The organism is Ferroplasma acidiphilum (assembly GCF_002078355.1).
GTDB lineage: Archaea > Thermoplasmatota > Thermoplasmata > Thermoplasmatales > Thermoplasmataceae > Ferroplasma > Ferroplasma acidiphilum.
Window position 1 is genome coordinate 921708 of sequence record NZ_CP015363.1, and the last position, 461373, is coordinate 1383080.

Genomic DNA, 461373 nt, shown 5'->3' on the forward strand with positions numbered 1-461373 from the left:
AAGGTTCGATTTTAATATTTATCATCCAAGTTTGGATGGCTTCTCCGTGTATGCTTTCAATCCTATTAAGGTTCGATTTTAATCCAAGAAAATAGCATACATAAACCCATACGATGTAATACTTTCAATCCTATTAAGGTTCGATTTTAATGATACGCCACCTGATATGTATTTTCCGACATTTCCAAACTTTCAATCCTATTAAGGTTCGATTTTAATATTTCTTAATTTCGTCATTAGGTAATACCAATTGACTCTTTCAATCCTATTAAGGTTCGATTTTAATTATTTAAAAATGTCCTGAAACTTGAAGATGCCATAGAACTTTCAATCCTATTAAGGTTCGATTTTAATCATATATAACCTGTCCTATGCATATTTGCATATCTAACTTTCAATCCTATTAAGGTTCGATTTTAATCCACGGTAAGGTTGTAATTTGAAATAGATGTGGCAAGCTTTCAATCCTATTAAGGTTCGATTTTAATCAGTGCTGTCATTATTCTCCGGCATTCTTGGATCCATCTTTCAATCCTATTAAGGTTCGATTTTAATCAGGAAGTCCAGAAGGATATTTTAACAGCTTATGAACCTTTCAATCCTATTAAGGTTCGATTTTAATCTGTATATTCCCATGCGTACCCGCAATGAGTACACCGCTTTCAATCCTATTAAGGTTCGATTTTAATTACAAGACCTTATAAGTATGTCCTGGAAAGGTACAACTTTCAATCCTATTAAGGTTCGATTTTAATCCATTGCCTGTCCTAAATCTGTAAAGGCTGTTATAAACTTTCAATCCTATTAAGGTTCGATTTTAATAGTAGTGAACCCCGAAAGCCCTAATTCCGTTATAATTCTTTCAATCCTATTAAGGTTCGATTTTAATCCCTATACGGAAGTTTCCCACCTTTCCCAACTACAACACTTTCAATCCTATTAAGGTTCGATTTTAATTTTAATAACAGTAAGGTCTCCGGGTGCTTCAAATTTCTTTCAATCCTATTAAGGTTCGATTTTAATTGTATAGTGGACAAAATGCAACTCATACAGTTACAATCTTTCAATCCTATTAAGGTTCGATTTTAATTATTCTTTCAGTGAAGTTTTTGAGCATTTAATTGAAGCTTTCAATCCTATTAAGGTTCGATTTTAATTAACGTGGAACCACCAAATTTAGTAGAAATAACTACTTTCAATCCTATTAAGGTTCGATTTTAATTGGATAAATACCAACTACGATGAGCCAGACCTGGACCTTTCAATCCTATTAAGGTTCGATTTTAATTCAGGTGCGAGTACTGCAGTGTTGTCGGATGTTGACTTTCAATCCTATTAAGGTTCGATTTTAATCCATATAATGGCATATCGGGCAATTCGTGTAAAACTCTTTCAATCCTATTAAGGTTCGATTTTAATTATAATTTATCATGGTCTTTTTTGATAAATTTCTTCTTTCAATCCTATTAAGGTTCGATTTTAATCGCAATAAGCCGACCGGAAAGCCGCATTTCACGAAGCTTTCAATCCTATTAAGGTTCGATTTTAATAAGTAATAATATTAATATTGTCTTAAAGTCTTAAAAACTTTCAATCCTATTAAGGTTCGATTTTAATGAGTAATTACTCTACTCTGTGGGTACATTTGCAATCTGCTTTCAATCCTATTAAGGTTCGATTTTAATTAATAATTCTTTTTAAAAAGGACTATAACGGAAAAATGCTTTCAATCCTATTAAGGTTCGATTTTAATGATATAATGAAACCGACAACAGCCGAAAGCGTAGAGGCTTTCAATCCTATTAAGGTTCGATTTTAATTCATCACAGACCCTTGTAATCTCTGAGATAAACTCCTTTCAATCCTATTAAGGTTCGATTTTAATTGATGATTGCAGGGGCGACAACCCCCTGGGTAATAACCTTTCAATCCTATTAAGGTTCGATTTTAATTTTGAAGTCCTCGGATACAGTCGGTGTTCCATACCAGTACTTTCAATCCTATTAAGGTTCGATTTTAATACAGCAGAAATATCAGGCGGTACAGGCCCATATAACTTTCAATCCTATTAAGGTTCGATTTTAATCAGATGTCTTCAATGCAACAATTTCAGGAGGAACCTTTCAATCCTATTAAGGTTCGATTTTAATCAGATAACCAGTGGTTCAGCATCGGCAATTGATTGTTCTTTCAATCCTATTAAGGTTCGATTTTAATTAGAAGTACAGAAGCGGCATGTAAATCAGCAATGACTTTCAATCCTATTAAGGTTCGATTTTAATCAAATGGCCAGAACATCCAGGGAATGGATATAAAACTTTCAATCCTATTAAGGTTCGATTTTAATGATAATTTCACCTCAAAGGTGGTTGGCCCTGAAGTAGAACTTTCAATCCTATTAAGGTTCGATTTTAATGCAATATAAAAATCTGCTATGATATCAGTTTTCTCCCTACTTTCAATCCTATTAAGGTTCGATTTTAATCCGTTCCTAATATCCTTAATTTTACAATGTTTATAAGTATTTCTTTTTATCAAAAATGTAGAAATCGGATATTTGACATAAGGTATATAAAGGATTGACACAAATTAGATTATATTAGAAAATTCGTAGGATACTCCGAGCTTAATTCTCCTTACAAGTTTTTCGTCTCTCAAAATAAAAAACTGAATAGAGTCCTCAGACTCTATAATTTTATCTTTTAATTTATCCCTTAATATTCTAAGATTTGCCCATCCTATTTCGCCCAGAAATACAGAATTTTGAACACGTATTAAATAGAGAGCGCATATTTTTCTAATTGAATTTACCCGTTTTTCATTGATATCATATGTTAAAACAATCCACATTTAATCCCTCATAATGTATGGCTTATAAGTTTTATTTTCCATAATGTGCTTTTCAATTTTGTATAGTTCAATGCGGATTAAAAACCTATAAGAAACTTTCCTTCTTAAACTCGCCGAATACACCGTTTCCCTTAATTTATTTTCAAATTCTTCCAGGACCTTCTTTTTTCCATATTCATTTAAAAATATCCCATTATCATCGATAAAATCTGTTTTTTTCATTATTTTGAGGTTAATTAATTTTAAAATAACCCGGTCACAGAGTACTGGTCTGAATATTTCCGCAACATCCAGTGAAAGGCTACTTCTACGTTCTCCTGGCTCATGAAGGAAGCTTATCTCCGGAGATAAATGGGTACTAAATATTTGCGCCCCTACGATACCATAGAGAACAGAGTATAGATAACTCATCATAGAATTAATATAGTTCCTTGGCGGTTGCCTTGTTCTTGAATCTATTTTAAAATCATCCGGAAGTTTTGTATCGAGTAGTTCCAGATACTTTATGTGTATATTTCCCTCAACTCCCATCAATTCCTGAATAGTGCGAGAATTTTCTATTTCCTGTAATGGTAATTTTATCTGGCCTATTTTGAGTCTTTGAAGTAACCTTTTCATATTTTTTCCTGCTCCTAAAACGAATTTTTTTGCTAATTCTATTCTTAGTTCCGGATTGTTATAAAACTCAGCCTGGTGTGACAGGACAAAACCGCTTTGAAGAAAATTTTCAGGATATATACTTGATATATACCAACCATGCTGGGAATATAAGAATACCGGGATTTTTTTGTCCGATAATAATTTAAGTACGGGGGTAGTAAAGCTAATATTGCCAAATATTAAGATTTCATCTATAGTCTCTATTGGAATGTCTATATTTTGATTTTTGTTGGAGAATCTTACAGAATCGCCCAATTTAAACAATGATCCGGAATTTATTAAATAATATGTATCACCCATTTATATTACCCCCAGCAGAAAGAACTATAGCTACACCCGTGATTGCAATAATAATTCCTAATCGGGTCTGGAATTATTTCATTGCGTAGTTTTTCTAATTCTGTGTACACTGTATTTAGTTCGTTTATTGCATCCTCATCTAATTTTATTATCTTAATGTCTTTTGAACCAAGTGTGTGGATTTCGCCGTTTTCTACGGTATATCCTTTTGTTCTTAAAATGTTCATATAATGCAAAACCTGAAAAATGTCTCCTGGCAAAACTTTCTTTCCTCTTTTAAACTCGTGAACTATATAATTGTCATTAGGAGTAATTTCCAGATTATCTAGAACATTTCTACCGAGTTTTATATTTGTGAATCCGTACCTACGTTTTTTCTTGCTTAAGTAGTCGCCGTGTGCTACAAACTGATTTTTATCAATAATATAAAAATTTTTTAATGACATCCACGCCCTTCGCCTGCAGATAAAATAATAATTTATGTCCGTGCCTTTTATATTAAGTATGTCAACATTCAATCTTCCACCTCCATTGATAATCTCTCATAATCTGCTGTAGCCATAATAATATCTTTCAATGATTCTATAAACGATTGATATTCCGCTATATCAGAAGTGGTATCTCCGATGCACTGGCGCATTTTATCTATAATATATCCTCTAGCTTTATATGGTGAAACATCCCGGAATGGAACAGACTGGGAATAAAACGGAAGACCTGATACAGATACATTAAAATCATAATCAGGTCTATCATTAAATCCCTTCACCAGTATAACACCATTATTTTCATTTATGATAATTTTATTTTTTCTGGCCCATATATAGTCATATTGAAATTTTACTTTTTCCTCAATATCAAATCCCTCGACTTTTCTAGTATCAGGAATAAAACTTGTAATGGATGTGTAGTACTGTTCCCACCATGAAATAATTTTCTTTATTTCAGGGACTTCCCTTATGGCATTATAATACAATTTCGTATCACTTTGCATTTTTTTAATAAACTCAAGAGTGTTTCTCGTTCTATAATATTGGGAAAAGAATCCAGCACCATCCCTATCTTTATTTATATTGTCGTTTATAACTATTTGAAGCTTATAGGAAAAATATTGAGAAATAAGAGAAGCATATACCCCTATGTACCTTGCTGAATACTTTAAATTTTTTGGTGGAAGCTTCTTAGCTGCGAAATCAAATAAATCATCAATAGTATTTATTTTACCTATATCGTTAACGTTACCTATAGGATTTTTAAAAATAATATACAGATTGCTGCTATCAGTGGAATTTCTTCCTATCCTGCCCACTCTTTGAATAAAATTTTTGATGTCAATGCCAGGTTCTATCACATAATTATTAAAATACCGTGGCGGATTAACTCCCTGTTCTATTATGTTTGAACCTATAATTATCCTCAATTTCCTGTTTTTGAATATTTCTTTGTATAAAAGATACCCCGAATCGTGATAAGCACTTATCATACCTATTTCGTCTTTATTTATTGAAGAAGCGGCCAAAACATTGTATATACTCTGGATGTTTCTAATTGAATCAGCTATTATGAACCAGTAGCCATTTTTTAGTAACCCGATCCTGTCCTTAATAAAATCTGTGATATTATAAATTGCTGGAATAGTTACATTCAATTGGCCCTGTAAAATACTATTGTCAGGAGATTTCTTATATTCACGCTCCGCGCTTATTTCCAGCACATTTTTTTCATCAAACAGCAATCCTACCAAATTTTTAAAATAGTTCGGAATAGTGGCACTTGAGAACATAATTTTTATATTATTATTAATAAGCTTTAAAATTGCTAGAATTATATTGATCTGATCCCTTGAATAAACGTGAACCTCATCTACAATAATTAACCGCAAGCCATCCTTTAGTAAATCTGTCAATGAATCGTTGAGTTTGTAATATTTGTACTTATTTAATATTAGGTAATAAAAAAATTCTGGATTAGAAATGCATATTTTGCTTCCCGATAGGAGTTCTTCAATCACCTTGTCTTTGGTTATATCCTGAAAACCTTCTTTTTTATGTTTATCTAGTAGCTGGTTTACTGATTTTGCATTTAATAATGAAACTCCTATCGGCACATTATTAAAATCCTGATATACGTCTTCAGATAGAAGATTATTAGGCAGCAGGATCATAATAAACCCATCCACCACCATATTTTTAAAACCGAATGTTTTACCAGAACCGGTGGGAGCAGATAATAACGCTACCCTCTTTTTATTTGAATAATCAGCGAATTCTTTCATTCTTTCCTGAAATGGATGTAAAGTACCACTGGATGATAAATATGATTCATTGATAGAGAAAATTATGTCAATGGTAGACATCTAAAATTTCCTCCATTGAATAATAACCCATAAGAAAATACTGTAAAATTAAATGCGATACATATTCATTTTTATTTATTTTTAACGTCTTGCCAAGAATATTTTGTATTGTATATGCATTTATAACACCCTTAAAGTTTTTATCGCATTTATCTACTTTCAATATACCAGTTTTGTTGTTTCCAACTCTAATAAGTTCAGGCAATTTGGAGGAATCGAAATGTTTCTCATCATATACCAGGAAAGAATAAAATATATTTCCGGGTTTTAATGGCTGGACGAAAAAGAAATTTTTGTACATCAATTGACCTGTCTTAAAGTTTGGGTGTACATTGGAACCATTGTAATCCGCCCCCTGCATGGTATTCCTTATCATATTTTTCATATATATGGTATTATCTCCCGTCCCAAATGCCAGTTTCGCAGGTACTCCTACAGTTAACCAGAATTGGAAATCCAGCAACTCTTCATATGTGGGTTTGCTCTTCCCTGGTTCAGGAAGTTTAAAGAGTCCCATTTGCCTTAAAAATGCATATTTTAATGCAATATCACCAATAAAGTTGGAACTACGCATACCACCGGCTGCGGCGGAATAGAAATATTGAATTGGCGATAATGCAGTCATTTTAAGTGGCAATATTTTCATTTAATCACTTCCAGAATTCCTGCCAGTCATTTTCCATTTTGACATTAAGTGTCTCACAAAGAGCAATAAGAGATTCACTGCTGGATTTTATATCCCACGTATCCTTCAAAAAGGAAGTGAGTTCATCTCCTGCTAATATATTATCTTCACCGTAGGATTCTTTCATAGATTGCAATACATCATTTTCTGGATTATATTCAGAAGTCTCCCAATCCTTCGATAAAATTGAATAGGAAGAAATTGGCTTTTCTCCCTTCGAAAATCCAATTGAGATAATATGATTTGCCACGTTATCACCAAGAATTGCGGTTCGAGCACCGTATCGTGTAGTTCCAAGTATTGCGATTAGTTGTAATTGCAATAGTTCCAATGAACAATTTTCCAGGGAAATAAATCTGATAAATTTCACCCCTGGTTTTATATACGGTATACTATATATTGCGTTAGATTCAGTTTTTCCATTTGAATTATGTAGTATGGTTCCATCTTCTGATAATGTATTGTGGGTAAGTCTGGTAGAGATTTCTCCACTTGGTTCAAAGCTGTAAGCCCAATCGTAGAAACTTCTGGATGCTATTGAACCCATATTGTCCCCTGAACCTATTGATGAATCGCCAAATAACAAACTGGTAGGATTTTTTAATGGAGCCTTTGACTTATTCATATTTCTTGAGTACTCTGGCGGGATTATTCCATTAACCTTCCTTAATTCAGAAAGCAAATAGCTCCTTTCCGCAGCTCTCCATTTCTGGGCAGGTACTAGACATCTTTCATCACCGTATATATTTTCACTGGTAAGCTCCGTTGCCTCATTGTTTCTGGATATCAAAAATCCGGTAGTTTCAGAAACTATACCTATTTTAATATATATTCCATGGTTCTTTTTAAGATCCAAATTTTCTGTTTTAACAAGCAATCCTTTTTTTATTATTTCGTTCATTTTTCCATCCATTTTTCCATTCATTTTAATCACTCTTATTTCGTTTCATATCTGAGGCAAGTTCATACTCGATCTCAAAAGCATCTACAAGATAGCTTCTGGTAATACCAGCAGGGATTTTCCCCTTAAATTCCTCATTTATAAGAGAAAATAGCAGATCCGTAAACTGTAATATATTTTCACTGTGAGGTTTTAGATCAAGATCTGGTCTATCCCGTTTCAATAATCTTTCCAGGTTTTTAGACATATAACCGGAAACAAAATCTTTCAAGTCTGAGAGCTCATTAATTTTTGTTTCCGCTTTCATTTTCTCCATAACTTCCAGGCTATCTCTTACCATCCATCCTCTTTCGCTGCCACTGCTTTTACGAGGTAATCTACGCAATTCGGCTGCTGTTTCACCTAATTTTTCTATTTTTTCCATTTTATCACCTTTGTTTCCATAAACCAATTTTCTCATCAAGTCTATCTTATCTTTTCCAGATAATATATTATGATACCCATTAAAAAATTGGCCATGAACATAATAAGAAAGCGAGAAATTGTCCCTCAAATAATCCTTTATTATCACAGAGGCATTGTCATAATCAAATTTATTATTCTTTCTAGCTGCATTCAAAAAGAAATATATCTCCTTTTTAATCAGAGAAATATTATTACATCTAATTTTATTCCATCTCATACCATTCAATAGTGAACTTTCCAGTTCTACAAGTATAGTCTCATTCCAGGAGTTATAAAATATGTTGTTAGAAAAAGATAATAATGCATGCAACTTGGACCTCAATGCTATCTCAATAACATTTACGAGATATCTTAAAATATCACTATCTTTTTTAGGGTCGTTGAGATATATATAGTAGGTAGAATCAAAAAGAAAATTATCCAGTTTGGCATTCGCATCATCAAGCGTAAGTACAATGTTATTTACCTTTAAGTCTGATTCCACATTCGAAGATAACTTCAAGAACTTATCCATATTCATAAATGGTATAGCACCTGGAAATGACAGAAATAATATAGCCGATGAATATTTTGCCCCAACTTTAGGTGCCAGTACATGCCTGAGGGAAAATTCATATATTGTGTATGGATCGATTTTTCCATTTGATATCCCGGACGTTGGTAGTCTGTTATTAAACGAGTTTGTTCCTAATCCAAATAAATTTTCAATATGCGCGGCAGTCTTTGCCGGATAGCCGCTAATCATGGACATGGATATTTTATCTGGCACTGCAGGTAGGTTAATATTGTTTACATTGAGGATTATATTAATTATTTCCGATACTATTTCTTCGTTATTTTCACTTTTTGAACCTGCATTTATATCTGTTAAAATATCACTTTCAATATTGTCCCAGTTTATTTTATTATTTTCTTTACCGGCTAGTAGCAGTGGGATCAAAAATGCAGATTTAGATTTATTATTTTTCGGGAGAAAATTTTCCAGTATAGAAATATTGTCATCCAGAATATCATCCAGTTTGTTCCTTATCATGTATGCCTGTTCAGATTTAAGTGTTGTTTTGAGCTGGACATACCTGATATAAAATGCATGCAGGCGCTCCTGTATTTTACCGGATTCTTCCATATCTATCGAATTACTGTCATAGTATGTTTCAGCTTCAACGTATTCCCTCACACTTCTGGGAGTGCGCTTCTTGTTCTCCGGCATATCTTTGTGAAAATTTATTGAAAAAGACTCAAGATTAGCTATGTGGTCAGAGTATATTTCAGCGTTATGCCGCATTTCATCCCGTAATGGAATATTTTCGAGATGCAGTACCTGTTTAAATTTTGTGCCGTCGGCTACGAATTTTAAAAGTATTTCTTTATTAATTGAACCTATGTTGGAGCTGGATATATCTATTTTCCTATCTGTTAATGTTATTCCGTTTTCCAGGTGAGCCTTGATGCCAATTTCCCTTGTTAGTTCATTAGCTAGAATTTTAACATCCAACGAAATTGCAGTATCTCTCACATAGTATATCGAATTCAAAGTGCTCCATAAATAAAACCCGTTATTTTTTTCTATATTTTGTATTATTATTTTCTTCAAAAACGATGAAGTGGTTATAAATGTTGTATTTGTAATGTTGATTTTCTGAATTCTAGATTTTGGAATACATGGCGCATTGTTAAAATATATATCTTTTATATTATCGTTATTATCGGAAAATATGCTTGATAGAGTATCCGCCAATCTAGAAAAACTGCTCTCAAATTGAAGATTATGTTCCAGACTCACGTCAATAGAATTAGAAATATACTGTGTTCCTTTCTCAGTTGCGAACGCTATGAAATAAACATCATCTTTTGATAATTCCAATTCTGCCATTATAGAAGAGAACTTTTCCAATTGTGTATCAAGTTCTGATTTGTCTCGCATATATTTGTTTTCCTCATAATTAGATAACTTATTAAAATCATGGAAGAGATATCCAAAAATTGATCGTTTTAGCTTCTTGGTAATATTTTCTATCTCCTCTTCGGGATTTTTATTTAAGTATTTGTAGTCAAATACTTTGAGAGCCATTGCTGTACCGGAAAATATATGAATTAAATAGAACATATCGCTTTTATTGGCATAGGAGTCCTTTTCGTTCCCACCTTTTGCACATTTCATAAAATCAGGATCCATCCACAAAGGCGAAAATATTGAATTTGTAGCCCACTCCATAGCTTCAGTAAATAAACGATTCTGAAAATTGATTATATTCTCTACATTAATATTATTAGATTTCATTTTACAACCTCCCAGCAACCGAGCCCAAGTGATGTTTTTGAACCTAAACCTTTGTAATACAATAATTTTAGGATGTCTGGTTGAGCTGTAATTGTGCCCGATAAATTAAACCCGGTAGAAATACTTTCCTTTTTTCCATTACTGGATATTCTAATACTTTTCTTTCGGGGGGTTAAATCTGAGAAATTTACACTTGAGCTATTTATACCAAAAAATTTACTTAACTGATTTTCAATTACCAATTTTAGATTTGGAGCTACGTTTTGTTCATCGTTTACATAAATTTTTTTTCTAATATAATCTCTCACTAGAATCGGAGACAATGATTTAAATTTTAATTCGTCTGCATCCCCATTATAGGGCTTAATATCCTCTATACGAGATACTTCAAATACTGTGTCTTTTATTCTTATTTTATTGTCCTGCAGAATTCCTAGACGCAGGTAATCTATTAGTTTTTCATTTAATGTTCTGAATATTATATACCCTTTGTCGATATTAAGACCGTTATCAGCAAATAATTCTGATCTGGGAATAAATGGAGAAATTATATTACTAAATGTATATATTCCAATCTGTGAACTCCTATGCAGTGGAATGATATCTTCCTGAAAATTAAGGAGTTTTTTATATATAGAGATACCAATAAAATAATTATACTCGAATGGAATAATTTTACCATCTACCCGTTTAATATACAATTTTGTACTCTTCATAATAAAGTTAATATCCATTAATATATTAATCTTTGTATGCAACAAGACGAAAGAATTTCTTCGCTTAATCGTGAGATAAATTTAATAACATTTATTGGGTACCGGGAATATCTCGTACTCAATTTTATTAGAGACAACATTAAAGTAAACCCTTCAATCATATATATATTTTCATCCAAACTTCCAGTTTTACCCAGTGAACAGTCAAATGCACAGAATGAAATTATTCTGAAAAAATTAAAAGAATATGTGAAAATGAATGGTAAAGACGTACAAATTAAAGAAAATAGAACGGACAATTTATGGGATATTAAATATTATTATAGAACTCTCAAGCGTTTGCCTGCCGAATCTAATTACATAATCAATATCAGTTCCGGCCCTGGAGTGTATTCTGCCGCTGCAATGTTATGGGCTCTTGAATCTGATAACCAGATCTCTTATAGCGTAGAATCATGGCATAACAAAACCTTGCAATCAGCTATCTTTAGGAATTTAAATATGCAATCATTTTCATTTTTCAATTTTAAAACAGATAACATGGATAGATTAATTATCACAGCATTAGAACTTGGTCATAACACAACAATTGACATTAAAGAGTATTTATCGAAACAAAAAGGATATAAAACAACATTGAGAAATATCCAAGTTCATATACGTGAACTCTGTAATTCAGGTGTTCTTATAACAGATGGAAATAAACCGTCTACTATTTCTTTTTCAAATGAGTTTTCCAAATTGGGATATTCGTCTTCCGATTTCCGAAAATAATGTATTAAATATTAATTATAAAACCATACTTTTTAACTAATATATGCGAAATAATGAAAAACATTAAGATATTAAGTTTGTCAATAATGCATAGGATTCAGTTAACCCAACTCACATAATTTATAGCTTTTCTACATAATAATATGACTGCGGTGGCCTGTTTTTTAATTTTTTATCCTTTAATTTTTTTGCCATGCTAATTTCTATAGCATATCCGGTACTACAATTTTCAAAATATTTGAAAAAGCTTTCTTCAGATATACCTGCATATTCTTTATATTCAGACCATAGCGTTTCTGGAGAATCTTCTATAATTTTACCTATTTTAAAAGACACTGTAATTCTCTGAACAGGGCTGGTAGAATAAATGTATGCGTGTTTAACATTTTTCTTGAATATCTTCCTTCTGAATTCATATTTTTTCTCTCCGATCAGTATTTTGTTAACATATTCCGGTTTAATTGAAAGTAAAACTTTCATCTATATCACCTATTTTTTTAATTTTTTCATATTTGACATCATCAATTTGAAGTATTGATTGTGGGGGCCCATTTAAAATGTTTTCCTTAAATAATCTTTCATATTTTACAGGATGTTTCAACTTAAAAATATGGTTAAACTTTATAATTAACCTTTTACCACTATCATCTTTTAATTCCTGTTCAGTGTAAACACTACGCTTGCCTATAATAGTGGAAATTTTTTGTGTGTCATTTTCACTGCGAATGATTTTTGCGATACCAAGATCAAAGATGGACGATTTTTTATGTGAAATATAAAATAAAAGAATATCTCCCGCATTTATTGATGAAATATTGGAATGACTAATGTATGCTTTTTCTATAGAATTTATAGAACTTAATGGATAACCCTGCAATATTTCCATCGGTGATTGGAATAATCTTTTGTAAAACGTCCATTTAATTGGTATTATAAATTTATTAACCTTCGGTCCATCATAAAATGATGGAAAATACTTCATATTAAACTTCACAAAATCAGTAATCTGGTTATTGTTTGCTCTCTCCGGCCTCAATGATTTGATAAATATGTGTTCACCCCCATCATTTAAACCGGCACCTGTAAATCCATATTCTTTAATTAAGTACACTAAAGAATCGTTTTCATCTACAAAATGCGTAAGGTACATACAGTTAACATTCTCTTTTATGCATTCTTCGACAGCAATTCTAATCAAAGCTTCTCCGAATTTATAACCATTCATAGTAACTATAAATGTTGAAATCTTTAATCGTCTCCTTTTCGGAATATTATTCTTTTGCAGTTTTATTTCCTCGTTCTCTAATTTATATATCATTAAAGCGGCAATATTATGATTGGCATCATAAAATACAGAACATGGTCTCTTTTCCATTTGCCTCCTCATGAACCATTCAGTAAATTCAGGATAATTAGCTTTTAATGTATCAAATATTCTATCATTTATATCTAAATCAGCCACACTTGGTGACTTTAAACTAAAATTGTTATCACTATCCAGTTGTGGCAATAAATAATTATAAGCTTCCAGCAAAGTCAAAATATTATCTTTTAGTTCTGTATTTGTAAAATTGAATACCATATCTTGATTATTGCTTATTATATAGTTTACGCTGTGTTCTTTGAAAAGTGTTATTAATTGGCTATATTCTCCACCATTTTCTGACCTTATAATATTATAATTTTCATCCAGTGAATTGCCATTTATGTCCAGTAATTCAAAGTCCAATTTTTTGAGCGAATTGAATAATTTTGTATATTCTCTATCTGTTAAACTTTCACAGTCAATAATTACCTTCATCCTGGTGCCTCACAAAAATTAAAAACAATTGGGCATAGTGTGAAAATCACAGAGTGTCTGTTTGACATAATAAATATATTAATCAACAATATTTAATTCTATTGCTGTATTAATCCTAGATTTAGGGAATTCTATCCTATATTTGTATTTATTGGGATTATAAACTTTTAATTATTATCCGTCCTAATATAGCAACATGCGATTTTTATAGAAACATAATGTTCCAGGAAGAATGAAAAAAATGTCCGCTTTCTTTATTTATTAATAACAGATATATTAGTTGGAGGTGAAAAAATGGGTGATAAGAAATCTAATGACCAGAGGTCAAATGTCTATAACCCAACAAGTTCAGACAATAAGGCCGCAGGCGACAATAAGTCAAATCAGATGAACCCTAACAACTCTGCTTACCGCAAATCAAGAGGGAAATAGGCATACAGAGCATTGGTAAAATTTATAATATTTTTTCATTTTTATATTGGTATAATATATTGAATTTAATTATCAATACCGCCTAAATAATAAGGGAGCATAAAGGAAAAATGTTGTTAATCAACAAAAAATGAATCATTTAACCAGATAGGGTTAAAATATAAATAGTATATAAATAAAATGAGTTAAAATTAGAATTAAGAATGCATAAAATAGAAATACATAAGAATAGTTAATATAAATTTGTATATACATGGTGATATGATGGAAAAACTTACAGAATATGATGAAATTACAACAGAATGTTATGTAAAAAATAGGAAAAATGGTATATTTAAATTGAGGGCGTTTTGTATGGAAAATTCGCGTCCCGTCGTAATATCCGTTCCTGAACACTATAATTTTGTAATGGAGGTTAATAATGAATAACGAATCGAAAAGAGAGGAGCCCAGGGATATTATTACTTTCGGGATTAATAGGACAGCTATTCTGTATAACAAGGAACTGCTCAGTGATCCCATAAAATACGATTTCCAGTATCAATCGGACCATTTACTTTTCCAGAGAAGAAGAAAATACTAAAATTTGTATAGAATATCCACATTATTAAGACTGAAGATCAATATAAAAATTTAGTAAAAAAAGAACTTAATATTGGAAATAATTTGAAGGTGGGTTAGCATAACTATTATATTACACATAATTACTGAAAGTATAGTCGGATTACTTGGTATTGTAACAGGTATTGTAACGGCAGTGATGTCAGTTCATCTACAGAATAAGAGCAAGCATAAATTTGATCATCATTTAAAACATAAGCAAAATTTTGAAGTGTTAATAGATGCAATAAGAGAAGCATCTTTAAATGTTTATCCTTATATAAAAATAGGAAGTAAAGAAGAACCATTTGAATCATTTACAAGTCGAAATTACAGTGTGAATTGGAAATTTTGGGAAACTTACTCTATTTTCAGTTACACATCTGTAATAAATAAAGATGGAAAAGAATATGAAATTATTAGAGTAGACAAACTACTATATAATGATATTAAGAATCACTGGCCAGAATTTTATGAGAACTTAAATAAGTGGAATGAAAAAATCAAAGTTGTAGGAGTGGAATCAACCGAAATAACTAACGCAATCATTGAAAATATATACAAACAACTTGACGAATCGAATATAAAGGCCATAAACTCACCTACAGAATATATAGACAAAAATCAAAAATCTTTACAACGTCATGCATTAGCTGTTTACAATTTTGTAATGAACACCAACATAAATGAATGGCCCAACCTTTACTCAAATATTGGGAGTTCGGAAATAACAGAACCGGTAAAAAAAATTGCGGAGAATGTAAAGCGGGAAAAGAGTGCTGAGTTAAAAAAATTTTATGGTAATGTTAAACCGTTTTTAGATACAGCTGAGGGCCTTATAAACGACTTAAAAAAATTAATCTATGACGAAAGCATTAAAAATAATTGTGAGTATATCAAATAGTTGTATAAAATTCTTGGACAGTGTACATTATTTTCTGTAAATGTAATTTAAATACATTATTATTATCACCTCCTAAGCTAGTTCTGTAGACTATTATCTCTTATTTTTCCTTATTATATATTTTATTCTTTCTCATTTAACTTAATTTCAGGCTGATATTCTGTTATTATATTTTTTGAGGGTATATATTTATAATGTTTACTGGACAATCTAAATTTTATCTTATACTTTTCAAACTTTCTCCGATAGAATAAAACTACATAGACCCAGAGAAAGGTAATCATCCAAATTCCAAAATAGGCGATAAAAAAATATTCCAAAAAATTGTTCCCTTGAGCCAGAAGATAAGAAATAGGTGCGGATAGTACAGCTCCTGTCACTAATGCCATAACTGTTCTTTTCCTTGTGGCGTCATTCATAAAATATATAGCGTTGGATTTTATTTAAATATTCTTATACTTACAGACTTCCAACATGTCTTACCAGTTAATTTTCTAGGAAATCGTTGTAGTTTTAAATATCAATAAAGTTAAATTTTTCCCTTACGTACCATGGGCAATATTTTATCACTATTGATAAACCAGTCTAAAAATACAAATATTTATATATAAATAGATTAAATTCTCATGGCAAAAGACGATTCAACCATTAATAATGAGCTGTTAGCAAGGCGTGATCGAATACCGTGAAATGCATGAAGCAGTATAATAAAGGAGACAATTCTAAATCATGATTCGCAGCTGATAGGGAAATACCATGAAGGAACATAGTAAAGGCGCGTACTGACAGGATTTATAATGCTGTGTTCTGCACCAGCGCATGGTGCAATTTTTTAATATGGGTCGATTCTAGAAGAGTTTCCTCCACCCCGTAATAAGAGAATATTTATAAACTATAGTATACTATAACTAACATATAGGGGATATGCAATGGAAGATGAAATAACTACTATACAATTAAAGAAGTCTGTGGTGAATGCTCTTAAAGAAATCAAGAAGTACCCGCGCGAGACATACAATGAAATCATTCTAGACCTAATAAACGATGCCAGAGAGACTCACGAACTTAATACATTTGTCCAGAAAGCCCAGGAATCAAAGATGAAAGAGCTATGGGAAGAAGGAGATTACAGCGGTTGGGAACATGCCTGAATCGGGAGATGTAATACTCACAAGGGTAAAATTTGCAGATGGTTCTGGCTCTAAAATCAGGCCGGCTCTTGTTCTATTCGAAGAATTTGGCAATGTAGTTATTGCGGGTATTACTACAAACTTACGAATGAAAGGAATCTATCTCTCTACCAGTGAAGGTGTTCCTCAAGATAGTGTAATAAAATTGAACTATATTTTTACCATAACAAATGATGCCATCCTTAAAACTGTGTTTCATCTTAGCAAAGAGAAAAGGCAGCTAGTTTTGAAGGGGCTAAGGGAGAAATTGGATACGTTGGATTTGTAGGCTAGACTAATTTGTAATATCTTCGTTGACTTATAAAATTTACCAACTATAATTAAGTGCATTACCTATTGTACAAATACCATCAGGAGATATAGTGTTCAGGCGCAAGAGCTAAAATTGTAACATATTTCAAAAATAATTCTATGGAACTGGGAAGGATATATTTGAACGTTATCAGATTTCGCCAGGCATAGCGAAAAGGGCAATGTCAATTCCTTTAAGGATATATTTCTAACTATTGATAGTTCTACATTAAAAACAAATGATTTAATGTATCAATTCCTTTAAGGATATATTTCTAACGATACCCTAATGGGTGTATTGGACGGTTCGCAGATGTATCAATTCCTTTAAGGATATATTTCTAACTTTTGTAAATCATACAAATATACCGGATATAACAACGTATCAATTCCTTTAAGGATATATTTCTAACAAAATATAAGAAGAAACTTCAACCCTACTAATAAAGTATCAATTCCTTTAAGGATATATTTCTAACTCTTTGGTAATTTCCAGTTCAGTGTTGCCGGTTATTTGTATCAATTCCTTTAAGGATATATTTCTAACTGGTGTTTGAAGAATATATTTCTAACTGGTGTTTGAAGAATATATATGGATAGGGAACATTGGTATCAATTCCTTTAAGGATATATTTCTAACTAACGCAGGAGTTTACGGGCTTACTGTGGATGTATTGTATCAATTCCTTTAAGGATATATTTCTAACCAGGTTCAATATCGCAAGCAAGCAATCCCGATATAGCGTATCAATTCCTTTAAGGATATATTTCTAACACATAAAGAGTTAATAAAAGAATATTGTATAAAAGAGTATCAATTCCTTTAAGGATATATTTCTAACTATGTCGGCACTTCTGTTCTTAGTATCAATATTAATGTATCAATTCCTTTAAGGATATATTTCTAACCTATATTTTCGCATGTATTCCCGTTTTTTCATTTTAGTATCAATTCCTTTAAGGATATATTTCTAACTGAAGCAAGAAAATGAAAATCTGTTTGGGAAATCAAGTATCAATTCCTTTAAGGATATATTTCTAACAACATGATTTAACATGCCTTAAAACTCAAAATAAGGTATCAATTCCTTTAAGGATATATTTCTAACAATATGGCTTTCTCCCTTGGTCCTTGCCTGGAAGCGTATCAATTCCTTTAAGGATATATTTCTAACAATTATACAGAACGGGACAACAAACGGGGGTACTTCGTATCAATTCCTTTAAGGATATATTTCTAACCGTTTAGCGGATTGGCGGAAAATCGCTAAGTGGTGGGTATCAATTCCTTTAAGGATATATTTCTAACCTTTTCACTTTCTTAATTGGGGGATTTTCCGGGTATGTATCAATTCCTTTAAGGATATATTTCTAACCCATTGCGAGGCTTAGAATAGGGTTATTAGGCATTGTGTATCAATTCCTTTAAGGATATATTTCTAACAACCGGGAGGTGCGATCGATTTGCCAATATCCATAAGTATCAATTCCTTTAAGGATATATTTCTAACTCCCTGTTCCACCACCGGGAAGGGTAGGATTAATTGTGTATCAATTCCTTTAAGGATATATTTCTAACTTGATAGAATTCCCCGTGAGAAACTCATAAGCTCCTAGTATCAATTCCTTTAAGGATATATTTCTAACAAAGCTGAAGGAGGGATTGCCTCTTCGGTGTACGGGTATCAATTCCTTTAAGGATATATTTCTAACTATAAGCGCTAAATCATCATCGCATAAATGGTATTTTGTATCAATTCCTTTAAGGATATATTTCTAACCATACCTTTAACTTGCATTGCGTCTAAAACACTTTTGTATCAATTCCTTTAAGGATATATTTCTAACCTACCAGTGCCACCGGTAAGAGATGATTTGAATGTAAGTATCAATTCCTTTAAGGATATATTTCTAACAAAATGATGAGAAGTAATATATCAAATGGAAATGTAAGTATCAATTCCTTTAAGGATATATTTCTAACAATACGATCGCAAATTACCAGGGCGATATAATCCCGTATCAATTCCTTTAAGGATATATTTCTAACCTGGTTGAAAGATAATGGTGCATCCTTTTTCTACATAGGTATCAATTCCTTTAAGGATATATTTCTAACTGAGTTATTGCCTGGGATGCATCCTCCCGAATCATTCGTATCAATTCCTTTAAGGATATATTTCTAACTCGATTGGCACATAAACAACCCTTTCTTTCTGGCCTTGTATCAATTCCTTTAAGGATATATTTCTAACAAGAGAATTTAGAAGTTATATTTAAGTATATTTTTATTTAAAATATAGATTTTAAATAGCGTTAAATACAATAAAAAATTCATTTAAATACTAACAATATATAATCTCACATGATGTTATTTTAATCCCTTTTCTAAATATGTATCTATATTGGCATCAATATAGATTAAACATTCTAAATTAGTCTCATCCAAATTATCACTATAATGTTATAATAAGTTTATTTATAGATGTTTCGTTATTAAATTAAGTTGACCGTAAGTTCCCACCTCTTAACGCATGAGACACCCAAATAGTATTTACTTCATTTTTTCTATCGTATAATTCACCTTCATTCAATTCCCTTCCAAATATAAATTGCATCGTTACCGATACTGTATCGGTACCGATAATTTAAATTTTTTACAAATAATGTTTGGTTTTTCTAATTGGTGAACAGCATCTTTTTATTATAATTTTAGAGGACGCATACAGGAAATATCTATCAGACGGTACAGTCTAGAAAAGAAGAAAACCAAATTTAATGTTTGAGTATATTATTTAAGTGATCTGGCCAGTTTGTTTTCAGGATCTAACTCCAGTAACCTATTAACATATAAATCAACATCCTCTTTATTATTAATTTTCTGACAACTTTTAATTACTATTTCTAAACAGTTGATAAGATCTGCGGTGCCACAGTTTCCACGTTCACATCGTTCCGGGATTTCATCCAAATCGTATGTCAACAATTCACCCATAACTTCTGATGCTTCTTTGTATTTCCCTAAATTGTAATAAAGGTTACAAATTCTTATCACAGGATCAAGCCTCTGCTGATCTATCTCTTTTGCGGAAGTATATATATTAATTGCATCCTCTATTTTCCCTAATTTTTCCAGGCATACAGCTTTATCAAAAAGAACGTATGCTACCACTTCTGCTTTTGCAGCATAAATAGGGGTGGAACGTTTCTGTTCCGGCCTATAGCGAAGCAATTTAAGAGCGGTATCATATTCTTCAATTGCTTCATTGTATTTTTTGCGATCGTTGCTAGCTGCCCTCTCGACTATAGTATTACCTTTGCTATTATGGTATAGGGGATTTTTAGGATAAAGAGATATTAACGTATCATATTCTATTATAGCATAATCGTACTCATACATGGCACGAAGGAAAAGAGCTTTATCTTCATGATATTTAGGGTTTTTAGGGTCAAAAGATATTGCTTTGTCAAATTCTTTAATGGCTTCATTGTGTTGCCCATTAGAAAATAAAATTTGAGCTTTTACAGAATAAGCACCTGAATTTCTAGGGCCAAGAGATATTGCTTTGTCAATTGTTTTAATGGCTTCACTGGCTTTTCCTGTTTTGTCTAGAGCTACACCTTTACCAACATAATAATCAGGATTTTTAGGATTGATCGATATTGCCTTGTCATATTCTTCAATTGCTTCATTATATTGTTCATTACCAGCTAAGGAAATCGCTTTCGTGTAATGATAATCAGGGTTATCCGGATCAAGAGATATTGCTTTATTAATTTCTATAAGTGCATTATTGTATGCATTAACATCATTCAGTTGAACAGCTTTATGATAAGAGATTTCAGCTTCTACATACTTCATTTCCTTAACTCCAGAATAAGTAAAATATATATGGTTATAAATATTTCTATTGTTCCGAACTTTACTCATATGGAATCATTTACTAATCCAAAAACCTTAATTTTAGCTGTTTTTTTATATTATGACTTTGAATTGCATTTAGTATTGCTGTTTTCCCTTAATAATTATATTTTATATTGCTTATATTTTCAATAATGTTGTTCATATTTGAAAATAGGATATAAAAAATTAATAATGGAAATTGTATCGGCTTGTAATACAGTTATTTTCAAATAAAAAGAACGGAATACCTGGTAACAAGAAGAAATTCCAGGAATATTTAGATAATACAGATAGGGGGAAGTATATATCATCTACAGACAAATGGGAAACTTGAGAGACTTAACTATGCCATTAAAAGGATAAGGCAATATTTCTCCACATTTTGGATATCACACATCCGTAGCTGTTCCGGCATTTATCTATACAATGCATTTTCAATTCCGTTTAAATCCATAGCTATAATGTTTTTTTCCAGTATATCAGAATTGAAATCAAAACCTGACTTAGAAAATACAGCATAAGTAACTTTACTATTATTATATTTATTTAAAAGCCACTTTGATTTCCTTATCAATTCCTCTATAATTTTATAACTTACTTTTTTATTTGTCCATTTACATTCAGCAAATAATATTTCATTTCTTGTATCGGAATATGCAACAATATCTATCTCTTCAACATTTTTGCCAGTGTTATTTCCAACTTTGCCCCACCATCGAGAAACAGTGGTGAAGGTTCTCCCGAGAATGCCGTCCATGATTAATTCCCTCATTAAATATTCAAACTGTTCTCCTCCGAATTGGGAAAAATCATTTTCTATTTTTCTTGCAACTTCAGAATAATTTGAATTTTCTATTCCTGTCCTGTTAGGCAAAATATACCTGAACCAGAATTTGAGATAATTATCATTAATATAATATAATCTCTTCCTGAACTTTTCAGTTTCACCAAAAGGTATCTCATAGGATATTAATTCCAGGGACAGCAAAATATCTATATATTTCGAAACCATACTTTTATCCATATTTGTATATGAGTTGATTTCACCCACAGTTCTATAACCGCCGGCAATAGATCTCAGGATTAGCATATAATTCCTGGTCTCCCTTAATTCTGTTCTCAAAAGAAATTCGGCTTCATTATACAGTGTTGAATTTTTATTTATTATATTATGTAATATATTTTCATCAAAAGTTAATTTATTATCCATTTTTAATAGATATTCCGGTATACCGCCAAGAATAAAATAGATTTTACATAGATCTGTAAAATTGTAATTTATAAATTCTTTTACGTATCTGAATTTTAAAGGCTTTAATTTTATCTGGCCACTTCTTCTACCATACAGGGGTGATTTATATGACAGTACATTATTCTCCATCATTGTTATTGAAGATCCTGAGAGGATTAACATAATATTCATGTCCTTTAATAGCAGATCATATATTTTCTGGAATACTGAAGGAATTGATTTATTCCCTTCGATTAAATATGGAAATTCATCGATCCCAATTATTAATTTCTTATTTGATACATAGTCTTTGAAGGAAATGTTATTTATCAGCATATAAAAGAATGAATAGAAATCCTTGTATACGCCGTTATTGATACTTTCATCATTCAAGAAATTTGATATGACTTTCTGAAAATCTTTTATATTTTGAATATCGCCTTCATCGGTAGAAAGGAAATATATGCCGTTCTTGCCTATGAACTGATTTATTAATTCTGTTTTGCCTACTCTTCTCCTGCCGTATATAATAAAAAGTGCACTGCCATCTCTAGAGTAATCATAACCCAGCATTTCCAGTTCCTCTTTACGATCAATAAATTTCTGTTGAGACATAAGTATAATACTTTATACTCAACTTAAATATAATTTTTCCTATCATGTAAAATTGTGTATACTTTCTTAATAATATTCAACGGATATTTGATTGAGCCGTCAAAATTTATCCATCTAGATTTCCCTATTAAATAGTGAGACAAAATTGATGGTATTTGCACAAAATTATGTACATAATCAAGGTTTAGTTTTATTTTTAAAACTTTTATTTATAAATCGTCTACTTTCATTACATTTATTCCTAATTTTTTAGCTTTTGAATTTATTTCTTTATCATCTGTTAATAAGGGTAAATTCAAATTTTTGCTATAAAATACATAGGATGAATCATAAAACGTTAAACCTGTAGAGAATGAAATATGCATTATTCCAGAAATATGTTCTGGTTGTATTCTTATAACATTTATACCTGAAATTAATTTCTCTATATTGTTTATTAGTTCTGTAATTTCTGTTTTATTTAGATTTTTTATATGATTATCATTACCTTTAACAAAAACACTGCCAAGTTCATAAAAGGTTAGGTCTAGAATAAATGATTTGTGCATAATCTCAAGTACTATATTCTTCGAATCGATAAAGAATAAGTTAAATAACGAACTTGTGTCAACAACGAAAGTATAATCAATATTTCCTTTCATCCCTATCCCTCCTTAAATCTTCAAGCAATTGTTTTTTATCAACATTTTTTAATATTTCCTGTATCTTTGACAGGCTTTCTAGCCTTTCTATATTTTCCCTTTTTTCAATCTCTTTTTTTAATAATTCTCTCAGAACCTTTGATATGTTGATATTTAACTTCTTTGCCTCTGATAATGTATCTTCATCTATTCTTATACTTACCATCTTTGACATATGATGTAGTATCACTAAAATTGTATATATAATTTTGTATATAAAATCTTTTGATGAGTGTACCTACATATGTATATTTTTACGCTTTTATTTATTTTACCATCGATTTTGGAGTCATGGGAAATCACACCTATATTTCACTATCTCGGGTTTACATTTTTAATTTTAAATTTATGATACAATGCCTATAAAATTGTGATGAATTATGCAACACACTGCTGTATATGGATTATCTTTTATCCCGTTGTTTATTATTATATCATTGCCATTTTCAAAAAGCCGTAGAGTCTTTATCTGTCATTTCAGTATTCCTGGATGGTTTAATGTGCTTTGCTAGTACCGATGCAATATTACTGCTGGTTATGCCCTTAAGAAGATGATATATACGAACATCGAAATAGATTCAGATTATATCGGACAATACTGAAATTACAGCAATTCATATACACTATCTGATTTTTATTGTTTAATTAATTATCTTCCCTGGTATTTTAATAATGAAGCATTGAATTATCCAGATTCATATAACATTATATTTTAATATACTTAAATTTGGCCCATATATGGTTCAATTTTTAATGAAAATGAACCACATACATTAAATCTTTATAATATTCATTTGTATGGAATAGTTATTTGACTAAAGTTTGCATTAATTAGACTATAACTATTATATTTGAATTATTTCACAATTCCAGCACACCCATATCTAAATAATAAAAATGTTTATATTCGTATCTTCATTGAAGTAATATATGAAATATACTGTAGTTCTTGAAAAAGATGAAAACGGTATATATGTTGCCACAGTTCCGGCATTACCTGGATGTATATCTGAAGGGAAAACAATAGAAGAAGCTTTGATAAATATTAAAGATGCCATTCAGGGTTATATAGAAGGTCTTATAGCTGATAAAGAGTGGATACCAAAAGATATTGAATTAATTGAAAAAGTTGAGGTTAATGCCTGAACTGCCTTCAATTTCTGGGTAGGATGTTGTTAAATCTTAAATAAAATAAGGTTTGGGTATAAACGGAACACGGTAGTTATCTCATTTTAAAAGGCAATCCGATGGAAAAAAACTTACTATTCCAGATCATAAAAAACTGGCTACAGGTACATTAAGAGCAATAATCAGGGAAGCTGGACTAACAATTGAAGAATTCTTTAAGTTAAATAAATAGAATTATTCCGATGATAATCATATATTATTAGATAAATAATTTTATGACCTTCTGATATTGTTAAAAAAATTTTTTCGACCAATAGAACCAAATCATGGTACGTTTTCATACAAATTATCTTTATATAATATTACATAAATATATTTATAATATTCCAATAATTATAACAATAATTTTGATATTTTGTTTTTTATACTCACTTGTCGTATTTCTGAAATGTAGCCTTTTAATATCTTTTTATTTGCTTTTTTCTTGATATCATTAAATAGTATACTATATTAATTTTACTTTTTACATATAAATATTCATAACTTCTATAGCTTACGCTATTGATATTCAAAAATACGTATTTTCTTTAATTATTTTTTAATTTATATTATTCAGAGGATCTTCAAAATCCTTATTATTCTTCAATACGGAGTATATGATATTCAGTAATTTGTTGGAACACGCAATTAATAGCTTATTTCCTTTCATGCCATCATTCTTCTTCCTTGTGTAATATCTTTTAATTACTGGATTAAATCTAATAGCAGATACAGTTGATAAATACAGTGCATACCTTATTAACGGGTTTCCCCTTTTTGATATTTTTGATGTAATATTATAATCCCCAGATTGTTTAACCACTGGATCCATACCTGAATAGGCCCTTAGCTTTATAATAGAATCAAACCTGTTTATGTCTCCTATAGATGACAATATTATAGAACCTGTTATAGTCCCTATTCCTGGAATTGTCTTTATTTTGGAATCCATACTATTATACTCATCTTCTATGATATTTTTTGTTTTCATTAACTGCTTGTTCAATAATTCCAGTGTTTCAATGTTTATATCTATGTCGTATTTGACTGCATTATTAGTATTGCTGTTTATTAAGATATTTCTTATTTCACTGTGTTTACTGTCACTGATATATTTTATTTTATAATTATTTTCAATGATTTGATCTATGTTGCTTATTATTTCCATGAAATATTTGGAATTAACATTGGCCACCGCGGTTAATCCGGGGTATAATAGATCCATATCTACTATTAACTGGTTCTTTGCCATTGTTATTTTCCTGTTTATTCTTATGTATGTGTATACGTATTCCTTAAGATTTGTGTAAGTATTCTCAGTATTTTTATCCATGGTAATTATATTGTTTTTACGTATGATAATATATTTTGCTATTGCTTCTGCATCTATTTTATCTGTCTTATTCTTCCTTATCCTTGAACTCTTCAATAATTTTGTCTCCAGAGAGTTTAATATTATTGCACTGCGACTGTTTTCTATTAAATAATTGTATAAATTCACATGGTATATACTTGTTGATTCCATTCCTATTTTTATATTTCTATAATTCTTTATTATCTTTAGAAATTCACTGAAGCCATAGTTATTGTTTATCAGTATTCCCCTTTTTATTAAATTCATTTCACTGTTTATAATGCAATAATCAAACTTCTTTTTAGCTATATCTATTCCAACATATATCATATAACCTCCAGACCAGTTCACACTCTCCCTTTCCATATTCCAACAGCCTTGCTTATTATCGGTGCATTTGCACAATATACATTATTTTTATACTTGAATATGAAAAGGGATATACATACTATATACGGTGGATTGACCCACAAAGAACTCACAGTATTCCCTGATCATTGCCATAATGGAGTTATGGATAAAATCATTATACAAGGTACTCAGGTAACTTTTCATTATAATATACTAAATCTATTAGAGTTTTTTCTAGACAGGATACAGGTATATAAAAATCATAATATTTTAGATATTGATAACCAAAAAACATTTCCCTTGATATCCTCCTTACAATATAATTTCTTCCTTCATATTGCATCATTCCTGTTCGTATATGTAATGGAGTTATTATCACCGGATTAGTTTCCTGTTCCCATAAATTTAGCAATGATAATGCGCTTTCAAGGCCATAGTAAAAAGGTTCATAAGACAAACCTGTGAGCATTATATCATCATTAAAGCTATAATAGCCATATCTTATTTTATGAATTTTCTTTTCTTTTGTTGGTTGTGTATGTAATTATGTGTAAATATAAACTCTCCTGTTACTAATGAATTTAATCATTAAATAACAGGAAAGTATACCTCTTTTGAACACAAGGAGGTAATAAAATATGGAAAATACAGATATAAACATATCGGCTCTTGAGAATGTAGATATAGATAGAATATTAAAGGAAGCAATAAAGGAAAGAATAGAGAAATTAATGGAAATAGAATTAAATGCATATTTAGAAGATAATCCAGGAATAAAGAATGGGAAATATAAAAGAGATTTAAAGACAAAGTATGGTGAAATAAAACAGTTAAATATCCCCAGAGACAGGGATAGCAATTTCCATACAAAGGTAATAGAGCCCTATAGCAGGTCGATAGGTATAGAGGATCTTATAGTATCAATGTATTCCAATGGCATATCTACAAGGAGAATAGCAGGTATAATGGAGGATATTTTAGGAAATAAATATTCTAAATCTACTATATCAAGAATAACAGATTTAACTATAGAAGAGGTTTATAAGTTTATTAACAGGCCATTAGATAAACGTTATATAGCAATATTCCTGGATGGATTATTCTTCTATTTAAGAAGAGGGAATGTAGACAAGGAGCCAGTTATATTTGCTTTAGGAATTAAAGAAACAGGAGAATACGAAGTATTAGGATTCTATTTAACAGTTAAAGAATCACATAATACATATAAAGATGTATTAGAAGACCTATATAATAGAGGATTAAAGGAGCCATTACTAATAGTAGCAGATGGAATAAAGAATATGGATGAGGAAGTAATGGAAATATATCCCAGATCAGAGTTCCAGCTATGTACAATACACTATGCAAGGGGATTAAAATCCAATGTAAGGGAGAAAGATATTGATGAAATAACTATAGACGCAAATAAGATGTTTAAATGTGATAATAAAGAAGAAGCTATAATAAAGTTCAATGATTTTAAATATAAATGGGAGAGTAAGTATCCCAAGGTAATATACAATACTGAAAAGAATCTGGGAAAATTATTAAGATTCTATAATTATCCTTCCAGTATATGGAGATCATTGAAATCTACCAATGCTATAGAAAGGCTAAACGGAGAGGTAAGGAGAAGGGTAAAAACAATATCATCATTCCCTGATGAGGATTCAGCAATGAAGGTATTTTACTATAAGTCAATAGAATACAATTCAAAGCATGCATTCAGGAAAATGAACGGATACTATAAATGCAATGATGAAATAAAAGAAATGTTTCAGAAGAGGTATCCTTTATAAATACACAAAATTATGGACACAATCTTTTGTTAAGTTGTATAGAAATATTTTGTAATAATCATCATTGGCTTTTCTATAAGATAAAAACCTTTTAACATCATTTGCAGAAAAAATATACTTATCTTTAAAATTCTCAAAAAATTCATTTATATATTTCATAAATACACCTATGTTGAATTTATAAATTGATTTATATAATCAACCATTTTACTGTATGATGGGGGCAAGCCTGAATAGACTATAGTTTTTACAACATTTTCATCTACAGGTTTTTCCAGGGTATTAATAAATTTTAACAACTTACTTTTAACTGTTTCAGGACGATCAACATATTTGAGTAATACATATATGTCATACAAATCCCGCATAAATTTTCTATCTCTGTACGCTAAAATTTTTTCGTTTATGAGGCTTTCTGCTGATAAAGTTAAAACATTTAGAGTGTTCCCATCTATTAACTCATACTCCATTTCTACTGGATTTTCTGGATAATATTTATGGTTTATCTCTATTTTAACACTTATATCATTATCAGAAATATTTGAACATAAAATATTTCCAGTGTTTTTTAATTCCTTTAATTTTAGTTCATTCGATTTTATCTCTTTTTGAAATTCGGTTAAACGTTCGGGGAAATTAATAGAATAAAGATCTATATTCACCGAAAATCTATTACCTGAATAGCATCTCCAGATAGCCATACCCCCATGAATTATTAAAGAATTGTCCACATTATATAACAAATGCATTAGTTCATCCTGTAACCTCGCAGTCTCTATTTGATCTCTCTTTTTTAATTGCTTGATGATCGGAAGTTTCACAGTACAATATACAAGAGTTATATAAATGTATAACTCTTGTTGTGTAACCAATCTTTATTATTTTAGTATAAACATTGAGGAAAATAATTTATTCTTCATCGTGTACGATAACCCAAAAATGCCTTCTAGAATAATTACATATTAACAGAATATATAATAACAGATAAGGAGTAGAAACAATATATAACAGAAGAGACAAGAAAACGAATAACTAAAAAAGAGCCTGCAATATTACTACAGAGTACATTGCCTGGTCAAAATGATTTTGAATCTGGTATATGGTGGCATAAATACAGGATTTGGAATACAATACCTTAAACAATATTTGACATATATGAAAAAATATCTAAAAGTACATCAATTTCCTGTATCTAAGAATTAAAGGGATAGAGGCTCTATGCCGAACATAGTAAAAAGATAACCTATTTATATACGTATATATTTATATACGTATGAAAAGAAAATTAACATTATCAATAGATGAGGAGGTAATAAACAAAGCTAAATCTGCTTTGGCCTTGAAAAACATAACATTGAGTGCGTTTGTTGAGAATGATTTGAAATTACTATTGTCCGAAGATGAACTTGATAAATCATTTAATAGCATAGGAATTAAATATAACTATACCTCACCTGATGCGATAGTTGAGAAGAGAAAAAAAATGAAAATTGTTGATACTCAAAACATTCTAGACGAAATAAGGGATGAAATGGATGAACGTTTATCTTGATACAAGTGCATATGTTAAAAGGTACATAAACGAAGCAAATTCAGATTCTATTGATGCTTTATTTAACGATGCATACAATAATAAAATAAAGATCATTACCTCTATCTTAACGATAGGTGAAATTTCAATAGTTTTCGATAAATTATGGAGAAAGCAAATTATAGAGGAACCTATTGAAATGTTTAATAGATTTTATGATGAAGTAAGAAATTTAATAAAATTAAATGCTATTGATTTAATAAATATTAACAGTCATATCATGATTAGATCAAGCAAAATTTGTATGGACTTGCACAAACCTTTAGCAGACGTTATACATATAGTCTCGTCTATGAATATTTCCTCAATATTTATTACTGCAGATAAAGAACAAAATTCTATAGCGTCTTCTTTAGGTGTAAAAACCAGATTTATTTGAACCTGTTAATACCTGTTTTGATATTTCTACACTTTACGGTCTCTATTTTTCATATTTTTTGCACTTTCTTTAGCTATTTATGTATAATAATTAAATTTCAAACCTGTATACTTATGTTATGAACGACCAGTTTAATATGTTCATGCGATCCTCTGACTAGAAATTTACAACCTATTCACATGCAAGGACGAAAAGGGATCAGGCCTCATTCCACATTGTTTCCCTATACGGGCACAGCAGGCAGGGTTAGGTATTATACATATTCGCAACGAACATTGCCCTATCACCGAATAAGCTGCTCAAACTGTACAGGAAAAGATGGGGAATAGAGACAGACTCCAGGATGATAAGAAAAATCCTTGCAAAACCACATCCAGAATACTCAATGTAAGGCTATTGTATTTCTATCTTGCAATACTACTATACAATGTATGGATCATCATGAATATTATATCAAGAATCATAATAATAGAAGATAACCTCAGGATATTCATGGTCTCAATACTTATCAAAATAAAAAATCATTAAGCAGATACCTATTACCTTCCCATTAAAAAGAAAAAACCTATCAGCAATGATGAATCATGGGAGATTCGCTAGCTAGTACATAAAGTACATAAGTATAACGTGTTTATGCTTCTCCTATACACCTTAATTAATTCAGAGTGATTCTTAACATAGGTTATTTCTCATACGGCGTTCATTATGGGCATAATCAAGGGTTGGGAATAATATATATTGTGGTTATGCATTGTATTTCCGTTTAAAAAATGATTAGCGGGTAATATAATGAAGGATAGTAAAACTCTGAATGTTAGGCTAGAAGAGACAGGCAGTATTATAGTATTGCATGGGAGTTGCCATGTTGAGGAAAAGGGTATCTCATTCTTTTTATGGTCAGAAAGCACCGGAACGAAAATAAAAGATTCTGCTATTCATCCATTTTCAGGCACTTCAAAGGTTGCTGCCAATGCAGTTAAGAAAATATGGGGCAATAAAATTAATTTGAAGAATGAAACTTTATCTGCCATTTTTCCAACTTCACTTGATCAGCCACTGGTATCAGGTGAACTATCAGGCATAGTTTCAAATGAAAACGAAAACGATACATTTTCGTATATGGAATGGCATATTAACGGAATCTCAGTAAATATAACAGATGTTTTCCTGATGCTGCTAAAGTTAAGTAATAACATTATAAATGGAATTATAATAGGAGATGATTTAAAGTTCTGGAAACTCGCCGCCAGTAGTGCATTTAACCTATTAACTCAGCAAAAGTTTATACCTTCTGCAACAGAAGAAGGGACTACTATAAAATCCAGATGGCTTCCCATTCTGGAAACATATGAAGACCAGAGTTTAATATATGAATTATCAAAAAACATGCCCGGAGTATGCCTTGCGTTTAATCACATGGAGATTGACAGGGAAACAATGCTAAGGATGTTTATATCAGAGATTGTGGACAGTATTTCCAGAAGATTTGCTTACCAACCCGGGAAGCCAGTAAAAGGTTCGGTAGGTGATGCCGCCAAATGGGTAAACTCATTATCGCTGGATAATCCATTTGTTACATATGGCCGTAGCCTGGCAATGCAAAAACTTGTTTCATGGTCAGAGAAGATCAAGAGCACACTAAATTTTCCATTCAGGACATGCATGGATCTTATACCTCCGGAAAATAATGGGCAATGGTTTCTTAAATTCTTTTTGCAATCCAAAAAGGATCCGAGCCTGATGGTGCCATATGGCAAAATATGGGATAGAAAAGACTCTGAAACTATTTCCCTGATTAATAAATATACTGCATTTCCAGAAGAGTTTTTATTGCGTTCAATAGGAATTGCACAGTCAATATTTTCTCCTATCGGAAAAAATATCACCTCAAAACCGGATGGTGTATATCTCTCGGATGAGGAGGTTTTTGATTTATTAAAGACGTACAGTAGTTCTATGGAGGAAGCTGGATTCGGTATACTGTTTCCAGAATGGTGGGGAAAGAAAGAGAACAAACTGGGCATTAAGATCAAAGTTAAAGCTGGGGATATTAATAATTCTGTAAAATTGGGAATTAATGCACTGCTGGATTACAGCCTGGATATTGTCCTTAACGGTGAACCGGTTTCAAAAAGTGATTTAGAAAAACTAGCCAATATGAAAAGCCACTTAGTGCAGATTGGAAATAAATGGGTAGAGATAGATAATGATCAGTTAAATAAAATATTGAAACTTTTAGACAAAGGCAATAAAAAAATGTCCCTGCCGGAACTTCTAACAATGGAAAATAGCAATTCAATTCCGGTGGTTGAAATTTCAGGGGAAGGATGGGTTGGAGATATAATAAGTGGCAACGCAAAAACATTGCCTATAGACGAGCCGGAAAATTTCATTGGAAATTTAAGGGAATACCAGAAACACGGTGTTGCATGGCTAAAATTTATGACAGGCGCAGGTTTTGGATGCTGCCTTGCTGACGACATGGGTTTAGGGAAAACTATTGAAATCATTGCATTTTTGCTGGACAGACTCGAAAATAACGGATCAACATCATTGATACTATGCCCCACATCTGTTATTAGCAACTGGGAGCACGAAATCCATAAATTCGCACCTTCATTGAATGTATACATACACCATGGAAATTTAAGAAAAAAGGATGATAATTTTATAGACAATATTACAGATTATAAAATTGTATTGACATCATATTCGCTGCTCCAGAGGGACATTAAATTTTTGTCACAGGTAAACTGGGATGGAATTATAGCAGACGAAGCCCAGTACATTAAAAATTATTCCACAAAGCAGAGCAGGGCTATAAGGTCATTACAGGGCAATTTTAAAATTGCGTTAACTGGAACGCCAATAGAAAACAGGCTTCAGGATTTAAGGTCAATATTTGAATTTATAAATCCCGGATATCTTAGCGGAGAAAAAAAATTCAGGGAAACTTTTTCTATTCCTATTGAGAGGTATGGTGATGAAAATGCAATGAATGCCTTGAATACCCTGGTAAATCCTATGATATTAAGAAGGGTAAAAACAGATAAAAGTATAATACAGGACCTGCCGGATAAGGAAGAGGTCAAGGTGTATATACCATTGACAGGGGAACAGGCATCGTTATATGAAGCAGCTGTGAACACAATGCTTGAATCCGTAAATACGAAAAAAGGTATAGAGAGAAAAGGTGTAATACTTTCCACAATAACGAAATTAAAGCGGCTTTTAGACCATCCTTCACTGGTTTCAGGTGATCTGGACAGAAGACTCAACAGATCAGAAAAGCTGGTAAGGCTGAGGGAAATGCTTGAAGAAGCCATTGACAGCAATCAGAAAACACTGGTATTTACACAGTATACTGATGCTGGAAAGATAATAAAGGAAGAAATGCTTAAAAAACTGGGTGAAGAAGCGCTTTATCTCAATGGGAGCACCCCTATGTCTTTAAGGCAGAATATGGTAGAACGTTTTCAGGATCCTGATGGCCCTAAAATTTTTATAATTTCAGTGAAGGCTGGCGGTGCGGGAATTAACCTTACAGCAGCAACAAACGTAATACACTTTGACCGCTGGTGGAATCCATCTGTGGAAGACCAGGCAACAGATCGGGCATACAGGATAGGTCAATTAAAAAATGTCCACGTTTACAAGTTTATTTCCACAGGCACGATAGAAGAAAAAATTGATGATATAATAGAGGGGAAAAGCATGTTGAGGGAGAAAATTATCGGTGCATCTGATGAATCCTGGATTACAGGATTATCCAGCACAGATCTTAAAAATGTGTTTTCACTACGCAGGGAAGTTATTGCTTCGGGGGATGAGGAATAATGGCAAGAAGAAAATATTATGATGATTATTATAGGACTGCGATAAAAACAACCGGTGGCATGAAGGTAAAATCAAAAAAAGGAGATATAGGAACTAAATGGTGGTCAAAAAGGTTTATAGCCATTTTAAATTCTTATGGCTGGGAAACCCGGCTTCAGAGAGGAAAAAGATATGCAAGGGTAGGTCAGGTTTTAAGGGTTAATATAGATTCGAATGTAGTTAGTGCTGATGTCCAGGGTTCAAGGAAAAAGCCATATAGAATAAGTATTGAATTTCCGCGACTTGGTGATAGTGCATGGGAAAAAATAGTAAAGCAGATAATATCCACAAAGGGGTTGGTTGCTGGAATGCTTGCCGGTGAAGTACCATCAGAGCTGGAAAATGCATTTAAACAGGGTGGTGCATCATTGTTCCCTCAAAGTGGAGATGAAATTAACATGAACTGCACTTGCCCGGATTATGCTATTCCCTGTAAACACATAGCTGCTGTATTTTATATTCTGGCAGACCGGCTTGATGATGATCCATTTTTATTATTCGAATTAAATGGAAAAAGAAAAGAAGAGCTCATTTCCGCTATTTCAAAGAATAATGACGGGAATATACCGGAAAATAAGGAAAATAATAATGATAAATCAGTTGCTGTGGAAGAGTTAAATAATTTCTGGAAACCACCTGATTTACATATACCGGTAGAAAATGTTAGAAAGAATACATTATCGCCGTTGAAGAAATACCCATTGCCTATGGAGTTCAATGACCCTGAAATCCAGTATATGCTTGAATTATATTATAATAGGATTAATGAAAACCTCAAAAAAATTAAAGAGGATTTGGTATAATTTTATTATAACTATTATATAACTTTTTATCTGTTCAGTTATACTGAACAATAGTATTCATTGAAAATGGATACCAAGCAATATATATAGAGAAAGCTGGACATTTCAATAGAGGTACTTCCTACCTTTAATTTATTCACATAATTGTGTATCATCTTAACAGAAATAAATATTAAAAGAATCTAAAATTTCCATTAAATTAATAAAAAAATTATTTTTAAAGCCTTAAAATATAAAATCTATATGTTTAATCCTGTTTTATTGCGGCTTTGACCTTTCCGAATAATTCAGGGGTTATTTCGTTAATGTTGTGTGCATTCTTTGCATGTGCCTGTATTACAGGTATTAATTCATCCACTGAATCTGCCTTTACGTCAAATCCGCAATCCATTCCTATATCCTTACATTTAAATTCGTAAGCCATTTCTATCAATTCAATTATAGACAAATAGGATATAACTTAAGCATATCATATGTGTACCTATATGTTATTAAATATGTATTCTTTTACTATCTTGTCAATACCTCTTTTCAGGTCTGATTGGACAGCCTTCTTGCTTATTCCAAGTTCGCTGGCCAATCCGTCCAGGTTAATCCCTCTCTGAAATTCAAAATAACCATTTTTAAATGCAATATACAATACTTCTTTTTGCCTTAAAGTCAGCTCCTCCGGCAGTTTAGTTACACTTTCCACATAATTGTAATTAATTCCATCTATTGATTGGTCAAGAGTTTCCAGGGCCTTCTTATTTTTAAGTAAAATTTTATACTGTACTTTTAAATTTTCTAATATCTTAACCGAAGTTATTATTGAGCCTGATAAGGCAACTGCCCTGCATATTTCGCAGCTATGTGTTTCTAACCATGTCTTATCTCTCTGATTTTCATAAATAGTGATTTTGTCATCTTTTATGCTTTCGCGGATTTTCTTATAATTTTCAATTCCCATAAGGTGATTTGTACTGCCTGCAGAAGGATTTATCTGGAATATTCTGACCTTTAAATTTAATGGTGCCAATTTTTTTAATACGTCGCAGGATGGTTTTTCCGCCGTCAGTGTTATTTCTATAAGATGCCCCTTCATAGTGATTATATATAATGTTCATTTATAAATAATATCATTTATTATGAAAACATATTAAAACATTTTAATATTCCAGGAAAGTGCTATTCTCCGGGTTGATGGCCACTATACGTATCTATAGGTTGATAATTTTAGTATCGTAAGTTATTTGATAATCCAGACAGATAATTTGTTAATGCTTATCTGTTTGGATATAGCAAAATAAACAATTTTAACAGTAACGGTTTTATTAGCTACCATTGCTTTATGCATAATTACATGTTTGATAAGACTACGAAATTGTATGGAGCAGTCTTTAAATTTCTGTGCAGTTGTAATGAACAATAGTTTTCATTAGCAATGAATAGACTTAAATATATACCATGCAATATATAAGGAATGATTCTAAAGGAAACATTAAAGAGAGTAGTCAATTCCCAGAGGGATGATCTGAAAGCCTTTGAATATGGAACTACTAGAGAGAAACTAGAAGATATCAATCTAGATATGCCATACGCAATAATATTATCCGGCATACGCAGATGCGGTAAAAGTACATTATTGCACCAGTATATCAGCAATATTGATAATTATTATTACTTAAATTTTGAAGATGTCCGGCTTAATGATTTTGATAGCAACGATTTTGAAAAACTTGATAATGTCTTTAAAGAATTGTTTAAAGAATGTAATTATTATATGTTTGACGAGATTCAAAACATTGATAAATGGGAAGTTTTTGTTAGGCAAAAATTGGACATAGCTAAAAGGTTTCTCATTACAGGCTCAAATGCATCACTATTAAGTAGAGAGCTGGGAACAAAACTTACAGGCAGGCATATCAATATGGAACTTTTTCCATTCTCATTTAAAGAGTTTTTATCTCTAGAAAATTTCGAGGCAAACATTGAATCATTCATGAAATATTTACAGGAAGGTGGATTTCCGGAATATTTGAAGTATAAAAAGGAAGAAATACTAAGAGAATTATTCATTGATATAATAGAGCGGGATATAGTTGCCAGGCATCAATTGCGCGATTCAAAACTATTAAAAAATATTGCTTTATATTTATTGACAAACACAGGGAATGAATTTTCTTATAATAAACTCAAAAAAACTTTTAAACTGGGTTCTGTAAACACAGTAATTTCGTTTATTCATTATCTAGAAGATTCTTATTTACTATTTACAATTCCAAAATTTGATTATTCGTTTAAAAAACAGATAATGAATCAGAAGAAGGTATATTGTATAGATAATAAGCTTATACTGGCAAACTCAGCATCATTTTCCATGGATTATGGCAGATTACTGGAAAATTCTGTATTTTTATTTATACGCAGAACTTATAAAGAGATATTCTATTATAAAGGTAATAATGAATGTGATTTCATAGTTAAAGAGAAAAATAATATAAAAATGGCAGTACAGGTAACATCTGAATTAAATGTGGATAATAAGAAACGGGAAATTGATGGAATAATAGAAGCTGTTAAGAAGTTCAATCTTTCCACCGGTTTAATAATCACACTGGATCAGGAAGATGCCTTTGAAATAGAAAACAAAAAAATACTGGTAAAACCGGTATGGAAATGGATGCTGGAAATGATATAAGTATGATTAACAAATTATACCGGGTAAGTGTTTGTCAATACATTTGAATATTCCCGTAGAGTACAGAGAATAGATAATATTGTGTATTCTACAGACCACCAGTCGCTGGACCTTATAATTAGTTTACAGAATAAAGTTTTAATAGTGATGTCTCTTTTTTCAATGTTGATTCAGATGGAAACTACGATTAGATTTGCCGAGACGAAAGATCTTGAATCATTGCTGAAAATAGACAGACTTGCCCACCAGGAATTTCCAGATTGGTGGGACTGTCTTGAGGCAAGTGAAATGAAAAAGCTGATAGGTAAGTCAAAGTTCAATGTGCTGGTAGCTGTTGTAGATGGAGGAATCGTTAGGTTCCTGAGAGGGTCGCTTTTGGAAAATAACAGGCTTTACGTAGATGACATATTTGTCCTTAAGGAGCTGGAGGTCAGGGCCTGGGAAAACAAATGATGAACCTTTTCCTCGAGGAATGGAAGGGAAAGGCAGTCTCGGTAGGATTGCACACCCAAGATTTCAATCTGACATACTCCCACAGCTAAAGCATGTGATGTTCTAAGGTCGTCTCCGTTCCTAACGTTGCCTCTTTAGGGATATCAGTGTTCCCTTTGTACGCATCACTGTCTACGTACAATTGATCTATGCCTTCCTCAAATACTGGACGCAATGCTATGTTGAACGAAGCATTGGCATCAGCATGATCAACGTGCCCACAATTGGGGCACTTAAATGATTTTCCTGAACGGTTGCCTATCTGTCCACATCTGCTACATTCTTTAGATGTATTATATGGATCGACATAGACAACAGGTATTCCAAGTAGTCTGGCCTTGTATTCTATCATAGTTTTAAGCTGATAGAATGACCAGCTATTCAGGGAATACCTGAAACTCTTGCTCGATTTTGCATTTCTTATTCCGTTTAGATATTCGAGCTTTATTCCCATTCCATTATTCTTAGCCTCCTGCACTATCTTTTTAGCTACTTTGTGATTAATATCTTTAACTATTCTGCTTTCCCTGTTCTTTATTCTCTTAGCTTTCCTGTTTTTTCCTTTCTTCTGGAGATTCTTCCTCATATTCTTATATTTCTTGTGTACATGCCCTGCCTCCTTTCCCAGTTTTATTATTTTCCCTGTTTCAGGATTGCCTGCAACAGCAATATGCCCTGTTGTGTTCCTGTCAACTCCCAGGTATCCATTGGGTTCAATTAAATTGTTATCAGGTATATTTATGGACACATATGCAAATTTATTATCCAGTTCAATCTGGCTTATTTTATCAAAGTCATTCCTGAAATAATAGTTCAATTCTAATTTTAATGGAGTTATGGTTATTGTTCTATCCTCATGGCTACATTTTATTCCCTGATGTGGCACTGTTAATTTTATTCTATGTACATCCTTTGCTTTCCAGTTTCTGGAGTATTTCCTGAGTATCTGATTTGAAATGGCTGATTTTAATCCGAATTGCTTGACATCCTTAGATGTGATGGATTTTGTTTTAATGGCAAACTCTGCTATTAACCTGGCTTTGTTTAATTCTTCCGAAAAATCTTTTCCATGTTTAATTTTATAGGTCAATATCATACTTTCTTCTGATCCTCTAGATATTTCCTGACTATTTGCTCGGATATATGGCCTACAGATTCTATATAATAGCTTCTTGTCCATAGTGTTGGCAGCTTACGTTTCAATACAGGAAATTCCTGCCTTAGTATCCTGGAAGTGTATCCTTTGAATTGCTGAATAATATAATGTGGGCTCAATACTGGATCTGCTTTTAAAAATATGTGTATATGGTCTGGCATAACTTCCATTTCTTTAATTTCTATCTTTAATTCCTGTGCTTTATAATTTAATAATTCCTTCAGTCTTACATCTATGCCATTTACCAATACATTCCTTCTGTATTTAGGGCACCAGATAATATGGTATCCCAGATTATATACCGATTTATTGCTTCTTGTCCATCGTTCCGATACCATTATAATAATATATGATTGACAGATATATATAATTTACGCATTCATCCCACAGTTAAAACTGGCGGGCTTTCTGCTAAGGGATCGTAAAGAAGTTCGAAAAGATGGGTTTCAAGAAGAATATGAACTTTATGTACAGAAAACTATAGCTTCACCGATGTATTTTAAAACGTTAATAGTTGTTTTACAGGACTTTCTACACCCAATCAGAAGCCATAAATATCGGGTTATTTATAATTAATAACAATCTGAACGCATATAAATACGAAAAAATTTCAGTTAATATTTTTTATTAATGTACATGCCAGGTAAGACGCATCAGAATAAAATATTCAATTGAATTGTTATTTTCATATGCTTAGATAATCCCGGCCAGATATTTTGATGAATCGGGGATGTAGAGACTTACCGCATATAGAAAAATTCTATCGGATATTACCATGGAATAAACTAAAAACAAATATGTGGTAATTAATCTATAATATCAAGGTTTTCTATGCGCTTTTTAGCATTCATTTTCTGTTTTGCCTTAAAGCGGTCATACTGCCTCTGTGTCATCATTGTTGCAGGTTCCCGGTCATTCTCTCTATTAATAAGTGAAATCAGGGCCATCCTGTTGCCGTTATGTGAGAGTATTTGCTTATCTACAGCAATATTTCCTTTCATGGCTACATGTGAAAATATTAAGGGAATCAAAAGAATAACTATAAAAAGCCCTAATTCTGCCCCGATAAAATATGGAGTGAATACCGGAGCAACGTTCATGTCCACTACATATAAAGCAATATAAGCGTCGAATAAAAATGTAACAAGAGAGAATGCAAAGTTTACTGTTTTCCGGCCTGTTTTTAATAATTTTTTGTAGTATATTTCCAGCATTAACATGTCCAGTTCTTCATCATTTAAGGATTCCAAAGCGTGTTTATAGATGATGATTTTCCATGGTTCAGCATCAGTACTTCCGCCAAACATAAGGCCAACACCTGCTTTTGTATACACTTCGGGTGAATTTGTTCCAACCATGGACTGCAACCTTGAAGTTAAATCAGTATTGAATTCTAATCCGTCCTGTTTCTTGCCCCTGCTAAAGAGGATAAAAAGAGGAATGGACATTAGTACAAGGTCTGCAGGGATTAGCAGTAATAATGCCTCTATTGTATGGAAGGTAATAATGACAAAAATGGATTCAAGCATTATATAGGCCATTATAAAGAAAAGACCCAGTGACCTGGCCAGCCTTTTGCCACTCATTCTTAATTTTCTTGCCGAGGTAAAGCTGATTAACGTGAATATGGCTGCAATAGCTGGAGGCAAAATAAACACCGATACTGTGTCACGGTATATTCCCGGCAAGGATAGGATCAGAAAAGTAAAAACTCCTACAAATAAGCCAGTAGCAATCAGGAACATGACATACTTAAAATTGCTGACTATTTTTGCCATTTACATATAAACCTTTATTTGCATATAAATTTTTTGACCGGTGGATTTTAATTGTTATGCCAGCTAAATGTATATTGTATTTGCATTCATTACATCTCCAATTAACCGTTCTATTATTTTTATATTTGCCATTAAATTCTCAATATACAATATATCTGTATTTTTATATCCCACACTATTTTTTCAACTCATTGATATTATAAGATTTACATATACAGATGGTAAATATTACTACATCCAGTAAAAAAATTTAAATAAATATTCACAATAATAGCTTAGAATTAAGTAATTTCTGTATTTTGAACCCTGATATGGATTCTTTAAGTGTAAAAGGTGGTTATATGGATAATTTTAATAAACTGGATACCGGAAAGATAGGGTTTCAACAGAAGAAGTTATTTACACTGTCCTCTATGGGCATATTCCTGGATGGCTATGATCTGTCAATAATAACAATGGCCATACTGGTTATACCTGCACAATTGGATTTCACAAAAATGGAATATATACTTGTTGATATTTCATCCTTTGTTGGAATGCTTATCGGAGCGCCTGTACTCGGATTATTATCCGACAGAATTGGAAGAAAGAAGATCTTCGGGCTGGACCTGATATTCTTCGTTGTTTTTGCCATAACAGCTGGCTTATCAAATAATTTTATTGAACTGTTTTTATCAAGGTTTTTAATGGGAATAGGCATTGGCGGCGATTATCCAATAAGTTCAACAATGATGGCAGAGTTTTCCCCTAAGAAATCAAGGGGCAAATTATTAATTTCAATGGTAGGCATGTACTGGTTAGGTGCTTTTGTTTCGTCTTTTGTTAATTATATATTTGTGGTTAATGCATATTTCTGGAGATATACGTTTATAATAGGCGGCCTGATAGCTATACCTGTAATATTATTAAGGTTTAAAATACCTGAATCCCCGAGGTGGCTCTTATCAAAGGAGAAAGATTATAAGAAATATAATAAGAAATCCCCGAAATTTTATACAATGCTCATATTTGTTTTGCTTGCATGGTTTGTCTTTGATGTTGCGGCATATGGATTAGGATTTTATTATCCAGTTATTTTCAGTGCACTGGGATTCAAGGATCAGTTCAGGCAAATAGCTGAGATTAGCATGTTAATATCGGTAGGTGGCATTTCAGGGTACTTAATTGCTTTGCCCTTAGCAGACAAACTTGGCAGAAGGTTTTTAATTATAGGGGGATTTTTTATTATGTCGGTGCTTTTAATTCTAGGGTCAGTAATAAAAATAACAGGATTATATGCAGTTCCATTTTATTTCCTATTTGTTCTCTTTGAGCAATGGGTAGGTGCTGTAACATTATTCTATCCTACTGAAATATTCGACACATCAATAAGGTCAAGCGTCCAGGGGCTTGCAACATCTGTTTCAAGGGTAGGTGCAATAATGGGTATAGTTTTATTTCCTTTATTCCCAATTTTTAAATCCTTATCAATATTTGCCGCATTTTCAGTTTTAGGTTTATTTGTAGTTATATTTTTAGCACCTGAAACGAAAAATAAATCACTTGAACAGAATGTAGAGGCTTATACAGCATCTAAATAAATTTAATTTATTTTTGCAAACAGGGTAACCCCATTGTATATGAATACAGCAAAAGTGCTATTTTTTATACGTTGCTAATCAAATACCGGAATTTACAAATCGTAGGGAATAGGAAAAACCGGTAAGTTATATTGCCACTTAACATTCCAATCCAGCATTCCTAAATGCCCAATCAAAATTTTTAAGCCATAATAGATAATAGTGCTTTTATGAATAATTCAGGCAATACTGTATATATCATAGATTCAAAAAGGACGCCCATAGGCAAAAGGAATGGGAGTTTAAAAGATGTGCATCCCGTGGACCTTCTGGGCAATCTAACCAGAGATACTCTTGCAATTAATAAAATTGACCCTCATTGGATTGATGATGTTATAACAGGCTGTGTTGACCAGGTAGGAAACCAGGGTGCAGATATTGCAAGGAATTCATGGCTGTCTGCAGGCCTTCCAGAATCAACTCCCGGTGTTACCATAGACAGGCAATGTGGATCAAGCTTGCAGGCAATTGAGTTTGCAAAAAATGGCATAATATCCGGCGATTATAATATTGCAATTGCCAGCGGTGTAGAATCTATGACCAGGATACCCATACTTAGCACTATTAAAGACGCAAACCCGGTGACTGAAAGTTTGAACCTCAGGTATAAAATGAATAATGAATGGTTCAGCCAGGCATACGGTGCAGAACTTATAGCAGAGAAATATGGAATATTAAGGGAGGATATGGATTTTCTTGGTTATACAAGCCATATGAGGGCATCGCAATCAAGGAATGTATTTCAACACGAGATTCTTCCTGTAAAAAATAACGGGAATACCATACTTGAAAAAGATGAAGGAATAAGGGATAGTCCGGATTTAAAGAAGATGAACCAATTGCCTCCTGCCTTCCCAAACTTGAAATTAGTCACAGCTGGTAATTCAAGCCAGATATCTGACGGGGCAAGCATTGCAATTCTTGCATCTGAAGATGCTGTAGAAGAGTATAATTTAAAGCCGGTCGCAAAAATCGTATCCACTGCTGCAGTTGGCGTAAATCCAGTTACGATGCTAACCGGCCCGATACCGGTAACAAAGAAGGTTCTGGACCGTGCAGGGATGAAAATTGAAGACATTGACGTTTTTGAAGTTAATGAGGCATTTGCATCTGTGGTGCTTGCATGGGAGAAGGAATTAAATGTGCCACATGAAAAGGTAAATGTTAAAGGAGGTGCTGTAGCACTGGGCCATCCATTAGGTGCAACCGGTACAAGAATAGTTTCAACAATGGTGAATATTTTAAATACAAGAAAATTACACTATGGATTAATAGCAATATGTGAAGGCGGGGGCATGGCTAATGGCGCTATAATAGAGAGGGTAGAATAGAGAAATTGTTTCCTATAAACTTCTCTTTTTAAATAGTTGAGAGGTGCTTAAATGGAGCTATGTATAGTTAATTGCAATAATAACTTTGTAAAGCATTAATATTATATGATTCAAAAGTATGTTCCCATTCACTGTCGGCGATAGTACTGTTAGATAAGATTATATAATGGTATGGATTAAATATTTATGGAAATAGACAGAAAAGAAAAAACAAATTCCATACCTGACGAATTCTTTAACATAACCGAAGATAACATTAAAAAACTTAGAAATAGGCATAACAAAATAAGAAGGTGGGTAATAGCTGATTTTTTAAAACGGAATGCCTGTAGATATCCGGAAAAGGCCGCCCTGATTTTTAACCATCCGGGAAAGGGAGAAATTAAATTAACGTATCCTGAACTTGAAGCGAACTCCAACAGGGCAGCAAACGCATTTCTAAACTTAGGAATTCAAAAATACGACAGAATTGCGATCCTGGCTCATAATACCCTTCATCATGTCTTAACAATATTCGGGGCTGCCAAAGCGGGTGGAATCTATTTAGCTCTTAATTATCTCATGTCTGGAAAGGACCTGGCTTATTGCATAAACCATTCCGAGGCAAAAGTGCTCATTGTAGAAGATTCATTATATGATAAAATAAAAGGCGTTTTAGGCGATCTGAAAACTGTTAAAACATTTATATGGTCAAACCAGGGTTTAAACGATCCACCGCCGGACAATAAGTGGCTGAATTTTGATGAATTGCATGAAACTTTTTCTTCTGAAGAGCCAGATATTATCTTAAATATTGAGGATCCGGTAACATTCACCTACACAAGTGGAACCGAGGCATTGCCTAAGGCCGTTGTTCTGTCCAACGAATCACTCATTTCAGAGTATGTTGGTGCCATTATTGACGGCAAATACAACTCCGATGACATAAACCTTAATCCAATGCCTATTTTTCATGTTGCCCAACGGGATGTTTTTGTAATGCCCATATTTTATATTGGCGGAACAAACATAATGTTAACAAACCCGAATCCAGAGAACATTTTATGGTATGTAGATAGGTATAAGCCCACAATACTTTTCCTTGCCCCCACAGTTTGGATTAGCCTGCTGAGATATCCTGATTTTGACAAATATGATTTCAGTTCCCTTACAAAGTGCTACTATGGAGCTTCAATATTTCCAGAAGAACCACTTAAAGAATTGATGAAAAAGCTTCCTCAGGCCAGGTTTTACAATTACTATGGCCAGACGGAGCTGGCTCCGTACCATACAGTGGCAAATCATGAAGATATTTTAAGATTGCCCAAAACTGCAGGAAGAAGTGGCCTGAACATGCAAACAAGAATTGAAGATGCCAATCATAATGAGATAATTGAGCCAGGCATTCCAGGAGAGGTCACGGGAAGGGGAGCCCATGTTATGCTAATGTATTTTAAAGACCCGGAAAAGACGGAAGAGACGTTTAAGCATGGATGGTTCCACACCGGAGATATTGGATTCATGGGCAACGATAGATATCTTGAGATAGCTGATAGGAAGAAAGATATGATTAAAACCGGGGGAGAAAATGTCTCTAGCAGGGAAGTTGAAGAGGCAATATTTAAACATCCGGACATCTCGGAAGTTACCGTTATAGGTTTGCCACACAGGAGATGGGTAGAAGCCGTCACAGCTATAGTGGTACCCAAACCTGAAAGAACTATAAACCCGGATGAAGTAATAGAATTATGTAGAAAAGAGCTCTCACCTTTCAAGGTTCCTAAGGCTGTGATAGTTATCAAGCCGGATGAACTCCCAAAATCGCCATCTGGAAAAATATTGAAGAGGGATTTGCGGAATACATTTGCCAATTACTATGAAACAAAATAATAATAGAGGTAACAATCCAGTGTTTTACAAATTCATACTTTAAGGATTTTCATATTTTTAGTGTTTCAAAAAATCCATCTTAATTTCATAGACATTAAAAGGATAGAAGATAACTATCATGGAAGATTATTTAGGTCATAAATTGCATATACAATTTTGTATATAAAATATTTTGATAATTCCATTTTATCATACCTTTATATTTACACAAAATTATGAACATAAACATTCTTTCATCACTCGATAAACAGAATTTTAAATATTTTCACGATCCAGTCGCAAGGAAGCCCATGGCTTTAGCCGTGAGAAGAATTGCGAGAGATTTATATAATATTATCCTATTATATTTATAATAAAAACCTCCTGACTCGCATGGATTGTGTCTAAGGTTGCCTGAGGGTTCCGGTGGCAACACCGAAGGATGTATAACATACGCCTCTGCCTGACTGGCGAGGGTAATGCCATCATTTGAAAGGACTGGTAAGGGTTGTTCCCTGAAGTCAACCTGCCTATTGTGCTCCGTTCCCGCAAGGGGTTGCCATGCCAACAAATCTGGAAGTGCAAGCCCACTGCTTTAGTGGGTAGTTGACTATTATATAGCCCCTGAATGGATATATATTCCTATCTGGAGACTACATATTATTTGTCACAGTTGACATAATATTAATATAAAAGTATGTCTTATATGACACATAGATGAAAACACAGGAAGAGTTAATAAGTATTTTATCGAATTATAACTTCTGGAATAAAGATATTGATACCGGAGTTCCTAGGGATAATTATGTTAATAATATTTTAAGATTTTTAATAGATATAAATATAGTAACAGAAACAGGAATCAGGCGATCAGGAAAATCTTATATAGCCAGGCAGGTAGTTAATCGCTGGATAAGATCACATAATAAATTTGATACCTTAATTATCAATTTAGACGATGAAAGATTTATTGATGCTGATTACAATTTGTTGTTAGATATATATGATGCATATTCAAATTTGGTTAAAAAAAGTGATAATATACTGATTGTACTGGACGAGGCACAGGAAATCGAGAGATGGGAGCGATTCGTTAGGGGATTAAGCGAGAAGGGTGTAAAATTCCTTATTACCGGTTCATCATCAAAATTGTTAAGTTCTGAATTTTCTACCCTATTATCCGGTAGAAGTATTAATATCAACATCATGCCCCTTTCGTTTACCGAGTTTTTATCGTTTAATAATATTAAAATTTCAGAGCAAAATGCGATTCTGTTCAATATGGAGAAAATTGCAAAATTGCTTGAAGAGTATATAAAATATGGCGGGATGCCAGCGGCAGTTCTGCATAAAGACATAAAAGAGGATTTAATAATAAGTTATTTTGACACTATAATTATCCGTGATATAATTGAGAGGTATAATGTATCCAATGAACACAATTTAAGATATTTGATTATGTATTATTTAACAAATATCTCATCTACAATCACATATAACCGGATATCCAGTTCTACGAAAAATAATAACAGAGCCATACCTGTAAAATCTGTGCAACGATATTCTAATTATATTGAATCTACGAATATAATTTCATTTTTAGATATGTTTTCATACTCATTGAAGGAAAAAGAAAATAGCCCGAGAAAAATATTTTCTGTTGATAATAGTTTTCCTTATATAATAGGGTTTAATTTCAGCGAAAATAAGGGGCATTTTATTGAAAATATAGTATTTCAGGAGCTTTTAAGAAATAAATACCTGTTAAATTTTGATTTATATTATTATAAAAATGGTTATGAAACCGATTTTGTGATTAAATTAAAAGCATTTATAATTCCATTTCAGGTAACGTATAAACTCAATGAAGGTAATATTCAAAGAGAGATAAAAGGCATAACAAACTTTTGCAAGAATTTCAATTTAAATAGTGGTGTTATTATAAATTATAATGTGGAAAAGGTTGAAACCGTTGACGGCATTCAAATTCAATATGTTAAATTATTGAACTTTCTACTAAATTCAAATACTTACTTGCTGGACTTATTTCATAATAAGTGAGATATAAATGAGTTGATGGAGTTTATTTTATACATTTTGAGCTGCACAGATTAAATCTGCCCTTTAAGTGGGCATTTATTTGGAAATGTAAAAATGCGTTATTATTCATTTCCTAGCCTTTCATTACTTGTCTACACTATTAATTGTCCTCTTAATACCAAGCATGACGGCATAATTGCTTATTATTCCAATTGCCAGTAACATATGCAAATATGGAATATATGTTGAGTAGAAGCTATTTGTTTTAAGTATGATAAATCCTGACCCGATTATACCGGTTATAACTATCAACAAAATATTAACTATTGCAAGATGGGCAAGCCTTGTTATATTTTTAGTGTACATATAAGATAAAATTGACATGATAAAGAGAAGTATACCCAGTGATACATGTAAAATTAAAATTTCAGAATGTACGGGGTTTGCAATCTGTGAGAGATAAAATCCAACCATAATTTGTACGAGAGTAATACCGGAAGTAGCCCATAAAACGCGTTCGATTTTGTCCAAACTTCATTACCAGTGTCCATATCTGATCAGGATAATTAAATGTATACTTTATCCAGAATTCTAGCAACTATGTTTTATGCTTGTATACATTTTGCAGCAGGCCAGAATAATGTTTGGCAATGTAATTTTTTTTTATTGAAATACATAAAAGGAAAGCCCTCAATATAAAGCAAATGTAATAGGGAGCATTCAAATGCTAAGATCCACACTTGCTAAAGGAGTTGCAATAATAACAGTATCGAAATTTTGTAAATGGTACATTATATTGAATTGAACCAGGAATATGCGATTCGCCTCAATATGATGGAAATATGCACCGGTTCCAATTTATTCTAAAAAATTATATTTGTTGTATTATTTTTAAAAGAATTTATATAATCTATTCGAACTATATTTTATATCCATTTTATCCTATGCATTCCTTGAATATTTCAGTTAATTCTTTTTTATCAAGCATTTTCGGAGATAATGATATTAACCTTTGCTGCTTCAAAGTACCGTTAACCAGATCCTCTACGTTTTTATCTGAAAATCCTATATCACTTAAATTAGTAGGTATTTTCAACGCTTTTAACAATTTTATATAGTATTCAAACAATGCATCACCTGTATCACCTGATTCAATTCCAAGGATACTGGATATATCTTTAAATCTATCACTATATTTCGATAAATATCTGAATACATATGCAGCAGGAATAGCTGTACCAATTCCATGCGGTACAATAGGATAACCAAAATCATAATCATCCGGATGCCATTCTTTGATCATACCCGCAATAGGGTATCCCATTGCATGAGGTATGTGTACACCAACATGTCCAAATCCCATGCCAGCTATGCTTGACCCTAACATCATATAATATCTGGCTTCAGAGTCATATGGATCGGAATAAGCTCTTTTCATGTAAGTATGTACCCACTTTATTGCTTCCTTTGCAAATAAATCTCCTATGGGTGTATTTCCAGTATATACCGGTCTATCTCCTGGATTTACTTTTTGCCTTCCTGTATAGGGTATTGCAGTATATGATTCAATCGCATGATTCAATACATCCAATCCGGAAGAAGCGGTTACACTCTGTGGGAGTGAATAGGTATTAACCGGGTCTATTATTGCAATGGTAGGTCGTAGGTATGGATTGCTTATGCCTGTTTTTACCTTTATTTTAGTAACATCAAATATTGCCACATTTGTGGTTTCACTTCCTGTCCCTGCTGTTGTCGGTATTGCTATGTGCGGTTTCAATGGACCAGGTGGAGAAATTCCTTTCCCTATAGGTTTGTTAATATAATCTTCTAAATTGCCTTTATATGTATATAATAAATCCATTATCTTTGCGGTATCAATCGTAGACCCACCACCTAAGGATATGAACCCATCAATTTTTTCGTCCTTTATTTTTTTATATGTATCTAACCATGCAGTGTCCTCGGGCTCTACCCTTATTTCATCTATTATTTTATAATTAATATTATTTTCATTGAGAGAATTTATTAAAGTTTCCATTTGTCTTGATTCACTCAATTTTTTTCCTGCAAAGACCATTGCATTTTTAATGTTAAGTGATTTTGCCTCATAACCCGTTTCCTTTGTAGAATTTACCCCGAATTTTATTCTAGGTACATTGATTACAAAAATGGAATCATTATATTCAGTTATAGATGTATGTATCGGATCCATTTATATCACTCCAGATAATTTGGTGCCCTGGGGTATTTGTTCCAGAGATCCGGATCATGGCCTATTACCATATTGGTGCCTGTTTTGCCTTTCAATTTTAATTTACCCATATAATCCTGCCATTCATTTGCATTTGATAATAACCATCCCTTTGATTCAGTATTATATTCCTCCGGTAAATGAAGATAATCACCGGTGAAAATATATTTTTTGTTTTTTGTTTTTACATTTAATACCTGATGGCCCCTTGTATGTCCTCCGGTAAATTCAGCTTCTACGCCGTCCATAATTTCAAATTTTTCATCGTTGATAGGGAACCAGTTCGCGTTCCTGAGTGGATCCAAATCAGATATATCATAAGCTCCGCCTTTCCCCTGCCATAATAATGATAATGCTGATTCAAGTTCCGTTTTCTGTACTATTATAGGTGTTTTTAAATCTTTAAATATTCCAGCCTGGCCTATATGATCAAGATGTAGGTGAGAAATAACAACAAATGAAATATCCGCAGGTTTGACATTAATTTTTTTGAGCTGGTTTTCAAGCTTATTTTCATCGGATATCCTCGTTATCGGAAAAGCTTCCATAAGTCCTTTTTCGTGTGTTTTCATTGCTTCAGGAGATATTCCAGTATCAAATAAAATATAACCATCCTTATGCTGTATCAACGCTCCGGAAACAGGTATTTCTATCCACTTCTTTTCAGGGTTTCTGTTAGAATATGTCATGGCCCCTCCTGCTGCACCGGGTAGAAACCAGCCACAGTCTCCGCCAAGCCATCCATAATCCAGAAGATAAATTTTTTCTGCATACATATTTGATTACACCATTAGTTAATACTTAAAGATATCTGGTGAAACATAATATATTTATTAGGTTGATGAGAAAAATAATACCAATTCATAATTAAATACTATAATTCTTATCCTAATAATAGGATTAATAGATGGTGGAACAGATCTGCTGTAATATTAAAATTCTGACAAAACCTGAGATGTATAGTCTTTCCAGGTAGAAACACAGGTAATTCAGCAAGATACCTGGATAAGAGTGGGCTACTCGATGTATTGAATAGGTTATATCTTAAATTCATTAGTATAAAAAATATAGAATGATTTCTCTTCAAAAATCATCATTAAAGATTGCTTTGCCAGTAATAGTAAATATCAACAGTTGATAAATTACCAGACGAATATATACAAACATCTAGATAGAGGATTATTATACAGCGTCATTTTGAAATTACAACAATTGAACTGCTCTATTGGAATGTAAAACTTTTAATACACTTTTACATTATTCAAAGTATGATACCTGAAAGAATGTTTGTTGATAGAATAAATGAATTAAATAATTTAGAAGATTTGAACAATGAAAATAGAGCCCAATTGATCCTGATATATGGTAGGAGGAGAATTGGAAAAACTACGTTAATGTATGAATTTTTAAAAAATAAGGACAACTCTCTATTTTTTATAGCTGATGCAAGTGAAAACATTCTGGATACATTTTCTGATATAGCATCTGAAAAGTTCAATAATGTTAGATTTCAAAACTGGGATAATTTTTTTGATTTCCTCTATTCTATATCGAAAAATAATAGATTTATTGTAGTAATAGACGAATTTCAGTACCTAACATCTGTTTTGAAATCATGGCCAACAATATTGCAAAGGCATTGGGAAAAATTAAAAACAACAAAAATATTCCTGATTCTTTCAGGTTCCCTGATATCTTCAATATACAGAATTGCAATAGGATACGGAACTGCACTATATGGCAGAAAAACTGCTGAAATGAATATAAAGCCATTAAATTTCATTGAGTCCCGTAATTTTTTTAAAACAGATATAAATAATCTTGCTAGAATATATATGGTTCTGGGTGGTGTTCCAAGGTATCTTGAGGAATTCGATTCTGGAAATATTTATAATAACATAAAGAAGAAAATTCTTAATAAAAACTCATATTTGTATAATGAACCAATAAATTTATTACATGAGGAATTTAAAGATTTAACATCTTATTTTGCAGTTCTGGATACAATAGGTTCAGGTGCAACCACTTTTAATGAAATATCGTCAAAATCCAGGATAACACAGAATAAACTATCCAAGGTTCTGGACGTATTAATAAGGGCAGAGTTAATAGCAAGAGAGGATTCAATAATCAAAAGTAATGTCAGGAATAAACATATTTACTATATTAAGGATAATCTTTTTAACTTCTGGTTTAAATTTGTTTATCCGTTTCGAAGTTTGCTGGAAATGAATAATGAAGAAGTAGTTATTTCTAAAATTAAAAATGAAATAAGTACGTTATTCGGACATAGGTTTGAGTTTCTAGCTCGAGATTTATTATTGCATAATCAAGATAAATTGCCATTTGCCATATCTTATATAGGGAGATCCTGGGGGAAACTTAAAAATAAGGTAGGCAGCAATTCTAATTATGAATTTGATGTGGTAATACAGGACTCTCAAAAATACCATACCGGAATATTTGAAGTAAAATATAAAGAATTGAGCTATGGAGATGCGTATAAAATAATACAGAATATGCAAGAAATATATAACAATATAAGTGTGAATAGCCATCCTGTATTCGGCATCATTGCAAAGAATATAGAAAACAAAGAACTTCTCAGGAAAAATGGTTATTATGTATTTGATCTGGATGATTTATAATGCCAAATTTATTTATGAGTTTTAATTTTAAGATTGCTCAATACTGTTAAATGCCAACAATGAAAACATAATAAGAATAATGTATCCAAAGGCCTAGGCACATTGAGGGCATACCGTATTTTTTAGAAGTCCCACCAATTCAGATGCAGTATCTGTGATGTTATCATCCCCTACAATTATAGTAGAAATATTAATATAAAAAATTTATATAATTATATGAATGTATGATCCGGAGAGAATTAAAGGCAATGTTAAAGAAAAACGGGAAAAAAATAAAAAGATAGCCGTTAAACTCTTTATATCTGCTATTTTAATTTATATTGTAATGTTTTCAGTTGAGGCTATTATTTCTAAAAATCTAATAATCAATTATGCATTAATTCTTATATTAATAGGTTTTTCAATAGTAATTATAACCTCTGTTAAATTAATAAATAAAATTAATATAAAACTTAATAAAAAAATAGAAAATCGTAGCAACATAAAATTAATCGAGGCTTTTGTATTATTATCAATAATTATTAGTTTTTCAGTTTATTATTTATTAAGTAAAAACAATATAACACTTTATATTTTAGTGGCTCTTTTACTCATTTGTTCAATAATAATATCTAGAATGATGAATATATTTTATAAACTTCTTAATTCAGGGATAATATCAATAAATACTAACTTTAATAAAAATATAAAATATTCTACATTAGTGGATGTTGGTGGTATATTACTAATACTTGCTATTGCGGATATTATAATATTATTAATATCTGAAATGAGTAGATTCCTGAATTTATTTTCCATATCAATAATAACAATATTTTCTGCAATAATTGTTTTATTAGCATTTTATATTTATAAATCTTATAATTATAAATTATTCAAAATCAATTAAATTATATTTAAATTGAAATCCATTTATAAATAATACTCCTTTAGGGATACATACTATTAGTTTTCTGAATGTTGAAATTAAATATATTTAAAACATTTATGCTTTTACTGAGTGCTTTATTCTGTCGACAAATACATATGTATTAATTAAAGCGTACACCCATAATATCATTAAAACTATCCAGATGAAAATAAATATATCGCCTAAGAATGGAATTTTTAAAGCGCTTTCAAGTTTTATTGTGGAGGTTGCAAACAAACCTAAAGGAAATCCATATGCCCATACTGACAAATATCCGAATGTTGTTTTCCTGAATACCAATATGAAAACTACAATGAAATTCCAGACTTCAAATCCATATAACAATATCGAAATAAATTCTACAGTTCCGAAATTTAAGGTGATATCTCCTATTACTTTGCCAAATGACATTATTGATAACAGATTAATTATTATTAAACTTGAAACACCTACAGGAAGCATTGCTGTTGGCAAGGTGGAATCTGCTTTATTCGAAACGTGGCCCGATAATGCAATAGAACCTATAAATATATACAGGAAAAAGAATATGCCCAGGCCCATTAATACAAGGAAATAAATGGTTTCTGCTATATCTCCATGGTAATAGCCCATTAAGGGTGTTGCCAGGAAAATACTTGTACCGATAGATAGTGGGGGTATTATTATAGCATAATTTATCTCATTTTTGTCTATTTCCTTTGTATATAATCTATAACCAAGTAATATTCCTAGAACCAGTGCAAGGAAATAGCTGAAAAAGTAATTATATAAAGATACTTCTGCTAAAAGTTTTGACATTCCTATTAAATCTATTAATATATGGTCCATTATGAACAATATAATGGGAATTAAGGCTATGAAACTTAATCTCGTTAAGTTATTCCAGTGTAAATATTTTTTATCATGTATTGTAAGCCCCCTTATAGCCCAGAGAATAAATATTACAATAAACATTATAATTCCAAGCCCAAAGAACACCTCTCCTGTATATTTTAAGTCAATATTCACTAAATACTTTGATACTAAAAAGAAAACCTGGGAAACTGCAAGTGTTGCTATTACCATACCGAACCATTCTGAACCGAAAATGTAAAGAATTTTGTTTTTCATCTTACTCTATTGACTATATAGTCAGTAATTATATAAGTATTTTGACTAACTGGTCAAATATTATTTATATAAATAAAGAATAACTGGGTATGAAAGAATTAAAGAAAGATTTAATTCTGAAATCGGCAATTAAAAATTTTTCAATCAACGGCTATGAAGCATCTATGGATGAAATAGCAAGTGATGCAAAAGTTAGCAAGGGTTTACTTTTTTTCTATTATAGAAGCAAGGAAAATTTAATAATTGACGCTGCTATAAAATCAGTTCCATTAGATGTGCTTAATTACATAAAAGCAAAAGAATACAGTGATATCCATTCTATATTATATGACCTGGGTACAAGATTTTTAGATTCATATGGAAATCAGGACCTCAGAAATCTTTTTCTGTATACAATAAGCAATAAAAATAAGTATCCTGAAATAAAGGAAAAACTTAAGGAGCTATGTTTTACAAACTTCGATGAAATTTTCAGTAAAATCAAAAATATATCTAATCTTGATTTTTCATTAGCTAAGAAAAGGTCTTTTTTCGGTTCACTTCTATGCTATCTTATATGGTGGAATGACAATGAGCAGAATATAGAAAATTATGTAGAAGACCTTGTAAACGGATTTCTGAATAAATAAATATTTTAGTTGTATATTTATTACACAACTATCCTCTATATTATACGTATAGTATAATGGATATAAACCTATGACCACGCTTTTATTTTCGGCCCACTTTTAATATTAGTTCTATCAAAGAATCGACCTGCTTAAAGAATACTTTTTCCATTTCCAATTCTTGCATTATACCTTCTAAACCACTATAGGACGGTGTATAATAAGGATATATATCCGTAGCATACCAGTAATCAAAAGTTTTGTCAATCATAGAAGGCCTATTCTTATTTTTTGCCACGCCTATAATTGTTTTAATTAAAGATAGCTGTCTATCTATGATAATATCTATATCATCGTTAGAATTTGCAGAATGAAACATAATCCATCTTTTTATATTTTTTAAAATATGTGAATCACTAATATTATTTGAATGAATTTTGGCGATTTCTACACTAAACCTGATATCACTTGAAAATGTTAAATAAACAATGTTATTATCGACTAAATACTCTGAGAGAGATGCCAATGCAGTTCTTTTATTACCATCAATAAATGGATGGCACCGGATAATTCTCATAAACAAGACTGCTGCTTTGTCATATATAGTAGGATAAATATCGCTATTGTTAAAATTATCATTCATTCGGTAAACAATACTTTTTATTGCGTTAATATTAAGATAATTAGAATCTATAGAATAATGCTTAGCAATCTTCTCATGTATCTCTATAATATTTTTGTATGTAAATTTCATTTAAAAAATTATAATTTTGAAAGTCTATCCATAACTGACTTATACATCGGGTTTTCATTCAGCATTAAATCCATGTATTTATCCACCATTTCCTTTGTTATTTTAGTTTCCATATTTTTCACTATAAACTCTTATAACTTTTATATTTAAATATATTTCTATTGCCATTAAACGACAAATCGGTTATAATGAAACATATTATTTATAAATACATAAAATTTGGGGAGCAATCAAATTAATTTATTCCAGAAATAAATATATAAACAGATCAATTCAGTTACCAATGATGCGCGTGTGCCAGTGTTTTCTACGTACTGGATGTTACCTTACAATTAAGGAAAGAGGAGCTATGCATATATCATCGTAAAATAGATTTAAATATAGAAGATCGTTATGTTATTATGCGTTTATACCAAAATTCCGCACAGGAACTTATAAATGATTTAAATTACAATAAACTTTCTGATAAACTTAAACAATCTTTTGTTGCTTATTACGGTCATAATCCCTCACAGGGAGAATACAATGCATGGAATAATTCGTTTCAATTTATTAAAAATGAATTACAGGAAAATAAATTGTATAATATCTACGTGGTTATAGAATATGAGTTGCCATATAGCGCAAGAAGGATAGATGTTATTTTAATGGGACATGGAACAGAAAATTTTAAAAATATAATTATCGTGGAACTGAAGCAATGGTCTTCGGCAAAGTTATCGGAAATTGAGGGAAATGTCATTACTTATGTCGGGCACCAGGAACGTGAGGTACCGCACCCATCCGAACAGGTGGCTGGATACTATTATTATATGAAAGATTTTATGGAAATTTTTAACAGGGATGATTATGGGTTATACGGATGTTCATATTGTCATAATTATTCTCAAACAGATAAGACCCTGCTGGATGTATCATTTAACAATGTATTGTCAAAATTTCCATTATTCACAAGGGATGATTTCAAAAAATTTGGAGATTATCTTAAAGATAAACTATCAAATGGAAATGGATTAGATGTTTATAATGATTTCATAACAGGCGATATAAAACCATCAAAGAAGCTGATAGATTACACATCAGATATATTGAGAAATCAGAAGGTATTTTCATTGATAGATGACCAGATACTTGCAAACAACACAATAATAGACAGGGCAAAAAAAGCAGCAACGTTCAAACATAAATCTGTTATTATTGTTGAGGGTGGGCCCGGGACAGGTAAATCGGTGATTGCATTAAATGCCATGGCAGAGCTTCTTTCGAAAGGCTTTAAAGTTTACCATGCAACAGGGTCAAAAGCCTTTACTTCATCATTGCAGAAAATAGTAGGATCAGGAGATATGAGAAGTGTAAAAAACTTTTTTTTGTATTTTAATTCAGTTTCACACGCTATAACGAATGAAATAGACGTCTTAATAGCAGATGAAGCCCATAGAATAAGAAAATCCAGTAACAACAGGTATACTAGACCTGAGAGGAGGAGTACTTTGCCGCAGATAGAAGAACTGATTAATTCAGCAAAGGTATCTGTATTTTTTATAGATGAACACCAGCTGGTACGACCGGAAGAGATAGGGAGTATTAAGCTTATAACAGAAGCAGCAAAAAAGTTCGGGGCAAAAGTGTATAATTTCCAGCTAAAAACGCAGTTCAGGTGCAGTGGGTCTGATGGCTATTTAAACTGGATTGATTCCTTATTAAATATAAATGATACTGGTAACGAATTCCTGTCTAAAAACGAAAAAATGGAATTTAAAATTGTTGATGACCCACAAATTTTAAGGGATGAAATGAACCTGCGTAATTCTAAAAATACAAATTCGGCAAGAATGGTCGCGGGCTTCTGCTGGCCATGGAGCAACCCTAACGAAAATGGAACTCTGGTAGATGATATAGTTATAGGGGACTTTAAGGCTACCTGGGAATTGAAAGATTTTGCTAAAATCAAATTCACAAAAAAACCTGAAACACCGGCGTGGAATCTCTGGCCAATTGATCCGTCATGCTCTAACCAGGTGGGGAGCATATATACCATACAGGGTTTTGAATTTGATTATATATTTCTCATATGGGGAAATGACCTGGTTTATGATTATTCTATAAATGATTGGGTAGGAAAGCCTGAAAATTCAAAAGACCCTGTAATAAGAAAAGGAAAAGAAAAGTTTACAGAACATGTCAAAAATATATACAGAATCTTATTAACCAGGGCAAGATATGGCGTTTATGTATATTTTGTAGATGCCGATACACGGAAATTTGTGGAATCAAGAATAGAAATGTACATGGTAAAAAACAGTAAAATTTGAACTCTTGGACAAATATTATACTCAATATCAAGCTAATTTTGATATGGTAATACAGGAAAATTTCAAACCATACAGTAAATCAAAAATTTAATGAGAATAGTTATAGATTCCCCATTTTGCTTTATAGAGCAATTCTCAGGTTAATATATACTGATAGTGTATAATTATCGGTCATATAATTTTTTCAGTTCAACATCAAATGTTATGAGCTGTTTCTTAATCCTTTTACTAATGTTTAATATTATCATATCATTAAAATCATCATAGCTTTTTATATTACTTTTTATTGAAAAAAATACATCATCCTTTTGTGTTGGTATAATATTGACCTTTTCATCATTTATCAACTCCTTTGTTATAGCAACAGGTAAAGAATGCTTAATGAGGAAATAATTGAATTCAATAACAGATATCATAGGTACATATGCCTTATCGATTTTTTTCCACAATTCTAGAGCTTTTTTATGGTTAATATCATTCTCTATTATTATTGCAATAATAACATTTGTATCAAAGACTGCTTCTTCCAATTTCATCACCTGCTTCCCTTATTACCTTTTCTACGTATTCAGCATCTATATTTTTATCTAATTTAATGGATATCTTTGTAATGTCACCTTTCGGTTTTTCCATTATAATTCTATCTTTATCTATATAAACAAGGATTCTATCACCGATTTTTATTCCCAATTTATCTCTAATATCAGCAGGTATTGTAGTCTGGTAATTTCTTGTGATTTTTACTTCTTCCATAATTACTATATTAGTTTACTAGATAATTAAATTTTTGTTTTAAATAATTTGTATAAATTACTCTTTTGGGTTTATCTCAATCTGGATAAATTCCATATCTTATCTATTTCCTGATTAAAATATTCAGAACTATGTTTTTATTATATTATTTACACAGATATTTATTTTATTTGCTCGTTTTAATGTATCCTCACTTTAATAAATTTACTTCCCGGGATTATAAAACTGTTAAAAAGTATTAATATAATAATAAATTAAAAGATAATACCGAATAATTTATTCCCTCACAATTTAGTCGTTTCCTTTGCTCCACTTGCCCTGACTTTAAGAAATGGTGCCAGTATCATGGCTACCACTTCTATAGCCAGTACCACTGAAACTCCGACTGCTATTGTAGCAAGGCTTCCAAATTCCGGCCCCAGGAATACAGGTATGAAAGCCACACCTAAATTCGTAAACACGCTATACATAGATGTTGCAAATCCTGCCTGCGCCGGATCAGTAACATAGCGAGTGGTTAAAGTCATAGCCATGGACCAGTAAGCGTTTCCGAAGATTCCGAAGAAGAAATATCCGGCTCCAATCAATATTACAATCGTGGAATAGGACAGGCTCAATGTCATCACAGCGGTAAATATGAACATCAATACACCGGTAGTAATCAGTCCGGTACGGATTCTATTGTACTTCTCGAATACTGGAGGCAGTATTAATGCACCCAGGGCAGAACCCAGGAAAGCAAGGCCACCAAGAAGGCCTCCGTAGGCAAGTGCCTGGGCTGTAGCCATATGGTGCAGCAACAGGACTGTAGAACCCAGTGACCCGAACATTACAGACATGGCTGATATTGCAAGGCCTATATACCAGTTTTTAACCATTCCTATCCTGAAAGCTCCTCTCAATGACCTCCCCTTATAAGATGTTGGATAGCCACGTATTCCAGGTACAAGCCATATAACGGCTATTATAGCGAGGATAACTGGAATCCACATAGCGCCCTTGAGTCCCAGTGCAGTAAAAATATCTGGCCCGAAGAAAGACCCGAATGCCATACCGAGGAAAAGCATGCCTACACTGATACCTATTACCGTGTGTGACCTGTCATGGAAAAGTGAATCTGCAACACTTCCTACAGGAGCCATAGCCAGCGGGTAAGCTGCTGCTGCTATTATCCCGGTTACCAGGAAAGATAAATAATCCGGTGACAATGCTCTCCCGATTAAGCCTATTATGGACAATCCTGCAGCAGTGTAAAGGGAACTTTTAACTGTGAATTTAGCTGATAACCATCCGGCAAGCAACCCCAGTACAACCATAGTATAACCATAGGTTGAAACTAAAAGGAGTATAGAACTTAAACCTACGTTGAATGAACTGCTAAGTTCCGGTACCAGTGGTGCAAGTATAAACCACCCAAATCCTATTGTAAATAATAGGAACCAGTATGATAAAAGTTTAAACCATTTTTCATCCATGTAAGGGAATAATTACTCTATATAAATGTTTAAGTATATCATCCGTTCCTCTGGAAGTACGGAGATATATTAATCTTCAGGCATATTTTACACTGGTATCAGGGGTTTTGTATATCAAGGTTAAAATTATATGAAATAGACATTATATTCAGATTCCAATTTAACCTGCGGACAAATAAAGATCAATACATTCATTCCTGTCCAGGAGCTTCTGGACTATTTTTCGCCTGAGTAGAACTTATTTCCTTGAGTGTCTTAATTGCGAAGTCTATGTGGCTTTTCGGATCCATCTGGGAGTTATGTATGCCCCTGATAATGCCTTCCTTATCAATAATATATGTTATCCTAGCCGGGATTATGAAACCCTTAGCATCATATGCTTCCCTTATGCTTTTATTCTTATCGCTTAACAGGGTAAACTGCAATTTATGATGGTCTTTAAAAGATTTTTGCTTCTCTTCGCTATCTGAACTCACACCAAGCACAATTGCCCCCAATGGCTTAATTGCATCCCAGTTGTCCCTGAAACATTTTGCCTCAGCAGTACATCCTGGAGTCTCGGCTTTTGGATAAAAATATAATACAACAGATGATTTCCCCTTGAAATCTGCGAGAGAAACTATTTTCCCCAACTCGTCATTCGCTTTGAAATCCGGTGCCTTATCTCCATTTTTGAGTGCCATGTCATACCATGTGTATATACGATTTAAGGTTATGCTTCATTAAAAATTGTACGGAAGTTGATGTTATTAAATGTCCGTTTAACAGCAATACTGGTAATAATAAAAGCCCTTTGCCAACTCCAGCTTCAGTAGATAGTTCATCTCTGTTCACACACTCTTCATTGGCCAATAATTAAGTCTCCAAACCGGTATACACTGTAATTATAATAAAAAATTGAAAACCCTATCCGGGTAGTTTATTGAAATATCCGTGGAAAACATATTACTTTATAAACTTTATAAATAATTAAATTTATTATATTATAAAGTATAAAATATTATGTGCTTATTGATTTCAAATATGGCAAATTCCCTCGAGGAGGTGATAGAATGCAAAAGAATTTTTTCTACCTCATTTTATCAACTTTGATTGCAAACATTGCCTCCAGCATACTATATATTGGAATAACCTGGTATGTTCTAATATCTGTGAACGGTGAAATATTATACGGCTCCATTGTTTTAATCGCTACCATCACAGGTTTTGCAATATCAAATTTTATTGGGAAAATCATAGACAGATACAATAAAAAGAAAATTTTCATTCAATTGCATCTCATTGTTTCACTGTTATTTCTCCTCATATTTTTATTATTGATTAGAAATATTGCGTTGAGCATTACAACACTTTTCATTATATATATGATAATATCAGTATATTCGATGTTTTACTGGAATGTAATATTATCAATAACACAGCAAATATTTAGTATAAAGGAATATAAGTCCATAAACAGCAAAATGGAAATTATCGGGCAAATATCCTCTGTATTTTCCATAATAGCAGGATTTATAATTTATTCAGTAAATTTTTTATTTATAATGATTGCATGTTCCATTGCCTTTGCAATAAGTGCTATGACGTTCAAAAAAATTAAGATTATTGAGGCTGAAAAAAATAATATAAGCAAGTCAACTTTCAGTGGATTCACTTATCTTAAGAATAATAAATATCTATTCTTTCTCTTATTTGCTTTATATACTCCATTTATAGCAATTATTATAGGGAATTTTACACAACCGGCTTTTATCGTTAACGCATTAAATGGAACCCCGGTTATAATAGGTGCAATGGAAAGTATCTACGCGATATCAGCCGTTATTACATCATTGCTCATACCAAAAATGAATGAAAAAAATGAGTTTATATTGATAGTTATTTCTATGATTGTATTTTCAGTGGGAACAATAGCAATGGGTTTAATTAAAATTGTTATAATATTTCTGGGCCTTGAAGCAATACAGGGATATGGAAACCCGGCAATCCGCATAATAAGAAAGACAATAATGATGAAAACTATACCTAAAAAATTTATAGGCCGTGTGTATGGTTCTCTGGAAACAATTTCATATATTGCCAGGATATCCTTTCTTGCAATTTACATATTAATAATAAAATACACAGGGTCTGGAATTTTAATCGCAATACAGGGCATTTTTGTACTGACTTTTGTTTTTGTTGTAATATATTCCCTCAGGAAAATGCAGATTAAAGCACAACCGGATAAAAATCCAAAAAGGTTCTATTTGTCTGGATATTATCAAAAACATAGATGAACTCCGGTGTATTATGTTTTCATAGCCAGTTCAGGACATTTCGTTATATGTACTCTGATTAGGGTTCTGGTTATTTTCAGAAGGCTTTGCTTCACCGGGAAGTTTTGCAAATGCTACTATAAGGCGCACTATTCCGCGCAATATCGGGACGATGCCTATAAATATAATAATTCGAACTATGTCAAGAAGCATTGCATTGTTAGGTATATCACTATAGAAAATGAAAATAGCAATTGATGTAATAGTACTAATTGTACCGGTAAGCAGGAACAATGATGCAGTATGAAATTCATCACTTCCAATTAATTTTCCCACTCTATTATATGCAATATATTGGAAAATTATAGAAACGATGCCTGGCACCAGAAACAGAAAGAGAACGAGTAAAAGTAAAGTGAGAAATGAAGTATTTATTACAGATATGCTATTTGCACCTGTTGCAGAGCTTACACCCGGCACATATACCAGGACTAATAAGCCCGTAGATGCAACTGCTAGTATAGCTCCTGAAATCAGGCTGTATAGCATATACTTAAACGGCGTCTGATTGCTATAATAGTTAGATATAGATTTACCTGCAAGGAAAAGTAAAATTAACCCTGCAATTGAGATTATAAACCCCAATTCTTTGAATATAAGAAATACAGGAACACCAGCAAATTCTAGAATTACCCCCATAATTCCATATGTACGTGCCTGTTTGAGTTCCTGACTCTTTTGAGCGTTATTCATATATTATAGATACTTGTAAATATTAAAAACTTTTGTTTTAAAATCATCTCTAATCCTTTTAATAGTTTTATAACGAATTTAAGTTACAGAATATCATATTATTAGGATGGAATTCAAAAGGCAAATATTAACAGGATAATATTTAGATTCACAAATGGATCGATAAAATATGGAGATGCAAAACATGGTGTTATAAAATAAATGAAATGATGTTTTTCCGTTTCTATAGCCGGTTTAGAATATTTCTTTGTTAGTATCCTGATTAAAAGTTTGATCATTTAAAGCAGGCTTTGCTTCGCCCGGAAGTTTCGCAAATGCTATTATGAGAAATATTATTCCAATGAACATCAGGATAACGCCTATAACTATAATAGCTAGAATTATACCAATAAGTAGTAGCAATGCCGCGGTATGAAACTCATGTATTCCAGTTAATTTCCCTACACTGTCGTATGCCATATATTGAAAAATTATAGAAACGAAGCTTGGCACCAGTACCAGAACTACTATAAGCAAGAATATAGAAATTAGTGACATATAAAAAGTAGATGTGCTACCGGTACTTGATGCAGAGTTAAATATGGGTATGAGTAACAGAAATAATGATATTCCTGCTACAACTGCTAATATGATGCCGGAAATTAGGCTGTATAGCATATACTTAAACGGCGTCTGATTGCTATAATTGTTAGATATAGATTTAACTGCAAGGAAAAGTAAAATTAATCCGATAATTGAGATGATGAGGCCCAATCCATGAAATATAATATCTGCTGGACCACCAATAAATTCTAGGATTATCCCCATAATTCCATATGTACGCGCCGATTCCAGTTCCTGAATCTTTTGTGTATTCGTATTTATGGTATGATAATGGTTATTATAAATTATTGTTCTAAAATTACCCATATTTTAAATAATATTAAAATTATAATGATTTATGATAGAGGACTTATATAAAAAATGGGAACATAATAAATTATCTGATAGTGATTTTCAGGATGATTTATCCGGATTTGGAGATTTTATAACAAAACTATATGATGATTTAAAAATTGATTTAATCGCTGATTTAACTCCATACAAAGCGTATTTTAACATTTTAAAAGTGAATGGCTTTGTAAATTCTATACTGGATAAAAGACCTGACCTGATTTCCACCATATCTTCCTGGTTTGAGAGGGAAAAGGGCGATATAGAACGGATAGCAAAGAAAATTGGGGTGTTATACTTTAGCATATCAATGAGCATCCCGGGAGGGATAGGTATATCAATGACTTTTCAGCCAAATATGTGAAATCTGTATACAATTAGTTTTTATCAGTTTATATGAACGATTTCATTCAGTATGCCGATTCCATATACCTTGTTAGAAAAGGATCAAGAATTTCTATTCGCAGATATATTAAAATATTTCCATATATTGAGCTATAAATAAATGGATAATAAAAAACTTATCGCATTCCGGTCACTTATAATTGCTGCGGGCGCAACTGTGGCAGCATCCTTTGTCGGTGTATATGGCGTTATGATCGGAGCAACAGCAGCAGAAATGGGATGGCTGCAATCTTCATCAAATTCATTAAGCAATTTAGGGCAGATTCTCTGGGGAAGGATAAGTGACAGGGTTGGCAAAAGAAAGCCATTTCTTGTGAGTGGAAGTGTTATTCTTGCGGTTCTATGGTTTTTGCTTCCTTACTCCAGAACTCCGGTTAATTTAATAGTCCTGTATTCCCTGATATCAATATTTTCTGCAATGATAACGGTTAACTGGTATTCATTTATCGCGGATAATATTATATCAGAACGTGGGAGGTTTTTAACACTCATAAACGATATAGCTTCTGCCGGTACAATTGTGTCCTTAATAGCAATGGTTTTCATCCTGGCTAAATATCCTGATGATGTTGTAATACCCTTCAGTACCGCTGCAGCCTCATATGTTATCTCTGCAGTTACTGTGTTTAAATTCAAGGAATCCAGAAGCAAGAGTGTTATGACACGAAATTTATACAAAACCTTGAAAAATTTAAAAAATAACAATGCGTTTTATAAATACTTCAGGGCTACAAATATTCAATCATTTTTCTGGTCAATGGCATGGCCCATGTTTCCAATAACAATAGTTTCAATAATGCATTTTTCACTGGAAATTGTTGCAGTGTTGACTATATCATCAACATTAACCATGTTACTAACACAGTATATTATCGGGAAATTTATAGATAAGGTTAATCGCGTGCCAATTATATTTTTAAACAGGATAATGCTGAGCGGAATCCCATTAATGTATGCATTTTTTAATATTCTGCCATTATTTATATTGCTGGAAATTTATAGTGGCTTTATCGGTTCAATTCAAAATACGGTTACAACATCATATACTCTGGATATTGTGCCACAGAATAACAAGGCTGAATATATATCAATATTAAACGGGTTCAATGGAATGGTTTATTTCTTCGGAGCACTTACTGGCGGTTATGTTTTAACTTTATTTTTGTCTGTAGAACCTTTAAAGATTGCACTGCTGCTGTCCTATTTAATAGTCTTTGCAGGAAGATTTCTGTCATCTTTCCTATTCAGGGGATTGATTGAAGAAAATTCAGGAGGCAGGAATAATAGCGTATTATCAATATTATTTAAGCCAAAGGGGGCTGGTTCTCCATCAGGTGCAGTAATACACCCGAGGTAATTAGAAATAAATGTTTATTGCGGGTTAATCAATTGACAACAGTAAATACCAGATGTGACCAATAAAGATAATGGCCAGCACTCATTCTGATATTCTCCCGTGAATTCATATTGCCTTTCTTATCTTTTTATCTGCAAAGGAATCACCAGGTACAACTTCCATGATTTGTTTTCGTCTCCATGCAATGGTTCTCTCGATTCCATTTATTAAGGTTATAAATTATCCATATTAATATTTGAATTGCTTAAATCCTGGTAATCGGCATGGAAATACGTTGGCTCCAGTGTTGCGTCCTGTATAGTTATGTTTCCGCTTATTACGCCAGTAATCGATGTAATTGGAGTTAATATTCCATCAACAGCAGTATCTAACACAGAGAAACCCAGGGAATTCGACCACAGATTAAGTCCTGTAAGATTTCCGGATGTTGCGGTTATATTGACTTTCCCATTTGATGCAGTTATATGTATAAGCGACAGGGATGTGAGGTTGGCACTTACTGCTGTTATGTGGTATGTACCATTTAATAAACAAGGTGTAATAACACCATCGTGCAATGTTATACTTGTAATATTCATATATGCTGGCTGGGATCCAGAATTTGAGGCTGAATACTGATTGCCTGGTATACTGGTACTGTATGGTACAAAAATAATGGATGATAATAGAATAACTGCCACAATTGGCACAACTATTAGATATTTTTTATTTACCATTATCTCCACCGCGCAAAGCTTTCTTGTCTACTTTGCCAACAAGGGTCAATGGAAGTTCATCCCTGAACTCTATTATTTTCGGTACTTTATAAACCGCTAACCTTTCTTTGCAGAAATTTATTATCTCAACATCCGTGAGTGAACTGTCCTTCTTTACAATAAATGCCTTTACTGTTTCACCGCGATGTGCATCTTTTACCCCTATAACAGCACACTCAGAAACTTTCGGGTTTTCATATATAACTTCCTCGATCTCACGCGGGTATATGTTATAGCCGCCTGCTATAATTAAATCCTTTTCACGGTCGACGATATATACGTAACCATCTTCATCCATCTTTGCAATATCACCGGTATGCAGCCACCCATCTACCAGCGTTTTTGCATTTTCATCAGGCCTGTTCCAGTATCCTTTCATAACCTGCGGGCCTTTAATGAGAAGTTCTCCAGGTTCATTAAGAGGCATTTCAGTTACTCCATCCTCTGTTGAAACAATTTTTTCATATGTATTGGACACAGGCAAGCCGACAGAGCCAAATCTCCTGTATTTTTCCCTCTCATCCTCAACCAGGGGTGTAACATTTGCAACAGGAGAGCATTCACTTAACCCATAGCCCTCTACGAGAATTGCGCCGGTCATTGATTCAAAATTCTTCTGCAGTTCCACAGGCAATGGAGATGCTCCTGAAATACATATTTTTACATTGTCAATATGGTATTTTTTAACATCCTTATATGTAATTATTCCATGGTAAAGTGTTGGTATTCCTGGAAATGCTACGGGCTTTTTCTTATCTATTATTTTTAATGCCGTCTTAATATCCCTTGGATCCGGTATAAGGATAATTTTAGAGCCCTGCAGCAATGGTGTCAACATTGCCGTCATCATGCCGTATACATGGAAAAATGGTATTGATGATAGATAGGAAATATTTTTCTTATACTCTTCAGGCATGTATTCGATTATCTGATATGCATTTGAAATTAAGTTTTTATGTGTAAGTATTGCAGCCTTTGGCATTCCAGTGGTGCCCCCAGTATACTGCAGCAGGGCAGGATCATTTTCAGGGTCAATATCGGCTTCCTTTGATACGAATCGGGATTTTTTAGGTACCTTGCATAAATATATATTGTCGGCTACAGGTATCTTCTTATGTTCTTTTTTAATCAATGTATAGAGCTGTGATACAACAGGTGGCAGGTAATATTGAACCTTCACAACAAGAATTCTTTTCAATTTGGCCGGATATAATGGCAATGCCTTATCTATAAAATCATCCATTACTATAAGTGTATTTGCCCCTGAATCCTTTATTTCAAATTCCAGTTCCCGTATTGTATACAATGGGTTTACCTGTACAATAACAGCACCAAGTTTAACAATCGCAAAGAAATATGTTATGTACTGCGGTATGTTAGGCAGCATAACTGCAATTCTGTCACCTTTGGTGATGCCTAACTCCCCCAACCTTACAGAAATAGAATCAATTTTTTCTTTCAGGCTACTGTAGGTTATTTTTTTGCCCATGAAATCTATTGCAATATTATCTTTATTTTTTTCAACTGAGTCGGAGAATGCTCTGTATATGCTAATATCCGGTATTTCAATGGTTCTCCTTACCCACGGAGGGTAGCTTTTCTGTAAAGCTTCATCAAGGCTGTTAACCTTTACTTCAATCATTTTATCACCATTCTAATATCTGCCATGACCGTGTGGGCCGCCAGGAATGAAAAGCCAAGGTTTAGATTGTTCATACTGAAAGACCCTGCCTTCTGGTATGATGCATTTATAGTCACATTTGTCTGGGTTATCTGGTTAGCTGTTATTGTGAAATGGGGATTTTCAGATATAGTTAGATTCACGTATGATGTGTTTGTGGCATATATATGGTATGCATATAAAGTAACATTGGTACCTACCGCACAGGGTGAAGTGATTGTTGTAGATGTTGTGGAATTTATGTATTTTGTAAGTACCATACTGGAAATAACGACTTTGCTCATAGTAACTTTATATTCAGTAACACCACTGACGTTGATAGTTTGTATCTCCGGGTTAGTTAAGGTCATTTTAGATGCTTTAATAGAGAAATCGGTTAAGCTTATAGACTTTGCGGTTACTGTTCCTGATGTTACCGCTGCATATGAAACACCGGAAACTATGCTAATTGCAGCTAAAGCAATTGCAATAGTAATTAATTTATTCCTCCTTGCGTGGATATTTTTTGTATTGTCAATAAATCTTGATATTTATATCACCTTTTACAGTAAATTATTATTAGTGACTTATATAAACATGACTGCAGGGAAGTTATAACTCTTAATTAGTGTTTAGAAAGCTCTATTTCTCTATAATAACATTAATTAACCATATGCATTTATATTTACTTATGGAAGAAGGAAGTGGGCATATAGAAGTAAAGAAAATAAAGGGGAAGCTGTATGCGTATTACACGGTAAATAAATGGGACAAAAGAACAAAAAAGGAAATTAAAAAAAGCAAGTATATGGGAAGAGTAAAAGATGATAGGATAATACAGAAAGATTTTGTATTGCCAGAAAAATCTCTGCAATATGGTGATATTGCATTATTAATGGGTCTAAATAAGGATTTAGTCATTAAAATACTAAGAGGTTTCACAAAATATAAAAGGGAAATTATTGTCCTTGCTTTTATAATTTCATTATATGGCTCACCATTAGCATTTTCTAAATATTACTATAAAAGAACATTTTTATCATATATATGGCCAAGAATCAGGCTCAATGAGGAAAATATCCCGGGCATTTTAAAAGAGCTTTCCAGTGAACGGAATTTGTATGAAAGCATGAATACAATAGAGGAAAACATGTTATTGATGCATATAGAAATATCCATAAATGTACAAACCCTGAATAAAAATAACGCAAGCCCGGTAATAATAGATATATTGATTGATGCTTTGACCTTAAAAGTAATAAATGTTAAGCATATGGCCGGAGTTAATGATTCTGTTGGCCAATTTATAGATCTTTGTGACCGCATTGCAAATAATAACGGCGTAATAATTCCTGAGGGCAAGTATTATAATAAAAAAAATCTAAAAATTTTGATGGATGGCAAAAGAAATTTTATAATGGAAATAGATGAAATTCAGTTGCCAAAAATTAAGGAAATGTTAAAGATAGATAAGTTATTGCTAAAACGGGAATATAATGAATTGTTAAAACATGATTTATATTATACGAAATACAGTTCCGGGAATATATTTTATTACTTTTTTTACGATAAGATTCTGAATGGAAGGGAAATTATTGAGGCAAACGCAAATGTAAAAATTGTACTGTCAAATCTGGATATAAATCAGAATCTGATCTATCAGGCCATAAACATAAGAAATTTTCTCTATAAAAAATTACTATATTCCAGATACAGGATATACAATGACAGTTTTTACTTAAAAAATAATATGTCCGTGGATGGCTATCTCATACTCAATTCAATAGCCCTGGAAATGTATTTACTATTGTACAGATATTCTGACTTTATTTATCCATACAGGAGCAAATATATAGATACTCTGCTACTTGAACTGTCCGGAGTGGATTTGTTTTTAATTAAGAATAAGTTATACTTGCCTAAAATTACCAAAAATATTGATAAGAAATTAAATTCCATTAATAAAGACATAAACATAAAAGATTTTGAATCCTTGATGCTTTACAGAAAAATGTAATTCAGTGTAACAATGCAGAATATGCTTTAAAGGCTAACTACATTTCAGCTGGAAATGTCAAGAAGTTCACACCTAATTTTTTTATTTAAGCTATATATTAAGGAAATATTCCAGAAACATCGAAATATGAGCAGAACTAGCATGAATTTTTCTATATTATCAATATAATTTATCGGGGTAAATGCGTGTAAGAGCTGCAAGAGTACAGGTAAAATTTAATAGATATACAGATATTAATATCAGATGAATGTTGATGATTTGTTTATTTATGATTTAAAATATGGAAAACTCAATGGCCAGTTAATTAATAATGAATTTTATGCCATAGGCGATGTGTATATGAACGAAGATTTGCCGGCCATACTTGAAAGGCTTGAGGATTATGGGTATGTAACTGAACAGGGCTCAGTATTCGATTTAAAATGCAAGTACTGTGGCGGGGACAACTTTATGGTAGTCCCGTTTTCTGAATCTGGTAATATTGCCATGGATATAGATAAATCTCCACCTGACCCGGATAATTTAAAAGAAGTTTACATATGCAGGGACTGCAGAAAAATTAATATTCCGGATGGTAAATGGAATAAATATAAAAAGTACTTAATAAAGGATATGGTAAACAACGTGGCGGATGCACTGCATGAATTTATAAAAATACTTGATGAAAATAAATTAACATACGAAATACCTTCCATGATAACATGTAAATCCAGAAGTCATATTTTCAGTGTAAAAATAACGGTAGATTATGATTACTTTATTGATATATATTCACATGCTGATTTCAGGGAAGTACTGGAAAATACAGAGTTATTCAAATCTGAATTTCCTTCCAGAAAAATGGCTATTTTTAATATATCTGATAAATTTACAGATACGGGTACAGGCAGCGAAATTGAATATTACAGTGCGACCAGCAAGGACGACCTTGTCCTGAAATTGAGACAGTATGTAAATAAAATTTTAACTTCTAAAGAGTACAGGTTTGGCATAGATGAATTTGACAATATTTTGTTATACGGGCTGGAAGAAAATAATGTATACGGCATAGAGACATTTTCATCCGGGAACACTTTGTATTTCCTTTCTAAATTCCTGATGCAGGGGGCATTGCACGGCCAGAACGGACTCTATATAACCACAAGATATTCTCCGGATTACATATTAAAAATTGCGGATAGTTTTGGCATGAATATAAGGCAGCTGGTAAACGACAAAAAAATATTCATATTCGACGGTAACTCCTCTCTGGAGAAATTCCAGCACAGTGAATCAGACATATGGAAGATTAGAGACCATATATCCAAGGTTATTGCGGAAATTGGCAAATATATTACAAAATATAATATAAAAAGGCTGGTTATAGACTCAATAGAGCCACTTGAAATTAACCCGGGTGAGGATAGTATAAGATATCTTTTCAACGAACTGAAAAATCTTGACTGTGTGACCATGGCAACAAAATATATCAATAATATAAATTCAAATTCAATAGAGGATATGTATTTTACAGGAATAGTTGAAATTGGAACGGTAATTGATTTAAATTCCATTAAAAATATTATTGTGATAAAAAAATTCATGATAAGGGATAATTCCAGGAGGCTGGTTGAATACAATATAACAGACAAAAACACACTCGAAATAAAGTGACATGCATGGGGAAGAAACCGTATTTTATTGTATTTCTCTCCATAATTTTCATCGTGCTATATTTATATTTTCTGGTAATTTCACTTATATCACTGGATAAAACTATAGCCACAAAATTTCTCACTGTATTGCTCATATTGATAAATGGCTTTTTTATCATGCATACTCTGGAATATTTATATTATTATTTAATAGCATCATCAAAATATGAGCAATCAGTGGCATATTATTTCAGCAGATATTTTCCATTCACCACAACTGTGTTTATCGCCTGTTACAACGAACCGGTGGACGTTCTTGAAAATACTATATTCAGCATAAAGCAGATGTGCAAACGTGGAAATGATTCACCATTTATTCTTGACGACTCAACAGATAAAAAGACCATAGAGGATATTAAAGAACTGGCACTAAAATACAGGATTGGCTACATACACAGGGATAACAGAAGAGGATACAAGGCCGGTGCATTGAATGACGCGCTAAAAATAACAGATTCAAAATATTTTGCAGTATTTGATGCAGATCAGGAACCACTGCAGGAATTTCTGACTGAATTAATTCCAATAATGGAAGACAACGATGACCTGTCCATAATCCAGGTACCACAGAAATATGTAAACAATAATACTCCTGTAGCTAAAGGTGCCAACGATATTCAGGAAGTATTTTATAATTTTATAACTGAGGGAAAAAGCCTTGAAAATAGCATGTTCTCATGTGGTTCCAATGTTATATACCGGACGGAGACAATAAAAAGTATCGGGGGATTTAATGAAAAAAATGTTACAGAAGACCTGGCAACATCAATTAAATTGCATGAAAGCGGGTACCACAGCATATATTATAACAGGCCCCTTGCTTCAGGTGAAGCACCACAAACACTTAATTCATATTTTATACAGCAATCGAGATGGTCACAGGGTTCCATAGGCATTTTTTTTCAGGTAATAAAATTGTTATTTAGAAGAAAGAAGCTGACTTTAAGGCAAAAAACAGGATATTTTGTTTCTACATCCTGGTACTTCGTGGGTGTTGTAAACATGCTTATGCTGGTATTCCCGTTGCTATTCATATTTTTTAATATTGTATCCATAATTACTCCTGAAAACTATATATTTATATTCGCATTTTATATAATATTTAACTTCTTTGCATTTTCTTCGTCCGTTTACAGCGTGGAGAAATCAATAATTCCCGTAATGCGGAATATGTCCCTTACATTTATATCCAGCCCGATATTTATTAAATCAGCAGTTTTTGCATTGATTGGAAGAAAGACTTCATTTAAAGTTACACCAAAAGAAGATTCTTCCAGAATTCCGTTAAAAGGTGTATGGGCACAGCTTTTAATATTTTTTATAACCGGTATAGGGTTCATTTACTCGGTATATAGATACCTGATTTCAGGTACTCTGGAGTATTTATTAAATGGAATTTTTATGCTGTATTTCTTTTCTTTAAGCTCTACCCTGTTTTATTATAACAGATAACTTATACCTCTTTTCCCAGAAAGTATCTGGAATATGCGCTATATTTTCCGGTGCATAATAATTTTATGTTATAAACTTATTAATTATATAAAATATTTTGTCATAATTTATATACTTTAACATTATTGCTCTTTATGAGTTTTAAGGCTCTTGTTTTATTTGGTTCATCTACAGATTTACTTGAATCTTCTTTTTCTTCCACTTTGCGCCTTGTTGAATCCTTCGATATAGATTCTGTCAAAATTTTATATTCATCATTTGCAGAAGATCAATGCATTAAATTAAAAGAACTGCTTCAGAAAGTCCTGAAAGGCGAAAGCATAACGATAGCTAGCGAACAAATTAATGAAAGCGGATATGAAACACAATTCGACAGATTAATAGATAGCAACACTATCCTAAGTCCTACCTCAGGTTCAAAGTTTTATGCTTTCGTATCCACAAAAATAGCAGTGGAGAAAAACACAACTATAATCCATACCATGTTTCCTTTCGGTCCGTGGAAGGGAATGTTTTACCCATTTGTTCCCAGATTCTTCCAGCCAGTAAAAACAATAAATGGAGACATACAACCTCAAGAAAAAGTAAGGAACATATTCGACAATGAGGAAGTAGTTAAAAAGAGCATTAGTGAGTTTACCCATCAGAAACTCGGTGCGTATAAAATAAGTTTCAGGGTGGGCAATATGGCATTAAAATTAAACTTAAACGATCCGCTGAATTATTATGATGGGACACCGGATGTTTTAACCTCTCTGGAAATAAGCAAAAATGGTGTTATGTCCTTAAACAAAACCGATCCTGACAGTATAATTAAATTTCAGTTTGAAAATAAAGCTAAAAATTTTAAATTATCTTATAAAAAAGAGGGTGAATTCAGGCAAATTGAATGGAGTGCCTTTCAGGACATGAAAAATTTAATTAAAATAGCGATAGATGCCGATCTGGAAAATCTCAATAAGGATAACTCAGGAAGAAATGCTATATCACCTGCAGATATTATCGGGCTTCTGGGATTCGAAGATATAAAAGTTGAAGGAGAAAATCTAATGGAACGGCCCATAGAAAATCTCGGAGATCAGGTTAAAGGCATTGTTGTGGATACAAATCTTGTTTACTCTGGCATATTAATGTACAGGGGCGTGAAAATGATGATTCCATATTGTACCTATGTTGAAATAGCCAACAGAAGATCAGAATTGCTAAAATATGACGCGGATAACAGAATTAAATATGTATATGGCACGTTTCTCTGGGAAAGCTTAACCGAATTGATGGATCGCAATCAAATGCTTCGTACCGAGGCTTTTTTCTGTGATGGGGTTATTCCAATGATTGACCCGCTTCTGATTAAAGACTGTGCAATAGTGACCAGGGACGAGGGTGCGTACAGGCATTGGCTGGACATTTTCCCGAGAAATGTTATGGTAATGAAAGCTACACAGAATGTGTCTGAAAATCGGGCAAAAATTGTATTTGCTTTAATGTTGCTTTCTTCAATGATAAGGGAATTAAAATTCTCCAATTATAATTGAGTTATAGATTATTTCTTAATTATAAGAAAATTAATTTAAATTATTACAATGCTTATTAAAATAATCTTCTAAAAATTCCGAAATTCTAGAATTTTCAAAGTCCATGTATTGATTAATTATCATGCACACATCCTCCTTTGAATCGATGCCTTCAAGTATTTTTGTAGCTTCTTCAGTTCTGTTAACTGCAGATAATATGCATGCCTTCTCTATGGCGTATAAAGCATGTATAATATTTTCTTCCTTATCGGGAAGAGTATTCAGCAATTGAATTATTTTCTCATGATAATTCTTTGTGATTGAATCTTCTATTGCCGGATTCAATATATCGCAGATTTCTTCAATATCATCGTCCATTTCAACAGCCCTGCCGAGGTATTCAACAGCTTTATCGTATAAGCCCAGGTTGCCATAAACAGTATAATATGCCCTTTCTATTTCAGGGCCTTTATCCAGTTTTGAAATCCTGTTGAGAATATCTACCGGTTCATCTTTCACACCATTATGGGAGAGCTCAATTGCATAATTAATTCCATATTGTACAGAATCCGGTTGTTTATCGTATAGTGTTTTAATTGGCAGCAATGCATCCGCATGTTCCCCTTTTTCAGAGAGGGCATAGAATTTGTAAAAGATGAATGTTTCTTCCTCAGGGTATTTTCTGGCATTTTCCTCTATAATGGATAAGGCAAGATCATATTGTGCGGTTGTTACAAGCATCTTTATATATTCTTCGTTTGCCTCAATATTGTTGTTTCTTTTAATATATTCCTTAAATATACGGTTACCCATATCGTATTTCTGTTCAATATAGTATACCTTTGCAAGATTAGATGCCATGTCAAGATTATCCAGAGCACTATTATAGAAATCTTTTGCAATTTTCTCTGCATTATCCATATCCCCATTATCGAGCAGGAAATCAGTAATTCTCACCAGGTAATCCGTATCCGCAGTATTTTTAAAGGCATCTAACAGAGCCTTGGTAAATTCAAATGCGCCTCCTGTTGCCAGTTTAAGCTCAACCATCAGGTCATTTGTGATTTTATCGTTTTTCCTGAAACGCAGGGACAATTTTAATTCTCTTTCTGCCATTTTATAGTTTCCAGCATCAAGGTATAGTTCCGCCAGGTCTCTGTGCCCATCCGGATCAGATGGGTTTTTCTCCAGGGATAACTTGTATGCGGATATTGCATCTTCTGTTCTCCCTAAATTATTAAGTGCCCTGGCACGGTTATAATAGGAAAATTCATAATCCTTATCCACTTTTATTGCCTTGTCTGCAAGGTCAAGAGCTTTTTCATCATCTCCCATCTGTAAATAACATAAACTTTCCATGGAGTAATGTGATGCGTCACCGGGGTCCAGTGTTTCTATAAACTCCAGTTCCTTTATAGTTTCCTCAAAATCGCCGCTGTGAAATAATATATCCGATTTGAAATCATGCAGATCAACGTTCCTGGGCAATATTGAAATTGCCCGGTTTATGGTTTCTAATGAACCGGCAAAATCACCTGCCTCGAATAATTTCTGGGCTTTCTCTGTCAGTTCATAAACATTTTTATTATCAGTACGAAACATAGAACTTAATTTATGAATGCATTATTATGTTTTCTAATAACATGTGCCCAATCTTTTGCCGGTGCAAGGTAAAAAATTATATCTAAAAGAAATTGAAATTTTCCAGTGCCACAGGATTAAATAAAAATATAATCCATCATCTCTTTTGATATTCCAGTTTCTTTTGCATAATTTTCAACATCATTTGATAAGATTATTTCATGTGCATTTTTCATAGCAATACCCTGCTGTTCCTGATTAATATTTTTCCACCTGGAAAATAAGAGTATTTCTTCATTGGAATTGTGCTCTGTGAGAGTTTTATAAAATAAAGGCAACCGTACATTGAATAAAGGATTCTCACTTAATTTCCATTTATATAAATTATTGAACAGTGTTTCTATCAATTTATGATCTGCAATAAGGGTGTTTATTAATTTTGATGTTGAACTATCATTCTCTTTTAATAAAGGAAATACAACAGCTTCTTCAATGTTAACATGGATATTTAATAAAAATTTATTGAAATCCATTAATTCAGCGCTACCTTTCTGGAGTATATTATTATAAGCTATTATTCTGATTCCAGAATGTTCGAGCATGAGCAATTCTACTGTATCCATTAATATACATTCTACTGGCACTATAAAAGTTATGGTATTATACCAAACCATGATTCGATCGGTTTGATTATGTCAATTACCCTTGTATTTCTGTATATTTTAATATAATTTTGATTTATAAGAGCTTTCATAATTTCCGATCCCAGGGCTCCGCCAAGATGGTATTCTTTTTCTGTTAAATCCATGCACCCATAAGCAAATATTCTTCCATGCTTTTTCTGCACAGGTATATTCACTCCCAGCCTGGTTAGTATAATTTCTCCGGAATCTGTCAATTCATATTCAGGCTTATCATTCTTAATGGATATCCATTTACTGGATAACAATAATTTTAATAACATAACCCCGGATTGCCCGGCTATATGATCATAACACCTTCTGCCGTTCTGAAATTGTTTATGTGGATCGAATTCCGGCAAATTATCCGCAGTTACAGATGTTGCAATGTTGTCAAGCCATGATGTTAATGATTCTATGGATTCTGGTATAATTTTATAATATTTTTCTCTGCCTACCTGCCATCCATGGACTATTCCGTAATTCTGGAGTATCGATAACTGTGCAGATATTTTCGGCTGTGATACATTGAAGGTGCTGGATAATTGGTTAACGTTCAATTTGCCCTTTGAAAGCAATAAAATAATACGCAACCTGACCGGATTTGATAAACAATAGAATAGCCGATCAGGCAATGATTTTGCACCAGGGTTATGATTTGAATCGTATTTGCCCTTTTTACTAACATTCTCCAAATTTTTCAATCCTCTATATTGTCCAGTATAATTATATGTATAATAACTTGCCTATACATAAGAATTTCAGTATATATCGTCCCATATAATATATTCAATATTATACAATATTCATGGGAAACAGCTATAAGCAGGAAATAAATGAAAAAGCAAATAGAAAATATGGATTGATTGTTGCACTCCTTATTTTCGCTATTATGGTAGTATCTAACATACCAACACCGCTGTATGCATTGTACGCAATTAAGTTCAATTTCGGGTCTCTAGCAATAGCAGGCATATTCGCAACCTATGTGGTATTTCTTATTCCATCTTTATTATTCTGGGGCCAGTATTCCGATGTAAAAGGCGGGAAAATCCCCATTATTCTCGGGATTATTTTTGAGATTGCAGGCATTATATCTTTTTTCCTGGCAGGCAATATATCAGAACTATTCCTGGCCCGGGCTTTTCAGGGCTTAGCAAGTGGTGCAATATCAGGGCCTGCCAGTGCCTTATTATTTCATTATCGTGGCAAGGCAGGCGCAATTTTAACATCTGTCTCAACATCATCTGGAACCGCAGTAGGGCCACTATTAGGCGGGGTTATGGCTGAATATCTTCCATTTCATTTGAAGTTGGTATATATCCTATCATTAATAATCATCATAATTCCAGTCGCCCGTATTGCTCCTATGATAAATAAATTAATAATAAATAAGCGATCCAATCATAATGTTTTTGAATTTCATTTTCCAAAACTGGATATGGCAGAGAAGGGTCTATTTACATTAAGTGCAGCCACAGCATTTATTGCATGGTCTATAACTGCATTCTATATGTCTATGTCACCACTTTACATTATACGATTACTGAGTATTTCCAATATAGCCATAACAGGGCTAATAGTGTTTTTGATGCTGGGGATAGCCTCAATAATGCAGATTTTATCAATGAAAAGTACTATATTTTCTTCCTTGCTCACAGGTATGATATCCCTTACTATTGCAATTGCTCTTATTGTAATATCGTTCCCATTTAAATCCATGGAAATTTTTATTGTGGCAACCATTATGACAGGAATCGGGCAGGGATTTGCTTTTACAGGAGCTACCAGGGAAATTAGAACAATTTCACCTCCATTAAAAATGGGTGGGGTTTTATCAAATTATTATATCATAATATATTTTGGGGTTGGAATCCCCACAGTTATTTTAGGACTCATAGACATGATTTCTGGATTATTCAGTGGAATTCTATATTATGGCTCCTCCCTGATAATTTGTTCGCTTATAATTATAATATTCCTGCATAAGTATAGAATAAAAATTGCAATAGATTGACATTATGATAAATTTTATAGGCTGCGTCCATATTTTTCTCTTTATATATACATATTAGATCTCTTCAGAACACTCTCTCTATCTTTAGTGTATTATAGGCACTTTTCATTTATTGTCTTCTTTACCTTTGTTGCCTGTAGAAATTAATCAGGTCATTTAATTCAATTAAACCCCCGGACTCATTTATTATGGCTTAAGGTTTCTAGTGTGGAATCCTTGTTATACAAGATATATACTATTAAAATAAAATTTATATCTAGTTGATATTATTTTCTGGCGAAAAGCACCCTGTTGTCCAGATACTGCCATATTACTCCGGTGGAGCTAAATCCAGTATGTTTGAGTAAATCTATGTGTTCCTCAAGGCTAACATTCTGATCGTGCGATCCTGAAGCGTAGCGCTTTGACCTTTCCATTAATTCTTCCCTAAATACCCCACTATTTAATATGTATTCCCACCATTCTTCCCAGTTCATAGCCTTATCTCTGGAAATATTAAGTGCGGATATATTATTTCTTATTTTTGAATACATATCATGCAGGTCAACAGAATCTGTATTGCTCCTGAAATGGTCACCGTCCATGAAAATTCCGCCATCTTTCAGGAGTTTATAGAAATTTTCGTATACGTTTGATAAGTTATTGCGCGGTATCCAGTGCAATGCAGTTGTGGATACTATTGCATCAAATCCCTCGTCTGCAAGGTCCTTTGCCCATGCATTTCCTTTAAGGTCATATTCGAGTATCTTTACCCTGGATCCATATATAGATGCATTGCTTTTGGCAAGTTTCAACAGTACCGGGTCATAATCTATTGAGTATATTCTGGCATCTTTAAATCTCTCTGCGAGCCTCACACTGAATGAAGCGGGGCCACATCCAGCATCCAGTATTCTATTAACTTCTGGATGTGTTTCTTCTATTACGTCCATCATAAATGAAAATCGTTCCTCCCTCATCTCTATAAGTGCGTTTTGCTGCAGTTCCCAGCTTGATAGGAATCCATCATAATTTATTACCATATACAATAGATAATAATATGTAAATTAAATTTTGCCAATAATGTCCATAATTCTATATGTTTATAGGTTTCTCAATATTCATGTGAATATAACAGGTCTGCTCATTGAATCATTGTATAGCGCTCTCTTATGGTAAAGATTACAGGCGTATATAATAAAACAATTCGCAAAAGCTTATATACATTAGTGTCATACTAATTTCATATGGTAGATAATAAAACAAAACAATATTCTAACCGGCTGATGACTGGGCAGGTTGGAACATGGGGGGCAATAGCTGAGGAAATATCCGCTATGGCACCTGCATGCGATTCAATAGCATTTGTTGTATCATCGGCAGTCTTTGCATTTTTCCTTACGCCATTATCCTTTATTATTGCGACATTGACAATGTTCCTTGAAGTAAATACTTTATACCATTTATCAAAGAGGCATGCCAGTGCTGGTGGATATTATGGATATATAGCAAATGCATTTGGGCCTGTTCCAGCAATAAGTGCAGGGTTGATGTACCCTATGTACCAGACAGTTAGTACAGCAGCTATTCCGGTATTCGTAGCAGGCGTAGTCCTGCCTGGCGTTGTCATGTACTTTCTTGGAGTAGGAATGCCCGCATGGATATGGATACCTTTTATCCTGGCATTTATTATAGTCCCTATTGTCATTGCCATTGTCGGGATAAGGCCACAGATGAAATACATACGTGTAGCTGGATTCTTTGAGATTATTTTCCTTGCTGTGCTTTCAGCTATTATAATTATAAAGGCGCCGGACAACACATTGAATGTATTCAATCCTTTTGCGTGGCCCCAGTACAGTTCATGGTTTGCCCCTGAAGGAGGGGTTTTTACCGGAGTAGGGCTGGGAATGATATTCGGGCTTACCAGCTTTATTGGATATGGCGGTTCTGCACCGCTTGGCGAGGAAGCCACAAATCCTAAGGCAATTACAAGATCGCTTACTTTTGGCCTTTTTATTGTAGGCATAGTAATGACAGAAGTAGCATATGCACAGATAGTTGGTTGGGGAATACCCCTGATACAAACATTCAGTTCAAGTGGAATTCCTGGAATTATTGTTGCAACTACGTATACTGGAATAGTAGGTGGTGTGATGTTTGCACTGGTGGCATTCAATTCAGCCTTTTCTGATGGCGTTGCAATGCAGGCAAACGCAGGGCGGGTTTATTTTGCTATGGGCAGGGATGGGATTATTCCAAAATTCTTTTCATTTATACATAAAAAATATGTTACGCCTTCAAAGGCATTAATATTTGTAGGTGTGGTTTCATCCATAGTGGCGGTGCTATCCACTTTCATTGTAGCTATGGGTGCAGGCGTAAGCCCCTATGCCCTGATGGATAATAAGGCAAGTGACCCTGTAATAATAAAAGCACTTACAGATACATTCCAGTTTCTCACAACCATGGCTCTCGCCGGATTAATTATAACACATATTCTCCTTAATACAAGTGTAATGACAATGTTTAGAAGATTGAAGGAGAAACATACTGGCATACGTGATGTTGTATTGCATATGACCCAGCATTATCTATTCCCTTCTATAGCAACGGTAATATTTATCTTCGTTCTTTACGAGTCGGTTGTGCCACCGGTGTATCCCATTACATATGCTATACTAATCATCGGTGTTTATACAGTGTTTTCTGTAGTATACGCACTTTATATAAAATATAAAAAGCCGGAACTGGCAAAAAAGGCAGGTAAATATGTAAATATTGTAGATGAAGAACACGACAAAAGTTAGATTCTCCTGTGATAATCTGGAGAATATTTTATTAATTCTTTTGTGAAATCATTTAGTGGGGTATTCATTATATTATCAGTATAATTCTCCTCTATTATTTTTCCGTGGTTCAGAATATAGACATAGTCTGAAGCAAATGCAACCCTGTTAATATCGTGGTCTATATAAATTATTGATATATTTTTCTTCAATTGCTTGAGAAAATTTAATGTTTTAAAGAGCGTAATTGAATCCATCATGGAAAAGGCTTCATCCAGGACTATAAACTCAGGTTCAGGGATTATTGATATTGCTAAGGCAAGTTTCTGCAGTTCTCCCCCGGACAATGAATGCCCGTAACGGTCTTTGTAAATGCTATAATCCATCCCTGCCATCTCCAGCTTTTCAATAGCATCGCTAATTTCTACATTATTGATGCTTGCAGCTGTTGAAACATGCCATTCTACAGTTTTTACAGGATTCATTGATATGTACGGGTCCTGGAATACATACCTGACAGACCCGGCAGTTCTAACCGGTGAATTATTGTAAAGGATTTGCCCTGCATAATCAGTATCGTAGCCGGTTATTATGTTAGCCAGTGTTGTCTTTCCAGATCCTGATGACCCTGTAATCCCGCTGATAACATTGTTCCGGAATGTTGTAGATATACTATCAAGTGCATATAAATCATGATATTTCATATATCCTGATCTTATCTTATAAACTTTTGATATACCATCAAGCTGTATCATTTTTCCACCCCGGATAATTTATGCAGCGTACGCCATGGTTATTTATAGTTCTGTATTCAATCTGTGTTTCACATTCTTTAGTCCAGTACCTACAATTATTGATAAATACGCATCCTCCGTATTTTTTATTATTTATTTCTATATATTCTCTATTGCGGTTTGAATATAATGGTACATATTTCAGTAGGGTGTCAGTATATGGGTGGAATGGCCCACCAAGTATGCGTGAATATTCACCATCCTCTATTATTTCTCCGCCATAGAGTATGTAAACTCTGTCACACACCTGGAACAATGCGTTTACATCATTGCTGGAAAAAAGTACAGAAGCTTTCTTTTTAATAGTTTTTAACATAATAAGAAGGTTATATGTGGATATTGAATCAAGCCCTGTTGTAGGCTCATCCAGCACAAGCAATTCAGGATTTGTAAGCAAAGCCATGGCAATAACCACACGATGCCTCATTCCATCACTTAACTGGATAGCCTTCATATTAAATATTTCAGGGTCAAGGTTCAGTTCTTTGAATAATAACCGGACATATTCCTTATCAAAGGATTTCCAGTCATAAAGCTTGCCTATCTGAAAATTTACCGTTTTGAGTGGCTTAAGGCTGTTAAAAGAATCCTGTTTAACGTAAATAGCCACACGCCGGTATTTTCCATAATTTTCCTTCCGGTATATACTTTTTCCATTGTACAGAACATCTCCTTCACTGGCATATATATCTCCCATAATGGATTTCATAAGTGTAGTTTTTCCGGAACCATTTGCACCCAGTACACCAACTATTTCATGGTCTTCAACATGCATATTGATATTTTTTAAAATCTCTGTATATTTCTTATCACTATAATAGCCAGAATGAAGGTTGTTGACCTGAAGCATAAAAGTTAATCAGGGGAGTATATATAAATATTAGTAATATACTAATAATTAAGTCAGGATTTTTTAGAAAGTGCTTTCAATCCACCTTGAACATTATCATTAAAATATTTTTCTAATTTCAATTAGACTAATCTGAATTAGACTAAAATAAATTTCATTGTTTATTTTTATAATCAAAAACCCCAGCATTTTCTTAACAATTCCGGTGATTTCAATATATGGTAAAGACTCGGGATTTTTATTATTTAATGCATTAAAGTGCCAGGTATCTTAACAACTGGAGATTTTTAACCAACTTATATTGCATTTTTCCTTCCTCCTGCCTAATATGGTGTGGAGATTAATACAGTGTCACAGATTCTATTACGGATATATCATCTCCGGAGTCTCCAGAGAGCAGAGCATTATTCGTTTAGCATAATATGTCTTAACATACATGGAATTTAGGTTATGAATATATAAGTGCAACCATAAAAAAGATTTGTTCAAATAAAAAATTGATTTTGTGATTAACCTGTTAACTAAATATCTTTATACGCATATATAATTCTACCGTGTGGTACAGAGCGAAACACATGGCATAACACTGGACAGTAGATTTAACATGAGAAATTCATTTATACGTGGATTTTCCATGCTCATAGTCCCACCAGTATTGCTTGTTATAATTTTACTTGCTCATAATTTCTATTCCCTGGAGTATTTTCACGTGGTTGCAGGATCAATGTGGACTGGAATGGATCTCATACTGGGAATATTTTTTTCCTATGTTATGAGGGGATTGGATAATTTCGAGAAAACCAGAATTTCCATGAGATTGACACCAACTATGCTATACTTTATGCCCGCAATATCAGCATCAACAATCACAGCCGGCATATATACAGCAATGGCACTACACATACCATTTTCATCTCCATATATCATAGCTGCTCTTGTTATATCTGCAATTCTCTTTATTGAAGGCATAGGGATTTTCCTGCCAAACGAACTCCGTGTTTATAACGAAATTCTACATGGTGCAAAGAACACAGAAAAAATTGTGCGGTTAACAATGTTAAACCTTAAATTATCACTGATACAGGTAATATTCCAGATTGCTATAATTTTGATTATGGCACATTTTGCGGTGGGGGTAGATTTTTGAATAATTCAAAAAATATTGGCCATGAAATACGTATGGGAGTTATTGCCCTGGTAATACCATTAATAGCATTTATAGCGGCACTTATAATTCCAGGAATTTTAATTCTTGACTATGTTCACGTTCTCTTTGGAGCCCTATGGACAGGTGTTGATGTCTTTCTTGGACTAATATTCTTTATTGTGCTTTCCGGGATGGAAGATAGAATAAGGTCTGACATTTCCTTCAGGTTAATTCCCATGCTCTTATATTTTATTCCAGCAATGTCTGTATTCACGCCTTTACTTGGATTCGCCCTTGCCATGAGGGAAAATATATTCAGGTTAGATTACCTGTTCATAGCAATCATTACAATTTCAATTGCCCTCGCAGTGGTGTCCTTTGCTGTAATAGTTCCTGCAATATACAGTATTTACAAGGGATTTAAAAGCAATAATGTTGATGAAAGCAGGAATGGGAAATTATTAATGCGTATTGCAAAGGCTGCATCCCTACAGATGGTTTTACAAATTATTATTATAAGCTTGATGGCTTATATCGTTGTATACATTTAAAATTCTAAATTACAATAATTAACTCAATGAAACGCGATCTGATATAAAGCTTTAAATGATATTTTAAATTTCTCAATAAATGGCATCAAAGAAATTTAACATACCTGTATCCGCATTTTCCTCTGTTATGGGTATGGAAATTTCCTCCATTGCATTTCATTTTCATAGATTGGCAGCTATATCGGGATTCTTAGAATACCTTGGGGTTATAGTCTATGTATTTTTAGTTTTATATTTTGTATTTATGGTGTTACACCGCAAAAAAATATTAAAGAATAAAACAATGGCCCCTGCGTCCTTCACTTTTGCGGCAGGCAGCAGCGTGCTTGGTTCTAGATTGTATATGGGCGGCTTCATATTTTTCTCAAAAATACTATTGTTAATTGCAATAATTTTCATAATTTATCTAGGTTTCCTGTTACTGGCAAAGACCATCAGAAAAAAGGAAATTCCTGAAATTTATTTTATGTTTATGCCCTTTATAGGCGTATTAAGCCTCTCAAATCTGTTCACACACCTGCATGGAGCTTTTAATCCTGCAATATCAATATGGGTTCCGGTATCACTTTTTGTCATAGGAAATCTATCATGGATTATAACAGTTTTAAGTTTTATAAATTATAGGAAATATTTCAATTATAAGAGCTTAAATGGATTTTATATGATCTATGCAGGGATATCTTCCTTAACAACGGTATCCGGAACACTGATAATAGAAAATTATGGGTTATATGGCAATAGCCTCTATGTATTGATTCATTGGATTGTAACAGTGGATTATGCCTATTCTGTGGGTTTATCCGTGTTTTTAATTCTATTTTTCATCCTGAAAATAATCAAAAACAATATTGATTTAAATTATAAAATATCTATTTGGGGAGCAGTATTCCCATTTGGCGTGCTTTCAAGTGCCACATACCTTACAGGCGAATATAACCATATAAATATCCTTTCTACCCTGTCATTATTCTATGTTTCAGTAGCATTATCCCTTATAATAATAGCAATTATACAGATTATAATTTTTCTGGGCAAAGGTAAACCCGAATAGATGAAAGAGAATTATTATTGGAAATAAAGAATATGGATGCATTATATTTATAGCCGGAATATGCTATCAATTAATCCCTTAATGTATCCTATAGAATAAATTCTTCCGGAATATGAATACCCGGGAACCAACTCAATATCCCCTTCCAGAGTTGGTGTATGGTCAACTCTCATTATACCGCTATAATTTATATCATTATATGCCCTCATGCATGCAGCCATATCGGTCCTGCCTTCATCTATCAGGCTTTCCTGGTAGTTGTATTTGTTTCCGTTTACATCCCTGAAATGCACAAAAAATATTCTGTCATTGAAATGCCTTATTTCAGAAGGAAGGTTATCAGTCATAAGGGTGAAATTACCCTGGCAGAGTGTTATGCCATTATATTTGCTTCTATTTAATTCTAAAAGTTTATCGTATGATTCTATAGAATTCATTATTCTATCAATTCCCCTGAAGTTTTCTATGGGCGGGTCGTCCGGATGCATTGCCAGCTTAACATCGTTTTCCTCAGCTACCGGGATAATATTGTCTAGAAAATATTTTAGATTTTTCCATAATGCATCTTTTCCAATTTTTCCCATCATCGGCGGTTCTATATTTTTTATGTCATTATAGTCAAAGCCAGATACATACTCACCATTTTTTCCTATAATATCTGATTTTGTTCTTGACCATCCTGATCCTGCCATCCAGTTATAGCACCAGATTTTTATGTTCAATTTGGCCATGTTTTCTATCATTTTAGAAATATAATCAATTTCTTTTTCCCTGTCGCTGTTGCCATACATAATTCCATTCATTGGGGGGTTGTCTTCAATGGCGATAAGATTTAATCCACTGTCCCGCAACATATTCATGTATTTCATCATAGGGTAGTAATCCCAGGGCTCGTCTTCTGTAGAATTTCGCCAGTCGTTATAATTCCTTGGCAATACTCCTACTGCGTCATTAACCCCTATCTGTTTTAATATTTTCCAGAATCTATCTGGTTTAGATTCAAGTATAATTTCTGCCAGTTTAAAATTCAATGCCATAATTTGTTAATGCAAATAAATTAATAAATTATCGTTGCACAACATTAATATTTATTCCAGTTTCCTATTCATCAGGTGTACTTATAGGCGCTTTTATGCTTAAACCCCCATCCACCATTATTGATGCTCCGGTTATAAAAGACGACTGGTTTGATGCCAGAAATAATACTGTATTTGCAACTTCTTCAGGCTTTCCTATTCTTCCTAAAGGATGCTGCAAACCCCATTCCCTTATTTTGTCTTTAATTTTTTCTTCATTGTTGCCGACTTCCAGAATAGCTGCTTTCCTGACCAGAGGTGTATCTATTGTAGCTGGCAATACAGCATTGCATCTTATTTCAGGGGCATAATCCAGAGCTATACTCTTTGTCAATCCTATTATCGCATGCTTTGATGTTACATATGCAGCTGCGTTTTTTGTTATAATATTTGCCTGGACTGATGAGATATTTATTATATTGCCACTGTGGTTTTTTATCATTTCTGGAATGCAGTACTTTGATACATTATAAACCCCTTTAACATTTATGTCCATAATTCGATCCCACATGCCTTCATCTGTTTTATCAAGCCTTGCATACTCTTCTATCCCTGCATTATTAACAAGAATATCTATACCATTAAATTTGGAAAGAATATTTTCAATGGTACTTTTTACATCGTTGCTACCGGAAACGTCACAATTATAGTATGTAATTCGATCATCAGTATCTTCTGGAATGTTTCTAGATATTGACATGACATTTGCCCCTTCTTCCAAAAACCTGAGGGCAATTGCTCTGCCAATGCCTTTGGAACCACCTGTAACAAGGACATTTTTACCTTTTAAATCATCATACATAGATAACAAATCTGATGAAAATATTTAAGGATGTGTTGAATTACATTTATAAAAAATCCAGGGTGAATTGTGGGGTTATTAAAATCGGGTATCGTGAATTTCATTTCTGGCATAGGAGGCAGCATAAATAGCCTTTAGCATCAATAGTCACATGGATAAATTTGTAAAGCATACTATAGTATTCTGAATCAGTTAACGGTAGTGCATTTTAATAATTAACATACAAAATAATTAAATGATTATATAAAAGATAAATAATAAATTTACTTCTTTTTACTACCTATGCCAGCCCCAAGTGGTATTCTCCCCGCATGATTACTGTTGGTAACTACGGCAAATGCAGTATATATAGCAAAGGCTGCAGCCAGTATTCCAAGATATCCTCCAATATGGGTTATTATTACAACACCTGACATTGCGCCGGCCCCCAGGAAAAAGAACGTGAGCCAGAGGAACAGGAAAGTAAACATAAGTCCCAGATTTAACCTGATTGCAGTTACAAACATATACAACGTAAATACTCCCCAGAGAAGCAATGAAACGCCAAGTGCTTCGTTAGTAACTGTAATAACACTAAAATGCGCCGCAACCTCAAGGAATACGTACCACAACCAGAATGCACCGTAAGATGAAAAGGCAACAAAACCAAATTGAGAGCCCCTTCTCATTTCCCATTGGCCTGCTATAAGCTGGGCAATGCCCCCGTAAGCAAAAGCGAAGGAAATTGCCATGCCAGTTCCACCCTTTGACCCAATAATTCCGGCATTGACAAAGCTGAGCATAAATGTTGTCAGCGCAAAGCCAGTTAATCCAAGTGGTGCAGGGTCTACCTTAAAAACCGTTCCAAATACATTTTCAGTTTCATCCATATTTACACTCCTTTATTTGCAACAATTCAACTTGACTGTTGCAGTTTACGAAATCAATCATTATTTGTATAAAAATTTATTGTATTGTACGTTACTATATTTCTATTGTTTTTTATAGCTTATATTAGTTCTCATTATCCCACCTTCTCTGTGTTTCATAATACTATAAGGGCATCTGCAGCTAGCCAGGAGCATATTACATGATCAACGAACTTAAATTGAGAACTGGAAATCCAAACCTCATATCTCTTATTCTCAAAGGCACTTGCCAATATCAATCAATTTATATGAGATACACTAATATTCAGCATAAAATTCAGTCTCTGCTAGTAGTAGTTTAAAATTTATGATTATGGGTGAACAGTGCGTAACAATATTCAGCTTACATTTTATTTTGAAAAATTTACTGGAGACGAATTACACCGGGAACCTAATAACTAATTATCCTCATATAGGTTGAATGGAGGAAAATTGTATAAGTAAGTGTTAGGGCAGAATACGTGTAAACGAGAAAAATTTACAAAAATTATCTGGCTATTGACGTATTTATTTATATAGTCTATTTCACAAAATTTAAATATGTGTCAATCCTATATTTATCTATGAAAGATACTTTGCCAATGGATGAAAAATACAAAGTGCACATGAGCAAATACTTTGAAGAATACGAAAGGTCTTTAAAAGATGTTAACGGATTCTGGAATGAAAATGGACGGATAATAGACTGGTTTAAGCCGTTTGATAAAGTACTTGATGACTCTAAAAAACCATTTTACCGCTGGTTTATCAATGGAAAAACTAATCTATCATATAATTGCCTTGACAGGCACATACAGAACGAGAAACGGAACAAAGTAGCGTTTATATGGGTTCCGGAGAGAGGAGAGGAAAAGGTTGTAACATATTTTGGATTATACAGGAGGGTCAATGCATTTGCAAGGGGATTATTAAACCTCGGTGTAAAAAAGGGAGATAAAATTACAATATACATGCCTATGATCCTTGAAGCACCAATAGCAATGCTGGCGTGTGCAAGAATAGGTGCGGTATTTAATGTTGTATTCTCCGGTTTCGGTGAACAGGCCCTGGCTGAGAGAATAAATAATTCAAATTCTAAAACAATTATAACTGCTGATGGAGGATATAGAAAGGGGAATATTATACAGCTAAAAAATATTGTTGATAAGGCTATAGACCTTAGCAATGGTGTGGACAATGTCATTGTAGTAAAAAACACACATACAGAAATAGACATGGAGCCGGACCGTGATTATTACTATGATGATATTATAGAAGATGGATATGTAGAGCCCGAGCAAATGGATTCAAATGACCCATTATTTATTCTGTATACCTCAGGAACTACCGGAAAGCCCAAAGGTATTTTACATGCCAACGGAGGATATCCTGTCTGGATTGCCAATACATTAAAATGGGCATTTAATCCGAAAGACGAGGATAGGTGGTGGTGTGCTGCTGATATTGGATGGATCACCGGGCATAGCTATATAGTGTTTGCACCTTTATTGTTAGGTTTAACATCTGTAATGTATGAAGGAGCTATAGATTATCCAAAGCCAGACAGGATGTGGGAGATTATTGAAAGATATGGCGTTAACCTTCTATATACATCACCAACGGCAATAAGGCTGTTAATGAAATACGGAGAAAAATACCCGTTGTCACATGACCTGTCTTCCTTAAAAACCCTGGGCACTGTTGGTGAACCTATAAATCCTGCAGCATGGCACTGGTACTATGAAGTAATTGGAAAGAGCAGATGCCCTATAATTGATACCTACTGGCAAACAGAAACAGGCGGTTTTACAATATCACCCTCTGCCAGGCTGGGATTGCCCGATCTAAAGCCGGGTTCGGCCACGTTCCCTATGCCCGGTATAGATGCGGAAATCCTGGATGAAAATGGGAAAAATGTAAAGCCAGGGGAAAAGGGGTATATAGTAATTAAAAAGCCATGGCCCGGATTGATGCTCACCGTGAATAATGATGATAAAAGGTACATTGACACATATTTCTCAAAATTCAAGGGCAAATATTTTATGGGTGACTATGCCATTCAGGATGATGATGGATATTACTGGCTTCTGGGCAGATCGGATGAAGTTTTGAAGGTATCCGGGCACAGGATTGGTACGATTGAAGTTGAGGACGGTTTAGTATCCATGAAGGAAATAGCTGAAGCAGCTGTATTTGGCAAACCGGATACAGTAAAAGGAGATACCATCGTTGCATTTGCAACATTAAAAGATGGATATGAAAAATCCCCTGAATTAATAGAGAATATTAAAAAAAGGATAAGGAATAATCTCGGCCCAATTATGGTTCCGGAGGAAATTCACATAGTGAGTACAGTGCCGAAAACCAGAAGTGGAAAAATAATGAGGCGAGTAATTAAGGCAGTTTACCTGGATCAATTGCCCGGAGATATCAGCACACTGGAAAATGAAGCATCTGTTGAAGAAATAAAAAGGGCAGTGGACATTATAAAGAAAGGAGAGTGATTTGGGAAAAAATAAATCATTCCCCTTAAACCATGAACCATTGGGTTTATTCCATTGTGTTTAGTGCCCTTTTAAGGTTTCTGCCTATTCCAGGTATTCTATGATTTGCTTACCCAGTTTTGTATCTGAATATAATTGACATACCGGACTCTGCTATCATGATATTCTTTATCTTTTTGTTCTCTTTATGATTTATATGTAGTCATATTCAAAGATAGTGTAAGTAATTGTCTGTAAATTATAAATGGCCTTGCATAATTTAGATTGGGGTGAAAAAAATGCAAGACCAATTAGAAGTAATAAAAGAAAAGATAAAAAGTTATGGATTGAACAGAGAAAATATGAGGGATTTAAAGAAGTGGATCCTGAATGATCTCATGAATGAGGAAGCAGAAGAGCAAATAAATGCATCCAGGTATGAGAGAAATAGTAATAGAAAGGATTACAGGAATGGGTATAAGCAGAGATCATTATTGACAACAGATGGAAAGATTATACTGGATAAGCCACAGTTCAGGGAAACATCTTTCCATACAGCTGTATTTGACAATTATTCAAGGGTAGAGAGAGCTGTAGAATCCATTATACTGGAATCATACCTTAGTGGAGTTTCTACAAGGAATGTGAATAAGGTAGTAAAATCCTTAGATGTACAGGTATCACCATCCTATGTATCGTCATTATACTCAAGGCTTGATAAAACAGTAAATGAATTCCTTGAAAGGAAGATAGATGGAGTATATAAATTCATATACATAGATGGTACATACCTTAAAATAAGGAATAATGGAAGGTACAGGAATAAGGCCATCTATATCTGTGTAGGAATTAACAGTGATGGATATAGAGAGATATTAGGTGCAAGAATATATGATTCTGAAACTGAAATACAGTGGGAATTATTCTTTGATGATCTGAAAAACAGGGGATTAAATAGTGTTGAAATGGTAATATCAGATGGAAATAAGGGTATTAGAGAAGCAGTTAAACAGTCATTTCCTGGTGCTTCATGGCAATACTGCCATGTACACTTTATGAGGAATTTAAGGAAATTAATGGGAAAACAGCAATGGAAAGATATATCATTGCTGGTAAAGCGGGCACTGGATAATCCTGATATACTCCCTGTACTGCAGGATAAGCTTGTTGATAAAGGATTGGATAAATGTTCTACTATGTTTGACAGATACTATGATTCATTATACAACTATAGATCATTCAATACAAATATACAGGGGCTTAGAAGACTAAGAGTATCCAATACCATAGAAAGATTGAATGCAGAAATAAAAAGAAGGACTAAGAAAATAGGTGCATTTCCATCTGATGATTCTGCAATGAGATTAGCAGGTTCTATAATGATGGACATAAATGAGGAGTATGTAACAGGAAGAAAATATATAAATATGGAGGAGATTAACAGAGAGTAAGGCTATTTACAATTTACAGAAAATAATGTACATTATCTATTCAAAAAGGATTAACAATAAATTATGTATTACTTTTCTGTGGCCTGCAATTATCCGGTATCCCAAGTATTAAATAGGGATTATAAATTTTATTTAATGAAATATGTTAATGTTGGAAATTCTGGATTAAAAGTTTCTACAGTGGCCATAGGTACATGGCACCTGCCAGGATCAGGACAATTTGTTAATAAGGTTGAATCTGTAGATGAAGAAGAATTTAAGAAAATTTTCAAGAAAGCTTATGATTTAGGCATAAATTTCTATGATACAGCAGATATTTACCATGGAAGAGTGGAACATAATGAGGATTGCATAGAATGCACAGGCAACTCGGAAAGGGTTCTTGGTAATATTTTAAAAGATTATGATAGGGAATCACTGGTTATATCTACAAAGGTAGCTGGACCTATGAATTATTATGTTAATTCATCCGGTCTATCCAGAAAACATATACTGCATGGCATTAAAAGTTCACTGGAGAGGCTAAAAACAGATTATGTGGATTTATACCAGTTCCACTGGTCAGATAACGATACTCCATTAATAGAGACTTTAAAGGCAATGAGCCATACCGTCGACCTTGACCTATCCAGGTATATAGGGATGAGCAATGTTAATGCCTGTGATATTCCGGAATTTATGAATTTATCTGAAAAATATAATTTAAATAATTTTATAACAATGCAGGAGGCTTATAATATACTTGACAGGAAAATTGAGAATGATAAGATTCTATATGCACAGAGATACAACTTAGGCTTGCTTGCATATATACCCCTTGATCAGGGGATACTTGCAGGGAAGTACTTAAACAATTACGGAAAAGGTTCCAGAATTACATACTATTCTGGGTTACAAAATGAAATAGATAGAACATTGAATACAGTAAAAAAATTAAAGGAATTTGCTGATGAAAATGATATTACATTATCCCAGCTCGCCATAGCATGGCTATTAAATAGAGGTAGAGAATTAAATATTAAAATTATACCGCTACTGGGAATAACAAACATAAAATATCTGGATGACAATATAAATGCACTGAATGTGAACTTAAAAACTGAAGATATGAAATATATAAATGAATTATCCAGTGCTTATACTAATGACAACATGGGCCATTAGTTTAAGAAAAATAAAACAAGTTTAGGAAGGCATATATTCATTCAGTGGTTTAAATCACAGAGTTCAATCAACATTACATGGTCATTGCCGTAAGGGGGTTATAGTTAAAGCTATTATACAAAGTTAAAGGAAAAAATAAAAATTAAAAATAAGACCATAAATAGGTATGATATGTGAAATATTAGATGCAATAATCAAATAGAGATATTGTTCAGAACTTAATGGTATTCTGTTCGACTATTAAAGAAGTGCGGAGAGTTAGTAAAATTCTCTTATATTTTTAGCATTTAATTTGATGATCTGTATATCTGTTGTATATTCACCGGGTAGAGCAAATAGATTCCTTTTAGAATTAATGCTATTATTTGAGATGAGATTTAACTTTTTGTCGAATTTTTACATCATTCAATTTTTGCTATCGTTACCTTTTTATATGTATATACATTCTTTTAGTGATGTTCAATTATAGAAAAGTTATTGCCACACTTATCACTTTTATACTTGTATTTATAATTATAATGTCAGGTTACATTTATTATCATAATTTTGATGAAAATAATAACAAGATATATAATGACTCGATAAGTAAGATAAATGTGGGACAAATAGGGATTGATTATAATTATACCAAAATTATTTTTCCAAATACTGTAAATTCCAATTCAAATTTTAATATTATAATACTTTTTAATTCAAATATTTCAATCAAATATATATATACTCAAACTTCAGGGTTTTGTGTTTCAGAATGGTCATTTCATTATGGTTCCTATACAGAAAATGGCACTACACAGGGAGAATTTATAGGCTCTGTTGCAGAAAATATAGGAATATTAAATATAACCATTAAGGCTCCTGATCATTATTATAATGGATACATTTCATTGCATCTTGTTGGCAATGTTCCTGAAACAGTTATTTATTAATATTATCACCTTTTTCATTAAATACATGACATTTATTTAAGTTAAAGTATACAGGAATTTCTTTCCCTATACTTATATCACTTTCTTCTGTAATTATTTTTATTTCCTTATCACTTCCTGCCATCCCTATTATTAATGTGCGCGATCCAAGTAATTCCGAAATTTTAGGTACAATTTTTCCTTCTATATCATCATCATTTTGTTTATGTAAATATATATTTTCTGGCCTTACGCCTAATGTAATGTTCTTATCTTCTGAATTTAATTTAAACTGAATTGAGCATTCGCCTTCATATATATTTCCATTTTTTCTGCATGAAAGCATATTCATTTCAGGATCACCAAGGAAAGTTGCAATATACTCATTTACTGGATTGTTATAGATATCTATTGGCTTACCATATTGTTCTAATAACCCATTGTGCAGAATTCCTATATGATCGCCAAGAGACATCGCTTCCATCTGATCATGAGTTACATAAATAAATGTTCTATTCAGTTCTTCCTGCATCAATTTTAACTCATTCCTAATTTTTGACCTTATATTTGCGTCCAAATTGCTTAGTGGCTCATCCAGTAAAAATATTTTTGGGTCACGTACAAGCGCCCTTCCAAGTGCAATTCTTTGGGCCTGGCCCCCGGATAATTCTCGCGGGTATCTGTCAAGTAATGTTGTAATATCAAGCGTCTTTGCGACTTCATTTACAATTCTTATTATGCTTTCTTTCTTGTAATTTAACATTTTTAATGGGAACGCCATATTTTTAAACACTGTCATATGGGGATATAACGCGTAATTTTGAAAAACCATAGCAACCCCACGTTCTACCGGTGACAATTGATTAACAGCATTGTTGTCAAATAGGATTTTGCCACTATCCATTGTATCCAGACCGGCGAGTATATTTAATGTTGTTGATTTCCCTGATCCGGAAGAACCAAGTAATACAAAGAATTCTCCGTTTTCTATATCAAAATTCAAACCTTTCAATACTGGAACTTTTCCGTATGATTTGTATACATCTATTACTTTTACATCTGCCATTTAAATCACCCTTTGACTCCTCCTGATAATGCTTTTATCATATATTTCTGGGAGAATATATATAATATAATAGCTGGAATAGTATATATTATAGAAAATGCTGCTAGTTCGTTATACTGTACGTTATATGCACCAAAGAAACTGTATATTTCAACAGATATGGGAAACAAATGCGTCGATGAAAGTAAGATATATGGAACATAAAAGTTTCCCCAGTTAATAACAAAATTCAGTATTATCAGAACAGCCATAATTGGCATAGCAAGCGGCAAAAAGATATAGAGCATAGACTTCAAATTAGATGCACCGTCTATATATGATGCCTTTTCTATAGCCTGAGGTATCTGGTCAAATGAATTTTTTAATATCCATATGTCTATTGGCACATTTAAGACCCCTAAAAATAATATTACTCCAATTATATTATTATACAATGATTCTTTGACATAAAATACATATTCAGGTATTAATAATGAAAATACTGGAAATCCGGTTAGAAGTAATATACCTAGTAGCAAAGGTAATCTAAATCTAAATCTTTTTCTAGAAAAAATATAGGCAGGACCTATAGCAAATAAAATCGACAAAAAAGTCCCTCCAAATGACTGTATTAATCCTTCGTATATTGAATTGATAAATATTTTATTTGTTAATACAGAGTAAAAGGGTTTTAAAGTGTAATAGGATGGGAAGGTAAGCCCGACATTATTTAAAGGGCTAAAGGCCTCAACAATTAGCCATATAAATGGGATTACAAATAAAATGCCTAATAATGACAAAACGATATATGTTAATAATTTATTTAATTTCATTTTAGTTCACCTTAATAAATTTAAGATATATTAAAGAAAGACCTAGGGCTATTATTATTATAATTACTCCGATAGCATTTGCCAGACCAAGTGAAAATAGGGAAAAAGCTGTATTGTACTGATAAATTGTAAGCAACTCCGTACTACCAGCAGGTCCTCCGGCAGTAAGAACATATATCAATGTAAAAGTTCCAAATGTGAATAACGTAATTAATAACAAATCAGTTATTATACTTTTTTTCAAAAGAGGGAATATTATAGAGAAAAACCTTCTAAAAGGTTTTGCGCCATCAACATAAGATGCTTTTATTATCGATGGGTCAATTCCTTGAATTCCTCCAAGAAATATTAGTACAGAAAAACCGAGACCGATCCATATATTAGCTATAATGATAGAATATAATGCATTGTGAATTGAGAGGAAATTTATAGAGTGCAATCCGAAACCGGTCAGTATAAAATTTATTGTCCCATCTGGTATGTAACTCAATGTACTGTACCACATAATTCCCGCTGTAACCTGTGGTGTGGCCCATGCAATAAGTATAACTGTAGTTACTACTATCTTAAAATATTTCTGAGTCAATGTTATTAAATAGGCTATTATAGAGCCCAGAAACATTTGCCCGATTATTGCTGAAAAAATCAAAAATATGATTGTAATATATATTGATTTCAAAAATAAGTGACTTGTAAATAATTCCTTGTAGTTAGTAAATTCCGTAAAAGCATAATGGCTAATATCATATAGAGATAAATTTGTAAATGAATATTTTATCGATAAGAATATTGGATATATAAAAAATATGAGCAAATAAACGAAAGATGGTACTAATATTAAAAAAATTGCGTTCTTTTTAAAATTAAATTTATTTTTAGCAAACTGTTGCATTTAGTTTCACCATAATAAATAACTTAACAGTGATAAAGACACATCCGAATATAAATTGGACATATAGTTGAACTGATTATTTCCGGTATCGTGTGAATTTATACTGAAATATGGTGTATAGGGTGTAGTAGCCACAACGCTAGTTCCACCTACTGCAGATACAAGCAAAGAATTGTATACTGTTGCGGCATGCGAAACACTATAATGAGCGCTAACAATATCACCCATTACTTGCTGGAGCGCATCTGAAACCTTGGGATATGCTGCAACAGGAGGCCTATAACTACCATATTTAAGTATATTCGTATAAAATGTATCCAGTGAAGGAGCAGTGGGCATAAGTTTTGCGAAATTTGTATTGTTTACAGCGTTTTTAGCTGTTGGTAGTCCACCAGCTAAAGCCTGACCGGGTTCATTTATTAGTATCTGATTTGATGTATTGTCCAGTGCAGTCATAAAGGAAGCAACTAATGGTTTTTCAGACGAAGGTGTGCCATTGTACATAGCCCAACCCCAGCCACCTACCATTGTATTGAATCCGGGTGCCTGACCGCTAGATGTGGGTATCATTGCAACACCTATATATTTGGTGAAGTTGTTTATTGGATGTTGTGCTCCTGGCGCCCATTGATATCCATACATCCAGCTACCATCTATAGCTATTGCTAATTTTCCCTGCTGTAAATCTTGACCTGCGGTTATATATGGTGTGGAACTTAATGCAGATGTTGCAAGACCTTCATCAAAAACTGTTTTATAGAATCCAAAAGTTTCATTTAAACCGTTACTGTACCCGACCCATTTATGATCTGTGAAGTTATATAGCCCGCTTCCAGTGCCGTATAATAAGCCTTCAAATCCTGTAAATGATGATGCTTCATCTCCTTTACTTCCCTCATATATGTTTAATGGAATTAAACTACTATCAGTAGGAACGAGAGTGTTATTTACCTTTTGTGCAGCGTCTATTATCTGAGTCCAGTTTGTTGGTTGCCATGTTGTATTGCTGGATGATATTACACCCGCCTTCTGTAATAATGTTATATTGTAATATATCAAAGTATCTGTGACCTGTGCAGGTAAACCATAATATGTTCCATTAATAGTCATCTGCCCTAATGCAGAGGGGAAAACATTGTCAAAGACAGTCGAATTTACATATGAATTTAGTGGTGATAATATTCCTTCGTGCTGATATGTTGCTGTATAAAACATATCCTCTAACATGACGGAGGGCGCGGTAGAGGAAGATGAAGTTAATAAATCTAATTTTGTATAATATTGACCTTCACTACTTGCCCCAGATGGACCTACAAACTTTATTGTAACATTTGGATGCGCTGCTTGCCAGCTTTGTGTTGCATTGTTTATAAAATCTTCCCAATCCTGGGTAGAAGATGAATAAACAGGCGCTGCTATTGAAATTGTTTCCTGTTTTGCCGGATGTTGAAATGTTGAATAATAGTAAATAAGTCCACCACTAATTATTGCGACAATAACAATGATTATAACCACATACGTCCAAACTTTTCCTTTTGGTTTAATATCGGGATTACTACTTTGCATACCAGATTTATACAAATGTTATATATAATTGTTTTGCTGAATACAATAATAGTTATATTATAGTTGGGTAATATGTAAATAAGTTTAAATAATTAAATTAGATAAGTTTTCATGTTCAAAACCAATAACAAGTTAATAATATCTAGAAGATTATATGAAATTATATCTTTAAGCATAATAGACGTACAAATTATAGATCATGTAAAGCTAAATAATAATGATATAAAATTACCCTACTCAACTTTTCAAAATCCCGATGACATTAATAATTTTTCCTTTGAAGTAAATTTGGATAAACTGGAGGATAATTATAAATACTTACTATCAGTAGAAATATCAGGAAATGCAGAATTAATTATTGATGGAATACTTGACCAATCAATAGATGCTGGCCATACATATTCAATATTTAACGGGCCAAAAAGGGAATTTATACTCAGAACAGGAAGCAGGGAATTATTTGGAAGGAACCAGTGGGATTTAAGTATAAAATCTATAAAAATAATAACAATTAATTATACATTGTTTCAAATTGGCATGGAATTGTTACAGTTATATAATTATGCGAATACAATGGGAAGATCTAAAAACAAAATTTACAATAGTATGTTAAAGTATCTGTCAACAGTATATGAATCTCCAAATATAGAGCAAATTACAGGACTGGCTGCTGTGCTTCTGAATAAAAAACATAAAGAATTAATAGATTTTTTATCTGATATATATGGTTACCCCGTACTTAATAAAACCATTACAGATTATAATAGAAACAAAATTAACATGGACAGATATAATAACATATTAGATGAGATTGCTAAAACAATAAACGAGATTAGTGATAGTAAATATAAAAATAATACAATGTTTACTTTCGGTCATTGTCATATAGATGTTGCCTGGTTGTGGCCATATTCTGAAACTGTAAGGAAAATACAGAGATCTTTTTCAAACGTCTTAAAACTTTACGATATGGATTTTAATTTTGCCTTTGCACAGAGTACAGCATTATACTACTATGAAATAGAAAAGAATAATAAATCCATTTTTAATAAGATTAAGAAATTGGTTAAAGAAGATAAATGGATTCCCGTTGGTGGCATGTGGGTTGAATCTGATACTAATTTAATAAGAGGAGAATCACTGGCTCGCCAGTTATTATACGGGCAGAGCTATTTTATGGAAGCTTTTAACAGATATGCCAGGATAGCATGGTTGCCTGATACTTTTGGTTTCTCTGGCCAATTGCCACAGTTGTTTGTTAAATCAGGTATGAATGCCTTTGTTACACATAAACCAATGTGGAACGACACAACCGAGTTTCCATACCATTGTTTTAAGTGGTCTGGAATCGATAATACTTCAATTATGACGAGTATATCCAGTTTAGGTTATAATGAAAACCTGGATTTTGATTCTATTATCAATGCATGTAAATTAAATAAAAATAGTGACCTGCCAATTACATATTTATATGGATATGGTGATGGTGGTGGAGGACCTGATATAGAAATGATGTTAAAGCTAAATCAGGCTAAACATTCAGAATTTATGCCCCGGGTCAAGAGCAGTTTTAATGAGCAGGATTATATTAGCAACCTTGATAAGTTTAATGATAAAATGCCCACTTACAATGGTGAAATTTATCTTGAAAATCACCGTGGAGTTTATACTACAAATCATGAGATTAAAAAATTTGTTGCAACCCTTGAAGATAAATTATCAATGCTTGAATTTTTAAATTCTATGAATTATGGGTCTGCAACACAGAGAAATAACACAAAAAATCTGTGGTACAATTTACTGAAGGCACAGTTTCATGATATATTGCCAGGTTCAGCCTATTATTATGCATATGAAGAAGAATTTACTGAACTGGATAATTTAAATGAAGAGATAGATAAAATTACAATAATAGCGATAAAGATATTTATAGAAAATAAAAATATCAAGAAAGGTTTGATTGCCATAAACAATAGCCAGTATAGCTTTACTGGATATCTGGAAATAGACAGCTCAAATTTACCCTCCGAGATGCCAGGAAATGGAGTAATACATACTATGGATAAGGACTTTGTTTTAATAAACGTACCCGCATTAGGTTTTGCTACAGTTGATCAAAGTGCTGAAGATAATAAATTTCAAAATCCAGTAAAAATTAGAAATGTAAAAGGTAAATATATAGTACAGAATGCAAAATTAAAGTTAATAATTAATTCTAAAGGTATTATCTCATTTTTTCACAATAATAAAAAATATATCAAAAATGGAAACATAATCAGAATATACAATGACGTACCATCAAATTTTGATGCCTGGAATATAGATGTTCAAAATATAAAAAATGATATGCATATGGAAGAGATAAAAACTGATATTAGAATAATTTCAGAGAACACAATAGGCGTTATTGAAATTAAAAGAACATTTGAAGATAGTTCCTTTATAATACAGAAAATAATAGTAAAACCTGACTCAGATATCGTGGAATTTGAAAATACAGCTATACTGAATAACAGGGAAAAACTTGTTAAGGTTCTATTCGAACCGGGTTTCACTACAGATTATATTAGAAGGGAAATACCTTTCGGGTATGTGAGGATGAAATTAGATAGTGCAAATGAAAAAACACATTTTGAATTCCCTGCATTGAGATATGTAGACTACAGCGATAACGACCATGGATTCTCAATAGTATCAAGAGAGTCTCATGGATACAGCTTTATTAGCAATAAACTGGGTATAAGTATCGGGAAAACGCCATTATATCCAAACCCATTCTCCGATAGAAACGGGATTAAAGAAAAATTTTATGTGTGCCTGCATGATAGGAACTATAATATTTATAAAGAAGCAAATTTTATATTTAATCCTGTAAAACTCTACAATAATAAGTACGATGGTAACAAGAAAAAGGAGAGATTGCTCAACTTTTCAGGAGATGATATAATCCTGGAAAATATAAAGATCTCTGAAAACGAACAGGGTTTAATAGCCAGATTTTACAATTGTTCTGATAAAATTTCAAACTTTGAATTGAAAATTCCTGATAAAGACATTTATGAAACAGATATACTTGAAAACAACAAAATCAAAATTGACAAAAATATCATCTTTAAACCCTTTGAAATAAAAACACTGTTAATAGAAAAAATTCACTAAGCTCCCATCACGCATAAACTATTATTTCTATTTACTACTTAATATTCTTCTAATGACTCTGGATGAGAACAGCAAGGCATTATCATGTAAATAATATATATGGAAATTGAAAGATTCATAGTCCCTTAATAATCTATTATCTTTGTATATAACCTGATTTTTATGTCAAAAGGAAATTACAGATAAATGTATAGATATATTTAAAGCCACAAGTTATTAAAGTATGATATCACATTACTATTAAAAATAAACAACCTCATAATCTAATGCTATACTGCTTTTTAATTCTTTTCCATCAAATTCTATATTTATCTCTTTATTGTTTTTAAATAATATCATCTTTGATTTTCCGAAAACAATTAATTTATTTTTTATAAGTAACATAGAATTCTTTCTTAGATATAAGGGATATTTTTCATCACTTTTAATATACTGGTTTCCTGAAATAATAGAAGAATTGTTTATATTTAACCAGCTTCCTGATGGGATATATAATTGTCTTTCATTGCCATAAATTTGTGGTGCATACAACAAATTACCTATGATGTATTCATCATCTATATAATATGCATTCATGTCATTAAAATCATAATAAAATAGTGGTTTAATAACAGGAAATCCATATAAATGTGATTCATATATTATTGAATATATATAATCAATTAATTCATATCTTTTATTAATAGATTCTACGATCTGGTCTCTATAAAATTCTGGTAACTTAAATATTTCCTGATCATTTGAAAATTTATCTTTGTGGTTTCTATAAAATGGAAATAGTAATGCCATTTTATAATATTTGCTGATCAGTTCAGGCGATGATTCTCCCATGAATCCACCGAGGTCACAACCACATACACTTACCCCTGATAAATTTAAAGACACTACCATTGAAATTTGCAATTTTAAATCGTCTTCGCTTGAAGTATTGTCACCGGTCCAGACTGCAGCATATTTTTCAATACCGGCATAACCCGATCTTGAGACGATGAAAACGTCATCTTTTATCTCTTTCATTGCCTCATATGTGGCTTTCACCTGGAAATATGAATACGCATTATGTAAGTATCTATGTTCTATTTTTTTATTGTCTATGTTATGCAGAGCATCCGGCTGTATAGTTTTAAACTCATTGAACAAAGAAGGCTCATTCATATCCAGCCATATGCCATCTGTATTTTTCATAAAATGTTTAATTTCCCCTTTCCACCATTTAATAGCATCTTGGTTAAAAAAATCTGGCATGGCTGAATTTCCAGGCCATAGATTTGATGTGTATATTTCACCGTTTTTGTTTTCTATATAATGGCCTAAGCCATTTTTAAAAACATTATAATCTTGGCTAATTTTAACGCCCGGGTCAATTATTGTTACCAATTTTACATCCCTTTTATGCAAGTTATCTAATAATCTTTTATTGTCCGGGAATTTATTTTTATCAAATGTAAATATTTTAAATTTGTCCATATAATCAATATCTAAATAAATAGCAGAAACGTCTATATATTTTTTATAGTTATCTATTATACTATAAACTTCTTCTTCTGGATAATAACTATATCTTGATATTTGATGTTTTATAGCCCATAACGGTGGCATAAATGTTTTGCCAATTAAACCCGTAAATTTCTTATATAAATCATCAAAATTATTAGACTCGAAAATATATATTTCACAGGATTTATTGTATATTTTAATTGTTAACTTATCATATTCTTTTATTCCGATGTCTATATCAATTTTTGAGACAGAGTTTATGAATATCCCGCTTATATTTTCAGAAATGGAGATTAAAAATGGTATGGATAAATATAAAGGGTCATCATATCTTTTGTAACCATTTGGGTCTGAGTTGTACATTGTGAACTTATGCCTGTTTTTTAATACACTGTATGCTTTTTCTCCTAATCCTACAATTTTCTCATTTTGTGTTAATTTTTTCTTTAAAATTATATACTGATCTTCACAGGATATATCAAAAATAGTATTATTACTCTCCTTTAAATCATCACTATTAAAATTGATTAAGGGCTCATCATTGTTTATTATAATTTTTGTATAATTATCCCCTTTTAAAGTCTTTATTGCAGGCATCATTCCAAAATATATATTAATAATATAAATATATATGCATGTAAACGTTTCAATTACAAATAAGCATACACATAGCTCTGCCCGGTGGTTGTGAAACCACAAAGTTCAATTAATATTTCCTGATCATTGCTGTAATAAAGTTATGGTTAAAATCATTATACAAAGTTAAAGCCGAAAAAATATAATACATAAAAATTTAAAATAAGACTATAAATAATTATGACAGGATAAATACCAGAAGGTAAGTTTGCTTTTAAACGCAATTCAAAAACCTATCAATAAATCAACTCTATGAAAATATGGAAAGGATATCTATTAATATTTTTATTAAATTATCTATAAATGGTTGTTACTAGCAACGTTACGAATTCCCCTGAAGAAACAAATAATAATTATTTAAAAATTCAAAACCATGGCATAATATTCAATAACAGGACCGCTGCTTTGATAGGTGCTGATGGTACCATTGACTGGGCATGCTTTCCAAATTTTAATTCTGTACCAATTTTTGATTCCATATTAGATTATAAAAAGGGCGGCTATTTAATGTTGAAGCCATTGTGCAACACAACAATTAATCAATATTACGAGGAATTTACAAATATATTGATTACTGAATTCATAAAAGACAATAATATAATCTTGAAGTTAACTGATTTTTTGCCTGCATCAAAGTTTTCAACTACGAATTTTCCGGAAATACATAGATTTGTTGAAGCATTGGATGACGTCACCATAAAATTATATTTTAAACCGTCCTTTAACTATGGGCAGGAAATACCTTCTATTGAAAAAGATAAAAATGGGTACTTATTTCATAGAACAGAAAGGAATGTGGGAATATCAACAAATTTTAGGTTAAATAAAAATAAAACAATGGTTTACAATGATAATATAAAGTTAAACAAAGGTTCATTTCAGTGGATTGTAATATCAACAGACATTAACCATCTGAGCAACGTTGATGAGTACAAATCATATAAATTGCTGGAGTACACAAGAAATTACTGGAAAAATTGGTCGAATACTATTTATTATCAGGGATTGTATCACAAATATATTGTGAGATCGGCACTGGTACTGAAGGGTCTATTCTATGAACCCACTGGCATGATGGTAGCAGCCCCAACATCAAGTTTACCCGAATCCATTGGCGGTGAAAGAAACTGGGATTACCGGTTTACATGGATAAGGGATACTGCTTATGTGATAGAAGCATTATCACTGATCAGATTGAATGACGAGGCAACAAAATTTCTCTATGATTTACTGGATAGAATAAATAGGGACCAGAAACTAAGGACTATATATTCTATTGATGACTCAGATACTACCGATGAAAAGATAATAAATTATTCCGGATATATGAATTCGGGTCCGGTGCGTGTTGGCAATAAAGCAGTAGATCAATTACAACTGGATCAATTCGGTTCGATTATAAATGCAATTTACCAGTTTAATTTGGCTGGAGGTATGGTAACTATACAGTTATGGGATTTTGTTCTTTCCATATTAAATTCATTAAAACCAATTTGGAAGTATCCGGATTCATCAATATGGGAATTTAGAACGGAACCAAAGCAGTATGTTTATTCAAAAATTATATCCTGGACCGCATTTCATGAGGCAATAATAATGGGTAAAACATTAGGTTATTCTGCACCATATAATGAGTGGAAACAGATAGAAAATGAAATAAAAAATGATATATTGAAAAATGGTTTTAATAGCGAAATTAATTCATTCACACAGTATTATGGCTCAACTAACGTGGATGCTTCACTTCTCAGAATTCCATTAACAGATTTTCTACCGGTTAATGATTATAGAATAACGGGAACTTTAAAAAAAATAGAAACTGACTTAATGCATAATAATTACTTATTTAAAAGATATAATGAGGATGATGGATTAAAGGGGGACGATAATGCATTTTTATTGCTGTCATTCTGGTATATCGAAGACCTGATAAAAATGAAAAAAATAAAGGAAGCGAAAAACGCCCTGGAAACAGTATTAAATTTATCAAATCATTTAATGCTATTTTCTGAAGAAATTGATTTGCAAACACATGATTTCCTTGGAAATTTCCCTCAGGCAATTACACATCTAGGCGTCATAAGGGCCATTGTAAAATTAAATGAACAATTTTCCAATACACAGAAATCTCCCGTATTTAATCGTAAAAAATGAAATTAAGAAAAAGATAATAACTTAAACATGGAACAGTGATGGATATTATTATACTATAATTAGATTAAAAATTATTGCACATAATTTCATCGCAACATATGATACATAATCAGGAAGAAGCTAAGTAATATGAAGAATATTGCCAATTTTTACCATTTAATATTAAGATCACTATACATATAATATATTTACCAGAGATATTGAATTAATCCTCTCTATAATTCAGTATCAGTTGATACAAGACGTTAAGGCAATTCTATAACTATATAGTATCTGAAATACTTTTGGGAACATGGTAATTCTCACATTTAAATAGAATAACATTAGTATGTTTTTCCTATGCCATATATCGCATATTTAACCGTAACAATTATGGCACTGAGTCAACAAACAGTATATATTATGGAATTGAATCTCTGCGGACATGGCTGAAAGGAATGTTCCACTAATAACGGGCGCCTCTACTGTAAGAGGTTTTGGCTATTCATCAATATGGATTTATAGTTCCCTGTATATGCATGATATCCTGAAAATATCACTTCTATATGTTGGCATAATATTTACCGCCGGAGGCTTTATAGCAGCCCTTGTCAATATTTATGGAGGTGCAATATCTGACAGGGTAGGTCACAAGGAAACTATGATTTTCTCTTTTTCAATTTCAGTTGTTATATATGCAGTTCTAAGTTTTGTTCCTGGAGTTTCGCTCTCAGCTTTTCTGTATCCTGTTGCTTTTATAATGTTCATGATTGCAAATGCGATAATGTCTCCTGCTTCCAATGCACTTATATCGCGTTCTTCTGATATCCAGCTTAAAGGATTTTCTATACTGAGGGTTGGGAATAACATAGGATGGGGTTTTGGCCCTGCAATAGGTGGGTTTATTGAATCATTTGGAGGGTATCACCTGCTTTTTGTATTCGGGCTTATTATGGGCATAATTTCACTGGGAATTAGTCTGTTCCTAAGGAATGTAAAATATGATGAAAAAATTGGAAAGGTGCCATTGACTACCAGCAACACATGGCTTATCCAGTTATCTTTAATTGCACTTCTGCTTTTTGTTGTCCAGTCCCAGGAAACTGTTACACTTACCAATTATGCAACTATATTCAGATCTATTAAAATCTACCAGCTTGGAATAGTATACCTCACAAATGGGATATTTGTAATAGTATTGCAGGGATTCATATATAAAATTATCAGAAAAATAGGAAACTTTGCATCCTTCGCAATAGGGTCTTTCATTTATTCATTTGGCTTCTTTTCATATGCATTCGATACTGGAATTATAGGAATGATTATTTCCACAATTGTACTTACAATCGGAGAAGATTTTGCATTCCCTGTAGGATATTCCATGGTTTCGGCAGTTTCAAAACCGGAAAATATTGGGAAAAATATGGGAATATACAATGCGTTTTTAAGTGTCGGGAGAGCTATCGGACCAACCCTTGGAGGGGCGGCGTTTACAATTTTTACCATACCCTCCGAAATATGGCTTTTTACTACTTTTACCGGATTCGTGGCCTGCATAATATTTATCGTAAAATTCAGGAATGTTGAATCGCTAAAACATGTTTAAACTACGGGAAGCTGTAATAAGACATTCCCCGGAGCATATTATGTTATTTTCTACTTCTTCATTTTAATTTCAGTATTTTGATGCAGAAGCTTACAGCCAGGGGCCACTTACTGTAACCTATTATAGCTATTCCTGCTTAATTGCATTTAACACTAGAAACTATCACAGAAAAACACCTTGTGTACCTATAATCGATTCATAAATAATATCATCTACACTAATAAATAGGGAAATTATGGAAGTTGTCAATCAAATAGTTGGAATTAATCCCATAATATTCTGGTTTTTATTTCATCTTTAGATTTTTCAGTCAATGCAGTGGTTATTTTCTCCCTATCTGATATTTGAATTTCATCTGTTATCAATAGTTTTTCTATTCCCGGATACATAGATTTCCATTGCATTAAATGATCCGTTGCCATTTCAAAATGTGGCTTCTGACCGTTTATCAGCCCTACCATTGCAATTGATTTATAAACAAAATCCTGCAGCATATGGCTATTTATACTGAGTTCCCCCGACCTTATAAACCCGAATAATCCAAATATTCCATTGTTTTTGAGAAGGCCCATTGTTTCCGATATTACATCTGCAGAGGAACCTGATGCTTCTATTATTAAATCAAATGAATTATTTTCAAAATTATACCCGTTAGCTGAATTATAATATTTGATATCTGCTATATTAAATATTTTTGATTCCTTTTCATGTGCATATCTTCTGTTTGCTATTGTTACACTAAACCCATATGTTTTTAAAAGCAGTGAAAACAATATGCCTATTGTCCCTGTTCCTATTACCAGTGCATTGCGGCAGTGAAAGGTATTGTCATTGCATTTCCATATCATCCTTTTCTGTATATTGATAATCTCATCCATTGATTTTTCCAGATCAGCCAGTGGCTGGGCTAATATAGCCATATTTTTTATATCGGCAGGAACCCTCACTAAATATTTCTCATCATCGTATATATATTCACTCATAAACCCATTCATGCCTTTTATTCCTGCCTCAACAAAATTTCCCGTTTCACAGAAATCAGGCCTTCCAACCAGGCAATTCAGACATTTCCCACATCCCCTCCTGTTTACAGGCATTACTATATCTCCTTTTTTGAATATATTTCCATCCTCCACCACAGTGCCTATGGCTTCGTGCCCTAAAATCAGATAATCGGATTGGGGTGGCAGAGCTGCGGAATTCAACTGCCCTTTTACTATTTCCCTATCAGTGCCACATATGCCATTTTCCAGAATTTTTATTTTAATTCCATTACTTTTATAATTTAAATTTTGAAAAGTTATTCCTGCTTCAGGCGGTTTTACCGTTATTGCTTGCATAAATAAATGATTATATAGTACATATAAAATCTTTCGAAGGAGAATTTATTTAAAACCTCTCTTTTCCCAACCTTCTGAGAATAGGTTAAAATCAGTATCGTTTTCGTCTGCAATATAATTATTAATTTTATCCTTAAGATTTATTCCTATTCCGGGTTTTTCGGGCAGTTCCACATATCCGTTTTTAACTTCAGGTACAGTATCAACTATATCGCCAATCCAGGCAGGATATGCAAATTCATCAAACATTTCCTGTATTTTCAGGTTATTCATCAAAGCATCTATATTCAGGGTTGTAAATGTATTCAATGGGCCTTCAGCCTGATGTGGTGCTATTGAAATGTTGTTGGCCTCTGCCATTGCGCCTATTTTCAGCAATTCTATGATGCCACCTGTATTTATCAGGTCTGGCTGTGCTATGCTGATAGAATTTGATTTAAATAATTGCGTAAAATCATACGATGTTATCAACCTTTCACCTGCAGCAATTGGAATTTTTAAGAACTTTGACAGCATAGCCATGCCGTCGATATCCTCGGGTATAACAGGTTCTTCAAACCACTCAATATTAGGATATTTTTCAAGTTCCTTGCCTATTTTCATGGCTGTAGACCTGTTAAATCTCCCGTGCCCCTCAATCAGCATTTCAGTGTTATCTCCAACAACACCGTGGACAATCTGTATTATTTCCATAGATTTTTTAAATTCGTCGTATTCTAAGAATCCAGAACCACCACCAAATGGGTCAAACTTTAAAGCCTTATAGCCTTTATTTATCACCTTCCTGGCTTCTTTCCCCCAGTCTTCAATGTTATTTATATTTGTATACCAGCCATTTGCATACACCTTTATTTTGTTTCTAACAGGGCCACCGAACAGATTGTAAATTGTAGAGCCAAAATGCTTGCCTATCAAATCGAAACATGCAGATTCAACACCGCTGATCAGTGACATATTTACTATGTCCCGGTTCCTGTTAAAGGATGATGTAAACCATTCATTTACCAATTCCCTCACTTTAAATGGGTCTTTATTTACAATAAATTTTTTAATGTCTTTTATATGGTTAACCACTGCAAACTGGCTGTTGTATACAGTTGCCTCTCCATAGCCATTTTCCCCATTGTCAGTTATGATTTCTATAAAAACCCATTTTTTCCATGTGTTTTTTATTATATAAGATTTTAAATCAACAATTTTCATATTTTTATAGTAATAGTTAGAATAAGTATTTTGTGATTGAATCGAAAATTGGTTCATTACTTTAATGCGTGATTGTTCTGATTTCCTGCTGGTGTTTTCTTAATATTCCATCCTTCGGCAGTCCTGATATTTTACCACCTTTGTTACTATTGAATTGGGATCTATCCAATTAATAACCGGTATAATAATAAATAATAGCATTATATTATACAGTATGGTTCTCAACAATATTTATATGATTCCACATGGAGATGAACTTATAGATATACCGGACGAAGATAGCAGGAAATTAAGCAATGCCTTGAAAGAACTTACCGAAAATGACAGCTCAGATGTGCTGGTCATCCTCTCGCCCCACGGCGTAAATCTTTCAAAAAATATAGCTGTTGTGAATACAGAATACTTTAAGGCTGATACACAATTAAAGAATACATATCTTGATTTTAAAGTGCAGAATGAGAGAAAACTTACTGAAGATATCATAAAATCCACCCGGGACACAACAGAAGAATTAAGATTTATAACATATTCAGGGGATATTTCGGTATTTCCCCTTGATTTTGGTTCAAGCATACCACTTTCTTTCTTCAAGCAGAGAAATATAGTACTTATCGGGCAGTCAAGGATTAATGACAGAGGTAGATTAATAAACTTTGGAAAATCACTTTACAATACTGTTCAGGCATACAATAAGAAAGTGAGCATAATAATAAGTGCAGATCAGGCTCATACACACTCGGATAAGGGGCCATATGGATACTCGCAGAATGCAGAAAAGTATGAAAATACCGTAAAACATTGCTTCGAAACAGGATCTTTTGAGGCTTTATATAAAATTGAACAGGAAATTATAGATACAGGAAAACCTGACAGTTTCTGGAATCTTATGGTAATGTATGGAATATTGCAGGCATCTGGAAGGAAAATGAGGCTTGATTACCATTATGTTGAAATTTATTTTGGCATGATGCTTGCCCATTCTATTTAGAATTTTTGCAACATGGTATGTGCCATGGAAGTATTATATATATTCATAATTAAATATGAATTTACTTTTCGCTATTCAATATACTAAAAATGATATTTATTTAAAGGTGGGTGGAAATATGCTAGCCTGGATCAACATAAATAATTTCAGTCTTCCCCATACTTTGCAACTATCCATCCTCCGAACCCTAAAGCCCATAAAATATCTGGATACACTATGAGCCTTTCCATTCCACCTACCCCCAATCCAAGGTAAATTCCCGTAGCATAAAGAACCAGGGCAATCAGAGCTATTGTTCCCAGAATAGCCCAGAAAACCGATATAATGTTCTTTAATCTCCATAGTATAAAGTATGTTGCAATTGAAGCCATAAAGAAAACCAGAAGAGAAGAATAAAGATGTATAGCCCCGGTGGTTTCTGGAAATATTCCCACGCCCATAGCTCCGATGCCTGCCAGAATAAGAACAATGCGCAAAGGTTTTGAGAACTTTAGCAGAAAGGCAGCAGAAATAATTATTGCAATTCCCAGTAGAACAATAGATGTATTGAATATATATGCCGTGCTTCCAACTCCGAGGTCGCTGATATAATTATTAGCAACGCTGTAGTGAGGGTATAAAGCCTCCGCAATTAGCACCAGTAGAAAAAACTGGGCAGCGCCTGCAAATAACACAAGCCCGGATATTTTCATAGCTGTCTTATCTGAAATTTTCATTAATATTTAACCATAGTAAGTATAAAAATTTACCTATTGTCTATAAAACGCCTGTTAATCACATGGAACTGCAATAAAAAGAGAAAATACATTCCCCAAATCCCTGATATTATGCATTTATACAAAGTTGGTATACTTCATGTTTTACAATCAAATTTATTGATAACAGATGGTTATATTTATACATAATTATGTTGTAGAAACCCTGGAATGACCTAAATTTTATTAACGATTTGTAAATTAATAATATATGCGCGTGTTTTCCAATAATAAAAATAATAACATAATCCTATATATCACAATAGTAATTGTAATAACTTTTTCCACCCGGATAAACAATAATTTAATACTTACTACAATACCGTTAATTTCTAAATATTACCTGAATTTCAACAGCGTAGAAATTGGAATACTGGGAGCACTGGCAGTAGGAAGCGCGGGAATAATGAGTGCTCTTATAAATTCAAAATTGTGCAGTGAAAACAGAAGGAAATTATTTATTACATCGATTATAATTTATTTAATATTTTTGCCTTTATTTTATTTTTCAAATCGCTACAGTATATGGGTTTTTGTTATAATATCTGGATTTTTTTTCGGAACTGTTATGCCCAATATAATAAGCTCTACCGGAACAATAAAGGATAAAAAAATAAGGGAAAGAACGCTGGCATTATACACACTGTCTTTAAGTACAAGCTTAATAGCAGGGCCTTTATTGGAATCATACCTGTTGTTATATTTTAATTTATACCAGCTGTTTTTATTTTTTATACCTTTCGGTATTCTAGCAGTTGCGTTATCGTTTAAAATCAAATTTCCAGAAGAAAATAGAAATGAAAGAAAAAAGAAAATAAATGTTTTTAAAAATAAAGGATTTCAATTATCAATTTTCAATAATATTTCATATGACACCCCGTTTGCATTAATCCTGACATTCGGTGGTATTTTTGCGAAGGCAGAATTCAATGCTCCCTATTCATTTATCGAGATATTACTCGCAGGTTTCTTTGCCTTATCATTTATTTCAAGGCTTATTTTATCATATAAACATTTAAAAAAATTATATTTTACCACTATAATTTCAATTTCAATAACAATCATCGGATTAATAATGATATATTTTTCAAATAATTTAATTGTTTATTTTATTATCATATGTTTTCTCGGAATACCACATGGCCTAACATATCCCACATCCCTTACCGCATTATCGAGGTCATTTGATGAAGATGAAATATCTATAGCCAATACATATTTTTATGCAATAATGATGTTAATTGCTGTTATTGTGCCATCAATTTCAGGATTAATGGTATATACAATAGGTTTAAGGGATACTTTTCTATTTTTTGCTTTTCCGGTTATAGTATTATTTTTTATTATAATATATGATTACAAAAAAATTCCTGGAATCAATGGCCAGTCATGATATGAAATTGTTACCTGATTTCTATTGATTGATCGTAACTATTATTGTGAACTACCTCATGCTAAAGCATATAGGCTTCCTGCTTCATTGACCATGCTTAACTTCACATAGGGGCTTACATTAGGCCCTTCAAAGCCAGAGGCAATAATCTCCACAGGCGTTAGTTCCCTACGCTCCATAGGTACATTTAAATTTATATTATATTTCTTAAAATAATTATTTAATTTTCTATTTTTAATTTTTAATAATTCATTTAATTTTATTATTCCATAATACATATCATTTAATGCAGAATTATAATCCCTATCTATAATAAAACCACAATTAGGGCAATTGTATATTCTTTCATCTAATTTTATATTATATTTATTATGGCAATTAGAGCATTCCTTTGTAGTAGAAATAAAACGATCTATAAGTATAAGTGTTGATGCCTTATGTTTAAGTGCATCTATTATCCCACCTATACCTGTAGACTCTATCCTTTTACCAAAGAGATGCTTCCATCCTCTTATATTGTCATTCTGTGTTACTACTATATCATAATTGGATGTCAGATAATGGGTTATTTTGTTAATAGTGTCTTTTCTTTTGTTCGTTGTCTTATTCTGTTCTCTGTTTAATTTATTTTTGTTTTTATAATAATTCTTGGATTGCTCTCTACTGAGTTTTTTAGTTCCTTCTACATATTTAGCTTTTCTTGACAATGACCTCTGCAATCTTATTTCTTTTTTGGATTTTGGTATATTATAGTTTAATATTAAGCCATTAGAGCATGTTAACTGGTTCTTTATTCCTAAGTCAAATGATAATATTTTTTGATTATTAACAGGTTTTTCTAAAATGTATTTATTTTTGTATGCTGTTATGTAAATATAATAATTATTGTTTTTATTGATTAACAATGCACTTGCCGGTTCATAATAGCATTCTAAGTTATCTAAGCCATTTACTTTTAATAACTGCTTTATATTCTGTATTTTAATATAATTATTATTTATTATTTTATATGTTATAGTATATTGATTCAATGGTATTGATGTTATAAATGATTTAAACTTCAATTTTCCAACTTTAGAGCCCTTTTCTTTTAATTTATGCAATCCTCTTATATTGTCCATTGCCCTGTTAATAATTTCCTCCTTCATCTGTGATGATAAATATTTTAATTTCCTTGTTTCATAATGGTCTTTAACATATACATTTACATTCTTTATTTTAGGATCTATATTAAAAATATCATTGTTGAATTCTTTGTCTAAAATATAATTATATAGCCATTTAGCTTCTAAAAAGATTGTGTTTAATGCCTTTATAGTATTATTATTTAATTTATCATTGTCTATTTTTAGTTTAAGTATTATTACATCCTGTGTTTTTCTTCTTTCTCTTGTTATTCTTAATGAATTTTTAATTTTATTTCTCTTTGTTTCTATCATACTTTCTTCTATTAATTTTATTATATCAATTCAATATATAAATTATTTCCATTTATTTCTTTATTTCCAGAAATTCATCCACATCGTAAACTCAGTGGCTTTCCTTCTGGTAGATGGATTTGTAAATTTATTACAATTTACAAAATATTAATGGCCTCCCTGCAATTTAAAGATAATTATTGCGTTACCGGTGTGTTTTTAATTGCTCTATTGTCCTTTATATTAAAGAATACGGATGTTAACAGCAATAGCCCCATTGGTACTGCCGTCAAATATATAGCTATTCTTATGCTGTATATTGTTGAAATTATCCCGAATACAAAGGGTATTAGAAATATTATAACATCCATTATCAATATAAAAACCGAATAAACAACATTAAGGTCTTCCAGTTCCACACTTGATGCGATATAATAGCTTGCTGTTGGGTATATTGAACCATGTGGAAATCCAAGTATTAACAATGACCCTATGAACATTATTATGCCTGCATCAATACCCAGTAGCAAATATCCTATAATTGTTGCAGCGAATGATGCATACATTAAGATTTCATGGTTTTTAACATTTTTAACCGATAATACGAGCCTTGTCAGGAAGGAAACGATATAGAATAAAGCCAGAAGATAGAAGAAAATATCAGGATTTATGCCATTATATTCTTTTCCCATAAGTGACCCATAGGTTATCAGCAAAATAAATGGAAATGCATAGGCTATATTGCCGAACAGGGCAAACAACACTTTTCCCTGTTTTAATGAATGGGATGCCTTGCCCAGTATTTCTTTAAATGTTAATCTATTTTTCCTCTTCATATTCATCTTTATTCTTGTTGATAGGGTAAACATCAATACAGTGGAAAGTAGAGATATGAATAAAAATATTAAAAATGCATATCTGACATTTATTGATGATGTTATTAATCCTTCCATAACAACCCCGAATATTAAGCTCAATGACAGTGATGCTGTATACGCTGCTATGTACTTGTCTCTTTTACCCGGCGGGGCAATAACGTTTGTTACCGTCATTAATAGAGGCTGTACAACTCCCATGGATAACCCGGTTACTGTTGATAAAATCAATACCTCGTATATATTATTGGATAACAGGTAAAAGAATATGCCCACTGTCATTATTAAAAGTAATAATGCTATAGTCCTTGGTGTTTTTTCTATATTAATTCTCCCGTTGATCAGGACATTGGCAACCATTGCCCCTATGCCGTATAAGGTTGCAGTTAAGCCCACAAAGAATACATCTGCATTTATAACATATTTAGTAAATACAGGAACGACTGTCATAAGCATGTTGGTTGAAGTCCTCATGGTGAATGCTACAGATAGCAACATTATCAGATTTATTAAAAGTAGTTTATTGTTAGTATTATTCATTAATAAAGTAATTACATATTAATATTTAATTTTTTAAAAATACAGTAAACACGTCTATATCAATTTTAATAATACATAGCCATGGCACGTAACCTGCCACAGGAAATACAATAGTGGAAACAAATTACATCCAGTAATTATTTTTGTATTAAAGTTATTACTCTTTGATAATAATAAAATACTTATAGATAGATAGTATCATTCATGTATATATGGACAATACTATATCAAAATTTATTGAATTGCCCGTGCAAAAAAGAGTTGATTTCTGGTCTCCTCAGAAAATAGGGCATATTAGAAAATTATCAGGCAGTGGAATAGCTTCTGAAATATTTGTTGAAAATAATGAGAGTCTGAGAATACTTGATAACATTGTTTTCAGAGAGAATAAATCCCATGCTATTCCGAACATGGACATGCAAACAGATACTATGCTTGCCGGCATGAAACTATCCGTTCCGGTATACCTCGGAGATATGTCATACGGTGCGTTAAGCGGAAATCCTAATATTGCAATTGCAAAGGCAGCTGAAATCACGGAAACCATGGCAGGTACTGGAGAGGGCGGATTGTATGGGTCAGTTTCCGGTTCAAAAAGAATATTTGTCCAGTGGGCATCCGCACGTTTTGGTGTTAGCGCGGGCTCCCTTAACCAGGGTGCATCTATAGTAATAAAAATAGGGCAGGGGGCGAAACCCGGAATAGGAGGGCACCTTCCTGGAAGCAAGGTAACGCATAATATATCGCTGGCAAGAAAAATACCTGAGAATATGGATGCAATATCACCGGCACCACACCATGATATATATTCAATAGAAGACCTGACACAGAGAATAGAAGCATTAAAAATATTATCTGATAAGCCTGTATTTGTAAAGGTTGCAGCAACCAATTACATACCGTATATAGTTACGGGAATTGCAAGATCAGGTGCTGCAGGAGTTATAATCGATGGACATGGGGCAGGAACAGGAGCAGCCCCTGTTGCAGTCAGGGACAATATGGGCATACCTGTGGAACTTGCAGTAGCTTCCGCTGATTCTATATTGAAAAAGGAAAACCTCAGAAAAAATTTTACCATTATAGCAGCAGGAAGAGTGTCAAATTCCACAGATGCCATGAAACTTTACGCGCTGGGTGCGGACGTTGTTAGCCTTGGCACATCTATTCTCATAGCAATGGGATGCATAATGGTAAAGAAATGTAATTTAGGCTATTGCCCGGTTGCATTGACTAACAGGACAGATAGCAGCAAATCCCTGGATATTGATTTTGCAGTAAACCGTGTTGTGAACTTCATAAATGGGTTCAGAAGTGAAATGGCTGAAATGATGGGAAAACTGGGGATAAACAGCATGAAAGAACTTACCGGCAATAGGGATTTGCTGGAAGCCAGAAATCTTTCCGGAGAAACCATGGAATTGCTTGGAATAAGGTACGGAAATCCTGTAGACCTGGATCCTATACAGGGAAATTTTGAATATGACATAAAATATCTAAATAGCCTCATAAATAAGGGGGAACCTGTAATGAGCAGCATGGGAAGCAACGCGCCTCCAGAGGTTGATAAACCTGCCAGAATAATAGACTGGCTAAGGCTGGACGGTGCCCAGGTTACAAGGCCCTCCATAGATCCTTACAGAGAAAACATAAACCTGGATTTTTATTTATCAGGAGGAGATCTTGTTATTTCAATGCCCGTAATAATAAATGTCAATGGTGCTGATAAAAATGTAATGGAGGCACTGGAATGGGCTTCATTGTTTATAGGTTCAGTTACAATAGATTATAATCCTGAGATGGACAATCCCGAAATAAATTTTCATGGGACACATTCTGGAAAACACCGGTATTCATTTATAGCCTCGGGAGAAAACCTTGATCGCAATGCGGGTGGCTTTATTCTGGAGGAGGACAGGTATACAGAGCTTAAAATCACAGAAATTAATGATATACTGGGAAAAGAAGGAATACGAGAAAACTATGATTTAATCCTGGAGGTCTCCAGATTCAGGAATTCTGGTGACATTATCAAGTACCTCGCCCTCGGGTGTGATTCTGTTATATTATCTTCAAAGATATTCGAAAGTGGGCTTGAAAATAATTATTCTAATCTAAATGAAAAGGCATTAAATTTTTTAATGGGAATAAGGAAAGAACTTGCCCTGTTATCCGGGGCCATGGGTATATCAAATCTTCAATATTCAATTGTAGGGAATAAAGAGCTCTTAAGGTCTGTTAACCTTGATAGTAATATAGGTAAAGCTATCAATATACAGGAGGGTGGAAGCAGATGAATTATATACCATCCAGCTGTGGCCTTTTTGGAATAATGAGGAAAAATGGCAGGGAAAAAATACCCGGAACTATTCCGGTAAAATGCCTGAATTCAATACGGTACCGTGGCAGCGACAAGGGTTCCGGCTATGCATCTTTTAATGTTAACCATAACAACAATTACAGCATAAACGTGTTTTATGAAGAGGATGAACATAAATTAAGGTCGTTGCTGGAACAGAATGGCTTTGGCATAAATAAAATGGAAGTCAGGAATGGAAATAACATAAAAAGCTATTGCTATGATGTTTCCATTGGAGATATGAGTTCCATAGACAATGTTAACGATGTTTTATGGAAGGAGGGAACAGGCCGGATTTACAGTTCAGGCACATCACTTGATATTTTTAAGGGCATAGGATATCCAGATGATGTGGGAAAAGAATATTCAATAGAATCAAAGGAAGCTGACATGTGGCTCGCACATACAAGGCAGCCAACAAACTCACCGGGCTCTCTCCCATACTGGTCACATCCATTTTCTTCATTTAACATAGCTATAGTACATAATGGTGATATCAGTTCATTTGGCGCCAACAGGGAATTTCTGAAATCAAAAGGTGTTAATAGTTTCGTGGGAACTGACAGCGAAGTTATAGCTTATATTTTCAGGGAATTATTGAAGCAGTATGATTTAATCACAACAGTAAAAATCATGGCAGGGAAAATTGAAGATTCCAGTATGAAATATAAAAACAGGGGAGCTGTCCTTGATGGGCCATACACACTTGTTATAGGCTATGATGATGGCAATGACCTGTATATGATTTGCATTGCAGACCGTACAAAATTAAGGCCTGCAATACTTGGTGAGGATGATGGCAATTTCTTTATAGCCAGTGAAGAAAGCCAGATCAGGCTTATTAGCCCGAATGCTAGAATATGGACACTGGAACCCGACTCTTATTTTATAGCATCCTTTAACCGCGGCATTATAAGTCCCGGGAGAAAGGGCATTGAGAATAGGAATAAAATCAATATTCCTGATTCTTTTCAGATTGATGCAAGGGCAATAGAATACAACAGGCTTAACCAGGCTATATTAAAAGGAGATCAGGCCATAACAATAAATAATGTTGCCGGGCACAGGTATATAGGAATAAATTTTCCTGATTCAGAGAAAGATATAACTATTTATGGAACACCGGGAAATTGCTTTATGAATCTTAACGAAAACAATAGTTCTACAATTTATGGTAATGTTGCGGATGATTGCTGTGATTCTATGGGGGGAGGAATGGTAAAAATCTACGGGGATGCAGGAGATATTCTATGCCAGGCATTAAATGGAGGGAAAGTTTATGTGCTCGGCAATGCTGGCAATAGGGCATGCATACAGATGCGTGAATACGTGGACAAATCTACTGTAGTTGTAATTAACGGAAAATTTGATGATTATCTCGGTGAATATATGTCCGGTGGCACTTTGCTGGTTCTTTCCAACAGTGACAGAAATTTTGGGAGGTATATAGGATCCGGAATGATAGGGGGGACTATCTTTATAAGGGGAAAGGTTAACAGCAGGAACATAGGCATTCAACCTCCTGAAACTGCTGTAAATGGAATGTTAAATGCACTCAGGAAATCAGAATTGATCACAGATAAAGAGTATCATAAATTAAAGGGAATGAGTTTTATAGACATGATTAAGTTTCTTCCATCCGATTCCAGAAAATTTGTAAGAAAATTTTATTCAGGGCACGAATTGCCTGAATACGAATACCGTTATTTGAATAGTCAGGAAAAAATAAAATTAAATAGTATTGTGAATGAATTTGATACCGAAATGGGAACACATAGTACAGAATTTCTGGGTGATAAATTTACAATAATAATGCCGGGAAATTATTGAGTTATAATATCCTCTTTTATTACTTCTATTTCCCTTGAGGCCTATATATGACATATTGTTTTCTTTCTGTGCTTCCGAATTTGACAGGATTTAATCTTTCTACCTTATTGCAGGGAATTATAATTTTTACATTTTAATTCTATCTAATGTTTCAATCTATCTTCTATGAACAACTACATCTTAACCATAATAAAAATGTCAGTAATCGCATAAAATTCCATAACACACTACCTTTTCAAGTTGTCATTTTGTTCATATTCTGGTATTCATATTTAAATCAGTTGCGTGAAACATGAACATAGATCAGTGCCATTTAAAATACAGATACAGCATTTCCGTCAATTTAATGTAAGATACAGATTTTAAGCAAAATCATTTATCCGGATTATCCCCGTAAAAGTATTTATTGCCTGTTTGCATTAGGTGATATGCAGGATGAAGAGTCCTTTATTGAAAAGTTAAAGAAAGATGAAGTTGAATTTTTGCAACTGCAATTTACAGATATTTCTGGCTCAGTTAAATCATTGACCATACCACATAACAGGTTTGAGGATGTTATTTACAATGGCGTTATGTTTGATGGCAGTTCCATTGTTGGATACAAACAGATAGAGGATTCTGATATGAAGGCAGTACCGGAATTATCATCCTATACCATTCTAACCAATGAGAACTATGCAGGGAAAACTGCAAGGTTTGTGTGCAAGATATTCAATTCAGATGGCACAAGGTTTGAGGGAGATCCAAGGTATATACTGGAAAAGCAGGTTGAGAGGCTTACTAAGGAAAACAAGACATACTATTTAGGCCCTGAACTTGAATATTTCCTTTTCAAGCAGGATGAGAATGGTGAGCCAACAATAGAGCCAAGCGATTATGGGGGATATTTTGACAAAGAACCTCTTGATAAGGCATTCACAGTAAAGCAGGAGATAATAAGGAAGCTTGAAGGCCTCCATTACTATCCTGAGGCATCACACCATGAGGTAGCATACAGCCAGCATGAGATAGATGTAAAGTATTCAGATGCTATTACAATGGCTGATAGAATAATTATGATAAAAAGCGTTGTAAAGGAAACTGCCAATGAATATGGATATTATGCAACATTTATGCCAAAGCCTGTAAAGGGTGTAAATGGGAATGGAATGCATGTGCACCAGAGCATATTCTCAGGTGATGAAAACCTTTTCTACAATGAGTCCAATAAGTATGGATTGAGCGACTATGCAATGCATTACCTTGGTGGAATATTGCATAATGTAGCAGATGCATCACTTGTCCTTGCATCAACTGTAAATTCCTATAAAAGATTGGTACCGGGCTATGAAGCGCCTGTATACATTGCATGGGCAAACAGGAACAGGAGTGCACTTGTGAGAATACCTGCTGCACCACCAAAGGGAAAGAGAATGGAGTTAAGGTTCCCTGATGCTGCTGGAAACCAGTATCTGCAATTTGCTGCAATACTTGGCATGGGGCTTGATGGTATAGAAAATAAAACCAATCCCCCTGAAGCAATGGAGAAAAATATATTTGAAATGGATCTGGCAGAAAGGCAGAAGAATGGGATAAAGTCAATGCCCGGTTCACTTGGCCAGGCTATAGAATCATTCCGCAACAGTGAATTGATGAAGAAAATATTCGGTGAATCTGTATTCAATAATCTGCTGCGCATCAAAGAAAATGAATGGAACGAGTTCAGGTCAGAGGTCACGGACTGGGAGATTAATAAGTACCTTGATATCTATTAATCTTTTTAATTATTCCGAATAACCATTTCAATATTCAGGGAAAAAATATTAACCTATGAATTTTCTTAACAGGCTGAGCTCGTAAATATATGATTTAACTTCTTCAAATTTCCTATTTTTAAATGCCATGAGCAGTAATTTAGTGTATAAATTATGTTTCTGCACATTATATGATGTTTCGGTTGGAATGCCTATGTTATCTTCAACATATTTAATATCTTCCCTTATCATATCCAGAGTTTTATCGCTAACCCTCCAGATTTCTTTTAAATAGTCAAGTGATTCGTAGTTGAAGTATTGTGCACTGGCTTTTATATCCTGTTCCATATAACGGTATAATTTCTTTAACAGCACCTGACTGGATTCCGGTAGGGACGATAAGGAAGCTATTCCAAGTATCTCCGGGGGAATTCCAATTGAATAAAGAGCACCAACAAAGGAAATTGCACGTGGCAAACTAGCTTTTCCTGTACTACGGGAGTATCCAAATAGCCCTATATGCAATTTCCGCTCCCTTCTCTTCGGAAGATAAAATGTTATGTCATTAATTGGCTGTGCAATATCCTCTATAATTTTCTGAAATCTTTCAGAATATGTGCCCACAATTCCCTTTATTATTTTTTCAGTTTCTATATCAATAAATTCAGCTTTCTGTGGCGTATGTTTATTGATTAATTTAATTGAATCTTTGACTTCCTGATCATTGTAATCGTATCTAAAAGCTGATTGTATAGAGAAAGTATAGTATTGATCGTATTCAGAAAGTGCCCTTTTTATATTTGCAGGGCCAAGATTTCCCCTGAATGGTGAAGAGCCGGCTCCGATTATTGGATATACTGACATTCCAGTATCCTCACTTATTTGGTCCATTTTAGACGCTGCATATTTTGCAAGCAACGTTGCAGGAATCATCCCGTAATTCATTGCAGGATCTGACCTTGCAATAAAGATTCTCATATATTCTGGAGAAATAACCCTGTGATATTCCTTAACAATATGCTCAATATTAAATATTGAATCTTTATCTTCTATCAATGGAATCAGGTTAATCTTGCCTGGAAGAACTTCCCCTGTAACATCCTTTGAATAAACATTGTCATAAAGATTGATGGATTGTGCTCCCACCACACATTTTTCATAAAATTTGACCACATTCAGCATGCTCCTGTAATCTGTGGTGAAGGGAAGTATTACCTCAAATATTGGAGCTATTCCATTATTGAATATCCTGTTTGAAACATCATAATTAAGTGGGATGCTATTTAGAGTCTCATTCAGAATTTTTCTTTCAGCCCCTTCAATTAATGGATTTGGAACCCGGTATGTCAGGAAAATATCCTGCCCAATTTTGCTATTTTCAAAGAAAATGCGGTCCTTTGCAAATAATTTCCTTATTACATGTGTATCTACATCTTTCCCTTCTGCATCCCACATTACCTCCTGTATTCCTAATTTTTTATACGCTATGTAAGCTTCTTCGATTTCGTCTTCATTTGTAATTATATTTTTATTTGAACTCCATTCCGGCATCAATGCATTGTCAGGATGTTGGGTTGACATCGTTTTTGGAATCATAATCCTTAATGCGAAGGATGTAAATATATAAATTGATTAAAAAAATGGCATCTGTCTCATTTATACATGTAAAATAAGAGAGGATTCAATACAGTATGGATTATAAGCTATCAAAATATGATTTCTGTCTATACTGGAAATAAAATATAATAGATTTGGGGGCATTACACTTATTAATCTTTATCTATTTTTTCATTGCCCTCCATATGAATGTTATTATGTTCAATTGCGTGCATTGGTGGTGAGGGCGGATAACCGGTGATATCAAGCCCTGCTTCTCCGTGAATAGCCATATCACCTATTTTTAGCCTTGCATTGGTCTCGCGCAATGGAATAAACACCCCGATCAACCTTAATAAACCGTATGTCAATGCAAATACATATAATATAACTATAACTGCAGCAAATGCCTGTATGCCGAGCTCATAAAAATTTCCATATAAGGCGCCCCGCAATCCCGGGTCAATATACTGTGTTACCACCGGATCAGCAAGTACCCCGGTTAATAATCCACCCACTACCCCGGCAACGGCATGAGATGAAAAAACACCCAGGCTATCATCCACCTTGAATTTAGGCTCTATTTTATATAGAAATATCCATGGTATTATTCCTGTAGCTATTCCTATTACCATTGCACCATAAATGTTAACATAACCTGCAGCAGGTGTTATTCCAACCAGCCCCGCTATAGCTCCAACAGATGCACCGATTAATGAGGGCTTCTTGAAAAACTTCAAATCCATGAACATCCATGTCATCATGCTTACTGCTGTTGCCACATTTGTATTTATTATTGCTATTCCTGCATCTATGGTAGCCCCATATGGATCGCCACCGTTGAATCCGTCCCAGCCCAGCCATATCAATCCCAGGCCCAGCATTACCAATCCGAGGTTATTTGCCTTCATCTTCATTTCATCTTTTAACCTCGGACCTATTACAAAGGCTGCTGCTAAAGCCCCTATTCCCGCATCTAGATGTATAACATACCCACCGGAAAAATCTACCGCCCCAAGCTGGTTTAACCAGCCACCGGCAAAAAGCCAGTACGCAACAGGGCTATAAACTACCAGCGACCAGATGGGCACAAAAATCATCCACGCTTTGAAATTCATTCTTTCTAAAATTCCACCCAGCAATAGGATGGGCGTAATAGCGGCAAATACAAACTGGAAAAACATAACCGTTGAATTTGGTATTGTTAATGCATCTTTTAAAGGCCCAACTATGGCCTGGCCAGATATAAATGACCCTGCACCTGCAGGTGATGGAATTCCAAAAATGTAATATCCGTCTATTTTCAACAAACTTGATGTGCCAAATCCAAAATTATAACCAGCCAGAATCCATATTATAAGAACTGCGGCAAAAGCGTATAAAGCCATCATCATCGCATTTACCATATATTTCCTTTTTGTCAATCCTGCGTAGTATATAGCCAGTCCGGGTATGCTCATAAGCCCAACCAGAGTGGAAGCGGTTAGCATCCATCCATTATTTCCTGTGTTAAGCCATGATGTGCTATCAGGGATAGTTGTAAAATACAATATCATGCTATTCAGTAACATGATAATGAGTACCATTTATGTATTGATAAATATTTCTATTTATTTTCTGTCAATTGTTTTAATTATAAGCTATTATCTGAATAATAAATATTTATTTGAGAATAATATGCCTTTAAGATATAAAATATATAGTAATACGGAATAAATCGGTAAAATAGAAACTTTTAGATATACAAATAAATTGCGCGTTAAGATAGAAATGTCTGAAAATTGTTTACATGGCATGTGTAGTCGCCAATTGTCAAAATACCACCTGCGAATATTTGTAATTAATATTGAGATACAGATTACCATAGCTTAAAAAATTCACCGATATTTATCAGAGAAAACCAGGAAAAATATGAAATATATGTTCTGATCCTTCTTATGATATTCATAGTTTTAAGTACAATAGGAATTGCAAATAGTTACTTACACTTCATCGGTTAGATAGACCTTAAGCACATCAGTTTTGGAATATTTGAACCTGTGTATAGACTTGGTTACACCGTGATGTTTATCATAGTGGCGTTTTTCCCACTGCCTGACTATATTGTTGTTCCGTTTTACAGATATCGAGCAGTTGCTAATGCAAAGATTTATTGAGCATAGGAAAGCACTGCCAGTAGAGTGAAATACTGCATATCCTTAGGTTCAATTTCACCGGTGGTTTTAAATTCAGTTATTTTACTATATTATTGTACATCCATAGAATTGCTACGATCATTCAAATCCATTTCCACATGGCATTGTCTTTTAAGGTATTCACCAGTTTCGCTGTCTTCACAGAATATATAGGTTCCATAAATTCCCCTTGTTAGAAGAATTCTGTATCGATTAACAAGAAGCTCTATAGCAGTGTCATATGATGTTTTATCTCCATTCTTTCCTTTAAAGAATAGTTTTTTAATTTCAAAATCTTCGCAATTGTCTCCAAGCACCCATTTATTATCTCTCCTCACAAGGTCTCTTCCCCATATGACACCGGTATAATCAGCTTCAAATCCCTGTGCGCCATAAACAGAAGCACATTTCTCCAGTTTATTTGATTCCCCACCTACCCAGAAAGGAGCATACTCTTTTTTAGGGTCCATAAGCCACCTTACCGCTATTCCGGTTCCAGAGTATAGATTAAGCCCTGATGGAATTCTATCCCCTATCCTGATATTATCCTGTGAATTAATATCGTGTATGTTTCCCTTTGCTTCAGTGAATGAGGCAACCAGAGCGGATTTTTTTCCAAGGTCTATTTTTGTTTTAAGTGTATTTATAAGGCATTTTATATCTGGAAAATATTGCAGGTCATACGGTTCAGGATAAATTGTGGATTCACCTTTCAGCAGTTTATTTACAAATTCTCCGTACTCATTACCATTTCTATATAAGCCTTTAAGTGTTATTTCATGCGGGTTCTCAAGATACTTTAAAAAATTTGATTGTGTTCCCTGTTCGCGCGTTCCAAGTATCTGGGAATCGTCATAGAAGAATACCGATATATCTGCTACTTTTCCTGCATTTTTAATATTTTTAACGGTCATTCTCTGTGATTCGTCGAATATAGCAATATCATAATGTACTGGAAATTTATCTTCAGCAACACCGGGATTGCCGGGCCTTCCGGTTGAATAATATTTAATCAGGGTGGACATTCCCGTGCTAATACTATCAAGGAGTTTACGCAGCGATGCGACCATCCTGTTATTCCTGTAAGAAAGTACAGATTGTTTGCCCATTGCTGATGACCTGAGAAGAAGGTTGAGGGCAATCAATGATTTTCCGGAACCGGGTCCGCCGTGGATTATATAATTTCCTGGCGTTCCTGTAAGCAGGTTATTAATTATTTCAAGATAGGGCTCCAATTGCTCGCTGTAAAGGCCATAACCTTCAGATGCAAGGGCTTTCATTGCGCCATTTTTGATATCAAGATGGTATTTCCTTACAGCCTCAAATAAGTTTATATTTTGCCTGTACCTTGCATTGACAAAGGTCGTCAGGCTGTGAGGATCGAATCCAGGGTCTAAATTTTTCTTCAATTCCTTTATTATTAATTCCCGTTCATTTCCAGAATATATTCCATCCATAGATTTGTTGTGATTTAATATGTTGTATAAAATGACCATAGAATTAATGTTAAAATTTTCTATCCCTTCTATACTATACTTTATTTTTCCAGAATAGTTCAACACCTGATATGAAGGATTAACTTCTTTTTTGTTATCAGCAATTACAGAATAATCATCGACTATTTCCATGGTTCTCCAGCCTTTCATTTCAATTATCATCAGTGATGGAGATACAGTATTTCCGACAAATATAGCATCTGCCCGCTCTCCTCCTGCAGGAATGATGTACTCAAGAACAATGCCCTTGCTGTTAAGTGCTGTGATCAGATTATATAGATATGCAATAGAACCCTTCCAGGAATTATACAGGTATAACCCGGGAGATACATGAAATAGTTCTCTATATTTGTTTGCCAGGGCATCTGGAAAATCTTTATTGTATTCTTCAAGAAAAGATTTGGTGTTGTTATAATATAAATAATTCATTGTAATAACAATATTATAACTTATTTAATAATTTTCTTTATATAAAAGAAAAATCCTTATATATTACAACCAGGTATCCTGAGATACAGTATTATTTTCCTTATATTCAGGGTAAACGGTAAAATTTTGCGCCCTAAGCCCGACCATTCGCAGTACCTTGTATGTTGACCACCTTTAACAGTATCAGGGCAAAACCTATAAAATAGAAAATAGAGGATAATTCAAAAAGCCGGGAATACTCAGCAGATCCCATACCCCGGAATAGAAAAAGGACCAGACCATATATCAATGGGGAAAACGCTGCACCTATCTCTGTGGAAACAAGGAATATGGATAAATATTTGCCTGCACTTCCATGCGGAACTATGAAACTCATATATGAATTTGTAATTGTAAAATAATTTCCATATGCTATACCTATTAATGAACCAAGGACTAAAAATAAGTAAAATGCGTGTATGAACGAGATAAATAATATGCTGAATCCACTTATCAATGGAAATATTAACAGAAATATTTCTTTATTTATTTTATCAGCAAGAATTCCTATGCCCACAGTAGACAATGCTGAAATTAAAAGTATAGTTACACCTGCTATTGCAACATAGATTGCAGTATCTTTCAAATCAAGTGAATATTCAAAATAGTAATATTCAAAGAATACCAGTCCAGAGCTCCCTGTGGTTATGAAAAAATTAGCTATTGCCATCCATTTAAATTTTGTAGATTGTTTAAAGTTTTTAATAACACCGGAAAGCTTCCGGTGTATAATTTCAGAGCTGCTAATATAATCCTCTCTTTTTATTGTAAATATTGTGATTATAGACCCTGCAGCTATAGTTATAAGGATTAATACAGTGGCAAGCTCTATTCGCCCTGTTCCGATTAAAACTCCCGATAACCCGAATCCAAAAGCTGAACCAATCAGTGTGAAAAAACCACCTACTCCTGATGATGTACTTCTCTGCGATTCGGGGATTATATCTCTAATCAACGGCTGGTAGGAGCCATAAGCAATATTGGACCCGATCTCAATCAGGATGTAAATAATAAAAATTGTAACAATGGTTTCTTTGATTATTATAAATAGCAATAAAGAAAATATAACAATTATAGAACCTATTAAAATCATAGGTCTTCTACGGCCATATCTTGAATGGAATTTATCTGAAAATGATCCGGAAAGAAAATTGAATGCAATTCCGATAATTATGCCCGCAAAAGCAATTATTCCAAGATATATCGTCTGGAGCCTGGATGGAACTAATAATTCTATTACATATGGGAGGAATAATGACTCAAAGGAAGTCCATAAATAATTATTTCCAAGATATACGGAATTCATCCCAAAAATATACCTGAAAGACTTCAATGAGTGTTCGTTCACTATAATGGATAAGCAGGTAGCTTATAAATTAATCTTTCAGTATCTTATAAAACATAGCAAATCCTATAAAGAAAAATCCTCCTGCGGCATAAAAAACATATCTGAAACCCAGGGAATAGGATGAAGAAAAATAAAGGATTAATCCGTATATGAGGGGTGACACAGAGGATGCGCCACCTGTGGCCATATTATAGTAACCCATATATTTTCCAGTTTCCTCACCGGGGGCCATATCGCTGGCTAAAGCATCTGAAACACTCATAAATATTCCATATGACATGCCTATTATGGAGCCTAATATAAGAAAATAGACAAATTTCTCAAATTCAGGTATGAGAATCATTGCGATTCCACCGATAACGGTTATATAAACAAGGATTTTTTTCCTGCCTATTTTATCTGACAATACACCGAAAACAAATGATGCAAACGCAGATGTAATAAGTACTACAATGCCAGCTATTGAGACATAATATGCCGGATTTGCGTAATGCAATATGTATTTAAAAAAATACAGCTCAAAGAATGATAGCCCTATAACACCTGAAAATACCATGAAGCTTCCAACAACTACATAGATATAATTTTTTAAACCATTTTTTAAATTGAACATATCCATGAATAATTTTGTTATCCCCGGCTTCTTCCGCTTAATTATCAGGTCTGATTTCTTTATGGTGTTGGTGGACAGGAGGGCAGTAACCACCACTACGACCGTTATTAAAACAATTACATACTGCCTATACGGTGTGTCTATCAGGAAACCTGTGATGCCATATCCCATCATAGAGCCTAAAAGTCTGAATATGCCCCCTATTCCACTACCCTTACCTCTTTGATCTTCTCCCAGAATATCTGCGTATAGTGGCTGGTATGCCCCTACTGCTACATTCGAAGAGATCTGTATCATAATATACCCGAGAAGAACGCCCGCAAGTGTAATAGTTAGAAGCTGATTAAGAAACATTGATAGCACTATGAATATTGCTCCAGCCATAATATAAGGTCCACGGCGACCCCACCCAAAATTATACTTGTCACTCAATGTCCCGAAAAAAAGACCAATAAATACACCGAGGGCAGTACCTATAAATGCAATTATTCCCAGGAATAAACTACTTTTATTATACGACAATAATTCAATGGGCAGTATATAAGATTCATATGAAATCCATAGATAATTGGTGCCAAGATGTATGGCATTCATTTTTAATAAATAACTGGTGCTTTTTGGTATATTTACCACTTTTTATTAACATAGCTATAGTATTAATAAACATACGTTTTGTATATTGATAGTTTTCATATAACTTCCAGAAAAGATAAAAACAATGAATAATTGACCTCGAGACAACATAATTTAGTTATACGCACATATCAGGTATAATTTATACAAATGTGCCAGCATTGGAAAAAGCCATGGGCAATATCAGTAAAGAATAGAACTTTATTATATAACTTAAGGCTATAATCCCTATGGCTGATAAAAGTATTGATAAACAGGTTGACAAATATTATAACGAAGCAATGAAACTTTTTAATGATGAAATATATGATAAAGCAATCCTTCCGTTAACCAGGGCCATTAAATTAGATAATGGCAATCCAGAGTATTATGAAAAGCGGTCGTGGTGTTATATATATACAGACGAGAGCAAGAAGGCAATAGAAGACATAGATAAGGCCTTATCCATAGTTAAAAAGCCGGAGTATTATATTGCAAAGGCATACGCATTGATAAATGATAACAATAACAGTGAGGCATACACGGCACTTGATACAGCAATAAATATGGCTCCAGGGAATCCCGATTACCATTCTATTAAAGGAGATCTGCTTCTTGACGACAAAAAATATGGCCCTGCTCTAGAACAGTATAATACAGCAATAAAAATACTTCCAGGTGTATACCAGTTCCATTATGGAAAAGCCATGGCTTATTCGTATATGGAAAAATTTCCTGAAGCGCTTGAAGAATATAACAGAGTTATAGAAATTGAGCCAAATTTTGGGGAAGCTTATTACAACAGATCAATAATTTATCTGGATCAGGATAAGTTTGAAGATGCCATCCGGGATGCTGAGAGGGCAATGGATCTTGAATCAGACGTTCCGGATAATTTCGATTTAATGGGAAACATTTTAGCAGCAATGGAAAAATACGAAGAGGCCTTAAAATATTATGGTGAAGCAATAGAACTTGACAGTAGATTTGCTGCGGCCTATTATGATATGGGAATTATGTACGACAATATGAAAAACTATAGTAACGCCATTGAAAATTATGATAAGGCAATTAAACTGGTTGATAATTACTATGAAGGAACAAAATCGCCTTCAAATGCAGCTATTCCAGCATTTCTTAAAAAAGCAAATGACTTATATTTGCTTAATAAAGCAGATGACGCCATTGCCACCTATGAACAGGCATTTAAGAGAGAACCAGGAAGTGTAATAATTCCGGTAAAAATGGGACATATACTATTTGAACTGGCAAGGTACAGTGATGTGGTATCACTTCTATCACCAATCTTTTCATATGGCCTGAAAACTATTAAAAAAATGTGCGCAGAAGATGAATGCGAGGATAACCACCTTATATCCGGATTAAATGACCTTATCAATAGTTGCAATGCCACCGGTAAAACACAGAATGTCAAGTTATATAAAAAATTACTAGATGACATGCAATGAAGCAATGCACACGAATAAATTATTGACTCAAGTTAAATGATAAATCTATCTATTCCTATTATATATTATAGTAACAATAAAAGCATACAGGTCATTCCATTGATAAAATGGCCATCTCGGAACCAGAGGGAACTGGATAGATGGTGTAGCGCTATCCTCCCGGAGTTTGAGTATTATAAGAATGGTGGCTTCCAGAGGTATATTTTATATAGTTAAGGAAAAAGTAACCTTACTATGAATTATAATTATTCATTGCGTTTAACACGAGCTATTCTGATAAATTATTAAAATCAGATTTCTAAAACTTGTGTTTTTATTATTTCCTAACAAGAATATTACTTTTTATATCACTATTGTGTTTGGCATAGCACCATACCTTATACGTTTGGAATTTTTATAGTTTGCCGGTTTTGGATGCTATATTCGTAAATATGCTTAAATTTTTCATCATCAGATAAATTTAATGTACAATGGAATTTTTATATAAGACAATACATAATATTTAACGATAAGAAATGAATTCAATACTAATATTTTTTTACTATTAAAGTTTTTAGGAGAATGGAAAGGCCGGTTATTAGAATTTTTAGTGTTTTATAAATAATTCAATATATTATTTATTAATTTTTAAAATTATAGCAGGTTTATATAACAGGATTCACATCAAACTATATGGGTGATATAGAAAATATATCAAAAAATCCGGAAAATCAGCTAAAAATGTTATTATTCCATAGAAATCCAGAATTGAATGGAAGACTGGAAACATTTGTGAGAATGCTTGAACCAGCGAATATTGTTGTTATTACTGACCCAGATTTTTATGAAAAAAAACTGGTAGGGGAAATGGCAACAGACCATGAACTTATAGAATTGAATAGGAAATATTACAGTAATTCTTACCTGTACAGGAGCAATCCAGATGATGTTGCAAGGACTGAGAAGGATACATACATATCCAGTTTAGATGAGAAGAATGCTGGTGCAACAAATAACTGGATGGAACCAGAACACTTAAAATCCCGCATTTTCAATTTAATTAAAGGTTCAATGAAGAATAAAACCATGTATATCGTACCATTTATTCTGGGCCCCGCAGGTTCGAAATACAGTGAAGCGGGCATACAGATTACAGATAATCCATATGTTGTAATTAACTTAATAAAAATATCGCTTGTTGGAAAAGAAGCCATAAACCGTATTGAAAATACAGGCAAATATGTGGTAGCAATCCATGTAACCGGTACCCTGGATAAAAATAACAGATACATTGCACATTTCACAGATGAAGACCTGATAATTAGTGTAAATACCGCATATGGCGGAAATGCCCTCCTGACCAAAAAAGGCTACGCGCTGAGAATAGCAAGTGTACACGCAAGGGACAACTCAAGGATGGCAGAACATATGATGGCACTTGAAGTTACATCACCCAGCGGGAGAAAATACGGCATCTCAGGAGCTTTTCCAAGCGCCAGTGGCAAAACGAACCTATCTATGATACGGACTCCTACTGATATGGCTGGCTGGGATGCGCAACTATTGAGTGATGATATTATATGGATGCATATCAATAATGACTCGCTATACGCAATTAACCCTGAATATGGATTTTTCGGTGTTGCACCTGGCACCAATGCAACAACAAATCCCAATGCAATGAAAGCATTCAATAGGGATACAATTTTTACAAACACTGCACTAACAACGGATGGCAAACCCTGGTGGTATTCACTTGACCCTTCTGTAAGTGAGGTATATGACTGGCATGGCAATTTAACTACGGATTTAAAGAATGCGGCCCATCCAAACTCACGTTTTACTACACCAATAAAGAATTACCCGTATCTTTCTAGTAAATTCTATGATAATGAAGGCTTGAAAATTGACGCTATGTTATTCGGAGGCAGGCGCAGTGATCTCATACCGCTTGTGAGGCAGGCAAAGAGCTGGGCGCAGGGCGTGCTTTTCGGCGCAATGATAAGAGCTGAAACAACGGCTGCTACAACTGGAAAAGTTGGAATATTGAGAAACGACCCTATGGCCATGATTCCGTTCTGCGGGTATAACATAGGCGATTACTTCCAGCACTGGCTTGATATGGGAAAACTAGTACAGCACAGGCCTGAGATTTTTTATGTGAACTGGTTCAGAAAAGATTCAGATGGAAATTTCATCTGGCCTGGCTTCAGTGAGAATTTCAGGGTTATTGAATGGATTGCCAGCAGGCTGGATGCAAAAGCAAATGCCATTGAAACCCCTGTTGGATTAATTCCCGACATAGCTAATTTCGCCTCTGGAAATTTAGGCAAAAACAAATTAGAGCAGCTCTTTGAGATAGATTATCCGGGATGGTTAAAGGAACTTAACGAAATAGAACCATTTTTCAAAAAGATAGGCGATAGTTTCCCCGAAGAACTGTGGAGAGAATTTCATAACATGAAAGATGGAGTGGAAAAACAAATTTAAATTATAATATTTGCAATTAATTTTAACATTATATTTTATTGGTAACCAGATCATAAATGCTTACAGAATTGAATAAAACAGTGATAAAGCAATTACTTTAATGGAAATCCAATAACCAAGTTTTAATATTAATTTGAATTATAAAACAATGGAAGGGCATAGAATAGAAGATCTTCTGAGATTAAAAAATATTGAAAATGTTATAATCGACAGTACGGGAAAACGTATTGCCGCACTGGCGGGAAGCACGTACAGAGACTATAAGAAAAAGGAGTTTAATAAGTATATTTACATTCTCAAGGAAGACCTTTCAACAGAGAGGGTGATTCAGGGAACTGGAATAAAATGTATTGATATCTCAGATACAGGCCGGCTACTGTATGCTGATGGGCATGGAATACATATAACAGGGAATGGCTTTTCAGACCTTAACATAAAATTTGACGGTGGAATACAGCAGGCAAAGTGGATGGGGGATAAAATACTTTTCACAGCCACAGTAAAAAAACACAGCAGCCCTGAAGATGCCTACTTTTTTGAAGAAAATGATCCGTTGAATGAAATGTATTTGCTGGACCTTTCACATGGAATTAAAAAAATAACCGGAAATATACACATATGGGAATTCGATAATGATGGTGAAAATATATACGCTGTTACATCCAGCAAACCTATGGAGAGTTGCTGGTACAATTCATCTGTTTCGAAAATATACCTGGATGGAAAGGTAGAAAAGGTTTATGACCCGGATTTCAGGGAACTTGGAAAAATTACAGTCAATGGAAACAGGGCAGCTTTCCTTGAATCAATAATGAGCGACAGGGGTGTCATATCCGGAGATATAATCCTTTTGGAAAATGGACATGCTAAGAATATTACAATGGGCTCAGAAACAACATATTCACACATTGAATTTCACAAGAATTCTATGTATGCACTGGAAAACCACATGGGCACATTTACAATAAGAAATATGGAATCCGGAAAAGCTATATGGAAGGGGAGCGGAATTGTATATCCTGTATTTTCACCTGCATTTTCAACCAATGGGAATATATTTGTATTTCCGTATTCCAATGAAAAGGAAATAGCAGAAATCGTGCGTGTAGAATCTGGAAAGGTTAGCAGATCTGGAATAAATAGTGAGCTGCAGAACCTTAAGGCGTATCCATCAGAACTCGTAGAATGGAAATCCTCAGATGGCAAGGATATCTACGGCTTCTTCAGATCGGAAGGCTCCGAAAAACCTGTAATTGTATACATACATGGAGGGCCTACATCCTTTTCCTATCCTGCATTCATAGACAGGACAACAATGTATCTCGGTGCCGGATTTTCAGTGTTCCTCCCTAATTACAGGGGAAGCATAGGAATGGGCAGGCAATACGCTGAATCAAATCGGGGAGATATGGGCGGCATGGATTTTGAAGATGTTATTACTGGAATAAATTATCTTAAGAAACAGGGAAAAATAAAGACCGATAGAATATATATAACAGGTGGTTCATATGGCGGGTATATTTCCGCTCTGGCGATAATGAAATCAGATATATTCAAAGCTTCTGTTTCGCTCTACGGAATTTCTGACTGGATTAGTTTCCACGGTGTATCCAATCTCTATAACTGGGATCGGGTACATATGAATGATGACCCCTATAATTTCAGAAAATACGATGGATTTTCCGCAATAAGAATGGATCATGATGTAAAAACTCCTGTATTGCTGATGCACGGGGTGGAAGATCCATATGTTCCCATAGGGCAGTATTATGAGTTTTACAGATTTTTGAAGGAACATGGCAAATCTGTAAGATTATTAGTTTACCCCAGGGAAGGGCATGGATTTACAGAGAAGGATCATATGATTACGCAGTATAAAGAAACAATAGATTTCTTTAACCGCTATAAATGAAAAATACTGGATGTTAGTTGATATGAATAGCATTCATAGTCACTGGCTCCCATTAACTATTGTATTTGACATAGGGTTTATATTTTAAATTGATTTCAATTATATTAAAATAAAAGAGATGAAACTATGGAAGAACGATCAATGGATGAAATAATGGAGAAAATTAGCCCGCTTGTTACCGGCAACAATGTTTTAGATATTGGTACCGGGTTTGGGATTGTAATTAAGGCATTGATAAATAATAAAGATCTGAAAATTACAAGTATAGACCCGGAAACATGGAGGTTTGATGAGTTAAAAAACACATTTTTAACCGAAATTTATGAAAATAGATTAAAATTGATGAATGCATATGCAGAGAATCTACCGTTCAGGGATAATGAATTTACAACAACAATATCACTTTTCTCTGCTCATCACTTTAAAGATATAATTAAGGCACTGGATGAAATAAATAGAGTTACATCGGGGACCATTATCATAGCTGATTGGGGTCCTGAATCGGCCGGAAAAACAAATCCCCATAGCCCGGAACAACTTGAAATTCCAATGAGCAAGGTAAAGAGTCATGGAATAAAAAACAATTATGCAGTTAAAGATGGCAGCATGTGGTATATGATTTATAAAAAAAATTAATCTGGAATAATACAGGACAACAGGGCATTAAGAGAACGATGATAGTTTATCCGTAATTTAATTTTCTATTTGAAAATCACAATCTTTCTCCAGTACAGTCTCATATTGTTTATCAGATATTATAATTATATCGACCTCATTTATTGTTAGATTAAATACAAGTGTTGAACTCTTAACATTGTTGAATTGCCTGTTAATTAATTCATCCGCAGCTACAGCATTTTTTGCCTTTCTTTCAAGTTTAACATCCTCATATTTCATAAATTCGAAAAAAACATCAGCCGAGTTATTTGTATGAATATGCTGAACAAATTTTATCTGCACATCTGGCTTGAAATCAAAGTCAATGTATAATTTATAGCCATAATAATTAATATTAATATCTTCATATGATTTGTATAATGAAAACTGGTATAGCTTTTTTATTATCTCTGAATAATCCAGAAGTTTTTCCTTAATTGAAGATAAATAGTTTGAGTTTTTCATTTTTATTTTTACATTTTCTAAAAGTTGATCCATAGTAATCTAATATTGCAATATTCAATATCATTTTTTTCTAATACGTATTGAAATAAAATAAACTATTACAGTCCCGGTTATTTGCCATCCTGCATATAATATAAAGTTACAGGTTAATTTTACAGAAATTTCCTGCAAAGTATGAAATTTAATGTTTCCAGTAAATAATCTGCTTGCAGGGTAAATTTACCAGATAATTATTTCGCGGTATTTGAGATTATTATTTGACAAGCCAGTGAAAGTGTGCTGGAAGTTTGGATTTACATAAGCAGGTATTTCAGCCCTGATTTTTTCCGGGGAATGGACATCGTTAAGAATCTGCCATTTTAGTGCCTCATCCTTTACAGTAGTTCTCCAGCTCTGTGCCCAACCCATGAAAAATCTTTGCTCCGGTGTATATCCGTCTATTACTTTCCTTAATTCCGGGTTTTTCTTTAACCTGCGTTCAAGTGCCTCAAATGCTATGCTCACCCCGCCGATATCCGCTATATTTTCCCCAAGTGTTAATGGACCATTTACATGGATACCGGGCAAGGCTTCAATGGAATTATACAGATCAACAACACTCTGTGCCTTTTCAGTAAAGGCCTTATCATCTTCCGGTGTCCACCAGTCATTCAGATTTCCGTTCAAATCATATTTTCTTCCCTCGTCATCGAAACCATGGGATATTTCATGTGCTATTGTAGCGCCGGTAGCCCCATAGTTTACAGCATCATCCATTTCAGGGTCAAAAAACGGGGGCTGGAGAATTCCGGCAGGAAAAACAATTTCATTGTCTGTAGGAGAAAAATATGCATTTACAGTTGGTGGAGTCATTTCCCAGAGTTCCTTATCCACAGGCTTCCCTATTCTTTTAGTCTCTCTTTCCAGCTCGAATTTATTGCAATTTATAATATTTTCGAAGAGTCTATCCTGACTTATTTTTATAGATGAATAATCTATGTATTTAGATGGATATCCAACCTTAGCCCTGAATTTGCTAAATTTTTCCAGTGCCTTTTCCTTAGTTTCCCTGCCCATCCATGATAAATTATTGATTCTTTCAATAAAAACCTCCTTCAGGTCTTCAATCATTTCATCCATCCTTCTCTTTGAATCCTCTCCAAATTGCTGTTCCACGTAAATTTTGCCCAGTGCCTCGCCCATAAAACTATCGATAATTGAAACCGCCTTTTTCCATCTTTTAGCAGGCAGTTGCTGCCCCAGCAATTTTCTCTGGAAGAAATCAAAATGCTCCATTTCAACATCCCTGAACAGGAACGGGGCTGCAGAGTTAAGTACATTCCATTTCATGTAAATTTTCCAGTCATCCAGTGTATATTGTTGAATAACTGGATTCAGTTCATGGAAGAATTCCGGCTGGCCTATTATAATGTAATCTAAACCGGTTAAACCTATTTTTGAAAAGTATTCTCTATGGTGCAATCCGGGGAATTCCTTCTCTATATCATTAAACTGGAACCGGTTATAATTTTTATCCGGGTCCCTGAGTTCAACAGGAGACCTGCTTTTTAATGCAAGGCTTGTTTCAATTTTTAATACTGTATTTCCCATATTCTCTGATGTTTTATCGTCAAATCCGTATAGAATGAACATATTTTTTATATGATTTATGTATTGCGCCCTTATTTCCTTAAATGAGTCATCAAAATAGTAATCACGATTTGGCAATGATAAGCCATCCTGATTTAGATAACATGCGTAAACAGAACTGTTCTTCTCATCGGGCATGGAGTCAAATGAGAACAATCCTGAAATGCCCATAGTATTGAATTCTCCTAATGTTTCAATAATATTGTTTTTGCTATCTATCCTATCAATTATTTCCATAAATCTGCTTACTGGCTTAAAACCATTCTTTTCAATTTCATCCACATCCATAATAGATATGTAGAAATCACCCAGGGCCCTTTCCGCATGGTTCTGGCTATTTTGTGCACATGATTCTAAAATTTTCCCAAGTATAAAGTTATTCCATTCCATAAGTTCAGTGGATGCGTCATACACGTATTTGTCTTCAGGAACAGGGTGGGATCTTGCCCACTTCCCATATGAATACATTGAAAAATCATCCATAGGGTCATATGATTTATCCAGATAATCTATGGAAAAAACGGGTTTTTCAGGTTTCTCTTTCTCAGATATAACTGGTATTCTGTCTAATCTGCTAGCCATAATACCTGATAATTGTATTTCTATTAATCTTTTCATGAGATTTTCTATTCTATGGATAAAAAGAAGATGTCATTCATCTGCAGCTCTCAATTTTTCTGCTCTTGACGACGCAAGATAGATTAAAAATGGTGAGACAATATTTGCAATAGGAATAATATACAATATTGCACCTAACTCTCCAATTTCCTGGTGTACCATTTCGAAAATCTGTATAAACCGATGAGAATGTATATAGAGACAATTAAAGCCAGCACTGAAATAATTAAAAAATTAATAGGAATATAAGCAAAAGTACCAGAAAAACGTGTGTTAATGTGCCAGATGAAGAAATGGCGGGATTTATGGTATTTCAATAATTTATTGTTTTTTCGGGGCAATATTATTATTTGCTTTAAAGAGGTTTTTCAGGACCTTGAAATCCACAAAACCTATCCATAGAAGCAATATACCGAAAAATTCTGCGTAGTATAGAAAAGCCGGGAATTCAACAATATATAACGTACCTGCAACGCTAACTATTATAACTCCTACAACAATGCTTAATAATTTAGGATTCTTTGTTTTAATATAACTGGTTAAAGAGATGTAGATAAGCAGAATAGCTGCCGGGAATGTTACAGTTATAGACGATATGGATATCAATATAGGTAGGACTCCGTATACAACACCATGGGTTACTATATCTCCCACGTGGGAAATAACTGCAGAAACTATAACAAAAACAGTTGATATTATCATGTAAATGCCATAATAAATTGTAATATTATGCTTTTTAAGAAGCAGGACTGACCCGAGGGCAAGGAGTTCCACAAGTACTGCTACCAGAATTAGATATGATTTCATCAACAGAGGTGTCTCATAATTTGTTGAGAACACAACTTCAAGCGCTACTGAGATTGAAAATACCCAGAGTCCGGAGGTCCATGCCAGTAAATTTAATTGCTTTTTCCTTATATAATTGGAGGAAATCAAAATTGACAGCCCTAAGCTTAAAATCAAAATAATTATAGTTGATATTACTGCTAAAATATACATTTAAACTTCACCTTTAACACTTTATTTTTATTTACCACATCCTATTGTTTCCCTATAAGATGTAGTTTTACTTATAATGGTAAACATTTATTTAAATATGTTTAAATTCAAGTTTACAGGAATAATATTTCTAAATTTTAGCGTTTCAAACTGTTTTTATGTCATAGACTGTTATGTAGAATTGAAAGTGTCAAGAATCTCTTAAATTAAAATTTCTATTATAGTAAAGTTAGAAACAGCATAAGTTACTGCCGCTTTTAAATATGTAAAAATATATTGATAAAAAATAAAAAAACACTATTGGATGAGATACATAATAATGTATAATTTCTATTGTTTATATGTCTGTTTCAAAAAGATTAAATATAATTGCGTATATTTATGTATATGCAACAATCGGATTTTTATGGAGAAATAAAAAGAGTTGTAAAGAGCCACTCAGCAACTGATAATGATTTCATCAATAGATTTTCCAGAGGCGATATTAGCGATGAGGAATTTAAAAGATTTTCTATTGAGTTTTACCATTTTACCAGGGAATGGCCAGAAATACTGGCAAAATTGCTGGTAAGCACAGAGAATGAAAACGACGCATATGAATTAACAGGCATTCTAGTCTCCGAATTGGGAAGTGGCGATTCTGGGAAAAGGCACGAATTGCTTTACAGAAGATACCTGAGGTCTATTGGCTTTAAACCAGAAGAACTTGTAAAAAGAGAACAGCTTTCTACAACAAAGGGATGGCTTGACGGGATGAGAGAATATTTTTCCTCTGACCACGCAAAGGCATTAGGTGCAGAATTTGCACTTGAAAATATGGCAATACCAATGTGGGATAAACTTCTGCCTGGGCTAAAGATCATGAAAGAAAGGAAATATAAAGACATGGATATGCTTTATTTCACATTCCACAGGGAACTGGAATCAACCCATGAAGATGCTATGGAAAATGTAATAGGAGTACACAGCAATGACCAGAAAGAACAATTTATCTCCAGTGCAAAGGGAATGCTTGATCTTGAAGAGAAATTCTGGCTTGGCCTTGCCGATAGAAAATAATTCTACATACACAAAGTTTTTATAAATTTCAATTTTCACTATTGAAGAATAAAAGCATATTTTTTGTTTGCTTAGAATTTGTTAATTAATTTTATTAAAATTATAAAATTATTATTTCTGGTTTGCCCCTTTTGATTTTAAGGCCCCTGTTGAAAAGTATATCGCGCCTGATATTATTATCATTATAACATCAAGTATGATACTATCTATTGCGGACGCTGTCCATGGGAGCCTTTCATTAAATACCGGAGCTATACTTATTCTTGACTCTAATAGTAATATAGTATCAAGTATATAGAATATAAAAACAGGCAAGTAGAATTCTTTTTTATCACTTACGTATATCATTGCGGATACTATAGCAATTGCAATAACAAATCCGAAGAATGCTTTTACTATATATGGCAAAGTTAGCCCCAATAAAGTCATATGTATTCCAGCCCATATAGCTGAGCCCAATATTCCCAGCCATCTTAAAATATCAATTGCCTTATTTGTTGCCATGATTTGATTATGGAAAACAATTTATAAATATTTTTCTGACAATTATCAGAATTTTGTGTTGAAGATAAATAATTCATGAAATACCTATTTCATAGCATTGCAAATTGTTCTGCAATAAAAAGAAATAAATGAGAATAAATTGTGTGTGAACTGTATGAAAATTATCAGTTGTCTTTATTCCAGATCGTATGGTTATGCTGTGTATTAGATGGCACAAAAATGTAATTTTTTATATAATAAAAAAAATTAAGTTTAAAATATTCAATCTTTTCCTGCTTTCCATGAATACATATAATTTTTATCCTTTACAGATTCAGCTTTTTCCGTTGGCATCAGCCATTTATATGACTCAACCATAATTGCAACTTCGTCCGTTTTTGTGGCGCCCAGGCTATTTTCCACAACCCCAGGCTGTGGCCCATGGATTATCCCGTGCACATGCATGGTTATTGATTTCTCTCCTATGCCCTTTCTGCTCATAAAGTTCCCGGAGGAATAGAATATGAGTTCATCGGAATCAATATTATTGTGGTAATATGGTATGGGTATTGCCCTTTCATGGAAGTCAAATAATCTCGGGAGGAAAGCCCCTATCATAAAATGGTCTGCTTCGAACACTGTGTGGACAGGCGGTGGCATGTGCAATTTACCTACAATAGGTGCAAATTTGTCTATATTTATTGTGAATGGGTACAGATAACCATCATAGCCCTCTAAATCCAGTACAGGGTAAGTTCTGGTAATGTTAAGATAGTAACTGCCGTAGTCAACCATTATATGGTATTCGCCAGGAGATTCAGTGCTTTCATGAAATTCCGGGATTTCAATATCCCTTGTGTAATATGGCATGCCCTCTTTTATCTGCCCGTATTTATTCATGTAATGTGCAGGTATATCCATATGGTCTGATGAAATTGTGAAAAAGAAGAAAGACCGCTCATCCATAACTGCGCGGTATGTTGTTCCCCTTGGAATATAAATGAAATCCCCTTTCCTGAATTTCAGCGTGCCAAATGGCGATTCGATGGAACCTTTGCCGGATTGTACATAAAAAACCTCATCGCAGAGGGCATTCCTGAAATAGGTATCAGGGCTTGTATCTGTATCTATTATTCCTGTGCTTGTGGAATCATTGTAGAAAAGAGTCTGCCTGCCTGTGTAGAAGTTATTGAGCTTTCCAAGCATTCCGGTCTTTATATGCCTGTGTTCTACAAGATCTACACTGGATAATTTTTCCCTGTATTCCACAGAGGTTTTTTCAATTTCTGCCGGGTCATATTTGTGGTATAGCAATGAATATTTTCCATCAAATGCCTTCAATCCAAATAGCTCTTCCTTAAAAATATGTGACCTGTCATCGTATGTATGGCGCTGTTCAGGCACCTTCCCTTTTTTTACATAATAAACCATTTACACCACCCTGTTAACTAAATTGCCTAATTGTGGAGATTCAAGACTCACCTCATCCCCGGGCTTAAGCCAGCCATACTTCTCCGAACCAAGTTCAAGAATGCAGCCTGTGCCAAATGTACCGCTACCTATTACATCACCGGGCAACAGAGGTACTGATTCAGATGCCCGTTCCAGCAGTTCTGAAAAGCTGAAATAAATATTCTTTAAATTATTGTGAGAGTATAATTTTCCATTAACATAGCCCTTAAGATCTATATTGATTTTTCCGCCTTCTGATTCACTGAGTATTTCATCCTTTGTCACAAGGAATGGCCCGAATGACGTAGCATAATCCTTTCCCTTGGCAGGGCCGAGCATTACTTTCATCTCTTCCTTCTGGATATCCCTCAGGCTCCAGTCATTCATTGTTATGAATCCAAATATGGCATCCATGCAGTTTTCATGGCAGTCAATCGTCCTGTTGCCTATGACAGCAGCAACTTCCATTTCATAGTCAAAGGCCTTGCTTTTTTCAGGATATTTAATTTTATATCCCGATGGGTAAACATTGGGTGTGCATGAAAAGTAGAAAACTGGAAAATCGTACCATTCTTTAATCATATCCAGGCCCTTGTTCTTTCTTGCATTTTTTACATGGTCTTCAAAGGCATAGAAATCACGCACAGACCTCATTCCCGGTATGGGTACGCCATATTTTACTGTGTCCGGTTTTATGGCATACTTATCATCCAGCTTTAAATTTATAATTTTATCGTAGAGATTATAGAATTCCCTCACCAGTTCATCTTCCTGCATATTCAGCATTGGAGCCATTTCATAATATTTTCCTTCCTGGTATATACAGTACCGGTAAGATCCGGAATATTCAATAAGGCAGATCTTCATAGATTGCCTCTCATAGCCTGGTCTCTTTCAATAGATTCGAAGAGAGCCTTAAAGTTCCCTGCACCGAATGATTTTGCCCCTTTCCTTTCGATGACTTCGAAGAATACTGTGGGCCTGTCTGTCAGTGGTTTTGTAAATATCTGTAGCAGGTATCCATCATCATCACGGTCTACAAGTATATTCAGTTTTTTAAGTTCTTCAATATCCTCATCCACATTGCCTACCCTTTCGGTTAACGTATCATAGTAGGACTCAGGTGTCGGAAGGAATTGTATTCCATTTTCTTTCATCTTTGATACAGTTTCTATTATATTATCCGTTTTTAGTGCTATATGCTGCACGCCCTGTGAATTATAATAATCCAGGTATTCCTGTATCTGTGATTTTTTTAATCCCTGTGCGGGTTCATTTATTGGAAATACTATATTGTCGTTATATTTGACAACCTTGGACCTGAGGGCAGAATAGTCAGTCCTTATCATTTTGTCATCAAATGTTACAAGCTGGCTAAAGTTCATATTTTTGATATAATAATTAACCCACTGGTCCATTTCCCCTTCGTAGACGTTCCCAACAACATGGTCAACTTTGTATATTCCGGTGTCAGAAGCATGTGTATCTTCTTCCCTATACCCGGGGAGAAAGCCCTTATAATCCCCCTTTTCTATCATAGTATGTATTGTATCGCCATATGTTTGCATTACAGCCTTTCTGATTTTTCCATTATCGTCTTTCTCCTCTTTAATTGATGAAACTTTAATGTTTCTAGATTCCAGGTGTTTTTTTGTAAATTCTATATCATCAACTTCCAGTGATATATCCCTGACTCCATCGCCGTGAAGGCTTATTGAATCGTTTATTTCAGAATGCTTTTCCATTGAACTGGAGAACACAAGATTTATGTCGCCTTTGCTCAATACATATGAGGATTTGGCACGGTTGCCTGTTTCAAGCCCTGAGTAAGCCTTAAGGTCAAGCCCCAGACCCCTTTCCATAAAATATGACCAGGTCTTGGCACTGGAAACATAGAACTCTATATGATTTATTTTTTTAAAAAGTTCGTCGTTACTATACATAGAAGCTTATTTACATTATACAATATATATTTTACGGTAATTATATATGCATGAGAGTATCATGCACGAACATATATGCTTAAAGCAATTTATTTATATAAAGATATGTTGAAGCATTATGGATACAGGGGCAAAAAAACTCTGGGAACCAGTGAATGAATATAAAGAAAAATCAACAATGAATCAATTTTTAAATTATGTGAATACAAATAATCATACTAATATCAATAGTTATAAGGAGCTGTGGGAATGGTCTGTAAAAAATCCTGAAATCTTCTGGGGAGCACTTGCAGATTTCTCCGGACTGAATTTGGGGGAATACAGTTCTATATTATCTGGAAACAATGTAAATGCCAGATGGTTTGAAGGTGCAATGGTTAATTACGCCGATCGTGTGTACAGAATGCGTGATATGGAAAAAGCTGCGATTATTTCATATAATGAAGAAGGAAAAGAGCAGGTTATAACTTACCATGGCCTGTGGCAAAAAGTTTCTTCTCTCGCTGCATATTTTCAAAACAACGGGATAGCTGCTGGTGACACTGTCTGCGCATATATCGGGAATATACCTGAGGCTGTGATAGCTTTCCTTGCAACAGCGTCCATAGGGGCAATATGGTCGTCATGCTCTCCCGATTTCGGCATTAAAGGCGTTATAGAGCGATTCTCGCAGATTTCCCCTAAGGTGCTGGTAGTTTCCCCGGAATACTCATACAACGGCAAATTATATGACAGAACTGAAAATGCAATTAAAATTTTGAAATCACTTCCTGAAGTACGGATTGCAATAACTACCGGAAATAAAGAAATACATAATTTCACAAAGATGATTTCAATTCCAGACAGCAATGGTGATTTTATGCCGGTAAAGGTTGAATTTTCACATCCACTATGGATACTTTATTCCTCTGGTACAACAGGAAAACCAAAAGCAATTGTGCACGGACATGGTGGAATACTCCTGGAACATTTGAAGGTAATAATGCTGCATATGAATATTAGGGAAAATAGTGTATTCACATGGGCTACCACAACAGGGTGGATGATGTGGAATGTCCTTGTTAGCGGACTGCTGGCCGGTTCAACTATATTTCTCTACGATGGGAGCCTGTCATATCCTGATACAGGCATACTATGGAAACTATCCGAAAAATACGGTATCACACATTTAGGTGTCAGTGCTGCTTATATTGGAGCATTGATGGATTCCGGGATAAAAATTAAGGATCAGTATCAGCTGGATAAACTCGAGTTTATAGGGTCAACAGGCAGCCCATTATCCCCTGCTGCTTTTGAATTCGTATATAAACACATTAAAGGCAATGTATGGCTTTCCTCTTTAAGCGGTGGAACAGACCTCTGTTCTGCTATCTGCCTTGGTTCGCCTACACTGCCTGTGTATAGTGGCATGCTCCAGTGCAGAGGGCTCGGAGCACATGTAGAGGCACTTGATCCGGATGGGAAGCCAGTAGTCAATGAAAAGGGCGAGCTTGCAATAATGGATCCGATGCCAGACATGCCGGTATTTTTCTGGAACGACCCGGATAAAACACGTTACTATGAGAGTTATTATGACTATTATCCCGGCATATGGAGGCACGGCGATTATATTTCCATAGATGATGAGGGCAGGGTAATAATTTATGGCAGATCCGATGCAATATTGAACCGCAACGGTATAAGGATCGGAACAGGCGAGATATATTCATCCCTCAATGGGATCGAAATGGTGGACGATTCCATTGTTATAGGTTATACGGATTCCAGGAAAATATACAGAATAGCACTTTTTGTTGTTCTGAAAGGAAATACAGAACTTGATGATAATCTGGTTAGGGCCATTAAAAGCAAAATCAGGGATGACCTTTCACCCAGGCATGTTCCTGATTATATTTTCCAAGCCCCGTCTGTGCCTTATACTTTAAATGGGAAGAAAATGGAGGTTCCGGTAAGAAGAATTCTTGAAGGCGAATTGCCAGAACATATCTTGAACAGGGATTCCGTTAAAAATCCAGATTCCCTGGATTATTATGTTGCAATAGGGAAAACTATTTTCTGATTTCCATGGCGTTATAATTTTATAGATATTGCATATGCACAGGTATGGCAAAAATCAATATTGAAAATGGAAATAAACCATATAACACTGAGAGCGACCTATCTTCTGTTTTTGGCCAGGATGACCAGCGGGGAAACCTGAACCTGATTGATAATATAAAGGTAATGAAATCACTTAAAATACCTGAGACTGGAAAAGTATATCGCATGTCACATACTATTTACAACGGAATGGCAGACAGGCCTACACATGGCCCATATTTCTTTGATATTATGTTGAGGCCCTATGATAATGGCTTTACGGAAAAATATGCCAATAAATATGGCCCTTCACTTGGCAGGCTTGAAATGTGTGACCATACCGGGACACATTTTGATGCACTGTCCCATATGGCTTATGATGGGAAGTTTTTCAACAACATCCCGGTAAATGATGTAATTACAAATACAGGCTATAAAAAGCTTGGAGTAGAAAATGCAGGGCCAATTATAACTGGTGGAATAATGGTTGATGCAGCCGCAGCCAGTGGTACTGATATTCTAGAGGGGGGTTACCCGATTACTGTGCAGGAAGTTAAAAAATTCCTGAAAGATAACAGCATAACCCCGGAACCGGGGGATGCAATGTTTTTCCATACCGGGGCTTCTTCAAAGTTTTCAAATCCAGGCAAATACGACAAATTTTATGATTCTTCTGCTGGAATAGGGTACGAACTTGCCAGGTATTTAAACGAACTAAAAATTTCAGTAACAGGGAGTGATACTCCTTCATCGGAAGTTGTTCCACCCGAGGATAGGAATACAAGATTGCCGGTACACCAGTATTTAATTGCCAAAGCTGGAATACATATAATAGACAACCTTAGCCTCCACAGAATGGCAAAGGACAGGGCTTACCGCTTCCTATTTGTATGCTCGCCCATACCTTTCATGGGAGCCACTGCATCACCTGTTTCCCCTGTTGCAATAGTATAATTTTATTTTACTTCCTGTTTCATTTTTTCATTTTTGTATAATTTGCCCGCACTATATTTTCTCATAAAGAGCGATGCAATGGCAACCTTAATTTCATATGACCGGGATTCCAGTGCTGGTGTATATAACAAAACCAGGTAATCTTTTAATCTGGCTACATTGCCACCAAAAATATTCAGCCTAATCCTTGTAAAGCTGATTTTATGCTTAATAATTCCACGGGTTTCTCTGGAGTGAAAAAGTGGAAGCATCTGAATATATGAATTGAGTATAATATTCAGGGAATTGTAGGAAAATTCCATGAAAGAATTGAAATCTGTGAAAGAATGTGTTACACTTTGATCTGTAACCCGGTAATACGTAAGTTCCCTGCTGTCAAGTTCCAGTTCCATCCCGGATTCCTTCGCATATAAATAAATCAATGTGTCAATGCTTTTTGATACCTTCCCAAATGCATCACCGTTAATGGTTTCCCTCCGGATAGATATTGAAGACATATTAAAATCGGGATTTCTGTTATAATAAGCCAGTGGTTTCCCATCTCTGTCTATCGCTGTAAAATTATTGTGCAAATAGCATAGATTTTTGTTCTCATTAAACTTTTTAAATACATATTCAAGTTTTTCCCGGTAAAACATATCATCATCATCCAGAAAGCACAGAATATTTCCCCTGGCAATACCCATAGCCTCTATTATTTTTCCGGAGAGTGTTTTATTTTCGCTATAAACATTAATAACATTGTGCTCTTCCGCGAAAGCATCAATATTTGTATCCTTGAAGTTTTTAACAATAATTATTTCGTACAATTGCCGGGATAGTGATTGCTCTGTAGATGACTTTAAAGCGTCCAGAACGTATTGCCTTCTATTATATGCAGTAATTATGACAGATATATAATTATTTGATTTCTCCATAAGGTCACCGGACTAACTATTTTACTGCACATATTTGTTAACATTTATACGGTTATTATGTGCATTGTTTCTTATATATTTCCATTACAGTATTATTTTTAAATCTTACCATGCAATTATTTTATAAATCTGAAAAGCCTGTCATAATTTCCTTTCTGTTCATTGTAAGCCATACGCTTTGCCATATATCTTAATGTGCTAAAGCGCTCCGGTATTACAGATATTATATACCCCATTTCCTCCTGGCTTATCAGGTGGAACACTTTGATTTCCACAAGATAGATCAAAAGTCCGGCCAGTATGTATATGAAAATATTTATCATTGTATATGGGAATAAGCCCTGTATCGTAAATATTATGCCGAACATAATTATAGCTGAAATCCATATTTTTATTACTCTGGAAATATCATAATTATTTACAGAAAACTTCCTGGCGTAATAATAAACTATGCTAAAATTAACTGCATTCATTGATGAATAGGCAATTGCTGCACCTATAATATTAAATCTTGGTATGAGTATAACTGATAGAATAATATTGGATGCCAGTGCAAAACCGGAAGAATAAAGAAATATTCTAGTTTTTCTTATACTGGAGATTCCGGATGCAAGAACTGTTGTGCCGATAAAAATAGATGTAATGAACATTATTATGATGAGCGGAATATAAGCTATTGTATAATCCGAACCTGCAAACTCATAGAGTATTATTCTAGAAAGTGCGGCTATGCCAAGTGCTGCAGGTATGTAAATAAGTGAGACAATGTTCAGGAGAATTCTGATACTTTTTCTGAAGCCTTCCTTATTGTCCAGTGAGAAGAAGGATGAAAGCTTTGGAATTAATAGGTTTGAAACTGGTACCACAAGGAATGTGGCAGCAGATGCTATGATCAGGGCAAAATTATAAATTCCCAGATATGAAAGGTTAATAAAATAAGAAACAACTATCCTGTCAATATATGTTGCGCTTGTTCCCATTATTGATGAAAAAAATAATGGAATAGAATAGTAAACAAGATTGCGATAAGGTTCTTTAACCGCTTTTGTCTGCAACCCGCTAAGCCTGTTATACACCTTATAAACAAAAATCATGAAAAGCAGGGCACTTATAATATTAATTGTTGCCAGCCCGGCTATCAGGTATACGGATTTTCCAGTAATAAAAAGCATTGAAAGCGGGAAGAAATAGGTAAAAATATTTATGAAAATGTAAATCAGTGAATATTTTTTATACTGATTTAATCCAAGCAGCATAGAACCGGATACATTGATCATGACAGAACCAGCTATTGCTATTCCAATAAGCTTTATTGATAGCACATAGGCGCTGCTGTGGAAAAATAATATTGCAATTTCACCTGCAGAGAAATACATAAAGCTAAAAGCCGCAAGTGCTAATATTATTGAAAATGAAATAGTTTGTTTCATTAACTTCATTACAGCGCCATGGTTTTCCCGTACAAGGTGGTAGGAAAGATAATGTTGCACACCATTTGAAAGCCCGAACACAAACACAACAGCCATTATGTTCATTATAGCGTATAGCAGGGATATTGAACCTACTACTGAAACAGGAAGGAGATGTGCTATGAAAAAATAAAACAGGCTGGAAGAAATAAACATAGAGGCAACTGCCGAATACTGAAATGTGACGCCAGAGCTAAAAGATTCAGTTATATTACCCAATAAATAGGTATATAAATTCTAAATAAAAACTTATGCATAAAGATATGATCACTGACTGTCCTGTAATAGGCCTCATCCTTAATTTAAATACGGTTAAAACCGTTTATTTTAGGTATTTATTTTATTATTTTTTCATCAGTATATCACAGTTTCAACAGCACCCAATATAAATTAATGTGCAGAATACTTAATTAACTTTATGAATAATTGATACTGACAGATATACAGTTTATTTAAAATATCAATAACATAAACTTTAAATGATATATAAAAACTATTTCTCAATAAAATATTGCAATGGCTATCCGTTATTTCATAAAATAAATATATTAATAAGGACTTGGCAATTAGATGAAATTTGAGTGGATGCCCTTCCGGATAAAAAACATATTTAAAGATGGAAAGACAGTAAATTACCACAGTATAATTATAGTATTATCCATTATATTCGCTATTTTCTTTTCATTTTATTCTATTTTAAAGGCATATACACTTAATGCTTATGCATGGGATCTGGGATTATATTCACAGGCATTTTATTCTTCTCTCCACGGCCAATTATTCTATTCAAACCTGCTTGGAGAGAGTTATCTTGCAGAACATTTCTCGCCATTTATGTTTGCCCTCCTCGGTGTCTTTTACATCTATCCGAATCCATACATATTGCTTATTATTCAGGCAGTATTCTTAAGTTTCGCAACAATTCCACTTTACTATATCTCCCTGCATATTTTTTCCAGGATAAAGGAAAAATACCCTGAAAACATAAAAAATCCTGCACTTTATTCATTTATAATAGCAAGTGCCTTTCTACTTTCACCCTTAACAGAAAGCCCGATTTATTTTGATTTCCATCTAATGATATTTCTCCCATTCTTTTATTTTATGGCAATTTATTTTTACATTAAAAACAGGATGGCGTGGAATATTGTTTTTCTTGCCCTGATAGTAAGCCTTCATGCTTCCTTTGTTTTTATTGTAGTGATGACATTAATAATGGAAATGATGATATCCAGGTATTATTTCAAGGAATCCGGTGAGCAGACAAAAAAAATGGCATACCTGTTTATCACATCACTTATAGTTTTACTTATATACTATACTGCAGCAGGGTACCTCAAAGGAGACATAGCACATAGCCAGAGTATTTTGCTTTTCGCAAGTGGAGCTACGGGTTCTGCGTCGAGAAGTATAACTGGCCTTGTTTTAACATTTTTTCTCCATCCATACAGATTCATGACTTATATTATCGCCAATTACCAGATTAAGCTTCTCTTCCTGGTTCTTGCATTTCTGGCCGTTGATTTTGCATTTTACCGTTTCCCTATTGGTTTAATCCCGGCTATTCCATATCTTGTATATGCCATGACCTCCTCATACATACCTTATTATTTTATAGGATACCAGTACTCAATGATGTTTATACCTATGATATTTGTCGCTGCCGTATTTGGAATATCTAAAATGATGGAATTCAAGCCTACGCCTTCCATTAAAACTAAACGGGCGGCCAGGAATTTAAAAAATACCATGTTAGTTATTGCTGTATTTGCAATTGCAGCGTTTATAGTGGTGTCACCCATATCGCCTGTATCTGTGGAACCTTCAGGCATCCATAATATTGTAAATGATTCAGCAGGATATTCTGCAGAACGGAACCACTTTGTATATTCACTGGAAAATAATATAAGCATGAATTCATCCCTTGTAACCGGAAATAACATTTACCCGTTATTTTATAAAGATTTAAACGCAACAGCATTTCCGTACAATAATATTTCATCGACATCTGTGCATTTTAAATACCTAATTGCAGATTTGAACGATAGCCAGACCTACACTAGAAACAGGCATAATATATCACTTGCAAATCTTGCATTGGAGTATATGAATAGTGGTTCCTATGGCATACTTGCTGAGGGTTACGGTGTGATAGCACTTGAACTCCATTATACAGGAAAACCATTAATATTTAATCCATTAAATGTTTCCTATAGCTCAAAGGAATTTGACCATACTAACGGAAAGGTCTATGGCCCGATACCGGATAAAAACATGTCCAGTTTTCAAAAATTAGAAAATCTGGGAAAGAACGTGTATTCCGGCAACACCACCTATATTTTGCCCGGAAATTACAGCATATCTGTGTATTTGAACAGTAGCTATAAAATACCTGCATCAGGGATTAATATCACTATTCTCGACAATGGAAATGTAACTTTATATAGGATAAATTCCAGCTCATATAGATTAAATGGTGAAACTTTAACATTCAATCTGAACAGCACAGAGATGCATACAGGTGTCACTTACGTATTCACCGGCATTCCTTCCATAAATGGAATGTCAATAATACAGGATTCTGTATAACAACAATAAAAAAATCAGAAATTTATTATTCCCATATTTTTTAATATTACATAACCAGCTGCAACATCTTCCAATCCTATACCCATAGATTTGAATATAGTTTTATTCCCGGGGTATTTGCCTTTATTTATCATATAATCCTTCAACTCCACTATTTTTTCCTTTTTCTGCACCCCCATTATTTCTGCAGATTCTTTCATCGCCTGTTCAAGATTTTCCACTATCACCACGTCTGAGTTGTCCAGTACATCAGGTGCAGCCTCTCTTCTGATAGGAAAATTTGAGCCTGCGAGGTTTATATGGTACCTCTCAGGCAACTGGCTATAGTTGAATATAGGGCTATTGCTATTCGTAATGCTTGTAATGACATCTGATTCCTTTAAAACATCAAGTGAATCAACGGACTCTATTCCAAATTTGTCTGCAAATGCCTTCGAATGCGAGGGATTCTTTGAGTATACGTGGGCATGCTTTAAATTAAAGATCTCTTTCATTGCCAGAAACTGTGATTCGGCCTGGAATCCCGAACCAATTAAGGTGAAATTTATGGCTCTTTCTTTGACAACCTCTGAAGTGGCCATTGCAGCAAGTGCTCCTGTTCTGATCTGCCCCAGAGTGTTTGCCTCCAGTATGTAAAGATCTTCAGGTTTCTCAGTATTGAATATTATAACTACAAAATGTATTCCGGATGGACCTGCATAATAGGTTTTTAATCCAGCTAAATGCCGAGCCCCATAAACTCCTGGCATAGTATTAAGCATGCTATTATTATTCATTATTCTATCCCTTGGATGGGCATCTGATGCACCATTTCCGTAAGATTTGAAGGCTTTTCTTAACTCTTCAATGCATTCGCCCATTTTCAAATTTGATTTTACATCCTCTTCCGTTACGTAGGTAATCATAAAATTTAATTGTTTTTGCTTTAATAAAATTTGTGTTTAAACCAGTATAATGTTTTAACTATAATTCCATTCAAAAAGAGATTTAGCAATATTATATTCATTGGATTATAAATAATTGTTATAGTATATACTGCATAAAACGTAAATATTTGTAAATTATATTAATAGTATGTCATTAAGGGCAGTTTTCGTTAGGCCCAGCAATCGTACCGGGTCAGCATATTTGAACAAATGGGGTTTCCTTCCGGCACCCCTGGGTTTGTTAGCTCTAGCAGGAGAAATCAAAAGGATACCGGATAGTGAAGTAAAAATTATAGACATGGAAGCAGATGATATCTCCCTGGATGACGCCATAAGCCAGATTCTTGATTTTAAGCCTGACCTGGTGGGAATTACACTTCATGCCACTGCTGCACACAATAATGCAGGGTATATAGCCCGTGGTGTTAAGAAAGCTAAACCTGATACAGTTCTTGTGGCAGGTGGACACCATGCTACTTTTCTTCCGGAGGAATTGATAGAAGCGGGCTTCGATATATCGGTCCTGGGTGAAGGAGATGAAACTATTTATGATATAGCTATGGCAATAATGGAAAATAGAAGCTTCAATCAGATAAATGGAATAGTTTTCAGGGATGATGGAAGCATCAAGCGGACAATGCCCAGAAAGTTAATACAGGATCTTGATACGCTTCCGATGCCCCCACTTGAACTTCTTGATCCATCTAAATACACATTCAAGGTATTTGGCACTGATGACAGGGTTATGTGCCTGGAGACTTCCCGCGGGTGCCCCTATGGCTGTGATTTCTGTTCAGTTACGCCAACCTGGGGAAATACCTGGAGAAATAAATCCAACGAACGTATTATAAAAGAAATGGAGAACGCTAAAAGTTACGGGTATAACTGGATATTCTTTACTGATGACATATTCATAGTGGAGCCAAATGTTAAACACAGGGAAGCTTTATTTGATATGATACTGGAAAAGAATCTTAATACTTCATGGATTGTGCAGATGCGCGTCGATGTAACATCCCGCCATCCGGAGCTAATAGAAAAGGCCGCTAAGGCTGGAATGAGCATTTCATTCCTCGGTGTAGAATCTGGCAGTGAAGAAATATTAAAGAAAATGCATAAGGGGGAATTTACACCGCAATCTGCGCAGGCAGTTAAGATTCTATCCGGCAATGACATTGTTGTCATAGTTGGCATGATGGTTGGTGCACCATATGAAAGATACCGTGATTTAAGATCCACGGTCAGGTTTTCACGGGAACTGGCAAGAGCTGGGGCTGACGCCCTACAGTTTTCAATATATACGCCGCTACCGGGTACCAGAATATTCGATGAGGCACTGGAGAAAAAGTCGCTTTTCACACTGGATTGGGATAGATTTGATGTCCTTACACCGGTTATGAAAACACATGTAGGCCCGGTACTTGACCAGATGGTGCAGTTCTATGCATCCTATTCATTCTATATCTATAAATTTTTAAGGGGCAAGATTACCGGATTGCAACTGGCGGGTAAAAAGAAAAAGTTAATTGATACCGGAACAAAATTTATAGTTGATATGATGCCTGAATATTTACGGAGCATTGCACAGTTTCCTAGGCATTTGCTGGAAACATACGATATGTACTGGAACTCGAAGAAGAATGGGTTTATAGGAAAAGAAGGGCATGAGGAACTTGTTTCCAATTCAAATAAGATAATTTATGATATGGGAAAAAAGAAAAATGTGTATTATATGATAAAGCGTTAAATGTAGATTGCTTGCTGGCTTCATCATATCATCTTTTTATAAAAATTGCCATTGCATCAGGATACATGCATATTGTTGCACCACAGGTTATTGTGGATTAATTTTAATCTGACCTTATGGAAGAAATTATTCTTTTTACGCTCTCAATTATATCATTCTCAGTATAACCCATTGCGAGTGCCTCGTTCACCATATCCTTTTCTTTTTCAATTAATTTTGTTCCTTTTTCCGAATTATTGCCATCTGCAATTACATATTTCTTGCTTTTTCCAAGAACAATAATTCCATTGGTGCGCAATTTTTGATATGCCTGGTTAACAGTGTGAAAGTTGATATTTAGAACTTCTGCAAGGGTTCTGGATGAAGGCAGTATATCACCCTTATTTAATTTCTTTGTTGAAATATTATATGTTATCTGATTGTAAATCTGCAAATACAGTGGTTGTTCAGAATTTCTATCAATAACAATTTCCAAAGCTTTTACCATATGTTATAGTTATTCTATAATAATATAAATTTATTACGTTCATAAAATACTAAAAAATTTAAATTTTTACTGGAACTCCTTCGCTTCCTGTTTACTATTCTGGCTATCTTTCCAATCGGCTTCGCCCTCTTTTGTGTATAGCTGCTCAGTAAAGTCTTTGTGTATAAACTGCTTTTTAAAGCCAGATAGCACACCAAGCGGATAGATTACAAAGAGTCCCACTATAAAGGTTATGATAGTTCCCTGTATGTATGAAAAATATTGCGGAAATACAGCAGATGTCAATCCATCGTGGCTGGTAGCTACCATAAAAGTTGCGAATCCTATAAAGAATACGTACCACAGGGCATTTTTTGCACCTATTTTTACCTTTGAAAGCGCACCGAACAGCACTGCCCCAGCTGCTATAAGTATCACAGCATAGGGTTCAGATGGCCATCCTGTCCAGAACACAATTAAAGCGGAACCGGCTGTAGCAAGTGGTGCTATTATGCTCATTCCACGTACCATATCTTTCTTTTTTGTTATTCCCTGTCTCCTTGTTACCATAAGGGCTATTGGATTGGTTATCAGCCCTATGTATCCAGCCGCAGTTGCATCGTCTATAAATGTATATATGCTGGGTACCGGTGCAGTCACGAATACAAGCACTACACCGACTACTGCGAATACAATCAAAGACCATAATGGTATTGAGTGCTTGCTTTCTATATTTTTTAATTTATTTGATACATAACCGGATCTTCCCATAGAGAATAGGACTCTTGTTCCTGAACCAAGGTAAATATAACCCGTAACAAATGGAGTTAATACTCCAGTAATTACAGCAGCTATAAATACAAATGGGAATGGTTTCGACAGCAAGAAAAATGGATTATTTCCATGGAAAGCTGCCTGCACGCCCAGGAAGTTTCCGGGTATTACGCCTATCAGGGACCAGTTTGTCCCCATTGTAATAGCAAAGGCTACACTTATGTATATTAATGTTTCAAATAACAGAACCATACCTATTGCACGGGGCATTTTGCTTCTGTTGTTTGTTTCCTCAGCAAGGTCAGGTATCACCCGTATAGCTCCGAAATCATACATGGCGTAGGGCATTATAGAGAATAGAGGAATAGCAACTCCGTATGGGGCAAAGCCATATTTATAGAAATTCGCATAATCAAAGGCAAAGAATACCAGTCCAAGGGACATTGACAGGTAAAAGAATATTTTAACAGCACCGGTATATAGTGAAGATTTTCCGAATTGCTTTATTCCGTAATAGTTAAATGGAATTAGCCCGAGCATAAGCGCAAGCCCCAGTGCAACGCCAATATATGTAGGAGCCCCGCTTGAAGCCAGGAATATGGGGTCAAAATAATTTATGCCTGCTATTATGGAGATTACTTCAACCGGCGGTATAAACAGGTACCAGATAATATCGGACATGGCATTTATGATGTTTGTCCATCGCCCATGTGTATAAATGGAATATCTCGTTGGGCCACCTGCCTCCGGGTAGGTAACTCCAAGTTCCATGTATGTCAATCCTATCAGGGAATATATAGCAGCACCCAGTATAAAAGCAAGAATAGCTTCGGGGCCTGCGATAGTTATCATAGCAACTGTTCCAAATAATGCTCCGTTACCAAATGCACCTACCAGGCCAACCATAAGCATTTGATTAAATGTCAGGTCTTTTTTAAGCCTTGGTTTTCGTTTTATTATATTGTGTTTCATAGTATTAGAGTTTTCCATAATAGTTGTTTATTGCATACTTATATTTAAATATTCATGAAAAAGCATATATACGCGAATGTTAATTATCGAAAATTTCCATAATTGAAAAATTATAAAAATACGTTTATTTTAAAGGATTAGCTGTCGCATATCATGCGAAAATAAAAAGGTAATTTTTATATAATATATGATAAACAACATCATGGAAATTTTTTAAATACTTAGCTAAAAATTCTTTATGCGACCAGGGAATTACCATCTGAAAATATAAAAATAACAAAATTGAGAGATATTTTATTGGAATTAGATTAATTTATCAAAGAAGAGATTCTTTAATTTGCTTAATGGCCTCATCTTTTCCTTTGAAATCATGGAAGGTCATAAATTTGCCCTTTTCCAGTTCTTTATAGTGCTGGAAGAAATGCTTTATCTTATCTTTAACGGCATCAGGGACATCCTTTATGTCAGTGTATTCTTTAGACATTGGATCCACCTTATCCAGCGGTACCGCTATGACCTTATTGTCAGAACCTTCCTCATCGCTCATTTCAGCTATTCCGATAGCCCTGCATTTAACTATGGTACCCGAAGGTATAGGTACAGATGAAATAACAAGGACATCCAGTGGGTCCTCATCCTTTGCTTTTGTGTTAAGCACAAACCCGTAATTTGTCGGGTATACCATTGATGTGAAAAGTATCCTATCTAAAACTATATTTTCCACATCAAATTTATATTCAAGCTTTGTGTTTCCTCCCTGGGGAATTTCTATAAATACATAGAAAGATTCAGGGAAATTTTCTGTCTGAACATTAAATTTCATAATTTGTTATTGTTCTATTTAATATAAATATTATCTAAATCTTAGAATTTTCATCAATTAACTATGCCGTTATATTAATTGGTTTTCAGTAATGAGTTAAATTCCAAACAAAAAAATTATATTCACATTTAATATATATTTTAATGGATGATTTTGAAAACAGATATACTTATAATAATGAATTGAAATTTGACCAGGTAAAACGTATTTTATTCGGTGTGGGGCAATCCATGCTCGTTGGCGAACAGTTAAAAGAAATCGGAAAGAAAAATACCATAATTGTAACTGATCCTAATGTTTACAAATTCGGGTTGCTGGACAACATTGAAAAATCACTTTCCAAATCTCAGATAAAGTACGAAGTTTACGATAAAATTTCCAATGAACCTACAATGGATAACATCGTGAATGCAGTAGAATTTGCAAGAAGCAATGGAAAATTTGACTCGGTGGTTGCAGTGGGTGGAGGGAGCGTGCTTGATACCAGCAAGATGGTGGCATCCATGGTAACCAATAAGGGAGAGCCTGCAGAATACTTAACGCCAGTCGAGGATAAATTTAAAAATCCAGGGCTTCCCAAGATTTTAATACCCACAACAGGGGGAACAGGAAGCGAAGTTTCAAACATGTCCGTTGTTATAAACCGGGAATCCATGTATAAAACATGGGCAGCCAGCAGCAACCTTCTTGCAGATACTGCAATAGTAGACCCTGTACTGAATGTTAGTGCACCCCCCAGGACTACTGCAGCAAGTGGAATGGATGCCCTTGCGCACAATGTGGAGGGATTAATCAGCAAAGAAGCAAATCCTATTTCTGATGGCATAGCCACAAAGGCTGCGTCATTGATTTTTAGAAATTTACGAACAGCTTATAATGATCCTTCTAATATTGAGGCAAGGTCGGCAATGTCAATGTCCGCTATGCTTGGTGGTATGGTAATCACATTCCCATGGGTGGCCGGGCCATCGGTTCTCGGGCATTGCCTTGGCGAAGCTTTTGGGCCAAAATACGGAGCAATACACGGTGTTGCAGTAGGCATGGCATTGCCATACATACTGGATTTCAACATATCTGCTGCCTATAACAAAATAAGCTCACTTGCGAGGATATTCAATATACGTTATAAAGGAGAATCGGCAAGAGTCGTGGCATCAAAGATTCCACCGGCAATAATCCAGCTGCTTGAAGACCTGGAAATGCCTACAACACTGAAGGATATAAATTTCCCAGCATCGGATATTGAAAAATTTGGTGATTATATATTTTCATCAAGGCAGAAACTCTACGATCTCCCCAGATTTAATCCCAGAAGGCTCACAAAAGAAAATTCTATCAGGCTAATACAGAATATGTATGATGGGACACTGGAAAACCAGGTAAGGTAATTACAATGGAAACATATAAAATGTTTATAAATGGTGAGTGGGTAGAATCATCAGGGAAGCAGGTTCTGAAAGTACTGAATCCCTCTACAGGATTGGCTGTTGCCAGTGTCCAATCTGCATCCAGAGACGATGTCAGGAAAGCTATAGAATCGGCAAGAAAATCATTTGACTCAGGAGCCTGGAGCAGGGCCACCCCCGGTGATAGGTCAAATGTCCTTCTAAAAGTAGCCGATCTTATAGAGCAGAACCAGGATAAATTTATTAAAGTTGAAACTGAAAATTCCGGGAAAAGTATAAAACAGATATCCGGTTATGACATTCCATATACCATAGACAACATACGTTTTCTGGCAGGAGCCTGCAGGATTCTTGAAGGGAAAGCAATGAATGAATATGTTGCAGATGGGACAAGTGCAATAAGGCGTGAGCCCATAGGGGCTATTGGGATTATAACACCATGGAATTATCCATTAATGATGGTTGTTTGGAGAGCTTTCCCTGCCCTTGCAATGGGCAATTCTGTCGTGGTAAAACCAGCCAGCTATACACCATTGACAACACTTATGCTTGCGGATATAATGAAAGAAGCAGGTATTCCGGATGGAGTGTTCAATGTTATTACAGGTCCGGGCAGCTCTGTCGGAGAGGAAATGGCAAAAAGCGAAAAGCTGGACATGATAGCATTTACCGGTAGCACAGAGGTTGGAAAACGTCTGTCAGTACTAGCTGCTTCCAATTTAAAAAAAGTTTCACTGGAACTTGGCGGAAAGGCACCGTTTATAGTTTTCAAAGATGCTAATATAGATGCTGCGGTTGAAAGTGCCATTGTGGGCGGATTGGTAAACAACGGCCAGGATTGTGCAAACTCAACAAGGTATTATATACAGGAAGAGGTGTTCGAGAAATTTGTTTCAAGGTTGAAAAATAGGATACAGAAATTAAGAATTGGGGACCCGATGGACCCGGCAACTGATATGGGGCCATTAATATCTGAAACCCAGAGAGAAAGGGTTGAGGGATATATAGAAAAAGGGATTAAAGAAGGCGGAAAATTGCTTTCAGGAGGAGAGAGGCCTGAGATACCGGGCCACGAAAAAGGTTATTATATAAACCCTGCACTTATTTACACAGAGAATGAGGATTCTGCAATTGTAAAAGAGGAGATATTTGGCCCTGTATTTACCATATTAAAATTTAAGGATTATAATGATGCAATAAGAAGAAGCAACGACGTTACTTATGGACTCGGTTCCTCTGTCTGGACATCGGATATTACCACAGCCATTAGAGCTACAAGGGATTTAAGATTCGGAACAGTCTGGGTCAATGAACATGTTGTAGTGCCCTCTGAAATGCCATGGGCAGGATATAAGGAAAGTGGCCATGGGGCATCATTATCACCCTATTCCCTGGAAGAATTTACATATATAAAACATGTATATTTTGATCTAACAGGGAAGGTAAGAAAAGACTGGTATGATCAAATATTCAAAGGATAATAATATATTAATCTGTGGTAATCACCTCTGAAAAATCTTCTGACCCGGCATTCTCCAGGTCTTTTCTCTTATTTTTATACAGGTATAATCCAAATATAAATGCACCCAGAACCCATAATCCAGCCAGAATAGGCGATAGTATATAGGGCCACGTCAGTTCATCAAATGCAAATGCTATAATTGGAATTAGAATTATAAGCGAGGCTACTGGTATTATTGCATCCTTGACAATACTATACTTAATTTTATTGTCTTTCCTTGCATATCTTATATAAGCCAGGCTTGACATTGCATGTGCCGATACCAGGCCGATCCCTGCCATGGCCCCTGTTATAATTGCAGCGTCAAATGGGCCGAATGGAAATGACAATCCCATGGAAACAATAAGTGCTATAATTGAAACGAGAATGACCGCACGGTATGGTGTTTTATATTTTTTATGGGTAACTGCGAACCACCGGGGAAAAACTCCATCACGTGCCATGGCATAGATAACTCTGGACTGCACTATAGGATTCGCAACAGTATATGCAATATAGCCATTAAGTATGAAGAACAGGAGTATTATCTCTCCCGGAAGCCCGAAAAATCTATGCCATATAATTAATCCAGGATCAGGCGATGTTGCATAGCTGGTCATGCTGGTCGGCCCCCATGCAATTGTCAGTGCATACATAGCTGATATAAGTGTTGCGCCCGCCAGTATGGCCGCTATTATTATGGCCCTTGGAATATTGAATTTGGACTGTTTTGTTTCCTCACTGATGCCTATAACTGTACCGAGCCCCCCATAAGCTTCAATACCATATAATAACGCGAAGATGAATGGAATTACATTAATCCCTGAAAGGGAAAACACGCTTAAAGTATTTGCAGGCCCCATTGTAAATATAATATACCAGCTTGTTGACAGAAGGAATATGACCTCAACCGTGGCGGTAATAAGTAGATAGACCAGGGAGGGCTTTATGCCGAAATAGTTAAACAACAAGCCGGTTGCGAAGGGAATAAGTATCAATGGCACCCAGATGAATGGTATTGAAGATATTGCAGGGCTCAATAGAAATATGACTGAAGCAAAACCAAGAAGGCCGAAACTTGGATAAATTATCATTTCGTCAAGAAGGTAAATCCAGCCATTCATAAACCCGTAAAAGCCCCCCATTCCATGTCCGCCGATTGCATAATACCCTCCAGCATGTGAAACTCTCTGGCTAAATCTATAATTTGTATTAACCATTAAAAGGTAAATGACCCATGATAACAACACAGCCAGCGGCGATGCTCCAAGTGCAAAAAGTGCAACGCCGGTAAGCAATATTCCGATATCACCGGAAGGTGCAACATGTGTATATGCCTGAAAAACAGCATGCCATTTGCCCACTGCTCCTTTTTTCAGTTGAAATTTAGATTCGAGTACAGGTTCATTATTATCCATTCGGATATAATTTTTAATTACATATAAACATTGACAAAAATATATCAGAAATTGTTAAGCATTAGCATACATTATGTGTCAAAACGTTTACATTGTTATAAATCACGGCCTTGAATTATTAAATCATGTTTTCTTTTTATCCTGCAATATATAAACAATTGTTCATGCTTAATCAACATAGGAGGTTACGGAATTTTCTGTTCTATATATTGTGTAAGTACACCATCTTTAAGGTTAATTAATCATGAATTATTCAGCCCCTTCTCTGCAAGCATTTTCTTAAGCTTTTTATTTCCAGCCTTCATCTTTCTTATATCAGTACCTATCCTTGCAGCATCAGGCCTAATGCTATCCAATCTAAATACAGCATAACTCTTTTTATTTATCCTGCATTCACATTATCCCGTAGCAGAAAGCCCACTGTTTCAGCTGTAGGATGAATGTGTAAATTCTATATATTTATAAAATATCAATACTGAGGCATTATACTACTTTTAAGCAAGTTATGCCAGTAAATCCTGAGTATATCATTGATCCGTTAGGACTTGTGTAACTGGTTTGAAACGCCTCTGTCCCCCGGTACAGCATGCCTCAGGCAAAAGGCATATTCAAATTGCATGTAGACAGAGATGCGTACAAAGGGAACACTGACACCCCTGGAGAGGCAACATCATAACCGGTAGCTACCTTAAAACTCAACAACTGGTTCCTGCAAAACCGTCCGGACTGTGAGGGATGAAGACTAATCATAAGGAAAAGTAGGAACCACACTTTAGCAGTGGGAGTATGTCGGTGAATACTTTCTGCATTTCCAATCTATTTAATTATTGCAAGTTTCTCTTCTATGTTCCATTCTCTTCTTCCAACATTATATGCCATGATCCTCCCCGGCTGCTATTATATATTCTGTTAATGTATGATTACCACTATCGTGTGGCTTTATATCATCATTCAGGGACATGCCACTTTCTATCATATATTGGCTCAGGTTGATAATTGATTTTACAATAAGGGGCATGTATACTATCACTGATTAAATAACCGTTCAAAATTGTCTAAATCTCCATAGGATTCCAGAGTAACCCATTCAAAATTTTTTAAATCTATTTCAGTATCTACTATCAGCCTAAAGTATTCTTTTGCCATGAATTCTGGAACGATAAAATTTAATAATAGCTTATCTTCACTTTCATACATAAATGTAAAATTTGATGTTATATTATTCTTTATGATGTTTGATGCAAACAACACCAATATACTTTCATCTATACTGGTTTCATATATGTGGTCAATGTCTGATATAACTTTAATGCCTTCAACATTACCCAGATTACTATCAGAATAAAGGATAATTCTGAACTTCCCCCCCTTGGTGATATTGTCTACGTACTGAATTACTGTATTAGTGCCTTTCAATACTTTGATAATCTGGTACTGCGAAAATTCGGACATGGGAAGGCTTATGGTGATACTTTTAAGCGGAATCTCCATATTCTTCATAAAATTATAAAAGCCCATGGAGGGTTTAAAGGTTAGTTTTTCAATGTTTACCTGCATATAGTTATACTTGCTCAATAAATTAGAAAAATCTGTCTCAGAGTTTGTATGCATAAAACCTTGTAATTTTAATTTGCCAGATTCAATACCGGCATAGCTGATTACCAGCCCGTTTATGCTATCAAGGTCTCCTAAAAATCCTGATAAGTAGGGGTCTTGAATTTTTTCACTGTAAAAATAATAACGCGCCTTCTCTTCTATATCAACCAGTTGAAAGAAGGGTTTTAAGGCTGTAATATCATCTGTTTTCGGGATAAAAAGATTAAAAAGGAAATCATGGCCATCCCTAATAAGGCAGCCAGCACTATTATACCCGGTTGCACGGAACAATGCTATTTGCCGGGAGTTAAAATTTATAGAAATATCAAAATATTTTGAAAGCTTCAGATCAAAATTTACCGGTTTCATTAATTTCTATAACATATAAATCTATAAAAATATTCTTTTAATTGCTAAATCATAAGCCTTAAAATTGCTTTATCATGTAAACGCTTCTGGAATCCGCCAAATTAAATGAATACAAACCTACATAGAGTTTTTAAAGGCAGGATCATCCATTGATGATGCACGCGGGGTTTTATTTAACCAGAATACCGGCATGAGAAGTGTGAACTGAAAAAACGCCCAGAACGCAGTAATATATGAAAAAGTGTTGTGCTGTAAAATGAGATAAATTGCAGCAAGAGGCAGGAGGATTAGAATTGTGAACTGTGGCCAGAAACGGTACAGAGGAATGTTTCCGCCTGTTCTGGCTGTTGTAAATGGTTTGGATTTTTTCAGTAACACACTGATTGAAGTAGAAATGCTCAGCGGGAATATCAGGAGATTTGCGGCCATATTATAGAAGACAAACCTTAATGGTGCCTTTTTAGATACCTGGGAAAGGGTAAATGTTGTCATGAGAAGTATAGTATATGGCAACCAGGCAAGAAGGTAAAGAAGATTGTTTATTGTCAGAACCCGTATTCCAACAATTTCAAGTATCGGAGAAAGGAGGAAAATTAGATAAAACCAGCCGAAGATATACCATGTTGATGTTGCAAACCAGTCTAATTTCTGTTTCGGCGAGAATTTTTTGCTTAAAAGGATTTTTTTGACAATTTTTGGCATTAAAGACAGCGAACCGTACATCCATCTCCATTGCTGATTAATGTATCCCTGCATCGTTACCGGAGCCCGCCCAAACACTAACTTTTTATTGTAATATACACCGGTCCATCCATTTATTGCCATGTTAACAGATGTGGCTATATCTTCAACTATGTTATTCTCATCGAAATAACCTACTGACTTCAATGCATCTAGATTATACACTACATTTGTGCCACAGGAGAATAATGTGCCTGCTACACTTTTACCTTCCGTGAGTATGTCATAAAATATGAATTGCTGGGCCTGTGCTATCTCTGCTAGGATGCTTGAATCAGTATTTGAGTATACCTGTGGAACCTGGATAAACCCTATTTTTGGATCCTTTGCCAGCAAAGCTGTAGTCTCCCGTAGAAAATCAGGAGCCGGCGTCTGGTCTATATCTATTACTGCAACATATGGTACTTCCAGTGTTTTAAGGACATTATTCAATGCACCGGCCTTGTATCCACTTCTATTTTCACGGTGTATGTATTTCATCCCCAGTTTCCGGCATAAATCTATTATAGGAGCAGAATCGCCACGTGTTGAATCATCAAGGACATATATATCAGAGTCTTCTCCCGCGTTGGAATAAATGGCTACCAGATTAGTAATTACCATTTCCTCTTCTTCATTGAAAATGGGTACAAGGACAGCTACTTTGCCACGAAGCCCCGGTACATAAGAATCATGTATTGTATCTGTATATTCAGTAACACTGCGGTGGAAGGATAGAAAGTATGTTACACTCTGAATTCCGAAAAACACACTTGCAATCCAGAACCAAGCGGTGAATATATAATCAAAAGTAGTGCCATTCTTTAAAATCAATGCCGAATATAAAGCTGAAGCAATACCGATGATTATGAAAACTATAGAGAGTATACTCATTATATTTACAAAAATTACAGTTCGTCTGCCCAGATTATCACCTTATACTTCTAAACAGGCTGTCATCTGAAGACGGATTTTCTGGTGAGTTGCCTTCAATAGCTTCCCGATTTGATTTTGTTGCTTCCGGTTCTGGCATTTTAAGATTGCTCAAAGGCACTATGCCGTCCGCAGTAATTTTAAAGTCAAATGGATTTGGATCGAAGGCAGTGCCCCTCATTTTTATTATGCTTCCGGTTCTGGTACTTATATCATTCTGCGGTCTATATTCAAGTTTTATAATGCCTGTGGTGTAATATTCTTCAATGCCAAAAATGCTTAAATTGCTATTCCTCAAACCACTTGTAATTAATATTGTGACTCCTTTGATCGCCATGCTATTTAAGAGGAGGTTAACAAAATCATCATCAGGTATAATAAGAAGCGTTATCGGGTCTATAACAACTCGCTTAATATCTTTGGAAATAATAATTTTCTTTAATTCTGTGACCAGTTTTGTGATAAATTTTCTGGAATCTGCTTTTCCCTGCGATATATCAGATTTCATTGACCGTATCTGGTCGGAAATCTCCATTACCTCTATTTTTCTATCTTTGTATGCTTCTGCAAATCCGATATTCATTGTACGTATATTATCAATAAATTGGTCAGGGAAAGTATCGGTAAGTATCATCAAACCCTTTTCACCGATACTGGCACCGTATGAGAGAAAGGTACTTGAGAGTGTTGTTTTACCCACACCTGGTTTGCCAGATATCATATACACATACCCGGGCCTGAGCCCTCCGGATAATTTCGCATCGAGGATAGGAATTCCAAATCTTGCACGGAAAGCATCCGGTGTGGCGATTTCTCGTGGGTCTGATATTATAATACCGTAAATGTTGCACATTTTTTTTACGTACTCGCCAAGTTCAATTTCACTTATTAAAATTTTTCTTGCAATGCCTGCATCTGTAGCCTGGGAATTAAAAACCATGATATCATTCGTTGTGATATCTGAATTTGCAAGCTTTACGGCGATTTTATCTTCCCCTGAAGCAATTATATAATCAAATTTATAACTTAATCCAGATGCACCCTGAACTGCCATTCCCCCAACTACCTTAACTTTGTGTATATCAAATTGAAATTTTTGCAAGGCAATTTGCGCCAGGATATCATCATCCAGTTCTATCAATAGGTGTCCTATATCAAATAGGCATATAAATTTTTTTAAAAAACATAGATAAATATCATTAAATAACCCTGTATTATCAAAGAAAATCTCTTATAAATATTTTAGATTCATAAAGTTTATAAACCAGGTAATCTATTCGTCTCGAAATTTCGATATTGTTTCTATCGAATAAAATTTTTAATATAAAACTATATTAACTATGGAAATCCTGGTTTTAAATATTCCATCATTTAGTTGGGCTGGTTTTGGAAGAAGTAGAAATTATTCTTCTCCTAGTTTCATCAGCATCTGCTCGCAAATATACCCGTTGTGTTGGAATTGATTTTAATCACATTATCCAGATGATAGGTAAAATATATATCTACAATATCATCTTTTTCAGATATAACTGTAAATTGCACATTTATTTAAATATGCTCTCTTTACAATTATATGCCGGAGGAATTTTTGCCGGTATATGCAATATAATCATTGTCTATAAGTTATTTTGATATAGAAACTGCATTATGCACTGAAGCAGGTATATAGAATTGACACTGTTATACAGTGTATAATATAAACCTTCAGGTAGTATCAGAAAAATCAAATAAATTCTATAATAAACAGGAATGAACTAATGACTATTGACTGTTATAGTCAAAAGCAAAAAATAGATATAGGTATGTAGCTTTTACGCTTATGGAAGTGAAAGTTAAGAGCGAGATGGATGTGGACAGAGGGCTTTGCGACTATTGCGGAGCCTGCGTTGGAATGTGCCCCACAGACGCGATTAATTTAGATGAGACCGTAATAGCTATAAATGAGGATAAATGCATAAAATGCGAATTTTGTGTAATTGGATGCCCTACCGGGGCAATATCAGCGGAGTGGTTCCATGCTAAACTATGATGTTCTTGTAATAGGTGCAGGTCCAGCAGGAAGTTCTGCTGCAAGATATGCATCAAGATACGGATTGAAAACGTTGCTTGTTGAAAAAAGGCCAGACATAGGGTCACCGGTAAGATGCGGTGAAGGAATTTCAAAAGCATGGATGCCAGAAGTAGATATAAAGCCGGAAGCACACTGGATATCAGACGAAGTCAAAGGAGCGCGTATATATGGGCCATCAGAAAAAAAGCCTATTATGCTCACCGCCGAGAGTGCAGGGAATGAAGTTGGATTTGTTGTTGAGAGAGATAAATTCGACAAACATATTGCCACACTTGCAGCAACTGAAGGGGCAGAAATATGGATAAAATCTCCTGCTATGTCAGTAATAAAAGAAGGGAACAGAGTTGTTGGCGCAAAGATAAGGCATAACGGGGAAGAAGTAGAAGTGCGCGCAAAAATGGTAATAGCAGCAGACGGATTTGAAAGTGAATTCTCAAGATGGGCTGGATTAAAATCACCTATTTTGAAGAAGAATGATATAATATCTGCACTGGAATACAGGATGGAAAACGTTGATTCTAATGAGGATTTCACAGACTTCTATCTTGGCTCTATAGCACCAGCAGGATACCTCTGGGTATTTCCAAAGGGTCCGCATGAAGCTAATGTTGGAATCGGCGTAACAATAACAATGATGAAAGACAGGCTTGACGTGAAAAACTATCTTGATTCCTGGATTAAATCACATCCTGCATATAGCAAGGGTAGAATAATCCAGCAGATAAGTGGCGGAGTTTCAGTTAATAAGGTAAAGGATAAGATGAGCCTTCCGGGTCTTCTTGCAATAGGAGACGCAGCAAGGCTTATAGATCCTATTACCGGTGGCGGTATAGCCAACGGAATGATATCCGGAAAGTTTGCAGCCCAGGTCTCAAAGAAAGCGATTGATGAAAATGATTTTTCAGAAGAAATGATGAAGAATTACGATCTCATGGTAAAGGACAAATTCGAGAGGAAGCATCTGAGAAACTGGTTTGCAAAGGAAAAATTGGGTACACTTTCAAATGAGACACTGGACAAGCTTGTTGACGTTGTTGCTGACGTGAAAATGACAAGTATATCTGTTGAAGAAATATTGAAAGGAGTCCAGTTAAAATATCCCGAACTTGTTTCACAGCTGGAAGACCTGATTTAAATTAATCTTTTGTTTCTAATTTTTCTTTTAATATTGATGTTACATATTTTTCTGCAACTTTGAAATTAAGTTTTGGAGGCATCGGAGTTTCGTTTGTTTCGGTCACAACATCAAGCACTGCCGGCCCATCGTATTTAAAAAATTTATCAAGCCCTGTATCCAGTGCTTCTACAGTATCAATCCTGATCCCTAAAATACCGATTGATTCTGCAAGTTTTGAGAAGTCAGGGTTGTATAAGTCCACGCCATATTCCGGATATCCCATTACCTCCTCCTCAAGTTTAATCATGCCCAGTATGCTGTTATCATATACAATTAATTTAACCGGCAGATTATACTTTTTAATGGTAATTAATTCCATCATAGTCATTGCAAAGCTGCCATCGCCTATCAGGCCATAAATTTTTTTCCCTGATGCAAAGGCAAGACCTACTGATCCTGGAATTCCGGAACCCATGGTACCCAACCAGGATGAAAAATAAAACTTATTGTTGTTACCTGCCTTAAGAAAACGGTTTGACCATAGGGTTACATTGCCCGTGTCTGTAATTATTATTGCATCATCTTCAATTTTCTTTGATATTTTATCTGTTAAGAGTTCAGCCCTTATAGGATTTTTATTGTTACTCGCGAGTCTGGCCATATCTTCTGACCATTTTGTCTTTTCGTCCTGCATTTCCTGATAGAATTTTTTATCCTTTTTATTTACATTTATGTTATCAAGGAAATATTTTATATCGCAGAGATAAGAATAATTTGCCTTCATTATTTTATTCAAATCATCTATGTTTGTATTCACCTGGATATTGTCTACCTTTTTCAAAAACTGTGTGTATGGAAATATGGTACCCAGAAATATTATTAAATCGGATTTTTCTATTGCTTTGATAGATGGCTTTGTACCCAGAAGCCCGATGCCTCCCATCACCTTTTTATCATTATCGTTGAACACGCCCTTGCCGTTCAATGAATATATTATCGGAGCTCCTATCTTTTCGGCAAATTTGTCTATTTCTCCACGATAGTTTCTGGAACCACCACCGATCATTATAACCGGTTTATTTCTATTATTAATCAAATTTACAGCCTCATCAAGGCCTCCGGGGTTATAACTTACAGGATTAATGTAATATGATAAGTCCTCTTCTTTGCATGATTCCATTAAAATATTTACTGGCATGTCAATATGCCCGACGCCTTTCTTCGTTATAGCCTCTCTGCAGGCTTTCCATATTAAATAATGTGCATTGTCCGGTGTTATAATTCTCGCATTGAAGACAGAAACGTCATCAAATAATTTAACCAGGTTTACTTCCTGAAAATAATCATGATGCAACAGTTCTGTTTCCACCTGACCTGTTAAAGCTATTACAGGAACATGCTGCGTTTTTGCATCGTATAATCCGTTTAGCAGATGTATTGAACCGGGGCCTGAAGTTCCCATACAGGCTGACAAATTCCCCGTATATTTTGATTCGTATGAAGCACTGAGGGCACCGCCTTCTTCATGCCTTACCTGAACATATTTTATATCTTTATTTCTCCGTATTGCATCGATTATAGGATTTAGGGAATCACCCGGAATTGCATATATTCTTTTTACACCGAAGTTTACGAGTGTTTTAATTATTACATCTGCTACAGTTGACATAATATATTGATAATTTTATCTTTTATAAATCCTTATGTTTAATACATTTATTAACTTCTCAACGGGAATTTCCATGATACTGGTAGATCTTGCAAATGAATATTATAGGTAGTGTTATAGTATATCCGGCTAGCATAATAGGTGCTGTTGAATATTTTAATATTCTGTTTCCGTTTTAAGTAACTGGTTTGCTACCAGGTACACAGTTTCATATCAGATTTCATTGTGCATTTTAATGAACATAGCCAGCACAAATTATTCGCTTATATGTTTCTGGCATAAAAAAATAAATTTTAATTTTATAACATTTTTGATTCCAGGTCATCGAGGCTGAAATTCCCGCCTTTGAGCTGGGTTTTTAGCATTTTCTTGAAATTTCTGTTCTTTTTTATGCTTTTCATGTTTTTCTTCATGGCGTTATATTCTTTAAGCAACTGGCGTACGTTTTTCTCACCCTGGCCGGAGCCTGCGGCAATTCTTTTTATGCGTTTTGCATTCAATACATCCGGGTTTTCCAGTTCATAGAATGTCATTGAATCGAGTATCACACGGTAAAGCCTTAATTTCTCATCTGCCTGGTCCAGTTGCGATTCGTCAAGTTTGTTTCCTCCCGGCATTTTCCCAAGTGGGAGTGCTCCGAAGAATTTCTTAAGCAACCCTGGCTTGGCAAATTTTTCCCAGACATCATACATATCTTTTAAATCAAATTTTCCTGACATGAGTTTATCCAGTGAAGCTTCAGCTTCTTCTTCAGTTATGTTTGTTTCCTTAACTACTTCCATAAGGGCGTCTATATCGCCCATACCCAGTAGCCTTGACAAGAACTTTTTGGGATTAAATATCTGGATATCATCCATGTGTTCCCCGGTTCCAATAAAATATACCGGTGATTGTATATCCGCAACTGCGCTCAACGCACCGCCAGCCTTTCCAGTACCATCCATCTTTGTAATAATTACTCCATCTATATTTACAGCATCATGGAGGGTTTTTGCCTGCGGGCCAGCCTGCTGTCCAAGTGTTGCATCTATAACAAAAAGCACCGTATCAGGATTGATTTTTTCTTTAATTTCATGTACTTCATCTATTAATTCCTGATCCAGTGAATCCCTGCCGCTGGTATCGATAATTTTTATTTTGAAGTCTGCAAGTTCCTTTATGCCGTTTCGAACTATTTTAAGGGCGTTTTTTTCTCCCTTTTCACCGTAAAATCCACAGTTCACATCTCCGGAAATCTGCTGGAGTTGTTCAAATGCCCCCGGCCTGTGGACATCGGCAGCTATCAGCCCTGTGGATAAGCCTTTCTTCATAAAAAGTCTGGCAAGCTTTCCTGCTGTTGTTGTTTTACCATTTCCATACAAACCCACAAGCATAATTGTCTGGGGCTTAAGATCGAAATTTGAATCTGTGCCAAGTATTTTTAGAAGCTCTTCGTAGATAACACGTATAATATAATCCTGCGCTGTCATGCCTGCAGGGGGCTTTTCATTTAATGCCCTTTCCTGGACTGTATTGGTTAACTTTAAGACAAGTTTAACGTTCACATCGGCTTTTAATAAGGCTCTTTGAATTTCTTTTGTGACCTCTTTTATAGTATCCTTGTCAATAAAACTTGAACCAGATATTTTACGCATAATGCTCTTAAGTGACTCTGATAAATTGTCTAGAACCATAAGCAAACATCAAAATATATTATTTAATTTTTTGTAAAATTCTATAGAGAATATAATTCAATACTCTCTCCACCTATGCCCGCAGGACTCACATGTATAAAACTTTGTTTCAGGTTCATCTGCAGAACGTGTTTGCTTGAGGAGATAATAAGCTCCTGTATGATGGCATACAGGGCACACGGCATCGCTATCAAGTGGTTCCGCGTTTACTTCCTTGGCCACCATTATAATTTCTTTATCTGAACTCTTTGATATAATCTTCTGGTCAGCTGTTCCAGCTTTTGGAATTTCATTGCCACAACTGTTGCAGATATATTTATCCCTTGATGGTGTCATGAGTGCACCGCATTTAGAACAGAACATATGTACTCTATTTCAAAACGATATTTAAACATTGTTTGTTACTGGATTTCTATAGATAACCGCAGTATACATACTCTGATTATTTCCATATTCCTGTAACATTACAATTAGATTTAGATACCTTTAATAATAAATTTAACGATTCCTGATTATGACTACAGAGGAAATATTAAAAAAATACAGGGATATCGCTGTTGTAGGGATTTCCGATAAGCCTGATAGGGCAAGCTATCAGGTTTCAAAGTATCTTATGGAAAACGGATATAACATAATTCCTGTTAATCCGGCCCTGGAAAAATGGGAAGGAAAAAGAGTTTATAAGGATGTAAAGTCCATTGATGGAAACGTGGATGTTGTCGATATATTCCGCAAACCTGAATTTGTTGAAGAAATAGTGAAGGATTCAAAGGGAAAAGCAAGGGTAATATGGATGCAGGAGGGAATAGTAAATGAAGATGCAAAAAAACGTGCAATGGATATGGGAATGGAAGTTATAATGGATAAATGCATGAAGAAAGAACATGAAAAATTAAATAAATAATAGAAATACTGGATCAAGCTGGGATAGCCTAGCCCGGTAAGACGGTAGATTCGAAATCTACTGCTAGAAATAGCTCGGGAGTTCAAATCTCCCTCCCAGCGCTTTTAAAGTTCTAATAAATATATATACAGCATAATCATATTTAACTATGAAATCTAATATTGTTATAGCAGGTATTGGAAAGGGAATGGGAAGTTCTCTCGCATATTATCTAAAGGATGCAGGTTACAACGTTTTTCTAATATCCCGTGGAAGCAATGTAAAGGAAGTTGCAGGCAAAGCTGGATGCGAGTTTTATAATGCAGATTTGAATTCATATCCACAATGCGTGGAAGCCATTAAGGCAGCGGATCGAACAATGGGGGGCATAGATGCAGTTGTCAATGTTGCCGGAAATTATTATTCAAATCAAAGTATTGAAGAAACAGAGCCAGAAATGTTCATGGATGCAATTTTGAATAATGCAAGGACATTTTACAATATTGCCCGTGCAGCACTTCCTTTGCTTAAACGGCAAAAACATGGCTCCATAATAGGTTTCTCCGCTTCAGAAAATGTGTATTACAATTCAAATCCAGGATATGCATCAGGAAAGGGGGCAGTTTATTTCATGGTGAAAAGCCTTGCCAGGGAACTTATTAAATATAACATAAAAGTTAATGGAGTTGCTCCAGGATTCATAGGAAAGAATGATGATGAAATAAAATCAAATATAGAACTCGGAATAGCCAGGAGATATCCGCCAGATGATATTAACAGAACTGTAGAATTTCTGATCAACTCTGAAATGGTCACAGGAGAGATTATACCAGTAGCCGGGGGCCATGACATAAATTTGAATTCCGGCATATAAATGTATAATTACAGTACATGATTTAATAACGCAATATTTCATGTTAAATTATCCTACGCAGTGAATATATTTATTAAAATATTTTTGTGCATGCATACATTTATATTTTTATAACAAAGTTAATCTAAATTTTAGGTCTTTGTCTATAATTATTGCAGTTCCTTATTCTCTCAATTTTTTTACATTTTTAAGAACACGAAAACATACGATTCGGACATAAATTTTTTTTTTCTTAATGTTGTGTATACCGCTTAAATTACATCTATATTAGTGCCACGGGCAAGCACTGGAGTTGTGGACATATATTTACTCAACTGCGGGCTTATCCGTACTCGCGAGCTTTAATAGAATTTCCCTCTCTGTGATTGTGCCTGTACATTTTCCTGACCCGTCAACAATTGAGAGGATATTTACATTATTTTCCTTGAGAATTCTGACAGCGTCTGTTACCTCATCATTAACACTTATGTTGACAACTTTTTCAAGATGCATCTGATTTACTTTCCCACGATCGATGGCGTCTTTAGGGAGGAGAAGTATGTCGATTACATACAAAGTTCCAACAGGCTTCATGTTCCCATCAAGAACTATTGCATAGGGTATGTTTTTAGAAAGTAGTTTTTCCAGAGCAGCCCTTAATGGATCGTTAATTCCAACAATTACATCAAGTCCAGGGATTCTTGCGTCCATAACCTTTATGTTCATTAGATTTTCAGCAAGTATTTTTCCTTCTTTGCTTATATCCATCATATCATCCGATGTTTTCAATGTAATTGCTTTTACTTCGGACAATATAAATCCTACCACAATCCAGACCAGAAATAGTAATGTGTACCATGATACAGTAGAATATGCTGAATAGACAAGCACTATAGAGCTGATAATAGCTGCAACCAGGGCGAGTATTACCTCTTTAAAATCTTTTATGTAAGAGTATATGCCTTTTTGTGTACGTGATATCAGCCTTCTTCCACGCCTTAGCCCTATTCTGATAAGGGAGAAATTGGCACTGACGTGTATAAATAATCCCCCAAGGGCAGATATTGTTCCAAGTAATATAAAAGCGGTTTCTACTGTTATGTAATGCATAATAAGCAATGGAAGTGCAACCATTATAGCGCTCACTGCGAAACTGGCAACAATAGGATTGTCTTTTACTTTTTTTGCGAAAATAGAGGGGAAAGATTTATCATATCCCATTCTGAAAAATGTACGGGATGCGGCAGACCCGAATGAAAGTATAGCTAATATAGCATCGTTGATTGTTGCTATCCCTGCCGCATAGTAGAGGTATATTCCGTATTTCCCAAAATTGTGCAGAATAATGCCTATAACAGGCAATTTATCACTGGTTGGAATAGCGATATTAGTCTGCAGAATGAGATTGGCAAATGCATAGATCATCAATGTTGCCAGGGTGCCACCGATTAGTATAACAGATATAACGCTACGCCCTACAACTTTCTTCGGATTGGACACCTCGCCTGATACCGGTGCTATGGAACCATACCCTGTAGGAATTCCCATGGCAAATAATATCCCGAGGGCAAAATCGCCACCGCTGATGTGGTATACGGCTGGATTTGGAATGTATGCAGCACCCTTTGTCACTACAAATGATATTACTACTATAGCCAGCATGAGAGATATTTCAATTGCTACGGCATAGAGTGCATATCTGGAAGAAAGCTTTATTCCTACAATAAGGAATGTAATAGAGGGAATTATTATGAGAAGAAAGGCATAATACTCTGAAATGCCCAGTACGGTGACAATTATAAATATTGCACCGGTAAGATAAGCAAGGGCATAAAGGATCGAATAGAAGATGTACATCCACCCTGTATCAAACCCTATTCTTGCAGATAATGCCTGAAAAGCGTATGTGTAATATCCACCAGATGACGAAAATCTTTTGGATAATTGTGTTACAACGAGCCCGTTTACAAGCACCAGGAGCATACCAATGACCATAACTATTGGAGCGTCAAATCCTGCAAGTGTTATTGCAAAAGCTGCGTATGTGAGTATACTTAAAAGTGGAGACATGCCGCCGAATGAAAGGAAGAAAACATCCTTGAAAGTTAAGTGCCTTGTAAGTTCACCGTTTTGCGGTGACGTTTCTGTCATCCGTTCATAAGTATATCAATGTTATAAAAGTTTATCTTTTACAGAAATAAAATTCATTAATAAAATTAAAGTTTTAAAATATCTTTTATAGTAGCCTTAAGGAACTCGTTGTCTGTTATATCTTCAATATATCCTGTAAAGCCATTTATGATCATATCAGTTGCTTCCGCCTCGCTCAATCCCCTGGATCTCAGGTAGAATATCTGCTCCGGGTCAAGGCTGGATATTGATGATGAGTGCTTTGACTTTGTATCGTTGTTTTTAATCAATAATGCTGGCTTTGAGTTTCCCTTTCCGTTTTCGGACATAAGCAATATGGCTGAACCATAAAATCCAGATGATTTTACACCTTCAGGCTCTATATCTATATTTCCCCTATGCATGGTGGAACTCCTATCCAGAACAACGCCCTTTATATTTATATCACAGTTTGAATACTTTCCGTACTGCACACTTGAGTCCCATATATCCATTTCCTGGTCACCCCTTGAAACATTGACTCCATATGATTTCATTGTTGTGTTGTCGTACATTTCACTTTCGTGGTTATAAAAGACCTTGTTTGCGCCTGCGTTAACATCTATTATCCTGATTTCTGAATCACGGTAAAGAACCGGTCTTACATAGGTTAAGTTGACTGTATCTTCCCCCTCATCCTGGACATAGTTGTATTTCACATGGGAACCTTCCTCGCAGAATATGTATATATTCCTTCCATGGACGCCATTTCCCTTATTGTGCTTCTTGTATACATCTGTGATCTCAACCGATGCATTTTTTCCAACTATGATAACATTTTTGAAGGCAAATGACGCATTGGAATCCTGTATTGATTCTATTTTCACATCGGTGGTGGTATTATCAGGAAAATGTATAAAGTATCCGTTTTCATAGGAAAAATTGATCAGGTATTCCCTGTTATATTTGCCTAACTGCTGGTCAACATACTTTTTGAACAGGTCCTTTTTCTCCTCAAATGCGGTTTTCATGTTTGAAATGTATACTTCCTTTTTTTTCCCGCTTATAATAAAATCAGAATCAGTTACAACGAGATCATAATTACTATCAATTTTTTCATCTTTTTTGATAGAAACTGATAGCTCTCCGTATGCCATCCTTTCAAGGTCTTTTTCAGTAATATTTACATAGGTTTTTTTGTCCGGGCTTTCCTTATAAGACGGGTCAGGATATTTTAAATAATAAATATAAGCCTGTTTTCTATATTCTATATCAAAATCTCTAAATCTTTGATTTAATGTTTCTAAATAATTCTCTATCATGTTAATCACCGGTATAAATTAAAAAAAATGGTTTATCCCACAGCTCCCATTTTTGACATTTCGAGTTTTACGAGCCTGTTCATTTCCACTGCAAACTCCATAGGAATTTCCTTCATGATATCATCCATAAACCCGAGAACGATCATAGATGAAGCTTCATCTTCGCTTAATCCCCTTGATCTCAGGTATGTAAGCTCATCTGTACCTATCTTTCCCACAGTAGCTTCATGGCTGAATTCAGCAGTTGGCTCATATATCTCATCGTAGGGATATGTGTAGTTCTTGGAATCGCTGTTTATCAACAGGGCATCACACTGTACATGGCTTTTAGCGCGCTTTGCACCTTCATTCATCCTTACAAGGCCCCTATAGGCGGTAAGCCCGTTATCAAGGCTGATAGATTTTGATACTATCCTGGATGTAGTATCCGGTGCCAGATGCAACGCTTTTCCTCCTGCATCCTTGAATGTGTCCTTAGTTGCAAGGGTTATCTGGAGATTTGATGTGGATGCGCCCCTCCCCCTGAGGTATGATGATGGATATATCATGGTTACTTTGGATCCCAGTTCACCTGTTACCCAGTCCATATGTGCATTTTCATCAACCCATGCCCTTTTGACGGGTAAATTATATACACTATCAGACCAGTTCTGTACACTTGTGTACTTTACATCAGAATTCTTCCTGGCGTATATTTCCACTATTGCAGTGTGCAATGAACTTGTGTTGTATTTCGGAGCAGTGCAGTTATGGACTGCGAATCCTTTTACCAGATAGGAATCGTCTGTTTCTACTTCCATATTGTATACGATGTCATCATATACTTCGGCTTCCATTTTCTTTATGGGAACATAATAGTAGTTATCTTTATGCCTTACCCTGCTGAATTTTATGTTCTCTGTATACTCTACGATGTATTGTTCATTTCTTTTTATGTTTCTGCCCAGTATTACATCATCTGAAGCTTTCCTTATCATTATGCTGGCAAATGTGTTATTTCTCGATAACATTTCCTGTAGCTGCAATGCAAGCACTTTGCTTGCTGTGCCAGCACGGATCATTTTTGATTTGCCCTTTTTAATGTATACGTTGCCATCCCCTTTCAGGTAATAATCGATCAATAGTTTCTGTTTTTCCGGTGGCAGTTTCATTATTTTTTCAGATAATGCCTTTTTGTCTGCATATTTTCCAGCGTTATTTAAGCAGAAGTCTATCAGTGTTTTTGAGTATGTGGATACTGTGTAATATTTTTTATCCGCTTTGAATATATTTGCCTGCTCGCCTTTAGCTTTTATTATATTATACAATTCATATGCAATTTTTTCTTCTTTTTCTGATAAACCAAATGAGAAAGACATCTGATATAAATTCAGAGATTTATTGAATGATATTGAACCTTCTGCGGTATAAAGGCCAAGAATTTTAAGCATGTCATCATCTATGGAAGCGTCATCTTCTGTTTCAACAGGCGATACATAAACGATAAAGTCTCCTTCGCTCAATTCATCCATTCTTCTGTATTCCGGTATGGCTTCCATCAGCTTTTTTGTTGATATTTCGTAATGCCCATCCCTTATTCTTGACGTTACATCCTCTTTCTTTATACTTAGAACAGGATGTTCTGATGTTGCCCTGAAAGCATTTCCAGGTGATAATGGTGTTATTTTATACATCAAGCCACTGTATGGATGCACATATTTGCGTGTAATCTTTCTTTGATTGCCGGTGTTTGAGACTACTGAATCATCTGTCAATAGTTCATTTATTGGCACAAATTTATCGCCCTGGCTGATCAATTCATCCTCAGGCAGGCAGCCTTCGATATAATGGACTTTTGCACCCTCATCAGCTACAACTATAGTATGTTCAAACTGTCCGCTCTGTTCACCATTCATTCTAAAATATGTCTGCAATGGCATATCTATTGTAACGTTTTTCGGGACATAAAGGAATGACCCTCCTGACCATACAGCACCATTTAAAGCTGCGAATTTATTATCACTGGGTGGAATAGCCCGGCAATAGTAATCTTTCACAAGGTCCGGATGCTCCTGTACAGCGGTATCAAGGTCGGTAAATATTACACCCTTGTCTTCCCATTCCTTTCTCAAGCTCCCGTAAACGCCTTCACTGTCATACTGGGCAACAGACCCTGCAAGATATTTCTGCTCCATCTGTGGTATGCCGAGTTTATTGAATGTTTCCTTGATTTTATCAGGCACGTCATCCCAGTTTTTTGCTTTGGTTTCCCCTGGCTTTGAATAGTATGTCAGTTCATCAAAATTTATTCCCGATAGGTCTGGCCCCCATGTTGGCATGGGCTTTGAAAGGAAAATGTCAAGCGCTTTAAGCCTGCTCCTCCTCATCCAGTCAGGTTCATGCTTGATATCTGATATTTCTTCTACGGTCTTTCTATTCAAACCTGTTCCTGTTGAATAAACGGGATTTATTGTATCGTGGAATTCAAAATCTGACTTTTTGTTGTGCTTTAAACTTTCAGTAAGTTTTTCTATTTCTTCATCTTTATTGTAGTCTTCCATTTTTATCACTCCTTTATCCAGTCGTATCCTTCATCTTCTATTCTATCGGATACTTTGTTATCACCATTCATTACTATTCTGCCATCCTTTAACACATGGACAAATTCAGGGATAATGTCCTTTAATATCCTCTGGTAATGTGTAATTATGAGAAATCCTACTTTTTGATCATGCATTTTCTTGATTTCAGCTGATACAAGTTTCAGTGCATCCACATCAAGTCCGGAATCAATTTCATCCAGTATTACTATTTTTGGCTTCAGTATAACCATCTGTAGAACTTCAAAACGCTTTCTCTCTCCCCCGGAAAAGCCATCATTTATAGATCTTGATATAAAGGATTCGTCCATGTCAACATCTTTCATTACAGTTTTGACCATATTAAAAAATTCCTTAAGTGGCATCTTTTCATCGGGATATAGATTATTGTATGCCATTCTAAGAAAAGTAGATATTTTTACCCCACTTATGCTAATTGGATTCTGAAAAGCCAGGAATAAACCTGCCCTGGCACGTTCTTCCGGCGTGGCGTTTGTCAAGTCCCTGCCATTTATCAGGATCTTTCCGCCTGTGATTTTATAGTTAGGATGCCCTATAAGTACCTCACCAAGGGTACTTTTGCCGGCCCCGTTAGGACCCATTAAAGCGTGAATTTCGCCTGAGTTAATAGTAAGGTCAATACCCTTTAGTATTTCTTTGCCTTCTACTTCGGCTTTAAGATTTTCTATCTTGAGTGCCATATCTGTCATTATAGATTCATTACAAATTGGTATTTAAACATTTTATTATGTATAAAGTAACTAAAGTACATATAAGTATAAATATTAAATTAGAATATATATTTAGTGATTGTATGGAAGTAATAGTTAATGATTATCTGGGCAATAGCAAAAGCACTATACTCAGTTCTCTACTATACGATGATAAAACACTCGATCAATTATCCGAGATTATGGGTATTAACAAAAATGCAGTCCAGGAGCATATCTATTATCTTGAAACACATAATCTTGTTTCATCTTATTTTGTCAGAGCTAAAACAGGAAGGCCAAAAAAATATTATAAGTTAACAAAGAATGGAATGCAAATTTTCCCAAAACAGTATATCAATTTTTCATCTATGCTTTTAAAAGAAGTAGAGAGAGAACTGGGGACTGTAGGATTAAATAAAATTCTCATGCGGATGGCAGAAGACATTATAAAGGAAGTTACATCAGATAACATGTCGCTAACATCACTGAACAGGGAAGAAAAACTTGAAAAAATAGGTGAATACGTTAATATTCTGAACAAGCTTGGTTATTATGCAAAGATGGAAGTGGATCATGACACAGTTAAAATCATCAGGCATAACTGTATTTTCTACGAACTGGCAAAAAATAATAAAGACATGGTCTGTGGCTCACTTGAAGGTTCAATGCTGCCTAACACTTCAAATGAAGGTTTCAAGCTAATTGAGAATTTTCCTGATGGGGACAATAAATGTGTTGTTGAAATTACACTTTCTCCATAATAAAATATAAAGTTTATAGAAGCTGGCAATATTGAAAAGGGTTAATATAGTATTTAGAATTAATAAGGTTACATGGGAAAAAAGCTGGTTAAAATTCCACCATCGTTATGCGTAAAATGCCGCGGTGCAAAGATGCTATGCGGTCTTTCATATTGCCCTGTTTCTATTGTGGACAGGGTTAAAAAAGTTTATACATTCAATGGAAATTCAATTTCAGGTTCCTCACCGCCATCGCTCTTTGTTGGCAGGTATGGCTACCCAAAAATTAATATTTATCCGTCAACACCCCCTTTCTCCGGTGATACAGCCTATATGGAGGACGAGTCAAAATGGCTTTCCACAGATTTGAATGAGTTTCTCTCCAGCAGGCTTTCACTCTTAAGGGGTGGAATTAAAATTGAAGCAACGAAGGCTTCAGACCCGGACTACAGGCTCCAGGAAATCCAGATAAGCTCATTATCATCCAGGCCTGTGGATGTTGAGATGACTGTGGAAAAATCATTTAAAGATAATGTTGTGCTTGATGAAAATATAACGCCTATGGGGCCATCATCGCCACTGAAGAGCATTAAATTCGGGAATTATCATATAGATAACAGGATTGAAAAGATATACTATGATAAGGATCTGAAGGCAGGAAGTGGAATACTGAAGCTATATGAAAGGGGAATTGGAATTAATGGGATTTCCAAGGCCCTCAGTTCAGGTTCCCTTGGAACAGGAAAAAAGAGGAGGATAGTGCCAACCAGATGGTCAATAACGGCTACGGATAAATCAATATCTGATAATTTAGTGGAAGAGATAAAGGATTACAGGGAAATAGATGAATTTGAAGTTTACATAAGGGAAACCTCAGGCAATTTATTTATAGCAATACTGGCACCTGGTCAGTGGATGTTTGAATGGGGCGAATCATGGTTCCCGGGAAGCACATGGAATAGTTTTGGCGATTCTGTTGAAGTTGAACTTGACTATGAAGGGTATTACGGAAGGAAGACATATCCGGGAATAGGCGGGTGTTATTATTCTTCCAGGCTTGCTGTTGCAGAGAAATACAGGGAAATCAAAAGAACCGGGTCAGCGATGCTCTGGAGGGAGATATATCCCGGTTTTAATATACCTGTAGGGGTCTGGTATGTAAGGGAAAATGTCAGGGAATTGCTTAAAGGAAAGCCGGAGAAGTTCGATAATATACAGGATGCAATAAAATATGTTGGAAAATTTACAAAGGTTGACATAAAGGCATGGAAAGCAAAATCAAACAATTTAAAATATCTTGTGTCCAGCCTTGATAATTACTGATAAATATGCCGGATAATATAAAAATAATTGAAACAAATGCAAAACATGCACTGGGTAAATCAGGAATGGCTGAGCTTGATTATGCATTTAATCCATATCTTGGATGCTTTCATGGTTGCCGTTACTGTTATGCAATAGATATGTCACCCGCAGAAGCGGCTAATAACTGGGGGAAGGTAGTTTTTGTCAGAAAAAATATAATTGAATTACTGGAACATGAGGCAAGAACATATAAAAAGGGAATAGTTGGAATATCAACAATTACAGACCCTTACCAGTCTATTGAAATGAAATACAGAATAGTGCCAGAGGCTATAGGAATACTGGTGAAGAATGGTTTTTATGTCACCATCCAGACAAAATCACCACTTATTTTAAAGGATATCAAAATTCTTGAAAAATATAAAAAAAATATTGATGTTGGCATTACAGTAACAACTATTAATAGAAAAGTCTCAAAAATACTGGAGCCATATGCACCTGATCCATTTAAGCGTTTAAATGCCCTGAAAAAGTTGGCTGAAACCGGAATCAGAACATGGCTTTATTTAGGGCCCATAGCCAATGGGGTAAACGACAATATAGATGATATTGACAGGATAATAGAATTCTGTGCTTCAACAGGGACAAGAATAATATATGACTCATTTCAGGATTTTAAAGGCACCGTTCCATATATGGCAGGAACGGGATATATTAAAACAGGGAATGAATGGTGGAATAGCTTCCGGCGAGCCATCGAAGAAGCCTGCCGGAGAAATAATGTTATATGTACATCAGAGGAGGATGAGTGGAAATATGAAGCACAGAGCAGGTTCCGGACATTGTTTTAGTGCCTGGCTTTTAGAGCAGCCAACCTTTAAATAGGATTTATTCTTTTAATAATAATGACACAATTTGGATTGGATTATCAACTTAAAATTTACTTGAAAATGGATGCAGATTCTGATCTTCCTGTATCGCTTGAATCCTGGAGGTCTTCTGCCAGAATGGCATTGCAGGATGGTCCCTGGGGATATCTCGAAGGTGCCGCAGGGTCGGAAGATACCATGATAGAAAATATAAAGGCATTTTCCAGGTATAGGATAAGGCCACGATACCTGCATGATGTAGAAAACAGAAATCAATCCATAACACTATTTGGCCGGAAACAGGATTCACCATTTATAATAGCACCTATTGGTGTGCAATCGATAATACATAAAGATGCAGAATATGCCAGTGCAGGAGCTGCTGCTTCACTGGGCATGCCATATATACTGAGTACTGTTTCATCAACCAGCATTGAGGACATAGCAGCAAAGTTCCCGGAGAGCGAGAAATGGTTCCAGCTTTACCCCGGAAAGGATGAAAATGTCATGAAGAGTATGGTCAACAGAGCGGAAAAAGCCGGATACAAAGTCATAGTGGTAACGGTTGACACAACAATGCTGGGTTGGAGGGAACAGGATATTAAAAATGCGTATCTTCCATTCCTGCAGGGAGAGGGCATTGCAAACTTCATAACTGACCCTGAATTTTTGAAAATGCTTGAAACTTCACCTGAAAATAATATGCAGGCCGCAATTGAAGAGTTCCTTATGGTTTATGTCAACCCTTCGTTCACATGGGATGGCTTCAGGAAAATAAGGAGCTGGACAAAACTGCCCATTTTAATCAAAGGAATATCGTCAGAAGAAGATGTGCATACTGCAGTTAAATACGGTGCAGATGGCGTGATAATTTCCAATCATGGGGGAAGGCAGGTTGATGGTTCAATATCCTCACTGGAAGCACTTGATGAGATAACCGGTGAAAATAAGCCGGAATTTACCATACTTTTTGACAGCGGGATCAGGCATGCTGCCGATGCCATGAAGGCCCTCGCTCTTGGTGCTTCAGGCGTTCTAATAGGCAGGCCATACTGTTATGCAATGGCAGTTGCTGGGCAAAGAGGCATAGAACGGTATCTCAATCAATTGAGGGCTGAGTTTGACCTTCAAATGGCTTTATCAGGTTATAGCTCGATTTCTCAACTTGGAAGGCATACTATATATAAAAAATCCCCGTATTAATTTCTTATCTTGTTAGCCATTTTGATTGCTTCCAGAATGTGAATAGACCGTAAAGGTTAACGAAGAAAAGTACACCAAGGCCCATTGCCCCGTATGCCAGTGTCCTTATTCTGTTCTTTGGAATCCGTATCATTATTGCTCCCACAAAAATGCTATCGCCAATAGCCCCTAGGGTATACATTATTCCATTTATTAAGGAACCTAGAATATCATGGGAATGAAGATGTAATAAATGTGCCATTATCAGGTAGTTTACAGATGAAACACTGAGATAATCAATATGGCCGAGAAATCTAAGGATAAACATGCCACGGAACAAAAATAGTATGAATCCAATTATGGGTATCAGGTATATGTAAAACATTTCAAAGGCGTAAAACTTCCCGCCATTCTTTGTTGTTCCATCGCTCAGGTTTTTAAAGAAGAAGTACCACCCTCTTCTGGACCATCTAATTTGCTGATTTAAAAATTTCCTGGTGCCTTTTTGCGGTTCTGTTTCAACTGTAATATCATAATCTTTTATCATTTTATATTTATTTTTAATAAGGAAGCTTGTTAATTGCATGTCATCTCCAAGGACAACTTTCTTGCCAAAAATTTTCTTATTAAGGAATTCATCAGAAACCATGAAAGGCTTTACCACATCTGTTATATACATGGCGCATCTGCCGTCCAGAACGTAAACATTTCCGTGCCTTGACATGGATTTTGATATCATTTCCGTAAGCCTTTCAATAAATTCAGATGCATATGAGATATTTGTGCCATCATTTTTAATGTGTATGTTTACACCCACTCCGGCTATGCCGTTGGAAAAATAAGAAAGCATGCTTTTTAATGTATCTGCAGGTATTATTGTATCACTGTCTACAAACATAACATATTTCGTTGAAACGTGTTTAATCCCCTGAACCAGGGCATTCTTTTTCCCGCCTCTCTGGCTTAAATAAATAAACCTTCCTCCGTTCTGTTCGGTTATAGTCTTATAGGGTTCAAGGCTTGAATCACCTACAACAATAAACTTTGAACCCTGAAGTGCGAGTGATACTATAGCCTGCCTGAAAATTTCAACGTCTTCATTGTAAACCGGCATTACAATAGTGGCTTCATCCGGATTAACATTTGAAATTGTTTCCCCTTTCCTGTAATATGTGGAATAGTATGCATTTAACAGATAATATATAAAGGATATGACAGTAACTGCAAGCAACGCCATATAAATTATCAGGAAGAACCTCACATGGTTACATGCTTTACATATAAATAAATATTTTTATAGTTAATGTTTAATTGCATTTATTAAGTATGATGATTTAGAGGTATGCAATCATATTGATTTTGTCAGACATTAATATGATCACTTGCATCATTCTAGGTGTTCAGTTAAATTATGAATATATAATTTAGTGTTTTTGTCAGACATCAGGCTCAATATTTAAATAAGACAATTAGGATATAGTGTAATGGAACATAAAGAGAACAATATTATGTTTATTGTTGCATATTTAATCCCATTGATAACGGGTCTTTTAGTTTATATTCTCTATGGAAGCAGAGACAGCAAGCTCAGGTTCCAGAGTATACAGGCTATTTTACTTGGCATATGTCTTATTGTTGCATCAATAATCTTCGGAATTTTTGACATCTTTATAACAGGTGTAGGTGGGCAGGTAATTTCTGGGATATTAGACCTGATTCTTGTTCTGGTATGGCTATATGGCATATACACCGGTTACAGGGCCTCAAGAGGGATGAATGCAAATATACCATATCTATCAGATTATGCATCAAAACTTTAAAATAATTGCATAATTACAACTAATTTAAAAATAATATTTTATTTTTCAGTATTCTGGTTATGTTCCCTAATCAGCTTCCTTAATCCTTTCACTTCTATCACTACATCCAGAGCCACGATAGCGAACAGTATGATGTCAATTAATGATATAGCAAATCCCTGGACTGCTATGATTGTTTTGCCCAGAAAAGTATACTGTGAAGCTTCATTGTTTATCATGGAATTCATAGCGGTGATGTATCCTGGTTTTTCCTGGGATATATATGTAGCATTGGTTCCGTATGAAAAAGCCTTTCCCTGGAGGTTATATGATATATTAGTATATGGTATTACATATGTGCCTATGCCTGTAAATGATATTTTATATGTGAAATTTGCATAGTGCCCGGGAGATAAGGTTATATTAGATTCGTTGTAGTTTCCTGAAACTGATGATGCAGCCCCGTACTTTACATAATTATTTACAAATGCGGATTGCGATGCGTAAAAGTCTTTTAACTGTGATGTGTCATTGTTTTTTATGTGTACGTTAATTTCAACAGTATTTGCAGATACCCTTTTAACGGTTGTATCATATAATATATATGCGGGGAAGACTGCATTAAACTTTACTGACACAGACGAAGGTGAAAATGCCCGGTAATTTGAATTATGAAAAGTTGAACCGGGGGTGTTCAGGGCTGTTTGTGCTGCAAGCGACGCATTGTTTGAGTATATATCAAAGGTATAATTTGAAGTATCAACAACACTGCCAGTGCCATTATTATAACCTATGCCTACAAGCGAAAGCTGCGACGAATTGCTGAACGAGATGTTAGAACTATATTGCATGAGCTCTGACAGATTGTATGAATGCACATCTCCGGACGAATGGAAATGGTTGGTGTATTCAAATAACCCCGCAGTAAATAACTCGTTAGAAAGGTTAATGCCTGTATTTCCAGCAAGGGATTTAACAATTGATGCATTAATATATCCTGAAGAGAGAATGTATGAATTGTAATTGTTTAATCCCTGGTCTGTAACAAATATTTCAGGAACGCTGCCATTGTAGCCATTACCAAATGTAGCCATAAAGTCACTATCAAGTTTATGAATGGAGGCGGATGAGGAATAAATAAAGATCTCAACATTATTTCCTGAAAGTGTAATATTTTTTAATGCGACAACAGGATTAAATGTCGTTCCAATTTCTTTTCCAATGGAAGAAGCCATTGAGGATGCTGATCCACTATGTCCTGTCCCATTATATGCAAGTATAAGGGCATTCTGTGGGGCGAAAGATGCTAGTTTGCTATATTCTGCTCCCAGCTCACTCCCTATGAGAGATGTCATATTGGCTGAGACTATAAAATCTCCTAACATTAGCCCGTTTCCACTCCAGATAGAATTGGAATTATTGCTGGAAGAATCCATTGCAAATAGATTGTACAGATTCCCCTGAGGAGTTATCAAACTCAGGGCTGCCTGATCAGATGAATTATTTCCTGTAGCGTATGATGGCATTACAGTATTATTTTCAGCTATCCTTGCTGAATTACCGGATATAGAAAGAGGAAATAATGTATTTAACCCGACAGCAGGAATTTCATGGTTTCCAGTTTCACCTGTCTGAAGTGCTGGCTGGCTGCTGGAACTGATTCCTGCAGAAGCAGCCATTGCTATAAAAATGATGGCAATAAATATTGATATGGCCGCTGCTACAGCCTTCCTGGATATTTTTTTCTTTCCGTGGAGGACCCTGTGTATTACAGCCCCTGAGATTATGGATGTGGCTACAAATATTATATAATTTTCCAGTGCATGTATTGACAATTCTGTAATAGCTCCGCTCAATCCTGCTGTGCCTGTGGTGCCCGAGGTGATGGAGGATGAAAGATATGGAATTAAAACCCGTAATACCGGCTCTGTTGCGATAGTAGCTATATTGGTGCTGTATGGGACGAAAGCTGTTGCAGCCAGTAATACATCCAAAAGCTGTGAAACAGTACCCGAAATTATTGAAACGCTGGTTATGTTTCCTAAAGAGATTCCAAGCATTGCAATGGCGGAAAGTGCCATGGTAATTGTGGTCAATGTCCAGACAAGGCTCGCAGATCCCCATGCACGCAAGCCCTTCCGTGTGGAAATTCCAACAAGCAACCCTATTATAATCCATACTTCCAGTATAATTGTGTTATGTAATGGCGATCCTACAATGAGATAAATAATCCCAAGTATGAATGGAAAACGGTAGCCAAAATATGGACCAAGCCAGTTTACCAGTGGATTATAACTTACAGATAAAATAATATACGCCGCGAAAGTAGTAGCTATATACCCTACTATAATGGCAGTTAATTTTCCCATTCACGGTAATGTAAATTTTTATATATATATCTTTTTATAAATTATTGAAATATTTCTCTATTCTTCCAATACCTTCCCTGATAACATCCTGTGATGTGGCATAGGAAATCCTGAAATGCCCGGGAGCTCCAAATGGACTCCCTGGTGTAACAATAACGTTGTATTTTTCAAGAAGTTCCATAGATAACTTATCATCTGCCTTTTCAGTCGAATATCCCGGAAATGCATAAAAAGCCCCTTCAGGTTCATATAACGTTATCCCATCTATCTCTTTCAACAGGGAAACCGTTAAATCCCGCCTTTTTGCGAATTCCTGCCTCATCTTTGCAACACTTTCTTCATCCTCGAGTGCTTTCATTGCACCATATTGTGATATGGAAGGTGCACAGGTCAATGTCTGCTGCTGGACCTTATTAGCAGCTTTTATTATATCCAATGGTGCCACCATATATCCTATCCTCCAGCCGGTCATAGCGTAACTTTTTGAAAATCCGCTTAATGTTACTGTTTTATCCTTCATCTCCTCTATAGACCCTGGAGAAAACATCCTGCCTTTGTAGATTAAATCTTCATAAATCTCATCCGAAATCAGATAAAGGTCATTTTCCAGTATAAAGTCTGCAAGTGCCCTCAATGATTTCTCTGAATATACCTTTCCCGTTGGATTCACAGGATTGTTAAACATAAATGCCTTTGTTTTGGGCGATATGTATTTTTTCATTTCCTGAAAATCAAATTCATAATTTTCATCCGTAGGTACTGTTATCATTTTGCCCTGATTCAACTTTATTATATCAGGATATGATACATAATAAGGTGCCGGAAGGAGAACTTCTTCACCAGGATCTATAATCGAATACAATGCCAGATTCAGTGAAAATTTAGTTGGTGTAACCAGAACATTTGATGCAGTTGCATCTATATTATTCTTTTTCTTCATTTTTTCTGCTATTTTCTCCCTTAATTCCATAATGCCTGCCGATGGGGTATAATGGGTTTTTCCCTCTCTGGCTTCTTTAAAAGCATAATCTATTATTTCTTCAGGCGTTGTAAAGTCCGGTTCCCCTATACCGAAACTGTAGATTGTTTTTCCTGCTGCTTTCAGTTCTGCAGCCTTATTGGACATACTGACAGTGGCAGATTCGTTTATGCCGTTTACTCTGGAAGATACCATAAAAAGTCATAACTATATAGCTTAAATATTTGTCCATTTGAAATATGTATAAATGATTGTATACGTAGGCTTAACCGGTCATGCAGTATAGTTATAGAGTAATTCGGTATAGAAGGCCGGATAATTGATATCACGGTTTTATTCATATTCTGGAGTAATGATTTCCCTATGGTTTTGTTCCGGTTCCGGGGTCTCTCAGAATGCTAAGCCCCGGGTTTCATAGCTGCAATTTTATAATACAAATAAAATCCGGTTTTCTTCGCCCTTCCGCAAAGATTATTATTATATTTTCAATGATTATACAGATTGAAAGATATTCAGATTGTAAAAGATGTTTTCATATCAGACCTGTATTGCGTTTACCTGCAGGATATATCTGCAGTTGTAATTTCAGATCTGCACCTGGGTTTTGAGGAGGAAATGAACCTGCACGGTATTTTTTTGCCGAAATTGCAGAGAAGCCATGTTGAAAAAATGGTTGACCAGATAATGGATAGGTATTCACCATCTAAAATTATTATTAACGGAGACTTCAAACAGGAATTCTCCAGAAATCTTCCACAGGAATGGGACGATGTTAACCATTTCATTGACAGGTACAGGAAGGAGTCAGAGCTAATATTCGTAAGGGGAAACCATGACAACTACCTCATGACCATATTAAAGTCAAATGGCCTAGAAATATATGATTATTATGAAACTGATAATTATTACATATATCATGGAGACCGGGATATGTCCTACAGAAAATTAACTATACTGGGGCATGAACACCCTTCGGTAGTGCTCAGGGATGAAATTGGAAGTGTGTTTAAACTCCCTGCCTTTGTCTACAATAATGAACAGAAAATGTTAATCACCCCTGCAATGAGTTTTTTCTCTTCAGGAACAGATGTATCTGAATCCTTATTAAATAATGAACATTTCACTCCCGTTTTAAAAAATGTTTCAAAGAAATTCAGAGCTTATGGTATAACAGAAGACTTTGGCCTTCTCGATTTCGGGTATGTTACAGACCTTGCACAGAAATTATAAAATTATTCCGGGTATTTCCTTTCTCCAGAACCTCTATATATCGCCCTTGGCCTGATAAGCCTCTCCTGTGTTTCCACGTATTCTGTAATGTGTGCCAGAATCCCTGATATTCTTGAAAGTCCAAATAAAGTGGTAAACATGTCTACCGGAAAGCCTATTGCATTAAAAACCATCCCTGCATAGAAATCTGTATTTGTATATATACCCTTAGACCCAAAAGCTTTGACACCTGCTTCTTCAAGCCTTTTTGCAATAGCCAGTATTTTTTTCTGCTCTTCTGTTGTTGAAAGTATATCGGCATATTTCTTGAAAGTTTTCAAACGGGGGTCATATGTCCTGTAAACCCTGTGCCCGAATCCAACAAGCCTTCTTTTCCCATTGAGTATATTGTTTTCAAACCATGCATTAACATTTTCTGGTTCCCCTATTTCCAGAAACTGCCTGTAAGCACCCTCAGCGGCTCCGCCATGGAGTGGGCCACGCAATGCTGCAATGGCTGATGCCAGTGATGAATACATATCAGATAGTGTGGATGCTGTTACCAGTGCAGCTGTTGTGGATGCCGGTATTTCATGATCCATATAAAGAATAAGTGCAGAATCCATAGCACTTATTTTATTTTTATCTGCACTTCCAGAACAGGCTTTCAGGAATGTTTCTGCATAACTTTCACCGGGTTCAGGGTCTATTATATTGTTTCCTGATTTGAGCCTGTATATATTTGCAACCATAGAAAGGACAGAGCCCAGAATTTCTGGTATTTTTTCCCCATCATTTTCTTTCGTATATTTATAATTAGATTCTTTAGATGCTTTCGCTGACAACAGTGTCTGCAATATTCCAAGTGAATCAGAGGTTTCTGGCATGGCTCTTAGTATATCCTTTAAATAATCATCCAGTGCCAGATGGCTGTTTATCTTATTTTGGAAATTTTTTAATTCGGAATCATCAGGAAACTTTCCGAAAAGCATTAGATAAGAAACTTTTTCAAAGGATGATTTTTCTGCCAGTTCATTAATATCATATCCCCTGTATCGCATTATTCCTTTCTGTCCATCAATAAAAGTCAATTCTGTATATTTTATGTATACGTTTTCAAGTCCCGGGCTAATTTCTTCCATATAATGTAATGCATTAAATATATAAAAGGTTAGATGCCTGTCCTTAAATCCATTTTATCGCCATGACCGGGCAGGATTAATGCATCCATGGTACGTATGGCTTTAAGAGATTTCTCTGCATTTTCCGGGTTCGCTGCGAATCCTTTATTGTATCCCGGAACACCTTTAAGATTTACAGCGGCATCTCCACTGAAGACTACTTTCTGTTCCTTTAGATAGTATGATGTTGAATCCCTTGTATGCCCAGGCGTTTTTACCAGTTCAATGCCGGAGATATTCATATCTGAAGATGGTTTCAGGTCCTTCACTTTCCGGGCACGCATAATTGTGGATGCAAATTTAGGCAAGAAAGGTTTTGGTGGAACAGGTTCAGACCCTGATATAATACTGAGCTCATTAGCAGGGACAAAGATTTCAGGATGGTATTTTTCATAAATTCTGGAAAGTCCCCCTACATGGTCAACGTGATAATGTGTTATGAGTATTGCATCTAGCTTAATTTTATGATCTTCCAGGTATCCTGTAATTTTCTTACCTGAACCCGGTGTGCCGGCGTCCACAATAATGTTCATTCCGTCAATCATTATGAGATACGAATTTGCCATAGCTCCATCTATCTTTTCAATTGAATCTGAAATTTTCATACTGGCTATAACTTGTATGTATTTATAAAGATATCCTATGGCAGTTCATATTTTTCCGAGCTTGATTTAATTTCAATATAAATTAGTTTTTATATATGGCAGATAAATCCCCATTAATCTTGGGATTTATATCAGTACAAACCATAGTATATGGCAATTTCCAATTATATTACTATTATAATTATATAAATTTTCACAATTTATACCAAAAAACCTTTATACTATATAAATATAATACATACAGGTGTCTAAATGGTTATTACTCACACCAAATTAAAGAGAGACTCTGTCGGGCTTTTGCAGGGAATTTTCCAATCTCTGGGGCAGGTGGCGCCGGCCGCCGATATAGCTATATTGCTTGTAGCTTCATTTTCAATTTCCGGAGCCCAGACAGTTATGTCTGTAATTATAGGCTGGATTATATATGCATTATGGATGATTACACCCTATGAATTTTCCAAAATTAAATCAAATTCGGGTAGTTATTATGCATATGCTGCAGGAGCAACTGAAAAGGGAAGGCTGGGGCCAATAACGGCATTAAGCTTCATGTATTATGATATTACAGGAGCCGCATTTGGAATACTAGGGCTTTCAAGCTTTATATTCCTTATGGCCCCTGAGGTTACTTCCATACCCTATCTCTGGATTCTGTTTGCAGGTATTTTTACCGCTTTCATTATAATTGTAACATATCTCGGTATCCGGCCCTCATTGAATTATACAGCAATAACAGGGTTGCTGGAAATTATGTTTCTCCTGATAGGATCCATAATTATTATTATAAGGGTAGGCGGGCATAATTCTGTGGTGCCATTTGAGATTACAGGGCCCTATAGCGTTGGATTTTCATCTATAATGTTCGCTTCTGTTTTCTCAATTCTGGACTTTACAGGTTCAGGTGTAGTTACCACAATATCTGAGGAGATAAGCAAGCCGAAGAAAAACATTGGAAAATCTATAATATTTGCTATGGTCCTCACTGCAGTTGCACTTATACCGGCAGCATACGCTTTAACAGTTGGCTGGGGAGTCAGCAGTATTGGGAGTTTTGCATCACATAGCGATGCTGGTTTAACTGTTTTCTCGAGATACCTTGGACCTATAGGGCTGGTGCTTTTGATAGTGTTTACAATTAACAGCTATTTTTCAAACGGAGTTTCAAAGGCAACTGCAGTTAGCAGATGGTGGTACTCGGCGGCCAGGGACCATGTGGTATTTCCAGAAACTATAGGAAAAATTAATGAAAAACACCATTCTCCTGCCAATGCTGCAATAATATGGGCTGGACTTTCATTTGTGCTTGACGTAATCATGGGCCTCATTTTTGGCCCGCTCAGTGCCGCCTTTGTACTTGAAGCTGGCACAGGGATCTCTATAGTAATAGTCCATATGATTGCAAATACATCGCTTACTCTATATACCAGAAGAGTTAATAGGTTCAACCTGCTGAAACATGGGATATTGCCCTCGCTGGCTACAATCATCGGGCTTGTTGTCATATACTTTACCATGAGTGATATATTTAAAAAGTTCCTTGTCACTCCAAGCGCAGTAAATGACGCATATTTCGTGTCTTTCGTTGTTACTATCCTGTGGATACTGTTAGGTGGTATAGTGGTAACACTTTACTATAGAATTAAAAAGCCTGAAATTCTGAAAGATGCAGGGGAATTCAATATGAAGTCCAGAACATAAATTTTTTATTATTATAACAAAATTTTTATAATTATTATTTTCATAGATATAATTAAAGTTCAGATTTAAACTATCTTATCAGATTAATTGTTTGTACGTTATAACACAGCAATAAACATTAAATTAATATTCGTTTAATTGATTATGCCACTATGGAAATTGTTGCCGTAGAAATTAACAAACCTGAAGATGTGAACATCATATTAGGTTATTCACATTTCATCAAAACGGTTGAAGATATGAATGAAATCATAAAAACAACCATTCCAGGGTGTGAATATGCTATTGTATTTTCTGAAGCTTCCGGCGATAAATTAATCCGTTATGAAGGTAACAATAAGGAGTTGATAGACTGTGGAATAGAAAATATCAAAAAAATTTCTGCCGGGCACACGTTTATGATACTGCTTAGAAATGCATTTCCAATTAACATCCTGCCACAATTGAAGATGACGCAGGAGCTCGGGGCTATTTTTGCTGCCACTGCAAATCCTATCAAAGTGATACTTGCGAAAACAGAAAATACAAATGCAGTTATAGGCGTTGCGGATGGCTATTCCCCTGTTGGAGTTGAAACAGATAAAGATAAGGAAAAACGCAGGAAATTCCTCAGGGACATAGGTTATAAGTCTTAGGGCCCGTGGTGTAACGGATTATCATATAGGCCTCCGGAGCCTATAATCCGGGTTCGAATCCCGGCGGGCTCATTTCATTAATGGTAACTGAAATGAACTCATATAACACCTTTTTTATATACATTTAAACTGCTTTGCATTAATTTTATCCTGATATCAACAAATCATTATTTCATTGGTATATTAACAGATTTTTCAGGAAAATAAAAAACAGGAATAAACTATCTGATATTTATATTAACATACCAATTTCCAATATATAAAACCAACGATCTATAATTTGATAAAAATAACATGGATTTTAATTATATCACCTCATTATATTCCAATTTATATTTATCAATTTCTATATATTCCACTTGATAACTGTCTAAATAATAAATGGAGCAGACCAGATTTTATTAATCTAACCATATCATCAGAAGTGTCCAAATTTAGATGGGACATACCAATTATAAATTATAAAATAAATATGACGCGGTCATGTATAATATTTATATATTGAAACTTGGTATATTTTAATTTAAACAATATTAATTTATTAATAAATTATTTATTAATATTATTACCAATATATATATATATATCAAAGTATTTAAAGTTAGTATGAATAATTATAAAAAATTTGAAATAGATTTTATTAATGCCTGGAATTCACATAATATTTTTGAATTACTAAAATATTATGATGATGATATGTTATATATACATCCAGGAGAAGAACCAAAAATTATAAGGAAAAAAGGTGATTTCGAAGTTTATTTAAAAAAATTTTTTGAGACATTTCCTGATTATACTTTTACATTAATAAACGTTGCATGGAATAATAATGTAGGATTTGGCGAATGGCTCGGAAAAGCCACTTTTAACGGTTTAAGATACAACTTAAAAATTAGTAATAAACCTTTTGAGATTTACGGTGTGGATGTTTTGGTTTTAAATAAATCGCACACATGTATAAAGGAAGAACATGTTTATTTTGATGTTTTATCTGTACTTAAAGCAGTTGGAATAAATATATTTAAGTGAAAAATGAATAAAAAAATAGTATTTACATCATTGCCTGGATTTACAGCAGCGTTAGAAGCAACAATGATTCTACTTGCTATACCTGAAATATCAAAGGAATTCAGCATATCATATTCAGAATCGACATTATTAATAATAATATTTGTAATAACAGAAACATTGCTTGTTATTCCTTTTTCATTAATAGCAGATAAAAAGGGAATAAAAAAGGTAATGATAACCGGTTCATTTATAATGCTAATAGCATCAATCTTGATTTTTATTTCAAATAATTTTATTGTAATGCTTTTATTAAGGGCAATTCAGGGCATTGGAGGATCAATGGTCATATTAACATCATTATCATATGCATCATTAATAAGCTCTGATATAAATAGAGGTAAATCAATAGGGTTAAACCATACAATAATAAGCTTAGGCTATGTTATAGGTCTTCCATTGGGCGGTTTAATGGCATCAATAAATTATAAGTACCTATTTTTATTTACAGCATTTTTATCATTATTATCAATTATATTAATAATAAATATAGATGAAATAAAAGGAAAATCAGAAATAGGAAAATCATCATTTTATATTACATTATTATTCTCCGGATTAATATTATCGATATATTATATTCCATTTATAATTATTGCAATAATAGGTTTAGTATTATCATTTAGAATTAAATTAAGCAAAGAATTTTCATTATCATCATTTTCAGGATTTTTACATTCTATAACAAGAAATATGCTTGCAGCATACTTTGTATTTTTATTGTATTCATTGAAATACAGTCCTTTAATTGTCGGTTTATTGGTTTTAATATATCCATTATTCTTTACATTTACATCATTTATTTCAGGAAAATTGCATGATAAATACGGATTAAAAATAGCATCCCTTGGATTTTTATCAATGAGTGTGTTTTCATTGTTATTATTCTTTAATTTTCTATTTCCTGAAGTATTTTTAGGTTCATCTACAGGAGTTGCAACAACATCAAATACAGCATATACAATGAATTCATTAAATAAAAATGATAGGATAACAGGTTCAGGAATAAGGTCATTGCAGGGAATAGTAACAAATGCAATCGGTCTTGGAATAGCCTCAAAATTACTGTTAAATTTGAATTATGTTATATTAATAATAATTATTTTCAATTTAACAGCATTATCAATTACATTGATTCTATATAAAAATAAACTAAAATTATAGTGTGTTGCATAATTCATTTCAATTTAATAATTATTCCATAATAAATTTAAAACTTAAAAGGAAAACCCCCTATATAGTGAAATATAGGGGTGATTTGCTTTGACTCCACAAATCAATAATAAAATAAATAGAAGTATAAAAAGGTACTGGATTGGATCAAACAGGAGATGGGAAAAGTATAATGAATCACTTGCAGATAGAATAGAATACCTTGCAGATCTATCATTCATAAGGGATTATGATTCTCTATTGGAGGAAAATAATAATGGTAAAATAGGACATCCATACAAAGTACCCGATGCATTGATAATGTATTTAGCTAGATTAAGATCTATATTCAATGTTCCATTCAGGTCACTTGAAGGCATGTTAAGGTCCTTAGCAATTATAGCTAATATAAAATCAATATCATATAGTGAAATATTCAGGAGGATAAGGAGAATTAAGCCAGATCTGAATAGCAATATTAACAGTAAGCTGGATTGCATTATAGATTCTACTGGCTCTAAGATAACAATAAGGGGAGACTATTTAAGGCATAAATGGCATAGGAAAAGGAATGGATGGCTCAAATTACATGTAATAATATCATTAAAAGATGTTACTGTATTATCATTCACAATTACAGATGAGCATACACATGATTCTAAAGCTGCTAGAAAACTATTGAGTAAAATGAAAAATAATATTCTAAGAATATTTGGAGATAGGGGATATGATTCAAAGTATATTTACAATATGTTCGGATATAATGCAATAATACCTCCCAGGAAAAATGCTTCTACCAAATCCAGAGGTTCATCCACAAGGGCCAGGATTGTAAGATATATTAAAAAGAATTCTATGGAACAGTTGAAAGAGAACAATAGCTATGGCAAAAGGTGGCTCGTGGAAATATATTTTTCAGGATTAAAAAGAGTAATGTCAGAGGTAATTAAAGCTAAGAAAATAGAGTATATTGTACAGGAATTAGCTCTTAAGGTAGTTAATTACAATATTATGAGGGGGATGACACATGTCTATTAATTATACAACACACTACTAAAATTATAATTTTCTTATAACCCTTTTTCCTGATATCTTATATTTATTCTTTAATATTAAATTTATTGAGAAAACCAATGATTTATGCTCTTCTTCATGTATTTTTTCCTCTAATGTTTCCGGTGTTTCGTAATCATCTACACTTACAATTCTCTGGTCTATAATAGGCCCATTGTCCACATCATCTGTTGCAAAATGTATTGTACACCCTGAAAACCTTGCGCCTGAATTTATAACCGCTTCGTGCACCTTTTTCCGTAATATCCTTTGCCACCAAAAGCAGGCAATAATGAAGGATGAATATTTATTATTTTGTATAAAAATTTGTTTATAATAAAATCGGGAAGTATTTTCATATAGCCATCTAAAACTATTAAATCAGGATTATCTCCTGATATTATTTCGTATATTGTTTTATTGTAATCATTATTTTTTGTATCGATTAATACAGGCAATATTCCATTGTCCCTAGCTATTTGCATTACATTTGCCCTTTTATTGTTGCATATTAATTTAGTTATTTTCGCATCCTCTATTACATTGTTATCAATTGCATCTATTATTGCCTGAAAGTTTGTTCCATTTCCTGAAGCAAGAACCAAAATTTTTTTCATATAAAGTTATTACAATATTTTAATTAAACTTTTTATAAAAATTATTTAAATTATTAAATGCTATCTACAATAATTTTAAACAATATTTCTTCCTTTTCTCTTATTTCTTCTAAACTTAAGGATTCCCCTGTAATTAAATTTGAATATACCGTAAGAACTGATAAAGCTTTAAAATTATATAATTTAGAATTTAAATAAAGAGCAGATCCTTCCATATCCAAATTATCTATGCCTAATTTATTTAATTTATCTATGAATTCATTTGTCCTTACTTTCTGCGAATCAGTAGTAAAAGCATCTGTAATATAATGTTCATAATCTTTAAGATTCAAATCAAATTTTTTTAATAAATCATAATCAGCAGATAATGATATAGATAAATTGTCCTTAATTTCTTCGTTGAATAATCCGCCATTATTATGCGAATATGATATTGGCATTACATATGAACCGGGTTTAATATTCTTATTTATGGATGCTGTCGAACCGAATCTTATAATATTTTTTGCCCCTAATTTATAAAGCTCTAAAGTATCCAGTGCAAGCGAAGTATTTCCTATTCCGCTCCATGATAATGTTAGTCTTTTATTTTCATAAAAACCTGTATATGTATAATATCCCATAAAATCATTAACAAGCTTTATATCGCTTAATTTATTTTTAACCATATTAAAACGATCTACATTTGCTACTACTAATGCATTTCCTGCAATATCTCCTTTTTTAGATTTAAAAACCATATTTTACTATTAAATATTAATATTTAGATAGTGTAAGTAATTGTCTGTAAATTATAAATGGCCTTGCACAATTTAGATTGGGGTGAAAAAAGTGCAAGACCAATTAAAAGAAGTAAAAGAAAAGATAAAAAGTTATGGATTGAACAGGGAGAATATGAGAGATTTAAAGAAATGGATTCTTAATGATCTCATGAATGAGGAAGCAGAGGAACAGATCAATGCATCCAGGTATGAGAGAAATAGCAATAGAAAGGATTACAGGAATGGGTATAAGCAGAGATCATTGTTAACAACAGATGGAAAGGTTATATTAGATAAGCCACAGTTCAGGGAAACATCTTTCCATACAGCTGTATTTGACAATTATTCCAGAGTAGAAAAATCAGTAGAATCCATAATACTGGAATCATACCTGAGCGGTGTATCTACAAGAAGCGTTAATAAGGTAATAAAATCCTTAGGCATAGAAGTATCACCATCCTATGTGTCATCATTATCCTCAAGGCTTGATAAAACAGTAAATGAATTCCTTGAAAGGAAGATTGATGGAGAATATAAATTCATATATATAGATGGAACATACCTTAAAATAAGAAATAATGGGAGGTACAGGAATAAGGCAATATACATCTGTGTAGGGATTAACAGTGATGGATATCGTGAAGTTCTTGGAGCAAGAATATATGACTCTGAAACTGAAATAGAGTGGGAACTATTCTTTGATGATCTTAAGGATAGGGGATTGAATGGTGTTGAGATGGTAATATCAGATGGCAATAAGGGTATTAGGGAAGCAGTTAAACAGTCATTCCCTGGATCATCTTGGCAATACTGCCATGTCCATTTTATGAGGAACTTAAGGAAATCAACGGGAAAACAGCAATGGAAGTTTCTATCATTGCTTATAAAACAGGCACTGGATAATCCTGATATACTCCCTTTACTGCAGGATAAGCTTTTTGATAGAGGATTAGATAAATGTTCTACTATGTTCGATAAATACTATGATTCATTATACAACTACAGATCATTCAATACAAATATACAGGGATTAAGGAGATTAAGAGTATCCAATACTATAGAACGTTTAAATGCAGAAATAAAAAGAAGGACTAAGAAAATAGGTGCATTTCCATCTGATGATTCTGCAATGAGATTGGCAGGCTCAATAATGATAGACATAAATGAGGAGTATGTAACAGGAAGAAAATATATAAATATGGAGGAAATCAACAGTCAGTAAGGCTATTTACAATTTACAGAAAATAATGTACATTATCAATATTTAAATTATAAGCTATAAATTTTACATAAAAATAAATTAAAAATATGCCCTATATAGATTATAGCAGGAAATCTGATAGCATAGAGGACATAATTAAAAATGAGTGCCCTGTATACTCCGGGGATATTATCAGGCGCAGGTTAGCTCTCAGTATTTACTCCACTGATTCCGGGAAATCAATGGAGAATAGTATTAATTCGTTAATGGAGAGTTATTATGAAAATACATATACTGGCAAATGAACATGCAGGTTCTGGAAATGCCTTAAAGATTATGGAAGAAATAAAATCCATATTAAATCGGTATGAACTGACTTCCTCTTTCACGGAAAAAGATCCTGCAAATTTTATCCAGTTCATGGACGAAAATCCAGATATAAAATATCTTATTGCTATCGATGGTGATGGCACTGTAAATTACGCAATACAGGCACTTGCGGGAAAGGATACCATACTCATTCCCGTTCCAGCAGGTACCGGATCAGACCTGACAAGGACAATAGGCCGTGTTACTGTAAAAGAAATCCCTGAGATTATTTCTGGTGGGAGATTCAGAAAAGTTGATCTCGGCCTTGTGCACATAAACGGGAAATCCCGGTATTTTATGAATATCATGGAAACAGGCCTTGGTGGGAATGTAATGGTGAGGGTAAATTCCACTGAGCATCGAACAGGATCCACATTCGTGAAGGCTATCCTTTACTATATTTTAACGATGAAAAGTATTGGGGCTGACATAAAAATCGGGGATGAAATTATACATGAGCAGATAATAGATATTATCATAGCAAATGGGCAGTATTTTGGCAAGGGCATGCATGCATCCCCCGATTCTAAAATTGATGATGGATTCCTGGATCTGCATCTGATAAAATACATGCCAAGGTCACGAATTTTATTTAAACTCCCATCTCTCCGTTCAGGCGCCTACATCTCTGACAAATATGTAATTAACAAAAAAATAAAAGAAGCAAGCGTGAATTGCAAAAGCATTGTTGAAATAGATGGAGAAATAATAATTGCTGATTCCTTCTCCGTGGAAGTTCTACCGGGTATAATAAATATTTTTGAGTTGCCCGGAGAGGATAATAGTGCCATAAATAAAATTTAAATAGAAAATGAGACTGATAACTATACGTATAATTCCAAAAAAAGGTGATGGTTGAAATGTATGATATAAAAGATAAAGTATGTATAGTAACAGGGTCAGGAAGGGGAATAGGAAAAGCTATTGCGATTAAACTTGCACAGGCAGGCGGGAAGATTGTGGTTAACGTTAGAACCCATGAGGATGAAGGCATGCAGACGCTGGAGGAGGTAAATAAGGCATCGTCCGGAATTCTTTCAATGGCGGATGTTTCAACAGAAGAAGGCAGGAAAAAATTATTCAGGGATGCTATAGAAAAACTTGGAAAACCTGACATACTTATCAACAACGCAGGAGTTGGTATTCTCGAGCCATTCGAAAACATAGATGAAAAACACATGCAATTGATGTTTAACACTAACCTCTATTCTCCAGTATGGCTTTCCAGAGAGTTCGTTAGCAAGTACGACAATGGCGTTATTATAAATATGGCCTCACTGGCAGGCATATCCCCTTTCCCCGGGCTATCTGTATATGGAATGACCAAGGCAGCGCTTATTAGCATGACTAAATATCTTTCCCTGGAAGCTGCCGGCCACCATATCCGTGTAAATGCTGTTGCACCGGGAGTAGTTAAAACCAGGATGGGCGACAGCCTCCTGAAAATTATGAATCTAGACGAGAAAAATTTTTCTAAGAAATTTACGCTTACGGGCAAACTCATAGACCCTGATGAAGTTGCAGATACGGTTCTTTATTTGATCAGGAACGAATCTATGACTGGCCAGGTTATAACAATAGACTCTGGCGGAGAACAGATGGCAACGGATTATTTCAGATAAAGGGTTAATGTACCCATAATAATATTAATATACAGATACATAATATTTTTTTATGTGGGAATTTATAAACGTAAAGCCGGAAAAAATCTATAATAATAACAACAATTCAGAAAGAGGCGATTTATATGTGGTTTTTTAGGTCGCCGCAGATAATATTTGGTGATGAATCATTAGGATTTCTGGAATCATTGTCAATAAAAAGAGCTGTTATAGTTTCAGATAAAAATATCAGAAAAGCAGGCATTGTAGACCTAGTAATAAAGAACCTGCATGGAACAGAATTATTAATAATTGATGATATCCCGGAAGAGCCGGAATACAGAGCTATTGCAAAACACCTGGATGAGATAAATCAATTCAAACCGGATTATTTTATATCTGTAGGAGGCGGTTCTGTTATAGATAGTTCAAAAATATTATTCTTTAAGTATGAACGCCCGGATCTCGAATTTTATGATGTTACACCACTTGTTAAACTGAATTTGAGGCAGAAAAGCAAATTAATTTCGATTCCCACAACCAGTGGCACCGGTTCGGAATGTACCTGGGCTGCAGTAATTTCAGATGAAATGGAAAATAGGAAAGATGAGCTGGCATCACCGGAAATAATGCCTGACTATGCAATACTTGACCCGCAGATGGTTAAATCACTGCCAAAAACCCAGACAATAAATACTGCAACCGATGCTATCACACACGCCATAGAAGGTTACACAAGCAGATGGAACAATCCATATTCCGATGCCATGGCTGAGAAGGCCATTGAACTAATTATTCCGTCAATAGTTAAACTGGTGAAAGATCCGGAGAATCTGGAGTTGAGAAATAATGTTCATATAGGGGCATCTATGGCAGGATTATCATTTTCAAATTCCCAGATAGGGCTAGCGCATGCTCTGGGCCATTCTCTAGGTGCAATGTTTCATGTGGCGCATGGAAAATCTGTTGGCATATTTCTTCCAGGAGTAATTAAATTTAATTATGCGGCAGCCGGGGAGAAGTATCAGAGGCTTAACCTCTTAATTCCTGAAATGTATAGAGGGAAAACACTGTACGAATCCATAGTTATTATACTCAAAGCTCTGGGGCAAACTATCAGGATATCTGAAACAGGGATAGACGAAAAAGCATTCCGGAATAATCTCGATAAGCTTGTGAGCCTGGCATCGGAATCCACGGGAATTGTAACAAATCCAGCGGATGCCAGCAGGGATGACATAACGCGGCTGTTTCTGGATTCGTGGTAATCCGAACTGCTCCAGCGAGTTAATTATTTTCTGTTTCGCTGGCAAAAGTCACTGTACATATAGCTTTATACTAAAATCTTTAAAGCATTAAAATTTGTTAGCAAAATGATAATTTTCGATTGCCCGTAGAATTTTAAAGCACAACCTCCTGTGCCTTCAGTTCATAGTATTAAATTCACTTGCATTTTCTTATTTTAATAAACCAGTTTATAATAAAAAAAGACGAGTATTAAAGGTTAGGATTCATTTATAATAGGGGAAAATTAGAGCACCATATCCTCGATCTTTGTGCTTCTGTACCTTCCAGTGTATGTATTATTAATCTTCTTGCCTCCATAAAGTGTTGTGGTGTTTTTATGGTCATATCTTGCTGCCACGATTCTTCCTATTGAGTCCCCCTTCATAATTCCTCCACCGGTAGAACCGGAAACCACAATTAAATTGATCTCGTTGAATATATATGGCATGAAATCTATGGTGTTGTATGAATAGTATCCTGCCCATGATGCGGTGATCCTTGAGTCTTCAGATGCCGGGAAATAATTGTCCAGTATTGGCTTTATGTTGTATGTATAAAAATCCGGTTCAGGTTCTGGATTTTCAGTAAATGAAAAATCTCTGTTAAGTTCATCTGCAAGACTTGTCCAGAATGAATTAGCCTGGGGATAGGGCCTCATGTATACGCCAGTAGGGAATATTGTAAATGGAAATACACCGGAATCGTTAAAAATATTTTTGCCGATAAGTTTCTGTATTCCCGGTGAGGTTATCTGGAATATCTGCCGCTTTTTAGGCCTGAGATGTGAATCTATTCCTACAGGATTCAGTAATGCGGTTGTCCAGACATCTGTGCATAACACATAAAAATCAGATTCCAGAATTCCCTTATCGGTCTCAGCATATTTTATTTCCGATTTCTGCCAGTTAAATGGCTCTCCTGGATAATTTAAAGACGTGTCAGGGGCAAGAACAAGTTTTTTTACAAATGTATTGAACATGAAATTAACACCCATTTCCAGAAGCCTGTCGTAGTACCATTTTGATAGGAGGTCTGGTTCTATAATGCCTGCATTTTCGTCTATGACAGCAGATTTAATTGAGTCTATACCCATGACTTCCCTTGTGTCCTTATCTATATTTAAATTAAAAATTTCCGAAAGGTCTTCGTCTACAAAACGTGAATGAGGATATTTTGATATAAAATCCCTGGCTTTTTCATGGTCGAATAGGAATAGGTAGCCGGTAAATTTCATCCCCAGGTCGACATCCATATCGTTCTGTAAATGCTTATAGAAATTTATGGCAGTCTGTGCCATAACCTGATTTTCCCTCAAAGTAAAGAAATCCCTGAATGCAGCTGCACTTTTTGCTGTATTTCCCTGTGAAAAAGTCTTAAACTTGTCCACCACAAGAATTTTAAGTGACGAATCCTTTTTCTTGAGATGGTAAGCAGAGCTCAACCCTGTTATTCCCGCACCTATAACAACTACATCATACTTCATATCATTGGAAAATTCACAACTTTATATAAATCTATGTTTAGAGAATATAATGGAATGATATTTTTTGTGTGCTTTGCCGGATTACCCTGCACAATTTTATTATTTGGCCTGGTGAGGGGCAATATTATATAGTTTCAATAATTCACCTGAATTGATAAATCCCAATTTTAATAGCCCATCTTTTAGTTTTTCCTGGTATGGCGCATATATAACAATATTTTCGGTCTGCGATTTATATATATTGGCTATAGAGGATATTATATCATAAATAGACCCTTCGTAACCATCTTTATAATGCAGGCATCCTATAGCGCATGACTTAATATTTAATGAAAGCACCTTTACAGAGCCTAGTATCTCACCGTTTTTGCGTTTAATGAAAATATTATTATGCCTATCTTCTTTTCCGGTGCTTCCCGTATCTCTTTCTACGCCATCTGCAACTGTTGTGCCCTCATATTCCCTGATTTTAAGCCTCATTGCCAGTAAACCAGAATATTCAACACTAAACCTGGATTGTATTATATCCAGGTTCTTTTTATCTATGTACAGAACCTGGTTGCTTTTAATTTCAATATTTCCTATAACTGCCTTAAGAGATTTACTGTTTCCATAGAACCACATTTCATCGTGTACAGGGTCAACTGAAAGGATCCCTTTTATTACTCCGTTGTCATATATTATCTTTGAGTAATCTGGATAATCTTCCAGCAATGAAACGAGCCGTGTATTTTTGTAAGGGTCTTTCATCATGAATTCTGTTGCCATGTATGTATTTTCAGTTTTGAACGGAACGATATTTTCCATGTTTGATAATGTATTATTTATAAATTAATATGCCGTATTAAACTGGTAGCAGATACAAAATGAACCAACGCGATTATACAATTTAGTAATAAATAGTTTAGTAATAATATTTATATAATGTATTGCAATTTTAAACTGATGCAGGAAAAATGGATTGCACTCAGCAACACAACTATAGGACAATTAATGGCCACAATAAACACCAGCATAATTATAGTAGCACTTCCATCAATTTTTGTCGGCATTCATTTAAATCCTATGCAGGCCAGTTCATTTCCCTATCTTTTATGGCTTATCATGAGCTATATGATAGTTCTCTCTGTACTTCTCGTCAGTATTGGAAAACTTTCCGATATATTTGGACGGGTAAAAATATTCAATCTTGGTTTTTTAATTTTTACCATAGGTTCTATATTGCTTTATATAGCACCGGGAACAGGATACACCGTGGCTCTGGAACTTATAATATTCAGGATTGTCCAGGCTGTGGGTGGGGCATTCATAATGGCCAACACATTTGCCATAATCACAGATAACTTTTCACCTAAAGAACGTGGTTTTGCAATTTCCATAAACAGTGTGGCTGCAGTTTCCGGAGTGAGCATTGGTGTGGTCCTGGGAGGAATCCTGTCAACCATATACTGGAGGGACATTTTTCTTATAAGTATACCAATAGGCGTATTCGGTACTTTATGGTCATTCCTTAAACTGAAGGACGTCCGGGAAAGGGCTGCAAGGCATATAGACATCCCGGGCAATATACTCTTTGCTGTAGGCCTTATCATATTGCTCCTCGGTGTAACATATGGCATAACTCCCTATAAGAATAATCCCATGGGATGGACCAACCCGCTTGTGATATCAGCCCTTGCAATTGGGGCGATAATGCTGGTTCTGTTCCCATTTGTAGAAAACAGGGTAAAAGGTCCCATGTTTGATATGCGGTTATTCAAATCAAGAAATTTTAGCATAAGCATATTTACAGCATTTGTTTCTGCGATGACCATGATGGGGTTAATGTATATGCTCACGCTCATATTTCAGGGAATATGGCTCCCGATACGTGGATACCGGTATGCAGTAACCCCCCTATGGGCAGGCATATATATGCTGCCATTGCCAATATTTATGGGCATATTCGGGGTTCTTTCCAGTAAACTTGCAGACCGGTTTGATGCAAGGTGGCTTACTACAATAGGGCTTTTCATATCTGGTTTTGCCCTGCTTGCACTGGTTGCCTTAACGTATAACTTTTCCTATGTTTTCCTCTCCATTGTAATAAGTATTTTCGGAATAGGCTATGGCATATTCAATGTTCCCAACTTGACCGTGGCCATGTCATCTGTTCCGGCAGATGAAAGGGGAGCTACGTCAGGAATACTCAATACTATGAGAAATACTGGATACGCAGCAAGCATAGGGGCATTTTTCTCAATATTGTTGCTTGGGCTTTCATTAACGTATCCTGGGTCAATCACACATGGGTTGACAGTTGAAAATGCTAGTAGCCTTGTCCAGTATTTCAATAATATTCCACCTACAGAAATATTATTTTCCACATTTCTCGGGCTAAACACTGTAAAGGATGTTATCTCTACAGTACCAGCAGGTGTTATTTCAGGTCTCCCTTCCGGGGTTATGGACACTATTTCCGGCCATATATGGTTCCCTGAAACTATAGCCCCGGCTTTCATGACATCCATGCACGACGTATTCTACGTTGGTTTTGGAGCATCGATCATTGCAGGGCTCGCATCGCTCTTCAGAACGCCTTCCGATGGCGATAATGAAGCAAAAGTAAGGGATAAGGATGCTCCACGGAACAATAGGTCAAAATAGAAAATCTATTTAAATGCTATTAAATTAATCCACCATGATAAGGAAAGCCAATGTAGAAGACTGGGAATCTATAAGTTCCATTTCGGCAAGGGCAGGATATGATGATTACATTAACAAAGAAGTTGGTATAGCCTATCTGTATGGGCATGACGTTTACGTACATATTTCACAGGAAATTGATGGTTTTATTAAACTGGAGCCACTTGATGATAAATCATTATGGTTCAGTGGATTGAGAGTAGATCCGGAATCACGCAGGAAACGTATAGGGACAAAACTTCTCAAATTCGCACTTGATCATGCTATAAACAATGGTTATAAGTCACTCAGATGCATGGTAGAAACAAATAATATTCCATCTATCAGGCTTATGGAATCTTTCGGTTTATCTGTTGTTGATAAATATTTCTTTTTTTCCGGAGGGATAGATATATCCTATTTTGAAAAATCATATTCTTACAGTGGAAATTATGCCAATAAGGAGTGGAAGTTTGATAGTGTGTATGAGACTGTTTATTCCCAGGGAAATAGGCAAGTTTATCTTCATGCTGGAAGAATGCTATACTATACCGTATTAAGTGGGGATGAATTCAAATATACTGATGAAGGGTCAACCTGCGCCCCGGAATCAATTGCACCTTTTATAAAATTGCAACCTGACTATGGATTTAAATCTGGATATATATTTGAAATGGGAACCTCGCATAGGCCAGATAACTTATAAATTCATTACGTAGTAATTTCTATTAACAGCTTTGAATGCTGGCCTAGATGCTATACTTATTATGATAATTTCTCGGAGTTATCATGTATTTTCCATATACGTACGTACTTGAATTGCCTATTACTATCAGGGTAAACATATCAATATCAGATTGCAGGAAGTTCCCCAGTGTTGATATTTCTACTTTCTGTTCTTTCCTGTAAGCATTTGTCACCAAACCCACAGGTGTGTCTTTGTTTCTGTATTCAAGCATTATTTCCCTTGCTTTCTTTATAAGTTCTGTTCTTTTTAAACTTACAGGATTATAAAACGCAGTGACAAAATCACCGGCACCTGCAGCATGGATTCTTTTCAGTATAATATCCTCCGGCGTTAATTTATTGCTAAGGCTTATGGAGCAGAAATCATTCATAAAAGGAACTCCCAGCAACGACCCTGCAGAACTTAATGCCGTAATGCCAGGAATTATCTGCAAATCTATTCTGTAATTATGTGATGCAATAATTTCAAAAACGATGCCTGCCATGCCATATATGGCAGAATCCCCACTGGAAACAATAGATACAGTTTTTCCGGACATTACATATTTTATTGCATTATTTGCACGCCCTATTTCGTCCGTTACAGGCCCTGATTCTATTTCCTTATCGCTTACAAATTCTTCAATTAACTCTATATATTTGCTATATCCCATAATAATATCGGAGTTTTTCAGGCTTTCTATGGCATCACCGGTGATTTCCCCGTTGCTGCCTGGCCCGATACCGATTAAATATAACTTAGGCATAGACCTTCATAAATGAATTAATAATATTCTTTGCTATTTTTTATAAATAAATATACAACACTGGATAAATATGTCTCCATATATAATGGAGCCTTACAGATAATTTTCAATTTTTATTTATCATTCGCCTTTGAGGGCTTATCAGAAATGTTCTTATCGAAGTCCTGATAAAAATCATAGTTTATAACTTCGTATTGCTCCTTCCTGGTCATCATTTGATCAATAATTTTTTCCTGATTTCCATCTTTTTTGAGTGCATCCAGTGCTAAATCCATAGCCTTTGCAGCTATTCTAAACAATGTAACCGGGAAAATAACTATCCTGTATCCCATTTCCTGAAATTCCCCTGCTTTTATAAATGGCGTTTTTCCGAATTCAGTCATATTTGCCAGCAATGGGAAGTCTGTATTGTCTGCAAAATATTTGAATTCAGTGCGATCTGTAAGGGCTTCCGGAAATATTATGTCCGCGCCCTCTTTTATGTATGTTTTAGCTCTGGACAGGGCATCCTCCATGCCTGTTACAGCCCTTGAATCTGTCCTTGCAATTATCAAAGCATTCTTTCTTGCTGCATTTGCTGCCCTTATCTTTTCAACCATGTTATCTCTGGATATAACCTCCTTTCCATTGAGGTGCCCGCATCTTTTTGGTGAAACCTGGTCTTCAATCTGTATAGCAGATGCCCCTGCTTCTTCCAGGAGCTTAACAGTCCTGTATACGCTCAGGGTTTCTCCAAAGCCTGTATCAGCGTCAACTATGATAGGTATGTCTGTAATTTCGTGTATTCCCCTTACCATATTTGTAAGCTCTGTCAATGTTATTACACCCAGGTCTGGGAGGCCCATGGATGCCGTTAATCCACCGCCGGACAGATATACAGCCTTGAAGCCTTTCCTCTCTGCCAGCATGGCAGAAAACGGATTATAAACGCCTGGAACAGATAAAAATTTGTTATCAAGAAGATTAGACAAGTTCTGACACCTCCCTGTCTTCCATTGTCCACATATCCTTTAAGGAATCTGTAATTCCTGTAAGCCTGACAAATTTTGATTCAATTTCTCTGTCATCCATAGGATTCTTATAATGCCCTCTGGGTATTTCTATCTCGCTTTCAATCTTCTTTCCATTGCACTTTGCCTCCAATCTTATTGGCAATTTATCCGGGTACTGTTCTGTGAATTCTTTCAATTCCGTTACGTGGATTTTTCCCATCAGTTCAGAAATCTGCTTATTTCTTATATCATTATAATTATTTACCCAGAAATCCTTATTGACCAGAGTCGAAGCTATGATGAAAGGAAGACTATGGTCTGCGGTTTCCTTGTTTTCCGGATGCCATTTCTCCTTATCAGCAAGTATAGAAACTGCTGCCTCGTAGGTATAAACCTCTATTGAATCGGTATGATGTAAATCAATGTCATTAACAAGTTTCAATGAGGCTTCAACTGCAGCCATTGCATGATATTCAACAGGATATTTCTTAACGTATGTCCTCATAATTCCATTAACTTTGCTGCCCTCCAGTTTTGAGAAATCCATATCAGGGGCAACTATATTTTTGAACCCCATTTTGCCTGACAGTGGCTCAGTTGGAGATGTAAAACCATATAGTGTTGCCAGGGTTCCGAAAACTGAATTTCTGGCGCTATTTGCTGCTGCGCCCGCCTTCCACATTGTGAGGCCCCCAACCCTTGGCTGCCTTAATGCCACATGTGGAACAAGAGCTATTGATATTGCATTTATTGTCTGGCTTTCATCAAATTCCAGCAACCTGGAAAGTGCTGCTGCCATGGCTATTTCTGTAAAATTAACATGATCATAACCTTTTGCCCTCAGGGATGTGGAATCGCATAGCCTTGTGCCGATTTCATAACCGACTGCTGCAGCGGTGATCAGGTCTTTCCCTGTTTTGTTGAAAATGGAAGAGAGTGATACCAGTGGGCCAAACATATCGCTTGGATGCAGTGGTTCAAGTGAAAGATATGTATCATTAAAATCCATATATCTTATAAATAAAGAATTTAAGAATGCAGAATAATCAGGAGATGATGTACCCATGCCTATAATCTTGGCATTGCCTGGATATAATCCTATCATTTTTTTAATTTTTAACGCCGCCGGAGAATCCATAGATGAATAGGCAACTCCAAGAGCGTCTATGAATCTTCGCTTTACTTCATGCTTTACGTCTTCTCCTAAACTATTATAGGATACCCCCGTAATAAATTCAGCCAGTTTATTTTCAATAGCCATAATAAATAATAACATCAAATAATATATTGTTTGTTATTGAGAAATTGATGATGAGATTAATTGCATCCACGAAAAATTAATAAAGAAGATTAAATTAATAGGTTAAATTGGCCAGCAAGAATAATAAAAAAAATAATAAAAGTACAAAGAAAAACACTACCAAAAAAGAAGGCTACGCCGGATTTATTAAAAGCCGTAATTTTAAATGGACAGTAATAGGTACTGCTATTATAGTGGTTATTGTACTGGTTGCTGTTTTTAATCCCTTCTTTGAACCTCCGGCAAGTATACACCCTGGCATATATTATAAAGTTTCAGATGGAGACCTTCTATCAAATGGAAGTTCGGCTGTATTCTTTTTATCATGGATAGGGTGCCCTATAGGTGCAACAGATTCCTGGGCTATTTATTCTGCGATTAACTCTACAAGTGATATATATAGCCATGTGATACTTCATTCAGCTTACAAGAAAGATATATACTCTAACGGCGTTACAGGCCAGCCGGGATTGTTGTTTAAAGGTAATTTTACCTTTACAACATCGGGCCATAAATTTACCTTTTACCCCTTATATATGTATAATCAAACAATGACAGGGACAGTAAATAATACAACTATTAATGGAACGCTTGCTTCATACGGGCTTTCTCTGATAAACCAGACTTATCCTGCAAAGGTTGCAGCAATGTTCAACAGGTATGCAGCTGATATTACATATAAAGGTCATCTGGAAACTACATTTATTATAACTGGGCCCCACGGAACATACATATTAAATGCGTTTATGTATGACCCTGTATCTGGCGGAATACTCGGAACTGGTTCACCGGATTATCCAAACTGGACTCCTAATTCTCCGCAATATGTGTGGTCTCATTTATCTGAATCAAAAAGTATAACAAAAGCAGCCGGGACATTTATGGGATATCTTGACAAGGCACAATGAAATCCACAACATGCTTCTGGGACAGGGAATTATAAAGATATTTCTACCTTTAAAGTTAAAGCTGAATAGTTGGTGAAATCACATACTTATCCATAACTTTGATTTTAATTACAATGTGGAATAGATTCTCGATAAAAGATAAATTTACATAAATAAAAAAATAAATACAATTAATTTTTTATAAGTTTCCAGTCACTTTTTGCTGCAACTTTACCCTTTCTCTTCTGAACATAATTGTATGCAGAAAGTGCTGCTATAGCTCCCTGGCCGGCAGAGATTACAGCCTGTTTATATGGCGTATCCGTAACATCGCCACATGCAAATACTCCATCTGTAGAAGTTTTGCAGTATTTATCGACAACTACCTCATTGTTCTCATTCAGATCTACCAGGTTCCTGACAAATTCAGATTTAGCAATATACCCTTTCTCCGCAAATACACCGGATAATTTTACTGTTTGATTGTTCCCGCTGGATTTGTTCTGGAAAGTAATGGATTCAACAGATTCTGAACCATTAATCGATGCAGGCACACTATCAAAGTATATTTCTTTATTTTCTATGCTATTAACGGTCTGTAGAAGTTCATCCTCTCCTGACAGCTTTTTAGCATTGGTAATATAATAAACTTTTCCGGCAACCGATGAAAGGTATACAAGTGCTTCTAGTGCATGGCTCCCATTCCCGACTACTGCGACTTCCTTACCTTTAAAAAGCGGACCATCGCAGATTGCACAGTATGAAATGCCATGCCCTTTTAATCTGGATTCACCTTTTACATCAAGGTCCCTTGGAGTTTTTCCGAATGCGAGTATTAAGGACATGGAAGAGTATTCTTTGCCTGCTGTTTTCAGGGAAAATTTATCACCTTCCTTTGAAATCTTTAAAACTTCATCGTACACGAATTCTGTTCCATAATGCTCTGCCTGTTCCTTGAACTTATTTGCCAGTTCAAATCCGCCGATCATATCAAAGCCAGGATAGTTCTGAATATCTGTTGTCAGCAAAGCCTGCCCGCCTATATCCTTTGTTATTACAAGTGTTTTCATGCCCTGCCTTGCAGCGTAAATTGCTGCAGATAGGCCGGAAGAAGCACCGCCAACTATTATGGTATCATAGGAATCCATGATATCACATTCATGCCAGGCTTTTAATTTTCTGTGCCAGAACTTCCTTGGGTACAACGCCTATTGACATATCAACAGCTTTTCCGTTTTTAAAGAACAGTATTGTAGGTATGCTTTCTATTCTGTAATTTCTTGATGTAACGGGATTTTCATCCACATTTACCTTTCCGAAGTTGGCAACATTTGCATATTCCTTTGAAAGTTCGTCAACTACAGGAGATAGGTATCTGCACGGAGCACACCATGCTGCCCACATATCTATGACTGATAACTTCGATGAACTTACGAATGACTGGAAATTTCCATCATTCAACTCTACAGGTCCGCTGGTTCCTGAACTTTTGCCAAATACATTATTGTTTTCCATTTTAATTACCCTACCACTAGCACAGCTAATCTGATAGCTATGTTATTGTTACTATATTATAAAGAAATATTTAACTGTATTGTATTATATTGTATAAACAATACAATACCGTTATATAGAAATTTGTTATACAGTATATATGGGTTCATTTAACCAGATACTGGACGAAAATGCAACATGCAGGGACATGTTTGAATATTTCTTTGACCTATCGCCAGCAGATGTAGCTGTGCTTTATTCCCTTGATAATGAAACAGGGGCAACACTTGATGAGGTTGCAGTGAAGGTACACAAAGACCGGACAACGGTATTCCGGTCCCTTCAGAGGCTTGTTGGAACAGGAATTGTAACGAAAAAGAAAAATATCCTTGAAAAGGGAGGATATTATTATTCGTACTCCAGGATTAGCAAAGCAAAAATAATAGAGCTTATCAATAACCGTGAGGGAGAATTCCATTCTGTACTGCAATGCCTGCTCAGGGATATGGAGAGTGAATTTAAAAAATAAGATGCCAATTAGTGTGTTGCATAATTAATAGGCATGTGTCATCCCTCTCATTATATTATAATTAACAACCTTAAGAGCCAGTTCCTGTATAATATACTCTATTTTCTTAGCTTTAATTACCTCTGTCATTACTCTTTTTAATCCTGAAAAATATATTTCTACAATCCACCTTTTACCATAGCTATTGTTCTCCTTCCACTGTTCCATGGAATTCTTTTTTATAAATCTTACAATCTTAGCCCTTGCAGATGAACCTCTGGATTTAGTGGAAGCATTCTTCCTGGGAGGTATTATTGCATTATATCCAAACATATTGTAGATATGTTTGGAATCATATCCCCTATCCCCGAATATCCTTAGAATATTGCTTTTCATCTTATTCAATAATACTTTTGCAGCCTTAGAATCATGAGTATGCTCATCTGTAATTGTAAATGATAATACATTAACATCCTTCATTGATATTATCACATGCAATTTGAGCCATCCTTTCCTTTTCTTATGCCATTTATGGCCTAAATAATCCCCTCTGATAGTTATCTTATATCCAGTAGAATCTATAATGCAATCCAGTTTATTATTAATATTGTTATTCAGATCTGGTTTTATTCTCCTTATTCTCCTGAATATTTCACTGTATGATATTGATTTTATATTAGCTATAATTGCTAGGGATCTTAACATGCCTTCAAGTGTTCTAAAAGGTATATTGAATATGGATCTTAATCTGGCTAAATACATTATCAATGCATCGGGTACTTTGTATGGATGGCCTATTTTACCATTATTCTTTTCCTCCAATAAAGTATCATAATCCTTTATGAAGGATAAATCTGTAAGGTATTCTACTCTGTCTACAAGTGATTCATTATACTTTTCCCATCTCCTGTTTGAGCCAATCCAGTACCTTTTTATACTTCTATTTATTTTATTATTGATTTGTGGTGTCAAAGCAAATCGCCCCTATATTTCACGATATAGGGGTTTTCCTTTTAAGTTTTAAATTTATCATGGGATAATTATTAAATTAGAATGAATTATGCAACACACTAGATGCCAATCAAAAATATTAATATTGATTAGCAATTATTATAGTAATGATCAAAATACAGGAAGAAAAAATAGACCATGAAACACTGGTAAATGAAGTTAAAAATGATAAGGCTGGCGCCATCGTCACGTTTTACGGAACAGTTAGATCAATAGATGAAACTTCTGATGACATTATCGCATTGATATATGAAGCATATGAGGAGATGGCAATTAAAAAAATACAGGAAATAATAAAAGACGCACAGAAAAAATATCCGGTAATCAATGTAGCTGTGATTCAGAGAATAGGGCGTATAAATGTTGGTGAGGATTCTATAGGCATAGCTGTTTCATCTGAACACAGGGATAGTGCATTTCATGCCTGTGAATTTATAATAGACAAAATAAAAATTTTGCCACCAATATGGAAAAAGGAAGTTTACTCCTCAGGCGAAGTCTGGAGGTCAGAGGCATAGCCTTTTTTAAAATATTTTGACTTTCCTGTATAAACTGCTATAACTGTAAAAACTGCAACTATTATGAACAGGATAATAGTGTTGAATTTTAATCCAACAAGAACAAGAATGGCTCCCCCTGTTAAACCGCTTACGGCTTCTGTAATTTTATTAAACATGTAATTCCAGCCATTGCCTATACCACGTAATGATGTGGGGATAAAACCATTGAGTACCGCATTATAAGCCATAGGGCCTGAATAATTCATAAAGATAATAATTATTGAAAATGGAATCACAAGATATACAGGCAGAATTCCAGCGAATGTTATGAACAGTGCAAATATTGCTATTGCAGCGATTATGGCAGGAATTACCGATGCACGGTAAATGCCTAAATGCTTAGCCAGTACAGGCGAAATTATTGCGCCGGCAAAACCAAAACTGTATATTACAGCATCAGCCCCCAGTATCTGATAAAATGTAAACAGCTTTAAGGTTTCCAGCATGTATGTAATATAAAATGCGAACCCCCAGCCTATGAATCCGACTATGCCATTCAGGGAAAAGGCAAAAACCAGTTCCCTGTTAAGGCGATTGTGGAATAATGAAATAAGATTTTTCAGGGTTACATGAGTTTTCTGGCCGGATTGGTTTATATTTATATCCTCTCCATAAACGTGCTTTATGACATCATGGGTTTCTTTGTATTTTCCATTTCCATAAAGCCAGATCGGGGTTTCAGTCATTCTTGACCTTAATAAGAGTATTATCGCTGCGAATATACCACCTATGACAAATATATAACGCCAGACCGAATCATTATGTATTATGTGATATAGAAGAAATACAGAGGCAATGGCTATTAACGCAACAACTGAAAAACTGTATGCCCATAATGAGTAATAACGGTTTCTCTGTTTCCTGCTGATATATTCATAAATATATGAAAATCCGGTTGCAACATCACTTCCAATGGAAAAGCCCATTATGAGCCTGAATAATGTAAATTCAAATATATTAGTAGAAATGGCGATTAAAAATGCGAATATAATGAATACTACCATATTATACATTAAAAGCCTTTTCCGGCCAAATTTATCGGTGAGGTACCCGCCAAAAATAGCGCCAGCAATGGCACCTATGTTGGCAGCAGCTACTGATATGCCAAGCATGAATCCAACAGGGTGGAGGTCAGCCTTAAAAAAATCAAGGACAAAGCCGAATGAAGTTAAATCCCAGACATCAAGAAATACGCTGGCGGAAGCTATAAATACCATATAGGCACCCTTTATATTATTGTGTTTATATACAAAATCAGCAACCGTATTGGATTCCATTGTACTGGTTAAGCCTCATGAAAATATAAATATTTGCGAATAAGACCAGGAAATAAGAAAGTATTATTAGTTAGCAGGCTTTACATTTATCATGCAAATATCAGGTAAAAGTGTTATCCAGGAATTGATAGATAAACTTGGAAAGGATATTGTTTTAACAACTAAGGAAGAATTAATACCATATATGAAGGATGCGTCATACATTAAGGGAAAGATGCCACTGGCTGTTTGCCTTCCAGAAAATGCAGGCCAGATTTCCAGCATACTCAAAATATGCAATAAATATAAAGTCAATGTTACTGCAAGAAGCGGTGGCACTTCACTCACCGGTTCATCGGTAGAAAGCTTTGACGGAATAATTATAAGCACCATGAATTTAAACAGAATTCTTGAACTTGATTTATCCTCAAGGTATGTGGTATGTGAACCAGGGGTGAGGATAGATATATTGAATATGGAACTTAAAAAGCATAATTTTTTCTACCCTCCTGACCCTGCCAGTTCAAGGGCATCAACAATAGGCGGTTCATTATCCACCAATGCAGGAGGACTGCGGGCAGTAAGGTATGGAGCCACAAAGGAATGGGTGCTTGGCATGGAAGTAGTTCTCCCAACAGGGGAAATTATAAGAACCGGGGAATACACACTGAAACGTAGTGCAGGCTATGACCTTACTGCATTGATGATAGGAAGCGAGGGTACGCTGGGAATAGTCACAAAAGCGGTATTAAAAATTGAGCCATTACCTGAAGCCACTGCAAAAATTATAGGGTTTTACCGTGATATATTATCTGTTGGGAAATCCATGGATACAATAAAAAGCCAGGGAATTACACCCATAATAGCGGAATTCATGGACCTGCCAACGATAAATTCAATCAAAAAGGCTATGGGAATTGAGGTACCTGCATACGCACAGTACCTTCTGATGGTTGATATTGACAGCCCCCCGGAGGCTTTAGAAAGGAAGCTTGCTTCGGCAAAAGATATAATGGGCAAATTTTCGGAGGATGTAATAGTAATAAGGGATCAGAAAAGGATGGATGAGATATACGCAGCAAGAAAAGGCGCATATTCTGCCCTTCTGGAACAGAGAGATAACAGCAACCAGCTAATTGTTATAGGAGACGTAATTGTACCATCAAGCCAGCTGGCAGATGCACTTGGTGAAATAGAGGGCTTTGCCAGAACTGATGGATTAAAAACCACCCTTTTTGGACATATAGGGGATGGAAACATTCACGCAAATATATTTATGGACAATACAGAAGAGGGCAGAAAAAAGATGGCGAAACTCCAGATGGATATAGCCGGGGTAGCTATAAGGCACAACGGATCGGTTTCTGCTGAGCATGGAATTGGAACAGAAAAAAATGAGCTACTTTACGAGGAGTATAAGCAACGAAATTCTCTATACACGCTTGAAGTAATGAGAATGATAAAGAAAGCGTTTGACCCGAACAATATACTGAACAGGGGGAAGATATTTTATGAACCTGATTAAGCAGATAGAGGAAATTACAGATAAATGCATAAGCTGTGGATTCTGTGAAAGTGTGTGCCCTACACTTGAGCCAGATGGGTATAATTCTGTATTCGGTGCCAGAGGCAGGGTAATCCTGGCTGATTTTGCATTAAAAGAAAATTCGGAAGGGGTTGAACTGGGAAATTCTTTCTATTCCTGCCTTGATTGCTATGCCTGCGTTAACGTATGCCCTGCCGGGGTAAATGCAGGGGTCGTAAGTGAACTTATGAGGGAGCTTGTAGCTTCCGGAAATAAGGGCAAAAAGAATCCTGTGGCTGAAATGATAAAAAGCAGCATAATGGAATACGGAAACCCCTTGGGGTTGAAGGAGGAATCAGCCAAATGGGCCGAGGGCATTAAATTTGATGACAGCAGCACAATGCTGATTACAGGGCAAATGTACCAGATGATGCCATATACAAGGAAAATCAACAAAGTTAGGAAATATATTGACGAGAATTTTACAATGAACATAGCATCTGCAATGATAAAGCATATATCACTTATTAAATTTTCACGGCATTTCTATGATAAGCAACTCAGGGATAAGATGAATGGGGATTTAAAAAATATCGTTTCCATGCTTCAGAAATCCGGTGTGAAGTTTAATTACCTGGGTGCTGAAGAGCCGTATCCTGGTATGTTCCTGCATGAACTGGGATATGCAAAGGAATTCAAGGAGTATGCGGAAACTGTATATAACTTGCTTAAAGAAAAGGGTGTGAAGAGAATTATTGCTATAGACCCTCATACCTATGATATTTTCAAGAATGTTTACCCCGAAGTTGTGAAAGGCTTTAAAATTCCGGTAGTTTATTACACAGACCTGCTCGATCTTGAATACAGAAAATTTAATGGCAATATAACAGTTCAGGAACCCTGCCATATTGTATTGCATAATAATAATTTTAAGGCTATTGACATATTAAATTCTGTGGCAGAGATAAAACTTCCGGAGAGGAGCGGAAAATCAACAATGTGCTGCGGTGGGCCAGACGAATTGCTTTTCCCTGATACAGCAAAAAAAGTTTCTATGAAAAGGTATAAAGATCTCAAAGCAAAATCTGATAATGTAATTACAATATGTCCATTATGTTACAATAATCTGGCATATGATGAAAATGTTATGGATTTTTCCGAATTTATGGGTAGCCTAATGGTCAAAAAATAATATTTTTCACTTTATTTATTCAAATTTTGTATATTAAATTACTGCCCCTCATTTCGTTATATACTGATTTCGAAAAATATTAATACTGAAGAGTCATACAAAATGAAAGTGGTAAAATGCAAGTTGTAAAGATCGGTGGATCAATATTGAAAAATAAGGAGGATTTAAACCTTATAAAACAAAAATTGATAGACTGCCATAATTGCATTATTGTTACATCCGCCCTGAAGAATGTAACGAATATGTTGATAGAAGCCTACGAAACAAAAAATACAGGTATTATTGACAGTATTTACCACATGCATACAGATATGATACAACTTGACAGCAATATAATATCAACCCTTGCAGGGATAAGGGAAGAATTGAAAAAATTAGTTGTTCAGGAAAATTCTCCTTCTTTGCGTGACCATATAATATCATACGGAGAGCGTATGTCAACCTTGCTTCTTTATAATTTCTTCAAGGACAACGGGGTTAATGCTTCGTATATAATAGAACCTTTGCTGGTAACTGATAACAATTATGGAGATTCAAGTTGCCTTATGGATGAAACGGCCAGAAAAATAGAGAATTGCGTTTTCGGAGATTTCACCATAGTGCCTGGATTTTATGGTACTACCATTGAAGGAAATATAACAACAGTCGGGCGCGGGGGCAGCGATTATACAGCTATGGTATTAGCTTCCATACTTAATTGCGATGTTAGAATAATTACAGACGTGCCCGGAATAATGACATCAGACCCGAAATTATTCAAAAATTCCAGGACGCTTGCGGAAGTTTCACTTAGTGAAGTCCTTAAAATGTCATATTTTGGAGTTAAGAACTTTAATTACAAAACCTTTATGCCAGTTCTTGGAACAGATATAAACATTACTGTGGAATCACTTTATGTAGATAGTGTAACCCGCATAACAAAAAAACCTGTGAATAGCATTAAATGCGTTGCTATGACAAATTATGGAAGGAAAGATAGAAAGAATATGCTTGTGTTTATAGGGCACGGACTTTCTGACCCGTCTATAAGCAGGGATATAATTTCTAAAATTGGAAAAGACCACCTGTATCATATGGATTCTCTTTCACTCTCCATTCTTGTAGATGAAGATCTGATAAAGCACAGCAACTATTTCGAAGAGGCGCCATTATGGATAAAATAAAAGTCTCACTTCTCGGGGCAACTGGCATGGTTGGCCAAAAAATGATTAAACTTCTGGCAGATCATCCATATATAGAACTGGTAAAGCTAAGCGCTTCTGATTCCCGTATTGGAAAAAAATATTCAGAAACTGTAAAATGGATAGAGAACGGAAGCATACCCGAAAAATTTCGCGACATGAAGCTTGTATCCACATCACCGGAGGACAATAAGGATGTTGATTATGTACTTTCAGCGCTTCCTCCAGAGGCTGCTGAACCTGTAGAATTAAAACTTGTTAAAAACGAGATAAATGTCATTTCAAATGCATCTCCATACAGGCTTTCTAAGGATATACCACTCATAAATCCTGAAATAAATTTTGAACATTTGAGGATACTGGAGGGAAAAGATACAAAATTCGTAAAAAATCCAAACTGCACATCTGCAATAATGGCAATGCCACTGGTCAAACTTTTAGGATTTGATTACGATAGAATTTCACTTGTTTCAATGCAGGCCATAAGTGGTGCGGGATTTTCCGGATTGCCATATATGTCCATAGATGACAATATAATACCTTATATCCATGGAGAAGAAGAGAAGATACCAGCAGAAATTTCAAAAATGTATGGAACAGTGCAGGATGGAAAAATCAACGGAAAGAATATCAGAATGTCTGTAACCTCTGTGAGGGTTCCGGTAAAGGTAGGACATATGGGTGTCCTTAACATGGAAATAAAAAAGGGTGTTGATGTAGAAGAACTTATTAAAAACCTGAATAATTTTTCACCCCTGAAAGGTTTCAACGGGCTTTACAATGCACCTGCACACCCCATAGTTGTACATAATGAGGCAGATAGGCCACAGAACGCAATAGATACATATAATGGCATGGAAGTCCATGTTGGCAGAATTTCATACACTGATAGGAATCTGAGAATGGTAATACTTGGCAATAACCTTGTAAGGGGCGCGGCTGGAATTACAATACTCACACTTGAACTCATGGAACAGATGAAATTATAATTATTTTCCGTGCTTGCTAAAATATATATTCCATCTAGATTTTGAATTTACTGTTAGTCGAGTGAAATATGTTTTCTATTATATCAATATCTGGTTTTTTAGATTATTTTAATCCGGGATGCTATTAAACAACTCACCTATTTTATTTAAATCTACTAATATTATATTTTTATCTATTTCAGATAGTTTAGTTAAATTTTCATCAAAACCAGATTTTGAAAATAATATATATTTATAAGGTTTAATAAAAACAGATTTATTTTGCAACGAATAAAGCACTTCAATTTTCAAGGGTTTATTTCTCCATTTAACTTCTCCCACAATAATATTTTTATCTTCAGTTAAAGCTATAATATCAATTTCCTCCTCATTTTTTCCATTATTTTCCAGTTTATTTTTCCCCCACCATGTTCCTATGCCTGTTATATTATCCCCGGTCAGGTTTTTGCCAAATTTAAATAGTATATTTCTTGAGATATCCTCGAAAATCTTTGATGTGTAAAAATCAAAATCATTTTTTATTATATTCAATAATACATTGTAATTATCTATTTCTATTAAATTCTGGTATGGAAAAATATATCTAAAAAAGAAATTGAAATAGTTATTATTTATTTTATATATGCTTTGTTTATTTGACTCATTACTGAAAAATGGTTTGCGTTTGCTTATTATTCCGAGTTTAATGAGATTGTCCAGATACTGGGTGATCTCTCCGCTGTTTGTATTTAATAATGATGCAATCTCGCCTATTCTATTATGGCCGGTTGAAATTATATTCAATATACTGAAATATTTTGAAGGTTCTTTCAGTTCTTCTTTTAATATAAAAAATGCATCATTATAAAAAATTGAATTTTTATTAATAACGGTACTTATTATATCATTGAACTTTTTATTTTTTAATGCACTTAAATAATATGGAAGTCCACCGGTAATCGAATAAATTTTAATCAGGTCCTGAACACTATAATACGGAAAAAAATCTTTAATTTCCCATAAATTCATTTCGTTTAGCAATATATTTCCGGTTCTCCGTCCATATAATGGAGATTCGTAACTTAATATTTTATCGTTTATTATTCCCATCAATGACCCCGTTATGATAATAAAAATTTTCATATCTTTAAAATATAAATCATAATATTTCTGCAAAATTGACAGTATAGATTTGTCCTTTGCTACTAAATATGTAAACTCATCAAGCGCAAATATTATTTTCTCATCAACATTTTGTAAATTTTTTATTAAATATTTAAATAAATCATCCCAGTTAGTTAATGGATTTCTGTAGGTTATATCATCATGAAAAAATTCGGCCATTTCCATTGAAAAATTTCTTATTATAATATTTATATCCTGCTGCGTTGCAAGCAAATAAATGTATTTTTTTGATTTTATAAATTCTTCTATTAATGCAGTTTTTCCAACTCTTCTTCTCCCATATATCAATATTAATGAGCTTTCATTGTTTCTGTATTGGCTAGTTAAGTAATTTATTTCATTTTTCCTTCCTATGAACATAGTTATAGATGATTTATAATGTTATAAATATTTCCATTTTAATAATTTGTATTATCATAATCTAAATTATCATAATATAGATTATGTTTAATATAAAATAAATAAAAAATATAAAACAACTTCTCGTCATATTTCTTTTTGATCCCTTGATAGAAAGCTCACTGGCTTTAGCTGTGAGAATATTCCAGTTATCCAGTATAGCTTTTACTTATTCAGCAAGCAGGTTATACCCGTATTTCCTATATGCGGATTTAACTGCTATTAACCTGGTATGTGGAATTTCTAACATATCCAAATATATCCGGAATTTTTATTCATTTATATAATCGATAATCGAATCTATATTGCCACTCAAATTTATTCTAGCAACTCTGGACAGAAGATCGCTATCACTATTAAATGCAATGAAATTATTCACAGCTTTATACATAGAATAATCTGATTCCGAATCCCCGAGAGCGATGCAATCCTTAGGAGATACGTTATGCTCTGCCATTATTTTCTCCATTACTATATCCTTTCTCATTGGATTTACCTGTACCTCACCCTCAGGAATTAATTTGCCCTCATGATCAGAAAAAATCCTGTTGGCATATGCTTCATCAATTCCAAAACTGTTTTTAAGCCTGTCTGAGAGCCATGAGATGCCTCCCGAAACAATTACTGATATAATTTTATTTTTCTTCAGGTATGCCATGCATTTTTCAATCCCCGGTATTACGGGTATCTCATCCAGTATGCCTTTTATCTCTTCCATGGTGATTTCTGGATATTTTTCGCGCCATGCAGCTATGTCCATTCTGAAAAAATCGTAGTAATCAAGCTTTCCACTTATATATTTCAAATAATTTTCCCTGTTGTTTATGCCCAGGCGGTTATTCACATAGAACCAGCTGCTCTTTTCTACTGTAAGTACTCCATCCATGTCAAAGAAAATTAATTTGATCATCCTAATATGTCCTCGAAAACGCGGATAGTTTCCCTGGACTGCCACATACAATGCACGGACCAGAGGTATTATCGTTCCTCACTGCACCTAGAGCCGCTTTTTCCGATAAGGATTCTATTTCGTCAGAGCAAGCCTTTGAACCGCACCAGTATGCAGTAACCATTTTATCTTCCTTTATTTTTTCCAGGCTGTCAATGAATATTTTATTTGCCATATAAAACTCCGATGCTTTTGATTTAATATCGAAATTTACTTCTTTCAGGTACTGGTACATATTGCTTATCTCTTCTAACTCAATTTTTATCTTTTTCTTTCTTGTCCTTAATGAAATTGTAAGTGTTTTATCGTTTACCTCCCGCTTTCCTATTTCTATTCTCACAGGAACTCCCCTCATTTCCCATTCATTAAATTTGTAGCCCGGTGTGTAATCGCTGTTATCAATCTGGCACCTGATTCCAATCTCCATCAACTTTGATTTAATTCCGTTTGAATATTCAATTATTTCATCGTAATTATCTGAAGGTATGGGCACTATTATTACCTGAACCGGTGCAAGTTTGTATGGCAATACAAGCCCTTTATCGTCTCCATGGATTCCTATTACAGCTGCCATAAGCCTTTCACTGAGTCCGAAAGTTGTCTGTGAAACGTATTTCATATCACCATTCTCATCCAGGTATTTTATTCCATAATTTTTAGCGAAATTTTCACCGTATTCGTGTATTGTCCCTATTTGAAGGCTTCTATACCCTGGCATTGGCGTGTCAAATGCAACTGAATACATAGCCCCTGGAAACTTATCCCAGTCAGGCCGGACATCCATTGAGAAATATATGCACAGGTCATCTGAGAGCCTTTCCATTATTTTTAAGTATTCATCCATCTGCTTCTCTGCATCTTCAAAATCCACATGTGCTGTATGTGCTTCGTAAAAATGGATTTCTCTGACACGGATAAATGACCTTGTGTGCTTTGTCTCATATCTGTATACATTTACTATCTGGTATATTCTGAATGGGAGGTCTGTGTGGGATCTAATCCAGAGTGGAAACATTGTATACATTGCAGCCTCGCTGGTAGGCCTTAGTGCAAGGTCTATATCCAGTGGTGTGGTTCCGCCCTTTGTCACCCAGTATATCTCGTTTTCAAACCCTTTGACATGTTCGAACTCAACCTCCAGCTGTTCTCTGGAGATTAATACAGGAAAACTCACCTCTTCTATCCCGCCATCATCCGAGTATTCCCTGAGAAGCGAATCTATGGAGTGTATTATTTTAAGCCCATAGGGGAGCCAGACATTCATTCCTTTAATGTTATACCGCTTATCGCTCAATTTTGCAATGTCAATAATTTCATTGTACCATTCACTGAAATCAATTTTTTTATTTTCCATCTGGCATTTATCTTTAACCATTATATATTATTTTTTAACCGGCCTGCCTGTTATAAAATATGTATTAATCCAGGAATATACATATAAAATTATAAGGGCTGCGGTAAATGCAATTATTGAATACACAAAAATTTCCAGTTTCGTGTAGTCGTAAATCATGTAATCTGCGAATGTGGATACACCAACAGGGAAAACATAAGCCCATACAGTCATGGATTGCCTCTTCTTTATGTGGGTAATCGCTATAGCGCCGGAAACAAGGAAGAGAAATAAATCGAATCCCCATAATATAACGGAAATGTCTATTGCAAGGTTTAGTGGGACGTTGAAAATTCCTATGTAATTAAACTGGGGCATGAACATAATATTTATTATTAGCATGCTTGAAGCTCCCACAGGAATCATTGCTGCTGGAACGGTCTGAAGATAATTTGGCTTATTGCTTATATGTGAAATATATGCTGAAATCCCAACAAAAAGAAACTGGAAAAAGGATATCCCAAATGCAACCATAACCATAAAATAAACTGTACGCAGAATTGTTGTGTTATAGTACCCGGACATTGGTGGAGTTAACATAATGGATGTAAGTATTATATTTGCACTCATAACAACGTTTGGAACAAGAATAGCATACGTTATCCTGTCAAAGCTATACTTATTTGTATATAAATTATAATTAAGTATTATATTGATAACCAGTACCAGAATATAAAAGAGGAAAAGAAGATAATAAAACAGGTATGCCACAAATGCGTTTACCCCTACATATGCGACATAGAAAAAGGCAAAGGCATAATAAAATATGCCCAGAAATGCCAGAAAGCTTAACTTTGTCATGTCATTATAATCCTCTTTTATAAGTTTTTTATTTTTTATATATCTGTAAATCCATGAGGCAAATACAAAAGCAAAAAATATCAGGACGATAAAATATATTATTTTTCCTATGTTAAAAATTAATACGTTGTGAAAAACAAGGTATATGATAAAAAACGCAAGTGAAACAGATAATGTTCCCAGAACAACGGGAAACCATGTTGAATCCAATCCCTTATAAGCCATTAAACTGGCAATAACTACATTATTAATAATTTCATCTATTTATTAATGGGTCATTAAGCCGGCAATAATTGGAGGATTAAATATAAGTTTATCTGGCAAAATAGGAAAGTCAAAGGATATACTTTCATGTTAATTATTACGCAAAACGTATTTAACAGTTAACATTTTTATAGTATAATTCTGTTATATTATTTATGAGAATAGCGGGACTTATTTCTGAACAGGCGATAGAGAATCCGGTAAAGGTCAATTATACATGGTATGAAAAAGCAAAGGGAATAATACAGTGGAATTTTGAAAACACAGGCAGTACCACAAGATCATTTATACTTTTAAGGGGAATTACAGAGAACAATAAAGTTTCTGAGATATATGCATTCGGTGACGCTTTCTATCCGCTTTATTATAAAAATTTCAATGTTGATTTCGTGACTGAACCGGAACCACTGGCTAACGTTTCGGCCAGAACCAATAATGCTCCCCTGGCAGTTATAGAAAATTCAGATTCCAGGTTGCTTGTGGCTTTTCTTTACACATTATCAGGTGGCAGCAAGTATTCTGTACTGGAAGGCGGCTGGACGGGAGTAGAACCGGGGGGAATTAAAATTGTACTTGCAAAATATTCAGGGACGAAAGATTTTAGCATAAAATATGAGAAAAAACAATGCACATTATATAATGAAGAATCCAGCACCGATTATGGATGCCCGGATGACCCGTTCACTGTTAAAAGCGCATTGATGAGGGTAAACAACCCCATAAAACCACTATTCAATGACACAATATCTGCAGCTGGCGATAACAATTGTGTGTAAATGCTTTAAAAAGCAATGAAAACAGAAAATGCTGAGGATTACAATAATGCACTTCAATGTATACTAGACCGGCATGACAATTAACCATGAATTAAATATAATAAATTATAATTAAGCCATTTTTTGCTTCATGTTTCTCTGGTGTTTTCCTGCATGTTCTGGACTTCTAGTTTTCCATCTTTGAGAAGATTTTAGAATCCTTATAGCTTCATCAGGTGATCTGGCTGTCTTTAAATTTTCAGCAAGTTCAGGAAAACCCATATAATTTAACCACATAGAAATATGCCCATTTATAATGTGGTAACTGGCTGCATCATAATCATAATTGCTAACACACTGTAATTCAGTTATAAGGCTTTCAATATCACAGGCAATCCCTAATATTTTATCATATGACTTAAATAAAAATGGTTCCATAATATATTATCCCTATGTTATATTTAAGTGTTCCTCTAACATGTTAGATACGTGCCCGCATTTATATATGAAAATGAAGCCTCATTGCCGGTTGCAATATTAAATTCACGACCAATCCTGCCCGATCGACTATGTTGAAAATGCTTCAAATGGCTATGCCACATAAATTAAACTTGCTATTCCCGGAGCCCCCATGATCAATGCTTTATTTGTGGTTCCTGGATAAATTTTCCACTTTTCCAGCAATATATGCACAATAATTATTAAATATTATATGGGTATATTATGGCATTATGATTTTGGTTACAAATGATGATGGTTTTAATGCTGCTGGCATAAAGCAGCTTTATAAAAACGCATCCATGGTGGATGATGCCGTAATGGTTGCACCGGATAGCATGAGAAGCGCTTCTGGAATGAGTATAACATTTACAAGGCCTATGAGAATACAATCACTGGAAACATATGGAATTAATGGATACTGTGTATCAGGCTATCCTGCTGACACAATCACGGTAGCACAGAATATTATATTAAAGGGCAAAAAGATAGATCTGGTAGCAAGCGGGATTAATATAGGCTCTAACATATCACTCAGATCAATATATGCCAGCGGAACTATATCTGCTGCAATTGCGGCTGCATTAAAGGGAATAAAGTCCATCGCATTTTCAATGGTTACTGACCAGATAAATGGTAATGAAGGGCCTGATTTTTCAAAGGCTGGAATGTATTCAAGATATATTATAGAAGAATTTAAAAAATCTGGATTTCCTGAAAACGCAGATATACTTAATATTAATTTTCCTGCACAGATTACAGATGAGACAGAAATCAAGGTTGTCCCCATGGCCGAAAATGTTTTCCATGATTATCTTGAGCATAATGTGGACCCCAATGGAAAGGATTACTACTGGCTGGGAAATACCGTAGAAAAAACGCAGGACAGGAATACAGATTACTACGTATTGATGGAGGAAAATAATATTTCCGTAACTCCTCTCTCTGTGTATGGGCACACTGTAAAAAATTATGAGCCTACAAGGAAATTTTTCGCTGGGATAACAAAAAAGATAATTGAAAATGAAGATAGCATGTTATAAATTTTAATAATAGAGCCTGATAGTTGAATTTCTGCCCATGATTGCTGTATAACAGGTCACCCTACGAAATGCAATATATTATATTATTCATGTTAATAGCCCAGGATGATTCAAATCCGGGAGCTTGAAAAAGAATATGGCAAACACCAGAGAGCCCTCGATCATATAACCCAGGATCTGGATAGTGGAATAGTATCAATCATTGGCAAAAATGGAGCAGGGAAAACAACTCTTTTGAGAATATTATCCACACAGCTGAAATCATCATCCGGTGATGCATTCATCGACGGGCTCAGTATTAATAAAGATATTAAAGAAATCAGAAATAAAATAGTAAGCATTCCACAGGAAGCGTCTCCTATAGGAATACTTACAGCATATGAGCAGGTTTTTTTATATCTTACAGGGAAGGGATTTTCTTTCCATTCAGCCAGGCAGGAATCCAGAATGGCCTTGAAGGTTGTTGGATTGGGAGATAAGATGGATGTCCCAACTGATATACTCTCCGGAGGCATGAAGAGAAAAATGTTTGTTGCTATGGCACTGGGATACAATGCTGAAACTGTATTTTTAGATGAACCCACAACCGGGCTTGACCCCTTATCCAGAATGGAAACATGGGGTGCAATAAAGGAGCTTACAGGAAATGTTGTTCTTACGACACATTATATGGAAGAGGCTACAGAGTTATCCAGGAAAATATACATGATGGACTCGGGAAAATTCATCGGGTCAGGAACTGCAGATGAACTCCTCTATGATTTAAGGGGTAAAGTCAGGATAGAATCTAAGGAGCAGATGCAGGGGTCCTATAGAATTGGAAATATATATGTAAAATATGTGGATAAATCGGATTTAGACAGATACGAAAATCTTTATTATTCGATTAAGCAGATATCAATAGAGGATTTATTTATAACAAGGGGGGTTGACCTTGAATCTTAGATTTATACTGTCAATGGCATGGTATTATGGAATCAAAACTATTTTCAGGGGCCCTTCCTATTTGATTGCTTCACTGGCAACACCTTTAACCTTGCTCTTTCTTGTATTTGTATTGAGCCATGGGGCCCTGGTTAAATTTGCTATTGTCGGAGGGTTGATTGCATTTGTTGGTTCTGTAGGCCTTTCCGGTGCTGGAGATTCAGCCTTTTTCAGGCTTCAATTGAGAATCCAGGATCTGTATGTTCCGAGCAAAGTTTCTCCATTTGATTATATGGCTGCCTTCACACTGAGCTATCTGGTTTTTTCTGTACCTGGAATAATACTGTATATTTATCTCGGGCTCTCTTACCATCTTTTCAACCTGTACGATTCTTCAATGATGTTGCTGGTTATGGTTTTATTGATAATATCTACCACATCTATATCCTTTATAATATCAGGTTCTATTAAACATTTAAGGAATATATGGGGCATAACCGGTATATTGACCATCATCACAAGCATATTGCCACCAACATTCTATCCATACAGTTATGTTCCAAAGTCATTTTTATACATTATAGCACTTTCGCCTACAACGCCAGCAGCAGTCATTGCCCAGGGTGCATTCGGGCTTTCAGTTCCTATGAATTCCATGTTTTACATAATGATAATTGAAACGGTAATCTATACTATACTTGCCAGAATACTTGTCAGATGGAGGGAAAACTAATAACCCGGATATTTATACATTTTTTGGATCAAAGCATTAAGAAATGCTTATATACTTTTCAGGCAATATGAAATTATATGTTAAACAGTGTGCATTCAGGGCTGCTTTATGATAACTTTGGCAGGCCAGTAAATAGTATGAGAATCCAGTTAAATGCCATATGCAATTTTCACTGTATATTCTGCCACATGGAAGGAACAGAAAGGAGCATGCAATATATGACTCCAGAACAGATTGAAAATGTTGTAGCTGTAGCAGCAAGCCACGGTGTAAATAAAATTAAATTTACAGGAGGCGAACCGCTTTTAAGGGAAGACATACTGGAAATTGTCAGGAGGACCAGAAAGCATATTACCGGAAATATTTCATTAACAACCAATGGAGTGGAACTTCCTAAACTGGCAAAGGGACTTAAAGAGGCCGGGCTGGATAGGGTAAATATATCTATGCATGCAATAGATGAGTACAATTTCCATTTTATAACAGACACAAAGAAAAACTTTCTTCCCATAGTAAAACAGGGAATACAGGCTGCCAGGGATGCGGGTCTTGGGCCTATAAAAATTAATTTTGTGCTTATGAAAAATATCAATGAGGATCAGGTTGATGGAATGATAAAATTCTGTGCTGAAAATGATTCTACCCTGCAGTTAATAGAATTCGAGGCTAACAGGGAAAAGGAGCATAGTGAGGAGTATCTTAAATATCACGTTCCACTTGAACCCATAGAAAGGAGAATACAGAAACAGGCTATGGATGTGGAGCACAATCCATTGCATAACAGGGAGAGATACACAGTTAAAACCGATTATGGAGAAGTAAAGATAGAATTTGTAAAACCCATGCGAAATAAAGATTTCTGCAAACATTGCACCAGATTGAGGCTCACGGCTGATGGCCAGTTCAAGACCTGCTTATTAAGGGAAAATGATTATTTCGACATAAAAGATATGCTCGGTGATGAAAGTGAAATTGATAGCATGTACAGGAAAGCTGTAGAGGCAAGGGTGCCATACTGGAGGTAATAGATGAAGATAGTAGTTCTTTATTTTGCCCATGTGAGAGATATAACCGGGTTGCCGCAGGAAGTTTTTGACCTTGAGACAGGCAACATGGATCTGTTAAGGGAAAAGATTTTCAGCAAATATCCACAGTTGAGAGCCATTAATAATTTGCTCATATCAGTAAATAATGAATATTATTCCGGGCTCCCGCTCAATGAAAATGACAGGGTTGCATTTTTCCCCCCTGTAAGCGGTGGGTAACCCTGATTTACAAAATTATTTAAAGTATTTTTCCTTCATATAATGTAGTAGCCCATCGCCCCTGGGATCAACACCAGCTTCTGAATCAGAATCAATTAATATTCCCTGGGCATGGCCCATCATATCGTTAAGGTCATCAACCGGTTCATAGTGGTTAAGCCTCAATGTACTTTCATAATAAACCTTTGAATCACCGTAAATAGATGCGGGGTATGCAAATCTAGGGTAAGCTATAGCATCCGGCATATTGCCTCCGAGGTCAATAATCCTTGAAAGTATCTGGACATTGACCTGTGGCTGGACATCACCTCCCATGGTTCCTAAAATTATATCCTTTTTTCCAGAGGCAAGGATGCTCATAAGTGTGTGGAATGTTTTTTTGCCAGGTTTCAGGCTATTTTTATTTTCACTGTCAAGGGAAAAATAACTGCCCCTGTTGTTCATATTTATGCCTGTTCCCTTAATGCTATGCCCTGACCCGAAGCCCATATAATTGCTCTGTATAGCACTAATCTCTATTTCACCATCGAAAATTGAATATGCAGTTGTATCGGAAAGATTGGATTTCTGATTTCCCGGTTGATCATTATCCGGTTTCATGTCATCTATGTTTTCCGGTAATTTCACGCCATCGTATACGTACTTCCTGCGAATATTGTACGCGTCATGCATGGTTTTTATCAAAGTATCGTAATATTCCTGGTGCTCCATGCCCGCAAGATCATAGGCATTCAGGTCTCTTAGCCATACAGATGCTGTCAATCCCTGGCTAACAGGTGGATTTGTATAAACATTATACCCCCTGTAATTCACCCTTACCGGTTCTGTGATAGAGGCTTTGTAATCTAAAAGGTCTTTTTTTGTGATAAGTCCGCCCTTTTCCTTCATATCGGCCTCTATTTTATCAGCAATGTTACCGTTATAAAATGAATCTAACCCTTCCGTTACCAATGTTTCAAGAGTATTGCCAAGGCTTTTCTGTACAAGCCATGAGTCAGTGCCCTTATAAATATTATTAAAATCTTCATCCCCTCCATCGAACCGGTTAATTGCTCTTACAAGTTTTCTGCTTGGTTCGAAGCCATCCTTTGCGAACTGTATTGCCCTCTTAAAATTTTCACCTATGCCCATCACGGATTTTTCCGCAGCAATTTTCCATGAAGCTACAAGTCCGGGAATTGAAAATGACGAGAGACTGCCTCTTTTTGGTATCTCCTGATAGCCATTTCTGGAATAAAAATCGATGCTCGCTGCGGATGCTGCATACCCGCTTGCATTGATGCAGTAATATCCATTATCCTTTATTGTGGCAAATAAATCCCCTCCAAGCCCGTTAAAATGGGGCTGGACGACAACGAGGGCAGATGATGAAGCAAGCATGGCGTCGTAGGCATTGCCTCCCCTTTCCAGTGCTTCCATTCCCGCCATTGTGCTCAACGGGTGGCTTGTGGCAACATTATATTTCATAGTGCAAATATTTATTCAAACTATATAAATAATTTCAATAAGGTTCCATACGTTAAAGTTAAAATTCAGAACTTTTTATCGCTATAAGTAAATATAAACACTTATATACTAAAATTTCACTTTAAGCTTATGAAATCAAAAAAATTGATGTCAGTAATAGTGGCAATTATAATAATTGCAGTGATAGCAGGCGGTAGCTACTACGCTTATCATTATGAAACCACCGGAACTATGAAAGTAAGTGCAGCTGATACGCCCACAAATCTTATTGGAGTTATGGATGTGAATGTTACATTCAGTGCAATTGCATTGCACTCCGATAAAGTATCCTCAAACTCAACAGGATGGACAAACTACTCACTGCATGATAAGACTGTAAATATAATGAATTTAAATGCAAGCAACGCGGCATTTCTGTCTAACCTGTCTGTACATGCTGGCTCGTATAATCTGATAAAGATATACATCAAAAATGTAACTATATATGTAAATACGTCTGTAACAAGTTTATTTGGAGCAAACGCAACAGTTAGCTTGCATCTGGCACATGATTTTGCTCTTGTGGTTCTTGTACATCCAGTGACAGTATCTGCACATTCAACTACAAGCATAGTAACAGATTTTAACCTCTCCAACAACATACATGTATCAAGCCATACATTTAGTATGAGCGCAACAGTAGATGTTGTTTCTTAATTTTTATAAATTTTTTATTTCATTGAAATACACAAAAACTTTATTTTAATTATTTACTTCTGAACAGATGAATCCTTTTGAAAAAGCGAATATTGGTGGAGCAGAAATTAAAAACAGATTTGTCATGGCACCCATGATTTCTAACCTTTGCAATCCAGATGGAACTACAAATGAAAATCATATTAGATACCTGGAGGAAAGGGCCCGTGGTGGCTTCGGGCTAATAATCACTGAATACGCTTATGTAGATGACTCCAATGGAAAAGGCTCGCCAAACGAAATGGGAATATTTTCCAGGTCACAGTTGCCAAAACTGTCAAGATTGACTGAAAGAATACATTCAGCAGGTTCAAAAATATTTGTCCAGCTTGTACATTCCGGAGGAAAGGCAAATCCCCATTATAACACCGGTAAAATATTCGCTCCTTCCAGCGTTGATTATATCGGAAGTATACCTGAAGAAATGACAAAAGATGATATCAAAAAAGTGGAGGAGAAGTTTGTAAACGCTGCTGAACTTGCATACCGGGCCGGATTTGATGGAATAGAACTCCATGGTGCGCACGGGTACCTTCTTCAGGAATTTATTTCACCGGCACTGAATAAAAGGACTGATGAATATGGCGGTTCTGTAGAAAACCGGATAAGGATAATAAATGAGATTTCCAGTGCTATAAAATCAAAACTCAATATGCCTTTAGGAATCAGGCTAAGCCTCTATGAGGATGACGAGGATGGTTATGATGCTGATTACGGAATAGATGTGGCATCCAGGCTGGAAAATATGGACTATGTGCATTTTTCTTCCGGGAGGTTTGCACCACCGGGGTCTTCTGCCTCTTTCTACTATGACAACGTGCATATAGGTGCAAAGCTTAAGAAAAAACTTGATAAAAATACAATGCTTGTAGGTTCCATAAGATCCATGGAAGATATAGAAAAAGCTTTAACCGTTTCTGATTTTGTTGTACTGGGCAGGCAGGCCCTTGCAGATCCATATACGCCTGTAAAAATTAAAATGAAAATGCCATACAGGGTATGCATAAGATGCAACCAGGCATGCAGAAATCTGGCCAACGCAGAAGTTAGATGTACCATTAATCCGTACACAGGAATTGAAGAGACAATACAACCTGGCAGGAAATACCATGGTGAAATTGCTATAGTTGGTTCTGGAATAAAAGGGCTGGAAGCAGCCTTATACTCTGCAAACAAAGGCTTCAAACCTATTATATATGAAGAATCAAGCTTTGGAGGGCAATTCAACGAAATAATTGATAAATACAAAAAACGTGATTTTACGCCACTGATAGAGTATTACAGGTCAATGCTTGAAAAGTATGGAATAGAAATAAGGCACGAATCCTCAAATACAGGAATATTTTGCCTTCCTGATAAGGTATATCCGGATATTCTGGATATGGGGGATGTATCAATTGATACGAATATATACAGATATTTCGATGATGCCCTGAGAATAGCTGAAAAAAATAAGGTTATTATGAGCAATAATTCCCTTAATAGCCTTGAGAGGTCAAGGGTAACCGGGTACCGGAGGCTAGCAGAGAAAGCAGGAATAGAATTCAAAGATATGGATCACTATGATTTCAAGTTATATGACAGCAGCCAGTACGATATACTTGAGGCCATGAAAAGCGGTAGAAGGGTTATTGAAAACTATATTCTCGAAAACGAAACAGAATTCCTGTAAAAATTTAAACCATCTAAATTTTTATTAGTGTCATATTAATGATGAATCATGAAAGTTGCAGTTATAATGGGAAGCAGGTCAGATTTTCCCGTAATGCAGGACGCAGTTAATGAGTTAAAAAATTTTGGCATTGAAGTGGAATACAGGATTGTATCCGCACACAGGACGCCGGAATTTATGCTGGAATATGCCAGTAATGCCATAAATAATCATATAGAAGTTATTATAGCTGGAGCAGGCGGAGCTGCACATTTGCCAGGCATGGTGGCTTCAATGACAACGTTGCCAGTTATCGGGGTTCCGGTGCAATCAAAGGCATTGAACGGCATTGATTCTCTTCTCTCAATAGTGCAGATGCCCCCAGGAGTTCCTGTAGCTACAGTGTCCATCAATGGAGCGAGGAACGCTGCCCTCCTTGCAGTAAGGATTCTTTCAATAAAATATCCTAAAATAAAGGAAATGCTGCAGGCATTTATAGACAACCAGCGGGATACAGTTTTAGGTGATAAACTATGAAAGTTGGAATTATTGGTTCCGGGCAACTCGGATATATGATGATAAACACTATGAGAAGATACCCCATAGAATTTTATGTGATAGATGATAATAAAGGCCCATCCGCTTTTATTGCCGATAAATTCTTTGATGTTTCACAGTATAAAGAATTTGTTGATTCCTGTGATTATGTAACCTACGAATTCGAACATATCGATAAAAATATACTGGAATATGCAGATAGCAAAGGAAAATTAAGGCCTTCTATTAAGGCGGTTGAGCTTAAACAGGACAGGTCACTTGAAAAGAAATACCTGAAAGATCATGGATTTCCCATAGCAGATTACGAATATGCAGAAACTTACAGGGATGCGTTTAATAAGGCAAAAAATTTTGGCAAAGCGGTAATAAAAAGCTGCAAGGGTGGCTATGATGGGAAAAATCAGTATTTTATTGATAACAGTTCCAGATTTGAAGAACATCCTGATATTCCGTACGTGGTGGAAAAATTTATTGATTATGAATATGAAGCTTCTATTATAGCGGTCCGGGATGCAAATGGCAAATTTTACCATTTTGAACCATCATTTAATTACAACCAGAATGGAATACTAATTTACAATATCTCCCCCATAGGCAACACCATTGAGATGATCGATATTGCGAAAAAACTTATGGATTCCCTGGAATATATAGGTGTCATGGGAATAGAATATTACGTGGTGGATGGAAAAGTTATAATCAATGAGTACGCACCACGGGTTCATAACACAGGCCACCATACTTTAACCGGCAGTTCTATTTCCCAGTTTGAAGAACATATACTGGCTGTTGCTGGAATGAATATAGTCCGGCCTGATCTGTTTGTGCCCTCCGGAATTGTAAACATTATAGGAACTGATATTAAAGAAAAGATAGGGCCGGTATTAAACCTCGGGAATACAAATATTTACTGGTACCATAAAAATGAGGTGCGGGGAAAGAGAAAAATGGGACATGTAAATGTATATGGCGAATCATACAATGCCGTTGAACAAAAAATAAGAGAAATAATAGAAATACTGTACGGAGATAGACTTGAAGATTTTATTCAATAATTTCAAGAATAATTTTCTTTATTAAAGCAACATTACGGCCTTTACTCCTCTGGCTTTTTTAATGCCGTTAAGCACATCTCCTGTTATGGTATTTGTTGTGACAATAATTGCACGCGGATTGTCCACGAGGTCAGGGTCATCGGCTATGAACTGCCTTACTGATATGCCACTCTCGGCAAGTACATTCATTACGCCTGCTATAATACCGGGCATAGATGCATCCGTAGGGATAATTTCAATCACTCCGAATCCCATCTTTGAGCCAGAATTTTCAAAATTTGACATGGGCTCAAGATTGCTGAAAAAATCAAAAAGCTCAGGGTCATTTATAATTTTCTGGATCATATTGACAATTACCCTTCGATCAACATGGAAAGCCCGGGCTATTGAATTTGGCTTAATCTCAATTGATTCACAGAATAACTTCGGCTCATCATATAGAATTTTTACCGATATGCCTATTTTAAGCATTTTTTGCACCACTTTCTTTTCCGCCGGGTAATTATCGAATACCTTGTTTATGTAGTCCCACATAAAAGCTTAATGTAAATGAAGTATTTAAAAATACAATATAAAATATTAATTTTTCAAAGTAAATTATTAATTTTTATCTTCACTGGGAAGAATATTTTTTAACTAAATTTACAAAAACGTCATAATTTTCCGGTTTGTGGACATTTAAATTAGAGTTTTTCATAGTGTTAGCTACGAATTCCACAGGGAATTGCATGGGTAAATGTTCCACAACAAATTTTGCTGCCTCTTCGGGCTTTTCTTTTAATAGTTTAATGCCCAGATTATACGCATCAACAAATTCCTTCTCGTTATTGTATACAGTTGCTCCGCAACTTCCCGGGATATTTACATTTATCTTCTTCATGTATTCTTCTATGCTCACGCCTGAATTATCAATAGCGGGCACGACTACGGTATCTACCTTATTGGAATTCAGTGCTCCCATCAGGTCACTCATATTTTCAAAATATTCTATTTCCACATCCTTTTTGGATTCACCAACGTATGCACGGAAGAGAATATCAGCGGCTCCACCCTTTCTGGTCATCCCTACCTTATATCCAAGTTTAGGGGCAACCCTTGATAGCCCATTTATGGTTACATAGTCTATTGGCAATCCACTCTTCACGAGAGAGACAGTTGAATCCAGAACAACATCAGGCTTATCATTGCCTATTTCTGAAGATTTTTTGAATTCTATATCGATATCTTTACGTTCCATCATTGCTGCTACCAGAGGGTAGCAAACCGGTCCAGGTGCTGCTATAACTTTCATACCATTAAATTGCAACAATATTAATTAAGTTGCTGTCAATTTAATGGATAAAAATAAAATAAATATTATAAACAAAATTCCAGCAGCATCTTTACTTATTGTTATTAATCTATTTTATATAATTTAATTAAATTATTAAATATTTCATAGTTGCCAGCAAGGATTTTGCTATTTTTTATTATTTCTTCTATTATTTTTCTTCTGCCTTTTGCCATTTCGTATATCTAATTTATTGTGAAAACACGCGGTTCTATATCAATTGGCATATGAGGGTCCATGAATTCTATTTCACTTCTGGTTGAATCTGTAATTATTATAACATCGGCATCTGAAAATGGAGTACAATCTCCTCTGGCCAGGGAACCAATCAATATAGTCAGCAATGAACCTTTTTTGATTGAATTATTTCCATATTCAATGAGTTTTTCAAAGATAAAGGGATAATTAATCTCGAATGTTTTTGCTGCAGAATTCAAATATTTCCTTTGCATAATTTAAACACCTCTTTGCGTCTTCTATTGAATAGTACTCAAATGGCGAGCCTTCACTGTAATAATCGGGGTATCTTGAACCTATATACACTCTATCGAGCTCCATTGCTCTGGCAATTATATTATTATCAATATTGAATTCCGTTAGTTGCGATAACATCCTTGATACGGACTGGTTCCATATTTCCTTATTTATTGAATGGTACAAGGCTATCACTGCTTTCTCAGCAGATTGCTGGGATGCAAAGCAAGCCCATTCGTATTTTTCATTATTTAATGAGCCTTCAGCCTCTTCGAGATCCCTTTTAGCCTGTTTTAGCCAATCCATCGATCTTGACGGCATTTACTAACTATAATTAAAGTCTTTATAAGCATTTCTATGATCTTTGTTGGTCTGCAATCTCTGTTTTTAAATAATTCAATTGCCTTATAGAAATTATCATGGTTCTTATGCGGTAATATATTTATTAATAAATTGACCGTTAAATAAAATAGTGGAATGCATGTTTTTGAACTAAAATTGGTGAATTAAAATATATAAATTCTGCAGAAACTGGAAAGTACTCGAAATTTAATGCCCCGGTAATAGAATAGCAGAATTATTCTTAACCAGGCATAGAGCAACATGGAAATAAGCGTGTCAAAATTTAGCAGTTGCAGGTGTATGCATTTTAAACTTTAATATGTTTTTACTATTTCATCCACATAACAGGCTTTGTGACTTTCGTGCTTAAAGAATTCGTGTAAAATCAGATATTCAAGGTAGGTTAAATATTGTAAATAATATATATAAAAATTATACAGTAGCCACATAGGAAATAATATAAATTCATACATTGGAACTATCAAAAAAAATAGAAAATGATATATTTAAAGTTGAAATTAGGTTTTTTAAGATTTACATGAAAAGATATTTATTACTGGAGGACGGCACAACTTATGAAGGCACTGGTTATGGCTATGAGGGCGAGACAAACGGTGAAATAGTTTTTACAACTTCAATGTCCGGTTATCTGGAAACTATTACCGATCCATCATATGCCGGTGAAATACTAATTTTTGCCTTTCCGGAAATTGCAAATTACCCCTTAAATCTGGAACATATGGAATCCAGTAAGGTGCAGGTTGCAGGAATTATTACAAAGGATGCACATGCTATTTTCTCCGGCGGAGAATCTGGAACAGGATTCAATGAGTTTTTAAAGCAAAACATGGTACCCGCAATAGACGGGATAGATACAAGGTCACTGGTAGAGAAGATAAGGGAATCTGGCGCAATTAAGGGTTATATAAGAAACAAAAATGAATTTCCGGATAAATTTGAAGATACCATGGATCTGGACCTGGTTTCCAGGGTATCAATTAAAAAGTATAAGTATTACAATTCAGGGCATAAAAAAGAGATACTCTTCATAGATGTTGGAACAAAAAATAGCCTTATTAAGAGGCTAAGTGAAACAGCTTCCCTGCACATAGTTCCATATAACTATGATTTCTTTAACATTAAATTCCACTATGATGCAATTTTTATACCCAATGGTCCGGGAAACCCGGATCACAGTTCTTTAGAGCCATTAAGGGCATTCATAAGGGAGAAGAGCAGCAGCATGCCTGTAATGGGTGTGTGCCTTGGGAATCAGCTTATAGCACTTTCTATGGGTGGCAAAACAGAGAAAATGAAATACGGGCACAGGGGAATCAACCATGCTGTGCTCATAGGAAACAGGGTTTACATTACATCACATAACCATGGATATGCAGTTAATGGAGATTCCCTGAAGGGCACATGCATGGAAATCTGTGGCACCGATATCAATGATGGTACGGTTGAAATGATAAAGCACAGGGAACTCCCGGTATTTTCTGTCCAGTTTCATCCCGAAGCATACCCGGGGCCCTACGATAGTACATGGTTTTTCAATGATATTAAAACAACTCTAGGTGAAAAAATATGAATTCAGACATAAAATGCACACTGGTTATAGGTTCAGGCCCAATAGTAATAGGCCAGGCTGCAGAATTTGATTATTCAGGATCTCAGGCCTGCCTGGCATTGAAGGAAGAGGGAATAAAGACAGTACTCCTCAATTCAAATCCTGCAACTATACAGACAGACAGAGAAATAGCTGACAGGGTATACATAGAGCCGGTAGACCCGGAAAGTGTGATAGAAATTATCAAAAAAGAAAAAATAGATTCTATACTTCCTTCAACCGGTGGGCAGGTCGGGTTAAACCTTGTTATCCTGCTTGAGAGGCTTGGAATACTTTCCTCATACAATATCAAGGTGCTTGGAACACCTGTAACATCAATAGAAATTGCAGAAGATCGGAAAAAATTCTTTAACCTGATGAAAAAAATTGGGGAGCCTGTAATAGAATCATATACACTCACAAAAAATGATTACAGGGATTTAATGCCTGGCATTAAAAAATATCCATTAATATTGCGCACGGGATTCTCACTGGGCGGATCAGGCGGCGTCATAATTAAGAATGTGAAGGAGTTGAGCGATTACTGTGATGATTATTTTTCAGTTCATGATGATATGGTAGAGCTTGACGAGTCGTTACTTGGCCTTAAGGAAATAGAGTACGAAATGATGCGTGACAATAATGGAAACTGCATTTCAATATGCAACATGGAGAATCTTGACCCCATGGGAGTACATACCGGTGAAAGCATAGTAACAACGCCATCACTCACATTGAGCAATGATAGTTACCAGAAATTAAGGACATCTGCTATCCATGTTGTCAATGAAATTGGTGTTATTGGATCCTGCAACATACAGTTTGCCCTTGACCAGGAGAAAGATGAGTATTACATTGTTGAAGTAAACCCGAGAACATCAAGATCCTCTGCACTCGCATCCAAAGCATCGGGATATCCAATAGCCAGGGTATCAACTAAAATTGCAGTAGGATATAACTTAAATGAGATAAAAAATCCTGTAACCAAAAACACATATGCTGCATTTGAACCATCAATGGATTACATAACTGTTAAAATTCCAAGGTGGCCATTCGACAAATTCTCAGTAAAGAGAGAGATAGGAATTGAAATGAAATCCATTGGGGAAGCAATGGGCATTGGCAGAATATTCGAAGAGGCTTTGATGAAAGCCATATCTTCGCTGGACATTAAACAATCTATACCCATGAGGTTATTTACATCTCCGGAAAAGACAATAGAACTGATGAAAGTGCCAAATGACCTGAGGTTATTTGCCATATTTGATGGATTATTCCAGGGCATAGGTGTGGATAAAATTTCAGAATTGTCAGGGTATGATAAATTTTTCATAGTGAAAATAAAAAATATTGTAGATGCCATGGAAACAATAAAAAGGGGTGTAATCCCTGAAAATATGGAGAATCTAAAAATGCTTGGAATTTCAGATGAAACTATTTCATATTATACCGGCATTCCACAAACTGAAATAATAAAATATAGAATTGAAAAAAAGATTGTTCCTGTATACAAAAATATAGATACATGCTCCGGTGAGTTTAATGCTGATACCACCTACCTCTATTCAGCCTATGATACACATAATGACAACAGAATAAGCAATAAAAAGAAAGTTATAGTCATAGGTTCTGGCCCTAACAGGATATCTCAGGGAGTTGAATTTGACTATGGTGCCGTTAAATCTATACTGTCATTGCGTTCAATGGGATACGAAGCTATAATGGTTAACAGCAATCCTGAAACTGTATCAACGGATTTTGATATATCTGATAAACTTTATTTTGAACCTGTTACCCTGGAACATATTTCTAATATTGCCAGTGCAGAAAAACCTGAGGGAATTATTATTCAGTTTTCAGGCCAGACCGGGCAGAATATGGCATCCGGAATATCGGAAATATTTAACAACATAATTCTGGGAACTAAGCCGGAAGATATATACAGAATAGAAGAACGTACGATATTCTCAAAGACCTTAAGGAGCCTTGGCATAAAACAACCAGATTTCATTGAAGCTTCAAATATTAATGAGCTGGAAGAAAAAATCAAGGGCATTAGCCTTCCTGTAATCATAAGGTCAAGTTTTATTATAGGTGGGAGGGCTATGGATATAATATACGACTATGATATTCTGGTTAGCCGTGTCAGGGAATTATTTATTGAACGCCCGGGCTCACCTGTCCTTGTAAGCAGTTATCTAAAAAATGCAACCGAAATTGATGTTGATTTTATTTCCTCAGCTGAGAAATCTATAATAGCGGGTATTTCTGTACACATAGAAGAAGCTGGAACACATTCCGGAGATGCGACAATGGTACTTGGCCCCGGTGTAGTGGATTCTGATACGCTGGAACAGCTCAAAGAAATAGTTGAAAAGATGAGGCAAAATTTTAACCTTTCAGGGTTATCCAATCTCCAGCTGGCAATAAAGGGCAGTGAAATATATGTTATCGAACTCAATGCAAGATCTTCAAGGTCTGTTCCATTCGTATCCAAGGCAACGGGAATTAACTGGATAGATTCTGGTGTAAAGGCCATGCTTGGAATTGAGCCGGAACTGAAATACTCTGAACCGGCATCATTCTTTATAAAAGTGCCTGTATTTCCATTCAAAAGGTTCAGGGATATGGATGTCATCCTCGGCCCGGAAATGAAATCTACCGGTGAGGCAATGTGTTGCGGAAAAACTTTCCAGGAGGCTATGTCCAAGGTAATAAGAATCATGAAAAGGGATTTTAAATTAAACTCTGTAATTATTACAGTAAATGATGCAGACAAGAATGAAGCCATAAAAATAGGCAGAAAACTCGCCGCAAAGAATGTTAAAATATATGCAACACCCGGTACATATAATGCCATGAAGGATGCAGGAGTAAAATCAAATGTTGTTTACAGGGTCAAAGATTTAAGGTCACCGGGAATCAGCGAAATAATAAAAAATGAAGATATATCAATGATAATCAATACGCCTTCAGAATCATATGGCTCTATAAGGGATGGGTTCTCAATCAGAAACCTCGGAATCAAGAAAGATATTCCGCTCATAACAAATATCAGGTTTGCATCCGAACTTGTAGATTCCATTTTACATGAAAAAAAGGCACAGGTAATGGAATTGACAGAATATTATTGATATAATATTTAATTAACATATAAATTTTAAAGGAAAACATATAAAGAATACAATTATTATGCTTCTATGAAAGATTTTAAAACCTTAACTCCACAAATTTATAGGGAATACATCCATTATTATTTTTAGTCATTATGTTTTTACAGTTATATAGCAATGCAAACATTAATATTATATATTCCCTATATAGGGTATATGGAAGAATGGGTAAAGGATGTACTGCAAGAAGAAAAAAGGAAAAGGAAGATTCCACTTGAGGTGAAGAGGCTAAACGGCAATTATTATTTATACCATTCAACAACTAAATATGATAAGGAAAAGCATGGTGCAAGGAAAGTATCTGATTACATTGGAAGAATTACAGAGAATGGCATAGTAAGCAATGACAATTCCAGGTCTGTGTATGAATATGGAAATTCAGAATTAATATACTCTGTATCAAAGGATATAATAAAACTATTGAAGAAATACTTCCCGGATACATGGGAATCAATATATGCAATGTCAGTGGTAAGGCTAATAAGCTATACACCGATGAAAAGCATTAAGGAAAGATGGGATAAACTGTACATGTCCAGATATATCAATGCGCATGTATCGCCCAATACATTGACAGACCTTCTTATTGAAACAGGTTCAGATATCAGCAGCCAGTATGATCTATTCAATGATTTAATGCACGATTCCATGAAGCTTGCATTTGATCTATCATCAATATTCTCAAGGTCAGAGAATATAAATATGGCAGAGAAGGGGCATAACCATGAGCATGAGTATATACCACAGATAAATATTGCAATGGTATTTGACTTAGATTACTATAAGCCTGTTTTCCTTAAATCATTGGATGGTTCTGTAAGGGATATAAAATCTTTAAGGAAGGTACTGGAAGAGATTAATTTTAATGGAGTATTAGTAATGGACAGGGGGTTTGCATCATATTCCTTAGCGGATGAAATAAATAATAAATTCATAATGCCATTGAGGAGGAATAATAAGATTATTGATTATAATGCTATATTCAAGTCAAGCTTCATGTACAGGGACAGGGGAATACTTTGTACATCATATAAATATGGAAAATATTATGTATACATATTTCAGGACCAGCTGTTGATGTCAGAGGAGGCAAATACATTCATATCATTGATAGCTGACAATAAGAAGAGCCAGGATGATTATAATAGTGCATCTAAAGTATTCGGCAAGATTGCAATATTGTCAAATATAGATGACAAACCTGAAAATATATACCTAATGTATAAGCAGAGGGAAGAGATAGAACAGTCATTTGATGCTATGAAGAATGAATTGGAAAATGACAAGTCATACTTGAGCAATGATGATTCCATAAGGGGATATTTCTTTATTTCATTTGTATCATTATACATATATTACTCAATATTTGTGTTAATAAGGGCCGCAGGATTGACTGATAAATTATCTGTAAAGGATGCATTATTAAAATATTCAAGGGTTTACAGGATTGTACACAACAGTAAGGAAATTATTTCAGAGGTTCCTGCATCATCCGAAAGGATAGATGAACAATTAGGTACAAATATATTCCCTAAAAAGTTGGGGAGTTAAGGTTTAAAAATATTTATATGAAAATCAGGGAGGTATCACCGGAACACCATTTTGAATTTACAGATTCACCGTTCTGGATACTTATAACAACTATACTTTCACACAGGACAAAGGATATTGTAACAGATCAGGCTGCGCGGTCCTTATATAATAAATACCATGATTCTGTGGGACTCGAAAACGCCGATCCTGCGGATGTAAAAGCCATTATAAAATATGTGGGGTTCAGCAATGTGAAATCACTGAGGATTATAGAGATTGCCAGAATAATTAACCATGAATATGGTGGAAAAGTGCCTGATACCCATGATGAGCTTGTGAAACTTCCGGGCACAGGAAGTAAAACTGCAAATATAGTGTTAACCCAGGGATTCAATATTCCAGCTATTGCAGTAGATACACACGTTTTCAGGGTGTCAAACAGAATCGGATTGGTACATACAAAGAATCCGGATGAAACGGAAGAGGCATTGAAAAGCATAGTGCCTCTTGAGTACCAGGTAGAATTTAATCCTGTTATGGTAGAATTTGGCAAAAATATCTGCAAACCCGTATCACCACGATGCAATATATGCCCGGTATCAGATTGCTGTGATTATTTTGCCCAGAAAAATACCGGCGATACCGCAATAAAATCTAAAAAATAGCACGGGTAAAGGAAAATGGTGAAACGAAAGGATAATAAATGGTATGTGTATTATTTGAATTAATAGAATTCCGGCAACGGTACCCCGATATATCCTTTCTCACAGGAACATTCAGGGAAGTCATGGTGGTATAAATGGAAAAATATGTTATAGTGGACAGATACTTTGATGGATATAAATGGGAGAATAATTCCACAATTTTTAAGGTTAAAAACGGGATTATAGCAGAAAAATATACTGCAAATAAGCAGGATATGGAAAACATCATGGAGAGTGGCAACGAAGTTCTGGATTTGCGTGGAAAATTTGTTACTCCAGGGTTAATAGACTCCCATGACCATTTTATGCTCACATCCCTGAAATTGAAATACCAGGTAGATTTCTCAGGTGTGCGCTCATTTGAAGATTTTCGGAGGGTGCTGGAGGAGAACAGAAACAAAATCGTACACGGATGGTTTCAGGGGTATGGCATTAATGAGTACAACATGAAAGAAAAGAGGTTGCCAGATATAAAAATTATTGACGAAATTATGGGAAACACACCGGTATTTATAACACAGATGACAGAACATTACGGCATCTGCAATTCCCGGTCCCTTGAAATAGCGGGAATAGATAGGAATACGGCAGACCCTGCAAACGGCAAACTTGGAAGAAATTCAGATGGAAATCCTGACGGGGTACTCTATGAGGCCAATGCAATGGACATGGTCAAGAGCAGAATTCCCGAATATACCTTAGATGATTATATTGAAGCAATAATATCCGGGTCTGAAATGTACAGAAAAGCCGGGCTTTCAACGGTAAAGGATATTGGTGGAACAGGAAACGATGTTAACGAAGAAACCAGAATCTGTGCTTTAAACCGGATAAGCAAAGAGGGAAACCATAAAATAAGAATTGCAGTGGCACTGCCTGTTTACTCGCTAAAGGATGTCAGCAGAAAAATTGAGCTGGCTAGCATATTGGAGGAAAATCAGCATATCATGTTTGCAGGGTTCAAGATGTTCCTTGATGGAAGCATATTATCCAGAACTGCGTGGATGAAGCATAGCTATGTGGGCAGCAAAGGCAATATGGGCATCCCCCTGTGGGACATTAAAAATTTCAGGGAAGGCCTCAAACAGCTTTCGGCTACCGGCCACCACATAAGCATACATACAATTGGAGACCGTGCTATTGAAACTGCACTGGATTCTATTGAGAAATTAAAAAGCTCCGGCATTGCATCCGCATATGCCCTGGTACACTGCTACAAGCTTGAGGAGAAAACAATAGAGAAAATTAAGAAACTTGATGTGGGTGTTGAAACACAGCTTGCCTTTGTGTATTTTATAGGAGACTCATTGAGTGACAATATAGGGCTCGACCAATCTAAATGCCTGTTTCCTGCAAAAACTATGGTTGAAAAAGGCATCAGGGTATCAAATGGTTCTGACAGCCCGGTGACACCATTTGACCCGCTATATGGGATATATTCATCTGTATTCAGAAAAACACTTACAGGGAAAAACTCTTCTGTTTACAGTAACAATGAATCACTTACCATTGAAGAGACGGTGAAAACATATACATCTGAAAGTGCAGCGGTAATTGGATGGAATGAAACAGGATCGCTGGAAACTGGCAAATTTTCAGATTTTACTGTCTGGGACCCTGATCCTGCAACAGCCGGGAAAAATATAGAAGATTATCTGCACATAAATCTTAAATCCATTACCCTTTAAGGTTATGGGTTTCCAAATTCTATTTCAGGTTTTTCTGCACTTCCGTAAACTTTTCCCATTATATTTTTATTATCATGGTTAAATATTATCGATATATTTTCATTTATAGCTTTTTTTAAGAGTTTTTTCTTCATCTTCAGTGTTTCAATGGGGTATGAATCTATGGCTGTGATATAGTATGGTTTCAGGTGGAATGATGATGGAAATAAATCCCCGCCATACATATATTTTTTTGAATTTATTTCAAAGAATATTACCATGTGCCCTTCCGTGTGCCCGCCCGTATTTATAGCTGTTATGTTGCCGGTAATCTTTCTGGAGCCATCAATAGTTTTAATTTTTCCATGAATTTTGCCAGGAATGTAACTCCCTCTTGTAAAGTCATTTGGATGCCTGAAGGCTTTTAGCTCTTTTTCCTGCATTATTATCTGCGAGTTCCTGAATAATTTATTTCCAGAGAATATATGGCCATTGTGGTCAAAATGCATGTGTGATAGTATAATGTTATCAACTCCCTTTATATGATAATCGTTTTCCAGGGAATCTGCAATGTCATTATTTTTCTCCGGCACGAATATTCTACGGAACCTGTCAGAAAAATTATTTCCGATCCCTGCATCCACCAGTATATTTTTATCGTTTACACGTAAAAATGGAATATTTGTTGTAATCCTTATTTTATTGTTATTATCACTGATATATTTCGACCATAATACTTTTGGAACTATACCGAAATAAGCTCCTGAATCAAGCTCATATGTGCCATCGTTTAAAAAATAGATTTCTTCCATAGTTAAATAGTATAAATAAAAATATTAATCTTTTTAAATTAACGGAATTACGCGTATCTCAACGCGATTCCTTTTCCGAATCTGGGATAGTTCCAGTCAATATTGTCATAGGGGCAGGCTATTCTTGAAGCACCGCATTCAACACAATTTTCATATCCTATGATTATCCTGTTGTTTTCCCATGTAAAAACATTTGCCGGGCAAATGGATACACACGGCTGTGGCTCGCCAAATCTCTCAGTGCATTCAAGGCAGGTATTTACATCCTTAATGCCAAGATGTGATTTATCGTCCTTTTTATATCTCAGTGTATATAATTTCTCTTCTGTTCTCATTTATCTCATCCTCATAACAAAACTCATCAGGTCAGGTATAATATTTCTATAATTACCTACCATGGTATTTCTAATTCCAATCAAATCTCCAGCAGCCCAGCCTTCAAGAAGGGAAGAAACCATGTTTATGTATTCTCCTGCTTTGTTGCTGGTCATGAAATCAGATTCCAATTTTCTTTCTTTAGCTATTTTTGAAATTTCCGGGTGTTTCATCAGGTTATACCGGTAAACTTCCTTATCGTAGTTCATAACAGCTGCTTCACCTGCAAGTGTTCCGGATGCTATAGCAGGGGTTATCCCATCAAATGTGAGCGGGTCTACAAGGCCGATTGCATCCCCACACAGGTATACATTGCCCTTTGCCACATTTGTTTCCGGGAACCCTCCTTCAGGTATAACCTTGGCTGAGTATTCCCTCAATGAGTATCCCTTCACCTTTTCCGCTATGCCCGTTGTTTCAAGGAATTTATCCAGCAGAGCCTCTGGCCTGATCTTCCTGTCAACAAGTTCCTTTATTGGAGAACCAATTCCAACTGCCAGGCTATCCTTGTAGGTGTACATGAATCCAGCAACAAGTGGATCTGACATAATCATTCTCCAGGACATGCCTGTATCGTCATCTGGAAAACCGAATATATTGTTCAGGTCTCCTTTTTTAATAGAGTATACCATTTTAACGGCCTGTACAGAGTTTGAAGGTGTCCAGTCAACATTTATTCCTGAGTTCATGGATACAAGGGCATTTACACCCTCTGCAAGAACGAAAGATTTTGCAGCAACATCTCCCCTGTCTGTTGTAAGTGATTTTGCAATCCCGTTCTCCCAGTTCAGCTTAAGTGCTGTGGTTTTTGGAATAATAGTAGCACCTGCCTGTTCGGATACAGATGAAAGCCATTTATCGAGTTTTAATCTTCCGGTTGTGACAAGCCCGTCAGGATGGAAATCAATATTTACAGGCTTATCTTTTTCGTACAGTGAAAGCTTCATGGTATCAACAGTTCTTTCATATGGCATGCCTTCCCCGAAAACAGATGTTATGTAATCCTTTCTGACCTCTGCACCTGAAACGTTCTTTGAACCGGGTTCAGGCCCCCTTTCAATAACAAGAACCTTCTTTCCTTCCGATGCCGCTTTCAGAGCGGCTGCTGATCCGGCTGGACCTGCGCCAACTATAACAATATCATATTCAAGCATTTAAATCACCAATTTTTTTAATCAGTTCTGGAACTATCTGGAATATATCACCTACAACTCCATAGTCGCAGTTTTCAAATATCTGGGCATCAGGGTCTGAGTTGATAGCTATTATTCTCTTGGAACCCTGTATTCCTACAAGATGCTGTATAGCTCCCGATATTCCCATGGCAATGTATAAGTTAGGCTTTATTGTTGTTCCTGTCTGCCCTACCTGCCTATCCTTTGGATACCAGTCAGAATCTGCAAGTGGTTTGCTTACACCCACTATTCCACCAATTTTCTTTGCCAGGTCTTCAGCTAATTTTATGTTGTCTTTATTTACAATTCCCCTTCCAACTCCAACTACAACCTGTGCGGCTGCAAGGGCATTGGTTTTTTCTATATTCTTGTAATCTGTGATTTTGAATCTGGAAACGGGTTTTTCCAGTTTGTCTTTAATTACCTTACCCTTAAAATCACGTTCTGGCAGTGCTGAGAATACGCCTGCCCTTGTTGTCACCATTACGGGCTTATTGTTTGGGCATATAATTGTAGATGTTTCCTTTCCACCGAAATCAGGCCTTGTTGCCTGCAACTGCCCTTTTTCATCAACATCAAATATAATGCAATCCGCTATTAACCCTGTGTTGACCTTTATTGCGGTTGTGGCTGCCAGTTCCCTGGAATTATATGTTCCCGGGAAAAAGAGTGAGTTCGGCTTATATTTATTAATCATCATTCCCAGAGCCTGGGTATAGATATCATTGTCATACCTCTTTGCATTGTCAGTTTCGCAGTAATAGGCTTCATCAGCTCCATACTTAAAGGCCTCATCAATCAGGTTCTCATCTCCTGTGCCGATTATAATTGCCCCCAGTTTAGTGCTCATCAAATCAGCTACTCTCCTGGCTGCACCAAGAATTTCAAGTGAGGTTTTGTTCAATTCACCGTCAAAATGGTCTATGTATACCCATATACTATCTTCAACCTTTGTAACCGGTTCAGGTTTTTGATATGCCTCCTCCATTGCCTTCATTCCTGTAAGGGAACCTTTGATCTTTGATATAAGAAAATCAACCGTTTTGTTTAAATCTTCATTTTTTATAATTTCTGGATTTCTCATTTTAGGCGGTGGCCTTACCCGTATAACTTTTGTGGGAGATGCTGCTAACCCGATCATTTTCGGGTCAGCGTTTATATCAGTTTTTGAATATCTGGTAACAGGGAATGTTATTGATTTAATCATGCCTTCAAGCGTGGCTTCCCTTGGACTGTTGGAATTTTCCGTAATTGTCGCAACAAATGGCATCTTGACCTCTACAGTTTCAGTATCAAATTCTGTAGTTCTCTGCAATCTGGCAATTTTTGTTTCCATATCTATGTCTATAATTTTATCGGTGTAAGCAACTTCAGGAATTCCAAGCCACATTGCTGTTTGTGGGCCTACCTGCTGTGTTTCCCCATCCAGGGCCCTCCTTCCGAATAAAATTATATCAGGCTTTCCTATTTTTTCAATGCTTCTGGATATGGTATATGATGTTGCCCATGTATCTGATCCAACCATAGCCGCATCTGTAACTAAATAGACATTGTCGGCGCCCATTGCAACGGATTCCCGGAGTGTAATATCACCCTTAGGCGGACCCATAGAAACTATTGAAACGGTTCCACCATATTTTTCCTTTAATCTGAGAGCCTCCTCTATGGCGTGCAAATCAGGAGGATTAATAATGGCCGGCACGCCCTCCCTGACCAGATTATTTGTTACCGGATCGATCCTTAAATCGTCGGCATCCGGAACCTGCTTTACAGAAACAACAATATTAATGCCTTTCATGAAGGTATATACAGAGTTCTATTAAAAATCTTTTCGAAAGGAAATAAGATTTTATTTAAAAGCGTAAAAGCAATCCATTAAAATTGTGTCAAAATGACAAAAATACTTAATTTTTAAAATATTTAAATGTGATTTTATTTTTTCTTATCATGTACAGAAAAATACCAAGCAACAGGGCAATAGATATTACGCTTAATATGATTTCATTAAAGGTGCTGCCGTAAATCTGGTTGAGGTAGAAAGAACTTAAAAATGGGCTTGCACCTATAACTAACCCGAAAAATGTTCCTGTAGCACATGCCGGGCATACACCTATGGCGCCTACAAGGGACAGGGGTGTTGCCTTCTTCAATTTTAGCCCCATAATTGAAAAGGCAAATATTGAACTGCCAAGTATTGATGCGCCTATTAAAGAAAGGACCTGAAAAGGGTAAATATATATGCCTATTATATGCGATTCATAAAACAGGAAATTAGGGGTAAACATTGGAAGTCCGTATACAAATGTAAGATAATGGTGGTACTTATATCCCGATGGCATGATATGTACCATTCCTCCCGCTACCATAAGAATAATGGTATAAATTGCAAGAATGGGGTAAAAATGTTTGAGCTTTGGAATAGAATAACGTGATTTTATGAACATATATATCGATATGCCAATAAAGAGGGCACCTAAAATGAATATAATATCATCCAGTGAGGTGTATAGCCTGGCAGTACTTGCAGATGCCAGGTAATTATATGATTCAGGGTAAAATAGGTATCCAAATTTTGAATAAAGCTCATAACCATTCAAAATTATAATAATGCCAACCATAAAGAGTATGAGACTTTTATTTTTCATACCAGCCCATAAAATTATAATTTATATATTTTATGGATTTTTCTCTATTCATTAATTGACGATATTTTATTGGTAAATTTCGTTTAATGCTGCCATTTTTTTACCAAACGTAATGTTTAAATTAAATCGTACCATGATTAGCCAATGACTCTCGAAATAAGTAATATCATGCAAAAACATCCTGCTTATATAGATGGTGCTTCAACTATATATGATGGGGCGAAGAAAATGACTGAAGAAAACAAAGGGTCTCTCCTGCTTGGTTCCGCCGAATCCATGAAAGGGATTGTTACGGAACGGGATATTATTAAGGCAATTGCCGGAGGAAAGTCTCTGACTGCACCGGTCGGGGACGTTGCAACAAAGGAGAACTTAATTGTTGTGCATGAGGATGACTCCATAACAAAGGCAGCTGTACTTATGAGCAAACATAATATAAGGCACCTCATAGTAAAATCGGAAAATGGTGCTGTAACGGGAGTTCTCTCTACAAGGGACCTGATGCGTGAGAGCTATACTTTGAAAGAATTGGCAAACGTAAAAAATTCAGATTGGTTTGGAAGTGATTAAAATGGCAGTAAGTTTGGGATTGGAAGATGTATTCATAAAATATACAGGGTTAACATTTATAGATGGAAACGCAGGCGTGCTAAGATACAGGGGATATGACATAAACGATCTTGTCCAGAATACTGGATTCGAGGAAGTGTGCTATCTCATGACCAATGGGGAGCTACCGAATAGCCAGCAGCTGGCAGAATTTAAAAAATCTGTTAAGGAACATTATAAGCTGCCTGACCATGTTATGGAATTAATATCTGACCTGCCAAGGGAAGCGGATACACTTACAATGATGGAAACCGCATTTGCCTCTCTCTCCTCAGGTGATTACCAGTGGAATAAGGAAAATGACAGAAAACAGGTTCCAAAAATCCTCGGGGAAAATTTGGGAATAATATCAAATATATACAGGCACAAGATGGGAATGGGACTCCAGAATCCTGACCCGAAATACGACTACGCCGAAGCATTTCTAAGGAACTGCTTTGGAAATGCTGATGAGAAAAAGATTTCTGCAATGAATGCTGCTCTTGTTATATACGTTGACCATGAGGTCCCTGCTTCTACAACAGCAGCCCTTGTTGCTTCTTCTACTCTTTCCGATATGTATTCATGCATAACAGCAGCTACTGCTGCACTTAAAGGCCCGCTGCATGGTGGAGCAGCTGAAGCGGCATATAAGCAGTTGCTTGACATAGGAAATGTTGACAATGTGGAGAACTGGTTCAAAACAAACATATTAGATGGCAAGAGAAGACTAATGGGATTCGGGCACAGGGTTTACAGGACATATGACCCGAGAATGAAAATATTCAAGAAACTGGCAACTACACTGGAACAGACAGATGAGCAGAAAAAACTCTTTGAAATTGCAGTGAAACTCGAGGAACTTGGTGTAAAGGAATTCGGTGGCAAAGGAATATATCCAAATACAGATTATTATTCCGGCATAGTTTTCAATGAAATCGGCTTCCCCATATACATGTTTACAACCCTGTTTGGATTTTCCAGGGTTCTCGGATGGCTTTCACATATAACAGAGTATGTAGAGGAAGAGGAGAGGTTAATCAGGCCCAGGGCAGTGTATACAGGACCGGACAAACGTGATTTTGTGAAAATGCAGGATAGAAAATAATCCCCTGTATTTTTCAGAAAACTAATTAACATTATATAATTTTGAAAAAGTTTTTTCCAGATGTTAACTTTATAAATGCCCGATTCAGGTTATAACTATATACAGATTTATACAATATTTAGATTTTGTAGATACTAAAAATTATAAAATTAAATTTTTCCTAGTTTTTATCATGCCTGAGGGCTTTTTTATCAATCTTTCCAACAGGTGTAAGTGGTAAGCTATCGGTCAACTACCCACAGCTAAAGCAGTGAGCTTGCAACCAGGGTGTCACAATGGACAAAAAAATCACCCGCTACAATAGGCTGGTTGGCAACAGCCCTGTTCCTGATATTGAGGGAAGCAATATAATCTGCTTCTCCCTTTAATCCACAGGAAATGCATTTAAATATAGATCTCTCAGGCCGATTCTTTTTAGATATAGTATGGCAGTTGGGGCATTCCCTGCTCGTGTTATGTGGGTCTATAACAATAACAGGTATTCCTGCTTCTATTGCCTTATACTCTATGAATAACCTGAGCTGGTAGAAAGCCCATGAATTATGAATATATCTATTTCCTTTCTTAACAGTTGTCCTCATTTTAATGCCGGTAAGATCTTCAATGGCAATTGCAGAAGAGGTGCCTTTGGCTTTATTTACTATTTCTTTAGATATTATATGGTTGGTATTGGTGGCAAATCTATGTTCCTTTCCTGAAAGTTTCTTAAGATGCCTTTTTGCTGATCTGGTATTTACTGATTGCAATCTGGAGCGGAGATCTAAATTGTGTTCTCTTACATTCTTGATCTCATCTCCGGAATAATATTTGCCTGTAGAATCTACGGAGATATTAGCAATGCCCATATCTACACCTATAACATTCTTAGGTTCTATAACTGGTTCTTCCTTTATATCAACGCTTACCATTAAATAGAAAATTTTATGCTTTCTTACAAGGTCACATTGGCCCCTTACCATATCAAAGGGTATATCAGCATATTTTCCAATGGTTATAGGTATTTTTATTCTTCCCTTAATGGTGTTAAGGCTTACTTCATCCATGCCTTTAAAACTCATAATTCTCTGGTCATATACAATGCTTCCGTATTCCCGGAATTCATGGAATATTGATCTATCAACCATATATGTGTCCACAACCTTTGCAATAACTCTTATGGTTAACTGTGCTGATAACCCGAATTTGTTTCTGATATCATAATATACTAATTTCTGCAAAGAGATTTTATTATATATTTTATTATCCCATGCTATTTTAGAGACAAAATTACATGCTTCATTGAACTTTTTAAATGTGTTAAGGAGTATATCTTTCTGATTATCCTCTGGAAGCAATTTGATTTGAAGGGTTTTAAGCACATTATTCAAATATAAACTCAATATATAAAATTGTCGTAATTCATCCTATGACTGAAGTCATAGGCTTCCTTGCTACGGGATCGTGAACTGGATAATTTTTGGAACTTTATATTTTGCGAGTTTTTCCTAGCAGTATTTTTTAATTTCGTCCTCCGTAACGGATTTGTCGGAAAGTACTATTATTGCCTTAACAGTTTCCCCGCGATGCGCGTCAGGTACCACTACAACAGCACACTGGGACACGCCAGAGTGTTCATACAGAATTTTCTCCACTTCCTCCGGGTATATATTATACCCGCCTGCAGTTATCATGTCTTTTTTCCTGTCGACTATATTCAATAATTAGTTAATATTTAAACAATTTTCAAATCCCATGAAAGTTATAATTTTTAAAATAACAACAAATTAATTATTTTTCAGATAATTATAACATATGCATATATAATAGTAATGTTTATATGATAATATTAAATTTATTAACGTAGGTGGAATAATCGATGCACTTAAACATAAGGCATCAACACCTATATTTTACCTGAAGATAGCAGGGGATTTACGCCCGGGGAAACATTAACCGATACCTTTGAAGGGCTTAATACTTCATATGTGAAGGCAAATTATGTCGATGAACCAGGAAGCTTCAATGCTTTGGAATGAGGTAGTTCACCACTTTAATCCAGTTATTTTTTCGTACATATGAATGTATAAATCTGAAACTGTTTTAACAATATTTTCCGGCAAAGGTTCTATATCCGGCTCCGGTTGATTATTATCCCTGGCATCATAGAGTTTCTGGTGGTATCCTGTTTTTCTGTAATATTGCCTTACCATTTCCTTGCTGAGTTCATTTACCTGCCCGTTCTCATAATCTTTCTTATCCCAGAACCTGTCTTCATCCAGCGTGCCGAATGTATCAATTATTACCGGTTTTCTTTCAAGGCCCAGTGCAAATTCTTTCTTTCCATCGGCATGAATAAGCCCCCTGCTTTCCACAGAACTATTTATCCTTCTGTCTATCTTAAAAATGGTTTCCTGAATCTCGCATAATTCACCGGCATCAAGGCCAGAAATTTCAAGTGCCTCATCAGTATGAAGATATCTATCAAACTTTTCGAATTTTGTTGAAACTTCAAAAAATGGGTCTGGAAGTTTTTCTCCATAAACAGGAGGATTCTTGAAACCCAGGGAATGATAGTCAATTTCCCCCGATTTTACCCTGTCATAGGCGGAACCAGCAAGATAGTACCTTGTTATAAACTCCAGAGGTACCATATAATTTGAAAGAAATTTATAACCGCGGTCTATCTGCCTGAATTTTTTTACTTTCATTTCTGAATCAGACACAAGTTCAATAAAATCTGTATCTATCCCCAGGGATGATACAATATTATACCAGTAAGTTGAGGTTCTGCACAGTGATTCGCCCTTATGTGGGATAGAATCTGGAATAATCTTATCGAATACGGATATTCTGTCCGAAAATTTAAAGACCAGATCCTTTCCATCGTCATATACATCCTTTACCTTGCCTTTTCTAAGAAGTTCCATGCCCATAAATAGTTAATGCCAATATAATTTTATTGATTTCTAATGAATAAATATTTGTGAGTCACCCAAATTTAAACATAAAAATTAATTATCAATGCTAAATAACGGTTCATGCTTGTATACATGGTAAGGCACGGTGAGACATATAATAATGCGTCTGCTGTATTTCCTCTTGATGATACTGAATTAAATGAAAATGGATTGGAACAGGCCAGGGAAACGGGAAAATATCTGGAACAGTTATATTTTGATGCTGTATACAGCAGCCCGGTTTTGCGGGTAAAACAAACACTTGAAAATATGGGAATTGATAGATATATCACGGACAACAGGCTAAGGGATATTGGCACAGGGAAGCTCACAGGAATGAAAATAACGGAAATTGAATCCAAGGATCCGGCGTGGTACTCAACATTTCAGGATGGGGTTGAGAACAGATACGGTGTGGAAAAGTTTTCTGATCTCAAAAAAAGGGTGAAGGAATTTATAGGTTCTATTTCAGGGAATGGTTTTAAGAAGGTACTTATTGCAACACACCTTGAACCGATCCGTGGTATGTATTCGCTGTCAACAGGAGTGGAGGGGCTGCCATTGACGAGTCTTGAAATTAGCAACTGTTCCATATCTATTTTCTCTGTTGAAGGTTTTGATATAGAATTGAAAGGGTTTAACTGGCTTCCACTAAACAACTACCCCGATAGGAAAAATAAATCTTTCAATTAATCTATTATTGATTTCTCAATGTATATTGACTGATATTTATAATAGTCGTCAGGAAATACAGTTACGGTAGTACCTTTATTTTCAGATATTGCCAGGGATGCCATATAATTAGCACCCGACGAAGGGCCAACAGAGTAAGTTATATTTAGCCTTGAGTTGCCTGACACCCTCATATGCATCGTCTTCCGAGACGGTTACAAAATTATCTATAAGAGATTTATAGGTATCAAGAAGAACTCTGTGGTTTGATTTAAATGGATTGCGCAGTCCAACTATTCTTGACCCTTCTGCTGGAAGTACGCCTGTGACATTTATGTTGTATTTTTCCTTAAAATATCTGGCAAGCCCTGTAATAGTCCCACCGGTGCCTACTCCCACCACGAGATTGTCAATATGCTCCAATTTTTCATTAATTTCAGGCCCGGTTCCGTAATAATGGGCGTTAGAATTCATAATATTTGCATGCTGGCTTAGCCTGTAGTATTTTTCCGGATATTTTTCTATCATGTCTTCTACATAGTTTATTGAGTTTTCTGTGCTATTGCCTGGAGTTGTTACAACTCTGGAACCAAAACTTGAAAGCAATTTCTTCGTGGCGTCAGGTGCCGATTCCGGAATGACTATCTCGTTTTTTAAGTTAAGTATACTTGAAATTCCAGCAATAGCAATACCGGTATTTCCTGATGATGCTTCTATAATAGTCTGGTCGCTTCGCAACTCTCCGCTTTTAAGTGCATAATCTATCATAAAAAATGCTGCCCGATCCTTAATTGACCTGAAGCGATTGTAATATTCAAGTTTAGAATATATTCCTGTTTCTCCTATTTTGAATAGTGGTGTGTTTCCAATTCCAATTTTATTGGATTCCATAGCAATTTCATTAAATAGTGACATGAATAGCAAATTAAAATTAAGTAATTAACACTATTGAAAGACCCGGAATATTAACTAAACATAGTATATATTCTAACATGCTGATTTTTCTATAAAATTTTCTTATTCTTGAATCACAGAGCCGGAACAGGATGGTTTCCTTAATGTGCCACATATAGCTTTTCCAGGATAGCAAGGAGAGCCGGCTTATGCTGCCGGACTATTTGCATTATTAAAATTGTACAGTGCGTATAGAAAAAATAATATACGATATTTAAATGTTAATGAGTGGAATATACATTTAAGGATGGAAAGATATACCAGGATGACAATGAAATTTACACAATAAAATCAAATTCATCTTCCCTGGGAGCGAAATCAATAGAGATATCAAATACCTCGGGCCTCCAGAGTGTTTATATTGACAAAGCACCTGGTGGCTATAAAATTAGCCAGGGATCTATGGACATGGGAACCCTTTCCAGAAACCTTGTAATGAGCTATAACGGCAGGACATATTCTCTATCAAAGCCATATGCAGATATGGATACCAGAAAAATGGACATTAAATCCGATGATTCTAAAATAGGCACCCTTACTTTCGGGGCTGGTGTCCTAACGGGCACATATGATTATATGAATGATGAAGTACCGGTTATAGTCTATATGAGTGTTATGTCCCCCTATGTAAAATCAACATATAATGGGATAAATGCACAGAATCCGCAGGGGAACAGAAGAGCAAATGCATACAGGATGCCACGGATATATGCAATTTTATCCAATGTTATTTTCCTTGTTGCAATTGTTATTATTGTATTCTCAACATCTCTTGGAATACCGGGAGATTACGATTTCCTGATACTGATAATAGTCATAGCCCTTTCATTCGTTATACGGTCTGCAGGACGGAAGAAGTACCAGGAAGAGCACAAAAATGATGAAGACAATGGAATGAATAAAAATTTATAACCATATACAATTATCATATATTATGGATTTTTATGATCAGATAACTTCTCTAATAGTTAACGGGAAAATTAAGGATAAGGATCAGCTTCAGAGAGAGAAACTCTTATTATCAAAAAAATTCAATCTCGACGTTGTTCCCAGTGATGTAGAAATTCTTAATTATGGAGATAATAGAAGATTTGTGCAGTTGCTGAGGAAGAAACCTACCAGGACTGTGTCAGGAGTTGCGGTTGTGGCGGCTATGACATCCCCTGAAGCTTGCCCCCACGGCAAATGTATTTTCTGCCCTGGTGGAATTGATAGCAATTCTCCCCAATCATATACAGGGTATGAGCCATCTGCCCTCAGGGGAAGGACAAATTATTATGATTCTTATAATATTGCATTCAGCAGGCTAAAACAGCTGGAAACAATAGGCCATGATACCAGTAAAGTTGATTTAATAGTCATGGGTGGTACATTTACCGCCAGATCCAGAGAATACCAGGAAGAATTTGTTAAAGGATGCATTGATGGAATGAACAGGAAAATATCCCCTACGCTGGACCAGGCAATACTGGAAAATGAATTTTCACAGAGGCGCTGTGTTGGCATGACTATTGAAACAAAGCCTGACTGGTTCAACGAGAGGGAAATAGATGAGGCGTTATCCTACGGGACAACTAAGGTTGAGCTTGGCATTCAGGTACTTAATGACAGGATACTCAGGCTTAACAGAAGAGGGCATGGAGTGGAAGAAATAGTGAGGTCAACCCAGCTCGCAAGGGATGCGGGATTGAAGGTTTTATATCACCTTATGCCAGGAATGTACGGGTCGTCCTATAAAGAGGATATAAAAAGCTTTGATATGGTTATGGGTGATGAGAGGTTCAGGCCAGATATGCTAAAGATATATCCAACGCTCGTTGTAAAAAATACAGCATTGTATAAGTACTGGAAAGAAGGAAAATACATACCATACGATACTGAAAAGGTAGTCAGGATGGTTACCTATTTTATGAAAAACATGCCACCATGGGTAAGGGTAATGAGGATGCAGAGGGATATACCTGTTAATTTTATTGAGGCAGGGGTAAAGAGGAGTGACCTGCATAACCTTGTTGACCTGGAAATGGAGGAAATGGGAATAAAAACTATGGAAATTAGAAGCCGGGAAGTTGGAATAATGAAAGATTCCTTTGGAAATGATTATACCCTCACAAGAAGGAATTACAGGGCATCCGGCGGTGATGAAATATTCCTTTCCTTTGAGAGTTCGAATGGTGATATTATTGGATACCTCAGGCTTAGAATTCCATCAGAAATGGCACATCGCAAGGAAGTTCTATCCTCATCAGTGATAAGGGAAATAAAGGTTATGGGAAATATAGTACCGATAGGTGAAGAGTCCGGAGAAAACTGGCAGCACCATGGATTCGGGAAAAAACTGCTGGATGAAGCCGAAAGGATATCACTTGAGGAATATGGTAAAAAGCGTATAATTGTAATCAGTGGAATAGGAGTTAGAAACTATTTCAGGAAATATGGATATGAAAGGCTGGGTCCCTATATGGCCAAGGAAATTTCTTAATTATTTCCAGTTCTTCCACTGATTCAGATAACCTTCTGACATTCCCCTTAGTTTTATTACATCCTCTGGAGGTAGTATATTTACTTCTCCTATCATTTTTGCTGTAACGAAAATTCTTGCTGATTTTTCAAGAACCTGGGATGCTATAATTGCTCTCTCCATGTCTGTGCCAACAGATACAGCCCCGTGATTTTTCATTATGGTAGCGTTATTCAACTCCAGCCCTTCAACAACATATCTGGCTAATTCCATGGTCCCTGTTAAAGCGTAACGGGATACATTCACCCGGTTTCCCAACAGCATTGCCGTGTCCTCTGTCACAGGAGGAATGCCGTCACCGGTAACTGCCAGTACTGAAGAATATATAGAATGTGTGTGTACTATTGCCATTACATCAGCCCTATTTTTATATATTTCATAATGCATCAGGCGCTCACTTGAAGGCTTTAATTTTCCGTCTATCACTTTACCATCAATATCGGTGATAACCATATCCTCTGCATTGCTTTTATTATAGTTTGTACCACTTGGCGTAATAACTATATTGCCATCTTTGGCCCTCAAACTGATATTCCCCCATGAACCGACAGTAAGATTGCTGCTTACCATTTCCCTGCAGGCATTTAAAACAATTTCTCTTTCTTCTGAATAAAGCATTCTAAATAATTGCCATTCTCTATAAAATATTTTTTTGTTTTTATTTTTTAACAAGAATTGTGTCAATTTCCGGTTCTTTAATTATAAACTTGATATCTGATGTCATTCTTATATTGTGTGATCTGCTAGTCCCAACCACTATACAATCCGGGTTATCGGATTTAATATAATTTCCAACCTCTTCTTTTATTCCTGTGAAGCCACCGGACCGCACAATTCTTATTTCTATCTTGCTTTCAGATAGTATGCCAGGATTTTCCATCAGTGCTTTAAAACCATGAACCGGATTTTTGTCATATTTCCGCAAATCCAGTATTGTAACATTTGACCGGTTAAGTTTTGCAAGTTGAAGGGCAAAAAATACGGCCGCCCTTGTATTAATAGATTCGGAAAGTGGCAACATAATATTGCTATATGGATAACCTCTCTCCCCTGAACTCAAGATTGCCACTGGTATTGAGGAGTTTTTCAATACATAATCTCCTATATTGCCAAAAATTGAGCTTGAAAGCATTGACCTTTTTCTTGTTGAAAGTATAAGAAGGTCATAATAATGGCCCGATGTTTCCATAACCAGCCCTTCCCTTGCATTATCAAATGTTTGGATTTTTGGTATGACCTTTATTCCTGCTTTTTTCCCCTCGTTGTAGGCAGTAGTTACTACACCAAGCCTCCCGGAAATGTCTATCGGGTCATTTTTTTCCCTGATGGTTATAGCAGTTATTTCTGAATTATTAGCTTTAGCCATATCATATGACATTTTTAAAACCTTGCTGGAATTGGTGCCTTTGAACATTGGAATTATTAAGTGGTCTATTTTCAGGTAATATGACCTTGAAGACTCAAACATATTATATTTATGTTTGAAAAGAATATAAAAATTGCTATTTTTAAGTGTGACAACCTGTGGTTCTTCAAAAATCATACAATTATGCTCCGGCCGGGATTTGGACCCGAGTCGGGGGATTGAGAGTCCCTAATGCTTGGCCTGGCTACACCACCGGAGCTTAAGAAGAGTATTACTTTTTTATATTTAATATATTCATTCCATCCACGGAGAGAGATGCCCCTTCCTATTATTTAATGATCAATTTATTGATAACAGAGGGTTTATATTTAACTAGAATTATGTACACAACAGGATGATAAGAAATTCCGTATATAAAAATATATAAAAATATATAAAAATGTATGTTAATGGGAAAGTCTTTTTAGCCTGATTTACATGTATATATATGAAACCTATGGCAACCAAGATTGTTGTTATTATCATAGCGGCGGCAATTGTTGCACCGGCTGCATACTTTGCATATGAATACTACTCAAAATCAAATGTCCCATCATCCATACAGCCTTTTCAATATATACCGGGAAATTCAACAGTGATATCAACCGTGCATACGAATGGAACTGAATACTATTTATACATGGATGGCGGCAGTATTGGAATAGTAGCCAATATTTCAGCTATTTCACAGGTTGACCCGAATTTAACTGCATCAAATAGCCCTGCTGCTGTATCAGGTTCAGGCACTGCAGGATTATTCTCCGGGTCCAATGTCAAAACCATTACCTATGACCATGTTACAGTCTACGAAATACAGAATATCAACGTATCAGGAATACTTCAAAATATGCTAAACGTATCATTGAAAAATACAAACACTACAGCAAACATATTTGCATACGATACATCAGGAAATTTCATAGTTATCGGGGAACAGAAAGCGATAAATGAGTCTATATCGGCCCACCTATCATCGAGAGATGCGGTAAGCTTCAAAGGGTATATGAATGATAGTTCCAACATTTCTCTGTACTACAGGGCGAATAATACAATTCCCACTATAAGCTATATTACAATGAACTCAACGTCCAACAAAACATATTTTAATATAAGTCCTGTAAATTCAAATGACCTCCAGGTTGACAAATTTCTTATTCAAACGGCAATAAGCAATTCTAATGTATCCCGGGAAATAGGAAATAACTATACAATTACAATATCAAACAGTCAGATACATTTAAACATAGATAAGGGCTATACCAGCCTGCCAGCAGTACTTAAAACGTTAAATATAGGAGTTATATAAGTAATATATGTCAAAAACCTCTACTATTTATTTACAGTACATTAAAAACTATTACAGATCCAGAAGTTTCTTCCTGATGCTTTTCCTTATACTGCTTATAGGTTCAATGATGTCATATTTTTCATTTAAATATGTAAATGATCTTCCATCGTTCCTGGGCGGCACTGTATTCCCGGCCTCTATGAAGGTTAATGTATTCTATTATCTCTGGACACTTGTACTCTTATATATACCTGTATTTGCATCAGTATTCTTCGGGTCTCCTGCCATATCCAGCGAGATAGAAAACAAAACAGCATATTTTATATTTCCATTGCCAATTAATAGATACAAATTATTCTTTGGAAAATATTTTGCAGCATTCACAGTTACAATGTTTATTGTTGGAATATACCTGATATTCGAAGTTTTTACATTATCATACCTTTTAGGTGCTATACCGGCCACCTATTTTTCATACTCGTTCATAATGCTGGTTCTGTTCATATTAAGCATAATGTCTGTAACTTTCCTTATAAGTGCAATATTCAATAAAAACACATATGCATACATTACAGTTTTTGTTATATATTACATATTTTTTGAAGCAGGCTCCTTTATTATAGAATTATTATACAAATATACTCCGGTATATTTCCTGAATGATGCAGCCAGCATCATAGAAAGGGTATATATAAACATAAACCCTGGCAATGCATTTGTAAGCCATATAGATATTAATCCTGCATCATTTTCTGAAATAATGCTTTCTGCCCTTATAATGGTGATATATGCGGTAATAGCACTGGTAATAGGCATGTTGCTGTTCGATAAAAAGGAGGTGTCCTGATGGAAATATATCTTGACAGTTTAACAAAAAATTATAGAAAGATAAAGGCACTTGATTCAATAAACCTTAAAATAGAAGGGCATGGGTGTACCGGACTGCTTGGCCCCAATGGAGCAGGAAAAACTACAATGTTAAAACTGTGCACGAACATAATAAAACCGTCACATGGCAAGGTTGAATTAAATAATGTAAATGTTGCAATTTATCCAGAAAAGGCACTTGAACCTGTTGGTGCACTTATCGAACAGCCAGAGTTTTACAGTTACCTTACAGGATATGAGATTCTGGAATTTACATCAAAGATAAAAGGTATCGGGAAGGACGAATTCAAATCAGAGATGAAACGCCTCGGGGAACTTACCGGGATAGATGCATATGCCGATAGAAAAACCGGCACCTATTCACGCGGGATGAAACAGAGGCTTGCATTATCAGTGGCAATGCTTGGAAACCCGGAAATAATAATACTTGATGAACCTACTTTCGGTCTTGATCCAAAGGGCATGGTTGATGTGAGGAATATTATAAAAGATATAGCTAAGGAGCATCTAGTTCTTCTGAGCACCCACCTGATTTCTGAAGCGCGTGAGTTATGTGACAGGACTATAATTATTAACGGCGGGAAAATAGAATATGATTCAGCTATGTCTGCTGAGCGGAGTTTATTAAAAATTACAGCCACGAACAGTATCGACATAACCGGTGACAAAATAAAAGATTATTCCCGGGATGGAAATGTGTTTATAATTGAGAAAAACCCAAGCTTCAGCAATTACGATATAATAGGTGATTTAATTAAGCAGGGGCTTAAAATAGAATATGTGGAAAAATTCGATAATCTTGAAAATATTTATGTTTCAGTGATAGGAGGAAAGGCTAAAGATAATAATTTTTCATAATATAGCCCGTTAAACTGCTAATTGATGAAAACCTTCTCCCGTTGAGAGCCAGCCCGTTACGGTTGTATTTTATGTGCAGAAATGGTATTTCTGCCGATGACAGGTATTTGCATAGTGAGTCAAAAGTGGTTCCGGAATCTATAAACACATACATGGAAGGTTCATCAATTGCCTGTGAGATTACATCTTCCATTGATCTGAATACCCCGAGCCTTACGAACTTATAGTCAGGCATTTTTATTTCCTGCTCTATTACCATGGTATCATCCTGCTCCACTTTCTTTAATTTTGTATTTGTATATTCCTCAACAGAAATTTTTTTAGCCATTTTTCTGACAGCGACAAAAGTAGAAACATTCCTTATATTCTCTTTAAATCCTGTTAATATATTCCGATCATCCCCTATAAAAGCGAAATATTTAACATCCGTATTAGCCAGCATCTCCTCAAGATCGTCATAATTTATCATATCTTTTTTCCTCCTCAAGTATTTTTTCAATTTTGCTAAATTCATCACCGGTGGCTTTCAACATCCCAGATATCAGATTTTGCCTCCATGCTTCCTTTATTATTTCCTCATATGCGTCATCTATGCTTTTGTAGAATCCAGCTGACACCATTTTGCTAATTGCTTTTTCAATAAGTGGATCCGGATGGATACTGTTATTTTTGGTGATTATCCCTATCCTTTTTATGGAAATGTATTCTAATACAGCCATTCGTATAAATTCTGACCGGCTCGCATAATTGCTGTTGTATGAGAGAAAAGAATCTATTTCTTCAAGTTCGTCATTAGATATACGTATGGTGAGCTTTTCACTCTTTTCTGTCATTATTATGTTAATAGATATATCTGTATTTAAATTTATTGTTTGTAAGGACAATATTCTAGAAATGTACATTTAATTTGTTAGAGCTAAATAATATACATAAGTTAATTAGCCTTAAAATAAAGGATTCAGGAATACAAATAATAAAATCATCAAACTCTAATTTTTTTTAATTTTATTTTGTACATTTAATTTTAAAAATTAATAATAAAACAATATTAATTAACGTGTTTATAATTAGATATTATGGAATTTGATTATAATAAATTACTAAAGGATGCATCCGGCGTTCTATCGTCCAAAAACCGGACAGAAGATCGGCTAAAGGTGCCTGAACCGGAGATAATATACGAGGGAAAATCTACTATTATCAGGAATTTTATTGATATTACAGAGATGCTAAACAGGAATCCGGAGGATCTGGTAAAATATTTTACAAAGGAATTCGGGATAGGAGCTTCCGTAGCCGGCAGGCGGCTTATTATCAATAGAAAACTCAGGGAAGAAGAGATCAGGGAAAAATTGAATGCCTATATGGCTACATATGTACTCTGCTATGAATGTTCCTCGCCGGATACTACAATAGAGAAAGTTGGCAGGACATACCTTCTCGTATGTAAGGCGTGCGGTGCAGAGCATCCAATTAAAGCTTCAAGGGAAATTAAGGAAAACGAAGACCAGCTTACTGAAGGAAAAACCTACACAGTCCAGATCACAGAAATTGGCAAATCCGGAGAAGGGCATGCATTTTATGGTGATTTCACAATATATGTGCCGGGAACAAAGAAGGGAGAACGCCCAAAAGTATTGATCAAGAAAATCAGGAAAAATATAGCAATAGGGGAAGTCGTAAAATAATGGACAAAATAATTCTGGATACCAATATATTGATTTATGCAATTCAAAACAAAATTGATCTTGAAAATGGCATAATGTCAATAACCCCGAGGATGGAGCCACTTATCCCCGCATGCGTTCTGGCCGAATTGCGTGGGCTGGCAACAACAAAATGGTATGCAAAGGCAGCCTTGAAATATAGTGAAAGGTTTAAAAACATAGAATCCCGTGGTGAAGGAGATTTCTGCATAATGGTGGTTGCTAAATCATTAAATGCCGCGGTTCTTACAAACGACAGGCGTTTTCGCAAAATATTGAAAAATAAGGGAATTCCGTGTGTTACAATGGGCAACCAGAATAACCTTCAGTTTTATTGATTCCTATAGCCATTAAAAATATTATAAATATTATAGAGATATACCCATACATGGATTATAACTTATACAATACAATAAAGATACTTAAAAAGCTCTCCGGTTCAGGCAATACAGTATATATTTCATCAGGCGAACTTGCTGAGGAACTCGGTGTTAGCCAGCAAACATCATCACGGTTTATTATAGAACTGGCTGATAAAAAATATATCGAAAGGACATTGCAGAACAGGAAACAGAAGATTACATTGCTGGAGCCCTCCCTTGATCTGCTATATTCGGAATTAAACCAGCTCAATTCCATTCTTGAGATGCGGCAGGAATTTAATTTAAAAGGAGAGATACAGAGTGGATTGGGAGAGGGAAAATATTACATTTCCCAGGAAGGTTACATGGCCCAATTTCTCGACAAATTAGGAATTTCGCCATACCCTGGCACATTGAATATAAAAATTTTTCCTGAATATGAAAACGTTCTGAGAAGGATACGCAGTGCCGATGGAATACATATAGGTGGATTTAAAGATAAGGAAAGGACATTCGGCGGGGTAAAATGTTTCTCAGGGAGAATCGATGGTACCGGGGCATGGCTAATTTTCCCTGAAAGAAGCAATTATACCGATATTGTTGAGATCATTTCGGATAAGTTCCTTCGAAAAGATTTAAAACTTCAGGATGGGGATGAATTAAATATCAGGGTAGCACTTGATCACTGAATAATATGAAAGCTGTAGCATTATTTTCCGGCGGCAAGGATTCGTTTTTGTCGGCCATGATGGCCGTGGAACAGGGATATGAAATTATCTACGGGGTAACAGTTGTTCCTGAAGAGTATTCAATGATGTTCCACTATCCAAACTCGAAGATATCAGAATATGCCGCTTCACTTCTTGGTTTCAGCATTAAATATATCAACGAAAAGGATTACAGGAGCTACCTTGGAGAAATATGCAGGAATGGCATTGATGCCATAATAACTGGTGCCATAGCTTCAGATTACCAGAAAACCAGAATAGAAAGAGCATGCTATGATACCGATACTATCATATACTCCCCCCTGTGGAGAAAAAATCAGGAATATATCATAGACCAGTTAATTTTGCGCGATATACGGGCTATGATTGTATCTGTATCAGCCGAAGGGTTGGGAGAAGGTGACCTTGGCGCTACAATTGATAGAGATTATTTCCAGCATCTAAAATATATTAATGGAAAATATGGAATAAATATAGCTGGCGAGGGCGGGGAATATGAAACTTTTGTCTACGGGCTTGGAAACATGGAAATACATGGCCTTAAGAAAGAAAAAATATGGAAAAATTCAGGAGGATATATGATTCTCAGCACCTGATGCCGTGATGATAAAATTGTACCGGGTCAATGGCTTTATAACACATTTATTCATAATTACATTGAAACCGAAATAGATGCAATTATACGGAGGAGCCACATTTTATTATACAATTAATATCTGTGTGCCAGGTTATAACCCTTTAAGTTTTATTGTTAATAATATATACAATTATTTTTAATTTACTATATATTATTAATTATCTCTTCTCCAGACATCTCTTTCTTGCAGTAAACACATTTAATTGTTAATGGGTCAGCATTCACAGTCATAAACTCGGATTTTACTGGTTCACCAGCATTTGTTATACAGTTCTGGTTTGCACATTTAACTATGCCTTTAAACACCTGTGGCATATCAAGCTTGAACTTCTCTATGATTTCATAATTCTTAATTATGCTAATAGTGGCTTCATTTGCTATGAGTGCTATTTTGTCCAGTTCAAGTTTTTCAAGGAATTTATTTTCTATTTTTATGACATCTTTATAGGCAAGCTTCCCACTGGTGACCCTGATGCCAATACTTATAGAATTTGACTCGTCAATGCCAAGAATGGCAAGGACTTTCAGGGCTTTCCCGGCGGCTATATGGTCTATTACTGTCCCATCCTTTATTTTTGATATTTTTAACGTTTTATCCATTTTATTCACCTGCTATCATAGAAATTATAGCCATCCTAACAGGTACCCCATAATATGCCTGCTTGAAATATCTTGCAGCAGGAGTATTATCTACCTCTGAGGAGATTTCGTCTACCCTTGGAAGGGGGTGCATTATAATAGCTCCCTTCTTTAACTTATTCACATCACTTACAGTTATTTTATATGAACCGATAAGCCGTGCGTATTCATTCTTATCCGTAAACCGCTCTTTCTGTATCCTTGTAACATAAAGTATGTCGGTTTCCCCGAGATATTTAGTAATGTCAGTTGAAATATTCATATTTAGCCTGCCCTTTACGTCATTGTATACATGTTTCGGTATTGCAAGATTTTCCGGAGAGACAAGGTTAACAGTGACATTATACCTCGAGAGGGCAGAGAGCAGTGAATGAACTGTCCTGCCATATTTAAGGTCACCAATAATAGTTATGGTTTTGCCGTCTATGGAACCGAATTCTTTCCTTATTGTATAAAGATCAATAAGGGTCTGTGTGGGATGCTCACCAGAACCATCTCCTGCGTTGATTATGGGCTTTGATGAGAATCTGGATGCAAGAAATGCAGCTCCTTCAAGAGGGTGCCTGATTACAATAAGATCGGAATAGGATTCCACTATTCTTATAGTATCCGCAAGTGTTTCTCCCTTTGAAGTCGAGGACGTTTTTGAATCAGCCATGCTGATTACTGAACCTCCAAGCCGTTCCATTGCTGATTCAAAGGATAGCCGCGTCCGTGTACTGGGTTCATAAAAAAGAGTTGCAAGTATTTTAGAGGACATAACATTAATTTTCTTTCCTGATTCTATATTTTCAAGCATCTTATCTGCCCGGGAAAATACCTCATTTATGTCTTCACCGTCAAGGTCAGAGATTGAAATAATGCTTCTGTTTTTTAACATTATTACCATAATTATTAACACTATCTTTAACTTTATTATAAATGGTTATGTATATTATAATAACAGATTTTTATAAATAAACAGATTATTTTAGAATGTGTTTTTCCAGCAAGCAGTTATATTTTATTGATATTAAATTTGGCAATATTCATGTAAACGGGTGTTTCATGCCGCGCCATAAATAAGATTCATTATAATGTTCAAAAGTAATTTATAATGAGAATAAATATGCAATAATGGAAGACCTGAAAGATATTGTAAAAAAATATTATATTGCTGTAGATAAAAATGATCTGGATACCCTGTTTTCTATATTTGCCGATAACATAGTTTACAAACGACCCGGATACGAACCTATAGAGGGCATGGCAAACTTTAAAGAGTTTTATCAGAAGAATAGAATAATAAAAGAGGGTCACCATACCCTATCGAATATCATAGCAAGCGACCCTTATGTGATTGTTGAAGGAGAATTCAATGGTATTTTAAAGGATGGCAGCAAATCCCACACAACTTTCGTTGATGTGTATACATTTTCCAGCGGGAAAGCCATAAAAAGGCATACTTATTTCGATGGGCAGAGCGTTTAATTTTCCTATCAATAATCCTAAAATAATATTTTATCAAGCTCCACGCCGAGCCGTATAAAATCAATGCTCCATAGATTAATCAAAAAATGTCCAGGATAATTGTAAAATCCGTATGGATGGAGGACCCTGGAATAATCTCCATAAAAACGCCCCAGTTTTGTGATATCAAAGCCAGTGTAAAAACCAAGCATCCCAAGTATAGCACCCGCCTTTGGGAGTGAAATTGTAAACCTTGTGGCTTCCTTCCCGCATTTTGCACATTTTTCCTCAATGGATATTCCCGCCTCATCCTCTATTTCCTTTACGGTCCGGGAATATTTTGTGTAAGCCTTCGAATGATTTCCACAGAGCGGAATTCCACTTAGAAATATGGTATTGCCTGTTGGAACATATTTCTCTCCCATGTAATGCCATATCCGGCCAGTAAATTGCTGTAAGCCATATAATATAAATTTTTTATCTATCAATCTGTGCCATTCCATGTGTTCCAGTGCAATTTCGTATGGATTGTTTTCAGTTTTCATCATTGAAATTATTTTTACCAGTGAAATTCGTTCAAGAAAAAATCTGGTATTCTCGAATGCTGCACTGGCCATTCCGTTTTTAGCAGAAAAATGTGCCTGTTTCAGGGCAGTAATGGCACTTCCTGTTATATTATAAGAAAAGTGTTTGTCTGTTTTGTCTGTTATATATTGCATCAACTCAATTGCTTTGCTTTCATAATTTTCATTTATAATCACATTATTTCCCAGATAATCCAGTATTGACTGTTTTTCAAAGTTAGCTGTATATTTTTTATATTTAAAAGGCTTATCTTTTCCCATATCCACATGTATTCATTTATATTTTAAATGCTTTTATTGTAATCTGGATCCGGAATTGTGATAAAAATTAATAATATATGAATGATTACTTAACATGGATTCATTAATACATGGCTTTCATAAGATGACCGTAGATGAAAGAAGACAGATCATCAGGGAGTTTTCAGGCCTCTCTTCAGAAGATATGGAGGCAATGGATTACAGGATGGATATTAGCACCGCCGGAAATATGATAGAAAATGTGTATACTATTATGGATTATCCAGTGGGAATTGCCACAAACTTCAAAATTAATGATAAAGAATATTTAATACCTATGAGCCTCGAAGAACCATCTGTTATAGCTGCGTGTTCCAATGCCGCCAGATATGCACGGCCAGGAGGCTTTACCGCATATTCTACTAATTCTTATATGCGGGGCGAAATTGAATTATATAATGTACCGGACCCGGATTATGCAGCCATAAATATTCTTAAAAATAAGGAAAATATATTGAAAATGGCAAATACAAGATCAAAAACACTCTCAGGCATGAATGCTGGTGCAAAATCAATAGACCTGCATTTTGTTAATAATGAACTTATAATTAATATTATAATAGATGTGGCTGATGCTATGGGCGCTAATATAATAAATACCATGCTCGAATATGTGTCAGGCTATATAGAAGAACTCACAGGAGGACAGGCAAATCTCAGGATCATGAGCAACCTTACAACAGAAAGAATTACATATGCATATGCAAAATTTGACGGGAAAATGCTTGGAGAGGAAACAGTGGATAGGATAATACGGGCAAATGAATTTGCAAAAAATGATATATACCGTGCCACTACCCATAATAAGGGTATAATGAACGGCATCGATGCTGTGCTTCTGGCAACCATGAATGATTTCAGGGCACAGGAAGCAAACTCACATGCCTATGCATCCATGGGTGGATATGGCCCACTGACAGAGTATAGAAAAGACATTGACGGGAATTTGATTGGATCAATAAAAATCCCTATAGCTGTTGGCACAGTAGGCGGGGCAACAAAAACATCCAGAAAAGCAATGCTTGCAATGAAGATAATGGGGATCCATGGTTCCAATGAATTTTCAAATATCCTGGGTTCAGTCGGGCTGGCACAAAATTTTGCAGCACTGCGGGCACTGGCAGCAGAGGGAATCCAGAGCGGGCATATGAAATTGCATGCAAGAAATATAGCTATTGCAGCAGGTGCTACAGGAGAAATGGTTGAAAAAGTTGCCGGCGAGATGATATCCACCGGGAGCATTAGCTACACAGCAGCAGTCGATATAATTAAAAAATTTAGGGATGAATAAATATGGAAGAATACGAACAGAATATAAAGAATGGGGATGCATTTGTTAAGAAGGAAAAATTCATGGATGCTATCAGGGAGTATACTAAAGCATATGACGCAATTTCAGAGGATGACATAAAAGCTGAAATTTGTTATAAACTCTCCCAGTGTTATTCTTCCCTGGATCACAAAAGTACAGAAAATCCACTTAAATATGCAGAAGAGTCACTTGAACTCCACCACAAACTTGGAGATAACGAGCTTGAGGTAATGGATCTGATAAATATTGGCTATATTTATCTGGACAGCGGCAAAAGGGAAGATGGGATTTCTTATTTCAATAAAGCTATAGAGGCAGCAGATGCTATAAAGGATGTTACTTTATTTGCACTTTCAAACAATGCAAAGGCAGAGGCACTTTCCAGCCTGAAATCCAAACAGGCAGAGGCAATGAAAATATATGATAACGTTCTGGAACTAACAGAGAAGTCAGAAGATTGGGAGAATTACTTCGAGGCATTGTATGGGAAAATTAGCATATTACGTGATGCCGATATCAATGCTGCCTTCGATGCTGGAAAAGCAGGGCTGGATAAAATAGATACGGTAATGAATACTATTAAAACAAAGAAGGATAAAAAAGAATTTAAAGACTCTGTTTCATACCTGTATGACTCTGTATCAGATATTGCAATGGAGCTTGAAAATATAGATGAAGCTATGAAAATAGCATCCAGGTCAAAGGAATAAAATGGAAAGAAAATACTGTACAACCAGGTATGGAAAACTGTCGTACCTGGATGGCAACTCCGGTTATCCTGTAATTTTTTTGCACGGTTTTGGGGGCACCGGAAATACGTGGCTGAAAACCGCGCCATACCTGGAAAAATGCATACGGCCGGTACTTGTGGATTTGCTAGGGCATGGACATTCTGATAAGCCAGATATTGAATATATAGTAAAACAGCAGGCTGAATCCATCGTTGATTTAATCAGTACACTTGAAGTTTCAAAGTTTTCCATTGCAGGAAACTCCTATGGAGGCTGGATTACGCTGAAACTTGCATCGGGAATGCTGGAACCTGATATGATCTTCCCTGTTGATAGCGCCGGAATCTCGCCTGCTTTAAGCAATGGAAGCAGGGAGAATATGAACCGCGTCCTTGATTCCATTTTAAAATTAAGGAACTATAATAACAGAAACGCATTGGAAAGAATAATGGAAAATAATAAAAAACAGGAAGAGAAAATAAGTGATACAGCTTTAGGCAACATAAAAAGCAAAACAACTATAATATGGGGAAGTGCGGATAATATAATACCTGTATCCTACGGGTATGCCATGGAAAGCAAAATTTCTGGCAGTGAATTAATTGTTATGCCTGATGCCGGCCACACGCCATTTATAGATATGCCAGAGGAATTCGCAGAAATAATCAACAGAAAAATTAAAGAATACGCTCTCTGTTAATCACATTTTTCCAGTTTGTTTCCTGATTCCATCAACAATATTTTTGTATTCTTCATACCTTTCTTTGTCTGCATTGCTGAATGCCAGGAAATTTTCTGATGGCAATATATAACGATCACCATTTAGAGAAAGTTCCGGAAATCTTTCATCTCCGGATGCAGACATACTAATATCATGAATATCGGCAAATTTTATTTTCCTATATTCTTCACTGTCTTTTTCATTATCGATCTCCTGAATTTTTGCAGATTGATTTGAATTATAATGCTGAAAGATAGTTTTAATCATGTTTTTTATATCATTATACAGGTCCTCAGGCTCCACCGGATCTGTAGCTCCGGGTACAATAAGCGAATCAATGTAATCCATATCCTTTTTGAGATGAAGCTTCTCTTCTATATACTTGCCGGAAAATATCCTGTAAATTTCAAGGCTATCCTCATTTATTATGATTTTAAAAATACCGCCCCTCGACAGTGGAACCTTCCATGCGTTATCAATACTTTTCATATAACTGAATATCCGGGATGTTAATTAAATATTCCCACAAACACTTATTCTAACTTTGCCTTTGCTATCTGGTTGAATTTTGTAACGTTCCCATCATCATCTATGCTCAGATAAACGGTATAATGAAAGCCGGCATAGTCAAACTCTGTTGATACATCGTATCTATCACTATTGTCTACTATGCTGTTAATTGTAAAGTTTGAGATGTTCTCCCCATACATATCCTTAATATTTTTTTCAGCAATGAGTTTAACATCTTTCATACTTTCTACGCCCATAGGTGGTTATCTGTATTTTATTAATAATTGTTTCCAAATTTCAATTTATTTTTTATATTGTAGGTAATATTAATAATTGTTGTGATTACTTTTATAGAGAATAGTTGAGTTAACTGAAAGACCTTCGATATGTGCATATAAAGTATAATGCAAACTAAAAAATTATAAAATTTTTACCGGGTTAAAATAATGTTTTTTTGTTACGAGCTGGTATTCATTCAACAATTCATTTTTGAAAAATAGGTATCTCTTTTTAATTTTTATATTATTTTTTTTAAGAAAAGTATATGGATTATCTATAACCATTTTTAAAATATTTTCAGGGCTTACATAATTTAAAAATCTTTGATACCTGTACAAAAAATCCATTTCCGAGAATATATCCGGCTCTGTGACAAAGACATTATCAGTTCCCAGCATTAAATTTATATTATGCTTCAAGAATTTATTGTAATCTGGCCTTTTGCCATAGAATATATTTGACCTGGGTGTTATTACAATACTTACATTATTTTTACCTATTATATCTAGATCAGTATCATTTGCTTCTATTCCGTGTATTAATAAATCAGGCTTCAAATTCATAACCTTATCTATATCTTCATTTATATTTTCACTGAAATGCAAAGCAAATATTTTATTTTTTTTATGGGTTTTAATGCTGACGTCGTAGATATCATCATAATCCATGTCTGAGATTGAACTTATACCCACTCCATTAGAATTGTCTATTATCTTATTTATATCATCGTTATTGTAAGGCCTTGCAAATATTACGGGTTTTATAAACTTTTTATTTCCTCTTTTTATCATATTTATTCCCTTCAACCCATTTTCTCGGAAATCAAAATATGATATTGTTCCATTTTTCTCCATAAAATTGTTGGTTTTTGATATATAATTTATTACTTCATTATCATCAGCATTATCTAAAAATCTATGCTTTAAGCCATCAGGACCCACGATTTCAGGCAATGTGCCCTTCGGCTCTTCGTTTATAAATGAATCACCTACATGTGTATGGGCATTTACAGGCATTGGAATTAATGTGCCATGGTTCGTATTTCCGGTTTTATTACTGAATGATTCACCGGTGTCATCTACTTTTAATGTGCCTCTTCGCAACTTTCCATTATAATATATATTGCCTGAAAATTCCATTTTTTATAATAGAGATATATTATAAAAGTTTAACTCATAATTAGGTAATATCTCAAAATTGTTATATTAGTTCTTAATAAGGTTATATGATTCCATATATTATAATAAACGTTGCAATGTCGATAAATGGTAAAATATCTGCTATAAATGGGAGATACAGGATTTCAAATGATATTGACATCAACAGGGTAATGGAAATAAGGAAAAATGTTGATGGCGTTTTACTGGGGGCTAACAGCGTAAAGGTAGATAATCCAGTTTTGAATTATGCAAAGAATAGGATAATTTTAGATGAAAAATTAAGATTAAACGATAATTACAATGTTTTCGATGGAAAAATAAAATCGTATATATTTTCAAGAAATAATAAGAAAATAAAAAATGCGGAAATAATAATTTTAGATGATTTATCAATAACCAGTATATTAAAAAAACTATATGATATGGGGATAAAAAGCATATTGGTAGAAGGAGGTTCCAATGTTATAAATCAATTTATAGATAAAAAAATATTTGATGAATTTTATATATTTATAAATCCTGGTTTAATATTAGATGGGATACCGTTGTTTAAAGAAGAAATGAAATTAAATTATAAAATATCCATGGAAGGTGATGGTTTATTATTGAATATTAAAGATATTAATAACTTTTAAAATTATCAACTCATTTATAAGTATTTACCAAATAATTAAATAATATGTTACAATTATGGTTTATGATTGATGAGGCAATAAAGGCATTGAAAAATAAAAAAATGATTTTAATCCATGATTTCAATGACAGGGAAAATGAGACGGATATGGTAATAGCATCCGAATTTGTTACACCTGAAATAATAAGGACAATGAGAAAGGATGGAGGGGGTTTAATATGCACTACAATAAGGGAAAAAGATGCAAAAAAATTCAATTTGCCCTATCTGGATGATTTATTTTACAGGTCTCTGGATATGGATAAATCAGTTTTAAATTCATCAGACATGGGCTATGATACGAAAGATGCCTTTTCATTGACAGTAAATTCAAGGGATACTTACACGGGCATACCTGATAATGATAGATATAAAACGGTAAAGCATTTTTCGGAATTTATAAATTCTCTGGGAAATAATGCAAATGAAAACGAAAAGAATTTCGGGAAAATATTCAGGGTTCCGGGCCATATACATTTATTAATAGCGAGGAATAATTATTTTAAAGAGAGGAAAGGCCATACTGAATTAAGCACATATATTGTAGAGAAAGCCGGTTTGATACCCAGTGCAACAATAGTGGAAACACTGAGCGATTCCTTTAATTCCATGACCCTGGAAGAATCTAAAAAATATGCAGATGAACATAACATTGTATTGATAAACGGGAAGGAGATTATAGACGATTTCAATAAAACGGATAGGATTTTACAATGAAATTGATAGGAATAGTGGATACAACATTTGCAAGGTACGACATGGCTTCATCTGCAATAGATGAATTGTATAAAACCGGAACCGGATTTGATATAAAAAGGTACACTGTCCCGGGAATAAAGGATACGCCGGTAGCAGCATTAAAATTGTTCAGTGAATACAACTGCGATTTAGTAATGGCGTTCGGCATGCCCGGACCAATGCCTGTAGATAAAATGTCAGCACAGATAGCATCAACAGGCTTAATGGAAGTACAGTTAAAGACAATGAAGCATATTCTGGAAGTTTTTGTCCATGAGGATGAAGCTATAGATGATAGGGAACTTGCATGGCTATGTGACAACAGGTCAAGAGAACACGCAGTGAACGCATATTATTTGCTATTCGATCCTGAGAAATTAACGGAAAATGCGGGCAATGGGTTAAGGCAGGGATTTGAGGACAGGGGTCCGGTTAATTCAGGAAGTGCCGGACATAAACATTAGGTGATATAAATGAAAATAGGAATGGTAGTTGCAGAATTTAATTATGATATAACAATGATGATGGTGGAGAGAGCTAAAGATTATGCAGATTTTCTGGGTATTGAGTATAAAATACTTAAAGTACCTGGAACTTTTGATATACCCTTAGGAATTAAAAAATTGTTAAAAATTGACGATATAGATGGTATAATAGCAATAGGTGCTGTGATAAAAGGGGAAACAGACCACCATAGAATAATAATGGAAAATGCAGCAAGAAAAATAACTGATTTATCATTAGAATATGAGAAGCCTGTTGCTTTAGGCATATCCGGCCCTGGGGAATCCAGGTTGCAGGCTGAAGCCAGAATAGACATGGCAAAGGAAGCCCTGGAAAGCTGCGTTAAAATGGTTAAATCATTGAATAATTTATAAATTTATTTTAATATATTATTTGGAAATTTCATAATAAAATTTAATATTATTTTTTATTTTTCTTCGGATCATAACTATAATTGTCATATTTTGTTCTGTACCAAACAGCTGTCATTACAATTGTTACTATTACAAAGAATCCTGTAATTGCAACAGAATAGGCGTTGGGGTCATAACCATTGTATGTACCGGATGTCAGTGCAGCAGTAACTATTACAATGCCCACCATAGTTATTACAAAGGCTTTGACTCCTCTTTCATCTTTCTTTTTCGGCTCAACATTTTCTCTGTTTATTTCAGCCTGATCAATTTCTTTTTCTTCCATTTAGTTCACCTTCCTGTATATTAAACGGGCGGCAATTAGCAGGAATATTATCACTACTATAAAGAATTCCAGGCTACTTACTGCCATCTGCAAATCACCGCTCAGTATATGCCCTGAAGCACAGCCATCTGCCATCCTTGCCCCAAGCAACATCATGAAACCTCCTGTAAAAGCACCTCCTGCCCTTTTTATCTGGCTGTTTCCAAATCTTGTCTCCCATGAAGGAGGAATAACGCTGTTGAATGATTGAAATCTCCTTGTGAAAAATATTGAAGCCAGAAAAGCACCGAATAGAGTACCTATATCACTGAAAGGTTCCCATCCTATTGTGTGGACAACAAGAGTGCTATAGCTATATACTCCTGCAGAAGCCATATTTTTGCCACAATCCATGAATACGTTGTTGATTCGCCAAAGATCTGGTGCAGAAACATTTCCAGTACAAGCATTAACCCTATAATTATTCCTACGGACATCATGACCACACCAAATAATTTAGATGAAACAGTCCAGTGATAATTTACTTTCTCAGCAATATTGTTCTTGCCAAGTGGCATAGAAGCCCCTTCCATAAGCATTCCCGCAGTTTCTATGTATTTTTCCTGTTCAACTGTGCTCATTTTCCCTGATTTGTGCAATGAAGTATAAGCACAGCTTTTTCCTCCCTTATACCTTGGAAGGAAATATGCTATGGAGAACATAACTATTGCCCACACAACTGCTATTCCAAATCCAACGTATAGATTTGTATCTACTTTGCCACCGAAATAAATTTGCCCAAAATTATCGTAGCTTATTAACCATTGCCCGAACGATGTCTGATATATCAGTGTCCAGGATGCTGCTCCAAGCAATCCACCAAGCAGCGCGTATATAGCGTCACGCCTTCCTTCTCCGAGTCCCATCCATACCGTACCTGGAACATATCCTGAAATTGCAATTCCTACTCCGAACAATGCAGCTCCAAAGGCCACACCCAGTACATAATCAGGTTTAACTCCCCAATGGAATGCAACACCAAGTGCAGCTAACCCATAAAGTGCAAGAGCTCCTGCCCCTATAGCTATTGCTATACACCCTACAAATAACCTGTCCTGCCATTTACGATCCCGTAGCAGAAAGCCTCCTGATTCAGCTGTAGGATGAATGCGTAAATTCTATATACTTATAAAATATCAATATTCAGGCATTATACTACTTTTAAGCAAGTTATGCCAGTAAATCCTGAGTATATCATTGATCCGTAAGGACTTGTGTAACAGGTTGGAAATGCCTCTGTGCCCCGGTACAGCATGGTACAGGCAAAAGGCATATTCAAATTGCATGTAGACAGAGATGCGTACAAAGGGAACACTGACACCCCTGGAGAGGCAACATCATAACCGGTAGCTACCTTAAAACTCAACAATTGGTTCCTGCAAAACCGTCCGGACCGCGAGGGATGAAGACGAATCATAAGGAAAAGTAGGAACCCCACATGCTTTAGCAGTGGGAGTATGTCAGCTAATCTTATAAGTACCTCGGGATTAGAGATTCCCCAGGCTTCAGCGAGCCCTCCTATTACCATTCCAATAAATAAACCAATCCATTCCCATGCAGTTACACTAATCATTTCATTCACTCTTTTTTCCTGGTTTCTATTACTTACAAATTAACATTATTTTTAGGTATTTTAAAATGTATGCTTATATATAAGGTATCTTATTAAAATATTATAATATTATATAATTTATATTTTTTATGGGAACTTAAATTTTAAAATAACATTATTCGATTCAATATATATCAGGCAATTTATTCTGGCATTCAATATTATTATATATACAATAATAATTATAACTGGATTTGAATGAAAGTTTTTCTGGACAGTTCCGATATTAACGAAATCAGGGAGATATCAGATTACGGCTTCATTGATGGGGTAACAACAGATCCTGTTTCTATAGCAAGGGAAGTATCAAAGGGCTCCACTACGGAACAGGTGATTACATCCATAATTAAGGCGGTTAATGGGGAGGTGCATATACAGGTTGTTTCACAGGATTACGATTCTATAATGTCCCAGGCATTTAAAATCCATTCCCTCGGGATGAATGTAATAGTCAACATTCCGGCAACATTTACCGGGATTAAAGCAATGTTGAAACTAAACGAGAAAAAGGTAAAATGTTCTGCTTTGTCTGTTTACAATACAGTTCAGGCCATTATGGCAGCACAGAACTATCCCGAATATGTTTCTATAAAAACCGGAAAAATAAAAAATACCGCCGAGGATGGGATGGAGCTGGCCTACAATGTAAACCAAACATTTAAAAACTGTGGATTTGACGCGAAGGTTCTTGTTGGAGGTATCTCAAAGCTTGAAGACATAACCAGGGCAGGTATCATGGGTGCCGGTGCAATCTCAGTTACGTACCCGCTCCTTAAACAGGTGGAAGGAGATATTAACATGGGAACAGAAATAGCGGAACAGATGGAGGCGTGGAATAAAATTGCTGAAAGCAGCAGAACGTTTTTTAATAAATAATGTTATAAAATTAATTTAAATATGTAACGGTTTCTGTGGAATTTTTAGAACACCCCGTAAATAAAGTTCGTTTTATAAATTCAGCCACATTATGTTTTTATATGCAGTTGGTATATATAAATGATTAATATGGTAGAAGAAGGAGAATTGGCCCCGGATTTCGAGGCTCTGGATACAGGATTGAAAAGCAAAAAATTGTCTGATTATAAGGGAAATGTTACCATGCTCGCATTTTTCCCCGGTGCTTTCACATCTGTCTGCACAAAGGAAATGTGCACATTCAGGGACTCTATGGCAAATTTTAACAAATTTAACGCAAAAGTTGTGGGCATCAGTGTGGATTCACCGTTCTCACTCAAGGAATTTGCCACAAAGAACAACCTGCAATTTGACCTGTTAAGTGATGGCAACCGTGAAATATCGGATAAATACGGAGCTTTATACAAAAGTTTTCTTAACATAAACGGGTTGACAGCATCTAAAAGATCTGTTTTTGTGCTTGACAAAACAGGTAAAATTGTATATAAATGGGTCAGTGAAGATGCTGGAAAGGAACCGGATTATAAGAAAATAGAAGAAGTAATTTCAAAATATAATTAAATTGAAGTTAACCGGAAATATTTATTTTTTTACTACTTTTAAATTTTCCAGATACCGCTTACAGAAGCTGTTGTAATTTTCCTTATACTTTTCCCAGGTTTTCATGTACTCTTCAGAAACCTCGCCGACAACTTTTGCCGGAACGCCTACAGCTATTGACCTATCAGGTATTTTGCTTTTGCTTTTAACAACAGCACCTTCACCTATAGCTGCCCATTTTCCTACTGTAGCAAAATCTGAAACGGTAGAATTCATTCCTATCACAGCATAATCATCTATGGTACCGGTATGTATAACTGACAGGTGCCCGATCGTAACATGTTCTCCTATTGTAGTCTTTTCACCAGGCCTTGCGTGTATTACACAGTTATCTTCAATTGCAGAGTAAGCACCGATAGATATTTCACCATAATCACCCCTCAATACAGCGCCCGGTCCTATCCATACATAATCCCCTATATGGACATTGCCTATCACTGTGGCATTATCAAAAACATACGCTTTCCTGCTTATTTCCGGGACCTGCCCTTCGAACTCATATATCATGCAGGTAGAACAGAGATAAAGATTTAAATTTAATTATCTGGGAAAATGTAAGGAATTTATTTTTTGCTTTCCTTGAACCGGAAATAACGCACAAGCTTTCCGTCCTGATTGTATATGTCCCTGTACTCAATTTTATCTGACCATACAAGAAATGTCAGTTCCATATGAATAATCAGATTATCGTGGTTCTTTGCAATATGTTCATCTATTTCTTTTAAAGTGTATGCATTTACCGTGTTTTCTTCAAGAAATTCAAGTACTGTTGCCCCGATTGAATTGGTTCCGGATGATTCGAACTGTTGTTTATCTACAGGCATAGCAATCAGTTCTCAGTTCCCTGCATCCTCTTCGAGGGCTTTTTTATAATTGCCAACCAGTTTTACAATATATTTCTGGGCAGCACTTTTGAGCATCCTTGCACCCATGCTTGCTGCGGTCCCAACAATATTCATATCAGCCTTCCAGTTAACCTTTGTACCCTGGTCATCAGGCAAAAAATCAAAATTAACGGTAAAGTCAACAGATGCCCCTGAACCGTTTCCCTTGCCTTTTAAAGTGATATGTTCACTGGCTTTTTTGTCGGTAATATCCAGAACAAGGTCAAATTTTCCCTTTATGAATGAAACCCCTGCTTTAGCAGTTAGCTTCATTTCGTTTTCATCTACTTTCTCATAATTCAGGAGGTCTGGAATAAGCTTTATCAGTGCTTCCTGGTCCACAACATATCCGTAAGCTTTTTCCGGCGTGGTTTTTACATCAAAAGAGTCTTCGAATGTTAACATACAATTACATTAAAACATAATAGATAAATCTTTATGCTGATCCATTGTATTTTTGCTTTCAATTACCCGCTGCATATTTCATAGAATTATATGAAACAGTTATAGTGCAATTATAAACAGCATGATATTTTCAGGGCGCCATCAATTTACTATTTTTACTCTGTTCCAGTATACAGTTTTTATAATTTGCCCGGCCCGTATCTACAGCTCTCCGATCACGCATTTCTTAAACGTCTTTGTATAATTTATAAATTGCAACAATGCTTATATGATATAACCCCTATGTGGTATATAAGTGACAACATGTAAGAGGAATAGGGCGAACCAGGTATTAGTCTTCATCGTTGATGTAGGCGGTTTCATATGTCCCCAGAATTTTAAACTGTTCTACTGATTTCTGTATATCTGCTATTGCCGCATCAGTATTTTTGTTATTTTCTATATCTATAAAAAATATATATTGAAATGGTGTGTATTGTACCGGCCTTGACTCTATTTTTGTCATATTTATCCCGTAGTCGTTAAGTATTTTCAAAATTTTATATAAAGCCCCAGGTTTATTTTTTGTTGAAAAAACTATTGATGTTTTAGATGGAACAGATACCTTAACAGGTGTTTTAGCTATTAAAAAGAATCGAGTATAACTGTGCCTGTTGTTTTCTATGTCCTTCTCAAGTATATCCATCCCATTTAAATTAGCTGCGATCTCACTTGCAATAGCTGCGTGGGATAACCCGTAATTTTCTTTAATTATCTGTACACTTCCGGCAGTATCGTATTCACTTACAGGTTTCATGCCGTGATTATATATGAAATCGGAACATTGCGATAAAGCCTGTGGGTGGGAGTGGACATGCGTTATATTATCTGTTTTTGCTCCAGCATGCCCTATAAGGCAATGTTTTATTCTCAGATAGTACTCTTTAATTATATAAAAATTCATCCTGAATAGAAAATCATATGTCTGGTTAACTGCGCCTTCAATTGAATTTTCAACAGGAACGACAGCAAGGCTTATTTTTCCATTCTCCAGTGACATGAATACTGCCCTTACCGATTCCAATGATACATATTCACCTGTAGCCATCTGTATAGCTGCAATATGGCTGTATGCCCCCGGTTCGCCAAAATAACCTATCTTCAATAAAACATAATATAATTAATATATTTAAAACTGGCTAAAGTCGTATTCATCTTTTTCAATTTCTTTTTTGTGCTTATATTCATCTGAATCCATATGCCTGTAAAGCCATATGAGGAATATTATAATAGGGACTGCAGGAATCCACATATATAGAGAATATAATGGATGTGCAGATTCTTCCAGTATTATTTCAGATGTTTCAATAGCTCCTGCAAATGCCAGTTCTATAACTACAAATATATACATATAAATAATTTTCATGTATTTCTTTCCCATTTGCCCCTTGACAAGGTAATACAATATGTATATACTGGTGCTTGCGGCTACAGCATAAGCTGGAAGTTCCAGCCAGGAATGCGGGAGTATCATAAGGCTTGTAAATATTGCCAGGCCGCTAACCTTTGTGGAGGTCCCCTCTACTGCTATCACACTTGCAGTTGACCCTATAGAAAAGCCGAACATGAGTATTCCTACTACCGGTATAAACTCTATACTGGCTATTAAAAGGTTATGTGGAAATATGCTTAGCCACATTGGAAAAAAGGATTTTGATATAATGGCACTATCCTCTGATTTGAAACTTGCATAAAGTGCGGGGTCATGTATTGGAAGGGATGAAATGACGGCAAACCCGACGAGTTCTATAATGAATGATAATAAAAATATTTTCCTGAGCCTCGGCATTTTTATTTCCATATTTCCTAATCTCAATTGTATTATTTATATTTTGGTCAAAAAAGTGGCTAAAATATAATTTAGTCTGAATCCTCCTGGTTTATAAGTTTTATATCGTCTTCGTATTTATTCAGTATAGAATCGAGCGTTATTATACCCATAAATTTTCCATTATCCACAACAGCGCACCATTTGGTCCTATTTTTCATCATAAGTTCCCATGCATTTTCTGCACTATTTTCGAGTTTCACATATGAAATACCAGCTTTGTAATAATCCTTTACATAACCGTATGACCTGTTAACAATATCATAAAGATAAACGGCTCCCATTAGCTTTTCATGGTAAACAACAGGGAGAGACAATAACTCATTTTCCTTCATAATATTATCAGCACGGTATATAGTATAGTAAAGGTCTGCGTAAACGTCATTAATAATATTCAAACTTGAAACTTTCATCTCCAGAAGCATAGGCGTATGGTACTCACCCATATTTGCCGGGGAGTCCCTCCTCTGCTCCACCTGTGATTCGTAAATGGAGTATTTTGTCCCGGAAGCTATATACGCAATTGATACAGCCAGCATTGCACCGGGCAACAATTGCAGGCTTCCTGTCATTTCAACTACCATAAGTATCACAGCAAGAGGGGCCTTTCCCGCTGCACCGAAAAATGACAGCATGCCTATAATAACAAATGGTGCCACCGCCGGCACAATTCCTGGAGAAACCATATGGAAGAGGACGCCAAAAAGTGCACCAAGTGAAGCCCCGATAAATATGCCCGGTGCAAAGACACCACCGCTTCCTCCCGAGGAAACAGTAAATGAGGTTGCAATAATCTTGACAAATGGAAGCAATACGAGAATAAGGAGAATTGGGAGTCCAAAAGTTACCAGTTCATTGAATTTCCCATATTCCAGTAATTCAACCCAGCCATAGCCCGTGCCAAGTATTTCAGGAAACAGCAGAGCTATCACTCCGACTATGGCACCGCCGATCATTGGTTTAAAATGGTTTGGTATTTTGAATTTTTTGAATAGGTTTCTAACGCCATAGAAAGTCCGTATATAGAGAATTGAGAATAATCCTGCAACAAGCCCCAGTACTGCATAAAAAGGCAATCTCAGAACATTGAATGTATTGAGATAATCACCAAATATAGGTGCGAATCCAACAACGGATGCAAATATTGAGTAGCCTATGGATGATGCCACCAGAGATGGAAATATTACTTCGGATTCGAAGTCTCTCCGGTATAGTATTTCAGCTCCAAGGACGGCTCCGCCAATAGGTGCTTTAAATATTGTCCCTATGCCAGCGCCTATGCCAACAGCAACAGCTATTCGCCTATCTTTAGGGCTGAGCCCGAGAATATCGGCAAGAAATGAGCCGATGCCCGCAGCTATAAGCGCTGTGGGGCCTTCCCTACCAGCACTGCCGCCTGAACCGATAGTAATTGCAGAAGCTATTGTTTTGACCACAGGAGTTCTGCGTTTAATTTTTCCATGGTTATAGTGAAATGATCTTATCGCTGCATCTGTCCCATGCCCTTCCGAGGAGGGGTCAAACGTATAAATTATAAATCCTGTAATCAGGCCACCGGCAGCGACAACAACTGGAATAAGATAGTACCTCAATGCATAAAAATGATAAACAAGTGAACCACCTTCACCAAGTGGGTGCGGTATTGGCATTCCCACTATATGGGTAAAAAATATTAATTCAAAAAGGCGGATAGCAAAATAAAAAGCAAGCGCACCAAAACCGGCAACAACACCAATTATGGCACCCACTATGAACCAGCGCTGGAAGTATGGTAGTGTTGATAGTTTAAGATTCATTTAACCACCACATAGATATCATTGTTATTGAATTTTAAGGGTATTTGCGCTGAATGTAAATATATATTTAAATACATTATTGTACAGTATTAATAGTATTTATATAAATTTTGAGAATTGGAAACAATAGCCTCTGGAGTTATTCAGAGGAGCACAAATATAAATTGCAAATAATTAAGGTTCTCAATACCTGTTATATAGATTGGTATTTTACGGCTTCCCCTTATCAAAATAATCTTTAATTTTTTCAGATACGATATTGAATGAAGTTTTTACCAGGGCTGCTGGAGACCAGGGGATAAGTAATTCAGGATTCAGCAGGCGGAACCAGTAATTTTCATTAATATTTTCAACCATGTATCTTGATTTGTATGCCAGTATAAATTCTCCGAATACAGATTTATAATATCTATAGGGTTCGTAAATAACAGGCTGCACATATTCGAAATTTAAATGTTGCAGATATTTTCTTGCAATCTCTATGTGCGCCATCATTTTGGAATAGCCCGGAAAATACGAATCATTGTATAACCGGATATGCAGCTCCCATGGAGCTTTTATTATCTTAGAAATACCATAATCTTCGCCATGGTCAAAACTCGGAGTTGCATTTGCAAAGCCCCTGTGTATTTTCAAATACTGTATCACCATGTCAGATTTCTTTTCGGGTATTAAAAGGGAAAATGATTCTTCATCTTTCACAGTTTTCCTGTCTATGTATATGCTGGTGTTATCCTTAACCTGAATATTTTTAGGAAACAATATATAAGACATTACTACCTTTATTGCTTTATATAATTAAGTTTTTTCTTAAATGAAGTTAGGGCTTCCTGAATTCAGGAATTAATCAAATAGAAAACCATATATTTATTAATACAGGATAATTTTACCAGCATGGACCTGGAACAATACAAAAATGAAGGGATCAAAGCCCGGAAAAATATAGACATAAGCCAGATTAAGAGCATAGCCAGTGGCATAATAAATTCTTTTAGAAACAATGGAAAGTTAATAGTGTTTGGAAATGGTGGATCGGCTGCGGATGCACAGCATTTCGTTGCAGAACTCACAGGGCATTACATGAAGGAGAGAAAGGCCCTCCCGGCTATTGCACTGACGACAAATACTTCAGCACTTACTGCAATTGGAAATGATTACTCATACAATGATATATTTTCCAGGCAGGTACAGGCCTTATGCAAAAAGGAAGACTATGTGGTTGGAATAAGCACTTCAGGAAATTCAAAAAATGTGGTAGCAGGCATAGAAGAAGCAAACTCAATAGGCGCATTTACACTGGGATTTACCGGGAAATCAGGTGGCAAGCTTGCTGGAATATGCAGCGATGTTTTTCATTCGGATAGCGATATAACTCCTATAATACAGGAAATACATATAACAGCCATACATATGATCTGTGCTATTATAGACGAGGATTTTTGATATTTCAGCTATTTCCTGAAGCTTTTCGTTTCAATGAATAAATTTATTCTATCCGGTATATTTCTAATCTTTATTGAACAATACAGGAATAAGCCTGCATCCGTTTATTAGGGCCTGCTAATGAAAAAGGAGAAAAATATATTTATTTATAACTATGGACTTAAAACATGCACTTTATGCCCTGTTCAATTAAAAATGAACTTTCGGGTTTAAGGTATATTTTCCCGACTGCATAGAGAACAAATCCTGGCAATTTAAACCATAGATAATTTTTTATAAAGATTTTCACTGAACTTTTATGATTATAACTAAAACTCCATTGAGAATTGGTTTGGTTGGAGGGAGCACGGACATCCCGGAATATTATAGGAATTATGGAGGATTGCTTCTTTCTGCTGCTATTAATAAATATATTTATATTATTGTAAACAAAAAATTTGACCATAAAATAAGGGTATCGTATTCCAGCACAGAAATTGTTGATACAGTTGACCAGATAAAACATCCCAGTGTAAGGGAAGCAATGAAACTACTTGATATAGACGGCGGAATTGAAATTCTCAGTGTTTCAGATATTCCATCGACAGGAACCGGATTAGGTTCGAGTTCAACATTCCTTGTAGGGCTCCTTAACGCATTGCATGCATATAAATCAGAATTTGCCAGCAGGGAGCAACTTGCGAGGGAAGCAATAGAAATAGAAAGAAATGTATTGCAGGAACCAGGAGGAATGCAGGATCAATATATGGCTGCCTTTGGTGGCATCAATATGCTGAAATTTAATGAAAACGACTCTGTTTATGTAAATCCAGTAACATTAAATTATGAAAAACTTGAGAAACTGAAAGATAATATGTCCTTGCTTTACACCGGGATAGGGCACAACTCTGGAGGAATCCACAAAAACATACGGGGCGAAATATCGGAACACCTGGATGATTACCGGAAAATGAAAGAATATACAATGGATTTTTACCATGCTTTATACGACATGAATATTGAAAGACTTGGAAAGCTTCTTGATCAGAACTGGCATTCAAAGAGAGCTTTATACAAAGAAATTTCGACACCCGTTGTGGATGAATATTACTCTAAAGCACTTAGCCTCGGGGCTTATGGTGGAAATCTCATCGGCGCAGGCGGCGGTGGCTTTCTGGTATTCATAGTAGAGGCAAAAGATAAACACAAATTGCGTGAGCTCGGACTCCGTGAGATAGATTTCGATTTTGATTTTGAAGGTTCCAGAATAATATATTTTTCACAGTGAAATAAATATTTTTAGCCCTGGACAATATACTTCTGCACCGGGATTAAATACGGTAAAACACATGCCCCTGCACCCCGGAATTTTGCATATTATTTTAATAATTATTATTAATTATGTGCTATGAATTCAGACTATTCCCGCTATATAATGGATAATATTTTTGATTTTTTTCAATATCCTGAAAATTATGACCGGGCAATTATTAATGCTGCACTTGGGAAAATGGAGTGTGCAGGAAAAAATCTACTGTTTAACGGTGTAAAAGTTAAGCCAGATTTTCAGTGTACAGATGAAAATATGCTAGGTTTTTTTCTGGCAAACCTGCCACTCATGTTCAATGAAAGAGGCAACAGAGAATATAAATTGCCGCCCAAACTGGAGAAGCTAAAGACCGATACAGAAGAACTTATCAGTATGCAAAAATTTAATGAACTCGCAACACTGGAACTTTATCTACTCCTGGAAATGGCTATGAGATGTGCCTATTCAAAATGGCTGGGCAATAAAATTGTAATATCCCGATATGGAATGGATAATATTGTTCTGGAAAACTATGATTACAGGCGGTTGAAACTCTACATAAGGCTAAACCATCTGGGCAGAACAGATATAAAGGTCAATGGAGACATTTTTCCGGGGTCAGAGAATGCATTGCTTGGCTGGGCGACAAAATTTATGGACAGACCAACACAATTAATGTTCAGGCTTTCGTTAAATGTAAGAAATTTGCTGGCACATGGAGAAAATGAATGGTACCTGTTTCCTGTTTTGCCAAGTGTACCCCTGGCTGCCAATGCCGCAGGCAAGTTGCTTTATGAAATTAAACCAGGGATGGAAATAAAAAACAATGGATATAAAATGGCACATACTGGAAATGGGAGGAATACAAAAAGGCCAACCTTTTACCATGGAATAAATAAGCATTAAAAATTAATTTCTGGCCTGAATTCTGAAATCGGGCTTTCTGTAATCCCATTTAATCCAGAAATCTTTAATATTATCCATGGAGATAGAAAAAATCTGTGAACTAACCCTGTATATATGAAGGTTTTCGTTTTTTATTGAAAGCATATTTATTTTTAAATATACCGTTTTATTGATAGATATGTCATAAAACCCTTTCAGAATGTATGATTTCATCTGGATATTTTTAATAGAGAAATATATGAATCCATCCAGAAAATGTTCGATATCATCCATCAACATAAGTAATATCTGTCAATTAATAAATGTTTCTAATTCTTATTAGCACTGTATGAAAAATTGTGCATTCAACTGGATTAAAAAAATCAGGGATTAAAATTTTTATGTTGAATTGCAATAATATGCTGTATTTTTGTTGTCTATCAACTGTGCCAGGATTGCTATTTACTATAATGCCGAAATGGCAAATATTCATTTCCGCTTGCAGGATTCGGGATGGCTGCAAATTGCATAAAAAGTTATTAAATGGAATGGCCTGGGAAATAGATGTTATTATATAATTCCATTAAATTAATTTCTCTTTGATTTGGTATTTCATCCCGTTGAGAAAATTTTCGAATATGTCTGTTGCAGTTACTATTCCAACCCCTCCGGGTACAGGCGTTATATTTTTTGCTTTATTGCTCACAGAATCAAAATTTACGTCACCGGATATTTTATTTCCGGAATAATTTATTCCCACATCTATTACTGTAGATTCAGATGTTACATAACTTTCATCGATATAATCTGGTTTTCCGATTGCAACTACAAGAACGTTGTTTTCCCTTGCTATTCTCTTAATGTCAACTGTTTTGCTATGGCATAACGTTACAGTATAGTCCCTGTTAAGCAACAACATTGCCAGAGGGCGCCCTACTACAGCTGACCTGTTTATAATGCAGGCATTTCCCGGCTGTATCTTATAATATTCCAGTATATCTACAACTGCCCTCGCAGTGGCAGGCGCTATCATCTCATTTTTTGTATACAGGTTTCCCTGGTTAAAGGATGTCATTCCATCCGTATCTTTGTAAAAACTTATATTGTCCACTACTTCCTGAAAATTAAGTGGGGGAGGAAGTGGAGATTCCACCATTATACCATTTATACGTGGATTTGCATTGGCATCTTTTATATAATCAACCAGCTTGTCCATGGTAATATTATCGAATTTTTCCAGGGTAACATTTATTCCAAGCTTTGTACCTCTCTTTATTTTTGAATTTGCATATATGGTGCTTGCAGGGTCATTGCCAACCTGGATTAATTTTAATTCCGGCTCAATTCCATATTTTTCAATTATGCCTTTAATCTCACTCTTCAATCGTTCCATTTTCTCAGATGCAACTACTTTTCCATCAAGTAACATTTTTACCACTTTATTATAGATTTAATTTCTTCAGGCGGCTTTGCCCTGAATATTTCCGTATCTTCCGGTTTATAAATTCCGGTTATAAGTTTATTTATAATCCCACCGCTGGAAGATCTCCACTTTTCCAGATAACCGATAGCATCCATGTAATGTTTTTTGGAGCCATCAACAGACCCGGAAATTGCAATATTATGTTCAATAATATAGTTCAGGTCATTCCCCGTCAATTGTGAATTGGGGGCAGCGCCGTTGGTTCCGAAAAGAATAGCGATACCGTTATAATTTAATTTCTTTACAAATTTCATAACTGCTGCAGGGTCACCACTGGTATCAATAAGAAGGTCTATTTTATCCGGCCCATTTTCCTCAAGATAATTATAAAATAAACCGTGAATTCCTTCAATAATTCCCATTTTCTCTTCTAAAAGCCTGTGTCTGTTTGTCAGATAAACGGTCATGTCATATTCTCTCGCCATAAAGGCATATAGAAAAGCTTCACTTCCAGTTCCAATTATCAGGCAGTTTTTAGATATATAGGTGGAATCTTCAGCTTCGAATATAGACCTTTTTGTTAATTTATCAAATATTTCAAATGCTTTCATAACATTTTTTGCCGGCTCTGTTAGGGTGCTTAACATCGCCATTGAACTATCATTAACTTTTATTAAATTTTCCGGAGAATCGAAAAAATATTCGGAGTTGAAACCATCGGCACCCCGTATGCCTGCCTCTGTTATATCATTATCTGCATCAGAACAATTGTCCTGCCGCCCGATTCTGCAATTTATACATGTTCCCCTGCGCCTCACAATGGGGATAACGTAGTCACCGGGCCTGATTCTGGAATTGTTTTCTCCTATATCTATGACCTGGCAAACTGCCTCATGGCCAATGACCATATAATTTTGCCCTGTGGGATTATATGCAAATGGCAGGTGGCCAGCAATTTCAGCACGGTCTGTCCCACATATCCCGGTGTATACTGGCCTTATCTTTGCTTTCCCATCCTTATAATCTGGCATATTAATTCTGCCATAAGATATGCCACCCCCGGGTGCGGATGTTGTCAGTGTCATAACTCCTTCCATGCTTAGGTTAGGATATGATGATAAATCAACCTGTCGATTATAACTGTTTATAGAATACCGGATAAATATAGATATACTTAATATAATTATATTCAAATATATACTAGTAATGAATATAGGATATCTATGGACACAGAAAAAAAATTAGAGGAAGTAAACAGAATAATGAAAGAAGCCGGTAAAGACAATAGTGCATTCGCAGGTTCTTTTATGAATTTCATGGGAGCCACAATGGGAAAAGGCGCACTTGACACTAAAACGAAGGAATTCCTGGCACTTGCACTTGGCATTGCTGCCAGATGCGAATGGTGCATTTCATACCATGTCAATGAGGCAATAAAAGCCGGAGCAACCAGGAAGGAGCTTATGGAGGTCGGGTATGTAACTGTGCTAATGTATGGTTCACAGGCCCTGATGGAAATGAATAGTCTAGTTGATGCTATAAATAAACTTGAAAAACAATGAGATTATATAATTTCCTGGCAAAATTAGTTAATTCAGAAAGTTACTATAAATTAATTGATAGCGAAATAAATGAGATTGTAAAACTCATCCGTGCTGGCTATCAACCAGAATACATAAAAAAAATTCATAAAAATAACTTCAATTTTTTATTTGAATTTGCTAAATCGAGAATAAAAATTGCAGGCAAATTTTCTCTGCACGATCATTTATTCATGGATTATTATTCATCCATGTATTCCACACCTGAAATAGTGGGGAAATACAGGGCGAAAAAGCTGGCCGGGAATAAAATAGTAGATGCAGGCAGCGGAGCTGGAATGCAGGATATAATGTTTTCTGAGTTCTCAGATGTGACGGGTGTGGAAATTGATTCAAACAGGTATGCAATGGCTAACCTGAATAAAATACCATACAGTTCTAATGTGGATTTTATCAACAGTGACATTTTTTCATTTAATGGCGATTTTTCCGGAAATATTTTATTTTCTGATCCGCTGAGGCCGGTGAATTCCGGTGAGAAGTTATTTTCCCAGCTCGTACCGGACCCTGTAGAAATAATACATAAAAAACCAGAATTATCAGGCTATGCTATTGACCTTCCTCCACATATGGAATGGGATAATATACCACTTAAAGGGGAGAAGGAGTATATATCCATTAAAGGTGCATTGAACAGGCTTACCCTGTATTCGCCTTCAATCTCTGAAAAAATAAGTACAGCAGTAATCCTGCCGGAGAATACAGTTATAACAGGCAAGCCATGCACATTTAAGGCAAACATAGAATATGGCAGGAGTACAGGACAATACCTGTATGTCCCGGACATTTCTATTACCTACGCAAAGCTTCTCAACATGGTTGTAAAGCCGGAGTGGGTGCCGGTATATATTGATGAGAGAAGGCAGATATTTTCAGGCAACTCATACGAATCAGCGTTTCCCGGGAAACAGTATAGTGTGATTTCATATTCTGATAATATGAATATTGTTCCTTTACTGCGCAATGTGGATGCGGGAAAAGTTTTTTTCAGGTTTAAAATGAAACCGGAAGAAACATACCATTATAAGAATTCTATTGAAAAGGAATTAGCCGGGTCGAAAAATGTATATATATTCCGGAATAACGACAGGTATATTATTGCTGAAGAGATAAATTGACATTCTGAAGAAAAATTAACTTTATTTTAAATAATTAAAAATATTTTTAAATATGTTTTTATAGAATTTTGTAATTTCTTTTGATAAAAATGATTGAATTCTATGCGAAAGCAAAATTGCCAACAAGGTTTGGTGTGTTTAATATATACGTATTCAAGAATGAAGATAATAAAGATCATGCAGTACTTGTTCACGGGGACATTGAGGGAGAAGAAAATGTACCGGTACGTATACACTCTGAATGCTTGACAGGTGATGTATTTGGTTCCATGCGATGCGACTGCAGGGACCAGCTCATAACATCCTTAAAGTATATCGGCAGCCGGGAACGTGGGATGTTAATATACCTAAGGCAGGAAGGTCGGGGAATTGGCCTTTTAAATAAAATACGGGCATATAACCTTGAGGATAACGGGAAAGACACTGTGGAAGCAAATATTGAACAGGGATTGCCAGCAGATAACAGACATTATAATTTTGCTGTAGATGTTATAAAATACTTAAATATAAAATCTATAGAGTTAATGACAAATAACCCGGAGAAAATTAAAAACCTTGAAGAAAATGGCATAAAAATAAGTAAGAGGATACCGGTAATAATAGAGCCGAATTCCTTTGATAAATTCTATCTGGAAACAAAAAAAGACAAAATGGGACATATGCTTTAACCATATCTCTAATTGGCACCAGGCGGATGGCTTTGTTTGCCATTTAATCTTATATTGATAGACTGAGGACGAGAGATTAATAATAGTTAGGTATAGGAAAGTGCAAGGAAGTTAAAAATCAAGGAAATATACAAAGTATTGTATAATCGCATAAGGTGTACTGGAATCCAGTAGGAAGGAAAACTCAAATCTATATTAAACCGGAGGTAATTCAAACCACTGAACTCTTATAAATATTGAAAAACATAATATATGCCTAATAATTATAGGTGTATGGGAGAAAGTCTGGCTGACATTGAAATATCTAAGGATGGCGAAATATACTATGTCCGTATGACTTTGCCAAGTGGCGAAGTTGTAAGCATGGAGAATGAAAACTTTGAAGAGATACTGGAAGAAATAGCAAATGACCTCCAGGATAGGTATCCAGCATAAATGCGGGGATGGCCCAGTGGTACGGCGGCAGCCTGCTAAGCTGTTTCTCGAAATGAGAGCATGGGTTCAAATCCCATTCCCCGCGTTCTAATTATATTATTTTAAATTAATTAATTGAAGTAGTTTTTATTGATTATACCTGGAAATTATTTGAGCCAACAGGTACTAAATTATAATTCATAACATCCCATATAGTCAACTCATATATTTCCACATCACTTGAATATCTCAAGAGATTTCATCAATGATATGCGGTATTGAGATATTAGCAAAATTATAACCCTCTACCGGAATCTAATGTTTTATATTCCACCTATTAGAAAACACACCATTCCATAGATCATAGCTACCTTCGAAACTTTTTCACCGCGGGATATATTAGCTTTCAGGTACCATATGGTAATGGCAAACAGGAGATCGTCTAATACCACTGCATAAAGATAGTAAATTGATAGCACATGGAAATAATATGGCAGGACAGATACTGAAATTGTTATGACTACAAAAATAGCGGATACAATTTTTGCCATGCCAATTCCATATTTTTTTGGGAACGTAACCCTATCAACATCCCCATTTATATCTTCTATATCTTTCATTATTTCTCTGGACATATTGGAGAAAAAGGCAAGTAGAAAGAGAAGGAGCATTTTTGATATGGTGCCGGTGATAAAACCTCCATAGAGAAAAATCATGCCTATAAGCAGGCTTACCGTAAGATTTCCTGGTAACCCAATTTTTTTAGTTTTAAATTCATAGCTGACAAGCAACAATTCAGCTATTACAACCACCACACTTATAAAAATAGATATAAAAGTAGATACTATGAATGCAATAATAAAAAATGAGATAGCTAAATATGATGCTGCTTTTTTTGTTATGGTTCCTGAAGGCAACGGCCTGTCCGGATGGTTATATTTGTCTGTTTCCACATCACTGATATCATTTATTATATTTCCCCCTGCTGTTACGAGGAATACACTTATTGCACCCAATGTCAGTGGTATGATGAATTCAGCAATATGCAGGTTTACGGCAATAAATCCTACTATGTATATGGAGAAGAATCCCATGAGCCCGTTTACCGGACGTGTAATTTTAATCCACTTATTCATTTAGAGACTGATATTTACATAGATATTATATTTTTGTCCTTTTTGAAAGTTGTAAATATTATTTTTCTCGATCAATTTGCATATATTTATATATTCTGATTCGCATAATCATTTATGGATGTTTCGGGATATATAATATTAGCTATTGCTTTAATCGATGGATTACTATTCGGGCTTGCCATTAAAAAGGGAATTGTTTCGGCTATCTTGCTCATAATAGCATTTGTGCTGGCTAGTTATGCCGGGCTTTCATTCGTACCCAACGTTTCATTCAGCAAGGTATACACATATGCAAAGACATTTTTCATTGACAATATAAGCAAAGCGCCAGGGTTAGTAAGCCTTGGACATGTTGGATCAGTTACGCTTGTGCTTGTATTATTCCTCATAGGCCTCGGTGTTGGAATCTGGAAAGGATAAAAATACCGGAAAATAATTAAATTAATAATTTATTTATAACTTTTTAAAATTTCTGGAAATGAATCCAGATAGAAATAATTGGTATTAAAATGCCCATTCGGGTATTCCTTATAATAATGGTCAATTTGATTTCTTTTCAATATTTCATGTATCATATTCATTCCGATGTTTATTTTGTACTCGTCCCTGTTGCCAGTCTGCAATATTATTTTCTTGCCTTTTAGCTTTTCCACTTCACCGGAAAGCCGGTTAACAGGGTCAAATTCCAGCCATTTATTCCATACATCTGGAAGTATTTCACCTGTGTCTATTGAAAATGGGAGCTGTATATTTTTCCCGTCTGGAGAATAGGAAGCGGCCATTGCCACAACGTTGTATGTCTCCAGTTCATCCTGGCTGTGTACCATTTGCTGGCGATACGATTCAATAAAGCCCTCCAGCGTTTTTCCTTTCATTGTGAGGTATGCAGTTGAAAAATCCGGTAGATAACAGTATGGAAAATATGAATCGCCCGATATGTCTATAAATCCTTTGAAGATCTCCGGGTAATCCAGGGTGATAGAAATTGAGCCGAATCCCCCTGATGACTTCCCGAATAGATAAATGTCACGATTTCCATACAAACTATGTATATAATCTACCAGATCACGGGCAATAAAACTTTTATAGTTTCCAATTGCAGTTGAATCTACAAACTGGTTCCCTCCAAATTTTGTCATAGTATCTGGAAGAATCATAATGTAACCATATTCGGTGTCAAGCTTTTCAAGCAGATCTTTAAAATCGAAAGATGTATAACTTTTATTGAGGAAACTGTTTCCGGACCCAAAAAATCCTGGAAGTCCTATAAATACAGGTGTACTGGATTTTACATTGTTCTCTATCTTTATTATTTCCCTGTTATATTCATCCCTGAGAGGATTGCCTTTCAGAGATTCTGCCACCAATTTGTCTACAATAATTTCATGCATACTGGTCAATGTTTCAGACGTATAAAGATTTGAGCTTGAATTTTTAATTAATAGCAGAGTGAACAATTATACCAAAAGTTTATTTACCATTATATTTATCTATACAGTGGAGGTGCTTCAATGGTCAGTTTCATGACACGTTATGACGATGACGACGATGATGATGGGGACGAGGATGAAGATGACGAGTAATATTGCTGTCTAGAATTGTTTCCTGTAAATGCTTTTTATCTGTTTTTGATTTTTTATTTAATGCTGTAGATTAAGATTATATAGCCAGTACATATAATTATTCATGAATATAGTGGTTATTGGCGGAGGTGCAGCAGGAATGTCCGCAGCATCCAAAGCAAGGAGGATGGACAAAACTGCCCGCATAACTGTAATTGAACAGACAGGATATGTGTCCTATGCTGAATGTGGAATGCCATATTATCTTTCAGGGTATTTTGAGGATTCTGGTGAACTTCTTCATTACCCCCTAAGTGAATTTACGGAACATAGAAACCTGGAAGTAATTACAGGCACGAAAGTTGAATATATAAATCCGGGTGAAAAATATGTATTCGCAGGGAACAAGAAGTTTCCTTATGACAAACTCGTTATAGCCACCGGGGCGGAACCACGGATACCTGATGAATTTAAAGGGTATGCATATGCCCTGAGAAATATGGATGACGCAATAGGCATAAAGGAAAAGATAAAAGGGCTGAACAATGTAACTATAATAGGTGCAGGTGTCCTGGGCACTGAACTTTTTTCACTGCTTTCACATAAATTTAAAGTAAAGTTAATTTCCAAACATGAATACGTACTCCCGCATATGGATAGTGATATGGGGAATATACTCACTTCCATAGTGAATGAAAGCGGAAATGAGATTGAATATAACTCTATCCCATCAGCAATATCAGGAACACCGGGCAATTATCAGGTAACTACCGGTAATGGGCCATTCAATACACAGATTGTAATTTTTGCTACTGGAATTAAACCATCAACAGAACTTGCAGAGAAAGCCGGATTGGAGCTTACTGCAGATGGGCTCATCAAGGTAAATGACTTTTTGCAAACATCGAATTCAGATATTTACGCCGCCGGCGATAATGTAGCAACAAAAAATATTGTTACCGGGTCATATGGATACTACCCCCTGGCACAGATTGCAAATAAAATGGGAAGGACTATTGGAATTAACATGTTCGGAAATAGCAGGGTGTTTCCTGGAGCGCTGGGGACCACAATAATAAATGTCTTTGGTTACCAGGTCGGGTATACCGGAATAAATGAAGCCACTGCAAAGAAAACCGGGATTGATTATGGAAGCGTTTACATAAAAGCAAAGAGCAAATCAAATTATCTGCACGGCTCCAATATATTCTTGAAAATTATTTATAATAAAAAAACAGAAGAAATTATGGGTGGGCAGATTATTGGCAAAGACAATGCAGCTTGGAGGCTAAATGTAATAGCCACAGCCATATCCGGCCATATGAATCTATATGACCTGTTATACAATGACCTTGGCTACGAGCCGGAGTACGGCCCTGTATGGGACCCGATAATAATTTCAGCAAGCCTTGCATTAGATAAAGAGAATAAAAAGGTATGAAAAAACTATCATCAGTATAACGAGCGCAGCCATTCCAAGAATCGCGCGGAATATCTTTTTGTTATATATTACAAAAAGAAAAAAATTTACAATTTCACGCATTTTTAACTTTGATTTTCCCTGTGTCCTCTTGACAAATACAACAGGATATTCAGTAATTTTAAATCCATTGTGTGCCAGCCTGCTTACTATATCAACCTGGCCAACGTAACCATTTTCTATATCTACCTGCTTCCCAAGGTAATCACATGCCTTTCTGCTGTATACCCTGAATCCGGATGTACAGTCATTCAGATTTATATCAAATGATATCCGGAATAGCATATTGGCGATCCTGCTTATGATTTTACGGATAAATTCATCATTTGTTATACCCTTATCTGTGTATCTAGACCCTATAACCAGATCTGAAGAAGTTCTTATAGCCTGATCTATCAGCCCGGGTACATCTTCAGGCCGATGGGAAAGGTCAGCGTCCATTACCACAACATACTCGGTGCCACTTAACCGCATTCCGTCTATTTCTGCGCTTATAAGCCCCAGCCTGCCACCCCTGAAAAGGAAATGCACATCAGGATATTTTTTAACCAGGTCTGCTGTGCCATCTGTTGATTGGTCATCTATGATATATATTGATGAAATGTTGTCATCTGCAAGAGCAGGTATTAGCCTGTTTAAATTTTCTTTTTCATTCAGGGCAGGAATTACAACAGAGGCATTATATTGCATATATAAACGGAATAGTATTTTTCCTATTAAAATATTGCAGTGTATGTGTAACCATGATAAAAAGGTGGATATCAGGAAGCTACTCGACCTTAAATGTTGAAAGGAGAGATATTTTATGCACTCCTCGGCGCAGGGAACTGGATACGGCCGAAAATTCTATTGTGGCACTATCCAGGACGGACCTATATACTTTATAATCAGGCAAGTTAACAGAGGTTAGTTGCCCTATAACACATGCTGGTATGCGATTATAAATGGTATTTATCCGGATAAAACAACCCGGGCAGAATTATTTAGTATTATTTTTTTCTGCGGTTAACTGGAATTTTTCGAGCCTTATATCTTCTATCCTTGTTAACCTTCCTCCAACTGTAAATACCCTTTCATCGGTTTCTATAAGGAAAGAATTTTTGTATCCAGGTATTACATCTGTTCCCTTTACGTTACCGCTAATATCAATTTCACCGTTCTGGGTTTCTCCTATTACCCTCCCGGTTAATTTATATCCATTGTTCATGAATACATTTATTGCCTCACATGATATCCATGAAGTCTTAAATTCCCATTTTTGTCTAATCTGGAACTTTGATATGTAAATTGACGGTTTCCATACAATATTGTAGTAATAATAATTAATGATGTGTATCATTTCCTGTTCCTGGAAATCAAGTGCGTATTTTGCCCGAGCACTTACATTGTCCACATAAACTATTGCCTCATCTCTATCCTTTATCATGATTTCCGGTGAAATTCCTGGCCTCCTTTTTATAACAACCCTGTTAACAAGTTCACTTATATCATAACGGTCAGAATCAGGGAATATTGTAAGTATTACAGAAATGCCTCTATCGGCTGCATCCAGTATATACCTATCAAGGTATTTTAAAAGCGGGAGCCGTAAAGAAAGTATTATTTCTGTTTCTGCATTAATTACCATATTTTTCATCTGTTCCCGGATTAAATTTGTATTGTCTAAATACCATAAATATGGATTATATTTGGTCATTTCCGGTTCTGAAACTTTTACATATTCTGTCAATTCGTCCTTGTATGCTGTCATATCCTCTATTATTTTATTAAGTGCGATATCAACTGGAACTGCCCTGTATATTTTTTTCTTTCCAGGGCTTATTTCAATTAATCCTTTATTTAAAAGATTGTTAAAAAGATCATAAACTCTCGGTTGTGGAACGCCAGCGGTCGATACTATAGATGTGGATGTCTGAGGCCCATTCAACAACAGTGTCTTATAAACCTTTATCTCATATGGCGATAGGCCAAATTTCGATAATTTGCTAAATAATTCATCACCGGTCATATACGTTTATTGTAATTATCTAAATAAATATTTATATTGAAAAATAAAAAATTATAATTTTCCTATATCTCTTACTACATTTATATCCAGCGGAGATTCTCCTGGAGTCCAGTCTGCTGGTATTGCACACATATGGCCTTCCCCTTCCGGTGTGTCGTGAAGTACTTTCAAGCCCATAAATGCACCATATATATGCCTGACATCCTTTCCAAGGCCATCATTGAACATGGCTTCATACTGGATTTTCCCTTCAGGGTCAACAATGACAAGCCCCCTCTGTGCCTGGTATCCCTTTGCATCAAGGAATCCATAGTTTTTCGCAATCTCCTTTGTATAGTCGTCAATCAGAGGTATCTTGCTCTTGCTTACCCTGGGAGATGTATCGCACCATGCCTTGTGGGAAAACACTGAATCCTCGCTAATTCCAAATACCTGGGCCCCTTCCTTAAGGAATTTATCATATGATCCCATAAGAGCCTCAATATCTGTTGCACAGACAAATGTGAAATCTCCTGGATAAAAGGTCAGTATAACCCACTTGCCTCTATAATCTGACAATTTAATCTTCTTTATCTCTTTCTTTTCCGGAAAATAAGTTTCCGTTTCAAATTCAGGTGCTGATTCTCCTATCTGTAACATTTTTATCGATATTGGATAATTATATCTTATATTAATTTAATCCTTATAAATAAAATATAAATAAAAGGTAGGCAAATCAATTTTACTGTATAGTAAAGGCTAATGTAGGGGTCATTCTGACTATACAGGTTAATGTAAGCATTAATGCGGTAAAAGTAAAGTTAATTGCCCGGTGACCCCGAAAATATAATATGCTTTATAAGTGGAATTTCCAGGCAGAATATAAATTTAAATGCAATTCCCCTGGCTTTGTGGAAAATAGTGAGATCAAACAGCTTATCCCGGAACCATTCAGGTGGTTGCTGGTTCCTTTACATTAAGCATGGATTGATTAGTTCCGGAAATATTTCCAGCCATTCAAAATTACTCAGTTCAATTAATTTAAATTCATGCATATAATTAGATATAACATGTATTAGGATAAAAAAACTTAATTAGATATACATAATTCCTATTTATGAACTTCAAGAATAACGAGGAAGATTACATTAAAACAATTTTTTCATTATGCGAAGCATTCGGCAGTGCCAATGAAAATATGGTAAGCAAGGATCTTGGAGTATCTATGGCTACTGTGTCTGAATATCTTTCAAAACTTGAAGGGAAAGAACTTATAACCAGGAAAAATAGAGATATATACCTGACAAAGCAGGGTTACTCAATGGCTATACCTGTAATCAGAAAACACCGGGTCTCAGAGGTGTTCGCAGTAAAAATGCTTGAGGTTCCATGGGAATATTCACATTCTGCAGTTATGGATATAGAACATACAATAGAAGACAAATATTTTGATACATTCTCCAAAAACCTTGGAAATCCGCTTACCTGCCCACACGGTAATATGATATATTTTAACCATGAAATAAAAGATATTAATGCTTTAACAGCTAATTCAGGTAAATATAAATTAAATAGAATTGTTTATGAAAATACAGATATATTGAAAAAATTAGCTGATTTCGGTATGTACCCGGGAACGCCTATAGAAATTTTTACGGACAATAACACAGTAATATCAAATGAAAATGGTGAATTAAAGTTGCCTATTTTATGGGGTAAAACTATCAGGCTTATTAAATAGTTATAGGATTATAATGCATATAAGATAATAAATAGTATTTATTTATTTTGCAGCTAAATTTTACGGAGAAGTTTTTTTGGGCTTTACCGGTTTTTTAGTAGACATAGAACGTTTTTTTACTGTTATATTGTTTTCCAGAAGAAAACGGTATTTTTCCAGCAATCCCTTAAAATTATCATTTGCAGCATTCAATAGTTCCATAGTTTCTCTCAGGCTTTTTTCTTTGATCTCGGATGTTTTTAAATCATGGTTTAACTCGTAATTATGAAGATCCAGTTCTTCTATGAGTGAGTTTTTATCCTTAATTTCTTTCTGAAGTGACTTAATTTGTGCGGACTGTTCCCTGCCAGTAGACGATAGTTCATTAATAGCTTTCTGGCTCTGTGAATCTTTAGATTCAAGCTCGGAAATATACTTTTGCAGCCGGTCAATTTTCTCCTTTAACTCTGATGAAATTTTCTGGCTGGAAGCAGTAGTATTTTCCATATCTTCCTGGATCTTGCTATTTTCAATTTTCAGGTTTTCTATTTCTTCTTCCATAGTTTGTGTTTTTTCTGCAGTGCTTTCCAGCATGGTGTTTTTATCTGCAAGTTCGTGTTGTATATCCTCATTTTGCTTCTTAAAAGATTCAAGTGCCTCATTAGTGTCAAGAAGAGAACTTTTAAGGGATTCATTCTGGTTTTTTAGGTCCTCTTCCCTTTTCAGGCCTGCTGCTATTTTATTATTAAGTTCATTTATCCGGGATGTTAATTCCTGATTTTCAGCCTGGACAGCTTCAAGATTTGCATGCATTGTCTGTAGTTGCTCCTGAAAATCTTCCAGTTGTTTTTTTGCACTAACCATGTAGCATTATGCGATATTCAATATATAATTATTTGTATTAAATTTGTATAGATTAGTTCACCATTAATGCTTGATACATACTAAAAATAGCAGCGTGTTGAATATGCATTATACAGTTAGACTGTGTTTTCTTGCTATAATTATGGTAAGGATATAACCATAGAATTATATTCAGAAGATTTAAGTACCAGAGATATAATAACTTTTAAAGTTTCGTATGCAAATAATTTCGGGCAATGTGCGATCTAATATTAAGTTTACAAGCTTTGACTGTACAGGAATTAATAATTACCGGTGAGGGATTTTAGTATGGATAACAAAAATTATGACAGGATAAAAATAGCAGGTCTGGGAATATCAGGAATATATCTTTACAGGAGATTAAAGAATGCAGGATTTGATGTACGCGCCTTTGACCCCAAAAAAAGAGGCTATTACATCCCATGTGGCTACGCTACAAATGAATTTAACATATCCAGATATATGTCAAATATTAATATAGATTTTTCAGACTACGTGTTGAGCCGGGCAGATGATATTACATTTTCTGGAAACAAATTTGATGGTAGAACCCTGAAATCCAGTGGTTTGTGCACATTCGATAAAAACAGGCTTGAGGAAAACGCTGCTGCCGGTATTCCAATGTCACCTATACGGCAGGAAGAGGGTGATTTAATAATTGATGCCACAGGGATTTCAAGGGCTTATATAGGGCCATCAGCCGGTGATTTGCAGTACAGAACGCTCGAATATCTTACTACATATTCTGACTATAAAGATTTTTATTTTTATTTCCTTCCAGGAGGAAGGGGGTATTTCTGGAGTTTTCCACTGGGCAGAGAGTTCCATATAGGTGTCGGGTCACTTTCCAGTGAAGATTTCTCACTGGTGAGAAAATACAGAAAAATAAAGATCGCTACAAGGAATATCAGGATGTCTCCACTGTTTAAGAATATGGGAAAGGAAAATATAATAGGCATAGGGGAAGCTATTGGAACTGTATCGCCTATTACCGGAGAGGGAATAGTGCCTTCACTTGAAAGCGCCGAGATACTATTTAATTGCCTGAAGACCGGAGACGTTACCGGCACACTGGAAGAATACCGGAAGCTGATTAATCAGAGATTTGGATATTACAACAAACTTGCATCGGTGGTTATGAATATACAGAGGGGAAATATAATGAGACTACGGAATTTGGTTGCTGTAAAAGATATTAAGAAAACAATAAATGAATTTGGAATTAAACTGGAAATAATGCCATTTCTAAAACATTTCCTCAGCTAAAAATGGATGTTTAGCGGTTAAAAATATTATTTTAATTTATGGAGGAACTCAACTATACGGTCATTGAATCCCTTGCTATCATCGAGATAGCAGGCATGTTGCCTGCCTATATTAGAAAATTCAGCTGATGGATTATAGCGCATAAGCATCTCATAGTTTCCCGGCACTGATATTGCGTCATTCTTGCCCCAGATTAAAAGCATAGGCTTCCCTTCAAGTTTGCTCAAATCAGGTTCAAAATCAGATATCCCTACAGCACCTACGAGAATCAATGCCTTAACCTTTTCTGGATGCTTTGTTGCGAATCCAGTTACAGCCTCTCCGCCCATTGAAGCACCCAGTATAACAACGGGTTCAAGCTTGAGGGTATCTATGAAAGTGGAAATGAAAGTATACATATCTATAGAAAGGTTTTCGGACTTTCCATATCCAGGAAAATCAAGAGAAATCGCGTGGAAACCTGAATCTACAACTGCCTGTATAGTTTCAGTTTCTTCGTATGTCCTTGCATTAAACCTGGCTCCATGGCAGAAAATAAATGGCAAACCTTTTCCATCTTCTATATAGTGTATTTTGGCATCATTGATATTAACAAATTTATCTTCTAACATAATTGAACATGCTTTCGTATTAGTTAAAATTTTGGATTTTCCATATTTAAAGGGCTTGTCAAAGCGCAATTTCATATAAGTATCGATAAACTAATATAATACAATTATAGTATTTAAATATTTTGTATTATTGTATTTAATATAAAATTCATATCAATTTAGTTACAAACAATTCAAAATGTGTAATTTTAACTCATAATATTTGCATAATATTACAATACAACTTTCATTTTTGAAACTTTTACTATACTTAATCAACGTTGATTGACGAAAAACTGCTATTATTATAGGTAGTAGTTAAATATCAGGAAAAAATATTTAGCCAATGACAGATAGAACTAGTGCTAGAATTCTGTGGTTTAGTGAGATATCAAAGGAAGATTTGCCTCTTGTTGGCGGAAAGTCTGCTAATCTAGGCGAAATGGTTAGAATGAAAACGGTGCCTGTACCAAACGGATTTTCCACCACCAGTTATGCTTATAAAGAATTTATTACAGAAAATGACCTGGACGATAAAATTATTAACATAATAAAACACACCGATATAGAAAATTCCACGAAACTAAAAGAAGCAAGTGAGGAAATAAGGCAGCTATTCCTCAATGCCCATTTCAACGCTAGCCTCGGGAAAGAAATCAGGGAATATTACCGCAAACTTATTGAAAAAGAAAAAAACGTATACGTTGCCGTGAGGTCATCTGCTACGTCTGAAGACCTGCCGGATGCAAGCTTTGCAGGGGAACAGGATACCTATCTGAATATACATGGTGAAGATGATGTGGTACAGAATATAAAGGCATGTTATGCAAGTCTTTTCAGCCCGCGGGCTATATATTACAGAGAAAAGAAAAATTTCGGGCATTTCAATATATACCTGGCTGTAGCAGTACAGAAGCAATTATTTTCTGAGGTATCCGGGGTTATGTTTACAGTTGATGTGTCCACAGGGGATAATTCCAAAATAATTATTGAATCCAGCTATGGCCTGGGTGAATATATAGTGGGCGGTGTTGTTACGCCCGATACATATTATGTTGACAAGTCAACAATGAAAATTACAAACAAGATAATAACAAACAAAAATAAAATGTTAAAATGCCTGGAGACGGGCGGCACCGAGGAACTGGTGGTTGAGAAAGAAATGGCGAATAAACAATCGCTTTCAGATGAAGAAGTCATACACCTGGCAAATTATGGGCTCCAGCTGGAGAAGCATTATGGAAACAGCATGGATGTCGAATGGGCGAAGGATTCTTTTGATCATAAAATATATATTTTACAGGCTAGATTTGAAACTGTATGGAATGGAAACAGAGTTGGTGAAGATAAAATGCAACAGGAAAAAGAAGCAAATGAGAATGAGGTTATTTTAAAAGGTTTGCCTGCATCGCCGGGAAAGGTGGCTGGAGTGGCCAAAGTTTTGCTCTCAGTTGATGAAATGGATAAATTTAAGGAAGGAGACATACTGGTAACAAAAATGACTGCCCCTGACTGGGTTCCTATAATGGGCAAAGCAAAAGCTATAGTAACCGATGAGGGGGGACTCACATGCCATGCGGCAATAATTTCCAGGGAACTTGGAGTGCCATGCATTGTCGGTACATCATCATATGGAAAAAAGGCAACAGAAGTACTGAAAGATGGGGAAACCATTACAATTGATGCTAAAAACGGCCTGATATACCTTGGTGGCATCACCACAGGAACAGAAGAAAAAACTCCGGAACAGAATGTTTCCTATGAAAGTGACATAATAACAGGGACTAAAGTTCTTGTTAATATGGGTGAACCACAACTTTCGGAAAAGGTTTCAAAACTTCCATCAGATGGAATAGGTCTTATGAGGGAAGAATTCATATGGGCAGAAATAGGCGAGCATCCGCTCTCATTGATAAAAAATGGCAGGGGCGAATACTTTGTAGACAGATTATCATCAGAACTGGCAAAGGTTTGCAGGGATTTTGCACCAAGGCCTGTGGTATTGAGATTTTCGGACTTTAAATCGGATGAATACAAAAGCCTGAAGGGTGGAAAAGAATTTGAGCCGGAGGAGGACAATCCACTCCTGGGATGGAGGGGGGCCTCAAGGTATTATGACGATCGCTACAAGGAGGCTTTCAAGCTTGAACTGCAGGGCATAAAGAAAGCACGGGACGAATACCTTCTGAAAAATCTATGGGTTATGATACCTTTCACCAGAACAGTTGAGGAGTTAAAAAGGGTAGTCAAGATAATGGAAGACAATGGACTTGAAAGGACAAAGGATTTCAAACTGTTCCTTATGGCAGAAATACCGAGCAATATTTTATTAGCAGACAAATTCAACCAGTATGTTGATGGATATTCAATCGGTTCCAATGACCTTACCATGCTTCTCCTCGGTTCTGACAGAAATAACGGAAAAATGAGCTCTATGTTCGATGAACGTGACCTTGCCATTAAAAGGGCAATAAGGTATCTGATAAAAATAGCCCACAGGGACGGCAAAATAGTCTCAATATGTGGCCAGGCACCATCACAGTATGATGAAATTGTGGACTTTCTTGTCAGGTCCGGAATAGATGATATATCAGTTAATCCTGATGCTGTTACACATGTCAGGAAGATGGTTGCATCTGTAGAAAAGAGGATTCAACTGGAAGCAGCCCTGGGGAAAGTTTACTCAGACCCTGATTGGGATCTTCCATAATCAGCTGAATACATTTTTCTCTTTCAATTTATAATTTTTTGAAAAAATATACGCATTGTTAACTTTGTCAAAATTAATCAAAACATAGCCTGCGGAAAAAACATCATGAAATTTAGACCTTAACATTAATTTAGTCTGAACTGCTTTATTAAGGTCATTCTTTTTAAATTCATAAAAATCCCTGATTATTTTTATCCCGATAACATCGCCTGCAGGTTTTTCTGTAAACTCCATATTGTACCCATCAACCTGATTAATAAATTGAGGATTATTGAACTGAACATTATAGTTTTCCTTTATATGCCATTCGGCAACAAGCCTGTCGGTTGGAAGGCCTTTATTAATCCCATCGTTCATCACACCGTAAAAATTGTCCAGATAATTGCGTGACACTGCACCGAGTTTGCCTATATTGAAATAGCCGTTCAGGCTCATAACCGGATCAAAGGTCCATGCTATCATTCTGTACCCGTAATCCAGCGCCAGCTCTTTCTGTTTCATCTTCATCATGTACCCGACACCGGAGTATTTCTTCTGGTCAATTACACCGGTCATGTGTGAATACAGGTATGTGTAATTATTTTTATATCCTGGATATGAAAAACTCATGCCAATTAATTTCTCCTCATCCCACGCGCCCAGAACAAAACCACCATGGTATGCCATTGAGTGTATTGTATCCTTAAAACCGGATAATGCAGAATCACTATGCCAGGCAGATTTTATAATTTCCATAAAATTTTCTATTTCTGACGAATTTTCAACACGCCTGACTTCCATGCAACCTTATTGCGAACTAAATTTAAATTTAACTGGCCCATTTACCGTCAAGTTGTGGCAATATATATCTTCTAAGCCAGATAACACGGGTTTTAAAATAGTAATCAGATATTTTTCATGCATAAGTTCAGGTTGGAATCAACGTTAAATTCATTAATACAGTATACACTGCTTCATGCTGAAAATTATCCACATACGCCAGATACTGAATAAGTCTCATAGAAACCCTGTAATTTCAGGAAAATAATGTCGATTTAACATCAGAAAAATAAATAAAAAACTTATTTATATACATGTGCAATTACAGGTCATGTCAATAAAGAACAAAGAAATTTTAGTTACCGGGGGAGCTGGATTTATAGGATCAAACCTGGTAAATACATTATCAAAGGACAACCATGTATATGCACTGGATGATCTTCAAACAGGGTCAATGCATAATCTTAAAGATTCTATGGACAGAATAGAATTTATTAAAGACCGGGTAAAGAATATAAATGATTATGAGATAAATCCTGATTATATTTTCCATATAGGCATATACTCCTCTTCCCCAATGTATAAAAATAATCCACACCTAATGGCAAACGCCATAGATGATCTTATTACGGTACTTGAATATGCAAAAAAGAATAAATCTAAAATAGTTTATGCTTCAACTTCTTCCATATATAATGGAATAGAGGAACAGAAAGAAGATGTAATACCGAAGGTATCAGATTATTATACAGAAGCCAGAATAGCTATGGAAAGAATAGCCAACCTTTACTGCAATCTATATGGCATGGATGTCTCAGGGATGAGATTTTTCTCGGTGTATGGGTATAATGAAAGATCCAAAAAAATCTATGCGAACCTGGTTTCCCAGTTCCTATGGGCAATGCATGACAACATTGCACCTGTATTATACGGTGATGGGGAACAGAAAAGGGATTTTGTCTTTGTTGAAGACCTTGTCAAAGCACTCATGCTTGCTGCCGAAAATAATAAAAAATTCAATGTGTACAATGTGGGAACGGGTAAAAATTATACACTTAATGAACTGGTAAAAATACTTAACAAACATCTGGGAAAAGACATAAAGCCCGAATATATCGAAAATCCCATGAAAGACACATATGTTTACTATACCCTTGCTGATATTAAAAAAACAGAGCAGAAAATAGGCTTCAAAGCCAGCATTTCCCTCGATGAGGGAATAGATAAACTCATAAAATATTATAATTATTGATTTTAAAAATATTCTGGTTTAGCAGAAAAGCAGGGATACTTTTTAATAATATTTTTTCATTAATAATATGATGTCAGTATCTCCAAGAAAAGGCATGTTTATTCCAAAAAGAGCAACATTTGTTCGCAAAAGAAAACATTCATCTAGAGAAAGGTTTGAACCGGGATACTTAACCAAAGAAAAACAGAAAATGAAGGCGGAAAAGGACAATATTACGAACCTCAGGAAGGCCCTGAATAAATGTGGGGCGAGGATGGATTGTGCCAGAAAAGCCATAAAAAGAAGCAGGATATGCAGGCATAACTTCGAAGAAATAGAATCAGGATATCATAAAGTAATAAGGGTATACCTTAGAAATGGCGGATATATACATCTGGAAAATGACCGGTGGATCTACCATAAAAAGGAATAATTAACCGACAAAATTCCTTATTTTCTTTAACAAGGATATAAATTCCTCCTTCCTGAGCAGCCCGGTATTTACATTCCTGGGACTGGGATGGTAGGAACAGTACAGGCGCACACCCCCAATATTGTAGTATTTTCCATGAATAAATTTAATGCCACGAGTATTAATTTGATGGGCTCTAAAGAATTTTAATGTGGAATCAAAGGCGATCTTTCCCAGGCACAGTATGGCTTTAAGATTTTCCATCTGTTCAATTTCTTTTTCAAAAAATCCACTGCAATTGTTAAGTTCTTCTTTTTCGGGCTTATTGTCCGGTGGTGCGCATTTCAATGCCAGGGTAATGTAAGTATCTATATACTTCAGCCCATCGTCCTTCCGCTCTGATGTTGGCATATTGGCAAGCCCGGCAGCATATAGGGAAGAAATGAGGAAATCTGAACTTTTGTCCCCTGTGAAAATCCTTCCCGTCCTGTTTCCTCCATCAAACGCAGGTGCAAGCCCGACAATAAGAATCCTGCTTCCTATACTGCCATAACCTGTTATTGGCTTATTCCAGTATGTTTCCCCTGCAAATCCTGCCCGGGGGCTTCTGCTACTCCGGTATTCAACTAGCCGCGTGCATTTCCTGCATGAAATAATTTCACGGTTTAATTTTTCTATATTCATTTCAGGCTGTGCCCTCCGTCTACTGGTATTATTGCGCCATTAATCCATGATGATTTTCCCTCTACAAGGAAATCTATAAGATCGGATATATCCTCAGGTGGTGTTTCCAGATCTCCGTATTTTCTCATTTTTGAATAATTTCTTCCAATTTCAAAGTTTTGCTTTATGTATTCCGGGGCGACAACGTTTACCCTTATGCCTTTTTCAAGAAGCTCGGCCGCCATTATCTTTGCTGACTTCTCCAGTGCATATTTTGATATTGAATATGACAGGAGATTGGTCTTATTTTTTATGGAGATTGAAGAATTGCTAACAAAAATTATTGAAGAGCCGTATACCATATGTTCCAGAGCGTATTTAGACAGATATAGTGGAATTTTCAGATGGTTTGTGATCATACTTTCAAGCCCATCCAGGTTTTCAATGCTATCTTCTATAAAGCCACCCACCATTACAATCAACGAATCAATATGTTTTATTGATTCTGCAGCTTTCACTACCAGATTTTTGCAACTTCCTTCATCCTTCAATTCCATGGCTATATAATCAATTTTTCCGTAAATTGAAAATTCAGAAACGATTTCTTTTAGCTTGCCGGCATCCCGGGAATTAATTATCACGCGGTTATTTTGAAGAAGTAGATCGTAACTCAATGATTTCCCTAATTCTCCGGTTCCTGCAATAAGTATATTTTTTCCAGACATGTGGATACCATTAGCTACCATCTAAAATATATTGCGGTATAGAAATTTCCTCCGGTTATCATAGTACATTATGTATTGGCCGAAAATAATACCGGAATCTTAAGATTAATATATTATAATTATATTGATTTTTGCATGGGGCAGATAATAATAATTGGATACATTTTAGATACAATTGTAGCTTTTTTCATCGGAGCATGGTTTTCCCGATTCTGGTTAAGGCATCCATTCCGGAGAAAACCGGCCACAGGGAAAGATTCCCTTGTTGGAAAAACAGGAGAAATTAAGTTAACACTTAAAAATAATTTCTATGAAATTGCAGTAGACTCCCAGCTCTGGAGGGCTGTTCCGGATGATCCAGGTGAAACTTTTGAAAAGGGAGAAATTGCATATGTAAAGTCTGTGAGGGACCTTACACTGTACATTTCCAAAATTAAATAATTATATACCTTTTAACACTTTGTTTATTATGTATAAATATAATATTGGCGTAATTGGCGGTAGTTTTGCCGATAAAAAATATTGCAACATAGCATATGAAGTTGGAAAAAAACTTGCAGAAAATAATTGTGCCGTTTTCTGTGGTGGAAAAGAAGGCATAATGGAATGCGTATCCCATGGAGTGCATGACAGTAATGGGATGGTGGTAGGAATTCTTCCCGGGGAAAACAGGATGGAGGGCAATAGGTATCTTTCACTGGCTATCCCTACCGGAATAGGTTACATGAGAAATTTTTTAATTATAAGGGCATCGGATGCAATAATAGCCATAGAAGGTTATTCCGGGACTACTTCTGAAGCCGCATTTGCAATAACAGAAGGGAAAACGGTGGTATCCATAGGAGACCTGCAAATAAAAACAAAGAATACCGATGGAAAATTAGTTCATGAGAATAATCCGGAAAAAGCTGTAGAAATAGCTATACAGGAAGCAAAAAATTTTGTTGAAAAATTTCACTGAGTTTTATTTTTCATTAAATGTACCTTTGTGAGGTGTGATATCATGAATATTACCAGGAAAATTCCTATTAAATACTCAACCAAGACATCACCCAGCAGGCCGAAACGTACACTGAACATCTTATACGGAGCAAGCAGATAATAAAGCAATATTATCCCTATTACAGCTATTATTACCAGTGTCAGTGCGGGTTTTAATGATCTCAGTTTTTTGAAATACAGAAGTGAGGGCAACACAATAAATATGATACTTAATGGTAGTGCAATCTCACTGAATTCATTCCATTTTACATGTGCAATGCCCTTAATCTGTACAGAAGCAATTATTATAAGTATAATTCCAACTATGGCTATTCCAATTTCTATGTATAATTTAACATTTTTATCTGGCTTCACAGGTGTAGTTTTGACAGGCTCCCTGTTCTGTGTACCGGTTTCCTTATGGCCAGAATTTTCAGTATCAGGGGAATAATTTTCTTCCGGATTTGGTTCAGCGCTATTTTCTTCCGTCATTCAGTTAACATAAGTTTCCTGTTATTAAATTTTCCTATATTCGATAATAGCCGATGATAAAATAAATAAAGCCATGGCATATATGGAAAAATATGAAAGATGTGTATATTGTTTCAGCAAAACGTACACCTATAGGGAAATTTGGAAAATCCCTTGCAAAAATAAAGGCCACCGAACTCGGTGCTGCTGCTATTAAAGGTGTAATTCAGGATTCAGGTATAGACAAAGACCTTATTGAGGAGGTTATAATGGGAAACGTTATACAGGCTAATGTCGGGCAAAATCCGGCAGGCCAGGCGGCATTTTCTGCCGGACTCAAACCCGAGGTAACAAAAAATACAGTAAACGTTGTATGCGCATCCGGTATGCTCGCAACAGAGAATGCTGCAAGGGAAATTATGCTGGAAGAGCATGACATTATTGTTTCAGGAGGGTTTGAAAATATGAGCAACTCCCCGTTAATAATGCCTTCTGAATTCAGATGGGGGCCTAAACAGCTTTTGTATAAGAATCTCAAAATAGAAGATTCAATGCTTGTTGATGGCCTTGTTGATGCCATGTATGGTGAACATATGGGTGTATCAGCAGAGCGTTCGGCAAAAAAATACGGAATAACAAGAGACCAGACAGATGGATTTTCAGTAGAAAGCCAGAACAGGGCTATCAGGGCCACAGAATCAGGGGAGTTCGCTAAGGAAATTGTTAAACTGGACAACCTTCAGAAAGACGAGGGCATGAGGAAAACATCAATGGAAGACCTTGCGAAACTAAACCCTGCCTTTGACAGGAATGGGATACTCACTGCAGGAAGTTCTTCACAGTTGTCTGATGGGGCTTCAGCTCTTATTCTTGCCTCGGAAAAAGCTTTAAATGAATACGGATTAAAACCCATAGCAAAAATAACAGGATTCAGCTCAGCTTCACTTGATACAAGGGATTTTGTAGAAGCTCCAATACCTGCAACCAGAAAGTTGCTGGAAAAACAGCACAAAAAAATCGATTATTACGATCTTGTGGAACATAATGAGGCTTTTTCGGTAGCATCCATTATTGTAAGGGACCAGCTGGGAGTCGACCCGGAGAGGTTTAATGTTAACGGCGGTGCCATTGCAATAGGTCATCCACTTGGAAACAGCGGCTCAAGGATAATTGTGACGTTGATCAATGCATTACAGAGCAGGCATATGAAAACAGGGCTTGCAACGATTTGCCATGGCGGCGGGGGAGGGCATACTCTTACACTCGAATTGATATAATTATATAGTGATTATTATATAATTTTTATATGCACTTAACACAAAAAGGGAGAGATATAGCATCATTTAATTCTGGTCAATAACAGATTCTATAGACTTAATTATCATATAAAAGTCATCCAGATTAGTTTTAATAAATAGAGTGTCTCACATTTCATAAAATATCAGACAGATGTCGAACATTATTAACAAAAAAACAATAATGGGATATGCCCTCACAGCAAATCCCATTGATTATGGAAATCATAGATAATATTGTTTCGCCTGATGACAGGAAAAGAAAGTACACAGATAGACAGATATTGAAGGTGCTGATAGTTTTACAGATTTTCAATATATCTTATAGATCAGCCAGAATATTCCTCACCAACCATGAGGAATATATAAGAATGGCTGGCCTTAACGAGATACCAAGCTTCCAGACCCTTTCAAGGAGAGCCAGGATGATAGACCTCCATGCAGTAAACAACAAAATTGCCTCATTATATTCAATAGAATCAATAGCTGCAATAGATTCCTTTATGATCCATACATGCAAGCATTCAACAGCAATGAGGAGAAAGGCATGGAATAACTACAAAGATCCTTTATCAGGATGGTCAAAGACAACTAAGGGATGGTCATATGGGAGAAAATGCCATATGGCAATTGATGTTGATTCTCTCATTATAATGGAATGGATGGTAACAAAGGGAAATATGCATGATTCCCATGTGTCGCATGATATGGTGGATTCTGTTAGAGATTTCTCATATGTTCTTGCAGATTCAGCTTATGATGCATCTGACATATACGATTATATATTTGAAAATACACATGCTCTACCTGTAATTGATACCAATAGGAGAAGAGGGATAGTAGATAATAGGTTGCCATTAAACAGGAAAATAGGAATTGATTTGAGAAAAGAATATTCTTCAATGTATCCTCTTAGATGGGAAATAGAACGTACTTTCAGCATACTTGAAGAGATTTTGAAAGCAGAGTATATATGGTACACTGTGAACAGGGACTATGATACTGCAATTGGATTAAAGACCATTGCATACAATCTAATGGTAATATCAAACATGGAACTGGGAGAAAAACCGAGGGAGATAATGAAAATCGTCAATTGTTAAAATGTGAGACACCCTATTAATAAAATCATATGCCATACGGTTATCTATTTCGCCATATCCGTAAACCACAATATTTCTGAAATCCTTTAAATTTCGTATCCTTAGAGCTATATCCTCTGAAATAATATTTTTCGCCTTTAAATTATTTATTAGGTCAGTGTCATCGGAGGGTATGCCCAAATTAAAATCCGAATTAAAAATATAAAATATATCTATAAGATTTTCAATGGAATATTCAATACGCTTATAAATTCCATCTTTTATAATCCCGGACTCGTTAAACTTATCAAAAGTATCTGGCATATTTTCAATAACTAAATCAAGGCTTTGAACAATTTCATTTATCTTATTTTTGATTATATCTTTCCTCATTTTATTTTCTCCAGTCCAATTGCATCGTAATAACCTCTTCTAAAATCTTCAAATTCCTCAATTGTATTTCTTGCTATCTCGTAAATAGATTTATCTTTCATATACAATAATTTGCCATTCAATACGTCCTTTCTAATATACAGGGGCAAATCCTGAAAAATCTGCACATCGAATATATCATTTAAACCGGACAATATATTTAGCCTGAATTTCTGCCTTTCTTCAAGGGTATCATTATAATATATGCATAAATCAATATCGGATGCGTTATGGAACGTATTATTTGAATATGACCCCTAATTCATTATAAAATAACTTTATTATTTCCATAAAATAATATTTGTTTGACCACGTCTGATATCATTTTATCAAAATTATACACATAAGAGTATAAATTTATAATGAAAAGATTTTTCCATTTTGCATCCCATAATTGCCATCACCAGTCGCATTTTACTTTGTGCTAGTATTTTCCAGCTGAAAGTTCTTAAGATAGTTGTATAGAAAATGTATCACCATATGCTGGAATGAAACAAAATCCTGTACAAACAGAAATAACAATATTTCAACAAAGGAATATTTATTAAAATGTTGCTCATATGAGTACGATGTTTGAAGCATGCGTCATTGCAAATTTCAAACTCGATAGTGATTAAAATGAAAGATGTTTATATAGCATATTATAAAAGAACTCCATTCTCCAGAGCAAAGCCCGATAATCCCTCCAAGGATGTATACAACGGAGTATCCATGGATGTTCTGCTCTCAAAGCTTATAAAAGATTCCCTGAGCACGGGAATAAATCCGGAAGAAATAGGGGATGTAATTACCGGATGCGCTATTCAAGCCGGCGAAAACTGGACATACGGAGGCAGGCACCAGACACTGCTTTCTGAATTGCCGGTGAGTGTGCCATCGATGGCAATTGACAGGGCCTGCTCATCTTCCCTGAATGCCACTGCAATAGGCGCAATGGAAATCCAGACAGAAAACTCTGACATAGTACTTGCCGGAGGAATGGAACACATGACACATGTGCCATTATATAATGATCCGTATGTAAAATATAATACCGAATTAATGGAAAAGCCAGAATACAAAAAATATGACATGGATGTCACATACCATGTTGGATTGACTGCCGAGAAACTGGCTGCAATTAATAATATTTCCAGGGAAGACATGGATAAATTTTCATTTGAATCGCAGAAACTAACTGGACATGCAATAGAAGAAGGGTTCTATAAGGACGAAATTTTACCGGTTACAGTAACGCATGATGGAAGTGTTAAAACAATCAATGCCGACCAGACTCCCAGACCAGAGAGTACACTGGAACAGATGGGGCAATTAAAACCGGCATTTAAGGAAAATGGAAGGGTGACTGCAGGTAATTCGCCGCCACTGAGTTCCGGTGCTTCCCTTCTCATGCTTATGTCCGGCGAAAAAATAAAAGAATATGGATTAAAGCCACTTGCAAGAGTAATAGACTATGCCGCTGCCGGAGTAGACCCGACCATAATGGGCCATGGGCCGGTACCTGCAACTAACAAGTTGCTAAAGAAAAATAAACTTTCACCGGATAACATAGATTACTGGGAAATCAACGAGGCATTTGCAGTTGTTGCATTGAATGCTATCAAGCACCTTAATTTAGACAGAAACCGGGTAAACATACATGGAGGGTCTATAGCCATCGGGCATCCACTGGGTGCAACCGGTGCAAGAATAGCCGGAACACTTGCAAGGACACTTCAGGAAAAGAAGGGCAATCTTGGAGTTGCAACCTTATGTGTAGGTGGCGGGCAGGGATATTCGCTTTTGATAGAAAGAGTTTAAAATTATTATGTGGTTGGATAATTTTTAGGTCTTCATTTTATGTCCATAATTACTATACCAGTAATAGTAGATTCTATACTTGATGGCTATTTCAACTATACTCTTCCAAGTACGTTGCTTGAAATTTCAGGAGTCATAATAGGCAGTGCTGCTACATTTATTTTGCTTATATTTATAGTGAAGAGTATAAAGCTCAAAAATAATTTTACAAATTCAAATACATACATGAAATTTGTTATATCTGGATTGGTAATGTCACTTTTTAGTTTCCTTTTTGCCTGGTCGATGGAAACAAAACTAATTTATATGAAAAATATATCTATAGAACGGCTAAAGGTCGCTTATTTTATAGATTTTTACATGCTTGCTGTAGATGCTATAATCATCTTTAAATTGTTAAAAAATTATTTTATGTCAGTAGTGGAATATTTCTCATTATATTTCTATATCTCTTTGTTTTTATTTGGATTTATCACTGCAGATATTATTAATTTGAATAATTATTATCTGATAATATTCGGTGCAATTTCAATATATTTTTTGCTTAATTCAATTTTCACCAGTTTTCACTGTAAATTGAACTGGTTTAAAATAAATGGAAATGAATTTGCACTAATGGGAGTTCGCGGCATAAGTATGAATCCAGAATTTAAGGCAGGAGATTCAGTTATAATAAAGAGAATTAAAGCATTGGATGAGCTAAAAGTTGGTGATATTATAACTTACAAATCTTCAAATATTAACTCGCCTTTAAATGCTTCAGGGTATATAACCCATAGAATTTATGAGATTTCGGGCGATATAATAAGGACTAAGGGAGATAATAACATAGTAGTAGATTACATGAAAATAAGATTAGATGACATAGTTGGCATCGCAGTGGCTAAAGTTGTTCACATTAACAGGAGAGCTACCGGTATAGAAATGATAGGCGATAATAGGAATAAAGAAGACCTGCCATTTTTTACCCCATTTAATATCAGTGCCCGTAAAAGTAGTCTATACTTTAACATATATTTCATTATTATATCGCTAATTCTGATTATAATAATCTTATAAGCGGAATATTGCTTATGTGGTATCGTATCATCTTTTCTATAATACGCCATCAGGGTTCATGTATACCGGCACACATAGATTGGAGCACTATACATCCTGAGCCATATGCAAATAGAAATATTTTAATTGTCACGTAATCTATTGGCTTCTGTACACCTAAAACTACCTAATATATTATAAAAAATAATATGGATTTATTATAATTTTATTTTAGCAATTTTCTGTGCATTAAAAATTTATAATTTTTTCAGAACATCTAAATAATCTACTAAATCCTCATAATCTCTTATGAGGTGGAGTATATCTATTCCCAGTGCTTCCATCATTGTCAAAGCAAGTGAAAGGTTTTCCTCGTTCTCCTCTGATAATTTCTGATTATTCAATTTATCATAAATCTCATTAAAGTTTTTTTCTGCAGTTTGCCTGAAATTATCCAGTTGTTCCGTTATATTATCTTCAAGTTTTTTCATATCTTCTGTGCTATCCATTCATAGGCATTGATAAAAAATATATAGTGTTTTGGTTATTGCATAACCGCGCCTTTCGACGAAGATGCTACAAGTTTCGCATACTGGTTTAATAATCCAGTTTCATATCTCAGGGGCGGTTTTTTCCATTCCTTCATCCTGCGAGTTATTTCATTCTCATCCACAAGGAGGTTAATTTTTCTGTTGGGTGCGTCTATTTCTATCATATCGCCGTCCTTAACAATGGCGATTAAACCCCCGTCCATGGCTTCAGGAGCTATATGCCCTACCATTATTCCCCTTGTGGCGCCAGAGAACCTACCATCTGTTATCAGGGCAACACTATCTCCAAGCCCTTCGCCTATAAGTTCCGATGTTACAGAAAGCATTTCCCTCATTCCAGGTCCGCCTTTTGGACCTTCATATCTTATCACAACTGTGTCTCCCGCCTTTATTTTTTTATCTTTTATGGCTTTAAAGGTTTCTTCCTCGGAATTAAATACCTTTGCCGGACCTTTATGGTATTTTACCTTCGAAGCGGATGTCTTAAAAACTCCACCTTCTGTAGCCAGATTACCCTTGAGTATACTTATTCCACCATCAGGTTTGTATGGCTTATCAAAATCAGATATGACATCCCCGGTTGTGTAAATTTTTATATCCTTAAGATTTTCCTTTACTGTTTTTCCCGTAACGGTAAGCTGATCCCCATCTATCAGGCCATGGTCCATAAGCACTTTCATCAGTACAGGAACCCCGCCGATGTTATTGAGGTCTGCCATTACATATTCTCCAGAGGGTTTCATATTCACTATTTCCGGAACCTTTCTTGAAATTCTGTCGAAATCATCAAGATCCAGTTTTATTTTTGCTTCGTGTGCTATTGCCAGAAGATGCAGCACAGCATTGGTAGAACCCCCCGATGCCATCAGGACTGTTATTGCATTATAAAATGATTCCTGCGTCAATATGTCCCTTGGCTTCAATCCGGTTTCTATGAGCTGCATTACAGCCTCACCTGTTTTATATGCAAATTTCTGCTTTGCGCCATCAACTGCGGGTGGAGAAGCGCTTCCCGGCAATGCAAGGCCCAGAACCTCTGTCATCATGGCCATTGTGTTTGCTGTATAAAGCCCGCCGCATGCACCGGCAGTTGGTACAGCATTTTCTTCCATCAGCTTGAAATCCTGCAATGTCATGGTGTTATTCATATATGCACCTACAGCTTCAAAAAGGTCTCCAACAGCTATGCGCTTGCCCTTATAGTAACCCGGTAACGTTGTGCCCGAATACATAACGATGGATGGTATATTCATCCTCGCCATAGCCATCATCATTCCTGGAGAGGTCTTATCACAGCCGGATAGTGCCGCGAATCCGTCATATCCATGGGCATTTACTGTAAGCTCCACAGTATTGGCTATAAGTTCACGGCTAACCAGTGAATACTTCATTCCTTCGGTTCCCATTGCAATTCCATCTATTACAACGGGTGTGGTAAATACCCTTGGAGTGCCTTCCCTGCTCCTTATTCCTTCCTTGGTATGGTTTGCAAGGGATAAAACATGTATATTGCATGGGCCAGCTTCATTCCATGCGGCTGCTACGCCTACCATGTAATTTTTGAGATCATTGTCGTTTAAACCCATAGCTTTCATGAATGCCCTATTGGGGGCCCTTTCCGGACCACTATATGTTAAATCAGAACGTTTCATTTTTAAATGAAAGCCAATATATTATTTAACATTTTTTAATAGATTTTTAAAAATTGGGATAAAGTACAGGTTCAAAGAGCATGGAAAAACAAATAATTAAATAGTATGAAGTATTTGAAGATATTACCTTAATTATAATATTGTTACCATGTTAAATACGGCTGTCTGTGACTAGCAGTGTGGCAATAACTTAAATTAAGGCATAGGTGAGAAATGTGAAAAGTGTGAGCAGGTTTATCTAACATCTGTGGCGGAGTTTTTAATCGCAGATTTTGTAATAGCTGGTTATTGAGTTTTAGATTTTTAAAAGGGTGTTCCTGTTGATAGGTTCTAAGTTGCTTGTGGATTCCCTGAAAAGAGAGGGTACTAAAAGTATATTTGGAATACCGGGCCTGTACAACATGCCCATGTATGATTCCCTTATCGAAGATATAGAATCAGGGGAACTACGGCATATACTGATGAGGCATGAGCAGGCTGCAGCACATGCAGCGGATGGATATGCAAGGGCTACCGGAAATGTTGGGGTATGTACGGCTACAGCAGGCCCGGGAGTCACAAATATAGTAACAGGGTTAATAACAGCATACCAGGATTCCTCTCCAGTGGTAGCTATCACAGGAGCGGTAAACCGGAATGCCATGGGGAAATTGTCTTTCCAGGAATCTGATACACTTGGCGTGTCATTCCCTGTAACAAAGTATGCTGTAGAGGTTAAAACTATCGAAGAAATACCCGTATGGGTAAGGAATGCCTTCTATATTGCCTCAACCGGGCGGCCAGGGCCCGTGGTAGTTGATATCCCAAGGGATATCCAGATGGAAAATATAGAGAAAGTTGAGGAACCTGGCAAAGTCAATGTGCATTACAAACCATTCGGTACCGTTATAAACATGGATAAGGTCAGGGAAATGGCGACCAATCTCTTAAAGGCAGAAAAACCGGTTATCCTTGTTGGCAATGGCGTTACATGGGCCAACGCAACAGAGGAGGTATTGAAACTATCAGAATTCTTAGGATGCCCTGTTGTATCAACATTGCCAGGAAAATCCGCTGTTCCAGCTGATTATCCACTTTACGTGGGTGCCATGGGGTACTATGGCAGGGCGGAAGCAAGCATGGTCGCTCTGGAGTCTGATCTTCTCCTGGCTATAGGTGCCCGGTTCAGTGACAGGACGTTTACATCCTATGAAGAAATGAATGATACAAAGAAAATATTTATGGCAATAAACCTTGACCCCACGGATTTTACCAAAGGGATAAAACCTGATGTGTCCATGGCAGGTAATGCAAAAGTCCTGGTAAATGAACTTCTGAAAGCTCTGTCAAAGATGTCGCGTAATGGTACCAGATACGCATGGAACAGGAGAATAAACGAATTGAAAGAATACTATTCCCAGTTTTCCCATCCTCCAGATGACGGGCATATGAGGCCATGGAAGATATTGAAAACCCTCAGGGAGTCTCTTCCAAGGGATGCAATACTGACTACGGGAGTAGGGCAGCATCAGATGTGGGCAGAAACACACTGGGAAAATCTTGAGCCAAGGTCTTTCTTTTCTTCGACAGGAATGGGAACTATGGGGTTCGGGCTTCCCTGTGCAATTGGTGCCAAGGTTGGGAAACCTGAAAAAGTTGTGGTTGATTATGATGGCGATGGTTCTTTCATGATGACGGGAAATAATCTTGCAACCGCTGTTGATGAAAACATACCTGTAATAGCAGTGGTTAACGATAACAGGACACTGGGGCTGGTAAGGCAGGTTCAGGATATGTTCCAGAGCAAGCGGATAGTAGGTGTGGATTATGGCAATTCACCGGATATACTCAAATATGCAGAGTCCTTCGGTGCCGATGCCTTTGATGCAAACAATTACTCCGATATATCGGAATTTATAGGGAAAGCAATACGGGATAATGTCCCCGCTGTAATACGTGTGCCGGTAGATAAGGAAGAACTTGCACTTCCGACGCTACCACCAGGTGGAAAATTAAGGGAGGTGATAGTGAGTGACCCTAGAAAAGGTAATAAAAATACAGGCAGATTATAGAGATTCCGGGCTGGTGGAAAGGATAGCTGCCAGTTTCAGGAGATTCTGGGTTGACATAAAATGGATGGATATGGAATGCGATTCAGGTGTATGTACCATATATATGTCAATATATGATGCACACAATCTTGGAAATCTGGATCTATCCATAGTGACGTTGAGCAAGATGGTTGATATTGACTTTGTTGAAGAACTGGAAGAATATGAATATAAAAAATTTGAAATGAATTATAAAAAATCGAAAAAGTTTGAATGGGGTGTTATAAGTGAGTAAAGTACTTGGAAAAGTTTATACGGAAAACGATGCAGATTTGAAATATGTAAAGGATAAAAATATAGCAGTGCTGGGCTATGGGAGCCAGGGAAGGGCATGGGTATTGAACCTTTTAGATTCCGGGCTGAATGTAAAGCTGGGCCTTGAAAGGGAAGGAAATTCCTGGAAAAAAGCACAGGAAGATGGTGTGAAGCCTATGAAAACAGAGGATGCTTTGAAAGGTGCCGATATAGTTATCTTCCTTGTCCCTGACATGGTACAGAGAAAGATATATGCTGAAAAGGTAAAACCTGTACTTAAGCCGGGAATGGATCTGGTCTTTGCCCATGGGTTTAATATACACTACAAGCTAATACAGCCCCCTGAAAACGTTGATGTTTACATGGCAGCACCCAAGGCGCCGGGCCCTTCTGTGAGGGAATTCTTTGTTAAGGGCGGCGGCGTTCCTGTTCTTGTGGGCGTAAATCAGGATTACTCGGGGCAGGCACTGCAAAAGGCGCTTGCAATTGCCAAAGGCTTGGGGGCTACAAAGGCAGGTGTCCTTGAAACAACTTTTAAGGAAGAAACGGAAACCGACCTTATGGGAGAGCAGCTGGACCTGGTCGGAGGCTTGACTGCAATGCTGCGTGCTACCTTCCACACAATAGTAGACCTTGGATACCGCCCGGAAATGGCATATTTCGAAGCTATAAACGAAATGAAATTGATTACAGACCAGATATACGAGAAAGGATTATCCGGGATGTTGCGGGCTGTTTCAGATACCGCAAAGTATGGTGGGCTTACTGTAGGCACATATGTGATAAATGATGATGTGAAGAAAAGAATGAAGGAAAAAGCTGAGAGGATAAAAAGCGGGAAATTTGCCGATGAATGGATAGAAGAGTATGATGAGGGTTCTAAAAATCTTGCTTCCCTGATGGATGACCTTGACAATTCACTGGAGGAGCAGGTTGGAAGGGAACTGAGAGAAATTGTATTGAGGGGGCAGCCGAAAAAATAATTTTCTTTTTTATATTATAAACAGAAGGAGCAGTATTGCCATTCCTATTATTATGGCGGTAAATACAAAAAGTTCTGTCGTCCTTGAATAATATTTATTATTGTCTATATCCTTTTCATTGGAATAATATTCATAGAAGCCATATCCAATGGTTATAATCCCGACAATTATCATAACCTCCCCGGCAATTAATGAGGTGCTGAAGGATGAGGTTGGCTTATTCTCAAGGGCGTGCAGGAATATAACAAATTTTGCTATTACAAACCCGAAACCCATTAATGAGATGCCTGTCCTCATCCATGCCAGAAATGTTCGTTTGTTGGCAAAATGATCTGTATCGGATGACATTCTCATTACATAACACTGGATGATATAACATTTATTATAAATTTTTTAATGAATCCTGTTCACTATCATTGCTGGGGAAAAGCCCTTCAGAGAGATTTGCTTCCTTTAAATAATCAAACAGGTTATAGTATATCTTCCTTTTTTTGCCTAACATATTGAATGTTTTAAAATTAAAGCAGAGTGAACATGCTGTAATACTGGATTCAAGAAAATAGCATTTTCCTGCCCTGTTAAAAACACATTCCTGTTCTATGCTTCCATCTGCCATGTATCATTATAATTGTACAGGGTTATTAAATATTTTCTAAACAGATACACGTTTGCCTGAGGACGTAAGTTTTGTCCTTCCGAATTCGTCCATAGATTTCAATTTCTCAATGGAAAATACAGGGCCGTCACGGCATACCTGGAATCCATTTATGGAACAGGAATCACACAGCCCTATGCCGCATTTCATTGACCTTTCCAGGGAAAACTGGCAATTCACTTTCATGCCCTTAAGGTAATTTAACACCGAAAACATCATAATTTCGGGGCCACAGACATAGACCATATCAAAACTTTCAATATCAAGTCCATCCATTGCTGTTGCTACAAAGCCTTTCTTTCCCATAGACCCGTCATCTGTAACAATATGCAGCTTTTCCTTTTTAAATTTAGAACTGAAAAGTATGTCATTCCCTGTTTTCCCTGAAATTATTCCTGTTGTATCTTCATCAATCAAAGGTATCAGGGATGCAATTCCGCTTCCAGCACCTATTAGCAGTTTTTTCCCCTGAACTACATCATAGCCATTACCATAAATCCCATCATAAAATAATTTATCACCGGGTTTCAATCCCGCAAGATATGCAGAAGCTTCTCCGTATATCTTTACTGTAATACTCTTTATCTGTGAAACAGATGAAAAAGATAATGGTATATAGTTAATACGGGGAGCCCATGCCATGATAAATTGCCCGGGCTTTATTTTTATATCATCCTCAAAAGTCAGGGTGTTTACATCCCGTGATTCCCTTATGTTCTCTTTAATTGTGAAATATTTCATTCTATGGCCACCCCCACAAGTTCCTCAATATTATCTATTGAATTTGCCTCCATGTATGATTCCAGTTCCTTTGTTAGATTTGCAAATATTCCAATTCCTGCCTGTGAAATTGCTGACCCTATCTGCACTGCCGATGCACCAGCCATAATATATTCCAGTGCATCCTCGAAATTATTAATGCCACCCACACCTATAATAGTTTTTCCTGTTTCCTTTTTAACTTCGTATACGTATCTGATGCCAACAGGTTTTATAGATTTCCCACTGAGACCGCCATATATATTGCTCAACACAGCTTTCCCTGTATTTATATCAATTTTCATTGCCTTTATAGTATTTATAAGTACATATCCATCAGCCTTTCCAGCAGCAATTGCCTGTTCCAGCATGTCAGAGGTATTCGGCGATAGTTTTGCATATACAGGTATATTAATCCGGGATTTTACCGCTGACACTATTGCAGAAACAAGTTCCGGGTCTGAGCCGACTTCCGTCCCATATCCTTTTACATGGGGGCATGAAAGGTTAAGCTCAACTGCTGATGCGCCATATGCCTGCATTTTTCCTGCTAACATTGCAAATTCTTCTGGGGTTTGCCCGAATATACTTCCTATTACAGGTTTGCCAGAAGATGTGGCTATTTTTATTTCCTGCCCGTAATTTTCTATGCCTGGATTTGAAAGCCCGATTGCATTGATTACAGAACGGCCATCGCTGTAAATTACAGGAGGGTCAAAACCTTTTCTTTCTTCGGAACCGATAGATTTGGTAACTGCGGCTCCGGCACCATTTTCGAGAATTCTTTTTATAGTGTAGCCATTTGCGTCAAGTATTCCTGAAGCAAGGATAAAGGGGTTGCCCGCACCTATGCCTATATCTGGCTTTAATTTCATATATATTCAGTATTTATTCTTTATATCTAAATTATTCTAATCCATCAAATCTGGTGGAAAATTCTGTAGCTGGACTGAGTTTTTAATTGGAAATCCCCTGGCACTATAGGCGAGTGTGTATGGTAGCATTATTTCCTTATCCGTGAGATACATATTCCCGCCTTTTTCTGCAAAATAAATACATGTGTCTATATACCGGTATTTCATGGCAATATTCTGGGTAAATTCCAGATACTTTGCTATGCGCTTAAATGTAAGATTGTTGTTTACAACAACCACAGAAGCACCATTTATTATGGTATCCATGAGATCACTTTCTGTTTCCGGGTAATTCATTACTGTCAGTTCGAAAAATTTCGCAAGTTCCTCATATAGTTTTAGATTTAAGTACCTGTTTTTCAATGCATCGTAATCTATCACAAATATTAAATCAACCTTTAACTGCAGAATCTGGTATATGTTTTCATAATTTGCTACCTTTCTGTCCTTAATTGTTACGCAGTACACGCCATAATATGATACCAAACAATATTAATATTTTTGTCAGAGTCCAGATTTTAAGTTTAAATTCAACATAGAACAGGTACAGTGGCAAAATAGATAAAAATAAAATATCCAGCTATATAATTGAGAAACGTAAAGGTACTTAACAATGAAACTTTATTTCCGGGGCAATGTATAAATGGATTTAAAAATAATCACGTATATTTTCCATTGTTTCGTTATCACCGGGAACTGAAAACAAAACGCCTTTAAGACTGTATTTATTAAGTGTGTCCATGTAGATAGCCAGATCCTCCAGATCCACAGAAGTCTGGTTTATCTTATTCAGTATGTTTGCATTTTTTTTAGTTTTTACTATAATATATGGAATTAGCCTTGATGTGCCCAGGTTTTCCAGCATGGAAGGGTTATCCATGTTTATTACAAGAAAAATATTTGATTTTAGCTGCATTCTCTGGAGAATCTCATTCAATGGCTTTTTAAAGCTTAGGATAAGCCCGGATTCTACGCCACGGTGTATGGCAAGCTTCATTGCATATGATGAACTAACTTCATTGAATTCTTTCCCGAATTTTGGAGTATCCCCCTGCGTAAATATAATTGATGCGTTTATTGCTTTAGATGCGGTTATTATAGACCTCACTTTTAACTCATTTATGTCCTTGAGCCTCTGGTTTATTATAATGTCTTTTCCTGGAAATTTCTGCCTTATAATATAGCCTATAACTTCCGGTGGCATTGTAGGATACCCCAGTGGGTTGTCAGGTATATTAAACCCATCAAATGATTCCAGAGCATCAATGGCGTCGTTTATATTATTCAGATTCTTTGAAGGGTATATTTCGGCATATGTTTTCATCTATTGTGCTAGCAATTATTAAATAAAGAGTTTGTTATTGCCTTTTAAAATATGTGGAACCATTAATTTTAAATTACCATGATTAATTAATTTTTAAGGCAAATAAACTTTATTTTCCAGTGTGCCTGTGTTATTTTTTATAGTATAATTAAATAACACATCTATGAGAGAAGAATTCAGTTATGGAACTGTCGTATACTCTAAATTCAATAATGAATATAAATATCTATTGCTCAAAAGGGAAGAGGGTTGGCTTGACTTCCCCAAAGGGCATATTGAAAAAGGAGAAGATGGAGTAAAAGCGGCATTAAGGGAGACATGTGAGGAATCCGGCGTGTGTTTGCAGCCGGGAAATCTTGTCCCTGGTTTCTATTACAATATTGATTATTTTTTTACATATAAGGGAACTAAAATTCTAAAACATGTTGGCATGTATCTTTCCGAAATTTCACCTGATACAACAGTAAAAGTATCAAATGAACACCGTGGTTATGTATGGCTAAACTATCAGGAGGCAATGGAGGCGCTCAGATTCGGCAATCAGAAAGGCTTGCTTGAATATACAAGCACGTATATTGAAAAATTAGACAGGATGCGTGTCCTGAATAAAGAGTATGGTGAAATTTACAGAGGCAGGAAATGGGATTTAAGCACCGTTTTTGTTCCGGGAGAAGGAAATTTAAATGCTGCAATATTTATTGTAGGCCAGGCACCGGGAAGAAATGAGGATATAATGAAAAAACCATTCGTTGGAAGAAGCGGCAAACTTCTTGAAAGCCTTATAACTGATGAATTGCACACGGATCGCGAGTCTCTCTATATCACCAGTGTAGTTCAATTCTTTCCTCCGGAAAACAGGGCACCATCTGATGAGGAAATAGCCCTTTGCCTTCCTTATCTTATGAAACAGATTGAAATAGTCAATCCTGCAATAATTGTCCTGCTAGGTGCAGTTGCTGCCCGTACACTGGCGCAGGTTAAAAGCATAATGAAAGAACATGGAAAGCTGTTTATGGATAAATATTATGTAACCCTGCATCCTGCCGCTGCCCTGCGGAATCCAGCAAATATAGAGATCATGAGATCTGATTTCAGGGCTCTGGAGAAGATTGTCAACGGGCGGGAATGAACCGGGTTTCTTTTCCAGTTCCAGCATACAGCAATGATCCGGCAAATCCGGCTATGTATACAGCAAGAATAAAATAGGCGTATGTTGAAATACTGGCGTTTATAAGGGCAAATATAAATATTATATACAGAACGTAGCCGGCAGACCTGATAATTCCTATTCCACGCCCACGGTATTTGCTGATAAAATTTTCAGGTTCAAGCAATTCTCTGGCTGCCCAGCCAATTTCCCCGAATATGGAACTGATAGCCAGCATCAATAACAGAAGGTATAAATTTGCTATAATTGAGTTTAAAAATATTATAATAACTGCCCAGGAAATCAGAAGCCCTGAAAACCCTGTAATGGCTATAGATTTCCTTTTGCTTTTTCCCAGATAGTAGCCACCTATTACTCCCGTTAAAGATTCTGCAAGAACGGAAAAGAATATAATCAGCCCTGTATCTTCAGGAAAATGGAATGGGCCAATTACAAGATCTGAAAATGCAAATCCCACTATTATTGCCATCCCCATAAATGTAAGCGCCAGGAATTTCAATGTGTTTCTGGGAGTAATTTCAAGTTTTTCATTTAATTTTTTGCTAAGATTCCATAGCCCGCTTTCTTCCATGTGGTACCTGGCAAATAGGGCTGCTCCACCTGCTATAATTGCAATAGCTATCAGCAGGATCTTCTGTGTTATCACGGATGAAGGGTATACAAGAAAAAGCCCGGATATTGCAGTAACACCAATGTTTGCCATATTTGAGGACTCTACAATTGCAAACCCCCTGCTTTTTAATGGAAGGTATTCTATCAGTATTGCCAGTGAGAGTGTTTCATCTCCACCAAGCCCGAACTCCGCAATAAATACAAATATTATAAGTGCGATGTAATTGTAGGATGCGCCGATTCCTATAAGGCCAGCGACTGTTATGCCCATAGTCAGAAGGAAGATATTTTTCCTCCCCAGGCGGTCCGAGATATAACCCATGGACATATTCCCAGCAAGCAGGCCGGCAGGTGCAGCACCGATAATATAATAATATGAAAATTGCGGGACAAAATACCATGTTGTTATCAATGGTGCTATTGCCAGTGTAACTCCCCACATAAAAAATGATATTGATACTGTAAAGAAAATAATCCAGTGCTTACTGTTCCATGGCATTCTGCTTATTTTTTCTGATAGGTGTATATTTTCTAAATCTTTCATCCAATCCCTCCGCCGGTACTGGCCGGATCAGGTTCCCGGGGTCGATCCCTATCCTCTCAGCTATAATAGCTCCCCCTGGATATTTAACAGGCTATTTTCAAGCAATATTTAAATTTTGCCCGGTAGAAATTTATCAGCTCTATTTTGCATATAAATGATGGGGCCGGATTCTATGGAAAATTGGAGGGTCAGACTATTAATTTCAATTCATAACCTGCAATTGTTACTATAATTCCCACAATTACCATTACCACTATCCAGAATTTTGCCCTGCCTGCAGTTGTTTTGCTTATGAACAGCCCAAGCACGGCCAGTGATAAATATGAAAGGAATAATGGAATTTCAATATTATTTCTAACGATAAGTGATGAAGATAAGGGTATTAAAGCTCCAAGGAAACCGAAAAAAGCTGCGATTAATGCCCCCAGAAGTGATTCAACAAATATTTCTATGCCAAGATGCCCCTTTAAAAGGTAATCCGTAGATTTAAGGTTCAATTGCAGTGCTGTCCTGTGCAGTTCCTCATTCAAACCTGCATACTGTGCGATAAAATAACTGAAGGCTCCTGCAAAAGATGAGCCAAATGATATCCTGAAGGCCTGGAAAAGATCGATACTGCTCTTTCCTATTATCCCACCTGAGGCAAGTATCAATGCAGTTATAATTCCATCGGAAAGCCCGATACTAACAGGGAATATATATTTTTTATTCATTTTACTATGTGTTTTCCCGTGATAACTTCGTCAATAGAATGTATAGCGCACCCCATATCTTCTATCACTTTTATGAGATAATTATAATTAATATTTATTCCCTCTACCGTGATGCTGGTACCCATGGTTTCCATGTCCATTTCAGTAACCGTAATTTTCACGGCATCTACTCCCGGCACGTCTTCGATGGAACCGGCAAGTTCAGTCAGTGTTGGCCTATTCAATCCTTTGTCTACATCCAGTAAAATTCTCCTCAGATTCATATATATTTCAAACCTCGAAGCATTTCAGCCATGGGCTTCATTCTTCTCTATTTAAATCAACTATTAAATTATGATTTATTAACCTTTTGCAATTTTAAATATATTTTTGCAGAAAATTATACCTGCTCTATGCAATCATAACTTAACCATAGCAAATTTGCGGCATATATTTTTATATTAAATTGCATATCAAATTTAATGATTGCCATAACATTTGTGATACCTTCCAGCCTGGATTACAATGGCGGGATAGAGAAGACTATAGCCCGCTATAATTCTTATACTACAGATGATTTCAAAAAAATAGTGCTTCAGGGTGTTCCCGGGGGTAACAATAAAGATGTTTATGGCATAAATTCTGTCTATTCAAAACTTATCATATCCACATCAGGTAAGTTAAATTTTCTCGTAAGGGCAATGGCACCTTTTATTTTAAAATTTGATAGGCTCTTAAACTACAGGGTTATAAGAAACATTGAAAACAACTCACAGGTAATTTACCTTACAAACGATGATTATTATTATTTATTTGCACACGGAAAATTTTTTGTCTGGAGTGAGCATGGGAACATACCATCCAGTTATACAGGGATTAAACCGCTAAATAATGCAATATATGCATTGATTAAGGATAAGCTCATATTCAGGAAAATCAAAGCAATGCACCTCATAAACTGCTATAACATGAATCTGGCCCCATTCAAAAATACCTTCTGTGTCCCCAATGGAGTTGACACTTCACATTTCTTTCCATCCGAAAGGGCCCATAGTTCAATTCGCCTCCTATTCGTTGGAAGGCTGGAAAAATCAAAGGGAATAGATAAAATCGTTAACGTATTTAAACAGAATCTTCTAAATATTGAATTCACAGTTGTGGGGTCAGGTGAACTGGAATCACTTTTTTCAACACCGGTTAAAAATGTAAATTATGTAAAAAACCCGGACAATGAAAAGCTTGCAGAAATATACAGGAACTCGGATGCTTTCATTTTCCCCTCTATGCTGGAGAATTTTGGAAATGTGGTACTGGAAGCTCTATCATCAGGGCTCTATGTTATAGGGTCAGAATCATTGAGGCCGCGATTTGATGATATTGAAAAAATGAATTTTCTTGAATATATAGAAAGCACAGAAAGTGCAATACTGAAATCACTGGAAGATCTGGATAGGAAAATCGAATACACGGGAAAATATGAAAACAGGATTAAAATGCACAATTATATTGCGGGCAAATATGGATGGGACGTTGTGCTGCCACAGTTTTATAATAAAATGAAGAATGCCTATTATAGTGAATGATATGCGCTTGCAGAGAATATTTAACTCTATCATTGAAATTTAAAAAACTAAAAATTTTATATTATATTGAAATTGAACCATTATGGCAACAGAAATTATATGGCACGGACATGCTGGATTCTCAATAAAGAATGCTGTTAACATACTTGTTGACCCGTTCTTCAGTGGAAACCCGCTGAGCAGCGAGGATGTTAATAGTATTAAAGCTGATCTGATACTCGTTACCCACGGTCATTTTGACCATGCAGGGGATGCTGTAACAATAGCTAAAAAAAATGGTTGCCCTATTGTATGTTCTTTTGAGCTTTCTGAAATTATTAAAAAGGAAAATGTTGAAACAATAGACATTAATCCCGGAGGCACAATAGAATATAATGGTGTGAAGGCAACTGCGGTTCCGGCAATACACTCATCAAGTTACAATGGCGCATATGCCGGTGAAGCAATGGGATTTATTATCGATAATGGTGATCTAAAAATATACCATGCGGGCGATACCACATTTTTTAAAGATATGGAACTCATAGGAGAAATTTACCATCCAGATGTTGCAATGCTGCCCATTGGCGGCCACTATACAATGGATGTGGATGGGGCAATAGAAGCACTGAAACTTCTTAAAGTAAAAAATGCGATACCTATGCATTATAACACATTCCCTCCGATTAAGGCAGATGCTTCAGAATTTCAGAAGAAAGCGGAAAGGAGTGGTATTAAGGCAATAGTTCCGGAGATCGCAAGGCCTTTCAAGCTATAAAAATCCAATAAAACAGCAATATTTTTATTTTTCCTCAGATATTTTTACTTTTCTTATTAGCGATCCTGTTGAATAAAAGCATTCCGAATAGGTGGAATAACTCCCGCCCGCAAGGCCCGATGGATCAATTTCATAGCCAAGGAACATACTGCTTTTAATCTTTCCGTGTTGCCTGAATATAAAATAGTTTATAGAATTCATAAGTATGGATTCTGAATAGTTATTCATATAATAATCATTTATATTCTGTGTTACCGTTATGAGAGAAGTCCGGAAGTGCCTGGAATTTCTGGCAAGCATATCTATAATCTCGGCCTCCCGGGAGTTTCTAAGAAATAGGTGGCTTTCATCCATAACAACTATTTTCTCTCCCTCCTCTTTTTCAACTGTAGAAATTATATAGCTGAATACCAGATCGAAGAACGCATCACGGATTTCTGCATTTTTATGCCCGAACCTGAATACTGTAAAATTTCCTTCAAGTTTTACAGGTGTTTTGAATGGCATACTGTAAACAGCTCCCTGTGTACTTTTATTTCCAGAATAGCCCAGCCTGATTTCAGAAATCAATTCATTGAACGTGGCAACACCGGATTTTGACATTAATCCTGTTAAAATTCCGGTTATATTGTTTTCACCTATGCCTGTCAGTTTTGCTATGGCGGTTGATATAATATTTGCCATTTCCGGTGTTTCAATCATAAAATCTACATAGTCCCCAAGAGATAGGTCTATCACGTGCCCGTAAGAGTATTCTCCTAGCGGGTCAATGACATAAACCTTCGCATTCCGATTCTGATCCAGCAATTTTTTTGCAAAATAAGATTTTCCGGAACCTGTTTCGCCTGTTATGGCAATATTATATGAATTGCCCATGAATGGCTGGAAGTAAAATGGCTTCCCGGTTATTGCATTGATTCCAAGTGGTTCCGCTGCCCGATCTGGAATAGGCGTAAATGAACATGGGAAGAGTTCTGATATTGAAGCAGAATCCAGCATATATTTAATGCCCTGCCCCTGCAGTTCAAGTGGATTGAATGAATTCCTGTTAAAATAATTGAAAGTTTTTAACCTGAATCCTGCAGATTCCATTGTTTTTTTGAATGTTTCGGCATTAGAGCGGAGAATAGCCGGGTGCTCTGATATTACAGAGAACCTCACCGAAGCATTATATAGCTTCTCTTTCCCTGACATATATTCCAGTGCAGAGATCTGTTTTTTTATAAGCCCGGCGTAATGCCCTGTTTTTGTATAAACTATTTCTGCTTTCCTGGACGCCAGAAGCCTTTTAACCTGCATCTCATGGTTCTTAATCCGGTTGATTTCCATGTTAATTTCAACCGTAAAACCCATTTTTTCAATAAGGGTTTGATAAAAGAAATCCTGGGAATAATCTGTATCTAGCAGATCAAAGTATGCCATGTAAAACCCGCCGGCACCTATATATTTTAACTCCGGGTTTACATTTGCAGGAAATATTGATTTAATTGTATTTTCATCATCAACAGCTTTTCCATGCAGGGCAGTGTTTGAAACGATAGCAGATATGTTTCTTTTCAATAAATCCATGGATGTTTCAATGGCTGATCCATGTGTTTTTAATATAACAAAAGTTCTGTAATAATTTTTGCCGTTGTAAACTTTCGTTTTTGTTATGATATTTGCACTGCAATCCAGATTATCGATTACATTCATTATGGCCCTTATATGGTTTGGTTTCTGGCTATCTGTATATAATTCTCGATTTTCTATTTCCACTGCTGAAAATATATCCTGCCCCAGGATGCAGAATAAAAACCCATTGCGGACAAATTTTATATTATGCCCTGCTACCCCGTGAAAATAGAGTTTTCTCAGTTTATAAATGTTTGAGAAGTCAAATTTAATGTATGCCATAAACCCGAAATATATTGCAACGGCAGAAATAGTGACAGGCAATGATATGGTGAAAAGTATTGCCGCCATGGATACTCCAGAAAGTATGATAACAAATTTCTCCACAGGCATTCCGTATATGTATGATTTAAAATTATAAACGTTTGAAGGAATTTTAATGTATACCACCATTTTCGTCGATAATTCCAGGTATCCGGCTTTCTGATGTATCCGGATCAATGCCGAAATTAATTCCTCCATTCAGCACAGAAACAGGATTTATATCGCCAATTCCGGAGGAGATTTCAGTTACAGCCGCATCTGCGTTAAGAAAATTCATAGTTCCCTGGAAATACCTGTACATTTCGGTAACAAAGAACAATGGTGCAGTTGCAGCTACATAAATCAATCCAATTTCAAGAAATGGATTATTGAATAGGCCTATAAGATAAAGAATAATTATGGTAAAAAAAGGGAAAAATGCAAGTTCAAAGAAAATCCTGTACAGTTTTAGTATTTGCTTTTCGCTGCCCGGGATAATCAACAGTAAAGATGCTGCCGGCATAAGCAGAATAAAGAACAGAATTAGGGCCTGCCTGATTATAAGTATGCCGAAAAGGAGCATAATTGCCATGACAAATGTTCCGGTAAATAGAATTGATATAAGGCTATTTGAGAAAGACAGCCCGGAAAATTCCAGTCCGTACCAGCTTGTTTTTAACGAATATATATTATTATAAAATACCAGGGAAATACTGATAAATAACATGGATATTCTGTAGGATGCTTCAAAAAGTATGATGGCGGCGAATGTTTTTATTAAAAATTTAGCGGGCGGATATGGCTTTATAAATGAGTTGTATACAAGCATAACTAGGGCAGAAATTGTTATTATTCCCAGAATAACGTCTGAATAAACATTATAAAAAAGATAGTTATAGAAATTAATGAATGGGGAATTCCCCTTTATAAACTGTTCATAGGAATATTCCGGGTTAAGTCCGTATTTTACCATCATATGCCATAGCAATTCTATTGAAGGTCGAGAGAGGTCTATTATAGCCTTTACAATTTCCTGGAAAATTGAGGTATAGGTCATACTTTACCGGTAACTACATAATTGAAAACGGTAAATAATATGCCGCTGATTGCCATAATAAATATTACTGTGCCTATAGCAGCATTCTTAAGCCGTTCCCTTGCCATTATTTTTTTGTTCTCATCAGTACTGAAGAAGTTTAGTGCAATCGGTATCCACAGGAGAGTAATAAGAACTGCAGATACTGATATAACTATATCATCTATTCTTCCCATCATTGCATTGATTGATGCAATGGCGTAGTCAATTAACATTTTTGGTAATAATACGAAAATATAAAATAATAACGGAAAAAAACATGTATCAGAAAAGCTTTTTTTGCCTGTCCATCAGCATATTACCGGATGCAGGCAACCCGAGTTCCTGCCTGATAAATTTGATGGTATCCGGCGATAAGCCCTCATAATGGTTGTTTGCATATATGAAAACTGTACCCTGGCCTGAATCCTGCTTTTTAATTTTTCCAATCCATTGTTCAATTTCTCTGTGCCTGTTTATTCTTATTTCCCCAAGGTCTTTCTTTTCAAGCGATTTGTTCCCTAGAAAGCGCACATAAAGGTTTTCAGTGGTTTTAATTTCAGGTGTTTTTATATAATCCAGGACCGACCATACCATTGTTATTCCTGATTTCCGGAGGATTCCATAGACTTCATCTATGAACCACGAAGGATGCCTGAATTCAATAGCATATTTGATATTGTTGGGAAGCAGCTCTATAAAGTTCTCCAGAACACCAGTATTAATTGGAAAGTCCGGAGGCAGCTGGATAAGCACAGTGCCAAGCCTGTTATTTAACAAGGATATGTTTTTCATGAAATAGGCAAGATCGTCCTCACATCTCTCAAGGCGTGACTCATGTGTTATTTTACGTGGCATTTTAGGGGAAAAAAGGAAGTTCTCAGGTACAGATGAAGCCCATTTTTCCACTGTTTCACTATTCTGTGCTGCATAGAACGTAGAATCTATTTCCACAGTGTCAAATATTCTGGCATAGTCCCTGAGGTAGTTAGATGGAGATTCAGAGTAATCATAAATTTTTCCTTTCCAGAAATCATAGCTCCAGCCCGAGCATCCTGTACGGTAAATCATGGATAATGTAATTGGATAACAATAAATAATAATTCTTATCCCAATGGCATTATATTTTTACATTCATATTGGTATAAAATGATACTTTTCTTGCATTTGTTTCCCCCGGTTTACCATTCTCATTTTCATATTCCTTTACAAACGAGGGTTTGCCGAATACTTTTACAGGGAGTTTATCCGTGGAATTAAAATTCATTAAATATTTGCCTTTAATGCTACCCAGAGTATTCCTCAACTCAATGAAATCACTTTCAAGAAAATTGTGCACATACCAGTCCTTTCCGGGATATGGAGGGTCCAGGTAAAAAAATGTGTCCGGATCATTATATTTGTCTATAACTTCGCGGAAATCCATATTTTCTATTTTCATCTTCCTTATTTTTGATTCCGCCTTAAGAAGGTTGGATACATTCTTTCTATATGTGCCGAAAAGTGATTTGTCTTTCTTTCCATAGCTATTGCCCATTCCCCCGAAACCGGTGTTAAAATTAAAAAAAATTGAAAAAGCCTTTTCAATCTCTGGATTTCCCGTATCCATAACTATTCTACCATCATAATAGTCAAAAAACATTTTTCTGTCCCGTGCCACGGCATCGGCTGCCCTGTAAAGCTGCGAAAAGTTATTTTTAAGTGAATTAAATAATATAAAAAGTTCCCTGTTAAGGTCATTGTATACCTCAATCCCGGCATGGATATTGATGATCACAGAACCTGAACCGGAAAACACGTCAACAAACCTGGTGCATTGTGATATGTCAAACAACCGCTGTATTTCACCTACTATGGCAGTTTTCGATCCAGGGTATTTCATTATTCTCAACATATGAGATTTAATGTTATGCACATCTCGTATTTAATTTATGGTAGTACTGGCATGCCAGCAGAGACAAAATCCTGGAAAAAGAAGTAATAGCCACATCAATGGTTTTATATATAAATTGCAGTTGTATGAATATGGATGATACATATTCTTTTCTATCCAGCATATATGGAAAAAACCATTATGATATTGATAAGCCATTCCAGGAAATACTTGAATTTTATATGGGAAAGCATCTAAATCTCAGCCCGCTGGGAGCATATGCCGGGAAAGACCTGTATGAAACTACAGATTATATAGACAAAGTTTCACAGCCATTGCAGAAGATGTGGAGTATAGACGGAAAAAGGATAGATAGCATACTGATTAGCCCGATGGAAAAGCATGTCCTTGACAAATTGATACGTGAGTATGGCATAAGCAGGCCATATTTTCATGGGAAATCTATAATGGAGCACTACGCGATGGGGTATCTGGTAGCAGACCCCGGCATATACTGCATACTCACACTTACACACCAGACAGCATATGCCATACATAAATATGCACCGGACTTCCAGAAGGATTATGTTCCCGGACTGATAGGTGATACTAAAGATACATTGCTCGGTGCAACATGGTTTACAGAGATTCAGGGAGGCAGTGATCTCGGAGCAAATAAAACCAGGGCTGAATCAGGAAATGGCCTCTGGTACCTTACAGGCGATAAATATTTTGCAAGCAATGCCGGCCTTGCAGATGTTGCACTTACATCTGCATTTCATGGAGACAATCATGGAGCTAAAGGATTATCATTATTTCTGATTCCCAGAAAGAACAATGATGGTGAATTGAATTACCGGCTCAGGAGACTCAAAGAAAAAAGCGCTACTAAAAGTGTTCCCTCAGGGGAGGTTGAGCTTGATAGTTCCGAAGCGTATATGATAGGTGATGCTGGGAAAGCAATATACTATATAACTGAGGATTTAATGGTATCAAGGCTAGACAACGCTGCGGCAGCCTGTGGGATAGCTAGAAAGGCGTACCTTGAAGCCTATTATTATACGGGGAAAAGAAAGACTTTTGGTAAACTGCTTATTGAACATCCGGGAATAGTAAAGGATTTGCTGGATATGGAGGTGCTGCTGGAAGGGTCTATAGCACTTACGTTTAAATCCATTGAACTATTCAACAATTCCATAAATTCAAAGCCGCCTTACGATGATGAATATAATTATACAAGGCTTATGACACATATAGTGAAAAACATTACAGCAGATTCATCAGCGAGAGTTACGCAGATGGCAACAGAACTACATGGGGGAATAGGATTCCTCTCTGAATTTCCAGTGGAAAGATGGCACAGGGAGGCACTTATAACACCCATATGGGAAGGTGCAAGCAATATTCAGGCACTTGATATGCTTGAGGCCATAATGAGAAAGAAGGCACACATAAAATTGCTCTCAGACTTTAAGAACATTCTATCTGAAATCAGGGAAGAGACGGCTACTGCAGAATCATGCTACAATTCATTGAAAAACAGTATAGATAATTTATTATCTATGGGAGTAGAGGAAGCACAATTCCATGCAAAATATAGCATGGAAGTTATGGGACATTCCATGGCGGCTATTCTATTAATCCATATAGGGAATAAAACCGGGAACAATGATTTTGTAAAGGCAGGATCATTATACGCCAGAAGGTTTGTAAAGAAAGAGGATTATGAAAGCAATGCTATCGGGCAAGCCCATGGAATCATCCATATAGATGGTGCGGAGAGGTCCTTGAAAAATTAGGTGGTAAAATGGGCAATGGATTTACAGTTATCAATATAATGAAGAGAGCTTCATCCCTTTTTCCGGAAAAGAAAGTTATATCTGGCAGCAGAAGTATTACATACAGAGACCTGTTTGAAAAGGTTTTGCGCCTGTCAACGTCCATGAACAAAATGGGCATTTCGAAAGGAACAGTGATTGCAGTTGCTGATTATAATTCAATAGAGTTTATGGAGTTATTGTTTGCCTCCAGCCTTACAGGTTCAATCATATATCCCGTAAATATAAAACTTCCATGGAATATGGCAATGGAAACGGTAAAAGAATCAGGGGCGGAATATGTATTTGCATCGAAAGAGTTTATGAATGCAGGCATATACAAAGGATTCCGCGACGACCATATAGTATCGCTGTCTGAAAATGGAGATTATATCAAATTCCATGACCTGCTTACAAGTGATTTGCACAGGGAGGAGAAAACCACCGGAAACGATAATTATTCCATATTATTTACTTCTGGAACAACGGGAAAACCCAAGGAAGTGCTGTATACAAACGAAAAATCTGTAAACGGTGCATTAAGTATTCTCTACCAGCTTGGATTGTTTAATACACCCGCTAAATTAACTTCCAGTGATACTATATTATCTCTTATCCCATTTTACCACATATGGTCATGGGGGTCTGCTTTTCATGCTGCGTATCTGGGTGCAGATTATATAATCACCGGAAAGTATAATCCGGAGAATGTCCTGGATGCAATAAAAGAGAATAAGGCAACGTGGATAAATGCTGTACCAACAATGGTTTATGACCTCTTATCCCATGATAGGGAAAACAGGCTGGATGGAATAAAAATGTTAATAGGCGGTTCCCCTATAAGCAAAAATTTGGCGGAAAAGTTAAATGCAAATGGGATTAAATTTTCAACAATATATGGTGGAACCGATATGCTTGCCACATCTATTTCACTTGGGAGGCCGGATCAGCATGAATCTTTAAGGTCTGTAACATATCCTGTTCCAATGGTAAGTGCCACAGTCAGGGATAATACAGGGAATATACTGGAAAACGGAACAATAGGAGAGTTGTGGATTAATGCCCCATGGCTTCCGGAAAAATACCTTAATAGGCCAGAAAATCATGATTATGAAAACGGGTGGTTCAAGACAGGTGATGTTGGTGAAATGACACCCGATGGTGGAATAAAAATCCTGGACCGTGTGAAGGACGTGGTTAAAAGTGGTGGAGAATGGATCCCAACGTCGATCATAGAATCCCTGATATCTGAGTTTCCAGGAATAGAAATAGTGGCTGTTACCGCCATAGCTGATGAGAAATGGGGAGAAAGGCCCATTGCATGGGTCAAAGCTTCGGAAGATATTGAAATTGAAGAGATCAGGCAATTTATGGAAACTCACGCCTCAAATGGAAATATTAACAAGTGGTGGATTCCGGTTGAGTTTATTATCATAGAAGAAATGCCTATGACCAGTGTTGGAAAAATAGACAAAGCAAAGCTCAGGGAAATGAAAAAATAATTTCAAAATGTTAATTTTATAAAGGGGATTATGAGTGTAATAATTGAAATTGCGGCAACAGCAGTGAATGCCAGAGCAAAATTTCCATATATTGAGAACATGAATCCCATAAGGAGGGGGGAAACCGTACCGCCTACCTGTGAACTGAAATTCAGTATGCTGCTGGATGAGGCAAGATTGGCATCACTCCCGCTAAAGTCAGATGCCATTCCCATTGAAGGGCCTGCATAGAGACCATAAAACATTCCGGACAGGAATGATATAATAAAAATAGCAGAAACAGGAGCGTAGTTTATATAAATTATTGTAACTGCAAGGGCGACTACTGGCAATACAGATACTATGGATTTTCCATGCTTCATCCTTCTTGAGATCATCCCGCCCAGGGGAGATGTGATAATTCCACCTGCGGCAGGAATCCACGCATATAAGTATGCGCTGGAATATGGCACAATATGGTCGAATACAATAAATGTGGTGAAAAGTGTTATAAATCCTATATATAAAAACCCTGCAGAAAATCTAATCATGGCTACATAAATTATCTTTCTATCAATTTTTCCATGCTTTGCCAGTTTATTATGTTCCGGCTCCCTTAAAAATACAATGTTCAGTATTGTTGCAATAATAAGTATTGACAGAATAACAATGAATGCAAAATGGAAACCTATAGAAAGTGTGCGGAGTATAAGGTATTCCCCCAGTGATGCTCCTATAAAAAATCCCGTCTGGTATATTCCTACAAAGGTTGCCCTGCTGGATTGTGGAAGCCATTTCTGTATAACTGAAGTGTCAGAAAGGTATACTGTTGCAGAGAAGCTTCCAAGCAATATCTGTATAATGAAAATGCCTGTATAGGAGTCTATAAAAAAGTAGAATAATGAAAATGACAGAACCATCAAAATAAATGATATTTTAGCGACCTTTGATACACCCACACGGTCCGAAATCATTCCGGCAGGAATCTGGAATACCGTGTAACCAAGCCAGTATGCAGTTATCAGTAAGGAACCAAGATATACAGATATATTAAGGGATGATACCAGCAGGGGTATAAGTACAGGAATAAAAAATCGCAATGTTGAATTCATTGAAAATGACATTATTGAGGAGCCAAGAATTCCGCTGTAATGCCTGTTATTTCCACCAGTGATATTGAATGCCATCTCGTTTGTAATTTATAAACACTAATTAATATTTTACCAATAAACGGCAATCCTGACTTGCCTGCAGGAGTGAAAATATGCCCATAAAAGGTTTTATGTTCCACTGGAAATTATTAATTAGACAGTTTATAATGAGCTATAATGAATTCTATTCAGAAAATAGAGGTCCCCATAGAGATCAGGGCACTGAAAACTGCCAATGTATACAGTATTAATGGAGATTATAACTACATTGTTGATACCGGCATGTCCGAAAATGGATACAGGCAGATTGCGAATACTATTGACCTTTCACGTATAGATATGTGTATAATTTCACATCTGCATATAGACCATATAGGCGGGGCCCTTTATCTGGAAAAAAATCATAACATACCTGTATATATATCAAAAAATGACTATGATACAATTAAAAATATGGTAGACAACAGGCAGGAATATTTCAGTGAATACAGAAATTTAATGATATCTAATGGTGTGCCAGAAGAGTTATTCAGTAATATAACAGAAGGAAATCCTGTCATGAAATTTATGGACTATTATGCATCATTGAACCTGAACATAATAGGCAATATGGCTATGAAAGATACAGATATCATAGATGTCCCAGGGCACTCGCCCGGTTCTGTTGCTATATACCTGAAAGATATCCGTGCAATGGTTACAGGCGACCATGTACTTAAAAATATATCTCCAAATATTAGTGTTTACAGAAATAATGTAGACTACCTTGGAATGTATATTGAAAGCCTCAAAAAAATTCAAAATTATGATACTGAAATTGCATATCCGGGGCATAGGGACACTTTTACCAATTTTGCAGAGAGGATTGATCAGATCATCCAGCATCACGAAAAGAGGATGTATAAAATATCCTTAGAATTAAACACCTGGAAAAATGCCTTTGAGCTAGCATCCTCCATAGCATGGAGCAGGGGGCGCAAAATGGATGATATGAACAACATGGAGAAAAATTTTGCTATACTTGAAACCGTTGCGCATCTGGTACATATGGAAAGAACAGGCAAGATAGATTCAAAATATTCCGGAGAAACGATTTTATATCATTCTATTGCCGGGCAATTTCCACCAAACCAACAGGTGGATTAACCTCTTATAGTTTAATCCATATATATGCCAGGAATCATCATAATTCGAAGGCATTGGAATAGCAGGAGATTATTATTAATTATAGAATATGTTTATATATATGTAATTCCAGTTTAATTCAAATTGCTACTATAATCCGTGCAACGTCGCAATTCATAAAGATAAATTACACAGTAAAATTTTTATCTGCTATATCCAGCACATTATCCAGTTATCTCTATAATTATAAAATATGTTTCGTAAATTTCATATTTATGAATTATGTGTAACAAAAAATTTTTTATGTTTTAAAGTTATTATAAAATGATAAAAATGGAAGATATAGTGACAATTGCAAAAATGGATAGTGAAAAGAGAAAAGAAACAATGATGAAATTATTCAGTGATATGTTTAAAGAAGACGATTCCAAAAAGGTAGAAATGATGAAAAATTTAATCACAGCTATGAACAAGACGGATGATGCCACATATATAGGGCTTTGCACCACAAATATCAGCATTGCATCTGGCATGGAGGACGACGAGTTGAAAGCATTTGTGGCTTTAAGAATGAAAGCAAATTCAGAACTCCCGGCTGATATTAGAACAAGGGATCTAAATATGATCCAGTCTGCAATGGGTAAGGTACCCTCATCTGTCTCTCAAAGACTTGCTAAATTTATGGCATAATAAGCCAGCAATTTTTTTATATATTTGCTATCATTTTATAATATTGCTCTGGACCTGCCATATAATACAGAAATTAGATCACTTCTTTATAATATTGATTTTGGTTATCCGGCCGGTCTCCATGCATTTATCCTCATAAATCGGTGCATAAAAATTATATTTCTGCCGCACCATTAATTTTAAAGATGGAGAGGAATACAAAATAATTATTTTTCAAACTTTATATAATTGTAACAGTAATTTCCAAAACATTTAAAAGCAGTAATTAATAGAGATATGTCTTATAAATAAGTATATACGATTTATGAATATATATGACGACGTAAGACTATAGGCAACCCGGCCTTTAATGGGCTCCGGATATAGCATATTGCGTGTCACATTGCAATGACCATCCGATCAGGGGCTGGGCTTCGAATTCCCCGTGGGTCAGGAAATTATGAAACGTGATTAATATCCGTTAAACCGGGGAAAAGTTTTAAATTGTTTTAAGAATTAAAAAAATATTGGTGGATTAAATTACCTGCTCTACTATTTGCTTATATAACATTTTCAGTTTTTCAATTGCATCCGTGGATTCACGTATTGCATATACTTTCAAAAATTCTTCCGGGTCTTTATACAGGATATAAACATCGCTATTTGTTGAATAGATTAATAATTTCGATGGGAGCTCTATGCCGATTTCGGGGTTTTCTTTCATCAATAATGTGCCTACCACCGGAGAACCAAATAATATTAAAGTTTCATTTTGCATTTCTAATCCTGCGTTATCAGCATTTTTTCTGTGGTCTACTATAGAGAATACCGTTATACCCTTCGATTTAATGAAATCAGTGGCTAGTTTCACAGTCTCTTCGAATGTGTGTACACTTTTGTATTTTAGAAACATAAGGTATTATTATTAATAGATATAAATATTTATTTGAATTATTGCACAGAATACATGTTTTTATTCCCGCTATAGAAGCCATAAAAATATAAATTGTATTATTGCATATTGAACTATGACATGGAGAAAAATATTGGGAATAAAAGCTCTGGAAAACTCAGGCAACCATGTGTCAATTAATCTTGGAGATGGCAAAGTAGTTTTCATAACAAAGCAAAATGGAAAGCTGTACGGTATCAATGGAATATGTTCCCACCTTAAATGTATTCTCGGCAATGTGTCTGAAGATGGCAAACATGTTGTATGCCCATGCCACAATGCAAAGTTTGAACTTGATACCGGAAAGATGGTTGAGCCTCCGTTTATAGCACCCCAGACCCCGATGGAAAAATACACACTGGAAACATACAATCTGAGGGAAGAGGGCAACTTTATTGAAATTGAAGAGTAACCATATACCAGAAAAGTATCAGATAAACAATGAAAATTAAAATTATTTTTCTTTCTTTTTTATAAAATTATTTATTCTGTCTTTCGTTTCTTCCCCGGAAAATAAAATACCGAATAATGCAGCCTCATAATCCAGGTTAGTTTTAATATGTGACGATGAAGTATTGTTTACCGCACGTTTTGCCAGTTTTACAGTATTTTCAGGTTTGGTATTGATTATTTGCCCTAGTCTTGTAGCTTCTTCCAGTGCATTGCCTGCCAGAATGTCTACAAGCCCGAACTCATATGCAGTCTGTGCATTTAACCGTGCACCGGTCAGTATCATATACAGTGCCCGATTTCTTCCAACCACATGTGGGAGTATTACATTGCCGCCTGCACCTGCGTTTATGCCCAGCCCGATTTCTGGCTGGCTTAACTGGGCATCGTTGCTGCATACTCTTATATCAGTTGAAAGTGAAAGTTCAAGCCCGCCGCCAAATACGTATCCATTTAAAAATGATATTACCGGCCATGTGTATTCCCGGAAATAAAGTGCGAGTTCATTCAATTTCCTGTGAAATTCATAGGCTTCTGATGGATCCAGCTCCGGAAATTGCAATACATCTGCTCCTGCTGAGAAATTCTTTTTTCCACCAATTACAATTGACCTGCATGTGCTTTCCATATCAGATAATGCACTGGAGATGTCATTTATCATTTCAACGGTAATGGTATTCAGGTGGTCTTCCCTATCAAAATAAATGAAACCCGTGCCATTTTCCTCTTCTGTTTTTATGGTTTTATATGGCATAGTTATATAACATAGCCATTTAAATAAAGATTTGGGAGTGCTGATAATATATTTATACTAGTTAGACATGTCTAATAAGACATATATGGAGAATATTGATAAGGGTGATATTACAAGAATAGTGGCCCTGATGGCGTTTGCAGGGACGTTGATTGTTTATGTGGAAACAATGATTGTTCCGGCTATTCCTGTATTTATCACTTTTTTTAATACCACATATAACAATGTCTCATGGATTCTCACTGCTTACCTTATTACAGGTACAGTAGCTGCAGGGATATTCGGAAAACTTGGTGATGTGTTCGGTAAAAGAAAAGTGTTTTTAATTCTTTCATTAATTTATGCAATTTCTGTTTCAATGGGGGGATTTGCTACAAGCCTTGATGAGTTAATAGCTATAAGGATAATTCAGGGCATTGGATTTGGCATGTACCCTCTGGCTTACGCAATAATCAATGATGTCGTCCCGAGGTCGAGGCTTGCCCTTGCACAGGGATTAATGAGTGCAACCTTTGCTGTAGGTGCCGGCATGGCTCTGGTTATCGGAGCATATATTACAGAAGCCTATAGCTGGCAGTGGTCCTATCACGCAATTGCCCCTGTTGCCTTTGCATTATTCATATTATCTTATTTCTTCCTGAAAGACAACACCGCGCCTGCAAAGGAAAAAATAGACTTTGCCGGGGTCGCAATAATGGCATCAGGGCTGGTAATGCTCATATTCGGATTGTCGGAGGGAAATACCTATGGATGGCTCTCCCCTCTCATATTATTTTCATTCATATTTTCCATTGCTGCATTTTACGCATTTATAAAATATGAACTTGCAAGCAGGTATGCGTTCATAGATATGCATTTATTGAAACGCAGGAATATATTAATAGCAAATTTTGTCGGGCTACTCACCATGGCAGGCATGTATTTCCTGTTTTTTACTGTTCCAACATTGCTTCAGGACCCTGCCCCCTCCGGATTTGGAAAATCTATTTTCACATCGGGCCTGATTATGCTTCCTGCAACAATCCTTGCAATGGTATTTGCTCCTGTTGCCGCCAGGGTCACCGATGCCCGTGGCCCTAAAATTTCCATATTAATCGGCCTTTCAGTCAGTTTTATAGCTTTTATACTTTTGATCCTGGACAGATCAACTATCCTGGATATCATAGAAGCCGCAACAGTCCTGGGTACCGGTTTTTCCTTTGTCCTGGTGGGCATCATTAATCTTCTATTGATATCAACACCGAAATCAAAATCCGGAGAAGCAACAGGCATGAACACAGTATTCAGGGAACTTGGAATGACAATAGCGCCTGCATTGGGCGGAACATATGAAACAATGTATTCAGTCAGGGTAATAATAGGATTAATACCCTACAGATTCAATGGATTGCCGTTTATTCCAATTACCTATGGATTCCCATCCGCTACAGCCTATAATTTTACCTACATCACAGGTATAATATTCCTCCTGTTTGCAGTGCTGCTAACAACCCTTATAGTGGAGAAAAAAGGTGATAATAATGAAAATGTATAAAAAATTAATAACTGGATTTATAGTTTTATCTATGGTAATGCTTGCTATCGGCGCATCTGGATTAATGTCCTCAGGAGATGCAATACACAATAAAACTGCACCGGCAACGGTTGCAAACAATGAGCTTACAGTAACTTCTGTATCATGGTTTGCTCCTAATTCAACTGAATTGCCATCACCTGGAAGCAATGGCATACCACTTTATGTCACATTTGAATCCTACACAGATATTGAAAATGCTAATGTGTCCATGAATCTGTCCGCCTATAAATCACCATTTACATATGCTTACATAAACGGCCCGGACAAAAACGTGCGTACATACAATCGGATTCCAGAAATTCAGGCGGGGCACTCATATATGATAATGCAGCTGGTTAATATAAGTAAAAACGCCAGTGGATCTTTCTATGATGAAAACATAAGCTATAATAATTCCACAATGTCAGGGAACACAGTGTTCACAATTCCTGTTGGGAAACCGGATGTAAGCGTGATATCGTATACTACAAATCCACCGGTAATCTATCAGAACGAGAAATTCATTAAATTAACAATTTATACAGAAAATACAGGTACATCTGCGATGAAGAATGTGAATTTCAATATAACGTCCATGGATTACAAGGTTGTATCACCGGGAAATTATTCAATTGCATACTATCCTGCCGGAACGTTGATGAATTTCACATTTTATATAAATGCTAAAAATGTTACGGGGACAATTCCTGTATATTTCCATATTAACAATGTAGTTTATACCATCAATACATATATACATGGAAGTGAAGAGAAAAGTTTAACAGTGGCTGTGGAAAATAAGAACCTGGTTTCCGATACAAAAAAACAGCTTCTGACATTTTATCTGAACAATACGGGGAATAAGGTATATAGAGACCTTGAGATACATATGCTTTCGCCCGGTGTTTTATCCATACACGTATCATCATCAAATCCACTTGGTGCGCTTACTGCAAATAATGTAACATTTGCACAGCTCCAACCAGGGCAGAGCATTAAGGTAACCTACATAATAGATACATCTACCTCCGCTGCCGGAACTTATCCTGTGCAGTTGCTTGTAGAATATCATTTCAATAATACTGCAGAAACGTTCAATAAAGTGTACACTTACAACCAGAAAATTGTTCCTACAACAACACAGCAAATAAGCAACACATTGACTGAACCGCTATATGCGGGCATGGCGGCACTTATAATTATCATTCTTGGTGCAATAGGGGCAGCAGTGCTGCACACAGGAAAGAAAAACAGGAAATCGAAAAATGCTGGCAGTAAAAAAGCTAAAGAGAAAAATAATAATGGTTCCGGGAAGAAACCATAAATATTTAAATATCCTGGAAATTGGTTTATATGAACGATTATTCCCTTAGAATACTTTACATCCTGAACCTTGAAGATATGACAGGGTACGGCCTTTCCAGAAAACTCTATAATTCTGCAACGGGAAAAAATATCTCAAACGGAGCACTGATTCCGGTATTAAACAGGTTGTTATCGGATAATTTCATAGATTTTTCCGTTAGAAATGGGAAGAAATATTATCATTTAACAGAAAAAGGGAAAAAATTTGTGGGAAATGTTCTAGACCTCAATGAGGAAGTACGGGACCAGGCAATTTTTGATGCCATTGACCGTGAATTTCCATATATAAATGTGTTTACAGATGTTGAGGATTACACATTATTAAAAAATATTATAAAGGATATAGGGCATCCAATAATAGAGATAATCCGCCAGGCATTCTACCTGGGAAAGAAGAACGATCAGGAAGGAATAGAGCTAATAAAAACTATGATGGATGAATTGCTTGAACGTGCCAAAGAAAGAAATTTACGCAACAATAAATAATATGGTGTTTCTTGCTATCTGGAAGTCTTAGGCGATATAAATGTAAACAGATATAGTTGGGTTCCATAACATTCTGTTTAAAGGCAGGATAAAGTACATAACAACTACAGAGAAATAAATTTAGTTAGACCTCCATCGATTTCGCTGCTTAACTTAATCACCAGTGAAAAATTGCGGGTGCAGGCACCTATTAACAATTATTAAATATAATTTCAATATGGCAATCCATATGGACGAATACAGGACAACGAAGATATGCCCACAATGCGGATCACTGAGAATTAACTGGATTGCAGGGGGCATCGCAGGGCCAGTATACAAATGCGAGGAATGCAATTATGTTGGTGTTTTCGTACTTGAAGTCAAGCTTAAAGACCTGGAAAAATTCCAGAAAGAAATAAGGGAAGGAAAGAAGTAGGGGAATATATGATTTTGCTTCTTGATGGAACTTCTGACTCAAGGAAACTGGGTTCAGAACTTGTATCTGATGGCTATTCGATAATAGCCACTGCAACCACAGAGGAAGGTGCAGAAAAGTTAAAAAAGGAAAATATTCAGGCAATTCAAGGAAAACTTGATTATGAAACCATTATTTCAAAATGCAGGGAACTTTATATAAATGCCATAATAGATGGGTCACACCCATATGCAGATGCAATGCATGAAAATGCAATAAATGCATCCATAAAACTTGGAATTCCACTTATCAGATTTGAAAGGGAAATGGTGAAAATAAAAAGTAACAGGATCATATACGCAGATAATTATGAAAAAGCTGTGGCTCTCGCCGGAAAAATAGGCAAAAATATTTTTGTGACCACCGGGGTAAGAAATATAGCAAATTATAAGGGGCTTCTTGAGAGCCATAATGTCTATTTCCGCGTTCTTCCTGACCCGGATGGAATAAAAGCATTAATTGATATGGGTGTAAGAAGAGCCAGTATTGTTGCAATGGAGGGAAACTTTACAGAAAGCCTTGACAGGGCAATAATGGAATATTATGGAATTGACACAGTTATTACAAAGGATAGTGGCTTCAATGCTGAACCCAAAATTCTGGCAGCCCTTTCCCTTGGAATTAATATAATAATTATTTCCAGGAAAAACTATAGCTGGGAGAATACAGGGCATACAACATTAGAAATAACAAAGATTTTAAATCATTATGGAATAAAATAGAATATGTCCAGTACTCTTAGCCCGGCAGAAATTTACAGAAGGAGCTTTACCTTTATAAAGGAAAAGATGGGGCTTGACAACTCCCTTAAATCCAGTATAATTACCCGTGTTGTGCATGCCACTGCAGATTTTGAAATTGGAAAATCCATGGTATTCTCATCATCATTTGAGGATTCTTTATCTGCAATTGAGAATGGAACTATGGTCATTGCAGATATAAATATGGTTATGTCCGGAATTTCAAGATATAACAATAAAAAATGCTACATTGGGGATAAAGATATTGCAATGGAAGCAAAACGTACCGGAATTTCAAGGTCGTACCTGTCTATGTCCAGAGCCTGCAGGGATAATCCTGAAGCCGTATATGTTATAGGCGATGCTCCCACTGCACTGGAAGCATTGATTGATTCCATTGATGCTGGCATATGCTTTCCCAGGCTTGTTATCGGTGTTCCGGTGGGATTTGTCTCCGCCCTTGAAATGAAATCCAGATTGCTGGCATTTCAGGGAAACTTTATTACAAATTTAAGCAATAAGGGGGGGTCTGCAGTGGCAGCTTCCATATTTAATGCAATGGTCGTGTATTTACATGTATATTGAAAATCCTGACAGGACAAACTTGAGGTACGGTTATACCACCGGAGCCTGTGCAACGGCTGCTACCAGGGCAGCATTGATCATGATGGTTACAGGGAAAACTGTTGATTATGTTGAGATTAACCTGCCGGCTAAAAAAACTGCCCGCTTTTTAATTGAAAATCCCGAAATATATGAAAATTATTGCATAGCATCGGTAAAGAAAGATGGGGGGGATGACCCGGACGTTACCACAGGCCTGTATATTTATTCCAGAGTTGAATATTCAGAAAAACCAGGTATAGAAATTACCGGTGGTAATGGTGTTGGAGTGGTAACCAAAGAGGGACTGCCAATAAAGCCCGGAAATCCAGCAATAAATCCTGTTCCGCTTAAAATGCTCCGTGCTGCAGCCACAGAAGTGCTGGAGTCCTATGGAATTCGACATGGGCTGAAAATCACAATATCCGTGCCCGGTGGCGCTGAAGTAGCAAAGAAAACATGCAACCCTAAGCTTGGAATTCTTGGAGGAATTTCTATACTGGGCACCAGGGGCATAGTGATACCGTTCTCTGATTCTTCATGGAAAGCCTCAATAGTGCTGGGAATCAGGGTTGCTTCCCGCCTGGGTATGGATACTCTGGTTTTCAGTACCGGTGGAAGAAGTGACACTGCAGTCCATAAAATTTTCCAGGATTTTAAGGAAGAACAGTTCATAGAAATCGGTGATTTCCTTGGCTTTTCTGTAAAACGGGCGGTGGACACAGGAATCAGGAATCTTATAATTGCAGGAATGCCCGGAAAAATATCAAAACTGGCAGATAACAATATGGACCTTCATTCTTCAAAGAGTTCCGTCAATTTTGATTTTCTGGCATCTATCGGGAAAAAAATAGGATACCCGGATGAAATTATTTCCAGAATAAGCCATGCAAATACTGTATTGAATGTAATGGAGATAATAAACTATGATAGTATATTCCTGGATGCCATTAAGGAAAGATCCATAGAAAACATCAATCAAATTACAGGAAACAAAATTAAAGTAGATATAGAAATTATAAAAAATGAATATTGATAATTTAAAAAAATATTAGTATTCGCCCTCAACATCCACTTCTTTTGTGGTGTCAAGCAACGCATCAGCGGATATTAAAGCCTCTTTCGGTGCACTCTTTAATCCTATCACGAAGAATATTGCAGCATATATTGCAAGAACCACATAGTCAAATGGATATGCTATTATGTTCAACCCTCCGGTTGGTGTTCCGCCTACATAGGAGAGGATTATCATTCCTGCTATGTATACAGGTATCCAAACAGAGTTGCGAATATTCAGTCCCATAAAATGCTTTCTGCTGGCCTGGTATATGAATACAACTGAACCTGCAAGCACGGCGCCAAGTGCGTAAAGTGTTGTTGGGAATGTTGCCCAGTAGATTAAGAAAGTTGCAACTTCAAATGAGACAAAGGCCCATGCCATAGGGTGCGGGATTTTAAATGGCCTTTCCACATTTGGATACAATCTTCTCAGTACAGGAAGTGAAATTGATGCCACCGCAAAGTTTGCCACTGCCGCGACTACCACGAAATCAACGAGTGCATACCATGAAGGCAACGGAAGAAGGAATATAATTGCTAGGACCAGTGCGAGTATCAATGCAAAGTAAGGTGCACCGTGTTTTGTTGTTTTTCTAAATCCTTTAGGCAGTGCATCCTCTTCTGAATACCCAAATATAATTCTGCTTGCTCCTGTCAGGTATACTCCAAGGGTGCCTCCAGGCGAGAATATGGCAAATAAGAAGAATACAACTACCATTCCACCAAGGAGGTCTGCTTCAGCTACGGTCATTCCTGGAATTATATTAGCATGTATAATAGAGGAAAGTGGAGATCCCAGGGCCGCTACAAAACTCCAATCTCCTGTCTGTATTCCAAATCCTGCCCAGCTAACTGTCCCTACTATTACCACTGCCATTGCAATATATAAAAGTGATTGTACTGCCAGTACTGTTCCTATAATTTTAGGCATTGTCTTGCCCGGGTTTTTCACTTCCCCTGCCATATCAGCTACCTGCCTGTAACCGCCAAAGGAAAATAATATTCCAGAGGCAGGGATTGCGATGAATAAACCGCCAACTGATGGCATGAATCCAGCAAATCCTCCTGCACTGCTCGCTCCTACGAGGCCAGATGTGAAATTGCCCCAGTGCCATATAAACATTGGAAGTATTACGATAAACGCAACAACTACCCCAATCTTTACCCATGTTAGAACTTTATTGAATTTTCCGAATCTGGCAATGCCCACCATATTCAATGCAAAGAATCCCAGCAGAAGCAGAATTGCCAGCAGTATTCCATAGCCTGTAAGGACTCCCGTTGTGGAATCATACAGGAATGGGAAATATAAAGATGCATATGTTGATACTGCAACAGCTTCTATAGCAGGTATTGTTGCAGCCCAGATAAGAAGCCCCCAACCTGACATAAATCCTCCATATGAACCGTATGAGTAATATGCTACCCTTGCACTTATACCCGATCTGGGAAACATTGCTGCATATTCAGCAAATGGAAGTGTTACCAGGATAATGAAAATCGCGGCAATAATCCATGATATTATAATTGCGGGGCCAGCATATCCTGTTCCACCTGCAGCTGCGAATAGTATACCGGAACCTACTGCTCCGCCCACTCCAAACATAATGGCTTCATGTGTGCTCATTCCCCGTCTCATTCCAGTTTTGGTACGCTTTCCCAAAACTTTATTATCTACATCTTGCATAACAATAGATACAGGGAGCTTATTTAATACTTTCGTCAAAATTATGAATTTCGTTATTTTTTTTATAAAAATGAAATTAATTTCGACATACATAAAATCATTGATAAATACTCAAAGATTTTTTCATATAAAATTTACATATTTATACATTGTATCATAGTATAGAGATAAATTTATTCTGCAAATAATTCGAAAGCCCATAATAGATATGAGTAATATTATTTATATAGTGTAAAAATATGAGTTATAATGACCGTATTAAGCCAGGCTGACTATGAGCGGTTTACGTGGAAACACCGAAAACTATTATTTTCCTATGGGGTAACGGTGATTATAATAAAAATCGCTACAGGATATTTGAATCTGAAAATTGGCATAGGCCTAAATGATACTTTAACGGTACTTGCTATAGCCGGGTTCCTGTTCCTGGTTGAATTGGTCTTACTTTATAATTATAAAAAATCTATAGAAAAAATGAATAGGGAATTATAAATATGGCTTAAAGCCCATCTATAATTTTCACAAGCGAGTCACCAAATTCCTTTGTCCCCATTGCCGGAACATCAAAGAATTTAGCAAGGTCCTTTGTGACTTTCTTTGTCTCTATAGCTTCCCCTATAGCTTTTTCTATCACATCAAATGCTTCGTGCCAGTTCAGGTATTTAATCATAAGCTGCGCTCCTCTTATCAATCCCAGCGGGTCTGCTACATTCTGCCCTGCATATTTCGGTGCGGTTCCATGCACTGCTTCAAACATTCCTGCATCGTCTCCAACATTTGCGCCGCCTAGAGTCCCGATATTTCCTATTAATGCACCTGCTGCATCAGAAATATAATCCCCATCTATATTTGGAGCTAATATCACTTCATAGTTTTCAGGCCTTGTTATTATCTGCTGGAACATATTATCAGCTATCATGTCATTTACAAGTATTTTACTTGAATCATCGGTTGATGTATAATTGCCGAATTCGTTTTGAAGGGTTTCGTATGCCCATTCCCTGAATGCACCTTCAGTATATTTCATTACATTTCCCTTATGCATTATGGTGATCTTCTTTTTGTTGTTTTCAATTGCAAATTTTGCAGCTGCCCTTGTGATTCTCTGGGTTTTATATTTGCTCATAGGCTTTATTCCAATTCCGGAATCATCGCTTATATCAACCTGTAATTTGTCTTTGAAAAATTTTCTAATTTCAGCAGCCTCTTTGCTGTCATACTTATACTCAATTCCGGTGTAAAGGTCATCTGTATTTTCCCTGAATATGGTTAAATTTACATTTTCGGGGTGTTTGAGTGGGCTTTCTAAACCTTTCATAAAACTAACAGGCCTTATATTTGAATAAAGGTCGAGCATAACTCTTATCCTTACATTGATTGACTTAAAACCAGTACCTATAGGTGTTCCAAGCGGCGATTTTAACAGTACACGGTATTGTTTTATTGCCTCCTGTGATTCTTCCGGGAAACGATCATTTTTCTCTTTCAGTGCTTTGTCCCCTACAAGAATTTCTTTCCACTCTATTTTTTTATTTTTGTATGCCTTTTTAACTGCAGCATCCACAACTTTCCTCGTTACATCCATGATTTCTGGGCCTATGCCATCACCGTCTGTGTACAGAATTGTCGGATTATCGGGCACTTTCCACTTTCCATTTTCAAATGTTATTTTTGCCATAAAAACCTATGTATAATTATCATATGAATTATTAATATTTCTGTTATTACCAATCAGTTGAATTGCTTTAAACACATACTCATTTTTTAATTTGTTGCCTGCTCCTGCCAAACAACCTTACTTTGCTATATCCTGGAATTATTTGTTTCGCTTTCCTGATGTAGCCTCCGGATTCCATGACATGCTTTATGCCATAAATACCTGAAACCAGCGCCAGAACTGCAAGGCTTATTTCTATTGCATGAAGGCCAAGATAACTGATCGTAATGAATATTGTAGCCATGCCTATCAGTGGTATGATAAAAAAATACTTCTGTTCCCTCATATGTTTGGGATTTTCTCTTTTTACCTTTCTCCAGAGCATTATTGCTGAAAAATCTATTATTGAATATGCTATGAGCACGGATACATTTGACGCTTCTATTATTGTTGCAAAGCCAACAAAATAAACGAATAATAAGCTAATCGCCATAGAAAGCAATATGGAATAAAGAGGCGTCCCAAATTTATCTATCCTGCCGAAGGTACCGGGTATTTCCCTATCCCTTCCCATCGCGTAGAGCACCCTGCTGGTACCCAGTATGCCTGTTAATACTACACCGGCAGTTGCAGTGATTCCCCCTATAGCTACAATTATAAGAATATAGGGATTGTCCAAAACTGCTATTGCGGCTGAGAGGGGCGCTGAAGCTGATGCAAGATTGGATGATGGAATTAATCCTATTGCCACTACAGCTACAATAGAATAAAGGGCAGATGATATAATTATGGAAATGATAATGGCTTTCGGTATATTTTTTTCAGGATTCTTAACTTCATCTCCAATAGTTGTTATCCGGGAAAATCCTGTAAAAGCGAAAAATATCAGGGCAGAACCCTCCATTATCCCGGTAAATCCGTGAGGGTCGAAATTAGAAAAATCTGTTAATTTAAAATAAAATAAGCCGGAAACTACAAAAATAATCAGTATTGCGATATTTATCCCGACAAGAATAGATAAGGTCTTTGCAGAATTCTTTATGCCAAGCATATTCAGGATTGCAAACATTATGATTATAGGAATTCCAAAAACTATGAGATCTATATGAAGATGAAAAAGGGAGTTAATGTAACTGCCCGTGCTCAATGATACTGCTGAAATGGCAATCATATTGGAGAATGTCCACATTGTTCCGCCTATAAATCCGGCCGATGGGGCAAATGATTCTTTTGCGTACTCATAAACGCCGCCTTCTTTGGATATGTGCTGGGCTATTTCAGAAAAACTCAGCCCCGTAAATATAGCTATGATTGCTGAAACAAAGATAGAAATTATAATTGCCGGGCCGGCCTTCCCCGCAGCGATGCCTATAATTACGAATATACCTGCGCCAATTATCGCCCCTAAATTAATAATTATGGCTGACCGCAATCCAAGAATCCTTTTTAGGCCATATGTTTCCATGTAACGCAATATTGCCCTTTCATAAATCAATATGTTGATTCTAAGAGGTATTGTAATAGGGGTATAAGAGAGAAAAAATTTAATAATAAAGTCTAATTAATAACACATGTGCGAAGATTGTATGGATGAAAGCTGCAAATGCGATAGCTGTTATAATTACAGGCATTATTCTGCGTGCCCTGTGTGCGGGCATACAGTATTCCTTGACTGCTGCCAGGGATTTATAAAGCACAAATATGATATGGATTTTAAGCTCTAGGATGATTCAAAATAATCCTTTATGCGCTTCAATGCGTCCTCCGTCCCCTGTTCAAAATGCCCCTGTAATTTGTTTGAGAATGCCCTCAGCATCGGTGAAAGTTTTATATTCCATACAGACACTATTTTTACAGGATCATTACCGTAGAGCTGCGTTGTTTTTTCTCCAGTGAATGGCCCTTTTAAGTAATTCTCACTTAATATGAAATTATCTTCATCTTCTTTGAGCTGCATTTTCCCCTTTCCAGGAAAGGCAAACTGTACCATATAGTAATTTCCTTCTTTTTCAATGCTTCTGGTGCCATGCCAGAATTCAGGAATTCTTTTATAGTCCTTTATAAGTTCCCAGATATCCTCTCTGTCCGAGTTGACCTCTATTTCTTTTTTAAATTCCATGTGATGGGATGTATATAATATATATCAATTTTTACCGCACATATGTTTCAATGCCAACGCTTATATATACATATAAGGTTATATTTTAGGTGATTTTTTGGAAAAAAGTGAAGAAAATGAAGATTTAATAACGATATATTCTACTATGATAAAGATCAGAAAATATGAAGAAAAATTGCGCGATATCTATCTCAGCGATAAAAAACCACTATTTAACATTGCAGCCGGGAAGATTCCCGGTGAAATGCATCTTTCGGCTGGCCAGGAACCGTCGGCTGCATGGATGTCGGTTTTGCTAAGGAATGATGATTTTGTTTACAGCACACACAGGCCACACCATACTGCCATAGCTAAGGGAGTAGACCTGAACAGGATGACTGCGGAGATAATGGGAAAGCATGGTGGGTTAAGCAAAGGAAAAGGTGGGCATATGCATATTTTTGATAAAAAGGTTAATTTCGCCTGTGCCGGAATTGTAGGTTCATCTTTTCCCCCTGCACTTGGAGCAGCCCTGGCATCGAAACTCGATGGTAAAGACAGCATTGCAGTGGCATTTGGAGGTGATGGTTCATTAAACCAGGGTATGTTCCTTGAATCATTAAATCTTGCATCATTATGGAAACTTCCCGTAATTTTTGTAATAGAAAACAATGATTGGGCAATATCTGTGGAAACAAAGGATTCTACACCCATTAAAAATGATGCTATAAGAGCCGATGGTTTTGGAATGCCAGGAGTTTATATAGAAAATAATGACCCTGTAAAAATGTATAAAGCGGCAGAAAAAGCTGTTAAGAGGGCAAGGAGCGGGGAAGGGCCTACCCTTATTGCTATTGATACATACAGGTACTACGGGCATTTCGAAGGTGATCCTGAAGTATACAGGCCAAAGAACCAGGTAAAGGAACTTCTTGCAAAAGACCCCATAAAGATAATGGAATCCGACCTGCTTAAGAAGGGCATTATCTCAAAGGACGAAGACGACAGGATAAATAATTCGGCTATGGAAGAAATAAGCCAGGCATTTGCATTTGCAGAAGACAGCCCTCTTCCGGTGGGAAGCGACTCCATGGATGACGTGTATGCTCCTGTAGACTATTCAATAGAACCCACAACAAAGGGCAGAAAACTTCCGGTTTACATGGCAATTTCAGAGGCAATATCCCAGGAGATGGAGGGAAATAAAGATGTACTTTATATGGGTGAAGATGTGGGAAAATATGGCGGAATTTTTGGGGCAACAACCGGCCTGTTTAAAAAATTTGGGGCTGAACGTATAAGGGACACTCCAATAAGCGAATCAGCATTTATTGGCTCGGCTGCTGGACTCGCTGCTGCCGGGAAGCGACCTATAGTTGAGCTGATGTTTTCAGATTTTGTCGGCGTAACACTTGACCCCATAATGAACCAGATAGCAAAAAACCATTATATGTCTGGCGGCACTGTAAATATGCCTGTTGTCATTACCACCGCTGTTGGAGGCGGCTATGGTGATGCAGCACAGCATTCGCAAACGTTGTATTCACTCTTCGGGCATCTTCCCGGGCTTAAGGTAGTGGTACCTTCAAACAGCTATGATGCAAAAGGGTTGATGGTATCTGCAATAAAAGATAACAACCCGGTTGTCTATATGTTTCATAAGGGGCTTCTGGGATTGCCATGGATGCCATATCCACAATCTACAGTGACCGAAGTACCTGAGGAAGAATATACTGTCCCAATAGGAAAAGCCAGAATTGCCAGGGAAGGAAAAGACATAACAATAATCGGTATAGGCGCTACGGTGCATATGGCAATGGAAGCTGCAATGGAGCTTGAAGAGAATGGAATTAACGCTGAAGTAATTGACCTGAGAAGCATAAAGCCGCTTGATACTGATACTGTTATAAGGTCTGTCGGGAAAACCGGATCACTGCTTGTGGCTGATGAAGATTATGCTGCATTCGGGCTTGCATCGGAAATTACATCGGCTGTAAGCCATGCCCTCTTCGGGAAACTTGATAAGGCTCCTGAAAGCATTGTATCCCCTGATGTGCCTGTGCCCTATAGCCAGCCAATGGAGAAATACTGGCTTCCGGACACACAGAAAATTGTAAACAGAGTTATGGAGATGTTCAAAAAGTGATAATAAAAGTTCCGGAATTGTGGGATGTCCAGGGCCTTGGAAAAGCTATAATAACACAGTGGTATGTAAAAGTTGGGGATTCTATAAAGGAAGATACCCCGGTATGCCAGATTATGGCGGGCAAAGTAACCGTTGAAGTTGAAGGAAAGGCAAAAGGTAAAGTGACAAAAATTTTTAGGGATATCAACGCAGAGATAGTTCCCGGAGATGATCTGCTGGAAGTTGAAACATAAAAATTATTTGATCAAAATATTATTATTTTTTATTATGCTCTGACCTTATTGCGGCGATTGCAATTAGAGCAACAATTCCAATTATTACAATAGTTATAATTATTTTATAATCCTGTATATAATTATACAATGTTACAGGGGAGGGATTCTGTACGAAGGTTATATTTATACTGTTATCTGCACCATTTACGGTAAAATTGCCTGAGCCACCTGTTATTGAATAACCGGCTACCGAAGGAATGGTATAATTATACGTGCCGTTGTACAGAACGAATGTAATGTTATTGCCAGTTGAATACAGTGCATTACCATTGACCTGCACGCCCCATTCAGTACCGGCAGCCAAACCCTTCTCTGTAAAGGTAACATTGTATGATGGGCCGGAGGTATAACTATAATATCCTCCAGCCGATAAAGTATAATTCCTGCTATAAACTGGCTGCCCGTATTTGGAAAATAATGTAAAGTTATACGTTCCGGGATTTAGGGTTAAATTTAGATATTGCCCCGTAAAATTATATCTGCTTCCATTTAACTTTATATAAGTATTCTTAACAGTACTCTTAAAGTTAAATACCGCCACATTGCTTGAATTATACAATTCGCCGGGGGTAGTATTTCCTGTTTCTATGTGTGCCATGGGAATCATGGATGCAGAATTATAGGATACCGATACATTACAAACGCCTTCTGCCGTATCGCTTCCGTGGTTGTAAGCGTTGGATACAGCCTGGTAATTATGCCCGTTCCAGTATTCAAGGCCCATTGTAAGATTTGCCTGTATAACTCTGGTATTGGTTGAGTTTCCCGGACCGCCCAGAATTAAGCCCGCATCAGCATATAAATTATTGGGAAGAAGGTTTTGCCCGTTAACTATGAACCCGTAGTTGTGGGACACACTGGAAGCGAAGGTGAAATTTAAGGTATCATAGGTTTTCCATCCATTTCCATCATTATACTCCATATATATGTGTGGGTATCCGCTTGCTGTATAGGATACGCTTCTCAGCTTGATATTGCTATAACTGAAAGACCTGAATGTGCCGTTATCGGATGCAAAATAGTAAAGGTGCGCGGAACTGCTGTTCATTAATGTCCCATTGCCATGCATTGTACTGTTATGCATTTCTGCATTTGTAGATGTAAAATTCCAGACATTGTCTACAAACACCACCTGCCGATTGGAAGTGTTCAGCACAGCCACATTTTGAACCCAGTAATAATAGGTAGAATTCCCGTTTTGAAAGCTATAAATCAAATTTAACTGTATTCCCATATTATCAGGGCAAATGGAAATAGACGCATTGTAGGTTTTTAAATCTGTGATGTTGACAATACCTGTGAATGCTGTTGAATTGAAGGAACTGGAGGTTCCACCGGGCCCAATTCCATAATCAGCAATGCCCATAGGAGCCGGTTCTTTTGAATAATGGTACTCTGGATTTACCGTGGCTGGCGAAACACCCGGATTGTTTAAATGTGCATTAGTGCCATTGTTCATGTAAATCCCACCATATACAGAGAGAACCATAATAATTGAAATGAAAACAATAGCGAATTTATTCATTAGTTTAATAATATACCAGAATATAAAAGGCTTTTTAAAACTCTATATTTTTCGAAATAGTTAAATTAATATTAAATTCTTTATGTTGAATATTTATGGGTGAAATAAATATTAAAAAGCATGGGCATATAACTATTATTTCCATAAACAGGTATAACCGTAGAAATGCTGTGGATTATAAAACTTCAAAGATGCTTGAGAATGCTTTTCTTGATTTTAATATAGATACTGAACAGCACATAGCCATTATTACAGGTGAAAATGGCATATTTTCTGCAGGTGCTGACCTGAACGATGCAAAGGCAATGTCTCAGGAAGTTCTCGGGGAAAACGGGCCTATGGGCTTTACGAGAATGAAAATTGTAAAACCTGTAATAGCTGCAATATCAGGGTATTGCGTAGCCGGAGGGCTTGAAATGGCACTGACAGCTGATATAAGGATTGCTGATGCTGATTCAATGATTGGATTTCTGGAAAGGCGCTTCGGGGTGCCATTGATAGATGGTGGGACTCAGAGGCTTCCATTGATAATAGGCATGGGTAGGGCACTGGACATGATTTTAACCGGCAAGCTGGTATCTGCTGATGAGGCAAAGTCTATAGGGCTTGTAAACTACGTAACAGAACATGGAAAAAGCCTTGATAAAGCCATGGAAATAGCAAAACTTATGGATTCGTATCCTGCCGTTACAATGCTGAACGATCGTTTAGCCCTGCTTGAAGGGTTATCTAGGCCTCTTTGCGAGGGATTGAGAATAGAAGCAGAATATGGGAAGAAAACCATAGATAGTGGAATAGTTGAAGATGGTGCGCAAAAGTTTATTGCAGGTAACGGAAGGCACGGAAAAATAGATAAATTGTAAAAAATGATATATTGATATAGCACTGGAAACCCGGGAAGTTCAGAATAGTATACGGGACATGGCGCTATAAATAGCCGCAGTTACTTTTCCAGTTTATCATTGATCCCTGAGGCAAATTTCGCCAGATCGATACTTGAAGAGTAATCATATGACCTGCAGAGTTCCATAGTACTTGCCTCAATGGAACCTTCTGCATGAATCATTCCTGCCAGATAGAGGCTCCCCAGAGACGATATAAATTCTCTTAGTGTCTGGAATAGCCTTACACGTTCCATTGTTTCTTCTTTCTTTCTTCCTGCAAGGTATTTCATCAGAGAGGATTTCTCATTGCTATTTTCAAAATCCTCGTAGGAAGGCATAGTAGCAACCAGCCCTCCGGCTATGTCAACTATATTCTTTACAACATCAGTATAATTCTCGTTTGCGAATAATTTTCCCACATTTGTAAAGATTATATCCGGTATTGCAAGAGAAGCCTGCTTATCATATGTACAGCTATATGAGGAAGCTATAGCTGTTGCCTTTAATGTCTCCTTATAGCTTATAAGCACTGCAAGGTTTCTCCTTATGTTTGATTTATCATCAACTCCATTATATGAAGCTAGCAGTTTACCTGTGCCAATGAGGAAATCTGCCATTGCAGCCCTGTAAGATATTGCAGTGAATCTGTGGAAAGTGGGGAACATCATGGCCAGGAGCCCTGCAAAATCATATTCACCATTCAAAAATACGCGCTCCATTGGAATGAATACGTTGTCGAATATTGTTATGGTTTCAACTTCTATATTTTCCCTGCCTATCACCGACAGGGAATCATCCATTGTTGTTTCAGTTTCTTTCAGGGGGCGGGCAATCATAGTAATCCCCTTGGTGTTTGCAGGTACGGCAAAAGCAACAGCGTAATCTTTATCAGCTTCTGTCATGTTTCTCGTAGGAATCACTACAATTTCATTTGATGCTATGGATTGGGTTGTATGTGCCTTGGCTCCTGAAACATATATTCCATTTTTATCCCTCTTTACTATGTGTACGTACATGTCCGGGTCTTCCTGTTCCGATGGCCTTAATGAGCGATTCCCCTTCATGTCGGTCTGTGCCAGCGAAAGGCTCAGGTCTTTTTCAACTACATACCTGTAAAAGGCCATTACCCGGTTATAATAATCTGTTTTATATTTACTGTCTATCCTCCTGGAAACATACATAAGGGCAAAAAGGGCATCTGACCCGATGGCTTTTACTATGTTGAATTGCCCCCTGCCAAGCCTGGTAGTTTCATATATTAATTTATGCCGTACAACCAGGTCTTCCGTATTCTGCGGTATTTTATAGAATATACTTGCCTTTCCCGATTTTTTGTCTGTAAAACACATTATATTTTCATATTTGCTGTCCTGCTGAAGCCGGTAGATGCCGGATGCATGGCTGACAGGAACTCCAAGGGCAGGATGTGCAGCCACATTTTCCACACTCTTTCCACGGTAATATACAGCTCTTCCATCATTGAGGCTATTCTTATAGCTTTCCACACTCATTAACATAATAATTTATAATGATGCCTTATTTAATTTTATCCGGGGAAACTATAGTCTATTAAAATGATATATATCTTATAATAATGTTTTTGCAGCCAGCAGGTATCATACCTATTTTTCATTTACAGGAAGAGCGTCAGATTTAAATATAGTTTAATTTTATAATAACCATGGAAAAAAAGAAATGGTTTGATATCTGGCCCTACTATCTACCTTTTACAATAGATTATCCTGAAATGGACATATGGGAAATGCTGGAAAGCCCATCCAGATTATACGGGAATAAAAATGCATTGGTATATTATGGAAATAGAATAAAATACAGGGAGCTATGGCAGAACGTAAAAAATCTTTCTACATATATAAAAATGATGGGGTTTGGAAAAGGAGATAGAATCGGAATAATGATGCAGAATTCCCCCCAGTTTATAATTTCATTTTTTGCCATATCAAGATCCGGAGCCACAATTGTTTTGATGAGCCCGGCACTGGATATGGAAACTGCAGAGTATATTGCAAGAGATACGAATTTAAAAATGGTAATTACCACGGCTGAACTTTTAAAGGTGCCATGGGACCTCCATGAAAAATTCAATATTCCTGTAATATGCGGCCTGCTCAAGGATTACATTAAAGAGCTCGATATCCCTGTTCCCGAATTTGTACTTTCTGATCTGGATATAAGAGGCGTACCATGGAGCGAAGCGGTGGAAAATCGCCCTGATGCCGGGCATGTTGAGTCGGGGGCTGACGCCGAGGCATTGATAGCATATACATCAGGTACAACAGGAATTCCTAAGGGATGTGTCCATACAAACAGATCGGTGATATCCAATGCAATAGGAGCTTCCATATGGAGGAGGCTTACTTCGTCGGCAATTGAGCTGGGAGCAGCACCATTTTTCCACGTTACAGGGCTCTCATTTTCGATGCTGTCTCCAGTGTACTCCGGCGCAACAATTGCAATATTAACAAGATGGAATAGCGAGGCGGCAATAGAAGCAATTGAAAAATACAGGGTAACCCATTTTGTATCTGTAGCCCCGATGATAGTTGACCTGCTGAACCAGAAGAACCTTGAAAATAGAGATTTCTCCTCCATGCGTTTTATCGGTGGCGGGGGTGCAGCAATGCCAGAAATCCTTGCAGAGAAGATGGAAGATTTATTTCATATTCCTTTTGTAGAAGGCTATGGAATGACAGAAACCATGGGACAAACACACATAAATCCGCCGGAACACAGGAAATTGCAGTGCATTGGAATACCGCAATTTGGCTATGATGCAAAAATAATTTCCACAGAAACCGGAACCCCTGTAGAGGAAGGCACAGGCGAGATAGTGGTCAGGGGGCCAAGCCTGTTCACCGGATATTTAAATAAGCCACTTGATACCATGCAGGCTTTTGTAGATATCGATGGGCAAAAATACCTGAGAACCGGAGATATTGGATATATGGACAATGAAGGCTCATTTTTTGTTGTTGACAGGCTAAAAAGAATGATAAACCGTGCGGGCTTCAAAGTGTGGCCAGCCCAGGTGGATAGCTTAATGCTAAAACATCCGGATATACTGGAAGCCTGTGTGGTCGGCACGCCTGATCCAAGAAATGGAGAAGAGGTCAAGGCTTATGTTGTTCTTAGGGAGCCAGGAAGAAACAAGAAAATCTCTGAAATGGAAATAGTTGAATGGGCTAAAAAGGAAATAGGTGGTTATAAATATCCAAGAATAGTTGAATTCATAGAATCGTTGCCGAAAACTGCAACGGGTAAAGTTGACTGGAGAAAACTCCAGGAGAGGGAAAAATAAATTAAAATTATTTATCTCCTGAGTTGGTTTCAACTGAAGCTGCCTTCTTCTTTCTTGCCACGGTCATATATGACATGAGGGCCCCCATAACCAGAACAATCATGGAAACAAGAAGGGCGTAATGCAACCCTACTATGAACTTGCTGGATAACCCGCCCTGAAGTTTGTCAACGCCGAGGAAGACTTCGAATGTAACATACCGTGGAACTGTGGATGCAGCTACTGTAATGGCAATGACATAGCTCATCAATGTGCCTATATTTGTAAGCGTCCTCAACAACCCGGAAGAGGATCCATAAAGCTGTTTCGGCGAATTGGACATGACAGAGCTTGTGTTTGATGGCCAGAACATGGACCCGCCAAACCCGGTTATTATAGACCCTGCTATTACCACATATATCGGTGTCGATACGCCAAGGAACAGGTAAACAACTATTCCTGCGGCCATTAATAATATGCCTGTTCCGGCAAGCATCCCTGGTGCAATCCTGTCTGAAAGCTTGCCCATCTTAGGTGACAGAAAACTGGATAGAAGATAGCCTGGAACCAGAACCAGGGAAGCGTAAAATGGTGTCAATCCCCTTACGCCCTGCAAATACATTATAAGAATAAAAATTACTGATAAAAAGCCTATTGCCTGGAGTGTAGCAGCAGCAAGGGACATGGATAATTTTCTGTTCTGGAAAACCCGTGTATCTATAACAGGGCTCTTTGAGCGTTTTTCAAGAATGGCAAAGGGAATTATTATTATAAGCCCTATTATTACCAGTGCAAGATTAAAATAATTTGCGCCAACTGAAGCCACCTCAATGGCACCATATGATATGAGCCCCAGCATGGCCACAATTAAAGCCGTTCCTGTATAATCAATCTTTGTACTGGATTTTTTATTATCTTTTATGTACTTTGATGCTATGTAAAACCCTATGAGGCCTATTGGCACATTTATATAAAATATATATCTCCATCCTATGAAAGTGGTTATAATTCCACCAAGGACAATTCCAAGGACCCCGCCGATGCTCCATCCCATGCTGGTAATGCCAAATGCCCTACCCCTTTCACGGGCTGGAAAATAATCTGCAATTATGGCGTTGCTGTTAGCCTGAAGCAGTACTGCGCCGAATCCCTGTATTATACGTGAAAAAATGAGGAAGTCAATAGTAGGGGAGGCTCCTGACATTGCTGAACCTATTATAAAAATGATAAACCCTACATTAAATATCCTGCCTCTTCCAAATATATCGCCTAGCTTGCCCATCTGTGTTGTCAATGTAGCCAGAACAAGAAGATACACCAGTATAACCCATATGGTATTAATAAAAGGGGCATGGAGGTCAACTGTAAGTGTGGGCAATGCCAGTATAACTATTGTTGTATCTATTGCCGACATCAACATTCCTATTAAAACACTGACAAGAATATACGTACGTTTTTTATCCTCTACTTTATCCATCTTATTATCACTTCTTGCAGTCGGGTCACTGCAGCGGGAGTGCCAATCCCTGTTTAAATAGGCTTATGAAACAGAACGGTGATTTATACATGAAATTTAAGGGTTTTGTAAACTGTAATGAAAAACTAGATCGCTTAATTCTGCGTATGGATTTTTCGACTTTTCATTCCGCATGCCTGAAATATCAAGCTTGCCCATTGTATTCAGGATTTTCATTTTATTTGCCCTTAGAATTATATTCCTGCATACTGAATCATGCCCCCTTTGCATGTGCACTCCTGCTGCACACAGTAGAATAATGTATTGATAGGTCAGTTTTTCTATTCCGGAGCTGTTCTTCCAGTTATTTTCCAGTACCTCATGTGCCTCCCAGTAGCGCTCACCTTCCATAAGGTATACTGCAAAATCGAATGACCTTATTTCCTGAAGATAATTTATATCAGAGGTAAAAAAATATTTTCCCATGGCATTTGTTGTATATTTATTGATATTCAGGAAATAAGAAAGTTCTACCATGCCATTCTCTACCCTTAAATCATACACGAATGGATCATTTTCTTTTAATTTCATGAATAAGGAGTCTCTCTTAAGCCTGTCCATGCGCATATTATATATGTTAATATATCTTCCCGGATTCCAGTATTCCTGCATATTACCTATCCCCTCAGAAGAAATTATCAAGGCTTTCATTTGAGCTCATTTTTCCAATCCTTACGCCTATACGCCTTAATTTTCTGCTGTCTGCTTCCAGTATTTTTCCCATTAAGCCGGTGGCAATACCGTATGCGCTCTCCAGGCTTATCCTTCCGCCTGTATAAGAGCGGGAAACAATATTAAGGTCTTCCATTATCCCGATAGCAGATATCTCGCCCGGAAGCCCTGGCGCTTTGCTGAATGCGGAATCAACGGCTTTCCGGAGCAGTGGCATTATTATATTTGTGTCCCTTGTGTTTTCCGGGAGTGTTATATAACGCCCGTAATTTTTTCTTATTCTTTCTTCAACAGGGCTATTATAACGGTTCTCAGCGATTTCAACCAGATAATTATATCTGGCATTGCCAAGTATTTCTATCATTGCCTGGCGGTTTGCACCAAGTATATCTTTCAAATATTTTATGCCAGCATCGTTTAATTTTTTTGACAGGATCGATCCGATGCCGGGTATTTTTTTTACCTCCAGGGTATTGAGAAATTCCTCAACCATTGATTCGTCGATATATTTTAACCCATCAGGTTTCGCCATGTCACCGAGAATCTTTGCTATGGCCTTATTAATTGATATACCTGCGGAAACTTTCATACCGTATTCTTTGAATATCTCTTCCTTTATTTCTTCTCCAAGTTTAACTGCATCCTGGAACGTAGTGCACTCACCGGTTACATCCAGGTAAGCTTCGTCAATACTGGCTATTTCCATTTTGTCTGAATAGGTTGATATTGTATTCATAACCCTGTCTGAAAATTCCTTATAAAAATCCTTCCTGATAGGTATGAATACAGCTTTATCCTTTCCTATATTCATTGCCTGTGGCAAAGGCATGCCAGATTTAATTCCAATGGACCTTGCAATATAATTGGATGTGGCGACAGCTCCGCTATTTTCTGTTCTGCCGGAATAAACGCATACTACCACAGGCTTATCCTTTATAGACGGATCCATTATTTCCTCCACCTGTGCATAAAAATAATCAAAATCAATGAATATGATGAAGGGCATAAATATTATATGAATACTTTGAATTTAATTTTTGCCATTTAATATTCAAAGTACAAGTGAATTCATCCCGGGTTCTCCAGAATCGCGTGTCATATCCTTTATCCTGTTGTATATCTCCAGGGAGATTGTAGCCTTGTCTGCGTTCTCTATTTCTTCTTTCCTGCCCTTTGAAATAATTGTGTAATCGTTTTTAGTATCCCCGAATGGCTTTTTATCAAAGCTGTTAAGCACCACCATATCTGGATCTGATTTCTCAAATTTCTTGCTATTATAGGATTTTTCGCTTTCAAGATTAAACAGAACAAGCACTGCACCCAGAGCCATTTGCCTTATCCTGTCCCTGACTTTAGGGCGTGGTGTTAAAACCAGGTTCTGATCTGCCCCGCTATCAAGTTTTGTTTTGCTTTCCTTCATGTCAAAATCCATTAATGCCATGGGCATAATTATGTAATCATATTTATTCACGCTGATATATGTGTTTATTTCTACAATTATATCACGGAGATTGTATTTTTCCATATATGTTGCATAGCCGGGAATGTTATATTCGGAATTTCCTACATAGGTAATTATTGAGGCACCGAGCCTGAAAGCATTTCGGGCCAGCCAGTAGCCTGTATATCCCGATGACCTGTTTGTGATTACCCTTACAGGATCAATTGCCAGCTCGCTCCTGCCTGAAATTATCAGAACATTCTTGCCATTCAGGGCATTGCCATAAATAGACCTGCAAACGTAATCAATTATCCGGTCATTGTCTGCTATCTTTGCCTTTGTTTCATCGAATTCCGGATCAACAACCAGAACTCCGAGTTTTTTTAATTTCTCAATATTTTCCTTATTGACAGGATTTTCAAACATATCCCTGTGCATTGCAGGCACAACAACTATTTTATTTCCATGGCCCAGTGCATAGGAAAAAAATAGGGAAGGGATGCTATCGGATATCCCATTGGCCATTTTTCCTATGGTATTATATGATGCAGGTGCCACAAGGAGTATTGTATTTTCATCAAACATTGATATATGTTCTATATTTCCTGTTATTTGAGTAACCACAGGATTTCCGGTAGCCCATTCCATTATTGTTTGCCCTATCATGGAAACAGCCTGCTGGCTCATTGCAGATACAACAGAAGCACCTTCACGCTTGAGGTCTCTTATAAGGTCAGGAATACGGTATATGGAAATGCTTGCAGAACTTGCTATTATGATTTTTTTGCCGGATAGCATATTCTCAAAATGTGATTCTATGTAATTCATATTTTTAATAGTATTTCATGTTTTATATCTTTTATCTATTCATATTATTGATTTTATCACGGAATATTACTGAAATCAAAGGATTTTATTGTGTATATACCTGTGGCATAATTATGCTTAAATTATCCCGGTGTATCGTTAAAATATTGCCATTAAATGGCCTATTCATATTCTAAAGAATTAATTTTTCCGGATTAAATATTGCTGTTATTTAGTGGTAAAAGGAAAATGTTTTAAATTAATAAAGCATTAATTAGTTATGGAAGCTAATCCAGAACATATTATGAAAACTGCAAATATGCTTAAAATCCTTGGGCTGTCGTCCTATGAAGCACAGGCCTTTGCCTCATTAGTATATCATGGTGTGGCAAACGCTGATACTATTGCGGATACGGCCGGGATTCCCAGAACTTCTGCATATAAAGTAATGGAATCGCTTGTTTCACGGGGGTTTGCCAGGGAAACAGAGGGGCGCCCCAGAATGTTTAAACCTGAAGATATGGGGAAAATCAGGGAAAACTTCATAAACAGCGTCAACAAACTGTTTGATGATTTGAGGGAACTGCAGGACGTGCTTCCATCCAAGGGAGACCCGCAACTTGTTTTCACAATTTATGGAAGGTCAAAGGTAATGAATAAAATGGCCGAGATGTTCGATTTGACAGAGCGTGAAATTCTTATTGCAACACCGAGAATAAGGGAAATAAGGAGTGAGTTAAAGAAAAATATCGATAATGCCCTTAAAAGGGGTGTAAAAGTGGTTTTTATTACACCGCCGAATAAGAGGGTTCCGCACAACACAGAGGTGCATAGAAAAGAAGGGCTCATAGCAACAGATGTTGCAAGCGACGATTCACGTGCAATGCTGGCAGGAGCGGATCTGGATGCCTGCGGTTACACCGATAACCCTATACTCTCCCTGCACGTACTGCAATTTATTAACATGATGATGAATGATGAAGTCAAAATGTGATTTTGGTGATTTTGATAAATTAGTTGGAGGGCATGTATCAATAGCAGGAAGTATCGGGCTTTCACCGGAGAGGGCTGCTGCCTTTGGGTTCAATACATTCCAGATATTTGTTAAAAGCAACCTCCAGTGGAAATATAAGCCTGTTACTGAAGAAGAGGTGGAAAATTTCAGGGATGGAGTAAAGAAATTCCATATGGCAAAACCGGTTGTACACGCCACATATCTTTTAAACCTCGGTTCAGAAAACCGCGAACTGGTTGAGAAGTCTATGGATGACATAAAATATGAGATAGAGGTATGCAATAGAATTGGAGTTGACAGGCTGGTACTGCACCCAGGTTCCAATAGCAACAGGGAGATTGCATTAAATTCGATTATGGAATTGTTAAATTCACTGGAAACAGGAAATGTGACAATGCTTATAGAAAATTCATCTGGCAAAGGAAACACGGTTCCAGCAACATCGGAAGAGATGGGAAAAATGCTGGATTTGTCAAAAAATAAGATAGGCATATGCCTGGATACATGCCATTTCTTTGCTGGGGGTTATGATTTGAAAAATGGCTACAAAGAATCTATTGATTCACTGAGATCCAATGGTATTACAGGCCATATAGGCGCATTGCATATCAATGATTCAATGTTTGATATTGGCTCTAAAAAAGACAGGCACGAAAATATTGGGAATGGATACATAGGAGATGCTGGATTTTCAAACATAATAAATGACAGGACATTCAATAATATACCTATGATTATGGAAACTCCCGGTGGAGATGAACATTATTCAGGAAATATGGAAAAATTGAAGAGCTTGCTGGTGGTGCAATGAATATTAAAGAATTCAAACCGTATATATTCTCAGGAAACATAGTAGATTCAGTATCGCCTCCATTCGACACAATAACAATTGAACAGGAAAAAAAGCTCCGGGCTGCAAAGTATAACATTACAGCATTAAGCCTTCCGGAGTATGGAAATTCCAGTTTAACACCGGAAAAACTCATCAAAAAATGGATTGGCGATAATGTTATCTACCCTTACGGGAAAGATATTATAATAATATTGAAACAGGTATTTTACATTAATAAGGAAATTATTACAAGGTACGGCATCATATCGCTTGCGGAAATAGATAGTAGCCTGAAAGCACATGAAAGTACATTTGAAAAACAGGTTCTGGAAAGAAAAAATGTAATGATCTCACTGAACGGGGAGCCGGAGCCAATTTTCATTGTTGTGCCAGATAATGGGTTTGATAAAATGGTCAGGAGATTTGCCAGCAACCTTGAGGAAAAATTCAAATTTGAGGAGCCGAGTGGAGTGGAAAATTATGTTTATTTTCTGGAAGACCAGGAAAAAATAGAAAAACTGAAAGATTCCATAAAGAATGACCAGGGGATAGTTGCGGATGGGCACCACCGTACACAGGCAATAAAGGATTTAAAAAAGGAAACAGGAGACAGTTTCTGGAATTATGCCATGGCATATATAACTTCAATATATGACAATGGATTAATGATTGGTGGAGTAGACAGGCTTGTCTACAGGACCAACTTTGAGGAGAATATCCCTAAAATAGAAAATTTATTTGACGTAACTGTTGAACGTACAATAGTGGAAGATAATAATATTCGTGTTTATAGCAGGGGGCTTTTCTATAAGCTTGTACCTAAAAAATATGCAATTGACCAGGTAATGGATAGCAAGTATGAAGTATCCACTGAAATAGTAAATAAGATATTATTCGGGGAAGTGCTGGGAATTAACAAAAGTAACATGCAAACAAAAATAGGGTATATATATAATACCACAGATGCCATAAATGCGGTGGATATGCATGAATGCGACTTTGCCATTATAATACCGCCATGGCAGAAGGATGTTTTCCTGAAAATGGCTCTGGATGGCGTAATATTCCCGCAGAAATCAACATATTTTTATCCAAAAATCCCATCAGGAATTGCTATTTACCTCAAGCCATCGTAGCTCAGCAGGAAGAGTGGCTGATTCGTAATCAGCAGGTCGCGAGTTCAAATCTCGCCGATGGCTAATCAACATATTAGTGAGTTTTTTGTATATTGCACTGTATTATTTTTGATATGATTGATAATTTTACTTTCCTTTAAACTTCCTTATGCAATACCATTCGTATCTTTACTATTTTCAATCTAATCACATTGAATTACTTTGTGATTTTTCCCGTAAAGAGTCTTACCTAATACATAGCCCACAAATTTTTTTAATTTTCTCCACATTTATGATTATCAGAACGTCTGTTTAAATGAGATTCCCCACCATCATATATAATCCTTATTTTCTATCTTGTAAAATCTCCATGCTATGACAATATATATAAACATATTTGAATATTATTATATTGAAAACATGTGAAATCCTCGTTTTTACGCCGTGTAAAAGTGTTCACAACATAAATACATTGCATGATTGTATGCTTCGTGTTTAAAAATACGAAGCAACATTTTTAAGGAATAATTATCTCATCCTACAACATTTTTTGTATGACTGCGTATTTTATCAAAGGAGAGTATCACACAAATTATTGCAATTACAATCAATATAATACCTGGTAGTGTTGATTCCACAAATGGCATTGGTGTATATGCAATACCATGAATTTGTGCATATTGTTTATTACCAGGGACAAACATTACATCCATTGCTAAAATATACACTATGCCAATTATAAATCCAAAACCAGCCGCTGCCCTTAACTTACTTTGAATTCCATCACTTTCAATCTCTATAAGAAGAAAGGTCAAAAATAACACACCAATTCCTCCTACCATCCAAGCTATATCGATTGCACTCATTTCTTGCACCCTCTAATTAGCAAATTGCTATAGTTATTTATTCCATAATGCATTTTATATCTATCCAAATATTATCTTGATAGATATAAACCTTATGTAAATAGATAAAAACATAGTTTTTTATCTTATAAAGAAACCATATAGTAATCTTCTTCATAACATGTCTATATCGCAATAAATTTTTATGTGATTTCTAATGAAAAACCTTATGAAGGTATATTTACATAGCAATTTTAATAAAATTACAATGCATTAATTGTATTAAATAATGCAAAGACGCATTCGCATAATAGTAATTCTGGGATGTGTAAACTGTATAAAGCAATGGTAAGGTTTATTTGATTAATGCATATTGATGTGTATATCGAGTAGATTTGATAACGAAGTGAATAAATGGCCAGAAGAATAAGAAATATAAAGAGAGATATGTCAGATGGATTTAATATAAAACAGAGATCGAAACTTAAACCTGAGCTTGTTGGGTCGAAAAGAACCATTACACTCAAGGGTCCAATACTTAATGTTGCCAAGACAAATTATTACAGGGTAGTAAACGAAAGAAAATCTTAAATAAACATCAGGCAACACAAATAATCAGTAGTGAAATAAACCGATGCTTAAAGCGCGAGTTGCATGGGTGATTAACGAATTGCAATATGTGTAATAGTGGGTCGACACAGTTTCATACCCATAATCCACATGTTTTCCCTTACTCAATTTTGCCTGTCCATACAAGTATCTAATTGTGATTCGTAATCAGCAGGTCGCGAGTTCAAATCTCGCCGGTGGCTTACCACTAAAAGGTTAAATCCTTCTGTATCCATAGGATAGTAATGGCAATATATGGAGTAGAACGAGATACAAAATCAGAGCGTGTAAGATTAACACAGAAGCCAGGGATGGTGAGAAATAAAAACGAATAATAAAGCTAATTAGGTGTTTCCTTTATAAGCATTTTAAAGAGCTTGTCAATGGAAAATCCAAGGAAAATAGCAGATAATATAAAAATAATAATAGAATACCACAGACCAAGTATAGCGGTTATAATAGATAGCACAAAAAGAAAAAATTAAGGATAAAATAATTATGATATGCTGTTAGCCTTACTTTACGTGTATCATTATTCAAAAATATACATGAAATTATGAAGTATATTGTTAATATTAATGCTGATGATTCGGCAAGAGCGGAATAGTAAATCATGCTATTTTCAGGATTTCATATATTGCTTTTCTAACGCCTGGATCCATGTTCATTTTTTCTATTTTTTCTTTATCCTTATCGGTAATACCATACTGTTTTATTATTGCATAAGCCAAGCTGTAATCAACATAAAACATTTCCTTGAATTTTAAAGAAATCATAAAAATATATCCAATTATTGTATATAAGCGTATATGGACTTTTGGAGACGAATTTTTTAAGGCTCTATTCAGATAGATTATATTGGAAAAAAGCCAGTGCCATGCAGAAATAAAATAATCGTAAATCTCCTGGAAAAAATTTTACAAGATCAGAACCTGCTAAAGAAATTTAAGGATAAAAATTGTGAGAAAAATTAATTATATTTATATGCGCATATACGATATATTTTTATGATGCCAAAACCATAGAGTTTTCCCTATATAATATCGAAGTATTTTGTTGAAAAACAATTTAGCTCTGGGACAAGTAAATAAATTAGTTGATCCAAACAGGCGCTCGAGGGATAACTTTTGATCTACTGTAAAGAGTTGAGCCTTCCCGCTTACTGTAATAATATAGATAAAGAGCTAATAAATGAATAAGGTATTAGGGTTTATTCCTATTACGCATATTTTTCTTTATACGGTATTCCGCAAAGAAAAACGCGCATATTCCCAATACCGTTGCATTTATACCGGTAATTATCATGTATTTAAATGGTAATTTGCCAGTATATATCATAAAAATTGTCAAGAAATTCGCAAATGCATCGGTAAGTAGAATATAGCCAATAATTCTAAGTTTTAATGGAAAATTTTTAAAAGTTTCTATATGTATATTCATATTTTTGCCTCAGAAACCCCATGGAACCGGGTTACAACCAAATTCTGGAGAACCAAACCATGTTGTCCCAATATAACCTCCATTACCGCACTCATATGCAAGAATGCCTATTGCTACACTCCCTACCCCCATAATTGCAGCTGCGACAGCTGGTATAGCAGCTAATGGAATACCCACTATTGTTCCTGTGGTAAAAAATGCAATTACGCCTGCCACGGTCGCTCCACTACCTAATGCTATGGATAGCAACTCGAGTTCAGAAGGCGAAAAACTTGCCGCCCAACCAAAGAGTCCTGTACTGTACTTTGCGTCTCCCGGTGTATAAGTAGCAGCTATACTTGCCTGTGTATGGTTAGCCATATTGCTGGTATTTACTGCACCTGTCATATTGCTTTCATTAACATTGTGGGAATAAAATGAGAAATTTCCATCGTTAAATGCTATGATATTAACTCTTCCTGCCTGAATATTGTTCTGATAAATAACCCATGATGATAATGAACCGTTTATGAAAGTTGAGATCATAAATCCGTCCTGCAATTTTACCATATTTATTGTTATATTGGGGTGATTTAAAAGAAAATGTGGAGTAGCCTGATTATTCAATTGACATGCTGTAACCTGCTGTGGTATTGCTGTATTGATTTGTGCTGTATTCGTATTGTCTGCTACAGGAACAAAGACCATCATTATAAATATCGCTGCCATTACTACACCTATTATAACCTTCTTTTTATTCATAGTAGTATTAACACATGAATATATATATATATCGGTAATTATATAAGTAAATAATTTATAGATAAAGCAATTCTATTGCAGTTAAAGAAACATACCATCTCAGATATACAGAATTATTAATAACTATAAACTTCCTGCTGAAATAATGATTGAGAATTAACATGCAGAGATTTTACTCATACACAGCTGATTCATATTTGTGTTGCCTGACTTTTCCATTTAACCTGGTACTTTGTAGCTAGCTGCCGCTAAAATAGTTCCATCATATAAATTCTTTAACAAATATTATTTTATCCTTATTGAAAACTATTGCAATTTCATAGCTCCTGTCAATGTCATTGAAACTTGTGTGGGAAGTCCAGTTTCCTGTATATTTATCAAATTTCATTTCCCTTATCCTTATGTTTTCAACGCCCTCATAATTATGATATATGTATTCCCTGATAAATGCGGCGGCTGTATTGCGGTCTTCCATTGGAATGGATATATAAAAAATATAAAATACTTGCTTATATTGTTGCTTAAAAATTGAAAAACCCTTATAATAATAGAATGCATTATTGATTATGGAGTTTAAATTAACCATAGATCGTATGGAAGATTTAAAGAGTACTATAGTCGAACAGATAACAAAAATGGAGAATATTCCAGCTGAAAATGTTGAAATTTTAGATGTATTTTATTATTCCGGGCTAAAGAAATGGGCTGTCAGTGTGGCTTTCAATGTGAATGGAAAGCATTATGTGGCGAGCATGGATATACTGGAGAATGGGCTGGTGGCCAGATACCAGCAGAGGGAGAAAAATGAAAACTGATGATTGCCCGCTGAGCATTGCTTTAAGGCCGCTCAGGGGAAAATGGGAGCCCCTTATAATAAAATATTTATCAATTAACGGGAGTTCAGGATATAGCGAAATATCAAATTCTATGGAAAATATTACGCCAAAGGCATTGACTGAGGCATTAGGGAAGCTTTCCACTGAGGGTATAATAGGGAAAAACATTATTTCATCTAAGCCGGTACGTGTGATGTATTACCTTACCGATAAGGGGAAGGCAATGATAGACCCGCTTGATACTATTGAATCCCTCAATAAGAATAGGAAAAACTAAATATGCCTTTTTTGTTTAGCTTTATATGTCAGGTAATTCGTATTATAACGAAAATTCAAGGGAGAGGCTAAATAGCATATCAAGATTGCTTTTGCTCATATCAATTGGATTCTTTATAGCTGCTTCCCTGATAAATACAATATATACATTAACTACCCACCATAGTGGTTTGTTTAAAGTTGGTGACATTATTGTTATTATATTCGATATTTTCTATGCGGCCATAATACTCAGCATTTATAGTTCAGGCAAGTTTGATATTACGGATAGGTTCATATTTATGTCTCTGATTTTATTTTCATTGATTTTTATTTCTGAACTTCTATTGTCAATTAGCATAGGGAGCACAATAATTCCAGCTATTCTGGGGTTTGTTTCACTTGCTTTCGGGTATCTATATTATTTCTTTAAGGATGACGAATTAATTTCGAGGATAATGATTATAATCGCGGCAATGCTTGCATATATTGGATTGATCGGTTACCCGCTTGCACCATATATTTTTGTATTCGGCACATCCTACCTGAATTCAGCCCTGTGGGCACAGGCTTTTATAGTGATGGAAATTCTTCTCATCCTTGGATTTATCTTCAAACCCTCTGCAATGATATCGGATTTTCTTACCAGTTCTGCAAAACCACTCGCAATATTTATCTTTGGCATAGGATTAATTATTACAGGCGCGTCCATGGTTTCTTACAATGTTGTGGCACTCCCTGCAGCACTTGGCGATTCTATTTCTGGAGTGCTCATAATTGCGGGAATCCTGGCATTAATTACAGGAATATTATTCGTTATCCAGTCTATAATGAAATTTTATGATTCTGTAATAAAACCAAGAATACATTTTATGAGATAAAAATTATATTTAATCAGGGCATCAGTAACTATGACATTTGATGACCTGAAAGAATTTATAAAATATCAGGAAAGTAACGGCGACCTGGTAAGGGTAAACGAAGAAGTCGATCCTGAACTGGAACTTACATATATACTGAGCGAGGAGGAACGCATAGGCAAGAAGAGAACCATGCTATTCAACAATGTTAAGGGGTCAAAGATGCCCGTAATAGGAAATATATTTTCATCAGATAAGAAAATAGAGGCTATACTGGGTGATACGCCGTATAATATCGGCCTCAAACTAAAGAATCTGGTGAGAATACCTGATGATACCGAGTCCATGATATCACGCGGGCTTGAAATGCTGAAGGAAATGAGTGGAATAAAGCCCAAGGTTTATAACAGGAAAAATTCTGAATTTGAAGTTGTAGAGCCGCATTTATCCGATTATCCAATAACAAAGAACTGGCCGGGAGATGGTGGCCGCTATATAACAATGCCTGTTGTCATGACCAAAGACCCGGATACAGGAACGAGGAATGTTGGAACTTACAGAATGCAGGTATACGATGATGAAACTGTTGGCATGCACTGGCACATACATAAAGGCGGTGCAGAGCATATGGACAAATACAGAAACGAGGGTAAAATAATGGACGTTGCTGTTGCAATAGGCGTTGACCCTCTTACATTCTTCTCTTCAATAGCTCCACTACCCAATGGAATTGATGAATTTTCTTTCAGAGGAATACTTGCAAAGAAACACCTTGAGCTTATAAAAGGCGAAACAGTTAACATGGAATACCCAAGAAGTTCGCAGATTGTGCTTGAAGGTTATATAGACCCTTCTGAAACAAGGATTGAGGGGCCATTTGGGGACCATACAGGCTATTATTCACTTGAAGAAGCTTTTCCAGTATTCCATGTAAAGAAAGTTGTACAGAAATTAGAACCGGTTTATTCCACCACAATAGTTGGGAAACTATGGCATGAGGATGTAAGGATTGGAAAAGCAATAGAAAAGATGTTTCTACCGTTAATTCAGATACAGATACCTGAAATTGTTGATATGAACATACCTGAAGAAACTGTAGTAAGCAACATGATAGTTGTATCAATTAAAAAAAGGTATCCCGGACAGGCTAAGAAGGTTATGTTTGCCATATGGGGCACCGGGCAGATGATGTTCACAAAAATTGTTGTTGTAGTTGATGATGATGTGGATGTACATGACATGAAACAGGTTATGTGGGCAATGACTACCAGAATCGATCCGGTTAACGATGTTTTTATGGTTCCAAATACCCCGACAGATTCGCTTGACCACCCGGCAAGGCTATTTAACCTGGGTTCAAAGATGGGCATAGACGCAACAAAAAAATCACCAGCTGAAAATTATAACAGGCCGTGGCCAGACACATTATCAATGACACCGGAAATAGAAAGAAAGGCAGATGAATTGCTCAAAAAGCTTGAACAGCCACATAACTGATCAGGAAACTTTTTTGAATTTAAGTGAGATAAACTCTCCAGAAGTATTTATTTCACGCTCATACCCATCGAAGTTCAATGATTCTGCGTATTTTTTTGAAATAGAATGTTTTCCGTGCAGTGACATGGAAGATTTGTAATACTCCTGCATAAATTCTATTATTAAAAATGTTCCATTATCGGCTAATTTTGAAAGTATGTACTTGATATTGCTATCTCTATCCTGCCAGTGGTGGAATGACAGTGTTGTATATATAAGGTCAAATTTATTGTCAAATGGAATATCCCTGCTGCTTCCGGGCTTGCATGATGCCTTTATGCCGGCTTTTTCAAAATTCTTCTGCTCCGCCTTTACCATATTTAATGATGGGTCTATGGCAAAAAACTCTGCATGGGGAAATTTTTGTGATACCATTAATGACAGTTTACCCGGGCCTGCACCGATATCCAGTATAGACGACGGTTCCATATCCTTCATTTCATCCAGGGCAAAGCTATATAATTTTTTTAAAAGCCTCCAGGCAACACGATTGTAAAACGACGTTGTGAAAAATCCGAACTTTTCTTCACCTTCCAGATAATAATCTTTCATGTTATGGTATTGTGAACAGGAATTATAAATTTTCTTATTAGTGTTAATATATTATTATATATATTTTCTGAATAATTGTGGTTTTGTTATTTTGGTGTGCCATCGATTTCTACGTATTTGCATTTATCGCACAGCCACCCTACTGCCCTATAGGATACTGCACCTTCCACTATATCCTGAACGTATAACCGTTCCATAGGATAGTTTTCCTGTGTGCTGGACCTTCTTATCAATCCCTTTTTAACCTGTATATGAGCCTCGGAGGGGCAGAACTTTACATCAGCCATATATATTCAATTATATATATTTGTATATTATATAAATTATTCCACGAAGCTTTAATTCACTGCTAGCAATTCCAGGTATCTAAGCAGGGCATAGTGATAATATTAGAATGATTTGATGCTTTGTTTCAAAAAATTTGCAGATGAAATTGGATAAGAGTGGTAAATAAGAGATACTCCAGCAAAATTAAATTATGGATAGGCAATATACACAGGTGGATGCAATTATAATGGCTGGTGGGAAAGGCAGCAGGATGGGCACAGCGGAAAAAATGCTCCTGAAAGTAAATGGAGAGAAAGTTATTGATGCTATTATTAAAATCCTGCAAAATCTAAATTTTAACATAAGCCTTTGCATAAGTGAAAACACCAGATTTCTTGATGGGTATCATTCTTTAAGAACAATAATGGGGCAGGGCGATTATGCGCTTGACCTCAATTATGCCATAAAAACGTGCTCGTTGCCTGTATTAATTGTTCCGTCTGATGTTATAATCAAGCCTGATATGATACACGATTTCGTTACAAGCGCATCTTCCCTGGACACTGCAATTGCAACACTAATTGTTAATAATAAATTATCCGGAATTTCCATGTTTTTTAAAAAACCGGAAACAGGAAATCTCCCATATAAAAATATAGAGATATTAAGGGATGATTTTTTTAACCTTAATTGTCCTGATGACTACAAAAAAGCGTTACATAGATTTGAAAAATAGCAAAATTTTTTTAACATGTACACATTCGAGTATTACTGGACTAGACCGGGGAGCTAGGCACTCCCTGTGACCCGTGCCGAAATGCGGGGGCGACTGTCTGGTGAGGGCAACCAGGCCTTTGGCAGTCTTCATGAAATCGTAGAGTCTCTGTCCTTTTGGATCGGGGGTTTGCATATGCAACTTCAAAGGATGATGCATATACAATCTGTCGGGAAAACCCCGCCAGGCCCGGAAGGGAACACCGGTATTCCGAACCATCGATGCTGAGAGGGTGCGGGGAGGAGAGGAAGTGGAGGACGCTACCAAAACACCTGGTCTGAACCAGATGTGTCCAGTATTATGGTTATTTATGTATAAAATTATTCAGGACCCTGTAAATGGACCGGTAAAGATTGAGGGGCTCTTTAGCGAAATTGTGGATTCCCGCTACTTCCAGAGACTAAGATATATAAAACAACTTGGACTCTGCAACCTCGTATTCCCTGGCGCAAACCATACACGGTTTGAACACTCCGTCGGTGCAATGTTTATGGCCCATGAGCTTTCAGAGAGCCTTGGAGTGAAAGATGAGATACCGGCAATTGCAGCCCTACTGCACGATATAGGCCACATGCCGTTTAGCCATGGGTTGGAAAATGAATTTTACGGGCTTTACGGAAAAGTGCATGAGGATATGACAAAGGATGTTATTCTGGGAAAGGGGCCATACGGTGATAGCACCATTCCTGATATTCTTGAAAAATATGGATATAATCCCTGGGAAATAGCGGAAGTGGCAACAGGTTCTTCTAAAAAATATCCTTTGTTTTCAACAATGGTTAGCGGGCCAATAGATGTGGATGAGATAGATTACCTCAGGAGGGATGCTTTATTCTGCGGGGTAACAATGGGACAGATCGATTATAAAAGGCTTTTCAATACATTAATTGTGGAAGGAACAGACCTGGTTGGAGTGGAAAAATCAATTCCGACGATAGAATCCATAATAATAACCAGGATATTGATGTTCAATACAGTTTATTTCCACAAAACCTGTAGAATTGCACAGAAAATGCTTGGATATGCATATCTTGAAAATAATGAAAAGAACAGTGATGACATGAAAATGACAGATTACCAGTTCATTAATAAACTGGAAAAGGGAAATTCTTCGGAACTGGTTAGAAGCATAATGAATCGCAATCTGTTCAAGGTTGCTTACAGGGGAGCCTACACAGAGGGAGCTGAGAAAAATATAAACTCACTGCTGCAGGATTTCCAGGAACATGAATATATTGTTGATATCATTCCGCCACTGTATTTTGCGGGCAGCAGCAGGATAAAAAATTATGCGAAAGTGTATTACAGGGGCAAAATGGAAAACATAAACAATGTGTCATCAATGGCAATGGCATTGTCAGGTGAGATGGAGAATAAGCAACTGATAGTGTCCGCTTCAGAAAAGTCATATGATAAAATAAGGAAATTATTAAAATGCATATGATTTCCACAAAAAATTACATTTTCAGGCCTTTTAGAATATTTATGCTTAATGTTTTATGAAATATGGCTCTTATAACCGTGTCATAGGTTTTCTTCAGGCATGAAGAGCGCAGCCAGTCTAAATGCAATCTTTATAGCTTTAAAAAAACACCGGAAAATTAATTCCATGCAACAACTCTTATAATTATGCAGAGGACGGGATTTGAACCCGCGAACTCCTTCGAGACTAGACCCTTAATCTAGCGCCTTTGTCCTAACTCGGTAACCTCTGCCCTTGGGTATTATTTTTAGATATATTAACTTTAATCAAATTTTCATTAAAAAGCCGATACCATTTATATCCGGATTGGGTTTCTATGTACACACTGTCATGAATAATAGTACGTTTCACAATTAATATGTATGTGCCACTACCATATAATTTTGTAATTAACAACTTTATGAATTAGTCAATATATACTGTATTCAGATTTATTCCAATTATACAGGCACAGCGGGAATAAATTTAAACAATTTAGGTTGAAAATGTAGTTTAAACTACTTTCTCATTATACGGTATAACACAGCCAGTGCCACGCTAATTGTCAATATCCACCGATTTATAGTAAGAATTGATACATATTTGCCAGCGTCTCCCATATAAATCAAATAAAAATATACAAAGAGGGATATAAATCCATAAATAAGTAGAACATAATAAATAATTCTAATGCTTAACGGTAAATTTTTAAATGGTTCTAAATGTCTATTCATATTATTTACCTTAATAACCGTACGGGACGGGATTACAACCAACTTCTGGATGGGCAAAAATATTTGTCCCCATCCAAGCTCCATTACCGCATTTATGTGCAAGGTCGGATAATCCTATAGCTCCTAACCCCATAATTATTGATGCGACAGTAGGTATTGCGGCTATTGCAGCACCTATCCCACTGAATCCAGTAATAAGTGCGATTATAGATGATACAGCATTTCCCGCATTTAATGCTGTCACTATTTCGCAAAGTTCGGAGTGTGAAAAGCTTATCGCCCAGCCATCCCATCCTACACTGAACTTCGCATCTCCTGGTGAATAGGTAGCAGCTATACTTGCCTCAGTATGATTGGTCATATTGCTGGTATTTACTGCACCCGTTGTATTGTTTTCATTAACATTGTGGGAATAAAATGAGAAATTTCCATCGTTAAATGCTATGATATTAACTCTTCCTGCCTGAATATTGTTCTGATAAATAACCCACGATGATAATGAACCGTTTATGAAAGTTGAGATCATAAACCCATCGCGTAATTTTACTGTGTTTATTGTTATATTTGGATGATTTAAAAGCAAATATGGAGTAGCCTGATTATTCAATTGATATGCTTTACCCTGCTGTGGTATTGCTATACTGCTTTGAGCTGTATGCATATTATCTGCCGCAGGAATAAATGCGAGCATTACAAATATTGCTGCCATTAATACACCTATTATTACCTTCTTTTTATTCACAATGATATTAATACATGAATATATATATATATTACGATGATAGTATTAGTAAATAATTTATTAATAAATTAAATTTATATATTACTTATTTGAAATTAATGAAAAAACATTGAAATAGTTATCTAAAAATATAATATTGACCCTATTTTAATATAAATTCTTTAATTATTTAAAATGTATTGCATAATTCACTTTGCCAGAATTTCAATTCAATGTAAATCTTCTGTAAAGTGAAATACAGAGGATTAATTAGCTTTTATTACACCGGCATACCAATACCTTATAGTTTATTAAACACAAAACAATTATATTAACAATGATCAATAGAGATACTTTAGTAATATCTAATCCAGGAACGGGGAAAACAACCATGATTTCCAATGAAGTTATTAATCTGATTAAAGAAGGGGTAAAACCGGAAAAAATACTCTGCATCACATTTACAAACAACGCAGTAAGTGAACTCCAGAAAAATATTGACAAATTGCTGATTGCCAATAAAATTAAGAATGTAACTGCATATGATGTTAACATTTACACATTCCATGCACTGGCATTCCAGGAACTTTTCCAATCAAAGGCGGAGAAAAATATAGTATCATATAATATTGCAAGGTACCTTATATATAAGAAGCTCAGAGACCTTGAGGCGTTCAATTATGGCAGGGACTATGTTATTGAAGATATTGTCCCTAAACTGGAAAATGCAATCAGATACATAAAAAGCTTCGGAATCATGCCGGTAGACATAGCAAAAAACAGAGACATGATAATGGAATCACTGAGAAGAAAGTATAACTCCGGAATTGTGAGAAATATTGGCCTTGAAGAGGAAGAGTACCTGTTTGATTATTTTTACCAGGCATTTAATTATTATGAGGAAAATAAAGAAAACCCGGATTTCAACGATTTATTGTTTCAATTCCAGAAACTGGAAGATAAGAAAACATATGAATATGTTTTTGTAGATGAATTGCAGGATGTTAACGATATAGAATCCAGAATTGCAATGTCTACAGGAAATGTGAAATTTCTGGTGGGCGATAGGAAACAGTCCATATTTGGATTTCAGGGGGGCGCATTATCAGTATTTAACTCATTGATTGGAAACAGCGGGATAGAGAAGAAAGACCTGAAGATTAACTACAGAAGCACTGAAACCATACTGGCTTACTCGAAACAATACTATTTAAAATTCGAAAATGATGTGCCGGAACTTGAAAATTTCAGAGGCACAAAAGAAAAAGGGAATAAGGTAAAAATTGTTGAAGTAGATTCTCCAGAAGACTCCACCCTGGAAATTATAAATAGCATTCCAGAGTCCAGTGGCAATATAGGAATCATAGCAAGGACAAATTCACAGATAGATACCATATCTTCACTTCTTGATAGGTATAATATTGATTATTCAAGCGATTCAAATGTACACACAATAAATCAGGCAAAAAAAGATATAACCGCATTTTTAAAAGGCATTCTGTATGATCGCCCGGATGATATAATTAATGCCATGGTAACACCATTTTCTGGCATATCGCTGAAGGAGGCTTTCAAAATTGCTGAATCACTCAGAAGTGAAGAAAATACAATTGATTTATTTGACAGTTCAAACCCATTTTTCTCATTGAGGAATAAAGAACTGTCCAGGGAAAATATAATGGACCTCTTCGAAAGCAGAATATTTCCTATTGCATCGTCCATAAGCAGGGAGTATTTCCTTACGGCTGCTACAGTAAAATCTTCCATCGGTGAATTTTTTGATGCGGAACGTGATTATACACGGAAAAATTTCTTCGATTTCCTGGATTTATCGTATTCTGAAAATTCCAGCAAATCTGGCAATTCACGTATAATTCTTACCACAGTGCACAAGGCTAAAGGGCGAGAATTTGACAATGTAATATATCTGCCAAAAAAGCCGAGAAAATCAGATACATATATAGATATTATTGTATCTTCCATAATTGAGGAAATAAAACAGATCAACGTTGATGACGAACTTAAAAATGAGAGCGTCAGAATAGACTTTGTGGCTTTTACAAGGGCAAAAGAGGAGCTCTGGGTGTGTACAAATCGCAGGGAAGCGCCGAATTACCTTATACCAGAATATTCTGAAATGGTTGCCTATGAGAATATTCCTGAGAAACAGGAGATTACTGTACCTGGAAAATACAATGAAGCATATTTGCAGTTCGTATCAGGTGATTATAATGGCGCTAAGGAGACCCTTTCCAGCAAGGAAAACTGGTTAAAGAATATAATCTACGAATTTTTCCAGAATAAGAATGTCCTTTCATTTTCGCTTATAAGCATTGACAACCCGTTTTTCATGCTAAAGAACAATATATTGAAGCTCAATGAAAAAACAGATGCATTGTATTACGGATTAAATGCCCATGAAATGGCGGAATCGCTTTATAAAAATGAAATAAAAAATGAACTTCTTGGCAGTGGGGATAAACAGATACTCTCAAATATAGAATCTGTTGTAAACCAGATAAAATCAGGTTTTAATATGGAACAGATTGAGGCAGAAGTTTCGGCAATAGCCAGGATAAACCAGATGTTTGAGGAGTTTTCTGGTGAACCGGATAAAATTATGTTTTTCGGCAAAATTGATGCTGTTTTCAGTGACGGGAAAAAATATGTTATCCTGGATTACAAAACGGATAAAACCACGGACAGGGCTTCACACCACAGGGTACAGTTGTTAGCGTATAAAATCCTCTATTCTATAAAAAATAATATCAGCCCTGAAAATATAGATACTGCCATAGGGTATATTAGCATGAGAGGAAAAATAAACACACATGAAAATACATCAGGCCTAATTTATAAACAACCGGACAAGTATTCTGAAACTTCACTGAAAAAATATATATCAAGATTCCTTGAGTATAAAAGCAATCCAGATAAATTTATTGAGGACTATCTTAAGCAGCCCAGTGAAGATACATTATATGAAAGGTTAGCAGAACTTCTAAAATAATTGTTATTTTTATCTATTCATGATGTGCATAGATTTTAGGGCTATTTCTCCACTATTTTTATGCTGCCTGTATTTAAATAAATATTGTATGCAATAAGAAATTTTGATAGTGTAAGTAATTGTCTGTAAATTATAAATGGCTTTGCCTACGGTAACATTCTAAATGTAAAGGGAATACTATTAATAAAAAATACTGAATGTTCCGATTTTAGTTTTAATATCAATTATCCCTATTAGCCTAAATAACAGAAAATATCTTTTCAATATTATCTATCCAGTATTTCTTATAGTTTTCACCTACTGAATTTATATTATCTGTTACCATAAATAGGTGTACCTTTATTGAAAATCCGCCATACTGAAACTCCTTCGGAAACCCATTTTCCTCAAATAACTTACTGAAATAATCGGCCTTTTGCTCATAATCTGTGTATTTTGTACTCTTTGGATCAACAAAAACTATTCTATATTCACTTCCTCTTTTAAGCCAGAAGATAAAGTCTGGAGAGTAATCTCTCATACGGTTCTTTCCCTTATCGAAGTATGGTATGTTTACATTATCAATACTTTCATCAATTTTGGAGAAAACCCACCAATCCAGTTTATAACTCTTTAGACCTTCTTTCGCTATAAACTCATCCAGGTTATGTATGAATTCCTTCTCGCTCTTTACTTTAATGACATGACTTAGGACATCTGCCTTATCTGATATAGATAAAATTATTGGCAAGTAGTAATGTTGAGCTATATTTATCAACTCTATCTTGCTTTCATCGAATTCAAATAGTGTTGGCTTTTCAATCTTCCCCATTTTTTTCATTAGGTCGCCGTATTCTTTTAGATCTCTCTCACTCATCTCTCCAGATTTAAATTTTTGTAGTAGATTTTTTTCAACAAAATCTGAATTTTTAAGGTTGCGTACGTCTTCAATTTTTTTATTTAGTTCATTTTTCTTTTCTTTGGAAATGCCTTCTGCACTTATTTCTTTAAAGTGAATAATCTCATCCTCCAGGTCTTTAAATTTATCCATATACTTTATAGAGGTATTGAGATGTCCAATAAGATTATGCAATTGATTATATGCATTTGATGAATTTGTGTTCTGAATATTATCTGCGTTTAGATAATTATGTAATCTGCCTATTGTGGCAGGCGTGGCTACATCAGAATAATTAGCATAGATCACTCTATCGTCTTCCATCCAATTTACATAATCTTCAAGAAGGTTGAGGTTTCCGCTAAATTTTGGCAATTCCTTTAGCTCAACTTCTTTTTTTTCAAGGTAAACAGGTAGGAGGAGTTTCGGATTGAAATCAAATTTTGTCTTTTTTACATCTAAAATTTCACCGTTTTTTTCCAGTTCAAACTTTATGCCGTCCATTATTGCCTTGATGTTGTTTTCGTCAGTTCCGAAAATGAATAATGTCTCTATTATGGAAATTAAACCTTCATAATTCTTCTCCTGTAAAATAGAAAATATTTTCTTTGCCTCTAGATCTCCATTCCTTGATAATTCTGCAATTCTCTGGCGTTTATTCTTAAGTGGCTCTATTCTAACTCCCCTGCCTATGGACTGGAGAACATATTTTTTTGCATCCCCCTTTCCTATGTTTACGAAAACCATTACATTTGGTCTATTTAAATCCCATCCTTCATAATATGACCTGGAACCCATAAGTATGTTAATAGGACTACTATTATTATCTATATTATTGAAAAAGCTGTCTTCTGTTGGGTTTTCACTCACTTCGTAACCCACTAACTTATCATTTAGCCATTTTGTTATATCGCCAATTTTTATTGATGCAAAGTACTTATCTGATGTCTTAAGCTTGAATGCGAGTTCTGCCTTATTGGCCTTTGTTCTAACAACCTCTATTTTTCCTGCGCCATCCGAGTTATACACTAATTTCAAAACATCATCAAATGTCAGGTTTGAAAAATCGTTGTAGTTAAACCTGAGTTTATTACTATCCGTATCCTTGCCAAACACATAAGTAGGGTTGTTTATAAATTCATCCAGTATAGAATTTTTACATTCTTCGAATATGCGTGAATCTATTCTATTAAGAGCTATGTCTCCCAGTGTTTCAAAGAATATTTCAATATCTGCATTTTCTACCTCAGTGGTGTGTCCGTAAAGAAGAAGAAGGGGGTTGTGATAAATATTAGCTGAGACTGTCGATAATTGTTTATACGCTTTTTTAACCATTGCAAGGGTTATGAGTGTTTTAAGTACAATTTTCTTTTTTTCATCTCTTCTTTCTATGGAATCGGAATCCTTGTTATATCCTTCCAGTGCACTCAAGTCCTGCTGTGAAACGTATATATTTTTTCCATATCCCTTTTCTGTGAAACGATCTAAATTTAGATTAAATACGGTAGTTATAATATCCCACCGATCTGTGAAGGTAGCTGAGAAATTAAATAAAAATCCATTGCGGGAAAGTATTGAATAAAAAATTTGCCTCTTGGAATCGCCGTTGGTACCCTTATGCGCTTCATCAAGGATAATATACCATTTGCCATTATTTTCAATATCCTCAAAAGATAAAAGTTTCTCTGCAGATGTGTCAGAAATCAAGTCCGATCTATAGATAAATATGTTTATATCATCCCTATTAAACAATAAATCATGCTTTACCTTATCATAATCCTTTAAATCCCAATATTTAATTTTAACAGGTGAAAATGAGTTAAATTCGTCTATTTGTTTCTTAATTTGATCTATTAAATCATCTCTATATGTAAGAAATAAAATATCTTCATCCGGTATTGAACCCCTTTTCTTAAGTTCATTTAAAATTTCTATTAATTTGACTATTACCAGGCTCTTTCCACTACCGGTTGCCATCCAGAAGCCCATCCTGTTTGTAAAGTTAAAGAAAGGTATACGTTTACCTTCTACATTATAGAATTGGCTTGCTATTTTAAAAATGCTGGTATTTTTAACTGAAATATCCAGAATGTCTGTATGTTTTACTATTCTTTCTGTGTTAATTTCATTGAAAAGTGATTTTTTGCCTTCCAGAATACTACTATTATATTCGGATTCTGGATAGTTTAAAATATCACTATAATAATGATGGAGAAATTTTAATCCCGATTTCAATGCATCTTTCTGGTAATCATATAATTTTTTGCTCTCAGAAAACTTATCGAATGTAAAATCCCATGAATCAGGTAAACTACTTGAATCTACATTATGAATTAATCTCTGATAAACCGGTATTATTCTTTCTTCCATTATTACCACCAGATCAGAGGCTTTAGTGCTGTAAAATCTACATCCGAGAAAACTATTTTCGCATCATTAAATACAACTTCATCTTTACTTATACTTTTGATAAATTTACCTTTAACAAGAGATAAAGTTTCTGCTATGTCAATATTATCATATAGTCCATTAAAGTTAAACTTTATTTTATTATTTTTATTATCTATTTCCATTTTATCAAGAAACTTTAGATCTTTAAAAAATACATATTGATTGTATATAGATGTATCATTTAAATTATACAAAGGTTCAGAAGGTAAATAAACGGAATTTTTTAATGTTTGTTCATACTGTTCTAAATTAAAGTATTTGAAGAATCCTCCAGCGTTTTTCTCGTTATATTTTTCTTTAACGTCGTTTTCTTTTGATATACCTGATTTATCATATGCTAAAACTTTTTTCATTCTGGGCAAAACCACGTCATAAAAGTGTTCTCCCATTTCAATTCCAATCCATTTTCTTTTAAGCTTATGTGCTACTGCTGCAGTTGTTCCAGATCCCAGGAAGAAATCCATAACAAGATCGGATTCATTAGAAGTAGATTCTATGACACGCTTTAAAAGAATTTCGGAATTTTCGGTTGGAAAATCAAAATGCCTTGAGTATCCGGGAATATCTGTCCAGTTATTCTTCAATGTAGTTCCTAAAGGAGCATATTTGATTTTTCCATTCTCAATTTTTATTCTATCTTCTTGTTCTAATTCTTCAATTTGATCCTGAGAAAAACCCCATTTCCTCCCTTTTGGAGCTGGAAATTTTTGTTTAAAAACAATCCTATAACAATCATCTTTATCTTTAGGATTTCCTGGCAAAAATGGTTCCCACCATTTTTCAATTTCCCTTTTTATCTTTATCTCATTAAAAATTGATTTGCCTGCTTTTCCATAGAAAAAAAGTGTATCGGTGTCTACCATAAATTTATTTAAACCATGTGAGAATTTGAAAAATTCTTGGGTTCTATTTACCACCATTTCATTCCTAAAATTCTCCCCGCCAAATATATCATTCATTAATAATCTTACATACATATTACCATTGTAATCACATCTAACAAAAATACTGCCTTCTTCATTTAGATAATCTTTAGCTAACCTTATTCTATTCTCAAGCAATGTTATCCACGTAGCATCTTTATATTTCACATTATATAGATAATCTGCATTTTTATCCTTATTAAAAGGCGGATCAATGTAAATTGTCTGTATTTTATCCTTAAATTTTGGTAAAATGGTATTTAATGCCTGATAATTTTCGGAGTGTATTAATCGGCCATCTAGTTCATTATCTAAATCATCAAATAATTTGATAATATTAAATTCAATATCTTTAAAATATTTTGTATCTACAGGTAAAAATTTATAGTCAGGATTTAATGATTTATCTAACATGTTTATTATATTATTTTTATTAAAATTATCATCTACTAGATGGAGGTCTTTCCATTCACTAATCTGATCATCTATACCATTATTATTTAAAATTTTATTTATTATTTCAATATCTTTTTCTGCAATTCTATCGAGAGTTATAACATAATTAGAATTTAAAACAAATTTAGGTTTATTCCAGGTCTTTACAAGTTCATCCTCGAATTGGGACACAAAATCAATTACATTATAAGCAATATTTTTTAGTATTTTTAGTTGTTTTATTCTAGTTTCTGAATAAACACTGTCATCGTCAAAAATATAATTCTTTAACCATAGGTCGAATTGCTCTCTCAAAAATGTTTTTGCGTCTTTATTGATAAAATAGTCAACTTCTGTCTGTTTCTTAAATGTGTGGAACAATTCCTCTAATTGTTCTTCCGTTATATGTATTCCCGTTTTATTTAACCCTTTTAAAATCTCAGATACTTTTGTTTTCTTTCCACCTACTAAATAAGAAGATTTAAAATTTATTACTTTATCTTCTATCTTATCTGGTTTATCCAGTTCGAATACTACCTCTCCTTTTTCGTTAGCACGCTTTCCTTCAATCTGGGAGGCGTCAAATACCACTTTATATTCTAAATTATCTATTTTATAATTAATTGATAAACTCTTCCATAGATTGTCAGTTTTAACATAATAAAGCATGTTAGTTTTCCAGAAAAGCACCACATCCTGGATGTTTGTATATATTTTTTCGTATACTTTGGATTTTAATGGTGTATAACTGAAGTATATGCTTCCGGATTCCGAAAAGTATGTCTTAAAGAATGTATGGAGTCTGGTAAACAACTCTTCTTTGAATTCGGGGAACTCTGAGATTTTTGCATCAATGTCGGATTGTATTAATTTAAAAATCTTATCAAAGTATGCAGACTTTATCCTCATTAAATTTACAAAGCCGGAATTTCCCTCTACTTTAGCACCAATAAATATATTCTTTAAATCCTGATAAAACTCTACTTCATTTTTCACCATTACATAGCCTCTTTTAAATTATCAAATCAAATCATGGCATTGCATATAAAACTTACTTTTGTCTCTTTTGTAGATATCCCACAATAGGGCATTATACAGGAGTATAATGAAATCTTTCTTTGTTGATTATCATAGTATTTATTGATTTCATCGATTACTAGTGTGTTCCATAATTCGTCCTACTTTAATAATCATTGTACAATAAATTTAAAACTTAAGAAGTAAACCTCTGTATCCTTAACTCGGCACATTTTTAGGGAACAGCTCCGGTTTAAGTTCCAGGATTTCAGCAAGTTCCCTGACTTTCTTTGGTATCTCTGCCATTATTATTCTATCTCCAACATCAGTAAGGTATATCTTTGACAGCTGCAGAAGAGCATCCTTTACACTAATTTTATTATTGATTTTCTTTGCCTTTAACAACTTCAAGAGCCTGTAATATGCAATGAGGGATATGAAAGAAACAAATACATACCCTTTTAATGTATCATCATCCCTCAGGTATGGTGTATCCACCTGCAAAAGATTCTTGAATACATCGAATGATTCCTCTATGTCATTCCTGAACTTGTATAATTCAAATATTGATTGCGGCTTTTCCCTTACATTGGTGATAAGTGCAATCTTTCCTGCCTTTTCAGGTGAATATACAGGTTTCTTCCCGGAGTCAACAAGCGAATAGTACTCATTCTCCTCCATGGCTCTGAGCAATATATCCTCGAATACATGAATATCATAGTTTTTTATAGTAGTGGAAGAGTATCTTATAGCCCTTTTTCTGAACATGAAGAAATTATCTCCATTTATGGAATAGTCAGGGAGCTTTGAATCCCTTTTCAATGGTGTTATAAAGTACAATCCATTCGTATCCATTTTGCTAAAATTATTGTCATCTATGAATCCACGGTCCATAACAAATAGAGTTCCCGGTGAGAGCTCTTCCTCCGTCTTTCTTAATGTATCAATATCTGCAATACTTCCAGGTACCAGGCGGATATAGCATGGCTCATTCCTCAACCTTGAAAATCCCATAATGATCCTTATCATTGGAAGATTGATGTCATTGTTGTTATGCCCGAACTCTGCCATCCTTATTCCAGGTGAATAGGAGAATAAGGCTGATGTATCATAGGCTATGACCTCATTCTTTTTCATCAGTTTCATATAGATACTCTTCTGCTTATCCTGATCCTGCCCTATGCGCTTTAACATAGATGACAATGATTTTGGTGATAGTTCATGTATTGTCCTGGAAAGCCATGTTTTCTCTATCCATGATTTTATGGACTTCAACGGCAAAGGGAATATTAGCCTGTTGAGGGAGAAAGCAACAATTTTCGTATAATCATCAGGATATTCTTCCCTTAATAATGACAATACATCCTTCATAAGGGAGAATATGAGCTCAAGGTGGCCAATCTCATATATTCCATGGATTGATACAACCTCCCTTACTTTTTTAGGATTCTCTATGTCACCATTAATTACCTTTCCAACATATTTGGAAACCTTGTGCCTTTTACTGTGTTCTGAATCCCATACCATGCTGCTCTCATAAACGTAATTATATTTTCCAACCTTTTTTATCTCCCTTGTCATGTTCTGTATATAGGGAACACATATAAGCAAATAAATCTTTCGCCAAATACTGGATAATAATTCAAATGTTCCCTAAATAAGCTCAGAGTTTAGGCTGTATAGTGAAATATAGGGACTATTTGCTTTGGCACCACAAATCAATAATAAAATAAATAGGAGTATAAAAATGGACTCGATTGGGTAAAACAGGAGATGGAAAAAGTATAATGAATCACTTGCAGACAGAATACAATACCTTAGAGATTTATCATTCATAAAGGATTATGATAGCCTGTTACAGGAAAAGAATAATGGTAAAATAGGACATCCATAAAGGTCACAATTATAAGAAGATTCATGGAATGTTGGATATCAAGGAAAGAGACACACAAGGGTTCTATAAAGAGGCGGAAAACATCGTCTTGAGGGAAATAGGAAGAAATTAAATCAGATATAGGCAATATTTATAAGCTGAACCTTCAATTACTAGAATTTCATCTCTTCCTATATTTGATAATTCAAATGAGTGGATAAAGCATATATCTCGAAATTACCGAAACTTGGCTGTATATCCTAGGTCTTCATGTAGTATCTCAAAACGATTCATTATAGTTAAATTAGAACATTGAGATATGTCCGAGAAATAATTATCACCGTCGATCTCACATTGTTTACTTATTCATCAAAGATTTGACATCTCTAGATACCATACTGCTCTATTCTCCTGGAAATTTTAGCTTTCTCTGTTGTTTCTTTGATCGGAAGCGGTATGAAAGCCAATGAAGTCAGAATATTTAAGAAGATAGAAATGGTAAATTCGAGAAAATGTTGGAAATAGATTTAAGTGTAAAGGCAGTCATGGAGCACCTAAGAGAGCTAAATGATTTTATAGACAGTGATCAATTTTCTTTTTAGGTATTGTTGTCGTCAGTCTATAACGTATGAGCTAATAAATTGTTCATGCTGATGGTATACATAGAGGAACGACCACTTTCAACACCAACTTATTTTTCATATTCTGTCATTTATATATTATTAGAACAGATGAAGAATCTATGACGAATGTTGTGTGAATAAACTTTAGTTACTATTAATTGAATGGGCCCGACCGGATTTGAACCGGTGATCACCGCCTTGTAAGGGCGGTATCATAACCACTAGACTACGAGCCCGTAGAGGATAAGTCTATAATGATATAATAATTTTTATGTCTGTCCTTTAAAATATATATTTTATTTATTTTATATTATAATGAAGCTATTAAATATGAATATAATATTTTGAATATCATGCCGGGCAAGATAATGGTATCGGGAGAGGTATTCCTGGATGGTGTTAAACCTGATGATGCGATAATTTTCATTCATATTAAGGGACATGGCCGTGCAAGGGTTACACATATCGATATAGAAAGCATGGCATTTAAAAAGATATTATTGCCAAGGCATAGCGATTATCCGGAAATTTGCTGGGATTCGGATAAAGTCAGTATACCTGTAAAAGGACATGAACTCATAATCATAAGCCCCACACTTGGAAAACTCATGAAATTCCATGGAAATTTATATGTGCGCGGCAAGGGAAAAGGCATATTTTTTGGCCTTCATAGGGAGCAGATAAAAACTATTGAGGAATATGCCTCTAAACTTGGAATTCCTCCAAAAATAACTAAAAAGATTTAGAAAAGTCCTTTTTTGAATTTCTGTGTTACTTCTGTAGCCTGTATATCCCATGTTGGTTTCATTGATTTTGCTGTTTCCATCAAATGGTCGAGTGTATCAACATCCCATCTGCATACTGCCTGGTTTTCCTTATCTGCCAAGAAAAGCTCTTCAAGTTTTAATCCTGCAGGCAATTTCTTTGATTTTGCCATATCCATTATGGTTGTTGCAAACTTCATAACCTGATCTTTCTGTTCATCCTTCCATTTATGCACTACTATTACTTCTGTCATATATCTATATCACAACGTAAATATTTAAATGTTCCTATAATTTAAGTTAATTACAGAAATCGCCATAAATTTTATGTGCCGCTGTTTTCACCATACATCTTAAAAATCTTTATTTAGTATTGTTAATTATTAGTAGATTACTTTGGTACTCAATTTAATTATAGCAGAAAAAATGGATGCCGGAAGGCGTATATCGTACATTCTCTCGGATAAAACATCGAAGCAGAAAAAAACTAAGAACATCAGTTATATAGAATTTGAAAGGAACAATGAGCAGAATATCATGGTCTCATTAAGTGGGCATATACTAGGAGCTGATTTTCCAGAAGAGTTCAAAGATTGGGTTAAATCTGACCTTGATAAGCTTATAGACTCCAATATTATCTATAAAGTTACCAACCAGAGGGCATATTCTGCATTGAAATCATTTTCAGGCATTGATAATATCATTATAGCTACTGACTATGACCGTGAAGGAGAACTCATAGGAGTGGAGGCATTAAAATTTATAGAGCCGGGTTATACAAACATCAGGCGTGCCAAATTCAGTGCACTGACGTCACAGGAGGTAAAGGATGCCTTTGACAATCTCCTTGATGTAAATTACGGGCTTGCAGACTCTGCCAAGGCACGGGAAGAGATAGACCTGCTCTGGGGTGCAGTTCTCACAAGGTTTTTCTCTGTAACAAGCAACAGGCTCTGGAAAGATTTTATCTCTGTGGGAAGGGTACAGACGCCAACACTGGCATTGATAGTTGAAAGGGAAGAAGAAATAACAAGCTTTGTGCCGGAAAAATATTTTGTCATAAATGTTACATTCAATAAGGGAATAGATTTCCAGGGCGTGTATGAAAAAAATATAAAAGACGAAGATGAAGCAAATAAAATTTTTAATGCAATAAATGGGAATGATGGGATAGTAAAATCATATAAAAATGAGAAAAAAGAGGTGTATAAACCCCCACCATTCAGCACAACGGATTTCCTGAGGGAAGCATCCAGAATAGGGGTTACGCCGTCCAATGCTATGAAAATAGCCGAAAAGCTCTATATGAGCGGGCTTATAAGCTATCCAAGAACTGATAATACCGTTTACCAGCGATCTATACCGCTTAAAAGCATAGCAAAAAAATTTGAAGGTACTGAATTTGATAATGAAGCAAAGATGGTACTGGGGCAGGAAAAGATTTATCCATCGAGGGGCAAGGTTGAAACTACAGACCACCCGCCAATATACCCTGTTTCATATCCGAAAAAGGCTCTTACAGGTGCATATAAAAACATCTATGAACTTATAGTTAGAAGATTTTTAGCTACATTGTATAAAAATGCAGTTATAGAAAAATCTGATGCAGATATTGACATAAAAGGTTATAATTTCAAATCATCGGGCGAAAAAATAATCGACAACGGATGGTTTGACATTTATAAATACAGAAAATTAAGAGAATATAAACTTCCAGAACTGGTAATAGGGGAAACAGTAAAAGGAAAAAAATGGAATATGGAAGAAAAGTATACGGAGCCTCCTAAGAGATACGATGTGGCATCCCTGCTTAAACTCATGGAATCATTGAATCTCGGAACAAAAAGCACAAGGCATGACATTATACAGAAGCTCAATGACAGGAACTTTGCAACAGGCAATCCATTAAGGCCAACACCGCTGGGTATAGGGTTCATAAAATCTATAACAACTATTGATTCAGACATTGCAAAGCCTGATATGACTGCCGAGCTGGAAAAAGAGATGGATAAAATAGCAGAAAACCAGAAAAAATTGGATGATGTTGTCAATGACTCAAGAAATATGCTCCACAGTGCGTTAAAAGGTTTCAGAGGGAATAAGGAAGAAATTAAAGAAACAATTACATCATATGCCAACAAGGGCGATTCTATAGGGACATGCCCGCTGGATGGCGGTGAAATATCACTGATTAAATTCAGGAATTTTTCAAAAATAAAGTGCTCAACAGAGGGCTGCAAAATCAATTTTAACCTTAACGCCACCGGGTTAGTGCAGATGACGGATAAAAGGTGTGATGTATGTTCCCTGCCAATTATAAAGATAATCAGGAAAGGACAGTCCCCGGAGTATAGATGTGTCGATCCGAATTGCGAATATAACAGAAAAAAACTTTCTATTGGAAAATGCCCCTCTGATGGTGGCGACCTCATAATCAGGCAATCCAGGTACGGAAAGCGGTTTCTGGGGTGCTCCAACTATCCAAAATGCACCGTAACATATCCACTCCCGCAGAAAGGTGTGATAATGCCAACAGGAGAAATATGCCGGTACTGTGGCGCACCATTGCTTATAATGGTTAATGGAAAGAGAAAATGGAAATTTTGCCCGAATATGAAATGTGAATACAACAGGAAGGATAAAGTTGAAAAAAGCGAATCAGAGAATAAATAGTGAGCTGTTCGGCATTCTGCTCTTCATAGTTTCAACAGCATTTGCACTGTACCTGGCATTTAACCTTGACCAGATTTCCGGCATAGCTGCAGAGTCAAATGGCATATCATTTATCTTTGTTATATACTATATAGTTTTCATTGTCATTTTTACTGCTGCGGCACTTTACATAATTAAAAAACATGCAAAGATAATGAAAGCAATATTTATTGTACTTGTACTATACATGATTTTCCTGGTGTCATCCATAGTTGCAGGAATAGTTGCTGTGAATCTTCCTGAATATTATGCAATAATTGCTATAGTAACAGGTTTCTTTGCATACATGTTGATATTCCGGAATGAATGGTATATCACAGATGCTGCAGGGCTTATTATGATATCCGGGGCAGCGGCTATACTGGGCATACTTCTCAGGCCTTATATTGCAATAACTTTGCTGGTAGTTTTCGCTGTGTATGATTATATATCAGTTTATAAAACGAAGCATATGGTAACACTTGCTAAGGCGGCGATTGACAATCAGTTTCCACTTATGTTCACCCTTCCATCTCAAGGTGGAATCAAAATTAAAGACCTTACATTCGATAATCGCGGCACACATTCTGTAATAATGCTGGGGTTTGGAGATATGGCAATTCCTGAACTATTAATTATCTCCTCTGCAATATACAATCCACTCCATATTGCATTGTTTATTGCACTTACCCTGGCAGGGGCACTCTCTGCCCTTGGATTTCTTTTCTTTTTTAACCATGGAAAACCTGCGCCAGGGCTTCCTTATATCAATACTGGAGTTATAATTGGCTTCCTTATTGCATTTGCAGTTGTAGCGATTTAATGAAGGAAAACACGCTTTCCGGTAAAGTATAATGGTATTTTATATTCATTGCACCTTTTTATTACGTCATCATCCCTTATAGATCCGCCAGGTTGTATGATAGCATCTATTCCATTCTTATAGCATTCGATGACCGAGTCGTCAAATGGAATGAATGCGTCAGAAGCCAGCACTGAACCTTTTACATTGCTATTGCCCCTTTCTATAGCTATTTTTAATGATTCTATCCTGGATGTTTGCCCTGCACCAATTCCAACCGTTGTCCTGTTCTTTGCAAGTACCATGGCATTGCTCTTTGCATGTGCAACTACCTTCCACGCAAATTCCAGGTCTGCAAGTTTTTCCTTTCCTGCTTCTGCTGTTGATTTCAATTCCAGATTGTCATACCTGTAGTCCAGCCTGGACTGCACAAGTACACCTCCGGATACCGAATAAATTGCTTTTTCAGGGTCGTGATCCATGGAGCATTTCAGGATTCTCATATTCTTTTTCTTTTTTAACAGGTTCAATGCATCTGTATCATATTCTGGAGCTATCAATACCTCAATAAATTTTTTTTGCATTTCCTTTGCTGTATCCATATCGAGTTTTCTGTTGAGTGCAACTACAAATCCATAGGCTGATTCCGGGTCTGCGTTGTATGAATTGATAAAAGCTTCTTTCAATGTGCCTGCACTGGATACACCTGATGGAGTCCTGTGCTTTACTATTACAGATGTAATATCCTGAAAATCCTGCACTGTTTCCAGTGCTGCATTGGCATCCAGTATATTATTGTATGATAATTCTTTGCCGTTCAACTGTATGGAATTTGGTATTCCATATTTTTCATTTACCTTGAACATATATGCTTCCTGGTCTGGATTTTCCCCGTATCTCAGATCTGTCCTATCGTAGCCATGTATGAATAATTCCTCAGGCTGCTTATCATTTAATTTCCTGTACAGCCGGTTATATATCTGAATATCATAATCCGCAGATCTTGAGAATGCCCTTAACCCCAGTATTTCTTTAGTTTTCATATCAATTTTCCCATTCTTTTGAAGAACATCTTTTACCATGCTGTAATCATCCGGATGTGAGAGTACTGCAACATTTTTGTAATTCTTTGCAGCTGCCCTTATAAGCGACAAGCCACCTATGTCTATATTTTCTATCATTTTCTCAAGATCATCTGTTTTAGACGCCTCAACGAATGGATATAAATTGCATATTACCATGTCAAAATCTTTATAATGATATTTTTCCAGCTGCATATTGCTTTCACTGTCACGTTTTGAAAGTATTCCTGAAAAGATTGCGGGATGCAGTGTTTTTACACGCCCGCCAAGAAGATCGTCGAACCCCGTAAGATTTGATGAATTATTTGCTGCAATATTATTATCTTTGAGGTATTTTACTGTGCCTTCTGTCCCATATATCTCATCAATATGGTCCTTTATTGAACTTAAAAAATTAACCAGGCCTGTCTTGTCATAGACGCTTATGAGAATTCTCATATTACCCTATTAAAAAATGTTTTAAATATTTATTGCAGAGGTTATCATATTTATCTCCGGGTTACAATAATTATTTCAGGGGATTGACCAGAACAAATGCATATTTAATTTTATTCCATAGATTTATAATTAAGGGCAATATGTATTTAATATGTCAAACTCGGAAATAGCTGGGATTTTTGAAAATTTATACAATATTTTAAGCATTGATGAAAAAACAAAATTTGAAGCCCTGGCATACCAGAGGGTGGCAAGGGAATTGCAATCAATGCCGGATGATGTTTCTGATCTCTATGATAAATATGGCATTGGTGGATTAATGAAAATTCCCGGTGTTGGCAAGGGAATCGCACAGCATATAATAGAATACCTGAAAACCGGAAAAATAGAAAAATATGAAAAAATTAAAAGTGAATACCCTATTGATTTTAAAGATTTATTCCGGATAGAAGGCCTAGGGCCTAAAAAAGCAATATTACTGTATAAAAAGCTCGGCATAAAAAATTTAAATGATTTAAAAAAAGCTGCAGAAGAACATAAAATAGCAGATATCCCCGGCTTTGGGAAAAAAAGCGAAGAATTAATATTAAAGAATATTTCAATGCTGGCTTCGTTGCACGGTAGAATTTTGCTTGCCCAGGGATTAAATGAGGCAAGAAAAATCATTTCATATTTAACAAAAAGTGATTTTATAGACAGATGCTTTATCGCCGGGTCAACAAGAAGAATGAAAGAGACTCTGGGGGACATTGATATACTGGCAACATCGAAAGATAGCAAAAAAACTATGGATTTATTTATAAATTTTGAGGATGCAAGATCGGTGATGATAAAAGGCGAGACAAAAACAACAATTCTATTAAGCACCGGTGTGACCTGCGACCTGCGTGTTATCAATGATGCAAGCTTTGGTGCTGCATTGCAATATTTTACTGGTAGCAAAGACCACAATATAAAGATAAGGAAAATAGCAATAGGCAATAATTATAAGTTGAATGAATACGGCCTGTTTTATAATGATAGCAATATAGCAGCCAGTAAGGATGAAAAATTCATATACAACAGGCTAAATATGGATTATATACCTCCAGAAATGCGTGAAGACCGTGGTGAGATAGAACTGGCATTGCAACACAGGATACCGGAATTGATAAGTTTAAATGACATTAAAGGAGACCTGCATTTGCATACAAAGGAAAGTGATGGCCTCAACACAACGGAAGAAATGGTTAATGCTGCGCTGGAAAAGCGTTATGAATATATTGCAATGACAAACCACACAAAAAATCTAAAAATAGCCCATGGAATTGGAGACCAGGATTTTATAAAATATTTTGATACAGTAGATAAATTAAATCAGAAATATAAGATAAAAATATTGAAAGGCGCAGAAGTTGATATCTTAAAGGATGGCTCACTGGATTTAAAAGATGAAACACTGGGACAGATGGATTGCGTAATTGCTTCAGTCCATATGAATATCTCAATGGAAAAGGAAGATATGACACAGAGAGTAATAAACGCAATAAAAACCGGTAAGGTAAATATTCTGGGGCACCCCACCGGAAGGTTGATTAATAAAAGATCGTCATATGAAATAGAACTGGATGAGGTATCAAAATACTGTGAAAAATATAAAACTGCACTGGAAATTAATTCTTCTCCTGAGAGGTTAGATTTAAACGATGAAAACATTCTAAAAACCTCGAAGTACAATGTTTATTATTCAATAAACACAGATTCGCACAACATTTACGGGTATGATTTTATGGAATTGGGCGTTGGAACCGCAAGAAGGGGATGGCTTGGAAAGGAAAAAGTAATAAACACAATGGATTTAAATGGCCTGATGAAGTTTTTAAAAAAATAATATTTAATAAACTGCATCTTAATTATTTATTTTAATAACCATGAATATTTTTCAGGAATTTAGCGATTGCCAGAGGTTTTATAGTTAAATCTATATTCGTCCACTAACTAATATTTAAATAAATCATAGTTATCAATTTTTATGAAAGTCTTTTCATCTAAAAAAAGATTCATAGTAGGAGTAATTGTTGCAATAGTTATAATTTCAATGATTTCAGTCTCCATTGGGCCTTTACCGCCGACTAATAAACTGCTAAATCCTTCAAAAGGTATTTATTCTATTCCACCGGAGTATAAAACTGGCGCTAAATATATGAATATTACTTATAATGGTAAGACTGCAGAGGTCATAACTTTCCAGGAATCTGATGGATTTATAGGCATATATAGCAACCATAACTGGTCGTTATATTATGAACAGGGCTATTTAGAGGCAAAATACAGGCTTGCACAGATGGTCTTCATCAAGAAGGAAGCACAGGGCACTTTATCCGAACTTGTAGGTAAAAGTGAATTGTCATCGGATATATTTTCAAGGGAATTAATGGACTGCCAGATAGCTAAATCTGAAGTAAACAACCTTTCAAAAACTTCCTACACCTATATGGCAACCAGCAATTTTGTCTCCGGTATAAACTCATACATAAACAATTTGAGCTATGGAAATACGCCACTGCTTTTTAAACTGCTCAATTATAAGCCCAAGGATTTTAACATAACAAATATCTTTGCAATCCAGCAAACTTTTCTGTGGGAAAACAGTGCAGGAGGCTTTGAGCCGCTTTACTTCCAGTATGCATTGCAGAAAATGCCTGAAAACATTATAAAAGCGCTGTATCCAGCTTACCAGGCAGGAATACAAAACCCCATTGTGCCTTATCAATGCAATCCGGGAATTTACAACGAAACAGGCGATATTAACAATTTAACATTATACACGCCGTCTGTGCATATACCGGTAAACATAAGCAGCATACCTGCATTTTCATCGCCAACATCACTTGCATTTCCATCCTCTGAAAGTTTCAGCAACGACTGGGCAGTCAACGGGGTAAAAACAGACAATGTTTCGGCTTTGCTTGCAAATGACCCACATCTCACGACAAGCGTGCCTTCAATATGGATAGGTTTCCAGCTTGTATCTCCAGGCATGAACGTGATCGGAGTGGTGTTCCCTGGTTTCCCCGGCATAATACTCGGACATAATAGTTACATAGCATGGGGTGCAACTAACGGGCAGACACAGGAAACTTACTTCTATGCTGAAGAAACATCCAGTTCACATCCATACAGTTACTATTCCAACGGAAACTGGACAAAATTCACAGTGATAAACGAAACAATAAATGTAAAGGATTCAAAGCCATATAATCTGCAGCTGGAAGTTGCAGACAATGGGGTTGTGGTTGACAATGATTCGGGAACAAAAATTGCCATGGACTGGACGGGTCTATCCCCGAGTTATGAGCTTACATTTTTCCTGCATATAGACAGAGCACATACAGTATCAGAGTTCAGGGACAACCTTACACAATATTTCAAGGTTGCAATACAGAACTGGGCAGTTGCAGGTTCAAAGGGCAATATCGGCATATTCCCGTATGGAGATTATCCTGTCATAGAATCAGGCAATCCCAGAGGTGTATTAAATGGAACTGGTAGGTCAAACTGGGTGGGTTTCATACCACTGAAATATGAGCCGTCCTTATACGACCCTGCAAGGGGATTTGTATTCTCTGCTAACCAGATAACTGTTTCACCAGGTTATCCATATTATACTGGCTGGCTTTATGAAACAGGGCCACGTGCAAATGAGATATATTCATTGTTAAATTCAACTTCCGGGTTCAATACGTCAAAAATGGAAAAAGTACAGTTGTCGGTACATGATTACTCAACCAATATTTTCCTGAAGCCCCTGTTGAAATCCATTGAAAAATACTATGGAAATACAGAAATATATAATGAATTGGAATCATGGAACGGGAATATGGATATTAATTCTTCAGCAGCAAGTGTTTTCCATTTCTGGGAACATAATATAGTAAACGATACTTTCCTGCCATACATGGAAGAATACGGAATAACTCCTCAGGATGGATTATATAACATATCATTCTTCCTGGGTAGCGATGTAACATACCATGGCCCACTGATGGAAGACCTGGTAAACTGGACAATTAATTATCCTGATTCAACATATTTCAATAACCCTTTGAATGGCAATGTTGAGAATTTTTCATCACTGGCACTTCATGCATTTAACCAGACAATAAATGAGCTTAATAAAAAATATGGCACAATATCATCGAAATGGGACTGGGGCAATATTCATAAGAGGTACTTATCCAGCTTCTTTAGCATAAATACATTGAATACAAAGGAAATCCCGGCGGCTGGAAATGGAAATACGATAAACGCAGCATACGGGCTTACATCCAATTTTGGCCCCTCATGGAGGCTTATAGTTAACCTGTCAAATCCTGCAAAGTCCGTAGGCATATATCCCGGTGGCATCTCTGAAAACCCATTGAGCAGTTATTATTCAAACAACTTCATACCATGGAACAACGGTGTATATTACACATTAATTCCAGTAAATATGCCGGAACAATTTTATCAGGGGTATGGTGATCAAAAATGAATGATAAATATTTTAATATATATGGAATATTCATATTAATTATAACTGCCTTTTTGCTTGGATATTACGGTTACTGGTATTTGCAAATTGTACCTGCAATTTTAATAGGCTATTTCATGGTTAGAAAAATTTCATATATAGTTTTAGCGGGTGTAGCCTCAATGCTGGGAATTTTTATAGCTTTAATACCATCCTATGCCACAAGGATCAGGGGTGCGTCATTAGCATCCAGCATAGCGGGAATTCCATTTTACCTGGTAATACTATTAACCTTCCTGATTATATTCGTTATAACAATAGCGGGATTGCTAATAGGCTCTTCAATTAATAAATAATTGCCAGGAAGTGTATTTAATATATTTTATTTCGTTAATTTATTCAAAATACTTTTATACCATATATGAATGAAATAATTATGGAAATATTTAAAAAAGAGAGAACTATTGATACCACTAAAAATCTTCCTGACCTGATCAATGCCTTTTCACAATACCTGACAGATAATAAGTGGAGGGTTCAGAGCAATGTCCAGGCAGACAAAGCTATACTGCAGGCACAGAAGTTTGGAATATTAAGGGGATTGGTTGCAGCTGACAGGGCACTTACATTTCTATTCACATCGGAAGGGTCACAGGTTAAGGTTCAGGTTGGAGTAGGTAAATTGCTGGGCGATATTGCCGTAACAGCTATAGAGGTTATTCTCCTTTCGGAGATTTTCATAGTTGTTGATGTCCCTGAAATAGCATGGTCAGATCATGTGGAAAAAGAATTGCTGGATGAGTTGCAGAACATAGCAACACAGCAATAACACAGTATCCTGAAAATTTTTATCTTTTAGTTCAACATATACTATAAATGGACGATAATAAACTCACAAAATTTTTAACCTCAGCAAAATTAAATGGCTATAGTTCCGGAAATGCTTATTATAAGGGCAAAATTGCCGGAACAATGGAATTTTCATTTAAAGATGGTAAATTGAAATATGCAGACATTTATTCCGGAACTGTATCATTTATCGGGCAAGAAACCGTCTTTGAGAATAATATTCCACAGTGGGGCATGGTGTATTATGGTGCAATCCTGGATGACAGCTATGACTCCAAAGAGGTTTATGATTTTCTCCGGAGTGCCTTAAGGACCATGCCAGAAAGCCTGCCCTTGAGAGGGAATGATGTTTTCTCAAACAATAAATTTACATACAAAAACGCCAGTGAAGGGGATATAGGGCATTTTATGGGATATGAAGAAATTGAGGAAGCTGATAATGTTATTTATGAAATGCATTACTCTGGCGGCTATATCATATGAATTGAAATTATGTGAACCGCATTGAAATATTTAACACTGAATCTTCAAAATGATTCATAGTAATATTTATGAATAGCGAGTAATTTCTATGTCCTGCAGACAAAAGGTTTAAAAACTTATACCTATGTGAGGCTTATGGAGTCACAATTAAAAGTTGAAAGAAACATCCAGGTAGAGGCAATAAAGCAGAGCCCTACAATGAGCAGGGAAGTTGAAATTGTGGAGAGAAAGGGAATCGGGCATCCGGACAGCGTTGCGGATGGAATTGCCGAATCAGTAAGCAGGGCATTGAGCAAATATTACTTAAAGCAATATGGCAGAATATTACACCATAATACAGATCAGGTGGAGGTGGTGGGAGGACAGGCAGATCCTAAATTCAAAGGAGGAAATGTTCTTGACCCTACATACATATTATTAAGTGGGCGTGCTACTGCATCCGTTGGAAACGAGAGAATTCCTGTAAAATCACTGGCAATTAAGTCAGCAAAAGATTATTTGAGAGAGCATTTCCCGGATCTTGACATAGATTCTGATGTAATGATAGATTCAAGAATAGGAAATGGATCGGTGGACCTGAGAGGGTTATATGATACAAGAAAATTCAAAGCAAATGATACTTCCTTTGGAGTTGGATTTGCACCATTTACCGATACAGAGACACTTGTAAAACTTACAGAGAAATATATAAACGGCGACCTTAAGAAATCATTGCCAGCAATAGGATATGATATAAAGGTAATGGGATTCAGGAAGGGAAGGACCATAAACCTTACAGTGGCAGCAGCATATGTGGATAAATACGTTAAAGACCCTTCAGAATATTATGCTATAAAGGATGAACTTGTAAACAAGATAAAGGATAATGCAGTAAAATACACAGATGAGGACGTTCAGGTATTTGTAAATACTGGAGATGTCAAATCAGACAGTGTTTATTACCTTACTGTTACAGGCCTTTCTATGGAGAATGGCGATGATGGCTCCGTGGGAAGAGGAAACAGAGTCAATGGAATAATAACACCATACAGGCCAATGAGTATGGAAGCTGCAGCAGGGAAAAATCCTGTAACCCATGTGGGAAAGTTGTATAATGTACTGTCAAACCAGATAGCAGACAAAGTGGTAAAGGAAGAAGGAGGAGATATAAAGGAAGTCCTTGTAAGGATAGTTTCCCAGATAGGAAGGCCTGTAGATGAGCCTCATGTTGCATCTTTACAGCTTATCTATGAAGACAATGTTGACCCTTCAAAACATAAGAACAATATAAGGGCAATAGCAGATGACAAACTGGCACACATAGAAGAACTAACACAGATGTTTGTTGACGGAAAAGCAGATGTCTTTTAAATTTTATATTATTTTCCACATAAGGTAAGCGTCGGATAAATCCGAGTAATAATTTTTTAATGTTGAAATAATAGAGAAACCATTCCTTTTGTAAAATTTTATTCCGTTTTCATTGTCAGTGCGCACTTCCAATCTTACTGTGGACAGGCCAGCACGGATCATGACATTTAACTCCTGTGTCAACAGTGCCTTGCCTATACCTGCATACCGGAATTCCTGTTTAACGGCAAACAGTAAAATTCTGCCTTCCGTGCCGGAATATTTAGCTCCAATAATAAAACCAACTACAGAATCAAAATTGTCGTACACTATAAATGCCTGGGGCCATGCCCTGTAAAGGTCGAGTATCAGGGATTTAGTGTAGTACTCAGACAATGAGCACTTTATTATTTCCATTATAGTCTCACTATCTTTTATTTCGAATCCTCTGGGATAACCAAAAAATGAGTTCCCTGCGGCCATATATGCCATGTATATGTATAAAATATTATAATCTTTCCAATTACACCAGGAACCTGGGGACGACAAGCATTGCAAAAAACAGGTTGAAAAGTACTATAGAAGCCATTCCCACATAAAGATAGTTTTTGTCATCAAAAAATGAAAGCCAGCCTATAAACACCACGGTGATAGGTGTGAATATGAGAACCCAGAGCCCTACTGTTATAAAATAAAGGCCATCTATTGCAGAAAGGCCTGATACTATCTTGCTCAGCGATACTGATTTTGAATCTATTCCATGTGCCAGTGCGTAATTATAATTGGACATCTGAGATAGTGTGAATCCATCTCCCCCATTCTTCGCAAACAGGATTATGACACCAACTACAATAAAAGAAACGCTTATCATTACTCCTGCTTTCAGGAAATAACTTATTATTATTTCATCGTCGTGATTTTTCATTGACCTTCCTCCACTCTTTCCTTTTAGAGTTATAAAATAGAAGCGATATTAATACTATAGATATTATAACAGATATAAAGAACTGTATCATCAATGAGAAAGTGATCAGGAAATTTATGAGGTGAAGTCCTTTAAACACCATATCGAATCCCAGGAATGATAGTATTGCGAAGAATATCCATCTTATATTTTCATTAGAAATTTTTACAAGCACCTTTGCTCCGAAAAATGCCCCTATTAAAACCCCTATTGCCGTTGCTGCAGCTATGAATAGATTTATATATCCTTCATACCAGTATATTGAACTCCCTGTTGCTGCGGTTATTCCTATCATAAAATTGCTTGATGTTGTTGTAACCTTCATGGGAAGGTTCATTGCCCAGTCCATCCCCAGGACTTTCAATGCACCAGAGCCAATTCCAAGCAGTCCAGAAACAAACCCTGCAAAAAACATTACTATTTCTCCAAGCCACCATCTAATCCCATGATATTTTATTGTTTTTCTCAACCTTTCATCATAATAAGAGCCGGTAAGCTGGAATAACTTTGTGCTCCAGTCCGGTTTTGTTTCAGGTGGAACTTCCTTTCCAATTTTTTTAATTGTTGGTATTAATGAAAATAAAAGCACAAGCCCGAAGATAACGTAAACTGACCATATCAATGCGTGCTTATCAATAAAAACTAATGTAAGAGACCCAACTATTGCACCTGTGGTGGTGGCAATTTCCAATCCTATTCCTATCTTTATATTGGCTATTTTTTTCTTTGTGTATGCACTTGCAGACCCTGCAGATGTTGCTATAGTAGAAATAAGGCTCGCACCGGCAGCAAAGATAAAAGGAATGCCGTAGAATAATGTCAGCACAGGAACCAGTACTGTTCCGCCGCCAAGTCCTGTTAATGATCCAATGAATCCTGCAATAATAGAGCCGAAAACTATAGTCAGGAATTTCAATGCTATTAAAAGTAAAGTCATTTACACTTTATTACATTACTATATTTATTATTTATCAATGGAAATTATATATATCCTGATTTAAATTATTGATAGTATATATTAATTGCTGTAATTATAAAAAGTTCCTGTATCATTATAATCTACCTACACGTTAATATTAATTCTGCCGGTGATTTACAGGCAAAAACTGCCTGGCATATGAAGTATATTATGAATCTCAGAGTTTATATGTTATCCATATGCAATAGCTTAACTCCGGTTTACTTTCAAATTAAGCTTTCTGAAGCCATACATTATATCGCTATCTATTCTATCATCAGGGGAAGGCTTTTCAATTTCAAATCCAGGAACAGCCTTTGAAAATTCTTCCAGTGCTATTCTAGCTTCCAATCTTGCAAGTGGTGCACCAAGGCAAAAGTGTATTCCCTGGCCGAATGCCATATGCCTCTTTTCCTTTCTGTATGGATTAAATGATTCCCCATCCTCAAATACTTCCTCATCCCTGTTAGCGGATCCGAGGTACAAAGCAAGTATGTCATTTTTCAAAATCTCTTCACCCCCGATCTCTGTATCTATTTTAGAGTATCGTCTTGTTGATTGCACAGGCGATCTATATCTCAGGGTTTCCTCTACAACGCCGGGTATTATGGATGGTGTTTTTCGCATGTCATCATAAATTTCAGGATGGTCATATAAAGAGAGAATAGCGTTTGTGATAAGATTGGTTGTGGTTTCGTTTCCGGCTACAAGAAGCAGTATTGCAAATCCAGCAATTTCCTTATCTGAAAGCTTCCTTCCATCCATTTCAACTGTAGAAAGCCTTGATATGAGGTTATTTCCATTAGAGTTTCTGTCTATTTTTTTGTAAAAATAATCTGCCATATCATATTGTGTTTCTATATCAGGCCCTCTTCCAAGGGATGTTGCCAGCTTATCTGACCAATCCCTAAAAATTTCAGAATCAGACTCTGGAACGCCAAGCATCTCAGAAATAACCCTTATTGGCAACTGGTAGGACAGATCTGAAACAACATCTGAATTCTCCTTTTCCACAATTGCATGGACAAGCATTCTGGCAAGTTCCCTGATTCTCGGTTCAAATAATTCTATACTGCGTGGTGTGAACGCACTGCCAACAAGGCTTCTTAAGGTGGTGTGCAGGGGAGGGTCAAGCAGCAATATGCTTGGTGTAGTTTTCTCGTTGAGCATTGCTGCCATTTCTTCCCCTAAAAGGTCACGGAACTGGGAAGAAAAATTCTGGTGGTCAGAAAGGATTCTGGATATGGTTTTATATTTGAAAATATGTATCATATTTCCTTCCCTGTATACAGGTGAGCTTTTCCTCATTTCACGATACCATTCAAATGGTTCTTGTTTATATGTAGGAATTCCCATAAATTAATATTGCGATTTAATATATTATTTTGCCCATGATGAATTAAAATATGACAGCAGAATTAAGCTTAATCAATAAAAATAAAAAGGATGATAATATCACTTCTTAGATGATCCAGAAATATTACAGGGGCAAACCATCATATGGGGATGATTTTGATTATATACTTATATCCCGTATGACAATAAAATCAGATACCTTTGACGGGATTTTCCATGACGTTTATTCCAATCATTACGACCTTACACTATTATTTGGAAAGCAGGGCATTATCGCTTTTATTTATGGATTGTTTATCAAACTCTCCCTATCTGTCAAGAAGGGGAAGGTACTTCCATTTGGAACTATTTATTCCAGGAATGCCTATGAATATCTCATTTCAAAAAATATTGTGCCTGACATGGAAAAAAACATGATACTTGGAAACACATTGCTGTTGAAAAACAGGAGTTTTGAATATAAGATAGTAAATACCAGATTGCGCTGCAGGGAAAATATTCACTTTAAGGACTTCCTTGACCTGACTATCAGAAGAGGAAATATGTTCAGGTATATTATTGTAGGAATTACAGGGGTCATTGTAAATGAGGGTGTACTGCTCCTCCTGCATGGCAAGCTTGGAAGTGAATTAAGCATTATACCCGCAATTGAAATTTCAATTATTTATAACTTTATTTTAAACAATAAATACACATTTAAAGGAAGGGGGCATTTTTACATGAGATTGGCTAAGTACAATTTATTTAATCTCATAGGATTCGCTGCCAATCTTGGTGTGTATTATACAGCGGTGTATTACAGGACAGATATATACGTGGCAGATTTCCTTGGTATACTGGTGGCATTCATAATTACATACACAACTGCCACCATGATAGTGTGGTAACATGGAAAAAACAGGTACACTGGACAGGATTCAACGCATTATATTGAATGAAACCGCCACAGTGCTAATTTTATCGGCTTTCGTGGCATTCGGGCTTTTTGGTTACCTTAACGTTTACGCCATAGTACTGGAAACTGCATTGCTTCTGCTTGCATTTATAATACTTCTCGCATCTAACCTCAATGGATGGTTCCGATTCAAGCCATTTTATGTACAGGCTTTCCTGTATTCCACCATGTTGCTTGTGGACATGGTAATATTTCTGGCAGTTTCCAACCGGGCAATGAAATATGTTCTTCTTGCAGTTGCAACAGTATTGTTGTTAATTGTATCCTATATATTCTATAAAGACCCGGACTCCTATGCTTTCCTGAAAAAAAGGGAGCATATGGTAAAACCTATTTACATAATTGTGTCTGCTGCATTCATTGTAGCTGTGTCTGCAATTGCTGTACTTGTTGCATTTGAACCAACTGATGAGTTCCTTATTGATTTGTATTCCGCAATGAAATTCATGCATGGATTGAATCCCTATAATCCTGCAACCACGGCAGGGGTCTTTCTATATTTCAAGCATTTCAACCTTGACCTTAACGTAACCCCCACCATGTATGGTAAGGATATAACACTGCAGGGATACCCGGCCCTGGCTTTCCTTATTTACATACCCTATGTGTACATAGGAAAATTTGCAAACCTGATAATTTCTGCTATAGCATTTATTCCGTTCATTATAATATATAAAAAATTCAATAACAGAAAAGTAGCGCTGTATGCAATGTTTGCCCTGCTGGTAAATGTAATATTCCTTTACAGTTCGGCTTTTTCCTTAATAGGGCTGGTGTGGGTAGTATTCATTATGGTATCATATTATTACAGGGATAAACCAGTGTATTCCGGCATATTTTTTGGATTGGCACTGTCGGCAAAGCAGTTTCCTGCAATTATTTTCCCATTTATGTTTTATATGATATACAGGGAAAAGGGGATAGTTGCAGCCATAAAGTGGACTTTATCTGCATTCCTGGTATTCATGCTAATCAATGGATATTTTATTATCAAATCACCTGTACTGTATTTCAAAGATATCCTTTCTTCAGAGATAGCAAAACTCATAGGCATCGGATTCGGGCCATCGCAATTGTCTTTCCTTAACTTTATACACATTCCTGCCACCATGTTTACGGTTTTGCTTGTGCTGTCACTGGTTGTAACCTTTATTTTATATGTAACCCATTATGATACATTAAAATTCGAACTTTTCGCATTTCCCATGCTGATACTGTTATTCAATTACAGGCTGCTCATAACCTATGTTGCATTCTGGCCAATTATATCCCTCATATCCATAGAGGATATAAATTATAAAAAGAAAATAAATATAGATAAAAAAGCGCTGAAACGTTATGCCACATACGCTTTTGCAATATTAATTGCAATATTAATTGTGGGGGCATATTTCGGTGTGCATTCCACAGAGGATGTTAAAGTCAATTCCATAAGCCTTGACATGTCAAAGGGGAAAATTCAGAAGATATACATGAATGTTACATATACAGGCACTGCCTCGGAAAACATATATTTCCGAGGAATAATAAACGAAACAAATTATAATGGCCTCCTGTTCAATTACACGGGAAATAGATTGAGTCCTGGAAGCACCACAAATATTACACTGTATCCTGTAAGGGGTGAAACAATCCCGGATAATATTACAATTGACCTGATAGGATACAATGGAACTGTCCAGGGTTCATCTGCTTACACAATAAATAACTGGAAGGTTACGCCTTACCATGATTTGCTATATAATCCTCCGCAAAATAAGTTATCGCTAAGTCAGAGCCTGCCCTGAACAGGGAAATAAGCGCCTCATTTACGGTATCGGCAGCCAGTGCCCCTGAGAGTACTGCATTTTTGACCATGCTATATTCACCGCTCACCATGTATGTTGCCAGTGGCATTTTATAAAGTTGCTTTGCCCGGTAAATCATATCCAGGTAGAATAAAGCAGGCTTTACCATGATTATGTCGGCGCCTTCCTTCACATCAAGATCTATTTCACGCATTGCCTCGTCACCATTCCGGTAATCCATCTGATAACTTTTCCTGTCGCCAAATTGTGGTGTGGAATCTGCAGCATCCCTGAATGGTCCATAGAGGTTGGATGCAAATTTTGAACTGTATGCCATAATCATTGTGTTGACATAGCCATTGGAATCCATTGCCTTCCTTATGACCCCGACCTGCCCGTCCATCATCCCTGAAGGGGCAACTATGTCAACTCCTGCCTCTGCATAGCTTATTGCCTCTTTCCCATATATATTGAGGGTTTTATCGTTGTCCACATAGCCATTGGATATTACCCCACAATGCCCTGTATCCGTATATTCACAGAGGCAGAGATCTGCAATTACATTCAATTTTGTATTTAACTTTGCAGATCTGATGGCTTTCTGGACTATTCCATCATGGTCATAGGATGATGTGCCTGAAGAATCTTTATGTTTTGGTATTCCGAAAATTATAATATTTTTGACCCCGATGTCCTCAAGATGCCCTATGTATTTTTCATATTCATTTAATGAATACCGGTAAATTCCTGGCATTGACTTAATTGCAGTTTTTGATTTTTCCGTCTCATCCACAAAAACTGGCATTATAAGCTTATCTGAATTTATTTTGGTTTCACTGAAAATATCCCTTAGATTGCTATTTAACCTGTACCTTCTCATACGTTCAACTGGAAACATAGGTAAATATGGTTAATTGCTAAATAAATATTGTTAATTCAAATTTTTCCATTGCTTTTTAAGTATTCACTGTAAAACTCCGGATAGGCCTCATATTCTATATCATCGAAATCATGGGCTTCCATGAAGCCTTTCAGCCTGAGCAGGCAGGAATCGCATTTTCCACACGCTTTTTCCCTTCCATTGTAGCATGACCATGTAAGCCTGTATGGAACGCCAAGTTTCCTGCCAAGCTTAACTATATCACTTTTTGTAAGGTATTGCAATGGCACCATAATCCTGAATCCCTCTGTAATTCCCAGTTCCGTGCCGAGATTTAAGGTTTTTTCCATAGCGTTGAAGAATTCTGGCCTGCAATCTGGATACCCTGAATAATCTATTGCATTTGCGCCTATAAAAATAGAATTAGCTTTTATTGTTTCTCCATATGCAGCAGCAAGTGAGATAAATATGGTATTCCTGGCAGGCACATATGTAACAGGTATTTCCTTTTCAATGTTTTCCAACCCGCGCTCGGGCACATCTATTTTATCTGTGAGTGCAGAACCGCCTATCTGTGTCATGTCAATTTTAATTTTCTTGAGCTTGACTCCATAGTAATTGCAAATATCCTCTGAACTCTGTAGTTCCCTGATATGCCTCTGCCCGTAGTCAAAGCTTACAGGATAAACCTCATAGCCCTTATCCAGTGCATATGCCAGAACGGTAGGAGAATCAAGGCCCCCTGAAATCAGTATCACTGCCTTATCATTAGCCATGGCACATAATTATAGCACAGTATTATAATTTATATAGCGGATCTTTCCCATTGAGCACATTTACAAGGTTTGTTACTGCAGTCTCAGCCATTTTGTCCCTTGTTTCATATGTTGCACTTCCAATGTGTGGCGTCACAACAACATTGTTAAATGAAAGAAGCGGGTTTGTATTGTCAACAGGCTCGTCCTCGAAAACATCAAGTGCAGCGCCTCCAATTATTTTTTCATCCAATGCCCTTACAAGGTCTTTTTCATTTACTATTTTTCCCCTCGTGCCATTGATAAGAAATGCAGTTTTCTTCATTTTAGAAATTTTCCGGTAATCCATAAAATGGAAAGTATCTGCATTGAGGTCCAGTGCTATTATAACGAAATCTGATTTTTGCAGGAGTTCATCTATGCTCACAAAATCAGCATCAACATCATGCCTGTGCCTGCTATAATATATAATTTTCATATCAAAGCCAGAAGCTCTTCTGGCTATTGCTTTGCCTATTCTGCCCATTCCTACTATTCCAAGCGTTTTGCCATGTATTTCGCTTCCAAGCATAAATGTGGGGTTCCAACCGGCTTTCCATTCATTTTTATGTATAAGGTTGTTTCCGGATACAATGTTTCTTGCTGCAGCAATCATAAGGCCAAATATCAGATCCGCTGTGGCATCTGTGAGCACTTCAGGAGTATTTGTAACTATTATACCCTTTGACTTCGCATACTCAACATCGATATGGTCGTATCCTACGCTGTATGTGCTTATTACCTTCAATTTTTTACCATGGTCTATTAATTCTTTATCTATTTTCTCATTTAATGTTATCAATATTCCATCAGCACTTCCAATATTTGACAGAAGCCATTCCCTCATACTTCCTTTTCCGGAAAAAACTTCTATTTCCATATTTTCTATTTTTTCAATATAATTTCCCGGTATATTCCTGGTCACAAGAATTTTATACATGCGAACACATATAATAAAATAATAAAACTTTTTCCATGAGAGATTTTGTCTTTATATATTTATATATAGTATATATAGATAAATCTTAATAATACGTTAAAAATAGGGAGCAGATAAAGTGAGTATAATAACTTCTATAACGGTAGGCCTTATAAAGTTCGTTGAGGTAATAATAATAAAGCTTGGATTGGGTGGAGTATTTTTCCTTATGCTTCTTGAGGGGATGTTACTGCCAATACCATCTGAAATCGTCATGACATTTTCGGGTTATCTTGCTTTTTACAGGCTCCTGGATCCTTATAGCCCCTATGTCTCAGTTGTACTGCTTCTTATTGTTGGTTCTGTTGGAGACCTTATAGGTGCATGGATAGCTTACTGGATAGGCAAATACGGAGGCGATCCATTTATAATCAGGTATGGAAAATATTTGTTCTTGAAACCTGATACAATAGACAGAACAAAGGCATGGTTTAACAGATATGGGGAACTTTCCGTTTTTATAACGAGGTTTATACCTGTATTCAGGACTTTTATTTCAATACCTGCAGGGATTGCCACAATGAACTTCAGGAAATTTTCTATTTATACATTGTCGGGAGACGTTATATTTAATGTAGTACTTATTTACCTTGGCATACTGTTCGGGTCACACTGGGAAATTCTTCTAAAATACTTTGATGAATATTCCTACGTGGGCATCGCCATCTTTGCTGTAATAATTATTTATCTGATTGTCAGGATAATAAGGAACAGAAACGAAAGCACACAACTAAACAAATAAATAATATACTAATAAACAATATTGAATAATATGTTTTCTGATTCACCTGATGTTGTTAACAGGTCTTTCCGTTATCTGCTCATTTCAAGGGCTCTCCGGAGTTCTGCACTTATATTTGTAACACTCTCCCTGCCGCTTTATCTTCACTTTCTCCACTTCTCACTGGTATTTATCAGCCTCATATATATTCCAATTATAATTTTTAATGTGGTTCTTGTACTTATTCTCGGCAGGCTCGGTGACAAGATCGGATATTCAAAAATACTCATATTGGGTGAGGCGTTTCCTGTAGTCGGATTATTATTGCTTGCCATATCCACGAACATATATGTTATAGCCATAGGTGCAATTATAGCTGGAATTACCGGTGGTGCAGGGGGAATGAGGGGTGCATTTTCACCAGGAATGACAGCATTCATCGCTAATAATTATCCAGGAGAAGGAAACAGGGTAAACCGTCTGTCGCTCCTGACGGCAACAGCATCCTTTTTTTCAATATTCGGTGGATTATTCCTATCACTTTATGGCATCATATCATCCGCTATAGGCATTCTTCTGTTTTACCGGGTATTCTTTATAGTATCATTTTTGCTGGTATTCGGCTCATTAATAGCGTTATCAAGGCTTCATGAATACAGGCGGCCTAAAAAGACAACAAAAATAATGAAAAAAGCCAGTTTCAAGTATCTATTGAGGATTATTTTACCCAATAGCATAAATGCTGCTGCAATAGGAATAGCAATGCCATTGCTTCCTCTTTTCTTTGAGTTGAAATTCCATGTAGACCCTGGAACAGTGGGAAATATTTATACTATAGCTTATGCTGCAACGGCAATAGGGTCTTATACCTCTGGAAAATTCATAAATGGCAGGGTAGATTCACTTAAGATGGCATCTATAGCCCATATCCTTCAGGGGGCATTGTTTATAATAATAGCGTTTACCCCATTTCTGTTTATAGCCACTGCTATATATGTTGGGAGAATGGCTGTTGCAGGGATAGGATCGCCCATGAGGGGCGCCATAAATGTAAGGGGAATTGACAAGGAGGACTATGGCACATCCACTTCAATACAGGGAGTGTCTGGGAGGGGGTCACAGCTAACAACCGGTGCATCCGGCTATCTTATGGATTTAAATTTTGCATTTCCATTATTGATAGGCGGGGCCATGCAGGCCGCCGGCGGAGTTCTTTATTATGTGCTTGTGAAAAGCTGGCATCCGGAGAAGAGTTCTGAACGCAGAAGTGAAACAGTAAAAACCAATTAAGAAAATATCGATTTTATCTTATCATCAAGGTTTATAGCTCCAAGTGACAGTAATTTAAGAGGGCTTCGGGCAATAACCGTCATGGATGCATTTTTAATAGCCATGCCAAAACTTTCTCCCTCGGATAATCCCATGTAATAGGATGCAATTGCACGGATAGGGTCTGAGTGTGAAACAAATATGTATTTTCCCTTATAGTCATCCATGCATGCCTTAACACGTTCCTGTAGATGTTCCCATGTTTCCATTCCCAGTGAGTCCCTTACTTTTCCCGTTATATGTGAATTTGGATACAGGGTATCAAGGAATTCATTTATATTATGCCCATTAGCGTTTCCAAGGTAGACTTCCCTTAAACGGTCATCTATCTTTACATCCAGACCAACATAATTTGAAATAATATTCGCTGTATCGTATGCCCTCTTTATCGGGCTTGATATTATTCCATCAAATTTCAATCCGGTTAATTGTTCACCGGTTCTTTCTGCCTGTTTTTCGCCTGTATCCGTAAGTGTATTGTGGTCAACATCATCGGAAAGTACTTTTTCAACATTTATGTTGCTTTCACCGTGCCTGATAAATATATATCCTCTCATAGGTGGGAATAAAATAATTATTAATAAATATACATACATATCACTTTGCCTGATTGAGTTTTTATTGAACGAATATGGATATATATTGCAATATCTGCGATAATAATTAATTTCTTCTATCATTGAAGGGTTGCAGGTGGAGATTGCCTTAAATTCCTGAAAGCTGATAAAGTGGTATACTATTGTTTTGTATTGCTTTCAGGCAACTATGATTAAAAGTATCCATGCAACAGGGCATTATATCTCCATGAATATTTATTTATAACAACATCAGTTTACCCAGCAGGTAGAAAATATGTTTGATTTCATTGATTATCTTTCGATTTCTAATATTTTAATAAATAATTTGTGGATAGTAATCGCTGCAATTTTCATTTTTGCTATGACAATTGCAGTTGGATTCCTGGAAGTAGGTGAGCTGGGAAAGAAATTTAAAAATAGTATGCTGAAAACCATAGTAATCACCGGGACAGCTATGTTTGTAATGTCTATAATCGGGTTTAATACGGCTTTTGCCCCTACACTATATGGTATAATTGGAAATCCATTTTATAAGGATGGCTTCATGCTTGGCGGATTCTCCCCGGGAGTCATATTCAATACCTGGTGGTCAATGGGTACCTCCTATTTTAATACAGGTTTAACTACAGGTTCATACTTTTTCTTTGAAACTGCATGTGCAGCTGTAACACTCGCCCTTGTTGGTGTCATAGTTTTAAATAAGGTAAAATTCGGGGCCTTTTTTGCTTTTTCTATAGTATATTTTATATTTATATGGAATCTTCCTGCTGCATGGATCTGGAATCCATCTGGCTGGCTTTACCAGATGGGCATGAGGGATTTTGCAGGCGGGATTGTAGTACATGGGGCTGCTGCCATCGCCGGGCTCGCCATAATATATGAAATATGGATGGAAGAGAGAAAAAAGGGGTTAAAAACATCATTGAAAGTAAATATAAAGCCAGATTACCAGTGGCTAGCTGTCGGGATATTAATTTTATGGATTGGATGGTTTGGCTTTAATCCCGGGAGTGTGCTTGCATTCAATGATGATGTATTGGTAGTTGTCATTGCAACATTTATTGCCTCCGGAGCTGGAATGGTATCCACCATGTTGTTTTCAAGAATGTTTGATAGGGAAACTCCAATTATTATTGTCGCTGTCAATGGGATATTAATGGGTTTGATAATAGTAACTCCCTTGGCAGGATTTGTCAGCCCTGCCAGTGCACTTATACTTGGTTTAATAGGTGGCCCATTGTATGTTGGCGCGGAAAAATTATTCGCTAAGGTTAAATGGTTCTCAGACCCTGTAGGATTATTCCCTGCCCATGGAGTAGGTGGCATATTTGGTGTACTGATGATAGGGCTATTTACACAGCATGCATTCGCCGCAGCTTCGGGAAACGCTATACTGCCAAATGGATTATTATTCGATGGTGGTTTTGCTGCTCTAAGGCAGCTTGGCATAGAGGCTTTCGGCGTCTTCGTTGTAGTTATAACTGTATTTGCGATCTCTTTCCTGGCTATATTCATTATAGCAAAATTGTCCCATGGAATTCTCAATGAGGATGCATATAAAAACCTGGAGAAATAATAAATTTTAACATTTTTGCAGTTTTTTTAAATTAGACAATGCTATGAATAAGAGAATTCTAGCGGGCTCGGTGGGATTTGGACCCACGATCACCGACTTAGAAGGACGGTGCCTTATCCATACTAGGCCACGAGCCCGCTTCCAATATTTTAGGATATAATATAAGTATTTCTATCTATGCCGAACATTTGGTTTCTGCCTTATTGCAATGTAATTACAGGAAATTACGGTACTTTTAGATATTTTTCTGCACGTCACAATTGTTGTCGGAGTCATTGCATTGCAAATCCAGTATTTCTATTCTCGCCATAACAGATTGAAAAATATTACATACAATCAATGTCAGCCATAGACTATATAATAAAGTATAAGTAACAGTTATACATTGGTATAATGGTGAGTTATACATGTTTGAAGAAGAAATGACTATAGGCCCGAAGGGGCAGGTTGTAATACCGGTTGCTTTAAGGAAAACATTAAAAATTACACCGGGTTCAAAAGTGATTTTCAAAATAGATGGTGATAAGATAATACTGGAAAAACTAAAAATGGATTCGGTTAATATATTCAGGAATATTGCAAAAAAAGGAAAAAGTGTAAATGAAATAAAATACAATGAATATGAGGATGAAATTATTAAAAGGAATAAATTATGATATATATTGATTCTAATGTATTTATATTTGCTGCACTTAACAATGAGGAATTGGGAAATAGTGCTAAACTTATTTTAGAAAAAGTGGAAAATCGAAGCATCGAGGCATCCACCAGCTCATTAACTTTTGATGAAGTTGTATGGATTGTTAAGAAGAACAGGAGTTTTGAAGATGCAGTATCTATTGGTGAGGCTTTTCTGGGTATGGAAGGGCTCCACCTGATTGATGTAAACCAGGACTTGCTGGCACTTGCCATATCTATTATGAAAAAGTATAAAACTTATCCAAGAGATTCTATTCATGCAGCTACTGCAATTACTCAAAAAGCAGCTGTAGTTGTATCTGAGGACAGTGATTTTGATAAAATAACAGAAATAAAAAGAATAGGCATAAGGGAGTTCAAATAGTATTTTTTATAGAGTGCCTCATGTATTAGCAAATGACGATTTTCATTATGCCCCTCTGTTTTTCTCCAAGTTCCCTGTTTGATATTATAATGAGGTTATATTCAAGTGCATTTAGGCCTATCGCAGTATCAAAGTTTCTTTTGCTTGTGTACCAGATATCCTCACATTTTAGTATCTCCTAAAGGATGCTAAAAGTACGCCCTATTTCCCATCTTAGTGAATATAGAAGCATATTCCTTTCTCAAATCAATGCCAATTTTTATGTTTACCAGTAACCTGCCAGGAATAATTCCACTCCTTTTATCTGTATCAATTATAGGAATTGCATGTGTGTTTTCAAGCACATAATCATATGTGTCCGATGCATCATATATTTATAAATCTTTCACTTAGAGATTTTACTTTCATCTGCAATATTTAAATGTGTTTTCTTCTCCAGGCTAATCTTCTTTCCATGGTAAATTGCATTGTATATTTTCCTGTTATTGCGATGATGTTGTATAACAATCCCATAAGCTTTGTTTACCACTGAAATTGCCGGAATATTTGTTCCTATTGTTTGTGCTGCGAATGTATCTGCAGATATTTCGCTATATATTAAATGGAGCTTGAGGATAAGTATGACTATAACTATACTGGATAATGCCACAATAGCAGAAATTATAAAGAGAAAATGAAATCCTGAAAGCCAGAATTGTATCAATACTATTAGAGATACCGCTACAATAAGTAAAATTGTGAGAGCTAGAATGTAGGTTTTGGATGCATCTTTTCTAATGAAATGATATGGCTCGTGAAAAACTAAAGCTTCTCTTTCATTATCGTCCAGAGCATCGAAAAAATTTTCATTTATAAATATCTTTGCTTGTTTTCCTAGAGGGGTAAATGATGGAGATCTGTACATTTTATTAAGTGCAGGGAATTTAAATATTTCCAGATCAATATGAGTTATATGCTTAGTTAGTGCAGTGTATTTTTTAGATAAATCGTAATCTATTATTGCATTGAAACGCTGAGTTATATCTGTTTTTCTTCCATGTTTTGAACGTTGAAGTTGTATCATTATTAATAAAATTGCAGCAAACGAGGTAAGACTGGCTAAAATATTATAGGATGCTGAATTCCCTAAATGAAAATGAAAACTCAATATATATTCTAATACTGCTATACCTGCGAGGATTACTATGGAAATTAAAAAAAATTTGGATTTGACATTTGCATTCTATTCACCTGATCGTACCGATTAATTGCCAAAAATCATACCGGCAATGCCACTTGTTGTTGCTTGTAATTGGTTTCCGATATTTTCGAATTCATGTCGTATTATATTATTTTCAATTGCTTTAAAACCTCTATAAACAGGCACTTCTGTAGATGTTAATAGTGCTGCTATTGCAAATATTGATATTAAAGACTTTTACAGTTACTTCTATGCTCTCTATGGCAACTCATTTCCGTACTATTATTACGGTACATCTCTATGGCTTTCAACTCCTTATATTTTTGATGCAGGATATTTGATCTCATAATATTAATTTGTAAATAAATTTTCCTGTATGACTCGTGGGAGTTTGATAGGTTAAAGTCAAATTGTTCTTAAATTGAATTTGTTATCATGTATCATATCCAACTGTTACATTCATCTATTCACATCACAATGTTCTTATTCGGAATGCAAACCTTAATTTAGACCAACTACAATGGTTAGTGTTAACTTCAGTGCTGAACACAATACTAGTCATTTCAACTCCAGATATTGTGTATTTTATCCTAAACTCGCTCTCAAATGTAAGGCACATACTATTGCTAGCTTTTCCAGTATACGAACTATTACTACATTTTTACAAATCTATCTACCGGAAAGAAAGCCACTGAGTTTGCGATATAGATGAATTTCTGGAATTGTAAAATATTCAATAATTAGTTAATATTTAAACATTTTTCAAATCCCATGAGTGGCATAATTTTTAAAATAACAATAAATTAAATATTTTTAAGATAATTATAACATATACATATATAATAGCAAGGTTTATTCAATAATATCATATACATATGAGAAAAAGAGCCATGATGTCTGAAGAACGGAGAAACAAAATTAAAAATTCATTAAGAATAACAAGAGAAAGAAGAAAAACACAGGATGTAATAATACTTAAACTAAAAATAGACAATGATAAATTAAATAATAATACTATAAAGGCATTAAACACAATCTTTTTAGAAGCTAAATGGCTATATAATTATGTTATAAACAAAGAATTCAACAATGATATTTTTAATATAGACCCTAAAATAAAGAATGTAAATGTATATGTTAAAGACCATTATGAAACAAGGAAATTAAAATATTTATCATCACAGATGAAGGAGGAAATTATTAACAGGGCAATGGACAACATAAGAGGTCTTCATAAATTAAAAGAAAAAGGCTCTAAGATAGGAAAATTGAAATTTAAATCATTTATAACATCAATACCATTGAATCAATATACTATAACATATAAAATAATAAATAATAATTATATTAAAATACAGAATATAAAGCAGTTATTAAAAGTAAATGGCCTGGATAATTTAGAATACTATTATGAACCGGCAAGTGCATTGCTAATCAATAAAAACAGTTATTATTATATTTACATAACAGCGTATAAAAATAAATACATTTTAGAAAAACCTGTCAATAATCAAAAAATAATATCATTTGACTTAGGAATAAAGAATCAGTTAACATGCTCTAATGGCTCAATATTAAACTATAATATACCAAAATCCAAAAAAGAAATAAGATTGCAAAGGTCATTGTCAAGAAAAGCTAAATATGCAGAAGGAACTAAAAAACTAAGTAGAGAGCAATCTAAGAACTATTATAAAAATAAAAACAGATTAAACAGAGAACAAACTAAAACAGCAAATAAAAGAAAAGACACTATAAACAAAATAGTCCATTATCTAACATCCAATTATGATATAGTAATAACACAGAAAGACAATATATCCGGATGGAAGCATCTCTTTGGTAAAAGGATAGAAAATACAGGTATAGGTGAAATAATCGATGCACTTAAACATAAGGCATCAACACTTATACTGCTTAACCAATTTATTCCTACAACAAAGGAATGCTCTAATTGCCATAATAAATATGATATAAAATTAGATGAAAGAATATACAATTGCCCTAAGTGTGGTTTTATAATCGATAGGGATTATAACTCTTCATTAAATGATATGTATTATGGCATTAAAAAATTAAATGAATTATTAAAAATTAAAAATAGAAAATTAAATAATTATTTTAAGAAATATAATATAAATTTAAATGTACCTATGGAGCGTAGGGAACTAACGCCTGTGGAGATTATTGCCTCTGGCTTTGAAGGGCTTAATATAAGCCCCTATGTGAAGTTAAGCATGGTCAATGAAGCAGGAAGCCTCAATGCTTTAGCATGAGGTAGTTCACCACAATATCTATTGTTGATGTGTGCTTTTAGTGATTACATAATAAAGGAGTCCCCAATGATTAAAAATTTTCATGCAAAGAAAAACTTTTATAGAATTATTCCGTAGTCTGGCAGACCAGAGAAAAGTGTCAGGCATGAGATAGAAATTCCGGGAGGAATATCCATCGTTCTGAAACGTGTACATATATTTTTGTGGAGTTGAACTTGTAAAGTTGGACACACATTACACTAGTATAATTTAAAAATTATATATGCCTAATCCAGCTTCTATTAAGGCACCTATGACAAGCAAAGATATTGAAAGTATTAGGTAAAATCCAGAACTATATAACAGATCGTGTGTTCTTTGAGTGAAATATTGTGATTTCTCATTTCTTATCATGGATTGGGTAAATGATAATATTATATCTGTCATAACTAAAGCAATTGATAGGCCAAAAACATAGCCGAGAGTTTCCGGGAAAAACTGTGGCAATATATATTTTACAAACGATGAAGAGCCATGTGTAATATCAAGTGAAGACATTATTATTGCTTCATATATATTGGATGAAAATAGTTCTATAAATGTGCCTGTGAATAAACTAAATCCACCAATCATATATTCAAATACATCCAGAGTTATATTGTTTTTAAGTATGGTGCTGAAGAAATGCCAGTAATTGTAAGAACCACTTTTTACAGTTCCGGAAGATGCTAAAGGGGCCGCAGGTTGTACAAACGTATATATAATTATCAAAATAAAAAATATGGAGTAATACATTATCATTGAAGAATAAAAATATTGAAGAAATAATGATTTCTTATTTTCATTTTTATTTTTTATCGACATTAGATTAAATTTATTATCATATTCGTTTTGCAAAAATTTCTTATTTTTTAAAATAAATAGCGAGTTAATTATGTTGGATATAAAAAATGATTTTATTATATCTCTTACAAGCAATAGTTTTAATAATTTATTTTTGCTTATTTCATATTTGTTAATTATCTCTAATTTAAATATATCCTCAGCTATACCATGACCTGTTAATGATTCAATTGAGTAATAGCAGAAAGAAATTAAAAACAATATAAGTAAGTTATATAATCCGTAATTTGTGTCGAATATATGTAAAAACCCCGGAATGAAATCTATTTTATATGCCAGGAAAAAACCTAGAAATGCATCCTTTATATGAAATATAGAGGCAATTAATGATGTTAATGAAATTAAAATCGTTTGTTCTGTAACGTATATTATAAATTTTTCACTTAAACTTATTAGTTTCATTGTATTCCTCAATTTTCTTTAATCTTTTATTAATCTGTTTTTTTATTCTAAATATCATATACCTATGACCAATGATATTTTTACTAAGATAATACGAAGTTTTCTGCAAAGCTGTAGATATATAATCTTTTTTTAATTCTTTTATAGAAAATATGTCACAACTCAGTTCTTCTCTGTTAAAGATTATTGTGAAGATGGAGTATAGAATTATTATCACTGTGAGAAACCCAATAATTAGATTTATTAATAAGGACAATTGTACTCCATACATAAATATTGTCAACAGCAAAAATATTATGGCTCCACCAGCAAGCAGTATGGCAAAAGCAAGCACTTTTCGAATTAACCCACTGTTAGTTATAAAATGACCTATTTCATGAAGTACTACCGCGTCCATTTCATCAGGGGTAATATAGTCTAAAAAATCGCGTTGTATCAAAATTTTTAATGCTTTAGAATAAAAGATACCTGCTGGAGATAAATGAAACAAATCGTTTAAATCATATATGTATATATTTATTTCTTTAATATTGCTCTCCCTATATTTTATACCTGCATATTTTTTTGTATAAATTTCCGACAAATCATAATCCTTAACTGCGTTACGTGGCTCGTCAAGATATCCTGTTTTTTTAAAGTATAAATACAGTAAAATTCCTAATTCAGCTGGGTAAATAAAAATGTTAAAAATATTTAAAATTATATTTTCTATTTTAGTTGGGTGTAAGAGAATAAAATTGTCGAAAATTGTAAAAATAGAAACGGTGATTAAACCGATAATTAAATATGGTAAAAGGAATAACTTATAAATTTTCTTTTTATTATTTTCGATTTTCATTCATTCTTCCTCAAGTATATAATTAATACGCAACTATGGCGATTGCCAATGATCCTAATAGTGCTTGCCCTACTGGATTAGATAGATCAAGTGCCAAGATCCCTATTATTGCAACGTTACTCCATGAACTCCAAAGTATAGCGAACCCAATTGTCGCCAAAGTACCACTTCCTACGACAATACCGACACCGATAAATAAACCGATAAGGAAGTTCACTATGTCGGTTTCGGTCGGCCTAGCACCCCAATGCGTAAGCTCGTAATCCACAAGCTCCGCTATATGTCCACTAGTTATAACATCAGTAGATGAGGATTGAATTGTTTTACCTAAATTCCCAAATTCATACGGTATTGCATTATTTTCCATTGATATTAATCCACTATACACCGGTACTCCTACAGATGTTAGTAAAACTGCTATTGCAAATATAGATATCAAAGATTTTTTCCAGTTATTTTTATGTTCTTTGTGATAATCCATTCCCGTACTATTGTTACGGTACATTTCAATGGCTTTCAACTCTTTATATTTTGGATTCAAAATATTTGATTCCATATAATAATAATAATAATAATAACTATTTAAATATTTCTATATAGTCAGTCAGAGTTTAATAGTTTACTATCAACTTATTCCCTGAACCACTATTTTATACTATTGGAAAAATGTCGTATAATACTGTTACATGGATTGAAAGAAATCATGTGTGAATTTATACATATCAAAAATTCTTCTGTAAAATGGTTGTCACTGGAGAAATTAACTCATTAAATAGTAATTATAAAGTATATAAAGTTGTGAAGTAATCACAATTATTAGTATAATTTTAGAAATTGATTTTTATTTATTTAATAATATACAAGTGGCATATTGGGGTGTATTCGCGACGCCTGCATAGTAATTAATCATCCGGTATCTTAATTCCCATATTAAATCAGCATGAATCACATGGGCATAGTTGAGAAATAGTATGGTATGTATTATCTAGGTAGAGATAGTAAAATAAAGAATTATACTAAACCAACTATACCATTGTATGAATCTGAACCTAAATGATGCATACCAACCCGCCTCTGTTATTTAATGATTAAATTTATAAATAACACCGGCTTATATTAATACAATATTGTGGAAATAACCCAACGGAAAAAATATATGCCTGTTGTAATTATATTGTTGCTGGCTGATGTAAAAAATGGCAATCAATTTATCACATAAGATTAAAAAAAGGAAGATATCGAACAAAACTTTCATTCCTATTTTTATTCTGTTTATTATAATTGGGTATCTATATTATTATAACATTTTTAATTATAAAAATTTTTATCTAACTATTCTGTTAGATGTAAGTTATCTTATACTGCTTGGGGATGCAATAGATAGATATCTTGACCATATAAGGAAAAAATGGCAGAATAGTAGTAAAAATTTCATGTAAAATCTTGATTTTATACAAATCTGTAGGGATCTAATGAACACTTGAAGAAAATCCACATGAATTTCCTCTCCTGACACTCAGATTGATAATTATTGCATATATATTGACCTGTTTCCGCTCAACTTAATTTTGGACAGTTATAGATTAGAATATTTCAATATGCCTGGAAAGTCCCATAGGTGCATACTACAAATTTTTATAATATGCCCTGATGACTAACTTCCATGGGAGTACCTGAAGATATACCGTTTTCTGATTTCGGGAGGCTTGAAAGCATAAAAAAACAGAATAATAGACTTTTATTTGACAATGATTTGTCAGGATTCAAAGGCAAGAAAGTTTACCAGTATATATTCCTGTACTGGATTTCAGATGATTCAATAATCTACAATGGCAAGAAAATCGCAAAGATTTCGGTAAACGGGAATTTATTACAGAGAAAGGTTTTATTCAGGCAGAATGTTTTTGAAAAATTTGGCGATACCACATGGACGTTTGGACTTTCGGATAAAATAAATAATGGAATAATACTCTGTTATTACCATAACAACGAGGGGCAAAAGTCATTTGCGCATATATTCACCAGTAAATCACTGAAGAGGAAAATCGTAAAAAAAATAATAGAAACTTTAACTGAAGCGGCTGAAAAATATGGAATGCCTATAAAAGAAGGATATGTATTCTACGAATATATAGATAAAGAAAATTACAAAGAAAGCCCACCCCAGCAGGAAGAGGAAGGAGATGAAAAGTTATTTAAAATTCTGGAAATTGAACCTACCGATAATCCTGAAATAATAAAAAATGCATACAGGAAAATGGCTAAGATATATCATCCTGACCTCACAACTCCGGAAAATGAAGAAGAATATTCTGAAAAGATGAAAAATATAAACTATGCCTATGAAAAATTATACAAAAAATATTACAGGTAGATTATTCTACCGTAAATTCATGCCCATTGAAGGGCAATATAAATTTGTATTCCGGAAGTGATTCCTGAAGTTTTTCCCTCTGGTCACCGTGGCATAATACCACTATTTCCGGGTCTACGCCTTTCACAAACTTCACAAGGTCAGAATGCCCTGCGTGTGCAGATAGATCAAAGAAATCTATTTTCATTGCCGGTTTTATTGTTGCGCCTGCAATCTGTATTGTTCCGTTTTCTATAAGGCTCCTTCCGTTTGTTCCATCTACCTGATATCCTGTAAGGAATATGGCAGATTTTGGATCTTCGGCAAAGGCATCTATGTACCCGAGAACCGGCCCGCCGTCAAGCATTCCTGAAGTTGTAATAATTATATCTGCCTCCCTTATGGCTTCCTGTCTCATCCTGTTGTTCCTTACCTGTATTACACGGCCCATTGATCTCCTGAATAGTTTCGGGTCCTTGAGAAATCCTGGTGTATCCATATATATTCCGGATATCCTGTTTCCCATTCCATCAACATAAATCCTGTAATCCATATCTCTCAGGGTCATTATCATTTCCTGGGTCCTTCCAATTGCGAATGTGGGCAATATTACCCTGCCTCCATTCTCTATGGTTTCCCTTATGCTTTCCTTGAGCCTCTGGATTACCTCATCCCTATCTTCATGGTCCCTTCCTGCATATGTGCTTTCCATTATCAGTACATCAGTCTTCACGGGCTTTGCTCCATAAAGCAGGTTTGTGTCCTTTGTGTACAGATCGCCGGTAATCATAAATGACCTGGCGTCCTGGAACCACCACATTGTAGAACCTGGTATATGCCCTGCACTGTGTGCCACAGCTGTAAGGTTGTCTACCTGGAATGGCTGCTCATATTTCGCCGTCATCATTGACTTGAACAGGTTATCAACATCTTCCTCGTTGAACATTTTGGTATAGTTTTCAAGCCTCATGATTTTGAGCGAATCCATGAGTATGGGCTTTATACTGTTCGCAGTCATAGCCGTTGCATGGAAATTTGCCTGAAAGTTATGGTAATACACAGGCAATGCCCCGGTATGGTCCAGATGGGCATGTGTCAGGAATATGTCATTCACCTTTTCAGGTGGAAGTGGATATTCAGGTGGTTTTTCCGGCTCTATACCATAATCTATCATTATCTTGCTTTGCTTATCCTCTATCTTTATTGCTAGTCTTCCGACTTCTTCGGCTCCGCCGAGAAATTTTATTTTCATTTTATATCACGCTTTTGCATTTTCTAATCTCAAAGAACATTTGCAATTCCTTTGACCGTTAATTTCTGGAACTAAATTATATAACATTTTTGATACTTTTTCCTCACTTTCTTTCATTATCTGCATAACATCTGAAGCTTCCACAGCTTCATCTTTCCATGCATCGTAATCTGTGACAGTTGCCAGCATGCCATAGCACATTGACAATTCAGCTGCAAGATTAATTTCAGGAACAAGAGTCATTCCTATTATATCGGCAAAATTCCTGAACATTTTTGATTCAGCCCTGGTTGAGAACCTTGGACCCTCTATGCATATATATGCACCATTCTTATGTACGGGAAATGATAATTTTTTGCCCGCTTCATATGCCTTTGCACTTATATCACTGCAGAATGGGTCTGCCATGGAAATATGGTAAACATCAGGGCCATTATAATATGTAAGGTCCCTCCTTTTAGTAAAATCAATAAATTGATCGGGTATTACTATATCTCCCGGTTTATATTCCTCCTTTAATGATCCGACAGCGTTGAGGCCTATTATCCTCTGAACGCCAGCTTTCTGCAATGCAAAAATATTTGCTTTATAGTTCACCATATGAGGTGGTATTGTGTGCTTTTTCCCATGCCTGGGCAGAAAAGCTACCTCAACTCCATTTATTTCACCAATCTCAAGTGGTGCTGATGGTTTGCCATAGGGTGTATCAATATCCATTGTTTTCCTGGTTTCCATTATACTATAAAGACCACTGCCTCCTATTATTCCTACGTATGTCATTGTTTATCCCATTAATTATATACTATATCATTCATTAATATTTATTCATTTCTAAATATTTTATCGGATTGCCGTAAAAGGTATTTATTTATGCCGGAGCCATACTGGGCTGCAGTTTTACTCCTGTTATAAATCTCTTCCGGCAATGAGGTTTTAGCCGCTATTTCCCTGAGTATCAGCTTGTTCCTGTTTCCCTCAATATTATCTTCCCTGGTTATATAATGCCTTATTTTCAACATACCAGGGGACAGATATGGTGTTATCAATTCCTTATCATAGTATTCTGCCATTTTCTTTTCCCTTGGCAATGTAACATTGAATAGCCTGTTAATGTATGTATCATTTTTAAGCCTTGGATTGTCTATAAACCTTCTGTATCCATAAAATAGTTCGTCAGCACCCTGACCTGTAACAACATATTTTTCCGGGATAAAATCCATTAAAATGAATAGTACAAGCTCATATCCCATTTCCATCTTTGTGATCTTCGGGTCAATTTTTAATAGCTGGCTTATATAGCCCTCAATGTCGATCTCATCCAGCAATATTATTTTTGGATTTATTTTTAAGATCGAAGATGCATCATCAACATTTTCAATATCCCTTGAATCTGAAAAACCCAGTGTGTATGGTATATACCTGTAACCTGAAAGTGCAAGGAGCAGTGAACTGTCGAGGCCACCTGAATAGGCTATCGCACAGGGCTTATCTGCTGTTTGTTCCACTGCTGCCTTAAGTTCATTATAAACATTATCTACTATATTCTGCATATTAACAAATATCCATATTGTTTATTTAAACTTAAGGTTGCTTATTTTATAAAGAAAAATGCATAGGAAATGGGTATTTTTATGATATTCGTTAAGAAACCCTAAATGTACACAGATAGTATCCTTAATTCCAGTAATATATATGGAAAGTCCTGTTTGCATAATTATGCCTGTATATTGTATCGTATCCCTTTGCCAGTCATCGAATTATTTATAACGGCTAAAGCATTTAACATGCAATGATAAAGGTCATGGCATCCGGAGTATTTGACATACTGCATTTAGGGCATGTGCATTACTTAAGGGAATCAAAATCCTTTGGCGATTATCTTGTCGTGGTTATTGCTTCAGATTATACAGCACAGAAACATGGAAAGGAACTGGTATTCAATGAAAATGAACGTTCTGCCCTTGTATCAGAACTGAAGATGGTGGATGAGGTGATGGTAGGCCATAGTGATGATAATATATTCAAAACTGTTGCAGAATTGAAACCGGATATAATTACACTGGGATATGACCAGAAATTTGATGATTCCTATATTGAAACTGAATGCAAAAAACTCGGGCTAAATACAAAGGTGAGGAGGACATCGCCATACGACGGGACAATAAACAGTTCCTCAAAAATAAGGCAAAAAATTCTTGAATCTATCTGAAATGGCACTATTAATTCAATAAAGAGAAAATGGATTATAGATAGCTAAAATGGATTAACGAATAACAATCAAAAAAAACAATTATAAAATATAGGTAATATTACAGGTAAATTTTAATTAATTCCCTGATTGTTCTGGTTTCTGGTTGATTCTTCATACCTTTTCTGGATAGCCTGTTCCAGCTCCTTGTATTTCTCTTCCAGTGTCTTTTGCTGGTTTTCAAGTGTTTTAAGCCTCATCTGGCTCAGTTCCTTCTGCTCTTCCAGGTCAGAAACAAGTTTTTCCCTGTCATCAATCTTATAAATAATAGGTCCTACATTTTTATATATCGGGGCATCTTTACCTACTGTATTCAGTTCTTTAAGCGTTTTGTCAAGTTCTTTAACCTTCATGTCAATCTGATATCTCTGGTTTGCAACTTGCTCTATCTGTGCCTGCATGTCCTGTGCCTGTTTTATCTGGTTCTGCAAATATGCATTTAAGTTAGGTTCTACCATATATCTTCCTCCATTATTTTTTTAGTTACGTTCAATACCCTTGTTATTGAGGAAACACTGGCCCTTAAAGATGAAGTGTCAGGGGCTGTAATTATTATATATATACTGGAATTATCTTCCTTAACAGCAACACTTGACCTTCCAAATGTTTCCGTGACCTCTGGCCTTATAGCTTCCAGGTATTTTATGTACTCTGATTTCTTCAGGGTGAGTTTAACTCTGAACATTTCTACGTCATTATGATATATTATTATATAACTATTTGTCAGTTTTCAATGTGTTAAAATGTAGCATATTCCTTAACCTATAGCCTGCAATTTTTTATTTTTCCTGATACTGATTTCATGGGAATAGTAAAGAACTGCAAAAATACATACAAATATTACAGCGGAGATCAGGGCAGGCAAATATAATGCTACTACAGCATCTTCAATGCACTGGAATAAGCCGAGAAGTGTATAGAATATTAAAGCATTTATGCTAAATTTCGAACTCCCAGGAAGTATTAACAATAAAACTGCAAAGATTGAAATGGATGCTATAAACCATCCTGCGAAGTTTGTGAGAGGAACACCAAAATATATGCCAGGCACTGCCCAGTGCCATAGATGTATGGAAAAGCGTGGATCAAAAGATAAATCAATTGCCACCATCAATATAGATGAGGTAACAATTTTCCCACGCCCTGCGAGCCATGAGAAATATAATAGTGAAGACCAGAGGAATGGAATAGCCACGGGAACACCCAATAGTTCAGGGCCGAGAATTGATGAATATATATACCTTCCAAATGGAATGCCTGTATGCACCCCTGAAAATTCAATAAAAAAGGCAAGGATGTAGGAAGCTGCAAAGAATTTCAGGGTGAAATTAGCACCTTTAAATTTTATTGAATGATAAAAGTAGAATGGTATAAATATTACCTCCATGAAGACAGACAGATCATAAATGTGGGTAAATATGTATGCAATTAGCATAACGATGCCAGATGCAAGGTACGCATAGGCAATGAGCCATTCAGTTTTCATTGGATAAACATGGTAAAACTCTATTTGATACTTTTCAGGATGCCTGCCACCGTATCTTTATATATACAGAATTTATCAGTTTCTGTGGCAGGCTTAAATTTATCCAATACATTCCTTGGAATAGCCCTTCTGCTAATATTTTCCCGGATCTTATATAGAAGGCTAAAACAGGGAATTAATGGAAGGCAGTATAAAACTGCAAGGCTATTCATAACACCTACCATTTATTTCCTGCTTCTTGTGTTCTTTATGGTTGCATTCATAGGGAATATAGATTATATTATTATAGTAATACTGCTCTGCGTTGTTGGAATTATCCCCGGATTTATCTATGGCGAGCGTGTAACATTTTTTGACAGGAACGGCCAGATTTTTTATAAAAGGTCTCCATATATACTTACCTTCTGGGCTGCAGGGTTTATGGTAAGAATATTGCTTGAATTCATTTTCCCTTCAAACCTGGAGATACAGTTTATAGTGGATACATTACTTGCTGTAACGCTTGGGCTCATTGTGGGAGAATCCATTAAAACCTACAGGAAATACAGGGAATATACAATGGAAAATAACCTTACTATAAATTAGTGTTTTCCGTATAAACAATCATCCCGGAGAAAACAGGATTTGCATACAGGTGTTTTTTTGCAGAAATCTTTTCCAAGGTTTACGATCATGCCATGAAAATTTTTAAGCTGATCTATTTCAGAAAATTCTTCTTCTGCGTAATTCCTTATTTCTTTTCTTGAAAAGTCCTTTCCATAAAATCTTTTGAAAAATCTCAGTGTATATGCATCAACGACAAATACCGGATAGTCAAGGGCATAGAGCATTATAGACTCCATGGTTTCGTTTCCAACGCCGTTAAGCCCCATGATAAATCCTTCTATTTCTTTAATGTCTTTATTTTTCATCCCGGGCAGATTGCCATATTTTTCTGTGATTTCCTTTGAGAGGGTAAGAAGGTAGCGGCTCTTCTGGTTATAGAACCCGGAACTCTTAATAAGTTCCTTCAATCTCTCCTGATCAGTTGTGGCTATTTCATTCAGGGTATAAACATGATTTTCTTTCATTTTTTTCAAAGCCTTTTCCACATTTTTCCACGATGTATTCTGTGTAAGTATAGTTCCAATTACAGTCTCATCATCAGTTTCTGAAGGCCACCATTCCAGGTTTCCATAGTAAACATACAGTAAATTGTATAGGTCCCCGAACATTATACTGTTATGGTTAAATTATTAAAAAATATTTTTGTTGCATTAATTCAGTATGAGATTTAAATATAGAAAAAATAACCAGGTATTATTTCAGGACACTCAGGGCAACAAGGGCGTCAAGGAAATATTGTATGGCAAAGCCTGCAACAAGAAGCCCGAAAATTCTTGTTATTGCTGTCATCACCTTGTCTCCCAGCAGGCTTAATATTTTAGATGAATATATGAAGAAAAAATACACGATGACAAGCACCAGAAGCACAGAAACAATAGTAAGAATTTTTGTGAATAAGTCACCCTTCATGAGGATAATAACAAGAGATATGGCACCCGGGCCAGCGAGAAGTGGGGTTGCAAATGGAACTATTCCCATGTTTTTTGAACTGTCTACGGACGTATCAGGTTTAGCTCCCTGCCTGACCATTTCTATTCCCATGAGCAGGAGTATTATGCCGCCTGCAATTTCCAGTGCTTCTATGGATATACCAAAAAATTCTATTATAAGCCCCCCTGCCAGTGCGAAAAGTATTATTATAATTCCAGCATAAAAAACAGCATCCCTTGAAATGGTCCTTCGTGTATCGCGGTTGAAGGAGCCGGTCATGCTTACAAATATTGCAAGGCTTCCGAATGGATCTATAACCACAAAAAGTGGCATGAATACTTTCAGGAAGTCTGTGCTAAATGTCATATTACTGTATAGTAATGATATATATAAATTGAATTTTTTTTATTTATTTAACCAGATGGTAATGTATTATTATATAATACGCTGCGGCTGAAAAAGCAAAAAATATTATATGATTTTTATATGAGTCAAAAATGAAAGTGCTTATTCTGGGCATTGACGGATACATCGGTTTTCCTCTTGCACTGAGGCTTCTTGATAGAGGATATGAAGTATATGGTGCCGACAATTTTTATACACGCAGAAGGGTAAAAAATGTAGGTTCTAAATCTGCGGTAAAGATTAATTCTTTTGCCACACGGAACAAAAAACTGAATAATGCCATTAAGTTTTACATGGGCGATGTTAGCAATCCGAAATTTGTATACGATATAATAAGGGATTCAGGGGCAGATGCCATAGTCCACCTGGCCGAACAGCGTTCTGCACCCTATTCAATGATATCACTTAAAACGGCTACTGAAACACTGGACAAAAATATAGAAAGCACAATGAATATAATATATGCGGTAAAAGACCTGAACAGGGATATACATATAGTTAAACTCGGTTCCATGGGTGAATACGGAACACCGAATATTGATATACCTGAAGGATTCCTGGATGTCCAGTTCCATGGAAGAAGCGATAAATTGCCTTTCCCACGGATGGGGCAATCCTGGTACCACCTGTCAAAAATTTTTGACACTTACAACCTGATGCTTGCAAACCGGATATGGGGGCTAAACGTCAGTGATGTTATGCAGGGTGTTGTTTATGGAACAAGAACTCCTGAGATTACAAAATACAAACTCTTTACCAGGTTCGACATTGACCAGATATACGGAACAGTGCTGAATAGATTCATTTCACAGGCAGTAATAGGATACCCGCTGACAGTGTATGGGAAAGGAGACCAGAAGCGTGCGTTTTTGTCGCTAGAAGATAGTGTAGAATGCCTTAACCTGATACTTGACCATCCTGCTGAAAATGAATATAAGGTATACAACCAGTTTGATGAATATTATCCATTAAATTATCTTGCAGAAACGGTTAAAAACAGGTATGAATCAATATATGGAAAGAAAGTAAGCATAAACCATGTGCCCAATCCCAGGGTGGAGATGGAAGACCACTATTATAATCCGGCAAACCAGAATTTAAAGGATATAGGCTACAGGAGACAGAGGTCACTGGAAGATGAAGTCCCTGTTATGATAAAGGATGTAAGAAACAACATAAATACAGTTTATAGCCTGAAGAATGTTATAAAGCCCTCAACTAACTGGAGATAAGTTTTCTGGAGAAATTATATGCCCTCCTGAGGATTTTATAATAATCATTGCTGTTTCCAATACTGAGCCAGTCTGATCTCCTTATCTTAAATGGAATAACTGTATTTCCATTAATTATGTGCCTATTTATTGCAGGTGTTAATTCTGTACCGTCCAGCAGATCCATCACATCCCTTTTAATTACATAGAACGCTGCAAGTGCATATTTTGAAGTGGGATGTTCAGGCTTCTCCACAACAGATTCCACAATGCCGTTTTTTATATTTGCCACGCCATATCTCTGGGGGTTGGGCACTGCCATTACGCTGAGAATGGTTTTGCCTGTTGACCTGTAAAGATCAACCATATTTTTTGTTTTATTCCTATCCAGTATGAGCCCATCGCCTGCATTCAATATGAAATCTCCTAGAATGTATTCTTTAGCCAGTGCTACGGCCTTTCCATAGCCTTCCGCCCGTTTCTGGTATATATATTCGGATTTTACATTCAGTGTTGAAAGATAATCTGCTGTATGCCTGTCCTTAGCATCCAGCACAATAAAAAACTTATCTGCTCCGGATAGTGATAGATTGTGGATTATGCACTCAAGAATAGGCCTGAGAACTATTTTCCCATTTCTGACAGCATAAACTGGAAGCATCTCTTTTCTCATGCCTTCAGGAAGGTTAGCCCGGGTTCCAAGCCCGGCAGCAGTTATAAGGGCGTCCATAAATGGTAATTGAATTCATTTTATTAATAATGTTGCTGTAACCGGTTCAATATAATATTAATAGTGATTAGCAATTATATATGGATGGAATGTTCAATATGCGGCGCTACTGCTGTATATGAGGTAAAATACAACGGTTCTGCACTGTGCAAAAACCACTTTATTACGTATGTGGAAAAGAGGGTGAAGCGTGAGATACGTGAACAGGTAGACTTTGGCAGTAAAAAAACCAGGATTTCTGTTGCAATCTCAGGTGGAAAAGATAGTTCTGCAACATTATATCTGCTACACAAAATATTATCGGAGAGGAGAAACCTTGAACTTACAGCATTCACTGTGGATGAGGGCATAGAGGGGTACAGGAGCACAGGGCTCGAGAAGGCCAGAAAATTGTGTGAAAATCTGGGAATTGAACATAATGTAATATCATACAAGGAAAACTATGGCTATTCACTGGATGAAATAATGAAAATAGACAAAAAAACTATTTCATGTTCCCACTGTGGCCCTATGAGGAGGCAATTAATGAACAGGATATCAGAATATACCGAATCTGATTACGTTGCTCTGGGCATTAACCTTGACGATTATGCACAATCAATACTGATGAATGTTGCAAAGGGAGATGTAGCACGCTACGCAAGGATGGCCCCCCATTCCTATACGAGGGAGGGTTTAGTGCCAAGAATATTGCCCCTGAGAAAAATACCTGAGAAGGAGGTTGTGCTTTACGCTATTTTAAATGGCATAGATTTTGACTCCAGCTGGTGCCCCTACTATAGCATGGCACAGAGAAATTCATTCAGGGATATTATAGAAAAACTTGAAAAGGAAACTCCAGGGACAAAATTTGCAATAGTAAAATTCTTTGATGAAACGAGGAAATCAATCAGGGAACACTATGTCAATGAAAATGTTAAGTTAAATTCGTGTAAAATATGCGGTGCACCAACTCCCGGAGAGATATGCGAGGTCTGCTCTGATCTTGAGCATATAAGGGCAATAGATAATGAAACATAGAAATATTTATTTAATTTCTAATAATAGGGGGTCTACGGGGTTGTAGCTTAGCTTGGTTGGAGCACCCGGCTGATAACCGGGAGGTCACCGGTTCAAATCCGGTCAGCCCCATTTTTATTTTAATACTTTAAATAATTCTATTAACCGGGATTTATATTAATCGATTCAGAATGTAGTTTTATACAGATATGTGAGAAGAGGGCAACTGTAGTTTTGCAGATGCCAGTGGCCAGTATTAGTCTGGATTTTTCAAATCATTAACATGCTTATCTCATTATACCGGATTTTCTCTTTGAAATGCCTTATATAGTGATTTACTCAAATCTAATTCAGGACACAACACTCAAATGTGAATATATGAATTTATTGATTAAAAAATTCAGTGCATGCCGATTGAAATGGTATATCCACTATTGCATATACAATTTGTCGCATCATTGCTGTAATGGCTGTGGAGGATTTTTCTTTTTTTTGCTAATTATAATCTTTCTGAGTTCAATCCATGAACTTGATAGCACTGAAACTATTATGATCAAAACCCAATTTCTGTATTCAATGGTTGATGTGTCTATGATAGCGTGTAGTGGCGTGAAAATAGTTATAACTATGAGGGCTCCTACAACTATTAATCCCCATGATAAGATCACCCAGTTAGAAAAAAATGACCTCTGTGAAACAGGTTCGCGCTCTGTCCTGAGGTTCTGGGCAAGGATCACCTGGGAAAGTATCCAGGTTGCAAAGGCTGCCGTCTGTGCCTGGATGATATCTGCTTCACTATAGTATATGTATAGATATATGAAAGTAACCGCAAGAAATACTCCAAGGGCACTTGTCAGGATAGAAATTATCATAGGCCTGTCCATGAAATCTGCACCCCGTTTCTGTGGTGCTGCATGCAGGATGCCTGGTTCATCCCGCTCTTTCAAAAATCCCCAGAGCGCACCAACATCCATGAACATCTCCATTATTATAATCTGTATCGGCATAAAGGGGAAGGGGATGATCAATAGTATCGGGACAAGAAGAATCAAAATCAGAGAAATCTTAACTGCAATATAGTACCTGATGCCTTTTTTTAGCGTATATTGCATCTTTCTGCCCTCGAAGACTGCCTCTGCTATAGTATGGAAATTATCATCTTCCAGTACTATGTCTGAAGCTTCCTTGGCAACTTCAGTTCCTCTTTTTCCCATTGATATGCCAATTTCAGCTGCTCTCAATGCAGAAGCGTCATTTGCACCATCGCCAGTCACAGCAACAATTTCACCATTCTTTTGCAGTGCCTTTACAATTCGCAGCTTCTGATCATGTGTTATTCTTGCAAAGATAGATGTTTTCTCAATGGCTTTAGAAAGCTCATCATCTGGCATAGCCCGGATTTGATCTCCAGTGAGTGTTGATTCCGCATTTTCTATGCCAACCATTTTTCCAATAGTTTCTGCTGTTACCGGATAGTCTCCCGTGAGCATTATTACTCTAATTCCTGCATTCTGACAGAGCTTTACAGCGTTCTTTACTCCTTTCCCTGGAGGGTCTATGAAGCTGATCATGCCTATGAATATCATATCACTATCGACAATATCTCTCTCTTCCGCCTGCCCATTTATTCTTTTATAGGCGAAAGCTATGGTCCTCTCACCAACTTTTGCCACCTCATTTATAGCATCCCTGATAAGTTTTAAATCATCCTCCGATTTGACTTTATTTGAAGATTCATCCACCATTACCTTTGTGCATCTTGATAAAACAACTTCGGGGGCGCCACTTGTGTATGCAACATAACCATCATGAACCGAATAAACATAACTTGCACGTTTTATGTTGCTGTCAAAACCGAATCGGCCAGTTATCTGGTATTCACTTTCTAATTCATGAATATCAAGTCCAGAATTAATTGCATATTTCAGTATTGCTACCTCCATCGGGTCTTTGTATCCCTCAGAAAATTTCTGTTCAATTTCCAAATTTCCTGTAGCAAGTACCGCTGATTTAAGAAAACTGGAGTTGGTCCCTTGAGCAGCCTCGTATAATTTTCCACCAGTAAGAATATGATTAACTTTCATAGCATTTTCTGTGATAGTTCCAGTCTTATCTGTGGCAATAACTGTAACGCTACCCAGAGTTTGTGCGGCAGTAAGACCTTTAACAATGGCTTTCTTCTTCGATAGGGAATATGCCCCTATTGCCAGGGTGATTGTTATCAAAATTGGTATCTCTTCGGGAACTGTGGCAAATGCCATAGAAAGACCCATTAATATCATCTGATCCAATGGGTCACCGTGCACATAGCCGATTAATGGAATTAGGGCGCTGAAGAAAACTGCTATTACTATCAGGAGCCGGGCAGTTTTATTCAATGACTTTTCTAAAGGTGTTGGAATCTCTTTATGGTTCTTTACGGATTCAGAAATTTTCCCGATTTCTGTTTTCAACCCGGTAGATGTAACTGCAAATTTACCGTTTCCCTGCACCACAAGTGTTCCGGAAACTACCCTGTGCATATTTGCACCCGGCTGGGTTTCAGCTACATCATAACTGACCTTGTTTACAGGATATGATTCTCCCGTAACAAGTGATTCATCAATATATAAGCCGGAGGAACTTACAACAATGCCATCTGCCGGGACCATGTCTCCTGTTCTAAGGTATACAATATCGCCGGGCACTAACACGCTGGTGGATTTTTCCAGCAGTGAACCGTTCCTTAAAACCCATGTTTTCGGAGTAACCATGCTGTGAAGTGCCTGTATAGATATCTGGGCCTTTTTTACATTATAAACTTCGATTAATATCACGGCAAAAACTATAATGATTACAGTAAAGGATTCAAATGGGGTTCCTATTAGAAAATATATGATTCCAATAACCACAAGAACAAGTATTAGCGGTTCTTTTAACTGGTCCAGAAAAATCTGGAGAATACCATGTTTTTTGGCTTCAGGGATAGCATTTAAACCGTAACTTTGAATTCTGCGTGTTGCTTCTGATTCAGTCAGCCCATTTTCAACATCAACCCCGAGAGATTTGAGAATGTTTTCCACGTCTTCGATCTCGTGATTAAATGTTTCCTTCCCCATATATAAGAAGGATTATGTGCTATAAAAAAGGTTGTAATAAACATTTTTGTTTTAAAAGTTGTGCTTATAATTTTGTTTAAATATGAACTCCTGTTATGATGAAAACATTAATTGAATTTCCTGAACTTATACTGTTAAAAGGAATTCTTTAAATGGCTGCTAGATATTTGTTATTATGACTAACAAGGTGGGGATACCGGTAAACGGAAGCAACGTAAGCGGACCTGGAGAGGGAACAGAAATTCATATATTTGAGGTTGAAAATACAAAATATAAACTTGTGGAAAGTTATGAAAATCCAGCAATAAAAGCCACTTCAACAAGAGGTATACATATGCTGAAATCAGTTCTCTCAAAGAATGTGAATGCAATTATAGTATCTGAAATTGGAGCGCCTGGCGTCAATTTTCTTAAGAACAAAATTAAGATATATTATGCAAACAATATGAATGAGAACGAAGCCATGGAATTTTATATAAATAGCAAACTGGAAGAAATCACAGTTGCGACACATGAATCGCCACACCATGATGGAAATACCCACAAATTATAATTTAACACTGTTCAGATAAAAATCTGCAATATGGAAAGAAATATATCGCTTCTGGAACAATTTATATTTAAAATTTATAAATATATAACATTAGTTTTGTTTTAATTTGTATCCACAGTTAGGGCAGTATATCATATCTTCAGTAACAGGATATCCGCAATGCGGGCATCTGTGTGCTGTATCTGGTAGATTCTCATCATTATTTTCGGCCATATTTTCCCTTAGATTCTGGTATGGATTCTTCTTGTCATTGCCGAAAACGGCCATCCCTATATTTGCCCTGGGTGCCCTGGCCTTTGCCATATCTATTTCATGCTTTTTAATTTCCAGTGCTTCCCTTTCCTTTCTGGTTGATTCATCTTTTTTGCATATGGTAGCCAGTCTGGTAATCTGGTCAACCCACATTTTTGATTTTTTTATAGCAAAATCTGCTCTTGCCAGTTTCCTGGAATCGTCGTAGTATTCGATAGTCAGTACCTGTTTTGTGAACAGTGCGAATGCTGGGGCAGCATAATTAGCATTCTCCACATTGTATAAAAAAAGATTTAAATCCATGACTGCTGGAGATGCCCTGAACATAGATCTATGCCCGTTTTTTTCGAATATAATCCTCTTATCTGTTAAGAAAAGTAACCCCTTTATATAAACATTATTTTCGATTTTTTTGGCCTTCGCATTCAGGAACTCATGTTCATCACTTTCGTAAATAGGCATTACATACATATATTATATAAGATAATAAATTTTATCAATTAAATTGGAACATTATTATAAGTTCTATGCTTCTTTAGTAAAAATAACATCAACATAGTTCTATATTTTTTGATACGATGTTAATCCTGTTATCAACTTTATATAATAATATCAGGGAATTATAGCTTATAAAGGAAACATTATTGCGAGATGGCTCGTAATATTTATTTAAAGCGATATTTTTATATGGTATTCAGTGTTTCTATGCCTCCCGGTATAATTTAATCGCTGGCATAAAATAACATTTAAATATTCTTGTGTTTTTATTTTAATATGGAACATACAGATATCCATGCACCACATGGAAATAAACTAAACACAAAGGGATGGTCACAGGAAGGGGCTATGAGATTGCTGATGAATAACCTTGACCCGATGGTGGCTAAGGACCCTGCAAATCTTATTGTATATGGCGGCAAGGGAAAAGCAGCAAGAAACTGGGAAGCATATGATAAAATTATAGAGTCACTCAAATCACTTGAAAATGACGAAACTCTTCTTGTGCAATCGGGCAAGCCTGTTGGAATTTTCAGGACGACAAAGGAGGCACCAAGGGTTCTTATAGTAAATGCTCAGATAGTCCCGCACTGGGCCACCGATGATGTATTCTGGGACCTGGAAGCAAGAGGGCTTACCATGTTCGGGCAGATGACTGCGGGGTCATGGGTTTATATAGGGACACAGGGAGTATTGCAGGGGACGTATGAAACTCTGTATGCACTTGCAAAAAAAGTATACCACAGTGACAATCTGAAAGGAAAATGGTTTTTATCTGCAGGCCTGGGAGAAATGGGAGGAGCCCAGCCACTGGCTGCCAAGATGAATGGATGCACAAGCATTATTGTTGAGGTGGACAAGGAGAAAATTAATAGAAGATTAAGGGACAAATATCTGGATACATATACAGAAACACTTGATGAGGCACTTAAACTAAAGGATGAGGCGATTAAATCCGGAAAACCTGTATCTATTGCTGTACTGGGAAATGCTGCAACAGTTTACCAGGAATTGCAGGATAAGGGAGTAGTGCCGGATATAGTATCTGACCAGACAGCAGCACATGATTTAAACCTTGGATATGTCCCTGAAGGCTACACCATAGCAAATTTCCAGAAATTCAGAGAAGAGAATCCTGAACAATTCAAGAAAAAGGTTTACGAAACAATAGTAAAACAGGTAAAATCCATGCTTTATTTCCAGTCAAAAGGCTCATCTGTATTTGATTATGGAAATGATATAAGGACAAGAGCTAAGGAAGGGGGATTAAGCAACGCCTTCGAAATTCAGGGATATGTACCTGCATACATACGCGACCTGTTTGCTGTTGGTTCCGGGCCATTCAGGTGGCTTGCCCTATCGGGGAATCCTGATGATATTAAAAAAATAGATGATGCCATATTGAAGAATATAGATGATAAACATCTAACGGACTGGATTAAGCTTGCAAAGGAATACGTTCACTTCCAGGGACTGCCAGCCAGAATCTGCTATGCATCCTATGGAGAAAGGGAAAAAATAGGCCTCATGATAAATGACATGGTAAGGAAAGGAGAACTTGAGGCGCCGGTAGCAATAGGCAGGGACCACCATGATACTGGATCTGTTGCATCTCCTTACAGGGAAACAGAGGCTATGAAGGATGGCAGCGACGCCATAGCAGACTGGCCCATACTCAACGCACTGCTGAATGCAATTTCAGGCGCCTCATGGGTATCTGTGCACCATGGAGGAGGTACAGGAATAGGAAATGCAATACATTCTGGGTTTGTAATAATTGCTGATGGAACAGATGATGCAGCGGAACGCATAAAGCGTGTTTTAAACGCTGACCCTGGAATTGGTGTGATAAGGCATGCAGATGCAGGTTATGAATCATCAAGGGATATAATAAAGAAAGGGCCTAAATTTAAAAGCCCATATTTCAGCAAATAATATTTTTTTATTTTTATTCCAATCTTATATTTTTCGTTTCCGGGAGCAATAGTGTAAGAAGTATTGCAATTATCATGATTACAGCTAAAAATATGTAAGCATTAAAATAATTTTTTCCATGTATAAGAAGCGACATTGCAATTACGCCTATAACTGCGCCTATCTTTCCCATCATTGATGAAAATCCATATGATGTGCCTCTGAACCGGGTAATTGTTACCTCTGCTGGAATTATTCCTACTGTTGCTCCATCGAAAGAATTGAATAACTCGAGGAAAGATACTATAACTATAATTCCTACAAGAAAATAATAATGCGGCAGAATGAGAAATAGAATAGCCATCATAAGAAAACCGGTAATCTGGATTCCTTTCCTTCCAAACTTATCCACCTTGATCATTACAAATACCCCTGATATTATTCCTATTACAAGGAAAAATGTGGTCAAAAGGGCATTGTCAACATTGGTCACAAAATGCCCCAGTTTCAATATTGTTGGAAGTGTAAGCGATAGGCCGTAGGCAACAATGTCGTAAAGAAACCAGATAAGTGCTGCTAAAATTATATTCTTGGAATATTTTTTCGAAAACATCTCAAGAAAGCCTGTTTTCTCTTTTTTCTCCTCCCAGAGTTTAGATTCCGGCAGGGAAAATCTCATAAATTCTACAATAATTGCAGGTATGACTGCAACACCGAGCATCAGGCGCCATCCTATATTTCCCAATGGAAACATAAAAACAGCAACTATTGCACTGCTGATAGACCCTACACTGAAGAAGACAGTTGCAAAGGCAAGATAGAATCCCCTTTTATCGGATGGAGTTACCTCTGCTATATATGAATTGGCAACAGGATATTCTGCTCCGAGGACAACACCAAGAAGTACCCGCGAGATAAAGAGCATATAAAAATTAACCGAAAATACTGAAATCATGTCAAACAATATAAAGAACAGAAGCGTTGAAAGATATACCCTACGCCTGCCAACAAGGTCACTCAGGTATCCAACAAGTATTGTTCCTATAATTGCACCTATTATTACTGATGCTATCAGTAGCCCATAATCAAGAGAATAATCACTGAGGTGTATATAATCCGGTATTAAAAGTACGGCGAATGCGATTACCGTTAACTGGTAGCCATCAAGAAGCATTCCAAATGCTGACAAAATTACTATTTTATTTGTACTTGCAGGTTTTTGCACTCTCCATTAACTACAGGTAACTTATTAAATTAACTACATGTCGATATATATGCTTATATAGATACATATAGATTTCAGAATTCACAGGTATATTTAAACCCGGGAATGTATCCTGCCAGCAATGTAGAGGAAATGTGAAATATTTTTATATATTCCGTTGACATATAAATATCATGCTGGAAATACGTATAGCAAATACATTTAAATAAAAATATATATAATATTAAAATAAGCCTTTTATGGAGAAGATAGGCGTTATAGGTGCCGGGATAACAGGGCTGTTCTCTGCGCTTAACCTTGCACTTGATGGTTATGACGTGACACTTTTTGATAGGGAATATATTCTTTCCGGTACTTCAGGTAAATTTCATGGAATGCTCCACAGCGGTTCCAGATATTCTGTAAATGATATGGAATCTGCAAAGGAATGCATACGTGAAAACACACTGCTTTCTAACACTGCCTCATTGTTTATTAAAAATACAGGTGGGTATTATCTTGCATTGAATGGTGCGGAGGCTGAATACGGCGATAAGCTTCTACAGAAAAATAAAGAAAACGGCATATCCACAGAAGAACTGGGTATTGATGAAATGCTTGACCTGGAACCAAATATTAATAAAAATATTTTAAGGGCATTCCGTGTTCCTGATAAAGTTATATATGCACACCCCTTCGCAGCGGCTGTGGCGGTGGAGGCACAGTTAATGGGTGCTAAGCTAAGGTTTAAATCAGAAGTCCTGAAAGCTGAAGTTAAGGGAAAAACTGTTGAATCTATAAAATACCGGTCACATAATAGAATAGTGGATGAGAAATTTGATTATATAATAAACACCACAGGGCCATGGTCAGGGCAACTTTTAAAATCCTTCGGTATAGGTGATTTTGAAGTCATGCCAACACTTGGTTACATGGCATCCTACGACTACTTATTTTCACATGGTATCTTAAACAGAATGAGGGAACCTTCAGATGGGGATATATTGCTGCCATATGGAAGCATGTCAGTTGCAGGCACAGTAGCAATTATATCAGATAATGTAAACAACAATGACATCGACCCGGAAGATCTTGATACCATGCTATCTGAAGTTGCGGAGATGGTCCCATCACTTTCCAGGCACAGATATAAAAAACTATATAGTTCCATGCGCCCGCTGATCAGGGAAGATTATTCAAGGGCTACAAGAGATTTCAGGATATACGAAAATATGAACAATTTATTCAGCATAATAGGCGGAAAATTCACAACGTCAAGGCTCATGGGGCAGGCGGTATCACAGAAACTTTCTGAAATTACAGGAACACATTCACAGGATACATCGAAAATCATCCTGAATGATACCTTCGATAAATTCATAGAAAAGCATAAGCAGGATTTAAACACAACATTCATGAATTATATAAGTTCATATGGCACCAGCATGGATTACGGTTACTTAACCCAGCTTGAAAGTGCTTTTATTTTCAACGAAGCCATAAGGCTGGGTGATTAAATGGAATTTAGCGGCAAAATAACCATAAAAAATAATAAAGGGAACGTTGCAGAATTTCTTTCCGACATTGATAATATAACACCTTGCCTCCCCGGGGTATATGACTTCCAGAATAATGGCGGTGAAATACAATGCAAACTAAAACTTGATATATCTGCTGCTAAAATTTCTGCCATGAGCAGTGTGACGGGGAAGATGTCGTTTCTATATAAGGTTGGATTAGATTCAATAAATATAGATGGGAGTGGGAGAATAGCGGGTTCAAAGGTGAAATTCAACATAAGCATATCCTACGAAAGCCATGGAGAAGAAACAGTACTGGATTGGAAAAGCTCATTTGACTTCGGGCTTATAGTAAAGATGATGGGTAAAGACAGGGTCAATGAAATATCCAGAGAAAACATAGACAGGACTATGGGCTGCATAACATCAAAATTAAATATTTAATAGAATTTCTTTGTAATTATTGATAAATTTTACATTATAACTGTAAATATTGTATAATCTTCAGATAATATTAGATTTTAATCGATAAATATTTAATAACACTAAAAAATTATTATCGTATGCTTACATTCATTTACGATTCAATATCCTGGGAAGAAAAGGAGTTAATTAAAGGGCTCCAGTCAGAAAGCATAAAACTGAATCTGGTTAATGCAAAGGATAATGCGCTAAACCTCACAGGAAAACTTGATTTTGAAGGACCTGCTGTTATCAGATGCATGAGTTCCAGGAGGTCTCTCTATTATTCATATATACTTGAATCACACGGAATTAAAACGATTAATTCCTTTAATACTTTTAGCATCGCAGGAAATAAAGTATTTACCACCTCTTATCTATATAAAAATGGAATAAAAACCCCGGAAACTTCTGTATCATTTTCACATGACAATGCTTTATCAACTGCAGATAATATGGGATACCCTGTAGTTTTTAAGCCAGCAAGTGGGAGCTGGGGTAGAATGATATCACTTTTAGAGAATGAGAATATTGCAGAAACAGTATTCTCAATGAATGATATGGTAAACGAAAATTCGTACTATCTTCAAAAATATGTAAAGAGGCCTCCAAGGGATGTAAGGGCAATAGTTGTGGGAGATAATATTTCTGCCACAATATACAGGTATTCAGGGGAGGGGTGGAAAACAAACCTCGCACTTGGCGGGAAGGTGGAAAAAGCAGTGCTGCCAGAATCCCAGCTTGACATACTTATAAGGGTTGCACATCTTTTTGACCCGGGCATAATTGGTATTGATGCCATGGAAACAGATGAAGGATTGGTTGTACATGAAATTAATTCAAGAGTTGAATTTAAAGGGGCTTCGAAGGTATATGGAAATAAAATAATAAATGATATTGTCCAGTATCTAAAAACACTTGATTAAGTTTAATAATAAAATAAAAATGTCAAAGTATGGAAGAAATATACCTTGACAAGAACGAAAATCCATTCAATGTACCGGAAAAGGTAAAAAAAGAATTCATAAACTATGCAAAGGATGCAGATTTTAACAGATACCCTGAAAAGGGGTTACCTTCCCTTATTAAAAAACTGGCAGGGCTCACCGGGTTTAGCAGTGAAAACATTATTGCAGCCAATGGCAGCGACGAATTGCTTGATATTTTAATCAGGCGTGCAGAAGGCGATATAGTTGTCAGTTCACCAACCTTTGAAATGTATTCATTCTATGCCAGAAATTATGGCCATAAGGCAATTGATGTCCCGCTCCGCAGCGATTTTTCCCTTGATGTTAATGGTATACTGGCGCAGAAGGATGCAAAACTTGTGGTAATATGTTCGCCAAATAATCCAACAGGGAATCTTATAGATAGAGAGAGCATAAAAAAAATTCTTGATTCCGGTGTAACAACCATACTTGACAATGCCTATTATGAATTTTCGGGTGAAGATTATACTGACCTTATTGCAAAATATAGCAATCTCATAATATTAAGGACATTTTCCAAGGCTTTTAGCCTTGCAGGAATGAGAATTGGATATGGCATAGCAGAGAGCAAATTTATATCTGAAATCAAAAAATTGCAGGCACCGTTTTATATGAATATACTTTCAGCTAAAATGGCAGAGATCATGATTGATAACTACAGCCTTATTGTAGAAAAAATAAAATATATTGTAGAGGAGAGGGAACGTGTTTACAATGAAATAAAGGATATAGCATACCCTAGCAGTGCAAACTTTCTTCTCCTTAAAAAAGATCTATATGGCTATATGGAAGAAAACGGGATACATATAAGAAAACTCCCGCTTGTAAAGGATAGGTCAAGATTAACCATAGGAACAAAGGATGAAAATAAAAGGGCAATTGAAGCAATTAAAAAATACGTAATGGAGAAATTTTAAGTTAAATTTTTCCCGGGGCATAATCCAGTACATTTTTATTTTTTATTCCGGACATCAAATAATGGTTAAAAGAATCAACAAGTGCCTCCTGCGGAACCATCCCTATGAACTCTGATCTTACCGGATAAACACCAAATCCCTTTGCCTCAGTTTTTACCGCTTCGAATATACGGTATACAGGATTTTTCCTGTAATTTACTATATTCATCGATATCTGTACAATATTTTTTTCCGGCATTTTGAAAGCCAGAGATTTAACGCAGGCAAAGCCACCATCCCTGGCCCTTATTGCAGAAGCTATTTTCCTCCCTATTTTTATGTCATCTGTATTGAGATAAATATTGTACGCAATAAGAAAATCTCTTGCGCCTATTATTGTTGCACCTGCCCTGCCTATTACTTCCGGACCGTAATCAGGAATGTAATTTCCGGTTCCTATAGCGCTTCTTAATTCCTCAATCTGGAATTTTTTGTTCCTTATATTTTCAAGATTTTTTCTTTCAGGTGTTTTTGCAGAATATGCATACATAAATACAGGTATTCCTAACTCCTTTCCTACTTTCTTTCCCAGCTCCTGTGAAAGTTCTATGCATTCCTCCATTGAAGTATCTTCCAGTGGAACCAGGGGCATTATATCTGTAGCTCCGAAACGTGGATGGAATCCTGTCTGTACATTCATATCTATATTTTCACCTGCGGTTTTGATCATATTAAATGCAAGGTCAATAACATTGTCTATGGGGCACACAACTGTAATAACACTTCTATTGTGGTCGTAGTCCATTTCAGAATCCAGTAATTTTGCATCAGGTACTGATTTTACATCTTTTTCAAGTAAATCAATTACTACTTTATTCCGCCCATCACTGAAATTGGGTATAAGTTCTACAAGCTTCATAGAATTAAATCCTGTAAATGGATATTAAATTATGCAAATTATTAACATTGCCAACAAAATCAGTATAAGTAAAATTTATTACTCTTCTACCAATTTTTGTAAATTTCCCACATTAAAAGCATTATTTATAAGGTATAAAATTTTATTATAAAGATTATAAATATAATCATTATCTAAATAATCATAGAAAGATTCTTTGATAGGTAATTAGAATTAAACAGCTTAATTAATGATACAAGAAAATATAATTCACCTGTAGTTTTATATTGAAATCGAAGGGTGAGGAAAACAGAACTTATCAAGGAGGCAATGAAACAGATAGGTGGCATATATTTATATGTTGATAATACAAAAAGTTCTAATTTATTGCTGTTGCAATTTTCTAGTATAATAAAAGAATATTTTGTAGTGTTCAGCAAATCTGGTTTTAACTGCAATATGAAAGATATTCCAAAGATAAATAATATTATTTTGTTCGATTTAAAAAAAATGCAGGAAATAATTGAAAATTAATAATATTAATTATTTTACCGGATCTGAATTTTTCCAGTATAACTTATAAATTAATATATATTTACATATATTCATTTTTAAACCAGTTGATAGTGTTATTTATTCCATCGTCATATGTTGTATGTCTGAATTCCGGGTATTCATTTAGAAATTTTCTGTCGTCCAGTATATATGGTTCACTGTATTCATAAATAAGCTCCATAATTTCATTTATATTTGAACTAAAATGTGCCAGCAATTTTAAATCTAGTTTAGAAATAACTTTTAATTTTATTTTTAAATTTAGCCTGTTGTATATTTTATTAATGAATTCCCTCGCTGTTATTATATCGCCCGATACATGGTATACTTTTCCATATGAATTAATATTTCTAAGTAACAATAATGTTGCTTTCGCGGCATCGTCAATATAAGTAAAATTATGCGGGATATCAGGATTTACCGGCCATATTGCCTTTTTATTTTTCATTGCCTTTATAAACATCCCGCCGTATAAATCATTTGTTACATTCGGCCCATAAAAATCAG

431 protein-coding genes, 9 tRNA genes, 1 other RNA gene, 6 pseudogenes, 2 CRISPR repeat arrays and 1 riboswitch (2 of these 450 running past the window's edge) are annotated in these 461373 nt (G+C 35.6%); of the genes and pseudogenes, 218 read left to right on the plus strand and 229 right to left on the minus strand.

What is annotated here, in order from left to right; translation table 11 throughout:
* A CRISPR array of direct repeats spans positions 1-2485; the repeat unit is 30 nt; unit sequence CTTTCAATCCTATTAAGGTTCGATTTTAAT; it begins 6446 nt to the left of the window's first position.
* Between the two features lie 104 nt (positions 2486-2589).
* Genes cas2 through cas6 form a run of 8 tightly spaced genes read right to left on the minus strand, consistent with a single transcriptional unit; the run spans position 2590 to position 11214 of the window.
* Complete coding sequence (gene cas2, locus fad_RS04640) at positions 2590-2850, minus strand: CRISPR-associated endonuclease Cas2 (protein WP_081142203.1); 261 nt, start codon at positions 2848-2850, stop codon at positions 2590-2592.
* Positions 2851-3810 carry a type I-B CRISPR-associated endonuclease Cas1b gene (gene cas1b / locus fad_RS04645; RefSeq protein ID WP_081142205.1) on the minus strand — a complete coding sequence of 320 codons (960 nt, stop codon included), beginning with the start codon at positions 3808-3810 and terminating at the stop codon, positions 2851-2853.
* A 5-nt stretch (positions 3811-3815) separates the two neighbouring features.
* Positions 3816-4328, minus strand: a complete 513-nt coding sequence (locus fad_RS04650) for a Dna2/Cas4 domain-containing protein (protein ID WP_155951122.1) — start codon at positions 4326-4328, stop codon at positions 3816-3818.
* Positions 4325-6166 (minus strand): DEAD/DEAH box helicase, encoded by a 1842-nt coding sequence (locus fad_RS04655; RefSeq protein WP_081142209.1) that lies wholly within the window; start codon positions 6164-6166, stop codon positions 4325-4327. The genes fad_RS04650 and fad_RS04655 overlap by 4 nt, the downstream gene beginning before the upstream one ends.
* A complete protein-coding gene (gene cas5d / locus fad_RS04660; RefSeq protein ID WP_081142210.1) occupies positions 6153-6812 on the minus strand; it encodes a type I-D CRISPR-associated protein Cas5/Csc1 in 660 nt (219 codons plus the stop codon). Before cas5d ends, fad_RS04655 begins: the two co-directional genes overlap by 14 nt.
* 4 nt (positions 6813-6816) lie before the next feature.
* Positions 6817-7776 carry a type I-D CRISPR-associated protein Cas7/Csc2 gene (cas7d, locus tag fad_RS04665; protein WP_081142212.1) on the minus strand — a complete coding sequence of 320 codons (960 nt, stop codon included), beginning with the start codon at positions 7774-7776 and terminating at the stop codon, positions 6817-6819.
* 1 nt (position 7777) lies between these two features.
* Positions 7778-10498 (minus strand): hypothetical protein, encoded by a 2721-nt coding sequence (locus tag fad_RS04670; RefSeq protein WP_155951123.1) that lies wholly within the window; start codon positions 10496-10498, stop codon positions 7778-7780.
* Positions 10495-11214, minus strand: a complete 720-nt coding sequence (gene cas6 / locus fad_RS04675) for a CRISPR-associated endoribonuclease Cas6 (protein WP_196795571.1) — start codon at positions 11212-11214, stop codon at positions 10495-10497. Before cas6 ends, fad_RS04670 begins: the two co-directional genes overlap by 4 nt.
* A 36-nt stretch (positions 11215-11250) precedes the next feature.
* On the opposite strand from cas6, the gene fad_RS04680 reads away from it, so the two are divergent.
* Positions 11251-11988, plus strand: coding sequence for a hypothetical protein (locus tag fad_RS04680; protein ID WP_081142218.1), 738 nt, complete (start codon positions 11251-11253; stop codon positions 11986-11988).
* A gap of 120 nt (positions 11989-12108) precedes the next feature.
* Here fad_RS04680 and fad_RS04685 read toward each other — a convergent pair whose 3' ends face one another.
* Together fad_RS04685 and fad_RS04690 are read right to left on the minus strand one after the other, a co-directional pair.
* Complete coding sequence (locus fad_RS04685) at positions 12109-12468, minus strand: hypothetical protein (protein ID WP_081142220.1); 360 nt, start codon at positions 12466-12468, stop codon at positions 12109-12111.
* Complete coding sequence (locus fad_RS04690) at positions 12446-13789, minus strand: hypothetical protein (RefSeq protein ID WP_081142222.1); 1344 nt, start codon at positions 13787-13789, stop codon at positions 12446-12448. Before fad_RS04690 ends, fad_RS04685 begins: the two co-directional genes overlap by 23 nt.
* 294 nt (positions 13790-14083) lie before the next feature.
* Between fad_RS04690 and fad_RS09395 the strand changes: the two genes are divergently transcribed.
* From fad_RS09395 to fad_RS04695, 4 genes are all read left to right on the plus strand, one after another.
* Entirely contained in the window at positions 14084-14221 is a 138-nt protein-coding gene (locus fad_RS09395; protein ID WP_196795572.1) for a hypothetical protein, read from the plus strand.
* A gap of 261 nt (positions 14222-14482) precedes the next feature.
* The gene (locus tag fad_RS09275; RefSeq protein WP_155951124.1) at positions 14483-14650 is read left to right on the plus strand and encodes a hypothetical protein; all 168 of its coding nucleotides are present in this window, start codon (positions 14483-14485) and stop codon (positions 14648-14650) included.
* A complete protein-coding gene (locus fad_RS09280) occupies positions 14643-14804 on the plus strand; it encodes a hypothetical protein (protein WP_155951125.1) in 162 nt (53 codons plus the stop codon). Before fad_RS09275 ends, fad_RS09280 begins: the two co-directional genes overlap by 8 nt.
* 249 nt (positions 14805-15053) lie before the next feature.
* Positions 15054-15725, plus strand: coding sequence for a hypothetical protein (locus fad_RS04695; protein WP_155951126.1), 672 nt, complete (start codon positions 15054-15056; stop codon positions 15723-15725).
* Between the two features lie 122 nt (positions 15726-15847).
* Here fad_RS04695 and fad_RS04700 read toward each other — a convergent pair whose 3' ends face one another.
* The gene (locus fad_RS04700; protein WP_081142226.1) at positions 15848-16144 is read right to left on the minus strand and encodes a hypothetical protein; all 297 of its coding nucleotides are present in this window, start codon (positions 16142-16144) and stop codon (positions 15848-15850) included.
* A gap of 510 nt (positions 16145-16654) precedes the next feature.
* On the opposite strand from fad_RS04700, the gene fad_RS04705 reads away from it, so the two are divergent.
* Both fad_RS04705 and fad_RS04710 read left to right on the plus strand, forming a co-directional pair.
* Positions 16655-16876, plus strand: coding sequence for a hypothetical protein (locus fad_RS04705; RefSeq protein ID WP_081142228.1), 222 nt, complete (start codon positions 16655-16657; stop codon positions 16874-16876).
* Positions 16869-17183 (plus strand): type II toxin-antitoxin system PemK/MazF family toxin, encoded by a 315-nt coding sequence (locus tag fad_RS04710; protein ID WP_081142230.1) that lies wholly within the window; start codon positions 16869-16871, stop codon positions 17181-17183. Before fad_RS04705 ends, fad_RS04710 begins: the two co-directional genes overlap by 8 nt.
* A 205-nt stretch (positions 17184-17388) precedes the next feature.
* Positions 17389-19461: a CRISPR direct-repeat array (repeat unit 31 nt; unit sequence GTATCAATTCCTTTAAGGATATATTTCTAAC).
* Positions 19462-19997: 536 nt separating this feature from the next.
* Here fad_RS04710 and fad_RS04715 read toward each other — a convergent pair.
* The gene (locus tag fad_RS04715; RefSeq protein WP_196795573.1) at positions 19998-21068 is read right to left on the minus strand and encodes a tetratricopeptide repeat protein; all 1071 of its coding nucleotides are present in this window, start codon (positions 21066-21068) and stop codon (positions 19998-20000) included.
* Between the two features lie 259 nt (positions 21069-21327).
* Here fad_RS04715 and fad_RS09285 point away from each other — a divergent pair.
* Positions 21328-21493: pseudogene (locus fad_RS09285) on the plus strand (IS481 family transposase); the annotation flags it as partial.
* A gap of 32 nt (positions 21494-21525) precedes the next feature.
* On the opposite strand, the gene fad_RS04720 reads toward fad_RS09285, so the two are convergent.
* From fad_RS04720 to fad_RS04730, 3 genes are all read right to left on the minus strand, one after another.
* Positions 21526-22956 (minus strand): ATP-binding protein, encoded by a 1431-nt coding sequence (locus tag fad_RS04720; protein WP_081142234.1) that lies wholly within the window; start codon positions 22954-22956, stop codon positions 21526-21528.
* A gap of 209 nt (positions 22957-23165) precedes the next feature.
* Entirely contained in the window at positions 23166-23597 is a 432-nt protein-coding gene (locus fad_RS04725) for a type II toxin-antitoxin system VapC family toxin (protein WP_081142236.1), read from the minus strand.
* The gene (locus fad_RS04730) at positions 23581-23811 is read right to left on the minus strand and encodes a type II toxin-antitoxin system CcdA family antitoxin (RefSeq protein WP_081142238.1); all 231 of its coding nucleotides are present in this window, start codon (positions 23809-23811) and stop codon (positions 23581-23583) included. The genes fad_RS04725 and fad_RS04730 overlap by 17 nt, the downstream gene beginning before the upstream one ends.
* Before the next feature lie 755 nt (positions 23812-24566).
* Between fad_RS04730 and fad_RS04735 the strand changes: the two genes are divergently transcribed.
* Together fad_RS04735 and fad_RS09575 are read left to right on the plus strand one after the other, a co-directional pair.
* A complete protein-coding gene (locus tag fad_RS04735) occupies positions 24567-24782 on the plus strand; it encodes a type II toxin-antitoxin system HicB family antitoxin (protein WP_081142240.1) in 216 nt (71 codons plus the stop codon).
* Positions 24783-24876: 94 nt separating this feature from the next.
* Positions 24877-24996: pseudogene (locus tag fad_RS09575) on the plus strand (type II toxin-antitoxin system HicA family toxin); the annotation flags it as partial.
* A 366-nt stretch (positions 24997-25362) separates the two neighbouring features.
* Here the strand turns inward: fad_RS09575 and fad_RS04740 are convergent.
* Positions 25363-26523, minus strand: a complete 1161-nt coding sequence (locus tag fad_RS04740; RefSeq protein WP_009886504.1) for an IS110 family RNA-guided transposase — start codon at positions 26521-26523, stop codon at positions 25363-25365.
* A 160-nt stretch (positions 26524-26683) separates the two neighbouring features.
* Positions 26684-26977, minus strand: a complete 294-nt coding sequence (locus fad_RS09295) for a hypothetical protein (protein ID WP_155951127.1) — start codon at positions 26975-26977, stop codon at positions 26684-26686.
* Between the two features lie 169 nt (positions 26978-27146).
* On the opposite strand from fad_RS09295, the gene fad_RS04750 reads away from it, so the two are divergent.
* Positions 27147-28307: an IS256 family transposase gene (locus fad_RS04750; RefSeq protein ID WP_081141361.1), complete on the plus strand. Its 1161-nt coding sequence runs from the start codon at positions 27147-27149 to the stop codon at positions 28305-28307.
* 167 nt (positions 28308-28474) lie between these two features.
* On the opposite strand, the gene fad_RS04755 is transcribed toward fad_RS04750, so the two are convergent.
* Positions 28475-29128, minus strand: a complete 654-nt coding sequence (locus fad_RS04755) for a nucleotidyl transferase AbiEii/AbiGii toxin family protein (protein ID WP_081142244.1) — start codon at positions 29126-29128, stop codon at positions 28475-28477.
* A gap of 452 nt (positions 29129-29580) precedes the next feature.
* On the opposite strand from fad_RS04755, the gene fad_RS04760 reads away from it, so the two are divergent.
* From fad_RS04760 to fad_RS04780, 5 genes are all read left to right on the plus strand, one after another.
* On the plus strand, positions 29581-29859 hold the full coding sequence (locus fad_RS04760; protein WP_081142258.1) for a DUF6364 family protein: 279 nt from the start codon (positions 29581-29583) through the stop codon (positions 29857-29859).
* Positions 29843-30277 (plus strand): type II toxin-antitoxin system VapC family toxin, encoded by a 435-nt coding sequence (locus fad_RS04765; protein ID WP_196795574.1) that lies wholly within the window; start codon positions 29843-29845, stop codon positions 30275-30277. The genes fad_RS04760 and fad_RS04765 overlap by 17 nt, the downstream gene beginning before the upstream one ends.
* A 318-nt stretch (positions 30278-30595) precedes the next feature.
* Positions 30596-30805 (plus strand): hypothetical protein, encoded by a 210-nt coding sequence (locus fad_RS04770; protein ID WP_081142262.1) that lies wholly within the window; start codon positions 30596-30598, stop codon positions 30803-30805.
* A 261-nt stretch (positions 30806-31066) separates the two neighbouring features.
* A complete protein-coding gene (locus fad_RS04775; RefSeq protein ID WP_081142264.1) occupies positions 31067-34114 on the plus strand; it encodes a DEAD/DEAH box helicase in 3048 nt (1015 codons plus the stop codon).
* Positions 34114-34956, plus strand: a complete 843-nt coding sequence (locus tag fad_RS04780) for an SWIM zinc finger family protein (protein WP_081142266.1) — start codon at positions 34114-34116, stop codon at positions 34954-34956. The genes fad_RS04775 and fad_RS04780 overlap by 1 nt, the downstream gene beginning before the upstream one ends.
* 247 nt (positions 34957-35203) lie before the next feature.
* Here fad_RS04780 and fad_RS04785 read toward each other — a convergent pair whose 3' ends face one another.
* Both fad_RS04785 and fad_RS04790 read right to left on the minus strand, forming a co-directional pair.
* A complete protein-coding gene (locus fad_RS04785) occupies positions 35204-35380 on the minus strand; it encodes a DUF1059 domain-containing protein (RefSeq protein WP_081143157.1) in 177 nt (58 codons plus the stop codon).
* Between the two features lie 57 nt (positions 35381-35437).
* Positions 35438-36040 carry a helix-turn-helix domain-containing protein gene (locus fad_RS04790; RefSeq protein WP_009886062.1) on the minus strand — a complete coding sequence of 201 codons (603 nt, stop codon included), beginning with the start codon at positions 36038-36040 and terminating at the stop codon, positions 35438-35440.
* 378 nt (positions 36041-36418) lie between these two features.
* Between fad_RS04790 and fad_RS04795 the strand changes: the two genes are divergently transcribed.
* Together fad_RS04795 and fad_RS04800 are read left to right on the plus strand one after the other, a co-directional pair.
* On the plus strand, positions 36419-37636 hold the full coding sequence (locus fad_RS04795) for an ATP-binding protein (RefSeq protein WP_081142267.1): 1218 nt from the start codon (positions 36419-36421) through the stop codon (positions 37634-37636).
* Between the two features lie 165 nt (positions 37637-37801).
* On the plus strand, positions 37802-38089 hold the full coding sequence (locus tag fad_RS04800) for a hypothetical protein (protein ID WP_155951128.1): 288 nt from the start codon (positions 37802-37804) through the stop codon (positions 38087-38089).
* A gap of 85 nt (positions 38090-38174) precedes the next feature.
* On the opposite strand, the gene fad_RS04805 is transcribed toward fad_RS04800, so the two are convergent.
* The 3 genes from fad_RS04805 to fad_RS04815 all read right to left on the minus strand — a co-directional run bounded on the left by fad_RS04805 (position 38175) and on the right by fad_RS04815 (position 41062).
* Positions 38175-39224 (minus strand): RNA-guided endonuclease InsQ/TnpB family protein, encoded by a 1050-nt coding sequence (locus tag fad_RS04805; protein ID WP_081142269.1) that lies wholly within the window; start codon positions 39222-39224, stop codon positions 38175-38177.
* Entirely contained in the window at positions 39221-39622 is a 402-nt protein-coding gene (gene tnpA / locus fad_RS04810; RefSeq protein ID WP_081142271.1) for an IS200/IS605 family transposase, read from the minus strand. The genes fad_RS04805 and tnpA overlap by 4 nt, the downstream gene beginning before the upstream one ends.
* A 468-nt stretch (positions 39623-40090) precedes the next feature.
* The gene (locus fad_RS04815; protein ID WP_081142273.1) at positions 40091-41062 is read right to left on the minus strand and encodes a hypothetical protein; all 972 of its coding nucleotides are present in this window, start codon (positions 41060-41062) and stop codon (positions 40091-40093) included.
* A 341-nt stretch (positions 41063-41403) separates the two neighbouring features.
* On the opposite strand from fad_RS04815, the gene fad_RS04820 reads away from it, so the two are divergent.
* The 4 genes from fad_RS04820 (at position 41404) to fad_RS04835 (ending at position 47921) form a co-directional block, all read left to right on the plus strand.
* On the plus strand, positions 41404-42642 hold the full coding sequence (locus tag fad_RS04820; protein WP_236940549.1) for an MFS transporter: 1239 nt from the start codon (positions 41404-41406) through the stop codon (positions 42640-42642).
* 209 nt (positions 42643-42851) lie between these two features.
* A complete protein-coding gene (locus tag fad_RS04825) occupies positions 42852-44012 on the plus strand; it encodes a thiolase family protein (protein WP_081142275.1) in 1161 nt (386 codons plus the stop codon).
* A gap of 186 nt (positions 44013-44198) precedes the next feature.
* Entirely contained in the window at positions 44199-45881 is a 1683-nt protein-coding gene (locus fad_RS04830) for a fatty acyl-CoA synthetase (RefSeq protein WP_081142277.1), read from the plus strand.
* Between the two features lie 696 nt (positions 45882-46577).
* Positions 46578-47921: an ATP-binding protein gene (locus tag fad_RS04835; protein ID WP_081142279.1), complete on the plus strand. Its 1344-nt coding sequence runs from the start codon at positions 46578-46580 to the stop codon at positions 47919-47921.
* 123 nt (positions 47922-48044) lie between these two features.
* Here the strand turns inward: fad_RS04835 and fad_RS04840 are convergent, their stop codons facing one another.
* The 3 genes from fad_RS04840 to fad_RS04850 form a co-directional block, all read right to left on the minus strand.
* Complete coding sequence (locus fad_RS04840) at positions 48045-48374, minus strand: trehalose synthase (RefSeq protein WP_081142281.1); 330 nt, start codon at positions 48372-48374, stop codon at positions 48045-48047.
* 463 nt (positions 48375-48837) lie between these two features.
* Positions 48838-50115, minus strand: coding sequence for a hydroxyacid-oxoacid transhydrogenase (locus fad_RS04845; RefSeq protein WP_081142283.1), 1278 nt, complete (start codon positions 50113-50115; stop codon positions 48838-48840).
* Positions 50116-50120: 5 nt separating this feature from the next.
* Positions 50121-50930, minus strand: a complete 810-nt coding sequence (locus fad_RS04850) for an N-acyl homoserine lactonase family protein (RefSeq protein WP_081142285.1) — start codon at positions 50928-50930, stop codon at positions 50121-50123.
* 492 nt (positions 50931-51422) lie between these two features.
* Between fad_RS04850 and fad_RS04855 the strand changes: the two genes are divergently transcribed.
* Positions 51423-52802, plus strand: a complete 1380-nt coding sequence (locus fad_RS04855) for an ATP-binding protein (protein ID WP_081142287.1) — start codon at positions 51423-51425, stop codon at positions 52800-52802.
* Positions 52803-53022: 220 nt separating this feature from the next.
* On the plus strand, positions 53023-53691 hold the full coding sequence (locus fad_RS04860) for a hypothetical protein (protein WP_081142289.1): 669 nt from the start codon (positions 53023-53025) through the stop codon (positions 53689-53691).
* A gap of 96 nt (positions 53692-53787) precedes the next feature.
* On the opposite strand, the gene fad_RS04865 is transcribed toward fad_RS04860, so the two are convergent.
* A complete protein-coding gene (locus fad_RS04865; protein WP_081142291.1) occupies positions 53788-54822 on the minus strand; it encodes an SLAC1 family transporter in 1035 nt (344 codons plus the stop codon).
* An 89-nt stretch (positions 54823-54911) separates the two neighbouring features.
* Between fad_RS04865 and fad_RS04870 the strand changes: the two genes are divergently transcribed.
* Complete coding sequence (locus fad_RS04870) at positions 54912-55451, plus strand: TetR/AcrR family transcriptional regulator (RefSeq protein WP_081142293.1); 540 nt, start codon at positions 54912-54914, stop codon at positions 55449-55451.
* A gap of 82 nt (positions 55452-55533) precedes the next feature.
* Here fad_RS04870 and fad_RS04875 read toward each other — a convergent pair whose 3' ends face one another.
* Positions 55534-56184, minus strand: a complete 651-nt coding sequence (locus fad_RS04875; protein ID WP_081142295.1) for a type II toxin-antitoxin system death-on-curing family toxin — start codon at positions 56182-56184, stop codon at positions 55534-55536.
* 401 nt (positions 56185-56585) lie between these two features.
* Here fad_RS04875 and fad_RS04880 point away from each other — a divergent pair, with 401 nt between their 5' ends.
* Complete coding sequence (locus tag fad_RS04880) at positions 56586-58496, plus strand: DUF2075 domain-containing protein (RefSeq protein WP_081142297.1); 1911 nt, start codon at positions 56586-56588, stop codon at positions 58494-58496.
* Positions 58497-58660: 164 nt separating this feature from the next.
* Here fad_RS04880 and fad_RS04885 read toward each other — a convergent pair whose 3' ends face one another.
* The 4 genes from fad_RS04885 to fad_RS04900 all read right to left on the minus strand — a co-directional run bounded on the left by fad_RS04885 (position 58661) and on the right by fad_RS04900 (position 61407).
* Entirely contained in the window at positions 58661-59026 is a 366-nt protein-coding gene (locus fad_RS04885; protein WP_196795575.1) for a PIN domain-containing protein, read from the minus strand.
* Positions 59007-59249, minus strand: coding sequence for an AbrB/MazE/SpoVT family DNA-binding domain-containing protein (locus tag fad_RS04890; protein WP_081142301.1), 243 nt, complete (start codon positions 59247-59249; stop codon positions 59007-59009). Before fad_RS04890 ends, fad_RS04885 begins: the two co-directional genes overlap by 20 nt.
* 284 nt (positions 59250-59533) lie before the next feature.
* Positions 59534-60724 (minus strand): MFS transporter, encoded by a 1191-nt coding sequence (locus fad_RS04895; protein WP_081142303.1) that lies wholly within the window; start codon positions 60722-60724, stop codon positions 59534-59536.
* Between the two features lie 191 nt (positions 60725-60915).
* On the minus strand, positions 60916-61407 hold the full coding sequence (locus fad_RS04900) for a peroxiredoxin (protein WP_081142305.1): 492 nt from the start codon (positions 61405-61407) through the stop codon (positions 60916-60918).
* A 369-nt stretch (positions 61408-61776) separates the two neighbouring features.
* Here fad_RS04900 and fad_RS04905 point away from each other — a divergent pair, with 369 nt between their 5' ends.
* Positions 61777-63003, plus strand: a complete 1227-nt coding sequence (locus tag fad_RS04905; protein WP_155951129.1) for an MFS transporter — start codon at positions 61777-61779, stop codon at positions 63001-63003.
* Positions 63004-63033: 30 nt separating this feature from the next.
* Here the strand turns inward: fad_RS04905 and fad_RS04910 are convergent, their stop codons facing one another.
* Together fad_RS04910 and fad_RS04915 are read right to left on the minus strand one after the other, a co-directional pair.
* Positions 63034-63735, minus strand: coding sequence for a DUF996 domain-containing protein (locus fad_RS04910; protein WP_081142309.1), 702 nt, complete (start codon positions 63733-63735; stop codon positions 63034-63036).
* 234 nt (positions 63736-63969) lie between these two features.
* The gene (locus fad_RS04915) at positions 63970-64542 is read right to left on the minus strand and encodes a DUF996 domain-containing protein (protein WP_196795576.1); all 573 of its coding nucleotides are present in this window, start codon (positions 64540-64542) and stop codon (positions 63970-63972) included.
* Between the two features lie 133 nt (positions 64543-64675).
* Here fad_RS04915 and fad_RS04920 point away from each other — a divergent pair, with 133 nt between their 5' ends.
* On the plus strand, positions 64676-65032 hold the full coding sequence (locus fad_RS04920; RefSeq protein WP_081142312.1) for a hypothetical protein: 357 nt from the start codon (positions 64676-64678) through the stop codon (positions 65030-65032).
* A 141-nt stretch (positions 65033-65173) separates the two neighbouring features.
* Entirely contained in the window at positions 65174-66430 is a 1257-nt protein-coding gene (locus fad_RS04925) for an MFS transporter (protein ID WP_081142314.1), read from the plus strand.
* A 212-nt stretch (positions 66431-66642) separates the two neighbouring features.
* Here fad_RS04925 and fad_RS04930 read toward each other — a convergent pair whose 3' ends face one another.
* Both fad_RS04930 and fad_RS04935 read right to left on the minus strand, forming a co-directional pair.
* Complete coding sequence (locus fad_RS04930) at positions 66643-67146, minus strand: hypothetical protein (RefSeq protein ID WP_081142316.1); 504 nt, start codon at positions 67144-67146, stop codon at positions 66643-66645.
* Positions 67136-68827, minus strand: a complete 1692-nt coding sequence (locus fad_RS04935; RefSeq protein ID WP_081142318.1) for a long-chain-fatty-acid--CoA ligase — start codon at positions 68825-68827, stop codon at positions 67136-67138. Before fad_RS04935 ends, fad_RS04930 begins: the two co-directional genes overlap by 11 nt.
* Before the next feature lie 24 nt (positions 68828-68851).
* On the opposite strand from fad_RS04935, the gene fad_RS04940 reads away from it, so the two are divergent.
* The 5 genes from fad_RS04940 to fad_RS04960 all read left to right on the plus strand — a co-directional run bounded on the left by fad_RS04940 (position 68852) and on the right by fad_RS04960 (position 75543).
* Positions 68852-69463: a hypothetical protein gene (locus fad_RS04940; RefSeq protein ID WP_081142320.1), complete on the plus strand. Its 612-nt coding sequence runs from the start codon at positions 68852-68854 to the stop codon at positions 69461-69463.
* A 73-nt stretch (positions 69464-69536) separates the two neighbouring features.
* Positions 69537-70862: a hypothetical protein gene (locus fad_RS04945; protein WP_081142322.1), complete on the plus strand. Its 1326-nt coding sequence runs from the start codon at positions 69537-69539 to the stop codon at positions 70860-70862.
* Between the two features lie 243 nt (positions 70863-71105).
* Positions 71106-72515 carry an RAD55 family ATPase gene (locus fad_RS04950; RefSeq protein ID WP_081142324.1) on the plus strand — a complete coding sequence of 470 codons (1410 nt, stop codon included), beginning with the start codon at positions 71106-71108 and terminating at the stop codon, positions 72513-72515.
* Positions 72516-72520: 5 nt separating this feature from the next.
* Positions 72521-74008 (plus strand): glycosyltransferase family 2 protein, encoded by a 1488-nt coding sequence (locus tag fad_RS04955; RefSeq protein ID WP_081142326.1) that lies wholly within the window; start codon positions 72521-72523, stop codon positions 74006-74008.
* A gap of 134 nt (positions 74009-74142) precedes the next feature.
* Entirely contained in the window at positions 74143-75543 is a 1401-nt protein-coding gene (locus tag fad_RS04960) for a hypothetical protein (protein WP_081142328.1), read from the plus strand.
* 30 nt (positions 75544-75573) lie between these two features.
* Here the strand turns inward: fad_RS04960 and fad_RS04965 are convergent, their stop codons facing one another.
* The 3 genes from fad_RS04965 to fad_RS04975 all read right to left on the minus strand — a co-directional run bounded on the left by fad_RS04965 (position 75574) and on the right by fad_RS04975 (position 78478).
* Positions 75574-77124, minus strand: coding sequence for a tetratricopeptide repeat protein (locus fad_RS04965; protein ID WP_081142330.1), 1551 nt, complete (start codon positions 77122-77124; stop codon positions 75574-75576).
* Between the two features lie 116 nt (positions 77125-77240).
* Positions 77241-77726 carry a hemerythrin domain-containing protein gene (locus fad_RS04970; RefSeq protein ID WP_081142332.1) on the minus strand — a complete coding sequence of 162 codons (486 nt, stop codon included), beginning with the start codon at positions 77724-77726 and terminating at the stop codon, positions 77241-77243.
* Positions 77727-77755: 29 nt separating this feature from the next.
* A complete protein-coding gene (locus fad_RS04975; protein ID WP_196795577.1) occupies positions 77756-78478 on the minus strand; it encodes an ArsR/SmtB family transcription factor in 723 nt (240 codons plus the stop codon).
* A gap of 113 nt (positions 78479-78591) precedes the next feature.
* Between fad_RS04975 and fad_RS04980 the strand changes: the two genes are divergently transcribed.
* Positions 78592-79800: an MFS transporter gene (locus tag fad_RS04980; protein ID WP_081142336.1), complete on the plus strand. Its 1209-nt coding sequence runs from the start codon at positions 78592-78594 to the stop codon at positions 79798-79800.
* 266 nt (positions 79801-80066) lie between these two features.
* Here the strand turns inward: fad_RS04980 and fad_RS04985 are convergent, their stop codons facing one another.
* Positions 80067-80822 (minus strand): class I SAM-dependent methyltransferase, encoded by a 756-nt coding sequence (locus tag fad_RS04985; RefSeq protein WP_081142338.1) that lies wholly within the window; start codon positions 80820-80822, stop codon positions 80067-80069.
* Positions 80823-81026: 204 nt separating this feature from the next.
* Between fad_RS04985 and fad_RS04990 the strand changes: the two genes are divergently transcribed.
* On the plus strand, positions 81027-82589 hold the full coding sequence (locus tag fad_RS04990) for an APC family permease (protein ID WP_081142340.1): 1563 nt from the start codon (positions 81027-81029) through the stop codon (positions 82587-82589).
* On the opposite strand, the gene fad_RS04995 is transcribed toward fad_RS04990, so the two are convergent.
* Complete coding sequence (locus fad_RS04995) at positions 82586-83323, minus strand: ABC transporter ATP-binding protein (RefSeq protein ID WP_081142342.1); 738 nt, start codon at positions 83321-83323, stop codon at positions 82586-82588. The genes fad_RS04990 and fad_RS04995 overlap by 4 nt on opposite strands.
* Complete coding sequence (locus fad_RS05000; RefSeq protein WP_081142344.1) at positions 83310-84212, minus strand: oligopeptide/dipeptide ABC transporter ATP-binding protein; 903 nt, start codon at positions 84210-84212, stop codon at positions 83310-83312. The genes fad_RS04995 and fad_RS05000 overlap by 14 nt, the downstream gene beginning before the upstream one ends.
* A gap of 556 nt (positions 84213-84768) precedes the next feature.
* Between fad_RS05000 and fad_RS05005 the strand changes: the two genes are divergently transcribed.
* The 3 genes from fad_RS05005 to fad_RS05015 all read left to right on the plus strand — a co-directional run bounded on the left by fad_RS05005 (position 84769) and on the right by fad_RS05015 (position 86961).
* Complete coding sequence (locus fad_RS05005) at positions 84769-85359, plus strand: hypothetical protein (protein WP_081142346.1); 591 nt, start codon at positions 84769-84771, stop codon at positions 85357-85359.
* Positions 85356-85910 (plus strand): hypothetical protein, encoded by a 555-nt coding sequence (locus fad_RS05010; protein ID WP_236940550.1) that lies wholly within the window; start codon positions 85356-85358, stop codon positions 85908-85910. Before fad_RS05005 ends, fad_RS05010 begins: the two co-directional genes overlap by 4 nt.
* 79 nt (positions 85911-85989) lie before the next feature.
* On the plus strand, positions 85990-86961 hold the full coding sequence (locus fad_RS05015) for an SLAC1 family transporter (RefSeq protein WP_081142348.1): 972 nt from the start codon (positions 85990-85992) through the stop codon (positions 86959-86961).
* A gap of 47 nt (positions 86962-87008) precedes the next feature.
* On the opposite strand, the gene fad_RS05020 is transcribed toward fad_RS05015, so the two are convergent.
* The 3 genes from fad_RS05020 to fad_RS05030 form a co-directional block, all read right to left on the minus strand.
* Entirely contained in the window at positions 87009-87998 is a 990-nt protein-coding gene (locus fad_RS05020) for a mannonate dehydratase (RefSeq protein WP_081142350.1), read from the minus strand.
* Positions 87999-88062: 64 nt separating this feature from the next.
* On the minus strand, positions 88063-88839 hold the full coding sequence (locus fad_RS05025) for a glucose 1-dehydrogenase (RefSeq protein ID WP_081142352.1): 777 nt from the start codon (positions 88837-88839) through the stop codon (positions 88063-88065).
* 263 nt (positions 88840-89102) lie between these two features.
* Entirely contained in the window at positions 89103-89708 is a 606-nt protein-coding gene (locus tag fad_RS05030; RefSeq protein ID WP_081142354.1) for an acetate uptake transporter, read from the minus strand.
* Between the two features lie 602 nt (positions 89709-90310).
* Between fad_RS05030 and acs the strand changes: the two genes are divergently transcribed.
* From acs to fad_RS05050, 4 genes are all read left to right on the plus strand, one after another.
* On the plus strand, positions 90311-92230 hold the full coding sequence (gene acs, locus fad_RS05035) for an acetate--CoA ligase (RefSeq protein ID WP_081142356.1): 1920 nt from the start codon (positions 90311-90313) through the stop codon (positions 92228-92230).
* A 278-nt stretch (positions 92231-92508) separates the two neighbouring features.
* The gene (locus tag fad_RS05040; protein WP_081143160.1) at positions 92509-93660 is read left to right on the plus strand and encodes an IS256 family transposase; all 1152 of its coding nucleotides are present in this window, start codon (positions 92509-92511) and stop codon (positions 93658-93660) included.
* A gap of 135 nt (positions 93661-93795) precedes the next feature.
* Positions 93796-94824 (plus strand): aldo/keto reductase, encoded by a 1029-nt coding sequence (locus fad_RS05045; RefSeq protein WP_081142358.1) that lies wholly within the window; start codon positions 93796-93798, stop codon positions 94822-94824.
* A 455-nt stretch (positions 94825-95279) separates the two neighbouring features.
* On the plus strand, positions 95280-95750 hold the full coding sequence (locus tag fad_RS05050) for a hypothetical protein (protein WP_081142371.1): 471 nt from the start codon (positions 95280-95282) through the stop codon (positions 95748-95750).
* Between the two features lie 622 nt (positions 95751-96372).
* On the opposite strand, the pseudogene fad_RS09580 reads toward fad_RS05050, so the two are convergent.
* From fad_RS09580 to fad_RS05070, 4 genes and pseudogenes are all read right to left on the minus strand, one after another.
* A pseudogene (locus tag fad_RS09580) lies at positions 96373-96795 on the minus strand (ABC transporter ATP-binding protein); the annotation flags it as partial.
* 5 nt (positions 96796-96800) lie between these two features.
* A complete protein-coding gene (locus fad_RS05060) occupies positions 96801-97607 on the minus strand; it encodes a carbohydrate ABC transporter permease (protein ID WP_081142375.1) in 807 nt (268 codons plus the stop codon).
* Position 97608: 1 nt separating this feature from the next.
* Positions 97609-98499 (minus strand): carbohydrate ABC transporter permease, encoded by an 891-nt coding sequence (locus tag fad_RS05065; RefSeq protein WP_081142377.1) that lies wholly within the window; start codon positions 98497-98499, stop codon positions 97609-97611.
* Positions 98500-98505: 6 nt separating this feature from the next.
* Positions 98506-100065 (minus strand): extracellular solute-binding protein, encoded by a 1560-nt coding sequence (locus fad_RS05070; RefSeq protein WP_081142379.1) that lies wholly within the window; start codon positions 100063-100065, stop codon positions 98506-98508.
* A 111-nt stretch (positions 100066-100176) separates the two neighbouring features.
* Here fad_RS05070 and fad_RS05075 point away from each other — a divergent pair, with 111 nt between their 5' ends.
* On the plus strand, positions 100177-103224 hold the full coding sequence (locus fad_RS05075) for an alpha-mannosidase (RefSeq protein WP_081142381.1): 3048 nt from the start codon (positions 100177-100179) through the stop codon (positions 103222-103224).
* A 240-nt stretch (positions 103225-103464) separates the two neighbouring features.
* Here the strand turns inward: fad_RS05075 and fad_RS05080 are convergent, their stop codons facing one another.
* The gene (locus tag fad_RS05080; RefSeq protein WP_196795578.1) at positions 103465-105318 is read right to left on the minus strand and encodes a glycoside hydrolase family 31 protein; all 1854 of its coding nucleotides are present in this window, start codon (positions 105316-105318) and stop codon (positions 103465-103467) included.
* Positions 105319-105660: 342 nt separating this feature from the next.
* Here fad_RS05080 and fad_RS05085 point away from each other — a divergent pair, with 342 nt between their 5' ends.
* Together fad_RS05085 and fad_RS05090 are read left to right on the plus strand one after the other, a co-directional pair.
* Positions 105661-107511: a glycoside hydrolase family 15 protein gene (locus fad_RS05085; RefSeq protein ID WP_081142385.1), complete on the plus strand. Its 1851-nt coding sequence runs from the start codon at positions 105661-105663 to the stop codon at positions 107509-107511.
* 424 nt (positions 107512-107935) lie between these two features.
* A complete protein-coding gene (locus tag fad_RS05090; RefSeq protein ID WP_081142387.1) occupies positions 107936-109096 on the plus strand; it encodes an MFS transporter in 1161 nt (386 codons plus the stop codon).
* A gap of 263 nt (positions 109097-109359) precedes the next feature.
* On the opposite strand, the gene fad_RS05095 is transcribed toward fad_RS05090, so the two are convergent.
* A complete protein-coding gene (locus tag fad_RS05095; protein WP_081142389.1) occupies positions 109360-110436 on the minus strand; it encodes a glucose 1-dehydrogenase in 1077 nt (358 codons plus the stop codon).
* 45 nt (positions 110437-110481) lie between these two features.
* The gene (locus fad_RS05100; protein ID WP_236940551.1) at positions 110482-111639 is read right to left on the minus strand and encodes a mandelate racemase/muconate lactonizing enzyme family protein; all 1158 of its coding nucleotides are present in this window, start codon (positions 111637-111639) and stop codon (positions 110482-110484) included.
* Positions 111640-111853: 214 nt separating this feature from the next.
* On the opposite strand from fad_RS05100, the gene fad_RS05105 reads away from it, so the two are divergent.
* Positions 111854-112627 carry a DODA-type extradiol aromatic ring-opening family dioxygenase gene (locus fad_RS05105; protein ID WP_081142393.1) on the plus strand — a complete coding sequence of 258 codons (774 nt, stop codon included), beginning with the start codon at positions 111854-111856 and terminating at the stop codon, positions 112625-112627.
* 146 nt (positions 112628-112773) lie between these two features.
* Here fad_RS05105 and fad_RS05110 read toward each other — a convergent pair whose 3' ends face one another.
* Positions 112774-113343, minus strand: coding sequence for a DUF998 domain-containing protein (locus fad_RS05110; protein ID WP_081142395.1), 570 nt, complete (start codon positions 113341-113343; stop codon positions 112774-112776).
* 250 nt (positions 113344-113593) lie between these two features.
* On the opposite strand from fad_RS05110, the gene fad_RS05115 reads away from it, so the two are divergent.
* Positions 113594-114775 (plus strand): MFS transporter, encoded by a 1182-nt coding sequence (locus tag fad_RS05115; RefSeq protein ID WP_081142397.1) that lies wholly within the window; start codon positions 113594-113596, stop codon positions 114773-114775.
* A 56-nt stretch (positions 114776-114831) separates the two neighbouring features.
* Here fad_RS05115 and fad_RS05120 read toward each other — a convergent pair whose 3' ends face one another.
* Together fad_RS05120 and fad_RS05125 are read right to left on the minus strand one after the other, a co-directional pair.
* Positions 114832-116214: an RNA-guided endonuclease InsQ/TnpB family protein gene (locus tag fad_RS05120; RefSeq protein WP_081142399.1), complete on the minus strand. Its 1383-nt coding sequence runs from the start codon at positions 116212-116214 to the stop codon at positions 114832-114834.
* 176 nt (positions 116215-116390) lie between these two features.
* Positions 116391-117608, minus strand: coding sequence for an MFS transporter (locus fad_RS05125; RefSeq protein WP_081142401.1), 1218 nt, complete (start codon positions 117606-117608; stop codon positions 116391-116393).
* Positions 117609-117820: 212 nt separating this feature from the next.
* On the opposite strand from fad_RS05125, the gene fad_RS05130 reads away from it, so the two are divergent.
* From fad_RS05130 to glnA, 3 genes are all read left to right on the plus strand, one after another.
* Positions 117821-119905 carry an FMN-binding glutamate synthase family protein gene (locus fad_RS05130; protein ID WP_081142403.1) on the plus strand — a complete coding sequence of 695 codons (2085 nt, stop codon included), beginning with the start codon at positions 117821-117823 and terminating at the stop codon, positions 119903-119905.
* The gene (locus fad_RS05135) at positions 119902-121797 is read left to right on the plus strand and encodes a class II glutamine amidotransferase (protein WP_081142405.1); all 1896 of its coding nucleotides are present in this window, start codon (positions 119902-119904) and stop codon (positions 121795-121797) included. Before fad_RS05130 ends, fad_RS05135 begins: the two co-directional genes overlap by 4 nt.
* 428 nt (positions 121798-122225) lie before the next feature.
* Positions 122226-123551, plus strand: a complete 1326-nt coding sequence (gene glnA / locus fad_RS05140) for a type I glutamate--ammonia ligase (protein WP_081142407.1) — start codon at positions 122226-122228, stop codon at positions 123549-123551.
* 48 nt (positions 123552-123599) lie between these two features.
* On the opposite strand, the gene ppcA is transcribed toward glnA, so the two are convergent.
* The 5 genes from ppcA to fad_RS05165 form a co-directional block, all read right to left on the minus strand.
* On the minus strand, positions 123600-125126 hold the full coding sequence (ppcA, locus tag fad_RS05145; protein ID WP_081142409.1) for a phosphoenolpyruvate carboxylase: 1527 nt from the start codon (positions 125124-125126) through the stop codon (positions 123600-123602).
* A 173-nt stretch (positions 125127-125299) separates the two neighbouring features.
* The gene (locus tag fad_RS05150; RefSeq protein ID WP_081143161.1) at positions 125300-126697 is read right to left on the minus strand and encodes an ammonium transporter; all 1398 of its coding nucleotides are present in this window, start codon (positions 126695-126697) and stop codon (positions 125300-125302) included.
* A gap of 674 nt (positions 126698-127371) precedes the next feature.
* Complete coding sequence (locus fad_RS05155; protein ID WP_081142411.1) at positions 127372-129225, minus strand: DNA/RNA helicase domain-containing protein; 1854 nt, start codon at positions 129223-129225, stop codon at positions 127372-127374.
* Positions 129226-129358: 133 nt separating this feature from the next.
* Positions 129359-130570 (minus strand): MFS transporter, encoded by a 1212-nt coding sequence (locus tag fad_RS05160; RefSeq protein ID WP_081143162.1) that lies wholly within the window; start codon positions 130568-130570, stop codon positions 129359-129361.
* Between the two features lie 70 nt (positions 130571-130640).
* Positions 130641-131858 carry an MFS transporter gene (locus fad_RS05165; RefSeq protein ID WP_009886139.1) on the minus strand — a complete coding sequence of 406 codons (1218 nt, stop codon included), beginning with the start codon at positions 131856-131858 and terminating at the stop codon, positions 130641-130643.
* 230 nt (positions 131859-132088) lie between these two features.
* Between fad_RS05165 and fad_RS05170 the strand changes: the two genes are divergently transcribed.
* The 4 genes from fad_RS05170 (at position 132089) to fad_RS05185 (ending at position 138323) form a co-directional block, all read left to right on the plus strand.
* Entirely contained in the window at positions 132089-133306 is a 1218-nt protein-coding gene (locus fad_RS05170; protein WP_009886140.1) for a tetratricopeptide repeat protein, read from the plus strand.
* A gap of 672 nt (positions 133307-133978) precedes the next feature.
* Entirely contained in the window at positions 133979-135775 is a 1797-nt protein-coding gene (locus fad_RS05175; RefSeq protein WP_009886143.1) for a phosphoenolpyruvate carboxykinase (GTP), read from the plus strand.
* Positions 135776-135923: 148 nt separating this feature from the next.
* Complete coding sequence (locus fad_RS05180; protein WP_081142413.1) at positions 135924-137687, plus strand: alpha/beta hydrolase family protein; 1764 nt, start codon at positions 135924-135926, stop codon at positions 137685-137687.
* 126 nt (positions 137688-137813) lie between these two features.
* Positions 137814-138323: a class I SAM-dependent methyltransferase gene (locus tag fad_RS05185; protein ID WP_019841317.1), complete on the plus strand. Its 510-nt coding sequence runs from the start codon at positions 137814-137816 to the stop codon at positions 138321-138323.
* 57 nt (positions 138324-138380) lie between these two features.
* Here fad_RS05185 and fad_RS05190 read toward each other — a convergent pair whose 3' ends face one another.
* From fad_RS05190 to fad_RS05200, 4 genes are all read right to left on the minus strand, one after another.
* Positions 138381-138842, minus strand: coding sequence for a hypothetical protein (locus fad_RS05190; protein ID WP_009886146.1), 462 nt, complete (start codon positions 138840-138842; stop codon positions 138381-138383).
* A 186-nt stretch (positions 138843-139028) separates the two neighbouring features.
* Entirely contained in the window at positions 139029-141020 is a 1992-nt protein-coding gene (locus fad_RS05195; protein WP_196795579.1) for a M13 family metallopeptidase, read from the minus strand.
* Positions 141021-141089: 69 nt separating this feature from the next.
* Positions 141090-141218, minus strand: coding sequence for a hypothetical protein (locus tag fad_RS09540; RefSeq protein WP_257788212.1), 129 nt, complete (start codon positions 141216-141218; stop codon positions 141090-141092).
* 159 nt (positions 141219-141377) lie between these two features.
* Positions 141378-142055, minus strand: a complete 678-nt coding sequence (locus tag fad_RS05200) for a hypothetical protein (RefSeq protein ID WP_081142417.1) — start codon at positions 142053-142055, stop codon at positions 141378-141380.
* 387 nt (positions 142056-142442) lie between these two features.
* Between fad_RS05200 and fad_RS05205 the strand changes: the two genes are divergently transcribed.
* Positions 142443-143114: a TenA family transcriptional regulator gene (locus fad_RS05205; protein WP_081142419.1), complete on the plus strand. Its 672-nt coding sequence runs from the start codon at positions 142443-142445 to the stop codon at positions 143112-143114.
* A gap of 111 nt (positions 143115-143225) precedes the next feature.
* On the opposite strand, the gene fad_RS05210 is transcribed toward fad_RS05205, so the two are convergent.
* From fad_RS05210 to hppD, 4 genes are all read right to left on the minus strand, one after another.
* Complete coding sequence (locus tag fad_RS05210) at positions 143226-143618, minus strand: hypothetical protein (protein WP_081142421.1); 393 nt, start codon at positions 143616-143618, stop codon at positions 143226-143228.
* A 261-nt stretch (positions 143619-143879) separates the two neighbouring features.
* Positions 143880-145028 carry a homogentisate 1,2-dioxygenase gene (locus fad_RS05215; protein WP_081142423.1) on the minus strand — a complete coding sequence of 383 codons (1149 nt, stop codon included), beginning with the start codon at positions 145026-145028 and terminating at the stop codon, positions 143880-143882.
* A complete protein-coding gene (locus fad_RS05220) occupies positions 145029-145916 on the minus strand; it encodes a fumarylacetoacetate hydrolase family protein (protein ID WP_081142425.1) in 888 nt (295 codons plus the stop codon).
* The gene (hppD, locus tag fad_RS05225; RefSeq protein WP_081142426.1) at positions 145913-146992 is read right to left on the minus strand and encodes a 4-hydroxyphenylpyruvate dioxygenase; all 1080 of its coding nucleotides are present in this window, start codon (positions 146990-146992) and stop codon (positions 145913-145915) included. The genes fad_RS05220 and hppD overlap by 4 nt, the downstream gene beginning before the upstream one ends.
* Positions 146993-147110: 118 nt before the next feature.
* Here hppD and fad_RS05230 point away from each other — a divergent pair, with 118 nt between their 5' ends.
* Both fad_RS05230 and fad_RS05235 read left to right on the plus strand, forming a co-directional pair.
* Positions 147111-149051, plus strand: coding sequence for an acetoacetate--CoA ligase (locus fad_RS05230; protein WP_081142428.1), 1941 nt, complete (start codon positions 147111-147113; stop codon positions 149049-149051).
* Positions 149052-149095: 44 nt separating this feature from the next.
* Entirely contained in the window at positions 149096-150025 is a 930-nt protein-coding gene (locus fad_RS05235) for a cyclase family protein (protein ID WP_081142430.1), read from the plus strand.
* 2 nt (positions 150026-150027) lie between these two features.
* Here the strand turns inward: fad_RS05235 and fad_RS05240 are convergent, their stop codons facing one another.
* Positions 150028-150942 (minus strand): glycosyltransferase family 2 protein, encoded by a 915-nt coding sequence (locus fad_RS05240; protein WP_081142431.1) that lies wholly within the window; start codon positions 150940-150942, stop codon positions 150028-150030.
* 116 nt (positions 150943-151058) lie between these two features.
* A complete protein-coding gene (locus tag fad_RS05245) occupies positions 151059-152630 on the minus strand; it encodes an oligosaccharide flippase family protein (RefSeq protein ID WP_236940553.1) in 1572 nt (523 codons plus the stop codon).
* 351 nt (positions 152631-152981) lie between these two features.
* Here fad_RS05245 and fad_RS05250 point away from each other — a divergent pair, with 351 nt between their 5' ends.
* A complete protein-coding gene (locus fad_RS05250; RefSeq protein WP_081142433.1) occupies positions 152982-155000 on the plus strand; it encodes a DUF2079 domain-containing protein in 2019 nt (672 codons plus the stop codon).
* 14 nt (positions 155001-155014) lie between these two features.
* On the opposite strand, the gene fad_RS05255 is transcribed toward fad_RS05250, so the two are convergent.
* Positions 155015-155905 (minus strand): Rossmann-fold NAD(P)-binding domain-containing protein, encoded by an 891-nt coding sequence (locus tag fad_RS05255; RefSeq protein ID WP_081142435.1) that lies wholly within the window; start codon positions 155903-155905, stop codon positions 155015-155017.
* Between the two features lie 169 nt (positions 155906-156074).
* Between fad_RS05255 and fad_RS05260 the strand changes: the two genes are divergently transcribed.
* Positions 156075-157673 (plus strand): B12-binding domain-containing radical SAM protein, encoded by a 1599-nt coding sequence (locus tag fad_RS05260; protein WP_081142437.1) that lies wholly within the window; start codon positions 156075-156077, stop codon positions 157671-157673.
* A gap of 103 nt (positions 157674-157776) precedes the next feature.
* On the opposite strand, the gene fad_RS05265 is transcribed toward fad_RS05260, so the two are convergent.
* From fad_RS05265 to fad_RS05275, 3 genes are all read right to left on the minus strand, one after another.
* Positions 157777-158160 (minus strand): GntR family transcriptional regulator, encoded by a 384-nt coding sequence (locus fad_RS05265; RefSeq protein ID WP_081142439.1) that lies wholly within the window; start codon positions 158158-158160, stop codon positions 157777-157779.
* Between the two features lie 66 nt (positions 158161-158226).
* Positions 158227-159903, minus strand: coding sequence for an APC family permease (locus tag fad_RS05270; RefSeq protein ID WP_081142441.1), 1677 nt, complete (start codon positions 159901-159903; stop codon positions 158227-158229).
* A gap of 298 nt (positions 159904-160201) precedes the next feature.
* Positions 160202-160708: an inorganic diphosphatase gene (locus fad_RS05275; protein ID WP_081142443.1), complete on the minus strand. Its 507-nt coding sequence runs from the start codon at positions 160706-160708 to the stop codon at positions 160202-160204.
* Positions 160709-160851: 143 nt separating this feature from the next.
* On the opposite strand from fad_RS05275, the gene fad_RS05280 reads away from it, so the two are divergent.
* Positions 160852-162096 carry an iron-containing alcohol dehydrogenase gene (locus fad_RS05280; RefSeq protein WP_081142445.1) on the plus strand — a complete coding sequence of 415 codons (1245 nt, stop codon included), beginning with the start codon at positions 160852-160854 and terminating at the stop codon, positions 162094-162096.
* A gap of 5 nt (positions 162097-162101) precedes the next feature.
* Positions 162102-163595, plus strand: a complete 1494-nt coding sequence (locus fad_RS05285) for an aldehyde dehydrogenase family protein (protein ID WP_081142447.1) — start codon at positions 162102-162104, stop codon at positions 163593-163595.
* A 7-nt stretch (positions 163596-163602) separates the two neighbouring features.
* Here the strand turns inward: fad_RS05285 and fad_RS05290 are convergent, their stop codons facing one another.
* The 4 genes from fad_RS05290 to fad_RS05305 form a co-directional block, all read right to left on the minus strand.
* A complete protein-coding gene (locus tag fad_RS05290) occupies positions 163603-165033 on the minus strand; it encodes an APC family permease (protein ID WP_081142459.1) in 1431 nt (476 codons plus the stop codon).
* 1026 nt (positions 165034-166059) lie between these two features.
* Entirely contained in the window at positions 166060-166998 is a 939-nt protein-coding gene (locus tag fad_RS05295) for a hypothetical protein (protein ID WP_081142461.1), read from the minus strand.
* 117 nt (positions 166999-167115) lie between these two features.
* Positions 167116-168612 (minus strand): glycosyltransferase family 2 protein, encoded by a 1497-nt coding sequence (locus fad_RS05300; protein ID WP_081142463.1) that lies wholly within the window; start codon positions 168610-168612, stop codon positions 167116-167118.
* Between the two features lie 37 nt (positions 168613-168649).
* The gene (locus fad_RS05305; RefSeq protein ID WP_081142464.1) at positions 168650-169792 is read right to left on the minus strand and encodes an RAD55 family ATPase; all 1143 of its coding nucleotides are present in this window, start codon (positions 169790-169792) and stop codon (positions 168650-168652) included.
* A 678-nt stretch (positions 169793-170470) separates the two neighbouring features.
* On the opposite strand from fad_RS05305, the gene fad_RS05310 reads away from it, so the two are divergent.
* On the plus strand, positions 170471-170680 hold the full coding sequence (locus tag fad_RS05310; RefSeq protein ID WP_009886184.1) for a DUF362 domain-containing protein: 210 nt from the start codon (positions 170471-170473) through the stop codon (positions 170678-170680).
* The gene (locus fad_RS05315; protein ID WP_081142466.1) at positions 170667-171857 is read left to right on the plus strand and encodes a digeranylgeranylglycerophospholipid reductase; all 1191 of its coding nucleotides are present in this window, start codon (positions 170667-170669) and stop codon (positions 171855-171857) included. The genes fad_RS05310 and fad_RS05315 overlap by 14 nt, the downstream gene beginning before the upstream one ends.
* A 1-nt stretch (position 171858) precedes the next feature.
* On the opposite strand, the gene fad_RS05320 is transcribed toward fad_RS05315, so the two are convergent.
* From fad_RS05320 to fad_RS05330, 3 genes are all read right to left on the minus strand, one after another.
* Positions 171859-173508 carry a thiamine pyrophosphate-dependent enzyme gene (locus tag fad_RS05320; RefSeq protein WP_081142467.1) on the minus strand — a complete coding sequence of 550 codons (1650 nt, stop codon included), beginning with the start codon at positions 173506-173508 and terminating at the stop codon, positions 171859-171861.
* Between the two features lie 299 nt (positions 173509-173807).
* A complete protein-coding gene (locus tag fad_RS05325) occupies positions 173808-175181 on the minus strand; it encodes a signal recognition particle protein Srp54 (RefSeq protein WP_081142469.1) in 1374 nt (457 codons plus the stop codon).
* A 57-nt stretch (positions 175182-175238) separates the two neighbouring features.
* A complete protein-coding gene (locus tag fad_RS05330) occupies positions 175239-175544 on the minus strand; it encodes a transcription factor S (protein ID WP_009886188.1) in 306 nt (101 codons plus the stop codon).
* Positions 175545-175695: 151 nt separating this feature from the next.
* Between fad_RS05330 and fad_RS05335 the strand changes: the two genes are divergently transcribed.
* The 3 genes from fad_RS05335 (at position 175696) to fad_RS05345 (ending at position 176938) form a co-directional block, all read left to right on the plus strand.
* Positions 175696-176085, plus strand: a complete 390-nt coding sequence (locus fad_RS05335; protein WP_081142471.1) for a CoA-binding protein — start codon at positions 175696-175698, stop codon at positions 176083-176085.
* 17 nt (positions 176086-176102) lie between these two features.
* Positions 176103-176186 (plus strand) — tRNA-Ser (locus fad_RS05340).
* 47 nt (positions 176187-176233) lie between these two features.
* Entirely contained in the window at positions 176234-176938 is a 705-nt protein-coding gene (locus tag fad_RS05345; RefSeq protein ID WP_081142472.1) for an SDR family NAD(P)-dependent oxidoreductase, read from the plus strand.
* Positions 176939-177244: 306 nt separating this feature from the next.
* Here fad_RS05345 and fad_RS05350 read toward each other — a convergent pair whose 3' ends face one another.
* From fad_RS05350 to sufC, 4 genes are all read right to left on the minus strand, one after another.
* Positions 177245-179068: an amino acid permease gene (locus fad_RS05350; protein ID WP_081142474.1), complete on the minus strand. Its 1824-nt coding sequence runs from the start codon at positions 179066-179068 to the stop codon at positions 177245-177247.
* 65 nt (positions 179069-179133) lie between these two features.
* Positions 179134-180348, minus strand: coding sequence for a SufD family Fe-S cluster assembly protein (locus tag fad_RS05355; RefSeq protein ID WP_081142475.1), 1215 nt, complete (start codon positions 180346-180348; stop codon positions 179134-179136).
* Positions 180349-180380: 32 nt separating this feature from the next.
* The gene (locus fad_RS09300) at positions 180381-182888 is read right to left on the minus strand and encodes a SufD family Fe-S cluster assembly protein (protein ID WP_155951131.1); all 2508 of its coding nucleotides are present in this window, start codon (positions 182886-182888) and stop codon (positions 180381-180383) included.
* Positions 182889-182893: 5 nt separating this feature from the next.
* Positions 182894-183628, minus strand: coding sequence for a Fe-S cluster assembly ATPase SufC (sufC, locus tag fad_RS05370; protein ID WP_048074108.1), 735 nt, complete (start codon positions 183626-183628; stop codon positions 182894-182896).
* A 113-nt stretch (positions 183629-183741) separates the two neighbouring features.
* On the opposite strand from sufC, the gene fad_RS05375 reads away from it, so the two are divergent.
* The 4 genes from fad_RS05375 (at position 183742) to fad_RS05390 (ending at position 187757) form a co-directional block, all read left to right on the plus strand.
* On the plus strand, positions 183742-184401 hold the full coding sequence (locus tag fad_RS05375) for a helix-turn-helix transcriptional regulator (RefSeq protein WP_009886195.1): 660 nt from the start codon (positions 183742-183744) through the stop codon (positions 184399-184401).
* Positions 184402-184473: 72 nt separating this feature from the next.
* Entirely contained in the window at positions 184474-185703 is a 1230-nt protein-coding gene (locus tag fad_RS05380) for an Nre family DNA repair protein (RefSeq protein ID WP_081142477.1), read from the plus strand.
* Between the two features lie 5 nt (positions 185704-185708).
* Complete coding sequence (locus fad_RS05385; RefSeq protein WP_009886197.1) at positions 185709-186536, plus strand: SPL family radical SAM protein; 828 nt, start codon at positions 185709-185711, stop codon at positions 186534-186536.
* A gap of 54 nt (positions 186537-186590) precedes the next feature.
* Positions 186591-187757, plus strand: a complete 1167-nt coding sequence (locus fad_RS05390; RefSeq protein WP_009886198.1) for a lactate 2-monooxygenase — start codon at positions 186591-186593, stop codon at positions 187755-187757.
* A gap of 4 nt (positions 187758-187761) precedes the next feature.
* Here the strand turns inward: fad_RS05390 and fad_RS05395 are convergent, their stop codons facing one another.
* A complete protein-coding gene (locus tag fad_RS05395; protein WP_009886199.1) occupies positions 187762-188997 on the minus strand; it encodes a glycosyltransferase family 2 protein in 1236 nt (411 codons plus the stop codon).
* Between the two features lie 223 nt (positions 188998-189220).
* Here fad_RS05395 and fad_RS05400 point away from each other — a divergent pair, with 223 nt between their 5' ends.
* Positions 189221-189556, plus strand: coding sequence for a DUF4870 domain-containing protein (locus fad_RS05400; protein WP_009886200.1), 336 nt, complete (start codon positions 189221-189223; stop codon positions 189554-189556).
* Positions 189557-189594: 38 nt separating this feature from the next.
* Here the strand turns inward: fad_RS05400 and fad_RS05405 are convergent, their stop codons facing one another.
* Together fad_RS05405 and fad_RS05410 are read right to left on the minus strand one after the other, a co-directional pair.
* Positions 189595-191904 (minus strand): hypothetical protein, encoded by a 2310-nt coding sequence (locus fad_RS05405; RefSeq protein WP_019841327.1) that lies wholly within the window; start codon positions 191902-191904, stop codon positions 189595-189597.
* Between the two features lie 34 nt (positions 191905-191938).
* On the minus strand, positions 191939-193078 hold the full coding sequence (locus fad_RS05410) for a pyridoxal phosphate-dependent aminotransferase (RefSeq protein ID WP_009886202.1): 1140 nt from the start codon (positions 193076-193078) through the stop codon (positions 191939-191941).
* 306 nt (positions 193079-193384) lie between these two features.
* Between fad_RS05410 and fad_RS05415 the strand changes: the two genes are divergently transcribed.
* Positions 193385-194113 carry a metallophosphoesterase gene (locus fad_RS05415; protein WP_009886203.1) on the plus strand — a complete coding sequence of 243 codons (729 nt, stop codon included), beginning with the start codon at positions 193385-193387 and terminating at the stop codon, positions 194111-194113.
* Positions 194114-194115: 2 nt separating this feature from the next.
* Here fad_RS05415 and gltA (fad_RS05420) read toward each other — a convergent pair whose 3' ends face one another.
* Both gltA (fad_RS05420) and fad_RS05425 read right to left on the minus strand, forming a co-directional pair.
* Positions 194116-195234, minus strand: coding sequence for a citrate synthase (gltA, locus tag fad_RS05420; RefSeq protein WP_009886204.1), 1119 nt, complete (start codon positions 195232-195234; stop codon positions 194116-194118).
* A gap of 29 nt (positions 195235-195263) precedes the next feature.
* The gene (locus tag fad_RS05425; RefSeq protein ID WP_009886205.1) at positions 195264-195878 is read right to left on the minus strand and encodes an MBL fold metallo-hydrolase; all 615 of its coding nucleotides are present in this window, start codon (positions 195876-195878) and stop codon (positions 195264-195266) included.
* A 252-nt stretch (positions 195879-196130) separates the two neighbouring features.
* Between fad_RS05425 and fad_RS05430 the strand changes: the two genes are divergently transcribed.
* The 6 genes from fad_RS05430 to fad_RS05455 all read left to right on the plus strand — a co-directional run bounded on the left by fad_RS05430 (position 196131) and on the right by fad_RS05455 (position 201469).
* Positions 196131-197576, plus strand: a complete 1446-nt coding sequence (locus fad_RS05430) for an amino acid permease (protein ID WP_009886206.1) — start codon at positions 196131-196133, stop codon at positions 197574-197576.
* Positions 197577-197728: 152 nt separating this feature from the next.
* Complete coding sequence (locus tag fad_RS05435) at positions 197729-198211, plus strand: adenosine-specific kinase (RefSeq protein WP_009886207.1); 483 nt, start codon at positions 197729-197731, stop codon at positions 198209-198211.
* Positions 198211-198283, plus strand: a tRNA-Arg gene (locus fad_RS05440). Before fad_RS05435 ends, fad_RS05440 begins: the two co-directional genes overlap by 1 nt.
* 534 nt (positions 198284-198817) lie before the next feature.
* On the plus strand, positions 198818-199240 hold the full coding sequence (locus fad_RS05445) for a nuclear transport factor 2 family protein (protein ID WP_009886208.1): 423 nt from the start codon (positions 198818-198820) through the stop codon (positions 199238-199240).
* A 3-nt stretch (positions 199241-199243) separates the two neighbouring features.
* Positions 199244-200443, plus strand: coding sequence for an MFS transporter (locus fad_RS05450; RefSeq protein WP_009886209.1), 1200 nt, complete (start codon positions 199244-199246; stop codon positions 200441-200443).
* Between the two features lie 99 nt (positions 200444-200542).
* The gene (locus fad_RS05455) at positions 200543-201469 is read left to right on the plus strand and encodes an IS5 family transposase (protein ID WP_081142479.1); all 927 of its coding nucleotides are present in this window, start codon (positions 200543-200545) and stop codon (positions 201467-201469) included.
* Between the two features lie 21 nt (positions 201470-201490).
* Here fad_RS05455 and fad_RS09520 read toward each other — a convergent pair whose 3' ends face one another.
* From fad_RS09520 to fad_RS05465, 3 genes are read right to left on the minus strand one after another with little or no spacing between them, the layout of a single operon-like run.
* A complete protein-coding gene (locus fad_RS09520; protein ID WP_250637992.1) occupies positions 201491-201736 on the minus strand; it encodes a formyltransferase family protein in 246 nt (81 codons plus the stop codon).
* Complete coding sequence (purN, locus tag fad_RS09525; RefSeq protein WP_250637993.1) at positions 201718-202101, minus strand: phosphoribosylglycinamide formyltransferase; 384 nt, start codon at positions 202099-202101, stop codon at positions 201718-201720. Before purN ends, fad_RS09520 begins: the two co-directional genes overlap by 19 nt.
* A gap of 53 nt (positions 202102-202154) precedes the next feature.
* Complete coding sequence (locus fad_RS05465; protein ID WP_081142481.1) at positions 202155-202841, minus strand: nucleoside phosphorylase; 687 nt, start codon at positions 202839-202841, stop codon at positions 202155-202157.
* A gap of 91 nt (positions 202842-202932) precedes the next feature.
* Here fad_RS05465 and fad_RS05470 point away from each other — a divergent pair, with 91 nt between their 5' ends.
* From fad_RS05470 to fad_RS05490, 5 genes are all read left to right on the plus strand, one after another.
* A complete protein-coding gene (locus tag fad_RS05470) occupies positions 202933-204084 on the plus strand; it encodes an IS256-like element ISFac7 family transposase (RefSeq protein WP_081143164.1) in 1152 nt (383 codons plus the stop codon).
* Between the two features lie 86 nt (positions 204085-204170).
* Positions 204171-204368, plus strand: a complete 198-nt coding sequence (locus tag fad_RS05475; RefSeq protein WP_009886217.1) for a hypothetical protein — start codon at positions 204171-204173, stop codon at positions 204366-204368.
* Positions 204343-205236 carry a diacylglycerol/lipid kinase family protein gene (locus tag fad_RS05480; protein WP_009886218.1) on the plus strand — a complete coding sequence of 298 codons (894 nt, stop codon included), beginning with the start codon at positions 204343-204345 and terminating at the stop codon, positions 205234-205236. The genes fad_RS05475 and fad_RS05480 overlap by 26 nt, the downstream gene beginning before the upstream one ends.
* Positions 205237-205292: 56 nt before the next feature.
* On the plus strand, positions 205293-206054 hold the full coding sequence (locus tag fad_RS05485) for an SDR family oxidoreductase (RefSeq protein WP_048074111.1): 762 nt from the start codon (positions 205293-205295) through the stop codon (positions 206052-206054).
* A gap of 125 nt (positions 206055-206179) precedes the next feature.
* On the plus strand, positions 206180-207301 hold the full coding sequence (locus tag fad_RS05490) for an iron-containing alcohol dehydrogenase (protein WP_009886220.1): 1122 nt from the start codon (positions 206180-206182) through the stop codon (positions 207299-207301).
* A gap of 263 nt (positions 207302-207564) precedes the next feature.
* Here the strand turns inward: fad_RS05490 and fad_RS05495 are convergent, their stop codons facing one another.
* The gene (locus tag fad_RS05495; protein ID WP_009886221.1) at positions 207565-208803 is read right to left on the minus strand and encodes an NAD(P)/FAD-dependent oxidoreductase; all 1239 of its coding nucleotides are present in this window, start codon (positions 208801-208803) and stop codon (positions 207565-207567) included.
* Positions 208804-208902: 99 nt separating this feature from the next.
* Complete coding sequence (locus tag fad_RS05500) at positions 208903-209610, minus strand: hypothetical protein (protein ID WP_009886222.1); 708 nt, start codon at positions 209608-209610, stop codon at positions 208903-208905.
* Between the two features lie 138 nt (positions 209611-209748).
* On the opposite strand from fad_RS05500, the gene fad_RS05505 reads away from it, so the two are divergent.
* Both fad_RS05505 and fad_RS05510 read left to right on the plus strand, forming a co-directional pair.
* Entirely contained in the window at positions 209749-211449 is a 1701-nt protein-coding gene (locus fad_RS05505; protein WP_081142483.1) for an MFS transporter, read from the plus strand.
* 34 nt (positions 211450-211483) lie between these two features.
* The gene (locus fad_RS05510; RefSeq protein WP_081142485.1) at positions 211484-212173 is read left to right on the plus strand and encodes a GNAT family N-acetyltransferase; all 690 of its coding nucleotides are present in this window, start codon (positions 211484-211486) and stop codon (positions 212171-212173) included.
* Between the two features lie 43 nt (positions 212174-212216).
* Here the strand turns inward: fad_RS05510 and cobJ are convergent, their stop codons facing one another.
* The 3 genes from cobJ to fad_RS05525 form a co-directional block, all read right to left on the minus strand.
* Positions 212217-212960: a precorrin-3B C(17)-methyltransferase gene (cobJ, locus tag fad_RS05515; protein WP_081142487.1), complete on the minus strand. Its 744-nt coding sequence runs from the start codon at positions 212958-212960 to the stop codon at positions 212217-212219.
* Between the two features lie 113 nt (positions 212961-213073).
* The gene (gene prpB / locus fad_RS05520) at positions 213074-213931 is read right to left on the minus strand and encodes a methylisocitrate lyase (protein WP_081142489.1); all 858 of its coding nucleotides are present in this window, start codon (positions 213929-213931) and stop codon (positions 213074-213076) included.
* Positions 213924-215213, minus strand: coding sequence for an MmgE/PrpD family protein (locus tag fad_RS05525; RefSeq protein ID WP_081142491.1), 1290 nt, complete (start codon positions 215211-215213; stop codon positions 213924-213926). Before fad_RS05525 ends, prpB begins: the two co-directional genes overlap by 8 nt.
* 107 nt (positions 215214-215320) lie before the next feature.
* Between fad_RS05525 and fad_RS05530 the strand changes: the two genes are divergently transcribed.
* A complete protein-coding gene (locus tag fad_RS05530; protein ID WP_081142493.1) occupies positions 215321-216160 on the plus strand; it encodes a DUF929 family protein in 840 nt (279 codons plus the stop codon).
* Positions 216161-216330: 170 nt separating this feature from the next.
* Here fad_RS05530 and fad_RS05535 read toward each other — a convergent pair whose 3' ends face one another.
* Positions 216331-217287: an NAD(P)/FAD-dependent oxidoreductase gene (locus tag fad_RS05535; protein ID WP_081142495.1), complete on the minus strand. Its 957-nt coding sequence runs from the start codon at positions 217285-217287 to the stop codon at positions 216331-216333.
* A 10-nt stretch (positions 217288-217297) separates the two neighbouring features.
* On the minus strand, positions 217298-217654 hold the full coding sequence (trxA, locus tag fad_RS05540) for a thioredoxin (RefSeq protein WP_081142497.1): 357 nt from the start codon (positions 217652-217654) through the stop codon (positions 217298-217300).
* 139 nt (positions 217655-217793) lie between these two features.
* Between trxA and fad_RS05545 the strand changes: the two genes are divergently transcribed.
* Entirely contained in the window at positions 217794-218162 is a 369-nt protein-coding gene (locus fad_RS05545; protein ID WP_081142499.1) for a helix-turn-helix domain-containing protein, read from the plus strand.
* 24 nt (positions 218163-218186) lie between these two features.
* On the opposite strand, the gene fad_RS05550 is transcribed toward fad_RS05545, so the two are convergent.
* The gene (locus fad_RS05550; RefSeq protein WP_081142501.1) at positions 218187-219113 is read right to left on the minus strand and encodes an IS5 family transposase; all 927 of its coding nucleotides are present in this window, start codon (positions 219111-219113) and stop codon (positions 218187-218189) included.
* Positions 219114-219259: 146 nt separating this feature from the next.
* Between fad_RS05550 and fad_RS05555 the strand changes: the two genes are divergently transcribed.
* On the plus strand, positions 219260-219670 hold the full coding sequence (locus fad_RS05555) for a molybdenum cofactor biosynthesis protein MoaE (protein WP_081142503.1): 411 nt from the start codon (positions 219260-219262) through the stop codon (positions 219668-219670).
* On the opposite strand, the gene fad_RS05560 is transcribed toward fad_RS05555, so the two are convergent.
* Positions 219634-220989, minus strand: a complete 1356-nt coding sequence (locus tag fad_RS05560) for an MFS transporter (protein WP_081142505.1) — start codon at positions 220987-220989, stop codon at positions 219634-219636. The two genes, fad_RS05555 and fad_RS05560, sit on opposite strands and share 37 nt — an antisense overlap.
* Positions 220990-221080: 91 nt before the next feature.
* On the opposite strand from fad_RS05560, the gene fad_RS05565 reads away from it, so the two are divergent.
* The 4 genes from fad_RS05565 to asd all read left to right on the plus strand — a co-directional run bounded on the left by fad_RS05565 (position 221081) and on the right by asd (position 225855).
* On the plus strand, positions 221081-222493 hold the full coding sequence (locus tag fad_RS05565; protein WP_081142507.1) for an FAD-binding oxidoreductase: 1413 nt from the start codon (positions 221081-221083) through the stop codon (positions 222491-222493).
* Positions 222480-223685: a (Fe-S)-binding protein gene (locus fad_RS05570; protein WP_081142509.1), complete on the plus strand. Its 1206-nt coding sequence runs from the start codon at positions 222480-222482 to the stop codon at positions 223683-223685. The genes fad_RS05565 and fad_RS05570 overlap by 14 nt, the downstream gene beginning before the upstream one ends.
* Positions 223686-223801: 116 nt before the next feature.
* Positions 223802-224848 (plus strand): amino acid kinase family protein, encoded by a 1047-nt coding sequence (locus fad_RS05575; RefSeq protein ID WP_081142511.1) that lies wholly within the window; start codon positions 223802-223804, stop codon positions 224846-224848.
* Positions 224833-225855 carry an aspartate-semialdehyde dehydrogenase gene (asd, locus tag fad_RS05580; protein ID WP_081142513.1) on the plus strand — a complete coding sequence of 341 codons (1023 nt, stop codon included), beginning with the start codon at positions 224833-224835 and terminating at the stop codon, positions 225853-225855. Before fad_RS05575 ends, asd begins: the two co-directional genes overlap by 16 nt.
* Before the next feature lie 108 nt (positions 225856-225963).
* On the opposite strand, the gene fad_RS05585 is transcribed toward asd, so the two are convergent.
* The 4 genes from fad_RS05585 to fad_RS05605 all read right to left on the minus strand — a co-directional run bounded on the left by fad_RS05585 (position 225964) and on the right by fad_RS05605 (position 230786).
* A complete protein-coding gene (locus tag fad_RS05585) occupies positions 225964-227379 on the minus strand; it encodes an ATP-binding protein (RefSeq protein WP_081142515.1) in 1416 nt (471 codons plus the stop codon).
* A 310-nt stretch (positions 227380-227689) separates the two neighbouring features.
* Positions 227690-228328 (minus strand): HAD-IB family phosphatase, encoded by a 639-nt coding sequence (locus fad_RS05595; RefSeq protein WP_009886239.1) that lies wholly within the window; start codon positions 228326-228328, stop codon positions 227690-227692.
* A 1-nt stretch (position 228329) separates the two neighbouring features.
* Positions 228330-229721: a proline--tRNA ligase gene (proS, locus tag fad_RS05600; protein WP_196795581.1), complete on the minus strand. Its 1392-nt coding sequence runs from the start codon at positions 229719-229721 to the stop codon at positions 228330-228332.
* A 27-nt stretch (positions 229722-229748) separates the two neighbouring features.
* Positions 229749-230786, minus strand: coding sequence for a TDT family transporter (locus fad_RS05605; protein WP_081142521.1), 1038 nt, complete (start codon positions 230784-230786; stop codon positions 229749-229751).
* Positions 230787-230980: 194 nt separating this feature from the next.
* On the opposite strand from fad_RS05605, the gene fad_RS05610 reads away from it, so the two are divergent.
* Positions 230981-231601 carry a hypothetical protein gene (locus fad_RS05610; protein ID WP_009886242.1) on the plus strand — a complete coding sequence of 207 codons (621 nt, stop codon included), beginning with the start codon at positions 230981-230983 and terminating at the stop codon, positions 231599-231601.
* A gap of 111 nt (positions 231602-231712) precedes the next feature.
* Here the strand turns inward: fad_RS05610 and fad_RS05615 are convergent, their stop codons facing one another.
* Complete coding sequence (locus fad_RS05615) at positions 231713-232018, minus strand: hypothetical protein (RefSeq protein WP_081142523.1); 306 nt, start codon at positions 232016-232018, stop codon at positions 231713-231715.
* Between the two features lie 293 nt (positions 232019-232311).
* Here fad_RS05615 and surE point away from each other — a divergent pair, with 293 nt between their 5' ends.
* The 5 genes from surE to fad_RS05640 all read left to right on the plus strand — a co-directional run bounded on the left by surE (position 232312) and on the right by fad_RS05640 (position 236043).
* Positions 232312-233121 (plus strand): 5'/3'-nucleotidase SurE, encoded by an 810-nt coding sequence (surE, locus tag fad_RS05620; RefSeq protein ID WP_009886244.1) that lies wholly within the window; start codon positions 232312-232314, stop codon positions 233119-233121.
* 105 nt (positions 233122-233226) lie between these two features.
* The gene (locus fad_RS05625; RefSeq protein WP_081142525.1) at positions 233227-234066 is read left to right on the plus strand and encodes an ABC transporter ATP-binding protein; all 840 of its coding nucleotides are present in this window, start codon (positions 233227-233229) and stop codon (positions 234064-234066) included.
* Entirely contained in the window at positions 234056-234778 is a 723-nt protein-coding gene (locus fad_RS05630) for an ABC transporter permease (RefSeq protein ID WP_081142527.1), read from the plus strand. Before fad_RS05625 ends, fad_RS05630 begins: the two co-directional genes overlap by 11 nt.
* Positions 234779-234855: 77 nt before the next feature.
* Entirely contained in the window at positions 234856-235803 is a 948-nt protein-coding gene (gene moaA / locus fad_RS05635; RefSeq protein WP_009886247.1) for a GTP 3',8-cyclase MoaA, read from the plus strand.
* A gap of 3 nt (positions 235804-235806) precedes the next feature.
* Positions 235807-236043 carry a MoaD/ThiS family protein gene (locus tag fad_RS05640; protein ID WP_009886248.1) on the plus strand — a complete coding sequence of 79 codons (237 nt, stop codon included), beginning with the start codon at positions 235807-235809 and terminating at the stop codon, positions 236041-236043.
* A gap of 15 nt (positions 236044-236058) precedes the next feature.
* On the opposite strand, the gene fad_RS05645 is transcribed toward fad_RS05640, so the two are convergent.
* Positions 236059-237510 (minus strand): gamma-glutamyltransferase family protein, encoded by a 1452-nt coding sequence (locus fad_RS05645; RefSeq protein ID WP_081142529.1) that lies wholly within the window; start codon positions 237508-237510, stop codon positions 236059-236061.
* A gap of 129 nt (positions 237511-237639) precedes the next feature.
* Here fad_RS05645 and fad_RS05650 point away from each other — a divergent pair, with 129 nt between their 5' ends.
* The 4 genes from fad_RS05650 (at position 237640) to fad_RS05665 (ending at position 241509) form a co-directional block, all read left to right on the plus strand.
* Entirely contained in the window at positions 237640-238206 is a 567-nt protein-coding gene (locus fad_RS05650; protein ID WP_081142531.1) for a DUF4382 domain-containing protein, read from the plus strand.
* 67 nt (positions 238207-238273) lie between these two features.
* Positions 238274-239917: an oxidoreductase gene (locus tag fad_RS05655; protein WP_081142533.1), complete on the plus strand. Its 1644-nt coding sequence runs from the start codon at positions 238274-238276 to the stop codon at positions 239915-239917.
* 45 nt (positions 239918-239962) lie between these two features.
* Positions 239963-240433, plus strand: a complete 471-nt coding sequence (gene purE / locus fad_RS05660; protein ID WP_081142535.1) for a 5-(carboxyamino)imidazole ribonucleotide mutase — start codon at positions 239963-239965, stop codon at positions 240431-240433.
* Positions 240430-241509 (plus strand): 5-(carboxyamino)imidazole ribonucleotide synthase, encoded by a 1080-nt coding sequence (locus fad_RS05665; protein ID WP_081142537.1) that lies wholly within the window; start codon positions 240430-240432, stop codon positions 241507-241509. The genes purE and fad_RS05665 overlap by 4 nt, the downstream gene beginning before the upstream one ends.
* Positions 241510-241530: 21 nt before the next feature.
* Here the strand turns inward: fad_RS05665 and fad_RS05670 are convergent, their stop codons facing one another.
* The 4 genes from fad_RS05670 to fad_RS05685 all read right to left on the minus strand — a co-directional run bounded on the left by fad_RS05670 (position 241531) and on the right by fad_RS05685 (position 243634).
* The gene (locus fad_RS05670; RefSeq protein ID WP_009886254.1) at positions 241531-242043 is read right to left on the minus strand and encodes a hypothetical protein; all 513 of its coding nucleotides are present in this window, start codon (positions 242041-242043) and stop codon (positions 241531-241533) included.
* Between the two features lie 79 nt (positions 242044-242122).
* On the minus strand, positions 242123-242800 hold the full coding sequence (locus tag fad_RS05675) for a DUF3834 domain-containing protein (RefSeq protein WP_009886255.1): 678 nt from the start codon (positions 242798-242800) through the stop codon (positions 242123-242125).
* Between the two features lie 224 nt (positions 242801-243024).
* Entirely contained in the window at positions 243025-243291 is a 267-nt protein-coding gene (locus fad_RS05680; RefSeq protein ID WP_081142539.1) for a nucleotidyltransferase domain-containing protein, read from the minus strand.
* Positions 243245-243634 carry a HEPN domain-containing protein gene (locus fad_RS05685; RefSeq protein WP_236940554.1) on the minus strand — a complete coding sequence of 130 codons (390 nt, stop codon included), beginning with the start codon at positions 243632-243634 and terminating at the stop codon, positions 243245-243247. The genes fad_RS05680 and fad_RS05685 overlap by 47 nt, the downstream gene beginning before the upstream one ends.
* Positions 243635-244193: 559 nt before the next feature.
* Here fad_RS05685 and carA point away from each other — a divergent pair.
* The 5 genes from carA to fad_RS05710 all read left to right on the plus strand — a co-directional run bounded on the left by carA (position 244194) and on the right by fad_RS05710 (position 252362).
* Positions 244194-245246 (plus strand): glutamine-hydrolyzing carbamoyl-phosphate synthase small subunit, encoded by a 1053-nt coding sequence (gene carA, locus fad_RS05690; protein WP_081143165.1) that lies wholly within the window; start codon positions 244194-244196, stop codon positions 245244-245246.
* Positions 245243-248398 (plus strand): carbamoyl-phosphate synthase (glutamine-hydrolyzing) large subunit, encoded by a 3156-nt coding sequence (carB, locus tag fad_RS05695; RefSeq protein ID WP_081142543.1) that lies wholly within the window; start codon positions 245243-245245, stop codon positions 248396-248398. Before carA ends, carB begins: the two co-directional genes overlap by 4 nt.
* Positions 248399-248593: 195 nt before the next feature.
* Positions 248594-249988 (plus strand): transposase, encoded by a 1395-nt coding sequence (locus tag fad_RS05700; protein WP_081143156.1) that lies wholly within the window; start codon positions 248594-248596, stop codon positions 249986-249988.
* A gap of 17 nt (positions 249989-250005) precedes the next feature.
* Positions 250006-250635 (plus strand): endonuclease III domain-containing protein, encoded by a 630-nt coding sequence (locus fad_RS05705; protein ID WP_048074116.1) that lies wholly within the window; start codon positions 250006-250008, stop codon positions 250633-250635.
* A 134-nt stretch (positions 250636-250769) separates the two neighbouring features.
* Positions 250770-252362 carry an amidohydrolase gene (locus fad_RS05710; RefSeq protein WP_081142545.1) on the plus strand — a complete coding sequence of 531 codons (1593 nt, stop codon included), beginning with the start codon at positions 250770-250772 and terminating at the stop codon, positions 252360-252362.
* Positions 252363-252364: 2 nt separating this feature from the next.
* On the opposite strand, the gene fad_RS05715 is transcribed toward fad_RS05710, so the two are convergent.
* The 5 genes from fad_RS05715 to fad_RS05735 form a co-directional block, all read right to left on the minus strand.
* Complete coding sequence (locus tag fad_RS05715) at positions 252365-253153, minus strand: MBL fold metallo-hydrolase (RefSeq protein ID WP_081142547.1); 789 nt, start codon at positions 253151-253153, stop codon at positions 252365-252367.
* Between the two features lie 47 nt (positions 253154-253200).
* On the minus strand, positions 253201-253488 hold the full coding sequence (locus tag fad_RS05720; protein WP_009886264.1) for a ferredoxin family protein: 288 nt from the start codon (positions 253486-253488) through the stop codon (positions 253201-253203).
* On the minus strand, positions 253489-254682 hold the full coding sequence (locus fad_RS05725) for an NAD(P)/FAD-dependent oxidoreductase (protein ID WP_081142549.1): 1194 nt from the start codon (positions 254680-254682) through the stop codon (positions 253489-253491).
* Positions 254675-256501 (minus strand): FAD-binding protein, encoded by a 1827-nt coding sequence (locus fad_RS05730; RefSeq protein ID WP_009886266.1) that lies wholly within the window; start codon positions 256499-256501, stop codon positions 254675-254677. Before fad_RS05730 ends, fad_RS05725 begins: the two co-directional genes overlap by 8 nt.
* A gap of 106 nt (positions 256502-256607) precedes the next feature.
* Entirely contained in the window at positions 256608-257348 is a 741-nt protein-coding gene (locus tag fad_RS05735) for a hypothetical protein (RefSeq protein WP_081142551.1), read from the minus strand.
* Positions 257349-257492: 144 nt separating this feature from the next.
* Between fad_RS05735 and fad_RS05740 the strand changes: the two genes are divergently transcribed.
* Together fad_RS05740 and gltA (fad_RS05745) are read left to right on the plus strand one after the other, a co-directional pair.
* The gene (locus fad_RS05740) at positions 257493-257918 is read left to right on the plus strand and encodes a CBS domain-containing protein (protein ID WP_081142552.1); all 426 of its coding nucleotides are present in this window, start codon (positions 257493-257495) and stop codon (positions 257916-257918) included.
* 1 nt (position 257919) lies between these two features.
* On the plus strand, positions 257920-259044 hold the full coding sequence (gene gltA, locus fad_RS05745) for a citrate synthase (protein ID WP_081142554.1): 1125 nt from the start codon (positions 257920-257922) through the stop codon (positions 259042-259044).
* Between the two features lie 242 nt (positions 259045-259286).
* Here gltA (fad_RS05745) and fad_RS05750 read toward each other — a convergent pair whose 3' ends face one another.
* The 3 genes and pseudogenes from fad_RS05750 to fad_RS05760 all read right to left on the minus strand — a co-directional run bounded on the left by fad_RS05750 (position 259287) and on the right by fad_RS05760 (position 261950).
* The gene (locus fad_RS05750; RefSeq protein WP_081142556.1) at positions 259287-260402 is read right to left on the minus strand and encodes an RNA-guided endonuclease InsQ/TnpB family protein; all 1116 of its coding nucleotides are present in this window, start codon (positions 260400-260402) and stop codon (positions 259287-259289) included.
* Between the two features lie 129 nt (positions 260403-260531).
* Positions 260532-260735: pseudogene (locus fad_RS05755) on the minus strand (AMP-binding enzyme); the annotation flags it as partial.
* Between the two features lie 330 nt (positions 260736-261065).
* The gene (locus tag fad_RS05760; RefSeq protein WP_048074118.1) at positions 261066-261950 is read right to left on the minus strand and encodes a phosphoribosylaminoimidazolesuccinocarboxamide synthase; all 885 of its coding nucleotides are present in this window, start codon (positions 261948-261950) and stop codon (positions 261066-261068) included.
* A gap of 111 nt (positions 261951-262061) precedes the next feature.
* Here fad_RS05760 and fad_RS05765 point away from each other — a divergent pair, with 111 nt between their 5' ends.
* The gene (locus fad_RS05765; protein WP_009886272.1) at positions 262062-262673 is read left to right on the plus strand and encodes a histidine phosphatase family protein; all 612 of its coding nucleotides are present in this window, start codon (positions 262062-262064) and stop codon (positions 262671-262673) included.
* 108 nt (positions 262674-262781) lie between these two features.
* Here the strand turns inward: fad_RS05765 and fad_RS05770 are convergent, their stop codons facing one another.
* Positions 262782-263567, minus strand: coding sequence for a pyridoxal-phosphate dependent enzyme (locus fad_RS05770; protein ID WP_236940555.1), 786 nt, complete (start codon positions 263565-263567; stop codon positions 262782-262784).
* Positions 263568-263834: 267 nt separating this feature from the next.
* Between fad_RS05770 and fad_RS05775 the strand changes: the two genes are divergently transcribed.
* Both fad_RS05775 and fad_RS05780 read left to right on the plus strand, forming a co-directional pair.
* Positions 263835-264518, plus strand: a complete 684-nt coding sequence (locus fad_RS05775) for a hypothetical protein (protein WP_009886274.1) — start codon at positions 263835-263837, stop codon at positions 264516-264518.
* A 22-nt stretch (positions 264519-264540) separates the two neighbouring features.
* Entirely contained in the window at positions 264541-266088 is a 1548-nt protein-coding gene (locus fad_RS05780; protein WP_009886275.1) for a tRNA uridine(34) 5-carboxymethylaminomethyl modification radical SAM/GNAT enzyme Elp3, read from the plus strand.
* Here fad_RS05780 and fad_RS05785 read toward each other — a convergent pair whose 3' ends face one another.
* The 3 genes from fad_RS05785 to fad_RS05795 all read right to left on the minus strand — a co-directional run bounded on the left by fad_RS05785 (position 266089) and on the right by fad_RS05795 (position 267752).
* Positions 266089-266745 (minus strand): class II aldolase/adducin family protein, encoded by a 657-nt coding sequence (locus fad_RS05785; RefSeq protein ID WP_081143167.1) that lies wholly within the window; start codon positions 266743-266745, stop codon positions 266089-266091.
* Positions 266746-266785: 40 nt separating this feature from the next.
* Positions 266786-267595 carry a universal stress protein gene (locus fad_RS05790; protein ID WP_148285707.1) on the minus strand — a complete coding sequence of 270 codons (810 nt, stop codon included), beginning with the start codon at positions 267593-267595 and terminating at the stop codon, positions 266786-266788.
* Positions 267596-267677: 82 nt separating this feature from the next.
* Positions 267678-267752 (minus strand) — tRNA-Glu (locus fad_RS05795).
* Positions 267753-267989: 237 nt separating this feature from the next.
* On the opposite strand from fad_RS05795, the gene fad_RS05800 reads away from it, so the two are divergent.
* The 3 genes from fad_RS05800 to fad_RS05810 are packed head-to-tail and all read left to right on the plus strand — an operon-like array spanning position 267990 to position 270566.
* Complete coding sequence (locus fad_RS05800) at positions 267990-268838, plus strand: hypothetical protein (protein WP_148285708.1); 849 nt, start codon at positions 267990-267992, stop codon at positions 268836-268838.
* 7 nt (positions 268839-268845) lie between these two features.
* Positions 268846-269667, plus strand: a complete 822-nt coding sequence (locus fad_RS05805; RefSeq protein ID WP_009886279.1) for an ABC transporter permease — start codon at positions 268846-268848, stop codon at positions 269665-269667.
* A complete protein-coding gene (locus fad_RS05810) occupies positions 269667-270566 on the plus strand; it encodes an ABC transporter ATP-binding protein (protein ID WP_009886280.1) in 900 nt (299 codons plus the stop codon). The genes fad_RS05805 and fad_RS05810 overlap by 1 nt, the downstream gene beginning before the upstream one ends.
* Here fad_RS05810 and fad_RS05815 read toward each other — a convergent pair.
* Together fad_RS05815 and fad_RS05820 are read right to left on the minus strand one after the other, a co-directional pair.
* Positions 270544-271035, minus strand: coding sequence for a hypothetical protein (locus fad_RS05815; RefSeq protein ID WP_009886281.1), 492 nt, complete (start codon positions 271033-271035; stop codon positions 270544-270546). The two genes, fad_RS05810 and fad_RS05815, sit on opposite strands and share 23 nt — an antisense overlap.
* Positions 271022-271399 carry a ribbon-helix-helix domain-containing protein gene (locus fad_RS05820; protein ID WP_009886282.1) on the minus strand — a complete coding sequence of 126 codons (378 nt, stop codon included), beginning with the start codon at positions 271397-271399 and terminating at the stop codon, positions 271022-271024. The genes fad_RS05815 and fad_RS05820 overlap by 14 nt, the downstream gene beginning before the upstream one ends.
* A 243-nt stretch (positions 271400-271642) precedes the next feature.
* Here fad_RS05820 and fad_RS05825 point away from each other — a divergent pair, with 243 nt between their 5' ends.
* Genes fad_RS05825 through fad_RS05840 form a run of 4 tightly spaced genes read left to right on the plus strand, consistent with a single transcriptional unit; the run spans position 271643 to position 273958 of the window.
* Positions 271643-272254 (plus strand): translation initiation factor IF-2 subunit beta, encoded by a 612-nt coding sequence (locus fad_RS05825; protein WP_009886283.1) that lies wholly within the window; start codon positions 271643-271645, stop codon positions 272252-272254.
* Positions 272254-272610: a type II toxin-antitoxin system VapC family toxin gene (locus fad_RS05830; protein ID WP_081142559.1), complete on the plus strand. Its 357-nt coding sequence runs from the start codon at positions 272254-272256 to the stop codon at positions 272608-272610. Before fad_RS05825 ends, fad_RS05830 begins: the two co-directional genes overlap by 1 nt.
* A gap of 50 nt (positions 272611-272660) precedes the next feature.
* Positions 272661-273323, plus strand: a complete 663-nt coding sequence (locus fad_RS05835; RefSeq protein ID WP_081142561.1) for a DUF120 domain-containing protein — start codon at positions 272661-272663, stop codon at positions 273321-273323.
* Between the two features lie 5 nt (positions 273324-273328).
* Entirely contained in the window at positions 273329-273958 is a 630-nt protein-coding gene (locus fad_RS05840) for a diphthine--ammonia ligase (RefSeq protein ID WP_081142562.1), read from the plus strand.
* 185 nt (positions 273959-274143) lie between these two features.
* Here the strand turns inward: fad_RS05840 and pyrI are convergent, their stop codons facing one another.
* Together pyrI and pyrB are read right to left on the minus strand one after the other, a co-directional pair.
* The gene (gene pyrI, locus fad_RS05845) at positions 274144-274599 is read right to left on the minus strand and encodes an aspartate carbamoyltransferase regulatory subunit (protein WP_081142563.1); all 456 of its coding nucleotides are present in this window, start codon (positions 274597-274599) and stop codon (positions 274144-274146) included.
* A 1-nt stretch (position 274600) separates the two neighbouring features.
* A complete protein-coding gene (gene pyrB / locus fad_RS05850) occupies positions 274601-275518 on the minus strand; it encodes an aspartate carbamoyltransferase (RefSeq protein WP_009886288.1) in 918 nt (305 codons plus the stop codon).
* 236 nt (positions 275519-275754) lie between these two features.
* Here pyrB and fad_RS05855 point away from each other — a divergent pair, with 236 nt between their 5' ends.
* A complete protein-coding gene (locus tag fad_RS05855) occupies positions 275755-276108 on the plus strand; it encodes a nuclear transport factor 2 family protein (protein ID WP_081142565.1) in 354 nt (117 codons plus the stop codon).
* Between the two features lie 17 nt (positions 276109-276125).
* Here the strand turns inward: fad_RS05855 and fad_RS05860 are convergent, their stop codons facing one another.
* The gene (locus fad_RS05860; protein WP_081142566.1) at positions 276126-276932 is read right to left on the minus strand and encodes a hypothetical protein; all 807 of its coding nucleotides are present in this window, start codon (positions 276930-276932) and stop codon (positions 276126-276128) included.
* 94 nt (positions 276933-277026) lie between these two features.
* On the opposite strand from fad_RS05860, the gene fad_RS05865 reads away from it, so the two are divergent.
* Genes fad_RS05865 through fad_RS05875 form a run of 3 tightly spaced genes read left to right on the plus strand, consistent with a single transcriptional unit; the run spans position 277027 to position 279714 of the window.
* The gene (locus tag fad_RS05865; protein ID WP_081142567.1) at positions 277027-278262 is read left to right on the plus strand and encodes a hydroxymethylglutaryl-CoA reductase, degradative; all 1236 of its coding nucleotides are present in this window, start codon (positions 277027-277029) and stop codon (positions 278260-278262) included.
* Positions 278263-278264: 2 nt separating this feature from the next.
* Positions 278265-278993, plus strand: coding sequence for a hypothetical protein (locus fad_RS05870; RefSeq protein WP_081142568.1), 729 nt, complete (start codon positions 278265-278267; stop codon positions 278991-278993).
* Between the two features lies 1 nt (position 278994).
* Positions 278995-279714 carry an alpha/beta fold hydrolase gene (locus tag fad_RS05875; protein WP_081142570.1) on the plus strand — a complete coding sequence of 240 codons (720 nt, stop codon included), beginning with the start codon at positions 278995-278997 and terminating at the stop codon, positions 279712-279714.
* Here fad_RS05875 and fad_RS05880 read toward each other — a convergent pair whose 3' ends face one another.
* From fad_RS05880 to fad_RS05890, 3 genes are all read right to left on the minus strand, one after another.
* Entirely contained in the window at positions 279715-280224 is a 510-nt protein-coding gene (locus tag fad_RS05880; protein ID WP_081142571.1) for a hypothetical protein, read from the minus strand.
* A 44-nt stretch (positions 280225-280268) separates the two neighbouring features.
* Positions 280269-280502, minus strand: coding sequence for a hypothetical protein (locus fad_RS05885; protein WP_048074024.1), 234 nt, complete (start codon positions 280500-280502; stop codon positions 280269-280271).
* Between the two features lie 162 nt (positions 280503-280664).
* Positions 280665-281663 carry an amidohydrolase family protein gene (locus fad_RS05890; RefSeq protein ID WP_081142573.1) on the minus strand — a complete coding sequence of 333 codons (999 nt, stop codon included), beginning with the start codon at positions 281661-281663 and terminating at the stop codon, positions 280665-280667.
* Between the two features lie 86 nt (positions 281664-281749).
* On the opposite strand from fad_RS05890, the gene fad_RS05895 reads away from it, so the two are divergent.
* From fad_RS05895 to ribH, 4 genes are all read left to right on the plus strand, one after another.
* Positions 281750-282319 (plus strand): RibD family protein, encoded by a 570-nt coding sequence (locus fad_RS05895; protein ID WP_081142575.1) that lies wholly within the window; start codon positions 281750-281752, stop codon positions 282317-282319.
* Between the two features lie 62 nt (positions 282320-282381).
* Positions 282382-283074: a 3,4-dihydroxy-2-butanone-4-phosphate synthase gene (gene ribB, locus fad_RS05900; RefSeq protein ID WP_081142577.1), complete on the plus strand. Its 693-nt coding sequence runs from the start codon at positions 282382-282384 to the stop codon at positions 283072-283074.
* Positions 283071-283559 carry a riboflavin synthase gene (gene ribC, locus fad_RS05905; protein WP_081142579.1) on the plus strand — a complete coding sequence of 163 codons (489 nt, stop codon included), beginning with the start codon at positions 283071-283073 and terminating at the stop codon, positions 283557-283559. The genes ribB and ribC overlap by 4 nt, the downstream gene beginning before the upstream one ends.
* A 9-nt stretch (positions 283560-283568) precedes the next feature.
* Entirely contained in the window at positions 283569-283973 is a 405-nt protein-coding gene (gene ribH / locus fad_RS05910; RefSeq protein ID WP_081142581.1) for a 6,7-dimethyl-8-ribityllumazine synthase, read from the plus strand.
* A gap of 46 nt (positions 283974-284019) precedes the next feature.
* On the opposite strand, the gene fad_RS05915 is transcribed toward ribH, so the two are convergent.
* The 3 genes from fad_RS05915 to fad_RS09500 are packed head-to-tail and all read right to left on the minus strand — an operon-like array spanning position 284020 to position 285446.
* Complete coding sequence (locus fad_RS05915) at positions 284020-284298, minus strand: hypothetical protein (RefSeq protein ID WP_081142583.1); 279 nt, start codon at positions 284296-284298, stop codon at positions 284020-284022.
* The gene (locus fad_RS09495; RefSeq protein WP_236940556.1) at positions 284299-284673 is read right to left on the minus strand and encodes a YeeE/YedE thiosulfate transporter family protein; all 375 of its coding nucleotides are present in this window, start codon (positions 284671-284673) and stop codon (positions 284299-284301) included.
* Positions 284622-285446 (minus strand): YeeE/YedE thiosulfate transporter family protein, encoded by an 825-nt coding sequence (locus fad_RS09500; RefSeq protein ID WP_335589202.1) that lies wholly within the window; start codon positions 285444-285446, stop codon positions 284622-284624. Before fad_RS09500 ends, fad_RS09495 begins: the two co-directional genes overlap by 52 nt.
* Before the next feature lie 701 nt (positions 285447-286147).
* Here fad_RS09500 and fad_RS05930 point away from each other — a divergent pair.
* Both fad_RS05930 and fad_RS05935 read left to right on the plus strand, forming a co-directional pair.
* Positions 286148-286825, plus strand: a complete 678-nt coding sequence (locus fad_RS05930) for a transaldolase family protein (protein ID WP_081142587.1) — start codon at positions 286148-286150, stop codon at positions 286823-286825.
* Positions 286826-286954: 129 nt separating this feature from the next.
* Entirely contained in the window at positions 286955-287425 is a 471-nt protein-coding gene (locus tag fad_RS05935; RefSeq protein ID WP_081143168.1) for a peroxiredoxin, read from the plus strand.
* 21 nt (positions 287426-287446) lie between these two features.
* Here fad_RS05935 and fad_RS05940 read toward each other — a convergent pair whose 3' ends face one another.
* The 7 genes from fad_RS05940 to fad_RS05970 all read right to left on the minus strand — a co-directional run bounded on the left by fad_RS05940 (position 287447) and on the right by fad_RS05970 (position 293190).
* Positions 287447-287971, minus strand: coding sequence for a gamma carbonic anhydrase family protein (locus fad_RS05940; protein WP_081142589.1), 525 nt, complete (start codon positions 287969-287971; stop codon positions 287447-287449).
* Positions 287972-288027: 56 nt separating this feature from the next.
* Positions 288028-288288, minus strand: coding sequence for a hypothetical protein (locus fad_RS05945; protein ID WP_081142591.1), 261 nt, complete (start codon positions 288286-288288; stop codon positions 288028-288030).
* 12 nt (positions 288289-288300) lie between these two features.
* Complete coding sequence (locus fad_RS05950) at positions 288301-288753, minus strand: SRPBCC family protein (protein ID WP_081142593.1); 453 nt, start codon at positions 288751-288753, stop codon at positions 288301-288303.
* Between the two features lie 331 nt (positions 288754-289084).
* The gene (gene pheA / locus fad_RS05955; protein ID WP_081142595.1) at positions 289085-289897 is read right to left on the minus strand and encodes a prephenate dehydratase; all 813 of its coding nucleotides are present in this window, start codon (positions 289895-289897) and stop codon (positions 289085-289087) included.
* Between the two features lie 24 nt (positions 289898-289921).
* Entirely contained in the window at positions 289922-290593 is a 672-nt protein-coding gene (locus tag fad_RS05960; RefSeq protein ID WP_081142607.1) for a stage II sporulation protein M, read from the minus strand.
* Between the two features lie 59 nt (positions 290594-290652).
* Positions 290653-292416, minus strand: a complete 1764-nt coding sequence (locus tag fad_RS05965; RefSeq protein ID WP_081142609.1) for a chloride channel protein — start codon at positions 292414-292416, stop codon at positions 290653-290655.
* Between the two features lie 210 nt (positions 292417-292626).
* Positions 292627-293190, minus strand: coding sequence for a hypothetical protein (locus fad_RS05970; RefSeq protein ID WP_081142611.1), 564 nt, complete (start codon positions 293188-293190; stop codon positions 292627-292629).
* Positions 293191-293310: 120 nt separating this feature from the next.
* On the opposite strand from fad_RS05970, the gene fad_RS05975 reads away from it, so the two are divergent.
* From fad_RS05975 to fad_RS05985, 3 genes are all read left to right on the plus strand, one after another.
* Entirely contained in the window at positions 293311-293859 is a 549-nt protein-coding gene (locus tag fad_RS05975) for a D-sedoheptulose 7-phosphate isomerase (RefSeq protein WP_081142613.1), read from the plus strand.
* Between the two features lie 298 nt (positions 293860-294157).
* The gene (locus fad_RS05980; RefSeq protein ID WP_081142615.1) at positions 294158-295126 is read left to right on the plus strand and encodes a GHMP family kinase ATP-binding protein; all 969 of its coding nucleotides are present in this window, start codon (positions 294158-294160) and stop codon (positions 295124-295126) included.
* A gap of 120 nt (positions 295127-295246) precedes the next feature.
* Positions 295247-296053, plus strand: coding sequence for a hypothetical protein (locus tag fad_RS05985; RefSeq protein ID WP_081142617.1), 807 nt, complete (start codon positions 295247-295249; stop codon positions 296051-296053).
* A gap of 3 nt (positions 296054-296056) precedes the next feature.
* Here the strand turns inward: fad_RS05985 and fad_RS05990 are convergent, their stop codons facing one another.
* The 3 genes from fad_RS05990 to fad_RS06000 all read right to left on the minus strand — a co-directional run bounded on the left by fad_RS05990 (position 296057) and on the right by fad_RS06000 (position 298552).
* The gene (locus fad_RS05990) at positions 296057-296326 is read right to left on the minus strand and encodes a hypothetical protein (protein WP_081142619.1); all 270 of its coding nucleotides are present in this window, start codon (positions 296324-296326) and stop codon (positions 296057-296059) included.
* Positions 296327-296615: 289 nt separating this feature from the next.
* A complete protein-coding gene (folD, locus tag fad_RS05995; RefSeq protein WP_081142621.1) occupies positions 296616-297461 on the minus strand; it encodes a bifunctional methylenetetrahydrofolate dehydrogenase/methenyltetrahydrofolate cyclohydrolase FolD in 846 nt (281 codons plus the stop codon).
* A gap of 2 nt (positions 297462-297463) precedes the next feature.
* Positions 297464-298552, minus strand: a complete 1089-nt coding sequence (locus fad_RS06000) for a glucose 1-dehydrogenase (RefSeq protein ID WP_236940557.1) — start codon at positions 298550-298552, stop codon at positions 297464-297466.
* Between the two features lie 126 nt (positions 298553-298678).
* On the opposite strand from fad_RS06000, the gene fad_RS06005 reads away from it, so the two are divergent.
* The 5 genes from fad_RS06005 (at position 298679) to fad_RS06020 (ending at position 301362) form a co-directional block, all read left to right on the plus strand.
* Entirely contained in the window at positions 298679-299017 is a 339-nt protein-coding gene (locus fad_RS06005) for a carboxymuconolactone decarboxylase family protein (RefSeq protein ID WP_081142623.1), read from the plus strand.
* Complete coding sequence (locus tag fad_RS06010) at positions 299014-300174, plus strand: hypothetical protein (RefSeq protein WP_081142625.1); 1161 nt, start codon at positions 299014-299016, stop codon at positions 300172-300174. Before fad_RS06005 ends, fad_RS06010 begins: the two co-directional genes overlap by 4 nt.
* A gap of 89 nt (positions 300175-300263) precedes the next feature.
* The gene (gene ribA, locus fad_RS06015; protein ID WP_081142627.1) at positions 300264-300842 is read left to right on the plus strand and encodes a GTP cyclohydrolase II; all 579 of its coding nucleotides are present in this window, start codon (positions 300264-300266) and stop codon (positions 300840-300842) included.
* A gap of 273 nt (positions 300843-301115) precedes the next feature.
* Complete coding sequence (locus fad_RS09400; protein ID WP_009886324.1) at positions 301116-301277, plus strand: hypothetical protein; 162 nt, start codon at positions 301116-301118, stop codon at positions 301275-301277.
* Positions 301278-301279: 2 nt separating this feature from the next.
* Positions 301280-301362 (plus strand) — tRNA-Ser (locus fad_RS06020).
* A 217-nt stretch (positions 301363-301579) separates the two neighbouring features.
* Here fad_RS06020 and fad_RS06025 read toward each other — a convergent pair.
* The gene (locus fad_RS06025; protein ID WP_081142629.1) at positions 301580-302392 is read right to left on the minus strand and encodes a UbiA family prenyltransferase; all 813 of its coding nucleotides are present in this window, start codon (positions 302390-302392) and stop codon (positions 301580-301582) included.
* 114 nt (positions 302393-302506) lie between these two features.
* On the opposite strand from fad_RS06025, the gene fad_RS06030 reads away from it, so the two are divergent.
* Positions 302507-302812, plus strand: coding sequence for a hypothetical protein (locus fad_RS06030; protein WP_081142631.1), 306 nt, complete (start codon positions 302507-302509; stop codon positions 302810-302812).
* Positions 302813-302841: 29 nt separating this feature from the next.
* Here fad_RS06030 and fad_RS06035 read toward each other — a convergent pair whose 3' ends face one another.
* A complete protein-coding gene (locus tag fad_RS06035) occupies positions 302842-303783 on the minus strand; it encodes an alpha/beta hydrolase-fold protein (RefSeq protein WP_236940558.1) in 942 nt (313 codons plus the stop codon).
* Positions 303784-304078: 295 nt separating this feature from the next.
* Between fad_RS06035 and fad_RS06040 the strand changes: the two genes are divergently transcribed.
* Complete coding sequence (locus tag fad_RS06040) at positions 304079-305395, plus strand: FAD-dependent oxidoreductase (protein ID WP_081142633.1); 1317 nt, start codon at positions 304079-304081, stop codon at positions 305393-305395.
* On the opposite strand, the gene fad_RS06045 is transcribed toward fad_RS06040, so the two are convergent.
* The 3 genes from fad_RS06045 to fad_RS06055 form a co-directional block, all read right to left on the minus strand.
* Positions 305369-306124 carry a polyprenol monophosphomannose synthase gene (locus fad_RS06045; protein ID WP_009886329.1) on the minus strand — a complete coding sequence of 252 codons (756 nt, stop codon included), beginning with the start codon at positions 306122-306124 and terminating at the stop codon, positions 305369-305371. The genes fad_RS06040 and fad_RS06045 overlap by 27 nt on opposite strands.
* A 289-nt stretch (positions 306125-306413) precedes the next feature.
* The gene (locus fad_RS06050; RefSeq protein ID WP_009886330.1) at positions 306414-307442 is read right to left on the minus strand and encodes a TrmB family transcriptional regulator; all 1029 of its coding nucleotides are present in this window, start codon (positions 307440-307442) and stop codon (positions 306414-306416) included.
* A gap of 51 nt (positions 307443-307493) precedes the next feature.
* Positions 307494-308081 (minus strand): peroxiredoxin, encoded by a 588-nt coding sequence (locus fad_RS06055; RefSeq protein ID WP_081142635.1) that lies wholly within the window; start codon positions 308079-308081, stop codon positions 307494-307496.
* 457 nt (positions 308082-308538) lie between these two features.
* Between fad_RS06055 and fad_RS06065 the strand changes: the two genes are divergently transcribed.
* Positions 308539-309162: a metal-dependent transcriptional regulator gene (locus fad_RS06065; protein WP_081142639.1), complete on the plus strand. Its 624-nt coding sequence runs from the start codon at positions 308539-308541 to the stop codon at positions 309160-309162.
* Between the two features lie 60 nt (positions 309163-309222).
* Here the strand turns inward: fad_RS06065 and fad_RS06070 are convergent, their stop codons facing one another.
* On the minus strand, positions 309223-310005 hold the full coding sequence (locus tag fad_RS06070; RefSeq protein WP_081142641.1) for a coiled-coil domain-containing protein: 783 nt from the start codon (positions 310003-310005) through the stop codon (positions 309223-309225).
* A 309-nt stretch (positions 310006-310314) separates the two neighbouring features.
* On the opposite strand from fad_RS06070, the gene fad_RS06075 reads away from it, so the two are divergent.
* A complete protein-coding gene (locus fad_RS06075) occupies positions 310315-311292 on the plus strand; it encodes an NAD(P)/FAD-dependent oxidoreductase (RefSeq protein ID WP_081142643.1) in 978 nt (325 codons plus the stop codon).
* 26 nt (positions 311293-311318) lie between these two features.
* Here the strand turns inward: fad_RS06075 and fad_RS06080 are convergent, their stop codons facing one another.
* Complete coding sequence (locus tag fad_RS06080; RefSeq protein ID WP_081143171.1) at positions 311319-311903, minus strand: alpha/beta fold hydrolase; 585 nt, start codon at positions 311901-311903, stop codon at positions 311319-311321.
* A 325-nt stretch (positions 311904-312228) separates the two neighbouring features.
* Between fad_RS06080 and ppsA the strand changes: the two genes are divergently transcribed.
* A complete protein-coding gene (ppsA, locus tag fad_RS06085; protein ID WP_081142645.1) occupies positions 312229-314592 on the plus strand; it encodes a phosphoenolpyruvate synthase in 2364 nt (787 codons plus the stop codon).
* On the opposite strand, the gene fad_RS06090 is transcribed toward ppsA, so the two are convergent.
* Complete coding sequence (locus fad_RS06090; protein WP_081142647.1) at positions 314593-315372, minus strand: hypothetical protein; 780 nt, start codon at positions 315370-315372, stop codon at positions 314593-314595.
* A 310-nt stretch (positions 315373-315682) separates the two neighbouring features.
* On the opposite strand from fad_RS06090, the gene fad_RS06095 reads away from it, so the two are divergent.
* Together fad_RS06095 and fad_RS06100 are read left to right on the plus strand one after the other, a co-directional pair.
* Positions 315683-316603, plus strand: coding sequence for an NAD-dependent epimerase/dehydratase family protein (locus fad_RS06095; protein WP_081142649.1), 921 nt, complete (start codon positions 315683-315685; stop codon positions 316601-316603).
* 67 nt (positions 316604-316670) lie between these two features.
* On the plus strand, positions 316671-317015 hold the full coding sequence (locus fad_RS06100; protein WP_019841360.1) for a hypothetical protein: 345 nt from the start codon (positions 316671-316673) through the stop codon (positions 317013-317015).
* Here fad_RS06100 and fad_RS06105 read toward each other — a convergent pair whose 3' ends face one another.
* Together fad_RS06105 and fad_RS06110 are read right to left on the minus strand one after the other, a co-directional pair.
* Positions 317016-317678 carry a uracil-DNA glycosylase gene (locus fad_RS06105; RefSeq protein ID WP_081142651.1) on the minus strand — a complete coding sequence of 221 codons (663 nt, stop codon included), beginning with the start codon at positions 317676-317678 and terminating at the stop codon, positions 317016-317018.
* Positions 317675-318382: an SDR family oxidoreductase gene (locus fad_RS06110; protein ID WP_048074025.1), complete on the minus strand. Its 708-nt coding sequence runs from the start codon at positions 318380-318382 to the stop codon at positions 317675-317677. The genes fad_RS06105 and fad_RS06110 overlap by 4 nt, the downstream gene beginning before the upstream one ends.
* 135 nt (positions 318383-318517) lie before the next feature.
* Here fad_RS06110 and fad_RS06115 point away from each other — a divergent pair, with 135 nt between their 5' ends.
* Positions 318518-318823, plus strand: a complete 306-nt coding sequence (locus fad_RS06115) for an NfeD family protein (RefSeq protein WP_081142652.1) — start codon at positions 318518-318520, stop codon at positions 318821-318823.
* Between the two features lie 28 nt (positions 318824-318851).
* Complete coding sequence (locus fad_RS06120; protein WP_081142654.1) at positions 318852-319343, plus strand: TIGR00725 family protein; 492 nt, start codon at positions 318852-318854, stop codon at positions 319341-319343.
* Here the strand turns inward: fad_RS06120 and fad_RS06125 are convergent.
* Positions 319337-319855 carry a hypothetical protein gene (locus fad_RS06125; RefSeq protein ID WP_081142656.1) on the minus strand — a complete coding sequence of 173 codons (519 nt, stop codon included), beginning with the start codon at positions 319853-319855 and terminating at the stop codon, positions 319337-319339. The two genes, fad_RS06120 and fad_RS06125, sit on opposite strands and share 7 nt — an antisense overlap.
* A 92-nt stretch (positions 319856-319947) precedes the next feature.
* On the opposite strand from fad_RS06125, the gene fad_RS06130 reads away from it, so the two are divergent.
* Both fad_RS06130 and fad_RS06135 read left to right on the plus strand, forming a co-directional pair.
* On the plus strand, positions 319948-321111 hold the full coding sequence (locus fad_RS06130) for an acetyl-CoA C-acetyltransferase (protein ID WP_081142658.1): 1164 nt from the start codon (positions 319948-319950) through the stop codon (positions 321109-321111).
* A gap of 209 nt (positions 321112-321320) precedes the next feature.
* On the plus strand, positions 321321-322232 hold the full coding sequence (locus tag fad_RS06135; protein WP_081142660.1) for a transposase: 912 nt from the start codon (positions 321321-321323) through the stop codon (positions 322230-322232).
* Here fad_RS06135 and hepT read toward each other — a convergent pair.
* Positions 322176-322604 (minus strand): type VII toxin-antitoxin system HepT family RNase toxin, encoded by a 429-nt coding sequence (hepT, locus tag fad_RS06140; protein WP_081142662.1) that lies wholly within the window; start codon positions 322602-322604, stop codon positions 322176-322178. The two genes, fad_RS06135 and hepT, sit on opposite strands and share 57 nt — an antisense overlap.
* Positions 322601-322888: pseudogene (locus fad_RS06145) on the minus strand (nucleotidyltransferase domain-containing protein); the annotation flags it as partial. The pseudogene fad_RS06145 and the gene hepT, both read right to left, overlap by 4 nt.
* Before the next feature lie 373 nt (positions 322889-323261).
* On the opposite strand from fad_RS06145, the gene fad_RS06150 reads away from it, so the two are divergent.
* Both fad_RS06150 and fad_RS06155 read left to right on the plus strand, forming a co-directional pair.
* Entirely contained in the window at positions 323262-324443 is a 1182-nt protein-coding gene (locus fad_RS06150) for an acetyl-CoA C-acetyltransferase (RefSeq protein ID WP_081142664.1), read from the plus strand.
* A 39-nt stretch (positions 324444-324482) separates the two neighbouring features.
* Complete coding sequence (locus tag fad_RS06155; protein WP_081142665.1) at positions 324483-325502, plus strand: signal peptidase I; 1020 nt, start codon at positions 324483-324485, stop codon at positions 325500-325502.
* Between the two features lie 236 nt (positions 325503-325738).
* On the opposite strand, the gene fad_RS06160 is transcribed toward fad_RS06155, so the two are convergent.
* Positions 325739-325990 (minus strand): hypothetical protein, encoded by a 252-nt coding sequence (locus tag fad_RS06160; protein WP_081142666.1) that lies wholly within the window; start codon positions 325988-325990, stop codon positions 325739-325741.
* 35 nt (positions 325991-326025) lie between these two features.
* A complete protein-coding gene (ilvD, locus tag fad_RS06165; protein WP_081142668.1) occupies positions 326026-327684 on the minus strand; it encodes a dihydroxy-acid dehydratase in 1659 nt (552 codons plus the stop codon).
* Positions 327685-328001: 317 nt separating this feature from the next.
* On the opposite strand from ilvD, the gene fad_RS06170 reads away from it, so the two are divergent.
* From fad_RS06170 to ilvC, 3 genes are read left to right on the plus strand one after another with little or no spacing between them, the layout of a single operon-like run.
* Positions 328002-329735, plus strand: coding sequence for an acetolactate synthase large subunit (locus tag fad_RS06170; protein WP_155951158.1), 1734 nt, complete (start codon positions 328002-328004; stop codon positions 329733-329735).
* The gene (locus fad_RS06175; protein ID WP_081142672.1) at positions 329695-330009 is read left to right on the plus strand and encodes an ACT domain-containing protein; all 315 of its coding nucleotides are present in this window, start codon (positions 329695-329697) and stop codon (positions 330007-330009) included. Before fad_RS06170 ends, fad_RS06175 begins: the two co-directional genes overlap by 41 nt.
* Positions 330002-331012 carry a ketol-acid reductoisomerase gene (ilvC, locus tag fad_RS06180; protein WP_081142674.1) on the plus strand — a complete coding sequence of 337 codons (1011 nt, stop codon included), beginning with the start codon at positions 330002-330004 and terminating at the stop codon, positions 331010-331012. Before fad_RS06175 ends, ilvC begins: the two co-directional genes overlap by 8 nt.
* Before the next feature lie 9 nt (positions 331013-331021).
* Here ilvC and fad_RS06185 read toward each other — a convergent pair whose 3' ends face one another.
* From fad_RS06185 to fad_RS06210, 6 genes are all read right to left on the minus strand, one after another.
* Positions 331022-331360 carry a YidH family protein gene (locus fad_RS06185; RefSeq protein WP_081142676.1) on the minus strand — a complete coding sequence of 113 codons (339 nt, stop codon included), beginning with the start codon at positions 331358-331360 and terminating at the stop codon, positions 331022-331024.
* Positions 331361-331394: 34 nt separating this feature from the next.
* The gene (locus fad_RS06190) at positions 331395-331628 is read right to left on the minus strand and encodes a hypothetical protein (RefSeq protein ID WP_081142678.1); all 234 of its coding nucleotides are present in this window, start codon (positions 331626-331628) and stop codon (positions 331395-331397) included.
* A 36-nt stretch (positions 331629-331664) separates the two neighbouring features.
* Positions 331665-332408, minus strand: a complete 744-nt coding sequence (locus fad_RS06195) for a dihydroorotate dehydrogenase electron transfer subunit (protein WP_081142680.1) — start codon at positions 332406-332408, stop codon at positions 331665-331667.
* Entirely contained in the window at positions 332405-333301 is an 897-nt protein-coding gene (locus fad_RS06200) for a dihydroorotate dehydrogenase (protein ID WP_081142682.1), read from the minus strand. Before fad_RS06200 ends, fad_RS06195 begins: the two co-directional genes overlap by 4 nt.
* A gap of 36 nt (positions 333302-333337) precedes the next feature.
* Positions 333338-333808 carry a hypothetical protein gene (locus fad_RS06205; RefSeq protein WP_081142684.1) on the minus strand — a complete coding sequence of 157 codons (471 nt, stop codon included), beginning with the start codon at positions 333806-333808 and terminating at the stop codon, positions 333338-333340.
* Between the two features lie 181 nt (positions 333809-333989).
* Positions 333990-334664: a hypothetical protein gene (locus tag fad_RS06210; RefSeq protein ID WP_081142696.1), complete on the minus strand. Its 675-nt coding sequence runs from the start codon at positions 334662-334664 to the stop codon at positions 333990-333992.
* Positions 334665-334827: 163 nt separating this feature from the next.
* Here fad_RS06210 and fad_RS06215 point away from each other — a divergent pair, with 163 nt between their 5' ends.
* Positions 334828-335793 carry a uracil-DNA glycosylase family protein gene (locus fad_RS06215; RefSeq protein ID WP_081142698.1) on the plus strand — a complete coding sequence of 322 codons (966 nt, stop codon included), beginning with the start codon at positions 334828-334830 and terminating at the stop codon, positions 335791-335793.
* On the opposite strand, the gene fad_RS06220 is transcribed toward fad_RS06215, so the two are convergent.
* From fad_RS06220 to fad_RS06230, 3 genes are all read right to left on the minus strand, one after another.
* A complete protein-coding gene (locus tag fad_RS06220; RefSeq protein WP_081142700.1) occupies positions 335777-336988 on the minus strand; it encodes an MFS transporter in 1212 nt (403 codons plus the stop codon). The two genes, fad_RS06215 and fad_RS06220, sit on opposite strands and share 17 nt — an antisense overlap.
* A riboswitch (TPP riboswitch) is annotated at positions 336975-337074 on the minus strand. (Overlaps the previous gene by 14 nt.)
* 102 nt (positions 337075-337176) lie before the next feature.
* A complete protein-coding gene (locus tag fad_RS06225) occupies positions 337177-337701 on the minus strand; it encodes a hypothetical protein (RefSeq protein WP_009886364.1) in 525 nt (174 codons plus the stop codon).
* Positions 337698-337964 carry a DUF211 domain-containing protein gene (locus tag fad_RS06230; RefSeq protein WP_009886365.1) on the minus strand — a complete coding sequence of 89 codons (267 nt, stop codon included), beginning with the start codon at positions 337962-337964 and terminating at the stop codon, positions 337698-337700. Before fad_RS06230 ends, fad_RS06225 begins: the two co-directional genes overlap by 4 nt.
* Positions 337965-338162: 198 nt before the next feature.
* Here fad_RS06230 and fad_RS06235 point away from each other — a divergent pair, with 198 nt between their 5' ends.
* Positions 338163-339263, plus strand: coding sequence for a glycosyltransferase family 4 protein (locus tag fad_RS06235; RefSeq protein WP_081142702.1), 1101 nt, complete (start codon positions 338163-338165; stop codon positions 339261-339263).
* Between the two features lie 82 nt (positions 339264-339345).
* A complete protein-coding gene (locus fad_RS06240; protein WP_081142704.1) occupies positions 339346-340020 on the plus strand; it encodes a metal-dependent hydrolase in 675 nt (224 codons plus the stop codon).
* Between the two features lie 24 nt (positions 340021-340044).
* On the opposite strand, the gene fad_RS06245 is transcribed toward fad_RS06240, so the two are convergent.
* Genes fad_RS06245 through fad_RS06265 form a run of 5 tightly spaced genes read right to left on the minus strand, consistent with a single transcriptional unit; the run spans position 340045 to position 344906 of the window.
* Complete coding sequence (locus fad_RS06245) at positions 340045-342156, minus strand: helicase HerA domain-containing protein (protein ID WP_081142706.1); 2112 nt, start codon at positions 342154-342156, stop codon at positions 340045-340047.
* The gene (locus tag fad_RS06250) at positions 342071-342994 is read right to left on the minus strand and encodes a hypothetical protein (protein ID WP_081142723.1); all 924 of its coding nucleotides are present in this window, start codon (positions 342992-342994) and stop codon (positions 342071-342073) included. The genes fad_RS06245 and fad_RS06250 overlap by 86 nt, the downstream gene beginning before the upstream one ends.
* Positions 342991-343248, minus strand: a complete 258-nt coding sequence (locus fad_RS06255) for a hypothetical protein (protein ID WP_019841362.1) — start codon at positions 343246-343248, stop codon at positions 342991-342993. Before fad_RS06255 ends, fad_RS06250 begins: the two co-directional genes overlap by 4 nt.
* Positions 343249-343297: 49 nt before the next feature.
* Positions 343298-344083 (minus strand): DUF72 domain-containing protein, encoded by a 786-nt coding sequence (locus fad_RS06260; RefSeq protein WP_081142725.1) that lies wholly within the window; start codon positions 344081-344083, stop codon positions 343298-343300.
* 49 nt (positions 344084-344132) lie between these two features.
* Positions 344133-344906, minus strand: a complete 774-nt coding sequence (locus fad_RS06265; RefSeq protein ID WP_081142727.1) for a DNA adenine methylase — start codon at positions 344904-344906, stop codon at positions 344133-344135.
* A 131-nt stretch (positions 344907-345037) separates the two neighbouring features.
* Between fad_RS06265 and fad_RS06270 the strand changes: the two genes are divergently transcribed.
* Both fad_RS06270 and fad_RS06275 read left to right on the plus strand, forming a co-directional pair.
* Positions 345038-346684, plus strand: a complete 1647-nt coding sequence (locus fad_RS06270) for an acyl-CoA dehydrogenase family protein (RefSeq protein ID WP_081142729.1) — start codon at positions 345038-345040, stop codon at positions 346682-346684.
* 8 nt (positions 346685-346692) lie between these two features.
* Positions 346693-348204 (plus strand): AMP-binding protein, encoded by a 1512-nt coding sequence (locus fad_RS06275; RefSeq protein ID WP_081142731.1) that lies wholly within the window; start codon positions 346693-346695, stop codon positions 348202-348204.
* Positions 348205-348206: 2 nt separating this feature from the next.
* On the opposite strand, the gene fad_RS06280 is transcribed toward fad_RS06275, so the two are convergent.
* The gene (locus tag fad_RS06280; RefSeq protein ID WP_081142733.1) at positions 348207-349370 is read right to left on the minus strand and encodes an MFS transporter; all 1164 of its coding nucleotides are present in this window, start codon (positions 349368-349370) and stop codon (positions 348207-348209) included.
* A 141-nt stretch (positions 349371-349511) separates the two neighbouring features.
* Here fad_RS06280 and fad_RS06285 point away from each other — a divergent pair, with 141 nt between their 5' ends.
* Positions 349512-350480: an MBL fold metallo-hydrolase gene (locus fad_RS06285; protein WP_081142735.1), complete on the plus strand. Its 969-nt coding sequence runs from the start codon at positions 349512-349514 to the stop codon at positions 350478-350480.
* A gap of 303 nt (positions 350481-350783) precedes the next feature.
* Positions 350784-351149 carry a hypothetical protein gene (locus fad_RS06290; protein WP_081142737.1) on the plus strand — a complete coding sequence of 122 codons (366 nt, stop codon included), beginning with the start codon at positions 350784-350786 and terminating at the stop codon, positions 351147-351149.
* 514 nt (positions 351150-351663) lie between these two features.
* Here the strand turns inward: fad_RS06290 and fad_RS06295 are convergent.
* A complete protein-coding gene (locus tag fad_RS06295; protein WP_081142739.1) occupies positions 351664-352041 on the minus strand; it encodes a DUF302 domain-containing protein in 378 nt (125 codons plus the stop codon).
* A 115-nt stretch (positions 352042-352156) separates the two neighbouring features.
* Between fad_RS06295 and sdx the strand changes: the two genes are divergently transcribed.
* Complete coding sequence (gene sdx / locus fad_RS06300) at positions 352157-352492, plus strand: sulredoxin (RefSeq protein ID WP_081142741.1); 336 nt, start codon at positions 352157-352159, stop codon at positions 352490-352492.
* A 42-nt stretch (positions 352493-352534) separates the two neighbouring features.
* Here sdx and fad_RS06305 read toward each other — a convergent pair whose 3' ends face one another.
* Positions 352535-353284, minus strand: a complete 750-nt coding sequence (locus fad_RS06305; protein WP_081142743.1) for an enoyl-CoA hydratase/isomerase family protein — start codon at positions 353282-353284, stop codon at positions 352535-352537.
* A 67-nt stretch (positions 353285-353351) separates the two neighbouring features.
* Here fad_RS06305 and fad_RS06310 point away from each other — a divergent pair, with 67 nt between their 5' ends.
* From fad_RS06310 to fad_RS06340, 7 genes are all read left to right on the plus strand, one after another.
* Entirely contained in the window at positions 353352-354818 is a 1467-nt protein-coding gene (locus fad_RS06310; protein ID WP_081142745.1) for an MFS transporter, read from the plus strand.
* Positions 354805-356163, plus strand: a complete 1359-nt coding sequence (locus tag fad_RS06315) for a COG1361 family protein (protein WP_081142747.1) — start codon at positions 354805-354807, stop codon at positions 356161-356163. Before fad_RS06310 ends, fad_RS06315 begins: the two co-directional genes overlap by 14 nt.
* 29 nt (positions 356164-356192) lie before the next feature.
* Positions 356193-356690 carry a PadR family transcriptional regulator gene (locus tag fad_RS06320; RefSeq protein ID WP_081142749.1) on the plus strand — a complete coding sequence of 166 codons (498 nt, stop codon included), beginning with the start codon at positions 356193-356195 and terminating at the stop codon, positions 356688-356690.
* 229 nt (positions 356691-356919) lie between these two features.
* The gene (locus fad_RS06325) at positions 356920-357108 is read left to right on the plus strand and encodes a hypothetical protein (RefSeq protein WP_236940559.1); all 189 of its coding nucleotides are present in this window, start codon (positions 356920-356922) and stop codon (positions 357106-357108) included.
* Positions 357109-357116: 8 nt separating this feature from the next.
* Positions 357117-357869 carry a precorrin-6A reductase gene (cobK, locus tag fad_RS06330; RefSeq protein WP_081142753.1) on the plus strand — a complete coding sequence of 251 codons (753 nt, stop codon included), beginning with the start codon at positions 357117-357119 and terminating at the stop codon, positions 357867-357869.
* Positions 357870-357872: 3 nt separating this feature from the next.
* On the plus strand, positions 357873-358472 hold the full coding sequence (locus fad_RS06335; RefSeq protein WP_081142755.1) for a precorrin-8X methylmutase: 600 nt from the start codon (positions 357873-357875) through the stop codon (positions 358470-358472).
* Positions 358462-359526, plus strand: coding sequence for a cobalt-precorrin-5B (C(1))-methyltransferase (locus tag fad_RS06340; protein WP_081142757.1), 1065 nt, complete (start codon positions 358462-358464; stop codon positions 359524-359526). The genes fad_RS06335 and fad_RS06340 overlap by 11 nt, the downstream gene beginning before the upstream one ends.
* Before the next feature lie 15 nt (positions 359527-359541).
* On the opposite strand, the gene fad_RS06345 is transcribed toward fad_RS06340, so the two are convergent.
* Complete coding sequence (locus fad_RS06345) at positions 359542-361236, minus strand: APC family permease (RefSeq protein WP_236940560.1); 1695 nt, start codon at positions 361234-361236, stop codon at positions 359542-359544.
* 249 nt (positions 361237-361485) lie between these two features.
* Here fad_RS06345 and fad_RS06350 point away from each other — a divergent pair, with 249 nt between their 5' ends.
* A complete protein-coding gene (locus fad_RS06350; RefSeq protein WP_081142759.1) occupies positions 361486-361728 on the plus strand; it encodes a hypothetical protein in 243 nt (80 codons plus the stop codon).
* Between the two features lie 7 nt (positions 361729-361735).
* Here fad_RS06350 and fad_RS06355 read toward each other — a convergent pair whose 3' ends face one another.
* Together fad_RS06355 and fad_RS06360 are read right to left on the minus strand one after the other, a co-directional pair.
* A complete protein-coding gene (locus fad_RS06355; protein WP_081142760.1) occupies positions 361736-362914 on the minus strand; it encodes an NADP-dependent isocitrate dehydrogenase in 1179 nt (392 codons plus the stop codon).
* 79 nt (positions 362915-362993) lie between these two features.
* The gene (locus tag fad_RS06360) at positions 362994-364358 is read right to left on the minus strand and encodes an APC family permease (RefSeq protein ID WP_081142762.1); all 1365 of its coding nucleotides are present in this window, start codon (positions 364356-364358) and stop codon (positions 362994-362996) included.
* Between the two features lie 106 nt (positions 364359-364464).
* Here fad_RS06360 and fad_RS09310 point away from each other — a divergent pair, with 106 nt between their 5' ends.
* A complete protein-coding gene (locus tag fad_RS09310) occupies positions 364465-364617 on the plus strand; it encodes a hypothetical protein (RefSeq protein ID WP_155951134.1) in 153 nt (50 codons plus the stop codon).
* Here fad_RS09310 and fad_RS06365 read toward each other — a convergent pair.
* Complete coding sequence (locus fad_RS06365) at positions 364614-365012, minus strand: hypothetical protein (RefSeq protein ID WP_009886393.1); 399 nt, start codon at positions 365010-365012, stop codon at positions 364614-364616. The genes fad_RS09310 and fad_RS06365 overlap by 4 nt on opposite strands.
* A gap of 97 nt (positions 365013-365109) precedes the next feature.
* On the opposite strand from fad_RS06365, the gene fad_RS06370 reads away from it, so the two are divergent.
* Both fad_RS06370 and fad_RS06375 read left to right on the plus strand, forming a co-directional pair.
* On the plus strand, positions 365110-367137 hold the full coding sequence (locus fad_RS06370; RefSeq protein ID WP_081142764.1) for an alpha-ketoacid dehydrogenase subunit alpha/beta: 2028 nt from the start codon (positions 365110-365112) through the stop codon (positions 367135-367137).
* On the plus strand, positions 367134-367370 hold the full coding sequence (locus fad_RS06375) for a biotin/lipoyl-containing protein (protein ID WP_009886395.1): 237 nt from the start codon (positions 367134-367136) through the stop codon (positions 367368-367370). Before fad_RS06370 ends, fad_RS06375 begins: the two co-directional genes overlap by 4 nt.
* A 22-nt stretch (positions 367371-367392) precedes the next feature.
* Here the strand turns inward: fad_RS06375 and fad_RS06380 are convergent, their stop codons facing one another.
* Positions 367393-368937 carry a thermopsin gene (locus tag fad_RS06380; RefSeq protein WP_081142768.1) on the minus strand — a complete coding sequence of 515 codons (1545 nt, stop codon included), beginning with the start codon at positions 368935-368937 and terminating at the stop codon, positions 367393-367395.
* Between the two features lie 95 nt (positions 368938-369032).
* Here fad_RS06380 and fad_RS06385 point away from each other — a divergent pair, with 95 nt between their 5' ends.
* The gene (locus fad_RS06385; RefSeq protein ID WP_081142770.1) at positions 369033-369800 is read left to right on the plus strand and encodes a crotonase/enoyl-CoA hydratase family protein; all 768 of its coding nucleotides are present in this window, start codon (positions 369033-369035) and stop codon (positions 369798-369800) included.
* An 80-nt stretch (positions 369801-369880) separates the two neighbouring features.
* On the opposite strand, the gene fad_RS06390 is transcribed toward fad_RS06385, so the two are convergent.
* Entirely contained in the window at positions 369881-371338 is a 1458-nt protein-coding gene (locus fad_RS06390) for a 4-hydroxyphenylacetate 3-hydroxylase family protein (RefSeq protein ID WP_081142772.1), read from the minus strand.
* Positions 371339-371502: 164 nt separating this feature from the next.
* Between fad_RS06390 and fad_RS06395 the strand changes: the two genes are divergently transcribed.
* A complete protein-coding gene (locus tag fad_RS06395) occupies positions 371503-373140 on the plus strand; it encodes an AMP-binding protein (RefSeq protein ID WP_081142773.1) in 1638 nt (545 codons plus the stop codon).
* 7 nt (positions 373141-373147) lie between these two features.
* On the opposite strand, the gene fad_RS06400 is transcribed toward fad_RS06395, so the two are convergent.
* The 4 genes from fad_RS06400 to coaBC form a co-directional block, all read right to left on the minus strand.
* Entirely contained in the window at positions 373148-374596 is a 1449-nt protein-coding gene (locus tag fad_RS06400) for an MFS transporter (RefSeq protein WP_081142775.1), read from the minus strand.
* Positions 374597-374692: 96 nt separating this feature from the next.
* A complete protein-coding gene (locus fad_RS06405) occupies positions 374693-375286 on the minus strand; it encodes a DUF309 domain-containing protein (RefSeq protein WP_081142777.1) in 594 nt (197 codons plus the stop codon).
* Positions 375261-376313 (minus strand): Y-family DNA polymerase, encoded by a 1053-nt coding sequence (locus tag fad_RS06410; RefSeq protein WP_081142779.1) that lies wholly within the window; start codon positions 376311-376313, stop codon positions 375261-375263. Before fad_RS06410 ends, fad_RS06405 begins: the two co-directional genes overlap by 26 nt.
* A 45-nt stretch (positions 376314-376358) precedes the next feature.
* Complete coding sequence (coaBC, locus tag fad_RS06415) at positions 376359-377576, minus strand: bifunctional phosphopantothenoylcysteine decarboxylase/phosphopantothenate--cysteine ligase CoaBC (protein ID WP_081142781.1); 1218 nt, start codon at positions 377574-377576, stop codon at positions 376359-376361.
* A 259-nt stretch (positions 377577-377835) separates the two neighbouring features.
* Between coaBC and fad_RS06420 the strand changes: the two genes are divergently transcribed.
* The 4 genes from fad_RS06420 to fad_RS06435 all read left to right on the plus strand — a co-directional run bounded on the left by fad_RS06420 (position 377836) and on the right by fad_RS06435 (position 380601).
* Positions 377836-378549 carry a TrmB family transcriptional regulator gene (locus fad_RS06420; RefSeq protein ID WP_019841382.1) on the plus strand — a complete coding sequence of 238 codons (714 nt, stop codon included), beginning with the start codon at positions 377836-377838 and terminating at the stop codon, positions 378547-378549.
* Positions 378533-379381, plus strand: a complete 849-nt coding sequence (locus tag fad_RS06425; RefSeq protein WP_019841384.1) for a deoxyribonuclease IV — start codon at positions 378533-378535, stop codon at positions 379379-379381. The genes fad_RS06420 and fad_RS06425 overlap by 17 nt, the downstream gene beginning before the upstream one ends.
* Positions 379378-380538 carry a DUF1015 family protein gene (locus tag fad_RS06430; protein ID WP_009886406.1) on the plus strand — a complete coding sequence of 387 codons (1161 nt, stop codon included), beginning with the start codon at positions 379378-379380 and terminating at the stop codon, positions 380536-380538. The genes fad_RS06425 and fad_RS06430 overlap by 4 nt, the downstream gene beginning before the upstream one ends.
* Positions 380529-380601, plus strand: a tRNA-Thr gene (locus tag fad_RS06435). The genes fad_RS06430 and fad_RS06435 overlap by 10 nt, the downstream gene beginning before the upstream one ends.
* A gap of 449 nt (positions 380602-381050) precedes the next feature.
* Here fad_RS06435 and fad_RS06440 read toward each other — a convergent pair.
* The gene (locus fad_RS06440) at positions 381051-381383 is read right to left on the minus strand and encodes a hypothetical protein (RefSeq protein WP_081142783.1); all 333 of its coding nucleotides are present in this window, start codon (positions 381381-381383) and stop codon (positions 381051-381053) included.
* Positions 381384-381776: 393 nt separating this feature from the next.
* On the opposite strand from fad_RS06440, the gene fad_RS09315 reads away from it, so the two are divergent.
* Positions 381777-381953 (plus strand): hypothetical protein, encoded by a 177-nt coding sequence (locus fad_RS09315; protein ID WP_155951135.1) that lies wholly within the window; start codon positions 381777-381779, stop codon positions 381951-381953.
* Positions 381954-382582: 629 nt separating this feature from the next.
* On the opposite strand, the gene fad_RS09405 is transcribed toward fad_RS09315, so the two are convergent.
* The 3 genes from fad_RS09405 to fad_RS06450 all read right to left on the minus strand — a co-directional run bounded on the left by fad_RS09405 (position 382583) and on the right by fad_RS06450 (position 384627).
* Positions 382583-382747 (minus strand): hypothetical protein, encoded by a 165-nt coding sequence (locus fad_RS09405; RefSeq protein WP_196795583.1) that lies wholly within the window; start codon positions 382745-382747, stop codon positions 382583-382585.
* Between the two features lie 673 nt (positions 382748-383420).
* Entirely contained in the window at positions 383421-384152 is a 732-nt protein-coding gene (locus fad_RS06445; protein ID WP_081142785.1) for a hypothetical protein, read from the minus strand.
* 262 nt (positions 384153-384414) lie between these two features.
* Positions 384415-384627, minus strand: a complete 213-nt coding sequence (locus tag fad_RS06450; protein WP_081142787.1) for a hypothetical protein — start codon at positions 384625-384627, stop codon at positions 384415-384417.
* Positions 384628-384718: 91 nt separating this feature from the next.
* On the opposite strand from fad_RS06450, the gene fad_RS09320 reads away from it, so the two are divergent.
* Genes fad_RS09320 through fad_RS06465 form a run of 4 tightly spaced genes read left to right on the plus strand, consistent with a single transcriptional unit; the run spans position 384719 to position 387600 of the window.
* The gene (locus tag fad_RS09320) at positions 384719-384967 is read left to right on the plus strand and encodes a hypothetical protein (protein ID WP_155951136.1); all 249 of its coding nucleotides are present in this window, start codon (positions 384719-384721) and stop codon (positions 384965-384967) included.
* The gene (locus fad_RS06455) at positions 384957-385265 is read left to right on the plus strand and encodes a winged helix-turn-helix transcriptional regulator (RefSeq protein WP_009886413.1); all 309 of its coding nucleotides are present in this window, start codon (positions 384957-384959) and stop codon (positions 385263-385265) included. The genes fad_RS09320 and fad_RS06455 overlap by 11 nt, the downstream gene beginning before the upstream one ends.
* Positions 385266-385290: 25 nt before the next feature.
* Positions 385291-386124 (plus strand): hypothetical protein, encoded by an 834-nt coding sequence (locus fad_RS06460; RefSeq protein ID WP_009886414.1) that lies wholly within the window; start codon positions 385291-385293, stop codon positions 386122-386124.
* Between the two features lie 30 nt (positions 386125-386154).
* Positions 386155-387600: a menaquinone biosynthesis decarboxylase gene (locus fad_RS06465; protein WP_081142790.1), complete on the plus strand. Its 1446-nt coding sequence runs from the start codon at positions 386155-386157 to the stop codon at positions 387598-387600.
* On the opposite strand, the gene fad_RS06470 is transcribed toward fad_RS06465, so the two are convergent.
* The gene (locus fad_RS06470) at positions 387601-388191 is read right to left on the minus strand and encodes a class I SAM-dependent methyltransferase (protein ID WP_081142791.1); all 591 of its coding nucleotides are present in this window, start codon (positions 388189-388191) and stop codon (positions 387601-387603) included.
* Positions 388192-388277: 86 nt separating this feature from the next.
* Positions 388278-388478 (minus strand): hypothetical protein, encoded by a 201-nt coding sequence (locus fad_RS06475; RefSeq protein ID WP_009886417.1) that lies wholly within the window; start codon positions 388476-388478, stop codon positions 388278-388280.
* A gap of 191 nt (positions 388479-388669) precedes the next feature.
* On the opposite strand from fad_RS06475, the gene fad_RS06480 reads away from it, so the two are divergent.
* From fad_RS06480 to fad_RS06490, 3 genes are all read left to right on the plus strand, one after another.
* A complete protein-coding gene (locus fad_RS06480; RefSeq protein ID WP_081142793.1) occupies positions 388670-389194 on the plus strand; it encodes an NTP transferase domain-containing protein in 525 nt (174 codons plus the stop codon).
* A gap of 33 nt (positions 389195-389227) precedes the next feature.
* Positions 389228-389531: signal recognition particle sRNA (gene ffs, locus fad_RS06485), an RNA gene on the plus strand.
* Positions 389532-389543: 12 nt separating this feature from the next.
* A complete protein-coding gene (locus fad_RS06490; RefSeq protein ID WP_196795584.1) occupies positions 389544-390677 on the plus strand; it encodes an HD domain-containing protein in 1134 nt (377 codons plus the stop codon).
* A 186-nt stretch (positions 390678-390863) separates the two neighbouring features.
* Here fad_RS06490 and fad_RS06495 read toward each other — a convergent pair.
* Both fad_RS06495 and fad_RS06500 read right to left on the minus strand, forming a co-directional pair.
* Positions 390864-390948: transfer RNA gene (locus fad_RS06495), tRNA-Leu, on the minus strand.
* Between the two features lie 491 nt (positions 390949-391439).
* Positions 391440-392171, minus strand: a complete 732-nt coding sequence (locus fad_RS06500) for a hypothetical protein (RefSeq protein WP_081142796.1) — start codon at positions 392169-392171, stop codon at positions 391440-391442.
* Positions 392172-392487: 316 nt separating this feature from the next.
* Between fad_RS06500 and fad_RS06505 the strand changes: the two genes are divergently transcribed.
* A complete protein-coding gene (locus tag fad_RS06505; RefSeq protein ID WP_081142798.1) occupies positions 392488-395160 on the plus strand; it encodes a UvrD-helicase domain-containing protein in 2673 nt (890 codons plus the stop codon).
* A gap of 238 nt (positions 395161-395398) precedes the next feature.
* Here the strand turns inward: fad_RS06505 and fad_RS06510 are convergent, their stop codons facing one another.
* The 3 genes from fad_RS06510 to fad_RS06520 form a co-directional block, all read right to left on the minus strand.
* A complete protein-coding gene (locus fad_RS06510; protein WP_081142800.1) occupies positions 395399-398407 on the minus strand; it encodes a DEAD/DEAH box helicase family protein in 3009 nt (1002 codons plus the stop codon).
* Between the two features lie 2 nt (positions 398408-398409).
* Complete coding sequence (locus fad_RS06515; protein ID WP_081142802.1) at positions 398410-400845, minus strand: DNA methyltransferase; 2436 nt, start codon at positions 400843-400845, stop codon at positions 398410-398412.
* A 237-nt stretch (positions 400846-401082) separates the two neighbouring features.
* The gene (locus fad_RS06520; protein WP_081142072.1) at positions 401083-402444 is read right to left on the minus strand and encodes a transposase; all 1362 of its coding nucleotides are present in this window, start codon (positions 402442-402444) and stop codon (positions 401083-401085) included.
* Between the two features lie 124 nt (positions 402445-402568).
* On the opposite strand from fad_RS06520, the pseudogene fad_RS09325 reads away from it, so the two are divergent.
* Positions 402569-402754 (plus strand): annotated as a pseudogene (locus fad_RS09325) (IS5/IS1182 family transposase); the annotation flags it as partial.
* 768 nt (positions 402755-403522) lie between these two features.
* Here fad_RS09325 and fad_RS06525 read toward each other — a convergent pair.
* Positions 403523-403595 (minus strand) — tRNA-Val (locus fad_RS06525).
* A 117-nt stretch (positions 403596-403712) separates the two neighbouring features.
* Here fad_RS06525 and fad_RS06530 point away from each other — a divergent pair.
* Entirely contained in the window at positions 403713-404105 is a 393-nt protein-coding gene (locus fad_RS06530) for a transferase (protein WP_081142804.1), read from the plus strand.
* Here the strand turns inward: fad_RS06530 and fad_RS06535 are convergent.
* Positions 404102-404377, minus strand: a complete 276-nt coding sequence (locus fad_RS06535) for a hypothetical protein (protein WP_009886425.1) — start codon at positions 404375-404377, stop codon at positions 404102-404104. The genes fad_RS06530 and fad_RS06535 overlap by 4 nt on opposite strands.
* Positions 404378-404519: 142 nt before the next feature.
* Between fad_RS06535 and fad_RS06540 the strand changes: the two genes are divergently transcribed.
* Both fad_RS06540 and fad_RS06545 read left to right on the plus strand, forming a co-directional pair.
* The gene (locus fad_RS06540) at positions 404520-406796 is read left to right on the plus strand and encodes a DNA topoisomerase I (protein ID WP_081142806.1); all 2277 of its coding nucleotides are present in this window, start codon (positions 404520-404522) and stop codon (positions 406794-406796) included.
* On the plus strand, positions 406768-407637 hold the full coding sequence (locus tag fad_RS06545; protein ID WP_201800965.1) for a presenilin family intramembrane aspartyl protease PSH: 870 nt from the start codon (positions 406768-406770) through the stop codon (positions 407635-407637). Before fad_RS06540 ends, fad_RS06545 begins: the two co-directional genes overlap by 29 nt.
* Here the strand turns inward: fad_RS06545 and purH are convergent.
* The gene (purH, locus tag fad_RS06550) at positions 407634-409136 is read right to left on the minus strand and encodes a bifunctional phosphoribosylaminoimidazolecarboxamide formyltransferase/IMP cyclohydrolase (protein WP_081142808.1); all 1503 of its coding nucleotides are present in this window, start codon (positions 409134-409136) and stop codon (positions 407634-407636) included. The genes fad_RS06545 and purH overlap by 4 nt on opposite strands.
* Before the next feature lie 151 nt (positions 409137-409287).
* On the opposite strand from purH, the gene polX reads away from it, so the two are divergent.
* The 6 genes from polX to fad_RS06580 all read left to right on the plus strand — a co-directional run bounded on the left by polX (position 409288) and on the right by fad_RS06580 (position 416310).
* Positions 409288-411006 carry a DNA polymerase/3'-5' exonuclease PolX gene (gene polX, locus fad_RS06555; protein WP_081142810.1) on the plus strand — a complete coding sequence of 573 codons (1719 nt, stop codon included), beginning with the start codon at positions 409288-409290 and terminating at the stop codon, positions 411004-411006.
* A gap of 141 nt (positions 411007-411147) precedes the next feature.
* Entirely contained in the window at positions 411148-413649 is a 2502-nt protein-coding gene (locus fad_RS06560; protein ID WP_081142812.1) for a penicillin acylase family protein, read from the plus strand.
* A complete protein-coding gene (locus tag fad_RS06565) occupies positions 413646-413984 on the plus strand; it encodes a hypothetical protein (protein WP_081142814.1) in 339 nt (112 codons plus the stop codon). The genes fad_RS06560 and fad_RS06565 overlap by 4 nt, the downstream gene beginning before the upstream one ends.
* Positions 413985-414064: 80 nt before the next feature.
* Positions 414065-414457 (plus strand): hypothetical protein, encoded by a 393-nt coding sequence (locus fad_RS06570; RefSeq protein ID WP_081143172.1) that lies wholly within the window; start codon positions 414065-414067, stop codon positions 414455-414457.
* Between the two features lie 47 nt (positions 414458-414504).
* Positions 414505-414960, plus strand: a complete 456-nt coding sequence (locus tag fad_RS06575) for a DUF5680 domain-containing protein (RefSeq protein ID WP_081142816.1) — start codon at positions 414505-414507, stop codon at positions 414958-414960.
* A gap of 135 nt (positions 414961-415095) precedes the next feature.
* Positions 415096-416310: a methionine adenosyltransferase gene (locus fad_RS06580; protein ID WP_081143173.1), complete on the plus strand. Its 1215-nt coding sequence runs from the start codon at positions 415096-415098 to the stop codon at positions 416308-416310.
* A 3-nt stretch (positions 416311-416313) separates the two neighbouring features.
* On the opposite strand, the gene fad_RS06585 is transcribed toward fad_RS06580, so the two are convergent.
* The 4 genes from fad_RS06585 to fad_RS06600 form a co-directional block, all read right to left on the minus strand.
* Positions 416314-416781: a GNAT family N-acetyltransferase gene (locus fad_RS06585; RefSeq protein ID WP_081142818.1), complete on the minus strand. Its 468-nt coding sequence runs from the start codon at positions 416779-416781 to the stop codon at positions 416314-416316.
* 31 nt (positions 416782-416812) lie between these two features.
* Positions 416813-417214, minus strand: a complete 402-nt coding sequence (locus fad_RS06590) for a DUF1634 domain-containing protein (protein WP_081142820.1) — start codon at positions 417212-417214, stop codon at positions 416813-416815.
* Positions 417195-418190 (minus strand): sulfite exporter TauE/SafE family protein, encoded by a 996-nt coding sequence (locus fad_RS06595; protein WP_081142821.1) that lies wholly within the window; start codon positions 418188-418190, stop codon positions 417195-417197. The genes fad_RS06590 and fad_RS06595 overlap by 20 nt, the downstream gene beginning before the upstream one ends.
* Before the next feature lie 231 nt (positions 418191-418421).
* Positions 418422-419567, minus strand: coding sequence for a cytochrome P450 (locus fad_RS06600; RefSeq protein ID WP_081142823.1), 1146 nt, complete (start codon positions 419565-419567; stop codon positions 418422-418424).
* A gap of 110 nt (positions 419568-419677) precedes the next feature.
* Here fad_RS06600 and fad_RS06605 point away from each other — a divergent pair, with 110 nt between their 5' ends.
* Together fad_RS06605 and fad_RS06610 are read left to right on the plus strand one after the other, a co-directional pair.
* The gene (locus fad_RS06605) at positions 419678-420454 is read left to right on the plus strand and encodes a GtrA family protein (protein WP_081142824.1); all 777 of its coding nucleotides are present in this window, start codon (positions 419678-419680) and stop codon (positions 420452-420454) included.
* A gap of 1 nt (position 420455) precedes the next feature.
* Complete coding sequence (locus fad_RS06610) at positions 420456-422309, plus strand: hypothetical protein (RefSeq protein WP_081142826.1); 1854 nt, start codon at positions 420456-420458, stop codon at positions 422307-422309.
* Here fad_RS06610 and hemB read toward each other — a convergent pair.
* From hemB to fad_RS06625, 3 genes are read right to left on the minus strand one after another with little or no spacing between them, the layout of a single operon-like run.
* Positions 422239-423207, minus strand: coding sequence for a porphobilinogen synthase (gene hemB, locus fad_RS06615; protein ID WP_081142828.1), 969 nt, complete (start codon positions 423205-423207; stop codon positions 422239-422241). The two genes, fad_RS06610 and hemB, sit on opposite strands and share 71 nt — an antisense overlap.
* 38 nt (positions 423208-423245) lie before the next feature.
* Positions 423246-423965, minus strand: coding sequence for a 7-cyano-7-deazaguanine synthase QueC (gene queC, locus fad_RS06620; protein ID WP_081142830.1), 720 nt, complete (start codon positions 423963-423965; stop codon positions 423246-423248).
* A gap of 22 nt (positions 423966-423987) precedes the next feature.
* Positions 423988-424923: a 2-hydroxyacid dehydrogenase gene (locus fad_RS06625; protein ID WP_081142832.1), complete on the minus strand. Its 936-nt coding sequence runs from the start codon at positions 424921-424923 to the stop codon at positions 423988-423990.
* Positions 424924-425041: 118 nt separating this feature from the next.
* Here fad_RS06625 and fad_RS06630 point away from each other — a divergent pair, with 118 nt between their 5' ends.
* Positions 425042-425704: a DedA family protein gene (locus tag fad_RS06630; protein WP_081142834.1), complete on the plus strand. Its 663-nt coding sequence runs from the start codon at positions 425042-425044 to the stop codon at positions 425702-425704.
* 30 nt (positions 425705-425734) lie between these two features.
* On the plus strand, positions 425735-426973 hold the full coding sequence (locus fad_RS06635; protein WP_081142836.1) for an MFS transporter: 1239 nt from the start codon (positions 425735-425737) through the stop codon (positions 426971-426973).
* Here the strand turns inward: fad_RS06635 and fad_RS06640 are convergent.
* Positions 426970-427569, minus strand: coding sequence for a 2,3-diphosphoglycerate-dependent phosphoglycerate mutase (locus fad_RS06640; protein ID WP_236940561.1), 600 nt, complete (start codon positions 427567-427569; stop codon positions 426970-426972). The two genes, fad_RS06635 and fad_RS06640, sit on opposite strands and share 4 nt — an antisense overlap.
* 295 nt (positions 427570-427864) lie before the next feature.
* Here fad_RS06640 and fad_RS06645 point away from each other — a divergent pair, with 295 nt between their 5' ends.
* A complete protein-coding gene (locus fad_RS06645) occupies positions 427865-429166 on the plus strand; it encodes an ammonium transporter (protein WP_081142840.1) in 1302 nt (433 codons plus the stop codon).
* A gap of 62 nt (positions 429167-429228) precedes the next feature.
* On the opposite strand, the gene fad_RS06650 is transcribed toward fad_RS06645, so the two are convergent.
* Positions 429229-429303, minus strand: a tRNA-Arg gene (locus fad_RS06650).
* 270 nt (positions 429304-429573) lie between these two features.
* Here fad_RS06650 and fad_RS06655 point away from each other — a divergent pair.
* Together fad_RS06655 and fad_RS06660 are read left to right on the plus strand one after the other, a co-directional pair.
* Entirely contained in the window at positions 429574-429822 is a 249-nt protein-coding gene (locus tag fad_RS06655; RefSeq protein WP_081142842.1) for an AbrB/MazE/SpoVT family DNA-binding domain-containing protein, read from the plus strand.
* Positions 429819-430229: a type II toxin-antitoxin system VapC family toxin gene (locus tag fad_RS06660; RefSeq protein ID WP_081142844.1), complete on the plus strand. Its 411-nt coding sequence runs from the start codon at positions 429819-429821 to the stop codon at positions 430227-430229. The genes fad_RS06655 and fad_RS06660 overlap by 4 nt, the downstream gene beginning before the upstream one ends.
* Before the next feature lie 188 nt (positions 430230-430417).
* Here the strand turns inward: fad_RS06660 and fad_RS09505 are convergent, their stop codons facing one another.
* Both fad_RS09505 and fad_RS06665 read right to left on the minus strand, forming a co-directional pair.
* Positions 430418-430573 (minus strand): hypothetical protein, encoded by a 156-nt coding sequence (locus tag fad_RS09505; RefSeq protein ID WP_155951137.1) that lies wholly within the window; start codon positions 430571-430573, stop codon positions 430418-430420.
* A 41-nt stretch (positions 430574-430614) separates the two neighbouring features.
* On the minus strand, positions 430615-431292 hold the full coding sequence (locus fad_RS06665) for a putative metallopeptidase (protein ID WP_081142846.1): 678 nt from the start codon (positions 431290-431292) through the stop codon (positions 430615-430617).
* A gap of 1010 nt (positions 431293-432302) precedes the next feature.
* Here fad_RS06665 and fad_RS06670 point away from each other — a divergent pair.
* Positions 432303-433685 (plus strand): RNA-guided endonuclease InsQ/TnpB family protein, encoded by a 1383-nt coding sequence (locus fad_RS06670; RefSeq protein ID WP_081143174.1) that lies wholly within the window; start codon positions 432303-432305, stop codon positions 433683-433685.
* A 249-nt stretch (positions 433686-433934) separates the two neighbouring features.
* Here the strand turns inward: fad_RS06670 and fad_RS09335 are convergent, their stop codons facing one another.
* The 3 genes from fad_RS09335 to fad_RS06685 form a co-directional block, all read right to left on the minus strand.
* On the minus strand, positions 433935-434465 hold the full coding sequence (locus fad_RS09335) for a stage II sporulation protein M (RefSeq protein ID WP_155951138.1): 531 nt from the start codon (positions 434463-434465) through the stop codon (positions 433935-433937).
* Between the two features lie 481 nt (positions 434466-434946).
* Positions 434947-435807, minus strand: coding sequence for a M48 family metalloprotease (locus fad_RS06680; protein WP_081142850.1), 861 nt, complete (start codon positions 435805-435807; stop codon positions 434947-434949).
* 22 nt (positions 435808-435829) lie between these two features.
* Positions 435830-436363 carry a hypothetical protein gene (locus tag fad_RS06685; protein WP_081142852.1) on the minus strand — a complete coding sequence of 178 codons (534 nt, stop codon included), beginning with the start codon at positions 436361-436363 and terminating at the stop codon, positions 435830-435832.
* A 1107-nt stretch (positions 436364-437470) separates the two neighbouring features.
* Here fad_RS06685 and fad_RS06695 point away from each other — a divergent pair.
* Positions 437471-438181, plus strand: coding sequence for a J domain-containing protein (locus fad_RS06695; protein WP_081142855.1), 711 nt, complete (start codon positions 437471-437473; stop codon positions 438179-438181).
* Between the two features lies 1 nt (position 438182).
* Here fad_RS06695 and fad_RS06700 read toward each other — a convergent pair whose 3' ends face one another.
* Genes fad_RS06700 through fad_RS06710 form a run of 3 tightly spaced genes read right to left on the minus strand, consistent with a single transcriptional unit; the run spans position 438183 to position 440962 of the window.
* Positions 438183-439412 (minus strand): MBL fold metallo-hydrolase, encoded by a 1230-nt coding sequence (locus tag fad_RS06700; RefSeq protein ID WP_081142856.1) that lies wholly within the window; start codon positions 439410-439412, stop codon positions 438183-438185.
* A 6-nt stretch (positions 439413-439418) separates the two neighbouring features.
* Entirely contained in the window at positions 439419-440192 is a 774-nt protein-coding gene (locus fad_RS06705; protein WP_009886462.1) for an S-methyl-5'-thioadenosine phosphorylase, read from the minus strand.
* Between the two features lie 41 nt (positions 440193-440233).
* Positions 440234-440962 (minus strand): asparagine synthase C-terminal domain-containing protein, encoded by a 729-nt coding sequence (locus fad_RS06710; RefSeq protein ID WP_081142857.1) that lies wholly within the window; start codon positions 440960-440962, stop codon positions 440234-440236.
* A gap of 239 nt (positions 440963-441201) precedes the next feature.
* Between fad_RS06710 and fad_RS06715 the strand changes: the two genes are divergently transcribed.
* Positions 441202-441621 (plus strand): adenylyltransferase/cytidyltransferase family protein, encoded by a 420-nt coding sequence (locus tag fad_RS06715; protein WP_009886465.1) that lies wholly within the window; start codon positions 441202-441204, stop codon positions 441619-441621.
* Positions 441622-441734: 113 nt separating this feature from the next.
* On the opposite strand, the gene fad_RS06720 is transcribed toward fad_RS06715, so the two are convergent.
* From fad_RS06720 to fad_RS06730, 3 genes are all read right to left on the minus strand, one after another.
* Complete coding sequence (locus fad_RS06720) at positions 441735-442118, minus strand: prefoldin subunit beta (protein ID WP_009886466.1); 384 nt, start codon at positions 442116-442118, stop codon at positions 441735-441737.
* Positions 442112-442345 (minus strand): KEOPS complex subunit Pcc1, encoded by a 234-nt coding sequence (locus fad_RS06725; protein ID WP_009886467.1) that lies wholly within the window; start codon positions 442343-442345, stop codon positions 442112-442114. The genes fad_RS06720 and fad_RS06725 overlap by 7 nt, the downstream gene beginning before the upstream one ends.
* 72 nt (positions 442346-442417) lie before the next feature.
* Entirely contained in the window at positions 442418-443146 is a 729-nt protein-coding gene (locus fad_RS06730) for a carotenoid biosynthesis protein (RefSeq protein ID WP_081142858.1), read from the minus strand.
* A gap of 84 nt (positions 443147-443230) precedes the next feature.
* On the opposite strand from fad_RS06730, the gene fad_RS06735 reads away from it, so the two are divergent.
* Positions 443231-443731, plus strand: coding sequence for a DUF1453 family protein (locus fad_RS06735; protein ID WP_196795585.1), 501 nt, complete (start codon positions 443231-443233; stop codon positions 443729-443731).
* On the opposite strand, the gene fad_RS06740 is transcribed toward fad_RS06735, so the two are convergent.
* Both fad_RS06740 and fad_RS06745 read right to left on the minus strand, forming a co-directional pair.
* Complete coding sequence (locus fad_RS06740) at positions 443728-444360, minus strand: endonuclease III domain-containing protein (protein ID WP_081142860.1); 633 nt, start codon at positions 444358-444360, stop codon at positions 443728-443730. The genes fad_RS06735 and fad_RS06740 overlap by 4 nt on opposite strands.
* A gap of 85 nt (positions 444361-444445) precedes the next feature.
* On the minus strand, positions 444446-445048 hold the full coding sequence (locus fad_RS06745) for a MarC family protein (RefSeq protein ID WP_009886471.1): 603 nt from the start codon (positions 445046-445048) through the stop codon (positions 444446-444448).
* 131 nt (positions 445049-445179) lie between these two features.
* Between fad_RS06745 and agl3 the strand changes: the two genes are divergently transcribed.
* Positions 445180-446319, plus strand: coding sequence for a UDP-sulfoquinovose synthase (gene agl3, locus fad_RS06750; RefSeq protein WP_081142861.1), 1140 nt, complete (start codon positions 445180-445182; stop codon positions 446317-446319).
* Here agl3 and fad_RS06755 read toward each other — a convergent pair.
* The gene (locus fad_RS06755) at positions 446306-447028 is read right to left on the minus strand and encodes a sugar phosphate nucleotidyltransferase (RefSeq protein WP_081142862.1); all 723 of its coding nucleotides are present in this window, start codon (positions 447026-447028) and stop codon (positions 446306-446308) included. The two genes, agl3 and fad_RS06755, sit on opposite strands and share 14 nt — an antisense overlap.
* Positions 447029-447112: 84 nt before the next feature.
* On the opposite strand from fad_RS06755, the gene fad_RS06760 reads away from it, so the two are divergent.
* Together fad_RS06760 and fad_RS06765 are read left to right on the plus strand one after the other, a co-directional pair.
* Positions 447113-448048 (plus strand): TIGR00269 family protein, encoded by a 936-nt coding sequence (locus fad_RS06760; RefSeq protein WP_081142863.1) that lies wholly within the window; start codon positions 447113-447115, stop codon positions 448046-448048.
* 36 nt (positions 448049-448084) lie between these two features.
* Positions 448085-448159, plus strand: a tRNA-Ile gene (locus tag fad_RS06765).
* Between the two features lie 323 nt (positions 448160-448482).
* Here fad_RS06765 and fad_RS06770 read toward each other — a convergent pair.
* Complete coding sequence (locus fad_RS06770) at positions 448483-451125, minus strand: cation-translocating P-type ATPase (RefSeq protein WP_081142864.1); 2643 nt, start codon at positions 451123-451125, stop codon at positions 448483-448485.
* A gap of 175 nt (positions 451126-451300) precedes the next feature.
* Between fad_RS06770 and fad_RS06775 the strand changes: the two genes are divergently transcribed.
* Positions 451301-451678 carry a NifB/NifX family molybdenum-iron cluster-binding protein gene (locus fad_RS06775; RefSeq protein WP_081142865.1) on the plus strand — a complete coding sequence of 126 codons (378 nt, stop codon included), beginning with the start codon at positions 451301-451303 and terminating at the stop codon, positions 451676-451678.
* A 90-nt stretch (positions 451679-451768) separates the two neighbouring features.
* Here fad_RS06775 and fad_RS06780 read toward each other — a convergent pair whose 3' ends face one another.
* Complete coding sequence (locus fad_RS06780; RefSeq protein ID WP_196795586.1) at positions 451769-452392, minus strand: zinc ribbon domain-containing protein; 624 nt, start codon at positions 452390-452392, stop codon at positions 451769-451771.
* Positions 452393-452704: 312 nt separating this feature from the next.
* On the opposite strand from fad_RS06780, the gene hutU reads away from it, so the two are divergent.
* Positions 452705-454363, plus strand: coding sequence for a urocanate hydratase (gene hutU / locus fad_RS06785; protein ID WP_081142867.1), 1659 nt, complete (start codon positions 452705-452707; stop codon positions 454361-454363).
* A gap of 13 nt (positions 454364-454376) precedes the next feature.
* Here hutU and fad_RS06790 read toward each other — a convergent pair whose 3' ends face one another.
* On the minus strand, positions 454377-455567 hold the full coding sequence (locus tag fad_RS06790) for an MFS transporter (RefSeq protein ID WP_081142868.1): 1191 nt from the start codon (positions 455565-455567) through the stop codon (positions 454377-454379).
* A gap of 239 nt (positions 455568-455806) precedes the next feature.
* Here fad_RS06790 and fad_RS06795 point away from each other — a divergent pair, with 239 nt between their 5' ends.
* From fad_RS06795 to hisC, 4 genes are all read left to right on the plus strand, one after another.
* Positions 455807-457063: an FAD-dependent oxidoreductase gene (locus tag fad_RS06795; RefSeq protein WP_081142869.1), complete on the plus strand. Its 1257-nt coding sequence runs from the start codon at positions 455807-455809 to the stop codon at positions 457061-457063.
* On the plus strand, positions 457064-457510 hold the full coding sequence (locus fad_RS06800; protein ID WP_081142870.1) for a CoxG family protein: 447 nt from the start codon (positions 457064-457066) through the stop codon (positions 457508-457510). It abuts the gene before it with no gap.
* A 119-nt stretch (positions 457511-457629) separates the two neighbouring features.
* Positions 457630-458454 carry a RimK family alpha-L-glutamate ligase gene (locus fad_RS06805; protein ID WP_081142871.1) on the plus strand — a complete coding sequence of 275 codons (825 nt, stop codon included), beginning with the start codon at positions 457630-457632 and terminating at the stop codon, positions 458452-458454.
* A 29-nt stretch (positions 458455-458483) separates the two neighbouring features.
* Positions 458484-459434, plus strand: coding sequence for a histidinol-phosphate transaminase (gene hisC / locus fad_RS06810; protein WP_009886495.1), 951 nt, complete (start codon positions 458484-458486; stop codon positions 459432-459434).
* 1 nt (position 459435) lies between these two features.
* On the opposite strand, the gene ftcD is transcribed toward hisC, so the two are convergent.
* The gene (gene ftcD / locus fad_RS06815; RefSeq protein ID WP_009886496.1) at positions 459436-460332 is read right to left on the minus strand and encodes a glutamate formimidoyltransferase; all 897 of its coding nucleotides are present in this window, start codon (positions 460330-460332) and stop codon (positions 459436-459438) included.
* Between the two features lie 574 nt (positions 460333-460906).
* Positions 460907-461373: the end of an NmrA family NAD(P)-binding protein gene (locus tag fad_RS06825; protein ID WP_081142872.1), read on the minus strand. The gene runs 496 nt beyond the window's last position; 467 of the gene's 963 nt are visible here — the last part of the coding sequence; its start codon lies off the right edge, out of view; it ends in the stop codon at positions 460907-460909.

What these genes read in the sequence shown, in the direction of transcription:
- purH (WP_081142808.1), bottom strand. Translation starts at nt 409,136, where the DNA reads ATGAGAATTCTCATAAGCGTCTATGACAAGACAGGCCTGGTTAATTTT.
- fad_RS05495 (WP_009886221.1), bottom strand. Translation starts at nt 208,803, where the DNA reads ATGAAGTATGATGTAGTTGTTATAGGTGCGGGAATAACAGGGTTGAGC.
- fad_RS04725 (WP_081142236.1), bottom strand. Translation starts at nt 23,597, where the DNA reads ATGAAAGGAAATATTGATTATACTTTCGTTGTTGACACAAGTTCGTTA.
- fad_RS06265 (WP_081142727.1), bottom strand. Translation starts at nt 344,906, where the DNA reads ATGTTGAGAATAATGAAATACCCTGGATCGAAAACTGCCATAGTAGGT.
- fad_RS05270 (WP_081142441.1), bottom strand. Translation starts at nt 159,903, where the DNA reads ATGGAAAACTCTAATACTATGAAACACAATATAATAAAACGAAAACCA.
- fad_RS06740 (WP_081142860.1), bottom strand. Translation starts at nt 444,360, where the DNA reads ATGTTCGGGGACCTATACAATTTACTGTATGTTTACTATGGAAACCTG.
- fad_RS06460 (WP_009886414.1), top strand. Translation starts at nt 385,291, where the DNA reads ATGTCAGGTAATTCGTATTATAACGAAAATTCAAGGGAGAGGCTAAAT.
- fad_RS06685 (WP_081142852.1), bottom strand. Translation starts at nt 436,363, where the DNA reads ATGGAATCAAATATTTTGAATCCAAAATATAAAGAGTTGAAAGCCATT.
- fad_RS06695 (WP_081142855.1), top strand. Translation starts at nt 437,471, where the DNA reads ATGGGAGTACCTGAAGATATACCGTTTTCTGATTTCGGGAGGCTTGAA.
- fad_RS06200 (WP_081142682.1), bottom strand. Translation starts at nt 333,301, where the DNA reads ATGAAATTAAAGCCAGATATAGGCATAGGTGCGGGCAACCCCTTTATC.
- hisC (WP_009886495.1), top strand. Translation starts at nt 458,484, where the DNA reads ATGGAAGAAATATACCTTGACAAGAACGAAAATCCATTCAATGTACCG.
- fad_RS05000 (WP_081142344.1), bottom strand. Translation starts at nt 84,212, where the DNA reads ATGCTTCAGGTCAACAACCTTCATTCTGGCTATTATAGTGATAAGAAA.
- fad_RS04655 (WP_081142209.1), bottom strand. Translation starts at nt 6,166, where the DNA reads ATGTCTACCATTGACATAATTTTCTCTATCAATGAATCATATTTATCA.
- fad_RS05830 (WP_081142559.1), top strand. Translation starts at nt 272,254, where the DNA reads ATGGACAAAATAATTCTGGATACCAATATATTGATTTATGCAATTCAA.
- fad_RS06320 (WP_081142749.1), top strand. Translation starts at nt 356,193, where the DNA reads ATGAACGATTATTCCCTTAGAATACTTTACATCCTGAACCTTGAAGAT.
- fad_RS05930 (WP_081142587.1), top strand. Translation starts at nt 286,148, where the DNA reads ATGAAAGTTTTTCTGGACAGTTCCGATATTAACGAAATCAGGGAGATA.
- fad_RS06680 (WP_081142850.1), bottom strand. Translation starts at nt 435,807, where the DNA reads ATGAAAATCGAAAATAATAAAAAGAAAATTTATAAGTTATTCCTTTTA.
- fad_RS05860 (WP_081142566.1), bottom strand. Translation starts at nt 276,932, where the DNA reads ATGGGAAAAGATAAGCCTTTTAAATATAAAAAATATACAGCTAACTTT.
- fad_RS04795 (WP_081142267.1), top strand. Translation starts at nt 36,419, where the DNA reads ATGATTCTAAAGGAAACATTAAAGAGAGTAGTCAATTCCCAGAGGGAT.
- fad_RS05730 (WP_009886266.1), bottom strand. Translation starts at nt 256,501, where the DNA reads ATGAAAGGCATTAATATTGTTGTTTCTGTAAAGCAGGTTCCGGATGCC.
- fad_RS05350 (WP_081142474.1), bottom strand. Translation starts at nt 179,068, where the DNA reads ATGACAGAAACGTCACCGCAAAACGGTGAACTTACAAGGCACTTAACT.
- fad_RS05940 (WP_081142589.1), bottom strand. Translation starts at nt 287,971, where the DNA reads ATGATATATGAGTTCGAAGGGCAGGTCCCGGAAATAAGCAGGAAAGCG.
- gltA (WP_009886204.1), bottom strand. Translation starts at nt 195,234, where the DNA reads ATGGAAGAAATTAGCCCGGGACTTGAAAACGTATACATAAAATATACA.
- hppD (WP_081142426.1), bottom strand. Translation starts at nt 146,992, where the DNA reads ATGTATAGTAACGACGAACTTTTTAAAAAAATAAATCATATAGAGTTC.
- fad_RS05840 (WP_081142562.1), top strand. Translation starts at nt 273,329, where the DNA reads ATGAAAGCTGTAGCATTATTTTCCGGCGGCAAGGATTCGTTTTTGTCG.
- tnpA (WP_081142271.1), bottom strand. Translation starts at nt 39,622, where the DNA reads ATGGTATCGGAACGATGGACAAGAAGCAATAAATCGGTATATAATCTG.
- fad_RS06465 (WP_081142790.1), top strand. Translation starts at nt 386,155, where the DNA reads ATGACATTTGATGACCTGAAAGAATTTATAAAATATCAGGAAAGTAAC.
- fad_RS06570 (WP_081143172.1), top strand. Translation starts at nt 414,065, where the DNA reads ATGGAAATATTTAAAAAAGAGAGAACTATTGATACCACTAAAAATCTT.
- fad_RS04865 (WP_081142291.1), bottom strand. Translation starts at nt 54,822, where the DNA reads ATGAAAAACAAAATTCTTTACATTTTCGGTTCAGAATGGTTCGGTATG.
- fad_RS04875 (WP_081142295.1), bottom strand. Translation starts at nt 56,184, where the DNA reads ATGAAATTTACATACAAAAATATTATAGAGATACATGAGAAGATTGCT.
- fad_RS06770 (WP_081142864.1), bottom strand. Translation starts at nt 451,125, where the DNA reads ATGGGGAAGGAAACATTTAATCACGAGATCGAAGACGTGGAAAACATT.
- fad_RS06155 (WP_081142665.1), top strand. Translation starts at nt 324,483, where the DNA reads ATGTCCATAATTACTATACCAGTAATAGTAGATTCTATACTTGATGGC.
- fad_RS05155 (WP_081142411.1), bottom strand. Translation starts at nt 129,225, where the DNA reads ATGAATTATTTATATTATAACAACACCAAATCTTTTCTTGAAGAATAC.
- moaA (WP_009886247.1), top strand. Translation starts at nt 234,856, where the DNA reads ATGTTAAACAGTGTGCATTCAGGGCTGCTTTATGATAACTTTGGCAGG.
- fad_RS04920 (WP_081142312.1), top strand. Translation starts at nt 64,676, where the DNA reads ATGATAGAGGACTTATATAAAAAATGGGAACATAATAAATTATCTGAT.
- proS (WP_196795581.1), bottom strand. Translation starts at nt 229,721, where the DNA reads ATGGAAAATAAAAAAATTGATTTCAGTGAATGGTACAATGAAATTATT.
- fad_RS05175 (WP_009886143.1), top strand. Translation starts at nt 133,979, where the DNA reads ATGGGTGATATAGAAAATATATCAAAAAATCCGGAAAATCAGCTAAAA.
- fad_RS04980 (WP_081142336.1), top strand. Translation starts at nt 78,592, where the DNA reads ATGGGAAACAGCTATAAGCAGGAAATAAATGAAAAAGCAAATAGAAAA.
- fad_RS06590 (WP_081142820.1), bottom strand. Translation starts at nt 417,214, where the DNA reads ATGAAAAATCACGACGATGAAATAATAATAAGTTATTTCCTGAAAGCA.
- fad_RS05435 (WP_009886207.1), top strand. Translation starts at nt 197,729, where the DNA reads ATGGAAATTGTTGCCGTAGAAATTAACAAACCTGAAGATGTGAACATC.
- fad_RS05570 (WP_081142509.1), top strand. Translation starts at nt 222,480, where the DNA reads ATGAACCTGATTAAGCAGATAGAGGAAATTACAGATAAATGCATAAGC.
- fad_RS04710 (WP_081142230.1), top strand. Translation starts at nt 16,869, where the DNA reads ATGCCTGAATCGGGAGATGTAATACTCACAAGGGTAAAATTTGCAGAT.
- fad_RS05190 (WP_009886146.1), bottom strand. Translation starts at nt 138,842, where the DNA reads ATGGATCAACTTTTAGAAAATGTAAAAATAAAAATGAAAAACTCAAAC.
- fad_RS05485 (WP_048074111.1), top strand. Translation starts at nt 205,293, where the DNA reads ATGTATGATATAAAAGATAAAGTATGTATAGTAACAGGGTCAGGAAGG.
- fad_RS06030 (WP_081142631.1), top strand. Translation starts at nt 302,507, where the DNA reads ATGGATGTTTCGGGATATATAATATTAGCTATTGCTTTAATCGATGGA.
- fad_RS06025 (WP_081142629.1), bottom strand. Translation starts at nt 302,392, where the DNA reads ATGAATAAGTGGATTAAAATTACACGTCCGGTAAACGGGCTCATGGGA.
- fad_RS06380 (WP_081142768.1), bottom strand. Translation starts at nt 368,937, where the DNA reads ATGAATAAATTCGCTATTGTTTTCATTTCAATTATTATGGTTCTCTCT.
- fad_RS04905 (WP_155951129.1), top strand. Translation starts at nt 61,777, where the DNA reads ATGCAAAAGAATTTTTTCTACCTCATTTTATCAACTTTGATTGCAAAC.
- fad_RS05895 (WP_081142575.1), top strand. Translation starts at nt 281,750, where the DNA reads ATGATTCCATATATTATAATAAACGTTGCAATGTCGATAAATGGTAAA.
- fad_RS06745 (WP_009886471.1), bottom strand. Translation starts at nt 445,048, where the DNA reads ATGACATTTAGCACAGACTTCCTGAAAGTATTCATGCCACTTTTTGTG.
- fad_RS06775 (WP_081142865.1), top strand. Translation starts at nt 451,301, where the DNA reads ATGACTAACAAGGTGGGGATACCGGTAAACGGAAGCAACGTAAGCGGA.
- fad_RS06315 (WP_081142747.1), top strand. Translation starts at nt 354,805, where the DNA reads ATGAAAATGTATAAAAAATTAATAACTGGATTTATAGTTTTATCTATG.
- fad_RS04880 (WP_081142297.1), top strand. Translation starts at nt 56,586, where the DNA reads ATGCGTTTATACCAAAATTCCGCACAGGAACTTATAAATGATTTAAAT.
- fad_RS05040 (WP_081143160.1), top strand. Translation starts at nt 92,509, where the DNA reads ATGCAAGACCAATTAGAAGTAATAAAAGAAAAGATAAAAAGTTATGGA.
- fad_RS05975 (WP_081142613.1), top strand. Translation starts at nt 293,311, where the DNA reads ATGGACCTGGAACAATACAAAAATGAAGGGATCAAAGCCCGGAAAAAT.
- fad_RS06250 (WP_081142723.1), bottom strand. Translation starts at nt 342,994, where the DNA reads ATGACCTATACCTCAATTTTCCAGGAAATTGTAAAGGCTATAATAGAC.
- fad_RS06610 (WP_081142826.1), top strand. Translation starts at nt 420,456, where the DNA reads ATGGAAAAAACAGGTACACTGGACAGGATTCAACGCATTATATTGAAT.
- fad_RS04910 (WP_081142309.1), bottom strand. Translation starts at nt 63,735, where the DNA reads ATGAATAACGCTCAAAAGAGTCAGGAACTCAAACAGGCACGTACATAT.
- fad_RS05815 (WP_009886281.1), bottom strand. Translation starts at nt 271,035, where the DNA reads ATGATAAATTATGACGATCTTGAGGAGATGCTGGCTAATACGGATGTT.
- fad_RS04950 (WP_081142324.1), top strand. Translation starts at nt 71,106, where the DNA reads ATGAATGTTGATGATTTGTTTATTTATGATTTAAAATATGGAAAACTC.
- fad_RS05555 (WP_081142503.1), top strand. Translation starts at nt 219,260, where the DNA reads ATGATCAAAATACAGGAAGAAAAAATAGACCATGAAACACTGGTAAAT.
- fad_RS06325 (WP_236940559.1), top strand. Translation starts at nt 356,920, where the DNA reads ATGGACGAATACAGGACAACGAAGATATGCCCACAATGCGGATCACTG.
- fad_RS05430 (WP_009886206.1), top strand. Translation starts at nt 196,131, where the DNA reads ATGGTTATTACTCACACCAAATTAAAGAGAGACTCTGTCGGGCTTTTG.
- fad_RS06755 (WP_081142862.1), bottom strand. Translation starts at nt 447,028, where the DNA reads ATGGACGCCCTTATAACTGCTGCCGGGCTTGGAACCCGGGCTAACCTT.
- fad_RS05725 (WP_081142549.1), bottom strand. Translation starts at nt 254,682, where the DNA reads ATGCTTGAATATGATATTGTTATAGTTGGCGCAGGTCCAGCCGGATCA.
- fad_RS04670 (WP_155951123.1), bottom strand. Translation starts at nt 10,498, where the DNA reads ATGAAATCTAATAATATTAATGTAGAGAATATAATCAATTTTCAGAAT.
- fad_RS09300 (WP_155951131.1), bottom strand. Translation starts at nt 182,888, where the DNA reads ATGGAAGACTACAATAAAGATGAAGAAATAGAAAAACTTACTGAAAGT.
- fad_RS04900 (WP_081142305.1), bottom strand. Translation starts at nt 61,407, where the DNA reads ATGGCACTCAAAAATGGAGATAAGGCACCGGATTTCAAAGCGAATGAC.
- fad_RS05105 (WP_081142393.1), top strand. Translation starts at nt 111,854, where the DNA reads ATGGTTCTCAACAATATTTATATGATTCCACATGGAGATGAACTTATA.
- fad_RS05535 (WP_081142495.1), bottom strand. Translation starts at nt 217,287, where the DNA reads ATGGATTCCTATGATACCATAATAGTTGGCGGTGCTTCTTCCGGCCTA.
- fad_RS05185 (WP_019841317.1), top strand. Translation starts at nt 137,814, where the DNA reads ATGGAAGAACGATCAATGGATGAAATAATGGAGAAAATTAGCCCGCTT.
- fad_RS05865 (WP_081142567.1), top strand. Translation starts at nt 277,027, where the DNA reads ATGGATTCATTAATACATGGCTTTCATAAGATGACCGTAGATGAAAGA.
- fad_RS05680 (WP_081142539.1), bottom strand. Translation starts at nt 243,291, where the DNA reads ATGCAAAGGAAATATTTGAATTCTGCAGCAAAAACATTCGAGATTAAT.
- fad_RS05950 (WP_081142593.1), bottom strand. Translation starts at nt 288,753, where the DNA reads ATGTTAACATTCGAAGACTCTTTTGATGTAAAAACCACGCCGGAAAAA.
- fad_RS04960 (WP_081142328.1), top strand. Translation starts at nt 74,143, where the DNA reads ATGAGTTTTAAGGCTCTTGTTTTATTTGGTTCATCTACAGATTTACTT.
- carA (WP_081143165.1), top strand. Translation starts at nt 244,194, where the DNA reads ATGAAAAGATATTTATTACTGGAGGACGGCACAACTTATGAAGGCACT.
- fad_RS06640 (WP_236940561.1), bottom strand. Translation starts at nt 427,569, where the DNA reads ATGAGAGGATATATATTTATCAGGCACGGTGAAAGCAACATAAATGTT.
- fad_RS06625 (WP_081142832.1), bottom strand. Translation starts at nt 424,923, where the DNA reads ATGTATAAAATTCTTGTGACCAGGAATATACCGGGAAATTATATTGAA.
- fad_RS06425 (WP_019841384.1), top strand. Translation starts at nt 378,533, where the DNA reads ATGAAGTCAAAATGTGATTTTGGTGATTTTGATAAATTAGTTGGAGGG.
- fad_RS06185 (WP_081142676.1), bottom strand. Translation starts at nt 331,360, where the DNA reads ATGTCATCCGATACAGATCATTTTGCCAACAAACGAACATTTCTGGCA.
- fad_RS05475 (WP_009886217.1), top strand. Translation starts at nt 204,171, where the DNA reads ATGCCCTATATAGATTATAGCAGGAAATCTGATAGCATAGAGGACATA.
- fad_RS05235 (WP_081142430.1), top strand. Translation starts at nt 149,096, where the DNA reads ATGGCAAAAATCAATATTGAAAATGGAAATAAACCATATAACACTGAG.
- fad_RS04930 (WP_081142316.1), bottom strand. Translation starts at nt 67,146, where the DNA reads ATGGTAAATAAAAAATATCTAATAGTTGTGCCAATTGTGGCAGTTATT.
- cas1b (WP_081142205.1), bottom strand. Translation starts at nt 3,810, where the DNA reads ATGGGTGATACATATTATTTAATAAATTCCGGATCATTGTTTAAATTG.
- fad_RS05855 (WP_081142565.1), top strand. Translation starts at nt 275,755, where the DNA reads ATGGAAGACCTGAAAGATATTGTAAAAAAATATTATATTGCTGTAGAT.
- fad_RS06135 (WP_081142660.1), top strand. Translation starts at nt 321,321, where the DNA reads ATGCCCTCACAGCAAATCCCATTGATTATGGAAATCATAGATAATATT.
- fad_RS04895 (WP_081142303.1), bottom strand. Translation starts at nt 60,724, where the DNA reads ATGGATGAAAAATGGTTTAAACTTTTATCATACTGGTTCCTATTATTT.
- fad_RS04740 (WP_009886504.1), bottom strand. Translation starts at nt 26,523, where the DNA reads ATGGAAAGGGAGAGTGTGAACTGGTCTGGAGGTTATATGATATATGTT.
- fad_RS09405 (WP_196795583.1), bottom strand. Translation starts at nt 382,747, where the DNA reads ATGATTTCTTTAAAATTCAAGGAAATGTTTTATGTTGATTACAGCTTG.
- fad_RS05810 (WP_009886280.1), top strand. Translation starts at nt 269,667, where the DNA reads ATGGAAATATATCTTGACAGTTTAACAAAAAATTATAGAAAGATAAAG.
- fad_RS06455 (WP_009886413.1), top strand. Translation starts at nt 384,957, where the DNA reads ATGAAAACTGATGATTGCCCGCTGAGCATTGCTTTAAGGCCGCTCAGG.
- hepT (WP_081142662.1), bottom strand. Translation starts at nt 322,604, where the DNA reads ATGAGGAAAGATATAATCAAAAATAAGATAAATGAAATTGTTCAAAGC.
- fad_RS05275 (WP_081142443.1), bottom strand. Translation starts at nt 160,708, where the DNA reads ATGAAATTTAATGTTCAGACAGAAAATTTCCCTGAATCTTTCTATGTA.
- fad_RS06095 (WP_081142649.1), top strand. Translation starts at nt 315,683, where the DNA reads ATGTCAATAAAGAACAAAGAAATTTTAGTTACCGGGGGAGCTGGATTT.
- fad_RS06655 (WP_081142842.1), top strand. Translation starts at nt 429,574, where the DNA reads ATGTTTGAAGAAGAAATGACTATAGGCCCGAAGGGGCAGGTTGTAATA.
- fad_RS06360 (WP_081142762.1), bottom strand. Translation starts at nt 364,358, where the DNA reads ATGGAAACATATGGCCTAAAAAGGATTCTTGGATTGCGGTCAGCCATA.
- fad_RS04765 (WP_196795574.1), top strand. Translation starts at nt 29,843, where the DNA reads ATGAACGTTTATCTTGATACAAGTGCATATGTTAAAAGGTACATAAAC.
- fad_RS04990 (WP_081142340.1), top strand. Translation starts at nt 81,027, where the DNA reads ATGGTAGATAATAAAACAAAACAATATTCTAACCGGCTGATGACTGGG.
- fad_RS09540 (WP_257788212.1), bottom strand. Translation starts at nt 141,218, where the DNA reads ATGGTACACCAGGAAATTGGAGAGTTAGGTGCAATATTGTATATTATT.
- ribB (WP_081142577.1), top strand. Translation starts at nt 282,382, where the DNA reads ATGATTGATGAGGCAATAAAGGCATTGAAAAATAAAAAAATGATTTTA.
- fad_RS09320 (WP_155951136.1), top strand. Translation starts at nt 384,719, where the DNA reads ATGGAGTTTAAATTAACCATAGATCGTATGGAAGATTTAAAGAGTACT.
- fad_RS06535 (WP_009886425.1), bottom strand. Translation starts at nt 404,377, where the DNA reads ATGACAGAAGTAATAGTAGTGCATAAATGGAAGGATGAACAGAAAGAT.
- fad_RS06035 (WP_236940558.1), bottom strand. Translation starts at nt 303,783, where the DNA reads ATGCATGAAATTATTGTAGACAAATTGGTGGCAGAATCTCTGAAAGGC.
- fad_RS06565 (WP_081142814.1), top strand. Translation starts at nt 413,646, where the DNA reads ATGAATGATAAATATTTTAATATATATGGAATATTCATATTAATTATA.
- fad_RS05740 (WP_081142552.1), top strand. Translation starts at nt 257,493, where the DNA reads ATGACTCTCGAAATAAGTAATATCATGCAAAAACATCCTGCTTATATA.
- fad_RS04845 (WP_081142283.1), bottom strand. Translation starts at nt 50,115, where the DNA reads ATGGATCCGATACATACATCTATAACTGAATATAATGATTCCATTTTT.
- fad_RS05135 (WP_081142405.1), top strand. Translation starts at nt 119,902, where the DNA reads ATGAATTATATACCATCCAGCTGTGGCCTTTTTGGAATAATGAGGAAA.
- fad_RS04935 (WP_081142318.1), bottom strand. Translation starts at nt 68,827, where the DNA reads ATGATTGAAGTAAAGGTTAACAGCCTTGATGAAGCTTTACAGAAAAGC.
- fad_RS05070 (WP_081142379.1), bottom strand. Translation starts at nt 100,065, where the DNA reads ATGCAAAGTAGTAATCCCGATATTAAACCAAAAGGAAAAGTTTGGACG.
- fad_RS06780 (WP_196795586.1), bottom strand. Translation starts at nt 452,392, where the DNA reads ATGCCTATTTACGAAAGTGATGAACATGAGTTCCTGAATGCGAAGGCC.
- fad_RS05065 (WP_081142377.1), bottom strand. Translation starts at nt 98,499, where the DNA reads ATGCAACAGTTTGCTAAAAATAAATTTAATTTTAAAAAGAACGCAATT.
- fad_RS06730 (WP_081142858.1), bottom strand. Translation starts at nt 443,146, where the DNA reads ATGAAAACTGAATGGCTCATTGCCTATGCGTACCTTGCATCTGGCATC.
- fad_RS06220 (WP_081142700.1), bottom strand. Translation starts at nt 336,988, where the DNA reads ATGAAAGATTTAGAAAATATACACCTATCAGAAAAAATAAGCAGAATG.
- ilvD (WP_081142668.1), bottom strand. Translation starts at nt 327,684, where the DNA reads ATGAAACGTTCTGATTTAACATATAGTGGTCCGGAAAGGGCCCCCAAT.
- fad_RS05210 (WP_081142421.1), bottom strand. Translation starts at nt 143,618, where the DNA reads ATGGCAACAAATAAGGCAATTGATATTTTAAGATGGCTGGGAATATTG.
- fad_RS06365 (WP_009886393.1), bottom strand. Translation starts at nt 365,012, where the DNA reads ATGGAATTTAAAAAAGAAATAGAGGTCAACTCGGACAGAGAGGATATC.
- fad_RS06290 (WP_081142737.1), top strand. Translation starts at nt 350,784, where the DNA reads ATGATAAAAATGGAAGATATAGTGACAATTGCAAAAATGGATAGTGAA.
- fad_RS06605 (WP_081142824.1), top strand. Translation starts at nt 419,678, where the DNA reads ATGATCCAGAAATATTACAGGGGCAAACCATCATATGGGGATGATTTT.
- surE (WP_009886244.1), top strand. Translation starts at nt 232,312, where the DNA reads ATGATTTTGGTTACAAATGATGATGGTTTTAATGCTGCTGGCATAAAG.
- cobJ (WP_081142487.1), bottom strand. Translation starts at nt 212,960, where the DNA reads ATGCCTAAGTTATATTTAATCGGTATCGGGCCAGGCAGCAACGGGGAA.
- sdx (WP_081142741.1), top strand. Translation starts at nt 352,157, where the DNA reads ATGACATGGAGAAAAATATTGGGAATAAAAGCTCTGGAAAACTCAGGC.
- fad_RS06190 (WP_081142678.1), bottom strand. Translation starts at nt 331,628, where the DNA reads ATGGCAGATGGAAGCATAGAACAGGAATGTGTTTTTAACAGGGCAGGA.
- fad_RS06665 (WP_081142846.1), bottom strand. Translation starts at nt 431,292, where the DNA reads ATGATACAACTTCAACGTTCAAAACATGGAAGAAAAACAGATATAACT.
- fad_RS06235 (WP_081142702.1), top strand. Translation starts at nt 338,163, where the DNA reads ATGATTGCCATAACATTTGTGATACCTTCCAGCCTGGATTACAATGGC.
- fad_RS05410 (WP_009886202.1), bottom strand. Translation starts at nt 193,078, where the DNA reads ATGGTATCTTCCAGAGTAAACGGCATAAACGAATCTGCCACTGTCAGT.
- fad_RS05100 (WP_236940551.1), bottom strand. Translation starts at nt 111,639, where the DNA reads ATGAAAATTGTTGATTTAAAATCTTATATAATAAAAAACACATGGAAA.
- fad_RS06150 (WP_081142664.1), top strand. Translation starts at nt 323,262, where the DNA reads ATGAAAGATGTTTATATAGCATATTATAAAAGAACTCCATTCTCCAGA.
- fad_RS06350 (WP_081142759.1), top strand. Translation starts at nt 361,486, where the DNA reads ATGACCGTATTAAGCCAGGCTGACTATGAGCGGTTTACGTGGAAACAC.
- fad_RS06445 (WP_081142785.1), bottom strand. Translation starts at nt 384,152, where the DNA reads ATGAATAAAAAGAAGGTTATAATAGGTGTAGTAATGGCAGCGATATTT.
- fad_RS05705 (WP_048074116.1), top strand. Translation starts at nt 250,006, where the DNA reads ATGAAAATCAGGGAGGTATCACCGGAACACCATTTTGAATTTACAGAT.
- fad_RS05575 (WP_081142511.1), top strand. Translation starts at nt 223,802, where the DNA reads ATGCAAGTTGTAAAGATCGGTGGATCAATATTGAAAAATAAGGAGGAT.
- fad_RS05670 (WP_009886254.1), bottom strand. Translation starts at nt 242,043, where the DNA reads ATGTGGGACTACATAAACAAGGTATTCGATAATTACCCGGCGGAAAAG.
- fad_RS05285 (WP_081142447.1), top strand. Translation starts at nt 162,102, where the DNA reads ATGGAAACATATAAAATGTTTATAAATGGTGAGTGGGTAGAATCATCA.
- fad_RS09400 (WP_009886324.1), top strand. Translation starts at nt 301,116, where the DNA reads ATGGGAGAAAGTCTGGCTGACATTGAAATATCTAAGGATGGCGAAATA.
- coaBC (WP_081142781.1), bottom strand. Translation starts at nt 377,576, where the DNA reads ATGAATTACATAGAATCACATTTTGAGAATATGCTATCCGGCAAAAAA.
- fad_RS05645 (WP_081142529.1), bottom strand. Translation starts at nt 237,510, where the DNA reads ATGAAATATAATGTTGCCACAAGCCACCCGTTGAGCACAATGGCGGGA.
- fad_RS05760 (WP_048074118.1), bottom strand. Translation starts at nt 261,950, where the DNA reads ATGGAACTTCTTAGAAAAGGCAAGGTAAAGGATGTATATGACGATGGA.
- fad_RS06635 (WP_081142836.1), top strand. Translation starts at nt 425,735, where the DNA reads ATGTTTTCTGATTCACCTGATGTTGTTAACAGGTCTTTCCGTTATCTG.
- fad_RS06310 (WP_081142745.1), top strand. Translation starts at nt 353,352, where the DNA reads ATGTCTAATAAGACATATATGGAGAATATTGATAAGGGTGATATTACA.
- fad_RS06595 (WP_081142821.1), bottom strand. Translation starts at nt 418,190, where the DNA reads ATGACTTTACTTTTAATAGCATTGAAATTCCTGACTATAGTTTTCGGC.
- fad_RS04985 (WP_081142338.1), bottom strand. Translation starts at nt 80,822, where the DNA reads ATGGTAATAAATTATGATGGATTCCTATCAAGCTGGGAACTGCAGCAA.
- fad_RS05825 (WP_009886283.1), top strand. Translation starts at nt 271,643, where the DNA reads ATGGAATTTGATTATAATAAATTACTAAAGGATGCATCCGGCGTTCTA.
- fad_RS05080 (WP_196795578.1), bottom strand. Translation starts at nt 105,318, where the DNA reads ATGCCTGCAATAAAGACTTTAAAAGGGGATAATTATACAAAAATTATA.
- fad_RS05060 (WP_081142375.1), bottom strand. Translation starts at nt 97,607, where the DNA reads ATGAAATTAAATAAATTATTAACATATATCGTTTTGTCATTATTAGGC.
- fad_RS05200 (WP_081142417.1), bottom strand. Translation starts at nt 142,055, where the DNA reads ATGTATATTTTAGCAGTAATATCAACTATAATTATTTTGATTTTAAGC.
- fad_RS05770 (WP_236940555.1), bottom strand. Translation starts at nt 263,567, where the DNA reads ATGTCACTATTTAATGAAATTGCTATGGAATCCAATAAAATTGGAATT.
- fad_RS05095 (WP_081142389.1), bottom strand. Translation starts at nt 110,436, where the DNA reads ATGCAAGCAATAACGGTAAAACCGCCTGAAGCAGGAATAACTTTTCAA.
- fad_RS06530 (WP_081142804.1), top strand. Translation starts at nt 403,713, where the DNA reads ATGCCGGGCAAGATAATGGTATCGGGAGAGGTATTCCTGGATGGTGTT.
- fad_RS06395 (WP_081142773.1), top strand. Translation starts at nt 371,503, where the DNA reads ATGGAAAAAAAGAAATGGTTTGATATCTGGCCCTACTATCTACCTTTT.
- fad_RS06400 (WP_081142775.1), bottom strand. Translation starts at nt 374,596, where the DNA reads ATGGATAAAGTAGAGGATAAAAAACGTACGTATATTCTTGTCAGTGTT.
- fad_RS05805 (WP_009886279.1), top strand. Translation starts at nt 268,846, where the DNA reads ATGTCAAAAACCTCTACTATTTATTTACAGTACATTAAAAACTATTAC.
- pyrI (WP_081142563.1), bottom strand. Translation starts at nt 274,599, where the DNA reads ATGGATAAAACGTTAAAAATATCAAAAATAAAGGATGGGACAGTAATA.
- fad_RS05265 (WP_081142439.1), bottom strand. Translation starts at nt 158,160, where the DNA reads ATGGTAAAAGCTTTGGAAATTGTTATTGATAGAAATTCTGAACAACCA.
- fad_RS06340 (WP_081142757.1), top strand. Translation starts at nt 358,462, where the DNA reads ATGTATATTGAAAATCCTGACAGGACAAACTTGAGGTACGGTTATACC.
- fad_RS04870 (WP_081142293.1), top strand. Translation starts at nt 54,912, where the DNA reads ATGAAAGAATTAAAGAAAGATTTAATTCTGAAATCGGCAATTAAAAAT.
- fad_RS06280 (WP_081142733.1), bottom strand. Translation starts at nt 349,370, where the DNA reads ATGGCATTCAATATCACTGGTGGAAATAACAGGCATTACAGCGGAATT.
- fad_RS04785 (WP_081143157.1), bottom strand. Translation starts at nt 35,380, where the DNA reads ATGGCTTACGAATTTAAATGTAAGGATATAGGAATGGATTGCGGATTT.
- fad_RS05400 (WP_009886200.1), top strand. Translation starts at nt 189,221, where the DNA reads ATGGAACATAAAGAGAACAATATTATGTTTATTGTTGCATATTTAATC.
- fad_RS06510 (WP_081142800.1), bottom strand. Translation starts at nt 398,407, where the DNA reads ATGGAAGAAAGAATAATACCGGTTTATCAGAGATTAATTCATAATGTA.
- cas6 (WP_196795571.1), bottom strand. Translation starts at nt 11,214, where the DNA reads ATGAAGAGTACAAAATTGTATATTAAACGGGTAGATGGTAAAATTATT.
- fad_RS05650 (WP_081142531.1), top strand. Translation starts at nt 237,640, where the DNA reads ATGAAATCAAAAAAATTGATGTCAGTAATAGTGGCAATTATAATAATT.
- fad_RS05875 (WP_081142570.1), top strand. Translation starts at nt 278,995, where the DNA reads ATGGAAAGAAAATACTGTACAACCAGGTATGGAAAACTGTCGTACCTG.
- fad_RS05260 (WP_081142437.1), top strand. Translation starts at nt 156,075, where the DNA reads ATGTCATTAAGGGCAGTTTTCGTTAGGCCCAGCAATCGTACCGGGTCA.
- fad_RS06055 (WP_081142635.1), bottom strand. Translation starts at nt 308,081, where the DNA reads ATGTTACAGATAGGAGAATCAGCACCTGAATTTGAAACGGAAACTTAT.
- fad_RS06575 (WP_081142816.1), top strand. Translation starts at nt 414,505, where the DNA reads ATGGACGATAATAAACTCACAAAATTTTTAACCTCAGCAAAATTAAAT.
- fad_RS06715 (WP_009886465.1), top strand. Translation starts at nt 441,202, where the DNA reads ATGATAAAGGTCATGGCATCCGGAGTATTTGACATACTGCATTTAGGG.
- fad_RS06710 (WP_081142857.1), bottom strand. Translation starts at nt 440,962, where the DNA reads ATGCAGAATATAGTAGATAATGTTTATAATGAACTTAAGGCAGCAGTG.
- pyrB (WP_009886288.1), bottom strand. Translation starts at nt 275,518, where the DNA reads ATGTTAAAAAACAGAAGCATTATTTCAATCTCTGACCTTGACGGTGAA.
- fad_RS05240 (WP_081142431.1), bottom strand. Translation starts at nt 150,942, where the DNA reads ATGGAGAAATCAAATAATTATATATCTGTCATAATTACTGCATATAAT.
- fad_RS05560 (WP_081142505.1), bottom strand. Translation starts at nt 220,989, where the DNA reads ATGGAATCCAATACGGTTGCTGATTTTGTATATAAACACAATAATATA.
- fad_RS06480 (WP_081142793.1), top strand. Translation starts at nt 388,670, where the DNA reads ATGGATAGGCAATATACACAGGTGGATGCAATTATAATGGCTGGTGGG.
- fad_RS06410 (WP_081142779.1), bottom strand. Translation starts at nt 376,313, where the DNA reads ATGCCCTTCATCATATTCATTGATTTTGATTATTTTTATGCACAGGTG.
- fad_RS05115 (WP_081142397.1), top strand. Translation starts at nt 113,594, where the DNA reads ATGCGCGTGTTTTCCAATAATAAAAATAATAACATAATCCTATATATC.
- fad_RS06390 (WP_081142772.1), bottom strand. Translation starts at nt 371,338, where the DNA reads ATGTTAATGAGTGTGGAAAGCTATAAGAATAGCCTCAATGATGGAAGA.
- fad_RS06075 (WP_081142643.1), top strand. Translation starts at nt 310,315, where the DNA reads ATGGATAACAAAAATTATGACAGGATAAAAATAGCAGGTCTGGGAATA.
- fad_RS05765 (WP_009886272.1), top strand. Translation starts at nt 262,062, where the DNA reads ATGCTTGTATACATGGTAAGGCACGGTGAGACATATAATAATGCGTCT.
- fad_RS04720 (WP_081142234.1), bottom strand. Translation starts at nt 22,956, where the DNA reads ATGTCTCAACAGAAATTTATTGATCGTAAAGAGGAACTGGAAATGCTG.
- ribH (WP_081142581.1), top strand. Translation starts at nt 283,569, where the DNA reads ATGAAAATAGGAATGGTAGTTGCAGAATTTAATTATGATATAACAATG.
- fad_RS06725 (WP_009886467.1), bottom strand. Translation starts at nt 442,345, where the DNA reads ATGTTCAGAGTTAAACTCACCCTGAAGAAATCAGAGTACATAAAATAC.
- fad_RS06105 (WP_081142651.1), bottom strand. Translation starts at nt 317,678, where the DNA reads ATGAATATAGAAAAATTAAACCGTGAAATTATTTCATGCAGGAAATGC.
- fad_RS06760 (WP_081142863.1), top strand. Translation starts at nt 447,113, where the DNA reads ATGGAATGTTCAATATGCGGCGCTACTGCTGTATATGAGGTAAAATAC.
- fad_RS06700 (WP_081142856.1), bottom strand. Translation starts at nt 439,412, where the DNA reads ATGAAAATAAAATTTCTCGGCGGAGCCGAAGAAGTCGGAAGACTAGCA.
- fad_RS06100 (WP_019841360.1), top strand. Translation starts at nt 316,671, where the DNA reads ATGATGTCAGTATCTCCAAGAAAAGGCATGTTTATTCCAAAAAGAGCA.
- polX (WP_081142810.1), top strand. Translation starts at nt 409,288, where the DNA reads ATGTCAAACTCGGAAATAGCTGGGATTTTTGAAAATTTATACAATATT.
- fad_RS05785 (WP_081143167.1), bottom strand. Translation starts at nt 266,745, where the DNA reads ATGCTTTATTCAGAAGAAAGAGAAATTGTTTTAAATGCCTGCAGGGAA.
- fad_RS06160 (WP_081142666.1), bottom strand. Translation starts at nt 325,990, where the DNA reads ATGGATAGCACAGAAGATATGAAAAAACTTGAAGATAATATAACGGAA.
- fad_RS05465 (WP_081142481.1), bottom strand. Translation starts at nt 202,841, where the DNA reads ATGGTTTTTAAATCTAAAAAAGGAGATATTGCAGGAAATGCATTAGTA.
- fad_RS04690 (WP_081142222.1), bottom strand. Translation starts at nt 13,789, where the DNA reads ATGAAGGTAATTATTGACTGTGAAAGTTTAACAGATAGAGAATATACA.
- fad_RS06115 (WP_081142652.1), top strand. Translation starts at nt 318,518, where the DNA reads ATGGGGCAGATAATAATAATTGGATACATTTTAGATACAATTGTAGCT.
- fad_RS05870 (WP_081142568.1), top strand. Translation starts at nt 278,265, where the DNA reads ATGGAAGAATACGAACAGAATATAAAGAATGGGGATGCATTTGTTAAG.
- ppcA (WP_081142409.1), bottom strand. Translation starts at nt 125,126, where the DNA reads ATGATTCCAAAAACGATGTCAACCCAACATCCTGACAATGCATTGATG.
- fad_RS05880 (WP_081142571.1), bottom strand. Translation starts at nt 280,224, where the DNA reads ATGAAAAGTATTGATAACGCATGGAAGGTTCCACTGTCGAGGGGCGGT.
- fad_RS05375 (WP_009886195.1), top strand. Translation starts at nt 183,742, where the DNA reads ATGGAAGTAATAGTTAATGATTATCTGGGCAATAGCAAAAGCACTATA.
- fad_RS05120 (WP_081142399.1), bottom strand. Translation starts at nt 116,214, where the DNA reads ATGATAGAAACAAAGAGAAATAAAATTAAAAATTCATTAAGAATAACA.
- fad_RS05605 (WP_081142521.1), bottom strand. Translation starts at nt 230,786, where the DNA reads ATGGCTTATAAGGGATTGGATTCAACATGGTTTCCCGTTGTTCTGGGA.
- fad_RS06585 (WP_081142818.1), bottom strand. Translation starts at nt 416,781, where the DNA reads ATGGCATATATGGCCGCAGGGAACTCATTTTTTGGTTATCCCAGAGGA.
- fad_RS05610 (WP_009886242.1), top strand. Translation starts at nt 230,981, where the DNA reads ATGAGAATAGCGGGACTTATTTCTGAACAGGCGATAGAGAATCCGGTA.
- fad_RS05300 (WP_081142463.1), bottom strand. Translation starts at nt 168,612, where the DNA reads ATGAGTATACTCTCTATAGTTTTCATAATCATCGGTATTGCTTCAGCT.
- fad_RS04890 (WP_081142301.1), bottom strand. Translation starts at nt 59,249, where the DNA reads ATGGAAGAAGTAAAAATCACAAGAAATTACCAGACTACAATACCTGCT.
- fad_RS06805 (WP_081142871.1), top strand. Translation starts at nt 457,630, where the DNA reads ATGCTTACATTCATTTACGATTCAATATCCTGGGAAGAAAAGGAGTTA.
- fad_RS05480 (WP_009886218.1), top strand. Translation starts at nt 204,343, where the DNA reads ATGAAAATACATATACTGGCAAATGAACATGCAGGTTCTGGAAATGCC.
- fad_RS05085 (WP_081142385.1), top strand. Translation starts at nt 105,661, where the DNA reads ATGGTTGTTACTAGCAACGTTACGAATTCCCCTGAAGAAACAAATAAT.
- fad_RS06440 (WP_081142783.1), bottom strand. Translation starts at nt 381,383, where the DNA reads ATGAGTGCAATCGATATAGCTTGGATGGTAGGAGGAATTGGTGTGTTA.
- fad_RS04825 (WP_081142275.1), top strand. Translation starts at nt 42,852, where the DNA reads ATGAATAATTCAGGCAATACTGTATATATCATAGATTCAAAAAGGACG.
- fad_RS05790 (WP_148285707.1), bottom strand. Translation starts at nt 267,595, where the DNA reads ATGTTTGAGTCTTCAAGGTCATATTACCTGAAAATAGACCACTTAATA.
- fad_RS09495 (WP_236940556.1), bottom strand. Translation starts at nt 284,673, where the DNA reads ATGGCTTCTGCAGGAGTATATAGCTATAGCACTCTTGTTGTCCACACA.
- cobK (WP_081142753.1), top strand. Translation starts at nt 357,117, where the DNA reads ATGATTTTGCTTCTTGATGGAACTTCTGACTCAAGGAAACTGGGTTCA.
- fad_RS06005 (WP_081142623.1), top strand. Translation starts at nt 298,679, where the DNA reads ATGGACACAGAAAAAAAATTAGAGGAAGTAAACAGAATAATGAAAGAA.
- fad_RS06045 (WP_009886329.1), bottom strand. Translation starts at nt 306,124, where the DNA reads ATGCAATATAATGCCTCTGTTGTAATTCCTGCCCTGAATGAAAAAGAA.
- fad_RS06475 (WP_009886417.1), bottom strand. Translation starts at nt 388,478, where the DNA reads ATGGCTGATGTAAAGTTCTGCCCCTCCGAGGCTCATATACAGGTTAAA.
- fad_RS05625 (WP_081142525.1), top strand. Translation starts at nt 233,227, where the DNA reads ATGATTCAAATCCGGGAGCTTGAAAAAGAATATGGCAAACACCAGAGA.
- fad_RS05295 (WP_081142461.1), bottom strand. Translation starts at nt 166,998, where the DNA reads ATGAAACCGGTAAATTTTGATCTGAAGCTTTCAAAATATTTTGATATT.
- fad_RS06295 (WP_081142739.1), bottom strand. Translation starts at nt 352,041, where the DNA reads ATGTTTCTAAAATACAAAAGTGTACACACATTCGAAGAGACTGTGAAA.
- cas2 (WP_081142203.1), bottom strand. Translation starts at nt 2,850, where the DNA reads ATGTGGATTGTTTTAACATATGATATCAATGAAAAACGGGTAAATTCA.
- fad_RS05640 (WP_009886248.1), top strand. Translation starts at nt 235,807, where the DNA reads ATGAAGATAGTAGTTCTTTATTTTGCCCATGTGAGAGATATAACCGGG.
- agl3 (WP_081142861.1), top strand. Translation starts at nt 445,180, where the DNA reads ATGAAAGTGCTTATTCTGGGCATTGACGGATACATCGGTTTTCCTCTT.
- fad_RS06080 (WP_081143171.1), bottom strand. Translation starts at nt 311,903, where the DNA reads ATGTTAGAAGATAAATTTGTTAATATCAATGATGCCAAAATACACTAT.
- fad_RS06385 (WP_081142770.1), top strand. Translation starts at nt 369,033, where the DNA reads ATGGGTGAAATAAATATTAAAAAGCATGGGCATATAACTATTATTTCC.
- fad_RS05160 (WP_081143162.1), bottom strand. Translation starts at nt 130,570, where the DNA reads ATGAATTCCGTATATCTTGGAAATAATTATTTATGGACTTCCTTTGAG.
- fad_RS06120 (WP_081142654.1), top strand. Translation starts at nt 318,852, where the DNA reads ATGTATAAATATAATATTGGCGTAATTGGCGGTAGTTTTGCCGATAAA.
- fad_RS05450 (WP_009886209.1), top strand. Translation starts at nt 199,244, where the DNA reads ATGAATAAAAAAATAGTATTTACATCATTGCCTGGATTTACAGCAGCG.
- hemB (WP_081142828.1), bottom strand. Translation starts at nt 423,207, where the DNA reads ATGTTTCCAGTTGAACGTATGAGAAGGTACAGGTTAAATAGCAATCTA.
- fad_RS09275 (WP_155951124.1), top strand. Translation starts at nt 14,483, where the DNA reads ATGATGGAAAAACTTACAGAATATGATGAAATTACAACAGAATGTTAT.
- cas5d (WP_081142210.1), bottom strand. Translation starts at nt 6,812, where the DNA reads ATGAAAATATTGCCACTTAAAATGACTGCATTATCGCCAATTCAATAT.
- fad_RS05195 (WP_196795579.1), bottom strand. Translation starts at nt 141,020, where the DNA reads ATGGCTAGCAGATTAGACAGAATACCAGTTATATCTGAGAAAGAGAAA.
- fad_RS05665 (WP_081142537.1), top strand. Translation starts at nt 240,430, where the DNA reads ATGAAAGTTGGAATTATTGGTTCCGGGCAACTCGGATATATGATGATA.
- fad_RS04840 (WP_081142281.1), bottom strand. Translation starts at nt 48,374, where the DNA reads ATGGTTGGATTTTATCTCTCACAGATTGCAAACCCCGTACATTCTGAA.
- fad_RS04815 (WP_081142273.1), bottom strand. Translation starts at nt 41,062, where the DNA reads ATGGCAAAAATAGTCAGCAATTTTAAGTATGTCATGTTCCTGATTGCT.
- fad_RS05835 (WP_081142561.1), top strand. Translation starts at nt 272,661, where the DNA reads ATGGATTATAACTTATACAATACAATAAAGATACTTAAAAAGCTCTCC.
- fad_RS05595 (WP_009886239.1), bottom strand. Translation starts at nt 228,328, where the DNA reads ATGATCAAATTAATTTTCTTTGACATGGATGGAGTACTTACAGTAGAA.
- fad_RS06070 (WP_081142641.1), bottom strand. Translation starts at nt 310,005, where the DNA reads ATGGTTAGTGCAAAAAAACAACTGGAAGATTTTCAGGAGCAACTACAG.
- fad_RS06405 (WP_081142777.1), bottom strand. Translation starts at nt 375,286, where the DNA reads ATGAAAGCCTTGATAATTTCTTCTGAGGGGATAGGTAATATGCAGGAA.
- fad_RS09335 (WP_155951138.1), bottom strand. Translation starts at nt 434,465, where the DNA reads ATGATAATGTATTACTCCATATTTTTTATTTTGATAATTATATATACG.
- fad_RS09310 (WP_155951134.1), top strand. Translation starts at nt 364,465, where the DNA reads ATGTGCGAAGATTGTATGGATGAAAGCTGCAAATGCGATAGCTGTTAT.
- fad_RS06260 (WP_081142725.1), bottom strand. Translation starts at nt 344,083, where the DNA reads ATGATTTACCGTACAGGATGCTCGGGCTGGAGCTATGATTTCTGGAAA.
- fad_RS05735 (WP_081142551.1), bottom strand. Translation starts at nt 257,348, where the DNA reads ATGAAAAATAAAAGTCTCATACTCTTTATGGTTGGCATTATTATAATT.
- carB (WP_081142543.1), top strand. Translation starts at nt 245,243, where the DNA reads ATGAATTCAGACATAAAATGCACACTGGTTATAGGTTCAGGCCCAATA.
- acs (WP_081142356.1), top strand. Translation starts at nt 90,311, where the DNA reads ATGAAAGATACTTTGCCAATGGATGAAAAATACAAAGTGCACATGAGC.
- fad_RS05230 (WP_081142428.1), top strand. Translation starts at nt 147,111, where the DNA reads ATGGATACAGGGGCAAAAAAACTCTGGGAACCAGTGAATGAATATAAA.
- fad_RS06195 (WP_081142680.1), bottom strand. Translation starts at nt 332,408, where the DNA reads ATGAAATATTTCACAATTAAAGAGAACATAAGGGAATCACGGGATGTA.
- glnA (WP_081142407.1), top strand. Translation starts at nt 122,226, where the DNA reads ATGCAGGATGAAGAGTCCTTTATTGAAAAGTTAAAGAAAGATGAAGTT.
- fad_RS06335 (WP_081142755.1), top strand. Translation starts at nt 357,873, where the DNA reads ATGTCCAGTACTCTTAGCCCGGCAGAAATTTACAGAAGGAGCTTTACC.
- fad_RS05075 (WP_081142381.1), top strand. Translation starts at nt 100,177, where the DNA reads ATGTTCAAAACCAATAACAAGTTAATAATATCTAGAAGATTATATGAA.
- trxA (WP_081142497.1), bottom strand. Translation starts at nt 217,654, where the DNA reads ATGGAAAACAATAATGTATTTGGCAAAAGTTCAGGAACCAGCGGACCT.
- fad_RS05890 (WP_081142573.1), bottom strand. Translation starts at nt 281,663, where the DNA reads ATGGAATTTTCAGGCAATATATATTATAATGGAAAGTTGCGAAGAGGC.
- fad_RS05945 (WP_081142591.1), bottom strand. Translation starts at nt 288,288, where the DNA reads ATGCCTGTAGATAAACAACAGTTCGAATCATCCGGAACCAATTCAATC.
- ppsA (WP_081142645.1), top strand. Translation starts at nt 312,229, where the DNA reads ATGACAGATAGAACTAGTGCTAGAATTCTGTGGTTTAGTGAGATATCA.
- fad_RS04780 (WP_081142266.1), top strand. Translation starts at nt 34,114, where the DNA reads ATGGCAAGAAGAAAATATTATGATGATTATTATAGGACTGCGATAAAA.
- fad_RS05325 (WP_081142469.1), bottom strand. Translation starts at nt 175,181, where the DNA reads ATGGTTCTAGACAATTTATCAGAGTCACTTAAGAGCATTATGCGTAAA.
- fad_RS05030 (WP_081142354.1), bottom strand. Translation starts at nt 89,708, where the DNA reads ATGGATGAAACTGAAAATGTATTTGGAACGGTTTTTAAGGTAGACCCT.
- gltA (WP_081142554.1), top strand. Translation starts at nt 257,920, where the DNA reads ATGGCAGTAAGTTTGGGATTGGAAGATGTATTCATAAAATATACAGGG.
- cas7d (WP_081142212.1), bottom strand. Translation starts at nt 7,776, where the DNA reads ATGAATGGAAAAATGGATGGAAAAATGAACGAAATAATAAAAAAAGGA.
- fad_RS04965 (WP_081142330.1), bottom strand. Translation starts at nt 77,124, where the DNA reads ATGTTTCGTACTGATAATAAAAATGTTTATGAACTGACAGAGAAAGCC.
- fad_RS05015 (WP_081142348.1), top strand. Translation starts at nt 85,990, where the DNA reads ATGGCATCAAAGAAATTTAACATACCTGTATCCGCATTTTCCTCTGTT.
- fad_RS06705 (WP_009886462.1), bottom strand. Translation starts at nt 440,192, where the DNA reads ATGACATACGTAGGAATAATAGGAGGCAGTGGTCTTTATAGTATAATG.
- fad_RS05685 (WP_236940554.1), bottom strand. Translation starts at nt 243,634, where the DNA reads ATGCCGTCAAGATCGATGGATTGGCTAAAACAGGCTAAAAGGGATCTC.
- fad_RS05675 (WP_009886255.1), bottom strand. Translation starts at nt 242,800, where the DNA reads ATGAAAGTTATAGCAGCACCTGGACCGGTTTGCTACCCTCTGGTAGCA.
- sufC (WP_048074108.1), bottom strand. Translation starts at nt 183,628, where the DNA reads ATGGCACTCAAGATAGAAAATCTTAAAGCCGAAGTAGAAGGCAAAGAA.
- fad_RS04760 (WP_081142258.1), top strand. Translation starts at nt 29,581, where the DNA reads ATGAAAAGAAAATTAACATTATCAATAGATGAGGAGGTAATAAACAAA.
- fad_RS06230 (WP_009886365.1), bottom strand. Translation starts at nt 337,964, where the DNA reads ATGAATCTGAGGAGAATTTTACTGGATGTAGACAAAGGATTGAATAGG.
- fad_RS05405 (WP_019841327.1), bottom strand. Translation starts at nt 191,904, where the DNA reads ATGGGAAAATTAACTGCCATTATAGTAGGGTATATAGCTACTACTTTC.
- fad_RS05170 (WP_009886140.1), top strand. Translation starts at nt 132,089, where the DNA reads ATGGCTGATAAAAGTATTGATAAACAGGTTGACAAATATTATAACGAA.
- fad_RS05710 (WP_081142545.1), top strand. Translation starts at nt 250,770, where the DNA reads ATGGAAAAATATGTTATAGTGGACAGATACTTTGATGGATATAAATGG.
- fad_RS05960 (WP_081142607.1), bottom strand. Translation starts at nt 290,593, where the DNA reads ATGGAAATAAAAATGCCGAGGCTCAGGAAAATATTTTTATTATCATTC.
- fad_RS04775 (WP_081142264.1), top strand. Translation starts at nt 31,067, where the DNA reads ATGAAGGATAGTAAAACTCTGAATGTTAGGCTAGAAGAGACAGGCAGT.
- fad_RS05715 (WP_081142547.1), bottom strand. Translation starts at nt 253,153, where the DNA reads ATGGAAGAAATCTATTTTTTAAACGATGGCACATATGAGCTTGATTCA.
- fad_RS05290 (WP_081142459.1), bottom strand. Translation starts at nt 165,033, where the DNA reads ATGGATAATAATGAACCTGTACTCGAATCTAAATTTCAACTGAAAAAA.
- fad_RS04830 (WP_081142277.1), top strand. Translation starts at nt 44,199, where the DNA reads ATGGAAATAGACAGAAAAGAAAAAACAAATTCCATACCTGACGAATTC.
- fad_RS05025 (WP_081142352.1), bottom strand. Translation starts at nt 88,839, where the DNA reads ATGTATGATGATTTAAAAGGTAAAAATGTCCTTGTTACAGGTGGTTCC.
- fad_RS06670 (WP_081143174.1), top strand. Translation starts at nt 432,303, where the DNA reads ATGTCTGAAGAACGGAGAAACAAAATTAAAAATTCATTAAGAATAACA.
- fad_RS06065 (WP_081142639.1), top strand. Translation starts at nt 308,539, where the DNA reads ATGAACTTCAAGAATAACGAGGAAGATTACATTAAAACAATTTTTTCA.
- fad_RS05020 (WP_081142350.1), bottom strand. Translation starts at nt 87,998, where the DNA reads ATGGCATTGAATTTTAAACTGGCAGAAATTATACTTGAATCTAAACCA.
- fad_RS05050 (WP_081142371.1), top strand. Translation starts at nt 95,280, where the DNA reads ATGTTCAATTATAGAAAAGTTATTGCCACACTTATCACTTTTATACTT.
- fad_RS05330 (WP_009886188.1), bottom strand. Translation starts at nt 175,544, where the DNA reads ATGTTCTGTTCTAAATGCGGTGCACTCATGACACCATCAAGGGATAAA.
- fad_RS09315 (WP_155951135.1), top strand. Translation starts at nt 381,777, where the DNA reads ATGGCCAGAAGAATAAGAAATATAAAGAGAGATATGTCAGATGGATTT.
- fad_RS06520 (WP_081142072.1), bottom strand. Translation starts at nt 402,444, where the DNA reads ATGACAAGGGAGATAAAAAAGGTTGGAAAATATAATTACGTTTATGAG.
- fad_RS06560 (WP_081142812.1), top strand. Translation starts at nt 411,148, where the DNA reads ATGAAAGTCTTTTCATCTAAAAAAAGATTCATAGTAGGAGTAATTGTT.
- fad_RS04820 (WP_236940549.1), top strand. Translation starts at nt 41,404, where the DNA reads ATGGATAATTTTAATAAACTGGATACCGGAAAGATAGGGTTTCAACAG.
- fad_RS05385 (WP_009886197.1), top strand. Translation starts at nt 185,709, where the DNA reads ATGCCGGATAATATAAAAATAATTGAAACAAATGCAAAACATGCACTG.
- fad_RS05125 (WP_081142401.1), bottom strand. Translation starts at nt 117,608, where the DNA reads ATGAATAATACTAACAATAAACTACTTTTAATAAATCTGATAATGTTG.
- fad_RS04805 (WP_081142269.1), bottom strand. Translation starts at nt 39,224, where the DNA reads ATGATATTGACCTATAAAATTAAACATGGAAAAGATTTTTCGGAAGAA.
- fad_RS06645 (WP_081142840.1), top strand. Translation starts at nt 427,865, where the DNA reads ATGTTTGATTTCATTGATTATCTTTCGATTTCTAATATTTTAATAAAT.
- fad_RS05315 (WP_081142466.1), top strand. Translation starts at nt 170,667, where the DNA reads ATGCTAAACTATGATGTTCTTGTAATAGGTGCAGGTCCAGCAGGAAGT.
- fad_RS05215 (WP_081142423.1), bottom strand. Translation starts at nt 145,028, where the DNA reads ATGGTTTATTATGTAAAAAAAGGGAAGGTGCCTGAACAGCGCCATACA.
- fad_RS05090 (WP_081142387.1), top strand. Translation starts at nt 107,936, where the DNA reads ATGGCTGAAAGGAATGTTCCACTAATAACGGGCGCCTCTACTGTAAGA.
- fad_RS05150 (WP_081143161.1), bottom strand. Translation starts at nt 126,697, where the DNA reads ATGTTACTGAATAGCATGATATTGTATTTTACAACTATCCCTGATAGC.
- fad_RS05510 (WP_081142485.1), top strand. Translation starts at nt 211,484, where the DNA reads ATGATAAGGAAAGCCAATGTAGAAGACTGGGAATCTATAAGTTCCATT.
- fad_RS05545 (WP_081142499.1), top strand. Translation starts at nt 217,794, where the DNA reads ATGGGTTCATTTAACCAGATACTGGACGAAAATGCAACATGCAGGGAC.
- fad_RS04790 (WP_009886062.1), bottom strand. Translation starts at nt 36,040, where the DNA reads ATGAAGGGGCATCTTATAGAAATAACACTGACGGCGGAAAAACCATCC.
- fad_RS06720 (WP_009886466.1), bottom strand. Translation starts at nt 442,118, where the DNA reads ATGGTAGAACCTAACTTAAATGCATATTTGCAGAACCAGATAAAACAG.
- fad_RS05700 (WP_081143156.1), top strand. Translation starts at nt 248,594, where the DNA reads ATGGAAGAATGGGTAAAGGATGTACTGCAAGAAGAAAAAAGGAAAAGG.
- fad_RS06110 (WP_048074025.1), bottom strand. Translation starts at nt 318,382, where the DNA reads ATGTCTGGAAAAAATATACTTATTGCAGGAACCGGAGAATTAGGGAAA.
- purN (WP_250637993.1), bottom strand. Translation starts at nt 202,101, where the DNA reads ATGAAAAAAATTTTGGTTCTTGCTTCAGGAAATGGAACAAACTTTCAG.
- fad_RS04945 (WP_081142322.1), top strand. Translation starts at nt 69,537, where the DNA reads ATGGAAGAAGGAAGTGGGCATATAGAAGTAAAGAAAATAAAGGGGAAG.
- fad_RS05345 (WP_081142472.1), top strand. Translation starts at nt 176,234, where the DNA reads ATGAAATCTAATATTGTTATAGCAGGTATTGGAAAGGGAATGGGAAGT.
- ribA (WP_081142627.1), top strand. Translation starts at nt 300,264, where the DNA reads ATGATTGAATTCTATGCGAAAGCAAAATTGCCAACAAGGTTTGGTGTG.
- fad_RS06255 (WP_019841362.1), bottom strand. Translation starts at nt 343,248, where the DNA reads ATGTTAATTGACTACGCCATTGCATCAATCAATGCAATGATGGGAAGA.
- fad_RS05990 (WP_081142619.1), bottom strand. Translation starts at nt 296,326, where the DNA reads ATGGATGATATCGAACATTTTCTGGATGGATTCATATATTTCTCTATT.
- fad_RS05965 (WP_081142609.1), bottom strand. Translation starts at nt 292,416, where the DNA reads ATGAATCTTAAACTATCAACACTACCATACTTCCAGCGCTGGTTCATA.
- fad_RS05490 (WP_009886220.1), top strand. Translation starts at nt 206,180, where the DNA reads ATGTGGTTTTTTAGGTCGCCGCAGATAATATTTGGTGATGAATCATTA.
- fad_RS06430 (WP_009886406.1), top strand. Translation starts at nt 379,378, where the DNA reads ATGAATATTAAAGAATTCAAACCGTATATATTCTCAGGAAACATAGTA.
- fad_RS06660 (WP_081142844.1), top strand. Translation starts at nt 429,819, where the DNA reads ATGATATATATTGATTCTAATGTATTTATATTTGCTGCACTTAACAAT.
- fad_RS04915 (WP_196795576.1), bottom strand. Translation starts at nt 64,542, where the DNA reads ATGGGGATAATCCTAGAATTTATTGGTGGTCCAGCAGATATTATATTT.
- fad_RS04860 (WP_081142289.1), top strand. Translation starts at nt 53,023, where the DNA reads ATGTATGATCCGGAGAGAATTAAAGGCAATGTTAAAGAAAAACGGGAA.
- fad_RS06515 (WP_081142802.1), bottom strand. Translation starts at nt 400,845, where the DNA reads ATGGTGAAAAATGAAGTAGAGTTTTATCAGGATTTAAAGAATATATTT.
- fad_RS06010 (WP_081142625.1), top strand. Translation starts at nt 299,014, where the DNA reads ATGAGATTATATAATTTCCTGGCAAAATTAGTTAATTCAGAAAGTTAC.
- fad_RS05390 (WP_009886198.1), top strand. Translation starts at nt 186,591, where the DNA reads ATGACACAATTTGGATTGGATTATCAACTTAAAATTTACTTGAAAATG.
- fad_RS04750 (WP_081141361.1), top strand. Translation starts at nt 27,147, where the DNA reads ATGGAAAATACAGATATAAACATATCGGCTCTTGAGAATGTAGATATA.
- ftcD (WP_009886496.1), bottom strand. Translation starts at nt 460,332, where the DNA reads ATGAAGCTTGTAGAACTTATACCCAATTTCAGTGATGGGCGGAATAAA.
- fad_RS06600 (WP_081142823.1), bottom strand. Translation starts at nt 419,567, where the DNA reads ATGGGAATTCCTACATATAAACAAGAACCATTTGAATGGTATCGTGAA.
- fad_RS05335 (WP_081142471.1), top strand. Translation starts at nt 175,696, where the DNA reads ATGACTACAGAGGAAATATTAAAAAAATACAGGGATATCGCTGTTGTA.
- fad_RS04850 (WP_081142285.1), bottom strand. Translation starts at nt 50,930, where the DNA reads ATGTATGCAGAAAAAATTTATCTTCTGGATTATGGATGGCTTGGCGGA.
- fad_RS05255 (WP_081142435.1), bottom strand. Translation starts at nt 155,905, where the DNA reads ATGATTACCTACGTAACGGAAGAGGATGTAAAATCAAATTTGAAAATG.
- fad_RS05380 (WP_081142477.1), top strand. Translation starts at nt 184,474, where the DNA reads ATGGGAAAAAAGCTGGTTAAAATTCCACCATCGTTATGCGTAAAATGC.
- fad_RS09295 (WP_155951127.1), bottom strand. Translation starts at nt 26,977, where the DNA reads ATGCTCACAGGTTTGTCTTATGAACCTTTTTACTATGGCCTTGAAAGC.
- fad_RS04680 (WP_081142218.1), top strand. Translation starts at nt 11,251, where the DNA reads ATGCAACAAGACGAAAGAATTTCTTCGCTTAATCGTGAGATAAATTTA.
- fad_RS04770 (WP_081142262.1), top strand. Translation starts at nt 30,596, where the DNA reads ATGGGGAATAGAGACAGACTCCAGGATGATAAGAAAAATCCTTGCAAA.
- fad_RS05800 (WP_148285708.1), top strand. Translation starts at nt 267,990, where the DNA reads ATGGCAACCAAGATTGTTGTTATTATCATAGCGGCGGCAATTGTTGCA.
- fad_RS04970 (WP_081142332.1), bottom strand. Translation starts at nt 77,726, where the DNA reads ATGGATACAGTAGAATTGCTCATGCTCGAACATTCTGGAATCAGAATA.
- fad_RS04705 (WP_081142228.1), top strand. Translation starts at nt 16,655, where the DNA reads ATGGAAGATGAAATAACTACTATACAATTAAAGAAGTCTGTGGTGAAT.
- fad_RS06490 (WP_196795584.1), top strand. Translation starts at nt 389,544, where the DNA reads ATGTATAAAATTATTCAGGACCCTGTAAATGGACCGGTAAAGATTGAG.
- fad_RS05615 (WP_081142523.1), bottom strand. Translation starts at nt 232,018, where the DNA reads ATGGAACCATTTTTATTTAAGTCATATGATAAAATATTAGGGATTGCC.
- fad_RS06215 (WP_081142698.1), top strand. Translation starts at nt 334,828, where the DNA reads ATGAGAGAAGAATTCAGTTATGGAACTGTCGTATACTCTAAATTCAAT.
- fad_RS04855 (WP_081142287.1), top strand. Translation starts at nt 51,423, where the DNA reads ATGATACCTGAAAGAATGTTTGTTGATAGAATAAATGAATTAAATAAT.
- fad_RS06270 (WP_081142729.1), top strand. Translation starts at nt 345,038, where the DNA reads ATGGATGATACATATTCTTTTCTATCCAGCATATATGGAAAAAACCAT.
- fad_RS05220 (WP_081142425.1), bottom strand. Translation starts at nt 145,916, where the DNA reads ATGAAGATCTGCCTTATTGAATATTCCGGATCTTACCGGTACTGTATA.
- fad_RS06580 (WP_081143173.1), top strand. Translation starts at nt 415,096, where the DNA reads ATGGAGTCACAATTAAAAGTTGAAAGAAACATCCAGGTAGAGGCAATA.
- fad_RS04700 (WP_081142226.1), bottom strand. Translation starts at nt 16,144, where the DNA reads ATGAATGACGCCACAAGGAAAAGAACAGTTATGGCATTAGTGACAGGA.
- queC (WP_081142830.1), bottom strand. Translation starts at nt 423,965, where the DNA reads ATGGCTAATGATAAGGCAGTGATACTGATTTCAGGGGGCCTTGATTCT.
- fad_RS06420 (WP_019841382.1), top strand. Translation starts at nt 377,836, where the DNA reads ATGGAAGCTAATCCAGAACATATTATGAAAACTGCAAATATGCTTAAA.
- fad_RS06210 (WP_081142696.1), bottom strand. Translation starts at nt 334,664, where the DNA reads ATGAAAACATATGCCGAAATATACCCTTCAAAGAATCTGAATAATATA.
- fad_RS05445 (WP_009886208.1), top strand. Translation starts at nt 198,818, where the DNA reads ATGAATAATTATAAAAAATTTGAAATAGATTTTATTAATGCCTGGAAT.
- fad_RS05935 (WP_081143168.1), top strand. Translation starts at nt 286,955, where the DNA reads ATGGTAGAAGAAGGAGAATTGGCCCCGGATTTCGAGGCTCTGGATACA.
- fad_RS05980 (WP_081142615.1), top strand. Translation starts at nt 294,158, where the DNA reads ATGATTATAACTAAAACTCCATTGAGAATTGGTTTGGTTGGAGGGAGC.
- hutU (WP_081142867.1), top strand. Translation starts at nt 452,705, where the DNA reads ATGGAACATACAGATATCCATGCACCACATGGAAATAAACTAAACACA.
- fad_RS09280 (WP_155951125.1), top strand. Translation starts at nt 14,643, where the DNA reads ATGAATAACGAATCGAAAAGAGAGGAGCCCAGGGATATTATTACTTTC.
- fad_RS06130 (WP_081142658.1), top strand. Translation starts at nt 319,948, where the DNA reads ATGAAAGATGTGTATATTGTTTCAGCAAAACGTACACCTATAGGGAAA.
- fad_RS05525 (WP_081142491.1), bottom strand. Translation starts at nt 215,213, where the DNA reads ATGGCTATTGAAAATAAACTGGCTGAATTTATTACGGGGGTATCCTAT.
- fad_RS06800 (WP_081142870.1), top strand. Translation starts at nt 457,064, where the DNA reads ATGGAATTTAGCGGCAAAATAACCATAAAAAATAATAAAGGGAACGTT.
- fad_RS04735 (WP_081142240.1), top strand. Translation starts at nt 24,567, where the DNA reads ATGAAATATACTGTAGTTCTTGAAAAAGATGAAAACGGTATATATGTT.
- fad_RS05425 (WP_009886205.1), bottom strand. Translation starts at nt 195,878, where the DNA reads ATGAAAATTTCAGATTCAATTGAAAAGATAGATGGAGCTATGGCAAAT.
- fad_RS06470 (WP_081142791.1), bottom strand. Translation starts at nt 388,191, where the DNA reads ATGAAAGATTATTATCTGGAAGGTGAAGAAAAGTTCGGATTTTTCACA.
- fad_RS05565 (WP_081142507.1), top strand. Translation starts at nt 221,081, where the DNA reads ATGCAAATATCAGGTAAAAGTGTTATCCAGGAATTGATAGATAAACTT.
- fad_RS06285 (WP_081142735.1), top strand. Translation starts at nt 349,512, where the DNA reads ATGAATTCTATTCAGAAAATAGAGGTCCCCATAGAGATCAGGGCACTG.
- fad_RS05655 (WP_081142533.1), top strand. Translation starts at nt 238,274, where the DNA reads ATGAATCCTTTTGAAAAAGCGAATATTGGTGGAGCAGAAATTAAAAAC.
- fad_RS06345 (WP_236940560.1), bottom strand. Translation starts at nt 361,236, where the DNA reads ATGCAAGATGTAGATAATAAAGTTTTGGGAAAGCGTACCAAAACTGGA.
- fad_RS06000 (WP_236940557.1), bottom strand. Translation starts at nt 298,552, where the DNA reads ATGGAAGGAGTTATGACACTGACAACATCCGCACCCGGGGGTGGCATA.
- fad_RS04685 (WP_081142220.1), bottom strand. Translation starts at nt 12,468, where the DNA reads ATGAAAGTTTTACTTTCAATTAAACCGGAATATGTTAACAAAATACTG.
- fad_RS05320 (WP_081142467.1), bottom strand. Translation starts at nt 173,508, where the DNA reads ATGTCAACTGTAGCAGATGTAATAATTAAAACACTCGTAAACTTCGGT.
- fad_RS04925 (WP_081142314.1), top strand. Translation starts at nt 65,174, where the DNA reads ATGGATAATAAAAAACTTATCGCATTCCGGTCACTTATAATTGCTGCG.
- fad_RS04715 (WP_196795573.1), bottom strand. Translation starts at nt 21,068, where the DNA reads ATGAAGTATGTAGAAGCTGAAATCTCTTATCATAAAGCTGTTCAACTG.
- fad_RS05505 (WP_081142483.1), top strand. Translation starts at nt 209,749, where the DNA reads ATGCAGGAAAAATGGATTGCACTCAGCAACACAACTATAGGACAATTA.
- fad_RS05280 (WP_081142445.1), top strand. Translation starts at nt 160,852, where the DNA reads ATGGATGATTTTGAAAACAGATATACTTATAATAATGAATTGAAATTT.
- fad_RS06305 (WP_081142743.1), bottom strand. Translation starts at nt 353,284, where the DNA reads ATGCCATATAAAACCATAAAAACAGAAGAGGAAAATGGCACGGGTTTC.
- fad_RS05110 (WP_081142395.1), bottom strand. Translation starts at nt 113,343, where the DNA reads ATGAAAATTTCAGATAAGACAGCTATGAAAATATCCGGGCTTGTGTTA.
- fad_RS05180 (WP_081142413.1), top strand. Translation starts at nt 135,924, where the DNA reads ATGGAAGGGCATAGAATAGAAGATCTTCTGAGATTAAAAAATATTGAA.
- fad_RS05130 (WP_081142403.1), top strand. Translation starts at nt 117,821, where the DNA reads ATGGACAATACTATATCAAAATTTATTGAATTGCCCGTGCAAAAAAGA.
- fad_RS09395 (WP_196795572.1), top strand. Translation starts at nt 14,084, where the DNA reads ATGGGTGATAAGAAATCTAATGACCAGAGGTCAAATGTCTATAACCCA.
- fad_RS06090 (WP_081142647.1), bottom strand. Translation starts at nt 315,372, where the DNA reads ATGGAAGTCAGGCGTGTTGAAAATTCGTCAGAAATAGAAAATTTTATG.
- fad_RS05780 (WP_009886275.1), top strand. Translation starts at nt 264,541, where the DNA reads ATGGATTTTTATGATCAGATAACTTCTCTAATAGTTAACGGGAAAATT.
- fad_RS05045 (WP_081142358.1), top strand. Translation starts at nt 93,796, where the DNA reads ATGAAATATGTTAATGTTGGAAATTCTGGATTAAAAGTTTCTACAGTG.
- fad_RS04730 (WP_081142238.1), bottom strand. Translation starts at nt 23,811, where the DNA reads ATGTCAAAGATGGTAAGTATAAGAATAGATGAAGATACATTATCAGAG.
- fad_RS06355 (WP_081142760.1), bottom strand. Translation starts at nt 362,914, where the DNA reads ATGGCAAAAATAACATTTGAAAATGGAAAGTGGAAAGTGCCCGATAAT.
- fad_RS05970 (WP_081142611.1), bottom strand. Translation starts at nt 293,190, where the DNA reads ATGTCTTATATATTGTTTCCTAAAAATATTCAGGTTAAGGATAACACC.
- fad_RS05500 (WP_009886222.1), bottom strand. Translation starts at nt 209,610, where the DNA reads ATGGAAAATATCGTTCCGTTCAAAACTGAAAATACATACATGGCAACA.
- fad_RS05720 (WP_009886264.1), bottom strand. Translation starts at nt 253,488, where the DNA reads ATGAGAACAGAAGAGAAATTATATACACTGAGATATAAAAAGGACGAT.
- fad_RS06505 (WP_081142798.1), top strand. Translation starts at nt 392,488, where the DNA reads ATGATCAATAGAGATACTTTAGTAATATCTAATCCAGGAACGGGGAAA.
- fad_RS05985 (WP_081142617.1), top strand. Translation starts at nt 295,247, where the DNA reads ATGAATTCAGACTATTCCCGCTATATAATGGATAATATTTTTGATTTT.
- folD (WP_081142621.1), bottom strand. Translation starts at nt 297,461, where the DNA reads ATGTTACTTGATGGAAAAGTAGTTGCATCTGAGAAAATGGAACGATTG.
- fad_RS05310 (WP_009886184.1), top strand. Translation starts at nt 170,471, where the DNA reads ATGGAAGTGAAAGTTAAGAGCGAGATGGATGTGGACAGAGGGCTTTGC.
- fad_RS06245 (WP_081142706.1), bottom strand. Translation starts at nt 342,156, where the DNA reads ATGGAGGAATTAATTTCGGCATTGATCCGGATACATCAGAAAGCCGGA.
- fad_RS05915 (WP_081142583.1), bottom strand. Translation starts at nt 284,298, where the DNA reads ATGGAAGAAAAAGAAATTGATCAGGCTGAAATAAACAGAGAAAATGTT.
- fad_RS06225 (WP_009886364.1), bottom strand. Translation starts at nt 337,701, where the DNA reads ATGAATAAAAAATATATATTCCCTGTTAGTATCGGGCTTTCCGATGGA.
- fad_RS06450 (WP_081142787.1), bottom strand. Translation starts at nt 384,627, where the DNA reads ATGGAAGACCGCAATACAGCCGCCGCATTTATCAGGGAATACATATAT.
- fad_RS06795 (WP_081142869.1), top strand. Translation starts at nt 455,807, where the DNA reads ATGGAGAAGATAGGCGTTATAGGTGCCGGGATAACAGGGCTGTTCTCT.
- fad_RS04995 (WP_081142342.1), bottom strand. Translation starts at nt 83,323, where the DNA reads ATGATACAGCTTGATGGTATATCAAAAGTTTATAAGATAAGATCAGGA.
- fad_RS05820 (WP_009886282.1), bottom strand. Translation starts at nt 271,399, where the DNA reads ATGACAGAAAAGAGTGAAAAGCTCACCATACGTATATCTAATGACGAA.
- fad_RS06040 (WP_081142633.1), top strand. Translation starts at nt 304,079, where the DNA reads ATGAATATAGTGGTTATTGGCGGAGGTGCAGCAGGAATGTCCGCAGCA.
- fad_RS05585 (WP_081142515.1), bottom strand. Translation starts at nt 227,379, where the DNA reads ATGTTCATAGGAAGGAAAAATGAAATAAATTACTTAACTAGCCAATAC.
- fad_RS05205 (WP_081142419.1), top strand. Translation starts at nt 142,443, where the DNA reads ATGCAACAATCGGATTTTTATGGAGAAATAAAAAGAGTTGTAAAGAGC.
- fad_RS05885 (WP_048074024.1), bottom strand. Translation starts at nt 280,502, where the DNA reads ATGGGCGTAGAAAGTATGAAAGATGTTAAACTCATTGCTGAAAAAAAT.
- fad_RS04955 (WP_081142326.1), top strand. Translation starts at nt 72,521, where the DNA reads ATGGGGAAGAAACCGTATTTTATTGTATTTCTCTCCATAATTTTCATC.
- fad_RS06240 (WP_081142704.1), top strand. Translation starts at nt 339,346, where the DNA reads ATGGCAACAGAAATTATATGGCACGGACATGCTGGATTCTCAATAAAG.
- fad_RS06125 (WP_081142656.1), bottom strand. Translation starts at nt 319,855, where the DNA reads ATGACGGAAGAAAATAGCGCTGAACCAAATCCGGAAGAAAATTATTCC.
- fad_RS06050 (WP_009886330.1), bottom strand. Translation starts at nt 307,442, where the DNA reads ATGACCGGTGATGAATTATTTAGCAAATTATCGAAATTTGGCCTATCG.
- fad_RS06275 (WP_081142731.1), top strand. Translation starts at nt 346,693, where the DNA reads ATGGGCAATGGATTTACAGTTATCAATATAATGAAGAGAGCTTCATCC.
- ribC (WP_081142579.1), top strand. Translation starts at nt 283,071, where the DNA reads ATGAAATTGATAGGAATAGTGGATACAACATTTGCAAGGTACGACATG.
- fad_RS05355 (WP_081142475.1), bottom strand. Translation starts at nt 180,348, where the DNA reads ATGATAGAGAATTATTTAGAAACATTAAATCAAAGATTTAGAGATTTT.
- fad_RS05250 (WP_081142433.1), top strand. Translation starts at nt 152,982, where the DNA reads ATGAAATTTGAGTGGATGCCCTTCCGGATAAAAAACATATTTAAAGAT.
- fad_RS04835 (WP_081142279.1), top strand. Translation starts at nt 46,578, where the DNA reads ATGAAAACACAGGAAGAGTTAATAAGTATTTTATCGAATTATAACTTC.
- fad_RS04940 (WP_081142320.1), top strand. Translation starts at nt 68,852, where the DNA reads ATGACCGTGTGGGCCGCCAGGAATGAAAAGCCAAGGTTTAGATTGTTC.